Origin of the sequence: Bacillus sp. FSL R9-9530, from assembly GCF_038008145.1 — a bacterium.
In the GTDB taxonomy this organism is placed as follows: Bacteria; Bacillota; Bacilli; order Bacillales; family Bacillaceae_G; genus Bacillus_A; species Bacillus_A mycoides.
This window is the reverse complement of the sequence record NZ_JBBOYO010000001.1, coordinates 3,975,172-4,436,544: the sequence shown is the minus strand read 5'-3', so window position 1 is coordinate 4,436,544 and position 461,373 is coordinate 3,975,172. Positions and strand designations below refer to the sequence as shown.

Here is a 461,373-nt window from a genome sequence, read left to right as displayed (position 1 = left end):
AACACTTAACACATATATAATACTTTGTAGACTATTTTGAAGCCCTAAGCTCCCTAATTGATCTCGTTGCTGCTCTGCACTTTCAAAGTTAAACAACTCTAACATTACATACTGAGTTAATGCAATGATGATAAAACCTATTAATAAATACAAGTAGGTTTTCCCATTTTTTAAAACAGATACATCCCAAATGTTCTTAATAAAATGAAGCACTGGTTTATAAGCAAATAAAACAATAGTAACAACAGCTGCATCAAATAGAAGTAAATAATATCCCTCTAAATTAGCACGTAATACCTCTTCTCCAAAAATTCCAAGGGCTAAAGCAAGGAATAATCCCCCTAAGAGTGAGAACCCTAGAATGCTTGCAATCGTTACAACTAGATTTTTATATGTTATGTTATCTACTTCTCTTTCTGCATTATACGCGTCTAACACTGTTTTTCTCATACTATTCCTCCATTTGTTTTCATTCCCTTAACAAAAAACTATTAATACAAATATATAGATAATATAACAAGATTTTCAAAAAGAAGAATATGCAATTTTACATATTATGAAAGCTTTGTATTATATAGTTTTTGGAACTATATTACTATAGAATAATTATTAGATGGAATTCCAAAAATTTCTTATCTATCCACCATAACCCTCGCATCATATAAAACTTATTAATTAAAGGAGAAATGAACATGAAAACACATGACTTCCTTACAGAAATCCAGAAGGGCTCTGAACCTAATCCCTATCAAGACCCTATCGCATTTATTTTCGTTTGCTTTTCCTTAGCCATATACACATTTTTCAAACCTGCAAGATAATATCATTTAATGAGAAAAAGCCTACCGTTCTTTTGGAATCATATGCACTAAAAAACCTTAGAATCGCTTCTAAGGTTTCTGACTATTCATACTCAAAACGCCATACTTATAAGTAACGAAAGAATTAATAATATAACTACCAATCCGCCGGTTACTCTTGCTATAAATTTCTTTTGTTCGCCCGCACTGGAAACGGTAAATCTGAAGTATAATATGCCACCCACCGCAATAAGAATACATTCCAATATGATACTAATAGCCGGAAATCGCCACAACCCAAAACCTAGCATAGGTAAGTCTCCGAAATTCCCTGGAAGTAGCGGCAAATCAGCACGGTGCACAAGTAAATCAAGAATCCAATGACTAAAAACTACAGCCCCAACAACAAAGCCACTCCGCTTGCCCCAAAACATCATACCCACCATTCCTGCAACAAAAGCAATAAACAGTGCTCCTATTAAAGAGTGTGAATAATCCGCGTGAATGATCGCTTCACCATAACCATTACTATTAATAGGTTCAATTGTCTCTACTCCTAAAACATAAAGCGGTAAAAAAATGACATCCAATAATTGTGTGCTTAACATGAGAGCCCAAAGTGGTAGTTTAGGTGACTTTGTTTTCACTACTGCCGCTAAGCCAAAATGTCCTGCAAACAGTTCACTTCACATCCTTTTGTAATCTTGTCTCCAGCAAACCGCAGCCTACTATACAAAAAGCATGATCAGTAACAAATTCACATTTTTTTGCTTCCTATTCAATCTCTCATTACATGTAATCCTTTAATAAACGTTTCCAATAATACATGTAAACTTGTATCTAAATCTAGCGGCAAACCAAATCCACCTTGCTGTTCAATCGACGCAAATCCATGACAAATACTTCTGAATCCACGTGTCGCATGAAGTACATTCTCTCCTTCTAAGCCGTATTGTTGTAAAACATGAAGACAAAGCTTTACAATTCCGTCACCTGCTTTTCTTACTTCTTCCTCTCGTAAAAAAGTTGCTTCATATAATCCAGGATGTTTGCGTACGAATGCGACATACGCTTCTCCTAAAGCATGAATTGCTTCGTCCATACATTTACCCTCAGCAGCTTCTTCCAGTCTGTTATGCAGCTGTTTTATTCCGTACATACCAAGATTTTTCCGTACATCTTGTAAACCTTTCACATGATTATATAGCGAGGGTGAACGTACCCCTAATGTTTGCGCTAATGAAGCTAACGTTACTTCTTGTATTCCATTTGTATCTGCAATCTCTGCCGCTGTTTCTACAATTTTCTGTAATGTAAGTCCGATTCTCGGTGACATAAATTAACCTTCTTTCCTACTTTCTATATTCCGCTTAGCTTCCTTAATAGCAAGTTTTATGACAGTGCCTGGATCCTTTATCATTTTCCCATGTCCTGCCGCAAGTAAGGAAGGCTCATATTCGCTTAGCTTCTCTGCACTTTGTAATGATATTTCTTTGCTCCACGTTGCCATTGCAGGAAACGGAAACCAAAATTTCATTTGCCCCGAAACAGCCATACCCCCTCTTGTTTGGAAGGCATCCCCGACAATAAGAGCTTTATTTCGTACATCAAGAAATGACATGGAGCCTGGCGTATGTCCCGGTGTCATAATCGCAAGAAGGGATCCAACTCGGTCGCCATCTTCCAATAAAACATCAGGTACCGTTTTTACTTTTTTAGGTACACCGCCTTTTATCGGTATATTCGGTTCATCCTTTTGTAACGTCGTATCTCCTTCTAACAGCTTTGCGTCCCGCTTAGAAATATAGACTGGAACATTAGGAAGTACTTCCTTTAACGCGTCTAATGCACCGATGTGATCATCATGCGCATGTGTTAATACAATCTTAGTAATTGGCTTCCCTATTTTCTCAGCCGCCTGTAAAATACCTTTTGCGCTATATGGCAAAGCCGCATCAATTAAAGTTAAACCATCTTCTTCCTCCACAAAGTAACAATTCACAGGAAACACTCTTGGCAAAAATGACAATTGATATACCGTTTTTTCATGCATCATTCTCATATTTCCATCTCCCTTTTCACGAAAACTAATATCATTAGTTTCATTATACTAATGGCATTAGTTTTGTGTCACTAAAAATTTCATTTTTACAAAAAAAAAAGAAAAGTAGCCGTTTATACGACTACTTTTCTTTACAGCTATTAAACTGTGTAACGCTCATCTTCTAAAATTTTCGCAGCAATTTCACGCTTCTTCGGAATTACGTTAAGTGGTGTGTGGCGAGTTAATTTACGTAATGATGATAACATCATGCGCAGCATGTCGCCATTTTCAACTGCGATAAGTGTTTCTTTCGCATCTGCTTCGATTTCGTTGAATGCTTCTTGGCAGAATACTTCAGTGTATAACACTTTTTGTTTATTCTTTTCAAGACCAGTTGTTTTAATTGCTTTTTCTGTACGAAGAAGAGCTGATTCCATTGCGTAAAGATTGCTTACGATGTCAGCGATATTCACAAGAATTTCTTGCTCCTTATCTAATGCTTTACCGTATTTTTGAGCAGCTAATCCAGCTACCATTAAGCCGATTTTCTTCGCGTTCTTTACTAAATATTTTTGAAGTGCTAATGGCTCATCGCCTACTTCTTCTGGCATCATCATCATTAACTCTTCTTGTAATTTTTGTGCTTTTTGTAGTAATGGTAATTCACCTTTCATCGCTTTACGTAAGAACGTACCTGGTACGATTAGGCGGTTAATTTCGTTCGTGCCTTCGAAAATACGGTTAATACGAGAATCGCGGTACATTCTTTCAATCTCGTACTCTGCCATAAATCCGTAACCACCGTGAATTTGAACACCTTCATCTACTGTATAATCTAACACTTCAGAACCGAATACTTTATTTAAAGAGCACTCGATTGCATATTCAGCGATAGAAGCTGCTACTGCTTTACCGTCTTTTACTTCTTCTTCAGATAATGTGCTCATGCGGCTTTCGAATAAACCTACTGTACGATATACAGAGCTTTCAGCTGCATATGTTTTCGCTGCCATATTCGCAAGTTTCTCTTGAATTAATGGGAAGCGAGCGATTGGTTGTTTGAATTGTTGACGTTGATTTGCATATTGTGCTGAAATTTCTACTGCACGTTTCGCAGATCCAACTGTACCAACACCTAATTTATAACGACCGATATTTAAAATGTTGAACGCAATAATATGGCCTTTACCGATTTCACCAAGTAGGTTTTCTTTCGGTACTAACGCATCTTCTAAAATTAACGTACGAGTTGAAGAACATTTAATACCCATTTTCTTCTCTTCAGGGCTTGTAGATACACCAGCGTAGTCTTTCTCTACGATAAATGCTGAGAAGTGCTCTCCATCTATTTTTGCGTATACGATAAATACGTCAGCAAATGCAGAGTTTGTAATCCATTGTTTTTCACCATTTAATACGTAATGCGTACCTTCTGCATTTAAACGTGCAGTTGTTTTTGCACCTAATGCGTCAGATCCTGAACCTGGCTCAGTTAATGCGTATGCCGCTAATTTTTCACCAGTTGCAAGTAGTGGTAAATATTTTTTCTTTTGCTCTTCGTTACCGAATAATACGATTGGTAAAGATCCGATACCAACGTGAGCACCGTGAGTGATTGCAAAACCACCAGCGCGCGAGAATTTCTCTGCGATTAACGCTGAGCTTACTTTATCAAGACCAATTCCGCCGTACTCTTCTGGTACGTCAGCGCCTAGTAAACCAAGTTCACCAGCTTCTTTTAAAAGACGCACAGAACGATCAAATTCGTGTTGCTCTAAATATTCAAGCTCTGGAAGAACTTCATTTACGATAAAGTCCTCTGTCGTTTTTGCAATCATTTTATGCTCAGATGAAAAATCTTCTGGCGTAAACACTTGATCAATTGTAATTTCCTCTACTAAAAAGCTACCGCCCTTAACCGCATTTCCTACTGTTTTTTCCATGAAAATTTCCTCCTTCATATTTTCATAAGCCGCTTCTCTCATTTTGAAAGAAGCTGGCTCTCAATTTTATTTTTTATAAACCTTTGTTGCTTCCATTCTTTTCTTTAGCGCCCTCACATTCTGAGCGAGCCGCTTCCACTTTTTTATAGTAATTCAAACACTCCCGCTGCTCCCATTCCGCCGCCGATACACATTGTTACGATACCGAATTGTTGGTTGCGACGTTTCATTTCGTGAATAAGAGATAGTGTTAGTTTTGCTCCTGTACAGCCAAGTGGATGTCCAAGTGCGATTGCACCGCCGTTTACGTTTACTTTTTCTTCATCTAGACCAAGTTCACGAATAACTTGGATAGATTGAGAAGCGAATGCTTCATTTAGTTCAAATAGACCGATATCAGATAGCTCTAAACCAGCTAATTTTAACGCTTTCGGAATTGCAGCAATTGGGCCGATTCCCATTACTTCTGGTGGTACTCCAGCTACTGCGAATGAACGGAATTTTGCAAGTGGCTTCATGCCATCGCTCACTGCTTTTTCACGATCCATTAATAGTACAGATGCTGCACCGTCACTCATTTGTGAAGAGTTACCAGCCGTTACAGAACCGCGAACGTTAAATGCTGGACGTAATTTACCTAAAATGTCTAGCGTCGTCTCTGCTCTTACACCTTCGTCTTGTGCGAAAATGATTGTTTCTTCTTGCAGTTTGTTGTTTGATCCAACCGAGCGTAACGTCACATCTACAGATACTGTTTCATCCGCAAAGTTCCCTGCAGCTAATGCTTTCGCAGCACGTTGATGACTTCTTACTGCAAATGCATCTTGTTCTTCACGAGAAATTCCATATTTCACAGCAACTTGCTCTGCTGTATGCCCCATACCCATATAATATTCTGGTGCTGCTTCTACAAGGCGACTATTCGGACGAACAACGTGTCCCATCATTGGAACTAAACTCATTGATTCCGCTCCTCCTGATAATACAGCTTCAGAGTGACCAAGCATAATGCGCTCTGCTCCGTAAGCGATACTTTGTAAACCTGAAGAACAGTAACGGTTAATTGTAATAGCTGGAACATCGTAAGAAAGTCCTGCTAATCCACCGATATTACGAGCCATATTTAAACCTTGCTCTGCTTCTGGCATCGCACAACCGAAAATTAAATCATCAATTGGTCCTTCATAATTCGCACGCTTTAACGTTTCTTTTACTACTAACGCCCCTAGATCGTCAGGACGAACTGTTTTTAATGAACCCCTCTTTGCTTTTCCAATTGGTGTTCTTGCTCCCGCAACAATGACAGCTTCTCTCATGAACGATATCTCCCCTCGTTATTAGTTACGTAATGGTTTTCCTTTTACAAGCATGTGCTGCATTCTTGCTTGTGATTTCATCTCACTTACTAAGCTAATAAATGCTTCACGTTCTACATCTAATAAATACTGCTCATCAACTTCTGTTCCGTACGGCACTTTTCCGCCCGCAATGACATATGCCAGTTTCTTCGCAATGTGCAGATCATGTTCAGAAATGTAACCTGATAAATGCATTGCCTCTGCACCAAGTACAAGCGCTGCATATCCTGTCTCACCAACAACTGGTATCTTTTTGCGGATAGGTGCTTTATAACCTGCTTCATATAAAGAAAGTGCTTTTTGTTTCGCATCATATAGTAAGTGATCACCATTCACACTAATACCGTCTTTATCGCCTAAGAAGTTGTTCGATACAGCTTCTTGTGCTGATGTAGAAACTTTCGCCATCGCTACAGATTCGAATACTTTATTCGCAACTTTTTGTAAGTCGAATTCTACACCGTTTGCCATTTTGTTTAAGTGTTTAATGTATAACTCTTTGTTACCGCCTCCGCCAGGGATTAAGCCAACACCTACTTCTACTAAGCCCATATAAGTCTCACTAGAAGCTTGAATGCTCGCTGCTGGTAAACAAACTTCTGTACCGCCGCCAAGCGTCATACCATATGGCGCCGCTACAACTGGCTTAGAAGAGTACTTAATTTTCGTCATTGCATCTTGGAAGTTTTTCACAACCCACTCAATTTCAAAGTAGTTGTCGTCTTGTGCTTCCATTAAGATCATTGCAAGGTTCGCACCAACGCAGAAGTTCTTCGATTGGTTTCCGATAACAAGACCTTTATAATTTTTCTCTACTTCATCAACAGCGTAGTTAATCATTTGCGTAATATCCATACCGATTGCATTGCTCTTCGAATGGAATTCTAAGCAAAGGATACCATCGCCTAAATCGATTAAGCTCGCTCCGCTATTTTTCTTTAATACGCCATTTTTCGCTTTTAATTGTTTAAGAGAAATTGCCTTTTTATTACGTTCGATTAGCTTATATTCGCCATTATCGTAATAGTAGCTATCTCCGTTATCGTGTTTGTAGAAAGTAGTGAAACCTTTCTCTACCATTTCTTTCACCCAAGTCGGAACAACTACGCCGTTTTCTTCCATCTTTTGAACGGACTTTTCAACGCCGATTGCATCCCAAACTTCAAATGGCCCTTGCTCCCAGCCGAAGCCCCACTTCATCGCTTGGTCAATTGCAACGATATCGTCAGCAATTTCTTTATGAAGTTTTGCAGAGTATAAAAGAGTTGGTGTGATGATGTTCCATAACAACTCTCCTGCGCGGTCTTTCGCGTATACAAGCGCTTTCAATTTATTCGATAAACCTTTTTCTTGTTTACTTAACTCGATAGATGCAGCTTTTAATTTCTTGCGAGCTTCGTATTCCATCGTTTCAGGATTTAGTTCTAAAATTTCTTTTCCTTGTTTTAAGAAGAAGCCTTGACCTGTTTTGCTTCCAAGCCATTTTTTATCAAGCATGTCATGCATGAAAGCAGGTACTTTAAATACATCACGCTCTTCTTCTTGTACATTTTCATATACGTTATTTGCAACGTGTACAAATGTATCTAAACCAACAACATCTAATGTACGGAACGTTGCGCTCTTCGGACGACCAATTAATGGACCTGTTACAGAGTCAACTTCTCCAATGCTATAGCCACGCTTAATCATTTCTTGAAGCGTTACAAGCAAGCCATACGTACCGATGCGGTTTCCAATAAAGTTTGGTGTGTCTTTTGCGATAACAACGCCTTTTCCAAGAACGTCTTCGCCAAATAGTTTCATGAAGCTTAATACTTGTGGATCAGTTTCTTTCGTCGGTATTACCTCTAGAAGTTTTAAATATCGTGGTGGGTTAAAAAAGTGTGTTCCTAAGAAGTGTTTCTGGAAGTCATCTGAACGACCCTCTGCCATTTTTTCAACGGAAATGCCTGATGTATTTGAGCTCACAATTGAGCCTGGTTTACGAACAGCATCTACTTTTTCAAATAGTTTCTTCTTTATATCTAAGTTTTCAACTACTACTTCAATAATCCAATCTACATCACCTAGACGCTCAAGATCATCTTCTAAGTTACCTGCTTCAATCAGTGCTAAATTTCCTTTCACTGTCAGAGGAGCTGGTTTTTGCTTTAATAGTTTTTGCACAGCCGTATTACTAAAACGATTTCTCACACTTTTATGTTCTAATGTAAGTCCCTTCGCCTCTTCTTCTTTCGTAAGCGCAGGTGGTACAATATCAAGCAATAATGTCGGAATACCAATATTAGCTAAGTGTGCCGCAATCCCTGAACCCATTACGCCTGAACCTAGAACAGCAGCCTTTTTAATTTGGAACATCCATTTCTCCCCCTATTCTTGAATGAATGCTCATTCAATTTTTCGACATAAGTCGCAATCAATGAGTGAGCCTCTACTAATAAATATATGATACAGTTTGAATTTTCGCAATATATTTATTGATAAAATTTTCTGAAATAAATATATTTCTTTCATTTGGCTATGCTATACATGTGTATTTTCTTCATCAAAATGCACTTTTCCTTTTTATAATCTGACGAAACTGGAGGAATATATATGGCAAAACTTAAGAAGAACCCTTCAAAAGCTGGAATTAGCGCAGCAAGTGTAACTGGAAATGCAGGTCCGCATAATCACGGTGTTGAAAAAGGGCGTCAAAGTAATAACCAACAATATAAGAAGCATAATATGGGCGAAAAATAACGGTATATTTTTGGGCAGAGAACGTGGCATAATGATTAATGGCTGCTTTTTCTGCCCAATTTATTTGTACATATGGAAAACAAAAGAGGGAACGACGATGAAACGAACAATAATTATGATTGTAATGATTGCCACACTATTTACAGGGATGATTTTCTTCTCTTATGCACAAAGGCAACAAGTTGTAAGAGCAGATCAGCCTAACATTACTGGGCAATACGGGATTACAATCGATGCAGACACAGGTGAAATTTTGTATGGAAAACGGGAAGATGAACGCTCTTATCCGGCTAGTATAGGGAAAATGATGACTACCTTACTCTTACTAGAAAATGTGAAAGAAGATGAAGAAATTACGGTTACAGAGAATGCGATTAAAACGGAAAGTCAAAGTAAGAAGATTAAGCTTCGCGCGGGTGAAAAATTAAAACGTGATGAGGCATTAAAACTTATGCTTATTATTAGTGCAGACCCAATCGCTGAGTCAATCGCAGAACATATCGCAGGATCAAAAAATGAGTTTGTGAAAATGATGAACACTAGGGCGAAGGAACTTGGGACAAAACATGCGACTTTCAAAAACGCAAGCGGTGCTGATGCACTTGGAAATAAAGTATCACCATATGACATTGCTATTATTACGAAAAAAGCCTTGAAGTATCCGATCGTTTTAGAATATATGAATTCAATACATACAACACTACATACTTCAGAGCGATCTCCAAAAATCGCAAACTATGGACGAGAAGAACTATATGACGATCCATATGCGATTGGAAGTAAAAGCGGTTTATCAGCACTCGGAAAATACACAGTCGTAACAGTTGATGAAAAAGACGGTAAACGCGTCATTAACGTCGTGTTATCTTCTACTCGTACGCAGCTATATCCTGATACGAAGAAAATGGCGCACTACGCATTTCAGCAATTAAAATAACCAAGGAGTATTTTCTCCTTGGTTATTTTTTGATCATACCTTTTAATACGAACGCAACGTTTGCTGGACGTTCTGCTAGACGGCGCATGAAATAGCCATACCAGTCGTTTCCATAAGGCACGTAAACGCGCATTTTGTAACCTTCTTTTACTAGCTCAAGTTGACGCTCTGTACGAATACCAAATAACATTTGGAATTCAAATTGATCCCTTGGAATGTTGTGTTCTTCCGCAAGTTTTTTCGTATATTCAATAATCGCTTCGTCATGTGAAGCAATTGCAGTGTAATTTCCATTTAATAAGTGCATTTTAATAATTTTTTTATAATTGTCATCTACATCTTTCTTATCCGGGAACGCTACCTCTTCAGGTTCTTTATAAGCTCCTTTTACAAGACGTAAATTAGGACTATAAGCATTTAATTCTTCCATATCTTTTTCTGTACGATATAAGTAAGCTTGAATAACTGTACCAATATTATCGTATTCAGATTTTAATTGTTTAAAGATATCAATTGTTTTTCCGCAGCGCGTATAGTCTTCCATATCAATTGTAATAAACACACCGTTTTCTTTTCCAGCTTCTAAAATACGGCGCATATTGTTCATTACGATTTCATCAGAGATATCTAATCCCATAGAAGTCATCTTTAAAGAAAGCTGCGAATTAAGACCTTCTCTTCCAATTGCACGAATCGCTTCAATCGATTCGCTAGCCATTTCATTTGCTTCCGCTTCGTTATCAACGAATTCACCTAAATAATCGATCGTTACACAAAGACCTTGCTTATTTAATGCTTTAATTGCAGCTGTCGCTAATTCAATCGTTTCCCCTGCGACGAAGCGACCTGCACCAAAGCGTAAACCGTACTTTTTAGCCAGTTTTGTTAGCGCTTTATTTTTAGATAAGAAAAGAAACGAATTTCGCATTAATTGTTCCATGTAATTCACCCCTACGACTATAATTTATCTGTTTTTTACCCCTCTTCGAAATTATATCACTGTTTAAAATTATTTGATACAAATAATTATTTAGATAATTTATAAAATACTATCAAAACATTTAAAACTCTATATTCTCGTTTGTAAATATGAAGAAACTATTTTTCGACATTCAGAAAAAACGGGTTTACTAGGGAAAAAATGAGCATGCCGAAAATATTCGACATGCTCACAAAACCATTTATATTTCCTGTAAATTATATAAGGATATTAATAACAAAAACTTGAGGTAACATTATCTCAAGCCTTCTTACTTCTCATTTCGCTTCTCATCATTCAGCTTTTTAATATTCGTAATTAACTGTACCATCTCTTCTTTTGCATCTGGATACGTCTCATTCCAATGTTTCACTAAAGCTGGCATCGTCTTAGCCATATAAGAATAAAGTGCCCATTTCTGTACCTGCTCTTTTCGCTCTTCGTTGCTCTCTCCAAGTAATAGTTCCGTGTATTTCTCTAGCAAGCCATCAAACTGCTCATTAAACTTTTCACTCATCTTATTTTCCTCCTATATGAAAAAAGCAGCGAAGATCGCTGCTTTTTCTTATAATTTTGATCGAACAGAGTTTAATTTCTTCTCCATCGTACTTACTTTATCACGGCGATCATCGATACGAATTGTTGTCGCAACGCGCTGTGCACCTTTCGTGTATGGAACTTCATGCATTTGTTGAATGACTTCTAAAATGACAGGAAGATCTCCTTCAATTACTGTATTCATCGGTGTTAATTGATACTTCACGCGATCAGCATTTTTCTCTAGTACCTTTTGTACTTCTGCTACATATTCACTAACACTTGGATTACCTGTTCCTACTGGAATAATCGATACATCAACAATTGCCATAATAATCTTCCTCCTATTACTGCTTCTTATATATCCATTGTCTATTTTACCGAAATTCTCATCATTTTACTAATACGTTACTCTTCTACTTTAAACTGCTCAACCAATCTTTCTAAGTCCTGCATATTCTCTGTCAAACTTTCCATCGTATGAGCTACTTTTTCTAAATGATTCACTTGTGACTCAGTTGCTGCATTTACCTCTTCAGAAACAGCCGCACTCTCTTGACTCGTGCTACCAATTGTTTGCATAACTTCTGTAATTTCTTCTTGCTCGTGACCTATGTTATTTACCTCTTCTACAATTTTTTCAACTGAGGCACTAATAGTATTTACAACTGACATAATTGTGCGGAATTCTGTCTCCGCCTCTGTCGTAACTCTATTTTGTATATCCGCAATGTCTTTCAATTTACTTACAACTTCTACAACTCGCTTTACTTCTAACTGCACATCGCTAATCATTATTGTAATCTCACCCGTTGCCTCTTTTGATTGTTCAGCTAATTTCCGAACCTCTTCCGCAACAACAGCAAAGCCCTTACCTTGCTCACCTGCACGTGCTGCTTCAATTGAAGCGTTTAAAGCCAGTAAATTCGTTTGATCCGAAAGACCTTTTATAAGTTCTACCACATTTTGAATCGATCCAACCCTTTGCTCTAACTTACCGGACGCTTCTTCCGTATGAACAACGATAGAAGATGATTGTTCTCTTGTACGAACTAAATTTCGCATCGTATTTAATCCTTGCTTAGATGCCTCTTCAGCTTTGCCAGCCACTCCTTTTATTTCACCAACGGAGTTATTCATTTGTTCCACTGACTGCGCCATATTCTCGAGCTGTTCTGAAACTTCATCTACACTATTAGCAAGAGTAGACGCGCCTCCGCTCACATCATCCATTGCACCTGAAACTTCTCTACTAGCTGCTACAGTTTCATTCGTTAAATAATGCAGATTGTGAGTCGATTTCTGTACTGTCGATACACTATTTTTAATTTTACTTACCATTTCATTCATTTGCTCAACCATATCATTAAAGTGAGTCGTAAGCATACCAACCTCATCTTTACTTGTCACCTTCATTTGTAGTGTTAAATCACCTTCCGCTACTTTTTGAACGTGATTTGTTAATAGTTGTAATGGTCTTGCTAATCTTCTTGAGAATAAATATGATGCTACTATTCCAACTAATAAACTAATACACGCCATTATAATAACTGTATTTCTCGTACTACTTAACAATCCATCAATCGTTTGTTTCGGATAAAAGATTCCTATCTTCCATTTCATCGCATCAAATGACTGACTATAAACAACTACATCTTCACCTTTTAATGTAGTGACAGCATATTTTGTTACCTCTTTATTTAAACTCTTCATAAGTGGCTCTTTAGAAACATCTTTCCCTACTTTTTCTGGATAAACAAGAGCCATATTTTTATCATTTATAATAAACATTTCTCCGTCATTATTGTATTGAATATTGTGAAGCAATTTCTGAATTGTTCCGAGCGATACATCCATCGCAACAACGCCTAATACAGATCCATCTTGAGCTGTAATTGCTTTAGAAACCCCTACACTTAACTTTCCTGTCGCAATTTCATAAGAAGGTTGTCCCCAATGAACCCTTTTCACATCAGCCTCTGAATCTTTATACCACGTTCTTGTCGTTGGATCATATCCTTCTGGCACTTGCCCACCTTCAGCAAGATTGGCACTTAATGTTTTTTTATCTTTCGTACCAATATATAAATCTAAAATACCGGGATGATTCTTTTTATACTCTGCAAACTCTTTCGTTAAAAACGCTTCCTCTTCTGGAGTAACCCCATCTTGAATCATATTACGAATCATCTCACTGTTCGCGTAATACCCCATATCTTCATCAGTTCTTTGAACAAATGTCGTAAGTTGCTCTGTCACAAGGTCCATCGTATTTTGAGAATACTGGTCTAAGGAACGCACTTCCTTTTCTTTCTGTAATTGATACATAGCTGTACCTAATATTACGAACATCATAGAAATAAGTACCGAAAATACTACTGCAATTTTTAAACGTAAACTTCTCAACATATTCCCTCAAGCATCCCCTTCTCGGTAAAATTCAATCATACTAATCGCTATATTAAGTATAATGGATAAATCAGAAAGCTCAATCTATATAGTTTAAAAACTTGAAATTTATTCTCATTTCAATCAACTTACTTGTTATCTCAACACTTGTGTAAAAACAAATAGTTCATTATCCTTAACATATAATCTCATTCGTTCGGAGGGAACTATGCTACAAAAATTCGGTTTCTCACAATATGAAAGCCAAGCTTATGAAGTTGTCGTATCAAGCAATGACCCATTAGATGCAACAACTATCGTTAAACATTCAGGTGTTCCAAAAGCAAAAATATACGAAGTGTTAGCACGACTCATTGACAAAGGGATGGTAATGGATTCTGTTTCTGAAAAGAAAAAATTGTATACAGCATTACCACTCAAGCTAGCAATTGAAAAGTTAACGACAGAATTCCAATCTAATATTAAAGAACTTGAAAATAATATTTCTAAAAAATCATTTACAGATGACCGCGTTTGGAGTTTAAAAATGCAGTCTTCTATTAAAGTACAAAGTAGGCAACTTGTAGAAGATGCGAAAGAATCCATACGCATCTCCGCATGGAACGATACCCTTTTAGAATATCTTCCTTTACTAGAACAAAAAGCAAAACAAGGCGTCCAAGTCGAGTCCCTCATAGTTGGAAAAGTGGAAACTGACTTAGAAAACATGCATTTTTTAATCCCAGCTCAAGAACCTAACGCATTAGAGCGTTATTTACTACTCATCGTTGACGATAGTGAAATTTTATTTGCTGGTGTAGAGCAAGAATCATGGCAAGCGATGAAAACAATGTCACAACCTTTCGTGAAGTTCTTTACGGAGTTCTTCTATCATGACGTTGCACTTGCGAAGATTACAGAGAAGCACCATGATCTCTTTATGCAGGATGAGGAAATTAAGGAATTGTTGATGAAGTTGAGGTATTAACAAATCCCAAAATCGATTCTACCATTTGAATAGATAATATAATTTTTTATACAAAAAAAGCTGTACCAAACGGAGTTTTACATACTCATTTGGTACAGCTCTTTTTTTACGCTTTCGCTAATTTAATTTTATGTAGTTGGTTTTTCGGATGGTTTTGATTTGTAAATACAGAGCGTTCATTTTACGATTTTTTTTGCTCCTTTATCTCCATCAAAAGCTCAATAATCTTCTCATTTTGCTCTACTTGTTTCTCAGAATTTTGATAGATGAAACGAATCCATCTAAATACAAAAATAATAAGAAATAATGGGACTAAAGAAATTAGAAAACCAATAATTGAAAAATTAGACTCCATATACTATCACCTCGCTATATACTCCCTTCTCCATTTCTCTACTAACCCCTGCAATTTTTCACACAAAAAAGAACCTATCAAATGATAGATTCTTCTTTCGCAAGCTGATTCGAGCGTCCTCTCGTAATAGAGAAAACCGCACAAAGCAGTGCCAATATAATGAAAACGCCGCCTACCCAAGCGTTATATATAACAGATGATTTCTCAATAACAACTCCGCCCACTGTTGAGCCAAGTGCAATTCCTAAATGAAGTGCAGAGTTATTTAAACCTTGCTGAATACCAGCTGATTCTGGCGCAATTTCAATTAAATAGTTTTGCTGTGCTGGCGAAATTGCCCAGCTCAGCATACTCCAAAGCCCCATCATAATAATGAAAAGCGGGAATGAGAATGTCATCATCGGCAACATAAAGATTGCACATGCAAATACGATAATGATGGAAATAATACTTTTCTTCGATCCCCATTTATCAGCAAGCCAGCCACCAAGGCCACCTCCAAGTACCGCTGCAATTCCGAAAATGAAGTAAAACACACTAATCCAATTTGCTTCAACATGCATCACATCTTTTAAAAATGGTGTTAAATATGCGTATAGCGTTAAATGACCTGTTAAAAATAAAAATGATGTTAACTGTGCGCTTACAATTTTTTTATCCTTTAACGTAGCAATTTGTTCTCTTATTGATAATACCGATGTCGCTGGTACTTTCGTTAAGAATAATGAAATACAAGCAATCGCTATAACCGTTAATATTGAAATTAATACAAATGGTGCACGCCATCCATATGCATTTCCGAGCACAAGACCGAGCGGTACTCCAAGTACGAGTGATCCACTAATACCCATAAAAATGATTCCAATTGCACGCGCACGAAAATGTGGCTCTACTACACTAGAAGCAAGTGTAACCGATAGTGCAATAATAAGCGATCCACTCGCTGCACAAATTACTCTCGAGAACATTAACATCCCGTAATTCACACTAAATGCCGAAATGATATTTCCAATTAAGAAAATTGATAATGCCACAACATACAATTTCTTTCTTTCAAACTTGCCTGTTAATGCTAATAAAACTGGCCCTGATAGAGCGAATACTACTGAAAATATTGTAATAAGCTGACCAGCTGCACTAATCGACACACCTAAATCATTGGCAACTAAATCAAGCGTTCCTCCTATAATTAGCTCAACCGTTCCGACTACGAAAGCCGCAATAGCTAAAATATATACACGAAAATTCAAGTCTTCCCCCACACTTTCCCTTTTGGTTACTACTATTATAGTAACCAAAAGAGAAAGTGGACGCAAGTACAATTTTTTTACAGCGAAAAAAGCAGGCGTATTATACGCCTGCCCTTCAATCATCAAACTCCAGTTTCTTTCTTCTTATTTAAGTACCAATACACCGGAAGTCCAGTAAATACCATTCCAATTGATAAGAAACAACTTACCGGATCGTTAATAATCGCACTTCCAAGTACAAACAATGACCCTAAAATCGCAACGATTGGTACAATCGGGAATAACGGTACACTATATGCACGCTCTTTATCCTTGTTACGTCTTCGTAAAATGAAGACACCAATAAACGTCATTACGTAGAAAATATAAATAATGAATACGGAAATTTCAGATAGCTTATTCGGATCACTAATAAGCATTAAAATAATTCCTAAAATGATTTCAACAGTAATCGCATTTGCTGGTGTTTTAAATCTCGAATTTTCTTTTGCAATAAACTTAGAAAACGGAAGGTGTCCACGCTCTGCCATCGACATCGGAATACGTGGGAACGTTAAAATTTTTCCATTTAAACAACCGAAAATAGAAATGATAATACCGATACTAATAATTTTCCCGCCATATTCTCCAAGTAACATACCCGCAGCTGTCGCTGTTGCATTTTCTCCAAGGTCTACAATTTTCGCTGCTGGTAATACATTTAATAACGCTAAGTTAATTAACACGTAAGCAGCTGTTACAATTAAAATCCCAACTGTCATTGCCTTCGGTAATAACTTTGTTGGATTCTTCATTTCTCCGCCAATAGAAGCAAGCAAAATCCAGCCATCATAGGCAAATAAAGTTGCTAAAATTGCCATCCCGATACTTTGATTTTCTGATATCGGTACAACTACGTTGAAGATATCACTATTCCCTTTCCAAAACCCTAGCACAACAATTAATATAATTGGAATCATCTTCCCAACTGTCGTAACCGTTTGGACGATGCCCCCATATTTTGTTCCCAAACTATTTATAACGCCTAGGAACACAACTGTTCCAATTGCGATTGGTAAATTCCAGACTTTATCTAAATAGAAAAAATTGATCATTAAAGAACTAAAATACAAACCTAACGTTCCAATAATAGCTGGTCCATAAACAATTGTTTGCATCCAGCCAGATAAATACCCCCAAAAACTTCCGTAAATCTCCTCTAAATACGTATACAACCCACCATTTTTCGGAATTTGCGCTCCAATTTCGGCTACTGTTAAACCACTTGCTAACGTCAACAGACCACCAATTACCCAAGCAAGAATAGCCATATTAGAACTCCCTGAGTAATCTAATACGCTCCCTGGTTTCATAAACACACCAGACCCAATAATAGTTCCTACTACGATAGAAAGTGCTACTGTTAAACCAATTTTGTTTTTCTCATCATGATGCATGCTGCGTATCCTCCTTCCAATTCTAGTGTGATGCAAAAATGAAATAAAAAAACACTCCTCCCTAAAAAAGGGACGAGTGTTGTATTCGTGGTTCCACCCTTGTTTCAATTAGTAAAGTGACACACTTCACCAATTTCTCAAGTCTAAATAACGGTTTTTGCCGGCATGCAATTACTAGATATACGTTCACTGCTGCAGTTCAGAGGTGGTAATCGATTTTCCCGTATTAGGAAGCTCACAGCCAAAGGCCTCCCTCTCTGATAATCGTAAAAAACTGATCATATCCTCATCATCACTTCTTGATGTCGAATTTTGTAGTTGTTTCCCATTATATTGAATTGTTAGAAAAAATCAATATATTTTTTATATAACATAAGAAACATTTCTCTTCTTATATTATAACAGAAGTTACCATTTTTCTCTAATTTGCTCTCTCGTAAACAACGTAAGATGATAAATAAAATTATATAGACTTCCCAGCAAAAAACGACAACGATAGCAATCTAAATAATAAAAGGAGGCTTTTCCAAAGAAAGCCTCCTCGCACACGTACCTTTCGGTTGCCCACACGAAAGATACGGCATAGTTCAATTATTTATCTTCATTTTTCATAAAAAATTTATGATGCGGAAGATCAACATTCAATTCCGCTAATTGTTTCTTTTCATTTTCTAGAATCGCTTTCGCTTTTTCTTTTGTCGCTTCATCTAGATTCGTGAATATATCTTCATGCTTCTCTTTCTCTGGAAGTTTCACGCCTAGTTTTGTTAATTCTTCTTTTGCTTGCTTATGCGTTAACTTCCCGGACTTTTCTTGATCAAAAATTGACTTCACTTTTTCTTTTGTTGCTTCATCTAAGTTTGCAAGCATGTCTTTATGCTTACCTTTCTCCGGCAATTTCACGCCTAGCTTTGTTAATTCCTCTTGCGCTTGTTCACCTGTTAATTTACCGGATTTCTCTTGCTTTAAAATTGACTTCGCTTTTTCTTTCGCCTGATCATCTAATCCTGCAAACATTTCCTTGTGTTTACCCTTCTCCGGCAATTTCACACCTAGTTTTGTTAATTCCTCTTTTGCTTGCTCACGTGTTAATTTTCCAGATTTCTCTTGTTCTAAAATCGACTTCGCTTTTTCTTTCGCCTGATCATCTAGTCCTGCAAACATTTCCTTGTGCTTACCCTTCTCTGGGAATTTCGCACCTAATCCCTCTAACTGTTTCTTTGTATCATCCATAATCGTTTTTACTTTTTGTTTTGTCGCTTCATCTAAATTCTTCTTCGCAGTTCCTTTTGTAACTTGCTCAGCTGCTGGAGTATTAGTTGCCGCAAACGCTGGTATGCCAGCTCCTCCTATAATTCCAAATGATAAAGCACCTGCAATTGCTACATACCCAACTGTTTTCTTCTTCATAGGAAATTTCCTCCTTCATATTTCTAAAGCATGTACACTTTCGTATACAATGCCAATAGTAATGTTGGTTTCTTAAAATTTCCTTAACGATTTAAATAAAAAACACCGCTCATCACGAGCGGCGTTTTTCTAAGCTTTTTGTAATTGTAATTCTTCACGTTCCATTACTTTTCTTAATACAATTGTTTGTGTCATTGTAAATAAGTTACCTGTAATCCAATACAGCACCAGTCCTGATGGCGCCGCAAATCCCATAAATAGAATCATTGCAGGCATCATAATTTGCTGTATTTTCAGCATTTGAACTTGTTCTCCAGGCGTTACATTTGATTGGAACACCTTCATTTGAATAAATGTTGTTAACGCTGCGATAATCGGTAATATATGATATGGATCTGCATGTCCTAGGTTCACCCATAAAAATGAAGATGTACGAATCTCTTCAGTTCGGCTAATCGCATAATACAAAGCAGAGAAAATCGGCATTTGTATAAAGATTGGCCAGCACCCAGCTAACGGATTCCAACCGCCTGATTTCATTAGTTCTGACATTTCTTTTTGATACTGCTTTTGTTTTTCAAGATCTTTACCCACATCACCGTATTTCTGTTTCAGCTTCTGTAATTCAGGTTGCATTTTTTTCATTTTCGCTTGGCTACGATATTGCGAAACAGCTAATGGAATCATTGCTGAACGAATAACGAGCGTCATGATAATGATGGCAATCCCGAAGCTAGCTCCAGGTATATGATGAGCAACAAATTGAATCATAAATGAGATTGGATATACGAAATAATGGTTCCAAATTCCCGTACTATGTGAATCAATTGTACCTGCATTGCTGCAGCCAGATAAAACAAAAACAAGTAATAATGATAAACTAATGAGCCTAGCTCGGTATGATTTTAACATGTTCATTCCTCCAATGTTTCGTAATTAATTATCGAAACATTGGTGTATACGGACCTACCTCGTCACTCTCTCCACTCGATTCTTGTCTGCGGACAGAACGAATCATTCCATATTTATAAAAAATAGAAAATAGCGGTACATTTCTTGTACCCTCTTCACACGTATCTACTAGTTTAAAAGCTCTCTGTCTACCGCTCGATGCTTGCTGACGCACAAAGCGAGAAACGTTAGCAAGAAAAAAGACTTCTAATACACAAAGCGCTGTCGTTACAAACGATATATATAGAATTGCATCCTGCAATAAAAATTCCATCGCTTCACATCCTTAATAAAGTCATTTTAGCATATTCAGCAAACATTCTCTATTTCCTTTTGTTCTCAAAAGTTTTTTTGCATATTTTCTCAAAAAATTATGCTAGAAAACCAATGTATTCGCTTTCTTTAGTATATTCACACGTATCTTTGAATAGGTTTAATTTGTTAGAAATTTATAAAATTTTTGCATTATAATAAAACTATTGCCAGTTTTTGAAAAAAGCTTTATTCTCTTCTTGTAATCAAAAATGAATATGGAGATGAAACATACTATGGGTCAACTAGGAGACGCCGATTACGTTCCCGACACCGCCTTTTTATCCTTCCCAGCAGCTAAAACATTTCATTTAGAATTTATCATACAGTTAGTTGTTATTTTTATAGCTTCTATTTTGTATGCAATTTCTATGAATATGTTTTTTATCCCGCATAATATGATTAGCGGTGGATTCGCTGGTGTAGGGATGATTATCGGTTATTTAATGCACTACAATATCGGAGCACTTATCTTTTTACTAAACATTCCGCTTCTTATTTTAAGTCACTTTTACTTAGGAAAGAAGACAACCTTTTTAACGGCATACTTTGTGGCTGTATCATCTTTAGCGATGAACATTATCCCAGTACACCAAGTTTCAGACGATATTTTACTGTCTTCTGTATTCGGTGGTGTCATCTGCGGTGCTGCCTCAGGAATCATATTCCGATTTGCTTCTTCAACAGGTGGTTTTGATGTTGTTGGATTGATTGTGGCGAAACATCGCGATGTTTCAATTGGAGCAATCATCTTTGGATTCAACTTAATCTTACTTGTTGCAGCAGGATTTATTTTCGGATGGGATATTACGCTTTATACGTTAATTAGTCGGTTTGTAGTCAGCAAAGTAATTGATGCCGTGCATACAAAACATATTAAATTAACGATAATGACAATTACAGAAAAAGGTGAGGAAATAAAAAGCTCACTATTACATCACGGCATACGTGGCGTAACAATGGTAGATGCTGTCGGCGGCTATACAAACCATAAGAAAAAAATGATTTACACTGTCGTAACTCGCTACGAGTTGGGCGAAATGAAACGTATTATCCGCCAAGTGGATAATAAAGCATTTATGAACATTACTGAAACAGTTGAAATTGTCGGCCGTTTCAAACGTATATAAAAAGGCGCAAGGAACTACAATTCCTTGCGTTTTTTATTTTTTACACTTATTACAAAATCAGATAATTCTATTATTGTATCACTAAATATGTTATAATAAAACTAGACTTACAAAAAAGAGTATATAGACTTGGAAGTTTCTCTTATTTTTATAAGCAAAAAGAAACGAGCAGTCGGGTATATTTCAGACACCATACACGTAACGGTTTAAAAAAACCGATCATCTTAGTTATTCTTCACTGATCTTTTTATAAAAGATACGTACAACTAAAATTCACTTCAATATACTATACCTACCTTTTTGACTTCCAAATCATCTTATTACATAAGGAGATGAACATATGAATCAATATATACGATACACACTAGCTGTCCTATTTGCCATCGTCGGCGGCGTGATCTGTTTCTGGACAAACACAGAGCTTGGAGAGAATATCATTTTTAATGGAATCGAAACCCTTGTAAGCGCTTCAATTTTAGGTGGATACATTTTCTTCCTCTTCAATCCAGAAGAAAATGCTCAAAAAACAATGTTATTAACAATGATCGGAATCGTTGGTGGATGTATTTCCTACTCAATGACAAACTATACATTACCACTTCAATTAAGCTCAGCTTTCTTCCACGGTCTATGGACTTGGTTTATCGCATTCTGCCTAGCAGACGTATTCAACCTACTACAAGACCACGAAGAAGAAAATGGTCGTCAAATTGAAAGTAACTCGTAAGCTGGAAGATATTCTTCCAGCTTTTTTGTTTTGAGGTATTTGCTTTTCTTAGCTTGATGTTGTTGTGAGGCATTCCCCAAATAACCTTCAAGCTGTTCCAGATACCCCAATCTTAGTTGAGGTCCCAGCTCAAGCGGACACAATTCCAAACCAAGTTCGCTCGCTCTTTTAAAGAGCGGAGCCGTAGTAGCTCCATCAGGAAAGCCAAGGTCTATAACGGTTAGTTCAACGGTCTGCAGGCTGTACTTTGTATTAGAAGTCGTAAATTTATCATCAGCTAGGTTGTTTTCTTCTTCATTTACTTCTATTTTTAAGTGTATTCGTATCTTAGATTCCACTGCATTTCAACTTCCAGATGTATTTTCATCGGTTTATCCTGGTGCAGGAGGTTGTAGCCATAAGGCTGGTGTAAAAATTCAACTTGAATATGACCTTTTAAGTGGACAATTCCTCCATCTTCATACAGGACCAGGTAAACAACATGATCGCACTTACGGCTCTCTGTGTGCCCCAACTGTGACAGCGAATGATTGATGTATCCGAGATTTAGGTTATTTTCATTTAAAAGACCTTCAATATATATAAGATAAAGAGGCCTACTATATCTCTCGTATCAAGTCGAATACGCGTATTTATCAAAAAAATCCTAACCCTGATTATTTTCAAGATGGAAGAATTAAGAAAGGTACAGAGTATATACAGATAGATATGGAGACGTTAATGAACTCCCTTCAACCAGGAAAAACATGTGAAATAGCTGATACTTATGTAGGAATGATTGATAAAGTGCCAGCTCGTGTAATTGTTCATCGATTAACAAAACAACAGCAACAAAAACGATTACAAGATCAAGCTGTAAGAGAAAAAAAGAAAGGAATGAAGTATTCTCCTCGTAGTAAACGACTCAGTGGTATCAATGTATATATGACAAACACCCCTACAGATATTGTCCCGATGGGACATGTACATGACTGGTATTCTTTGCGTTGGCAAATCGAAATTTTATTTAAAACGTGGAAGTCATTCTTTCAAATCCATCATTGTAAAAAGATAAAACAAGAACGATTGGAGTGCCATTTATATGATCAATTGATTGCCATTCTACTCTGTTCTTCTATCATGTTTCAAATGCGCCAATTGCTCCTCATGAAGAAAAAACGAGAGCTTAGTGAGTATAAAGCCATATATATGATTAAAGACTATTTCCTTCTTCTATTCCAAACTATACAAAAAAACACCCAAGAGCTATCAAAGGTGTTACTTCGCCTGTTCAATCTCCTACAGCAAAACGGGAGAAAATCTCATCGATATGAGAAGAAAACAGTCTTTGATATATTAGGTGTCGTTTACAATTGTACCATGTCTGATAGTCAAGCGGCTTAATTCAAAAAAATGAAACCCGCTAGGGTTTATTTCGTATGCAAATCTTTAAATTCCTTACACATAACCTTTAGAAAAAAGAAACACTCTCTACTATAATTGACGTTGTATGAGCTTAGCTTGATAGCGATGGGGTACCGCCACATGCCCATCAACCTATATTTGTACCATCTGAGGAACAAGGCACCATACAGGTTAATCCGAAAATCTTGAGAGGTATTGTGTATAGTATGTTTACCTCAGGTACAACAAAAGAGCCTTACCTCTGTAGGCAAGACCCCACTAGTGTAGTTGTATAGTATTTATATAACAACTAAGAAACTGAAAACATATAACACCAAATAGCAGAACCCTAACATTCCGCCTACAGCTAATACCTGTTTACCCCAGCTCTTGAGTTTCATATTACTGTCAATCGATTGCACTCTTTCCATATATCGTTTCCTCCTATTAAGGAGAACCCTTGAAGACTCTCACCTCGCTATGATACCATTAAGAGATGACTAATAGAGGTCTAAATGTATAAAAATGCAATATTTCATATTAAAATGCATTATTATTATATATATATATAAACGCTTACTATAATAAGGGTGTAAAGATTCACCACATCATGTATGTCTCCTTATTTACAGTATAAACTCCTCCTTTTATATTCTATATCAAGTTATAAATCCCTGTATATTCCATACATGATCGGTTAAAATAACGTATCATTATCGGTAGCAAGGATAAGGGGGAATCCCATTTTCACAGGGGAACCTCCTTTTTTGTTCTATCGATCTATGTATTTTATATATATTCCTATTCTGTCGCGGTTTTAGAGTTCTCGTTTGTTACTGGATTAGCCGAAAAACTGTATAAAATCTTGCATGCTCTTAGCGTGTTATTTTTCTGAAACGCTGTCGATACCTTTTTAAAAATAAAAAAAAGACACCCTAAGGTGCCTTCCTGCGATTTGAACCATCGTAATATGGTATTGGATGCCAATCCAATTATTATTTTACCACATTAAGTAATTTCGAGTATTGAGAAATAGTAAAAGCACTCTTTCGAGTGCCTGTTTTATGCAGATACAGCAGCTTTATCTTTACGGAAGATGCCCATTAATCCACCGATTAATAATAATACTCCTGGTAATAAGTAAACGATAGAGATACAGATGAATCCACCAATAGAAGCAATTGTCATCATGATACCGCCAACTTTAGCATTCTTTTTAACTACTACGCAGCCAACAATCCCTAAGATTGATAGAGCAACAGCTCCCCATCCTAAACCGATAATGCTATCTGCACCTTCAGCTTCAAACGCAGCTCCCATACCGCCGATCATTAAAGCGATAAATGCACAAATAATACCGAAAATACCACCAATAAGTCCTAATACAAATTCAGTTGTTCTTTTCATATTTATAATTTCTCCTTTTATTTACCAGGTGTGAATTCGAACTTCACAGATTTATCGTCCAACGTAAAGTTTGGTTTATATGTACCTGTATATTTATCTGATTCAGATACATCAAAGTACATTTTCCCTGTAATTTGATTACCTGAACCAACATTTTCATTCATAAATGCATTATCTGCGCCGAAATATTCTTTGAATTGGTTACCACTAGCATCAGCGATCTTCAATTCTTCTGTTCCAATATAAGCATCTTTCTTACCGTTGTTTTTTGCAGAGAAAGCAATTTCTAGTACTTTTCCTTTTTCGGCTTTTGAATACTCATTAGGTTCAACGAATTGAGCTGAATTGAAAGTGATTTGTAATCCATTAACTTCTACTGTTTCGCCAGTTTTATAAACTTTGTTTTCAGTAGATGCTTTTTTGTCCTTTTTTTCCTCTTGTTTAGGAGCGTCAGTTTTACTTACTTCCTTTACTTCTGTTTCACCACATGCAGCCAAACTAAAAGCAAGTGCTCCAGTTAATGCAATTGTACCCATTTTTTTATACATTATGTTTCCTCCAGTTATGTAGAATGTAAGATTTCCGAAACTATCATAACAGAAACGGTTACAACTAGTTTGTCGTATTTTGTCGAATGAAAATAAAAAAAAGAGAGCCGTAGCTCTCACTGGTAGGAATGGTAAAATAGTGTGAAATTTTACCGTTTTTCATTGGGGAAAATTTCTTCTAAAGTCAAATCACAGTATGTCTTTGTTATCACGTAACATTTTGACATATAAAGCTAATTGTTTAGCGAATCGCCCTTGTTGACGTCCATCAAGCTTCTTATAAACTCTTTGAATGCATTACAAATGACAAAGAAAACATTAATATAATTACAGTAAAAAAGACACCTAAGGTGCCTTCCTCCGACTTGAACCACTTTACTTTTAATAATATGTATTGGACTCCCATCCAAATATTATTTTATCATGTTAAGTTATTTTATTCATTGAGGAGTATCGCCAGCATTTCGGAAAAAAACCACGCTAAGCAAAATATAAAATAAGCTGACCATATGGACAGCTCATTTACATAATTATCGTTATTGGAAGTTATTGCAAACCCCTCCTGTTTGTAGGGAGGGTCAATCTTTGTTTTGTTTTTCTAACAGTTGAATAACCCTATCTAACTTTTGCTCAATTGGATCTTGCTTTTTGCGATTGCTGGTATGCCGAATTATACGTATAATCCCGCCAAACAGTGCACCGATGATTACTAAAATAATAGCAACTTCTATGTAATAAATACTGGTTTCTAAAGGCATTCTTTAGAAACTTATTTTCCCTATTTTACCACTTAAAGGAAGTGATATGTTGTTTGATTTTGGTTGTATATAGTATACATGCTCGGTTAACATAACGTCTCATTATCAATAGTCAACGATGCATAAAATTTTCGTTATGGGGGTAATTAAAAATATTAGCTTGATAGCGATGTGTTCATACCCCATCACCAAAATAAAAAGAAGTTACCTCCACGGCAACTTCTTTCCCATATACCCCACTTAGTATTCAATTAAATATATCAACGATTTTTAAAATATATCGATCGTTTCTCCACTTATATCAGCGATTTTTTCATTATACCGACGGTTCGACACTCAAAACGCACAACATGCCTATCCCCCAAGTAACTTACTGCCGAACTCAACGATTAAAAAGATAATTAATAGGATCGCGAGTACCTTTAATGCTACATACGCCACTTTAAAAACAGCATAAATGAGCAAGACTATCAAAATAATCGATAAAATTTCCATATGTATCTCCTCCTATCTCTTTTATTCTACCTGTACTTCGTTTTTTATGAAATCGAATAAGATGACATATAAAAAAGAGGATACCTCACCCATCGTAAGATACCCTCGCCTGTAGCTGCTCAAACCATTCTCTCTCTACTTGTAAATATCCCATTCCACTCTTCTCAGCACTCTCCAATTCTTTATCAGCTTTTTTCATATAAATGCGGGAAGCTTCCATATCGTCCTCCAAATATTTAATAATTCCTTGTGTACGGTAATATCCGTTTAAATCCATTTTGGTAATGGCCTTTGCATGTTCCTTTGCTTCTTGCAGAGAAAGGCTATCCATCTGATAAAGAGCTTTATATAAAAGATACCAACTATGAAAACTACCAACGAAAAATTTATTTTCCTTCGTTACAGATAGCTGAACAATTTGTTCTATATACGGTATCGCTCTTTCCATTCCCTTTTGATCAGCTCGGGCATAAAAGACGAGCATAAGTCCGCTCATTATCTCTCTTATACTTTTATCCTCTTTTAATTTTTCCTCACTAAGTTCTACTAATCTCTCATCCCAATCTTTCGGTCTTTTATAACTAAATAACTCACTCGATATTTGAATCGTATATAAATGCTGCTTAGCTTTTTCATCATCTTTAATTAAAATGAGAAATTGCATGCCATCACTCAGAAGCGTTCCTTTTATCGGCACGATTGTAACTGCAAAAATCACAAAGTGGAAAACGGAAAAATATAAAAGATATTGATAATAGCTCACCATGTATATGTAACCTGAAGTAATACCGAATAATAAACTCATAATTGGTCCGCCTAAAGTCATCCACGCCCATTTCTTTGAAAGGTTCGGTGTCTCTATAGAAGACGGTGCTAACATCACCACACCACCAAAGTACGCCCATAATTTATTTTCTCGAATGCGTAATTTCCCCTTTTCTTTTTGAACAGTGATAGGTCCTACTGTCATAAATTTAAAATTCAAACCACCTATCAAACCAAATACTACGTGCCCTAGCTCATGAATGGCTAACACTAATAATACAATTCCAAATACTGCCGATATATTCAACATTACTTCTAATTTCCCAGTTCGAATTACTCCGTATAAAATGGACAGAACTAGCGCCGCCGTCATGGAACCAGCTGGCCTTCTTAAAATATCCACCTTTTTCTCCCCTTAATAAATCATTTTTCTCTGCATTTCGTACATGAATTTTCCGAGATGCAATATCCAAATAAATGAGATTAAGCCAATTAATACAAAATCGATATCACTAGCCGCTGTATATATAACGGCAGCCCACCATACATATGCCAATATTGTATTCGTAAATTCATATGCTTTATATCCAGCCTCATGCACAATGTGCTTTAATCCTTCATCTGCGTTTTTCGTCCACATTTTCATAGATTCCATATATGTTACACCTTGTTCAGGATATAGCTTATTATAACGATTTTTTGTTATGAGCCCGATAACCACTACAATAGTTAAACAGACAATAGAAGCTACTAAATTCCACACTGCAAATGACACATTTGTATCCTGTAACAGTGCACGTCTACATGTAATAACTGCATATACAAACCATGCCTGCGTAACTATATCACCTACACGTAAATATATACTTATAATGCCTAATTTTCTGCCTTGTACGCTCTCTTCTTCATCGCGTGCCTCCGCTAACATACGTGTATTCTTCCAAGTGTAGTACATCATTAAGATTCCAAAAATAGTACATACACCTATAAATGTATTAGATGATAATTCTCTTGGTTCATTCGAGAGTAAATTTAAAGCTATATAAGATGTTAAAAAGCCACCCATCATACTTAATGCTATTTTCCCCACAAAATCAAATTGTTTTTTTCGTTTACTCTTCATCTTCATCGTCCTCTTCCCCCTCCACCAACATAAATATCTCCTCCACCGGCGCTCCAAAAATTTGTGCGATTTTTAGCGATAACACAATAGATGGTGCATAATCTCCACGCTCAATTAAACTAATGGTTTGCCGTGATGAGCCAATCGCTTTCCCTAAATCCCCTTGTGATAAACGGTGCTTTGCTCGAAATTCCCTCACTCGATTTTGAAGCTTCATGTCTTCCCTCTTTTTCATTTATTTAATTAAAATTGTAAATAATATCCTTATCTTTGTCAATTATAATTGTCATTTTGACTTATATACATGTCAAAAATAAATCTATATTCTCCTAAATATATAACTTAGATAATAGATTTTAATAATCACATACGGAAAAAAAATAGAAACGTATTATATACCAGCCACCGGTTACGGTATCGATGGAAAAATAAAAGCAAACTGGAAAATACAATAAAAAAGGCAGTGCTTTTGCACTGCCTCCCTAAAATCTGACATAGAATGGATTCCATATTAACTTGCGTTTTGTAAAAATACTCGTTTTAGTTGCTTGCGGAAACGAACGCTTAACGTAATTGCTACAATGACAATCGCTCCGAAAATGATTTTGCCGATATGATCTCCCAGTAATCCGAAAATATCATGTAAGTTACCACCTAACCAGTAGCCGCCAATTAAGAAGAACGATACCCAGAATAAAGCACCTGAATAAATTGTAATTGCAAAGCGGCGAAACGGTAAGTTAATGATACCTGCAAAGTATCCTGTAAAATGACGTACACCAGGAATGAAGAAGCCAATAAAGATAAGGAAATATCCATATTTATCGAACCACATTCTCGTTAAATCAATTTTTCTTTGTGTTAAAAATACGTACTTCCCGTATTTTTGAACAAAAGGCATACCAAGCTTATTACCTAAAAAGTATTGAATCGTCATTCCTACACTTGTCCCAATAAAGGATAGGATAATTAAAATAGGTAAACTTAGATCACCCTTCTGTGCTAAAAACCCCGCATATGCTAATGTTGGCTCTCCCGGAAACGGAAGTGCAATATATTCTAACAGCAGGCCTACAAGTACTACATAATACCCATATTGCTGAAATAATTCATGAACCCATTCCATGTCATCTCCCCTTTCATTCACGTACAACTTGTTACTATTATTGTATAAAAAAATTGTCGAAAAAACTATCACAATAGCTTACATTTTTATTACATTTTTGTAAGGCTCATTCTAAAGTTTTTTGTTCTCTATTTACTTATATCTATTAGCATTAAAAAACAAGCTAACAACTATATATCACGCGAAGGAAATCCATTAATATACATTTTCCATCCAGTTTTCAACTCTCGAAAACCACCTTATTTTGTTCTCTATAAAAAACCACCACAAACTCATATGAACTTCATATTAGCTTCATATACGTATTGTAAGATTATATCGGAATTTGTTGAAAAATTTAGCTAATATATGACTAAACATTAAACTGAATAAATATAAATCGCTTTTCGAAATTGAAAAAAGGGTGAATAAGAAATGGAAGCTTATAAAATGCACGATTTTATTAATACGAATGTTGAATCTCATCAAAATGAAACCGTTTTTAATTTACAAATATGTGAAACAAATGAATTTGACGTAAGTTTAACAAAATCTACAACGCTGTCTTTTATCGTTTCAAAAAAGAACATTAAGATCGTCACGAGAAAATGGGTTAATTCAAATCAAGAAAGCATGATTGGCAAAAGCTACATCATTCCAACGAAAGCTTTTCACTATTTCTTACCGATTATTTCTGAAACTGAAGATGAACTAAATATTCGAGTTCAAAGTTTTGGACTACATGGTGAGCTTTTATTAAATGAAAGATTACTTATCGATAAAAACAACAAATGTAATACAAAGATTACTACCTTCTTTGAAACATTAGATGAAAATGTCAATCAAGCATTACGAGGATTACAAATTCATTGTATGTAAGACTACTACAATAAGTAAAAGGAGAATATAATGAAAAAACTATTATTAAGTGCGCTATTATCATTAGGATTTTTAACTCTTCCATTCACTACTGCAGAAGCAGCTACGACGAAAGATCAGCTTATCGTAAACACAAAAATAAATAAAATGGATTATTATCAAGATGGAAAATTCATAAAAAGTTTCACTGTCGCTACTGGAAAAGCAGCAACACCAACACCTAAGGGTACTTTTCAAATCGTAAATAAAATTAAAAACCGTCCTTACTATACAGGAAAAATTAAAGGCGGCGATCCACGTAATCCACTTGGGGACCGCTGGCTCGGATTAAATATGGCAGGAACTTACGGAACAACGTATGCGATTCATGGAACTAACAATAATCAAGCAATCGGGAAAGCAACAACACTTGGTTGTATTCGTATGTTTAACAATGATATTCACTGGTTATTTGAGCGCGTTCAGCAGCAAGCTACTGTCACTGTAAATTAGCCTAAGAACAAGATTTATGTGTAGCCAAGAATTTTATGTCTTGGCTTATTTTATTTATTCATTTACAGTAGCAAAACAACTGTATTTACATATATAATAAAAATAGATTGCATTCAACATCATCTTAACATTGATAAACATGGATATTAAAATTATACAGTTATAATATTTTATAAATTTTACAATACATACTATAATAGAACTACTGTAATACTGAACTATTCAGTGACACTAAACAATCCCCCTTGCTACTTTCATTACTATTTTATAGCGGGGGCTTATTATATGTATAAACAATCTGAGTCATCCGAAAAGTGATGAATTCGAATATTGCAGTAAAAAGCGTTATTTAGGAGGTGTTACTATGACGCATATACTGGTGATTGAAGACAACCCAGATATACAAGAACTTATTCGTGAATTTCTAATGGCACAAAACTTTACTGTTGATGTAGTTGGTGCTGGAACAGAAGGCATTCTTCTTTTCCAAAAAAATTCATACGATCTTGTCCTCCTCGATGTAATGTTACCAGATATAGATGGCTATAGTATTTGCAAAATTATGCGAGGACAATCTGATGTACCAATCATTATGTTAACAGGCTTACATAATGAAGAAAGTGAAATTAAAGGATTTGAGTTAGGTATTGATGACTATATTACAAAACCGTTCCATTACACCGTATTTATAAAACGTGTAGAAGCTGTATTAAGAAGGGCAGCAACAAAGGAAGCAGAAGCTGCAACTATACTACAATTCCATGAATTGATGTTAAATTCTACAGCATATGCCGCTTATGTTCATGGTAATCAAATTGAATTGACTACAAAAGAATTTGAAATTATATATACTTTACTGCAAAATCGGGGAAAAGTACTATCAAGAAGTGATTTGTTGAATAAGGTATGGGGCTATGAACATTATGGTGATGTGAGGGTTATAGATACACATATTAAAAACTTACGAAAAAAATTAGAAATTCCTTATATTAAAACGGTGAAAGGCATTGGCTACAAAATCGAATCGTAGAAAAGACAACATCACCAAAAATATATTCATCAAAACCTTATTATTTTGTATTCTGTTATCACTTTGTCTTTATCAAATTATTTATTTTCTAGCCTCAAATTACGATAAAGATCGTTTGAAAGCTTCTGGAACGCAAACTGCGGAACAAGCGGAATCAGACAAACAAAACGACCAAAGTAAAACAAAGCAAAATAAAGCTGTGTCAGAGAGTAGCATCTCTAATTTTCAATCTTCTCAAATAGACATGAAAGCACTCTCTACAGCCATCAATCATCTTTTGCAGCCTAGCCAAACTGCAAAAGCAAAAGAACATGCACAAAATATTCCGGGGAAAAGTAACACAACGTCTTCACTTACAGAAGCGGAAAAGCAAGTTACTAACAATGATGCCTTACATACACAAAGTGCAGCAAGTAAAGCAAATGATACACATGATAATCCAAAGTTAACAGATGTGTTGCAGCAGTTAGCTCCACATATTGGGGCGACAATGCTTGCATTATCTCTGCTTGGATCTTTAATCTACGCAAAAATAATCGCCAAACCTTTCCGATATATGAGCGATGCTTTAAAAGATATTATGAATCTTGATTTCTCAGATAAAAAGCTACTTAACAAAAATACAGATCAAACAGATTTTAATTTGCAAGTAGCTGCCTCACAAGTACCTACTATTGTGAAAAATTTACATGAAAGCAATCAAGATTTAAGAAATGAACTCAAGAAGGAACAACAGTTAGAACAATCTCGTAAAGAATTTATGTCTATGATATCCCATGAATTAAAAACACCAATCGCAGCCGTTATGGGACAACTCGATGGCATGATTCACGGAATTGGCGCTTATAAAGATAGAGATAAATATTTAAAACGTTCATATGAGATGATGCAAGATATTAACATATTAACGGAAAAAGTGTCAGAATTATCCAAAATACAAAACCCTCAATTTAAACCAAATTTAAAAGTTATCTCATTAACTAATATTATTGAGGACGTTATAAAGAAAGTAGATTATTTTGTATCTGTAAAACAATTAAATGTTCAATCTAACATTAAACAAGATGCACAAATTTTAGCTGATCCTAAATTTATGCAAACTGCTATTTTTAACATTATTTCAAATGCAATTCATTATACAATTGACCATCAGCATGTATATATAAAACTTTATGAAAAGCCAAACGGTTACGCATTAGAAGTATTAAATACAGGTTCTCAAATTGATGAAGATAAACTTGCCCATTTATTTGAACCATTCTATCGCGCAAATCCTGACAAACATGGCTTAGTACAAGGTAGTGGTCTTGGGTTATATATTGTAAAACAAATATTAGATAAACATCAGTTTCCTTATGGAATACAGAACACACCTCAAGGTGTAAAATGCTCCATTGTATTCCCAAAAGCAATGTAAAACCTACTCTAATTTCATACCCCAAATTCATACTTCGTATGAATGGCGGAATTTTGTAGAGTATCTTACTCTGTTTCGTTCGCCCGTTATCCTTATTTGGATAGCGGGCGTTTTTTATTATTTAAAAGGAGGATTTTTATGGAGAAATTTAAGTATTCATTACTAGTTTTATTCGGCGCTTGTAGCTACGGCGTACTTTCAACTATTTTTAAACTCGGATTCATTGACGGATTTTCCGCACACCAACTACTAGGAGGGCAATATGTCTTCGGATGGATTGGGCTCCTTTTACTCGTTCTGTTCTTTTCACGTCATAAAGTATCAAAAAAACAATTCTTTTCGTTACTAACAGTCGGCACAACAATGAGTATGACAGGTATTTTCTATGCTATTTCCGTAGAAGAATTGCCAGCCTCTATCGCTGTCGTTTTACTCTTTCAGTTCACTTGGATTGGTGTAGTCATCGAAGCGATTGCCAACCGGACATTCCCAAGCCGTGAGAAAGTTATATCTATTATTATTTTATTTACTGGTACATTGTTTGCTGGTGGAGTATTTGAAGGTCTTGGACAAAACTTTTCTACGAAAGGTATTATTTTCGGACTATTAGCTGCCGTCTCTTTCTCATTCTATGTATTTGTAAGCGGGCGCGTTGCTACAGATGTTCCGCCTTATACGAAAAGCTTTCTTATGACAACGAGTGCTACTCTTATTGTATGCTTATTTTTCCCGCCTACCTTTTTAACGGACGGTGCTTTACAAGCAGGCCTATGGAAATATGCTTTCTTCCTTGGACTGTTCGGGGTTATTATACCTGTCATTTGTTTTTCAATTGGGGTACCAAAAGTCGGAACGGGACTTGGTACAATATTAGGTGCAGCTGAATTACCAACAGCAATTATCGCTTCTATTACACTTGTTCATGAAGTTGTATCGCCAATGCAGTGGATTGGTATTGTGGTTATATTACTCGGTATTTTCACACCACAACTACTTACTGCTAGGAAAGAAAAAAAACATAATCGTGTTCATAGTGCGTGACAACATCAACTTGTATATAAATGTGAATAAAGTTACTATATGTTAAACTTTATTACTACCTTCAAAATAACATATGATATTGCGGCTATTATTCTCGTAATCCTTGCTGTGCTTTTCTTTTTGAAAGATAAGAAAGAGGGTTATACAGCATAACAAAAGACCTTTCATTTATTTGAAAGGTCTTTTCCTTATATTTCACTTTACCGCTCCATATAACTTCTCTACCTCATGTTCAATTTGTTTTACATCGATTCGCTCAAATAATGGCTGCACATTATCAATTCGGTTTGGCAACGTATTTTGAGGTTCCCAATTTACTTTAACACTCGATAATGTATTTCTAACTCTTTCACTTGAAAACGGTAAAAATGGTTCCAGCAGTTGTGCAAAGTTTGCTATTAGGTAAACACAATTATAAATTGTTTCCTCACATGAAACTGGGTCGTCTTCTCTTTGTTTCCAAGGCTGCTTTTCATCAAAGTATTTATTTGCAAAGCGCACTGCATCAAATATTGTTTCTAGTGCCACCTTAAATTTAGTTTGTTCAATCGCCTCTCCTACACTTTTATATAATCCTTCTACTTTATCTTTCAGCTCTACATCAATACTTCCCTTCGGTACAGTACCACCATAATATTTTTCAATAAACTTTAATGTCCGGTTCACAAAGTTCCCATATGCACCTAACAATTCACTATTATGACTGTAAATGAATTCACGCCATGAAAAATCAGTATCACGATTTTCTGGTGCGTTAACTGTTAAAAAGTAACGAATAGAATCTGGATTATAGCGTTCTAATATGTCAGGCACCCATACTGCCCAGTTTTTACTTGTCGATAATTTTCTTTTTTCAACTGTTAAATATTCATTCGAAACGATATGATGCGGGATTGCTTCTTCTCCTATTCCAAGTAATACCGCTGGCCAAATGATTGAATGAAACGGAATATTATCCTTACCATGTACATAATATGTTTTCGCTTCTTTATCCCAAAACTCTTGATCATCTTTCCCTGTTTCTTCAACCCAGTGTTTACTCGCCGAATAATATCCTGTCACTGCTTCAATCCATACGTAAATTTTCTTATCTTCATATCCTGCCACTGGAATTGGTACCCCAATTGGTAAATCACGTGACACTGCCCTATCTTGTAATCCTTCCTTTAAATATCTCTCTGTTAATTGAATTGCATTGTCGCGCCATGTTCCTTTCTGCTTTGCAATTTCTACGGCCTCTTTAATTTGCTGCTGAAATTTATGCAATGCAAAATAGAAATGCTCTGTTTCCTGTACTGATGGCGTACTACCACATAATTTACATTTCTTTTCTAACAAATCGAGTGGATCTAAAATAGCGGAACAAGCATCGCATTGATCGCCCCTTGCTGCTTCATGACAATGCGGACAAATACCTTCTACATATCGATCCGGTAAAAATTGCGTACACGTTTCGCAATAAGCTTGTTCAACTACTTTTTTATAAATATAACCTTCTTCTAATAGTCGCAAAAAGACTTTTTGAACAGTTTCATGATGATGCTCGCTATCTGTACGTGTATAGCAATCATAAGTAAAACCAAGGCTACGAAAACATCGCTCAAACTCTTCGTGATACTTATCAGCAATTTCTTTCACCGTCACACCTTCTTCCTTTGCTCTAATTGTAATCGGTGTTCCATTACAATCACTTCCTGAAACATACAACACATGCTCACCTTTTGCCCTGTAATAACGTGCTAAAATATCTCCTGGTAACAAACTAGCAATGTGTCCAAGGTGTAACGAACCATTTGCATACGGCCAAGCGCCTCCAATAAAAATACTCATCTTATATTCCTCCTTTAAAATATAAAAAGCCCCGCCCTTATCTTAAAAAAGATAAGGGCGGGGCTGTATAAACAGTCGCGGTACCACCTTATTTCGTCAGTCATTCGCATAACTAACCTTAACAAGTACGGAGCAATTCATGCTCGTATACTGTGGTTTTGATAACGAGTACCAACTCTCGTCGCCGCCTACTATTATCATTTGATAAGTTCAGGACGAAGCTCAAAGGCCATTGTTCAAATGAATATTCTTGCTTCTTCTCAGCTACCGAAGCTCTCTGGACAGAATGATTTCATTCTACTTTTCCTTTTCAACGCTTTTATGTATAAAACGTATTTTACGACTTAACAACAGAAAAATCAAACTTTTATTCAAAAAAACAGGAAATTCTACTCATTCAACGAATAACTATACGTTCACAAAAGGAGTGATAAAATTGAATCAAAAACAACTAAGTACTATTAATGAAAAAAGTTGGAACGCAGCTGCTTATGAAGCTTGGACAAATCGCCACGGGGCGCCAGAGGATTATGCGAAAAAGCTCATGGAAGATCCCGTGCGCGAGGTAAATCATTATTTACCTTACATACAATCTCCAAAAGGAAAGCGTATTATTAATTTACTCGGATCAAAAGGAAATAAAGCAGTTGCTCTTGCTCTTTTAGGAGCCGATGTAACAGTTGTAGACATTTCAGCAAGTAATGAAAAATACGCAACCGAACTAGCCGAAGCTGCTGGTGTCTCTATTCAATATATCATTTCCGATGTACTAGATTTAAATCTATCCCAATCATTTGATATCGTGTTACTGGAACTTGGCGTGCTCCATTACTTTTTAGACTTAAAGCCACTCTTTCATATAATCTCTCACTTACTAAAACAAGATGGGACCTTTATACTACGTGACTATCATCCCGTTTATACAAAATTATTAGGAGTAGATCATCCATCATTTCGAGCAAATGGAAATTATTTCGACGAGGAACTTATTGAAGATGACGTAGCTTATAGTACTCTCCTTACGGGATCACAGAAATACGCTTTACCGAGAACAAAAATTAGGCGCTGGACACTAGGAGAAATAATTACATCAATGGCAGAAACAAATTTCAAGGTTGAAAAATTGATTGAAGAACACGGATCTCATCAAAAGTGGGTTTTCCCTTCTACTGCACCAGAGGGAATTGAAGAGCGTATACCCGGTCTATATACATTAATTGCGACAACATGCAAAAAAGGATCCCTTCACGGATAGGATCCTTTTTTTGCATGCTTACGCATATAAGTTGAGGTTGGAGATTACCATAATTCTGTAGAATAGGACACAAGATATTTTAACATTCGTCTCTGACTTACGTCGTCAAAAAGGGGTATGACCAACATAACGAAGAGTAATGTTTAGTTGATAGTGATAATCGTTATCAACTAATTAGAAGTATACAGGATGTTATTTCAAATTACAATACCATTTCTGATTTTTATTTATGAATTTTTTGATATACAAATGTATACATTTTAAGAACATTTACTCACATTAATCTGCCATATTCCATTATCTGCTATAATTTTCATTGAACAGATTAATAACTTCTTAATTATGTTTTTATTAGTTTCGTTCTCAATATTTATAAATTGCAATAAATAGTTTTTTCAAAAAAAGGTAGGGGTAACAATGAAATATGTTAGCATTCGAAAAAAACTACTGTTCACACTCTTAAGCATTTCTTCCTTATTTAGCATTGCTCTTATTGTTATTCTTTCATTCGCGATGAATCAAGCAAGTGAAATCGAAACATTAAAGAATGATGTATCGAAAAGAGCAACGATTTTAAAAGAACGTGGCGATTGGTTCCAAGCGCAGGTCGCTGGTTTACAAGAATATTTACTATCACATGACCAAAAAGGATTGGATAAATTCAACCGGGAAGGAAAAAAACTAGCTGATACTAGGGAGAAAGTAACAAGTGATAAAAAACTCCCAGAAGGAATGAAAGAGGCCATTTTAATGGGAGCAAAATGGCGCAGCGTCGTAGATAATGAAGTCCTCCCTCTTGCACGGGAAGGAAAATGGGATGAAGCATCCAAAATTGCTCTTGCTCAAACAGATTATGTAAATGATCTTTTAAGTCGTTTTACTAAATATGCAAATGAAGAAAATGACAAACGGGACGTATTAATTGCTGACGTAGAGTCTTCTTCATCCCTTATTCAATATATTATTTTCTTCTCACTCATTACATGTACATTAACGTCTATTCTATTGGCATGGTGGTTCTCTGGTAAACTCGTTAAACCGATTCGACAAATTGATGCGAAGTTAAAAGAATTAGCTTCTCAAGATGGCGATTTAACCGCTAGATTACACGTAACGAGTAAAGATGAAATTGGTGACATCGCAAATTCCTTTAATCAAATGCTTGCTAACTTACAGCGTATAATAAAGCAAGTTCAACAAACATCAACAAGTGTAAAAGAAGCTTCTGAAAATGTGTTTATCGAAACAACTGCTTCTATGGAAAATACCGCAAAAACTAAAGAGACTATGAATGCTCTTGAGCACAATATTCGTTCACAAGTTTCTAGCATTGAAGAAAGTTCAACCGCAATGGATGATATGGCAACGAGTGTTCAGCGCATTGCACAAGCTGCCTCTTCTGCCGCTAGCCTAGCTGTTACAACTTCTGAAAAAGCAGATGATGGAAATAAAGTCATTGAAAAATCTATTACACAAATGCATACAATTAACGAAGCTGTTAACGCTACATCACAAGTGGTAGAGCGACTCATTACACATACGAATCATATTGATACTGCACTTCAATCTATTTCTAATATTGCCGAGCAGACGAATTTGCTCGCTTTAAATGCTTCTATTGAAGCGGCCCGTGCTGGTGAACACGGAAAAGGATTCGCTGTTGTTGCCGATGAAGTACGAAAACTTGCTGAACAATCTCAGCTAGCAGCAAATGACATTAACCATTTACTTCATCAAATTCAAGCGGACACAAAAATAGCAAATGACATGATGACACAAGGTCAGTCAGAAGCTTCTGAAGGAATTACAGTCATTCGTACCGCTGGATCTTCATTCTCAGAAATTGTTAATCACATTAACAATTTCTCTACACAAATACAAGAAATGTCTGCAACTGCTGAAGAAATGGCCGCAAGTTCTGAAGAAATGAATGCAGCTTTAAATAATATCGCTTCTATTTCAAATGAAGTTGCTGCCGAAACATCGAAAACAGCAACTTCAGCTGGTGACCAAGTAAACAAAATGAGTGTCGTTGCTAAAAAATCATCAGAAATGAAAACAATTGTGCAAGAACTTGAAGTGCTCGTTTCTCATTTCAAAACAAATAGTTAAAATGAAAATTTCATTTATACTTCTACGAACTCTAAATTGTTAGAAAGAGCGATTTAGAGTCTCTCTTTTTTCACGCTAAAATATCTCTTTCTATCTCCCATTCTGTCTGCTATAATTCCTAAAGGAAAGAAGAAAGCTTTATTCCAGATGGAGTAAAGCTTTCTTTCAATTTTTTACATTAATTAATTAATTCTAATACTAAGATTTTACAAGGAGGATTTTTATCATATGAATTTTATTAGCATTCGAAAAAAACTAATGTTCATGATGGGAATGATTTGCGCTTTATTCGGCATCGCCTTAGCTTTTATTTTATTCTTTACCATGGATCAGTCTCATAAAGCTGAAACATTACAAAAAGAAATTTCTCCTCTTGCAACAGAATTGAAAGAGCGCGGAGACGCTTATCAAGTACAACTTTCTGCTTTAAGAGGTTATTTACTACAACATGATCAAGTCGAATTAGACAAGTTTAATGAGATGAGTAAACGTCTTGAAGATACAAAAGGGCAACTTCTTTCTAACCCTAACACTTCTCAGTCCGTGAAAAGCACAATGGAATTAGGATCCACTTGGAGAAAGTTCATTGAAGAGAAAGTATTCACTCTTGCAAAAGAACAAAAATGGGAAGAAGCTTTACAAGTAGCTTCTACAGAGAATGGCACTGTTTATAAAGTAATCGGTGATTTCACAAATTACAGTAATGAACAAGCTAAATTACGTGAACAATCTATTGAAAAAATTGATCAATCTTCACTACGAATTGAATATGTTGTCTTCTTATCACTTGTTATTTGTATTGTAACTGCAATTATTCTTGCATGGTGGTTCTCTGGTAAGCTTGTAAAACCAATTCAACAAATTGATACTAAACTAAAAGAATTAGCCTCTCAAGAAGGCGACTTAACAGCCCGTCTACAAGTAAATAGCAATGATGAAATCGGTGCAATTGCATCATCGTTTAATAAAATGTTAGAAAACCTGCAACATATCATTAATCGTGTTCAAAAAACATCTGTAGAAGTACAAACAGCTTCTGAAAATATGCTAGAAAAGACTAATACATCACGCGAGGCAACAATAAGAGTTCAAAGCTCGATGTCCAACTTAAATTCAAGTATTCAATCGCAAACTTCTAGTATGGAAGAAAGCTCGACTGCGATGGATGATATGGCAATAAGTGTTCAGCGTATCGCTGAATCTGCTTCATCTGTAGCCGAACTTGCTGTAGCTACATCTGAACACGCTAACGACGGAAGTACTGTTATCCAAAAATCTGTTTCACAAATGACAACGATACATGAAGCTGTAAATGCTACATCAGAAGTAGTCGAACGTCTAATCACTCATACAAAATATATTGATACAGCTGTACAATCTATTTCTAATATCGCTGAACAAACAAATCTACTTGCTTTAAATGCTTCTATTGAAGCTGCTCGTGCCGGTGAACAAGGAAAAGGATTTGCTGTCGTAGCTGATGAAGTTCGTAAACTTGCTGAACAATCAAAAACAGCTGCAACAGATATTAACCAATTGCTGCACCAAATTCAAAATGATACTGAGACCGCTAGCTCTATGATGTCCCAAGGCCGCTCTGAAGCATTTGAAGGCATTACTGTCGTTCGTGAGGCTGGTACTTCTTTCACAACAATTGTTGAACAAATAAATAAAGTATCAACTCAAATGCAAGACATATCAGCAACTGCTGAAGAAATGGCTGCAAGCGCTGAAGAAATGAACGCTTCACTTAATAACATCGCTTCTATTTCAAATGAAGTATCTAGTGAAACAGCCGCAACGGCACAATCTGCTGAACAGAAAGTCATCGTGATGAATGAAATGACTCTCACTGCAAAACAAATGAAACAAACAGTTGAAGAATTAGATCAGCTTGTATCTCATTTTAAAACTGAATAGCTTTTCAAAAAAATATTCCTCTCAGGGAGGAATATTTTTTTGAGCTCATTTCCTGCACTTATCCCGCATATCCGTTATAATGAGAACCGATATCATTAATATTTAGGGGGTGCTACACATGTCACAACAAGCATTTGAAGAAAAGTTATATGCCAACTTAGAAGCTGTTATTGACCCTGAGCTAGGTGTTGATATTATCAATCTTGGATTAGTTTATGACGTTACAGCAGATGAAAATAATAATGCTGTCATTACAATGACAATGACTTCTATCGGTTGTCCAATGGCTGGCCAAATCGTATCAGACGTTAAAAAAGTATTATCAACGAACGTACCTGAAGTAAATGAAATAGAAGTAAACGTTGTATGGAATCCGCCATGGACGAAAGAACGTATGTCGCGTATGGCGAAAATCGCACTAGGTATTCGTGATTAAATAAGGAAAAGACCTGACAATCCAGTCAGGTCTTTTTTCTCTTATTATTTTACTCCTACAGCGTCATAAGCTTTCGTTACAGCTTGTACCTCTTTAGAGTTTTTACCGAATAAATCTTCTGCTGATTGAAGTGCAGCTTGGCGCATCATTTTGAAATCAGAGTTTGCAGTTAAATATTTTGTAAGAGCACGATAGTAAATTTTTTCTGTTGCTTCACGGCCCACTCCAGTTACTTTCACATTGTAATGCGTGCCGCCCTCAGAAACTAAATACGCCGCCTTATTGTTAATACTACTGTTAATATGAACGCCGCCATTATCAGCTGTTCCAGTATAACGTTTATTGTAGTGATCTGGGTAACCTTCACCTGGTTTTAATGGGTTTGGAATAGATGCTGGATCCTTTAGAGAACGAAGTGCATCACCAGGTTTACCAGGTGTATAAATATCAGCACCTAAATCCCAGCTCTTCTTCTCAACCATGACGCCCATAATATCAGATAACGATTCATTTAACGCTCCTGATTCATTTTTATATACAAGGTTTGCTGTATGTTCAGTTACAGCATGCGTTAATTCGTGGCCAATAACATCTAGCCCTGCTGATAATGGAATAAATGTCTTACCATCTCCATCACCATACATCATTTGCACACCGTTCCACGCTGCGTTATTCCAAGATTCACCTACGTGAACAGCAGAAATAAGTTTTGCACCTTTATCATCGAAAGAGTTACGGTTAAATGTCTTTTTATAATAATCATATACTTTTCCTGCATTCACATGCGCATCAACTGCCGCTTTATCTTCGAAGAACTTAGATTTACTTCCAATTTCTTCTCCTGTATATCCAAGAATTTGTGAGAATAAATTAAACCAGTCTTCGTTCATATTCTCTGCATCAAATGTATGGACACCTTGTCCTCGTGTACCATCAAATAAGTTGAACGCTCCTGTTTTCGTATCTTGAGCAATTTCAAATGATTGTCTAGCACCTAATACTCCGTAACCAAATCCAGTAATGTTATCTACAGCATTATATTTCTCAATAACATTTCCATTTGTTGCATCAACAAAGTAATGCCAATATCCTGGAGCTGGTTTCGAAACCGACGCTTTTACAAGATATGCAAGATAGTATTGACCATCTTTTTCATACACATATAAATCTTTTTTCACACCATCATAATTCTTTACTTTACCAATTTCTTTCTCAATATTAGCTTTTGCAATCGTTTCTGCTTGTTCCGCACTAATACTTGCAGATGCAGGAATATTTTTATCATCTAAACTCGGAATAACTTGTCCGAAAAATGCTTTTACATTGTTCTCTTTATCAAGCGTAACCGTTTGATCTGAACCATACACAGGAATGTTATTATGCTTCTCAACTAACTTCACATGTGTTGTACCAGACTCAGCATCTTTTTCTTCACCAACGATATTGAAATGTTTGTCAATATTTCCCGCTAGTTTAAACATATCCTTTTTACTCTCTAAATATTGAAAGACCGTCTCTTTTTTATCTAATCCTTCCGGCGCTTTCCATTCTTCACCTATGTAAGCTGGTGTTTTAAACTCTTGGTGATACTGGATTTTTTGCTCTTCTGCTTTCGTCGTAGTTGCTCCAAATGCCCCAAACCCACTTGCGATAACAGTTAATGCTAATGCTGATGAAATTACTTGCTTTTTCAATCTAACACTCCCCATTTCCCTAAAAGTTTTTAACACCTTTATAAATATTCTGAATAATCTTTCCAATACCTGCTCTCAAAAATTGAGAAAGTTTTTTCTGTTAATTTAACTCACACAAAAAAGGATATCGTTTTCGATATCCTCTTCCCTATAACTTTTCATCTCGCTATTCACATACTTAAAACCGCCATGGGTTAAAGTTTCACTTTATTCCATTTTCATTTCAATCGCTAAGTAGTGAGAGTTTTCTTTCGCTTGAATGTGAATATCTTCTTCTACAGCCTCCGCTGCATCACGCATTACGAGTGTTTCACCGTTTACAACGCTGCTACCTTCAATTTGTACAAGGTACAATTGACGTCCTTCTTTAACAGGAAAATGAATTTCTTTACCAGCTTCTAATGATAAAGAATATAAATTTGCATCTTGGTGAATATGAATTGGTGCATCTCCATCAGAAGGAGATACCATATGGAACCACTCATTTTCACGTTTACTCCAATCAAATTTAAACTCACCATAGTTTGGTTTATGACCGTCGCGGTCTGGTAAAATCCAAATTTGCAATAAACGTAATGTTTCACTTCCTAAGTTATGCTCACTGTGAAATACACCAGTACCTGCACTCATATATTGAACATGCCCACGCTCAATTGTCCCGCGGTTCCCCATACTATCTTCATGTGTTAATTCACCATCTATAACGTAAGAGATAATCTCCATATCACGGTGCGGATGCATATCAAAACCAGTTTGTGGCGCTATTAAATCATCATTCATAACACGTACTGCTCCAAAATTCATGTTGTTTGGATTATAATAATTTGCAAAGGAAAAATGAAAATGTGTATTTAACCAACCGTGATTTGCTCTTCCCATATTTTTATGATCAACTTTTCTAAACATATCCTTCACCTCATATTATCTCGAAATCGAGATAATTATTTTTAATTTTATCACTGCAACTTCTTCAGTAATTCTAATAATTGTTTTTGTTCTTCTCTATTTAACTTATCAAATTGCTCTGCTTGAAATGTTTCTTGCGGCGGGACTATTTCTTCATATAGAACCTTTCCCTTTTCTGTTAATGAAATATATTTCGTAGTACCTTCTTGTTCACGCTGAATCCAATCTAGTTGCTCCATCTTATTTAAAAGTTGAGTAACATTTCCTTTCGTAACAAACAACTTATTTCCAAGTTCTTGCTGCGTTAAACGATCGTTTCCTCCAATTTGAACTAATACATCAAACTGAGCGGCAGATACATTCCACTTTTTCAAATGCTGATTCGTCTCACGAATACTTCTATTATAAAAGCGTGATAAACGAAACCATAATAGTACTCCAAGTCTTTCCCCTGCTTTCATTCCATCACCTCGCTCATTTGATACTATTAGTTTAGAACTAAACTTATTAAAGGTCAACTACTTATTTTTAATTAGCAATAAATAAAAGCACAGTGATTTTTCTCCACTATGCTTCAGATTAAATTTCTATTTTTATATTCATCTAGCTTCCTCTCCGCGAAATGCCTCGCATCTTTCTCGATCCATCTTTCTTCGTATAGTTCATTTCCAACATATAGTACATCGTCCTTATGCTGCATCGCATGCCTGAATTCATGCAATAGCGTTTTGAGCACTTGCTCATACTCTTCCCACATACAAACGAAAATTAATTGTTTTTCTTTATGATAAAAACCACCTACTGGGAATAAAAACTCCTCTTCTTCTTCTCCTAATGATAAAAGTACATGATTCGCATCACACGTATCACAAAAAATAACTGGCGTTGCACTTACTTCAATAAGAGAAAACAAATCATTTCTTAACTTTTTGACATCCCAAGGAAGCTCCGAATCCAACACATACCAATTCTCAACTTGTTGATATACATTTTGAAACTGGAGTTCCATTTCTCAATAATCCCCTTCCTAAACTCCCTTTTCCTATATGTATGCCACAATATGTAAAATATTAAACATACACTTTCATCCTTTAAAAAATGACGATAAAAAAGAATCTATGTCAGCATAGATTCTTTTTCCGTAATCACTTTTTTTTCATCATTTTTTTTAATATAAAATAACCAATTGCACAAACAATAGCAGCAAGTGCAAAGTATTTCACATATGGCCCAGCTACTTTATTAATACTTTCCCACTCTGTTCCTAATTTAAAACCTAAATATACAAATACAATTGACCATGGAATAACAGCTAGTGTAGTTAGCGTAATAAACTTAGCATGTGACATTTTCGCAATACCCGCTGGTATGGAAATAGCATGACGCACAACAGGAATAAAACGCGCTGTAAAAATAACACCAGTTCCGTAACGATTAAACCACGCTTCAGCATAATCAATATGTTTCTTCTGAATCAAAATATATTTTCCATATCGCTCAAGAACAGGTCTTCCTCCGTATCGACCGATCCAATAAATGAATAGTTGTGCGATTACACCACCAATTGTACCGAACGCGACAGCCCCCAAAATGTAATGCTTCCTGTTGATACTAAATAACCTGCATAAGATAATACGATTTCACTTGGGATAACCTCTATCATTAATCCCAGCATAATTCCCCAATAACCAAGTCCTTCTAGAAAAACTAAAACTGAATGAATCAACTCTCCTAACATCATTTACCTCTCTTTACTGTTTTCATTGCAAAAAATAAAAGTACAAGCAGTAAATATCTTGTACTTTTATTTTTTCAAAATTTATCTAGTCTTCGTATCCCACTTAAAGATTTTATTTAAAAATTTATATACATTCTTTGACTCTTTCGTCAGAAGTGGACCTAAGATCGATAGTATAAGCACGTATAGTGCTGAGAATGGTTTCAGTACTGACATTAAACCACCGGCGATGCCGATATTAGCCATAATGATGGAGAATTCTCCTCTTGAAACGATTGTTAATCCAATATTTGTTGATGCTTTATGAGATAATCCAGCTTGTCTTCCTGCAATCATCCCTGCAACAAAGTTTCCGACGATTGTAAGAAGGACAGCACCTAACGTTAACCATATCGCCCCGCCTAATGAAAACGGATCGATACTTAATCCGAAACTGAAGAAGAAAATAGCTCCGAAGAAGTCTCTAAATGGAACAACAAGATGTTCAATTCGATCACTATGCTCTGTCTCAGAGAAAACTAACCCTAAAAGAAGTGCCCCGATTGCTTCTGCAACGTGAATTGTTTCTGAAAAACCTGCAATAAAGAACAACGAAGCAAATACTACAATAATGAAAATTTCATCTGAACTAATATTGAGCAATCTATTTAATAACGGCGTTGCTTTTCTAGCCACAATAAAGAATAGAAGCATATATCCTAAAGCAATTCCAATTGAAGTAAGGGCACCTAAGAAGGAAGCGTGATCCCCAAGAACTAAGCCAGAAACTACTGATAAATATACAGCAAGGAATATATCTTCAAACATAATAATTCCTAAAATTAATTCGGTTTCATTATTACCAGTTCTTCTTAAATCAACTAATACCTTTGCAACGATAGCACTAGAAGAAATCGTAATAATACCCGCAATAATTAAGATTTCGAGTAACGGGAATCCCATTATAAATCCGTATAATAATCCTAGTGAAAAGTTAATCAAAATATAGATTGTTCCGCCAATCGCGATAGAACGTCCAGATTTAATTAGTTTTTTCATCGAAAACTCTAATCCCAGATAGAAAAGAAGGAACAGAACACCAATCCTTCCAAGGAAGGATATCACACTTGCACTTTCAATAAATTTGAGATCGATAACACCTATTGTCGGCGCGTGCGGACCTACTAACATGCCAAGAACAATTAGAAAAGGAATTACTGAGAATTTAAACTTTCCAGCGATTACCGCCGCAATTGCTACTAAAACTAAAGCTGTACCAACTTCAAAAATTAAAGTATCCATCTAGTCAGTCCCCCTATTCGAAAGTAATTCATTAATAATCTTTTTAATTTCTTCTCTCTCACCAGAAACTACAAGCATATCTCCTTCTTCAATCGCCGTGTCTGGACCTGGATTAAATAGCTTTTTCATATTCTTTTTCATAACTGCAATTATCGTTACGCTATATGTTTTTCTTATTTCAAGGTCGCCAATTGTTTTTCCGATTGCCGGAGCTGCATTCTCCACTTTAAACCACTCAATTGCTAAACCTTCAAAGACCATCTCAACATTTTCTAATGCTCTAGGCTTATATACCATTCCACCTAATATTGCTGCAATTTGTCTCGCCTCTGAGTCACGCAATGAAATACTTGAGATGCTTTCTTCATGATCTGAATCAAAATGATACATTTCTCTACGCCCATCATCATGAATGACGATCACCATCTTTTCGTTACCTTTCGTAACGATTTGAAATTTATAACCAATACCCGGAAGTTCACTTTCTCTAATATTCATATTTAGCTCCTCCATAACTTCTTTATTTTAATTTTCTGTTTTTCTGTCTTTTGTTCATCCAATCAATTTTAGAAATTCTAACCATTCAGGATACCTATGACTTGGAAATCTTTTATTGTAATAATAAGTGGCTCCTAAAAAGATACTTAAAGATGTAATGATAAAAAATAAATTACTTCTTATTTTCAAACTCTTAAGACTTACTTTCAATAAAGATTCTTCTTTCAAATTATCCCCTCTTTTTCGCTTTAAATTTAGTTTTTTAAAATGTAAATAATTCTAAAAATATTACGATGTAACATAATCATAACATGAAATACATTTAAGTAACATGATTTTTTAGAAAAATTGATTCTAGTATATTTTTTGCATATAATTTTCTTATTACGAAAAAAAGGAAGTGTATTATATGGTTGATATCTTTAGCAGATTCCTTGAGGTAACGAATAATATTTTATGGTCATATATTCTTATTGCAATGTTAATCGGCTTCGGTCTTTATTTCTCTTTCAAATTAAAATTTGTCCAAATTACTCATTTCCGTGAGATGGTCAGTTTAATTAGTAAAGGATTTAATCGAAAAGAAAAAAAGAAAGATAGCATCTCTCCATTCCAAGCATTTTGCTTAAGTGCAGCAGCACGTATTGGTATCGGGAACTTAGCTGGTGTAGCATTAGCCATTTCAATGGGTGGACCTGGCGCAATATTTTGGATGTGGTTTATCGCTATCCTTGGAGCAGCTACTAGTTTTGTAGAATGTACGCTCGCGCAAATTTATAAAGTAAAAGATGGAAGCAGATTCCGTGGTGGACCAGCGTATTACATGGAAAAAGGGTTAAACAAACGCTGGATGGGTGTTTGGTTTTCACTTCTTATTACAGTTGCGTACGGATTAATTTTCAATTCTGTACAAGCAAACACGGTAACAATAGCATTTGAAAATGCTTTTGGACTAGAGCGAACGATCGTAGGAGCTCTATTAGCTTTATTAGTTGCAGTTATTATTTTTGGTGGTATCAAGAGCATTTCACGTATTACAGAAATGATTGTTCCTCCAATGGCAATCATTTATATCGGCGTAGCTGTTTTTGTCGTAATTAACAACTTCACTATGTTACCAAGCATTTTTACAGAAATATTTAACAGCGCATTTGGTTTAGACCAAGCTATCGCTGGTGGTATTGGAGCAGCAATCAAATTCGGAATTCAGCGCGGTTTATTCGCGACAGAAGCAGGTATGGGTAGCTCTCCTAATGCAGCAGCAACATCAGATGTATCTCACCCTGTAAAACAAGGACTTGTTCAAGCATTAGGTGTTTTCGTAGATACATTCTTAGTATGTACATCAACAGCGTTTATCGTATTATGTTCTGGACTTTACAAAGGATCGAATTTAGAAGGTATTGAATTAACACAACAAGCATTAAGTTCACAAATTGGACCATGGGCAAGCACTTTCTTAGCGATTATTATTTTCCTATTCGCTTTCAGTTCTTTACTAGGAAACTACTATTATGGTGAAACAAATATCGCATTCATTAAAGAAAGCAAAACATGGTTACTGATTTATCGTGTTGCAGTTGTCGGAATGGTGTTCTTCGGATCTATCGCTGCCCTTCAAACAGTTTGGAGTTTAGCTGATTTCTTTATGGGACTAATGGTATTCACAAACTTAATTGCCATCTCATTCCTTAGCAAGTTCGCCTACGCAGCATTAGTAGACTATATTAAACAAAAGAAACAAGGAAAAGATCCTGTCTTCGTTGCAAGTTCTATCCCTGGCTTAAAAAATACAGAGTGTTGGGATGGGCAAGATTTAGAAGAGAAGAAACAAGCTATTTAACAATAAAAATCCCTATTACTTCACAGTAATAGGGATTTTTTATTTACAACAGTTCATAATTTGTTCAAATTAATTCCAGCAAAAGGGTTGATTTATACAAATTACTAGATTATAATGATTATAAATTAGTAATTCATATAAAATAATAACTCAAGAGGAGATTGATCATAATGAATACACAAGTAATCGAAGCATTAAACAAACAAGTAGCAAACTGGAGCGTTTTATTTACAAAACTACACAACTTCCATTGGTACGTAAAAGGACCTCAATTCTTCACACTACATGAAAAATTTGAAGAGCTTTACACAGAATCAGCTACTCACATCGATGAAATCGCAGAACGCATTTTAGCAATTGGCGGCAAACCAGTAGCAACAATGAAAGAATACTTAGAACTATCTTCTATTCAAGAAGCAGCTTACGGAGAAACTGCAGAAGGGATGGTCGAAGCAATCATGAAAGACTACGAAATGATGCTAGTCGAACTAAAAAAAGGCATGGTAATCGCTCAAGAATCTGACGACGAAATGACATCTGACCTACTACTAGGCATCTACACAGAACTAGAAAAACACGCTTGGATGCTACGTGCATTCTTGAATCAATAATAGATTTTAAAGCGGAGGTGACTTGCTCAGAACAAGAGGGCATTGGAGCTCCTGACGAAGAGGCGCTTTTTGCCTCACAGGAAGGCGCGAAATGACCGACTGTTCTAGTCACCGGAGCTGGATAGATTTAAAGCGGAGGTGGCTCGTTCAGCTCTGACTGGCTAAGGTTCTTTCACATAGAAGGCGCTTTTTGCCTTCTTATGTGGAAGGTTCTTAGACACGAAGAGCTAGCCACCGGAGCTAGATACCACTTAAAGCAGAAGCGGCTCGCTCAGAATCGCAGGACATTGGAGCTCTCGACCTTGAAGCGCTTTTTGCTTCGAGCGAGAGAGCGAAATGACCGGAGATTCTAGCCGCTGGAGCTAGATACCACTTAAAGCAGAAGCGGCTCGTTCAGAGTCGCTTTTTTCTATTGATTGGTCGCACTTGATAATACATAAAATTATATCGATCGCAACTCACGATATATCAACGTTTCGACAAAGAATATCGCTTTACCAACAAATCACGACAATAATAGCACTCCCCTCCTCTACTTTTATCAATATATTACAATCTCTTTTATGTTAAAATATAGGTAACACCCTTTAGTAAAATAGATCCAAAAAAGCTTTTCCATATTCATCATTTACTACTTAAATGGCGGGAGTGGTTCAGTTGAAAGACTACTTAATTAGAGCATTTTTTGCGTTAATAACAGTTGGGATTCTCTTACTCATAGCTAATATTTTCAACATACGTGTCGAGGTTAAAGACTATGCTTTCCTCGTTGTTGTAGCTATTGGTGGCGGTTGGGGTGGCTGGTACCTGTATAAAAAACAAAGTAATCAAAATGATAAAGGCATTCCAAAATAATATGGAATGCCTTTTTTCTCTAATACATAATTAAGCTTAAACCACTAATAAAATCAGTCCCCAAAAACATCATACAACCCATATTCTATCGTAAATAAAAAGAATTCATTTTGAATATAGAAATAGTCCAAAATCTTGCATAACAGAGGTATGCCCCATTTGCCGCAACATTGTGGCTATATTCCCACGGTGATATGCTCCGTGGGTGACGACGTGTAGTATTGTTTCAGAAACCGTCGTATCCAGGAGCCCAGCATACGGATTATCAACCTCAAACACTTTTTCATAATCTTGTTGACTACTTAAATATTCTTTATATCGTTTAGATAATTCATAAAAACTAGTTTCCATTTCCTCAATATTTTTTGTTTCTAGCTGTTCTTTCAATTGGTCTGTGTGTACCATTGCATCACTCATACTTTTACCAGAAATAATCTCAAGCCAGGCTAAATCTGTGAGGTATATGTGAGACATTACTTTTGCCACCGAAGAAAAACCACTCTTAACTTCCTTATGGAAAATGTCTTGCGGTAGTTCTTTTAAGCGATTTAAAATAACTTCATTTGCCCATAAGTGGTAGTTATACATTTTTAATACAGAACGACCCATGCTCATTTCTCCTCCAAATTTCATTTTAATGATTAGATTATGATACATAGCTGCTTAAAAATTCCCAAAGGATTACATCTATAAAATTTATTCTGATTACGATTAAAAAAACCTCTATTAACTTCATAAAAAACATTCGCCATCTTCCACAATCTGACCCTTTAACGGAACAATTCTATGTCACTCAATAAATCCTTACTCACCGTTTATTCAGATGTTCTTTTTTAAGTCAGCAAAACATACCTCCATCTACTTCCCCTCTTCCAACGATTTCACATCTCGCTATCAATATATTTAACCAAATTAAAAACACATGTCTTTTTGCGATAAAAAGACATGTGTTTCCAAAATCCACTATAAAAATGTACTATGATAACTGCTTCCACTTTGTCCCCAAAACAGGACGCTCATAATTTTGTATTTCATGAATTAATTTATCTGCCGTCTCAGCTGAAACGATCAACTCTTTATTCGATGGGTTCATAAAGCCTTCTTCCGCTGCGCGATCAACCATTTGCAGAATTGGTCCGTAGAAGTCTTTAATATTTAATAAACCAACTGGCTTATCATGTATACCAATTTGTGACCAACATACAACTTCAAATAGCTCTTCAAATGTTCCGTATCCGCCTGGTAATGCAATGAAAGCATCCGCAAGCTCTGCCATTTTTGCTTTACGTTCGTGCATCGTTTCTACTTCAATTAATTCTGTTAATCCTGTATGAACGATTTCACCACGGAATAAACCACGCGGCATAACACCTGTTACACGTCCACCTAAACGAAGAACTTCGTTTGCTACTTCTCCCATTAATCCAACGCATGAACCGCCGTATACAAGCTCATAATCGTTCTCAACAAACATTTTCCCTAACTCTATTGCCTGCTCTTTAAATTCTGGTCTTCCCCCTAAATTTGAACCTGCAAACACACAAATCTTTCTCATTCCTACACCCCGAAGCTATATATTGTTATGATACAATGAGTATTGTACAACATATTGAAGGGATGAGGAAGAAATGGATATCGTCGCATTTCAAAGATGGGTGGAGGAATTTTACGAAAAACGAAGCTGGTCACAGTACAACTCCTTTATTCGCTTAAATTTCTTAACTGAGGAAGTTGGGGAAGTTTCACGCGTTGTTCGCGCAATTGAAATCGGTCGTGATCGCCCTGATGAACAAACGAAAACACAAGAAGAGCTAAAACAAGAACTAAAAGAAGAACTTGGTGATGTACTATCTAATCTTATTGTTCTTTCACAAAAATATGATTTGGATTTACAAGACATTATGGAAACACACGTCACAAAGCTTTCAAAAAGATTCGAAACATCTAAATGAGAACATTATCAATTGTGATATAATGTTCTTGTCAAAATAATAAGGGGGATTTTATGTTATCTAAAAAATTGCACGACGCACTAAATGAACAAATGAATTTTGAATTTTACTCTGCCCACGCTTATATGGCAATGGCTGCTTACTGTACAGCGGAAAGCTACGATGGATTCGCTAACTTTTTCCTTGTACAAGCTGAAGAAGAGCGTTTCCACGCAATGAAGCTTTACAACTACATTAATGACCGCGGCGAGCGCGCTATTATTACTGGATTTGATCATCCTAATAACGAATATGATTCTGTATTGAATGCTTTTGAAGTAGCACTTGAGCACGAGCGTGAAGTAACGAAGCGCATTTATCACTTATCTGATATCGCTTGGGATGAGCGTGAACACGCAACAATTACCTTCTTAAAATGGTTCGTTGACGAGCAAGTAGAAGAAGAAGCTTCATTTGATAGCATCATCCAAAAATTAAAACGTATTACAAGCGATTCAAACGCATTATTTATGCTAGATGCTGAATTAGAGAAACGTACATTTACGCCTCCAGCTGAGTAGTATTCCAATCACCTTAATGAATGTATTAAGGTGATTTTTTATTTTCTCTTTAGCTTAAAATCACCTTAAATTTCCTCATATTTGACATAGTGCCAACTATAAAATGGTATTATTTTCAATATAAAATGATATAAAAGGAGAGAAAAAATGAATCAACGTGTAGAAGTTGTTGATGCAATGCGTGGTTTTGCTTTATTTGGTATTTTACTTGTTAATATAACATTAATTCAATTCGGGTTCTTCGCTAATGAAAAACCATCCTATATATTTGGCGGACTCGATAAAGGTGCTAATTGGTTTATTCAATTTTTTGGCACACAAAATTTCATTTCTTTATTCTCTTTTTTATTTGGTCTTAGCATTATTTTGTTACAAAAAAGCATTGTCGCAAAAGGAAAAAAGTTTTCCCCTACATATTTACGTCGTATTCTTATTCTTTTACTACTAGGTTTTATTCACGGCGTGCTCATTTGGTCAGGGGATATTTTATTCTCATATGGCCTCATCGGGATTTTCTTACTGATGTTTATAAACAGAAAGCCAAAAACATTATTAATTTGGGCAACTATTCTACTCGCACTCCTTACACTTATGACTTATTCAACTGACCCAAATACAAATGTTACTGATTTTGCTCCTTATATTGAAAAAGAACATAAAGTTCATGAGACTGGAAGCTATATGGATCATGTCAACTTTAGGTTAACTGAAAATCCTTTCGAATATATAGGCATTGACGGTTTCTTCGGATTAACCTTTATAACACTTTTCACACTCATTTTCCTATCTCCACTCTTCTTAATCGGTATGTACGTAGGAAAAAAAGGATGGTTATTTGAGATTGATAAGCATATCTCTGCTGTCAAAAAGGTCTGGATTCTTACTGGTATTTTCTCTTTTACAATCAAAACTTCAGCTATGTTCGTTAAACATCCTATTTTACTTATGTTACAAGACGGCCTTACACCAGTAACCATGACCTTCTTTTACGGAAGCACAATTATTTTATTATTCCATTACAAAAAAGCAACCCGTCTACTAACATATATGGCCAATATGGGAAAAATGTCGGTTAGTAATTACTTAGCCCAGTCTATTATCACAACAACAATTTTTTACGCATACGGCTTTGGCTTATTCGGTAAAATAGGATATTTCTTCGGTATTCTTTTAACGATTGGAATCTATACAATTCAATTATTTGTTAGCACATGTTGGCTGCGAAAATATCGAATGGGTCCTGTTGAGTATATATGGAGGCTTGGAACTTATTTGGAGAAACCACAATTTAAAAGAGACTTAGATAGAGCAAGTTAAATAAAAAAGCAATGAGCCTACGCTCATTGCTTTTCTTAATTTATTAAAGCATAACCCCAACGATAATCGCTGATAATATACTTACTAACGTTGCACCGTATACAAGTTTTAATCCGAATGAAGATACAACGTTTGCTTGTTTGCCATCGATACTCTTCGTTGCACCTGCGATAATTCCGATTGATGAGAAATTCGCAAATGATACAAGGAAGATAGATAAAATACCTACTGTACGAGCTGATAAATCACCAGCTACTTTTCCAAGGTCAAGCATTGCAACGAATTCGTTCGTTACTAATTTCGTTGCCATAATTTGTCCTGCCGTTAGCATCTCTGATGTTGGAATACCCATTACGAATGCTAATGGTGAGAAAACATATCCTAAAATGCTTTGGAATGTGATTCCGAAAATTGAATCGAATACACCGTTAATTGCTGTAATTAATGCTACGAAACCGATTAACATTGCCGCTACTGTTACAGCGATAGAGAAACCAAGCATAATATATTCGCCTAACATTTCAAAGAATGTTTGTTTTTTATCTTCTTGTAATTCTAAAATGTCGTCTTCTTCTTTTACGTCATACGGATTAATAATATGAATGATAATAAATCCACTAAATAAGTTTAGTACAAGTGCTGTTACTACATATTTTGGATCAATCATCTTCATATAAGAACCAACGATTGACATCGAAACTGTTGACATTGATGATGCACAAAGTGTGTATAAACGATTTTTCGGTAATTTGCTTAATTGATCTTTTACTGTAATAAATACTTCACCTTGGCCGACAATTGCCGCTGCTACTGCATTATATGATTCAAGTTTTCCTAAACCGTTAATTTTACTTAATACGAAACCGACTGCACGAATGATAATCGGTAAAACTTTAATATGTTGTAAGATTCCAATTAGTACTGCTAAGAAAATAATTGGTAATAATACCGTTAAGAAGAATGGTGCTTGTCCATCATTTGCTAGACCACCAAATACGAAATTAACCCCTGCTTCCGCAAATTTTAAAATAGCGCCAAATCCATCTGCAATCCCTTTTACTAATACAAATCCGACCTTTGTATTTAGTAAGAAATACGCAAGTACCAATTGAATGACAAGCATAAGTGCAATTGGTTTATATTTAATTTTCTTACGATCTGAACTGATAAGGAACCCTAGTACAAATACTACAAGTAAACCGACTAGAAACATTACGATTTTCATATGTGAATCCTCCACTTCTCCCACGAGTTATCGGTCGTATAACGAATGACGTCTGACCATTGATGTTAAAAAAATTTAAAATCCCTAAATATTATTCAACTGTTTTCTAAAATCAGTAAGCGTTTACATAAATTGCAATTTATAAAAGGTAGCTTCTTCTCTCCTACCATACTTGAAAGTCTGAAATTGATACCACCTACAAATCAAATTGTAAGCGTTATCTAATCGAAATGCAATATAAATTTTAAAAGATTTTTATATGTTAATATATTCCTAACTAATTGGTTTTTTCATGCAAATTTACCATAAAAAATAGCCCTAGCTATAAGCTAGGGCCATCTTTGTTTATAACATAACACCAACGATAATCGCGGATAAAAGACTTACTAATGTCGCACCGTATACAAGTCGTAATCCGAATGATGAAACAACGTTTGATTGGTTTTCATCGATCCCTTTCGTTGCACCTGCAATAATTCCGATAGATGAGAAGTTCGCGAATGATACAAGGAATACAGAAAGAATACCAACTGTACGAGCTGATAAATCACCAGCTACTTTTCCTAGATCAAGCATCGCAACAAACTCATTTGATACTAATTTTGTTGCCATAATTTGTCCCGCTGTTACCATTTCTGCTTGCGGGATACCCATTACGAATGCTAATGGAGAGAAAATATATCCTAAAATAGCTTGGAATGTAATACCGAACACTGAATCAAACAAGCTATTGATTGCTGTAATTAATGCTACGAAACCAAGTAACATTGCTGCTACCGTAATCGCAATCGTGAAACCAAGCATAATATATTCGCTTAACATTTCAAAGAATGACTGTTTTTTCTTATTTTCTAACTTCAGTGTATCTTCTTCTTCTGTAATATCGTACGGGTTAATAATATGAATGATAATGAAACCACTAAATAAATTTAATACAAGTGCTGTTACTACATATTTTGGTTCAATCATTTTCATATAAGAACCAACGATCGACATCGATACTGTCGACATGGAAGATGCACATAGTGTATATAAACGATGTTTTGGGATTTTACTTAATTGATCTTTTACTGTAATAAATACTTCTGCTTGCCCAACAATTGCGGCCGCTACTGCATTATATGATTCTAATTTTCCTAAACCATTTACTTTACTTAGCATAGTACCAATAGCACGAATAAATATCGGTAAAATTTTAAAGTGTTGCAGAATTCCGATTAACACTGCAAAGAATACGATTGGTAATAAAGCTGTTAAGAAGAATGAAACCTCTCTTTTATTAACAAGGCCACCAAATACGAAAACGATTCCAGATTCCGCGTATCCAAGAAGCGCTCCAAATCCATCTGAAATTCCTTTTACTAAAATATAACCAATTGGCGTATTTAATAAGAAATACGTTAACGCTAGCTGAATAACAAGCATAATTGCGATTGGTTTATACTTGATCTTCTTACGATCAGAACTTATAAGAAAGCCGAGTACGAATACAACTAGTAGTCCTACAAGAAACATAACAAACTTCATTAATAAAATCCTCCATTTAACTCTTCATTAACGTTGAACGTCTGACTACTCAAAACAAGGAATAATCCGAACTTTCCATTTCTCCTCCAAAACCTTCAATCGGATATGAAAAACCATAAAATCTCTTGTCTCAAAGCCATTTTCCATTCTAACACAAATTATAACTCACATCCGCACTTTTCTTAAAAAAATACATTTTATTATAAAATACTCATTAATGTTCGTATTTTCCCTCTTCCTTTAGTTTATCACCATAAAAAAAAACGAGCATCAAATTTCTCTGATGCTCGTTCCTTTTTATTATACAGCTTTTTCTTTATCTGCTACTGCTGGCTTGTCCCAGCACTCTGTATTGTTTAAACCAGGAATAGACTCCGCATAAAAGACTGGATCTTTTCCTTGTTTCTTTTGTTTTACGTAATCTGATAATGCCGCGAAAGCATACTTAGAAAGGAATACAATCGCCACTAAGTTAATAATAGCCATGATACCCATGAATAAATCTGCTAAGTCCCAAACAATTTGAATTGTTGCTACAGAACCTAACATAACCATACCAAGTACCGCGATTCGATAAACATTTAGTAAAACTTTACTTCCATTTAAAAACTCAATATTTGTTTCACCATAGTAGTAGTTACCTACTAATGAACTAAATGCAAACAAGAAGATTGCAACTGCTACAAATATAGAAGCCCACGGTCCGATATGTTGACTTAATGCTTGTTGCGTTAATTGAATTCCGTTTAAATCAGCCGCTCCAGGCACATCTGATAATAAAATGATAAATGCTGTACAACTACAAATTAATAATGTATCTGTAAATACCCCTAAAGTTTGAATGAAACCTTGTTTAACTGGGTGCGTTACGTTTGCAGTCGCAGCTGCGTTTGGCGCACTACCCATACCTGCTTCATTTGAGAATAATCCACGTTTTACCCCTAGTAAAATCGCAGCTCCTAATCCCCCGCCCACTACTTCTTTAATTCCGAAAGCATGTAAGAAAATTTCTTTAAATACATATGGAATTGCCGTAATGTTTGTTACAACAACGAATAATGCCACTGCTACATATATAATTGCCATTACTGGAACAATCATTTCAACCGCACGTGCAATACGTTTTACTCCGCCGAAGATAATGATTGCAAGTAAACCAGCCATAAACAGACCTACAAACTTACCATCTGTGTTAAATGCTCCATCAAAAGCCGCCGCTACTGTGTTTGACTGCACGGCGTTGAAAATTAATCCGAAACTAACTGTTATTAGAACAGAGAAGACAACTCCTAGCCAGCGTTTCTTTAAACCCTTTTCCATATAATACGCTGGACCACCACGGAACGCATTCCCATCTTTTACTTTATAAATTTGCGCTAATGTGCTCTCTACAAATGCAGAAGCACCCCCAATTACCGCGATTAACCACATCCAAAATACCGCTCCTGGTCCACCTGCTGAGATTGCGATAGCTACACCAGCTAAGTTACCAGTACCTACACGAGATGCTGTACTCATACAAAATGCTTGGAATGACGATACACCACTTTTTTCTTTTTGCGCTTTTCTTGTTTTTGAACTCGCTCCATCCCCAAGTAAACGAATCATTTCTCCAAAGTAACGTATTTGAACAAACTTTACTCGGAAAGAAAAATAAAGCCCAAGTCCAATTAGCATTGCAATAATAATATATGACCAAAGAACATTATTTATATCCCCAATAACACTAGTTAAAAAATCCATCATTGCGTTCCCCCTCTTCATAACACTAAGAAGATTATATTCTAAAAACTTTTAACAATCAAGAATTTTCGACAAAGAATGTAAGGTTTTGTGACATGAAAATGTTAACAATTATAACATCCGTGTTTTTTATAGAAATTATATTAATCATCTTTTAGCCTTAATATCATTAATTACAACAAAAAAACGAGCATCGAATTCATCTCGATGCTCGCCTTTTTATTATACTGCTTTTTCTTTATCTGTTACCGCCGGCTTATCCCAACACTCTGTGTTCGTTAAACCAGGAATAGAATCTGCACTGAATACCGGATCTTTTCCTTGTTTCTTTTGTTTCACATAGTCCGCCAACGCAGCATACGCAAATCGGCCAAGAAGTGTAATCGCAATTAAGTTTGTGATTACCATTAGACCCATAAATAAGTCTGCCATATTCCATACAACTTGAAGCGTCGCAATAGAACCGAATAATACCATTCCCACTACCGCAATACGGTAAATCGTTAACCAAGTTTTACTTTTCTTAATAAACTCAATATTCGTTTCACCATAATAGTAGTTTCCTAGAAGTGAACTAAATGCAAATAAGAAAATGATAATCGCTAAGAAGCTACTTGCCCATGGGCCAATTTGTGAACTTAATGCATTTTGCGTTAATTCAATACCTTCTAAATTTGTTGCCTTATATGCACCAGAACATAGTACGATAAACGCTGTTGATGTACATACTAAGAACGTATCTACTAAAACACCGATTGTTTGAATAAATCCTTGTTTAGCTGGATGTGTTACATCCGCTGTTGCAGCCGCGTTTGGCGCACTACCCATACCTGCTTCGTTCGCAAATAATCCGCGTTGAATACCAAACTTCATTGCAGCACCGATACCGCCACCTACAGCTGAATCTAAACCAAATGCCCCTTTAAAGATTTCTGTAAACATATCCGGTATTAAATAATAATTTTTAATAACGACGAAAATTGCTACTGCAATATAAATAAGCGCCATTGGCGGAACGATCATTTCAGACATACGCGCAATACTTTTTACACCACCAAAAATAATCACCGCAACTAATACCGCTAACACAATCCCAACAACGTAACGCTCAATACCAAAAGCATTTTTAAATGCTAATGTAACTGTATTTGCTTGTACGGAGTTGAAAATTAATCCGTAAGTAATTGTAATTAGAATAGAGAACCAAATTCCCATCCAACGTTTATTTAAACCTTTTTCCATATAATAAGCAGGACCACCACGGAAGCCACTGCCATCTTTTATTTTATAAATTTGCGCAAGCGTACTTTCTACGAAACTTGAAGACGCCCCAATAATCGCAATAACCCACATCCAAAATACAGCTCCAGGTCCTCCCATAGAAATAGCTAGCGCTACACCAGCTAAGTTCCCGATACCAATACGAGCTGCTGAACTCATACAAAATGCTTGGAATGACGATACACTTCCCTTTTTACGTGTCTTTCCAGTTAATCCATCACTCATTAATCGAACCATTTCCCCTAAATGAGTAATTTGTACGAATTTCAATTTAATAGAAAAATAAAGACCTAAACCAATTAACATTGCAATAAGAATATATGACCAAAGAATTGTATTCGTTGACGAAACAAATTGCTCTAAAATATCCATACAATTAACCCCTCCTTTTCTCCATAAAACGAATTATATTTAAAAAACATTTAAAAATCAACATTTTTCGACAATTTACTCTTTTCCAAATGTTAGTGATTTATAACGTAACAATCTTTTTATGACTCTCCTCCCTTTAAATGTACATACTAAAACAAAAAATAAATCTACAAACAACACCATTGACAAAAATACCAACCTGTAACTATAATAGTTACATCAGGTTGTAACAAACCTAATTACAATACATTCATTTACTTTCAGATATACATTTTAACAAAACACTTTGGAGGGATTTATTATGAAAATCGGAATCATCGGAGCAACTGGTAAAGCAGGAAGTCGTATTTTAAAAGAAGCATTAGATCGCGGACATGAAGTAACTGCAATCGTAAGAAACGCTGCAAAAATTACAGAAGAAAATATAAAAGTTTTAGAGAAAGATGTATTCGCTCTGACATCTAATGAACTACAAGCATTTGATGTAGTTGTAAATGCATTCGGCGCTCCAGCAGGAGAAGAACATCTTCACGTAGATGCAGGAAACGTACTAATTGAAGCTATGAAAGGTGCACCTAACACAAAATTACTTGTAGTTGGCGGCGCTGGAAGCTTATTTGTAGACGAAGAGAAAACAACGCGTGTATTTGATACGCCAGGTTTCCCAAATGAATACCTTGCAACAGCTCAAAACCAAGGTAAAAACTTAGAAATTCTGCAACAAACAAACGATATTACCTGGACATTCATCAGCCCTTCTGCACTATTTGCATTAGGAAAACGCACAGGCTCTTATACAGCTGGAAAAGACAACCTTCTTGTTAACTCAAAAGGTGATAGCTACGTAAGTTACGAAGACTTCGCAGTTGCAGCACTTGATGAAATCGAAAATCCAAAACACGTAAACGAACGCTTCACAGTAGTTTCTGAAGCTGAGTAATAGAAAAAGCTCGTAAACATTATGTTTACGAGCTTTTTTATTTCTGTTAAGCCTTTATCTCTTGTATACCTTCTACTCTTTCAAAACCTTTTTCTGTAATTTTAAAGAATACATCATGCACACCATACTGTGTATTCACTTCTACATTCTTTTTGTACACTTTAAATCGATCAAATTCCGCTTGATATACTTTTACTACATCACCATATTCAAACGAAATACCATTAAATTGTTCTGCAAATACTTTCGTATTTTCCGTTCCTTCTAATACCATTTGCTTTTTCTCTTTTCCATCCTTATCAAATACAGCTAGTCCCATATATTGTTCACCTTTAAACTGAGTATGAACTGGACCTTCTGAACCTACTGTACTTAACTTTTTATTCTCATGATTGATTGTGATAATCGATTTAACATTCGTTCCACCATACCATGTACCAAAGAACATAATGCTATCACCGTAAATGACTTCTAATGACACTTCCGTCACTTTCTTATTTCCAAAACGATCTTTCGTTTCTACTTTTACTTTTTGTTCTCCCAATTTCGTTGTATTTGGCTTTTCAACAAAGCCTACTACCTCTCCATCTTTTACTTGAACAAAATTTTTCGCGTCTAACTTTTCAACTTCCGTTCCAATTTCTACTTGTTGCGGTACTGGTGTTACTTCCTGCTGAGCTGCCATTCTTTCGAAACCTTGCTCCGTAACTTTAAAGAATATTTCATGAACGCCATACTGTGCATCCACGAATTCATTCTTTTTGTAAACTTTAAATCTATCAAATTCTCTTTGATATACTTTTACTATGTCGCCATATTCAAAAGCCATTCCATTGAATTGTTCTGCAAATGCTTTCGTATTTTCAGACGCTTTTACAGATACTGCTTTCTTCTCTTTTCCATCTTTATCATATATAGTCATTCCCATATACTTCTCATCCGCAAATGACGTATGCATTTTACCTTCTGAATCTGTTGTACCGAATTTCTTCTCTTTATGATTTAACGTTATAACCGATTTAATGTTTGTTCCTCCGTAACTTGTACCAAAGAACATAATGCTATCTTCGTAAATTATTTCTAACGGTACTTCCGTCACTTGCTTATTTCCAAAATGATCTTTTGTTTCTACTTTTACTTTTTGTTCACCGATTTTTGATGTATTCGGTTTTTCTACAAAGCCGATTATTTCTCCGCCTTTTACTTCAACAAAGTTTTTGGCATCTAACTTTTCAACATCTGTTCCCACTACTACTTTTTGCGGTACTGGTGTCACTTCTTGTAAGCCGTCTATTAACTCATATCCTCGCTCTGTAATTTTAAAGAACTTTTCCTTTTTATCTTTAGAAGCACCTTTATCTACAAGTTTATTATCATCATACCAAGTTAAATAATACGGTTCGATATGGTACACTTTCATAATGTCCCCATACTCAAACGACATTCCATCTAACTCTTTTACAAAATTCTTTAATCCTTCTTGCCCTTCCGCTGAAACACTTTTCTTTTCATTTCCGTTTGCATCATATATTGTAATACCTGCATACTTTTGGTTTCGATAACTATGATCTAATATATTCCTTACTAATGTCGTATTAAATTTCTTATCTTTATGATCTAAAGTTACCACAGAGTTTGTATTCCAATATGTTTTAAACACCATACTATCACCATACACAACGTTCACTGGTACAGGAATTGCATTTACATTACCTTCTGCATCCACAATTTCTACATTTACAATTTGGTTTCCGTTTTCTTGTTTAAGCCATACTATTTTACCTGTTACTTTTACATTTGCTCCTAAGTTCTTTACAAGTTCACTCGCCTTTTTCCCATCAAATTCTGTACCTATTAAAATATCTGGTACTGTATTAACCGCTTCACCATAAGGAATTTTGTATACTTCAACTTGTTTTTCACGAATCGGATTACTATCTCTCGATAACCATATTTCATTTTTCGGTTCAGGTAATTGTAGTTTATTTACTTTTTCTACCGTATCCGCCTCTGCATGTAATCCCCACTTTGCAAAGTAAGAAATTAAATTTTGTCCCGATGCTTTTGAAGCCATGTATATAAACATTTGCTTTTTCTCTCTATCTCCAATAACTTCGTCAGTATCTAGCATAGGGTATTCTATATCAGATAACGCTCTATACATTTGATGTAACTTCGGATAGAATTGATCGCCATACACTAAATGTAACTGCCAGAACATAATAACCGGATCAGATGTATCAAAGTTTTTTTGATCATCTGGTTGGTTCAAATACGCAAACGCTTTTTCATACCTGCCATCTCTCTCCATGCGAGACTGATTTCCAAAGGCTACTTGCACAGCTAAACTATAAATATTAACAGTAGTTTCTCCCATTCCCGTCCACTGCCAAGGTGCTTGTTGATGCAAGTGTCCTACTTCATGCCACGGTCCCCACCCATCCTTCGTAAGTTCTTCTGTATTCAACACCTTATCCATAACATCTGGAACATATGCAGTATGGTAGTGCGTTGCAAACATAAAGTCTCCATCTTCTGGTATTCTTTTTTCAACAAACTGCACATAATGGCTTGGAGACTTCGCAACCCCAATACCATCTTCAGATAAACCTGCCACTGAATTTTCCATTTTTATAATCTTATCATGCAGTTGCATTAACTCTACCGGGTCTGTATCTCCCATATGATTTTTCACAGCATCATAACTTGCAGTAACTAAGCTTCTCTCTCCCTTCAATTCTACTGCGTAAGGGTTTTTATACTTTTTCAGCATTTCATTCCAATCTTTTTTCGTATGTTTTCCTAATATAAATAACGGGAAGTGACTACCACCATTTTCAACTTTTGCAGTTACCTCTCCACTATCATTTAAGTTATAAAAATACAAAATCCCGCCATTAGGGGACTTAATTACATTTTTACCAGGCTTTAAATCAAACTCTTTAAAGCCTTCTACATCATAAGATCTCGTTCCAATAAAAGCTTTAATTGACTCGTTCCCTTTTATTTCAATAGTAATGTCCTCATTAGGCTTCGCATAAATTCCAGTTGGCTCATTCGCAGATAAATTCCATTTTTGCTTTAAGCGTTCTCTCTCTTCTTCCACACTACCTTTTCCCGGCAACTGAAACGTTCTCTGCTCAAACACCTCTTCTAAATTCCCACCCTTGTTCTCTTCCAAAGGCGCCGCATATCCTTTTGATGCTTCGAAAGCTACTGGTGATAACAATGTAGATATACATATACCAGCTACTAATACCCTACTCGTCTTTTTCTTCGACATAATCTGTGTCCCCTATTCTTTTTGTCATGCAAACCATCATAGATATATTCATTTACTGCAAAATCAAATTATCTTTATACAACCATTTAAAATACACAGCAAAACTTCACTTACCAATACCGCTCACATTTATTACCTATATGTATTCGCTTTCTTATACAACAAAATTTTTAAGTATAAAATTCCTTCTCATCTCTCTATGTTTTATGATGAGTTCTCCTTTTTACATGATGGGATAATGATAAGAAATAATTTTAATAGGTATTGTTGTCTATACATGAAAAATGTGTATAAAAATATTATTTTTTACAATTCATTCATAGGCATCCATCTATGGACGGTTTTTCCAAAATGAATTGTACATGATTTCTTTCTCGTTAGATAGACATTTCAATTAGATTAATATTACAATTTTATGAATAAAATCCAAAAATCTTAATGTTTATATTTTAAACATTTAATACTATCTCAAAATAAAAACCTGTCCGAAAGATACTATTCTTTCGGACAGGTTTTTATTAATCAAGCATACGTTTCATTATAAATCCTTTTCCGTGTAACCACTCATCCTCAATTTCACCGGTTAAATGGAACCCAATTGATTCATATAATTTTTGCGCAAGTTTGTTTTCTGGATGTATGCTTAAATACATAACTTTGCAATTATATTCTGTTGTAAAATGCTCCATTAACAAACGCAATAATGGTTTTGCATACCCTTTTCCTTGGCATGCACTATCGATGACAAATTGATTTAAATATACAGCCTTTTCTTCTTCCTCAAACCAGCCATACATTGCATATCCAATAGGTATATCACCATCATACAGACCTACGGAAACCGCATCTTCTTTATATTTTTTTCAGCATCAACTAAACAATTTTCAACTGTACTTTCAATAAATTTATGCTGCTGTTCTGTTACTTTTAAGTTAGCAATTTCATGCCGATTTTCTGTCGTTATTTCACAAATACGAAGTTTCATTTTTCATCTCTCTCTCTAATTTCTTGTTTCATTATACCGTACTGATCAAAACATTAATGCTGGCGATGTAAGAAATCCGAAGCATGCAAACAAGAACATATATTGTAGCAATACAAGAAAATATATTTTCCTCCATAATTTTCTTTCACTTGAATTTAACCTTTCAAAAAATATCCCCACTCGTTTTTCTAATATAATAATTTGATATATGTACACATTAAGTCCAAACGGTAAAAGGAAACTAAGCCCTCCCCACCACCAAGACTTTTCATACTTATACAGAAGGATCGCTATATAGACTTGTGAGATAAAAAGAAATAGAGCAATCGCTATAAGTACTATCGTTAACATTACAATATCTTTATCGATTATAATCCCCTCCTTTTTACATCTACAAATAACCACCAAACCGTACATTGTAAAAGCGTCAGCCATATAATGAAAAGTACCGAAGATCCATTCATTGCATATACAAACTGTCTTACTAAAGATAATGGCTCTGTAAATAAATGAATCGAATGGAAACGCAAAAACCTTCCAATAAATATCCCGATACTAGAAAGTAATATAAAAACAAAGAGCATACCTTTTCTCCATTTCGTCTGTAAAAGATTGTTCACTTGTTTCAGCATAAGAATGTAATAATAAATTGCGATTATGACTCCACTTGTTAATACAAAAAAGTTTTTCCACTCTTCAAGTACTAGTCCTTTTTTATAATTAAACTCATATATATTTAGATGAATTAAATCTGTTACTACGTAAAACACATTCGGTGATAGTAGTATGAAAATAATATAAAATAGGCTACTCACCGGTATTTCACTTTTCTGTTTCACTTTAAATAATGGCAATAAAAAAGAAAGTTCTAGTGCAGCAAAGGCAAGGAACATATTCAAAATCATAAACGAGTATTTTATATCAAAAATAATTAAAATAGACAGGTAAATAAAAAAACTAATTCGCGCCTTTGAACGTTCATTCACGGTGTATCTCCCCTTATATATCGTAAATTATTTCTTAATTTTAACAGCATGTTGTAAAAACTATAATCTAGATACATTACAGCAACCTTACAAAAATGTAAGCATACAAAAAAAGCACTGGAACATACCAGTGCTTTTCTTTAATCTTTTATCTTTTATCTTGATTTGGTTTATGTGGTTCGTTTGGAGTATACGGTTTATTTGGTTTATTATCATGACCATTTGCTTTTTTCCAACTTACCGCCAACTCTGGACTTGTTTTTTCTTCACTACGCTCAAGTAATACAACTGCATTTTGAATCGTTGGTGTTCCTTTATGAGCAATCCCTTGTAATTTCGTTAAATTTCCTGATACTTTAAAGCTAAATCCACCCGCTGGTGTTTGTTTCGGAATTAAAATGCGGAATTTCTCTCCTACATTAAATTCAGTTTTCGCTTCGCCTTTTTCATTTGCAAATTTCGCGCCTTCTGGAGCACCTGTTGCTTGCACCTTATACGTTCCACTTTTCGCATTTGTTTCTACTGTATATAACCCTGTTTCAAAGAAATCATTTTTCAATACTGCTTGTTGTTCTTCTGATGGTACTACACTCATCGTAATTTCTTGTAGTTCTTCACTAGCGTTTGCTTTCGCAACGATATCTTTCGTTACTTTTTCTACATTTTTATTACGGAAATCTAAATCGTTAATATCAATTTGTTTTAACGCATTCCACACCGCAAGCTGCGTTGCGTAATGTGCCTCTCTCCAATCGGAAACACCTAATTCTTGTGGGCTCTTCTGCGGATACCCGTTTAATAGTACACGGTATACGTTAATATCTACTTTACCCATTTCAGGTAAATCTTGGCCGCTCGGAGATTTCAAATCCACATTTAAGCAAAAAGCAATTTTGCCATCTGCTGTTTTAATAAGCTCTGTTCGAATTGGTTTTTTCTTTGACTTACTATAACTCCAATCCATTTGATACTTCGTGTGATCCATAACCTCTGCGGATGCCTTTTGAAGTGGGAATAATAAGTTCGCAAATACAAATAAAACACTCAAAAAAGCGGCCATTAGCTTGAACGATCGTTTTATATTCATGTCTACAACCCCTTATAAAATAACAAATTTACTACTATGTATTATTTAGTTAGAAAAGTTTTTTATGCATAGACAAAACAAAAAAGAGTGCAAACTTTTTTGCACCCTTTGAACTTACCTCTATTAGAAATCAAAGTTATCAGGATCTGGACCAACGCGGTGGTTCTGATTTAAAGCATCAATCTTTTCCATATCTTCTTTTGTTAATTCGAAGTCGAATATATTAGCATTCGCAATAATACGCTGTTCTTTCGTTGATTTCGGAATCGTTACAACTTCATTTTGAAGATCCCAACGTAAAATGATTTGCGCTGTTGTTTTACCGTACTTATCAGCAACTTCTTGTAAAGTTTCATTATCTAATAATTGCCCTTGCATAAGTGGTGACCATGCTTCCATTTGGATTCCTTGTTCTTTACAGAAAGCTTGTAGTTCTTTCTGCGTTAAACGCGGGTGATACTCTACTTGGTTAATCATCGGCTTAATTTCCGCACCTTCCAATACGTCTTTCAGATGATGGATTTGGAAGTTACTTACGCCAATTGCACGCACGCGTTCTTCTTTATAAAGTGTTTCTAACGCTCTCCACGAATCTTTATATTTCCCTTCAACAGGCCAATGGACAAGATATAAATCTAAATAATCTAGTTCTAATTTTTTTAAGCTCTCTTCGTATGCAGCAAGTGTCGTTTCATATCCTTGATCTGCGTTCCACACTTTTGAAGTAATGAATAAATCTTCTCGAGAAATTCCTGCTTCTTTTATACCAGCGCGAATGCCTTCTCCAACTGCTTTTTCATTTCCATAAATCGCAGCTGTATCAATGCTACGGTATCCTTCTTTAATGGCTACTTTCACAGCCTCTACAAGTTCCGGTCCATCTTCTACTTTAAATACACCTAAACCGAACCAAGGCATTTCCACACCGTTATGCAATGTTGTTTTACTTTGTAAATTTTTCATTATATTTTTCTCTCCTTTATTTTGCTTGATCTCTTTTTTCTAAGTTCATACTCCAAGCTGTTAAAATAACAGCGCCTACTACCATAATGCCGCCTACCCAAGCTGTATGAATTAATCCTAACGAGTTCGTTACAATACCGCCCAAATAAGCCCCAAGAGCAATTCCTGCGTTAAATGCTGCAATATTCATTGCTGATGCGATATCAACGGCACTCGGCACGAAACGCTCAGCCAATATAACGACATACACTTGTAGTCCTGGAACATTCATAAACGCGAATAGCCCCATAAAAATAATTGTGATAAGCCCCGCTACTTGAAACGGCGCTGTAAATGTTAGTACGAATAATACAATTGCTTGAATAAAGAACATGTAAAATAGTGCACGAATTGGATTATGATTCGATAATTTTCCGCCGACCATATTCCCAATCGCAATTGCAATCCCGTACACTAACAAAATGATTGTAACGGTACTCGATTTAAATCCTGTTACTTCTTGTAATAGCGGAGATAAATACGTAAATGTTACGAATGTTCCTCCGTATCCTAATGCAGTAATGACGAAAACAAGTAAGAGTCTTCCGTTCGTGATAAGTTTGAATTGATCACGAAATGATACTCGTGTACCCTTTTTTAAGTTAGACGGAATTAACATGCTGTTTGCGACTAAGGCAATAATTCCAATGACCACAATCACCATAAAAGATGCTCTCCAGCCAAATTGTTGACCAATAAACGTTCCAATTGGTACACCTGTAATCGTCGCAACGGTTAAACCAGTAAACATAAATGCTATTGCACTAGCACGTTTATTCTCTGGTACAAGTGCAGCCGCAATTGTGGATCCTATCGACATAAAAACGCCGTGTGCAAACGCAGATACAACCCTCGCCATAAGCAACACAGTAAAACTTGTTGCCACTGCCGCAATTCCATTACCAATAATGAAAATAATCATAATCCACATTAATAACGTCTTTCGCGACATACTAGCTGTTAATGACGTTAATACTGGGGCACCAAACGCTACCCCTAATGCATATAAAGAAACGGTTAAACCCGCTGTTGTAACAGAAACATGTAAATCTTCCGAAATAGATGGTAATAAACCGACACTAATAAACTCGGTTGTACCAATTCCAAATGCACTAATTGCTAGCGCTAATAAAGCAAACATACTTCTTCGATTCGTCTGAACAGCCGAAGATGATACTGCATATGAATTCAATTGAACTCCTCCTTAATGCGAGAAATCCAATCATAATAGTATGATAAAAAGGCCTTTTTATCTTCTACAAAAATAATGTTACTGCTGATATATGCTATTATGAATGGCTTCACTCTTTTTTTGAAGAACGCACTTTAAAGTACGATAGGTACCAAAAAGTAACATAGGTACTTTTTAGTACCGTACTACTCATTTCCCTCTTACGTATGCTATTATGGAACATATTCAACATGATAAAAAGTACGTACTTTAAAGTGCTATAGGTACTTTTTAGTAACATTTAAATTATTTGGCTTCTTTTGTTGGAGAACTGAAATCTACATTCATCAAAGGAGATTTTTATATGAAGAAATATAATATTCCCGTTGAAGCGACTTTAGAGGTTATCGGCGGAAAATGGAAAGTCGTTATTCTTTGCCACTTAACGAAAGGTACAAAGAGAACGAGTGAATTAAAACGTCTCATGCCTGGTATTACACAAAAGATGTTAACACAGCAATTACGCGAATTAGAAGAAGACGGAGTTATTCAAAGAAAGGTATACAATCAAGTACCACCGAAAGTAGAATATTCTCTTACAGACTACGGTTGGTCTTTAGAATCCATTCTTGATTCTCTTTGTACTTGGGGCGAATGCCACCTTGAAAAAAGCGGTAACACATCAATGCTAATTACAGAAGGTGAACAATAAAAAAAGGAAAAAATGAACATAAATTTGTCCATTTCCTCCTTTTTTTCTTTATATATATGTACATTTTTAAGATAGATAAAATAATTTATGCGCTTTCATGCCTTGTCAGTACTAGGTTACAGAATCAATATCAAATAATTAGGAATCATTTTTATGTTAACATACGTGTATATAGTATATAATATAGGATATATATTATATACACTTTCCGATAAGGGAACTTTCCATTATGCGGACAAGCCATGTATCGGACAGTTCATAAATAATAGGTAGGACATTATGGTTTTGGATTTATGATTTCAGCTTACTTGCTGTCATAAATTTAAAGGCATTTTATTGTGCTTTGTGAAACTTTGTATAAAGTTTCGCAAGTGTTTACTATCTTACCTATAAAAAATAAGAGTATTGCTATCGTAAAGGAGAATTGGAGATGCCAGAAACTATGACTCAAACAAAGCCAGAACAAGAAACTGTACAAATTTCTGCTAGCCAAGGACAACTTGATGTACTTGATCAGTTGTTAAAACCTGAGGTACAAGAATCATTAACAACACTAGTAGAACAGCTTCCAAAATTAACTGAGCTTGTTAACATTTTAACTAAGTCTTATGACTTCGCTCAAACTGTTGCTACTGATGAAGTATTAAAAAGCGACACTGTTAGTGCAATCACAGAGCTTGTAGAACCTGTAAAAGATACAGTGAAAAGCATGGCTGCAACTGCTATCGAAGCGAAAGATCGTGCTGATGAAAGCAACGAAGTTATCGGCCTGTTCGGTCTATTAAAATTACTAAAAGACCCACAAGCACAAAAAATGTTCCGCTTTGTGAACGCATACCTTCAAATTAGTGCAGAACGTAACAATAAATAATTTAACTTATAACAACAATTAGTAAAGACGGGGGATAACATACTATGTCAAAACAAATTGTCATCTTAGGCGCTGGTTATGGCGGTCTTCTTGCCGCTTTAAACGTACGTAAATACTACAGCAAATCAGAAGCACAAGTTACAGTGATTAACCAATACCCAACGCACCAAATCATCACTGAACTACACCGCCTTGCAGCTGGTAACGTTGCTGAGCAAGCAATTGCAATGCCACTTACAAAGCTTTTCAAAGGTAAAGACATCGATCTTAAAATTGCAACAGTTGAGTCATTCTCAGTTGATAGCAAAGAAATCAAACTAGCTGGTGGCACTACTTTATCTTACGATGCACTTGTAGTTGCTTTAGGAAGTAAAACTGCTTACTTCGGTATTCCAGGACTAGAAGAAAACAGCATGGTATTAAAATCTGCTGCTGATGCAAACAAAATCTACAAACACGTTGAAGACCGTATTCGTGAATACGCTAAAACGAAAAACGAAGCTGATGCTACAATCGTAATCGGTGGTGGCGGATTAACTGGCGTTGAGCTAGTTGGTGAGCTTGCTGACATTATGCCTAAACTTGCAAAAAGCCACGGCGTAAATCCAAAAGAAGTTAAACTTCTTCTTGTTGAAGCAGGTCCAAAAATCCTTCCAGTATTACCAGACCACTTAATCGAACGTGCAACTGCTAGCTTAGAAGCACGCGGTGTTACATTCTTAACAGGTCTTCCTGTAACAAACGTTGCTGGTAATGAAATCGACTTAAAAGACGGTCAAAAAATCGTTGCTAACACATTCGTTTGGACAGGCGGCGTACAAGGTAACCCATTAATTGGTGAATCAGGTCTTGAAGTAAACCGCGGTCGTGCAACTGTTGATGCACATCTACAATCTACTTCTCACAAAGACGTATTCGTTGCTGGAGACAGCGCTGTTGTCTTCTCTCCAGACGGTCGTCCATACCCACCAACTGCACAAATCGCTTGGCAAATGGGTGAGTTAATTGGATACAACTTATACGCAGCACTAGAAGGCAAAGCATTCGAAGAGTTCGCACCTATCAACTCTGGAACACTTGCTAGTCTAGGACGTAAAGATGCTGTTGCTACAATCGGAGCAAGCAATACTCCGCTTAAAGGTTTACCAGCATCATTAATGAAAGAAGCAAGTAACGTTCGTTACTTATCACACATTAAAGGTCTATTCAGCTTAGCATACTAATCTGAATATAAGCCCGAATCATGCCCTGCATGGTTCGGGCTATTTTTATCCCGCTATTTGCGGGCTGATAATCAGTGGGGATGAACAAAATCCCCCACTGATTAAAGTTTCACTTTATCCGTAATTTTCTCTAACTTATTTATTCGACAAAAGAATAATATAACCTCTTTAATTATCAAAATATACTGACTTTTTTATGTCGAAATTGTGTATATGAAAAGAGCGGAAGTAGATATCTTCCCTACTTCCGCTCTTTCACAAGAACTATTCTCCTAATTCCACTAAGCTGTAGTTCTTCTTCCCTTTACGAATAATGATGAATCGTCCATCAAATGAATTTTCTACAGTAACATCCCTACTGACATCCGTTACTTTTTCACCATTCATAGATATAGCCCCATTATTAATATCTTCACGCGCTTGACGTCTAGAAGGTTCAATTCCTAAATCAACTAGCCACTCTACGATATTTTTCGTCTCTTTTGAAGATTGGAATGTCGGCATCTCTTTAAAGCCTTGTTCAATTTCATCAGCTGTTAACGACTTAATATCTCCGCTAAATAACGCTGCTGTAATTTTCACTGCCTGTAAAAATGCTTCTTCTCCATGAACGAATTTCGTCATTTCTTCCGCTAATACTTTTTGTGCTTCACGTTTATGAGGCTCTGTTTCTACCTTCGCTGCTAATTCATCAATTCGCTCTTTCGTTAAGAACGTAAAGTATTTCAAGTATTTAATTACATCACGGTCATCTGTATTCACCCAGAACTGGTAAAATTCAAACGGTGTTGTCTTTTCCGGATCAAGCCAAATAGCACCACCTGCTGATTTACCAAACTTCGTACCATCTGATTTTAATAATAATGGAATCGTTAATCCGAATACTTTCGCTTCATGACCTTCTAACTTACGAATTAAATCTAAACCACTCGTAATATTTCCCCATTGATCACTACCACCAATTTGCAATTGAACATCTTCTTTTGTGTATAAATGATGAAAATCCATCGCTTGCAAGATTTGGTACGTGAATTCTGTGAAAGAAATCCCTGTATCTAAACGACTTGCGACAATATCTTTCGCTAACATGCTATTTATGCTAAAGTTTTTTCCGTAATCACGTAAAAACTCGATAATGTTTATTTTATGTGTCCAGTCATAGTTATTTACCATCTTCACTTCGCTATTCCCGCCAAAGTCAAATAGCTTTTTCATTTGCGCTGTTAACGCATCTACATTATGCTGCACCACTTCTAAAGTTTGCAGTTGACGCTCTGATTGACGTCCACTTGGATCACCAATTGTTCCTGTTGCCCCGCCAATTAAAATAACCGGATGATGGCCAGCTAATTGAAATCTTTTCATCATCATGAACGGAATCAAATGTCCGATATGCATACTATCACCAGTCGGATCAACTCCGCAGTATAGTGAAATCTTTTTCTCTTCTACTAACTCACGTAAACCTTCTTCATCAGTCTGCTGATTCACAGCACCGCGCCATTCTAATTCATCAATAATATTCATCTTTTGTCATCCCCTTTATTTTTTTGAAAACAAAAAAGCCCCTATGTCTACAATAGACATAGGGACGATTATTCACCGTGTTACCACCCAGTTTGCATAAATAGCATAGCTATTCATACCACTCTTAGCAATAATATCGATTGCTAGTCCGCTTAGCGTTACCTAAGATACTCCAGAGTGTAATTCACAAGTTTGTTTGTGCTAGGTTCCAGCAACCCCTAGCTCTCTTTAATAACAGTGACAAACTGCTACTGGGCTCTTTCAACGTATATTTTATTTGTTAAATTATTAGCCATTATATTGAATCCAAATCAAATTGTCAACAATACCCAAATGTTATTTCGAAATAATTCATACTTTTATACGTTTTTTATTCAAAGATTACTGTAGATCTTCTCCAATAATCCTTACTTCTCTCTCTAATTTCACACCGAATTTTTCTTCAACAGTTGTTTGTACGAAATGAATTAAATCGATATAATCTTGTGCAGTTCCGTTATCAACATTCACCATAAATCCAGCGTGTTTTAAAGAAACTTCAACTCCGCCAATTCGCTTACCTTGCAGTCCTGATTCTTGAATAAGCTTACCCGCAAAATTATTTGGTGGACGCTTAAATACACTGCCACATGAAGGATACTCTAAAGGTTGTTTTGATTCACGCTTATACGTTAAATCATCCATCTTTTCCTTAATCTCTTCACGCACACCTTCTTCAAGTTCAAACCTCGCTTCAAGAATAATGTAATGATTGTTCGCAAATACACTCTTACGATATCCAAATTCAAATGCATCTTTCGTTAAAGTACGTAGCTCTCCATCACCTGTCATTACGACAGCTTCTGTTAGCACATATGCAACCTCACCGCCATATGCACCAGCATTCATATATAACGCTCCGCCAACTGAACCTGGTATACCACAAGCAAACTCAAGTCCTGTTAAACAGTGATCTAATGCAATTCGTGACACATCAATAATTGCTGCACCACACCCCGCAACAATCGCTGTCCCTGTTACAGTAACATTTGTAATATGAATTAAACTTACTGTAATCCCGCGCAGACCACCGTCTTTAATAATAACATTAGAGCCGTTTCCTAAAAACGTAACTGGAATATTGTATTGATTCGCATACTTTATAACTTCTTGAATTTCATCATAATTCGTAGGAGAAACGAACACATCCGCTTTCCCGCCCACTTTAATATGCGTATGATTCTTTAACATTTCATCTTGCTTCACATGACCTTCAGGCAATACTGTACTTAAATATTTATAAACCTCGTGCATATTCATTTTACGATTCCTCTATTTCTATAATCTTTTTATCCCGCTATATACGGGTCCATAATATCCCCACATAAAAATGCATTACAAAACAACAGCTAACGTGGTGAATACAGTGTACATAAAGCACACCTATAAACCTCTTAAATTATAAGAGGTTCCACTCATATTAAAATATATATCGCATAATAAAGCAACCCAAATGGGCTACTAAACTTGACATGTAACCATATAGACAACAATTTGTAAAATATATAGGCTTTTCAAAGTAATACCCTTCAATATCTTACTATACCATACGAAAGAAAAGTGGTATTTTTTTGTAATCTTTACTTTATTTTCATCAATAAAAAAGAGCACATCCCACAGAATGTGCCCTTTCTATACTTTTTAACTTATTTTTCGTTCTCTTCTTTTTCCTTATCAAACCATAATAGCTCATCGTCATCAACTTCACCATTATAATTGATTAGAATCTCTTCTCCCGCTTTTATATCTTTGTAAGCAAAGAAGTTAAACGTATGATTCTCGAAGACAATATCATACGTTGCATTCGGATTATATGCATGATTAAATAACATGCCGTATCCTAACAGGAATGCCGTATGATTTACCCCATACTCAAATGCGTAGTCAGCAAGTAACGTTTTCTCAATGTGTTCATGCTGTTCATTCGGATAAGAGATAACTGGTGCTGAGTGTATCAACTCACCCTTTTTAATATCACGAGTTGCAAATACCCCTCTATTAAATTCTCCATCACTAAGTTCAGAAGTCTTAACTTCGATCATATGCGTCACCTATATAATTCTTTCTTTGAAGTATTTTATTCCGCTATTTGCGGGGTTCAACTAATAATCAGTAGCGTATAGCCCCACTAATTAAAGTCTCAGTTTATCTCCTTAAGCTTGGCAGAAAACGCGCAGAAAAGCAATTAAATTACTATCAAGTATTCATTTAAATGAAAAAAGAGCACACATGGTGTACCCTTTTAAGAGATATTACTTTTCTAAAATATCTTCTAGCAACTTCACTTGCTCGCTAACAGTATGTAACGTCTTCACCGATGTATCATTTCGATGCTTTTCTTCTTCAACACTCGCTAACACTTCTTCCGTAGCTGCAGAAGTTTGTTGAATTACGTTAGAAGCATGTGTAACGTCCTTTACGATATTCGTCGTTTTAGCTTGGAAACTTTCTTGATGACCAACAATCTCCCTCATTACATCATTAATCGCATCAATAAACTTCCCTAAATCCGTTACATTCGTCAAAACACTTGCTAACATTTCGTTACATTCTTCTTGTACTCTTTCTGACTTCTCTACCTGCACTTCTACTTTACTTGCTTGATTACTAAACTCCTTCAAAATCCCTTGAATTCTCCCCGCAGAACGATTCGATTCTTCAGCAAGCTTTAATACTTCATTCGCTACAATAGCAAAACCTTTTCCATGCTCGCCTGCCCTTGCAGCTTCAATATTTGCATTTAAAGCTAGCAAACTCGTCTGACTTGAAATATTCGTGATTACATCTACAATTTCATTAATTTGTTTCGATTGTGTCATCAATTCTCTAAATATCGTTCCTGATTGTGAAACAACATCATTTAAACTTCTCATGTTAGCTTCAAAATTTCTTAAAGTATTTACACTACCCTTTGAGATTTCCAAACTTTTATCAACACGCATCGACGCATTTCTTACTTGAGAGATGATTTGGTCAATATTTCCCTCCATATCATTCAATACTTCTACTGAACGTGACATCATCTCTGATTGCGATTGAGTTCCCACTGCTACTTCTTCAAAAGCAAAGTTAATTTCACTCATTGACTCCATCGATGTATTCATATTTTGTCTTAAATGATTGAAATTACTATCTAACTTCACAACAGTTTCCTCAATAAGCCTTTGCGTTTCTTCTAACTCCTGAGCTTTCTTCATCACCGCTTGCTTCTCATCCCTTAAACGAGCCAAAAGATTAGAACCAATCTTTGTGACACCCCACATAGCGATCGTTACAATCGCTAACAAGCTTGCGAAATTTGCAGCTTCAGATGACGCTGTATACGCAAAAAATTGATTTGGCCAATAACTACAAAGTATAAATGTAACAACAACTGCTACCCCGCCAAGAATTAAAATAAGACGTTCACTCAAATAAATAAGTGAAACCGCTAATGTAAAATAGACCATTTGAAATACAGCTGGGCTTTCATTAAATGCTTGTACCATAATGAAAGACATAATAAGTAGCATACATGTCATGATGTATTTATACATTGCTTCCATACTTTCTATAAAAGTAAGCAGCGTTCCAAATACTACGATAGAAATACCACACATCCAAAATGCTATTGCTCTCTCTGTAAAAATATATCCGTAATACCCAATCGCTATTATCCCAAGGAAGAAACTACACATCGTGATAAATAGCAATAAATGATTTTTCTGTGATTCTTTCTCAAGGTTAGAAAAACAAGTTCTCTTTAACCACTCCATATATGAAGCCCCACCTTCTACTCATACGTATCGATTACTTCAGCTTGAATACCGCACTCACTGGGTTATGATCGCTATTTTCAAACTTCAAATCTTTCCCTTGTACATTTACAATTTCAACATTCGGTGAAACGATAAAGCCATCAATAATCGTGACGAAATTTTCACCTTCCACATATTTCTTCACATCATCTCTCACAGTCATAACAGACGGATCTACAGCCCACTTAAAGCCACCATCAGTAAAGTCCTTTGGTAACTCTACTAACCACTCAGGACGCTCTTTCACGAACTTCGGATCACTTAACTGAGCGTTAGAAATTAATTGATTCCAGTCTCCGCCCATTATTACATAATCACCATTTTTATAATGCTTGTTCATATATTCTTTTAAATACTCCACTTGCTGCTTTCTAATTTTTCCGCCTTCATCATAAGCAGACAAATGTAAATTTACGAGTCTAACAAATTTCCCATTATTAACAGGAATTTTATGTTCAACAATCGCTCGGTCTAAATCAAATAAACGCTTTGGCCACGGCTCCATTCCAGGAAGCTGAAATCTCTTCGCTGTTTGAACCGTATATTTAGAAAATGTACTTAATCCAGCTTCAGCATATCCCATTGGACTTGTGATTGGTACAGGAACCCATTTTGTATCATAGTTCTTTCCGAACGAAGAAGCATAATCAGGTAGTCCTTTTTTCAAAAATTCATGTCCATTTACATCAAATGATCGCATTGATTTTATATCTATTTCTTGTAATAGCGCAAAATCACTATTCTCATTTTGTAAAAACGAAAGCATATTCTTTAAGTTAGTTTCCGTTTGTTCTTTACTACTTGAACCAGACCCTTTTCCCCCATCCATAAAGAAGTCTTGATCCTTATCTAGTCCAGCATATCCAATATTAAATGTTGTAACTTTAAATTCATTTTCATGCGCAATTACGCGCTCCTTATTGTTTTCCACCTTCAAGCTTATAACATCAGCCGGCTGTTCTTTTGTAAGTGCCATATAAGCTAAAAACCCACCTACAACTCCCACACCTACTAAAATACATATAAGTACTATTTTTAATAACTTTTTCAAACAAACGACTCCTTTTCTAAAACATATGATTTTACTTTTCTTTATTTTCAGTTAAATAAAAAAATGACAGACATACGAAATATTTTATCACACTGAAAACCTTATATCACTATATTTAGTTTATAAGTAAGGATTCCTTATCTTAAACTATTATATAAATACAAAATGCACTAACTTCTCCACTGGAAATTAAACGCAATGTTTAGTACACTATATGTAATAATCATAGGCGATGGAGTTCGCCATAACCGCTGCTTAGCTAATGACTCCTACCAGTATAACTACTGGTAGGAGTCTATTTTTTTGAGCAAGCTATTTAAAGAGGTGAGAAAATTGATTTATATTATCGTTGGCATCGCCGGCATATTAGGAGCCCTTTCCCGCTATTATTTAGGTCTTACTATTCATACATTTTGGCATCATTCTTTTCCATTAGCTACATTACTCATTAACTTAGCCGGCTGCTTCTTATTAGCATGGCTAACTACGTATATCGCCCGGCTAAACATCTTACCTTCAGAGGTTATCACAGGCATCGGGACTGGATTCATCGGTTCCTTTACGACGTTTTCAACATTTAGTGTAGAAACTGTGCAATTAATCAATCATTCTGAATGGAGCACGGCTTTCTTATATGTATCATGTAGCATACTTGGCGGTCTCATTATGTCTGGACTTGGCTATACACTAGGTGATTTCTTAATTAAGAAATCACTTACGGAAGGTGATCACTTATGATGGAAGCTTTATTAGTAGCAACTGGAGGATTTTTCGGTGCGATTACACGATTTGCAATTAGCAATTGGTTTAAAAAAAGAAATAAAACACCCTTTCCAATTGCTACATTCCTTATTAATATAACAGGAGCATTTTTACTCGGGTATATAATTGGCAACGGAGTCTCTACAGAATGGAAATTATTATTAGGAACTGGATTTATGGGCGCATTCACCACATTTTCGACACTTAAATTAGAGTCCATTCAGCTTCTCAATCGCAAAAAAATTTACACATTCCTTTTATATTTAAGTACTACTTACATAATTGGTATCCTATTCGCATTCCTTGGAATGAAGCTCGGTGGAATATAAAAAAGCGACTCTATTGAGTCGCTTTCTTTCATAAGAAGTATGTCCCGCCATATGGAATGGAAAATAAAGTGAAACTTTAATCAGTGGGGGTTTTGTTCTTACCCACTGATTATTAGCCTTCACCAATCGGGCGTTTACAGGCAGCCCGACTCCCACCTAACTTCTTTGCTCCTGCCAAAGTAATAGCCGATCCTACTTGTCTTTCAGGATAACAATAATGATTCACCATGATTCAGCTCACTTTTTATTTTTCTTCCCTATCGTATGTTTCTATTTCATGGCAAGTGTTTTATTACGCTGTCTTTTTTCGAAGCACCGAGAAAAGGGCCACAAACAAAATTGCAACAATTCCAGTGAAGGTAAATAAATATGCTAACGGAATTAAGTAAAATGGCTCCACTAAAGTTCCGTCTGGTTTTACTTCCGAACCAATTACATTAAACATAATGATGCATAACACTCCTAAAAATATTGGACTAGAAGCTAATAAATATTTTTTCATAATATATTCTCCTTTGATTTCACAATTAATTTATCTGCATTCCTTTTTACTATTCTCAATACCATCATAATAAGCCCACTAACATTTTAAGTCAACAACTTTTTATTGTTTTACAATAAAAAGTTGTTGTTAAACATAATAAAAAAAGGCTATAGACAATGATCGTCTATAGCCTTTTCACTCCATTATTTCGTTCTAAAATATTCCTTCTGGAACATGCACATTCTTATCGCATTATGGTAGTTTCCATCAACGAAAAACTCGTCGAGAAGTTCTCCTTCTACCATAAATCCAACCTTTTTATAAACATGTACAGCCTTTTCATTCTCTTTATCAACAACTAAATAGAGTTTATGCATATTTAATACAGAAAAAGCGTAATCCATCGCTAAACGCGTCGCTTCCGCTGCATAACCATGTCCTTGATAATTCGGATCAATAATAATCTGGAATTCAGTTCTTCGATGAATATAATCAATTTCCACTAACTCAACTAATCCAACCATCTCATTATCTTTCTCCAGGATAAAACGGCGTTCACTTTGATCGTGGATATGTTTATCATATAAATCCTGTAGTTCTACAAAAGCCTCATACGGCTCTTCAAACCAATAAGACATAATATGTGCGTTATTATTAAGTTCGTGCACGAACTTTAAATCTTCCCGTTCTAAAGGACGTAACTTTAATTCCTGACTCATTTCTATAACCTCCAAGTAAAATAACCTCTTCACTTAATTTCTCAATTTTTTTCGATTTCAAACGTCCTAATTACATTGTAAACCTTCAAGTAACTTGAAGGTCAAGGTACAAAAAGTAGTGCAAACTTATGTCTGCACTACTCTTTTCTCAAATCCCTCATATTTGATATGTATAAAGAAATGACTAAAACAAGAATAGACCCTGCATATAACAACGTCTCCATCGGTTCATCGTGAGACACGATAATTAATCGAATTAAAGCCGTAATCCCGATATAAATAAAATACCGTAACGGAAAATGATAATTAGATTTAAAATACTTAATAATTAATGCGATAAACTCGAAGTATAAGAAGTAGACAATGATGCTTTCAACTAACTTATACGGTGTGTATTTCTTCGCTGAAAATATGTATTGAACAAAAGTAATCGTCTCGTTAATTAAAAAGATTGATAAAACAATGGATAATATGATTAACGCTATATTTAATATCCACTGTAAAACGCTAGCTATATAATGATCGATATTAAATGACTTCATTTCCTCTTTTAGCTCCCCTTCGTGTAAGTACTTATTCATTATAGCAAAATTATACTTACAGAAATGTTAAATCATATATGATCGTCCTCTTTCACGATTACTTCACCATTCGGATATTTATGCTTAATATAATCGCTTCCCCAATCGCAAAGCACCTTCAAACCCTTTTTTAATGATTCTCCCTGTTCTGTAAGAGAATACTCAACTTTCGGTGGTACTTGATTATATACTTTTCTAGACACAAGCCCATCTTTTTCAAGCTCTTTCAATTGCTCAGTAAGCATTTTTTGTGTAATACCAGTTACCAATCGTTTTAACTCACCCGTTCTTGTCGGTCCGCTTGTTAAATGATATAAAATGTGGGATTTCCACTTACCTCCGATCACATCCAAAACGACTTCAATTCTATTGTTATACTCTTTTTTCATATTGAACTCCTTCTGTATTTTGATAGGCACTTTCTCGTGCCTATGTCACGAGATGGTGTCTATATCACGGAAAAGTGCGTACTTTTCATAATATCTGTACTATACCATAATGATGCATGTAAGCAACTTATAACAGAGCATTAAATTAGTGGAGGTATTTTAAAATGAAAAAAGAAAATCGTACTGCAAATTTTTATGATGTGATTCGTGAGCGCCGTTCCGTTCGCTCTTATGATCCTTCAGTTACAATCTCTGATGAAGAAATTAAAGAACTTTTAGAAGAAGCAATGCTAGCACCAAGTAGTTCCAACTTAAACCCATGGCGTTTCATGGTAATTACAGATCAAGACTTAAAAGAGAAACTTCATCCAATTGCTTTAAATCAACCACAAGTGCTAGAAGCATCCGCTATGATCGTAATTTTAAGCGAAAATAATGCCCATGAATTCGAACATATCAATAAAGTGAATGAACGTGCAGTAGCTGCTGGATTCATGACAGAAGAAATTAAAAACAGACTGAACAACAGTATTCGTGAGTTTTATGCATCTGTAAGCGAACAAGGAAAAAGAGAATGGCAAATGCTTGACGGTGGTTTGCTAGCTATGCAATTTATGCTTGCTGCAAAAGCGAGAGGATACGATACAGTCCCAATGCTTGGCTATAACGTTGAAGAATTCCGCAAAGCATTTAACGTTCCAGAAAACTTAACTGACATCTTAATGATTGCATTAGGCAAAGCAAAAGAGCCAGGATTCCCAACAGTTCGATTAACTGTAGATGAAGTAACGTCTTGGAATGGCGAGTTTTAATCACCGTGTTTATCGTACTTTAGAAATAAAAGTACGATAAACACTACTAACAAGAAAAGAGGTTTTCTTATGAAATTAAGTGTTTTAGATCAAACTCCAGTTTCAAACGGGGTAACTACTCAAGAAACTTTTAAAAATACGATTGAATTAGCACAGTTAGTAGATAAACTAGGCTATCAAAGACTATGGTATTCTGAGCATCATGGTTCAGCCAATTTTGCTAGTGCTTCACCAGAAATTATGATCTCTCATATCGCATCTGTAACAGAGCAAATTCGCGTTGGTTCTGGTGGAATGATGTTAATGCACCATTCACCATTAAAGATGGCAGAAGTATTTAAAACATTAACATCTTTATATCCAGATAGAATTGATTTCGGTGTAGGTCGAGCGCCAGGTGGCAATCAATTTTCTACACTTGCATTACATGAAGGAAAACATCCGAACATGCTGAATCTGTACGATAAATTAATGGATACGATGATGTTTATGACAGAAACAATGCCTGCAGATCATTTATACAATCGTACACTTGCTTCTCCATTAGGTGCCCCATTACCTGAAATTTGGCTATTAGGTTCTAGTGGTAGTAGCGGTGCACAGGCAGGAAGATTCGGTATTGGTTATTCCTATGCTCAGTTTATTAGTGGGGAGTTATCTAGTGAAATGTTAGAATCTTATCGTAAAAATTTCGTCCCTTCTGAGTTTATGGTTAAGCCTAAAATAAACATTGGGTATTTTGCACTAGCAGCGGAAACTGCTGAAGAAGCAGAATATCATGCAGCTTCTTTAGATTTATCTCTATTATTTTTAGATAAAGGTAAGTACTTCCACGTACCTTCTCCTGAAGAAGCACTAAATTACAATTACACTGAAATGGACAAAATGCATATACAGAACAATCGTAAAAAATTCCTTGTTGGAAGTGCTAAAGAAGTTGCAAATACATTTCGCGAACATGAAGAAAAATTCGGAGTTAACGAAGCTATGATTGGGACAATCAGTCATAATCATGACGCAAAACTACAATCTTATCGACTACTTGCAAAAGAGCTTCTATAAAAAGAAAGGCGGGAAAACAATGCTTGAAGTTTTAAATCGAATCAATGAACTAGCTAAAAAACAAAAAGAAGACGGTTTAACAAAAACAGAATTACATGAGCGTAAAGCATTACGCGAGGAGTACCTTCAAATTATTCGCGGTCAAATCAGTACCACTGTCACAGGATTAAAAATATTAGATCCTTTAGGAAATGACGTGACACCTGAAAAATTAAAAGAACAACAAAAGCTATCACTAAACACAGATAACAATGTATGAAAATACCGAGACTTTTTGTTACTTAATGATTCATCTAAGTAAACATATGATTAGATGGATCATTAAGTTAACATTACATACCTCATCGACGTATCCTTCAAACTTCTAGTTCTAACTTGAAAATCTACAAACAAAAAACCATACCCCCGCCCCTCCGGCAAAGTTATGGTTTTTATCCTACAATATCACTCTACCTATAAGTTTGCAGTGAATTCCACAAAACAGCAAATAAGGTTACTATAACCCTCAAAGAAAAGAAATCTTATTTTAACTTTCCTATTGATAAGTTAACACGATAATTCCCATACTTTAATAGTCGCCCCAGAAAGTTATCCAATTCTTCATTAGAAGCAAAATGTGTTTTTAATAAATAACATCCCTCACCACTTATACGGTCTACTTCAGAAATCCCTTCTTCTTTTTGAAAGAAATTCATAAACTCTTGATGATTAGCTGTTGTTACGAATAAAGTAACAAATGCAGTCACTACTTGTCCTAATTTGATTCGGTTTATTGCGATTGTATATTGTTCAATAATCCCTAAATCCTCTAATCTTCGAATTCGATTTCCTACAGCCTGCCCCGTCATATGTATTTTTTGACCAAGTTCTTTCCATTGTATTCTTGAGTTTTCTCCTAATAATTTCAGTATCTCAAAATCTGTTTGATCAATGATATAAACCAATCCTTTCATCGTGAAAGTAGAAAGCCAGAAAGTGTTTCGCCAACTTATTCTGCTTGTCGATACAATTCACTATACTTAGTTTATCCTCTTACATCACATTGTTTATCAGTTATATTTACTTATAACACAGAGGACGCAACAAAAAAATACATCTAGATTTAAAGGAGGTTACAAATATGTTATTACAAGAGATTTTATCGTTCAATGAACAATTTGTAGAAAATAAAGAATACGCTCCTCATGAAGCGACAAAAATGCCTAAAAAACGTATGGTTGTTGTTTCTTGCATGGACGCTCGTTTAATTGAGCTACTTCCAAAAGCTTTAGATATACACGATGGTGATGCAAAAGTTATCAGAAATGCAGGTGGTAAAATTGCTTCTGCTTTCGATAGTGTTATGCAAAGTGTTGTCGCATCAGTATATGATCTAAATGCAGATGAAATCTTCCTTATCGGACACCAAAGATGTGGTGCGAGCCAAACTAATCCAAAAGGAACACTTCAAAAAATATTAGATCGTGGAGTAGCTTCACCAGAAATTTTATCAGCGATTGAATATGCTGGTGTTGACCTTGAAAAATGGTTATTTGGATTCGATGATGTCAACGGTTCAACTCAAGCTAATGTTGATTTAGTAAGAAATCATCCACTTATTCCAAAAGATGTTCCTGTACATGGTTTAGTTATTGATCCTCACACAGGTAAATTAGATTTAATAGTTGATGGATATAAAGCATTAAATGGTATGAAAAACTAATTATTACTTAAATGAAGGGAAGTTATTAGATATGAATAGACAAGAAGCTACGCAAAAAATTATGGAAGCAAAAATTGCAAAAGGTTTAACATGGGAAGAAATTTCAAAAGTAAGTGAAAACTCTGAGACTTGGGTTGTAACAGCGTTATTAGGACAAGCTACAATGACACGTCCAGAAGCAGAAAAAATCGGTAAACTATTAGAATTAGATGAAGAAGTAGTTCAAGCATTAACAGTAGTTCCACTTAGAGGTCAAGTAATGCAAATGCCTCCTACTGACCCAATCTTATATCGATTATATGAAATGATGTTACAATACGCACCAACTCTTAGAGAATTAATCCTAGAAAAAGCTGGCGAAGGTGTAATGAGTGCAATTAACTTCAATCTAGGTGTGGACACACAAGAAGATCCAAAAGGTGGCGACCCTCGTATCGTGATTACACTTAACGGGAAATTCTTACCGTTCCGTACATGGTAATTAATTAAAAATCCATTTATATAATTGAAGTAATTTTATAGATTTACAAAATCCATCCTTTTTAATCTAGCTGTGTAGAAAGGATGGATTTTTACTATGAGATTCTTTTTATACGAGGGAGAATAATATGAATAAAAAATACGTCGATACGAGCTTTAGTATTCTACAGTGGTTTGTGTTTTTATTAGCAAATGCAATTGCATTGCCTATCATTATTGGTGGCATATTCCATTTATCAATAGAAGATATCTCAACATTAATGCAACGAACTTTTTTAGTTGTAGGAGTAAGTTCATTTATACAAGCATGGTTTGGGCATCGCTATCCCATAGCGGATGGGCCAGCCGGTTCATGGGTAAGTATATTTGTCATATTGGGACAAGTCGCTATGCATCAGGGACAAAGTGCAAAGGATGTATTACAACTTTTAGAAGGTGGATTAATTATTGCAGGTATATTACTCTTCGTCCTTGGTATAACAGGGCTTGTTCATCGAATTCTACGTTTATTTACACCCTTGGTTACAGGAACTTTTCTTTTAATATTATCTCTTCAGCTTAGTGGTGTGTTACTAAAAGGAATGATGGGATTACAAGGAGCTGTAACTCATCCTGATTATACAACGGCTGCTATTGCGCTCTTTGTTTTTGCCCTTATTACTTTCTTATCAATTAAAGGGAACGGATGGATGAAAAGTTACGCTGTGTTACTTGGAATTTCATGTGGTTGGCTTTTGTATGCTGTATTAGGAAAATCATCTCATATACCTTCACACACACCGTTAGTTAAGTTACCAGAGCTATTTTCTTGGGGCACACCTAGATTAGATATCGGAATGGCTCTAACTGCAACTTTATTTACATTTCTTTTAGTTGCAAATACAATCGCTGCTATTTCGGCTGTAAAACAAGTGGCTCCGTTATCTAAAGAAAATGAAAAGCAAATACTGAACCGCGGCGTGTGGGCCGGAGGTATATCGCATATTATCTCGTCGGTGTTTTCTACAATTGGAATTGTACCATTACCTGCATCAGCAGGATTTATTCAACTAACAGGACAAAGAAAAGTGAAGTCGTTCCTTATAGCAAGTCTTATATTAGCAGGAATTTCTTTTATTCCTTCAATTGTAAACTTTATATCCTTGCTACCAGGTCCTATTGCTAATGCCGCACTTTTAGCAACATTTGTCCAAGTAATAGGCATTTCATTTCAATCCATTTTACGTGAAGAATTAAATCAACGCCGATTAACTATATTAGGAATTTCATTATTAATCAGTTTGGGAATAATGTTTCTTCCAGAAAGTGCATTTAGCGGAATTCCTTCTTCCTTACAATATGTTTTAAGTAATGGATTACTTGTGGGTACCATGCTTGTCATTCTATTGGAACAGTTTTGGAAAGAGTAAAATTTGTGACTAAGTAAAAAAGCGCCCTGCTTACAGGGCGCCTTTTTATACCTAATGACTAATACTAGCAGTTGGGTATAATGTTGTTCCTCCAATTGAAACTTTTATTTCATTTGTTAATGGAACATTTTGTTCATTAATAATTGTTCTCCACCATTCCCATGCAAGACCAGTACATTCTCTAGCTACGATTTTTATATTTTTTGAATTTGGTGGAAGAGGGATAACTGTAGAGTAATGAGCTGTTTTGTCTCTGCCGCTACCATCCCATGTTTTATGTGTTAGTACTTCTTTCCCATTTTGATCAAATGTGAATTCATCCCAAGATACATCAAATTGAGCAACATAAGCACCGTAATGATCAAGTGTCATTTTAGCACTTGAATATTCTGTAGTTGTCGTCTCAATATAATCTGTATTGTTATGAACAGCAGCAGTTGCATTATCTTTTAAAAAAGTACTTGTATATGAAATTGGGTATGCTGGATTTTTAAGACTTAATTCAGCATTATCTTTAATGATATTTCGGATTTCATTGAAATCTTTAGTAACAACCTTGTTATGCTCTTTCGCATCTCCGCCTAATACTACAGCAGTAAAAGTACTTTCTTCAAAAATATCTTTGTACTGTCCACTCGTTTCGACGCTGTTATTCTTAAGTAAGGCTTTAAAAGCAGCTTGTACATCTTTACTCTTAGATGTTGTTTCTAATTTTACATAAACAGTTCTACCATAAGCTACATTTGAAACCATAACAGGTGGAGCCGAATTACTTACACCTTTACGAGTTAACTCACCAAAAGTAACACTATTATCAAAAAGATCGGATGGATTGTTAGGTAGTTCAGCACTTACGGTATAAAATATTTGCTTATATGCCGCTACCATCACTTTCTTCTCTCCATTTGCAACCGCATTAAAATCGATGTTTAGACTGTTATCGAGATATTTAGCGTTAACGTTAAGGGCACTTGCGATTTGTGATTTACTATAAACCATAGATTCTGTATACTGCATTCTTGCAGGTAACGTATGTGTTTTAGAATACTTTTCATTCCAAGTAGATACTAAATCATCTACTGCTCCAGCCACATTACCATATGTCGGATTTTGGACAGTAATTGTATTTTCTTTTCTCATGCCAGGTAAGTCTATACTAATATTTAAAGGCTTTCTCTTAGCCACTAATAAACTCGGTTGATTGTCTGCAAAAGCTTTATTTGCAAGTTGTACCGCTCCTGGATACGTACGATTCACCACAGAATCAATAATCGAAATATCGACTGGTGAAGTTGTAAGTGATTTTTTCTCGCGTTCCACTACTACAAATTTACCATTTGAATTGATACTTTCTTTCGGAACAAAACTCTCTACCTTATCACCATTTACAGCTAAAACCTCTTGATTATTATATTTAAGGCTTGCTATACCAGTATCAATGCCACTAGCATTTTTGGTTACATCAGTTGCATTACCTACTTGTGTTTCTGCGAAGGAAATAGATGAATAATTAATAGTGCATAGACTAACTAATAAACACGCAAGGAACTTTCTTCTTTTAGTGTTTTTCTTAATATTCAGAAAAATCACCCCGTTCTTTTTTTAGTAAGATATGATAATGATTGATAAATGATAGCTAACTAATAAACCTACATAAATGCTTTTAAAAGTTCTTGAATTAACGGGATTACGCCACCTACAAATTTCAAAACTGCCATTGCGATTTCCATATTATTTCCTCCTTTTTTATTGCTGCGAAAATGTGATTTATCTTTATGCCCTCATTATAGTGACCCCTTACACTTTTATCAATACACTCTTATATGCAATATTACATACAAAAAAAACAAGCTGAATTCTTATAAAAAGTTATACAGAGATAAATTTTTCGTTTGGTAAATACTTGAAAACCCAAAGCGTTCCTTTGCATTTCATGAGTAATTTACAAGTTTATTGTTGGAAGCATCGCAGGACCGGAAGTAATGAAATACATGCAGGACTGTTACGAGCAGCCAGAAATATTAAGAGTTATCATGGGCAACCGCATAAAAAAAGCTGCTGCCTATAAAATACAGACAGCAACTTCAACTAGAGTAGCTGGCATGATTTACGCAAGCTACAGTATTTTTTTGACATACTCATTTTTACACTTTGTAACTAATAAACAGCGATTGGCCCATAAGGACCTTTGATAATTTCAATTTTCGTTTCAAAAATATCTGTTAAAATTGTTGGGTCCATAACCTCTTCTACTGTTCCAAAAGCAGCAATTTGTCCATCCTTCATAGCACAAATTTTATCCGAATATTTGGCTGCAAAATTTATGTCATGCATAACAGTCAAAATTGTTCTTCCAAATTCATTAGCTGCACGTCTCAAATGCTCCATCATTTGAACAGAACGAGCAACATCAAGGTTGTTCAGAGGCTCGTCCAAAAGTACATATTCAGTCTCTTGGCACAATACCATCGCTACATATGCCCTTTGTCTTTGACCACCAGAAAGCTCATCTAAATATCTATTCTCTAAATTAGTTAAATCTAGGAAATCGATATATTTAGAAATAATAGCTTCATCCTCTTTAGTTAATCTTCCCTTTGAATAAGGAAAGCGCCCAAATCCAACTAATTGTCTAACAGTAAGCCTAGTTACAAAATGATTCTCTTGTCGCAATATGGTCAAAACTTTTGCTAAGTCTTTTGATTTGGATTCAGAAACATCCATATTTGCTACCTGAATTTGGCCTTCATCCATATCTAAAAGTCTTCCAATCATCAATAGTGTCGTTGACTTTCCAGCGCCATTTGGTCCAATTAAAGAAGTAAAGCCCGCTTTTGGTATTTCAATATCCAAAGGTCCTATTTTCACCTTATCAGTATAGAACTTTTTAACATTATCAATTTTTATCATAAAGCCCTCTTCCTTAAAACTATAGTTAAGAATATGATTCCACCAAATAATTCAATAATAACTGAAACTACACCTTGAGCATGGAATACATGATACATTAAAAAGTATGCACTCGTCATTATCAAAAATCCTATTGCAAAAGCCATTGGAAAAATATATCTATGATCATAAGTTGATGCCGCCTGATAACTCAAAGTTGCTACTAAAAAGCCGTAGAAAGTAAGTGGCCCAATTAGAGCTGTTGAAATGGACATCAAAATAGCAACTAATACAAGCGTATAAATTACACTAGGTTGATATTTAACTCCAAAAGAAGTAGCAACATCCTTTCCTAGTGACAAAACATTCAAATTCTTAGAATGAGCAAAAATTAATACTGCTACAATTATGATCATAGGAATTACAATAGGAAAATATGCAGGATCTGCGTGATTAACAGAACCAAATAATTTCGCTTGTAAAATATCAAACTCTGAAGGCGCAAGTAGCTTTCTCATAAAAGTTGACACAGAATTTAGTCCGGTACCAATAATAATTCCAACTAAAAGCATAAGTTGTAAATTCCCGTATTTACCGGAAAGTAACCATCCATAAAGTATCAAACTCATGAAGACCATAACAACAACTTGGAATACAAACGATCCAATTCCATTAAAGTTTATTAATGCACTAGCACCAAAGAAGAATATTGTACTCGTATGAATTGCTGAATAAAGTGATTCGAAACCTAAAAGCGAAGGAGTAATAATCTTATTGTTCGTAATAGATTGGAAAGCAACTGTCGACAAGCTATGACAAGCTGCAGCAATAATCATCGCAACAATGGCTATTATCCTTCTCTTAACAACTGGGATAAAAGAAGGTGAATCTATCGGAACTGGATTGTTATAAACTAAAAGTCCATATGAAGAAAGGAGACCTAAAGCGATCAATGTTATCAGTACAATCCAATAACGTCTTGCTTCCTTCTTAGAACGAAAAGCGCTAGCTGATCTACTTTCATTATGAAGGCTAGAATCGATTTCGACATTTTCTTTATTTCTATAGTCTAATGTGATCATCGCAGCCTCCTTGGTTTTCTTTTTCTCAATAAAATAGTAATAAATACGACTGCTCCCACTGTTGCAAGTATTAAAGAAACAGGTACTTCAAAAGGCTTTATAATTGTTCGAGAAATGATGTCACAGGCAGTTATTGTCCCCATTCCGATCACACATACCCAAGGTAAATTACTCCTAAGATCATCTCCCCTAAACATTGAAACAATGTTTGGAACAATTAATCCCAAGAAAGGTAAGTTTCCAATAACAGCTGCAACAATTCCAACTGCAACAGAGATAAGGCCAGTCCCAAAAAGAACAATTCTATTGTAATTAACTCCAAGGCTTGTTGCGACATCTTCTCCTAGTCCAGCTAGAGTCAATCTATTAGCATACATAAAAATAAGCACAGTAACGATAACAATCAGCCATAAATATTCATATCTTCCCACCTGAACGGTAGCAAATGAACCTACGAACCAAGTTTCAATACTTTGCGTCATTTGAAAAAGGAGTCCCAAAAAAGTAGACACTGCAGAAATAACTGCTCCAAGCATCAATCCAATAATCGGAACAATTAAAGACGAACGAAGTTTAACTCTTCTTAAAAATAGAAAGAAAATCATAGTTCCTATAAAAGAAAAAATGATTGCACCAGTCATTCTTTGAACTAACGTCGGGGCAGGAAATAATAAATATACAAAAAGCAGGCCTAAGCCTGACCATTCAATAGTCCCCGTTGTAGTAGGTTCAACAAAACGATTCTGTGTAATTAATTGCATTACAAGCCCTGCCATCGCCATTGCAGCTCCAGTAAGCATTAATGCAACTGTTCTCGGAACACGAGTTATGAAAAACATCTCCATTCCGTCCTCTTGTCCACGTATATCATAAACTCCAGTAAACAGTGATATAATCCCTAAAATTGTAACAACTATAATCGCTATTATAAAAGGTTTTGTCCATATTTTATTGTGATTATAAAACTGGGGTTGAGAAATATTCTCAACCCTAGAAATCATATTTTTTGACACTGTTTCGTACTCCTTTACACTACTTAGCTAAAGTTTTTGCGATATTTCCAAATAACTCTATATAAGTCTGAATTGATTCATTTGTGTAAGTATCTGCTGGTGCATAAACAACTTGTTTTTTAGAAACAGCAGTTGTGTTTTGAAGAGCTGGTGATTTAGAAATAACATCTTGAGCAGGAGCTGACTTAGCAGCATCAGATGTTGCAGCATCACGATCTAATACGAAAAGCCAATCAGGATTTGTTTGTGCAATAGCTTCAACAGAAACGTCATCACCTTTATGACCTGCAGTAGAATTAGCAACTTCTAGTGCTGGAGTCCAACCGAAAATTTCATACATCGGTCCCCAAACGCGACCAGAATGTGGAGCAGCAAAACCAATATTTCCACCAGTAACAATAACACTCATAACTTTATCTTTTCCATTATAAGCAGATTTTACTTTTTCAATAGATTTATCAAAATCAGCTACTACTTGTTTAGCTTCTTTATCTTTATCAAAGATTTTCCCTAAAGTAATTGTAGAATCTTTAAGTCCTTTTACTAAGTTTTCGCCAGGCTTAGTAGCTTTTTCAGAAACATCAACATTAAGATCAATAACAGCTGCATTTGGCACTAATTTTTTGATTTCTTCGTAATGACCAGCAAATCTTTGACCAACGATTACAAGTTCAGGGTTTGCCGCTGCAATAATTTCAAGATTTGGTTCGCGGTGATTCCCAATATTTTTAACTGAATCATCTTTTACATATGCTGAATCTGCAGGCATTACATCCTTTGGAGCAGCCGCTAATTTAATTCCCCAATCAGCTAAAGTTTCAAAAGTTCTATTATCTAAAGCAACTACATTTTTTGGATTTACAGGGACTTTAACAGTTCCATGTGCATCAGTGATTTCAACTGTTTTTGGCTTATCACTACTATCACCTTTATTAGCTTTCGAAGTTTCCTTACTTGAATCTGAGCAAGCCACTAACATTAAAGTGAAAATTGCTAAAATACTTACTAATTTTAAAAGCATAGTTTTTTTCATACGTATACTCCTTATAATGTAATTTAGTTCGAAAATGATAACGTCCATAGATTAAATTAGATAGTAACTTTTATGTATCTAAATTGCTATTGATAATCATTTTCATTTGAACATCCTGTTAATAAGTATAGTCATTAATTATGTGAAAATCTTGTGAATGGTGTGAGTTAATACAATTAAACATACATTAGATACAGTCTCATCTAATGCGCACTAGAGTCATCCCCCACACGTACTAATCAATAGATTGGGCACCTTATAAACCATGATTTCTACTGCAAAAAAAATGCCCATGAATAGCTAATTTTTCATAATCCATTGCCTGGTAGCAATCTTCTTTTTATAGTTTCCGTCTTTTAATATTTCACAGAAACTATTTGATTATCAGGTTTAATAGAAAAAACGAGTAAAACTGTATGAAATAGTTTTACTCGTTTTTTCTATTATGACAAACTGTACTTTACCTATTATCTTATTTTATCATTCAATCATTGAATAGCCCCTGCCATGTATCGTTTGAATATATCTATCTCTCTTCTCGCACTTTAACTTTTTTCTTACATACCCAATATATAAATCCACTACATTGGGATTGACTACTACGTTATATCCCCAAACCTGGTTCAAAAGCATTTCACGGCTCAATATTGTATTTTTATTCTTGATTAAAAATACAAGTAAATCGTACTCGCGCTTAGTAAGCGTGAGATTTTTACCACCTTTTTTTACAATATTGCTAGATGCATCAACAAAGAGATCTTTAAACTGAAAAAAGTTTGTCTCATTTTGCTGGATACAGTCACTTCTCCTTAAAATAGCTTGAACCCTCGCTACTAATTCTTCTTTCACAAACGGTTTTCTAATATAATCATCTGCTCCTGCTTGTAGCCCTGCTATGCAATCCTTGCTAGAAATATTGTCGGTCACAATAATTATCGGTGTCGTTTTAACAAGTCGTATTTGTCTACAAATTTCTGGCCCCGATATACTTAACGAATCCCAATCCAATATGATAATATCCCAATCTTGTTCATATACTATATTTAAACCTTGGTTTTCATTGTGAAGTTTTAAAATGAAATAGCCCTCTTGCGTTAGACCGCTTACGATTTTCTTTGCAAAAGACCGTTCATTCTTAATTACTAACACCTGCTTCACCGATGGTTCACCTCTACTTCAATATAACTTAGTTGGATAAAAAGTTATCCCAAAAAAATAATTTAAGATCTATAAATATTAAATCCCTAAAAAAGCCGTTATAACAGCTTATTAGGAGAACTCTATATAATCTTACAATAGATATGGATGAAAACACAAAATATATGAAGATTTAAATACATATTATTTAATCATTAAGAGCAACTATATTATCTAGTTGCTTATTATCAATAACTATTCATTCAGTTTCTGTTTCAAGGGTACCATCCTCAACTTAAGCATTTTATAAAACCACAAAACAAAAAAACTGTATTCTTTCTATTGTTTTAAATCTAGAAAATAAATTGGTTGGGAAGAGGATAAAAAAGAGTCTGAAACAAAGTGAAAAAAAGGGACGAAATTAGGGAGACTACCATTAGAAAAGGAGAAGATTTCAATTGTATTATAGCAATAAGTATTCAATAAAAGGAATTATTCAAAAAACAGGAGTTTCACAAACTTCTCTTTATAGGGCTATTAATTCTGATAAACAAAAAAAGAATAGTATATTTATATTTTTGCTGTTTATCGTGCACTTCGAAATACTAGAACATTCTATTATTTATCTCTCGAATAAAAATTATGGGATAGATATTTTGGGTATAACAAAAGTTAGTCACTACTTCTATTTTGGCTAATTCATCGTTAAGTAGGGTAAGCATTTTTGCTCATGCAGAAAAAACGAAGTTCAATCAAATGTTCCTAGCATTGTGGAAAGAGATTCTTATTGTAATGATAAGAGTATAAAATAAATGTCACTTTACCCATAAGCTGGCCGTGTGTTTTATTAATGTAGCTTTGGAATAATATTTGGTTAAATTGATACTAATAACCTTAATATACGAGCAAGTGGAACTGACGCTTTCGTTAGTTAATAGGTCACTATGCTCTCTTGATATGATTTCTTTACCCGTTCAATTTGAGCAAAGTGGCCTTGTATATGTTGAAGATCTTTCAATTGAAAATAACCTATAAATCATTTATAAATAAAGTTGTTCTTTGGAAGGTTTATCCAAATATATATAGAAAGTATGAAAAAAATAAAGTTTAATCTGACCAAAGGAGATGAAGAAATTGTTTAAAAAAGTCGGTATAGGAGTATTTTCTACAGCAATTGTATTAAGTGCCAGTATAGGTTTTTCAGGTATTGTATCCGCAGATAGTCCATCTGCAAATGAACAAGTTAGGAATGGAGAATTTGAGGATGGGCTAAATAACTGGATTTTATCTAACCCTAATTCTTCTACCGAGAATATCGGCACTTCTGAACCCGGCAATCATTATCTCAAATTAATACATGCAGACACAGCCTATCAACTTGTTACTGTAAAACCGAATACAGAATATACATTAACATTTGATATAGCGGGAAGTATAGTTTCCCCATCAGAAGTAACAGTAGGTAATCTGAATGCCAATCAAGAAATCGTTCCATTAACAAAGAAGCAGTATACAGGATTTAAGCCGGAACATCATGAGATAAAGTTTAAAACAGGGGAGGATGTGTCAAACTTTGCTGTCAAACTTGCTTCTACAGCAAATGGGAGGGCTAAGTTTGATAATGTACACTTAAAGGAAAAGGAGAAATCTTATATTTTAAATGTTGATTTTGACCACAATTCAAGTTTAGAACCTCTTAAACCATTTGGCGATGCAAAATCCACTATTGAAGAGCATGTAGGAGTAAATAACTCTAAAGGACTTCATTTAAAAGGATTATACGGTGGGCTTAGGGGAAACGTAGCTTTGAAGCCTAATACTACATACATACTTTCTGTATCTGGAAAAGTAACTTATCCTGATGAAAGTATACACGTATTTTTAGGGAGTAAAGTAATAGGCCAACGGTTTTTGGAACTTAGGTCCTCACAGTATGAACAAAAATCGCTCGAATTTACTACTCTAAATGATAGTTCTCCAATTGAATTGATAATTGATCTTCCTGCCGTATTACCAAGAATTGATGTCTCTCTTGATGACAATATTGACAATATTAATGCCTATCTTGATGATATCGTACTAGTTGAAAAGTAGCCATATGCCTATCGACTTGAGACTTTGAAATATATCCAAAACGAAATTTGTTCTTTCTGCATTTATTTATGGGAATTCAGCTCGTTTTTTCATTTTGAGGAACAATGAATTTCTTAAGTTGATGGCGATGTGATGCTATCCCTAAAAGTCGCGACTTTATTTAAAGGCGACATTAAAAATATTCTTGAAATCCTGGAAGCACAAGTTGGCCGTATACTAAAAGAAGCATAAGTTGACCAAAACGGCCATCTTATGCTTCTTGTTATATACAAAATAAAAAAACCACCAAATATGTATTGGTGGAGACGGTGGGAGTCGAACCCACGTCCAAAAATATCGGCACTTAAGCTTCTACGAGTGTAGTCGATATATTAGCATTTCGCGAACTCTTCGGCCTATCGACAGGCTTCCAAGTTGCTAGTCTGATTGTTCTCTTCCTTCGCCCTCAGACGGCGAACTCCGGCGTAGTCCACTTAGTTTGAGTCCCTTACCCTACCACATGGACGATGGAGGGAGGAACCTTTAGTGCAATTAAGCAGCTAAAGAAAGATTGTTTTGTTTGCCAATTATAGGCTTTGACGTTTTAACGAGGCCGATCCCCTCGACTCGCAACCTAAGCTCGAACTATCCCTGTCGAATCCGTAACGTCCCCATGATAAAAATGGAGCATACGAAGAAATATCGTGATAGCTACTAAGAGCTGTTTTTCAATGTGCAACAACCTTACATAAGTTATTATATCATACGCGCGCCGTTTTACAAATGTAAATATCTGTATTACATCTTTTGACGATCACGGAACACGCGTGCAATTTCACGTTTAGCTTCTTTCTCTTTTAAATCGTGACGCTTATCATATTGCTTCTTACCTTTTGCTAAACCAAGTGCCATTTTCGCAAATCCATTTTTCAAATAGATTCTAACTGGAACTAATGCATATCCTGTTTCTTTTGCGTAACCTGCTAGCTTATCAATTTCTTTTTTATGAAGAAGTAACTTCCTTGTACGTAGCGGATCGTGATTGAAACGATTCCCTTGTTCATATGTGTTAATATGCATATTATGAACCCATACTTCACCGTTATGTATACGTGCAAACGCGTCTTTCAAGTTCACGCGTCCAGCGCGAATCGACTTAATTTCCGTTCCTTGAAGGACAAGCCCTGCTTCGTATGTTTCTTCGATGAAATAATCATGAAATGCTTTTTTATTTTGCGCAATAACCTTACCTGTACCTTTTGGCATATAACGTCCCTCCTCTATTTTTACCATTGTAACAAATGTAAACAAAAAGCGAAAGTGGCTCGCTTAGAATCTTTGGACATTGGAGCTCCCGACAGAGAAGCGCTTTTTGCTTCGTCCGAGGGCGCGAAATGGCCAATAGATTCTAGCCACTGTAGCTGGATTCCAACAAAAAGCGAAAGTGGCTCGCTCAGAATGTAAGGTGGATGGAGCTTCTGACCTTGAGGCGTTCTTTGCCTCCTGGGAAGAAGCGAAACCACCAAACATTCTAGCCACTGTAGCTGGATTCCACAAAAAGCGAAAGTGGCTCGCTTAGAATGTGAGGTGGATGGAGCTTCTGACCTTGAGGTGCTCTTTGCCTCCTGGGAAGAAGCGAAGCCACCAAACATCCTAGCCACTGTAGCTGGATTCCACAAAAAGCGAAAGTGGCTCGCTCAGAATGTAAGGCGAAGCCACTCTTTTCTTACTTGCGCTTTTTCTTTTTCTTCTTGAATCCTGGTACATTTTCAAAGAATCCTTTTTTCTTCTTACCATTACTATTACTATTACTATTACCATCTTTTTTCCCTGGCTGACTAGCGGATGTGGATGCAGATGCTTTTCCTTGTCCTTTTCCTTGTCCACCACGATCAAACTTTCTTCCTGTGCCGCGTTCACCACCGCGCTCATTACTACGTTCGCTACGTCCACCGCGTTTCTTTCTGCCTGTTCTTGGCTGTTCAATCACAACTGGACGATCTTTGAACTTACGACGAGGTGTGCCTTTCATGCCAACGATTTCAAAGTCGATTGCACGCTCGTCTTTATTTACGTTAATAACACGAATTGTAATTTCGTCACCGATGCGGAATACGTTACCTGTACGTTCTCCGATCATCGCAAAATGTTTTTCGTCATAACGGTAGTAATCATCTGTTAAATAGCTAACGTGTACAAGACCTTCAATTGTATTTGGAAGCTCTACGAATAAACCGAAGTTTGTTACAGAGCTAATCATACCGTCATACTCTTCACCGATCTTATCGACCATATACTCTGCTTTTTTCATTTCGTCTGTTTCACGCTCTGCTTCAACAGCACGGCGTTCCATATTAGAAGAGTGCTCTGCAATCTCAGGTAAGTTTTCACGCCATTTCGCTTGCGTTTCGTTGTCTACTTTACCATTAATGATGTATTCACGAATCAATCTATGAACAATCGTATCTGGGTAACGACGAATTGGCGATGTGAAATGCGTGTAGAACTCAGTTGATAAACCAAAATGTCCTAAGCTGTTCGAGTCATAACGTGCTTGCTTCATAGAACGAAGCATAACTGTTGAAATGACTATTTCTTCCGGCTGACCTTGAACCATTTCAAGAATTTGCTGCAATGCACGAGGGTGTATTTCATTCGCACGTCCCTTTACTGCATATCCGAAGTTTGTTACAAACTCGAAGAAACGCTCAAGCTTATCTTCTTTCGGATCTTCATGGACACGGTACATAAACGGTACGTTCATCCAGTGGAAATGCTCCGCTACTGTTTCGTTCGCAACAAGCATAAACTCTTCAATTAACTTCTCTGATACAGAACGATCACGCATTACAACATCAGTCGGTTTTCCTTCTTCATCTACTAGTACTTTCGCTTCTTTAAAGTCAAAGTCAATCGCACCACGGCGCATACGTTTTTCACGTAAAATTTGTGCTAACTGCCCCATTTCTTTAAACATTGGTACTAGCGGCTCGTAACGTTCAATTAGTGCTTCGTCTTCATCTTCTAAAATGCTTCTTACGTCAGCATACGTCATACGCTCTGTCGTTTTAATTACACTTTGGAAAATCTCGTGTTTTACAACATCACCTAGATTGTTGATTTCCATTTCACAAGATAGTGTCAGACGGTCTACTTTCGGATTTAATGAACAAATACCGTTTGATAAACGATGCGGAATCATCGGAATTACACGGTCTACAAGATATACACTCGTCGCTCTCTCTGCTGCTTCAACATCAATTGGAGAACCTTCTTGAACGTAATGACTTACATCTGCAATATGAACGCCAAGCTTATAGTTACCGTTCTCAAGCTTCGTTACTGTAACAGCGTCATCTAAGTCTTTCGCATCCGCACCATCAATTGTAACAATCATTTGATCACGTAAATCACGACGATCTTTTATATCTTCTTCTGAAATCGTTTCTGGTACACTGTTTGCATGCTCCATCACTTCTTCAGGGAATGCTAAAGGTAAATGATGTTTATGAATGACAGATAAAATATCTACTCCTGGGTCATTTTTATGACCTAGAATTTGAATAACTTCACCTTCTGCACTTAAACGGTTCTCTGGGTAACCCGTAATTTTCACAACTACTTTATGGCCTTCTACAGCGCCCATAGATGCACTTTTCAAGATAAAAATGTCACTTGTCCAGCGTTTATTATCAGGTATAACAAATCCAAAGTTCTTTGACTCTGTATATGTACCAACTAATTCCTTCGTTCCACGCTCTAAAATACGAACAATCGCGCCTTCTTGGCGTGATCCACTTGATTGTGCGCTAACACGTGCTAATACTGTATCACCATGAAGTGCACCATTTAATTCTGTCGGCGGGATGAAAAGATCATCATCTCCTGTTTTCTTCTCTTCTGGAACGACGAACGCAAAACCACGTGCGTGCCCAATTAATTTACCGCGTACTAAATTCATTTTTTCTGGAAGACCGTAGCGGTTACTACGTGTGCGGATAACAAGCCCCTTCTCTTCCATCATTACAAGTGCCTTTACGAAATCTTTAAAGCCCTCAGAGCCTTCGATTCCAAATGCCGATTCTAATTCTTGTATCGTTAACGGTTTATACGCTTCTTCCCTCATAAATAATAACAACTTATCAATATGTTCTTGCATGATTTCTTCCAAGCAGAAATACCTCCTTTAAACCCTTATATTATTTAGTGTATCCGAAAGATGGGGGATGTATAAAGTGAAACTTTAATCATCTCCCAATGATTTTTTACAGCTTTCATAAAGTGTAACTTTAACCAATGGTTTTTTGTCCGTCCCCACTGATTATTAGCCCACAAATAGCGGGATAAAAATTCCCTTATGAAAAAAAGAGGCAACTAGACCTTACCAATCTAGTTGCTCCAAGAAGTTATATACATCCTCATGTAGCACATCACGTTCTTTATCAAGTGTAATGACATGCGTAGAGTCTTCATACCATTTAATGTCTTTTAACGTAGATTCTACACCGTTATAAATAATGTTAGCACTATCTGTATTAATCATCTCATCATGACGTGCTTGTACAACGAATGTTGGAGCATAAATCATATCAACATTATTGCGTACGTCACGAATCAACTCCTGTAATGCTTTTAATGTATTCATTGGTGTCTGTTTAAATTCAAACATTTCCTGCTCAATTCGTTCTGGTGATTTTTGCTCACGCTTTTTATATTCGCGGGCATATGCCAATATACCTTGGTACATAATTTCTTCACTTTTAATGTACATCGGTGCACACATTGGTACAACACCTAAAATCGGTAATGTATAAGCAAGTTTTAATGAGAATACTCCGCCTAATGATAATCCAACCGCAGCTATTTTCTCGTAACCTTGATCTTTTAAATGCTGGTAGGCATTCATTACATCTTTCCACCAGTCTTCAGGGCCTGTATGAACAAGCTCTTCTGGTGGTACACCGTGTCCTTTATAAATTGGCGCATGACAAGTATAGCCTTTCTTCTCTAAGAAACGCCCTAGCATGCGTACGTCAGCTGAGTTCCCTGTGAATCCATGTAATAATAAAACAGCGCGGTCTCCACCTTCAAATGTAAATGGTTTTGGAGATGCTAATTTCATCATGTACTTCTCCTCTTTCTCTTCTGTAATCTAGTCGTATTCTTTCTATTCTTAGTGTACCATATTTATAATTCTATAATCTAATTAGAAACTTTTTTTGAATAACAAATCAAAAAAAGAAGAACCATTAGCATAATCCGCTAACGCTTCTTCTTTTAATTTTATAAATTTAAGTACGTAACACCAATTGTTAGTACGAAGAATAGTACAGCTAAGACAACTGTAACACGGTTTAATACCGCTTCAATTCCACGTGCTTTTTGCTTACCAAACAATTGCTCTGCACCACCTGAAATAGCGCCTGAAAGGCCTGAGCTATTACTAGACTGCATAAGTACCATAACAATCATTAAAATCGATACAATAATAAGTAAAACTGATAATAACGTATGCACTTGGCGTACCTCCTACAAAGATTCAGTTATTTTAAATGTAGCATAAATCCTATAGAAAAGCGAGAGCTATAGAATCGCTCTCGCTTTTCTTCTATTACATGAACATCATTGCGAATAACGGTCCAAGCAAACATGTCAAAATTGCTGTTAATGTCATTGTTACCGATCCAATAACACCTTCATGCTCATTATTTTTCATCGCTCTCATAACACCCATAATATGAGACGCACATCCAAAGCCAATCCCTTTACCAACTGAGTTTGTAACACGGCTCCATTTTAATAAAATTGGTCCTGAAATCGTTCCAGTAATCCCTGCGATAACGACGAATGCTGCTGTTAAGGACGGGACACCACCAACTTGTTCAGATACACTCATCGCAACTGGCATTGTCACTGATTTTGGTAAAGAAGATAAAATTAAGCTTTTATCTGTTCCCATAAGTGTGGCGATAGCAAAATCACTTGCAATAGCAACTGTTGTACCTACTAATACACCACCAGCAATTGGTACAACATATTTTTGCAGAACATGACGTTGTTTATAAAGCGGGATTGCAAATGCTACAACACCTGGTCCTAGTAGCTTCGCAATCCAGCCACCACCACTTTCCATATAATTTTGATATGGTATATCAAGCATTATAAATAAGAAAGCCATTAATCCTGTTGCAACAAGCATTGGAATGGTAAATGGTGTTGGAAATAATTTGTAGATTTTTTTAGATAATTGATATAATAGCACCGTAAAAAGAACCCAACCGATTCCGATTAATATTTGGCTCATTGTGTCTCTTTTTCCTTTCTATTCGCAAGATATTGTCCTGTATGTCCTGCGACAATAATAATTAAAAACGTACTCGCTACAACTGTAATGAAAAGGGAAATTCCTTTACTCATAAAAAAAGCACCGTAATTCATTAAGCCAAGCGTTGGCGGAATTAATAAAAACGGCATAATAGCAACGAGTGTTTCTGCTCCTAAATCAAACCATTTCACTGGAAGTACTTTTAGGCTAAGCAAAACAAGTAGGAGGAACATCCCAATCAAACTTCCTGGAATCGGAAGATTCAACATTTCTTGCACCCAATTTCCAACCATATAAAATACATAAAGAGCAGCAATTTGGACAAGAATCTTTGTAAGTTTCATGTTCATCATCCCTCATGTTTATACGATCTTCTGTTAATATCCTTATCATAGTATAAATTGTAAAAACCTGCAATTTATCAAATCAACAACGAAAACCCACTATATTATACGCTTACACCCTTGATATGACTGCGTTTCCTAATGTAATTTACGTCAAAAACCTTGACCTAATATATAAAGTTTATATTTTCTGATTTTTGATGGTTATTATTTTAATAAAACAAAATCCTTCACTCCATTTTTATTCTGCCTTCTCTCTAGCACACATATATATATAAAGATAGGTGGTGAACGCATGTCTAAAAAAATTCTCATTTTTTGTGATCCTGGAATCGACGATGCGATAGCCCTCCTCCTCGCATTCTTTATCGATGAAATTGAAATTGTTGGGATTGTCGCTGATTACGGCAATGTTCCAAAAGAAATGGCCGTACAAAATGCTCATTTTCTTAAACAAAAATCAAGAAATAGAGATATGAAAATATTTGGTGGTTCAGACCGTCCTCTCAATGGAGGTCCACCCGCTTTTTTTACTAATATTCACGGTAAAGAAGGGTTAGGGCCAATCATCCCAAATGAAAAGTTACAAAACGGGGAAATGGAGAATTTTTTTGAAGTTATCCCTCTTATCGAGCAGTATAAAGACGAACTAATCATTGTAAGTTTAGGGCGACTCACTTCCCTAGCTGCTTTATTTATTTTATGTAAAAACTTAATGCAGCAAATTAAATCTTATTATGTAATGGGTGGTTCCTTTCTGCACCCAGGTAATGTAACTCCCGTATCAGAAGCGAATTTTTATGGCGATCCAATCGCGGCTAACATTGTATTACAATCTGCATCCAACATGTACATATACCCGTTAAATGTAACTCAGTATTCCATCGTTACACCTGATATGGCTGAATATATTGAGGCGAAAGGAAAGGCTTCTCTCGTCAAACCTCTATTCGATCATTACTACTATGGATATTACGAAAAAATTTTACCACAATTAAAAGGCTGCCCTTTTCATGACACGATACCGATATTAGCTTTACTTGATAATTCTATGTTTACCTACTACAAATCACCAATTACCGTCATGACCGAATCTTACGCTCAAGGAGCAAGCATCGGTGATTTCCGCTCTTTAGTAGGATCAAGCCCATTCACCAATCGGCCCTCGCAGCAAATTGCTATCGATTTTGATTATAATCTCTTCTTTAAATACTTCATGTCACTTATGACAGACGAACAATTTTAGCAAAAAAAAACAGACCGTGATTTCTCACGGTCTGTCGTTATTTTCTACAATTATCGTTTGATGTTGTAGAAAGATTTGATACCATCGTAAACAGCGATTTCGCCTAGTTCGTCTTCGATGCGTAGTAATTGGTTGTACTTAGCAATACGGTCAGTACGGCTCATAGAACCAGTTTTGATTTGGCCAGCGTTAGTTGCAACTGCGATGTCAGCGATTGTAGCATCTTCAGTTTCACCAGAACGGTGAGATACAACTGCTGTGTAACCAGCACGTTTAGCCATTTCGATAGCTTCGAAAGTCTCAGTTAAAGTACCGATTTGGTTAACTTTAATTAAGATTGAGTTAGAGATACCTTTTTCGATACCTTCAGCAAGTTTTTGCGTGTTAGTTACGAATAAGTCGTCACCAACTAATTGTACTTTATCACCGATACGCTCAGTTAATAATTTGTGACCATCCCAGTCGTTTTCGTCTAAACCATCTTCAATAGAGATGATTGGGAAGTCTTTGCAAAGCTCTTCGTAGAAATCAACCATTTCTGCAGAAGTTAAGCCAGTACGGCCTTCGCCTGCAAGGTCATATTTACCAGTTTCTTTGTTGTAGAACTCAGAAGAAGCAACGTCCATTCCTAAGAATACGTTCTCGCCAGCTTTGTAACCAGCTTTTTCGATAGCTTCGATGATTACTTCTAATGCTTCACGGTTAGAACCAAGGTTTGGAGCGAATCCACCTTCGTCACCTACTGCAGTGTTAAGACCTTTGTCATGTAATACAGCTTTAAGTGCATGGAATACTTCAGCACCCATACGGATTGATTCTTTGAATGTTGGAGCACCAACTGGTAAGATCATGAACTCTTGGAAGTCAACGTTGTTATCAGCGTGAGAACCACCGTTGATGATGTTCATCATTGGAGTTGGTAATTGTTTTGCATTGAATCCACCAAGGTAACGGTATAATGGAAGACCTACGAAGTCAGCTGCTGCGTGAGCTACTGCCATAGATACACCAAGGATAGCGTTAGCGCCTAGTTTACCTTTGTTTGGAGTGCCATCTAATTCGATCATAGCACGGTCGATACCAGCTTGGTCAGTTACGTCGAAACCAACGATTTCTGGAGCGATTGCTTCGTTAACGTTGTTTACTGCGTTAAGAACACCTTTACCAAGGTAACGAGATTTGTCACCGTCACGTAATTCTACTGCTTCGTGCTCACCAGTAGATGCACCACTTGGTACGATAGCGCGTCCGAATGCGCCGCTTTCTGTGTAAACTTCTACTTCTACAGTTGGGTTACCACGAGAGTCAAGGACTTCGCGAGCATAAACATCAATAATTGTTGACATAATAAATTCTCTCCTTTTTATATAAGCAAATTATTTAATAATTGTTTTACCTGTCATTTCTTTCGGTTGTTCCACATTTAAAAGTGTAAGCATTGTTGGGGCGATATCTCCTAAAATACCACCTTCACGAAGCTCTACATCATTTTTTGTAACGATGAAAGGAACCGGGTTAGTTGTATGAGCTGTCATTGGTCCACCTTCAGCAGTTAACTCCTGATCGGCATTACCATGGTCAGCAGTAATAAGTGCTACACCATCTTTTGCAAGAATCGCTTCTACAACTTTTCCTAAACATTCGTCAGTTGCTTCTACTGCTTTAATTGTTGGTTCCATCATCCCAGAATGGCCAACCATATCACAGTTTGCAAAGTTAAGAATGATAACATCATGTTTATCATTTTCGATGTCATTTACTAAAGCGTCCGTTACTTCATAAATGCTCATTTCAGGTTTCAAGTCATACGTTGCAACCTTCGGTGAGTTAATTAAAATACGCTCTTCTCCTGGGAATTCAGCCTCACGACCACCGCTAAAGAAGAATGTAACGTGCGGATACTTTTCAGTTTCCGCGATGCGAAGTTGCTTTAATCCCGCTTGCGCAACAACTTCACCTAATGTGTTATCAAGGTTCATTGGCTTGAATGCCACGTAACCATCTACAGTTTCACTGAAATGTGTCATACAAACGAATTCAGGAATGTGAGGTACTTTTTCACCACGATCGAACTCACGGAAGTCTTCGTTTGTAAATACACGAGCAATTTGAATTGCACGGTCTGGACGGAAGTTATAGAAGATAACTGCATCATCATTATTGATTGTTGCAACTGGCGTGTCATCTTCGTTAACAATTACAGACGGCAATACGAATTCATCATGAATACCATTTGCATAAGAGTCTTCTACACACTCTTCTGCTGATTTATAAGTAGGGCCTTCACCATTCACCATAGCACGGTAACATTTTTCTACGCGATCCCAGCGCTTGTCACGGTCCATGGAGTAATAACGACCAGAGATAGTCGCGAATTGTCCTACTCCTGTTTCTTTAATTACTTCATTTGTTGCATCGATATAACCTTTTGCTGTTTGTGGTCCAACATCGCGGCCATCTAAGAATGCATGGATATATACTTTCTCCACGCCTTCTTTTGCTGCTAAGCGAAGAAGAGCAAACATATGGTTCATGTGACTGTGCACACCACCATCAGAAAGTAAACCGAATAAATGAAGAGCAGTACCTTTTTCTTTCACGCTTTTAATTGCATTTTGGAAAGTTTCGTTCTGATCGAACTCACCTTCACGAATTGCAACGTTTACGCGTGTTAAGCTTTGATATACGATGCGGCCAGCACCGATATTTAAGTGACCAACCTCTGAGTTACCCATTTGACCTGCTGGAAGACCTACTTCCTCACCAGAAGCTGTAAGCGTTGTGTGAGGGAATTTGTTCCAGTAACCATCAAAATTAGGTTTCTTAGCTTGTGCTACAGCATTCCCGTAAGTTTCTTCACGTAGTCCGAAACCATCAAGAATGATTAAAGCTGTTGGCTTTCTCATTTTACCGCCCCCAGAAGACCTAAGAACGAAGCAGGCTCTAAGCTAGCACCGCCAACTAAAGCGCCGTCGATGTCAGATTGTGCCATATACTCTTTAATGTTTTCTGGTTTTACGCTACCGCCGTATTGAATACGAACAGCTTCTGCAGCTTCTGGAGAAACAGCTTCTGCAACAACTTTACGGATGTGCGCACATACTTCATTTGCATCTGCAGAAGAAGAAGATTTACCTGTACCGATAGCCCAGATTGGCTCATAAGCGATAACAGTTACTTTAACTTGCTCTTCTGTTAAACCTGCAAGTGCTTTTGTTACTTGACCTGCTACTAGATCAAATGTTTTTCCGCTTTCGCGCTCTTCTAAAGTCTCACCACAACATACGATTGGTGTTAAACCATGTTCAAATGCTGCAAGAGTCTTTTTATTTACTGACTCGTCTGTTTCAGCAAACATTTCACGACGCTCAGAGTGGCCAAGTACTACATAGCCTACTTTTAAGTCGCTAAGTGCTACTGGGCTAATTTCGCCAGTGAATGCACCATTTTTTTCGAAGTGCATGTTTTGTGCACCTACTTGTAAGTCAGTTCCTTCAGCCTTTGCTACTAAGCGCTCTAAGAATAGAGCTGGCGAACAAACTACTGCATCAACAGCTGAAGCTGCTGGGATTTGACCTTTAACTTCCTCTACGAAGCTAACTGCTTCAGATAGAGTTTTATTCATTTTCCAGTTACCTGCGATAATTGGTTTACGCATGCTTTGCACCGTCCTTTTTCTTTGGCTGCTACTTATTTGTCGTTAAGACAAACTACACCTGGAAGCTCTTTACCTTCCATGAATTCTAATGACGCACCGCCGCCAGTAGAAATGTGGCTCATTTTATCAGCCATACCGAATTTTTCAACAGCTGCTGCAGAGTCACCACCGCCGATAACAGAGTATGTATCTTCTGCATCTGCTAATGCTTGTCCTACTGCTTTTGTACCTTCTGCGAATGGAGTCATTTCGAATACACCCATTGGTCCATTCCATACAACAAGCTTAGAATTTTTAATTACATCTGCATAAATTTCACGTGTTTTAGGACCGATGTCCACGCCTTCCCAAGTAGAAGGGATAGAGTCGATACCTACGATTTGAGTTGTTGCAGTTTCAGAGAATTCCTCTGTGATTACAACATCAACTGGCATGTAGAAGTTTACGCCTTTTTCTTTTGCAAGTTGCATAAATTCTTTAGCTAGTTCGATCTTGTCGTTTTCACATAGAGATAGACCAATTTCATGACCTAAAGCTTTAACAAATGTGTAAGCAAGTCCGCCACCGATGATTAAGTTATCTACTTTGTCTAATAGATGACGAATTACACCGATTTTATCTTTTACTTTCGCACCACCGATGATAGCTGTGAATGGACGTTCTGGGTTAGAAAGTGCTTTACCTAATACATCTAACTCTTTTTCCATTAATAAACCAGATACTGCTGGTAGGTAGTCTGCGATTCCTGCTGTAGAAGCGTGAGCACGGTGAGCTGCACCGAATGCATCGTTTACGAAGATATCAGCAAGAGCTGCAAATTCTTTCGCAAGTTCTGCATCGTTCTTTTCTTCGCCCGCATAGAAACGTACGTTTTCAAGAACTAATACGTCGCCTTCGTTCATTGCTGCAACCATTTCTTGTGCAACTGGTCCGAATGCTTCGTCCGCTTTTTTAACATCTTTACCAAGAAGCTCGCCTAAACGTGCTGCTACTGGAGTAAGACGTAATTCTTCTACTGCTTGACCTTTTGGACGGCCTAAATGACTTGCTAAAATTACTTTCGCACCTTGCTCTATTAAATATTGAATTGTAGGAAGAGCTGCACGGATACGAGTTTCATCTGTAATTTTGCCTTCTTTCATAGGTACGTTGAAATCAACGCGGCAAAATACACGCTTACCTTTTAAATCTACGTCACGAATTGATTTTTTGTTCATTGGATTTCCCTCCGACTACTAGTTAGGATTGACAAAACCCATTCAAAAGCTTAACACATTTGCTTCTAAAACGAAAGAAGAGAGAGAGGGAACAAACCCTCTCCCTCGTTTTGTCATTGATTGCTTATATACTTAAGAATTAAAGACCTTTAGAAGTCATGTATGCAGCTAGGTCTACTACGCGGTTAGAGTAACCAGTTTCGTTATCGTACCAAGAAAGTACTTTAACCATGTTACCTTCCATTACCATTGTAGATAATGCATCGATTGTAGAAGAAGCTGTACATCCGTTATAGTCGATAGATACTAATGGCTCTTCGCTGTATCCAAGGATACCTTTTAATTCGCCTTCAGAAGCTGCTTTGAATGCTGCGTTTACATCTTCAACTGTTACTTCTTTGTCAAGTTCAACAACTAAGTCAACAAGAGAAACGTTAGCAGTTGGAACACGTACAGCGCCGCCGTTTAATTTACCTTTAAGTTCTGGTAATACTAATGCTACAGCTTTAGCAGCACCAGTAGATGTTGGGATCATGTTTTCAGCTGCTGCACGAGCACGACGTAAATCTTTATGTGGTAAGTCTAAGATTTGTTGGTCGTTAGTGTAAGAGTGAATTGTTGTCATCATTCCGCGTTTTACGCCGAATTTTTCGTTTAATACTTTAGCGAATGGAGCTAGACAGTTTGTAGTACAAGAAGCATTAGATACTACGTTGTGGTTAGCTGCATCGTATTGTTCGTGGTTAACACCCATAACTACAGTGATATCTTCGTCAGAAGCTGGAGCTGAGATGATAACTTTCTTAACTGATCCACCTAAGTGTTTCTCAGCGTCTGATTTTTTAGTGAAACGGCCAGTAGATTCTACTACTACTTCTACTCCGTAGTCGCTCCATGGTAATTGAGCTGGGTCACGCTCAGCGATAACTTTAATTTCTTTACCGTTAACAACGATGCTGTTTTCGTTAGCAGATACTTCTGCATTTAAAGTTCCGTGAACTGTATCATATTTTAAAAGGTGAGCTAATGTTTTAGCATCTGTTAAGTCGTTGATTGCTACTACTTCTACCTCAGAGTTGTTAAGAGCTGCGCGGAATACGTTACGTCCGATACGTCCAAATCCATTAATACCAATTTTAGTCATTTAAATTTCCTCCTTGGGGGATTATATTAAAGGGTAATACCCTTTGTTAATTGTTTTGCTGCACCTTCATCTGTAATTAGAATTGAAGTGTGCCCTTGCTTTATTACAGCCTGTATTGCTTTTGCTTTTGAAGAACCTCCAGCGACTGCGACAACGTGAGATACATGTTGTAAATCTTCAAGTTGCATACCAACTGTTCTTACTTTATGAACAACATTTCCTTGTTCATTAAAGTAGTAACCGAAAGCTTCGCCAACTGCTTCGCTTGCCTGAATCTTTAACCAATCTGCTTCTGAAGTATTTCTGCGACGTGCCATTGTTAACGCATCACCAATTCCATGAATGACGATATTGGAAGATCGAATCAACTCAAGAACTTCTTTCACGGAGGGCTCTGTTACAATAGACGCATATGCTTCGCTACTAACGTGATCTGGAACATACAATAAGCGATAATTACTCATCGTATTTTGTGCCATTTTGGCGCAAATGGTATTGGCTTCTAACTCGACACCTTCTCCAATTCCACCACGTGCTGGGACAAATAGCATATGTAAATCTTTGCAATCAAGTTGCATCATGTCCGCAGCAGCAGCTAGCGTACTTCCTCCAGCCACAGCAACGATATTATTCACTGTCAGACGGTCTTTTATACAAGTCACACAAGCACGGCCCATCTCCAGTTTGACCCAAGGTGATTCATCACTATCACCAGGGACAACGAAAACTTCATCCAAGTCTAATGTTTCCTTAAGTTGTTTTTCTAAAACCTTTAACCCGGAAATTTCTTTCATAAAGTCTTCCAAAGCAAGAACTAAAGCTGTTCCTTCTTCTGTCAAAGTCATTCCAGAAGAAGCGACGTGAACTAAGTTTTGTTCTTTCAAAACTTGAACTTCACTTCGCAATACTCGTTCTGTCATACCGAGACTTGCAGATAAGTTTCTTCTTCCAATCGGCTGCATAAGCCTAATGTACTGAAGCACTTGCATTCTCGTTTGCATAACAGGTAGCAGATCAGGTAATAATTTTTTTGTGTTCTGAATCCATGAGCGCATATCTTTTCTCCTCACTGCATCGGTTCATTTCCCTTCGTGGTCACTTTATGTCCCGTAGTGACATTTTGCGTCCCACTTAGGTTAAAAAAATAATCCCTGCTACGTGTATTATTGTAACAGGAGACAGAAACTTATTCAACTCTTAACTGCATTCTTTATATAGTTTATTATGACACCTTTGTGAATGTTACCATATTCCACTTGTCTTCCGCCTATTTCTACAACAGGAATCATTAGATGGTATTTCTCTAAAAGGTCATTATCTTCATATATATCTATTTCCTCAATTTGAAAAGAATATTCATATTGTACTTCTTTTAAAACTTGTTTCGCCTTCACGCAAAGACCACAATCTTTTTTTGTATATAGTACAACCTTCATCTTCTTCACCTATCCAATTGTTTTTCTTAGAGACGAAGCAGGAATATGCATTTGTTCTCTATACTTCGCAACCGTTCTTCGAGAAATAACTATTTCATGCTCTTCTTCTAATAATTTTGAAATCTTTTGATCCGAAAGTGGCTTTTTCTTATTTTCTGCTCCAACAAGCGTTTGAATGAATTGTTTCACACGCTTTGTAGAAACCGCCTCATCTTCCGTCGTAGAAATAGAATTACTAAAGAACGATTTCATCTCAAATAAACCGTGCGGCGTTTGCACATATTTATTACGCGTTGCACGACTAATTGTAGACTCATGCACACCTAACTCTTCCGCCACCTCTTTTAAAGCAAGTGGTTTTAAATACTCTGGACCTCCCCAGAAGAAATCATGCTGTTTTTCCATAATAATATTCATCACTTGTAAGAGTGTTTGTTTTCTCTGTTTCAAACTGCGCATAATCCATTGCACATGCTGATACTTCTCCGATACGTAAGAAGCCACTTCACTTTCACTATTATTTAGTAACGCACTATACTCAGAGTGAATTTCAATTCTTGGCATATTTCTCTCATTCATCTGTAAAACGAGATGATCGCCATCTTTTTTTACCGCCATATCAGGCACAATATAAAGTGGTTTATCAGAAGAAAATGCAAGACCTGGTTTCGGCTGCAATGATGTAATACAGTTCACCGCATCCTGTAATTCCTCGTTGGTACACTTCAACACTTGAACGAGCTTTCGCCAATCTTTCTTAACGAAATAATTAAAATGATCATCTATAATTTCTTCCGCTAACCCATTTCTTCTTTGTAAGCGCTTCAATTGGATTGATAGACATTCCTGAATATTACGCGCACCTACCCCTGCTGGCTCTAACGATTGAACAAGCTCCACGGAACAGTCCACTACATCAATTGGCGCAGAAAGAAGCTCTGATAACTCTTCATTTGTTTCTTGTAAATAGCCATTTCCATCCATGTTCATAATAATGAAAGAAGCTGCTTTTCGCTCTTCTTCATCTATTTTATAATACTGTAGTTGATTTAATAAATGTTGCTGAATCGTTGTAGAATCCACACTGTAGATTTCCATTTGATTCTCGACTTGTTTGCGGGTACTTTTACTTGTGTTAGAGCTCTTTTTCTTCTCCCTCTCAAAACCACCTAACTCAATAAGGGGATTCTCTAACGATTGCTCATACAAAAACTCCGATAATTCTTGTACATTATACTGGAGCATTGTAATCGCTTGCCTTAACTCTTGTGTCATTGCCAAACGTAAGCTTTGTTCTTGTAAAAGACTTGCCTTCAAACTAATCTCCCCCTTGTTTCTATTGTACAATAAGTTTGGTAAAAGGAGAATCCTCACGCAGACACCCATTCCAAAATATTATTAATTTATATGTATTAATGAGATTTAGATCTTACAACCGAAATTTGAATAATATTGAAAGAAAATAATAGCGCAATAAAAATTATTACCACATACTAATAGTAAATCTTATAACCAGATATAACAAGAGAGAAATAAAAAAAGGTCCTAACTTACAAATGTAAGTTAGGACCTTTTGACGCGCCCAGAGGGATTCGAACCCCCGGCAGACGTGGTACCGGAAACCACCGCTCTATCCGACTGAGCTATGGGCGCATGAGATTATGATAATATCAACGGTTTGCTTCCGTCTTCTTCCGATTTGTTCTTACCGAAAGTTAAACGTAGGATACGAACACCAACACGTAGACGTTCGCTTCTTTACATATGGATATTATATCCTGACGCTAACCTAATACGCAAGCATAAAAACCTCTTCTACACTAGCTTTAGCGCGCAGTTTTCCTTCTTTCGTTCCCCCTTAATCTACTTAAATCGAAATAGAACGCATATAGGCTCATAACTTCATCATATTAAATCTAATCGTCTAGAATTACATCTCTCGGCATCGCACTTTTCGCATATAGTCTATAAAAAAAAGACAGGCGAAGTGATGCCCGCCCATCTCCGCACTATTTTATATATTTTGATCGCAGGCTAAATATATCTTCCCCTTCACGAATGCCTGCCGATCCCTTCCTCACATTTTTTACGACAGTCCAATTCGGGTTAGTTTCATCACCTATGTTCTGTACTGTAAAGTTGCCGTCACCATATTCTCGGTGACCTTCTGCCAATTTCTCCGTTAAATCATTCTCTTTTGATCTCACCATCTTTGCGCCATCTCCCTTTTTATACAACCCTCTTAAACTGTCCAACCGATCACACGTCCAGTCAATTGGAGATCCTCGTTTTCCGCTTCGATTAATTTTAACACACTGTCGGGGGTAAGTTCCGATAACGGCTGCCCAATCGCATTAGAAACGTTATTTTCTTTGATAGTAGAAACTCGGCGAGGATTGGGTAAAAGACAATTCGCTGGGCTGCGTCAGGACTTCGCGAGAGATCAACCCCCTGATTCAAAAATCACAAATACTATCTCTAAGGGACTCCTGCGACGGCTCAGCGGGGTGGCTTGGAGCGTTCGGAAAATTTTCGTTTGGGTTGGCTTGTGGTGAATAGCGTATTCATTTTGATGAATGACGAATACAACATAAATGACTTTTTTTACTTTCGACTTTCTCTTCTAAACGTTGATTTAAAAGAATTCGCAAGACTTTCGATGAACAAAACAATTCGTAAATGTTTTATGTATTAAAAGAAACGTTGATTTAATAACGTTCTTCTTTCGTGAATGACTTCGATTGAACGAATAAGATAATGAAGATATTATTTTTTTAAAACTGAACACATCCTTTTTTTACTATACAAGAAAATTTTATTTTAAATTGAAAATAACTACAAGAATAGAAATATATATATTTTATTGATGTGTTTTTTGTGAATAACCAGAAATTTAACCTCATGTAATTTTCAGTTACTTTTTAATCTTCAACAGGTAACATACCTACATCATGAATTACATATCATCCTCTTCCATCTTATAAAGCGCCACTATAACAAAGAATTCATTGGCGCTTGAATCAAAGCTTCAACTTCAAAGCCTAAATTTTCCAATCATAAATTCACCCAAACCCACAAATTATAATCTTTGAATTGATATTCCAAAGGGGGCTTCATTCAATGACTGTAATTACAAAACTAAAGCAAACTGTTTCTGGATTAAAAAGTGCACAAGCTAGCTTAGAGGGATTCGCTCTTGATACGGATAACCAACAAGCAAAGCAACTTTTCCAAACAGCTGCGCAGCAAACACAAACAATTATTGATTCTTTAAACCCACGTGTTGAAGAAGTCCAGCAAGAAGAACCACAATACACACAGCAATAACCAAAGGTGCCATTGTATCTAATGGTGCACAATTTGAGAAAAAGGGTGATATGCAATCATCCTTTTTTCTCAAATTACATAATGCAATAGAAATGGAATGATTATAATGCGAAAACTCGGAATCATAACCGCGTTATTTATGCTCCTATTCGGTTCACTTACCGGATGTGATAATAGCCCGTTAGATAAAAAAGTAAAGAAAGAAGAAGCTAAACGAACGAAAGAAGACAAGGGCCCTAAATTAACAAAAATGAGTACAGAATCCTTTAATCAATCTATATCGCAAGAAGCTAAGAAAAAAGCTCTCACTATAGAGGGAATTACAGAAGCCACCGCAGTTAATACAAATTTAGATCTTTACATAGCCATTAAACCTGAACATCACGAAAGATTTGGTTTAAAGCCTTTAAGAAGTAAATTAAAAAAGAAGCTAAGTGATGAAAACCCTACTTTCGATATTCGTGTAAGTACAGACAAAAAGATCTTTATGCTCATAGAAGAACTTGAAAACAAAATTAAGAAAAAGAAAGTGAGTAAGGATGGCATTAAAGAACAGTTAAAACTCATTCAATCAGAAATGGGATCTAATATTTAAGCTTTCTAAAAGAGAAGGAAGGATTCAAATGTCTAGTAAAGATAAAAATTTAACACCTGTACAACAAGAATATAAAAAATTCGAACAACAGCGCGAACCGAAGCGCCCCGTTTTAAAAAATTGTATAAAGGCTTTTTTCGTCGGGGGATTAATTTGTCTAATAGGCCAACTGATTTCCACCTTTTATATTACGTACTTTGATTTCACTGAAAGATCTGCCGGGAACCCTACCGTTGCAACTCTTATTTTTATCTCCATGCTACTGACGGGATTTGGCGTCTACGATCGCCTCGGACAATTTGCTGGTGCTGGTACCGCAGTTCCCGTTACTGGATTTGGTAACTCTGTTATTGCCGCGTGTATTGAACACCGTACAGAAGGATTCGTTCTCGGCGTTGGTGGTAACATGTTTAAACTAGCAGGATCGGTCATCTTATTTGGCGTATTTTCAGCTTTTGTCATCGCTCTTATTAAAACGATTCTCTTTCAATGGGGAGGGCTGTAAATGTTACAAGGACACCGAACATGGGTATTCGAAAACAAACCAGTTATCATCTCAACAGGTGTAGTCGGTGGCCCATTTGAGGCAAATGGAAAAATCCCTGAAGACTTCGATACCCTGCATGAAGATTTATGGCTCGGACAAGATTCTTACGAAAAGGCGCATAAAATTTTATTTGAAGAAGCTTGTAGCCGCGCTACCGAAAAGGCAAAGCTCCGTAAAGACGATATTCAATTCGTACTCGCAGGGGATTTAATTAACCAAATAACTCCAACGAGCTTTGCATGCCGCACACTCGGAACACCTTATCTCGGTTTATTCGGCGCCTGTTCTACCTCTATGGAAGGCTTAGCACTCGGCGCAAGTATCGTAAATGCAAAAGGTGCAAAGTATTTATTAACTGGGGCATCAAGTCATAACGCTGCGGTAGAAAAACAATTCCGCTATCCAACTGAATATGGTGGTCAAAAACCTCCTACGGCTCAGTGGACAGTGACCGGTGCAGGCGCGGCTATTTTAAGCGACACTGGATATGGTCCACAAGTAACATCGGCCACCATTGGACGGGTTATTGATATGGGACTAACAGATCCTTTTAATATGGGTGGTGCGATGGCCCCAGCCGCTGTCGATACGATTGAAGCTCATTTACGCGAACGACAAATTGACGCCTCTTATTACGACTTAATCGTAACAGGTGACCTTGGACATGTCGGTCGCGAAATCGCTTACGACCTACTACATAAACATGGAACAAAGGTAAAGAGCGAGCAATTTCAAGATTGCGGAATCATCATTTATAGAGAAGGTCAACCTGTCATAGCTGGTGGAAGTGGTCCGGGCTGTTCAGCAACAGTCGTATACGGACATTTATTAAACCGAATGAAAAGAGGAGAATTCAAGAAAATACTTGTCGTTGCGACAGGCGCTTTACTATCTCCACTTACATTCCAACAAGAAGAAACGATTCCGTGTATCGCTCACGCTGTTTCGATTGAATTTGGAGGTGCAACGCAATGATTTTTTTCTGGGCTTTCGTCATTGGTGGACTCATATGCGTAATCGGACAGCTTATGTTTGATGTCGGCAAACTAACCCCCGCTCATACGATGGCAACACTCGTTGTTGCTGGAGCTATATTAGATGGATTCAATCTGTATGAACCATTAATCGACTTTGCAGGCGCTGGGGCAACTGTACCTATTACAAGTTTCGGTAATGCCCTCGTTCATGGCGCGATGGAGGAAGCAGCCAAACATGGCATCGTCGGCGTTATTACCGGCATGTTTAAAGTAACGAGTGCTGGTGTATCAGCTGCCATTATTTTCGGCTTCATTGGAGCATTGCTATTCAAACCGAAAGGATAAGGTGTTCGTATGACAGTTATCGCTAGCGTTAAAACCTGCCTTGCCAGTGTAAGGGGCGCTCAAGCAAGTTTAAGCTCCCTTTCACTAAATTCACAGGACGCGGAATCAAAACGTGTATTTCATGAATGTATGTTAGAAATGGACAGCATCATCACCGATTTACAGAATAGAGTTTCAGTATTAGAACGTGAAGAACCTCAATATAAAGGGTTTTAAGTAGACTGGAGGAAATGACTATGTCTCACCTGCCGGAATGGACACTTGTCATTCTTCGCTCTGTATTCATATTAATTATTTTATTCGCTATTACGAAATGGTTAGGAAAAAGACAAATCTCTCAGCTCTCCTTTTTTGAATACATAGCCGGAATGACAATCGGTGACATCGCTGCCCAAGTATCTACAGGGCTTGATTCAAAATTTTTCCACGGCGTCTTTGCGATACTCATTTTCGCTGTGGTACCTTTTTTCACTGGAATCCTCTCTTTAAAGAACAAAACAGCTCGAGATTTTTTTGAAGGAAAATCTACCGTATTAATAAAAGATGGCAAAATACTTGAAGATAATTTAAAGAAAGAAAAATATACAAGTGATGAATTACTTGAGCTTCTCAGAGGAAAAAATGCATTCAGCGTAGCTGATGTTGAATTTGCTGTACTAGAACCGAGCGGTGAATTAAATGTATTATTAAAGAAAGATCGCCAACCACTTACAGCAAAAGATATCAGCTTAAAAGTGCCAAACGAAAAAGAACCGCAAACTGTTATTATGGATGGAAATGTACTAGATGAACCTCTTTCTGCTAGCGGACATAATCGCGCTTGGTTACATTCTGAGCTAGAAAAACTCGGTGTTGTCATTGAAAATGTCTTTCTTGGTCAAGTTGATTCATACGGACAACTTACTATCGACATCTATAATGATAAACTCCAAATGCCTTCTCCTCAAAACAAGCCTTTACTATTGGCTTCCTTAAAGAAATGCAATGCTGATCTTGAATTATTCTCTTTAGAAACGAAATCAAAATCAGCGAGTGATATGTATAGTAAAAACGCAAAACAAATCGAGAAAATCTTAAATAAAGTAACCTATCTGTTAAAAGAATAAAAAATGAAAGAACGCTTCTATACAAAAGGCGTTCTTTTGCCTTTCCCACACCATTAATCACGTTTAAATTTATGTAATTCGGTTATGATGTTGAAGATACATAAGCAGGGAATTTTAAAAACATAGCGAATAAATCATGATACAACTACATATTTTTTGATTTAAAGTGGTTTCGTTTGACCTTCATTGACCATAATTGTATTATAAGACTAAGAAAGCTTTTAAAGGAGGAAATAACAGATGAATTTAATTCCTACAGTAATTGAACAAACAAATCGTGGAGAACGCGCTTACGATATTTACTCTCGACTATTAAAAGATCGCATCATTATGCTTGGTAGTGCAATTGATGACAACGTAGCAAACTCAATCGTTTCCCAGCTTTTATTCTTGGAATCTCAAGATCCAGAAAAAGATATTCACATTTACATCAACAGCCCTGGTGGTTCTATCACAGCTGGTATGGCAATTTACGATACAATGCAGTTTATTAAACCACAAGTATCAACAATCTGTATCGGTATGGCTGCATCTATGGGTGCATTCTTACTTGCAGCAGGTGAAAAAGGAAAACGTTACGCACTTCCAAACAGTGAAGTTATGATTCACCAACCACTTGGCGGAGCACAAGGTCAAGCGACTGAAATCGAAATCGCTGCAAAACGTATCCTATTCTTACGTGAAAAATTAAACCAAATTCTTGCTGACCGCACAGGTCAACCACTTGAAGTTCTACAACGCGACACAGACCGCGACAACTTCATGACAGCAGAAAGAGCTCTAGAATACGGCTTAATCGATAAGATCTTTACAAATCGTTAAGACACTTAAAAGCGGAAGTGGCTCGTTCAGAATCGCAGGGCGTTGGAGCTTTTACATCCGAGGCGCTTTTTGCCTCGAATGTAAAAGCGAAACGACCGGAGATTCTAGCCACTGGAGCTGGATAGAATTAAAAGCGGAGGCGGCTCGTTCAGAATGAGAGGGGGATGGAGCTTCTGACAAAGAGGTGCTTTTTACCTCGACGGAAGAAGCGAAGCCACCGACCATTCTAGCCGCTGGAGCTGGATACATCTAAAAGCGGAAGCGCCCTATTACAGGGCGCTTTTTTATTATGTACAAGGGTACCACGCACCCCACAAACAGAAAAACAAAAAAAGCTATCGCACATTCGCGATAACCCTTTATTGTACATATGCAGTTAATGCTTCCAAAGCCTCTTCTGCATCTGAACCTTCTGTTGTGATTGTAATCATGCTACCAGTTCCGATTGCTAAGCTCATAATCCCCATTATGCTCTTTGCATTCACTGTCTTTCCATCTTTCTCGATGAAGATATCCGCATGAAAGCGATTTGCCTCTTGTACAAACAACGCAGCCGGACGTGCTTGTAAGCCGTTTTTTAGTGCCACTTTAACCAGTTTTTGAACCACAGCTCCATTTCCCCTTTAACCTTTTATTTTTTTGCTACTGTTTCCCCCGCGCGTAATTTCTCTGCAATTTCATCGATTTTACGCAAACGATGATTAATACCCGATTTACTAATTTTCCCCCCGGATACCATCTCACCTAACTCTTTCAATGTTACATCTTGATAATCTCTTCGTAACTGTGCAATTTCTCTTAATTTATCTGGCAAAATATCAAGCCCAACCGTCTCATCAATATAGCGGATGTTCTCAATTTGCCTTAGCGCTGCACCAATTGTTTTATTTAAATTAGCTGTTTCGCAGTTAACTAAACGATTTACTGAATTACGCATATCGCGAACAATTCGAATATCTTCAAATCTTAAAAGTGCATTATGAGCACCTATAATATTTAAAAACTCTGTAATTTTTTCCGCTTCTTTCAAATACGTAATGTACCCTTTTCTTCTTTCCAACGTCTTACTATTTAAATCAAATCCGTTCATCAGTTCACATATAGAATCATTATGTTCCTTATATAACGAAAAGATCTCTAAATGATAAGATGATGTTTCTGGGTTATTTACTGAACCACCTGCTAAAAATGCACCGCGTAAATACGATCGTTTACAACATTTCTTCTCGATTAATTCCTGCGATATATTTCGAATAAACGAAAAGTCATCTCGAACAATGTGAAGATCTGCTAATATTTCACGAGACTTCTCAACAAGCCGCACGATATATACATTATTTTTCTTCAATCGCATTTTTTTACGAACAAGTAATTCTACCGTCACATCATATCCTTTTTTCAAAAGCGTATAAATCCTTCTTGCAATTGCTGCATTTTCCGTTTGAATATCGATAGATAGGCGACGGTTTGAAAAAGAAAGCGATCCGTTCATTCGAAGCAACGCCGATAATTCTGATTTCTCGCAGCATTCCTTCATTTCAAGGTTGGTCAACTCTTTCTTTGTTTCTGATGCAAATGACACAGTCAACACCTCCTTATACTATTACTTTGGAACAAAAATCTTGTCCTATATGAATGAGGAGCGTTACCTCAAATGAGGCAACGCACATTTATAACAATGAATATAAAATAGAAGCTAACTTTAATGTATCATGTCTTACAACACGATCATCATATTTCGCTAATCGATCTTGAATGATTTCGATATTATGTTCAGCAAAACGATTTGTATCCAGTGCAACTGGTTCCGACATCTCTTCCTCATATAACTTACGTAATTCACGAGGAATATCACGATTATTTACAATCGCAGTGTCGATAAATGGTTTACCTAAATGATCATGTAACGCCTGCACATGATCAAATGCAGTATAACCCTTCGTTTCGCCCGCTTGCGTCATAACATTACATACATATACCTTCTTCGCTTTTGCAGCAAGAACAGCGTCTCCAATTTTGTTAACAACTAAATTCGGTAATATACTTGTGTACAGACTTCCTGGACCGAAAACAAGCAAATCAGCTCGTTTAATTTCCGTCAACGTTTCACATAACGGTTCTACATCTTCTGGAGTTAAAAAGACACGATTAATCTTCTTCCCGAAATGAGGAATCTTTGATTCACCTGTTACAATTTCTCCATCTTCTAATTCTGCATGAAGTACCGCACTTTGATTCGCTGCTGGTAATACACGTCCTCTGACATTTAATACTTTACTCGTTTCCGTAATCGCGTGGTAAAAGTCTCCTGTAATCGAAGTCATACCTGCCAATAGTAAATTTCCTAACGCATGCCCTTTCAGTCCGTCTCCAGTTGTAAAACGGTGCTGAAATAAAGCCTCCACTAATGGTTCTACATCCGATAACGCAACAAGTACGTTACGAATATCACCTGGAGGTGGAATTTCTAGCTCATCACGTAGTCTACCTGAACTGCCTCCATCGTCGGCTACTGTTACAACTGCTGTAATATCAACAGGATATTGTTTTAATCCCCTTAATAAAACAGAAAGTCCAGTTCCACCTCCCATGATAACAATTTTAGGTTTTCTCTCTTTTTTCATCCCTTAATGGCCCTTTCTCTTCTCCACATCACGATGAGATACATGAACGCTATACTCTGGTTTCAAATGTTTCCCAAGGTACTCTGTAAGCGTAACAGAACGATGTTGCCCACCTGTACATCCAATCGCAATTACAAGTTGACTCTTACCTTCTCTTTTATAATGAGGCAGCATGAAAGTGATAAGATCCGTCAATTTCTCTAAAAACTTATGCGTTTCATTAAATTTCAACACATACGACGAAACTTCTTCATCCAGTCCTGTTAATGGCTTCATATGTGGAATATAATATGGATTTGGTAAAAAACGAACATCAAATACTAAATCAGCATCAATTGGAATTCCGTACTTAAATCCAAATGACATAACATTTACACGAAATGCTTGCTCAGTTTCTGTTGAGAATAAGTGAACAATTTTTTCTCGTAATTCTTTCGGTTTCAAATCAGATGTATCAAGCACAATATTCGCTCGTGCCTTCATATCAGTTAAGAGACCACGCTCAGCTTCAATTCCCTTTAACGGCAAGCCAGTTGGCGCAAGTGGATGCGAACGTCTCGTTTCTTTATAACGAGTTACAAGTGTGCTATCTTTCGCATCTAAAAATAAAATATGAGGAATAATCCATGTACGTTCTGATAAATCATCAAGCGCTCCCCATAAATATTCAAAAAACTCTCGGCCACGTAAATCAATACCGAGTGCCACTTTATTCATTTTACCTTTTGAATCTGCCATAAGTTCAATAAACTTCGGCAATAACATCGGTGGTAAATTATCTACACAAAAATATCCTAAATCTTCGAAACTTTGTAACGCTACCGTCTTTCCAGCTCCAGACATCCCTGTAATAATTACCATTTTTATATCATTATTCTCTGTCATCGTATCCTCTCCTTGCAGGTTTAACTCGGATCTAATCGATATGAAAGCAACTCAAAATCTGGGGTATATACAAATGTACCGTAGATTATACCATTCCCTTTAATTAAATAATCAATAATGTGATAATCTCCTGGTGCCATTGCTAAATCATCAATTTTATCAAATGTATGCCAACCAATGATGCCTTCTTCGCTCTCTAATTTGTTTTCTCCTGCAAAATCTGTTGCTAAAAAGGAGAACATCATCCATTCAGAAACAACTTTATCACCTTCTTGGATAACAAAAGTGAAGACCCCTTTTAATGCTGGATTCTTTAAATAAATACCTGTTTCTTCACGATACTCGCGAACAACGGTATCTCTTACTGTCTCACCACGCTCCATTTTCCCGCCCGGTGCAACCCACCAATTCCGGCGAGGTTTTTGGAGTAAGAGTACTTCATTATCTCTAATTAACACACAGTTTGTCACTCTTTGCATGTTTCTTCACCTCAGCTACTTGCAGCAAAATTTCTCACTGCATACTCATTTCATTATACTATCAAAAACAGTTTGCTACAACGAAGGTGCCAGTCCCCTTTCGCTAAGCAATTGTAAAAATTCTTTCTATAACAAGCAATCAAAATACCTTACTTCCCATGAATAGCACATAAAAATCCCCTTAACGATTTTTATCGTTAAGGGGATTAAAACACTTATTTCTTACCGAAATAAGTAACAACCGCAAATCCTAAAATAAAAGTAATAATTGAACTTACAATTGAAATTCCACCAGTCGGAATGCCAGGGAACACAATGACAATCGACCCGATAACGAGCCCAATAATTGCCGCAAATGTCATACTTTTATAACGATCTAACAAATAACTAATTCCTTTACTACTTACAACAAATCCGGCCATCACGCCGGCACCGATAACCACGATTAACGGTAAATTGAGTGTAGTTAAAGCGTTAATTGCTGTTGGATACACACCAATAATTAATAAAATAAACGATCCACTAATTCCAGGAAGAAGCATAGCCATACTAGCCATCCATCCTGCGAAAAATAAACCAATTGCATTTAAAATTGTTAACGTCGTAATCGGATCAGCTGCCTTATCTGGTTTAAAGAATGCTGTTATTGCAACAAGAATTGCTGCAATTATTAATAAGACAATATGACTACCTTTAAACGTTGCCTTTGCATCAGCTTCTCTCATTAACATCGGTAATATACTAATAATTAAACCGAGAAAGAAAAATTGAGTCGGTTCATAATGATTTGCTAATAAATATTTAATAACGTGACTTAACGTTAGAAAAGCTGCCGCTACACCAGCTGCAAGTGGGATTAAAAACGCTAAATGTTTTTTCCATTCACGACTAAAGAATCCGCTAATTGCTGCAAGCAATTGTTCATAAATCCCCAACACAACAGCGATTGTTCCGCCACTCACACCAGGAATTAAATCACTAACGCCCATACAAAATCCACGATATATATTACGCCATTCCATACTGAATAAATTCCTCATTTCTTATAATGATTTTTCCCGTAAATTCTAGTATAACAATAAGAATCATTATATTCTTAATTGTTTTTGACAATAGTTTGACATTTGGACAAAAAAAGAAAGCCACCTATCGGTAGCTTTCTTCTCAAAAGGAAAAATAACCTTATTTTTCTGTTACAGTCTTTAGTTCCTCTACTAACTCTTCTATATAATGCTGTGCACTCTGTGCTGCAATACTACCATCGCCTGTTGCCGTTACAATTTGACGAAGCATTTTTTCACGAACATCACCAGCTGCGAAAATACCAGGAACTTTCGTTTCCATACGCTCGTTCGTTTCAACATAACCATTTTCATTTGTAATACCTAGCTCAACAAACGGTTTTGATAATGGTAACATACCGATGTATATGAACACGCCGTCAGTTTTAACTTCTTGTTCTTCTCCGCTGTTTACATCTACAAGTGTTACGCTTCCTACTTTACCATTTGCATCGTTAATTTCTTTTATAGTGTGATTCCAAATGAAATCTACTTTCTCATTTTGGAAAGCACGATCTTGTAAAATTTTCTGTGCACGAAGAGTGTCACGACGGTGAACGATCGTTACTTTTGATGCGAAGCGTGTTAAGAACACACCCTCTTCAACAGCAGAATCTCCGCCGCCAATAACAACAAGTTCTTTCCCTTTAAAGAATGCACCATCACATACTGCACAATATGATACACCGCGGCCGCCAAGTTCTGTTTCACCTGGTACACCAATTTTTTTATACTCTGCACCGCTTGCAACGATAATCGCACGTGCTTTATATTCTTTTTTACCAGCAATAATTGTTTTGTACTCTTTACCATCGATGATTGCTTTCACATCACCGTATGCATATTCAGCACCAAATTTCTTCGCATGCTCAAACATTTTATTTGATAAGTCTGGTCCTAAAATAGACTCATAACCTGGATAGTTCTCTACATCTTCTGTATTTGCCATTTGTCCACCTGGAATACCACGCTCAAGCATCAGTGTGCTTAAATTCGCACGAGATGTATATACCGCAGCTGTCATACCAGCTGGTCCTGCACCAATAATAATGACATCATAAATTTTTTCCTCTGACACACTATTCACTCCCATTCATTCATACACATTAAGTTACCCTCATTATACTGTTAGCATCATTTTTTTCCCAATGATTTGCCTACCCTACGTGTGCGTGCGCTTAACAGCCTGCACATACTTTCGTACAGTCGCTACAGATACATTATATACATCACCAAGCTCTGCCTGTGTCATCTTATTTCTTTGTTCGCCGCGCACAATGTATTCAATTGCCGCTGACCAACCGTACACATTTGTAAAAGTCGCTCCAGATGTATATAAACGTATGAACGTGCAAAACCAAAAATTCAAACACTCTTCGATTAATTCATCGTCTTTTTTCGTATAATTGTATAATGCATCCGCGATTCGTACGCACTTTTCAAATTGCTGTAAATCAGCTGGGATGCTTTTATGACTATTAAGTAAAAAGAAATATTTTGCAAGTTGCGATACGATTGGAACACCATTTTTCGCTTGCGTTACATCAAAGAAGAATCCAACCTTCTCTGGTGTTGACAATTCATTCATTAAATATAAAGCTAGCATTTTCTCTTCTAGCGTCGTACTTTGCTGGAATGATTTTCGTAACTCTTCAAATAAAAGATTTTGTCCTTCATCTGCTAAATTCAGTGCATTCCACGGTTCTTTTCCTTTTTTATCAGGATGCAATTCTACAACATGTTGCCACATTTTTTCAGCTACTTGCTGTTCCTTCACCATATACGCTGAGTATGCAAACCAGTAATAAAAACTGACGTCTCCTTCGTACCCTTGACGCTTTAATACTTTGAACCATTTATATGCAGGTTCAAAATGACCAATTGTTGCAAGCGTTGTTCCAAGTTTCAAACGATGCTCAAATGAAATCGGATATACCGAAACTAACTGCCCCGCTAATGACTCTACTTGCTTATGCTCTCCAATTGAATATAGAAAAATAAGCGTATTACAAAGCGCATGCATATTACCAGGATTTTTCTCTAAAATCATTTCTGTTAACTTAAGCGCTTGATCTACATTACCTGATTGAAAATGTGCAATCGCTAAATTATTATGTCCTGACCAAAATTCTGGATATTCTTTCGTAACAACTTCTAGTGTAGCAATCGCCTCTTCTAATTGTCCGTTACGAATGTAGCTGTTCGCTTCTTCTTGCATAACAATTAGCTCATCTTCATCCTCAATCTCTTCCGCACCCATTGCATCTTCTTCCATAATCTCAAGCAATTCTAATGTATCTTCTACAAATTCCTTCTCTTCCGCAACTTCTAAATATCGCTCTGCATACTTCTTCGCCTGTTGAAACAAGCCCATGTATGCATAATTATTTGAAATAAAATAATAGCATTGCTCAAGTTCAGGATTGGATCTAACAAGCTTTAGAAATATCTGATTCGACTCTTGATATTCACCAGATTCAGATAATGCTATTGCTAGTTGGCATAAAATAAACGGCTCCTTCTCGCTTTGTGCTGCTCTTCGAAAATATTTAATTGCATCTTGCAATTTTTGCCCTTTATAAGCCCTCATCCCTTTTTTATAAAAGAAGTCCGCTAACTGATTAAAAGAGATAACTTGTCCGTTCTCCTTATATATTCTTTGATTTTTCCCCATATATCCTCCAGTTTTTTGTTTTCTTCGTTCACACATTCTTCTATCTATAAGTATAAACGATTCCGTAAAAAACAAAACAGTATATTATAATCAATTATTTCCTTTTTATTCATAAAAAGAGAAGGGAAATGTTACATTTTTAACATCAACCTTCTCTAGTGGCCATTTCCTCTTTCGTATAAATAATACGCATCGGATTCCCGCCTACGAAAGCGCCGCCTGGTACATCTTTATGGACAAGTGTGCCTGCAGAAACGATAGCTCCATCTCCAATTGTCACACCTGGTAAAATTGTCGTATTCGCTCCAATCATAACTTCATTCCCTATGACGATTTCTCCGAGCCGATACTCACGAATTAAATATTCATGCGCTAAAAGCGTTGTATTATAGCCGATAATTGAATTGTCTCCCACAGTAATCTTTTCTGGAAACATAATATCTGGCATTACCATAAGTGCAAACGACGTTTTCTTTCCTACTTCCATCCGTAAAAACGTGCGATATAACCAATTCTTTACGGATAAAAATGGCGTGTAACGTGCGATTTGGATGATAATAAAATTTTTCATTACCTTCCAAAAAGAAACTGTTTTATACACATTCCACAATGAACTTTCTCCTGAAACAGGATAGCGCGTTGTCCGTCGCACTGAACTCTCTCCTCTACTTATATAAAGTGACACTTTAACCGGCAGGAATCTTACTACCCGTTAATGCGGGACAAAATCGGTAGTAAATCACTCATTTTATCTAGCACATAATCTGGTTTATACGCTTCTAAATACGCTCTACCTTTCAATGTCCATGAAACCGCTACTGTTTTCGTACCTGCATTTTGTCCACCGACGATATCATGATGATTATCACCAACCATCAATGTTTCTTCTGGCTTTGCATCTAATAATTTCAATGCTTTTTGAAGTGGTTCTGGATGTGGTTTCACATGTTCCACATCATCAATCGTCACGACAACATCAAAAAACTGATCAAGTTTCGAAAGCTTTAATCCCATTTCAACCGTCTGTCTCGCTTTCGTTGTAACGATGCCGATCTTATAACCTTGCTTCTTCAATTCTTGAACCGTTTCATATACAGTTTCATACTCTTCCACTAATTCATCATGATGCTCATGATTAAATTGACGATAACATGTAATCATCTCTTCAACCTTACTTGCATCAATCTTACTAAAAGTATCATGCAAAGATGGACCGATAAATGGCAATACATCTTCACGCTTATACTGATTAGAATAATAGTGATTTAACGTATGTAAAAAAGAAGAGATAATAAGTTCATTTGTATTAATTAACGTTCCATCTAAATCAAATAACACTGTATTTATTTTCATCGTCCTTAATCCTTTCATTACCTGAATATGAAAGAAGCAGCATCTTATATAAGATGCTACTTTTCTCTAATTTTCTAAATATCTTTTATCAGCTTGCCCCATTTTTCGTCTCACAATAATGAAAATGATAGAAATAACAACAATTCCAATAGACATTACTTGTGCAATACGAAGTGGTCCTAACATTAAACTATCTGTACGCAAACCTTCTACGAAGAAGCGTCCCACTGAATACCAAATTAAATATGTGAAGAATAATTCACCACGGCGTAAATTCACTTTTCGTAACGCGAGTAGTAAAATAACACCTGCAAAGTTCCATAATGATTCATATAAAAACGTTGGGTGATAATACACACCATCAATGTACATTTGATTAATAATGAAATCTGGTAAATGAAGACCTTCCAAAAACTGTCTCGTTACTTCATCACCATGCGCCTCTTGGTTCATAAAGTTTCCCCATCGGCCAATTGCTTGTCCTAGTAAAATACTCGGCGCAGCAATATCCGCTAACTTCCAGAATGAAAGCCCGCGTCGTTTCGCAAAAAGGATTCCTGTAATAACAGCCCCGATTAAACCACCATGAATCGCCAAACCACCTTGACGAATATTAATAATTTGACTCGGATTTTGCGAATAATATTCCCATTCAAAAATGACATAATACATTCTCGCAAAAAGAATGGCAATTGGTACTGCGATTAATACAAGGTCGATAAATGTATCTTTGTGAATACCAAGCCTTTCTCCCTCGCGAGTTGCTAGCCAAAGACCTAATAGCACACCTGTACCGATAATAACCCCATACCAATAAACAGGGAACGGCCCAAGTTGGACTGCTATACGGTCAAGCTGTGGTACAGAACCTAACAGCATATATATGACCTCCCTCTCCAGAGTCTACTCTTGATTTCCTAACTCAATCGCACTCATTAATCGTTCAGAGAACTGTTGTGCCGCATTGACTCCCATACGTTTTAATCTGAAGTTCATCGCTGCTACTTCAATAATAACAGCCAAGTTTCGACCAGGACGAACTGGAAGTGTAATCTTCGTAAGTTCTGTATCAATAATCTTCATCTTCTCTTCATCAAGACCTAAGCGATCATAATTTTTCTTTTGATCCCAAATTTCAAGATTAATAACAAGTGTAATACGTTTATAATTTCGTACTGCCCCTGCACCGAATAACGTCATTACGTTAATGATACCTAGACCACGAATTTCTAATAAGTGCTCAATTAAATCAGGTGAGCTCCCTACTAATGTATCTTCATCTTCTTGACGAATTTCTACGCTATCATCCGCAACAAGGCGGTGACCACGCTTTACAAGTTCAAGCGCTGTCTCACTTTTCCCGACACCACTTTGACCTGTAATTAAAACACCAACACCGTAAATATCTACTAACACACCATGTACAGCTGTTGTTGGCGCTAACTTACCTTCTAAATAGTTTGTTAAACGACTTGATAATCTCGTCGTCGTTTGAGCAGAACGTAATAAAGGCACGCCTGATTCACGTGATGCTTGTAATAACTCATCCGGTACATCTTGATTACGAGTTACAATAATACAAGGCGTCTCCTCAGTACAAAGCGCTTTCATTCTCTCTTGCTTTTGCTCTGTCGTTAACGTATCAAAGAATGTAAGCTCCGTTTTCCCAAGAAGCTGCACGCGATCAGCTGGATAATATGTAAAAAATCCTGCCATTTCAATTCCAGGTCGCGATAAATCACTCGTATCAATCGGACGATGAATCCCTTCTTCACCACTTACTAACTCCAATTGAAATTGTTCAATTAAATCTTTTGTCCTTACTTTCGGCATATGTATAAACCTCCACTCCGCTGCGGGTTCAGTCTCATTTGATGTAAAATTCCATTCTATCGGATATTGTACCATTTTTTTCTGGAAACAAGAAACTCGGTTTCTAATAAATAGAAAAAAACATTTCATATGAATCATGAAATGTTTTTCTTTTTGTCATTTTCTCTTTTTTTCATGTAATGGTTCAACAATTACTTTTTCAATTATCATATTAAAAATAGAAATACAAATTGCCGCAACAATCGCTACACCAAATCCAGATATATTAAAGGCGTCCCCTAATAACGAATCCGTCATCTTTAACGTAATCGCATTAATAACAATTAAGAAGAAACCGAAAGTTACAAGAGTAATCGGTAGCGTAATTAAAATTAAAAGCGGCTTTACAAATACATTTAAAATCGCCAATATAATACTCGCAATAATTGCAGTTTGTATATTTGCTATGTAAAATGCGTCTGGTGCAACCCCTTTTAAAAGTCCGGATACAGCGATTAACACAACGCTATTTACAAGAAGTGATACAATCCATCTCATTTCCTTACACATCCTTTTAACATATATATTCCATCATACGCTAATAGCTAATAAACGCAAGTAACATGCAAACACTTATACCAATTTATTCTATTCTTTATACTTGTATACCTATTAACATTTCCTTGTGAAATACGGGCCACACCATCTATGTTCATGAGTTTTCACAAAGGTCCAAGTGAAATCTTTATCTACAATATAGATATCGCCTTTATAGGCATCGTCTGTCTCACGTAATATATCATCCATACGTAATAAACTCGCATCCTTTATTAGCAGTACTTCATCACAATGTTGAAAGAAGATGTAACACTCCTTTTTCATTTCATTATGAAACATATTCTCCGCTTCTTTACCTTCTAAACACTTTTTCTTTTCATAACTAAATATGTGCCACAAGTAACCACAGCTATATTTATCCCCATATAAATGAATCTCTTCTTTCTCTTCATAACTCAAATGATTCGCAAAGTTATCCTCCCAGCGTTTTCTAAAGTATACGCCCCACTTTTGAAATTCTCTTACCTTCATATTTTTCTTTCTCAAAACATCTAAAAACTCCATTTTCTCCCCCTATAAAATAAAAACCAAGTGCAATTCCCACTCGGTTTTTATTAACAACTTATTGTGATAACTCTACTTCTTTTATTTTCTCTTTCATTCTTGCTTTATCACGATCTAAAATCTCTTTTAAATACTTACCTGTATAAGAGCGCCCTTCTTTCACTACTTGCTCTGGCGTTCCGGAAGCAACGATTTGTCCGCCTTTGTCTCCGCCTTCTGGTCCAAGGTCAATAATATAATCAGCTGTTTTAATAACATCTAAATTATGCTCAATTACAAGTACCGTCTCACCACTCTCAACAAGACGTTGCAACACTTCTAGAAGGCGTGCAATATCATGTGCATGTAAGCCAGTCGTTGGCTCATCTAAAATGTATAACGTACGCCCTGTAGAACGACGATGTAATTCAGAAGCTAATTTCACACGCTGCGCCTCACCACCTGATAACGTCGTAGCTGGTTGTCCTAATTTCATATAACCAAGCCCTACATCTACAAGCGTTTGAAGTTTACGCTTAATTTTCGGGATATTAGCAAAGAACTCTACCCCATCTTCAATTGTCATCCCTAACACTTCAGAAATATTCTTATCTTTATATTTCACTTCTAACGTTTCACGGTTGTAACGTTTACCGTGACAAACTTCACACGGAACATACACGTCTGGTAAGAAATGCATTTCGATTTTAATAATTCCATCACCACGGCACGCTTCACAACGGCCGCCTTTTACGTTAAAGCTGAAACGTCCTTTTTGATACCCACGTACTTTCGCTTCATTCGTGTGCGCAAATACATCACGAATATCATCAAATACGCCAGTGTATGTCGCCGGATTTGAACGTGGTGTACGCCCGATTGGTGATTGATCAATATCAATCACTTTATCTAACTGCTCAAGACCTTTAATTTCTTTATGAGCCCCTGGCTTCGCTTTCGCCTTATATAGCTTTTGAGCTAATGATTTGTATAGTACTTCATTAATTATCGTACTTTTTCCAGAGCCAGATACGCCTGTTACTGCTACAAATGTTCCTAGAGGGAATGACATTTTCGCATTCTTTAAGTTATTTTCTTTCGCACCGACAATCTCCACTTTACGTCCGTCACCTTTACGTCTTTCAAGTGGTACCGGAATAAACTCTTTACCGCTTAAATATTTCCCAGTTAATGAATTCTCGTCTTGCATAACTTCAGCTGGTGTACCTGCTGATACAACTTGACCACCATGAATACCTGCACCAGGTCCGATATCAAGTAAATAATCAGCAGCCATCATCGTATCTTCATCATGCTCAACAACAATTAACGTATTTCCTAAATCACGCATTTCCTGCAATGTACGAATAAGACGATCATTATCACGCTGATGCAAACCAATAGAAGGCTCATCAAGAATGTAAAGTACGCCAGTAAGGCGAGAACCAATTTGTGTCGCTAAACGAATACGCTGCGCCTCACCACCTGATAAAGTTCCTGCGGCACGACTTAACGTTAAATAATCTAAACCGACGTTCACTAAGAACCCAACACGTTCCTGAATTTCTCTTAAAATTAAATGAGCAATTTTTTGTTGTTTCTCCGTTAACTCAACAGTTGAGAAGAACTCCTGTACTTCTTGAACAGAATATTTCGTTACATCGGCAATCGTTTTATCACCAACGAAAACAGCTAAACTCTCAGGCTTTAAGCGTCCACCTTTACACTTCGGACAAGCTTGCTCTGCCATATATTTCTCCATTTGCTCACGAACATAATCAGAACTCGTCTCACGATAACGACGCTCAATATTCGGAATAACACCTTCAAATAAAATCTCATTTTCCTTTACTTGACCAAATTCATTCACATAGCGGAAATAAAGCTTCTCTTCCCCGCTTCCGTACAGCACTTTATCAAATAAATCCTTCGGTATATCTTTCACCGGCATATCCATATCGATGCCGTAATGATTACACACAGATTTTAATAATTGCGGGTAATATTGTGAACTTGTCGGTTCCCAAGGAGCAATCGCATGTTCATTTAATGATACATCCCAGTTCGGAATAACAAGTTCTAAATCTACCTCTAACTTCGATCCAAGTCCATCACAAGAAGGACACGCGCCGAACGGACTATTAAACGAGAACATGCGTGGCTCTAATTCTCCGATTGAAAAACCACAATGTGGACAAGCATGATGTTCACTAAATAGAAGTTCTTCCTCTCCCATTACATCGATTAAAACTCGGCCCCCGCCAAGCTTTAAAGCACTCTCTAGTGAATCTGCAAGTCGGCTTGCAATTCCTTCTTTCACAACAATACGGTCAATAACAACTTCAATTGAATGCTTCTTATTTTTTTCTAAAGTAATCTCTTCCGATACATCCAGCATCTCTCCATCAACGCGCACACGAACATAACCTTGCTTCTTAATATCTTCTAATACTTTCGCATGCGCACCTTTACGCCCTGACACGATAGGCGCTAGCACTTGTAACTTCGTACGTTCAGGATATTCAAGAACACGGTCTACCATCTGTTCCACTGTTTGTGATGTAATTTCAATTCCATGATTCGGACAAATCGGCGTACCAATTCGTGCAAATAATAAACGTAAATAATCATAAATCTCCGTTACCGTTCCAACCGTTGAACGAGGATTACGACTCGTCGTTTTTTGATCAATTGAAATCGCTGGAGATAAACCTTCAATCATATCAACATCCGGCTTATCCATTTGCCCTAAAAACTGGCGCGCATACGCAGATAAAGATTCCACGTATCTACGCTGCCCTTCTGCATAAATCGTATCGAATGCTAACGATGATTTCCCCGAACCAGACAATCCCGTCACAACAACAAGCTGATTTCTCGGAATGGTTACGTCAATATTTTTTAAATTATGCGCTCTAGCACCTTTTACAACAATAAAATCTTTACTCACTCTTTTCACCCTTCCGCTTTTAATTCTAATAGTAAATCTCTTAATTCAGCTGCACGCTCGAAATCTAATGCCTTTGCTGCTTCTTTCATCTCTGCTTCCATCTTCGCAATTGTATTTTCACGTTCTTTTTTCGTCATCTTCTTAGCTGGTGTTGCTTCATATATTTCTGTATCCTCAGCTGCTGTTGTCGCACGAATAACGTCACGTACTCCTTTTTGAATCGTTTTCGGCGTAATACCATGCTTTTCATTGTAAGCTTCTTGTATACTACGACGACGCTGTGTTTCTTCAATTGCAATTCCCATTGATCTCGTTATGCGATCTGCGTACATAATAACGCGGCCGTTTGCATTACGCGCCGCACGACCAATTGTTTGAATTAATGAACGCTCTGAACGTAAGAAACCTTCCTTATCAGCATCTAAAATAGCTACAAGTGATACTTCTGGAATATCTAATCCTTCTCGTAATAAGTTAATACCGACAAGTACATCAAACTTACCAAGGCGAAGATCACGGATAATTTCAATACGCTCTAATGTTTTAATTTCAGAGTGAAGATAATTCACTTTAATTCCTACATCTTTTAAATAGTCCGTTAAATCCTCTGACATTTTCTTCGTTAAAGTCGTAATTAATACACGTTCATTTTTCGCAATCCGGTCATGGATTTCTCCTAATAAATCATCTATTTGTCCTTCAATTGGTCGTATATCAATTGGTGGATCTAAAAGCCCTGTTGGACGAATAATTTGTTCTATTGCTTTCGGTGACTGCTCTAACTCGTACGGTCCTGGCGTTGCCGAAACGTAAATAACTTGATTCGTTTTCTCTTCAAACTCATCAAACGTGAGCGGTCTATTATCTAAAGCTGATGGCAGACGGAATCCATGATCAACAAGCACTTGCTTACGTGCTTGATCCCCGTTATACATCGCTCTTACTTGCGGAACCGATACGTGCGACTCATCCATAACGATTAAGAAATCCTCTGGAAAATAATCTAAAAGCGTATACGGCGTTGAACCTGCTGGACGAAGTGTTAAATGACGGGAATAGTTTTCAATCCCTGAACAAAAGCCCATCTCGCGCATCATTTCTAAATCATAACGCGTTCGCTGTTCTATGCGCTGCGCCTCTAACAACTTACCGTTATCATTTAATTCTTTTAAACGCTCTTCTAATTCTTTTTCGATATTTTCAATAGCGACCTTCAGCTTTTCTTCACGTGTAACGAAGTGAGATGCCGGGAAGATTGCTACATGATCACGTTCTGCTAATACTTCACCCGTTAATGCATTTACTTCTCGAATGCGATCTATTTCATCCCCAAAAAATTCAATTCGAATACAATGCTCATCAAGTGATGCAGGGAAGATTTCAACTACATCTCCGCGCACACGGAATGTACCACGCTTAAAATCAATATCATTACGTCCATACTGTACATCAACAAGTTCACGAAGCAATTGATTGCGGTCCTTTTCCATACCAACTCGAAGCGAAACAACTAACTCGCGGTATTCTTCCGGAGAACCTAAACCGTATATGCACGAAACACTCGCAACGATAATAACATCATCTCGTTCAAATAAAGAAGACGTTGCCGAGTGGCGTAATTTATCAATTTCATCGTTAATTTGCGCATCTTTTTCAATAAACGTATCCGTATGTGGTACGTACGCTTCTGGCTGATAATAATCGTAATAACTAACAAAATACTCCACAGAATTGTTAGGAAAGAAATCTTTCAGCTCACTATATAACTGTCCTGCTAACGTTTTATTATGAGCCATTACAAGTGTTGGCTTCTGCACTTCTTTAATGACATTTGAAATCGTAAATGTCTTACCCGTTCCTGTCGCTCCAAGCAACACTTGCTTTTTCTTTCCACTATTAATTCCCTCTACAAGCTTCTCTATCGCTCCCGGCTGATCACCTTGCGGGGAATACTCTGAGATAATTTCAAATGGATGTTCCAACTAAAAACCGACCTCCTCATAAAAATCTGTATTATTATTTTACCACGAATGCCCATAAAAAACCTAAAAAAACGAACAGATATTCGGTAAAGTTTTCGACAAGTTATATATAGAAAAAGGAAGGAATAAATACTTCCTTCCTCTACTAACTCTATTTTTTAAGTACATATAATAAGTCATATCCATTGCGCCCATTTTCATTCGTACAATCTATTAACCTATATGAAGTTTCTGATTCACGTTGCTCTTTAACAATCCTTTTACAACTATCTTTATGTAACCCTTTATGGTCACCAGCAAATTGATCTTGTCTATTATCTAACACATAAAGTATATCTTTCTCACTATGCTCTAACATTTGAAAAATCGGGTCACCTTCATGTGTATACTGTACAATTCTTATTTTATCAACTTCCCCTTGTTCCACATTCCAAACGAACTTCTCGAATTTATCTAGATTAGAAATTTCCGCCCCCTCTGCAACGACATCATTCTTCTTATCAATTGCACTGTTAGGTTGTGAACATGCTACTAAACTAAAGAGAAATAAGCATATAAAGCCTGTTCTTTTTCCTATCGTTATCCTCTCCTATACAAACTATTGGTATACTAGAAAAAAGCTACTTTCCTCTATGAAAGTAGCTTCTTGTTTCCTTTCTCCTTCTTCGGAAAAATAACATATGAAAATGAAATCGCAGTATCCACTAAAAGAATAATAGCCCATACTTGGCTTACACGGCTTGCTGTTTTATTTAAAACGATTCCTGACTCTAACCAATTCCCCCACTGTTCTACTGGAATAAGCCCATACATGAAGAAAAAGAATATATGAACAGCAATAAACAAAATAAGATGTGAAATCCAATTTTTTATTTCCTGCTTCGCATGCGCCATCCCTGCTACTTCAATTGGTTCTTCGATAATAGGTGCCGGTTCATTCCGCCACTTCGCAACTAATTTTTGTACATATATATCTAATTTCTTCAAATCCTTTTTCCCATAAAAAACTGCATATAATAAAATGATTACCGTAATGATTTGAAAATTAGAGAACTTCCCTGTTTGATAGTAGTCCACTACTCCTAAAGTTAAAATAAACACTTCATTTACAAGTAGCACAATCCCCATAATAAAACTTGCCTTTTTCAAGCGAAATCCATACCTTAGTAAAAAGAATCCGATAGCCGATAACCAAAATACAATCTCTGCCCCAATTAAAAAATACCAACGATATTCTGCAAGTATACTCATTTATCCCTCTCCCTTTCGTCATATATACGAAAAGCCTCATCCATATATAATAGAAGCTCTTCTTCAATTGGATACATACTCATTTTCTGTGAATCTTCTTTTGACTTTCTTACTTCCCACAATTTATCTAAAAATGCTTCATCACCATTTGCCATCTCTAAACACTTCTGCATTAATTTCTTTGTTGCGCCTTGTACCTCATCACATGATGCTTCCTTACCGTCTTTCATAAAGTTACGTAGTTGCTTTAATAAATTTACCCATTCTAAAACATTCGGGTCTTCTTCACTCATGTTCGGCAAATTATGAAGCAACTTTTGTTTTCCCTTTGAAAATACTTCATTTTGAAATATTTCACGTATACGAGACGACTGTTTCGAAAGCTGAATAAGTTCAAACATAACTTTCCAATCAAGTTCTCCTTCCACATCTACCGAATAAACAACAGCTTGTAAAACACGCTCCATCCGATTGAATTTCTTTTGTTCTTCCTGTACAAACCGAAGTTGTTTTTCAAGAGAATCCTTTAAGTTAAGCTCACCTTTTACTAACATATTCGCAGCCTCTTTTAATGAAAAACCCATTTCTTTTAAAAATAAAATTTGCTGCAAACGAACAACATCTCTCTCGCTATATAACCGATGTCCTCCATCAGTTTTCCCACTCGGCTTTAATAAATCAATTTGATCATAATAACGTAACGTCCTTACTGTAACCCCTGTTTCCCTCGTTAGTTCTTGAATTGAAATCAACTCCATCACCTCTTCTCCTTCATTATAAAAGGTGACGTAACGTAACTTTCAAGTAGTTTGTAAAAAAAATACAAAAAGCTATTTATACCTTTTGTATAAACAGCTTTTATGGAAATAACCCCTTTTGTATAGCACGCCCACAAAATAAAATAATTGCCCCTACAACAACACTTGTTGCTGTTTTATGATAATGCGCTAAAATTAATAAATAGTATGATAAACCTACAGCACCAATCATAATACATACACTTGGCACTGGATTACGAGAGAAGTTTTGTATTCCCCAAAACAAAGCAAAAATAGCCGTAGCGACACATAATACCGGTAATCCCATCCCAGTTCCCCTTTTTCTATCTATTCCTTGTTGCTAACACACTCGTCGATGCCATACTTATTAATAAACCAAAAATAGCAATATATAATAACTCATTTACATGTACTACTTGCCTATCTAAATACTTATTTACACAAAGATACATAATGAACAAAAAAACGCAGCTTGTAATACAAATCGTAAAATATGACTTCATATTGTTCACAACTCGCTCATCAATTGACGGTACTCTCTCTTCTTTCAAACGCTTCTGTTCTCTATATTCCGAAATGCCATATAAAATGACTAGTGCTACATTCGATATGAAGATCGTTCCCCACGTAATACTTAAAATCATTAAACTCACATTTAAAACAAGACCCGCTAAAAACAAACTTCCTATGAACCGTATAATATCTTACTTACTCATACATGATCAGCCTCTTTTTGATTTCTATATTTCCATTTCGGCCAATAGTTCACAAAGAAATAAACAAACTGTCCTAATACAAATAAAACAAACGGCATGCCCGCATTTCCATAAACAATTAAATTATACAAACTCCATACCGCTAAACTCATTGTTAAAAACAACCCTAAATATTTAAACGCTTTATCCGATTGAAATCTCTCAAATTCATCTTGCATTTTCATTCCTCCTATAGTTATGCTCGTTTTCCCGCCATTACTCCTATGATGAGACTACCAGCAAATAAGAAACTACATACAATGAATATTTCTGGAATCGGTATAGTAATTCGCCCTATCGCTTTGCTTGCAACAATATAAACAATAAGCAAAAGAAATGCGAATATAAATGAGACATTTACATACTTTTTTATATTTTCATTTACCCGCTCATCTATATCTGGAAGTTCTTTTTTTGTACTTCCGCTTTTTGTAATTCGTATACAATATCAGAAATACAATTGCTAAAATATTACTAACTATAAGCGATAACATCGGTATGGATGGGTCCATAATACGAACTAAAACGTCCCCCTCCACATAATCCTAAGACAGTAGCGATATACAACTTTTTAGTGTCGTTCATTTTCTCTCCCCTTACTCCAGCGTAAATATTTCCTCTACCTTCATCCCAAAATATTTGGCGATTTTTAGGGATAGCTCTAGACTCGGATTATAATGATGGTTTTCAATCGCCACAATCGTCTGCCGCGTCACCTGCATCGCCTTTGCCATTTCCACTTGCGTTATATGATGTTGTTTTCGTAATTCTTTAATTTTATTTTTCACACCCATAGGCTCCACCTTCGAAAGTAAAGATATCTTTACTTTAATTATAAATATTTTCCAAATTCAAGTAAAGATATCTTTACAAAAAAAGGTAAAAAAAGAGACATCTATAAGATGCCTCTTTTTTTGCTACATAAATCCTAATGCATATACAAGAACGTACCCAAGAACAGATAAGCAAACCGAGCCAATCAATCCTGCCACGAATGCCCTACTTCCTAATTTGCGGAACGTTTTAAACTCTACATTTAAACCGAGTCCTGCCATTGCCATCGCAATAAGCATGTACGCAATTACTACAATGTATCCGGCAACAACTTCTGGGATAATCCCAATCGAATGCACCGCACTCATTGCTAAAAATCCGAAGATGAACCAAGGAATCGGAAGGTCGCGCCACGATCTTTTTTCCTTGCTTTCCTCGCTCTTACCAAACCATAATCCAATTAAAATCGCTACTGGCACAAGCATCGCTACGCGCGTTAACTTCACAATAACCGCGATGTCTACAGCCGTGCTACCTCCTGGCGCTGCAGCCGCGATAACGTGAGCAATTTCGTGCAGCGTCGCCCCTGAGAACACCCCGTAACCGTAGGGTGAGAAGCCAAGCACTGGGTATAATAGCGTATAAATAAGTGTAAATATTGTACCTAAAATTGCAATAATTGCTGCCCCGACTGCTGTTTCTTCGTCTTTCGCTTTCACTTGCGGTGCAATTGCCACGACCGCTGCAGCTCCGCAAATTGCCGTTCCGCATGCTGTTAAAATCCCAAGTTTCTTTTCTACTTTAAATACTTTCGTTAATCCATATACAACGAAAATGGTAAATGTAATAACAACCGCTGCGATGACCAATACTTTCGGCCCCGCCTTCGCAATATCTACAAGATTTAACCTCATTCCGAGTAAGATGATCCCAAAGCGTAGCAACTTCTTACTCGCAAAGTTCGTTCCCGCTATCGCTTCTTGAGGAATCCCGATTGCCGCGCGCCAAACCATCCCGATTAGAATAGCGATTACTAATTGTCCCATAATATTTAAAAATGGAAGCTCTGCTAAATATTTCGCGGCGATTGCGATTAATAACGTAATCCCAATACCTTGCGAAAATCCAAAGCCCTTCTTCTTTTGTATAACAAGTGTTTGTTCCACTTTGTACCACCCCAATAATCGTATTGGAACATGCATGTTCTTTCTAGTTACATTATAAGAGAGTTTTAATAATAAGTTTAATATCAATATTGAATCCCTATCATCAGAAATACTTATGATAAAATAAAAGCAAAAATAAAGGGGCCTAACAAATGAACGTCGACATTTTAAAGATCTTTGTTACTGTCGTTGAACAAAAACATTTTTCGCGTGCTGCGGAACTATTAAACCTTTCACAACCTGGCGTTAGTATGCACATTCGCAACCTGGAAAATGAATTTGGGACTACACTTATTCAGCGCTCCCCAAAGCACGTCCAAGTTACGGAAGCTGGAAACATATTATACATACACGCAAAGCAGATGCTCTCACTTTATGAAGATGCAAAACAGGAAATTAATGCGCTGCATAACGTCGTAACAGGGACACTTCGCATCGGCGCTAGCTTTACAATTGGCGAATACTTACTTCCAAAAATACTTGCGCGCTTTGCCAATGAAAATGCACACGTCGAAGTTCATACATTTATCTCCAATACGGAAGAAGTTTTGCAAAGCCTCCGCTCTAATCAAATTGATATCGGCTTAGTGGAAGGCCAAGTCGTATACGCTGACGTAGATGTTGAAACTTTTATGCAAGATGAAATGAAACTCGTCGTCCCGCCAAACCACCCATTGCTCCATATCAAGGGGATTAACGAAAATGCATTGCAAGACCAAGTCTGGGTATTAAGGGAGAGCGGCTCTGGCACACGTGCCTATAGCGATCGATTTATACACCAACATCATTTAAAAATGAAACGCTTCTTTACATTTAGCAGTATTCAAAGCGTGAAGGAAGCCGTTGCAGCCGGTCTTGGCATCGCCATCCTTTCAGATTGGACTGTTCGAAAAGAACTATTAGCAAAAGAACTATTCCACATCCCTGTTCCGAACGAAGAGCTAATCCGTCCATTCTCCATCGTGCGCGGCAAATATTTTATCCCGTTTAAAGCTATTCAAGTCTTTTTAAAACACGTAGATTCTTTTGCGAAAAAACAGAGTTGACCTTCACATTAGTGTGAAGGTTTACAATACATGTAAAAGGAGTGAAACGCATTGCGAATTGGAGAGTTATCAAAAGAAACTGGGGTTAGCGAAAGGGCACTAAGACATTATGAAGAAAAGGGATTACTCCCTTCGAAACGCCTAGCAAATGGCTACCGTGATTTTGATGAAAGTGCAATCGAAAAAGTAGAGCTGATTCAAATGTACTTGCAAATCGGCTTAAATTTAGAAGAAACAGAACGAATGCTACGTTGCCTTGAAATCGAGCCCCATCTTTACGAAAATCCGTGTAGTAGTATCCTTGCACTTTACGAAGACAAACTTGATGAGGTAACGAAGCAAATCACATTACTTTCCAACATTCAAACGAATTTACAAAAACACGTTTCACTCCTAAAACAAGCAAAAGAAAAGGGATGATTACATGTTTGTTATACATGGCAGTTCAAGACAAAACGGAAATACGGAAGCTTTAACACATATGGTGATTGATGGGATTGAAACAGAACAAATTTACTTGCGTGATCATATCGTCCACCCAATCATAGATCAGCGCCATGATGTAGAAGGATTTCAACCTGTAAATGATGACTACGAGCAGTTAACCAAACGCATGCTAGAGCACGACACGATTATCTTCGCTACACCGCTATACTGGTACGGAATGAGCGGCCACATGAAGAACTTCGTTGATCGCTGGTCACAAAGCTTGCGTAATAAATCTCTTCATTTCAAAGAAAAAATGAAAGGCAAAAAAATGTACGTTGTCATCGTTGGCGGAGACAGTCCAAAACTGAAAGCATTGCCGCTTATCGCCCAGTTTCAATATATCTTTGATTTTGTTGGTTCATCATTTGAAGGGTATATTATTGGGGATGCGAATGGACTAGATGAAATCAAGAACGATGCTGAAGCGCTGGCAAAAGCACAATTGTATAATAATAAATTCAAAAATAGCACACAGAAATAAGTTTGACAAATCCATTTGTATGCGCATACAATAAAAATAATATTATGAAAGGAAGGTACTTTGACCAATGAAGTTCTAATTCTCTTATTTATTTCATCCATCACAAATAGTGAACAAAAATGATGAAAACTAGCAGAGGATTAGTCTGTCCATTTGTCGATACTTTCTTTCGATACGATCATGTAAAAAATCGTTTATTTATGTACGATTTTTACATTGAAGGACGACATTTATCCTCTCTAGTGAAACTAGGGAGGTTTTTTTATGACTATTTTAATCGCACGTAATATCGAAAAGAGCTTTGGTGATCGCACCATATTTACGTTACCATCACTAGAAATCCAAGCAAACGATCGTATAGGAATTGTCGGAGTCAACGGAGCTGGAAAATCTACGTTATTACAAATATTAAGTAAAGAAATAGAAGCTGACAAAGGCACAGTAACTCATCATAGTTCTATCGCCATTATCCCACAGCTTAGCGAGGGGATACCGGAAACCGCTTCTTCCCTCGCTAAGGGCAAATGGAATATTTCAAACGTCGCAAATTCAATGAGCGGCGGTGAACGAATGCGCCTAAAGATCGCCCATGCCCTCGAACAAGATGCAGGCATTCTATTTGCTGATGAGCCAACAAGTCACTTAGATATGTTCGGTACAGAGCAATTAGAAAAGGCACTTTTATCTTATAAAGGTGCACTTGTTTTAATATCGCATGATCGTGATCTTTTAGATGCCATATGTACAAAAATCATCGAAGTTGAAGACGGTACTATTCAAGAATATAAAGGTAATTATTCAAACTATCGAAAGCAAAAAGAACGTGAGCGAATACAAAAGGAAGCAGAATATGATCAATATATACAAGAAAAAAATCGGTTAGAACAGTCAATTTCACAAAGAAAGCAACGTGCTTCTAGCATGACAAAAATCCCAACACGGTTCAGTTCATCTGAATCTAAACTTTATAAGTGCAGCGGGGCTCATGGGCAAGAAAATGTTAGCAAAGTAGCGAAAGCACTAGAAACACGCCTTGAAAAGTTGGAACAGAAAGAAAAACCGAAGGACTTTTCTCAAGCTCAGTTTGACGTACAATACCACACACCAATTCATAGTAAAGCAGTTGTTCAATTTAATAAAACAACGAAGAAAATAGGGGATCGCACACTATTTAAAAATATGAATGGAACAATTGTCCCTGGGGCAAAACTTGCTATTTTAGGGGAAAACGGAAGCGGAAAAACAACTTTGTTCAAAATGCTTCTCGCGAACGAGCGTGGCATTCAGCTTTCGAAAAGTTGTAAAATTGGATACTTTGAACAAACATTATCTATTTTAAAAACAGATAAAACAATTTTAGAAAACGTTCTAGAAGAAACAAACTATACAGAATCGTTCGTTCGAACAATACTTGCACGGCTCCTATTCCGCCGTGAAGATGTTCATAAACCTGTGCACATCTTAAGTGGTGGAGAACGCATGAAGGTTGCACTCGCAAAAGTATTTTTAGGAAACTATAATATGCTTCTGCTCGACGAACCGACAAATTATTTAGACTTGGCAACGCAAGAAGAATTAGAAAGCATGTTACAGGAGTATCCTGGTACAATACTTTTCATTAGCCATGACCGTGCCTTTATTCGTTCTGTTGCAAACCATATTCTACAAGTAGATGAGAGCGAACCAAGAATATTCCACGGCAATTACGAGCAATACACAAAAAGAACCACCCAAGCTTCTGTAAACGTTACTGAACAAGAATTATTGCGATTACAAACAAAATTAACAGAAATCATCAGCCGGATTTCTATCCCAAATCAGCATGATGACATCACATTTCTCGAACAAGAATACGAAAAATTATTAGTTCGAATTCGGCAGTGTAAAGAAGCGCTCTAATGTCTTCCCCATATATCGACGGGACCTTCCACATTTTCCAAGAAATATCGAGGCTTCGACATAGAATATCACCCTACCTATCATGTTAGACACAATAACAACAAAAAGCCGTGCACCAGCACGGCTTTTCACTTTATCCCGCTATTTGTGGACAGTAAGACTCCCACCTCAAAATTCGGCTTGAGCAAAGAAGTTAGGCGGGCGTCGGGCTACCCGTAAACGCCCGATTGGTGAGGGCTAATAATCAGTGGGGGATGAACCCCCCACTGATTAAAGTTTCACTTTATATACGGACAGCAGTCCCACTCACCGCAACCATTAGCATTCCTTCGCGAACTACTTCGTAGTCCACATCGATACCAACAATGGCGTTCGCATTTTTTTGTCTTGCGAGAGTTTTCATCTCTTCCATTGCAATGTCGCGCGCTTCTTTTAATTTACTTTCGTAGGCGCCTGCGCGACCACCGACAACGTCACGGACAGAAGCGAAAAGGTCACGCACGATATTCGCACCCATGATCGCTTCGCCATTAACGATATCGATATACTCAATAATTTCTTTCCCTTGAATTGTAGAAGTTGTTGTTACAATCATGCTTTATAGCCTCCCATATAAGATTTTCACTTACTTATGGTGCACTAATTCAGCAGAAATTATATTTACGAACTAAACTGCGCCTCATACAATCGGCTGTAACCCTCGCCTCGTTTGATTAGTTCCTCATGTGAACCTTGTTCTGCGATACCGTCTTTATTTACAACGACGATGCGATCTGCATTTTTAATCGTTGCAAGCCTGTGAGCGATAACTAATGTTGTACGGCCAACAGATAGTTCTGCAAGTGATTTTTGGATAGCAAGTTCTGTCTCTGTATCTAGCGCAGAAGTTGCTTCATCTAAAATTAAAATTGGCGGGTTCTTCAAGAACATACGGGCAATTGCTAAGCGCTGCTTTTGTCCTCCTGAAAGTTTCACACCACGCTCACCAATAACTGTATCTAAACCGTCTGATTGCGAGTAAATTAAGTCCTCTAGCTGAGCACGTTTTACCGCCTGCCAAATTTCAGTTTCTGAAGCTTTTAAGTTTCCGTAAGCGATATTTTCACGAATTGTTCCTGAGAATAAGAAAACATCTTGCTGTACAATTCCGATTTGCTTACGAAGTGACGATAACGTCATCTCTTTGGTGTCAATGCCATCAATTTGAATTGATCCAGATGATTGTTCATAAAAACGAGGTAATAAACTACATAGTGTTGTTTTCCCTGCCCCTGATGGTCCAACGAAAGCAACTGTTTCACCTGCATGTATTTTCAAACTAATATCGTTTAAAATCGGCTCTTTATTTTCATATCCGAACGTGATGTTATTGTATTGAATATCGCCGTGTACATGTTTAACTTCTATTGCACCTTTAGAATCTACAATATCCGGCTCTGTTTCCAGAAGTTCTACATATCTTTTAAAACCAGCGATTCCTTTCGGATAACTTTCAATAACCGCATTAATTTTTTCAATTGGGCGGAAGAAAATATTCGTTAATAAAACGAATCCAATAAATCCACCGTACGTTAATTCACCTTGCAGAACAAACCATGTACCACATATTAATACAAAGAGTGTTACAAGACGCATCAGCATATAACTAATCGATGAATTTAACGCCATAATTTTATACGCCATTAATTTTGTTGTACGGAAACGAGCATTATTTACAGCAAATTGCTCTTTCTCAAACTTTTCATTTCCGAATGCTTGTACAACGCGGATACCACCTACATTGTTCTCGATACATGCATTGAAATCAGCAACGTCTGAGAATAAACGTCTAAACGTACCTGTCATTTTTTTATTGAAGTAAAGTGCCAACCATAATAAGAACGGGATTACGAAGAATGTTAGAAGTGCTAACTTCCAGTTAATCATCATCATAAATGAAAATGCTCCAACTAAAGTCATAATGGCAATGAATAAATCTTCTGGTCCATGGTGAGCAATTTCCCCAATTTCCATTAAATCGTTTGTAAGACGTGAAATTAAATGACCTGTTTTATTATTATCAAAAAATCTGAATGATAGCTTTTGAATGTGATCAAATAATTTCTGCCTCATATCTGTTTCAATGTTAACCCCAAGCATATGTCCCCAATATGTAACGACATATTGCAAACCTGCATTTAACACATAAACTACGAACAAGCCGAAACAAGCCCATAAAATAAGCGTCCAATTTTGTCCTGGTAATAACTTATCAATAAATTGATTTACGATAAGCGGGAAACCAAGTTCGAGTAAACCTGCAATAACTGCACAGGAAAAATCGAGTACGAATAAACCTTTGTACGGTTTATAGTAAGAAAAAAATTTACGTAGCATATCTTTCCTCCCTTTTCCAAATTAAAAGACTCTCTAAATGATAACCATTATCAAATAATTATTCAAGTTATCCGTCTATGAAACTAAAAAAACCTTCATCTATATTTGATGAAGGTTTCCATTTTATTTTATATAGCTTCCGAATCCCACTCGTGCTCTTGCTGAACAAATACAACACCTAATTCATGATGTCCCCCGGCGTATAATGCCGTTTGAGCAAGACGAAGCTCACCATTTGTATCTACTACTTCTAATTTACAAAACGCTCCTGTCGTCTTCGTTTGAAGCGCGTCATAAAACTCTTCGGTACTTCTTGGAATGATTCCATTTACTTTCGTAATAACTTCTCCAGGCTTTAAATTCATCTCTGCCCCAATTGTATTCGGAATTGTATCTAACACAACAAGTCCATCATTACGTGCGGCAAAGTATGCTGGTCTTTTCTCGTCTGCAATTTTCTCTTGCATCGAGATTGTAAAGCGTCCAAGCATTGCGACTCCCATCGCGATAATTGCGAGTACGTGCCACCAGTAACTTGCGATACCTAAAACGAGTACGAGCCCCGCTAAACCATAGACGCGTCTTCCTGTAAATAATAAAGCTTCCGTCGGCTCATAACTTCTAACCTTTCTCATAAATCCAATTAAAAATGGAACGAGGAATAAAGAGTATGTAGTCGAACCTATTGAAACGACAGGCCACCAAGAAATAAATCCTGTCACCGCGTCTCCTGGTATAAGAATAAATACTGGTACAAGCCATAAACGATTGGATTCATGTAGTCCAATTCGTAGCCCACGCTTACCTTTGTTAATTTTTGGCGTAGAATAACGAACTGCATTTTTAGAGATTAATAAACCCTCTACAACGAGCATAACGCCTAGTAAAATAGCAAGGGATACAATCGTACCCTCTTCACCTTCTCCAAGCTGTAAGAAGGAAACTGGCATCTTAGACGATAACAACACGAGTGCAATCGCTATTCCGAAAGTATAAGCTACAGATAAATATCGATACATAGCAGTTAATCCGAATAATAACGTCCAAAGTAAAATTGCCCATAAACTCGCTTTTGAAACAACAAGCCCAAGCCCAATCGTAATAATAGATACGATTAATCCGTACCCAATACCTGCAAATAGAGTTGTTCGTAGTTCAAACCAAATATCATATACTTTAAAAGAAAAATCTTTTCGTTCTCGTAATATACGTAAGTATCCAACGAAGATACTACTAATTAAAAATACATAGACAGCAGGGTGTAAGAAAAAACGTCCAACCGCTCGTAGTATTTCAAAAAGCCATGCCTCCACGAATTCATTCACCACCATTTATATCATTCTTTCTTTTTATCTTATCATATTTAACACATAAAAAAATACAGGCATCAAAGTGCCTGTATTCTTTCTTATTTCGCTATTAATTTCAATGCCGTCTGTAATTGTAAATCATTTTCTCCAGAACGGATTTTTTCAATGATTTTAGTTTGAATCGCTTCAGCTGTCTTTTTATCAAGTTGCCCTGTCGCTTCCATCTCATTCGCATTTTGGAATGCTTTTAGTGCTGATTCTGTCTCTTTGCTAAAGTATCCATCTTCACGTCCTGGTACATATCCTAAGCTCTTAAGCATTTCTTGCGCGTGTTTTACTTGTACATCATTTGAATTGTATGAAAGTGTCTTTTCAATTTGAATTGGTGTCGCATGATAATAATCTGGTTGCTTCACTTCTACAGTTGGCGCGATTCCTTTTTTATGAATCCAATTGCCATCTGGTGTTAACCATTTAAACATTGTTAATTTAATGTTGCTGCCATCTTTAAATGGAACAGCCTGTTGAACAGTACCTTTACCAAACGTTTTTTCACCAATTAAATCGTATCCTTCTCCTTCTTTTAGCGCACCAGCTAAAATCTCTGAAGCAGAAGCACTTCCATTATCAATTAATACTGAAATTGGATATGACTTTCTCTCTTTCAGTTCCGTAGAGAATTTCTTCTTCTCACCATTTCGCTGTTCTACTTGTAGCATTGGCTTTTTATCTGTCATGATGTCTCCTAGTATATCTTCTACACTATTTAAATAACCGCCAGGATTACCACGCACGTCAATAACTAAGCCTTTTATGTTTTTCTTCTCTAGCTCTTTTAACTGATCCTTAAATTCTTTCGCAGTATTTTCAGCGAAAGAAGTAATTTGCATATAACCGATATCTTTTCCGCTATCTTGCTTTACGGAACTAAATACAGTGAAAATCGGAATCTTTTCACGCTTAATTTTAAATTCTATCGGATCAGCCACTCCTGCGCGCTTAATTTCAATTGCAACAGTCGTTCCTTTTTTACCACGAATTTTTAATACTGCTTCTTCACGTGATAAATCTTTCACACTATTTCCATCTACAGATAAAATTTGGTCATTCGGTTTAATTCCTATCTTTTCTGCTGGTGAACCTTTAATTGGCGATACGATAATAAGCTTACCGTCCGTCTTGTTCACTTCAGCTCCAATCCCTTCAAGTTCAGGATCTAATGACTGACTAAACTGTTTTGCCGTTTCTTTATCCATATACGTGGAATAAGGGTCCTTCAGCGTAGACAACATTCCCTGTATCGCACCTTCGACTAATTTGTCGTCTTTCACGTCTTCCACATAACGTGAATCAATTAGTGCATACGCCTCATTAATCTTTACCAAATTCCCTTGCGCTGTGCCAGCATTACCATTCGATACTGTTTGCGTTACATACGCTGGGTTTATCCCAAACCAGTACATACCACCAAACATCCCGCCAGCACCAATTAAAAATGCAACAACCATTCCAATAATTGCAACTCTACGTTTCAATGCGGAATTCCCCTTTCCAGAACACACAGGTGGTGTAGCAAAAGGCATCACACGATGTGTGATGCCTTTACCTATTTCTACTATATGATAAGCTTGTACGAATTATGTTTGCAACTTTTTATACTTTTAAGAAGCGACGAATTGACATTACACTTCCCCACATACCGATTAATGCACCGATTAACATTAATAAACCAGCTAATTGGAATACGAATGGGTTGTATGGTAGAAGCTCGAAAATTGTTCCGCCAAGTTTTTCATTAAACACACCTTGCAACGAATTATACATAACTAAAATTAGGCCAATTGGAATAATTGATCCTAATACTCCTAGGAATAATCCCTCTAACAAGAACGGCCAACGAATAAACCAGTTTGTTGCACCAACAAGTTTCATAATTTCAATCTCAGTACTACGAGCATAAATTGTAATTTTAATTGTGTTAGAGATTAAGAACATCGCTGTGAATAGAAGACCCGCAATTAATGCAATCCCGATGTTACGACCAGTTTTTACAGTATCAAATAATTTTTCAACTTGACCTTTACCGTATTGAACATTACTTACAAACTGCATTTTCTCAATCTTTTTCGCAATTGTTGCCGTATCTGTTGGTTCTTTCGCCTTTACAACAAATACGTTTTTCAGTGGGTTATCTTGCTCAAATAACTCGAACGTTTTTCCACTATCGCCTAAGCTTTTAATTAAACGTTTCAACTCTTCTTCTTTAGAAGAATATTTAATAGAATCTACTTTCGCAATTTTACTCATATCTTCTTCTAATTTCTTTTGATCAGCTTCTTTTGCTGCTGGATCAACATGCACACGAATTTCTACATCTTGCTCTACTTTCGTCGCAAAATGGTTCATATTCATAATCGCTGTCAAAAAGACACCTACAAGTAATAATGTAACTGTTACTGCACTTACAGAAGCAAATGTCATCCATCCGTTACGGGATAGATTTTTCACACCTTCTCGCAAATGTCGACTAAGGGTTTTAGCCTTCATATCCGTATCCTCCCTCAATCTCGTCTCGAACAATTCTTCCGCCTTCAATTGCAATTACACGATGACGAATTGTATTTACGATATCTGCGTTATGTGTCGCCATAACAATCGTTGTACCACGCTCATTAATACGTTTAAAAATCTTCATAATATCAAGAGCTGTTTCAATATCTAAGTTACCTGTTGGCTCATCGGCAATTACAACCTTTGGCTTATTTACAATCGCTCTTGCAATCGCCACACGTTGTTGCTCTCCGCCCGAAAGCTCATTTGGAAGTGCATCGGCACGCTCTTCAAGACCAACAAGACCTAACACTTCTGTAACGCGCTCACGAATCGCTTCCTTCTCTTCTTCAATTACTTCTAAAGCAAACGCAACATTCTCATATACCGTTAATTTAGGTAGCAATTTAAAATCTTGGAAAATCACGCCTAATTGACGACGGAAATATGGAACATCTCTTTCTGCTAATGTTTCAATTACAAGTCCATTTACATTAATTGATCCTGTAGATGGCTTCTCTTCACGATACATCATTTTAATAAATGTAGATTTTCCGGCTCCACTCGGTCCAACTACGTATACGAATTCACCTTGTTTAATGTTAACTGTGAGACCAGCAATGGCTTTCATACCATTTGGGTACTCCTTATAAACATTCGTCATTTTTATCATTATTTATCACCCAATACTTAATGATTTTTTTAGAAATACTTTTCTGTACATTTGAAAATAAAAGAAAAACCTTTATTTTCGTTCGACCATTCTTGTTGAAGGTAGCTTCCATACATGCTTTTTATTAGCAACGCTACTCTATGTAATATATTTCATCAAAATTCTACAAACCCCATTGTAACATCAATCGGTTTCCAATTCGGATACATTTTTGTTACAGTTATGTTACATCCTAATAAAAGGTAAACGAGCTCATGTAATTACTTAACTCGAAGTACTTTTCGGTCAAGTTATACAATCAGCTCGTTTATTAATTACGTTTCTTATTTATGCTCCGCTAACCATTCAGCTACTTTTTTCGCATCTTCACCTTGAATAATTCCTGGTGACATTGAACCCCGGCCTTTTTCAATAATCTTTTCAATCTCTGCTGCGTCATATTTCTGTCCTACTTTTCGTAAATCTGGTCCAGTTGCTCCTGATAAATCTTTAGCGTGACAACCTATACAACTTTTTTGGTAAATTTGCTCTGCGCTATCTGTGCTATCTGTGCTTGCAGATTGTTTTGATGGTTTACTCTCTTCTTTATTTCCACATGCTCCTAAAGCAAAAACGACTGACGTCCCCAGCGTAATAGCCAACAATTTCTTTTTCACTTCTATCGCTCCCCATTGTTGATATTCTTTTCATTCATAACTAGGCAATAGTTTTCATAACACATTCAATATTCATTATAAGCATTATCTTTATATAGAAAAACTAAGGTGTACTTCATATTTTTCACAAATATAGTGAGAAGCCTAATAAAATAAGCTTTCATAAATTGTTTCAATTCTGTGAACACCTTAAAAAATTCTATAAAGAGCCTTTTTCTCCAATCAAAACTGAGAAATTCTATATAAAGTCCTACTCTATTACCACTTTGTTTTACTATTCTCTACCTTTTACAAAACAATATACGGCATCGTATTCTACATATAATCTCATCAAAAAGAGAAGTTGTCGTTTCCAACTTCTCTTCCTCTTTATTTCATCAATATAAATAAGATAAGCCTCTTTATATCCTCTTGGACCTCAGCATGTGCCAACAATTCTGTTGGCTTTTTCTCTTATTAAATACGAGAACGTAAATACGCATCAATAAACGGATTAATTTCTCCATCCATAACTGCTTGTACGTTACCAACTTCTGTATTTGTACGATGGTCTTTCACAAGAGAATACGGGTGGAATACGTAAGAACGGATTTGGCTTCCCCATCCAATTTCTTTTTGCTCTCCGCGAATCTCATCTAATTGTGCTTGTTGTTCTTCTAATTTCTTTTGATATAATTTCGCTTTTAGCATTTTCATCGCATGCTCACGGTTTTTAATTTGAGAACGCTCTGACTGACATGTTACAACCGTGTTTGTCGGTAGATGAGTTATACGAACTGCTGAATCTGTCGTATTAACGTGCTGTCCACCTGCACCACTTGCACGATACGTATCTATTTTCAAATCTTCTGTACGCACTTCAATTTCAACTTCATCATTGAATTCAGGTACAACTTCACAAGATACGAACGATGTATGACGACGACCTGAAGAATCGAACGGTGAAATACGTACAAGACGATGTACACCTTTCTCCGCTTTCAAGTAACCGTAAGCGTTATGACCTTTAATTAATAATGTAACACTCTTAATACCAGCTTCATCGCCCGGTAAGTAGTCAACCGTTTCTACTTTAAACCTACGTTTTTCAGCCCAGCGTGTGTACATACGTAATAACATAGAACCCCAGTCTTGTGACTCTGTTCCACCTGCACCTGGGTGTAATTCTAAAATAGCGTTATTTTTATCATAAGGATCGCTTAATAGTAACTGCAGCTCGTACTCATTCATTTCTTGAATTAAAGTTTTCACTTCTGATTCTAGTTCCTCATGTAAATCTTCATCATACTCTTCTTTAAGTAAGTCATGCGTCATCTCTAAGTTTTCGAACGTCTCATCTAACTGACGGAACCTTCCAACCATATCTTTCAGCGCATTCGCTTCATTAATTACAGCTTGTGCGCCTTGTTGGTCATCCCAAAATCCTGCGCCCATCATCGTTTCTTCTAATTCTGCAATTTGTTTTTCCTTAGTAGGAAGGTCAAAGAGACCCCCTAAAAGCCGCTAATCTCTTAGCCATTTTTTCTAGTTCTTGCCTAATTTCTACTAATTCCATTTCCTTCACCTCTATGTAATTGCTGTTACTTTCATATGAAAACAAGGGAAACTCTCTCCACTTATTACGGAGAGAGTTTAAACCTTTTCATTATACATTTTTGATGTAAAAGTTTGCAAAGCAGCCTGAACTACAGTTCCCTATTACTGCCCAATGCCACAACAGTTTTTATATTTCTTGCCACTACCGCATTTACATAAATCGTTGCGTCCCATTTGGTCACCTTTTACAACCGGTTTTTTCTTCGCGTCTTCGCCATCGCTTGATGGATGAACAGCTTCACCTTGAACAACTTCTTGACGCTCTAAGTTTTGCTCAATTTCAGCTTTCATAATGTAACGAGAGATTTCCTCTTCAATAGAAGCGATCATCGACTCGAACATTGCGAATCCTTCCATTTGGTATTCACGAAGTGGATCGATTTGTCCGTAAGCACGTAAATGAATACCTTCACGAAGGTGATCCATTGCATCGATATGATCTGTCCATTTCGTATCTACAACACGGAATACAACAACCTTTTCGAATTCACGCGTCTGCTCTTCAGGTAGAAGCTTCTCTCTTTCGTTATAACGCTCTAACAATTTCGCGATAATTGATTCGCTCATTTCTTCTGGAGCAAGGCGGCGTAACTCTTCTTCTTTTACATCTCCTTCTTCAAGAAGGTTCGTATTTAAGTAATCGACAAGACCTTTAATGCTCCAATCTTCTTCGATTTCTTCTTGCGTATGAAGTGCAACAGCACGTTCTATCGTAGATTTCATCATACCTTCAATAATACTGCGTAAGTTCTCTGAATCCATTACTTCTTGACGCTGTTTATAAATTACTTCACGTTGTTGACGAAGTACATCGTCGTATTGCAATAGCTGCTTACGTGCATCATAGTTATTTCCTTCCACACGTTTTTGCGCAGATTCTACCGCACGAGAAACCATTTTACTTTCGATTGGCTGTGAATCATCCATACCAAGGCGATCCATCATCGCTTTCATATTGTCAGAACCGAAGCGGCGCATTAGTTCATCTTCCATTGATAAGTAGAACTGTGTTACACCAGGGTCCCCTTGACGACCAGAACGACCACGTAACTGATTATCAATACGACGACTTTCGTGACGCTCTGTACCGATAACTGCTAGACCGACGTTTCTAATATCGTCGCCTAACTTAATATCCGTACCACGACCAGCCATATTCGTCGCAATTGTTACAGCGCCTTTCATACCAGCTTCTGCAATGATATCTGCTTCACGCGCATGGTTTTTTGCATTTAAGATATTATGACGTACACCTTTACGTGTTAACATTTTTGAAATAAGCTCTGACGTTTCAATTGCAACTGTACCAACAAGAATAGGTTGCCCTTGCTTATGACGATTTACAATATCCTCAACAACTGCATTGAATTTACCTTCCATTGATTTGAAGATTAAATCAGCACGATCATCACGAATAATATCTTTATTCGTTGGAATTACGATAACATTCATATTGTAAATACTACGGAATTCTTCTTCTTCCGTTTTTGCTGTACCAGTCATACCAGATAATTTTTCGTACATACGGAAGTAGTTTTGGAACGTAATTGTTGCAAGCGTCATACTTTCATTTTGAATTTCTACGCCTTCTTTTGCTTCAATAGCTTGATGTAAACCTTCGCTATAACGACGACCTTTCATAAGACGACCAGTGAATTGGTCTACGATTACGATTTCGCCTTCTTGTACAACATAATCTGTATCAAGGTGCATAACAACGTGTGCACGAAGCGCCTGATTAATATGGTGAAGAAGTGCTACATGTTTTAAATCGAATAAGTTATCGATATGGAAAGCTTTCTCAGCTTTCGTAATACCATCTTCTGTTAACATTACATTTTTCGTTTTCACATCAAATGAATATTCTTTTTCATTTTCTAATGTACGAACGAATGCATTTGCAAACATGTATAGCTCTGCTGATTTTTGAGCTTGTCCCGAAATAATAAGCGGCGTACGTGCTTCATCGACTAAAATAGAATCGACTTCATCGATGATAGCAAAATTAAGTGGACGCTGAACGCACTGCTCTCTATATAACACCATGTTGTCACGTAAGTAATCGAACCCAAGCTCGTTATTTGTGCTATACGTAATATCAGCAGCATAAGCAGCTTGTTTCTCTTCACGTGACATACTATTTAAGTTAATCCCTACAGTTAGGCCAAGGAACTCATGAAGTTGTCCCATTTCGCTCGCATCACGTTGCGCTAAGTATTCATTGACTGTAACAACGTGAACACCTTTTCCTGTTAATGCGTTTAAATATACAGGTAAAGTAGATGTTAACGTTTTACCTTCACCTGTTTTCATCTCAGAGATATTTCCTTCATGTAAGGCGATACCACCCATTAGCTGTACGCCATATGGACGCATTCCAAGAACACGATTCGCTGCTTCACGAACAACCGCAAAAGCTTCAGGAAGTAGATCATCTACTGTCTCACCTTTTGTTAGACGTTCTTTAAATTCAATCGTCTTTCCTTTTAATTGTTCATCAGTTAGCGGCTTAATAGATGATTCTAATGCATCAATTTGCTCCACTGTCTTCTGCATACGTTTAATTTGGCGTTGGTTGACATCAAATACCTTTTTTAAAATACCGATCATAGGAAATACGCTCCTCTTTTATTAAAATAAAACTTCCGATTGCTTTCTTTTTCTCTTTACAATCAGTCGTTATAAAAATCAAATTTATGTTATGCCAATTTTTCTCCTAATTAAAAAACTAAAATGTATAAACCTAATGATAATTGTAACACTTGTCTTATAACTATGACAACAATCGTCCAAATGTCGAGCCGTAGATTCAGAAAAAGTTTTTATTTTATTTTATTTCTTCCAACAAACTACTATCTCTTCGTTACAAATTTTGTATTAAATCTAAGTAGTATTCTTTCAAGTTCTCTTTTAAAGAAGATGGCTCAATTATTTTTATAGTTTTACCAAAACTAGCTAGATATGAAATGATAAAGTTGATTTCAGCAGGCTCATAAGTTTCTATTAAATATGTATCTTCACATTCTTCCCATAATTTCATCGAAGGATATTGTTGTTGCTTGAATATCTCTATCCCCCTCGCAGTAATTGAGCATTTAAATTGAATAGCTTGTTCAGTTGCCTTCCAAAGACCATGTGCGTTATGTATATTTATATTTTCCAAATCCAGACTATCCTGAGCATCTACCATTTCTAACGACCTAATACGATCACAGCGAAACACTCGATAAGTCGCTTTATCTAAATCGTAAGCCTGACAATACCAATAACCTTTCATTGCATAAATCGAAATCGGCTGAATACGGCGCATTGTCGTTTGTTTCGGCGTTACATAGTTTATAGTTAAAGCCCTATTTTGAACAGCAGCTAACAAAATCTCTTCTAGATAACCACATTCATGTGCTTGTTCCAAATGAAAAAAGGACACTCTTTTTTGCAAGTTTTCAATTTGCTCACGCTGTTTTGACGAAACACTATCTAAAAATTTCTTATTAATCGAACGAAACGAGATTTGAAAAGGAATACTTACAAAACTACTTAGTGCTTGCATTGCAAAATAAAGTGCAAAAACTTCATGATTTGTAAATGAAATCGGTGGTAATGTCATCGTCTTTATTAAACGATACCCTCCATACCGACCATACTCTGCAAAAAGAGGTACACCCATTTCCTCTAATGATGCAATATCACGTAAAGCTGTCCTTTTTGAAATTTGAAATTCATCCATTAAATCTTTCAATGTGAATATTTATTTTTGATTAATAAAACGTAGCATCTGATTTAAACGCTCAACTTTTTTCATAAACTCTCCCTATAGGTGCCAATGCGTGGCACCTTATATTTGTATAGTAATAAGTGTAAACATATATGAAGGAGGCAATACAATGAACTTTGAAGTAATCCCTTTTTTATCATTAAATGGGCAAGGTGCTAAAGCAATTGCATTTTACGAACAGTATTTAGACGCAAAAGTTTTATTTAAAAAGAATTATAAAGAAATGAAAGAAATAGATCCGAATTTCACGTATAAAGAAAGCCAAGAACATTATATTACCCATTTCGTTTTACAAATTGGCACTAATAAAATTATGATTGCAGAATAGGCAGTGGGATTCCACACGTCCTTGGCAATTAAGTAATAGTTCATCATTATGCATTCAATCTAAAGATTTCCAAACCATTGAAGCACTTTATCACAATCTAATTCAACATGATGAGGTTTATATTTTAACACCTTTTGCAAAAAACTCCTTCAGCCCGGGTTACGCCATTGTGCGAGATCCTTTTGGAATAGTAATACAATTGACCGTTACAAAACATCACTTCTAAATTTCATTACGAATAAGCCATTTAAATTCATATCAATATTACAAGATAGGAAGGCAAAAACATATAAAAAAAGCGCAGCCATTTCGGCTGCGCTTTTGAATGATTATTTTGTTTCGATTAAACCATATTTCCCATCTTTACGGCCATATACAACATTAGTTTCATTTGTATCAGCATTTGTGAAGACGAAGAAACTATGTCCTAGCATATCCATTTGCAAGATCGCTTCTTCAACGTCCATCGGTTTTAAATCGAATCGTTTTGTACGTACAAGTTCTAATTCATCCTCTTCTACCGCATCCAGAACAGCTACTGCTTCCGGAAGGATAAAGTTAGTTTTCATAGAACCTTTCTCACGTAATTTACGGTTTACCTTTGTTTTATGTTTACGAATTTGTCGCTCAATTTTATCAACTACTAAATCAATCGCAGCGTACATATCGCTATTTGTTTCTTCTGCACGAAGTAATAAATCTGTAAATGGAATTGTTACCTCGATACGTTGCTTGTCAGAGTATACTTTTAAATTAACCTTAATCTCTGGGAATGTATCAAAATAACGCTCTAATTTACTTAGTTTTTTCTCTACATATTCCTTTAATGCTGGAGTTACTTCAATATTTTCACCACGAATGTTGAATTTCATAGATGAATTCCTCCTTTCAAGCCTATGTACTATAATTTCGACATTGGCTTAAAAACTCCTTCTAATTTTTTAAAAAATTAGTGGAATTGCGATTTTTTTATCGTTTTTTGTTGAAATGAAAAGATGCATCGTTTCTATCTTTATTTTATCCTATTAACATCGTGAATAACGAATGTAACTGTGGACAATTAGTTACAGAAAAGAAACAACTTTTTGACAACTCATCTAAAACAAAAAAGCCCTTGTTACGAGCAAGAGCTTTCGCCATCTATATAATGCTGCTAAAAATACAGCTCTATCTTTTCCAAAAACTTAATTTTTACAGTTTCACAACATTAGCCGCTTGTGGCCCACGTGCTCCATCAACAATATCAAACTCCACTTGTTGACCTTCTTCTAACGACTTATACCCATCTTGTTGAATAGCAGAAAAATGAACAAACACATCGTCACCATCTTCACGCTCAATAAACCCAAATCCCTTTTCTGCATTGAACCATTTTACTCGTCCTTGCATGTTCATTCCATTCCCTTCACTCTTAAAATCAGGGCATTCGCCCCATATTCTGACTATAGCGAATGACAAGACTGTAAGTCAAAGAAGACCTGTCGTCTTTTTATTACTCCTTTCGACATTCACATATTAACCTCTACAAAGCGTCAAACAAGAAACCTCTCTCGCTCCTCGATCATACAAAAGGCTTCCAATTTGCCTAACAGTAATTCCTGTCGTATACACATCATCCACGATTAAAACGTGTTGCTCATGAAACATCTCTTCTCCCTGAAAATAAAAAGGATTAACTCCCGATATCCTTTCTTTACGCTTCTTCTTACTTTGTTTTTCTGTTTCTATTCTTCTTAATGATGTACAAAACATTTTGATAGGCAAACAAGAAGCTAGTAACTCCGCTTGATTAAAACCACGCTCGTATTCTCGCTCTTCACTAAGAGGAACCGGAATGGCAACTGAAACATTCGCAAAATATTTTTGAAAAAGACTTCGAAAAGGCTGATGAAAAATATGCACTAATTCAGCATCTCCTCGAAATTTAAACTGTGCTAATATTTCTTTCATCCCTTCATCATACACATGCAACGAACGATTTATGAGAGACGGAAACCCCTGCTCGTTCGTCCACCTTATGCAGTCCATACAAATATCCCCGTTTTTATACTCAGCTGGTACAAGTTCTAAAGGCCGACCACACTCCTTGCAAATATCTCCTATAATATAGGAAAGTTTTTGTTCACATCTATCACATATATACTTTTTATGAAGCTTAACAAAAAAAGTGTACCAACTAATCGCATATGAAATATACTCATCACAAAGTAGACAATGCATCAATCTATCAATCCTTGTTCTTTAGCATTCTTATTCATACTTTGAATATGTTTTTTCGCACGCACCATCGCCTCTGTCTTTCCATAATGAAAATAAATAACATCTCCATGCGGTTCATCAGAGCTTCTGCCAGCACGCCCTGCAATTTGAACGAGAGCACTTTCTGAAAATATTTCTTCCTCAGCCCCTAAAACTGCGACTTGTAAATTTTTCACAGTTACTCCTCGTTCCAAAATCGTCGTTGTAACTAATAAAGGAATTTCTCCTTTTCTGAAAGCTGCTACCTTCTCTTTTCTCGCCGGATCTTCTGCATGCACACCGTCAATTTGATTGTTTAATGATTTTAATAACTGGCTAATTTCTTCTACATATCGCACATGAGGAACAAATAGAAAAATGGGGTATCGTTTCGATAAGTACAGATTTAACCATTGTAATAAAGCACGAGGAATTTTTTTACGTATAAGACCCTTTTTCCAATTTCCGCACCACCGAAATATCGGAACTGGCAATGGATGACGATGGTATCGTCCTGAAATAATAACCCCTTTTTGCTTACCACTTCGCAACTTACGCTTCCACTTTTCATCTGGAGTTGCAGTTAAATAAATACGTGCCGCCCTCTCTTTCATCGCTTCGTTTACTGCATACTGCAACATCTTATCTGCATGATACGGAAAAGCATCTATCTCATCTACAATCATGACATGGAACGCCCTATAATAACGTAACAATTGATGTGTAGTTGCAACGATTAACGCCGCATCTTTTTCTCGGTCTAAACTCCCTCCGTATAAAGCAGCTACATTTATATTTGGAAACACTTCTTGTAATCTTGGTGCTAATTCAAGTACAACGTCCGTTCTCGGCGTTGCAATACAAACTCTTTCTCCCTTTTGTAGTGCCTCTGCAATTCCGCGAAACAACATTTCTGTTTTTCCAGCCCCGCACACCGCCCAAATAAAAAATGATTCTTTCTGCTTAACAGCGTCAACGACACTTTGCGCAGCTAACTCCTGACCGTCAGACAAAACGCCTTCCCACTGTAACGGATTCAAATAACTTTCTCCGCTTATTTCAGCAATCCCGCGAACAAGTACAGTACATTCACTTACCCTGCCCATCGTTATACATTTCCGGCAATACGTACATACTTCATTGCACCTTTTACATAGCAATGATACAAATAGTCGCTGCTCTATATTTCCGCAGCGCTGACACATATATTTTGAAGACTTCTTAATTACCCCTTGCACACAAACGACGTCTTGATTCCTTTTCAGATGATCCAATTTATTCTGCAAATCTGAAGAGAGTTCTTCTAACAGTAACTGTCTACCAGCTAACATCATCAATAGCCACCTCCAGCACTACTATAAATCCTTCTCTTTATCTCGTAAAAACTCAAAAAAGCCGATAACCTACTTATAAAATAGTAGGCTATCGACTTTATACACGTTTTTTATTCAATTATAAATCCTATAATCTACCGTAACCTAAGAAATGCTTTTGGTTGTAGCTACTGCTTAAGCTAGCGTAAGCAATCCCTTTATCACCAGCATGAATCATCTGGTCGTTACCAACGTAAATACCGATGTGAGATGGACCTGCTTTATAAGTACCTTGGAAGAATACTAAATCTCCAGGTTGTGGGCTACTTACTTTCGAAACTGAGTTCCAGTAACCTGCAACGTCTTGACGACCTACACCATAAATGTAAGAAATAAATCCACTACAGTCAAAACCACCGTTTGATGGAGATGCACTTCCCCAAACATATGGCATACCTAAGTATTGTCGTGCTTTACCAATCACGCCAGTATCCGGACCTGGCTCTGGTTTTTTATCTTCTTGTTTAGGTGTCTCTTTTTTAGGCTCTTCTTTTTTAGGCTCTTCTTTTTTAGGCTCTTCTTTTTTAGGCTCTTCTTTTTGAGCTTGTCCACCATTGTTTGCTGGAGCAGCTTGCTCTGCTGGCACTGCAGCAGGTGCTTGTTGAACTTGTGCTTCTTTAGCAGCTTGCTCTGCTTGTTTTTGAGCAGCAGCTTCTTGTGCAGCTTTTTCTTGCGCTTCTTTTTCAGCGATTTGTTGTAATTTTAATGCCTGTTGTTCAAGCTCTTTCAATTGACCTTCCGTACTTGTCATTGTAGTTACAACTGTATCCATTTTACCGCTTAAATCGTTTACTGCTGTTGCTTTTTTCTCTTTTTCAACGTCAAGTTCTTTCTTAGCAGTTTCAATTTGAGCTTGTGCTTCTTTTAATTCTTTTTGTTTTTCTTTTACTGTCTCAACATCTTTTTTCACGCTCGTTTGATCTTCTTGTTGTGTTTTCATGATATCTTCGTCAGATTCCATAATTTTAGACACAGAAGCTAAACGATCAACTAAATCTGCAACGTTTTTAGAGTTTACAAGAACTTCTGTTACAATGTTCGTATTTGGCTGTTCTTGTAGTGCAACTAAACGTTTTCTTAATAACTCTTCACGTTTTGCAATCTTTGTTTGTAGTTCTGCAATATCTTTATTTTTATTTTCGATTAATTGCTCAGTATCAGAAACTTTTTTTGTTGTTTCATCAAGTTTTGAAGCGTTCTCTTGAACAGACTTATCCAAACCTTGGATTGTTTTGTTTAAGTCATTCATTTGTTTTTGTAATTCATCACGTTCTTGTTGTTGTTTATGTAAAGTATCATTTTGTGTGTTAATTTGTGATTTCACGTCAGAAATTTTATCTTCTGCAAATACATTTGGTGTTAGCCCAGAAAACATTAACCCTGCAACTAATGCGCAAGATGCCATTTTTAGCTTTTTCATTTTATTTTTTACACCGCTTTCTTTTTTTCATTTTCCGTATATAACCTATTAAAATTTATACCATAATTCGGGAGTTTTTTTGCTAATGTTACGGTTTTGTAAAATAAATGTAATATTACATTTATCTCTATAGCAAAGTATATCTAAATTTGTATATATATGTAGAATTTTAAGAGCCTTACACCGTTTTTTATAGGATTGAAAAAAAACGTAAGGGAACCCCTTACGTTTTGAAAATACTCCAATATGAATGAAATAGAAACGTTACTTCATCCATTTCTCAGCCCAATTTTGGACCTCATCCATAACACTTTCCAACGCTTTCCCTTTATCAGTTACACCGTACTCGATTCTAACTGGTACTTCTGGATAAACATTACGAACTACAATACCTTCGCCTTCTAATTCCTTTAAACGTTCTGACAACATACGATCGCTCATATTCGGTATAATATCTGCGATTTCTCTGAAACGTTTCGGCTCTTCGAGCAAAGATTTAATAATTAAGCCAGTCCATTTCTTACTAAGCATTGTAAAAGCTGACTCAAACTTTGGACATAAACAAGAATTATGCTCCATATGTTTCACCTCTCTTCTATTATAATATAGTTTCTTGTAAAAAGTAAGTAATAAAACTTTCCTCATTATTTAATTTTACATACATTTTACCATTTCCAAATATTAACTTGTCAAATCCCCGTAAAAAAACCCTCTTCAAGTAAGAGAGCTTTTATATCTTTATCACTTCGTATACCAACCTAAACCAAGCGCACCTTCACCTAAATGCGTCCCAATTACAGCTCCGAAATAACTCGTACGAATTGTAACATGAGGGTATATCTCTTCTAATTCTTGTTTCCATTCATTAGCTTCCTCTTCACGATTCGCATGAATAATAACAGCTTCCATAGGCACACCTTTATTTGCCTGCTCATCAAAGATTTCAACGATACGCTTTAACGCTTTTTTACGCGTACGAATTTTTTCGAATGGAATAATTACTTTATCTCTAAAGTATAATACTGGTTTTACTTGTAACAAACTACCAATAAAAGCTTGTGCACTATTTAATCTTCCACCACGTTGTAAATGATGCAAATCATCCACTACAAAATAAGCATCCATCGTTTGCTTCATTTCATCAAAGCGAGCGATAATCTCTTCTGGGGCTTTCCCTTCACTTACTAATTTTGCCCCTTCACGCACGTAAAACCCTTGTACTTCACAACTAATTTCAGAGTCGTACGTATATACATCAATACCATCTACCATCTGTCCAGCTGCCGTTGCTGTTTGATATGTACCACTAATTCCACTGGAAAGGTGAATGCTAATAACTGCATCATATTCTTTAGATAACTCTTCATATAACTCTAAAAACTTTCCAATTGCTGGTTGCGAAGTTTTCGGAAGTTCCTCTTGTTCACGTACCTTTATATAAAAATCATTTGCTGAAACTTCAGCCTCTTCTTGATAAGATTCCGTTCCAAACACAACGTTTAATGGAATCATATATATATTGAGTTCGTCACGAATATGCTTCGGTATATATGCTGTACTATCGGTAACAATAGCTGTTTTCATTTTCGTACCTGCCTTATAAAAAATTTTTATCCCCTAATTTTACACGAAAACTAGAAAAGGTGCATCCATACATAAAAATGCCGGCTAGAAACTACAATCACTCGCTCGACAAATTACAACAAAAAGATAAAATACTCACCAAAAATTTCAACATATTTGTAAAAAATGTTTGAATATAAAAACGCTCGCTTTTAAAATGTAAAGTACTAGTTATTTTGAAAGATAGGGGCGTATACCATTGTTATTACAATATTTAACAATAAAAGGCTATGGAGAGCACGAAATTGTGATTCAAAAATCAAGATTCATTTGCTATGTGAATCGCGCCACAACGGAAGAGGAAGCTCAAGCATTTATACAAAAAATAAAAAAACAGCATTGGAATGCAACACATAATTGTTCCGCATATTTAATCGGTGAACAAGATCAAATTCAAAAGGCAAACGATGACGGCGAACCGAGCGGCACAGCTGGTGTACCTATGTTAGAAGTATTAAAAAAGCGAGGTCTAAAGGATACTGTCGTTGTCGTCACGCGCTATTTTGGTGGCATTAAACTTGGTGCTGGTGGATTAATTCGCGCATATGGAAAATGTACAAGTGAAGGACTTAATCACGTAGGCGTTGTTGAGCGAAAACTAATGCGCGTTATGGAAACAGAAATTGATTACACATTGCTTGGCAAAGTTGAAAATGAATTACGTAATTCAGAATATAACATTAAAGATATACATTATCTAGAAAACGTCACATTCGATACGTATGTAGAAGAAAATCGAAAACAAACATTTACAGATTGGATGATTGAATTAACAAACGGGAAGTGTACAATTAAAGAAGGAGATATGTTGTACTTAGAACAAGGTGTTATCTAAGAATAGCTAACGTATCGCCTTTAAAGATTAATGTAGTGAATTAATTCCCTACAAATGAACTAAGGAGATTATATATGGAAGAACGTTATTATCATCTCCAAAATAGCAGAATAAAAAAGAAACGTAGAAGAAAGTTTTTCTTCTTTCTTATTTTCGCATTTTTATTTGGTAGCGTAGGACTTTATATGTTAAATTCCTACACTTCTCTCATGGGGATGTACAGTGGATTTAGCCGTGAAAAATCTAAATTACGAGCAGAAGATGTGGAAATCACAAAAAAACCTTTCACAATACTAATTATGGGTATTGAGGATTACGCAACAGATGGTCAAAACGGCCGAACAGATTCACTCATGTTCGCGACAGTTAATCCCAACTCAAAAAAGGTTTCACTTATGAGTATCCCACGCGATTCTCGTGTTAAGATTGTTGGCAAAAATAAAGAAGACAAAATTAACGCTGCCCATGCTTACGGTGGAGAAAAAATGGCAATCGACACCGTCGAAGAGTTTTTAAAAGTTCCTGTTGATCATTATATTAAAATTGATTTCCAAGGATTTAAAGGTATCGTTGATGCTGTTGACGGTATTACCGTTGATGTCCCCTTCGATTTCTGGGAACGCTCTGACGTGGATTACTATAAAAAAATCCAATTTAAACAAGGTCAACAGAACTTAAATGGTGAAGAAGCACTCGCATACGTCCGTATGCGAAAGCAAGATCCTAACGGTGATTATGGTCGAGCTGCTAGACAAAGACAAGTACTGGCTGCTGTTGCCCAAAAGCTAAACTCTGCTTCTACCGTATTTAAAATTAAAGATTTAACAAAGGTAGTTGGAAAATATATAAAAACCGATATTCCTATTTCAGACGGACTTGCTCTTTACAATAAAATCTCTGGATTCGACCCTTCTACAATACAAACGTTAAAACTTGAAGGAGAAGACAGAAAAATTGGCGGTATTTATTACTTCCTTCCAGATCCAATCAGTGTAGAGACTGTACGTAACGAAATTGAAAAGGAAATAGGAGAAAAAGCAAAAGTTCCAACAGAGACTACGAAAAATGAGAATACAAATTCCGATTCAAATTCTAACTCCAGCGCAAAAGCAAAGAAGGAGCCGAGTGAGAACAAAACACCACCGCCTCCTCCCCCTTCTACAAATGCTCATGCAGAGTGGATTATGAGGAATCATGAATAAAAAAAGAGCCAAATCGTATACGATTTGGCTCTTTTTATTTCACGCAATTGTTGTTACTTCTTAAAGTGTTGTAAAATCGCTTCTACAATACGCTCAGATGCACGACCATCGCCGTAAGGGTTAGATGCTTTCGTCATCTTATCATGAGCTTCTTTATCAGATAACAACTCATCAGCAAGACCAAAGATTGTCTCTTCATCTGTTCCTGCTAATTTCAGCGTACCTGCTTCGATACCTTCTGGGCGTTCCGTCGTATCACGAAGGACAAGGACTGGCACACCTAGTGATGGTGCTTCCTCTTGTACACCACCAGAATCAGTTAACATTAAGTATGAACGAGCTGCAACGTTATGGAAATCAATTACATCTAACGGCTCAATTAAATGAATACGGCTATGCTCGCCTAAAATATCATTCGCTATTTCGCGAACAACAGGATTCATATGAACAGGGTATACAACTTGTACATCTTCGTGCTTATCAACAAGACGCTTAATTGCACGGAACATATTGCGCATTGGTTCTCCTAAATTTTCACGACGGTGTGCTGTCATAAGTACAAGACGATCATTTCCAAGTTTCTCTAACACCGAATGGCTATAAGTTTCTTTTACAGTTGTCTTCAGTGCATCGATCGCTGTATTTCCTGTTACGAAAATGCGTGACTCATCTTTATTTTCTTTTTGTAAGTTCGTTGCTGATTTTGTTGTAGGTGAGAAATGAAGATCCGCCATTACACCTGTTAGTTGGCGATTCATCTCTTCTGGATATGGAGAATACTTATCCCATGTACGAAGTCCTGCTTCAACATGTCCTACTGGAATTTGATTATAGAAAGCAGCTAAGCTTGCAATAAATGTCGTCGTTGTATCACCATGCACAAGTACGATATCAGGCTTCGCTTCTTTCATTACTTTATCTAAACCTTCTAAACCACGTGTTGTAATATCGATTAACGTTTGACGATCTTTCATGATATTCAAATCGAAATCTGGCGTAATTCCAAAGATATTTAATACTTGATCTAACATTTGACGGTGTTGTGCTGTTACAGTCACAATTGATTCAATCTTTTCTGGGTGCTTTTGCAACTCTAATACAAGAGGGGCCATTTTAATTGCTTCTGGTCGTGTCCCGAAAATTGTCATTACTTTTAAACGTTCAGTCATTTCATTGCCTCTTTTCTTTCACTAGTTAAAACTTCTATTATCGCATATAAAAATATGCATGTGAAAATACATTTTTTAACGAGCCTGAGAAACATTACTATTACAGACGTCTTTTCGCCCAACTGAGTAATAATCTAATCCATGCTTCTCGGCATCCTCATTAGTATAACAATTTCTCCCATCAAATAGAATAGGTTCCCTCATAAGCTGTGCATACTTTTCTAGCGGATAATTTCGAATTGATTCCCATTCTGTTAAGATAAAAACTGCATGCGCCTCTCTAATCGATTCATCTATACACTCAGCGTATCGTATCGTATTTCCAAATAAACTTCTTACATTTTGAATAGCTTGCGGGTCATATAAAACCACATCCGCACCCATATTAATTAATTCTTCTATTATAATAAGAGATGGCGCTTCCCTAATATCGTCAGTATTCGGTTTGAATGCTGCACCAAGAACCGCAATTTGCTTCTTCTTCATATCTATAATTTTCTTCGCTTTTTTAACTAACAACAACTGTTGTTTATTATTCACTTCAATGACTGCTTTCAACAAGCGAAAATCATGAGAAACATTCCCTGCAATTTGCACAAGCGCTTTCGTATCTTTTGGAAAACAAGATCCTCCATATCCGATGCCTGCATTTAAAAAAGATGCACCAATTCTCTTATCCATCCCCATCCCTGTAGCTACATCTACTATATCTGCACCCACTTGCTCACATATATTAGAAATTTCATTAATAAAACTAATCTTCGTAGCTAAAAAAGCATTAGATGCATATTTAATCATCTCAGCACTTCGAATATCTGTAATATACGTTTGTAAGCTTAATTTACTGTACAAATTCTCTACTTTCCTTGCAGCTTCTTCACTACATGCTCCAATTACGATACGATCACCCTGAAAAAAATCATAAATACCAGAACCTTCTCTTAAAAACTCTGGATTCGATACAATACATAATTCATGTCTACCTTGTAGTTTATCCTCAATCCATTCTCTCATTACATCATTTGTCCCTACAGGAACCGTACTTTTCGTAACAACAATAATATCGTTATTCACATATGTTCCAATATCATCACAAGCACTACGAATATACGTTAAATCTGCTGTTCCATCTAATAAAGATGGCGTTCCAACTGCAATAAATATAAACTCTACATCATTAAATGCCGCTGATTTACTTGCTGTAAAAGTTAAATGATTATTCTCGTATGCTTCATTTATTAATTCATTTAATCCACATTCATAAATAGGTAACTCGCCTTGTTTAATCCGTTCAATTTTCCCACTATTTATATCGAAACATGTGACTGAATGTCCCAATCTCGCCAATCCTACTCCTGTAATCAATCCAACATATCCGGTACCTATTATCGTAATTTTCATTTTCTTTTTGCACAGGAATATACATAAGAAAATATACGAATACATAGAACTCCCCCTGCGCTTCCCCCTCTCACACTAAAAATGAGAAAACTCTTTCACTTCTTTATTATATGAATCGTTTTTTTATTATTTTTTAAGATTTTGTAAAGTTAAATGATGCAATATATACAAAATGTAAATTCCCACAATTTAACACGGAACTTACTCATTTTACGTGCAACACTTATAATACTGAAACAAAAGTCATCGCTATATGAGAGGGGAGTACAATGTCATATTACAAGACACAATATGAGATCAACCTTCTCTAAGGACACAACATTCCATATCCAATTGTCATATATTCTATTCACTGCCCTTTACAGCCAAAAGAAAAAAAGATTGAATTCTAATCTTTTTGTGATACCATATGTTATGAGCCTGTAAATAAACATCATAATTTTCAGATAAATAAGATTGAAAAAATTACGTTAAACTATAAAGGGTGGGGTATTAATGGACTCACAAGTGATTTATGCCATTTTGGCATCTTTCATCACTGTACTCGTCGTTACTCCTTTAGTTATTAAATTAGCTTTCAAAATAGGAGCAACAGACAAGCCAAATGCGCGTAAAGTACACCAAAAAATTATGCCTCGTCTTGGCGGGTTAGCAATTTTCATCGGTGTAGCCGTAGGATTTGTTGTCGGTGGATTGTACGAACAAAGAATGTTATCGATAACTTTAGGTGCTATCATCATTGTTATCATCGGGATTTTAGATGATATGTACGAACTATCTGCGAGGGTAAAATTCGGTGGACAACTATTAGTTGCCATCATGATTGTCAAAAGTGGATTATTAGTGCAAGTATTATATATTCCAATTTTCGGAGATACTGAACTCGGATGGCTTGCTTATCCAATTACTGTATTTTGGATTGTAGGTATTACAAATGCCATCAACTTAATTGATGGATTAGATGGATTATCCGCAGGGATTTCATCTATCGTACTTGCAACGCTAGCATATATGGCCTTCACTAGCCCATGGGGTACTGGAGCAGCTATTATATTACCTCTAGCACTGATTACATTAGCAAGTACAATTGGATTTTTATTCTACAACTTCCATCCAGCAAAAATTTTCATGGGAGATACAGGAGCACTATTTTTAGGATACTGTATTTCTGTTATATCGTTACTTGGATTATACAAAAGCGTAACGTTATTCAGTTTTATCGTTCCAATCATTATTTTAGGTGTACCTATATTTGATACGACATTTGCAATTATCCGCCGTATCGTAAATAAAAAGCCTATTTCAGCACCTGATAAATCGCATTTACATCACCGTTTGCTTGCAATGGGATTCTCTCATCGTAAAACGGTACTAATTATTTACGCATTGGGTATTTTCTTTAGTGTAAATGCAATTATTTTCAGTAGTGCAACATTATGGTTATCCATTATTCTTCTTTTCATTTTAATCTTCTTTACAGAAATCATTGCTGAAGTAATCGGTCTTGTACACGAACGTTACAAACCAATTATTTCCTTCTATAAAAAAGTGAAAAAACGCGAAGACTAATTGTAGTATAGCCTTTACTATTATGAAATATTCAAATAGCATCCTCTTTTCATAAGAGGATGCTATTTTTTATTTTTTAATCCTTATTCCCCATTTCCAAAATATAGATTGTTTGAGAGTGCCTCTATTGGAGAAAGATATACGTATAACGAAAAAAGTATCAAATTTTCATTTTTACATCTTGATTGTCAAACTGAGGGTGAATGTTATGATCAAGCGATTACTTCAATGTATAATTTTATTTTTAACTATTACTATGTACGCATCATCGAATACAAAAGCAACTACAGACATTCAAGTAAAAGATTACCAAAGTACTCAAACTACCTCTCCTACAACAAAAATTGCGTACTTAACATTTGATGACGGACCAAATAAGTACACACCACAAATTTTAAATATTTTAAAAGAGAAGAACGGAAAAGCAACTTTCTTCGTTATTGGCGGAAAGGTGCCACATTATAAAAAAACGATGGAACGATTGATTAAAGATGGACATTATATCGGTCTCCATAGTATGTCGCATGATGTAAAACGTCTTTATACTGGCGATCCATCTGTTTTAATTGCAGAAATGGAGCAAACCCAAAACATTGTCCAGCAAGTTACACATTTAAATACACATCTCGTTCGGGTCCCATACGGTAGCATGCCTTACTTAAAAAAGAATTACCGTGACGCACTCGTATCTGCCCAGTATAAAATGTGGGATTGGACAATTGATACATATGACTGGAAAAGCTATGATAATCCTTCCGCAATACTAGAAAGGGTACGAAATCAAAGCGATGAACAAGTAGAGGTTATTTTAATGCATGATTCTAGTGTCACAGTGCAAATACTCCCAAAAGTAATTGATTATTTACACTCACAAGGATATAAACTACTTCCCTACAATCCATCTTCCCATCTCGAAGTGAATTTTTGGAAAGACACAAGATTGTAACAGCTTTAGTGCCTATGTACTAAAGCTGTTTTACCCCGCGTTAACGGGCAGTAAGACTCCCACCTCAAAATTCAGCTGGAACAAAGAAGTTTGGTGGGAGATCAACTGCCCGTAAACGCCCGATTGGTGAAGGCTAATAATCAGTGGGAATGAACAAAAACCCCACTGATTAAAGTTTCACTTTATTTTTCTCTTCCCACACTTCTCATTTTTGTGTAGAATTTTAAATAGTGATGAAGTTTCGAGGTGAATAGAAATGAAACGAATAGATCTCATTTTTAACGCAATACAAAAAGGGAATTATACAGAAGGTATAACAGCATCAGAACTCGCTACACTTCTACAGCTAGACCGTGCAAATGTTAGTAGCGATTTAAACAAGCTTGTGAAAGATAATCGTTTATTAAAAACGATTACACGCCCTGTCCGTTTTTATATAGAAACGAACACTTCATTGGAAACGCATTCAACAAAGGGCACTTCATTAGATACATTTGCTATTGAAAATACAAGCCTAAAAATTGCAATTGAAAAAGCAAAAGCTTCTATTCTCTATCCTCCAAACGGTATGCATACTTTACTACTTGGAGAAACAGGTGTCGGAAAATCGATGTTCGCTTCTTTAATGCACGAATACGCAATTGAAGTGGAACAACTTCCAAAAGATGCACCTTTTATCGTCTTTAACTGTGCTGATTATGCAAACAATCCACAACTACTACTTGGACAGTTATTTGGGATAAAAAAAGGAGCTTACACAGGTGCCAGTGATCAAAAAGGGTTAATTGAAAAAGCACATGAAGGAATCCTCTTCTTAGATGAAGTACATCGCCTTCCTCCAGAAGGACAAGAGATGCTCTTCACATTTATTGATCGCGGAGTATACCGCCGCCTTGGAGAAACGGAAAATGAACGTAAGGCACGAGTGTTGATTATTACTGCAACAACCGAAGAACCAAATTCATTTTTATTAAAAACATTTACAAGACGTATTCCGATGACCGTTACGCTTCCACCACTTCGTGAGCGAACACATAAAGAACGGTTTGCTTTACTGCAACTATTTTTCACAAACGAAGCAATTCGTCTAAGGAAAGAGATTCATGTTAGTCCAAATACAATGCGTGCTTTCGTCTTTTACAATTGTCCAAATAACATCGGTCAATTGAAAACGGACGTACAAATTGCCTGTGCGAAAGCTTATTCTGATTTCGTAACAAAAAAACGTGATTCTGTCTGTGTTTCAAGTACAGATTTACCTTGGTATATGAAAGAAGGATTATTTATTGAAAGAAAGAGCCGTCATCTATATCAAATACCAAATGAAACATTTGTATTTACAGGTGATGAAGGTTGGAGTAAACATACAATAAAACCCGAAGGAAGTCGCTCTTCTATTTACGATTATATTGATTATAAATATGAAGAACTTCAAGCACGCGGCATTGAAGAGGAAGAATTAGAATTACTAATAGAAAATGATATTCAAAGCTTTTTCGTCCAATACTTTAACCAAATATCTAAAAAAACAAGTCATGAAAATGTTTTTAAAATTGTGGATCGTAATATCGTTTCCGTATGTGAAAAAATTGCGGAACTAGCTGAAAAATATTTATCTAAAACTTTCGATGAAAAAGTATTTCTCGCTTTAAGTTTACATGTACAGACAACTCTACAACGTTTACAGGGCGGGAAACAAATTCACCACCCACAATTAAATCAAATTCGTACGAAATATAAAGAAGCTTTTTCCGTAGCTATGCAATGTATTCAGCTATTAGAAGAAGAATTACAAATAACAATACCTATTGATGAAGCTGGCTTTTTAACAATGTTCTTCGTTGTTGATCCAATTCCTGCCTCACAAACAGAAGTAAAAGTATTAATATTAGCACACGGTAATGGCATCGCAACAGAAATGGCAAACGTTGCAAACGAACTTCTCGGTATTGATGAAGTAACTGGTATCGATATGCCCTTGCATGAATCACCAAAAGACTTCTTAGAGCGTGTTAAAGTGTATATGAAAACACTTCAAAATGTAAACGGGCTTCTTTTACTTGTTGATATGGGATCTCTCGCTTATATTGGTGATATATTAGAAACTGAATTCAAAATCCCTGTACGTGTTCTTTCCATGACGAGTACACCACACGCACTAGAAGCAGCTCGAAAAGCTCAGCTTGGCTATTCATTAGATGCACTATACGAAACAGTGAAGAACTTAACGCCGTTCTATTTAAACGTACAGGAAGAAAAGAAAAAGCCACTATCGCCAATGAAATCCGTGATTTTAACAGCTTGTTTAACCGGCGAAGGAAGTGCTTTAGCAATTCAAAAAATGTTAGAAAACTATTTACGCTTTGATAAAGACTTAATTGAAATTATTCCGATTAGCATCGTTCATGAAAAAGATTTAACGAAAATGATCGAGAACATAAAAAAAGAGCGTAATATCATTTGTATCGTCACGAATTTCGATATGCAAATACCTTGCTTAACATATCATTTCCAAGACATTGTGAACTACACAGCTATTCAACCAATTCAAGAATTGATTACGTATGAAGAAACATATGCAAAAATGGCTGATATTCTTGAACAACAAATGCAGCGTAACGATGGAGCATTACTTATTAAAACAATTCGTTATGCATTAAATACAATTCAAGAATTGATTTCTTTACAGCTAACTCCCGACAGTTTAATGGGTGTGATTTTGCATATGAGCTGCATGGTTGACCGTCTTCAAAAAGGTGAAAGTCTCCTCCCTCATCCTGATAAAGAGAAACGAAGACAAGATGAGTACTGGATGTATATGAAAGTGAAAAAAGCATTGCAACCTATTGAAAATACATTTGAAATACAAATCCCAGATGACGAAGTATTTTATATAATGGACTTCTTCATTAAAAATCAGCCTGTAAAAAATTAAACTAGGCGATATTGTAGCACTCTATATAATTAGAAAAGGCTGTTCCAAAATGTTTTTTGGACAGCCTTTTCGCTTACTTCTTTACTTCCCTTATTCTCCCCCTTATTTCTCCCTTTTTATTAGATTTCGTATTAACATTTACATATACATTTGCTTGCATTATCTCTTGAAACAAGCTGTCAAATGCTCTCCCCTGTAAAGGCCCTTCAAAATCCTCTACTCTAGCTACACCAGTAACGACTCCTTCATTCACACTAATCCCTTGCTCTAACGGACCAAACAAACTTAAAATAACTGGACCAATTTGATTCGCTTTTCCTAAATGAATTTGGCATGACGTGATTTTTTTTATATTTTTTAATATGACCCGATATTGCAACTTCTTTAAATCTTCACTAAAAATGAGCTCTGTTACACCGTAAGCTTCTGTATTTACAGGAGGTACTTCCCTCTTCCCTGTTAACCTAGCAAAGAAATGTGTTGTCATACGGGCATTCTCCTCATATAAATTTCCCAGCACTACTTCTACTACTTTATGGTTTAGACATAATCATTTATGACTTTTTCAAATTTTAATTACGAAGAAAAGATTCACACAATCTTTACATTAAAATCGTTTCTTTTGCTTTACTCCCTCTTGTATAATGCACTTAGAAAAACAGTCTAGGAGGAAATTTTGAAAAATAATAAATACTCTTTCCAATCATTAATAGAGATTTTTCTCGTATCATTTAAATTAGGACTTACTTCATTTGGTGGTCCCGTCGCCCATCTTGGTTATTTTCATCATGAATACGTGCAAAAAAGAAAATGGATGGATGAACGAAGTTACGGAGACTTAGTAGCGCTATGTCAATTCCTTCCTGGCCCTGCTAGCAGCCAAGTCGGTATGGGAGTTGGCTTATTACGCGGCGGATTATTAGGAGCCATTATTTCATGGATCGGATTCACTCTCCCATCTGTGCTCGTTTTAGTTTTCTTCGCTTCATTTCTTAACCAATTCGAGCTTGGAAGTACTGGCTGGATTCACGGACTGAAACTTGTAGCGGTCGCAATTGTCGCTCATGCAATATGGGGAATGGCTCAAAAGTTAACACCAGACCGAAACCGTGCAACAATCGCAATTGCAACTGCCGCAATCGCCCTATTATGGCCAAGTAGCTGGACACAAGTAATTCTCATTATAGTATCTGGTTTCATCGGTTGGTTTTTATATCGTGGCCAGCCAGTTAGCCAAGCTCATAAAATAAATGTACCTATTTCAAAAATGGTAGCCATATCTTGTCTCGTCTTATTCTTCGGACTATTAATACTGTTACCGATGTTACGACCATACTCTTATTTCATCTCTTTATTTGACAGCTTCTATCGCTCTGGTGCACTTGTATTTGGCGGAGGACATGTCGTACTTCCTCTTCTTGAAAGTGAGTTTGTACAAAACGGGATGATGACAAAAGAACAATTTCTTGCTGGATACGGATTAACACAAGCAGTGCCAGGGCCACTATTTACATTCGCTTCTTATATAGGAGCAGTGCTAAATGGAACCACCGGAGCAGTTGTTGCAACGATCGCTATCTTTCTTCCTGCCTTCCTGCTCGTTGTTGGCGTTTTACCATTTTGGGACAGTGTAAGGAGAGTATCTTACATACAAGGTGCACTACTTGGAGTAAACGCAGCCGTTGTCGGCATTTTACTTGCAGCTTTTTATGATCCAATTTGGACGAGTACAATTATGAATTCTGTAGATTTCGTTTTTGCTTCTCTTCTATTTTGCTTACTCGCTTTTTGGAAAACACCACCTTGGGTTATCGTTATAATCGGGGCCTTCGGTGGATATGTTCTATCCATTTTGTAAGCACAAAAAACGACGGCCCCATTTAGCCGTCGTTTTTTCTATTAAAACTTCACAAGCTCCATTCCCTCAGGCAACTCGCTCTCCGTTAAAATACGCAACTCTTTCACGCGATCCATTACGTAAGAAGAACGCTTCACAAGCTCTGGGTCAATATAAGCTGGATGCACCATAATTTCTACCGTTTGCTCGTCCTGCACTCTTTCCTTTAACTTCACAAAGTAATCTTCCGTCACACCGTCAGCGTAAAAGTCACTGTAAAACACATCTGAAAATGGGCGCACCGCTCGCTCTTCTTCACAACGACGAATTGGAACATTATATTTACTTGCTAATCTCTCAAGAACGTCGTGTAAAAGCGGTAATCCATGCACGTGATGATGACTATCTAAATGAGTTGGTGTTAATCCGTAAGATAAAAACTTCTCAATTTGAGCAGCCCATTCTTTTTCTACCTCTTCTGGATTTATATTTCCTTCCCATACAACACTTTGTTTATGAAACAATCCATCGCTACTTACAAGTGATGGAACGTCTTTAAGAAGCGGTTCTCCTGCCGTTAATACGAGATGAACTCCTATCCCTAACGTTTTATACTCTTTCGCTAAGCGTACGGCATGCTCTGTCCCTGGCATATTCATCATCATCGTCGTTGAATTTACAATCCCGTTTTTATGTCCATCAATAATTCCGTAATTTGTACCTTCCGTAAGACCGAAATCATCTGCATTTACAATTAGTTTAATCATCGCAATACCTCCTACTAGAATTAAAAAAAGCGGGCTAAACAGCGCCGCTTCTTATTTCTCTATCTTCTTAAAGAATTGTGGAAGATGTTCTTTATGTGCTTCCAACATTTCATCTAAAATTTGTTTTGCAACTTTATCTGATGGTACAAGTGGGTTAATTGTCATAGCAAGCAGCGCTTTATGATAATCCCCTGTAACAGCAGCTTCAATTGTTGTGCGCTCAAATGATTTAATTTGCTGTACTAAACCGCGAACTGGTACTGGAAGATCTCCGACCGCAATTGGTTTTGGACCTTCTTTCGTAATAATACAGTTCACTTCAACAGCCGAATCATGTGGCAAGCTTGCAATTGTTCCGTTGTTTCGTGTATTAACAGGCTGGATATCACCTTTATTATTGTAAATAGACGTAATTAAGCTACATGCTGCGTCACTATAATAAGCTCCACCGCGCTTTTCTAATTGTGGTGGCTTAATATCTAAATTTGGGTCTTTATATAGCTCGAATAAATCATCTTCTAATTGTTTTACTACTTCTGCACGTGTACCTTTTTCAATCGAAGCTGCTTTCTCTTCTTCCAACATTTCACGTGTTTTATAGTAGTAACGATGATATGGACACGGAATTGCACGAAGACCGCGAATAAAGTCTGGCTCCCAGTTAAGCGCAGCAATGTTTTCCATCGTAATTTGCTTTTCTGGATCTGTTACAAGCTCTAACACACGATCCATTACGCTTACGCCATCCAAGTATACATCTAATCCGTATACCATATGATTTAAACCAGCGAAATCAACGTGTACCCGGCTTGCATCTACTTCAAGTAATCTTGCAAGACCCATACGAATTCCAATTGGAACGTTACACAGACCAACTACTCTTTGAATGTTTGTATAACGAAGGACAGCTTCTGTTACCATACCAGCTGGGTTTGCGAAGTTAATAAGCCATGCATTTGGACATAATTCCTCCATGTCCTTACAAATATCTAAAATAACAGGAATCGTTCTCAGCGCTTTGAACAAACCACCAGGACCATTCGTTTCCTGACCAATTACATCATATTTTAATGGAATTGCTTCATCTTTTGCACGTGCTTCTAACAAACCAACGCGAAGCTGCGTTGTTACGAAGTCAGCATCTTTTAATGCCTCACGGCGATCAAGTGTTAAATGAATATCAATTGGTAAACCTGATTTTTTCACCATACGTTTCGCTAAGTCACCAACGATTTCTAACTTCTCTTTTCCTGCCTCAATATCTACTAACCAAATTTCACGAACAGGAAGCTCGTCATAACGTTTAATAAACCCTTCAATTAACTCTGGTGTATAACTAGAGCCACCGCCGATTGTAGCAATTTTAATTCCAGTCATGCTTTATTCCCCTTTCGCTTCTAGCTTTTTATAAAGGTCAATAAATTCTGCCGCTAATTCTTTTACCGTAATAGAATTCATTAAATGATCTTGCGCATGAATTAAAAGAACACTAATCTCTGTTTTTTCTCCTCTTGCTTCTGATTGTATGAGCTCTGTTTGGAAATGATGCGCTTCATTAATCGCTTCTTTCGCCTTTACCATCGCTTCATCAGCTTCTGCCATTTTCCCCTGTTTGGCGAATTGCAGTGCCTCCATTGCAAAGCTTCGTGCATTACCACTATTTAAAATTAATTGGAATGGAATTTGTTCTGCTGTAGTCATCATAATTACCGCCCTCTCTATTATGGTTCAACCGATTTAAATACCCTTTCAGTTTGAACATTTCTATTAAATTATTATTTTATGAATGATAGTTTGGTGTTCTTGTAGATGGGTTTCATCTTTTTGAACATGATATAAAAGTTAGTTGTTCTGACGAGCTATAAAAACTCGTCAGAACAATACTTTTTAAAGTGATACTGAATTGTCGTTTCCTTTTGCAGCATCTTTTGAAGCTTGTACGTACGTACGGTCACACATTAATACGAATGGATAGTAAATTACTACCGCGATTGCAAAGTTTACTAGCTGCAATGCAGCACCAGCAATGCTTCCGCCCGCTACAAGATAACCACTAAAGATTGGTGGCATTGTCCACGGAACTAAAGCAACTGTTTTTGGTACCCATCCTAAGGAAATTGCTGTATAAGAAGTAATAACTAATACAACTGGTGTAAGTACGAATGGAATGATTAACGCTGGGTTTAATACAATTGGTGTACCGAAAATAACTGGCTCGTTAATATTGAAGAAACCAGGACCGATAGATACACGGCCTACACCACGAAGCTGTGCACTTTTCGCAACAAGCATTACTGCTACTAGGAATGCTAATGTCGCACCTGATCCACCGATGTATACATATACATCAAAGAATGGTTTTGTGAAAATATGCGGTACGTCATATGCAGACATACCATCGTTAAATAACTTAATATTCTTTTCTAATGCTGGTAAATAAATTGGGTCAATAATACCACCAACGATATTAGGACCATGTAATCCGAAGAACCATAATACATGAATAAGTAAAGCAACAATAATTGCACTTGGTAATGTACCTGCTAAACCTTGTAATGGTACTTGAATTGTTTCAAATACCATTTTATGAATACTTGTACCTGCTAATTTCACCGCTAATTGAATACTTGCTGTTACAATTAAAATAACGAATGCTGGTACTAACGCTGCAAATGACTTCATTACTGCTGGTGGAACACCATCTGGCATTTTAATTGTAATATCTCTTTGAACAAAGAATCGAAATACTTCCGTTACAAGAAGGGCGACAATTATGGAAACGAATAAACCTTGTGATCCTGTCCAAGCTAAATCAATACCGCCTTCTTTTGGCGTTGTCGGAGAAATAATAATTAATGCACCGAATGTAATGATTGCTGCTGACAACGCGTCTACACCGTAAGATTTCGCTAAATTATAACTTATCCCTACCGCGACTATGAGGGCGAGTATAGCGAAGGAACCTGCCCACATACCACCGCCGATATCTTTCCAAACGTCCCCGAATGCACCCTTCATAAATTTTTGGAATGCATCAATTGGCAAGTTATTTATAAGTATTGCAAACGATCCAACTAAAATAAGAGGCATAACTGCGATAAAACCATCACGGATTGCAACTAAATGACGCTGCGATCCGATTCTTCCTGCGACTGGAACTAAATACTTCTCCATAAATGCAATAAACTTTTGCATTTCGCTTCCCCCCTAATTATTTTTTTAGTGTTAATGCGTGATCTAAAACTGCTTCTCCATTCATCATGCCGTAGTGCATTGAGTTAATAACATCGACTCCAACGTTTTTCTCATCGGCAAGCGTTTTCATTGTAGAAAGCATGTAACGAACTTGCGGTCCTAATAATAGTACGTCTGCTTGATCGATATTGTTTTTTACTGCATCCCCAGATACAGCCCAAATCTTACCTTCTAGACCACGAGCTTTTGCAGCCGCTTCCATTTTTGTAACTAGTAAACTTGTAGACATCCCTGCTGAACAACATAATAAAATATTCATTTATAAATCCCCCTTGTGTGGTATAAAAAATTTATGTTTTTTATTTTTCTTTACGCTATTTATTAATGCAATTACCGTGCCAACTTTTCAAAACGCCTAAAATCAGCGTTTTTTCGAGTGATTTCTTTGTGTGTTACCGCTTTCAATTAGTGTGTCCCCAAAAAAACACACAGTGTGTTATAAAACACCTCACTTTTAACACATAACTGTATGAAAATAGATTAGTGTTTAGTTGTCTAGTTGTATTTAAAACAAAAAAACACTAATTTTTTTAAAAGTTCGAAAATATAGTACCAAAAAATATAATATTTCAACTCAAATCAAAACAAATACCTATTCAAAACACTCGTCTAGTTATTGTCCAGTCAAACTCTATTAAATTACATAGAATAGAATAAAATAAAGTATTTTGAAAGGGGATTCCAATGCCAAAGCATAGAAAAAAGAAGAGAATGAAGATTTATAGAATACAGGTTCAAAATAAATGGTATAAACAAGAAGAGGATTCTGAATTAAATTCCAACACGGATACACTAGATCGACAGGACACTGAAGATAAACAAGACAGACCTGACAAACAAGACAGACCTGACAAACACGACGAACCAGATAAACACGACGAGGATGAAGACGATAAGCAAGTACAATCGGAAAATGTAATTATAGTACCCACAGATTCACACAGCTTAGATGTGTGGGATGAAATTTCTCTAAAGGAAATACAAGCTGGTGAACATACGAATTTATTTGAAGAAAAGAGTAATTATCAAAATATTAATTTAGTCCAAGTAAACGATGTTCGCTTATACTTGGACAAGCAACTACAATTCAGCTCCGTTGATGAGCAAATTTATCATGAAGCGCTTGTACATCCGATTATGGCAAAAGTAAGTGATCCAAAGCGTGTTCTCATATTAGGTGGTGGCGATGGTCTTGCCTTACGAGAAGTTTTGAAATATGAAACTGTGCTACACGTAGACCTTGTTGATTTAGACGAGGCAATGATTAATATGGCACGTAATGTTCCAGAAATAGTATCTTTAAACAAAAACGCTTTTTTTGATAATCGCGTGAACGTGCACGTATGCGATGCAAAAGAATTTCTAAATTCACCTTCATCTTTATACGATGTAATCATTATTGATTTTCCTGATCCAGCGACAGAGTTATTAAGTACTTTATATACAAGCGAACTTTTTGCTCGTATAGCTACGTTTTTAACAGAAGATGGTGCGTTCGTCTGCCAATCTAATTCACCTGCTGATGCACCTCTAGTATATTGGAGCATCGGTAACACTATTGAACATGCTGGATTAACTGTGAAAAGTTATCATACAATCGTTCCTTCTTTCGGAACTGACTGGGGATTTCATATTGCTGCTAATTCTGCCTATGTACTCGATCAAATTGAGCAATTATATGTAATACCAACTCCTCGAACATTACCTTCTCTTCTTTCTCCTTTGTTTCAATTTAAAGAAGAACATTTAGAACAACGTAATCTCGCTCTTTTAAACTCAGAATCGAATCTTATCCTACATCAATGTTACAAAAAGGAAATGGAGTTTTGACAATATTATAGTAAGGAGTGCTACCCTATGGAATATTCTACTTTTGGTAAGCATATAATAGTAGATTTATGGGGAGTGGACTTTTCCCTATTAGATGATGTTCACTTTTTAGAATATCATTTAGTTAACGCTGCAGATTGCTCTGGTGCCCATATTTTAAACGTAAGTACAAAAGAATTCGATCCGCATGGCGTTACTGTTTTAGTTTTACTATCCGAAAGCCACCTTTCAATTCACACTTATCCAGAAAAAAACTTTGCAGCCATCGACTGTTATACGTGCGGTACGACCGTTGAACCGCAAATAGCGATTAATTATATCGTAAGTATATTAAGACCAAATGAGATGCATATAAAAAAACTAATTCGTGGTACAGGAGAGATTATTACTGCCGATTAATTATCACTCTTACCCATCCGTAAAAAGGAGGATTGTAAATACCATCAGTGGAACAAACACTCCACTGATGGTACGGACACATACATAAAAAAACCTCGCATAAGCAAGGTTCATTCATCCACCGACATCTTCCTATATAATTCTACAAACTCACTCGCCAATTCCTTCACTGTAATTGCGTTCATTAAATGATCTTGTGCATGCACCATCAAAAGGGTAACTTCGGTTTTTTCCCCGGCAGCCTCTTTCTGTATGAGCTCTGTTTGTAAGCGATGCGCCTCTTGCAATTCATTTAAAGCTTCTTGTAGTTTCGCTTCTGCTTCCTGAAATTCACCGCGCTTTGCGCAATCAATTGCTTCCATTGAGCAGCTTCTCGCATTACCACCATGCAAAATTAAGTGAAAAGCTTTCGTCTCTATCGTATCCATTTTAGTTCTTTACTCCCCCTTTTCTTCCGCTACTTTTTGTTTATCCCATATTTTTAAGAATGGAAAATAAATAAGAAATGCAAGTGCAAAGTTAATGAGCTGTAAAATAACCCCTGAAATTTTCCCGCCTGATCCTAAATATCCACTAAAAAGAATAGGTGTAGTCCAAGGTACAGCAGCTCCGCTCGGACGTGCAACCCATCCCCATTCCATTGCAAAATAAGAAACAATCGTTAAAACAACTGGTACAAGTATAAATGGAATAAGTAAAAGCGGGTTCATTACTATCGGCATACCGAAAGTCACCATTTCATTAATATTAAAAATACCTGGTGCAATCGATAATCGCCCTAAACTTTTCAATTGCTGACTTCGCGCAAATAATAACATTCCTACAACTAAAGCAAGTGTTGCACCAGAACCGCCCATATAAATCCATAAATCAAAGAACTGTGCAGTAATCGTATTCGGTACATCTTGCCCTGCCTGAAATGCAATTCGATTTTGATCCATTAATGACAACCAAATCGGACTCATTACACCACCAACAATTGCAGCTCCATGAATTCCGCACGCCCAAAGTACATGGACAATGATAACTGCGATTATCGCACCCCAAATGCTAGCCCCAAGTACACTAAGAGGCTCCTGTAAAAGCTTTCCTATAACATTATGGATGCTACCGAAAGTCGTATGTTCAAAAATTAATCTAATGATCCAAATAACCGTCACAACAATAAAGCCTGGAATAAGCGCAGCAAATGAACGCGTTACTGCTGGCGGAACTGTCTCTGGCATCTTTATAATCATCTTTTTCTGTACAACAAATCGATAAATTTCAGTAGATATAATTGCAATAATCATCGCTACAAACAACCCTTGGCTTCCCATTAACGCAGCTGGTATAACTCCATCTACAAGTATACTTTCTTTCGTATTTGGTATCATATACATAACTTGGAATGGTGTTGCAAGCAAAAATGCTACAAGTGACAATGCACCTGCCGCTAAAGCATCTACTTTATATTGTTCTCCTAATCTGTAAGCGATTCCAAAAACAGCTATTAAAGACATTATATTAAAAGTAGCCCCCACTGGGTACCCTAATGCTACATTCCAATTCTTTCCGAAGATTCCTGCCATAAAATCATTATATCCTGGTATTGGTAATGCACTAATAATAAGGAAAAATGATCCAATAATTAAGAAAGGCATCGTTAAAACAATTCCATCACGAATCGCTTGCAAATGTCTCTGTTCTGCAACCTTTCCTGCCACTGGCATCACATATTTCTCTAAAAACCCTATCATCTATCCCACACTCCTCATGGTTTCATTAACAAAGCTGCTTGCAAGATAGCTTCTCCATTACAAAGTCCGTAATGGACGGATTGAATGACATCAACAGGTATTCCCTTCTCCTTACATAATTCTTTCATTTTCGGTAATAAATAACGTACTTGCGGTCCAAGCAAAAGCACATCCGCAGTATCAATATGATTTCGCACTTCTGAACCTGATACCGCCCAAATCTTTACCTCTATCCCTTTTGCCTCTGCTGCTTTCTCCATTTTTGTAACAATCAAACTGGAAGACATTCCCGCTGCACAGCAAAGTAAAATATTCATCTCGCTCCCCTCCCCCTTTTTCCAAACCTAAGTTATGGTGTAGCCCTTGCCACCACTAGGTTACAAATATATATGTCTAGATTTCTAACTGTATGCCGAGCTTAAAAACAAAAATTTCTCGGTTTTCACGCTATTCCATCTATCCGTATTTTCCTAGTAAAGAAGTCTCTAACTCGCTATAATGATTCAGTATGATTTTTTATAATCGATAGGAGGATATATTTATGAAGGCATATCGCTTTCCGCTTATTTTATTATCTTCTATCCTAATTGGTGGTTTCATTGGTTATTTCATGGGTGCCGATGCAGTTGCTTTAAAGCCGCTTGGTGACATTTTCTTAAACTTAATGTTTACGATTGTTGTACCGTTAGTGTTCTTTAGCATCGCGTCATCTATTGCTAATATGGATGGATTAAAACGTTTCGGTAAAATTATGTCTAGTATGGCTGGAACTTTCTTATTTACAAGTATTTTAGCTGCTATTTTTATGATTATTATCGTGAAAGTATTCCCGCCAGCACAAGGTGTTGTATTAGAACTAACGCAGCCTGATAAAGCTGAAAAAGCAGTTAGTGTTGCTGATCAAATTGTTGGTATCATAACAGTATCAGACTTTTCAAAGTTACTATCTCGCGAGAACATGCTAGCTCTTATTTTCTTCTCTATCTTAATGGGGGTTGCAACTTCAGCAGTTGGTGAAAAAGGGAAACCATTCGCTACATTCCTACAAGCTGGTGCAGAAATTTCAATGAAAGTCGTATCTTTCATTATGTACTACGCTCCAATCGGACTAGCTGCCTACTTCGCAGCATTAGTTGGTGAATTCGGACCACAACTTCTTGGAACTTACTTCCGAGCAGCAATGGTATACTATCCAGCTTCTCTTATTTACTTCTTTGTATTCTTTACATTCTATGCGTACCTTGCAGGTCGCAAACAAGGTGTACAAATATTTTGGAAGAACATGGTCTCTCCTACAGTTACATCACTTGCAACTTGTAGTAGTGCCGCAAGTATTCCATCGAACTTAGAAGCAACGAAGAAAATGGGTATTTCTTCTGACGTTCGTGAAACAGTTGTCCTTCTTGGATCTACACTTCATAAAGACGGATCTGTTTTAGGCGGGGTATTGAAAATTGCTTTCTTATTCGGTATTTTCAACATGGAATTCGAAGGACCGAAAACATTAGCAATTGCACTTGTCGTTTCTCTATTAGTAGGAACAGTAATGGGTGCTATTCCAGGCGGGGGTATGATTGGTGAAATGTTAATCGTTTCTCTATACGGATTCCCACCAGAAGCATTGCCAATTATCGCAGCAATTAGTACAATCATCGATCCTCCTGCAACAGTGTTAAACGTAACAGGAGATAACGCTTGTGCCGTAATGACAGCTCGCCTTGTAGAAGGTAAAAACTGGATCAAAAATAAATTTGCTTAATATATAGAAAGAGGATGCTCGTTTTGAGCATCCTCTTTTTGTTGTCATTTGTCAGTGAATCGATATATTTGAAGTTGTGATAGATATATTAGCAAAAGCGTTAATATAATCCCATCCCGCCACAAATTTGTTATAATCTTCACAAATATTCCACACCTTTCATCCTTTCTCCGTACTATAATCATGTATGGAAAAGGAGATGGACACGATGACACAAAGCGCACCAGAATTTAAAGTTTTGCAAAGCATTGCATTTCTTGCTGTCGTTTTGCAAAGTTCCTTATTATATACAATGAATCAAGGAAATGTCTTACTCGAGCAATCCCTCATTATGGGCATGCTATTTAATCTTGCAAAATTTTCAGCGCCTGCATTCATATTTATCGTCGGCTTCCATTTAATTCGGCTATATACGAAGCAACTCGTTTACAGAGAATATATTTATGAAAAAGCCGCACATTTACTCATTCCTTATTTCTTCTGGTCTATTCTTTACCTATTAACAACAAACGATGTCATTACACTACAAGGCGGAATAAAAAGTTTATTACTCGGAACAGCTGCACCTCATCTTTGGTACGTTATTATGATGTTCCAAATTCACTTATTGTTCCCTTTACTATGCACACTATTTTATTGGTTTCAAAAACGAACAGAAAATAAAAAAGACATATATAAATATATGACCATTTTCGCTTGTCTATATTTTTTCTTAATGTGGTACTCTTCTCACTACATTTTTAATGGAGAGAAACTGACTAGTTCAACCATTTTACATTATACAGATCGTTCCTTCTTCTTCTACTCATTCTATTTCGTCATGGGAGGAATAGCTGCTGTATCATTAAAAACTTGGCGTATATTTGTCATGAAACATATTCCGCTTATCACAATCTTATTTTTCATCTTATTTTTATTCATCAATTATGAGTTATTTAGTTTTTACGGCGCCAATTCTATTCATTTAACGGTTTCTACTTATTTAAAACCGTCCATGTTTTTATATATTGTTTGTGAAATTATGATACTGTACGTGTTATCTATTACAATTGTACAGCGACGTGGTTTCTTATATAAAGCTTTACGTTTTATCGGGAATTACACGTATGGCGCTTATTTAGCTCATTTTTTCTTCTTGCAACTATGTACAAAATTTCTTTCCTTATTCGCACTGCAAGAAAACACAATATTATATAGCCTATTACTATTTATATTAACGACCACAATCTCTATTTCAGCAATGGTCATTGGCAGCATACTACCATTTCATACGTGGATTACAGGGCCTTCCCCTACGACAAATATGAGATGGGCGAAGATTGCCATTCGGAAAAATCATGAAAAAGTATTTAAACCATATATTTGATATAATAGTATTTCATATAAGAAAAGAAAGTAGGACACACCTATGATTAATCAAATTGGACAAATTATGTTATATGTAAATAACCAAGATGAATCAGTACAATTTTGGACAAAAACAGTAGGATTCCAAATCGTTGCGGAAGAAAATAACGGTCAAGGATTTCGCTGGATTGAAATTGCGCCGGCAAAAGAAGCTGGAACAAGCATCGTCCTTCACGATAAAGCGTTAATTGCGAAGATGCAACCTGAATTAAACTTAAATACCCCTTCACTTATGTTCTTCTCTAATAACTTAGATCAACTGTATAAAGATCTTTCTGAGAAAAGTGTTACAGTTGGACAAGTTGTAGATTTACCTACTGGTAGAGCATTCAACTTTGCTGATAATGAAAATAACTACTTTGCAGTTATGGAAAAGAAATAAGAAAAAGCTATCCGGAAAGGTCATAATAAAATCTTTTCGGATAGCTTCTTTTATTAAGAAACTTGCTCTGCATTCGTTTCCTTATGCTGTATATGACTCGTAACCCATGTAATTCCGCCAGCAACAACGAGATAGCATAATAAAATTAAAATTTGCATTCGTAATTGCGACCAATCTCCTAAAGAGATAACATCTTGTAATCCTCTAAGAGAATGAGACATTGGGAGAAACTGTCCAATTTTGCTAAGAACAGCTATATTTAACTCTCCTGGGAAAGTACCTCCGCTCGTCGCTAATTGAAGAACGAGAAGCGTTACCGCTGCGAACTTCCCAACAATGCCGAATACCGTTACTAACATAAGAATAAATGTCATGAACGTAAAGGAAATAACAATACTTGATAAAACAAAGAGTGATACACTTGCAACTTCTAATTTCATAACTCCTAACACTACCATATCTACAAGTAGTGCTTGAATGAGTCCAATTAAATATACTAATCCTAGTTTATTAATAAAATGTACTGTTCCGCTTACCTTCATATTTTGTCTACGGCCAAGAGGTAAAATATTCGATGCCATAATTCCGCCAACATAAAATGCCAGTGATAAAAAGTATGGTGCAATACCTGAACCGTAGTTAGGCACATCAGAAACTGTCGACTTCACTAATTGAACCGGCTCTGAGAACATCGTATTGCGTGCATCATCATTGCGAACATCCGCTATCTTCTCTGCGCCCTCTCCCAATTTCGTAGAAAGTTCTTTCGCACCATCGTCAAGTTTAACAAGTCCGTTCGTTAACTTATCAGCACCATGATTCAGCTCTGTTCCGCCACTCGCAAGGTGATTTACACCTTCTTGTAATGATGTAAATCCATTTCCCCACTTCGTAAATCCATCAGCTAAATTCGAAGTACCATCTGCTATCTTTTTCGTTCCAGCGGTAGCTTCGTTTAACTTAACTCCGAATGTATTCATGCCTTCCTCAATCTTATGCTGACCATCAGTAAGCTTCCGCGCACCTTGTGTCAATTGTTGTTGGCTATTATTTAAAGTGTTTGTTGCTTTAGCTAATCCGTTAGAAGTAGCAATGATCTTTTGAAAAGCAGGATCTTGCTGCACTTCTGGATGACTTTTCACGTACTCTTCTAATTGTTGTTTTACATTATTTGCTGCATTGTCCGCTTTCACTTGCCCTTCAGCAAGTTTCTCACTTCCGTTCACCCATTCATTTGTACCAGCACTTAATTCACTAACTCCTGATTGTAAAGACTTCTCACCCTGTGCTAGCAGCTCCATACCATTATGAAGTGATGTCGCTCCCTGACTAAGCTCATTTGCTCCCCCAGTTAAGGCCGATTGACTAGAGGCAAGCTTATCACTTCCTTCTTTTAACTTCACTGTTCCATCATTTAAACGATGAATACCATCTGTAAGCTGATTCGCCCCATTTTTTGCATCCGTCGTTCCTTCGTGCAACTTCTCAGCGCCATTTCTTGCATCACTCAACCCTTGTGCCAAATCTTGAAACTTTGAAAAGACACCTTCTGTATAAGATTTCGTAATACTATTTGAAATTTTTGTTTTCATATTTTCAACAGCTGTCGTTCCAATTTGAGCTGCTACAAAGTTTTTCCCTGGATTTACTTTGTACTGCAGCCTCGCCGGCTCTGGTTTCTCATCCATTAGTGTACTTACCTTTTTAGAGAACTCCTCCGGAATCGTAACCACCATATAATACTTATCTTCTTTTAGCCCTTCATCAGCATCTTTTTCTGATACGAAATGAAACGCCAATTCCTTATTCTCTTTTAAATTTTTAACAAAATCGTCTCCAGCCTGGATTGTTTTTTCATCCATCACAGCACCCTTATCTAAATTAACAACTGCAACAGGTAATTTATCTAATTTTCCGTACGGATCCCAATATCCAGCTAAGAAGAATCCTGAATAAATTAAAGGAACGATTAATAAAAAAATTAAAGCGATACGTCCATGTTTATGGTTCCACATCGCCTTCCAATCTTTAAATATAAGTTGAATTCCCTTCATGAAACATACTCCTTCTCCTAATTTAACACCCTTCGAATGGTTTAACAGATTTACTATACACGTCACTTTCCATACTGTATAATACATCTTTAATTATCAATTCATTCCTTTTGGTCTATAGAAAGGAGATTCGAAGTGGAACTTCTTCAATTAAAATACTTTCAGACAGTCGCACGACTAGAACATATGACAAAAGCAGCTGAAGAATTGCATATCGCGCAGCCTTCACTCAGTAAAACAATCGCTAGACTAGAAAAGGACTTAGGCGTCCCCTTATTTGATCGCCAAGGTCGACAGATTACATTAAACTCTTTCGGCAAAGTATTTTTAAAACGAGTAGAACGCATTTTTCATGAATTAAGTGAAGGGGAACGAGAAATTAAAGATTTAGCTGAATTACAACAAGGCTCTATTACACTTGCAGTTTCTATTCCAAGAATATTACCCGAGCTACTCGGTTCTTTTTTACTAGAACACCCTAACGTTCGATTCCAACAATTTCTCGCATCTACTCCTTCTATGAAACGGCAACTAGATAATATGGAAATTGATTTTTGTATCTCCTCTGTACCAATTGAAGGCGAGGAAATGGTTTGGGAACCACTTATCACAGAAGAAATCTTCTTAGCTGTTCCTTCAGGACATCGGTTATCAAACCGCGAAAGTATCTATTTGCATGAAGTAAAAGACGAATCGTTTATTAGTATGAACACTGGTTACGGATTTCGGCACTTAACAGATGAATTTTGTAAAAAAGCTGGTTTCACTCCACATATCGCTTTTGAAGTAGATGAACCAACCGTGATTAGCGATCTCATTAAGCAAGGTCTTGGCATCGCCTTTGTCCCAAGTTTAACTTTATTAAAAAACTCTACTTTAGCATCAAATAAGTTACGTATTATTGAACCTAATTGCGAACGAACTATCGGCTTAAGTTGGTCGAAGAAGCGCTATTTATCAAAAACCGCCCAGCAATTTCGTGAATTCGTGATTGATTACTTCTCCAATATTAGGGCGTAAAATTATATCGCTTTACAAACAAATAACGACACAAATAAAAGGTACCATCCCCATAGGGTGGCACCTTTTATTTTTTACTCTTATCCAATTCCATTTCCGCTAAAAGCGGCAATACGTTATCGAAAATATGTGTATTATTATTCTCACCTGTTACATATCCACCATAATATCTACTAAATACATTATCATTTCGGAATGTATTCATCCGCTCATACAATTCCTTCGCAAACTTTGTATCACCTGTTTGTAGTACGTACAAAATTGTTAATCCGTAAGATGCCGGTGATTCATAGTTCACAGCTTGTTTTCCCGTTTCTAAGTTATAACGACCATATAACTTTTCGTCTTCGCGAAATTTCTTCTTTATAAATTCCAAATAAGCGTCTGATGAAAGACCGCCTAAACTACGATGATAAGCAACGTATGATTGATCAATAAGATTCACTTCTTTATCGTACGTAAATGTCCCATCATCTTTATACTCTTTCGGGAATGCCCAGCCCTGCCTTGGATAATCCGCTAAAAACTGAACAACTTCCTGATACTGCTGTGCAGAAATTTTTCCATACTTTTTCATATAAGAGAATGCATGCGGATTTATGTAAGATGTTGTTGCAAAGTTATTTTGTTTTCCTGTATCTGCATCATAATAATCAACGTAATAATTACCTTTTTTATTATAACGAAGTACAGAATCACTCAATTGATCTGCAAGGTTTTTATAGCGATCTTCCTTGTACATTTCATAAGCACGATATAATTGTTCTATAATACGAAGATCATCGATAAGTGCATTAGTAGCTGACTGCATTTCTCCCTTTTCAGAGATTTTCCATATAACGATGCGATCCTTGTGTACAAAGTTATTTTGAATAACCTTCACTTGTTCATCAAATAAAGCTTGATCATCTTTATCAAGTGTATATTGTAGCCATAACCCTGCAGATTCTGATAAAGCTTCACGGCCCTTCGCTTCACCCTTACCTGCCTTTGTATCCTCTAAGCGATACGTTGCAAGTGTTCCATTTTCATTCACCATATGTCGTAAAATAAAATGCTCGGTACGATTCCCTTGTAAAGCTGACCAAAATACAACTCCACCTAAAGCGATTAAGAGAATAACCCCAATCCCTATATATAAACGTTTTCGCAAGCTTTTCACCTCCTTTTAAGGCTAACCTTAATTTTACCAGAGCATACGTAAATATAAAAAAGACAATCCTTTAGATTGTCTCTCTCACCTTATCCTTCGCAAGCCTCTTTAGAAGGTCTATATAGCGATTCCACAAGTCGATCATATTCACGACGCGTAATTTCTTTATTATACAACTTTAATAATAAATCTCTATGCTCTCTTGAAAATGCCATCTTTTTAATGACTTCAGGATACATAAAACACCCTCTCCATTTCACATAAACTTCTTCATCCCGGAAATAGAACTTACGTTCGCATAAAAGATTATAAAAGATTCAGCCCTAAAAAACAAATAAAATATTACCAAATATCAATTTCTTTCTTTTTAGAATATTTAAATATTACATTACCGTACTCATTTTTTAAATACATATATATTTTTGGTAGTTTTTTGAATAAATTTTCCAATTTAATCAGAAAATAATGGCAAAAAGAAGGGGAGTATACATATGGATACCGTAACATTAGCAAGGGCATTTTTTGGTTCTTCATTAGCATTCCACATTATCTTTGCAACGCTTGGAGTCGGGCTTTCTTTAATGATTTTTATAAGTGAAATACTCTATCACTGGAAGAAAGATTCCGACTATGCCATTATGGCAAAAAGATGGACAAAGGCTTTTGCTATCCTTCTCGGTGTAGCAATTCCAACTGGAACAATTGTTGGTGTACAAATTTCACTTCTTTGGCCTGGTTTCGCCAAAATTGTTGGGCAAGTTATTTCCGTTCCGTTTCAAATTGAGATTTTCGCCTTCTTTTTAGAGGCTTTATTCATGTCTATTTACGTATATGCGGCTGATAAACTACCTCCAGTTATGAGATTAATCTCGCTATTTTTCGTTATGATTGGCGCCACTGCATCTGCCGTGCTTATTACATCGGCAAACACATGGATGAATACACCTGCAGGCTTTTCAATGAATCCAGATGGCTCAGTTTTTAACGTTGATCCGTGGAAAGCTTTCTTTAATCCGAGCTTTGGCACAAGTGCATTCCACGTCGTTATTACGGCCTATACAACTGGAGCAGCTGTTATTGCTTCTATCGCTGGATTTAAATTATTAAAGAAAAATTTAAGTGCTCGTGAAATTGCTTACCATAAAAAAGGATTACTGTTAGGGCTTGTCGTTACATTTATCACAGGTGCTACGATGTGGCTTTCAGGACACGAATCTGCTATTGCCTTACATAAACATTCACCTGAGAAACTAGCATCTGCTGAAGCTTTGTTTGAAACGACATCACACGCGCCTTTATCGATTGGTGGGGTTGTGGACCCTAACACACTTGAACTAAACTATGCCCTTGAAATTCCGAACATGCTTAGCTTATTAGTGGGACTAGACCCTAACACCGTTGTAAAAGGTCTAAAGGAATTCCCGCAAGAAACATGGCCACCATTTTACACACATACACTGTTCAATTTAATGGTCGGCACCGCTGCCTTTACCTTTGCAGTTGCAGCTATTGCCCTCTTATATTGGTACTTTGTTTACCGAAAAAAAGGAGTAGAGTTACCGAAGTGGCTTCTTTGGGGAGCTGCCGCCTGTGGACCCGTTATGTTGCTCGGTATTGAATTCGGATGGATTTTTAGTTGTAGTGGTCGTCAGCCATGGACAATTTATGGCATGCAACGCACGGTAGATGCTTCTACGCGCGCTGATTTCGTCGGTCCTTTATTTGTTTTATTCATCATTTTATATATCGGACTTGGTATTTTAACAGTCTTTGTACTACGGACATTCTTTAAGAAACATCCGTTAAAGAATGATTTACATCACGAAGGAGGCGATTCTCGTGCATGAGGAAAGCATTGCAATCATCATCTTATGGGCTCTTATTTTCGTATATAGCATACTAGGGTCTATTGATTTTGGAGCTGGTTTTTGGGGCATGGTATACGCTAAACACCCGACGCTTGCTGCCAAGCTTGCTAATCGGTACTTATCACCAACTTGGGAAGTAACGAATACGTTTCTTGTCTTTGTCGTCGTTGCTTTTCTCGGTTTCTTCCCAAAAGCGGCCTTTACCCTTGCAACCGTTATGTTTGTACCAGTTATGTTAATTTTAGTACTCGTTGCGATTCGTAGTACATTTATGGTATTTGCTTACTCCCTGCCAAAATACCAACACCTTCTTCGGATTATTTCAGGTATTACCGGGCTCTTAATCCCAGCTCTATTAATTACCGTTCTACCAGTTACAGAAGGTGCCTATATTACGATGTCTGAAGGAAAAGAAGTGCTCCTTTACGGAAAACTTCTTTCTAGTCCCGTTATTTATTGTTATATGCTCTTCGGACTAACTTCGGAACTATTTCTATCATCTCTCTTTCTTGCTGATTTTGCTAGGGAACAAGGTTCTGAAGATACGTACCGAATTTATAGAAGAAATGCCATCATACTTGGTCCTGCAACGCTCGTGACTGCTATTATCGCTCTCGTTGTAATGGACCCTGAAACACACTGGCTTATGCAAGGACTAATAAAGCAATTCCCATGGTTTACAGTCTCTATCATTTTATTTGTTATCGGATACTCTTCTCTTTGGTGGACAAATAAGAAATATGGCACACTAGGCTTTCCTCGCATTGCAGTTTTAGCTGTCGTCGCTCAATATGCATTTGCAAGCTACGCTTACGGCGTCGCCCATTTACCTTATATCATTTACCCGGACGTAACTGTATTTACAAGCTTTACGACGGTCGAAACATTCTATGCACTTCTTATTCTTTACGCAATCGGGATTGCAATTTTACTACCAGGATTTATTTTCTTCTGGAATTTATTCTTAAAAGATCGAACATTTTTAAAGGAAAAATAGTAAATTAGGGGCATTCACACATAGAATGCCCCTAATTTATTAGACTCCTCTCCTAATAGTTATTACACTACCCCTTATACTTGCCTTGTTGCTCAAAATACACATATTCACTAGATTAAGGTAGATGCCTAGTTCTTCTTATTTTCTTTTGAATATAATGCTATATAAACTTGAGACAAGCTACATTTGTTCAAGGGAAAATAGAAAGGTAGGTTAAATATGAGCATTGAAATATGGATTACTATTATTGTATTCTTCTTAACGATGATTGTTATCTTTTGGCGACCTCGCGGTTTAAATGAGGCGTGGCCGGCAGCAGTCGGCGCTAGCATTATCCTCATTACTGGACTTGTATCAAAACCAGACGTCATGGACATTATAAGTAAAATCGGCGGTGCCTCTATAACTATATTAGCGACCATCGTTATGGCGGTTATATTAGAAAGCTTCGGCTTCTTCCACTGGTCTGCAGCGAAGCTCGCAAATTTAGCTAAAGGTTCCGGACGACGCCTATACTGGTACATTCAATTACTATGTTTTCTTATGACTCTTTTATTTAATAATGACGGTAGTATTTTAATTACAACACCGATTTTGATTTTACTTCTGAAAAACCTTCAATTAAAACCTCATCAACAAATCCCTTATTTATTAAGCGGTGCTTTAATTGCCACTGCATCTAGTGCACCAATCGGTGTAAGTAATATCGTAAACTTAATCGCATTAAATATTGTTAATATGACTCTTTATATGCATACAGCTATGATGTTTGTACCTGCAACACTAGGACTACTGTTTATGTCATGGCTCATGTATACAGTTTTAAAGAAAAAACTTCCAGAAAGATTACCTGTTTCTTCATATGATATTGAAGAAATTTTCTTCACGAAAAACTTCCATCCGTTAAAAGGACAAAATTCTGTTAATACGAAACAAAAACGTACGAAATTCATGTTAAAAGTATTAGGCTTCGTTTTCCTTATGCGCTGTCTTCTATTCGTTGCATCCTTCTTATCGATTCCAATCGAAATCGTTGCCGTACTCGGTTCACTCGTTCTTCTCATCTGGAGATGGTACTACTTACGAACAAACCCAGTCGATATTTTGAAAAAGACACCGTGGCACATTTTAATTTTCGCTTTCTCTATGTATGTAATTATTTACGGGCTTCATAACGCAGGGTTAACAGCGGCACTTGTAAGTTGGCTCGAACCAGTTGTAAGTCAGCATCTACTCTATGCCAGCTTTGCAATGGGCGGACTCGTTTCCCTCCTCTCTAACATCTTCAATAACCACCCTGCACTTATGATTGGTACAATCACATTAACAGAAATGGGACTAGATCCAGTCACATTAAAAACTATCTATCTCGCAAATATCATCGGTAGTGACATCGGTTCACTATTATTACCAATCGGTACACTAGCTTCCCTCATTTGGATGTATATCTTAAGACAAAACAAAATTAAAGTGAAATGGAAAGATTATTTAAGCGTATCTCTCATCGTAATCCCACTCACAACAGTCGTCACATTATTCCTCTTATACTACTGGGTACAATTATTCTTCACCTTATAGACAACAGAAGCCCCCTTTGCTACCGTCTTAGCAAAGGGGGCTTCTTCTATATTTAAGTTAGGTACTACAGTGTGATCAATCAAGTAAAGAGGTGTAACGTATTATTGGTATAAATGACTACCAGTGTCTTTAAATTCTTTCGCTTTCGCTTTCATCCCTTTTTCAATTGCTTCTGTCGTTTCTAAATCATTGTCTTTCGCATATTCACGAATATCATGTGAAATTCTCATACTACAAAACTTCGGTCCACACATTGAACAGAAATGAGCCGTTTTCGCACCTTCTGCTGGCAGTGTTTCATCGTGATATTCCATCGCACGTTCAGGATCTAAAGATAAATTAAATTGATCGCGCCAACGGAATTCAAAGCGAGCTTTTGAAAGTGCATCATCACGCTGATGAGCCGTTTTGTGCCCTTTCGCAAGATCAGCTGCATGTGCAGCGATTTTGTACGTAATAACCCCCGTGCGAACATCATCTTTGTTCGGTAAACCTAAATGTTCTTTCGGGGTTACATAACAAAGCATCGCCGTTCCAAACCAACCGATCATCGCAGCACCAATCGCTGAAGTAATATGATCATAACCTGGTGCAATATCTGTCGTTAACGGCCCAAGTGTATAGAACGGCGCACCCTGACAAATATCAAGTTCTTTCTCCATATTTTCTTTAATTAAATGCATCGGTACATGCCCAGGTCCTTCAATCATAACTTGCACATCATGTTTCCAAGCGATTTTTGTTAATTCACCAAGTGTCTCAAGCTCAGAAAACTGCGCTTCGTCATTTGCATCTGCAATAGAACCTGGACGTAATCCATCTCCAAGAGAAAACGAAACATCGTACTGCTTCATAATTTCACAAATCTCTTCAAAGTGAGTATATAGGAAGTTTTCTTTATGATGGAATAAACACCACTGCGCCATAATCGAACCACCGCGCGAAACAATACCTGTCATACGCTTTGCAGTAATTGGAATGTAACGAAGTAATACACCAGCGTGAATCGTGAAGTAATCAACGCCTTGCTCCGCCTGCTCAATTAACGTATCACGATACACTTCCCACGTTAAATCCTCTGCAATTCCGTTTACTTTTTCAAGCGCTTGATAAATTGGCACAGTTCCAACTGGTACCGGAGCATTACGAATAATCCACTCACGTGTTGTATGAATGTTTTTACCTGTAGATAAATCCATAATCGTATCTGCACCCCAACGAGTCGCCCACGTCATCTTCTCTACTTCTTCTGCAATAGAAGACGATACAGCAGAGTTTCCGATATTTGCATTTACCTTCACGTGAAAATTACGTCCAATTATCATCGGTTCCGCTTCAGGATGGTTAATGTTCGCCGGCAAAATCGCACGACCTTCTGCAATCTCCTTACGAACAAATTCAGGCTCTACCCCTTCACGAATCGCAACATATTCCATCTCAGACGTAATAATGCCATTACGCGCATAATGCATTTGCGAAACATTTGCACCTTGCTTCGCCCTAAGCGGCTTACGATCCATTTGCGGGAAAACAGGTGTATGTTTTGAAGCCACTTTCACACCGTCATCCTCAGGTTTAATTTCGCGTCCTTCATAAGCTTCCACATCACCACGCCCCAAGGTCCAAGAGTGGCGCGGCGCCTGCAACCCTTTTTCCAGCTCCACTTTATACTCTGGATCTGTATAAGGTCCACTCGTATCATACACACGGATTGGCGGATTTTGAACACCGTTCGTATCGCTTTGTTCAATCTCACGCATTGGTACTTTCATACCTTCACGTGTTCCATCCACATACACTTTCTTACTTCCTGGTAAACTCGATTTCAATTCAATTTGCTCAGCTGAAACAGACTGTTTCATAACCTTTGTTGCCCCCCTGTTCGTGACAAGGACGAGATATGGCCAGCGCATGCCAAAATAAAAAGAGCCAGGTCCATAAAAGAATAAGGACCTGGCTCATAAAGGCATAATTATGTAAAGCCGTTAACTTCCCTACGCTGGTACGAGCCAGATCAGGTCCAAAGGGTTAAGAAGTTCACACGCTTCTCTCTCAGCCTACGCATACGTTAGGCACCCCTAGTTTATCACTGATTTAATTTTCAATACTTTCCCATCATACACTATAATCTGAAAAATGCAAAGTTTATTTCTTTTGTTGTTTACGGAATCATCCAAGTTAAATAATAAGCCTGCACATACGTCATAATCCCAACAATAGTAACGAAGAATAAACTATGCTTCAATGTAAAGCGGAACAAATCTGACTCTTTCCCAGCAAGTCCAACTGCCGCACAAGCAATCGCAATTGATTGCGGAGAAATCATTTTACCTGTTACACCGCCCGTTGTATTTGCTGCAACAAGAAGCACTTCAGATACACCGACTTGCTGCGCTGTAATTGCTTGTAAATTCGAGAACAGTGCGTTCGCTGACGTATCTGATCCTGTTAAGAATACGCCAATCCATCCTAAGAATGGTGAGAAGAACGGGAATAATCCGCCAGTTCCTGCAAGTGCTAACGCTAATGTAGAAGATAGACCAGAATAATTTGCGATAAATGCGAATCCTAATACGAATCCAATAGATAAAATTGGCATTTTTAGTTCGTTTAACGTTTCTTTAAATGTTGCTACTGCATCTTTTGCACTCATTTTCAAAATAAAGATAGAAATGATACAAGCAATTAAAATTGCTGTTCCAGTCGCTGATAAAATATCTAATTTCAAGATTGCTTCATAAGGTGTTGGTTTATTTACAATTGGCTCTGCTTTCATTACTAAATTGTGCAAGCTTGGAACTTCAAATTTAAATACGAGACTTTCTAAAGCGCCGCCCGGAGCGAATAACGCTTTAAAGAAACTCTGGCTCCAGATGACTACCATCACAGTTAAAATAATGAACGGAGACCACGCTTTTACTACTTTTCCTACCGTTAGTTTCGGCATAGATGTCGCCGTCGTCGCCGCGGCTACTTCACTATTCGCTTGCTTAGTTTGATAAATTTCTTTCGGCTGCCAAACTTTTAAGAATAGCGATAAACTTACTAAACTTACAAGTGCTGACGTAATATCAGGAAGTTCTGGTCCTAAAAACGTCGCTGTAATAAACTGTGTAATTGCAAATGAACTACCCGCTACAAATAAAGCAGGCCACGTTTGTTTTACTCCTTTAAAGCCATCCATTAAAAATACGATAAAGAACGGAACAAATAAAGATAAGAACGGTAATTGATGCCCAGCCATTTGTCCAATTTTATGTGGATCAATGCCTGTCACTTGTCCAGCAACTGTAATCGGAATCCCCATCGCTCCGAAAGCTACTGGTGCAGTATTTGCGATTAAACAAAGACCTGCTGCATATAAAGGATTTAGCCCAAGGCCTGCCAGAAGCGCTGCCGTAATCGCTACTGGTGCACCAAATCCTGCTGCCCCTTCCAAAAATGCTCCAAATGAAAACCCAATTAAAATAACGAGTAAACGATGGTCATTCGTAATGGATAATACAGATGCACGAATGACATCAAATTGACCTGTTTTCACAGAAATTTTATATAAAAATACTGACATAATGATAATCCACGCAATTGGCCATAATCCGTATAAGAAACCGTATCCGGTCGCTGCCATTGCCATTGTGAATGGCATTTTATACGCAAATAACGCCACCAAAATCGTTAATACAACTGTAATAAATCCTGCCACATACCCCTTCATGCGGAAAACCGCTAAAGCTAAGAAAAAAAAGATGATTGGAATAAGTGCGACTGCTGCCGAAATCCAAATGTTACCGAACGGATCGTAAACTTGTGTCCATGTGTTCATTGTTCTCTCCCCCTAAAGAATCCCCTTTTAAATAAGATATAACCTTATCAATAGACTACCAGGTCATCATACCTTTAAGTCTAAAAAATACAAAACGTTTAAGAAAACGTTTTCAATAATTTTATCACAACAATTTTCATTTAAAAAGATTTTTTTGAAAATTTCATCATTTAAAAAGGAAATCTTACAAAAGCGTCACGTTTTTGTAATGTTAATCGATAGGAAGGTTGCCAAATTTATCGCATACTAAAAGTATAACAACGGACATTACTTATGAGGTGATATATATGAACGGAAACAAAATATTAGCAGCTTTATCATACTTTAGTGTATTATTTGCACCTATCTTATTCCCTATTATCGTGTGGATTGTGGGCGATTCTGAAACGAAACCACATGCGAAACGTGCTCTATGGACACATATCGTTCCAAGCATCGCTTCATTTATTGGATTAGTTATTTTAGGAATTATGGGCATCGGATCTGATCAACCAGACGTAACACTTGGAATTGGAGCAATCATCGTCTTATGCATTTGCGGAATCATTAGCTTATACTACTTCATTTGGAATATCGTGAAAGGTATTAAAGTACTGAAAGCTTAGTTTTAAACAAACGTTTAATTAAAAAGGAACTGCCCAAAAATTAATGTCGCATGATCGTAAATGAAATTTTATCGGCGGTTCAACAAGAGTAACCTACCTATTAATAAGAAAAAAACCGTCCCAAAATACCTTTTGGGACGGTTTCTTTATCTTCTGCGTTTCTTCTTTTTTCTCATCATTTTCTTTCGGCGCGTATTCGCTTTATCCGCTATAATGTGAAGCGTACTCGCCACAACAATCCCCATTACAAACGTTACAATTTCAACCTCGTGTTCCTTCGCAATTTCTATTAAATTTCCACCGAATGCGATTATATTTAATAGGAATAAAAACGGAGAAAACACGATTAACATGTATGCAATACGAATAATATCACCAATTATAATCGTATGTGTGAAGAAGGAACGATGGGGCATTACGCTCCTATATGGATACCAAAAAATGCGGAGGAATCCCCATTTGTTATACGCATTACTGTACGTATCTAAATCCGGTGTTAGAAATGAAGTACCTACTAAAAAGCCAATTGCAAAAGTTAATAAAAAATCAAAACTTGTTAATCCATACGAAAAGAGCATAAACAAAACAACCGGAAGGGATATTAAGTTTATTTTCGTATGCGTTCTTCCTGATGGCATAATGCACTTCCTCGCTTACGTTCGCCCTGTCATCCTATGACAGTTCTCACCTATTGATCTAATTTTTGATCGATAAATGATGTGTCTATATCCGAACCAAACCATTCTGCCAACTTCACTCGTGCCTTATCTTTCACATCTTCATTTACGTATATCGATGCTTGTAATAGTGCGGCCATTAACGCACCTAAATCATCCGTATAACCGACTCCAGCAATGAAATCTGGAATGGCATCAATCGGTGCAATGAAATAAGCAAGTGCTCCGATTACAATAATTTTCACTCGTTTTGGAACATCCGGTCTTTGCAACACGTAAAACAACAATAAACTCGCATAGATTACCGACTGCCCTGCCTGCTTCGCAACATGTTTTATTTTCTTCCAAAACGCTTCAACTGAAAATTTTTGTTTCATTCAAAAGCCTCCCTATTTTCAAAAGAAATAAGCTACAATATGTTATGTTATCAGTAAAAGTTCATCAAAATTACACATAATCTATCAATGAAATTTCATTGTAACAAACAAAACCAAAAAGAACAAGTGTTCGTTAATTTTTTCGTATTTTCCTTCATATAATAGTTTTCTAGACAACCACTTAAAGATTTCTATTCCATATTTCTCAACCAAAAAACTTTCAATTCCGCTTAACATTCTTTTCTATAAAAGTTCATCAAAATTACACATAATCTATCAATGAAATTTCATTTTTTGTTATATTTTCTAGTTGACGAGCCTATAAACGAATGTTAAAGTTTTCTCTGGTAGTGACAAATCACATACAAAAAATGTAAAATGTTATAGTGTTTCTCAGAAATGAATTTTGTTGTATAATACAGAAATGACGTTATGCTTATGAGCAGCACAAGAAACCAAAAAGGGTATGCATAGTTAAAGTCGTATATGGGTGAATATAGAAACTCTAATTATGACCAAGAAAACTATGTATTTTTTATTTTAACATTTTTCGCTCCAAAATCGACCAAGCCTGATAGAGAAAGGGTGGAAATGAATGAAAGAAACCATGAAATCACAATTTCAAAATGTGCGTTTCACTTTATTCGTAGCTTTGGCCGTATGGCTAAAAACCTACATCATTACACGCACTAGCTTCGATTTAAAACTTGAATCTTTCATGCAAGAATTCATTTTATTCATTAGTCCATTAGCAGCATCATTACTGTTTGTGGGTCTTGCATTATTTGCAAAAGGGAAAAAACGTAACTATATAGCACTAGGAATTAACTTTATCTTAACGTTCATTCTTGTTGGTAACGTAATGTTCTACGGATTCTACAATGACTTCGTTACTTTACCAGTACTAGGACAAACGTCTAATTTCGGAAGTTTAGGTTCTAGTGTGAAAGAATTATTTAACTACAAAATCATCCTTGCATTTGCGGATATTATCGTATTCTTCGTTCTATTGAAGAAGAAGAAAGATTTTGCACCGACAGAACGTGTAGCACGTCCGATGCGTTCTCTATACTTCGTGTCAACGGTTGCTATTTTCTGCGTAAACCTAGGATTTGCAGAAGCTGAGCGTCCAGAACTATTAACACGTTCATTCGACCGCGTTATGCTTGTTAAAAACCTAGGATTATATGTACACCAAGCATACGATCTTGGCTTACAAGCAAAATCAAGTTCACAAAAAGCGTTTGCTGATAGTAGTAAATTGCAAGAAGCAGAAAACTATGTGAAAACAACACAAAGTAAACCAGATCCAAATATGTTTGGTACTGCAAAAGGGAAAAACGTAATTGTTGTCTCTCTTGAATCATTACAAACATTCTTAATTGGTGCGCAAGTTAACGGACAAGAAGTTACACCATTCCTAAACCAATTTGCGAAAGAAAGTTATTACTTCGATAACTTCTTCCATCAAACTGGGCAAGGTAAAACGTCTGATGCTGAATTCTTAGTAGATACTTCAATGTATCCACTAGACCGTGGTGCTGTATTCTTCACACACGGTAATAACGAATATACAGCAACTCCAGAAATTTTGCGTCAGCAAGGATATCACACATCAGTATTCCACGCGAATAACGCAACGTTCTGGAACCGTAACATTATGTATCCGGCACTTGGTTATGATCGTTACTACAACGAACTTGACTACAAAATTACGCCAGAAACAAAATTAAATTGGGGATTAAAAGATATCGAATACTTCGATCAATCTATCGATATGTTAAAAGAAGTGAAGCAACCGTTCTATACTCGCTTCCTTACTTTAACAAACCATTACCCATTCACTTATGATGACAGTACGAAATTAATCGATGAATACAATTCTGGTGATGGCGTATTTGACCGTTACATGGTAACTGCTCGCTATTTAGACGAAGCAATGAAACACTTTATTGAGCGTCTAAAAGCAGAAGGTATTTACGACAACTCAGTTATCGTATTCTACGGTGATCACTATGGTATTTCTGAAAACCATAACCGTGCAATGGCACAGTTCTTAGGAAAAGAAGAAATCACTACATTTGACCATATGAACTTACAAAAAACACCGATGTTTATTCACGTTCCAGGTCAAAAAGAAGGTAAAACAATTTCAAAACCAACTGGTGAAATTGACATTAAGCCAACAATTCTAAACTTACTTGGTGTAGATTCTACGAATCAAATTCAATTCGGTCATGATGTATTCTCACCAGAAAATAAAGGATTCGTTGTTCTTCGTGACGGTAGCTTCGTTACAGATAAGTACATGTACACGAACAGTACATTCTACGACCGTACTACTGGCGAAGTTGTGCAATTACCGAAAGAAGAATCTCAACCACTAATTGATCGTGCTCAAAATGAATTGAACATGTCTGACAAAATCATTGAAGGTGACTTACTTCGCTTCTCTGAAAGTAACAAGATCAAAACTGGTGAAGTAAAGACAGCTATTAAAGAAGAAAAGAAGAGCGCTGAGTAATCTCAGCCTCTTTTTTTATTTTCTGCTATCCTTCCTCTCCTATTCATTAACTTTAAAATTACATAACCTTCACCTAATATTTACACCACATTAACGAAACATCTTTATAATAAAATATGTAAACAAGGTTCCACATATTTCTTATCTCTCATCTTCAATAAGATCCCTTAGAGAAATGTGTGCATCATTTGTTTTCAACTTTCTTATAATTGTCTTTCCAAGTGTTTTGTTTGCATAAATGAAACCTGTAAAGACGATGTCCCTATGAATGATAGCTACCCTCCTTGTGCAGCATTCCATACGAATGTTGCTTTTTTTTTTCAAAAAGCAGGATTCTTATTTCTCATTTCCGAATTTGTATATACAAAATGCTATAAAGTGAAACTTTAATCAGTGGGTGTTTTGTTCATCTTCCACTGATTATTAGCCCTCACCAATCGGGCGTTTACGGGCAGTTAATGCAGTATAAATCACCACTACTTCTCTGTGATTTACAAATACATATACGTCATATGTAGAGAATTGCTTACATAAAAATTACTATAGTGATTTTTATTCATGTACTAACGAAAGGATGGGACGAAAATTGGCATACGAAAGATTTGTACTATGGAATGATGCAGTTATTGATACAACAAAACATCGCGCGTACATAGAACTTGAAGAAAGAGGTTTACAATTTGGTGATGGCGTCTATGAAGTTATTCGCCTTTATAACGGAAACTTTCACTTATTAGACCCACATTTAACAAGATTATATCGATCCCTTGAAGAAATAGAATTATCACTTCCTTTCTCAAAAGCCGAACTCATCATCTTACTCTACAAATTAATTGAAAACAATAATTTCCACGAAGACGGAACAATTTACTTACAAGTATCTCGTGGTGTACAAGCTCGAGCACATGCATTTTCATATGACATATCTCCGACAATCTATGCTTATATTTCAAAAAAAGAAAGACCATCTTTATGGATTGAATACGGTGTACGTGCTATATCAGAACCTGATACACGCTGGCTCCGCTGTGATATTAAATCGTTAAATTTATTACCAAATGTATTAGCTTATACGAAAGCTGAACGCAAAGGTTGTAAAGAAGCACTTCTCGTACGAAATGGTATTGTAACTGAAGGTAGCCACTCTAACTTCTTTCTTATAAAAAACGGAACACTGTATACGCATCCAGCCAATCACCTTATTTTAAACGGCATTATTCGTCAGTACGTCCTTTCTTTAGCTAACACTCTTCAACTTCCTGTAAAGGAAGAGCTTTTCAGCGTTCGCGATGTTTATCAAGCAGATGAATGCTTCTTTACGGGAACGACTATTGAAATTTTACCGATGACCCATCTCGATGGAACTGCGATTCAAGATGGTCAAGTCGGCCCTATCACCAAATTACTGCAAAGGTCATTTTCTCAAAGCCTTTTAAAATCCAACAGCACATCTTCCTAAATACGAATAATCTTCTCATTTTCCACATCAAATATATGTATTTAAATGGAAATCAAGGTGCAGATTTATACCTTGATTTTTTTTTTGTAACCTTTTTGTCATATTCAGATTACCACATAAGTCTTGACAGTAATCGACATGCTCTTTAGAATTTTTAACAGTTGGTAAATATTTCTTCACTACATTACAGACAGAAAGGAATCGACAAATTATGAAAAAATACCTTGCCGGTCTTGCGGCAGTGTCTGTAGCAGGAGGAGCAGCCCCTACACTTGATAGTGTTCAAGCTGCCCCTGAACAAAATACACAAAAAGCTGCTACACAAACTGTCCAAGCTTCCGCATCAAACAATTCACCATATACGGTGAATGCTAGCGTACTACACGTTCGTGCAGGATCAAGTACTTCTCACGACGTCATCTCTCGCGTTTATAATGGTCAATCATTAAACGTAATTGGAGAAGAAAATGGTTGGTTCAAAATTAACGTTAATGGACAAACTGGTTTTGTTAGTGGCGAGTTTGTATCAAAAAACGGAGCAACGAATAACAATGTAAGCACAGGTGGAAACAATAAAGTTACTGCTGATGTATTACGTGTACGTACAGCTCCTAACACTTCTAGTTCTGTTTCAGGACGTGTATATGAAGGACAAACTTTAAACGTAATTGGAGAAGAAAATGGTTGGGTGAAAATCAACCATAACGGACAAACTGGTTATGTTAGTAGCCAATTTGTATCAGGCGCTTCTTCAAATACTGGCTCTACAAGCAATAACAACAATAGTAACAATGAAGCAACTGTTCAACCAGCAAGTGGAAACTATACAGTAAATGTATCTTCCCTTCGCGTTCGTACAGGTCCTAGCACTTCTCATCCAACTGTAGGTTCTGTTAAACAAGGACAAGTAGTACAAGTTGTAGGCGAAGTTCAAGATTGGTTCAAAATCAATTACGCAGGACAAACAGCTTACTTAAGCAAGGACTACGTAAAAAAAGGCGGTTCTAACGAAAACGTCACTCAAGGTAACAACCAAGAGCAAAATAATAATGGAACTATTCAAACTGGTGGTACTTACGTTGTTAACGCAACATCTCTACGTGTTCGTACAGGCCCTGCTGCTTACCATAGTGTAATTGGCGGCGTGTTAAATGGCACAACATTAAACGTAGTCGGATCTGAAAACGGCTGGTTTAAAGTAAACTACCAAGGAAAAACAGGCTATGTTAGTAGCGAATTTGTAAAATTCGTCAAAGGTGGCACTGCTACTCCTGAGCAACCGAAACAACCAGAACAGCCAAAACAACCTGAACAAGGTGCAATTGGTGACTACTACATTAATGCTTCTGCACTAAATGTACGTAGCGGCGAAGGTACAAATTATAGAATCATAGGCGCACTTCCACAAGGACAGAAGGTTCAAGTAATCTCTGAAAACTCTGGATGGAGCAAAATTAACTACAACGGTCAAACTGGTTACATCGGAACACGTTTCCTATCTAAAACACCAGTTGGTGGCGCAGTAGATAATAAGCCTAACGACAACCAAAATAACAATCAAAATAATAACAACAATAACAATAATAATAGCGGTGACAGTTCTTCTCTACTTGCATACGCGAAATCTATGCAAGGCGTACCATACGTTTGGGGCGGTACTTCTGCTAATGGTGTTGACTGCAGTGGTTACATCTACCACGTATTTAAGAAATTTGGTCATAACATTAGCCGCCAAAGTGTTGCTGGATATTGGAGCAGCTTATCAAAAACTTCAACTCCACAACCAGGTGACTTAATTTATTTCCAAAATACTTATAAAGCAGGTCCTTCTCACATGGGTATCTACCTTGGCGGGGGATCATTCATCCAATCTGGAGATAAAGGTGTAGCAATCGCTTCATTAAACAATTCTTATTGGAAAAGCCATTTCTTAGGGTATACGAAAGCACCTTAATTTATAGTTTCAGAGCCTTCTAGTTTACTAGAAGGCTTTTTTTAAAGGACTCGATATAGTACTTCCCTTTCATTCTCTCTACGAAAAAATTATGCGTTCATTTTCCTATTTCATACACTATATTCTATTAAAATTTCCCAAAATGTTATCATAATGAATATATTCCCACAAAAAACATAACCTATTTCATGTCTATTCATTTTATATGTGTTTTTTCAAAGAATTTTCTTTTTATTTAAACTTTTCGTTAGACGTTTGACCTCCGATGTCCATTATGATAAGTTACTTAAGATGTTATATTCGCAAAAGTATAGACAACTGGTTTATACACTTTTTTGCTATGAGGAAGGAGCATACACTGCATGAATGTTTTATGGGGAATTGGCGGCGTGATTGGAGTATTAGCAATTGCTTTCTTACTATCTTCTAACCGCAAAGCTATTAATTGGCGCACAATTTTAATCGCGCTAGCATTACAAATGACATTTTCATTTATCGTATTGCGATGGGATGCTGGAAAAGCAGGCTTAAAAGTTGCTGCTGACGGCGTTCAAGGATTAATTAATTTTTCTTACGAGGGAATTAGGTTCGTTGCTGGGGATTTAGTCAACGCAAAAGGCCCTTGGGGATTTGTTTTCGTTATTCAAGCACTACTTCCAATTGTATTTATTAGTTCATTAGTTGCAATCTTATATTACTTAGGTATTATGCAGAAATTTGTTAGTATCGTTGGTGGTGCATTAAGTAAACTTCTTGGAACTTCTAAGGCAGAAAGCTTAAATGCAGTAACAACTGTATTTTTAGGACAAACAGAAGCACCAATTTTAATTAAACCATACTTAGCACGTTTAACTAACAGTGAATTCTTCACTATTATGGTAAGTGGTATGACCGCTGTTGCCGGATCAGTTCTTGTCGGCTATGCAGCAATGGGTATTCCGTTAGAACATTTATTAGCAGCTGCAATTATGGCAGCTCCATCAAGTTTATTAATTGCAAAACTAATTATGCCAGAAACAGAAAAAGTAGATAATAATGTTCAACTTTCAACAGAGCGTGAAGACGCAAACGTTATCGATGCAGCTGCACGCGGTGCATCTGAAGGTATACAACTTGTTATTAACGTAGCTGCAATGCTAATGGCTTTCATCGCATTAATCGCTTTATTAAATGGCCTATTAGGATGGGTTGGTTCTTGGTTCGATATTAAACTTAGCCTTGATTTAATCTTCGGTTACTTATTATCACCATTTGCAATCTTAATCGGGGTTTCTCCAGGTGAAGCTATACAAGCAGCAAGTTTCATCGGTCAAAAACTTGCAATCAACGAATTCGTTGCATATGCAAACTTAGGACCACACATGGCAGAGTTCTCTGCAAAAACAAATATGATTTTAACATTTGCAATCTGTGGTTTTGCAAACTTCTCTTCTATCGCAATTCAATTAGGTGTAACAGGAACGTTAGCTCCTACTCGCCGTAAACAAATTGCACAATTAGGGATTAAAGCAGTTATCGCTGGTACACTAGCGAACTTCTTAAACGCAGCAGTCGCAGGTATGATGTTCCTATAAACTCATGTAAAGTCTCCTCTTTTAAAGAGGAGGCTTTTTTATATAACATAAATATAATTTTCATATATATTAAATACTTTATGTATAGATGTATAGACGCTATGTTACAATAATTAGTATGTCTGTTTATTTTTTCTTGTACAAGAGGGATACTACCTGATGTCGCTCGCTAAAAAAAGACTTCCAGCTACATGGTCCATTTCTTAATAATTGTGCATACTACAAATATCCAGCACGAATTAGCTTTAAGGAGGAACGTTTCGTGAAAGATAAGTCCTATAAAGTCCTCTCTATGTGGATTTTACAAATTTTATTTTATTTTACTACTGTACATGTGACGAAATATGAGCACGCGCTCATTTTTACAATTATATACGTCATCATAAATGTACTATTCCTATTTTTACCTGATAAAACAGCATTTATTTTCTTCATACTGGGAACAATCATTTCAGTATTCTATTTATTTTATCAAGCGTGGCTTCACTTATGGAGTACATCAGATCAATGGGAATATATTATTACCCACTTCCTGATGGCAGCTAACTTCTTCATTGTTTATATTTCAACCCATCTATTAAAAAAGGTTATCCTTAAAAATAAAGAGTTAACTGAACGAGTGAGAGTGCTTGAGCAATACATTGGAGAATCAAAATTATTAACAAGACAAGAATTCGAAAGACGACAAGCTTTATTAACAACTGCGATGAATCGTCGTAATGAAACAGGCATTATCATTTTCTTTGATTTCACTTCCTTTAGTAAATATACGAAGGAAAGTGTCATGGATCGTGTAGCTTCATTGTTAGTTGATACAGTCAGAGCTGACTTTGACCTTGCTGCTGAATATGACAGCAACACATTAGTCATTTTATTACAAAATACAAATGAAGCCGGTGCTGACATTGTAATGAACCGTCTACATCCAAAAATGGAGCAATGGCTTGCTGCTGAAGCAATTCAAGACATTAAAATAAAACGAGAACAAATCACGACAAAAGGACAGACATTATTATGATGACACTCGTTATACTCCTTTTATTCCTTCTGTTCTGCGTACTCGTATTTTGGATTAGCATCACATTTTCAATCAAATATGTACTTATTTTTACGGCCTTTCTATTCTCAGGCCTACTCGTTTACTACTCTCTCTTAACACTCGCAGGCTTAATTCATCGAAATAGTAAACGAAAAGATCGTACGCTAGAACATTATCCAAGTGTAGATATTTTAATACCTGCCCATAATGAAGGGGTTGTTATTAAAGATACATTAGAAGCAATGGCAAAGATTGAATACCCAGGCAAACTAAACGTTTATTTATTAAACGATAACTCTCAAGATGAAACACCTGAAATTGGCGATGATTTCGACAAAGCTTATGCTCATATTCATCACATTCGTGTACCACCTGGCGAACCGAAAGGAAAATCGCGTGTATTAAACTACGGCCTTAGCATTTCGGATGGTGAATATTTCTGTGTTTACGATGCAGATAATCAACCTGAACCACATGCACTGCGAATGCTCGTAGAACATGCTGAAACAACAAAGGATGCCGTTGGAGCAGTTGGACACGTTCGTACAGTAAATGAGAAAAGAAACTGGCTTACACGAATGATTTCATTAGAATTTCAGATTTTCCAGCTCCTTATGCAATCTGGACGCTGGCTATTATTCCAAACAGGTTCACTAACCGGAACAAACATGCTTCTTCGTCGTTCCGCATTAGAAGAACTTGGCGGCTATGATCCTTATGCAATTGCAGAGGATGCTGAATTAACATTAAGAATTACCCAAAAGGGCTATCTCTTACCAATCGTCCCGGAATCGATTACATGGGAACAAGAACCTGAACATTTAAAAATTCTTATAAAACAGCGGACACGTTGGCTTCAAGGAAACTTATACATTTTAGAAAAAATGTTTTCTTCATTAAGCTTTTTTAAAGGGAAACTTCTCGTCCATTCCTTACAACAAGTTTTAGTGTATGTCGTATTTTGGCTATTCCTAATCATTTCAAACGTTTGGTTTATAATTGGACTGCTCGGCATATTCCAAATTCAATATAGCATTCCATTACTATTTATGTGGTATGTCGCATATATTACATATGTTTCTCAATTATTTAGTGCTCAGAGCGTCGAACGAACCTTTACACCGACCAATATTTTCATAAGCGTCATTATGTACTTTACGTACGCACAGCTCTTTACGTATTTGTTTATTCGCAGTCTCATTCTTTACTTACGTGCAAAGAGCAAGAAACAAGTAATTGGTTGGGATAAAACAGTACGATTTAAAAAAGAAAAATAGATTTCATTAAAAAATAAGCACAGAGCGCCGTATGCTCTGTGCTTATTTTTTACCGTAATACTATATATATCAGACAATACCCCTTAGCTGAAAGTTATTTCACGTCCATCCCCCAACGAACGATCGACCTTCATTTATATACGAAAAAGTGATTGCTATTTTTGTAGAACCAATTGCTTCTCTTGATGCTCTTTACGAGTTTCAGTCTTTGGTTCCGTGCTTTCTTGGGCATTTCGATGTGCCACACGTTTCAAACAAATATGCTTCCACTTTCTTTCGTAACGTTTCATTATTCTAGTTGTCCCCCTTGAATGCGCTTTAAAACTATTTGAAATCGCTTACAGGAAATAATATAGCACATATACATAAAAGTAACAACACATTTCCGACATATTTTTGTCAAAAATATGAATATAATGTGTAAAATATCGGATAATGTCGAACTATATCGATTTTTCTTTTTAAATTACCGATATCTATAGTATTCCGCAACAAAGTAATGCTTTTCCTACAATAGTATAAAACAGTGAAAAAGGACTGCCGAATGTCGGCAGTCCTAATACTATTTATATATACAGAATTTTTTTCTTCTATTATTAATGTTGTTTCATACGTCCTTCTTTTTGCAACTCTTTAAATAGTGCTGCAATCATAAAGAAAATAACAAATACGAACGGGAAGGCCGCAATAATCGACGCAGTTTGCAGCGCCTCTAATCCTCCGACATACAATAAGATCGAAGCTAACGCCGCTAGAACAATACCCCAAACCATTTTAATACGATTTGGTGGGTTTAAGCTACCATGTGTCGTTAACATCGCTAGAACAAACGTAGCAGAGTCTGCCGATGTAATAAAGAATGTTGAAATAAGTAAAATGGCTAACACACATAAAGCCGGTCCCATACTACCCATTTGGTCTAACATAGCAAACAATCCTACTTCTGTGCCCATTTCTTTAATTTGTCCATATATATTTGCACCATCAAATAGCTCCATGTGAATACCTGTTCCTCCGAAAACAGAGAACCAAAGCGCACCAATTACTGTTGGTACGAGTAACACACCAACAACAAATTCACGAATTGTACGCCCGCGTGACACACGAGCAATAAACGTACCTACGAATGGTGACCATGCAATCCACCATGCCCAGTAGAAAATTGTCCATGACTGAATCCATTGATTTCCGCCTTCATTTAATGGACTTAAACGGAAACTCATACTCGGCAATTCTTGAATGTATGAACCGATTGTTGAAGTGAAATAATTCATAATAAAGTTTGTTGGACCTGCAAATAATACAATTATCATAAGTGCAAACGCTAAAATAATATTCGCATTACTTAAATATTTAATTCCTTTATCGAGTCCCGTTTGCGCAGATAGCATATAAAGAACAGTTACAATTCCGATGATTACTAGCTGTGTCGATAATGAGTTTGGAATGGATGTTAAATAACTAACACCACCCGCAATTTGCTTTGCCCCAAGTCCTAATGATGTCGCCACACCAAATACTGTCGCAAATACAGCTAGAACATCAAACATATGGGCAATACGGCCATGTTCACCGCCTTTAAATAGCGGACCGACCGCCGCACTAATTGTACTTGCTCTTCCTTTTCTAAATGTAAAATACGCAATACATAATGCTACAAGTGCATATAATCCCCACGGATGTAATCCCCAATGGAAAAATGAGAAACGAAGTGCAAGGCGTGCACTCTCTTCAGTCGCACTCTCTCCAAACGGAGGTGTGTATAAATGGTTCATCGGTTCTGCGACGCCCCAGAAAACCAAACCGATTCCCATACCGGCACTAAATAACATAGCAAACCATGTCATATAACTATAATCAGGTTCATCATCATCTTTACCTAAACGAATCGAACCGTACTTAGAAACAATTAAGAAAATAGCAATTCCTAAGAAAATAGAAACGGAAATAATATAGAACCATCCAAACTTACTAACTAACGCAGCTTGAATTACAGTCGTTACATTTCCTAAGCTACCTTTTCCAATAATAGATTCGGGAATAATCCCCCAAAGTGTAAATGCAATACATAATGTTAATGAGACAATAAATGTTTTCGTCAGTTTCCTCATCAAATCCCCCTTCGTATGTTTCATTTCTTGTAAAAATCATAAATTCCGATATGTTAAATCGGATAGAAAACCATAGTTTTTTGTGGTGATTTTCTTTCGGCTCTCTCAAGTTTGCCTTCACCAATTAGAGTTCTTATGGACAGCCTTACCTTCCGTACAACCTTTCCACTCTGCAAGAGCTACAAGATTGGAATACTACTGTCAAATTGTGTGAGAAAAATGCGGATGGGAAGAGATTTTCCCAAAAAAGGATGTGTTACAGTTTTAAAAAAGGGCAGATTTATTCTTTACAACCCTTTCTTCTTGTAACAATTATGCGGTTTTTTGCTAGTATATAGCGCGTGTTTATAACTTCACAAACGAGATGTTTATGTTTATATAACTATATTACCCATAAAACGGGAAAATACTCAAGGAATGTAACTGTATAGTAATCATTATGTAACACCCCTGTAACATTTTTATTTACACCGAAAAAAATATGTTGTATTAAATATTTTGAATATAACTAGAAACCTACTAATTATATGGAATGAAAAACGCTTTCCTCTCATTCTAGCTATATTACAAAGTGTTAACGACTTATTACGAATGGTTTGTAATTGTGTGTTTTCCCAAAATCCGAAAAAATCTGTTGCTATAATGAGGACACGAAAACAAACGCAATGGAGGCTATCATGAAAAAATTAATTGGAATAGCAACAGCAGCAGTTTTTGGTCTTGGGATTTTCACCGCATCTGCTAATGCAGAAACTGTTGTAACAACAGACGTACTAAACGTACGAGAAAACCCTACTACTGAATCAAAAGTTGTCGGTAAATTACAGAATGGTCATAAATTAGATGTTCTAAATACAGAAAACGGATGGTCACAAATCAAATTAGATGGTAAAGACGCATTCGTAAGTGCAGAGTTTACAAAGAACTCTTACTATGTAACAGCTAACGTATTAAATGTACGTGCTGAAGCGAACACAACCTCAGAAATTCTTGGAACGCTTAAGAAAGACGATATGATCGAAACAACGAACCAAGTACAAAATGAGTGGTTACAATTTGAATATAACGGGAAAACAGCTTATGTTCACGTTCCTTTCTTAACAGGTACAGCACCTGTTATCGAGAAACAAGAACAACCTGCTCCTGCTAAAACTGTAGCACCAGCTAAAGCTCAAGCACCTGCAGCACAAGCAAAACCAGCTGCTAAGCCTGCTGTGAAAGCTGCTGAGACTAGCACACCTTCTGGTGGTCGTGAGTTAACAGTTGTAGCTACGGCATATACAGCTCACCCAAGTGAAAACGGTGGCACATACGGCGGCCGTGTATTAACTGCAATGGGTCATGACTTAACAGCGAACCCAAACATGAAAATGATCGCTGTTGACCCGAAAGTAATCCCATTAGGATCTAAAGTATGGGTAGAAGGTTATGGAGAAGCAATCGCTGGTGATACTGGCGGTGCAATTAAAGGTAACCGTATCGACATTCTACTTGGATCAGATAGCGCTGCTAACAAATGGGGACGCAAAACTGTTAAAGTGAAAATTTTAAAATAACCAATGACTGCTAAATTACAGCCGGTTCTCTTTATTGAGAGCTGGCTTTTATTTTTTTATAATAGCTATAAGGAGGTTATGTCCATGAATGTACAAGAAAAAGTAGACTGGGTCGGTACACCAAAACCGTACATATATAAAGATGATGTAACATATGATGCAATCGCAATTGACTTCTCACTAACAAACGATGACAATCGCTATAAATTAATTGTGCTCAAGTCTGAAGAAAATACACATTACAAACTCGTACAATACGGAATAAAACCAGGCTCTCAAAAGCCATTCCCTATTGATATTCCATTCGAGCAAGAAATGCTACCGCTCATAAAGCAAATATTAAATGATCCATATGTACAAGCGATATTAAAGGAAGCCCGCTTCTAATTGCAAAAAAGGATATCACCTAGTAGAATTTCCCAAATAGGTGATATCCTTTTTACTTTCCCTTCATGAACACGAGTAGAGAAAATTATATCAACGGTTCAACATGGAATATCGATTTACCGACAAAGATTGACAATAACGGCAAGCTACCTAAAGAAAGAGGCTGTTCAAAATTGAACAGCCTCTTTCTTATATTAACGATTCGGACCAGATACTTCCTCTGATTTCAGCGTATTATTCGCTCCAAGAGAATGGTACAATATCTTTCCATTTCCATTAACAGTAACGATATGGTCATTATTAAAGCTCTTGAATTTTACAGAGCCGTCACCGTAACGAATATGATATTCTTCATATGTCGTTACTTTATATTTCGTTGCACTTTGACGTTCTACATTGCGAATATTCATTGTCAATAAATCTTCTGTAATTCCTTTTTTGTGTAGATATTGTAAGTAATCACGGTCTTCCTTATACGATTTCCCGCTCTTATCATAATCATTTTCAATTAAACTAAAATCGTTTAATGCAATTGCACGCACGTTATTATAAATATGATTTTGTACAAAATCTCCAACTGCTGAACTAGAAGCTTCTTTTGGGAACTTTAAGTAATATGTACTTTGATCTCCAACTTTAATACTTTCAGATTTCATCACACCAAATTCAGCGTTTTTCTCTAAATGTACTTCTACCGTTTCATCCGTTGGTACAGGACCAAGTTTATAACTTCCGTAATTTAACTTTCCGCGTTTCTTGCCATTAACAAATACAGTTGCATCATTTTCATCAGATGAAATGGTTACATAATTTCCTTCAAGTGATAAATTCACTTCTACTGTCCCATTCTTTTCATCTGCTAAATCCACTTCTTTTTCTGTCTCTAATTCAGCAAGTTCCGTCTTCGCCTTTGCCTTTACAACATAAGCACCTGGGAAGTATGGACCTAATTCTTTCGAAGTTTTATCACTAGAAAGCTCTGTTTCTTTTTTATCATTCACATATATTTCAGCATTCTTCGCAGTTGTGCTAACATTCATGTAATACGATTTCATGCTGAACTTATACTTCGGATACAAGAACCATTCTTTCCCGTCTTCTATAATTTTCCCATCTTTAAAAGATGCTTTATCACTTGCTAACTTTTGATCTACTGTCTCTCTTTGCAAATATGATAACAGTTCTTTATTATAAGAAGGATTCTCTTTTAAATAATGGATATACGCCTTAATATCTTCTGTCTTAACCTTCAAGGTTGGATCGTCTACTTTCAAAATCTCATCGATTGCATTCACATCTTTATTTTGGAATGCTTCAATCATTGCATTTACTTGCTTTTCCTTCGAAAACTTGCTCGCACCGAATTTATATGTGCCAAACAAAATAGCAAAAACAATGACAAAACCTATAAGTAAAAACATGTTCTTCTTACTTTTCACTGACTTTGTTTCTCTACGCATTTCTGAGTGAGAAGAAGCTGTTTGATCAGCAATTTCTTCTACTTTACTTCCGCAATCAGGACAAAAGTTCAAATGATCCGCAACTTGTTTATTGCATGTTCCACAAAACTTCAAGTATTTCTCCCCCTTATTTTTTCACTAATTTCATACCCGCGAATGTTAATACGTAAGAAATAAGAAAACTACCTACTATTAAATATAGCGTGTTACTTTGAATAGATAATATCGGTCCAGAAATTCCAGCGAACTCCTTCATAATTTCCTTACTTCCTGAAGCTGTAATATGAATTTTTGCTAATCCATTTATACAAAGCATCATCACTGTATAAACAGCACTAAACACTGCTATAGTTACGTACATATTTCGCATACGATATTGAGCCAATTTCATTCCAGCCCTAACTAGTAGAATACATGGTAGAAGAATTAATAATCCCCACCAATGTAAATACGAATTAAAATCATCAATATCTTTTATACGATCAGCACTAGCACCATTAGCGATTTCCAGGTCTTTTAAAGACGTACCCTGTATTGATATGCCTGACATATACGATACATGCAGTGGCCCTTTTTCGACTGAATATCTATGCATTTCTCTCTCCATATTTCCCCACTCAATTTCAGTTGGAGAAAGGTGGGCCATATTCCACATGAAAGGTGTTGCTTCTAAAGAAAGTAATACTTTATACGCCTTCTCTGGAAAATCAATTGGACCCATTGATTTTGAACTACTAAATAAAATCGTAATAAGTATAATACCAAATGTAATAAGTAGTCCTTTCAAAACAGTCACTATACTATAATAAATAGACGTTACATACGGGACAAACTGACTAGTAGAAGAAAGCATACGATGTGGTCCTGCTTCAATACTCATACCAATAAAGCTGAATAATAGGCCAAATATAATACCAAACAATAAACTAACAACATGAGAATATACAACATCAATAGTCATCGTTTGATAGAAATAAGAAATAGATGTAGAAGAACTTGCCATAAAGCTTACAATACATAAGAAAATACCGTATATCATGCCAATTACACATGATGTCATGAACTTCTCTCGCCAACTAATTGAAGGTTTGTTTCTTTCAACAAAAAATCCACTTCCACCTAATATAAGTGCCGGAATAGTTACCAAGATGAATAATGGCATATGAAGAAGGAATGACATCGTGTATGCCCCGCTCCCGCTAATTTCAATACCTATTAAATGACACATTAAAATTAATGGTGCTATACCAATAAATGATTGATTAATGGTATTCATATTCAGCATACCATCCGTATTTCTAACCGCTGTCTCCACTACATCATTTATAGCAGAATCTATTATTAAACTGCCAATGAAGCCTGCAATGAACATACATACAATTGCAAAAGCACCACCGAATAATCCTTTTTTCAGCATACTTCCTGATGCATTTACATGTAATTGCGCTCCTGCATTTGGTAATTTCATGTTCGATTCTTTTTGGGCGACTCCTAATAAAGAATCACCGCATTTCTCACAATATGTAGCATATTCTTTACTTTCCTGTCCACATGTTCGGCAATACTTCGAAGATTGCGGGACTAACATAACATGGCTATCTATACTATCCGTACTTGAGCCGTCATGTGTACAATAGTTTACTGCCTCAGGCTGTTCTAAACCGCAAATTTTACAATACATGTTCCTCACTCCTTACTTTGCTTCATACCACATGCTGGACAGAATGTAGCTTCCGTTGCAATTTGTTCACCACATGAAGAACATGCTTCTTTTTCAATATTTTTTGATTGAAGGAGTAACTCATTTTCTTTACCGCACTGCCCGCAAAATTTATCATTTAATGATAATGGACCACCGCAACTACACTGTCCTTTTTGTTCTTGTCTCTGTAAATTAGAAATTTGTCTGCGCGTGTTATAAATAGCAACATCAAGCTCTTGCACTGGTGCTACAATAGCTTTCAACAAATCTATTCGAACTTCATCATCCCGAAGTTGCATATATACCGTTTGACCAAGTTCAAGTAAAATTTCAGTTTTTTCTTGTAACTTCTCTTGTGTAATCTTCTTTAATTGTGCCATTTCCTGTGCTACTTGCAACTTCATCTTGCCTTGCTCAATTCCCTCTTGCAACTTATTCATGCCATTACCAAACTTCGATTGTAAATCTGACAAACAAATTCTCTCCTTTTAATTACATAGTAATATACAAAATTAACATTATATATATTACCATGATTTTCTAATTGTGTAATTAGAATTTCATTTTTTCTGTTTTGAGCATTTTTTGTTTATAATGGTAAAGGAAAGAAATCTGTGTACGGAGGAATATTATGCTGCAAGACTCAATTACGAAAGATGAAATTATGATGATTGCGAATGAGTTCGTTCAAGGGCTTGATCCACAGCAAGTTGCTGATCAAGAGCATGTCGCTACAGCTCGGCAACTATATCGTAGTGGTGTTGTCTATAACGTTGACTTTGATGGCTATACGCTATCCGGAACTGTAAATGCTGAAGGCAGTGTATATAGTGTTCACATTCCGATTCGTAATGTCACTGAAAGCTATTGCGATTGCTTCGCGCCAACGCAATGTCAGCATATGCTTGCTGTGTTACTATCTGCAGCTTCTAGTTTTGGGCAAGTAGGAGATGTATTAACTTTATTCAAAAATAATACAAAACCTTCTCTTCCTCCTATTCGAACTGCACGACAAGTATTGCAATCATCAGCTTTTGAAGAAATGGATTATAAAAGTTGGCAAACATACTTTGAAAATGAATATGAATCATTTAAAAAAGAACAAGCGCGGCTCACTTATAAACAAATGTATTTTCTTATGAGTCTTTTTACAGACTTCTATACAAAATTAGAACGGAAAGCTCCGCGCATCGTTGCTATTCATGAATTATTTAAGTTGCACGCGGCACTTTATTGCTTTCAAAAATTATTAGAAGAAATTCAAGAATTTGAAGCAAACAAACTATATTCTTATCACCAACCAGTTAACGTCGTTCGCCTATTCGTTGATAAAGTTGAATCTACCGTTAGGGACCTAAAAACAGAGGCGATTCCAGAAGAATCCAAACCAATTTTAGAAGAAACAGCGCGGCTCATACATGAATCATTCTTCTCTACCGATGCCTATACACAAGAGCGATTCTTCATTTATCGTCACGTATGGGGTGAACTGTTAAGAACAGAGGAGCAGCTACAAGAAGAAAAAAATCGAATCGATACTAAAATCAATCCACTTTCCAAAGCATTAGCATCTTCTCACCTGCTCTTTTTAAACGGTGAAGATGTATCGGCAATGGAATTACTGGAAAAACAGCCTTCTTCTGTTGTGAGCCTTTACTTCTATTGGTTAGAAGAGTTATTAAGTGCGATGGAGTGGGACCGCGGGAAAAACTGGCTTTCCTTTACTTATAAACAAGTAAAAGAAACGATAACGGAACAAGAAAATACCGTCTTCATACAAGATATCGTTCGATTATTTGTGATGATGTATGAGACATATGCAACGCATACGAATGAACAAGCGGGATTAGAAATGATTTTACAAGAACTATTACCGTATAGTTTCACAAATTATGAACAATATGTACTTGCGAAGAAACAATACCATGCATGGACGGAACTTCAGCTCTTATATGGATTCGAAGTAATCGAACTTTTGAAAGAACCATTGAAAGATATTGAAAAAGAAGCGCCCGAAGCAGCACTTCCTCTTTATCACCATGCCGCAATGGAAGCAATTGAAGAGCGAAATCGCAAATCATATAAACGTGCCGTTCGTTACTTAAAGAAATTACGTATGCTTTATAAACGATTGAAGCGAACTGATGAATGGGATGCTTTCATTATTCATATCGCTAACTTACATTCACGTCTGCGTGCACTACAAGAGGAATTACGGAGAGGAAAATTAATCGATGATCATACAAACTGAAGTAACAATTAGGCTCCAGCACGTTAGTCAAGGTTGGTTCCTTTGGGGAGAAGATGATAGCGGTACGCTCTTATCCGTAGCAACTTGGAAAAAAAATGCATTCGCATGGCACTCTACTTCTTTCTACGGAACGTTTTTAAAAGAAGCAACGTATGAGGGAAAACAAGGCGTTATGTTAACGAATGCACAGGCATTTGAATACATCGCAAATAAACCGATGAATTCATTTGCAAATATGCAAATGAACGGTCCTATTACGGCACTTACAAAGGACGCAAGTGAATTATGGGACGCTTTCGTCAGCGGCAGCTTCGCACCTGACATGAAGCATTGGTCTCAGCAGCCATCTTGGAAAGTTCAGAATACCTCAATTGAAGATGACATGTTAGCATCTCTTTTCTCTGCCGCTGTGAACGAAAGTATTTTGCAAGATGCTCGCTCAACTGACGGATGGGAAGATGCAAAGAGACTATACGAACATTACGACTTTACGAAAAGGCAATTGGAAGCAGCACTACATGAAGAGGATTGGCTTCGAAAAATTGGTTACATTGAAGATGATCTTCCATTTACAGTCGGCTTAAGACTACAAGAACCGCAAGAAGAACTTGAAATGTGGAAGCTTGAAACAATCGTTACACCAAAACGTGGTGCACATCGCATATATGTATATGAAAGTATCGATTCCTTACCTAAACGATGGCACGATTACGAAGAACGTATCCTTGAAACACAAGAAGGATTCAGTAAGCTCGTACCGTGGCTAAAAGAGGACGACAAGTTCCGAGAAGAACTCTTTGAAACGGAAGCTTGGAACTTCTTAACCGAAGCAAGTAATGAATTACTTGCAGCAGGTATTACAATTTTACTACCATCATGGTGGCAAAATTTAAAAGCAACAAAACCGAGGTTGCGTGTACAGCTGAAGCAAAGTACAGCACAAACACAGTCTTTCTTCGGCATGAATACGCTCGTTAATTTCGACTGGCGCATTTCAACGGACGGAATTGATTTATCAGAAAGCGAATTTTTCGAACTCGTTGAACAAAACAAACGTCTTTTCAATTTAAATGGTCAATGGATGAGACTTGATCCTGCCTTTATTGAAGAAGTAAAAAAACTAATGCACCGTGCCGATAAATATGGACTTGAAATGAAAGATGTGTTGCAGCAACATTTATCTAATACGGCAGAAACAGAAATTGTAGAAGACGATAGTCCGTTTACCGATATTGAAATCGAGCTAGATGGATATTACGAAGAGCTTTTCCAAAAACTTCTACACATTGGAGATATTCCAAAAGTAGATGTACCATCTTCGCTACAAGCAACACTCCGCCCGTATCAACAACACGGTGTTGAGTGGTTACTATACTTACGAAAGCTTGGATTTGGAGCGTTATTAGCCGATGATATGGGACTCGGAAAAAGTATTCAAACGATAACTTACTTACTATACGCTAAAGAAAACAATCTCCAAACAGGTCCTGCATTAATTGTGGCACCAACATCAGTCCTTGGAAATTGGCAAAAAGAATTTGAGCGTTTCGCACCAAGCTTACGTGTTCAGTTACACTATGGAAGTAACCGATCTAAGGATGAGTCATTTAAAGATTTTCTTCAATCAACAGATGTTATATTAACTTCTTATGCATTAGCTCAGCTTGATGAAGAAGAACTTAGTACGTTATGCTGGGACGCTGTTATTTTAGACGAAGCGCAAAATATAAAAAACCCACATACGAAACAGTCGAAAGCAGTAAGAAACCTACAAGCAAATCACAAAATTGCTTTAACCGGTACACCGATGGAAAACCGACTTGCTGAGCTTTGGTCTATTTTCGACTTTATCAATCATGGGTATCTCGGAAGCTTAGGACAATTCCAGCGCCGCTTCGTCACACCGATTGAAAAGGACCGCGATGAAGGAAAAATCCAGCAAGTTCAGCGGTTTATCTCGCCGTTTTTACTGCGTCGTACGAAGAAAGATCAAACGGTCGCATTAAACTTACCAGATAAACAAGAACAGAAAGCTTATTGTCCACTAACTGGCGAACAAGCTTCCTTATATGAACAACTTGTTCAAGATACATTACAAAATGTAGAAGGATTAAGCGGAATTGAAAGACGCGGGTTTATATTACTTATGCTGAACAAGCTAAAACAAATTTGTAATCACCCAGCCCTTTATTTGAAAGAAGAAGAACCACAAAATATCGTCGAGCGCTCTATGAAAACAAAAACGGTAATGGAGCTCATCGAAAATATAAAAGATCAAAATGAAAGTTGCTTAATCTTCACTCAATACATTGGCATGGGGAACATGCTAAAAAGTATGTTAGAAGAAACATTCGGTCAGCGCGTCCTCTTCTTAAACGGGAGCGTACCGAAGAAAGAGCGTGACAAGATGATTGAGCAGTTCCAAAACGGAACGTATGACATCTTCATCTTATCGTTAAAGGCCGGCGGAACAGGATTAAACTTAACTGCCGCCAACCATGTTATTCACTATGACCGTTGGTGGAATCCAGCTGTAGAAAACCAAGCAACAGACCGTGCTTATCGCATCGGTCAAAAACGCTTCGTTCACGTTCATAAGCTTATTACAACGGGAACACTTGAAGAGAAGATTGATGAAATGTTAGAACGAAAACAATCATTAAACAACGCCGTCATTACAAGCGATAGTTGGATGACCGAACTATCAACCGACGAACTAAAAGAATTACTTGGCGTATAAAGTGAAACTTTAATCAGTGGGGTTTTGTTCATCCCCCACTGATTATTAGCCTTCACCAATCGAGCTTTTACGGGCAGTTAATGCGGGATAAGATGGATGTTTCTATTCCCACAAATAGCGGGATAAATGAAAAAGGAGCAAATCTCTAACTGAGATTAGCTCCTTTTTCTATTCCAAAACCAATTGCTTATTATAATTCCTGTTAACCCGCCGCACGTATCAAGCAATGAATCTTGCCACATCGGTGTACGGTCTCCCGTAAACCATTGATGAATTTCATCAAATGTTGCATACCCCGCAACGAAAAGGAGGGCGTATGCAAAGCACCTTTTTCTCGAATAACCCGATCGATGAAAAGCATAATACGTCAATGAACCGAGCATAAAGAACACCATAAAATGAGCACCTTTACGAAGGAAAAACTCAACAAATCCACCTACACCTTTATTTGCGATACTAACAGGTGTACCTCCCCCATAATCGATAGATACCCATGAAAAATGCTCTTTCACAAACTCAACATTTATATATTGCTCAATATCCGAGCGCATATCCTGTTTTTTATATGGCTGTGCTGAAGAATAGAAAATAATCCCCATCCATAGTAATACAGGAATCCAAAATAACCATTTACGATTCATTCTCCCGAAAACCCCTCTCTTAGTCTTTTAAGAGTACCAAAAAAAAGAAAAAATTTCACGCCAAAACATGACATTTACACCCTATTTATAAAGTGAATGGGGGTGATAAACATGGCAGTTGAAACAATCGTAATGGATTTAACTTTACGCCTTGTATTAAACGGAGGATTAGACAAAAACGGTAAAACAGTTTTTAAGAACAAACAATTCAAACGTGTGAAAACAAATGCAGATTTAGGAAAAGTACATGAAGTAGCACGTGCTCTTGCTTCACTACAACAATCATCACTTCACGCTGTACAACTTGTAAGCACGTCAGATCTTTCTAATCTATAATTAAAAAGGAGGGAATAAAGCATGCAAGTACTAGAGTTAATTTTCGTGAAAGAAGATGGAAAAACAGTTGCCTTTTCAATCGAAAATCCCATCACACCAGTAAATGAACTAGTCGTAAATCAAGTAATGGATACCATTCTTTCTTCATCTGTATTTTCATCAATTAGTGAAAATACTCGTAAAAAAGGGGCTCGCCTCATAGAAAAAAACGTATCTGAAGTTCAGATTACTCCGTAAATCAAAAAGACGAATCTGCATTATTTTGCAGATTCGTCTTTTTTCTTCGGCATTTCAATTGGAATAAAGATGTTTGAAAAACCAACACAAACATACTTATAATTCTCTCCGCCTAAATCAAACTCTGTCGTATATGTTGAGAAGAAAATATAATCATTTCGCTTTGTATAATGCTCAATTAATAATCCAACTTGTGGTTCAACATACTTATTTGCCAATTTTTTTCCCGCCGATGCTAAGTCGCCAAGTATACCCTCTTTGTTTTCTTTCTCAACCTCTTCTAGCTTCTTACTCACATCATTACGCTTCATAAATTGTTTTGCTGCCCAATCCGTATATTCTTCCTTACCCGGATTACTGTTTGCTAAATAAACTAAGAGAACAACAGCTAGAGCCATAATAATATACTTTTTCTTCATGCTATATCACCGCCTACTCTTTTCTATTTTCATATATATGTACAAGCGATGCAAATTAGAAAGACTATCATCTATTGATTGTAAACGAACCGTAAAAATTTACAATACGAAACAAAAGATTAATAATAATTTTACATAATTCGTATATAATTATATTCAGAATAACAATTTCATAAGGGAGGATTTTAGAATCATGGATAATGAAAATAATATTTTTATTTCTAGTTCTACAATGATGCTCGAACCTTGCAAACACCCTTATTACCGGACAAAAATTATCGACAGTAGCGGAAACCCTCTGTACTCTTGCCAAACAGCTATCCAACTCATAAAGAAATCTTGTCTAACACATGTTCATTCTACTTATCAAGGTAGACGTCATGCAGTCCAAATAAACTTTAAGCTCAAACAAAATGTTCCAATTCCGATTAATCACAAAGAATATATTTGCGTTTTCCCAACAGAATCTCCTTCTTCTCCAAGCTGCATTTGGTTGTTCTATAACCATATAGATGAGATAGAGTTTTCCAAAAAAACTAACAAAGCTAACATTCATTTTTTTAACGGAACTACCATAACACTACAAATAGGTTCTCATAAGTTACAGCAACAATTTTTCAAATCTGGACATGTATTATCCCAAATGAACATGAAAGATTCATTACCTTAAAAAACCTCTTGCCACATTTACTGCCTTAATGTAAATAGAATGGAACGCAATATTTCCTTTGCCTTCCATTCTACTTATTATTCTTATCCCCTTACACTATCTCTCATTTTCTCAAGTGCTTGTCGATATACCCATCTCACTTGATAGTACGTCATCCCCATTTCAGACGCTATCTCCCCCATATTTTTCCCTGAGAAAAATCGCTCTGAAATAATGTGCCTCTCCCTCTCATCTAACACGCTCATAAAGTCCTTCGCCCTCGTTCCCATATCTTCATACCCAAATCGTTCACCATACTCTCCGGTACACACATACCTCTCTTGCACTACGCATTCTTTCTTCAACCTCTCCAATATATAACCACGTACCGTTACCACCGCATAAGCAGGAAAACTCCCTTTCTCCTCCTCATACCTTTCATACGCATACCAAAGACCAATTAAGCCACATTGGTAATACTCTTCATGATCTTGATAAATATTTAACCTCTTTATTTGATTTATAATCATACCTTCATACAAAACAACCGTATCTGCAAAAGTCGCTGGCTTCACACAGTGCCCGTTTCTAAAAGGTATACCTCTTCAGTATTCCGCGGTACCTCTACAATATAAAATGAGAAAGGAAATTTCATTGTGGGTAATTTCAAATACTGCTGCCGTAATTTGAAATTACACTAGGCAGTATTTGAAATTCTAATAGGGGTATTTGAAATAGGGGTAAAAATAAAAAAGGTTCCTCCTATACATTAGAAGGAACCTTTTGTTTATATATTGGCAAACTATATTACTCTTTAGCTATGTTTTTGAAAAATCTATCGATCGCATATAAACCAGTAGCTAAAATACAGCTTGTAACCCCAACAAATACATAAGGATTTTTATTCGGTATATATTCTACAGCTAACAACGTTACGACTAACATAAACAAAACATTTGCTAAAAACTTCTTAAGCATATTTATCTCTCCTTACAAAAATAATGCAGCAATTATAAAAATAATTGCTGCATTTCTTTCTAGTGACGTAAAACATCAATATTATTGGAACATTCCTTTTACTGCGCCAAATCCAATAGTTAAGATAAAGAAGACAACCATAAGAATTGTTGCTTTCTTTTTACTTAAACCAGCTGTAATTTGAAGACCTAACCATGTAATAACAAATCCCCAAATTGTGAACACTTCAATATTATTTGCAATACCTTTTGCAACACCACCACTTGAAGCGAAAATCGGACCTAAACCAGTGTACATTTCTTGCCCTGATCCACCTAAAACAAGTGCTAAAACTGTATTTATTAATAAACCAAGTAATGAAATAATGCTTGAGTACACACTAATCGTTAATAATTTCTTATAAGAAGTATCATTGCTCATTAACATCATTAATACTTTATACACCGCTGCACTAATAAAGAAACCTATCGCCATACCAATAGCACCAAATACTGCACCCGTACCAAACGACATTATAGGTGTAACGCTAATACCCAAATCCTTATTCATCTTAATCGCCTCAGGGGTTAGGGAGTACACATAAGAAGCAAGTCCTCCTACAATCCCCGCTAATAAAACAAGTAACCAAAATGCACCCCAAACCGCATTACTAGTCTTCATTCTCTCAAACTGTACACCAGGAGATGTAATCATTCCAAATAATGACGGCTTCTCTCCACCAACTTTTTGCGTATTCAAATTCGCTTCCATCATAACGCCTCCTTCTATTTATATAACCCGTTCTAACGGGCGGTTCACATCCTCATGCAAGAGGATACGAACCGCCCACTAGAACGGTAATGTGTAGTAGAGAAACTTCTCTACTACACTAGTAAATTACTCATAACGAAGTGCTTCAATTGGATCTAATTTCGCAGCTTTGTTCGCTGGAATTAATCCGAAGATAATACCTAGTGTCATAGAGAACAATACGCCCCCAACGACAACTTCCCATGAAACGAGCGGTGGCCACTTCGCAAATGTGGAAACGATATATGCCCCGCCATACCCAAGACCAATTCCGATTAAACCACCTAGAAGCGTTAACATAACTGCTTCAATTAAAAATTGTAATAAAATTTTACTACGTGTTGCTCCAAGTGCCTTACGCACCCCAATTTCACGTGTACGCTCTGTTACAGATACGAGCATGATGTTCATTACACCAATACCACCAACGACTAATGAAATACCAGCGATACCGCCGATGATCATCGTCATAATATTAGTCATTTTTGAAATACCTTCTTGAAGTTCTTTTAAATTCATAACCTCGTATTTACCAGTTGCATCACTCGGTTTACGACTATTTAAGACATCTGCAGCTTTTTTACCTGCTTTTTCTAAATTATCTACATTTTTCGCTTGAACAGAAATATTTTGAATTTCATCTTTTCCATACAGTGTCGGCCATAATGAAATTGGAACTAGTGCTTCTGACGGTCCCATTCCCATAAACTCGTTATCTGATTTGTAGACACCAATAATTTGCATCGGTTGACCTTTCATTTCAATAATTTTACCGACTGGATTGGCATCCTTAAACACCTTTTCTTCCATTTGTTTACTAATCATGACAACATTATTACCTTGATCCACATCTGATTCTTGTAAAGAACGTCCCTTTAACAACTTTACTTTATTTACTGCAAAGTACTCACTGTCTAATCCAGTAATATTCACCATTTCTATTTTATCTTCAATATCAATTGGTTCCATACTTGAATTTGTTGTTACAACATGTGCGATATCTGGAATTTTTTTAATTTCAAAAATATCTTCTTCAGTTATCTTCGGTGCTTCTACCATCGCCATACCAAAAGGATCATTCATATCGGCACTATAATGAATCGGTACCGTTTGATTACCTGATCCAACAAATTGGGATTTCAGTGCAGCTTCCCCGCCTTGCCCAATCGCAACGACGGTAATAATAGAACCTACACCGATAATAATCCCTAGCATCGTCAAAGCTGAGCGTAGTTTATGAGCTAAAATAGACGATAAGGCAATTTTCATACTATCTAGTAAACTCATACTGCACACCTTCTATCTTCTGTAACTTTCCCATCTCGCAGTACAATGCGGCGGGAAGAATACGCTGCTACCTCTTCTTCATGCGTAACCATAACAATCGTCGTACCTTCTGCATTTAGCTTCGTGAAAATATCCATAACTTGTGCACCAGACTTCGTATCAAGTGCACCTGTCGGCTCATCGGCCATAATAAACGTTGGATTATTTGCAATCGATCTCGCAATCGCTACACGTTGCTTCTGTCCACCTGATAACTCACTAGGTAAATGATGGACTCTATCTGATAATCCAACTTTTCCAAGCGCTTCAAGGGCTCTCTGACGACGCTCTGCTTTCTTCACCCCACCATAGATGAGCGGAAGTTCAACGTTTTCCACTGCGGAAAGACGCGGCAGCAAATTAAAGTGCTGGAACACAAAGCCGATATATTCATTACGAATTAAAGCTAGTTTTGACTCGTCTGCTGTTAAGATATTCACATCATTCAACATATATTCACCTTCTGTTGGACGATCTAAACAACCGATAATATTCATAAGCGTTGATTTACCAGAACCAGACGGTCCCATAATAGAAACGAACTCACCGCTTTGAATTGTTAAACTAATACCATGTAAAATCGGCACTGCCAATTTTCCTTGATAATATGTTTTAGCAATATTATTTAACGTAATCATTTCTCTTTCACTTCCATTCCGTCATACACGTCGTCGGAAGGATTTTTAACCACCTTTTGCCCCACTGTTGCGCCTTCAACAATCTCTGTCCAGTCTCCATCAGTAGAACCTTTTTTCACATTTTGTTTACGAAGCTTTCCTTTCTCTTCAATATAAACAAATGCATCTTCGCCTTTTTCTACAATGCTCTTACTTGGAACAGCAATCATCGTCTTATTCTCTAAATTTACTTGCAGAGAAACGTGATAACCTGGAGATAAACCATCTTGGCTATCAAGACTTGCTTTATATGTATATTGAGACATATTTTGAGTTCCCTCACCAGCAGCTTGAGCCATCTCTGCACTCGTTGGGAATTCACTTACTTCCGTAATCTTACCTGTCCACTTCTTCTTATTATTTGCTTTCGCAGTTACAGTGAACGTTTGATCTTTTTGAATTTGTGACTTTTGAAGCTCTGTTAAAGTCCCTTGAACTTGGAACGGGTCTTTAGAAGCAACTTGTAAAAATGCTTTCCCTTGACCACCTAATGCCTGAGATGAACTTTGCGCTGCATCCTTATCTAACTTCTGTACAACACCAGTGAAATTACTATAAATCGTAAGTTCCTTCTGTTTTTTACTTAACTCTTCTTTTTGTAACTTCCCTTTTTCTTTCTCAAGGTCAGTTGTCTTTTGTGCCATTTCTAACTCACTTACTTGCTCTTCCATCGGGTCTGTTACTTCTTTCCCAGCCCCACTATCTTTTACCTTCTTAATTTCTTTCTTCAATGAATCAATCTTCTTTTTCCCTTGATCGTAACGCATATCAGCCATCTTCTGATCAAGATCAGCTTGCTTCATTTGAAGATTAATTTCTTCATTATCATAAGAGAATAATTTCGTTCCCTTTTCTACCTCTTGTCCTTCTTTCACCGCAATATCTTTCACTTTTCCTTTAGTCGGATCCGCATAAAAACTTTCAATATTCCCTGGCTTCACCTGACCAGAAATTAACTTCGTATTATTAAGCTTACGCTCTGTCACTTTCTCAAAACTTACAGCATCTGTATTAGCCGTACCTTTCTTCTTACCTTGCATAACAAAAATATTAACTGCTGCTACAATAACAATTAGTGCAATAACTCCGATGATAATCCATTTCTTCTTCTTGTTTGGAGTACGAACCGTATTTGGTAACATATTCTCTCTCCTTTTATATCTTAATAGTTTAATAGCTATTTAATTGTATAAAACTTTCGGAAAATTTCATCCCCACTTACATTGTTACACTCATTTTACAAAGTTTTACACAATCATTTATATTGTAACAAAAATACCAATGATTAGAAATATGACATTCTATCTTTTAAGATAGTTTTAAGGAAAGGTTTCCTTATATAAAAAAAGCGATCCAAAATAATGATTGGATCGCTTTTCTGAATAAACTATTACGCCACTTTAGGACCTTTTCTCTCATGTCCACGTTGAACGATAAATAAGAATACTGTTGATAAAATACCGCCTGCTAATAGTAAGATGAAGCAGCCATCCCAGCCAGAACGATCAACAATAACACCAATTGCTGCGTTTGCTACAAGACTTCCGCCTACATAACCGAACAGACCACACATACCAACTGTTGTACCTACTGCAAATTTCGGTACTAATTCCATCGCACTTAAACCGATTAAAAACTGTGGTACGTAAATTAAACAACCGATAATAGAAACGGCAATACTTACAACAAGTACGCTAGATGCTTGCCAATATACAACCGTACCAACAACAACACCAGCCATACTCATAATACATAATGGCATACGTTTTCCTTTAAATAATTTATCACTTAAAAGACCAACGATTAATGAACTTGGAATTGCCATACCTTCAAAAATCGCGTATGCAGCATGTGCTTCATTTTTTGAAAAACCTTTAACTGTTGTTAAATACAGCGGAACCCAGTTAATAACACCGAAACGAATTAAATAAACAAATGCATTCGCAATACATAAATACCAAACGAACTTATTCTTCACTACATATTTCATTAAAATTTCTTTTGGTGACATCTTATTAGCATTATCTGCTTTTTCAAGATTTTCATAGTCATTACGATACTCATCAATTGGAGGAAGACCTTCAGATTCTGGTGTATCCTTCGCATTAATCCAAACAAGAACTGAAATTACCATTGCGATAATCGCTGGGAAAATAAACACGCCGCCTTGCCAATGATTTTCACCAAAAATACCTACACCAATTCCGACAAGGGGCGGCACTAGCATTCCACCAACGTTATGTGAAATATTCCAAATACCTGTTTTCGTACCACGTTCTTTCTTCGAGAACCATTTCGTCATAACGATACTACAAGGTGGTGCTCCCATTCCTTGTACAATACCATTTAGGACAAGTAATGTAACAATCATCCCAAATGAAGATGCAAAGCCGAAGCAAATATTTACAAGCCCTGATAAGAACAATCCGACTGCGATAAAACGCTGGGCGAAAGCTTTATCTGATAAATTCCCCATAAAGAACTTACTAAATCCATAAACAATCGCCATTACTGAACCTAGTAGTCCAATTTGAGCTGTACTAAAACCATATTCTTGCACTAAATACGTGCTTGATAACGTAAAGTTACTACGAACTAAATAATAAGCAGCATACCCAACTGAAATTCCCATTAGCACACGAATACGCAGTAATGTATATACTTTAGCGATCATATCCGCTGGTAACCTCTCAATTGCAGGTGCTGGCTTAAGCCATTTAAACATATTCTTTCGTCTCCTTTTCTCACTGCTGAGAGAGACGCTGTCTATTCCATATCTCGATTATTCCACTATTTGATATATTTTTGTTCGTCCTTCTAACCGGCTGACCTTCTATCTCTTTCTGATTCTTCGCAAACATCGTTGGTACGCCAAACGAAACTTTTTCTAAAATGTGCCCCGCTTCTTCTGATAAACAATAATCAATAAATAAGTCCGCAATAAAACCACTCGGTGCACGCTTCAGTTTCGAAATCGCATTAACAGATAATCCTGTTTGCTCAGGTTCGTTACTTACAATAGGAAAGCCTTGTTTTTGAAGCATTCTCTGATCTCCCGCAAAATTGATGCCTATCATATATTCACCGCTCGCAACCAGTTCTGCAGGCATATAACCATTCACCGTTACTTCACCAACTTGCCTTGCAAGATTCTTAACATACTCTTTCGCTTCTCTTTCACCTAAAGTATCAATAAGTGATTGAAACAAAGTATATGCTGTGCCGGAAACATTTGGATCAGGCATTGCAATCTTACCCGTATATACCGGATCTAATAAATCTTGCCACCTTGATGGATAGGAAAGACCGAGCGGCGCTATTTCTTCATTCCACCGCTCTTTATTAATCGCGATTGCCAGTTTCTCCACTTCATAACCGTACCAATAACCATCTTTATCTTTAACAGTCTTTGAAATACGATTCGCATGCTGGGTCGTAACAGGAATAGAAAGGTTCTTTTGCTTCATCATTTGATGCGCATCTACTGTACCGCCAATAATAATATCCGCCTTCGGATTTCCAGCTTCCTCTTCTACTCTCCGAAGAAGTTCTTCTGTCGATAGACGAATAAATTCATATGTACACCCGCGTTGTTTACAAAATGACGAAAGCAAAGCTTCACCAACTTCCTCGCGGGCCGCTACATACGCAACGAGATGACGATCATCCAAAATAGGGAGACCACTTTTATTATATTTAATAGAGGTTGTATCTCGAGAGCAACTAGACATCGCTCCTCCGATTACTAGCAAAAAGAAGAAAAAGGCTATCTTTCTCATGACACACTCTCCTTTACAAGAAATTCTGCTAGGGAGCCCTTCATATACATGACATTCCCGTTATTATCACCGAGATATTGCACAACAAAGTACGATGGATACACAGAAATAGTTAGAATATCCTCCCGCTCATTCTTTACACGTTTGCCTGTTTTATAGGCAGTAATATAAGCAATCGGCTCATTCTGTGATTGTAATAATTTCTGAATTTCTCCGTAATCTGTAATTTGCTTTGCGTATCGAATAGAATCAAATATTTGCGTAAGATCTATAGTACGTATTACATCCCCTTGCCTCACTACAACTTCCTTTGCCTCCGCAAAGAAATTACTAATGCGCTCTGGTGTATAATACAGACTTAACAAATACGTTTGAAATGCTGAGATCATCGGATCCGTGCCATTCTTTCCGTATACATTAGCCTCGTACTGGAACAAGTCACCTACTGCAAAGGTACGTTTATGTCCATTCAAGTACGTTACTTCTCCAGTAAATACTTGTTCTTGATTCCTCGCTTCTCTCGGCTCTATTCGAATTCGGTCAAAGAATGAAACAATCGTATGCAAACGAACTTCATCTGTTACAACAATTTCTCCCCACTTCTCATGCCTTACTTTCACTTCAGTAGGAAGGGATTCATTCACTCTTTGTAAAACGGCTTGTTTGTCATCCACAATTGTGATTCGATTATATATTTGCTTCTCAATAACATAAAACAAAATAAGAGAAACGATCATACAAAAGACAAACATAAGAATTTGAAATGATAGCCTTTTCATTTCTGCCTACCTCCAAGATAAAAAAACGTTGTTTCGAAAATACCGCATAATTGTTTCATAAATGTATCATTTAACCGCTTTCAAGTTTTTTATGTCTTCCATCCGTCTCGGAAGTAAAAATGTAATGCATATTGTAGTTCCCATTTCTTCACTACTCTCAATTCGCATACTTCCGCCTTGCTTCTTCATAATCTCCTGACAAATGTATAAGCCATAGCCATTCCCGTAACTTGAAGGAAGCACCTTACCTTCCGGAGACTCATTCCATTCTGCAAGCACACCTTCATCCATACCAATACCATCATCATGAACAAAAACTTTCGCTTCCTGCTCATTTATAATTACATTCATACGAACTTGCGTAGCATCACTATATTTAATCGCATTATCAAGCACATTCAAGAAAATTTGCTTCGTCTTATCAAAATCCGCAACGACGTGCACTTCTGTTAACTCATTCATAACTTCAATTTCAAACTGCTGCAACCTAAGTTTCACAATCGAAACCGCTTCTTCTGCCAATTCTTTAATATTCACGACTGTAGGTGACACTTCAAACGTACTCTTCCCGTACTTTGACGACTTAAGTAATTCCTCTACAAGTGATAATAGACGCTCACTTTCTACAGACACATAACGGAGGCTCTCCTGCACATCTTCCTTCGACTGTAACTTCGGAATTAAATCTACATACCCGATAATTGCCGTAAGCGGTGTTTTCAGCTCATGCGTAATGCGGTCCAAGAAATCTTTCTGTTTTTCTTTCTCTTCCTTCAGCTGCTTAATATGCAGCTCAATCCCATCAGCCATCGCATTAAAGGACGCTGAAAGCTGCGCAATTTCCACATACTCATTCAGCTCAATCTTACTTTCATAATCTCCATTCGCAAGCCGATATGCCATTTGCCTTAACTGATCAATTGGTTTATGAAGAGACTTCGCCAAACGAATCGCAAAGAAAATACCAGCAGCTACTAAACAAAGCGACGTCATTAAAAACGTCCAACTTACATTTGTTAAAACTTCCTTCTCATCCGTTAACTCATTTATAAAACGAATACTCCCAATGACATCGTTTCCATAATAAACCGGACTTGAAAACAAAAGAATTGGAGCTGGGTCTCCCTCCTCGAAAACATAAGATTTCTTTCCCTTCAAAGAACTCTCAATGTCAATATTCCGATGAAGTAACGCTCCTTTTTGTGTATCTGCAACAACATCTCCATTCTTCCCAATCATCTGCACCCGGACATCCATTCGCTTCGCTAAATACGAAGCAATTAAAAGCGAATTAGGACCTAACGTCTCCACTTCTGCTTCCTTCTCTAAATAATTCATCGTATAAATTTGCGCTTCCACACTTAACTTTTCTAAGGAATCTGCCGCATTATGATACACATTCTTCTCCAGTGCAATATAAACAACCGCATACAAAAGAACAAGAATTGGAATCAACAACCCAACTATTCCAAACACCATATTTCGTTTTAAAGACATATCATCACCTTTTAGCAATCAAGCTTATACCCCACACCATAAATTGTCTTAATATACTCCCCGCTCGCGCCGAGTTTCTTTCGAAGCCTTTGCACCATAATATCAACCGCTCTCGTATTTCCGATATACTCAAACCCCCATACCTTCTCTAATAGCTCATCCCTCATGAACACACGCTGCGGATTCGAAACAAACAACTGACATAAATTAAACTCTCGGTACGTTAACTGAATCTCCTGCCCACTCACATGAAGCTTTCGTTCCTTTGGACAAATAAGTAAATCACCAGCCCCAATCACCTCATGATTTAAAGGAACCTCCTTCTTCTTCACGCGCCGCGCCATATTCTTCACCCGAAGAATAAGCTCCGCATAATTAAAAGGCTTCGTCACATAATCATCAGCTCCAAGCTGAAGACCAAGTAACTTATCATTCATCTGACTCTTCGCTGTCAACATAAGCACCGGAATATCACGCTCCTTCTCTCTGAATAAGCGTAACAACTCATACCCATCCGTATCAGGAAGCATCACATCTAAAATAAGTACATCCGGCTGCTCATTCCATCTCTCTAAAGCTTCTCTCCCATCAGCCGCCGTCAATACTTCATACCCTTCCATCTCTAACTGCATCCGAATCAAATTACGAATACTCGATTCATCATCTACTACAAGTATTTTCATCATTCTCCTCCTTCCACCCTGTATTATAGTACAGTTTAGTATAGCAAAAATAAGACAAAAAAAGAGAGGGTATTGTCGAACATATTTTGTCGACGATACCCTCTCTCATTTATTATTTAGCCACAAAATAATCCGTTACATATTGTGCCCAAACTTCATGTCCCTTAGCACTTGGGAAACCGAACTCTGTTTGTAAGTACGGTAAAATTGCTTTCGTTGTTGCATCAGGCCAAGCTCCCCAATGATCAACATATGTATAACCATTTTGCGTCGCAAATTGTTTTAAAGCTTCAATCGCTTTCGGATAATTCTTCGCACCATACACTGGGTTTGATGGTTGAATCATAATTGTAGCACCTTTTGCACTAGTAGAAAGTGCTTGCACAAACTTCTGTGTACTCGCTACAGAATTTCCATTACCAGTTTTTCCGTTGTCGGTAATAAATGGTGGTTCAAATAAAATTACATCCGGATTGTCTTTCGCAATCTCTTTATCGCGTTTATTCGCAATTAATTCCTCTGTACTTTCACCCTTATATTCCTTTACCGTCACATTCCATAAACCTTTACCGTAAGAAGCCTCTAAATTAGCAGTGAACTTAGCTATCCAAGCATCTTTTTCAGATGAAGAAGCTTCATCACCAACAATAACAAGATTTACTGCCTTCTTATCCTGAGCAGCTTTCTTTAACTTCTCTTTCACTGCATCAGGTAAGTTCTTCGCGTATGCTTCATTAAAAGATGACTTTGCATCTTGTTTTTTCTCTTCTTTTTTCTCTTCCTTCTTCGCTCCGCTATCTTTCACTTCAGCCTTTGTTTTCGTTACTTCACTCGTTTGCCCTGTTGCATTCGCAACCTTCTTATTCCAATATAGTTTACCGCTCACAACCGAAGCAATAAACAATACAAAAATAAATAGGACAAGTACTGCTTTCTTATTCATCGATTCACCTCATCTATTAATCTCACAATATATAATACTAATATAAATCTACGCATAAATAAACCCAACTCCTTCCAAAGGAGTTGGGTTATTACATATTACTTAGTCAATTCAAGATGTGCTCTTAACTTATTCGTTATATCTTGTTTTGCTGCATCTGGAACATAGTAGTACCAAATACCGTCAGCGGCTTTGTGGCCGTCACCTGGGATTTGAATTTCTTCACTGTTCTCCATACAATCTTTATAGTTCTTTTGAATATCAAACATTTGATCTTGTGTTAAACTTGTTTTAACGTTTTTCTCAATTGCTTTTAATACGTCACCATAGCTCGCTAGAGAAGAAACACTCGCACCCTTTTTAATTACAGCTTGGATGACTTGACGTTGACGCATTTGGCGACCGAAGTCACCGCGTGGATCTTCGTAACGCATACGAGTATACTTTAATGCCGTTTCACCATTTAAATGAATATTCCCTTTAGCAAAATGCGATTCCCTTGATGTAAATTCCAAATCATTATTTACATCAACACCGCCAACGGCATCTACAATATCTTTGAATCCAGCCATGTTTACTTCAATATAATGATCAACTGGTACATTCAGAAAATTCTCTACTGTTTTTACAGTCATATCAATGCCACCGAAAGCATAAGCATGGTTGATTTTATCCTTTTTGCCTTTCCCTACAATCTCCGTATAAGAATCTCGTGGGATACTCGTAATTTTCATGGATTTTGTTTTTGGATTTAAGGTAAATAACATAAGTGAATCCGATCTACCTGTTCCATTATCTTCTTGATCCACACCCATCAGTAAAATAGATATAGGTTTATTATCCGAAATATCTACTTTCTTATCTCGTTTGTCAGACTTATCACGATCCAAAGGCTTATGAACTGTATTTAACGTATTAGATACATTAGAGTAAACAGTATATGCATATACACCACCAGCAATAACAAGAACGCCAATGATACCTAGGATCCAAAATAGAATCTTTTTCTTCATCGTTTTTCCTTCTTTCAAATAACAAATTCAGTAATCTTATACTTACTATTATTCCACATAAAACTATACAGATTTACAAATCATTTGTAAACCACTGATGCTTCCACTATCTTATAGCTTCTTGAGAAAATCTTTTAAAGCTTCCTTCCAATCTTGGAACGATTCAAATCCATTTTCTTCAATCATCCCTTTGTCCAGCACTGAGTATTTAGGGCGTGCAGCAGGCCTTGGAAAGTCTTCTGTCGTTAGTGGATTGACCACTATTTCAATATTAGATTGCTTGAATATCTCTTTTGCAAACTCATACCAAGAACAAACTCCTGAGTTAGAACCATGATATATGCCATACTTATCAGTCTTTACAAGATTAATAATAAATCTAGCTAAATCCGCTGTATAAGTTGGTGAACCCACTTGATCATGAACAATCCCTAATTCTTTTCTATCTTCTGCTAAGCGTAACATCGTCTTCACAAAATTATTACCATATAAACCAAATACCCAAGAGGTTCTAACAATATAATTTTTTGAACAATACTCTTGTGTATACTGTTCTCCAACTAATTTCGATTTACCATATACAGTCTGAGGATTAGTTTGATCATCTGCTTTATATGGTTCATTTTTCGTTCCATCAAAAACGTAGTCGGTACTTACATAACAAAACTTTGCTCCCACTGCTTCAGCAGCTTGCGCTAAGTACTTCGTTCCTTCAGCATTGACTTTAAAAGCAGTTTCTTCATCACTTTCAGCTTGATCCACTTGTGTATATGCTGCCGTATGAATAATAATATCAGGTTTTATAGATAGTACTTTTTCACGTACTTGTTCTTCATTTGTAATATCTAGCTCTTCTCTACCAAATCCAAAAACTTCCCATGGTTGATTTTCTAGTAAACATAACACATCTTGTCCTAACTGACCTTTAGCCCCTGTTACTAATACTTTCATGTTTTATACCTCTAATCTATTCGCATATTGATTCTTGAAGTATTCTTGGTATTCTCCAGAAATGATATTTTCCCACCAATCTTGATTTTCTAAATACCATTTAATAGTTTGTTCAATACCTGTATCAAAGTTATACTTTGGTGACCAACCTAATTCTTCACGAAGTTTTGTCGCATCAATTGCGTAACGACGATCATGACCTGGGCGATCTGTAACATACTTAATTAGAGATTCTGGTTTATCCAATGCTTTTAAGATTGTTTTTACAATTTCAATATTTGTACGTTCATTGTTTCCGCCAACATTGTATACTTCACCATTTTTACCTTTATGAAGTACTAAATCAATTGCCTGACAATGGTCTTCCACATGTAGCCAATCACGTACATTTAAACCATCTCCGTATACAGGTAATTGCTTATCATTCAACGCATTAATAATCATTAGAGGAATCAACTTCTCTGGGAAATGGAAAGGTCCGTAATTATTTGAACAACGCGTAATATTTACAGGCAATCCAAACGTTTCATGATAGGCACGAACTAATAGGTCTGCACCAGCTTTACTTGAACTATACGGACTATTTGATGCCAAAGGTGTTTCTTCCGTAAAGTAACCCGTTTCACCTAAAGTTCCGTATACCTCATCTGTTGAAACTTGTAAGTATTTTTTTACTTCTGCATTTTTAGCAGCATCCAGTAATACTTGTGTACCTTGAATATTCGTTTGAATAAAGATATCGGGATTTGTAATACTTCTATCAACATGCGACTCTGCTGCAAAATTTAATACATAATCAAACTTTTCTTCTTTAAATAATTGATTAATAAACTGACGATCTGCTATATCACCTTTGACAAACTTATAATTAGATAATTCTTCAACATCTTTTAGATTCTCTAAATTCCCTGCATATGTTAGCGCATCTAAATTTACAATATTATATTCTGGATACTTCTTCACCATATATCGAACAAAGTTACTTCCAATAAACCCTGCGCCACCTGTTACTAATACTTTCATGTTATTCCTCCTTATTTCTCGTATACAAAATTAATATCTGCTTCTTCTAATAGTGGATGCTTAGTATCTTTTTCTGAAAGAATTGGTTCACTTACCGGCCAATCTATTCCTAATGCTGGATCATTCCATAGAATACCTGCATCATGGTTAGGAGAATAGTATTCATCTACTTTGTACGCCACTGTTGAATTTGGTACTAACGTACAAAATCCATGTGCAAATCCTTTTGGCACGACTAATTGACGCTTATTATGTTCACTTAAAATAACACCAACCCATTGACCATATGTAGGTGAACCTTTACGAATATCAACAGCTACATCATAAATAGCACCTGTAATACAGCGTACTATCTTTGTCTGTGCTTTAGGATTTAACTGGAAATGTAATCCACGTAATGTTCCAGCTGGTACTGATAGAGATTGATTATCCTGAATGAATTCATACTCCAAACCAAGTTTATCAAAAATATCTTTATTATAACTTTCCATAAAATATCCACGATGATCACCAAATACTTTAGGTTCTAAAATAACTACATCAGGAATCTTAGTTTCAACAATCTTCATTATACTTACTCCTTTATTGATAAATTGGTTGCTTTTGTCTACTTTGTTCTGCCAATCGAATTAAGTATTGACCGTATTGATTTTTTTTCATTGGCTCCGCTAATGAAAGTAGTTGCTCACGGGTAATATATCCTTTTCTAAACGCTATCTCCTCTAAACAAGCTACTTTTAAACTTTGACGTTTTTCAATTGTTTCAATAAATTGAGATGCTTCTAATAATGACTCGTGCGTACCAGAGTCCAACCAAGAGAAGCCACGTCCAAGAATTTCAACATGCAACTCTTGTAATTGTAAATAGACTTTATTTATATCAGTAATTTCCAATTCACCACGAGATGATGGTTTAATATTCTTTGCAATCTCTATAACACGATTATCATAGAAATATAAACCTGTTACAGCATAATGTGATTTTGGCTCTTGAGGTTTCTCTTCAATAGAAATAGCCTTTCCATCTTCATCAAATTCCACTACCCCAAAACGTTCTGGATCATTTACATAATATCCAAAAACAGTTGCCCCTTCTTGACGTTCTACAGCGTTTTGTAATAATTTTGTTAAACCATGTCCATAGAATAAATTATCACCAAGAACAAGAGCTACAGAGTCATCGCCAATAAACTCTTCTCCAATAATAAATGCCTGAGCTAAGCCATCTGGAGAAGGTTGTACAGCATATTCAAGCTTTATTCCAAACTGTGAACCATCTCCCAATAGCTCTTTAAAACGAGGCGTATCCTGTGGTGTAGATATAATTAAAATTTCTTGAATACCAGCAAGCATTAATACTGATAATGGATAATAAATCATTGGCTTATCGTACACGGGTAACAATTGCTTTGATACAGCTTGTGTCAGTGGATATAATCTCGTTCCACTACCTCCAGCTAGAATAATACCTTTCATAAATTACTCGCACTCCTTTTTATATCATAGAAATAGGGAATAAATCTGCCTAGATTCATCCCCTTCTAATTTCTGTTATGACTTTAAAAATAAAGATTCATAGTCACTTACAATTTTCTCCCATGAGTATTCATGGATAATTCTATCTTTCGCCTTACTACCCAATTCATCAATTTTCTCTTGTGAATATCGCTCAACATCATGAATTAAGTTAGCTAAAGAGCCACTTTCTTTAGAGAAGTAAACAGCTCCTTCTTCCCCAACCTCTCTATTAAACACTACATCTAAAAGCATATTTAATTTTGTAGAAGCCAACGCTTCTAATAATGATGGATTCGTTCCACCTACTTCATGCCCATGGAAATATGCAAATGCATTTTCACGAACTTTCTTCAATAGTTCTTGATCATATACAGTTCCAACAAACTTAACACGAGGATCCTTATCAAAATTCGTCTTTGCTAATAAATCTTGATAAAATTGATTTTGTTCAACGTTTGAAATAATTACAAAATCTTTCTTAGAATCTGATTTCATAAATTCACGAACCATTAGTTCATAATTGTTCTCTGGAACAAAACGACCAACCACTAAGTAATATTCATTAGCATTTACATTGTGTTTCCTATACCATTCATTTAACTTCATATCATCGTCTTTTAAGGATGATAATGCAACATCCGCACCATAAGCAATAAACGTTGTCTTTGGTTCATATTTTTTATAATCAGTTTTAATATAAGACTCGATACCTTTAGAATCACATACTAATAAATCTGCATGTTTGACCATTAGCTTCTCAGATACTTTCCAATATGTTCTGATAGCAGGACTCCATTTACTTCTCTTCCACTCATGACCATCTGGATTTACAAATACTTTTACACCCATTTTTTCTAGCTTATTTTTATAAAAAGAAAAGAATGGACCAATACGACAAGCAAGCACGTAAACAATGCAATTTGTAAGGCTATTTCTTTTAATATAACGGATGCACTCTTTTAAACTTAAAATATCGTACGCTACTGCTTTAGCACTACCGATTTCAGGTGTTTTCACATTAAAACATCTTGCATCATTATGCTTGAACTCATCATTATTATTAGCTAGACAAGATACGTGATATTGAATCTCTTCACTTTGTTTTCGAGCTGTTAAGTATTCTACAAATGTTTCGAATCCACCATACTTTGCTGGAATTCCTTTCGATCCGATAATAAATACATGCTTCATTTATTCTTCTACTCCTGCTCTTACCTCTTGATATAGGCTTATTATTTCATTCGTATGTTGTTCCATAATGTAAGGGAATTTCACTTTTAATATATTTTCATTTATTTTCTCTAATACCGAAGGATTGTCCAATATTAAAGACAATTTATTCGCAAAGTCATTTCCATCCGCCTTATAAATAAACCCAGTTTCTCCATCTTCTATTAAATCCTTAAATCCGACATGTTCAGAAACCATGATAGGAACACCATAAGATTGGGCTTCTAGGCCAATAAATCCAAATGTTTCTTTCCAAATGCTCGGAACAATTAACAAATCAATTCCATTAAACATTTCTTTTAATTGACTGTACTCATATCGCCCATGAAAAGTATAATTCTTTGGATTATAGGTTTCTGGATCATTTAAAAAATCACCATATACATTTAAATGCCAATTTTCATATCCATTTTCCTTCAAGCAATCCAATGTATCTTTTAAAGCATAAAAACCTTTATATACGTCTACAGGGCCCAGATAGCCAAATCTTAAAATCGAGCTCTTCTCCGTTCTATATAAACGCTCTTGACGGTGATCATAAATATCTTTATGACTAATGGAAATCACTTTTCCTTTTACATCTAAAAAGCTTTCGAACTGCTCTTTTGCAACAGAACTATTAAAATGGAAATAGTCTATTAATGCAAACACTTCTAAATAATACTTGCGTAATTCTACATATTGAATAGCTAGATTATTATCTAATTTTGTTACCTTTTCCGGTATACTAGATACTTCTACACTCTTTTTAACTTGCTTTTTTTTAAATTTCCTTAGTGATTTCACAATACTACTATCCTTTAAATATCTATATGGATATGATTGCATAACATAAATCATCGGAGAACTAAGAGCATTAATATTACACGATAGACAATTACGACCAGAATTGAAATCTTCGCAAATATTTCCTTCCGTATCCATAAAATTAACCTTGGGACAAAGACCAAAATAATCATGCGTAGTGAATACTAGCTTTATAGATAGGTCCTTTGCTACTTCAAAAAACTCTTTATGTATTCCCATCAAAGTATGAACATGAATTACATCTGGACTTATTTGCTTTAAATACTCTTCATAAATTTTCTTATCCACTTTTTTCATAAATAGTTGTGGTTGATTAATACCATTTAACAAGGAAATAGGTAAAGGGTTTACAATCTCGTAAACCCCTATGTTTCTATATGATTTATTCTTTTTAATAGCTAGTTTGCTTGAAGCCGTAAACTTTCCAGGATATAGAAGAAATACATCATGCTCAATTAATTGTTCAAGCATCAAGTCTACCGAATATTTTGTTAACCCACCTGTACGAAATGGGGGTAAACCTAATGAGATATGCAGAATCTTCATTTTACTCCCACCTCTATTTCGAAAATACCTTCAACAACATAAAACATGTTGCCTATAACTATCTTTTAATAGATAGCTTCTTTCCTAAATCTTTACCAACATTAATCCATTTATAATCAACTGCTGGTTTATTCCAATTCTCATTTGAAACTTCTCCTACTGCAGTAGCATATAGAGATTTAATTGCATTTAAAATACTATCTTCTTTGTTCAAAACTGTAGGCCCTTTATCAACTTGGTGTACAAGATGACTTAATTCATCACTTTCATCCCCTAGTATTGTCCAGATAGGAGCTTTACTCCCTAGATATTCATATACTTTACCAGGAACTTGAGTACTATTTTTATTTCCATATAATAATAATACATCAGCATATACTACATACTTTAACGCTTCCTTATAAGGAATTAATGGTTTTATTGTTACATTGTCAAATTCTTTTAATTTCAACTCATCTTGTTGCCTATCAAATTGACCAATAAAAATAAAGTGTAATTTATCAAACAAATTCTTATTTTCAATTTTCAATTTATCTAACGCATCACATAATGGGGTAATATCACGTAACGATTTATATATAGTCCCGGTATGAACAATATTAATCTTATGCTCTTGCAATTCTATCGGCTTTTCTTCTTTTTCCTCTATATCGCGATATAAGTTTTCATCATAACCACGGTATACAACATCGGTAATCTCCGGCTTTAAATTATACTTACTAATATACATCTCCTTTGTACTATTAGTAGTGAAAAGTAATTTATCTACTTTCCCAATAATATTTCTCTCAATCTTTTCCTCTATAAACGTTTTAAAGCTAGACCTTTCTTTTCTTAGGCTATCTCCGTTCCAAGGATCGCTCCAATACCCCACCCATGGCAAATCGGGATAATCTTTTTTTAGTTTATATGCAACAACATGACTAGAAGGTGTTTCATGCATAGAAAATATACAATCATATCCTCTTTTTTCTTCTAGCAAGTCTACTGCTTTTCTATAAGCTGGAGTAATCCATTGTAAAAAAGGATCTGGAATTAGAATATTTCTTTTTACAAAACCAGCGATTTTCTTTTTTAAACTAGAAGTCGTTTTATTATTAATAGAGCCCCCAAAATTATGGAGTGGTTTCTTTGTATAAGAAACGTTATAAAGTAAGCCAGGATTTACTCTATGAACGCGTACTTCTTCGTCAAATACCTCTTCTAAATTTTCATCATAGGCAATAGAATCTTTCGGATAATCTACAGCAATTACATCTATTTCATTTCCTAAACGACTCAAATAGTTTATATAATTCAATGCTCGTACATTCCCCGAACCAATAAAAGGAGGGAGTTGCGTCGCAATAAATAAAATTTTCATTGTATCATAACTCCTTTTGTATCATTTAACATTTATATACCTACTTTCTTTTTACTATTAAAGTTATTTTCATAAAAAATCAACCCAAATGTAAGGAACATAAATATAAATATACACACATTATAATATTGGTTAGGGTTAAAGTTTGAAGTAATAAAATTCCCTGTAAATAAAATTATAGGAAACCAAACATCCTCTTTAAATTTTTTAATAAGAATTATAAACATATAAATATAGACAAATAAATATGCAATAAGGCTAAATATTCCTTGTTCTACAAGAACATTTAGGAATTGTGAATGTACAACTATATCTTGAAAACCATAATACATATACGCATTATAAATATACTGTCCTGCACCAACACCTAAAGAAAGATGAGCCATAGCAATTTCTATAACCTTATCAAATTGAACAAATCTGTTTGATTGCGTTGCTCCCCTATCTAATATTAATATTTCATATACGCTATCGTATAATACATATATAAATATACAGAAGAAAATCATACATGAAATTATAAGCATAATCCTAGTAAATAATTTTTTATAATTTAAATCCTTAAAATATGTGAAAAAGATAAATATTAAAAACTCTACACCAACAGCTAAATATGCAATTCTCGTCAAAGTTAACAATATAAAAATAAAATTTAATATAAAAGCCGTTAAGGTAATTAAATTTCTATTCTTATAAAGATAGTATAATAGTACCGCAAATAGAATTGTGCCTAAATTACCAGCACCATTACTTGCACCAACAACTCCCCATACCCTTTTAACAACTTTTACACCTTCTGTGTAATCTATACTTGCATTTGGATTAGAAAGTAAAAAGCTTTTATTAAACATATATTGCATTACTGAAAGCAATGAATTCACAATCGAAAATACTAATATTGATTTGAAAATAATTTCATTACCTTGCTTGTTATTACTATTTTTAGAAGTTAAGTAAAACCATACAAGTAAAAATAGAGTTGTTAAAAAAATCAGCAAATGATGTACAAATAAGTCTATATCATATATTTCTAAAGTATTATATTGTAGGATTATTAACGCAATAATGAATGTATACACAAACCCCATTGTATAGAAGTAGCTTCTATTTCTATTATTAGCTCCTGGTAAATAACCTCTTTTGGTTCTTAATAACATGGAGTAACCAATTAATGCTAATACTATCATTAACATAACACTAGAAAATAAATGTATATATACATATTCTATGCTATTGATAAAAAATTTATAATCTAAATTCACAGAAATAGTTATTAATATCAACACAATTCCAATCCTATTTGAAACTCTATTTTTAAACATAAACAACATGAATATATAGGCTAAAAACACAAACATAATAAATAAAATTTTACTCATTTTAATAATCACCAATTCTTTTAGTTGAAAAAGACAAACTATATTCCCCCTGAATAATAGGGATATTCACTTTATTATTTCTAACTTCAATTTTTTCGCCATTAGGCAATAATATAGCTTCCAAGTTAATACTATTTATTCTTAATGTTAAATTATTCATTTTAATGTCTCTTTTAAAGGGACAATTTATAATAAAGCTATTCTTTTTCTCATTTACTTGAATCTCTATATGATCTCGAAGGTAAACATAATCAGCCAATTCACTACCCGTACAATACCATACATTCTTGGTTTTCAAATAATTAAACAGATGCAACAGGCTATATTTATCATCAATGATATTTGGCGCTTGTCTTCTACCGTCATCTCGAGAGGGAGCCATATGTTCTTGAATACTGATTACCAATTTATTATCTAATAAGTAATCTACTGTTTTCATTCTTTTTTTTATTAGACTTCCTTTAAGAACTTTTTTTATTAGATCTTTAAACGATTTAATCTCTTTCTTTAACAAATCATTCATTAATGCCCCATTTACAGTCGAAGGAATGTCTACTACTTTATTTTTTCCAAAGTATTTAATATCATAATTTGTTAACCGATTAAAGTCTTTTCCACCTATGGCACAGTTTGATTCTTCCTCAAGCCCCTTGTTCCAAAACCTGCACCACCAAGAAAAACCTGCTTTGTCTATACTGTCATCTGAATATTGATTACTTGCATATCCACAATACTTTCCACCCTTAGCATACTCTCCTGTGGTATCCTTAAAAATCTCGTTACCATATTCAATTGTTGCAACTGCTTCTTCCACACTTTCAAATAATTCCCATTCTTGTTTAAAGTCATTATTGGTTATTCCCACTTTACCATGGGTCGTCCCATGATATGTAAGCTCAAACTTAGGATTTTGATGAATTTCTCTAAAAAATTTTTTAGTCTCTTCATCGCAATTTATAAAATTTGAAACAGAAGGTATTTTAGGGTTTTCAATCATTCCTACTCTAATACCCACAGGAACAAAAAAGGTAACCTTCACGTTTGGAAAAAAAGAGAGTATGTCTTCATTTAAAAATCGAAAAGAAGAATTATCTTCATTCTTCCAATAACCCCAATCTTCCCCTAATTCCAGTTTTCCATTATTAGTAGTATCTACCCATACATTTGCTAGATCATCTATCATAAATAAAACTGGGGAATCTGCATCATTAAACCACTTACATATACTGATATTCATAACATTTTCTCCTCAATAAAGGTTTGATTCTACTCCCAAAACCGCAATACTTGTTAGTACCATTTTTTAATACCTACATTTACATACATTTAATTCTAGAATTTTAGTTATGGATATTTTTTAGTGAACTCACTTTTTCCTTCTATTGGCAATTGAGGCAAATAATCTTTTTATTTCTTTTACAGTAATGAATCTAAATAAAATTAATAACACTACATATACTAAACATAATAGTATGTCTAAACAAAATTCGGCATATAAATTTCCTATAGGAGATATTAAAGTTATATAAACTCCATATAGCAAAAGAAATATAATAAAATATCTATATGGGTACCATAGCCCTAGACCTAAACTATAATATTTTTCACTAAAATAATAATAAAGAATGTTTGCTATTAAATAGGCAATAATTGTTGCAAGTGCAGCACCATTAATACCTAATTTAGGGACGAGCAAAATATTTAATACTATATTTATAATGGCGGTAATTACAACGATAACTGAATTTAATAGCATTTTATTAGCAATATGTAACCCTAAAGAATAAAACTGCCCCACTCCCCACACAAAATATGAAATCGTGATTAGTGGGATAATCTTATAGGCACTTAGATATTCATCAGTAGCTAAAATACTTATAGCTATCTTACCGAAAATGGCTAATCCGAAGATACAAAAACACCCTATAATATTATACCAATGAAACATTTTTTGTATTTTTTCTTTACCGTTAGTTTCCTTATAAACTTTGAACTTAAAAGATGTAAAAATTTGTGCAAATGGTGTAATAAAAACAGGATTTATTAACATTCCTATTTTATAAGCTATTGAATACATCGCCACTGCTGAATAGCCAACCATACCTTTTATAAAAAAACGGTCAACTAAATTTAATATCCATGCTGATACTTGTCCGAGTAGCATCCCTCCTCCATAATGAAGCATTTTTTTTAAATAATGCTTCTGGATTTTAGGCCTGTAATGTTTTAAATTTAAAATAAACAAAACAATAAACACTATTAAATTCGAAAGTAAAACAGCTTTTAATATACCAATAATCCCTTCTCTTATTACTCCAACAAAATAAGAAGCAAATAACAAAGTTAATACTAGAATAACTAACTGTATAATTGCTGATTTAAAAGCTTTAAATTCCATTGCATAAAAACTAGAGTATATAGAAATTAAGCATGTTAAAACGGAACTAATCACCATCATCCTTAGATATAAAGCTACCTGAGGATCTCCATTAAAGACATATTTTGAAATAAATGGGCTTACAAAGTATACAATTATAAAAAAAATGCCTCCCCATAGAAGCGAAAAATTTAAAGCCGTATTTTTTAAGTGATACTTATTTTTAACATCATTAAAAAATCTTTTCATCCCAGAGTATACTTCAAGTGTAATTGCTAATGACAATAGTTGTTGGATTGTATTTAACAATTCATATTTCCCATATTCTGCTTGGGCTAAGTTTTTGGTATATAAAGGAATAAGTAGCATATTTATTACTTGGGTTAAAATTGCAAAAACCACATAGATTAATCCATTGGATGCTACCTTTTTATTGTCCATATTCATATTTATTCACTAATCCCCAGTTATCTGTTTAATTATAAAAAACCATTCATATCTATTGCCTGATTAAATCGAGTCCTTATTATTTAATTTTTTAAAATATACTTTTTAATTGTACAACCTATTAAAATTACAATGCCGAATTATCTATACGTTAGCTACATGTGAATTTTTCGAAATAGTTTTTCTAAACTTAGAAAAATGGATATAATAGTAAGAAATACATTTATTAAATCCTATTGATATATACGTCCGCTTCGAGTACATGTTATTACTTAATATATTTACTATAGCAATTGAACACTTTAGTTCCTTTGCCAACTCTAACCGAGATAAGACTGAAAATTTATGAACTCCCTTACCTCGTTTGTCGATAAAAGTATAGTCATCAAATAAATAAATTGAGCCTTCATTAACTTTAATATTACTATTTATAGTTCCATCTCTTGTTTCACCATGGGCAATATGAAAATAACCACATATATTTCCCTCTTCATCTTCCACAACATACGGTAAATGCACCTGACTATGGCGAATGCGTTCTTCCAAAATTTTATATTTATTATCACTTAATTCATCGCTATATAGATTTTTGACACTAGTAAGATGTGCTATATTCATACGCAATAGTCGATATGGATAAACTTCCTTACCACTAGTAGAATTATACTTGGTTAAATCTAATTGATAACCATGAGAGATGGTAAGAATTTTTTCTTTTATGCTTCTAAATGTACCTCGTACACCCTTATTTTTGATCTTACTAAATAATTCCATCACCTATTACTTTCACTCTTTTCCTTATTAGGGTTCTTTCATACTTCGTATACCATATTTAATTCATTTTACTTTTTTGTCTTATTAAATGTCTTTTATAATAAATAAAACTAAACAACGTATTTCCTTTTTGGGTATAAGTATATATTTCTTCAATATCTTTCATAAATTTCAACTTATAAAAATCAGTACCAGTACCTTCAGAATGTAATTTAATTCCTTTATTAAAACTGTCCCTAATACTTTGTTCTACTGAAATAGTACCCAATTCTAATCCTCTAAATTCTCGATCATAAGATGCGTCAAAGCAGAATTTTATATTATTAAAGAAAAAGTTTAATCTATAAGCTACATTTTTCTCATTTATACTACAAAATACAACTTCGCTATTCAGACAGTTACTAATAGTTTTTACAAAATCTCGTTTATCCTTATCCAGATAAATACAACCCTTTTCATCTTCTAACTTTGTCTTTGAGATTCTAATAATATCATTAAAATCTTCCTCACTTAGCTTTTTTATAACAGAATTATACTCTAACTGTTGCTTGCCCATCTTATTAAAAGCTGTTCTAATATTTTGCTTTAATTTCTTCGAATAAACTTTATCTCGATATTCTTCAAAATTATCATATTTGTTAATAGATAAATACGGGCAACCTGATAAAACAGATATATTTTCACTATTTAAATTAAAATTCTTTGTAGATTGTGGTATATAGCTCAATTGTAGCAAATCAAATTTTTCATTTTCATATAAATAATTAAAAATTTGCTCTAAATCTTGTTCTTTTATATCTCTACCTATAATATCAATAAAAGTTCCAGCCCACTGTTGTCCTATAAATTCTATCAAACTTAATTTAACACCATACTTTTTACGTGTTACTTTCATAAATGGTGCTATTGCTACTAATTTTGAATTTTTATATAAGAAAATAACCATTATTTTCTTATCATAACCAAATTGATTATCCTCTCTCTTGTAAAAAACATCGATAAAATTTTCAATCCAAACAAAAGAAGACGTTATATTTCTATGCTTTGCTTCATTTTCAAATTTAATCCACTCACTTTTTTTACTACGTATAGCTTCTAGCGTATTACAAACATAGATCTGATACATTTAAACCTCCACGCGCATCATATTTATTGGTTCCTTTATATAAATCCCACACAAGAACATAATTCGATTTCAAATTTAGCTATGATTAAAAACAACCATACAATCAAAAAAACTTTTTTTAAAAGCTTGATGGCAAACAAACCAACACTTAAAGAAGTTGACATAACTTATCATTAGAATTCTTAAACTAGAAAAAACACATTTATTTTGATGTTTGGAATATGCACTTTATATATTAAGTTATATTTATTTGCTTATATATTCTTAATAAATTCTCACCATTATTATCCACACTTATATTTTCAATACTTTTTCTATATTTCTCATAATTTTCCATAACATCACTTGCCGTTTTATATAAATCTTGATGGTCTCTTGATTTAAAAATTATTGTTCCATCTGGTCTCTTGCAAACATTACTTGCAATTGCAGGAATTCCGTAATAGATTGCTTCAGCAATGGAAACTCCAAACCCATCCACATTGGTTGGCCTTATAAACAGCTTACTCCTTTTAACTATTGGATAAAACTCTGTATCTTTCACTTCAAATAACAGAATTTGATTATCTAGACCATATTCGTTAATTCTTCTCTTCAATTCTTCATAATAATTTTTCTCATCTTGATTTTGCCCTTGAACGTCTAGCACAGCAAATAGTAATTTAACATGCCTTCCATTTAAAGCTAGCTCTTTAACCAAATCTATCAATAAATCAATACCATATAAATCTTGTCCATTATAAAACCTAACGCATCCATTAGCGCAAATTATAAAGTCTTTACTTCCAATAAACTCCTGAATATTTGATGGTATTTTCTCATAGTCTTCTTTTAATTCTATAGGATTGATATACGCAGAAAGAGTAATTATTTTTTCTTTATCAAATCCTAAATCAATTAATTCCTTTGTATTTATTTCGTTTACACATATTATCTTATCAATTTTTTTCAGGCTATTAATTAATAAATGCCTCACTATAGTTCCAGAGCTATTAATTTGGTCAACTAAGCTTTGACCATGTACAGTAAGAATAATATTTTTACCCAAAATCTTATATAATCCTAGTAACATTCTTAAACGTTTATCCAAAGAATGAAAGTGAATAATATTTCCTTTTAGAAAGGGAATTTTAAAAAGGAACATTTTATATTTCTTGATAGCATATATATTCCTATTCAAATCTTCTTGTTTGAACTCATCATAAACGATACACTGTATATCCTTACTTTCCAAATATGCTTTCATTCTTTTAATATGAACAGAAATACCCCCCATAGGTGGAGGATATGGACCTATAATATTAATTTTTTTCAAGTATACTCCCTCTCTCTATTACACTTTCACCCTTAAATCTACATCATTTTTTAAATTCTATTTTTGTAAATCAAGATGCTGTATAAGAAACTTATGCTTACCTCTTTTAGTTCTTTCGATATTATCAGTAATCTCTATCTCCACATCCAATGTGTCACTGGTTGCTTTACGCATTTTATTTATTATTTCTAACTTATCCTCTTCATTTAATCTTTGCTGCTCAACTATCTTCACAATAACTTTTCCTTTTTCAAATTGCTCCAGCTGCATAGATTTTATCTTGCTAAAAGCATAAAAATGCTGTGCAAAAATAAGGGCCGTTAAGGATACCTTCGCACCGCTATAAGTGATGATTTGTTCCAGTTCCCTTCCCTCAAGACCCTTTATTAATTTATAACTTCTTCCACAACTACAATTAGTCTTAGTATTAATTGCAATATCTCCTGTTTTATATCGTATAAAGGGCATCACATAGTTATTTAAGTTAGTAGCTATAATTTCGCCTCTTTCATTTTCTTCCGTAGCGTATTTACCTTGTTCATTAATTAATTCAACTACACCATATTCACTTTGAATATGATAATAATCACTTTTTTCACACTCTCCGGCTATACAACAATGCTCCGTATGTCCATAAAAGCTAAATACTCTTACTTTAAAAGCTGCTTCTATATTTGTTCTCTGAAAATCATATAATTTCTCAGAAGAACATAATATAGCTTTTAAATTATTAACTTTTACTCTTTTACCCTTTTCTAACAGAAATTTCGATAAAATATCAATTGAAGAAGGATATGCCTGAATAAAATCAGGATTAAACTTTTCTATTAATCTAATGTAACGCTCTATATTTTCCTCAGTTAAATCATATGATGATAAGATAAGATTTCCACCATCATATTCAGCAATATCCCTTTTTACACTATTGCCCCTTAATATAACAAAACGATTTCTTTTTCTTACATCATACCCCACCCGTTTCCATAGATGAGTAACGAACGCCCATTCTCCTGGACCTGCAATCTGCTTATTTTCATAAAAGCCTAATGGTGTTCCTGAGGAACCTCCTGTAGTTAAATATAAAAGATCTTTTTGACTAATTTTTTTAGAAATTAAATCATTAAAGTTTTCCTTTATAATATCCTTTGTTAAATAGGGTAATTTTTTTAAATCTTGATGAGTCTTAATTTCTTCTGGTTTTAATCCTCTTTCATCAAATACATTCTTATAATATTCAACATTTTCATATGCGTATTTTAATAGTTTTTGTAATTGTTCAAGTTGGTACTCTCGTTGTTTTTCTTCTTTCATTTTCTCACAAATTTCCAATTCTTCATAAATACTTCTAAATACTTTTCCATATCTATAATAGTCAGGAATTAAATCCCGAAAATACTTAATAGGTTGAAGTACCTCTTTTGGTAATTTTTTTAATATACGTTTCAAACTGATCATCCTTTTAATTAGCAAACGTTATAGACGTTTCTAAAAAATTTCCACAGTGTTCCACAATAATTTTTTTACTTTTTCTCTTTATACCATAGCTACTGGAAACATATATATCTTCTATTTTTATAGCTACATCCTCATTAAAATTAATATTTATATTGAGATTATTTTTACTAATATATATTTCATTTGCTGTATATCTTAATGAGGATACAGGATCCAATATTAAATTTATTTTATAAGAAAGCTGGTTCCTCTTCCCAAGTAATTCATCTTTAATATACATATTATTTCTCTCTAATAAAAAGCTTCTTTTATGTATGACACCACACTTCTTTAAATACCCTTGATGTTGACCAACAAATTTATTAGTATGAGTTTCTATACACTCTGAAAATGTTTGCTCTTTCATATAAAATAAATTTTTAACGTCAAAATCATTCTGTTCATAATTAGGGATTTCCAATGTATTATGCATAGCTGTACTTCTAAATAGGTTACGCATTTTATAATCCCCAGTATAAATAAAAGCACCTGGATCAATAAAAATATCTTCCCCGTCTATATTTAGAGTAAAACTTAATTGATCATTATGACTGTGTACTCCTTCACCCCTAAAGGAATTTTCCCCGCAACGAATACAGCAATATGCTCTTTCATTTCGAAGAATATAATACCCTCCATTTTCAAAAGAATTGGAACTTAATATTGGCATAACCTCATTATTATTCCATTCCCCAATTAACCACAAGGCCTCCTCTTTATAAGAAGATCCATAGTATCTAAAGTCTTCCCGATTAAAATATTCTCCGCTAATAGCTAATAAATGTCTAAAATCATTTTTAATCCATGAGCCATACTTAGAAAAAATAATTAACCTTCCATCATCCGCATCGCCAATTAGCGGACTTCTACCATTAGGTTGTGTAAGATGCATAATGAATTCACACATCTTTTCTAAACGTTTTAAATATCCGGTAGAAAAATTAATATTATTTTTGGTACATAAAATAGTTGTCATTAAAAATAGTTCTGTGACTAGTCTATGATACGATGTGGAGGCTTCATAATTTGTTCCATCTTCATTTACTTGAACATACATTTCTTTCTCCAACTCTTTAAAACCATACTCTAGCCAACGTTTAGGATTGTTTTCATTCCATATACCTGAAACTTTAAAATCCCCAAAGTATATGCCTATCCAAATTAATCCTATAATATCAGACAAATAATGATTCCCAGTATAATCACCTTTATTCTCCAAATTTTTATAAATAAACTTTCCATGGAGATAAAGATTTTTATGGAATTTCATCCAAAACTCTTCGTTTATTTCTATAGAGTCCTTAAAGAAATAATAACCTATAATCCAATTTACCGCCCGTATTGCTACATCCATCGTACATGCCCAGTTTACAGACATTTCAATAGGATTCTTCTCTATCCAATCTAATAATTGTTCTTTAAATTCTCTTGCATATTTCTCATCTTTAGTTATCCAGTATGCCTTGCCTATGGTAGGAATATGTTGGAATCTAGATAATTCCCACGGAATTTTCACATCAGCATTATTACTTAAATCAACTATTTTTATATCTTTATAAAATTGATTTTCCCAAACAAATCCTGTTTTAAAATCCTTGTTCCATGGTATTTTTTTACCTAATTGGACATCTCCAGAACCTAATAAATTAAAAACATGATTATATATTTTATCTGCATCCCTAATAGTTTCTGCTTCCACATCTAATTTTTTTAATTTATTTACATAATCTAATTTCTCTTTCGTTTTAAATAAAAAGTTACATAGTGGTTGAAAGTCTTTAAAGACTTCTTCCTCTAAATCAATTAAATTCCTCGAAACAATTATTTTACGTCCCTTATAATATATTGCATCATATGATTTTTGAGCTACCTTGCGAGCAATTATATGAACTGGTTTTCCCTTTAATTTGTATATCTTCTGTAAGAAGCTTGACATTCTTGCCCTCCAAAACAGTTTATAAATTATTTAATAAATCCTTTTGTATCAATAACAACTTTCTCTTTTAATTGATCAAAGTCAATGGAACTAAAAACTTCGTGATCAACTAATACTAAAATAATATCTGATTTAGCTACAGCCTCTTCAATCGAAAGAAGTGAAATTCCTTTTTCTTGAAGAGACACTGGTAATTCATTTACATGTGGCTCTACTGCAATAACTTCTCCTACACTAGATACCGCTAAATGTTTAACAATTTCTAAGGCAGGACTTTCACGTAGATCATCAATATTTGCTTTAAATGCTAATCCTAAACAAGCAATTACTGGATTTTTAAAACGATCTGCCTTCTCTTTTACCTTCTCAACAACATACATCGGTTTATAGTCATTAACATTTCTTGCAGTGTGAATTAATTTTGCTTCTTCTGGAGCAGCATCTACAATAAACCAAGGATCTACAGCGATACAATGACCACCAACACCTGGCCCTGGTTGTAAGATATTCACACGCGGATGGCGGTTTGCAAGACGGATTAATTCCCAAACATTAATATTTAACTTATCACATATTAACGATAGTTCGTTTGCAAAGGCAATATTTACATCACGGAAGGAATTCTCAGTCAATTTTGCCATCTCAGCTGTTCTTGCATTCGTATCAAGAATTTTTCCTTTTACAAATTGTTTATAAAATTCCACTGTACGCTTGGTAGATTCTTTATCCAATCCACCGATAATACGATCATTTTCTACTAGTTCCTTTAAGATATGCCCTGGTAATACACGTTCTGGACAATGCGACACATAAATTCTACCCTTTTCACTATGCATTTCCTCAGAAGTTGTTAAATCTGATCGTTCTTCTAAAATCCATTCCGCAACCTTTTCAGTTGTACCAATTGGACTTGTAGATTCAAGAATAATAATATCCCCATTTTTTATAACAGGAGCAATTGTTTTCGCAGCAGCCTCTACATATGCTAAATCTGGTTTATGTCCATCTTTAAATGGCGTTGGCACTGCCAAAATGAAAATATCTGCTTCTTCAGGCTGCAATGATGCCTTTAATTTCCCACTTTGCACCGCTGCTTTTACTAAAATATCCAAATCCGGTTCATAAATATGTACTTTTCCACTATTAATCATTTCAACTGCATTTTCATTTACATCGACACCATGTACTTGAAATCCTTTAGTTGCTAGTAAACTAGCAGTTGGTAACCCAATATATCCCAGACCCATTACACAAATCTTCTTATCCATTTTTTCAACCTCTTTTCTATGAATTAGCTACTAAGATGCTCCATTAGACTTAACCATAATTCGAATCGTTTTAAAGATGATTTTCAAATCATAGAGTACGCTTCGTTTGTTTATATATTCTAAATCTAGTTCAACCATTTCTTTGAATCCAACACTATTTCTCTCCGTTACTTGCCAAAGCCCCGCACATCCTGGGATAACAAGTAAACGCTGCTTATCATACGCTGTATATTCCTTTACTTCCCTTGGAAGTGGTGGACGCGGCCCCACTAAACTCATTTCACCTTTTAACACATTCAATAACTGTGGTAACTCATCAATACTTGTTTTACGAATGAATTTACCGATTTTTGTAACACGAGGATCATCTTTCATTTTAAACATTGCACCAGATACTTCATTATGTTGTAATAAATCCTTCAACTTCTCTTCCGCATCAGTGACCATAGAACGGAATTTATACATACCAAATTCTTGTTCATTTTTCCCCACTCGGGTTTGCTTGAATAAGATTGGACCTTTTGGATCTTCTAACTTAATGAGTAGTGCAACGATAAGAAAAACAGGTGAAAGGAAAATAAGACCACATAATGCCCCTACTACATCCATTAAGCGTTTCATAAATAAATACAACCATTTTTGATTTACCTCTTCAGCAGCAAGTAATTCTTGTTTCTTTACAGTTTCCTCTGATACTTTCATTAAGGCCACTGCTATCCCACCTCACTTTTTATACATGTACATTTTCTTTTTGTACAAGTTCATTCATATAACTCATCAACTCTTCTTTCAGTTCTTCATTTTGAAGAGCCATCTCAATCGTAGTCTTAATAAACCCAAACTTCTCTCCAACATCATAACGAACTCCTTCAAAATCATAAGCAAACACTCGTTGAATTTCATTTAATCGTTGGATCGCATCTGTTAACTGAATCTCTCCACCAGCACCTGTTTGTTGGTTCTCAAGGAACATAAAAATTTCTGGTGTTAATACGTAACGTCCCATAATCGCTAAATTAGATGGTGCTGTACCTTCTGCTGGTTTTTCAACAAATTGACGCACTTGATAGCGACGATCATTTTGTTCAACTGGATCAATAATCCCATAACGATGTGTTTCATTTTCTGGTACTGTTTGAACACCAATTACAGATGATTGCGTTCCTTCATATTGATCCATTAATTGACGTAAACACGGTGTTTCTGCTTGTACAATATCATCACCAAGTAATACCGCAAATGGTTCATTTCCAATAAATTTACGTGCACACCATACCGCATGTCCAAGTCCCTGTGGCTCTTTCTGTCTTATGTAATGAATGTTAATTTTTGAAGAAGCTTGTACCTTTTCAAGTACTTCATGCTTTCCCTTTTCGAGTAAGTTTTGCTCTAGTTCGAAAGAGTGATCGAAATGGTCTTCAATCGCACGTTTTCCTTTTCCAGTTACTATAATAATATCTTCAATTCCTGATTCTATCGCTTCTTCTACTATGTATTGAATTGTTGGTTTATCGACGATAGGTAACATTTCTTTCGGCATTGCTTTCGTTGCTGGTAAAAACCTTGTCCCAAGACCAGCAGCGGGTATAATTGCTTTTCTTACTTTTTTCAAATCTAGTCCCCCCAAAAAAACATTGTTTTATCTATATGTAACAATAACAAAAACCCTACCTATAGAGTCATAGTTATAACTCCATAGGTAGAGTTTCTATTATAAATAAATTTATGGGCATCTAACCCATCCTCACGTCATACTCCCGACGACAAGCGTCTAAGGTAGGTTGAAATATAATTTCTACCCACAGCACAACCGAGTGCCCCCGTTGATAACGGTTAGGAGACATCACCAGTTCCTTATTTAGAAAATCCCGAACAATTTTTTACGACGAATTAGTTCTGGATCTTCTTTATAAATTGCTTTTCCGCTAATTAATAAATACGGATTTTCTTTTAAATCGCTCATAACATTCATTCCGAATTCTTTTCCGATTAATTCGTAGCTTTCCGCTAGATGAAATCCTCTTGATGTTGTGTTATGTGCATCTGATGCGATCATATGCGTTAAATTATGTTCAACGAGTTGTAGTGAGAATTTTTTTATCTTTTTGCCGAATTTTCCCAGCAAACTTCCTGCCGTCACTTGTGTTAATGCACCCTTACTTACAAGGTTATATAACTTATCTGGTCGCTCGATTAACTCAGCGTTACGTTCCGGATGAACGATAATTGGGATCATTCCTTTTACACGTAGTTCATATAATAGTTGTTCTGCATAACGAGGTACATGATTAGATGGAAACTCAATTAATATGTATTTATTCGTTTCGTTTAAAGTAACGATTTTACCAGCCCCATAGTCTTCAAGTAAGTCACCATATAATCTGACCTCTTGCCCTGGTAAAATTTTCAGTGGAATTTCATTTTGTTGTAGTTCATCATTTAGTTGTTTTACTTGATGAATAATTGAAGTACGTTCATTTGTATATTTCCCGTTTTGATGGTGTGGTGTTGCAACAATTGTATGAATACCCTCTTCAACTGCTTTTTGCGCCATTGCTAAACTATCTGTTACTGTTTGTGCACCGTCATCGATGCCAGGTAAAATGTGACAATGTAAATCAATCATTTGCTTCATCCTCCCTATCTCATATAAAAATCTTTTTTCCCTTGAATATGAGACATGTCTCATATTCAAGGGAAAAAAGGAGATATGTTCTTGCCATATCTCACTTTTTAATTAGTTTGCACCGTAGTAATAATATAAGCCTTGTTCACGTTCACGATCGTTTAGAACAACGCCTAACAATTTACCTTTTGCTGATTCTAACAATCCTTTTGCTTTTACCGCAGTTTCCTTTTCTGTCGATTCACTACGAACGACAAGAATAGATGCATCACATACATTCGCCATAATTTGCGCGTCTGTTACAGCTAGAATCGGCGGTAAATCAAAGATGACTAAATCGTACATGCTATATGCTTGCCCAAGAAGTTCTTTCATCGATTTCGAACCTAACAATTCCGCCGGATTTGGTGGGATTGGACCACACGCTAAAAAGTGTAAATTATCAACTAATGTCGTTTGTACACACTTCTCTAACCGTTCACTAAGTGATAATACATTCGTTAATCCGAAAATATTATCAACTTGGAACATTTGATGCATCGCTGGTTTACGCATATCTGCATCAATTAATAATACTTTCTTTCCTTGTTGAGCAAAAACAACTGCCATATTCGCTGTTGTCGTCGTTTTCCCTTCACTTGGGTTAGCAGACGTTACCATTAACGAATGTAAATTTGTATCAACAGATGCAAATTCGATATTCGTTCGAATATTACGATATTGTTCTGAAATTGGTGATTTCGGTTGTTGATGAGCAATTAATTGACGACGTTGACGATGATTTTGTTTCTTTTTAAATAAACTATTAAGAGCCAATTGTTTGTCCCCTCACTTTTCTTGATGATGGAGCGTGTGATTTCACGTTCAATGTTTCTTCATCCATACGAGCGACAATACCTAACACCGGCAAGCCAAGTAAGTTCTCTACATCTTCTTCCTTTTTCACTGTGTTATCTAAGTATTCTAGTAAGAATGCAAGACCAATTGAAGCCATTAAACCAACAATGAAAGCAATTGCTACATTTAACATTGGACGTGGCTTAATTGGAGATAGATTTTCTGCAACTTCTGCTTTTGATAATACTGTTACGTTATCAACACTCATAATTTTAGCAACTTCACCTTGAAACACTTCTGCAGTTGTATTAGCAATATCACGAGCTAGTTTTGGGTCTTTATCTTGCGCAGTTACCGCCACTACTTGTGAGTCTTTCTCATTAGCTACTTCAATTTTATTGTTTAGCTCTTGTACTGTTATATTTAAACCTAGCTTTTCTTTCACTTGATCTAAGATTACTGGACTTTTAATAATAACCTTATATGTATTCGTTAATTGAATATTCGTTTGTACCTCATTATACTGAATTGCTGCCCCTTCTTGTTTCTTCTGATTCACAAGAATTTGCGTTGAAGATTGGTAGATTGGTGTCATGAAGAAGAAGCTAATGATAGCACTTACAATAGCTGCACCAAAGGCGATTACGAGGATCATTGCTAAACGTTTTTTTAAAATATAAAATAACTCTTTTAAACTAATTGTTTCTTCCATAAGTCCCTCCAACTTTCTAAAATTTGCACATAAGAAAAATTATAACATATAATCTTACATTTTTTTATTTTAGTCATATCTATGTTCTTTTGTTATTTGAAAACATATATAATCTTACAAAATAATCTTAAATATGACAACACATTCCATCAATTTTACAAAATTCCTATTATATCTTTTTTTTCATATAACTCAATATACAATTTTAAAATAATTCAAAAAAACTGGTAACAACACTTACCAGTTTTAAGGATTACTATTTTACACATTATTTTCTAATAATATCCATATTGTTCTTGTTCTTCTTTTTTATCATTTAAAACGACGCCAAGTAGTTTTCCAGATGCTTTATCTAATATTTGTTTCGCCTTTATCAGTTTATCTTTTTCTGTTTTCTCACTACGAGCTACTAATACAACTCCATCGCATTTGTTTGCAAGTATTTGCGCGTCTGTAACCGCCAGCACAGGAGGCGTATCGATTAGAATGACGTCGAACATCTTATATGCCTCTAAAAGCATTTCGTCCATTTTACGGTATCCTAGTAGTTCTGCAGGGTTTGGCGGGATTGGGCCTGCTGGCATGACATATACATTATCTATATCTGTTTTTTGAATACATTGCATAAACGAAGCCTGTCCTGATAATAAATTTGTTAAACCATTTGGATTGTGAACCGCAAATAAGTTTTGTAATGTCGGCTTACGTAAGTCTGCCCCAATTAACAATACTTTTTTCCCTTGTTGACCGAAAACAACTGCTAGATTAGAAATAGTCGTTGTTTTCCCGTCTCCTGGATCTGCTGAAGTGACAATAATAGAACGAATATGGTTATCTACAGATGTAAATTCAATGTTCGTACGAATGTTACGGTATTGTTCTGTAATACGTGATTTAGGCTCTTTATGTGTAATTAATTGTCGTAATGGTTTTCTTTTCTTTCTTCCGAACATGTTCTAGTCTCCTTTTTCAAAATGCGACCTTTTCCCTTTTTCTCTTTTATGCTCGATATGCTACGCCTATTTTTCATTTACTTCTACCGTTAAATTTCCCCATTACTTTCCTCTACAGTTCATCATAACGAATCATAATAACCTTTGTCCTATCTTATAACCTCCATAATGTGACAACGGCATCTCTATCTTTATCGCGCTATCATTCATCTTGATTCCAAGATATTTATAGCGTCATTATATACAAACTCCCATTCATTTACAATTAAAATTCTGATTACTCTGCATTTTAATATTTCAAACAAAAAATATAGTAATTAAAAAAATCCTTCTGCATATTACAGAAGGATTTTTTTAATTACTATCTATTCTTTCTTATCACCAATTGCAAATGTAATTTCAGCTTCACACGCAACTTCACCATCTACTGTTGCGATTGCTTTTCCTTTTCCGATTGGTCCACGTACGCGTGTCATTTCTACTTCTAAACGAAGTTGATCACCTGGGCGTACTTGTTTTTTGAAGCGGCAGTTGTCGATGCCTGCGAAGAAAGCAAGTCTCCCGCGGTTTTCTTCTTTCTTTAATACAGCAACTGCCCCAACTTGTGCTAATGCTTCTACAATAAGTACACCAGGCATAACTGCATAATCTGGGAAGTGTCCATTAAAGAACTCCTCGTTTGCAGATACATTTTTAATTCCAACCGCTCTTTTCCCCTCATCCACTTCTAATATTTTATCAACAAGTAAAAATGGATAGCGGTGTGGAATGATTTCTTTAATTTGTTCTATATTTAGCATGTAACAATCGCCCCTTTTGTAATATTGGTCTTACCACTTGGACATATTGTTATTATCCCATTTTGTTTATTATTTGTCATTATAAAGTAACACTTTACTCTCTATTATAAAAAAATGCACACACTCTATTCCATTAAAATAGTTGCACTTCCCAGCAACTGACACGGAGGTAGAAAAGAGTGTATGCCCAAATTAGGGAAAGGCAATATGTATTTGAACATTTTTTGCCTTAATGTCGTATTCCGAATCATTATATTACATACGTTTTCAAATAAGAAAACATTAAATTTAACTGTATATACGGATATATCACCTCATTTCTTTATTTTCCTCTATTATTCTTCCGTTTTCGTAAAAAATTAGAATTAAAAAAATAAAAAAAAAGAACTAAGGTTTTCCCTTAGCTCTTTCTCACTTTATTTCAATGCACGACGTGGTAATTTATCAATATTCTCTAACATAATACCTGTACCAATAGCAACACATTGCATTGGGTTTTCAGCGATTAATACTGGTACCTTTAATTCTTCTGCTAGAAGCATGTCGATACCGTGTAATAAAGCTCCACCGCCTGTTAGAATAACACCGCGGTCGATAATGTCCGCAGATAGTTCTGGTGGTGTGCGCTCTAGTACGCCTTTTGCAGCTTGTACAATGATAGCTGCGTCTTCTTTTAGTGCTTCTGTAATCTCTTCAGAGCATACTGTAATTGTACGTGGTAAACCTGTTACCATGTCACGTCCGCGAATTTCAAGCTCTTCACTACGTGCACCTGGGAATACTGTACCAACTTTAATTTTAATATTTTCTGAAGTACGTTCTCCAATTAATAGCTTATACTTACGTTTAACGTAGTTTAAGATTTCCATATCAAACTTATCGCCAGCCATTTTGATAGAGGAAGAGGTAACAATATCACCCATAGAAAGTACGGCAATATCTGTTGTACCTCCACCAATATCAACAACCATGTTTCCGCTTGGCTGGAAGATTTCCATACCAGCACCAACTGCGGCTACTTTTGGTTCTTCTTCTAAAAATACTGTTTTACCACCTGAACGTTCAGCAGCCTCACGAATTGCTTTTTGTTCTACAGATGTGATATTTGTTGGACAGCAAATTAAAATGCGAGGTTTTGAAAAGAAGCTCTTCACGTCCAATTTGTTAATGAAATACTTTAACATTGCTTCTGTAATTTCGAAATCTGCGATTACACCATCTTTAAGCGGACGAATTGCTACAATATTACCAGGTGTACGTCCCACCATACTTCTTGCTTCTTCACCTACTGCTAATACTTTTCCACTATTACGATCAATTGCCACAACAGATGGCTCATTTAATACAATACCCTTACCTTTAACATGAATTAATACGTTAGCCGTACCTAGGTCAATTCCGATATCTCGCGCAAACATTCCCGTCATTTCCTCCTCGATATTCAAAATCAGGTTACACCCGAATTCTTTTACACCTAATTTCTGATTTTATCATAAATTTAACAGAAACGTAATATTCGCAAAAAGAATTCTTCTGAAAAATATTACCGAATTCACAAGGAATGTTTGCTATTTTAGATTTATTGGCGCACAGGGTTTTCTGTATCTTCTTTTCGGTACTTTTGCTTTGTTGCTTCTCCACCTCTTAGATGACGAATAGACTTATGATAATCAAGAATTTCTTTCACTTCATTTGCGAGCTCTGGATTAATTTCTGGCAAACGTTCTGTTAAATCTTTATGGACTGTACTCTTTGATACCCCAAATTCCTTTGCGATTACACGCACTGTCTTTCTTGTCTCCACGATATACTTGCCAATCTTGATAGTTCTCTCTTTGATGTAATCGTGCACACCACTCGCCTCCCTAAATTGGATGTGAGAAGTGTGAAATGAGACTCGCTGCATACGACTATGAAGTAAATGTGAGTGCTGTTTGTAAGCGTTAAACATTCTTGGATTTATAATGAAATGATTCACGATTTCTCACCTCAAACACTCTCTTTGCATTGGTTTATACCATTGTATTGCCCGCACTACTGATATATGCTACATGTTCACTATTTTTGCGGACTAAGTTAAGAAAAATTACGTTTTTTTGTGAGAAATACGTTAACGATGACAATTATGGCGAAAAAAAGTGACACCTCTTTATAAAAGGTGTCACTCTTCTCTTTCATATTCTTCTTCTAACAACTGATGGTGGGGGACTTCTTTCTTACCGGCAATATAATAATATAAAGCGAATAAAACAAACAATAAAATGATAGCAATCGACAGAACAGATAAAAATGACACAGTATCCCCTCCCTTTTGTAATATATATTCGAGAATCTCGTCATTTTTCCTTGTTATTGCAACTTTTTTCTCGAAATTGATTATTTTTATATGAAAATAAAAAAATCAGCTCTCCTAATGAGAACTGATTTTTTCACTTTATTATTCTTGTGAAGAAGAACCGTTAGATGATTCTGTAGAACCATTCGTTGATTTTTCTTCTTTTTGAGATTTGTCATCTTGTTTGCCGTTCGTCTCTTTATCACTAGTCGAACCACTTGTTGATTTCTCTTCTTTTTGAGATTTCTCATCTTGTTTGCCGTTCGTCTCTTTATCACTAGTCGAGCCGCTTGTTGATTTCTCTTCTTTTTGAGACTTATCTTCTGGTTTCGTGCTTGTCGACTTTTCTTCTTTTTGAGATTTGTCATCAGCTTTTTTACCAGAAGCATTTGTCGCCTTTGCAGCACCTGCATCAGCTTTAATTTCTGCTACTGATTTATTTAAATAACGCTCAGGGTTCACAGCCACATTGTCTTTACGTACTTCAAAGTGAACGTAAGAACCTGCATCTTTATTCATTGCATTTAGACCTGATTTTCCTAACACTTCACCTTGCGCGACTCTTGCACCTTTTTCTACTTTCACACTGCCTAAGCTTTGATAAGATGCTGCTACACCATTTCCACTATCTACTGTTACAACATAACCAAGAAGTGAATCTTTTTCAGCTTTCGTTACTGTACCACTTAAAGCAGCTGTAACATCAAATTCTTTTCCGTTTTTCGCAGCAATGTCAATTCCTTTATTCGGGGAATATGTGTTGTTATAAAAGACAAGTGCTTTTTCTTGTTCCGCCTCTGATGCTGCATCTTCATAGAATTTCTTCTGTACTACTACTTCTGCATTTGCTGCAGTTGGCATTTTCACTACTTCTGAAGATTTTGTTACTGGTACTGCCGGATCTTCCGTTTGTGTATACGGTGTTGCTTGATCTTGGTTCGGAGCTTTCTTTGGATTAGCTCCCTGGAACCATAGCGCAACCATTAAGATTACCGCTGCACAAGCAATGTATAGTGCCGGAAACACCCATCTTTTTTGAAATAAATGTACTACTTTTTGCGACTTTTTACTATTTCTTCCTCGCATTCCATCATCACCTCAGCAATCATTTTGAACAATATTCACTCATCCTATACAACCTATAACTAATTACTTTTCGACAAAATCTGTAAAAATATGTATAGGAATTGCAAAATTTCCGAGGAAATGATAGAAAAAGGAAAAAACTGAGCGTTTCAGCTCAGTTTTTAGTCCATTTGTTTCTTTCTATAAATGAAGAGTGTAATAACAAGTACTGCGACTAACCAAATCGTTATGTTCAATAAGTTACTAGTAATTGCACTAAAACCTTCACCTTTTATAACACTACTAACTGCAAGACCGATATGACGAGTTGGCAAATAATCGACTATTTTTGTAACGACTTCATTCTTCACAAACATTCCAATTAAATCACCGAAAAGGAATGTCATTAATATTGGTAATCCAATTGTTGATGTTTGCGGTACATTTTGAGCTAATAATCCAATACAAGTACCAATGAGATTAAATATTAGCATTCCAAGAACAAAGATGAGTAATAATAATGCAAAATTACCTTCTAATTTACCTAAAATAAGTAGATTAATAAAACAGATTGCAACTGTAATCATACCTGTTAATGAACTTTTACCAATTAATACTTCAATTGATGATGCTGGTGATAGCATAAGAACACGAAGCGTATTTTTTTCCTTTTCTTCAGCGATGAGCATTGCCTGTACAAAGCCTCCGACCATAACTAACGCCATCGCAGTTAACGTACTTGCTCCAACTTCTCTCATATTGTCTGAGCGACTAAATAATACCGAAAAGACAAGTGGCATTACCAACATAATTAAAGTTTGTGAATTCGTTTTAAAATCCTGTACCTCTTTCCGAAAAATAGCTGAAAATCGTCTCATTGAAAATGTCATTATAATCCCCTCCCAGTAACTTCAATAAAGATATCGCCTAGCGTTGGTTCGTGTGAATGAATGGATAGTAATTCACCTTTTTTCATCCATTCTGAGATACGTTTTGCACCTAATTCGTCTTTTTGCACTACTTCTTTTTGCTTATCTTTTAATACAACTTGTATTTGATCTTTCGCGTATTTTAATCGCAAGTTTTCTGGTGTATCAAGCGCTACAATTTCTCCGCCGCATAGAAAGGCGATGCGGTTACAAAGTGTTTCTGCTTCGTCCATATTGTGAGTCGTTAAGAAAATCGTCGTTCCCTCTTTATTTAAGTCTTTTAAGATTTTATGAATGTTTTGTACGTTTACTGGATCAAGTGCAGATGTTGGTTCGTCTAAGAAGAGGATATCTGGTTTATGAAGGATTGCTCTCGCTAATGTGACGCGCTGCTTCATTCCTTTTGATAATTTTTTCACTTGTGTTTTTTTATCATCCAATAAGTTCACTTGTGCTAGCACTTCATCGATTCGTTCTTTTTTACAATCGTATAAGTCACAAAATAGTAGTAAGTTATCATAGATGCTAAGTCTTTCGTATAGGCCGCTGTTGTCTGTTAAAATACCAATTCGCTTGTAATCGATACTACTTGGACCTGTAATGTCTTTACCTAACACTCTTACAGTTCCAACGCTATGAAGCAATTGAGAAGTTAAAATCTTTACTGTTGTTGTTTTCCCAGATCCACTCGGTCCGAGGAATCCAAAGATTTCTCCTTGCTTCACCTCAATATTTACATTTCGAAGGGCCGTTTTTCCATCGAAACTTTTCATTACATCTTTCATTTCAATTGCCAATGTCATTTCGTCATCCCCTTTGTTTTTCTTTTTATAGATGAAAGTCGCTTTAGCGCTTTTCGTTTGTTTGTTTCGCTTTTCTTGACTCAATCATATGAAAAACAAAGGGTAGGCGCAGTAAAATACCGGTAAAAGGAGTATTTTTACCGGTGAATGAATCGTATTTTGAGCTTATTGGAGCATTTTTATAGCCCAATTACACCTTTTAACTCATCCATTCGTCCTTTTGAAAGCGGGATTGAACTTTTTCTTTCGTCATCCAAAATTAAACTAAAGCTATTACGTGTCCACGTAATGACTTCTCGTACTCTTTGTAAATTAACGAGGTACGAGCGATGACATCTAAAGAATCCGAATCCTGTTAATCTCGTTTCTAGTTCACTTAATGTTAATGCGCATACGAAGTCACCTTCGCGCACATGAATATGTGTCACTCCATTTTGTGTTTCAATGAAATGGATCTCCATCGGATCCAGTAAAATGATTTTATCGTTCACTTTCGCTGGAATTCTTTCAAGTTTCATTTGCGGAATCATTTGAATGACCTTTTCTTCGTCAACTTCTTTCACTTCTTCTTGCTCAATTTCTACCTTTTTCACACCATTGTTATTTAATATGTATACATCTTCTGTTAGCGAGAGCGCATCTGATAAAAAAGATGACGTAATAAAAATCGCCTTTCCTTGCTCTTTCATTTTCATAATCGCTTTTCGAATAATGATCGTACTCTCTGTATCGACATTTTGCTCTGGCTCTTCTAAAATAACTAAATCCGGATTATGAATCATAACTCGCCCAAGATGAAGACGGCGTTTCTCTGAAAATGACAATTTTTCTATTTTAACGTTCAACTTATCTAGGAGACCGACATATTGTACTGCTTCTTCCATACTCATGTTAGATTCATAAAGCCCTAATATAAACTTAAAGTACTCCCTCACCTTCAAACGATCGTATGCTTCATCTTTCAAAAAACAAAAGCCGATGCGGGAATAATTCTTCTTTCCAATCGCTGTGCCTTCAAATAGTACATTGCCAGTTGAAGCTTCTTCTTCACCGATAATGATGCGGTGCAACACTTTAGCTGTATGGTTATTACACTGCAAAACAACACATTGTCCCTTCTCAACCTCTAGCTCAATTGCCGGTAACTGGTTCGTCTTCCCTAACTGTTTCAACTCCAATAACGCCATTCTGTCTCCCCCAAATATTTTTCTCTAATTATACCAAACATTTAATGGAAAATTATGATATTTTAAACAAAAAAGAAGTAGGTATCAGGAAACCCCTGACACCTACTTCTTCACCATCAATTTTCCTTCATAATCATTCATCGTCTTTATTTCAATGCCTTTATAGTAATGAGCGACTATCTCTGTATATTTCTTGCCTTCCGCTGCCATACCATTCGCACCGTACTGGCTCATACCGACGCCGTGACCGAATCCTTTCGTTGTAACGGTGATGTTATCCCCTTCTTGTTTCCACGTAAAGTCTGAGGAGCGTAAATCTAACTTTTCACGAACTTGTTTTCCTGTTAATGTTTTCCCTTGGAACTCTACATCCTTTACTCGCTTTCCTTCCGTAAGGTCTTTAATATTACCAACCTTTCCGTTTGCTAGTACTTTCACACCGAGACGTTTTTGAAAATCAGCTACTGTGAATTTTTGCTCACTCGTAAATTTTGGAGAAGCTTGATCCCACGGACTATCTACACTTTTCAAGTACGGATAATCATTTCCCCAATAATCAGCTGCATTTTCTGTTCGTCCGTTACTCGTTGAGAAGAAGGATGCTGAAATTGGTTTTCCATCATACGTTAAAACTTGTCCTGCGGTTTGCGAAACGGCTTCCTCAATTTTCTTTAAATTATTTTCGTAGTTATTACCCCATTGTTTCTTCAATTCCTCTTTGCTTTTGTACACTTGATCTTTCACTGTATCTATCACATCCGCATTGTTTTTCTTACCACCGCTTAGCATACGCTGCACTACAAATGTTCTTGCTGCTAATGCCTGCGCCTTTAGCGCCTCTATTTCAAAGCTGGCATTCATCTCAGAAGCTACTACACCGGCCACATACTCCTCCATAGGTAATGTTTCTACCTTCTTCTGCTGATCACGATATACAGCAACTTGAACGGCTGTATCCACTTTCCCTGGAGCTGGTATACTTTCTATCGCTGGAGGAGTTTTAGAAGCTGCTTCTTCCCCTACTTTTGCTTTCGCAAACGGAATAACAAGAGCAGCAGGTACAATGATAACGAGCGCTATTAAGAGCGCTACTGTAATGAAAAGTGGCTTTGAAAATTTCATCCTATTCCCCCAATATAAAGTTGGATTCCTTTCATTCTTATGGAACTACGGGATTTTTTAGAACATACTTGGGGATATCGATATAAAGTGAAACTATAATCAGTGGGGTTTTACTGACCGCAAATAGTGGAATAAAACAAAAATTTTCTAAATATTTTCACTGAGACGTGCATAAGTATGGAATTTATTGACTATAACAGTAATAACCCAAAAAAAATAGCCCCTATGTCAAAAGACATAGAGACTACTTCAATTAAGCGTGAAGATCAGAAACTTCTTGTTCTTTCACTTCTTCTACTTTTTCGTTTACACGTTCAATAGTTGCACCTAATGCAGCTAATTTCTTATGGAAATCTACATAACCACGGTCAAGATGTTTTAACTCTGTTACACGAGTATAACCTTCTGATACTAAACCAGCTAAGATTAATGCTGCTGCAGCACGTAAATCAGTTGCGCCAACTTCAGCTCCTTGCAAGCTACTTGGACCGTTCATAATTACAGAACGACCTTCGATTTTAATATCAGCATTCATACGACGGAATTCTTCAACGTGCATAAAGCGGTTTTCGAATACCGTTTCTGTAATCATACTTGTTCCATCAGCATGTAGTAATAATGCCATCATTTGTGATTGCATGTCTGTTGGGAAACCTGGATGAGGCATAGTTTTAATATCAACCGCTTTTAACTTATCTGGGCCGATAACACGTACACCTTCATTTTCCTCAATAATTTTAACACCCATTTCTTCCATTTTCGCTGTAATTGAGCGTAAATGTTCAGGCACAGCATTTTCAATTAAGATGTCTCCACCTGTAATTGCTGCTGCAACCATGAATGTTCCTGCTTCAATACGGTCAGGAATAATAGGGTGGTTTGCACCATATAATTTTTCAACGCCTTCAATACGAATCGTTCCAGTTCCAGCTCCGCGTACTTTCGCTCCCATTGCATTTAAGAAGTTAGCTAAGTCAACGATTTCTGGCTCTTTCGCTGCGTTTTCAAGGACTGTTGTCCCTTTTGCTAATGTAGCTGCAGACATAATGTTTTCTGTCGCGCCTACGCTTGGGAAGTCTAAATAAATTTTAGCTCCTTTTAGTTCGCCCTCTACGTGTGCCTCAACAAATCCGTTACCAACTTTTACTTTCGCTCCCATTGCTTCGAAGCCTTTTAAATGTTGGTCAATTGGACGTGAACCAATTGCACATCCACCAGGAAGTGCAATACGAGCACGACCGTTACGTGCTAATAATGGTCCCATTACTTGAACAGATGCACGCATCTTACGTACATACTCAAATGGTGCCTCAATGTTTAATTCTTTAGAAGAATCGATTGTTACTTGGTTATTTTCAAATACGACTTCAGCATTTAAATGACGTAATACCTCGTTAATTGTGTATACATCAGATAATACTGGTACTTCAGATAGTACATTCTTTCCGTCACTCGCTAATAGGGCTGCAGCGATTATAGGTAATACAGCATTTTTTGCGCCCTCAACACGCACTGTGCCGCTTAACCGCTTTCCGCCACGGACGATGATCTTTTCCAAATTATTCCCCTCCGTGTCCTTTTTTCAGTATCTATTCACTCAATACTCAGAAGTTATGATCGGTGTGCCAACCACAATTGTATCTTTGTTGTTTGTAGAACGTATTGCTATTTGCACATTTATTTTCTCTCTATTTGTTGAAAGAGCGTCATTCCACTTTTTATTATATGCGGAGACTGATACAAATGCTCTTTCTTCTATCTGTTCGATCGCTCTTGCTGAAAGATCTTTCAAAACCTGATTGGTTTTATTTTGCAAAACACCTTCAATCTTATCATTCAGTACACCTTGAACACAAGTGTAAATTATAGGTTTTTCACTAAAAATTTTATCCATGTTCTGAACGTACTTCGGGTCCCATTTCGCCCCGCTCACTTCAAAAATAATAAAAGTGTTTTCTTTAGTATTTTCCTTACTCCAAGTTACTACTATTCGTTCTTCATGTGAAGAAGATTTTTTATAGGATGTAGCCTTATATCCATCTGGAGATTGTTCTAATTCCCAACTTTCGATGTTTGCCTCTTCCTTCACATCGTTTAACAATTTTTGAAACGTATGTATATTAGAAATTGTTTTCGTTTCTCGCGCTAACCATGACCACCGCTCTACTTTTGCATCGTTCTTCTCTAAAGCTGCAATCATGCTCTCCATTTTCTGTTCGTCGCTTATAGGTTTCATCTCTTTATATCCAACCAAAAATAAAACAACACTTACGATAACGATAAGAATGGCTTTAAACTTCAATTTCATCCCCTCCTATCCCCATTGTTAACGGAGATATGAGGTTCTATACACTTACTTTACTAAATACGTTAAACTCTTTGAATAGCCTAAATAATCAAGGAAAAAGTTACTTACAGATGTCCCAATTGCAATTGTAATTAGGATAAGTAATACTCTCGTCTGCATCACTTTTCCAGACTTCATTAAGCGCTCAATGTGAATACCTTGTAAGGCCCACCACGTAATGGTAATAAACAATAAATGCGAAACAATGGCAATCAGTGCTTGTTGCCCTAAAAGATGTGCCAAAAAATCGACCCCTTTTTTTGCTTGGCTACTACTTACGCAAAATGTAAAAAACGATACCATAAATAAGTAGGAGCCACACTTTTTCAAACGCAAATAAGCATCTTACATCGTAATTTTCTCTCGGAAAACATATACCTATAGACGTTTTCATTTGCTGTTACTCCAAAATAAAAAGCGTAGAGTACGGACTCTACACCTTTTATTTCCACTATTGTACCACGTTCCCCAAGAAGAAGAAATCCTTCATTAATGGAAAATGTTCATAAAAGAAATTGTAACCAATCATCGGCATAATCCCTAGTATTACAATTGAAATTGCGCAAAGACTCATGACAATCTTTATATTTAACGGTAATCGGAGCTTTTCTTCTGTCTCTCCCTTGCGGAAAAACATTTGCTGTAATATTCGGAAATAATATATGAATGAAATAACCGTCGTCCCCATCATAATAGAAGCTAATACGTAATGAGCAGGTTCAACATGAAGTGCCCCTAAAAAAATGTTAATTTTTCCGATGAAACCTGCTGTCCCCGGTATTCCAGCTAACGATAAAATAAAGACCGTCATCACTATAGCTGTAAAGGGGGATCGCTTATATAACCCTGTAAAAATCGTCATGTTTTCCTTATCGTTTTGTAAGATTAATCCGTGGATGATTGCAAATGCTCCTATATTCATAAGCATATATGCAAGCATATAAAACCACATACTATCCATCGTAAACTGCGATAGCGCTACAAGAGGGACTAGCAAATACCCAGCATGCGCGATACCTGAATAGGCAAATAGACGTTTTACGTTGTATTGCTTTAATGCTACTACGTTCCCAACAATCATCGTAATACTAGCTAGTACCGCAATGTATATACTCATACGCCCGTACAAAGATTGTGCGTCTCCTTGGATTGCCACACCTGCAAACACCATAAGAAACAAACGCGTAATAAGTAGAAAACCAGCAATTTTAGAAATCGTTCCGAGAAAAGCAGTGACAGGTGTAGCCGCTCCCTCATACACATCTGGTGCCCACATATGAAATGGCACTGTTGCAATTTTGAATGAGAGTCCAACGAGCAAAAGTAGAAATGCGAGGGCTAACAATAACTGAATGCCCCCGGCCAATCCTTGCGTAAATGCCTTTTGCATTTCCACTATGTTGGTTGACCCTGTAATACCGTATAAATAGCTCATTCCAAAGAGTGTAATTGCTGTTCCAATTCCTCCGTTAATGACATATTTCATTGCAGCCTCATTCGATGCACGGTTTCTTTTTCTGATTCCTACTAAAATATAGGAAGAAAGCGAAAGCAACTCTAAACCAACGAACAATGTGATGAAATCAACGCTAGAAGCCATGAACATCGCTCCAAGAAGCGCCATTAAAAACAAATAATAATATTCTCCTTTATCTTGAATAGGCTCCTTCTTGTCATCGCTTATTGCCATACATAAAACGAGAGCTGCTCCGCCTAATAACAACGTTTTAAATCCTTTTGAAAATCCATCTAGTACAAACGATCCATTTAAAATATCTCCTGCCGGTTCGCTATATAGCGTCATTAATGACACTATCGCTAACAAGGCAGCGGCAATTGCACCAATCGCAACGTACCTATGGTTCAGCTTAAAAAACAAATCACATATGGAAAGAAGGATGGCTGCCCCGAGAATAATGAATTCTGGTACCATGAGATGCCATGATAAGCTAAGTAACGTGTTCATATCCATCCTACTTCACCCCCAATGTTTTCAATGTAGTTTGAAGTGGATCCCCTAGTAGTTCTGGCATTACCCCAATTGCAATAATACAAACGATAAGCACTATAACAGGAATGTACTCCCATCCGTGTATATCAGATTTCGCTTCCCATTCTTTCTTACCAAATGTCACTTGAAGTGTCGCTCTTAATACGTATACAGCGGTTAAAATAATTCCAAGTACACCTGCGGCGGCGATAACCGGTTTCCCTTGGAATAAACCGAGAAAGGCAAGGAATTCGCTAATAAATCCGGACATCCCTGGCATTCCAAGCGATGCCATACCGCCCGCTAAGAAGAAACCACTAAGCACTGGAACACTTTTTGCGAGTCCACCAAGTGCTGTAATATCCGAAGTCCCGAAACGCTCTTCAATAATGCCAAGCAAGAAGAAGAGCAAGGCCGCAATTAAACCGTGAGACACAACTTGGAACAATGCCCCTTGTGTACCTGGTGCATTTAACGCCGCAAGCCCCATTAATACAATGCCCATATGCGAAATACTAGAGTAAGCAAGTACCTTTCTAAAGTCCGTTTGGATGAGTGCTAGAAAGGCCCCATACAATAAATTAATTACCCCTAAAACCGCAATTAGCGTTGCAAAATCACGAAAATATTCTGGGAATAATCCTTTCCCGAAGCGAACAATACCGTACGCGCCAATCTTCAGCAAAACCCCCGCGTGAAGCATAACTACAGCGGGATGCGCTTCTATGTGTACATTGACCATCCAGCGATGCAAAGGGAAAACAGGGAGTTTAATCGCAAAAGCAATCATTATGGCAAGAAACAAGCCGAACTGTACGCTACTTGAGACAGCCATTCCTCCCCCAGCACCTACACTCGTTAATATTTCTTTAAGCTCCGCAATATTTGTTGTACCTGTTTTCGCAAATAAAACCGAGAAAACGATAAGTAAAATAGCTGATCCAATACCGTTATATATTAAATAACTATATGCAGCCTTTTCACTCGACAATTTCCCCCACTTGCCAATTAATAAAAACATTGGTGGCAACGTAATCTCAAAGAACATGAAGAACAACATTAAATTTTGAGCAGCGAAGACACCGAGCATACCTATTTCTAACATGAGTAACAGCATGTAGAATGCTTTCAAATTTCTTTTAATAGAAAATGCCGCAATAGCTGCAAGCATCGCTAGAAGGGCTGTGAGCACCATCATTACAAGCGATAAACCATCAATGCCGAGCTCGTAATAAATTGAAAACCACCTTTTGTCCACTGCTGTAAAATCCCCAAATTTAATCCATTTCACTTTTTCATCAAATATCGATAAGCTCTTTCCTGAAGCGTATGTACAAGCAAGGACGATAGCAATTCCAAATGGAAGCGCCGTTCCGAATAAACCAAGCGCCTGCACTGTACGCGATTCTCGTTTCGGCGTTAATAAAAGCAAGAGAATTCCTAAAAGCGGGGAAAAAATGAAGAACGTTAATAGCAATCCATTCACCGTAAATCCCCTCCCGTATATAACAAAATAATTAGGAGCACTGCGAGCGAAACTGCTGTTACAGTTCCATACACTTGTACATTCCCGTTTTGAAGCCGTGATCCTAGTCCACTCATACCTTTAACGAGTCCAGCAATTAAAACTGCGATTCCTTCTACAACATATACTTCAAATAAGCGAAGCACATGAGCGATTCCTTTCGTAATAGGAAGTACTGCCGCATTGTATAGTTCATCCACATAATATTTTTCTTTCAAAAGGTTATAAAAAGACGTCCCTTCTCCGCCGGCCCAATCTCTAGAGATAGATTTCTTGCCATATATGAAATATGCGAGGGCAATTCCCGCAAATGAAACGAGCGTCGCAACAACCATAATCCAAACAGGTCCATGCACTTCCTTCACCTGGAATCCTATATCTTTCGTAAGCCAATCCCCAAGAAACGTTCCGAACCACGGTGTATTTATATAACCGGCCACTACCGCAAGAACACCAAGGACAATCATCGGATACGTCATGGTGCGAGGTGATTCATGCACCTCTTCCTCCGTCTTCGTTTCCCCTGTAAAAACAAGAAAGTATAGACGGAACATATAAAATGCTGTTAGAAATGCCGCAATTACTGCTAAAACGAATAGAAAGTAATTACCATTCATCCAAGCCGCCGCTAAAATTTCATCTTTACTAAAAAATCCAGAAAGCAGAGGAACACCACTAATTGCAAGTGTGCCTATTAAAAATAGTGCACCGGTTACTTTCATCTTTTTCTGTAAACCGCCCATTTTATTAATGTTTTGCGTATGGACTGCATGAATTACACTTCCTGCTGCCAGGAACAATAATGCTTTAAAAAAGGCGTGTGTCGTTAAGTGAAAGATACCAGCTACATAACCAGCCGAGCCTAGCGCAAGCATCATATACCCGAGCTGACTAACTGTAGAGTAAGCAAGAACCCTCTTAATATCAGTTTGCACTAGACCGATAGAGGCCGCAAAGATTGCGGTGAAAGCCCCAACGATTGCCACAGTTTGCATCGCTACCGCACTTGCTGAAAATAGCGGGAACATCGTCGCTACTAAATATACGCCGGCTGCAACCATCGTTGCCGCGTGAATAAGCGCCGAAACAGGCGTCGGTCCTTCCATTGCATCTGGCAACCATGTATGAAGCGGGAACTGACCCGATTTCCCCATCGCACCGATAAAAATTAATATCGCCGTTATTGTAATCATAGAAGGAGAGAGGTCGCCCGTATGAATCGCTTTAAAAATCGCGTCATATTCAAAACTACCTGCGTGCCAAAAAATTAATATCATCCCAATAAATAGCCCAACATCCCCAATGCGTGTCATAATAAAAGCCTTTTTCGCAGCAGCCTTCGCTTCTTCTTTAAAGAAATAAAAACCGATAAGTAAAAACGAACCAAGGCCGACTAACTCCCAAAATATATAAAGCTGTAATAAATTCGTCGATATAACTAGCCCAAGCATCGCAAAGGTAAAGAGCCCTAAATATGCATAAAAGGTTGGTAATCTGGTGTCACCTTTCATATAACCTTTTGAGTACACATGTACAAGAAAACTCACAAGCGTAACGATAAACAACATTAAAGCCCCTAATGCGGTAACTTCAAAACCAAATGATATATCTATATCTCCTACCCTAAGCCATACCCACTTATGCTTCACTGCCTCGGATGAAAATCGTTCTATTAGTACCACTACCGCGGATATAAAGGAGAGAAAGGTAAAGAAAATACCTAGTACACTACTTCCCTCTCTAATTTTCTTCCCGAACACAATAAGTAACAAAAATGAAACAAGCGGGAAAAGCGGTATGAGCCATGCATAATCGATCATTGTTTCCTTCCCCCTTTTCGGTCACAATGCTATCCTTTGAGCGTATCCATCTCATCTACATGAACTGTCGGGCGATTACGGTACAAAGCAATCAAAATTGCAAGACCTACCGCTGCCTCCGCTGCCGCTACAGACATCGTAAACAGCGAAAAAATTTGTCCTGTTAAATTCGGAAACAAGCCTAATTTACTAAACGCTACTAAGTTTAAATTGGCGGCGTTTAACATCAATTCGATACAAACTAATACAATTACTGTATTTCGCTTTGTTAAAGCTCCAAATAAGCCGATGCAAAACAAAATAATCGCAAGTGTTAAATACGCAGAAGCCGGAACGCTACTCATGGGAATCCTCCTCTCCCTCATCCTTCTTCGCAAGGATAATCGCTCCTACAAGTGCTACAAGTAAAATAACTGAGGTTAATTCGAATGGAATAATATATTTTGAATAGAGAAGTGTACCGATTTGAAGTGTGTTATTTTCATGGAGAGGTAAACTTCCTTGTGTGCTTTGATTTGAAAAATCGATACTATTAACAGCGAAATACATAACTGCTCCAAATGCTACAACCGCAAAGAAGATAATCCATTTTCGAAGAGTAAGGCGCGATTCATTTTCCGCGTTATGTTTCGTTAACATAATGCCAAAAATCATAATAATAGTGATTGCACCAGAGTAAAGTAAAATTTGTGCCACTCCGATAAATTCGGCTGATAAGAGAAAGTACAAACCCGCAATGCTAAGGAACGTAAGCACAAGGGCCAGCATCATATGCATTACTTTCGTTAAATTCAGCATAAGAACGCCGCCGATAATTGCAGACAAGGATAATATAAAGAAAGCTACAAACTCGCCGTTCATGCTTTATTCTCCTTCCTGATGTTCTCGTCGTTCTCGTCAAGCCACTGCAAATTTTTAAATAAATCATCACGTGAATACTCTGCAAGTTCAAAGTTATTTGTCATTACAATCGCCTCTGTCGGGCAAACTTCTGTACATAAATCGCAAAGAATACAAATTTCAAAATTAATATCATACGTGTCGATAATTTTCCCTTTTTTCGTAGGATCAGGATGTTTTTTTCCTGTTAATTGAATGCAATCTGTCGGACAAATGTTGGAACACTGATTACAAACAATACATTTCTCTGGATAAAACTTTTGAATACCTCGAAATCGGTCTGGTAATGGCAACGGTTGATTTGGATAATCATACGTCACCTTTTTCTTACTCAAATTACTAAGCGTATATTTTAACCCTTTAAATAGTCCTTTCATCTCTTACTGGCACCCCCTTTATAGATTAGAAGAATAGCTCCTTAATCAATGCCGTTAAGAAAATATTTGCAAGTGCGATTGGTAATAATACTTTCCAGCCAAACTCCATTAACTGGTCACCTCTTATGCGCGGGAACGTAACGCGGAACCAAATTAATAGAAAGACCACACTGCTGAATTTCAAAGCAAACCATACGGCTCCTGGAATAAACCCAAGGAACATAACTGGATTCCAGCCTCCTAAAAAGAGTACTGTAATTAAAGATGACATCCCGAAGAAATACACATACTCTGAAAGCATGAAAAACGCCCAGCGAAAACCTGAGTATTCCGTATGGTATCCTGAAACAAGTTCTGACTCCGCTTCGGGTAAATCAAACGGTGTCCTATTTAACTCTGCAACTGCCGCGATTAAGAAAATGACGAAACCGATTGGCTGTGCGAAAATGTACCATACCTTTTCCTGCGCCGCTACAATTTCATTCAAGTTAAGACTACCAGCTAACAAAACGACGCCAATTACACTCATCACAAGTGGAATCTCATAAGAAATCATTTGCGCTGCTGCACGCATCCCTCCTAAAAGGGAATATTTATTATTTGATGCCCATCCCCCAGTTACAACTCCGATCGTCGTAATCCCAGAAACCGCAATGTAATACAGTAATCCTACGCCAATATCCGCGAACTGAAATTTATCGGTAAATGGGATAACCGCAAGTACCATAAATGCTGGTGCGAATGCAATAACAGGCGCTAATATAAACAACGGTTTATCAGCAGCTTTCGGAATGCTATCTTCTTTTAATAATAGTTTCAAAACATCAGCTACCGTTTGGAGTAAACCGAACCGGCCCCCAACTTGGTTTGGCCCAATCCGTCCTTGCATAAATCCCATCACTTTCCGTTCTGCCAAAATACCGTATGTAACGAAGCCAAGGACTGCAAATAATAGAAGCACCGCTAACCCGAAAAAAATGAAGAAATTCGTCCAGCTTGAAGGTGATTGTAAGAGCGTCTCAATCATTAGCCATCAACCTCCCCAAGTACAATATCAACCCCACCTAAAATCGTAATTAAATTGGCGATATTTTCACCTTTCAATAATTTCGGTAAGATTTGCAAATTATAAAAAGACGGTCTGCGAAATTTCAAACGGTACGGCTCTTTCTTTCCATCACTAGCAATATAACAGCCAATCTCTCCCCGCGGTGACTCTATACGGACGAACGCTTCTCCCTTAGGTGCTTTAATAATTTTCGGCACTTTCGCTATAACAGCGCCGTCTTTCGGGAACTGCTCGACTGCTTGCTCAATAATTTTTAATGACTCCTCAATTTCCTTCATCCGGCAAACGTAGCGGTCCCAAGCATCTCCCGTGCTCCCAACAGGAACATCAAAGTCAAAACGATCATAAATAGAATACGGCTCATCTTTGCGAAGATCAAAGCGGACTCCCGTGCACCGCAAATTTGCGCCGCTTAAAGAATACGAGATCGCCTCTTCCGCGCTATATACGCCAACGCCTTTCACACGATTTAAGAAAATTTCATTTCCGCTAACGAGGTCGTGGTAACCTGCCAATTGCTCTCTCATATACGGAACAAACTCTTTCACCTTTTCAATCCAGCCGTCTGGCGCATCCCACTTCACGCCGCCGACTCTCATATAGTTGAAAGTAAGCCTTGCACCGCACAATTCACTTAATAAATTTATAATCATCTCTCGTTCGCGAAAGGCATATAAAAATGGACTAACCGCTCCTATATCAAGCAGGTTCGTTCCCCACCAGACGAGATGGCTCGCAACCCTCCCAAGCTCCATCGCAAGCACCCGTAAATATTCAGCACGCTCTGGAATCTCAAGATCCATCATCGTCTCTACAGCGTGGCAAAGGACGTAATTATTCGTCATTGCTGATAAATAGTCCATTCGATCTGTATACGGGATAATTTGTGTATATTGCAAGCTCTCAGCTATCTTTTCTGTTCCGCGATGCAAATATCCGATAACCGGTGTAGCCTCTTTAATAATTTCCCCGTCAATCTTAATTACAAGCCGAAACACACCATGTGTACTCGGATGCTGCGGCCCTACATTTAAGAGCATCTCTTCCGTACGGATCACAAGCTACACCTCCACATCATACGGTTCATAATCCTTCCTAAGCGGATACCCCACCCAATCATCCGGCATTAAAATGCGAGATAAATTAGGATGACCTTCAAATACAATACCGAGCAAATCATACGCTTCACGCTCCGGCCAATCTGCCCCTTTCCAAAGCGGCGTCACCGATTCTACTTGCGGCACTTCCCTATCCAGCTTTACCTTCACTGCTACTGACTGTTTCTTTCCATATGAAAATAAATGAACGTATACTTCCATATGTGTCACAAAATCCGTCGCATGTAGCTCTGACATATAATCAAAAGCAAGTCCTTCATGGAATCTTAGCAATTCCATCACTTCATAATATTTCGAAGGCTCCGCCACAAGCGTTGGAACATCTTTTGAAAGCTTATTAATATAGGAATCTACTAATGCATATTCTCCTAACCTCTCCTTAACAACCTCCACATAGCGATTTAAATATGGTTGGTTAACTGATGGTTCTTCCTGCTGCAGTTCGTCTTCTATCTTATTTACAGATCCCTTTGCCCTTGCCGCAGCAGCGGCTTTCGCTTTCGCGGCTGCAATTGCCTTTGCTTTCTCATCTCCAGAATCCCCCTCACCTTGTGAGGCTTTCTGCTTCGCTAACGCTGCTACTTTTGCTTTTGCAGCTGCTACAGCCTTTGCCTTCGCTTTAACTTTTTCTTCGTCCGTTACTTCTTCTGATCCTTCTCGCTTCTGCTTCGCTAATACCGCTGCTTTTGCTTTGGCAGCTGCTGCAGCTTTCGCCTTCGCTTTGGCTTTTTCTTCATCCGTTACTTCTTCTGATCCTTCTCGCTTCTGCTTCGCTAATACCGCTACTTTTGCTTTTGCGGCTGCTGCGGCCTTTGCCTTCGCTTTGGCTTTTTCTTCGTCCGTTACTTCTTCTGATCCTTCTCGCTTTTGCTTCGCTAATGCCGCTGCTTTTGCTTTGGCAGCTGCTGCTGCTTTCGCCTTTGCTTTAACTTTTTCCTCGTCCGTTACTTCTTCTGATCCTTCTCGCTTTTGCTTCGCTAATACCGCTGCTTTTGCTTTTGCGGCTGCTGCGGCCTTTGCCTTCGCTTTGGCTTTTTCTTCGTCCGTTACTTCTTCTGATCCTTCTCGCTTTTGCTTCGCTAATACCGCTGCTTTTGCCTTTACAGCTGCTGCAGCTTTCGCCTTTGCTTTGGCTTTTTCTTCATCCGTTACTTCTTCTGATCCTTCTCGCTTTTGCTTCGCTAATGCCGCTGCTTTTGCCTTTGCTTCTTCTACATTAATCCCCTTATCTTTTGGTAGCGCTTTCTCTTTTTCTCGATGTTTTCCTTCAAGTTTAGACATTTCCGCCCCATGTTTCGCAGCAAGACGTTTTCGCGCTTCCTCTTTCGCATGACGGGCTGCTTCTCTTTTCATACTTTCTAAGTCTTTATTTGGATCACTCATTTATTCGTCACCTGCTTCCCGGTCCTCGCCTCGTAACGAATTTTTTCTTTTAATTTATTAATTCCATAAATTAAAGCAGCAGGATTTGGAGGGCATCCAGGAATATACACATCAACTGGTACAATTTGATCTACACCTTTCACAACAGCATACGAATTCACATACGGACCACCGGCCGTTGCACAAGATCCCATCGCAATTACCCACTTCGGTTCAGGCATTTGATCATATAGGCGCCGAACAATAGGTGCCATTTTCTTCGTTACCGTTCCTGACACAATCATGACGTCCGATTGTCTTGGTGAAGTCCGAAAAAATGACCCAAATCGATCTAAATCGTAATGTGATGAGCCTACTCCCATCATTTCAATCGCACAGCATGCCAGTCCAAATGTCATCGGCCATAAAGAGTTGCTCCGCGCCCATCCCTTCAACTGTTCCAATGTAGAAAAAAAGATATTCCTTTCTAATTCCGCTCGCTCCTGTGGGTGTAATTCCTCAAAATTTATAACCATTGTAACACCTTCTTTTTCCAAGCATACGCTAATCCAACTAGCAACATCACAACAAAAATGAGCATTTCAATCAGTGCAAATAAACCAAGCTTGTCATATGCAACAGCCCATGGGTATAAAAATAAAGTTTCTACATCAAAGATGACGAACAATAAAGCGAAAATGTAATAACGAGCATGAAACCGAATATTTGCATCATGAAAAGGCTCAATTCCACTCTCATACGTCGTCGCTTTCGCTGCACTCGGTTTGTTTGGACGCAGCATTTTCCCTAATGTAAGAGCCACTACCGGCAGCAATATACCTAATAGCAAGAAAATCAAAACGATCATATAACTATTTTCATATACACTTGCCATTGTGAAACCCTCCCCCCTGAATTAAGAACAAGTTCACATAGTAAACAATATGTCTTACTTGCATTATTTATTATTTTTAAATTTTTCTAAATAATGCAACTATTTAATTCATTATAGCAAACTTCAAATTCCTATGTCGATATATTGGGAACAGAAACAACAATTAATACTTGCTGAGCAAATCTATTTTTACAACTCATTATAAATGTGTAAAATAAATATAGAAATTCTATATGTTTTCAAGCAATCATAAAAAACATAAACTACAAAAAGGTGGTTCTTATGTATATACAGTGGGTGATATAAATGAAAAAACAAACACATGTAAGTATTCTTATAAGCATTTCATTGTTGTATATAGCTATTCATTACGTATCAATGTCCTTTTTATATGAATACGCACTCCCATTTCAAATATTAACTGGAATAAGTACCATATTAATTGATATTACAATTTGCAGTTATATATTTTATTTTTCAAATATAAAACAAGGGTTATCTCGTTTGTTTTGGATAACATTAACTATCGGATCCTTCTCTTATTTCATCGGCGATATAGTAGTTGCTTATCAACGCTTAATTCTGCATGACTACTATACATTCGTTGATCCATCAGACTTTTTTTACTTATTATTTTTAATTAGCTTTGCATTTGCCTTTCTATATGAAATTATTTATGGCCGAGATTTATTGGAACAGCTTTTTACGATATGTGATATTTGTATTATTGTTACTGCTCAATTTACTTTAAGCTACTATTTACTTATTGAAAGAACCATTCATATTTTTACAACATCATATATCGACATGTTTGTTCAACTCACATATCCAATGGCTGATCTACTCTTTCTTTTAATAGGAATCAACCTTTTATTCAGACCATTATCCTTACTACCAAAGCAAGTTGGTGCTCTTCTTGGCAGTGCTTTAATTTTGTATGCTACTACGGATTCTATTTATGCTTATATAAAATACTTCCAGCCTGAGCACTCTATGTTCACAGTTGCTCCATTCTATCAAGTAACCTTATTATTGGTAGCAATCGCTTGTATACTTCACACAAAAGAGCCCGAAAAACAAGAACAAATATTACTAACGCCTCAATTTGGTGAATCCATCCGATTATCATTACCGTATATTTCTGTCGTGATGCTTATTGTTTTTATATTGGTCGAAAATGTTTTTGCACCTATCGTAGTAATTGGACTTATGGTAACTTTCGCCTTCGTTCTCATACGCCATATGTTAGTTCGAAGACAAAATAAAATATTATTGCTAGCACAAATGCAATTCAGCTTAGAACTCGAGAAACAAATCGAACTACGTACAGAAGATTTAGTAGAACAAAAAAATGAGTTATATCATAACCAACAAATGTTTAAATCTTTATACGAGCATCATCCAGATCCAATTTTCACATTAGATTTGTACGGTAATTTTCTCAATGTGAACAACGCTGGAACTACTTTACTCGGTTATCAAACGAATGAATTATTAAACCAACCATACTATTCACTTATGTATGAAGAAGATTTAGAAGAAATCATTACTGCCTTTCATCACGTGAAAAAAGGGAAATCTATTTCTTTAGAAATACGGGCATATCATAAAAATAGAGATATTTACTACTTACATGTTACAGCTGTTCCCATCTTTTTAAAGGAACATATTTCTGGGGCCTATTTAATGATTAAAGATATTACAGAAAGCAAGCAGCAACAAGAGCAAATTAATTTCCTAGCATATCATGATACTTTAACGGAACTTGCAAATCGCCGTTCATTTCATCTGCAGTTAGAACAAGCAATTGTACGAGCAAAACTATCGAAAAGACCTTTTGCTGTTATGTTTCTCGATTTAGACCGTTTTAAAGTTATTAACGATACTCTCGGTCACCGGGTAGGAGATCTTCTTTTAATTGCTGTAGCAAAAAGACTAGAACGAATATCGACGTCAAATATGAAACTTGCTCGGTTAGCTGGGGATGAGTTCACAATTCTTATAGAAGATTATAAAGAAGATAGAGATGTACAAAAAATAGCTGATATGATTGTACTATCTATGAATGAGCCATTCGAAATTGAAAATCAACATTTACAAATCTCGCCAAGTATCGGGATTGCAATATACCCAGAAGCAGGCGAAGATCCGTTATCTATTTTACAACATGCTGATATGGCCATGTACGAAACCAAAAATAAAGGAAAGAATGGTAGCTCACTTTATACGAAAGAGTTATATAAAAAAATGGAGCGAAAAGCTCGAATTGAAAAAGATTTACCACTTGCTTTAGTAAATAAAGAATTCTTTCTCGTCTATCAACCACAAGTTGACATTACAACGAATAAAATCATCGGTGCCGAAGCTTTAATCCGTTGGAAACATCCACTATTAGGTGACATTTCACCATGTGAGTTCATTCCAATTGTGGAAGAGACTCCGCAGGTCATCCCACTTGGGCATTGGGTGCTACGAGAGTCTTGTCGTCAACTAAAAATATGGCAAAGTTTTGGATACACAAACTTAAAAATGAGTGTCAATTTATCAGCGAAAGAATTTCAACAAAATCAATTAATCGAAAATATTTCACAAATACTAAAGGACGTTAAAATTGACCCGAAAGATGTAACACTTGAACTAACAGAACGAATTGCGATGATTGATGAAAAAGAAACATTATCGAGACTAAAGCAATTAAAAGAATATGGTATTCAAACGTCCATTGATGACTTCGGTACCGGCTACTCTTCTCTTGCTTATTTATCAATTTTCCCTATCGATACATTAAAAGTACCAAAAGAATTTACACAACTAGCCGATCATCGGCCTGAAGAAAGGGCCATCGTCTCCACTATCCTTTCCCTTGCAAATACTTTAAATCTCTCTGTCGTTGCTGAAGGAATTGAAACAGAAAAACAACTTAAGTTTCTGCAAAAAAACAACTGTAAATACATGCAAGGTTACTATTTCAGTAAACCTCTAACAAGTAAACAGTTTATAAAATTCCTACAAAAAACACCCAGTATGAACCAATAGTTCACACTGGGTGTTTTTTAAAGTGTCGGAATTCTTTTTTCGTAATATTCTTCTGCAATCTCTTCGTAAAAAGCTGCTGTCGTTGTATAAAAATATGGAATCAACCATAAAAATCCAATCCCTAATGTAATACAACTTAATATAAACCAGCCAATAAAACTTAAACATAAAATGAAATACTCCATCTTATGTCCAGCCATCATACGACGACTTTCTGTAATAGCTTGATTTATTGAATACTCAGGATGATCATTTATAATAAAATACGTCATCGCATAAGAAAATGATTTAATAATGCCTGGAATAATAAATAGTAAACACCATAAGAAAATATAAATGTTCACTACTATATATAATAAAAATGACTTTATAAACTTACTTCCTTCTGTAAACCATCTAAATATATGCCCAATACGCGCTTCTTTTTCACGAATTATATGCAGCGCTAAACAATAACCCCCCAGCGTTAAAGGCCCCACCAGCAATATTGTAATAACCTCTATTGAAAGTGAGCTATTCACTTCTTTCCACTCCCAAACCTGAGAGAGAAGGAACTGAATACTAAAACTAAAAGCTGAAGTAAGAATCGAAATAAGTAATGTTGCCCCAACAGCTAAGCCCCATTTTCCTTCCAGTGAATCTAGCGCTTCTCCTTTTAAATCACTAATCATACTTAACCTCCTATACGTAATAATTCTATTAGTATAGCACGTCCCTACTGCAATTCACCTTTTGCAATATAGCGATAAAAATGCGCTGTCGTTGTACCTACATATGGACTAAGCCAAAGAAATCCTATTCCAAGAGTAAGAATTGCTAAAATAGCCCATCCTATGAAGCTAAGCCATAAAAGAAATAAATCTAGTTTATGCCCCTTCATAAAGTTCTTACTTTCTTTCATCGCCTGTGAAACGCTATAATCTGGATTTTCAACCATAACATAATACGTCATCGCATAAGAAAAATACATCACAATCATTACAACAATCGAAATAGCTAATAGTACAAAGAAAGCGATTGTTAACGATACATTCCCTTCCTCACCAAAAAACGCGAATACACCTAGTAACAACATCGGAATCCACGTACCTGTATATAACAAAATCGCAAGCATAGCCCACATTGTTTTCATCATTCTTTTAAAGCCACGAAATCCTTCAAATAAATAATCTACTCTAGCATCTTCTCGTTTACTAATTTGTAGCAACACATTCGTATAACCGTATGATGTAATACCATAAGATGCATTACTCAAAATGATCATTATGCAATAAAAAATTCCAAATGTAATACCTGCCCCGACTGATATTGCTTCCTCTTCAATTGAACCAGCTAAACCAACAACTACGAAAAATATAATAATTCCTGGAATTAAAAGTATAAGCATTGCAGCCATTGAAACAACATAACTTAAAATAATATGTAAAATCGTTGATCCAACACCTAGTCCCCATTTTCCCTTTAAAGAGTACAATGCTTCTCGTTTCATTTCACCGATCATTTGTTCATCTCCTTTATGAAATATAAATTGTTATATATTTTCTACTTATACAAACAACAATATAATTATACCAATTTTGTCAGTTTATTCTATATATTAAATTGAGTTTCAGCTTCGACATTTAAATAAAACACATCTATGCATAACAAAAAACGAACCTGCAGTTCTTTTTATTTCTTGATTTTCACTTGGCATCGGGCAAAAAAAGGCTCTGACGGCTAAATGCTCTCTCCTACCTAAAGAGAGGCATTTTTTTCCCCTTTTTATTTATATCCATAACAAAAAATCCGTAAAGGCAAGAGCCCTTACGGATTTTTTTACTTCATATCAGAAACGTTTAAACGATTCACAGCACGCTGCAAGGCCATTTCTGCACGTCTAAAGTCAACATGCGCTTGTTTATCTTGCATACGTTGCTCAGCGCGACGTTTCGATTCATTTGCACGATGGATATCGATATGGTTTGCTTCTTCAGCAGATGATGATAACACAGTTACTTTATCTGGACGAACTTCGATAAAGCCACCGCTTACTGCTACATAATCAGTGTGCCCACCATTTTTCAGACGAACCGCACTAATTTTTAAAGGTGCAACAGTTGGAATGTGACCTGGTAAGATCCCCATTTCCCCACTCTCTGCTTTTACGCTTACCATTTCTACTTCTTTTTCGTAAACCGGTCCATCAGGAGTTACAATACTGACTGGAAATGTCTTCATAATTCGTCCCTCCTAAGGCCTTACGCCATCATTTTCTTCGCGTTTTCAATAACTTCTTCAATGCTACCAACAAGACGGAACGCATCTTCTGGAAGGTCATCATATTTTCCTTCTAGAATTTCTTTGAAACCACTAACTGTATTTTTTACAGGTACGTAAGAACCTTTTTGACCTGTAAACTGTTCAGCTACGTGGAAGTTTTGTGATAAGAAGAATTGAATACGACGAGCACGATGTACAACTAACTTATCTTCTTCAGATAACTCATCCATACCTAAGATAGCGATGATATCTTGAAGCTCTTTATAACGCTGTAAAGTTTGCTGTACTTGACGAGCTACTCCATAATGCTCTTCTCCTACGATTTCTGGAGAAAGCGCACGAGATGTAGATGCTAATGGATCTACGGCTGGGTAAATACCCATTTGTGTTAAACGACGCTCTAAGTTTGTTGTTGCATCTAAGTGAGCGAACGTTGTAGCTGGTGCTGGATCCGTATAGTCATCGGCTGGTACGTATACCGCTTGGATAGACGTGATAGATCCTTTATTTGTAGATGTAATACGCTCTTGTAATTGACCCATTTCTGTTGCAAGTGTTGGCTGGTAACCTACCGCAGATGGCATACGACCAAGAAGGGCAGATACTTCAGAACCCGCTTGCGTGAAACGGAAGATGTTATCGATGAACAATAGTACGTCTTGTCCTTGCTCATCACGGAAATGTTCAGCCATTGTTAAACCTGTTAATGCAACACGTTGACGTGCTCCAGGTGGCTCGTTCATTTGTCCGAATACCATCGCAGTTTTCTTAATTACGCCAGAATCGCTCATTTCGTGGTATAAGTCGTTACCTTCACGAGTACGCTCACCTACACCAGCGAATACAGAGATACCACCGTGCTCTTGTGCGATGTTGTTAATTAATTCCTGAATTAATACTGTTTTACCTACACCGGCACCACCGAATAGACCGATCTTACCACCCTTAATGTAAGGAGCAAGTAAGTCTACTACTTTAATACCAGTTTCAAGAATTTCTACTTTAGTAGATAACTCTTCGAATGCAGGCGCTTGACGGTGAATTGGATCACGACGTACATCCGCAGGAACATCACCATCTAAGTCAATTGCATCACCTAATACGTTAAATACACGACCAAGTGTTACATCACCAACTGGTACAGAGATTGCTTTACCAGTATCTTCTACTTCTGTGCCACGAACAAGTCCATCTGTGGAAGACATTGCAACTGTACGAACTGTGTCATCACCTAAATGAAGTGCAACTTCAAATGTTAAGTTAATGCTTGCTCCGTTTTCGTTGCTTTGTTTTACCGTAAGGGCGTTGTAGATTTCTGGTAGCTTTCCGCCATCAAACTTAACGTCTACAACCGGACCCATGATTTGCGTAACGCGCCCTTTATTCATCGGGTTCCCTCCTAGCTTTCTTTTAATTAGCCAGCTTTCTAAGAGAAGTCGGCTTTTAATTTTTATTAGTTTATAGCTTACGCGACTCTCCTGTTCTGGACGAACCGCTTCCGCTTTTTATTGAATCTAGCTCCGGTGGCTAGAAGGGTCGGTCATTTCACCCCTTCCTACGAGGCAAAGAACGCCTCTTTGTCAGGAGTTCCAATGCCCTCCCCTTCTGAGCAAGCCACCTACGCTTTTTAATACTATTCTAACGCTGCTACTCCACCAACGATTTCCGTAATTTCTTGCGTAATCGCTGCTTGACGCGCACGGTTGAATGAAAGTGTAAGTGAATCGATAACTTCCATTGCGTTGTCTGTAGCACTCTTCATTGCTGTCATACGCGCCGCGTGCTCACTTGCTTTACCGTCTAGTAATGCACCGTACACTAAGCTTTCTGCGTATTGTGGCAATAATACTTTTAAAATTTCTTCTTCAGAAGGTTCGAATTCATAAGCTGTCGTCGGTTTATCAGACGCCACATCCGTAAGCGGTAAAATTTTATTTTCCGTTACTTCTTGTGAAATTTTACTTACATAATGATTGTAGTAAATATACAGCTCATCATAAGCACCATCTGCGAACATCGCAATTGCTCGAGAAGCAATATCTTTAATATCAGTAAATGATGGGTGGTCAGATAATCCAACTACTTCATCAATGATGTTAAAGCCGCGACGTTTTAAATAATCACGTCCTAGTCGTCCAAGCACAATAATTGAATATTGGTTTGAATCCATATTATGACGTTCACGAATTACGTTACTTACTGTACGTAATACGTTACTGTTATAACCACCTGCTAGTCCGCGATCAGATGTAATAACGATGTACCCTGTACGCTTTACAGGACGCGCATTTAGCATTGGATGATTAATCCCTTTACTTCCTTGCGCAATGCTCGCTACTACTTCTTGAATCTTTTCCATATACGGAACGAAAGATTTAGCATTTTGTTCTGCACGGTTTAACTTAGATGCAGATACCATCTCCATCGCTTTCGTAATTTGACTCGTTTTCTTTGTCGAGTTAATCTTCGCTTTTATATCGCGTAAAGATGCCACAGGTTTTCACCACCTTTTTTCCGGAAGTTGGCACGATTAGTAAGAATCCTCTTCCTAATCTACGTTGCAAGATATTCTTGCTCATGATTGAAGGAAAAGAATAGGTGCACCTACTCTTTTCCTTTACATAACCGTCAGCAATCTCAAAAGCTGAGATGCCTTTTATATGATCTAGCTAAGCCACAGTCGACTTCACTTTTAATTATTATTCAGAAGCTACGAATACTTTTTTAAATCCGTTAATTGCTGCTGCAAATTTGTCGTCATCCGCAAGTTTCTTAGTTGTGCGAATTTCGCTTAATAAGTCAGTTGCATTTGAATCTAACCAAGCATGGAATTCTTCTTCGAAACGAGTGATATCTACTACTGGGATATCATCTAGGAATCCACGTGTTAAAGCGTAAAGAATGATAACTTGTTTCTCTACACGTAACGGTTTGTGTAATCCTTGTTTTAATACCTCAACTGTACGAGCACCACGGTTTAATTTCGCTTGTGTTGCTTTATCAAGGTCAGAACCGAACTGAGCGAACGCTTCTAACTCACGATAAGATGCAAGGTCAAGACGAAGTGTACCTGATACTTTACTCATCGCTTTAATCTGAGCTGATCCACCTACACGAGATACAGAAGTACCCGCATCGATTGCTGGACGTACGCCAGAGAAGAATAGGTCAGATTGTAAGAAGATTTGTCCATCCGTAATAGAAATTACGTTTGTTGGGATGTAAGCTGATACGTCCCCTGCTTGTGTTTCGATGAAAGGTAGTGCAGTTAAAGAACCGCCGCCTCTTGCATCACTTAATTTTGCTGCACGCTCTAATAAGCGAGAATGTAAGTAGAATACATCCCCTGGATATGCTTCACGACCTGGAGGACGACGTAATAGTAATGAAAGCTCACGGTAAGCCGCTGCTTGTTTTGATAAGTCATCATATACTACTAATACGTGTTTACCATTGTACATGAACTCTTCACCCATTGTTACACCAGCGTAAGGAGCTAGGTATAATAATGGAGCTGGTTGAGAAGCTGATGCAGTTACAACGATTGTGTAATCTAATGCACCGTGCTTACGTAGTGTTTCTACTACGTTACGTACTGTTGATTCTTTTTGTCCGATAGCTACATAGATACAAATCATATCTTCATCTTTTTGGTTAATGATCGTATCAAGTGCAACTGCTGTTTTACCTGTTTGGCGGTCACCGATGATTAACTCACGTTGACCACGGCCAATTGGTACAAGAGCATCGATCGCTTTAATACCTGTTTGAAGTGGCTCATGAACAGATTTACGATCCATTACACCTGGTGCTGGACTTTCGATTGGACGAGTGTTTGTTGTATTGATTGGGCCTAAACCATCAACTGGTTGACCTAATGGGTTTACAACACGACCGATTAGTTCTTTTCCTACTGGTACTTGCATGATGCGACCAGTACGACGAACTTCGTCACCTTCACGGATTTCTGTGTAAGGTCCTAAAATAATGATACCTACGTTGTTTTCCTCTAAGTTTTGTGCTAGTCCCATAACGCCATTAGAGAACTCTACAAGTTCACCAGCCATAACGTTATCAAGACCATGAGCACGCGCAATACCGTCACCGACTTGGATAACTGTACCAACATCACTAACTTCGATTTCAGACTGATAGTTCTCGATTTGTTGCTTTATCAGTGCGCTAATTTCTTCAGCTCTGATGCTCATGTGCTTCACCCCTATCTATTCTTCATTAATTCACGCTGAATACGTGCTAATTTTCCTTGTAAGCTTCCGTCGTAAATGCGATTTCCAATACGTACTTTAATGCCGCCTAGTAAATCTTCATCCACAACATTTTTCACGCGAATTGCATCTTTTCCTGTTTTTTTTGCAAATGCTTCTGCAATGTTAAGTTTTTCTTCTTCCGATAGAAGACGAATAGAATATACAGTTGCATCCGCTACGTTACGTTCTTCATTAGCAAGAACAACATATTCATTTGCAATTTCAGGTAGGATATCAATACGCTTGTTATCAATTAAAATATATAACGTATTTAAAATAGATTCAGAAACAGATGCGAATACGTTTGCAAGAAACGTTTTCTTCTGCTCTTTTGAAATGTTCGGTTGCGTTAAAAAGCTATGTAGTTCTCCGTTCTTTGTAAAAACGTTTTGTACAAGGCGTAATTCCTCTTCAAACATTTCTAATACGTGTTTTTCTTTTGCAATTTTGAAAAGAGCGACAGCATAACGTTTTGCTACAATCCCATTGCTCATCGCGCTTCTCCTACTTCTTTAATATAATCGCGAATTAACTTCACTTGATCTTCTTCTTTTAATTCTTTTTCAATTACTTTAGAAGCAATATGAACAGATAAAGAAGCAACTTGTTCTTGTAAAGCAGCAATCGCTTGCTCTTTTTCGCGTTGAATTTCTTGTACAGCAGATGTTTTAATTGATTCTGCTTCTTCTTTCGCAGCAGCAACAATAACATCCTTTTGATCTACAGCTTGTTTCTTCGCTCTTTCGATTAACTCTTGTGCTTCAACACGCGATTGTTTTAACATTTCACGTTGTTCTTCTACTAATTTCTTCGCTTCAGCATTACTTCTTTCTGCAGCGTCGATTTCATTAGTAACATGCTCTTCACGTTCTTTCATAATTCCCATTAAAGGACCCCACGCGAATTTGCGTAGCATTACTAATAGAAGTAAGAAAATGAACAATGTATAAGCAATCGTTCCAAATGGAATGGAAGCCCCTAATAATAAAGTTGGCACAAGGATTCACTCCCTTCAAAATATCTAAATTGATCATATGAAAAAAAAAGACATACGTTTCGTTCATAAAGCAATGGCGAAGAAAGTTCGGAAAAACACTCTTCGCCATCTATGTAAGGGGAGTCTCCCTTATTTGTTCATTACGATGAAAGCAATAACTACACCGATAATTGGAAGTGCCTCAACTAATGCAACCCCGATGAACATAATTGTTTGAAGTGCGCCTTTTAATTCTGGTTGACGAGCAACACCTTCGATTGTACGTGATACGATAAGACCGTTACCAATACCTGCACCTAATGCTGATAAACCAATTGCAATTGCAGCTGCGATTACACCTAAACTCATTTAATTTGTCCTCCTTTGTATTATAAAAAAATAAATTTTTTCTTACTTAAATTATATTAATGGTCATGGCTTACTTTATGAGCCATATAAACCATCGTTAACATTACGAAAATAAATGACTGGATTGAACCAACGAATACGCTGAATCCCATCCATGCTAACATCGGTACAAGTGCACCTAATGCTCCTAAGAATGATGCCCCGCCTAACTTAGCAAGTAATCCTAATAAGATTTCACCTGCGTAAATGTTACCAAATAAACGAAGACCTAACGTTAATGTGTTAGCAAACTCCTCAATAACCTTTAATGGGAATAAGAATTTCATAGGTTGGAAATAACCTTTAACATATTCTTTCGTACCCTTCATCTTAATTCCATAATAATGGGTGAGGGTAACTACCATCACGGCTAATGTTAATGCAACTGCTGGATCAGACGTTGGTGATCTCCACCATGCAATATGTTCGCCAGCCTCAACTGTTGAATACATGAATGGTAAACCAAGGAAGTTCGATACGATGATAAACATGATGAGCGTAACGCCAAGCGTTAAGAAACGTCCACCTGTTTTCCAATCCATCGTACTATTGATAATCCCTTTCACGAAGTCAAACACCCATTCCATGAAATTTTGCATCCCGGTTGGGCGAAGCGCTAAGCTGCGAGTTCCGATAACAGCGATTAAGAAAACAATAACTGCTGCTACAGTAACCATCATAACTGATGACAAATCGAACGTTAAACCTAGAAATTCAACTAATTTACCGTGTTCCACTAGTAATTCACCTCTCTTCCCTGCTCGTATACTCTAAATAAAGAAAATCTATGATCATGACAAGGTATCCTGTCAGCAATCCTACACCTAAGCCCCACATCGCAATTAACTCTTGATATTTGGCTGCAAATAAAATTAATAACCCAATCGTGGCGAATCTTGAATATGTACTTACCGCTGTCGCCTTAAACTTCACGTTTTCTCCATTTGTTACGCGATCTAATAGCTTGTCTGTTCTACGTGCAATGATGCGCAAACTAAGAAAACTGAAAATCGTTCCGATAATCAGCCCAAGAAATACATCCTTGTAAGAGGTAATTCCCCATCCTAGCACTAGAAGCGCAAGCAAGTAGTACATATATTTCTTTTGTCGTTGGACAAGTCCATGTACGTCTATCATCATTGCTCTCCCGAATAGTAATGTTGAATGAGTCGAATCATTGCGTATACCCCTGTTCCTAACCCGAGTAATAACCCTATAATAAGAAACAACGGAAACGTTCCAACCTTATTATCAATCCATTGCCCACCAAAGATTCCGATAAGAATAGAACCAACTAACTGAGCAAGTATTCCTGACATTAAAGCATACGCTTTTATATGGCTGCGATCGTTTTTTTGCAAGGATTCATCCCTCCAATATGTAACCCTCATTCACGATGTGTTAATAATAACTCATTTTTCTGCATAAATTCTATACAAAATAAAAAGTTTACATTTTCGTCACGGAATAGATGCATTTTTGCCACTGAAAGCCCTACCATCTATCCCCGTTGTTAGCATACAATAGGGTATTAACAGTGTCAACGAGAAATCGTAAAAAATCAAAAAATTTGAGTATTAGGCATTTCCTCCCAAAAATGAAAACGTTCCCCTTCTAAATACTGGTTAGAGATATGCAATTTCTAACAGTTTTCTCTTTATAATAGAAGAAAATGTTCACAAGTTTGTCACTATTATATTTTTAAGATATAGCGCTTTCCTTCCATAATATAGTGTCCCCGAGACGTAAGACTTCTATATTATATGTGATGTGTATATAACTTATGTTGTATATACCCTGTATATTTATCTCCCCCTCCCCCGTGCGCTGAGGGCGAAAAAAAAACGAGAGGGGAATCCCCCTCTCGTCTGTTGTCTTACTTCGTTCCGAATAAACGGTCACCAGCATCACCAAGACCTGGAACTACATAACCATGGTCATTTAACTTCTCATCTAATGCTGCTACATAAATATCAACATCAGGATGCTCTTCCTGCACTACTTTTACTCCTTCTGGAGCAGCTACGATACACATTAATTTAATTTGCTTTGCACCGCGCTTTTTCAGAGAATTAATTGCTTCAGCCGCAGAACCACCTGTTGCTAGCATCGGATCTAGTACGATAAAGTCACGCTCTTCTACATCCGTTGGAAGTTTCACATAGTATTCTACCGGTTGCAATGTTTTAGGGTCACGGTATAAACCAACGTGTCCTACTTTTGCTGCTGGAATTAATTTCAGAATTCCATCAACCATTCCTAAACCTGCACGTAAAATCGGAATTAAACCAAGTTTTTTACCAGCGATCACTTTTGTTGTCGCTTTGCTTACAGGCGTTTCAATTTCAATATCTTCAAGTGGAAGGTCACGAGTAATCTCGAAAGCCATTAAGCTTGCTACTTCGTCCACTAATTCACGAAAATCTTTCGTACCTGTATTCTTATCGCGAATATATGTAATCTTATGTTGAATTAACGGGTGATCAAATACATACAGTTTTCCCATGTGAATCTCTCCTTTAGATGATATTCATGCGTTTACACGCTTCTTTACACTATTTACGATTGTAAAGAAAACGCTACTAATATTCAAGGGCAAATTTGGCAAAATCATGATTTTGCGATGAATCTATCTAGTATCTTTACCAATTATGGGAGCTGTATCCTTCATTATATCGCCAAAATTTATTCATCATTTGTATACATACTTTAAAAATAATATATGTCCACAAAAAAGACTGCCAAAACAATTACGTTTCAGCAGTCTTTTTCAATCTATTATAGATCTGTATACATTGAGAATTTGCTCGTTAACGCTTCTACACGCTTACTTGCTTCTTCTAATGCAACTTCATTCTCATGATTTTTTAATGTATAAGCAATAAGTGCCGCAATTTCATCCATTTCTTCTAAACCGAAACCACGAGATGTTACAGCTGCTGTACCGATACGTACGCCGCTTGTTACAAATGGGCTTGCTGTTTCAAATGGAATTGTATTTTTGTTCACTGTAATACCAACTTCATCTAATACGTGCTCTGCTACTTTACCTGTAATTTCCAAGTTACGAACATCAATTAAGATTAAATGATTGTCTGTTCCACCAGAAACAAGTGTAAGTCCTTCCTTTTGAAGGCCTTCAGCTAAGCGGTTCGCATTATTAATGATATGTTGTGCATATGTTTTAAACTCATCTTGTAGTGTCTCACCAAATGCAACAGCTTTTGCAGCAATTACGTGCATAAGTGGGCCACCTTGAATACCAGGGAAGATTGATTTATCAATTTGTTTTGCAAATTGCTCTTCACATAAAATCATACCACCACGTGGACCACGTAATGTTTTATGTGTTGTCGTTGTAACGAAATGTGCATGTGGTACTGGGTTTGGATGTAAACCAGCAGCTACTAAACCAGCGATATGTGCCATATCAACCATAAAGTATGCACCCACTTCATCTGCAATCTCACGGAATCGTTTGAAATCGATAACACGAGGATATGCACTTGCACCTGCAACGATTAATTTTGGTTTATGTTCTTTCGCTTTTGCTAATACATCATCGTAATTAATACGGTGAGATTCAGCATCCACGCCATATTCTACGAAATTATATTGTACTCCACTGAAGTTAACAGGGCTTCCGTGTGTTAAGTGACCACCATGAGATAAATTCATGCCAAGTACTGTATCGCCTTGCTCTAAAATCGTGAAGTATACTGCCATGTTCGCTTGTGCACCAGAATGTGGTTGAACATTTACATGCTCTGCGCCAAAAATTTCTTTCGCGCGATCACGTGCTATATCTTCTACTACGTCTACGTGTTCACAACCACCATAGTAACGTTTTCCAGGATATCCTTCAGCATACTTATTCGTTAGAACAGAACCTTGCGCCTCCATTACTGCTTCACTTACGAAGTTTTCCGAAGCAATTAACTCAATCTTTGAACGCTGTCTTCCTAGTTCTGCCTCAATTGCAGCAAATACCTTTTCATCTTGACGTTTTAAATGATTCACCAAAATCCCCCTTTTCTGAACGAATTACATCAATTCCCAATAGTTTTTTCTCATTTATTCAGAAAAAACGAAAATTCAGGTTGTAATTCTTTCGAACCTTCATGTTTTCAACTACATTCTAACATGACTTTCTATATCATAAAAGAAAAAAAAAGACCAAAATTGGTCTTTTCTTTCTTCTATTATAAAGTCAGACCACATACCTTTTACCTTTCGATATACAGCTGTTATAAGACTTTATAATTTTTCATGTTTAACGGCAAGGAATAGCTTCTTCATTTGCCGCATAAACGGCACGTGCTCCACCTATTAGTTTCCCACGTGTTTTCGCCATCGTTACATGCGCACTTCCTATTTCCTTCACACTTGTACGAACCGGTACAGCTACATGCTTTAAATGCATACCGATAAATGTATCGCCGATATCCATTCCTGCATCTGCTTTAATAAACTCAATTACTACCGGATCTTTAAAATTGTGATACGCATACGTCGCTAATGCACCACCTGCTGATCTAACAGGCGTAACTGTTACAATTTCAAATTGATATTTCATCGCTACATCTCTCTCAACTACTAAAGCACGATTTAAATGCTCACAACATTGAAACGCCAATTCAATACCTGTTCTCTCTTGAAATTGTTTTAACTCAGAAAAAATCGCCTCTGCCACTTCCATCGTTCCTGATGTTCCAATTCTTTCACCTAGCACTTCGCTCGTGCTACACCCCACTACAAAAATTTGACCACTTTGCAGCGTGGCTTGTTCTTGGAAATCAGAAAGCGACATTTGTAGCTGTTCTCTTACCTTTACGATTTCTGTCATTACGCCTCTTCCTTTCACAGGTTGGTTCACCAAATTATATTTCATACTACTTATAGTTAGAATCTATTACTTTGTTTCGTACGTTTTAATTTTTCCTACTCGGTTTTCGTGACGGCCACCTTCATAGTCAGTTGTTAGCCAAATTTTCGCGATATCACGCGCTAGACCAGCTCCAATTACACGCTCGCCCATCGCTAACATGTTAGTGTCATTATGCTCTCTCGTCGCTTTCGCACTGAAAGTATCATGAACTAATGCACAACGAATACCATTTACTTTGTTTGCTGCGATTGACATACCAATGCCTGTCCCGCAAACTAAAATACCACGATCCACTTCACCATTCGCGACCATTTCTGCTGCTGGAAACGCAAAATCAGGGTAATCAACAGAACCAGCTTCACATTCACAACCTAAATCAATATATTCAATATTTAACTCTTCTAATAAACTTACAAGTTCTTTACGGATATTCATACCGCCGTGATCAGATGCTACTACTACTTTCATTTTTACCCCTCCGAAGTTTCAATCAATTATCTTCATTTCACACTCGCTACCTTAATGGAACAAAGTGATCTCCAATATCGTATTATACACGAAACATCAACCTTCTGAATGCTTTTTCAGTAAAGTTTGTACAAGTTTTTCCATCTCTTCTAACGTTTCTTTATAAATAGAAAGCGATCCGCCAAATGGATCTGAAATATCCTTACTTATACCCTTAGTTAATCCATATAATGTATCCAATTTCTTTTCCACGCTCGGATAATACCCAAGTACAATTTGCTTATGATTTTCCGTCATTGTTACTACAATATCCGCCCAATCAACCAAAGTATCGTTTACCTGCTGCGCGGCATGATCGATTACAATTCCTTTTTCAGCTAAAGCTTCCTTTGCATGTATCGACACATCGCTTCCAGGATAGGCGAAAACACCAGCAGATTGCACTTCAAATTTACCTTCTCCATAATGACGAAGCAAAGCCTCAGCCATTGGACTACGGCATGTATTTCCAGTGCAAACAAATAACACCCGTTTCATCTAAACCCACCCCTTTTTTTCTGTTTCCTACATTTATCCCGATTGGTGAAGGCTAATAATCAGCGGGGGATGAACACCCTCCACTGATTAAAGTTTCACTTTATCATAGCGTACATTAGAATAGAACAAAAGAAATGTGAACATACGAAAGGCGCATTTCTCTTATATTTTTTCTAAGAAAAATGCGCCTTATCCACATATATGAAACCTTATTTCCAAGTGCCCAAAATATTTTACCATACATAATGAACACACTACGAAACAAAATAAGGAATCCATTTCATATGAAACGGATTCCTTCTATCAAATAATTATTTCATTGTAACTTTCATTACTTCTGTTGAACCTTTTGTAGCTGTTACACCTACAGTTGTCTTAATAGACTCAGCTGCATCTGTGTTTGTAATAACGATTGGAGTAATTGTGCTTTTCGCTTTTTCACGAATTAATTCTAAGTCGAATGAGATTAATTTATCTCCAGCTTTTACAGCTTGTCCTTCAGAAACGTGAGCTTCGAAACCTTCACCTTCCATTTTTACAGTTTCTAATCCAACGTGGATTAAAATTTCTGTACCGTTTTTCGCTTTAATTCCAATAGCATGTTTCGTGTGGAATAATTGTACGATTTCACCATCAACTGGAGATACAACTACACCTTCAGTAGGATCGATCGCAACACCGTCACCCATCATACGACCAGCGAATACTGGATCTGGTACTTCTTCAATATTTTTCACTGCTCCAGTTAATGGAGCTACGATTGTTTCTTCATTTGTTTTTGAACCAAAACCGAATAATTTTTTAAACATAGGATAGTCCTCCTTATAATTTACCTAAAAGTTTATAGGGCAATCTCTATTCAAGATCGAAATACACGTAAGACTTCATACTTCGAATGTTATACTGTAAAAACTCTTTCGAAATAAATCATGTCATTACTACTAGACTCTTATTGTAGCGCTTCACAAAATCCCAGTCAATTCTGATTGTCTGGATAACAATGAGAAGTTAACTTCTACTTATATTTTCTCTTTTTTTCACTTACTTGTCTAGAGGTCTTTACTACATTTTATTTTTTGTTGTTAATTTGTAAAATTCTTTTCAAATTTTTGTTGAAACTAACTTGACTAAAGTAAGTAACTATTTTATTATTACTTACATAAGGTAAGTTAATAACTTTTAGGAGGTTTTTTAAAATGATGGATATCGGTCTTCTTATTATTCGTCTTATTATAGGAATTACATTCATGGGTCATGGTGCTCAAAAATTATTTGGTTGGTTCGGCGGTTACGGCTTAAAGGGAACTGGCGGCTGGATGGAGTCAATCGGCTTACGTCCTGGTGTATTTATGGCATTTATGGCTGGCGCAACTGAACTATTAGGTGGTTTCTTATTCGCAGCAGGTATTTTCACTGTAGTTGGTTCATTATTTATCGTAGGAACAATGTTAGTAGCAATTTTCACAGTTCACGGAAAAAATGGTTACTGGGTAACACAAAACGGATTCGAATATAATTTAATGTTAATCGCTGTCGCTATCGGTGTAGCTTTAATTGGACCTGGCGCTTACGTTTTACTTTAATATTTATCTCTATTTCAAGATATTTACCAAAAAAGAGATTACTTCAGTACAATCGAGGTAATCTCTTTTTTTTACATCATCAAAAAAATATTATTTTCAGCAGGAGATTCCCATTGATATCTTGTAAAGGAACAATAAGTATTCATATTTAGAAAGGGGATTACAACATGTTATCCATTAATCCAAACGAACAAACTGAAAAAGATAATTACAAATTACTAACAGGAAGTATCATTCCACGTCCTGTTGCATTCGTTACTTCTGTAACTAAAGATGGCGTATTGAACGGTGCGCCATATAGTTATTTCAATATCGTCGCTGCCAATCCACCACTTATCTCAGTTTCAGTACAACGCAAAGAAGGAAAACCGAAAGACACTTCCAGAAACGCAATAGAAAAAGGGGAATTTGTCGTACATATTTCTGATGAATCTTACGTAGAAGCAATCAACGAAACAGCAGCGAACCTACCTCCTAATGAAAGTGAAATCGAATTAGCAAAACTAACACCGATTGACAGTGATGTCATTTCAGTACCAGGGGTTAAAGAAGCAAACATTCGAATGGAGTGCATATTAGAACGCGCTATCCCACTCGGCGGAACCGAAGACTCGCCAGCTTGTGACCTACTAATCGGCCGCGTCGTCCGCTTTCACGTCGCTGAACACTTATACGAAAACGGCCGAATTCACGCCGAAGAACTAAAACCAATAAGCCGCCTAGCAGGACACAACTACGCAAAACTAGGAGAACAATTTGAATTAGTGAGGCCCATTTAAAGGCGGAAGCGGCTCGCTCAGAATGAGAGGGGGATGGAGCTCCTGACGTAGAGGCGCTTTTTGCCTCGCAGGAAGGCGCGAAGCCACCGACCATTCTAGCCGCTGGAGCTGGATACATTTAAAAGCGGAACCGACTGCCCAGGCCCGGTGGCTAAGGTTCTTCCTCACAGAAGATGCTTTTTATCTTCTCGTGGGGAAGGTTCTTAGACTCAAGGGCCTAGGAGGTGAAGCTGGCCACTGGAACTGGATATATCCCCTAAAAGCGGAAGGGGCACGTTCACTTCCATCACCTAAACATAAACCCCCCGCTGAAAGCGGGGGATTTTTTATCGTAATTCTTCGTTCTTCTCCTCTAATGCCGGGAATTTCTCTTTTTTAGATCTACCAAGCTTTATTACAAAGAAATATAAGGAAAGTAACGTAATAAGGAAAACAATTAAAAACGGGTACGGAGAATAAAAAGTACGCGCCGCCTCCGATTTTCCTGCAACAAACTTCAATGACTCAATATCTAAAAACTCAGCAAACATTTGTACACCGAGCATACTGAACCAAAAAACAAAAAAACTAATAATAATACCAAAAACTTGCTTCAATCTCGTCATTCATCTCATCCTTTCTATATTTGTAATTTTTTAGTGTGATTAATATAGTACAAACGAAACTATGCACAGAAAGGAACTATCTCACCATTCACGAATTAACTTAATCCAACCTAACATCGAAATTTGCAAAATAACACCCAATATTATAAGTCTTCTTAGCCATCGAGGAAAGAAGGTTAAAAGCTTAACATACCATTCCAATAGCTTGTTCATAATTCCCTCCTACATAAAATTATATAGGAAAAAGGAGATACAATCCAAACCCAACAAGAATAATACCACCTACTATTTCACCGTATGTGCCAAGTATATTCTTGGCATGGCTACCAAGCAATAAACCCATCCAAGCCAGTAACATACTTATTAGTCCGAACAATAATATCGTAATAATTGTCTCTGCTCCGTAAATTCCAAGACTAAGACCTACTGAAAAACTATCTATACTGACACCAAATGCAAATACAAATAAACTAATTCCAATTGGAGCAGTTCTAGTCTCTTCCCCTTCTAAAATAGACGAATATACGATATAGAACCCTAGCCCAATTAATAAAATAGCTCCTGCAAAATTTGCGACATCCCCATACCTCTCTGATAGAAAACGTCCTAGTACCATTCCGATAAATGGCATAATAATATGAAATATCCCAATCGTCATACCTATATAAAGGATTTGTCTTAACTTTAATGTTACCATCCCCATACCGAGGCTCACTGAAAATGCATCCATCCCCAGAGCAAATGCCATAATTATTAAAGGTATTAATTGTTCAAGTGTCATTCATATCCCCCCTCGGACGTGCTACTTCACAATATGCTTATCCGAGGAGAAATATTCTGTTTGCTAAAGGTACATTATCATTCAATAATAATCTGATGTCCCGCAGCTTTTGTTAAACGATTCATAATTGCATTTCCTATGCCTTCATTCGGGAATGATTCACTAAAAATAACATCTACTTCACTTGCATCAAACGTTCTAAGCACATCATATAACTTAGTCGCAACGCTGGCTAAATCGCTTCGCACACCACAAGACAATACAACATCTGCACTATACACATGCTGATACTCTTCTGTCGTTAATACACCTACTTTAAATCCTTCTTTCTTTTTCTCATCCACAATACGTTGAATAAACTCACGGGACCCTTCAACAATACTAAGTGGTGCTTTCGGTGCATAATGTGTATATTTCATTCCAGGTGATTTTGGTTTTTCTTTCTCATCCTTTAAAGCTGGATCTAAAGAAACATTTCCTATCACGGCCTCTAATTGCTCCTTCGTAATCCCACCTGGACGTAAAATCGTCGGAACCTCGCTCGTACAATCAATTACAGTTGATTCAACGCCTACTCCTGTTGCCCCGCCATCAACAATACCAGCAATTTTCCCATTTAAATCTTCATACACATGAGAAGCTAACGTTGGACTTGGGCGTCCTGAACGATTCGCACTCGGTGCCGCAACAGGCACGTTTGCCTCTTCAATAAGGGCGAGCGCTACTGGATGATCCGGCATCCTCACTCCGACTGTATTCAGTCCTGCCGTAACCCTCTCTGAAATCCCTTTTTTTCTCGGTAAAATGATTGTTAATGGTCCTGGCCAAAAATGCTCCATTAACTTTTCTGCAACCGGCGGAATTTCTCTTACGATACCATCTAACTGAGATTTTGTTCCTATGTGGACAATCAGTGGATTATCGCTCGGTCTCCCTTTCGCTTCAAAAATTTTCGCTATCGCTTCATCATCCATTGCGTTTGCTCCTAACCCATATACCGTTTCCGTTGGGAAGGCCACCGCTTCATTTTCTCTTAATAATCTCGCTGCTTCTTTTAATTGTGGATAATATTTTTTTCTTTCCACAACATTATCCACAACCCACATATTTGTATGCATTTTTTCCCACGTCCTTTTCTACCATGAAATACTTGTCTATTTTTAGTTTACTATGAGATTTATCCAAAAGACAAACAAGGTTTATCCACAAAATGTGGATAAACCTTGTTAATCCGTGGATAACTTTGTGAATAGCTGACAATTTAGTATTATTGCATTTAGCTCTTTTATATTTTTACAAAAGTGTTCTAACTGTCGAATTTCCTCTGGCACTTCCTCTTTCTCTACAATGACAAAGTTAAAAAACTGAAAGATGGTCACAGATTGTGGATGATTTGTGAGTAAGTACAATTGTCGAATATCTTTTTCTTTCATATACTGCAAAAACATCTCGAAAAAATATAAGAAAGTCTGTTTATCCACATTAGGTGTGAATAAACAAGAACGGATAAGTGCATTTTCTCCACTTTGTTCATATCCAATTACCGCTCGTATTTCTCCCGCCTCTTCCAAGATCATAAATTGTGCGTACAACTCATTTATTTTATCATCTTTTTTATTAGCTTGTCCGAAAAAAGAATGTAATCTTTCTACATCTGCTTTCGTAGCAAAATACACGTTCTTCATAGTAAATCCCTCCTCATTGATATATATGAGGAAGGATTTATTAATAGCACTATTTAGAGAATAAAGATGTAAAAGCTTCGACGATAAATAATTTAACCTCTGGTTTCTCTTCCTCTTCTACTGTTACATATTCATTTTGCTTTTCTTGTTTTTGCTCCACAGGTTTCTCCACTTTTTCCACAGTTTTTGTTTCTACTTTTTTTACAGGCTGTTCTTCTACTTGTGTTTCGTGTTTTACTACTTTCTTTTCCTGTGCTGTTACTTTTTCAGCTTTTTCCGGCTTTACTACTTTCTTTTCTTTCACCTTATCCTCTTTCTTCTCCGGTACATCCACTACTTCCTCATCTAGTTGTCTCACCTGCTCCTCTTCAGGAGATTCAGCTTTCACAACATGTTCTTCTTTCCTTACAGCTGTACCACTTGAAAAATCTAAGAAACACATCGGTGGAAATAATACACACCACCAGTTTGCACCTTCACCTTTTCCAATTGTAATAAGTACCGCTTCATATTCTCCTGCCGGATAAATAAAATTCCCATATACCTTTGTAGGAAACTTCACATTCTTACCGAATTTCACTTGAAACGCCTCTTTACTTCCTTCTCTTTTTAGTGTATTTGCCACTGTCTTTTCAATTTCAGGAATATGATTTTGAATTACTTTTCGAGCTTCTTCAAATGACGTTAAATCCGCTACCCATCCATCAATTTGCGCTTTTACTTCATCGCGTACTTTACGCTTTAACGCCTGATCTTTATCGGAATCACTATTAGCTAAAATACGTAATCGAACGGCCTCTTTCGGAATAACAGTAGGCCCTTTTGCATCAGCTTTCATATATCCAAACTGCACAAGTAACTGTGCACCAATTAATAATAAAAGAAAGTAAGCAATAACTTGTTTTTTCATTTCCTCCACCGTCCCCTCTAGAAACAGTGTGGACAGACTTTCATCTTTCTAAACTATTAAATTCAAAATCTATATAAAAAACCGATAGAAAAGCATTTTTTTAATTGGCGAGAGGAACTGGCTATGTATAGGTAATAAGGTGCGTATTTTCGCTGAAATAATTCCCCTTACCAAAATTCTAAATAAAATGTATGGCTGAGTAGTTACGAATTTTTCATACAAAAAATAGAGTAAGGCTTATGCCTTACTCCATCTCTGCAAATACCATGCGATCTTTTCCATTAATATCAAATACAACTTCAACTTGAGCTCGCGGGAAAGTTTGCTGTAATAATGCTTTCACATCTTCACCTTGCCCTACACCAATTTCAAACGCCACAATCGCCTTGTTCTGTAATACATTCGGCAATTCCTCCATAAAACGACGATAGAAATCTAGTCCATCTTCCCCACCAACAAGCGCACGCTTCGGCTCATGCTCCTTCACAACAGTAGAAAGACCACGCCAATCTTCCTCTGGTATGTACGGAGGATTGGAAACAACAACATCTAACTTCTGACCTGTTTCATAAAACGGAGACAGTAAATCGCCGTGATAGAAAGTTACATCCGCCCCTAAAGTTTTTGCATTTTCTTCTGCAACTTCAATCGACTCCTGTGCGATATCTACTGTATACACATGAAGATTTTTATTTTCTAAAGCGAGCGTAATAGAAATCGCTCCACTACCTGTTCCAATATCCGCTATGTGAAGCTCCTCATTACCGAAATGGCGCTCAATTCTCTCTAGCACTCCAACTATAAGTTCCTCTGTTTCCGGTCTTGGTATCAATACCTCTTCATTTACAAAGAATGATCGGCCATAAAACATTTCATAACCGAGCATATATTGGATCGGAATACCTTCTACATGCTTGTGGATAAATTCTGCAAAACTTTTCTCTTGTTCCGCAGTTATTTCTTCACGCATATTCATGAGCATTCCGGTTCTGTTCGTCTTTAATACATGACAAAGGACAATTTCTCCCGCATTTTCATCTCGTCCATTTTCCTGTAAAAAAGAAGAAGCCCATTTCAGGGCTTCATAGACACGCATTACTCAGCTGCCTCCATCTTTTGCGCCTGATCTTCCATCACTAAGGCATTGATGAAATCATCTAACTTACCTTGTAGGATTTGATCTAGCTTTTGAATCGTTAAACCGATTCGATGGTCTGTAACACGGTTTTGCGGGAAGTTATACGTACGAATACGCTCTGAACGATCTCCCGTACCAACAGCTTGTTTACGGTTTTGATCATACTCAGCTTGCGCTTCTTGTCTAAATTTATCATAAACACGTGCGCGTAATACTTTCATCGCTTTTTCTTTATTCTTAATTTGTGATTTCTCATCCTGACAAGATACAACTACACCAGTCGGTAAATGCGTTAAACGTACCGCTGACATCGTTGTATTAACGCTTTGTCCACCAGGACCACTAGAAGCAAACGTATCAACACGAACATCTTTTTCATGAATATTAATTTCTACTTCTTCTGCCTCTGGTAGTACAGCTACAGTTGCTGTAGATGTATGAATACGTCCGCCAGATTCCGTTTCAGGAACACGTTGTACACGGTGAGCACCATTCTCGAATTTCAGCTTCGCGAAAGCACCTTTACCGTTAATCATAAAGATAATCTCTTTATATCCACCTAACTCTGTATAGCTCGCTTCGATAATTTCAGTTTTCCAACCTTGCACCTCAGCATAACGGCTATACATACGATATAAATCACCAGCAAATAAAGCTGCTTCGTCACCACCAGCAGCGCCACGAACCTCAACGATAACGTTTTTATCATCATTAGGGTCTTTTGGAACAAGTAAAATTTTCAGACGTTCTGATAATGTTTTCTCTTGTCCTTCTAATTCAGAAACCTCTTCTTTTACCATATCACGCATATCAGCGTCTAACTTATCTTCTAACATTGCTTTTGCATCTCGTAATTGCTCACGAACATCTTTATACTCACGGTACACCTCTACCGTGTCCTGAATATCAGATTGCTCTTTTGAATACTCACGAAGCTTATTTGTATCGCTAATAACCTCTGGGTCACTTAACAACTCATTCAACTTCTCATAACGATCTTCTACAGCTTGCAAACGATCTAACACACCATTCACCTCTACATCCTAGTATCTAATACAAATAGTATATGGTACTTAATCAAAAAAACGCAAATTATATTTAAAAGCGTAAGCGGCTTGCTCAGAATCGCAGGACATTGGAACTCTCGACCTTGAAGCGCTTTTTGCTTCGAGCGAGAGAGTGAAATGGCCGGAGATTCTAGCCGCTGGAGCTAGATAATATTTAAAAGCATAAGCGGCTTGCTCAGAATCGCAGGACATTGGAACTCTCGACCTTGAAGCGCTTTTTGCTTCGAGCGAGAGAGTGAAATGGCCGGAGATTCTAGCCGCTGGAGCTAGATAATATTTAAAAGCGTAAGCGGCTTGCTCAGAATCGCAGGACATTGGAACTCTCGACCTTGAAGCGCTTTTTGCTTCGAGCGAGAGAGTGAAATGGCCGGAGATTCTAGCCGCTGGAGCTAGATAATATTTAAAAGCGTAAGCGGCTTGCTCAGGATCGCAGGACATTGAAACTCTCGACCTTGAAGCGCTTTTTGCTTCGAGCGAGAGAGTGAAATGGCCGGAGATTCTAGCCGCTGGAGCTAGATAATATTTAAAAGCGCAAGCGGCTCGCTCAGCTCTGACTGGCTAAGGTTCTCTCGTACAAAAGGTGCTTTTCACCTTGAGTAGCGGCGGTTCTTAGACACGAAGAGCTTGCCACCAATCTTCATCTATTTTCGAAAAAAACCCGCTCTACATAGCGAGTTTCACTTATCTTTGTTTTGTAGGTACTGCATGACAATGACGACAACGTGGTTCATACGATTCTGAAGCCCCAACTAAAATAATTGGATCATCAAATGCCGCTGGTTCTCCATCGATTAAACGTTGCGTACGACTTGCAGGAGATCCACATTCAGAACAAACTGCCTGCAATTTAGTTACATGTTCAGCAATCGCCATCAGCTGAGGAACTTGTCCAAATGGTAGACCACGGAAATCTTGGTCTAATCCAGCTACAATGACACGATAGCCACGATTTGCCAATACTTGCACCACTTCCACAATGTCCCCATCAAAAAATTGTACCTCATCGATTGCAATAACATCCATTTCTTCTGTTACATGGTTAAATATATCTTTTGAAGCTGAAACAGGAACTGCTTTAACCTTTAATCCATTATGTGATACAACATCTTCTTCACTATAACGATTATCAATACATGGTTTAAATACAATCGCATGTTGTTTCGCAAATTGTGTACGGCGTATACGGCGGATGAGCTCTTCTGATTTCCCAGAAAACATACTCCCGCAAATCACTTCAATCCAACCATTTTGATTCATTAAGTACATTGAGCTCTCCTTTCATCTACTTTCCTAATCCAAAGTAGGGTAAAGGTTTAATATTTTCGCAAAAAAAACAGACAAGCGAATACATACACTTGCCTGTTTTATGTTCTTTATTACTTGATGCCGTATTTCTTATTGAAGCGGTCAACACGTCCGTCTGCAGTAGCAAACTTCTGACGTCCAGTGTAGAATGGGTGAGAATCAGAACTGATCTCAATTTTTAGTAATGGATAAGTGTTACCATCTTCCCACTCAACAGTTTCGCTAGAGCCTTTTGTAGACCCGCTTAAGAATTTGAAGCCAGTGTTCGTGTCCATAAATACAACTTTATTGTAATTTGGATGGATTCCTGCTTTCATTCTTTTCATCTCCTTCCGCCCTGAATCATTTTCGAAACAGAGTTTTTCATCTTCAGCTGCTTACACAACTATATTGATGAAACACATATGATGAAATTATAACAAGGCTAACTCCATTTTGCAACTACCTGTTTTTGTCTTTTTAAAATTAAAAGTGGAGGCGGCTCGCTCAGCTCTGACTGGCTAAGGTTCTCTCGCACAAAAGGTGCTTTTTACCTTTAGTGCGGGAGGTTCTTAGACACGAAGAGCTAGCCGCCGGAACTGGATATCAATTAAAAGCACAAGCGGCTCGTTCAGAATCCAGGTCACTTCAAGCTCTCGACCAAGAAGCGCTTTTTGCTTCGACCGAGAGAGCGAAATGGCCGGAGATTCTAGCCGCTGGAGATGGATATACCTAAAAGCACAAGCGGCTTGTTCAGAATGAGAGGGGGATGGAGCTTCTGACGTAGAGGCGCTTTTTGCCTCGTAGGAAGACGCGAAGCCACCGACCATTCTAGCCGCTGGAGATGGAACTAGATACACCTTAAAGCGCAAGCGGCTCGCCCAGAATCGTAGGGCACTTCAAGCTCTCAATCCAAATATGATTTCCATCTCAAAAAACAAATTTTTTCCATATATTACTCTCTCTAATATTCCCTTAAAAACATAAAAAACTCGCTTACTACGAAATAAGCGAGTCCCCATCTTTTCCCTTTACTTAGTGGTTACATACCTTTTTGAGTCTGCAACAATGTTTTGTAAAAATTCTTCATTTGTCTTTGTTTGACGAAGTTTACGTAAGAAGCCTTCAACAAAGTCTGGTGTATCACGCATTGTTTTACGAATACCCCACAGCTTGTCTAAATGTTCTTTCGGAATTAATAGGTCTTCTTTACGCGTACCAGAGCGACGAATATCAATCGCTGGGAAGATACGGCGCTCAGCTAATGAGCGATCTAAGTGAAGTTCCATATTTCCAGTTCCTTTAAACTCCTCGTAAATTACATCATCCATACGAGACCCTGTATCAACAAGCGCTGTTGCTAAAATCGTTAGGCTACCGCCCTCTTCGATATTACGCGCAGCCCCAAAGAAACGCTTCGGTCTATGAAAAGCAGCAGGATCAATACCACCTGATAAGGTTCTACCACTTGGCGGAATAACAAGGTTGTAAGCACGCGCTAAACGGGTAATACTATCCATTAAAATGACAACGTCCCTTTTATGTTCTACAAGACGCATTGCACGCTCTAATACAAGCTCCGCTACTTTAATATGATTCTCTGGCACTTCATCAAAAGTAGAACTTACAACATCACCTTTAACAGAACGTTCAATATCTGTTACTTCCTCTGGACGCTCATCAATTAAAAGTACAATTAATTCTGCTTCCGGATGATTTGTTGTGACACTGTGTGCAATTTCTTTTAACAGACTTGTTTTACCAGCCTTTGGAGGCGCAACAATTAAACCACGTTGCCCAAATCCAACTGGTGCGATTAAATCCATGATGCGTGTCGGTAACTTTTTCGTTTCCGTCTCCAATTTCATTTGGCGATCTGGGTATAACGGTGTTAATGCAGGGAAATGTACACGCTCTTTTGCTGAGTCTGGATCATCTCCATTTACAGCTTCAACTTGTAGCAATCCAAAATAGCGCTCATTTTCTTTCGGAGGTCGTACTTTACCAGAAACCTTATCTCCATTACGTAAATCGAAACGACGAATTTGCGAAGCCGAGATATAAATATCTTCTGAGCTTGGAGAATAATTGATAGGACGTAAGAATCCAAATCCTTCTGATTGAATAATTTCTAATACGCCTTCCATGAAAAAGAAACCTTCTTTTTCTGCTCGAGCTTTTAAGATAGAGAAGATTAGCTCTTTTTTCGTTAACTTGCTGTAATACGAAATCTTAAATTCCTTCGCAAGCTCGTATAACTCTTTTAATTTCATGTTTTCTAATGCTGCAATTGACAAATTCATTCAGACACCACACTTTAACTTTATTCTCTTTTCACATGGGTAAAGGGAAAAATACGGAAGGCAAATAAATAATAATGAAAGGCAATAAGTTCAAGTAGGATAATATTCACTATTGTAACCCTTTTATCTAGTTTTAATCAATACGTTGAAACACAAATACAAGAAGCGAAGACAAGAAAATTTGTCTTCGCCTTTTCATATTTCTTTCTTTTTTCTACTCACCTGATTTTAAGGCAGAATAGATAAGGTATTTCTGCTTTTATTTAATTCAGTTCCAGGGGCTAGAATCTCCGGTCATTTCACCCCTTCCTGTGAGACAAAAAGCGCCTCTTCGTCAGGAGTTTGAAGTGCCCTGCGATTCTGAACGAGCCGCTTGCACTTTTTATTTAATCCAGCTTCAGCAGCTAGAATGGTCGGTGGCTTCACTTCTTCCTGCGAGGCAAAAAGCGCCTCTACGTCTGAAGCTCCATCCCCCTCCCATTCTGAACGAGCTGCTTACGCTTTTTATTTAATAACCAAATTCGGTTTTTTATTTAAGCTATGGCGGCCGTCTACGAAGCGTACTGTGCCTGATTTTGCACGCATAACAAGGGATTGTGTTGTTCCGACGCTACCTTTAAATTGAACGCCTCGTAATAGTTCTCCGTCTGTTACACCTGTTGCTGCAAAGATTGCATCGTCACCTTTTACTAAGTCTTCCATACGAAGGATACGATTGATATCTTCAATACCCATTCTTTTACAACGAGCTAGTTCAGCTTCGTTTTGAGGTAAGAGCTTCCCGTGAATTTCTCCACCTAAGCATTTTAATGCGACCGCAGCTAATACACCTTCAGGTGCTCCACCAGAACCGAATAGAATATCTACACCAGTACGGTCAAATGCTGTATTGATTGCTCCAGCTACATCTCCATCGTTAATTAATTTAATACGAGCACCAGCTTTACGAATTTCTTCGATAATTGCTTGATGACGTGGACGGTTTAAAACTGTCGCTACAACATCTTCGATATCTTTATTTTTCGCTTTCGCAACTGCACGTAAGTTGTCGATAATAGGTGCGTCAATATCAACTGCACCAACTGCTTCTGGACCAACCGCTATTTTATCCATGTACATGTCAGGAGCATGTAACAAATTGCCGTGATCTGCAATTGCAATAACAGCAAGCGCATTCCAGCCGCCAGCCGCTACGATATTTGTCCCTTCTAGAGGATCAACTGCAACGTCTACGCGTGGTCCATATCCTGTACCCAATTTTTCTCCGATATATAGCATTGGCGCTTCATCCATTTCACCTTCGCCAATTACAACTGTACCTTTCATCGGAATTGTATCAAATACATCACGCATAGCTGATGTTGCTGCACCATCTGCCTCATCTTTTTTTCCCCGCCCCATCCAACGCGCTGATGATAATGCTGCAGCCTCTGTTACACGTACTAACTCCATAGATAAACTTCTTTCCACGATAATCCCTCTCCTTTAAGCCTTTATATTTCTGCCGTATTTTGTGAACCTTATTTTTCTATAAAGTGTACTTCCGTTAGTAGTGATTCTTCGCTCCCCATTAACGGAAGTATCACCACCTTATCCCGATTGGTGAGGGTTAATAATCGACGTGGGATACCCCATACTGATTAAAGTTTCACTTTATGCATTCTTCATTTCTTCAATTTCTTGCTTTGTCATTTGTTCTCGCCAAATGTTTGCACCAAGCCCTTTAAGCTTGTCTACTATATTTTCGTAACCTCGATCAATATGATCAAGTCCCGTTACTTCTGTAATGCCATCTGCCATTAAACCCGCAATAACAAGGGACGCACCAGCTCGTAGGTCACTCGCTTTCACCTTCGCACCTTGCAATAAAACCGGTCCAGTCACAATTGCTGAACGGCCTTCTACTTTAATTTGCGCGTTCATACGGCGCAATTCATCAATATGCTTGAAACGTGCGCTGTAAATTGTATCAGTTACAACTCCTGTTCCATGCGCTTTTGTTAAAAGCGTTGTAAACGGCTGTTGTAAATCCGTTGGAAACCCTGGATATACAAGCGTTTTTACATCAACTACTTTTAACCTTCTATTGCCGTTCACTGTAATTTGGTCATCGTTCGTTTCAATTTGAACACCAGCTTCTCTTAGCTTCGCAGTAACGGATTCTAAATGCTGAGGAATAACATTATCAACTGTTACTTCTCCTCCTGATGCTGCTCCTAAAATCATATACGTACCAGCTTCAATACGGTCTGGAATAATAGTGTGGTGACAACCGTGCAGTGAATCCACACCATCAATTCGGATTACGTCTGTACCAGCACCTTTAATACGTGCTCCCATACTCGTTAACAATGTAGCTACATCAATAATCTCTGGTTCTTTCGCTGCATTTTCAATAACAGTTCTACCTTTCGCTCGTACAGCCGCTAGCATAATATTAATCGTAGCTCCTACACTAACAACATCTAAATAAATACGTGCCCCACGTAGTTCGTCTGCTCTTAAATAAATGGCACCTTGTTCATTTGTAACATATGCCCCTAACGCTTCAAACCCTTTAATATGCTGATCAATCGGTCGTGGCCCTAAATGACATCCACCTGGAAGCCCAATAACAGCTTTTTTAAAACGGCCAAGCATTGCACCCATTAAATAATAAGAGGCGCGCAATTTTTTCACTTTTCCATTTGGTAAAGGCATCGCAACCATGTTAGAAGGATCGACTACCATCTCTTCTTCCTGCCCATAAGTTACTTTCCCTCCAATTTCCTCTAGTAAGTCTCCTAACATTTTCACGTCCGAAATATTAGGAACACCGCCAATAGTTACTGGAGTATCTGCTAAAATTGTCGCTGGAATTAGTGCAACAGCACTGTTCTTTGCACCACTCACACGAATCGTTCCATTTAAAGCTCTTCCGCCTTCAATTAGCAACTTTTCCATATTGAGCTCCCTTCTTGTGAATGTATTTATCTTCTACTTCTTTATAAGAAGTAGAAGATTCCCCCTTAAGAATCTCAATCACTCTTTCCATCCTGAAACTCAATAAGTAGAAAACCATCACCTGTAGCTCCCCTGCTGTACAAATAGATGAAGATTAACTATTCATCGAATCAAATTACTCAATTCAGATACTTACCACATTTATTAATAGGACTATGCACATTATTTTCTATATTCGCAAACCAAAAATTCACTTTATAAAATCTTTAGACTTGTTCGCGCTTTCATTATACAACGAAAGGAAACCGTCTAAAAGACTAGACGGTTTCCAAAACGGAATTTTATTCTTACGCTTTACCGTTAGAACCGAACTCACGCATTTTACCAGCAACAGTTGCTTTGATAGCGTCGCGGCCAGGTCCAATATATTTACGAGGATCGTAAACTTCTTGGTCTTTGTTTAATGCTTCACGAACAGCTTTTGTAAACTCAATTTGGTTCTCAGTGTTTACGTTAATTTTTGAAGTACCTAGAGAAATAGCTTTTACGATATCAGCAGTTGGGATACCAGTACCACCGTGTAATACTAAAGGTACGCCAGTGAAGTCGCGAACTTGTTCCATTTCAGCGAATCCTAAGTTAGGCTCACCTTTGTAAGGACCGTGTACAGAACCTAAAGCTGGAGCTAGGCAATCGATACCTGTTGCTTCAACAAGGTGCTTACACTCTGCTGGATCAGCGTAAATTACGCCTTCAGCGATGATGTCGTCTTCTTGTCCGCCAACTGTTCCAAGCTCAGCTTCAACAGATACGTTACGAGCGTGTGCGTATTCTACCACTTTTTTAGTAGTTTCAACGTTTTCATCGAATGGGTGGTGAGAAGCGTCGATCATTACAGATGTGAAACCTGCATCAATTGCTTCTTTACATTTTTCGAAGCTTGAACCATGGTCAAGGTGAATCGCTACAGGAACAGAAATGTTCATTTCTTCGATTAAAGCTTTAACCATAGCTACAACTGTTTTGAAACCAGTCATATGACGAGCTGCACCCTCAGATACACCTAAGATTACAGGAGATTTTTCTTCTTCCGCAGCAGCTAAGATAGCTTGAGTCCACTCTAAGTTGTTCATGTTGAATTGACCAACTGCGTATTTTCCTTCTAGTGCTGTGTTTAGCATTTCTTTCATAGAAACTAAAGGCATGGTGAATCCTCCTAAAAAACGTTTTTTGTATCCGATAAATTCTTATCGCTGGTAGTATGACCAGAATAAGGTAAAATATGTATATTTACATACCGGACTTCTTTCTACACTCAATAGGATAACAACTTGTACTCAAAAACTCAACTGTATTCACCTGCTCAATAGTCCATGTAAACGCTTTTTTCCATATTTTTTATAAAAAATTCACTTTTTACGCCTCTACAGCAAGCTGATCTCTCACTGCTTGACGAATCTCATCAATATCAAACGGTTTAGCAAAGTGCATTAAAGCTCCTAAATCTTTCGCTTCTTGAATCATATCCAATTCTCCATAAGCAGTCATTAAAATCACTTTAATACTCTCATCAATTTCTTTTACATGTTTTAAAATCTCTATACCATCCATACCTGGGATTTTCATATCTAACACTACTAAATCTGGATTATCTTTTTTCACGATATCTAAAGCTTGAAATCCATTCGCTGCTTGGAACGTCTGATAACCTTCTTTTTGGAACACTTCATGCAATAAAACACGAATGCCATATTGATCATCAACGATTAAAATTTTCCCTTCCATAACTCCCAACCTTTCTGTGTAAGTACAAGATTTAAAGCTTCTTATATCTTATCGGTTTATTTTCGCTACTCTTTGCCAAATCCCTTCCTATTCTTTCTTATTTTACCGTTTACTATTTCGTTATGCTACCCTACGATTTCCCCTTTCTAAAAAAAATGAGCTATAATGGGAACCGGCTAGCACGAAAGAAAGGAGCAACAACATGTTAAAAATTTTCTCGACTCAATTAAGTGGATATTTCTCCAGAATTTCTCAAAAAGAGGAAATGAATATAGAAGATAGCGCTCGTCTACTTGCCCAGGCGTTAGTGGGAGACGGCTTCATTTACTTGCACGGTACAAACGAAATGGAGGGTATTGTTTCAGAAGCATTATTTGGCGCCGAACCAATGAAACAAGCAAAACGTTTAATAGAAAACGGTGAACCGGCGGCAGTGACTTCTGCGGACCGCGTACTTCTTATTAGTCGTTTTTCGACAGATGAAGAAATTATAAAAACCGCGAAAAAACTTCATGAAGAAGGCCAATCTATCGTTGGAATCTCGGCTATTCAAGAAGGTGTTGAATCACTGGAACAATATACAGATGTACATATTGATACAAAGCTGTTAAAAGGTCTTATTCCAGATGATGAAGGTAACCGCTATGGGTTCCCAAGTTTAATTATAGCTTTATTTGCTTATCACGGATTGAAATTTACAATTGATGAAATGTTAAACGAATATTAAAAAAAGCGCCCTATTTCAGGCGCTTTTTTTTATTACTTGCTCTCTTTATTCGTAATAGAAGCACTTACGAAGTCATGGAACAATGGTTGTGGACGGTTTGGACGAGATACAAGTTCTGGATGGAACTGTGCTGCCACGAACCAAGGGTGATCTTGTAATTCAATAATTTCCACTAGACGACCGTCTGGGCTTGTACCAGAGAATACAAATCCTGCTTTTTCCATATCTGGACGGAATTGATTGTTGAACTCATAACGATGACGATGACGCTCATATACAACCGGCTCATTGTAAGCATTGTAAGCATTTGTTTCTTCAGCAAGCTTACATGGGTATAGACCAAGGCGAAGTGTACCACCTAAATCTTCTACATCTTTTTGTTCTGGTAATAAATCGATAATTGCATAAGGTGTGTCAGGATTAATTTCAGAAGAGTTAGCTCCTTCTAATCCTAATACGTTACGTGCAAATTCGATTGATGCAAGTTGCATACCTAGGCAAATTCCTAAGAATGGAACTTTGTTTTCACGAGCATATTGAATTGCAACGATTTTACCTTCTACACCACGATCGCCGAAGCCACCTGGTACAAGGATACCATCTGTATCGCCAACTAATTCTTTTACGTTCTCTGCTGTTACGTGCTCAGCATTTACCCATTTTACTTCTACATCTGTGTCGAATGAATAACCTGCATGACGAAGCGCTTCTACAACAGAAATGTATGCATCTTGAAGCTCTACGTATTTACCAACAAGAGCGATTTTTGTTTTCTTAGAAAGGTTACGTACTTTATTAACTAGCGCAGTCCAATCTGTCATATCTGCAGCTGGATTGTCTAACTTCAAGTGATCACAAACGATTTGGTCCATGTTTTGTTCTTGAAGAGATAATGGAACCGCATATAAAGTATCTGCATCGCGTGCTTCGATAACTGCTTTTGTATCGATGTCACAGAATAATGCAAGCTTGTCTTTCATGTCCTGAGAAACAGGTAGTTCTGTACGAACAACGATAATATTTGGTTGAATACCTAAGCTGCGAAGCTCTTTAACGCTATGTTGCGTTGGTTTTGTTTTCATTTCACCCGCTGCTTTTAAGTACGGGATTAACGTACAGTGAATGTACATTACATTGTCACGACCGATGTCGCTCTTAATTTGACGAATTGCTTCTAAGAATGGTAGAGACTCGATATCACCAACAGTTCCACCGATTTCTGTAATAACAACGTCGGCATTTGTTTCGCGACCAGAACGATATACACGTTCTTTAATTTCGTTAGTAATGTGAGGAATAACTTGAACTGTTCCTCCTAAATATTCACCACGACGCTCTTTTTGAAGAACTGAAGAGTAAATTTTACCTGTTGTTACGTTGCTGTATTTATTTAAGTTGATGTCGATAAAACGCTCATAGTGACCTAGGTCTAAGTCCGTTTCTGCACCATCATCTGTTACGAATACCTCACCGTGTTGGTAGGGGCTCATAGTCCCTGGGTCTACGTTAATGTATGGATCAAACTTTTGAATAGTTACGTTTAAACCACGATTCTTTAAAAGTCTTCCAAGAGATGCTGCTGTAATACCTTTACCTAAAGACGATACTACACCGCCTGTTACAAAAATATACTTAGTCATGAAAAAGCTCCCTCCTATTTTGCTGTTATATAATCACCGTTGCAAAGCGCAACGTATGTAGATAACACTGTATCCATCTTATTGTTAGACTCTTTTTATTTTCTAAACAAAAAACAAAAAAGAAAATTGCTCCCCTCATCACATAAAGTAATAAGTAGGGAGCAATTTTCTTTTATATTTACACTTTAAAAGTATTATCGTCTTTTTTTAAAGAGCCCAAAAATGATTCTACATGGACGATAATGAAAAGTCAAGAACTACCGCTCTTCCTCTTCTTCTTCTTCAGTTTCATCATACTCAAGTTCTTCTTCTGCGAAGTCTTCATTATCTTCTTCTAAATCATCAAGATCATCATCTTCATCATCTGCGTCTTCGTCTTCAAGAACTTTGTCCAAATCTACTACATCTTCTTCTACTTCTTCTTCTACTTCTTCTACATCATCTTCTTCAATGTAGTCGTCAAAACCGTCTTCTTCAACTTTGCGTTTCTTCTTCGGTTTTGGCTGAGGCAGAATTTCTTCATCAATTTGCTCATATGGGTACCAGCTACGTAGCCCCCAACGATTTTCTCCTAAATTAATGAAACGTCCATCGATGTTTAAATCTGTATAAAATTGTGCGAGTTTCGTATTAACTTGCCCTTGAGATAGTCCCAGCACTTGAGCGATTTCTTGAACCAACTCGTTGAATGTCGTTGCTTGTCTTTTATTCCCTAAAACACTATGTACAACTTCAATCATTGAACATTCTTTTAGCTCTTCTGGTGAATATTGCTTAAAACCCACTTATGCGGCACTTCCTTTCTTCAAATATAAGCTTATATATAACGGTCTGCTTAAAAAAATCCATACTATTCATTATAAACAAAAGTCGCACAAATATGCTACAAAAAAAACGGGAAACTTTTATCGCGCTATTTACGGGCAATAAAATTATAATTTGTCCATTCTTTATTTCGGAGACATATGTGCTCCTTGCAGTACATACCTAATTTGCATTTCTGTATATTCTTCGAGAGTATACAGTTTTTGCAGGGCCCAACGTCTAAATCCCCACATTTGTCCTTGTATGAAAATATTATGTGCAAGAAGCTGTATTTCCTTTTTATTTAGTGTAAATGTCCCATTTTCCGTACACTGCTCTAAAATATCCTCAAACATCCCGACCATTTGAAACTCTTTTTCTAATACATATGGGAGTGATTCCTTCGGTAAAAAACGTACCTCTTGATACATAATTAATACTTCTTCTTGCAATTCATCCATCACTTTAAAATAATTCATTATCGCTATCTTTAAGCTTTCTATACTTCCCTTCTCTGTACACACTACTTCCTCTAACCGCTCTTTTACATGTTCATAAATACTATCACAAACTAAATATAATACATCATCTTTTGTGCGAATATACTCATAAAGTGTTCCGATACTAAATCCAGCCGCTTTCGCAATTTCTCTCGTTGTTGTACGCGGGAATCCTTTTTGCTTAAACAGCTGCACCGCACCTTTAATCATTTGTTCACGTCTTAACGCAACTAATTTTTCATCTTTCACTGACGCATGTACATTATGTTTAACCATCCCTTCACCTCTCTCTATTATTTTTGGAAGTAAAAAGCGTAGGAAAATACCTACGCTTTTGTTCCTACTTCGTTAACATACGAGAAATTACAAGCCTTTGAATCTCTTGTGTTCCCTCATATATTTGTGTAATCTTTGCATCGCGCATATAACGCTCTACTGGATAATCTTTCGTATAACCATAACCACCAAATACTTGTACCGCTTCAGTCGTTACCTTCATCGCTGTATCACCTGCAAATACTTTTGACATCGCTGACTCTTTCCCATACGGAAGCCCTTCAGATTCAAGCCAAGCCGCTTGATATGTTAAAAGACGCGCTGCCTCTACATCCGTTGCCATATCCGCAAGTTTAAAGCCAATTCCTTGTTGCGCCGCAATTGGCTTCCCAAACTGATGACGTTCTCTTGCATATTCTACAGAAGCATCTAAAGCGGATTGTGCAATACCGACTGCTTGTGCCGCAATACCATTACGGCCGCCATCTAATGTCTGCATCGCAACTTTAAATCCTTGGCCCTCTTCCCCTAGTAAATTCTCTACAGGAATACGGCAGTCTTCAAATATAATTTCAGTTGTTGGCGAAGAACGAATCCCCAGCTTACTTTCCTTCTTCCCAACCGAAAATCCTAGCGTATCACTCTCCACAATAAATGCACTCGTGCCGCGCTGCTTCGAATCAGGATCTGTTAATGCAAAAACAACATAAATATCAGCAATACCGCCATTTGTAATAAAAATTTTCGAACCATTTAAAATGTAATGGTCTCCATCTCGTTTTGCAGTCGTCCTCATTCCACCAGCATCTGATCCAGAGCTTGGTTCTGTTAAGCCATATGCACCAATTTTCTTCCCTTCAGCCATTGGGCGCAAAAACTTTTGTTTTTGCTCTTCCGTTCCAAATTTAAAAATTGGCCATCCAGCAAGTGAAGTATGTGCAGACAACGTTACACCTGTAGAAGCACAAACGCGGGATAATTCTTCAACGGCAATTACATACGCCAAGTAATCGCTTCCAATTCCGCCGTATTTTTCAGGCCACGGAATACCGGTTAAACCAAGCTCTGCCATTTGATCAAATAAAGCGCGATCAAATCGCTCTTCCTCATCACGCTCTGCTGCTGTCGGTGCTACTTCATTCCTCGCAAAATCCCGAACCATTTTTCTTATCATTTCATGTTCTTCTGATAATTTAAAATGCATTCCCGTCTCCCCCTCTGCCTTTTTATAAAGCTCGACTAATTACAAGCTTTTGTATTTCGCTCGTTCCTTCATATATTTGTGTGATCTTCGCATCACGGAAAAATCTTTCTACTGGATAATCTTTCGTATAACCATAACCACCAAAGACTTGCACCGCTTCAATCGCAACTTCAACAGCCGTCTTAGAAGCAAATAATTTCGCAATAGAAGCTTCTTTACCGCATGGTAATCCTTGTGCTCTTAGCGATGCTGCTCTGTATACAAGTAATCGCGATGCTTCTACACTTGTTGCCATATCTGCAAGTTTGAATCCGAGTCCTTGCTGCGCCGCAATTGGCTTTCCGAATTGCTCACGCTCTTTCGCATAATCAATCGCACATGCAAGCGCCGCTTCCGCGATTCCTAATGCTTGCGCTCCGATTCCAATTCGCCCAACATCTAAATTCGCCATTGCCACCTTAAATCCTTGTCCTTCTTCACCAAGTAAATTCTCGGCCGGCACTTTCATATCTTCAAACGTAAGTTGTACTGTACGAGAACCAAGAAGCCCCATCTTATGCTCATCTTTTCCAATGATTAAGCCTGGTGTATCTTTCTCTACTATAAATGCTGAAATCCCGCTTTTCCCCGCATCTGGATTTGTAGACGCGAAGACGATATATGTACTTGCTTCACCACCATTTGTAATAAAGACTTTCGATCCATTAATGATGTAGTGATCGTCTTTCTTTACAGCTCTTGATTTCAAACTACCTGCATCTGATCCTGCATTCGGTTCTGTTAGAGCAAATGCACCTAAATATTCACCCGTCGCCAGTTTAGAAACATATTTCTGCTTCTGTTCTTCTGTTCCGAAGTATAAAATCGGATTCATTCCAACTGACGTATGTACAGCCAAAATTACACCAACCGTTGCACTTACCTTTGAAATTTCCTCAATTGCTAGAATGTAAGAAATAAAATCCATTTCTGCCCCGCCATATTTTGCAGGCGCAGGAATACCCATTAGTCCAAGCTCACCCATCTTTTGCAAAATCTCTTTCGGGAACACCCCTTGTTCCATACTAGGAACAAAGGGAGCTATTTCCTTCTGTGCAAAATCTCGAACCATTTTCCTCATCATTTGTTGCTCTTCAGTAAAGTGAAAATTCATGTACTTCGCCTCCGTTTGCTATATATCTTTTTAACAATCTGGTAAGACCACTACTTCAATAAAGGGAGGCCTTTATTCGTAAACGTAGAAACCACGACCCGTTTTACGTCCTAACCATCCTGCATTCACATACTTACGTAATAATGGACATGGGCGATATTTACTATCTCCTAATCCTTCATGCAACACTTCCATAATGTATAAACACGTATCTAAACCGATAAAGTCAGCTAACGTAAGAGGTCCCATCGGATGATTCATACCAAGTTTCATTACTTCATCAATCGCTTCTTTCGTCGCTACTCCTTCGTATAACGTATAAATCGCTTCGTTAATCATCGGTAATAAAATACGGTTCGATACAAACCCTGGGAAATCATTTACTTCAACTGGCACTTTCCCGATTTTTTTCGTAATATCCTCAATCGTTTCGTACACTGCATCATCTGTAGCTAAACCACGAATAATTTCAACGAGTTTCATAACTGGAACTGGATTCATAAAGTGCATGCCGATTACTTTCTCAGGACGTTTCGTTACCGCTGCAATTTCCGTAATTGGTAACGATGACGTATTCGTCGCTAAAATTGCGTGTTCTGGAGCGATTTCATCTAAATTCGCAAAAATTTTCTTTTTAATATCCATTTTTTCAACAGCTGCTTCAATAATAAGATCAGCTTCTTTGACACTATTTAAATCGAGCGTCCATGTAAGACGATTTAAAGTCGCATCTTTCTCTTCTTCCTTCATACGGCCTTTTTCTACTTGGCGGGCTAAATTTTTTGAAATAACAGCTAGCCCTCTATCTAATTGCTCTTGCTTTAAATCTTGCACTTTCACATCATAGCCTGCGATTGCACACACTTGTGCGATACCTGAACCCATTTGCCCTGCACCGATTACAACAATCTTTTGTACACTCATTTTTTCTTCCCCCTTAATTGTTAATAAACTATATATCTTCTAATCTTAATTAGTGAACTTCAATCATCACTGCATCACCTTGACCGCCACCGCTACAAATAGAAGCAATTCCAATTCCGCCGCCGCGCTGCTTCAGTGCATGGATAAGTGTAACGATAATACGTGCTCCGCTCGCTCCAATTGGATGCCCCATTGCTACAGCACCGCCATTTACATTCAATTTTTCCGGATCGATCCCTGCGATTTCTGTACTTGCAATTGCTACAGCCGCAAATGCCTCATTGATTTCAAATAGATCTATGTCTTCAATTGTCTTACCTGTCTTTTTCAGCAATTCATTAATTGCATAACCTGGCGTTCTTGGGAAATCCTTCGATTCTACCGCAATCGCTGTATGCGCCAAAATTGTCGCTAATGGTTTTCTTCCTTCTTGCTTCGCTCTGTCCTCGCTCATTAATACAAGTGCAGCACCGCCATCATTTAGTCCCGGAGCATTACCTGCTGTCACCGCTGACGTCTTATCAAATACAGGCTTTAATTTCGCTAATTTTTCAATCGTTGTATCCGCGCGTGGCGCCTCATCCTTAGCCACGACGATAGGATCGCCTTTTCTTTGCTGAATTGTTACTGGTACAATCTCCTCTTCAAAACGCCCTTCTTTATGTGCCGAAACCGCACGTTGATGGCTACGATATGCCCATTCATCTTGTGCTTCGCGAGAGATTCCATCTTCCTTCGCAACTTCTCCGCCATAAACACCCATGTGTATACCTGAAAATGCGCATGTTAAACCGTCTGCAACGTTTAAATCGATAACTTCGTTGTTACCCATTCTGTATCCCCATCTTGCCCCTCGTAAAATGTAAGGGCTGTTACTCATCGATTCCATTCCACCAGCTACAATCAGTGATTGATCACCAGTACGAATAATTTGATCTGCTAACGTAACTGCGCGAAGCCCTGATGCACAAACTTTATTTATTGTTTCTGTCTGTACTTCCCAAGGAATGCCGGCCGCTCTTGCTGCTTGGCGTGATGGAATTTGTCCTTGCCCTCCTTGGATAACCGTTCCAAATATAACTTCTTCAACATCACTAGCGGAAACATTCGCCCTTTCAAGCGCTGCCTTAATTGCGATTCCTCCAAGCTCTGTTGCTTTCACGTCTTTTAAAGTTCCTCCAAATTTTCCAACCGGTGTTCTTGCAGCACTTAAAATAACTGTTTTACTCATGTTTCTTTCCCCCATTTCTTTTTTTAGCACCGAGCGCTCGCTCGGTATCCTTGCGCCTAGAAGAGGTGCAATTATTGCACCTCTTCTAAATTTGAATGCATTCCTACAAACTACATTGCTTCTTTCTTCTGTCCGATAACTGAGCGTTCTAAAATCTCTGTTACGTCCAAAGTTTGAACTGTTTCTTCAACTTCTTTCGCTTTCGTGCCATCACTAATCATCGTTAAGCAATACGGGCATCCTGTACCGATAATTGACGGCTGTACAGCTAGCGCTTGTTCTGTACGAGCAACGTTAATACGAGAACCTGTCGTTTCTTCCATCCACATTAGGCCGCCACCCGCACCACAGCACATTCCTGTTTCACGGTTACGCGCCATTTCTACAAGGTTTACACCTGGAATTGCTTTTAGAATATCGCGCGGCGCTTCGTATACTTCGTTGTATCTTCCTAAGTAACAGGAATCATGGTACGTAACTGTCTCTTCAATAGAATGGACAGGTTTTAAACGACCTTCCTTCACCCACTGGGCTAGTAATTCTGTATGATGATAGACTTCTGCTTGTAAGCCAAAGTCCGGGTACTCATTTTTAAAAGTGTTATAAGCATGAGGGTCAATCGTAACGATTTTCTTCACTCCTGCTTTTTCAAATTCTTCAATATTTTTAGTCGCCATTTCCTGGAATACAAATTCATTTCCAAGGCGGCGCGGTGTATCACCAGAGTTCTTTTCCTTATTACCAAGAATTGCGAATGAAATACCTGCTTCATTCATTAGCTTCGCAAATGATATCGCAATCTTCTGACTGCGATTGTCATACGAACCCATTGATCCGACCCAGAATAAGTATTCAAACTCTTCGCCAGCTTTTGATTTCTCCTTTACAGTTGGAACTGTTACTTCATCGTCACCTTGGCGCCATGTTTCACGCTCTTTACGGTTCAGTCCCCACGGATTACCTTGACGCTCAATGTTTGTCATTGCACGCTGCGCTTCCGCGTCCATTTTTCCTTCTGTTAAAACGAGATAGCGGCGTAAATCAATAATTTTGTCAACATGCTCATTCATAACTGGGCACTGGTCCTCACAGTTACGGCACGTTGTACACGCCCAAATCTCTTCTTCTGTAATAACGTCTCCGATTAAACTTGGGTCGTACGCTAGCGCTGTAGCCGCTGATTCTTGTTGTCCTTTTCCAGCTGCCATCATCGCTAACTGATTTCCTTGTGTATTATTAAAAGCAACAACTGGAACCCACGGTGCTTTTGATGTTACCGCTGCTCCTTTATCAGTTAAATGATCACGAAGTTTTAAAATTAAATCCATCGGTGATAACATTTTCCCTGTTCCTGTTGCCGGACACATATTTGTACAACGACCACATTCGACGCAGGAATATAAGTCGATAAGTTGATTTTGTCTAAAGTCTTCAATTTTACCAACACCGAATGTTTCTTGTGTTTCATCTTCAAAATCAATTTTTTCAAGTTTTCCCGGATTTGAAAGACGACCAAAAAACACGTTAACTGGTCCAGCAATTAAATGCGCATGTTTTGATTGTGGAACATAAACTAAAAACGTTAACAAAATTAGTAAATGCACCCACCAAGAGAAATAGAACACTGAAATGGCTACGGTTTCATTTAATCCCGAGAAAACGTAAGCGATTGCAGAAGCGATCGGTTCACTCCATGAAAGCTCCTCGCCGTGCCATATAATTCCCATCCCATTACCAAGTAGCACAGAAATCATTAAGCCACCAATAAAGATAAGAACAAGGCCTGATTTAAAATTACGTTTCAAACGAACAAGCTTTTCAATATAGCGTCTATGAAAAGCCCAAAAGACTGCAATTAAAATAACGAGTGTGACAATTTCCTGGAAGAATGTAAATGCAGGGTATAGTGGTCCAAGTGGAAGATGCGATCCTGGTGCAAGTCCTTTCCAAACGAAGTCAATTGCTCCAAATTGGACAAGAATAAATCCGTAAAAGAACATAACGTGAATGATGCCGCTCTTTTTATCTTTCAGCAGCTTTTTCTGACCGAAAACATTGACCTTAAGAAGATCCCAACGCTCTTTAAAACGACGGTCAAATTCAATCTTTTTTCCTAATTGTATGTAGGCCATCCTTGTTCGTATAAGATATACAAACAAATACCCCGCATAAGCAATAACAGCAATGGCAGCCAGCCAATTAATGATTAGTAAGCTATTCATTTTATGCTACCCCTCTCTTTGTAAGCTCTCTTTCTTTTTTAGAATCTTCGAAAATATATAATTTTCTGAATTATATCCCCTATTCCCATTATATAATGAGTGAGCATTCAGTCAACAGTTTTTTGTTATACAACAACACATTTTTTAATAAAGCTGTTTATTTCGGTGAAACTATAAAGTGAAACTTTAATCGGCGGGGAGCCATTCCTCCCCACTGAGTATTAGCCCTCACCAATCGGGCTTTTACGGGCGGCCCGAATCCCAACCAACTTCTTTGCTTTAGGTGGGCGTCTTACTGTCCGCAAATAGCGGGATACAGTGAAATTTTGATTTGTAAAAAATTGATGGTGAAAAGACCGTGAAGGAGGGAATTTACTTATGTTTTTCTTATCTCTCTTGTTATTAGGCAGCGTTCTCTGGATTACAATCGACCTTTCATATGGGAGAATTGTTCATTTAAAGCGTGTACGCTCTCGTTCTTTCCCTTTACGTCAAAGTGATTTTCGCCTTTATACATACGGAAATGATCTATACGATGCTCTCTTTACTGATATAAAACAAGCTAAACACCATGTGCACGTTTTATTTTTTATTGTAAAAAACGATGATATAAGTCGTACGTTTTTAAAGTTACTTATCGACAAAGCACAAGAAGGAATTGAAGTAAGACTTTTACTCGACCGGTTTGGAAGTCATTATTTATCAAAAGAAGCGATTTACTCCCTACAAAAACATGGTGTCTCTTTTTCATTTTGTCATAAAGTGAAATTTCCTTTTCCTTTCTTTTCTGCAAATCAAAGAAACCATAGAAAAATTACAGTTATTGACGGGAAAATTGGTTATATTGGTGGATTTAACATTGGCGAAGAATATTTAGGGCATAATCAAAGGTTAGGGTTATGGCGAGATTATCATTTACGTCTTACAGGAGAAGGGATACAAGATTTACAAAAACAATTTTTACATGATTGGCTCGACGATACAGACCAAAATTTATTAGATTCATCTCTTTATTTTCCTATGCAACAACCAGGGACCATTCTACATCGTTTCATCCCTACTGATGGTGCCTATTTACAAAATACATTTTTACATTTAATCGAAAGCGCGAAAAAAGAACTCTTTATCGGTACACCATATTTTATTCCTGGAAAAAAAATTATGAATGCATTATTAAAAGCGCGAAAACGTGGGGTTCAAATAACTATTCTCGTTCCACAAAAAGCTGATCACGCCCTCGTTCGAGAAGCAAAATTCCCATATTGCCGAAAGTTAATACAAGCTGGTTGTAATATTTACGCTTTTCAGCAAGGATTTTTCCACGCAAAAATTATTATAGTAGACGATCATACTTGTGATATCGGAACTGCTAATTTCGATATGAGAAGTATATATATTAACCATGAAATCAATTGCCTTTTATACGATAAACATTTCATACAAGAAGTAAAACGTAAATTCGAGGAAGATTTGGAACGCTCCTTATTACTTTCCTTCGAAGATGTCAATCCTCTCTCCATTATCGATAGAGGAAAGGAATGGATAGGAACGCTACTCGCGTTCTTTTTATAGAGAAATTTCAAGGGCCAAGGAGGTGCATCACATATGATAATTCGATTTGGATATGTCTCACATGCTACGGCATTATGGGACTGTTCGCCTGCCAAAACAATGACATTTACAAGCTGGAAAAAGCTAAAAAAACAAGAGCGTGAAGATAAATTATATAATGTTACACTGCAAAATCTAGAACACACAATACGCATCCTTCATTACAATATTGCACACGAAATTCCATTATATCGTTTATCATCTTCTATCGTCCCGCTTGCAACACATCCTGAAGTTGAATTTGATTACATTCAAATATTTGCTCCACTATGGCGTAAAATAGGAGCATTAATTCAAGAACACAATTTACGCGTAAGTTTTCACCCAAACCAATTCACACTATTTACAAGCGACAAACCACATATTACAACTAATGCAATTACAGATATGACCTATCATTATAACGTGTTAAATGCTATGGGAATTGCAGATTCTTCCTACATTAATATACATGTAGGTGGCGCGTATGGAAATAAGGAAAAGGCAATCGAACGTTTTCATGAAAACATACAAAAACTCCCTTACCATATAAAAAGACAAATGACCCTTGAAAATGACGATAAAACGTATACAACTTCTGAAACTTTGGCTATTTGTCAAAAAGAAAAAATCCCTTTCGTGTTCGATTATCATCATCACATAGCGAACCTTTGTAATGAACCGCTAGAAGAATTGCTTCCTATGATATTTAAAACTTGGTCACATACAAATGTCCTTCCTAAAGTTCATATTTCTTCTCCTAGATCAGAAAAAGAATTTAGGGCCCACGCAGATTATATTGATTTAGAATTTATTAAACCCTTTTTACACATTACAAAAAAAATTAATCATAATTTTGATATTATGATTGAAAGTAAACAGAAAGATTTAGCAATGCTACAATTAATATGTGAACTATCCTCTATAAGAGGAATAAAAAGAATAAATAGCGCAACATTGCAATGGTAAATTGTAACGTTGCGCTATTTTTTTCAAAAAAAGTAATTTTTCTAGTAAAAAACACCCTATTTTATATGCTATGATTGGAATTAGCATTTTCCACCTGCGATTCAACTTTATTGAAACGGAGTCATAATATGATTAATCAAAAAAAATATGTACACTTTGTCATGATGTATATAATTATATTTTTTCTTTGGATATTCCTTATTCCTAAGAGCTTGAATATAAAAGAAATTGGCATTCTCTTCTTATTTTGTTTTGCTACACTCTTTTCTTGCTATTGCCTATATAAAGCAATTAAGAAAATGAAGCGTGGTGACAAACTATTTTGGGTTTTAGTACTATGCACTTGCCTATGTGGATTGACAATGGAGATAACTTTATTTCTTCATTCACTTTCTATATATGATCAAGTCATATTCTCATATAAGGCGTTGCCCTTTTTCATCGTACAATATATTTTACTCTTCTCTGGCTTTGCTATAAAGTTCATAAAACATTACTCTATTAGAGGCCTTGCTCAATTTTCATTCGATAGCATCTTTATTGTTATTATGAATATTTATTTTACCTTAACTTTTATTTTGGATCTTTCAAGCTTTCGTATGTTAACAACAGATACCTGGGTTTTAATTGGATACTTTATTGCACAATCATTAGTAATTTACGCCGTTATTAGCCTATATAGAAGAGAACAATATTCTTCTAGCAGAATTTCATTAATTATCGGCTTTACTATCATACTTGTATACGGATATATACATCTGTTTCAATTAAACGCAGGGATGGAAACTTCTTCTGAAGTCTCTTACTTAATACATACTGCTTCAATTTTATTAATTGGTTTGTCTTCCATACTATACATTTTAGATAAACCAATACAGCATAAAACGAAAACAAAGTATTATCGATTTGATTATGTACGCTTTATATTACCTTATTTTAGTATAATCATTACTTTTTCCTTTGTTGTTATTCAACCTTGGGATGATAAGTTCATGCTAATCGGTCTAGTATTATCACTAGTATTATTATTCCTACGACAACTTTACATGTGGAAAGATAATCAAGTATTAATCGATACGTATGAACAGTTGACTACACAACTAGAAGATGAAGTTGAAGAAGGTGTATCTGCCCTATCAAAAAGTGAACAACGTTATAAATCTTTATTCGAAGATCATCCTGATGCTGTTTTTTCTTTAAATATGAACGGGATTTTTCAACAATCTAATAAGGCTTGTGAAAGTTTATTTACAGCCTATTATTGTGAAGTAACAAGCTATTCTCTTCAACACTTCATTGATCCACAAGATCATGAATTATTGAAGAAATCTTTACAAATTACAAAAGAAGGTAGACCACAAACTCTAGAAATTCGTACAAAAGAAAAAGAAGGCTATTATTATCACCTTCACATTACATTCATCCCTATTTTTATAAATAAAGAAGTTGTTGGGATGTTTGGTATCGCACGTGATATTACAACTTTATATGAAAAACAAAAGCAAGTAGAGCATATGGCTTTCCATGATGCACTTACAGGACTACCGAATCGCCGGAAATTCGAAAAAGATTTAAAAACGATTTTAAATACAGCTCAAAACACCACTAATGACGTTGCGGTCATGTTCCTCGACTTAGATCGATTTAAAAAAATTAACGATCGACTCGGCCATGATGTCGGAGATTTATTATTAATTGAAGTAGCAAAAAGATTACGTGGATGTTTGCGTTCAAAAGATATCGTTGCCCGCCAAGGCGGAGATGAATTTACGATTCTATTACCAGATATGTACTCTGAAAAAAGTGCTTCTTTTATGGCTGAACAAATTTTAACTATTTTAAATAAGCCTTACTTTATTAAAGATGAAGAACTTTCTGTTACACCGAGTATCGGAATTGCGATGTACCCTGACTACGGAACCGATGTAACCGAATTAATGAAAAATGCAGATATGGCTATGTATCGAGCAAAGGCTAATGGAAAAAATAGATTTATTTTCTTCTCAAAAGAAATGAGTATTGCGCAAAATGAAATACACTTCCTAGAAGGTGAACTTTCAAAAGCTCTACAACAAAATGAATTTTTCCTTGAATATCAACCACAAGTAAATACAAAAACAAAACAAATTATCGGTTTTGAGGCATTAATTCGCTGGAAACATCCAAAACTCGGAATTGTATCGCCTGCCCAATTCATTCCTCTAGCAGAGGAAACAGGATTTATTATTGAACTTGGTAATTGGATTTTACATACCGCCTGCTTAGAAGCAAAAAAGTGGCATAACCAAGGATTTTCTCACTTAAAGGTTGGTGTAAATTTATCTGTTGTTCAATTCAATCACGCAGATTTAATATCAACTATTTCAAAAGTCTTGGAAGAAACCGAACTAAAGCCGGAAGCGCTAGATATTGAGATTACAGAAAGTATCGCGATTAATCAAAATCATTCTGTAATTGCTAAACTAGAAGAACTTCAAAATCTTGGTATTCAAATTTCAATTGATGATTTTGGAACTGGTTATAGTTCTTTAGCTTATTTAACGAAATATCCAATCAATACATTAAAAATTGCTCGAGAATTTATTTGTGGAATTACAAATAGCCCTTTAGAAGAAGCCATTATCGCTTCCATTATTACGCTATCAAAAGAATTAAATTTAGAGGTTATTGCGGAAGGTGTAGAAACAGAAGAACAATGGAAGTTTTTACACGAGCAAAACTGTGACCACATTCAAGGATTCCTCTTTAGCAAACCTGTTTCTAGTAAAGACGTTTGGAGGTTACTCCACAAAAAAACAACCGTCTAAGTAAGACGGTTGTTTTTTTAATGTTCAAATGGTAAATCTGAAGCTAATTGTACCTCTTGATCATTATGAGAAATTACTTGGCTTTTCTCTAAAGCTGTATCTGTTAATGAAATACCCCATGCCATTGCTAATGTTAATAGACTACCAATAAGTAGTTTTTTCATATTCCATCACCCACATCGTTTTCTTTTAATATATCATGAAAATTTATCCACAACTTATGCAATTATGCATACCCATTTTTTGGAGATTTGATTACTTTTTATGGATGTAACTTACGAAATATACCACTATACATATTCCAAATCATTTTAATTTAAATACTTCTTTTTTTTTAATAACGTCTCTTTGTAAGAATGTAAATCTAATAAATCAAAGAAGAAAGACGCTTTTTTATACACTTCTTTAATATCATCTGATGAATACTCTAATTTCTCAAGACACTCGCCCTTTTGATAATACAATTGACCGATTAATTCCATACTTCCCATATACCGAGAAGCTTCAATCGCTTCATTTACTTGATACAATGCCTCTTCAAACTGATCACTCAAATATAAAGCTTTTGCATAATTGTATCGAACTTTAACTGTGAATGCCTCATTATTATGTAGCGATTCTAACCGTTCTAAAATAGCTCGAAATGAAGTTATTGCCCTATCTAATTGATTATTTTCTGCACAAATACTTGCAATAGAATTTTCAATATATAAATTTTGAAATACATCTATCCCTCCGTATGATTGATGTACAATTTTTTTTAACTCTAAAATGCAATATTCAAAATTAATTTTCTGTAAAACATATGCAGATAAGTAATAGTACCAAAGAAGAAACTGATTAAATTCTGGATGAAACTTTTCTTTTTTTAATTCATTTGAAACAATGCTATAAATTTCAGCATATTGTTTCTTCTTACTCAACATTTGAATTCTATCTTTAAATAACTTTTTCCTCTCAATATCGGAATAAATGAGTACCTCATAAAAATGAATAATGGGAACTTGTAATTTTGCTGCTATACCTTGCAGTATATCCATACTTGGGTATACCGCGCCCGATTCAATTCGGCTCACTTCCGATTGATGACATACATTATCGGAGAGTTGTTTCTGTGTTAATCCTCTCATTACCCTAATTTTCTTTATTTCACTTCCTAATTTTTCTGCGTGCATACTTACTCACCATCCCATTATAACAATCTAATTTTTTTAAGTTGTCATACCACTACAATAATGTGAATTCGACAATTTTTGATATGAAATAATGCATAATATATATAAAATTCGGCAAATTCCTCATACAATTCATCTCACATACACAATACAAGATTAGGAGTGTTATAGATGAATTATAGAAAACTTGCTAGTGCTGTCGTTACATTCGGTCTTCTTTGTCCTTTATCAACAGAAGCTATTCACGCTCAAGAATTAGATAAAAATGAAGTGAAAGTTGAAATTGCTCAGCCTGGTTTAACAATCGGAAAATTAACACAACCTCAAAACGATACAAAAGAGAATATTGCTAAAAAGTATTTAAAAGGTGAGGTAAATGGGGCTAAAGCTCAACAAGAGCAAGTTACTACTGAAAAGAATGTCGATTTTCAACCTACAAATAAAGAAACAAAAGAAAATCAAACCGAATTACGCCTTGCACAAACATACAAAAACTATAAAGTATATGGTCAAGATCTCATTGTAAAAGTAGATAAAAATGGAGTAATTACAACTGTTAGTGGTAAAGTTGCCCAAAATTTAGACCAACAACTTAATCTTACTATAACAAATTTTTTGTCGAAAAATGAAGTAAAATCTAAATTACGCAATATACTTCAAATTCCAAGTGATGCGACAGAAACAGAATTTTCTAGCGAAACGGTAGTTTATAAGAAAAAAGATGGCTACTATACATACGCAACGGTCCTTACATTTACTTATGAAAACAATGAACAAGTTATAAACGGAAATGCAATCATGGACTTACAAACTGGTGAAGTACTTTTCCAAGAAAAGTTTATTAAAAATAAAGAGAATAAAAATATTAATCAAGTAACAGCACCTAAACTATCACCAGCGAAAGAACAAGGAACTGGGAAAAATGCGCTACAAGAAAATGTATTATTTAATATTGCGAAAGGCTCTGATGGAAAATTTTATTTAGCTGATTTATCCCGCGGAAATGGTATTTATATTTACAACGCAAACTACGCTGATTCCCTTGGTGGCGATAGCCAAGCTGGTTATCCAGGGACACTTATTTCAAGCGATAACTCTAACTTCTTAGATAAAGAAGCAGCTGGTGTTATGAAAAATATGAGTGATATTTACGACTATTTTAAGAAAGAACATAATCTGAAAAGTTACAATAATAAAGACTCAAAAGTTGTTGCTAGCGTCCACGGATTTGATTCTACTGAAGTTAGTGATGGTGTAAAAGAAAACTATGTAAATGCATTTTGGCATCCAGGTTGGAATCAAATGGTCTTTGGTGACGGGCTAAATGGAAAATTAACCTCTGCTCTTGACGTAACAGCTCATGAATTTGGACATGCTGTATTTAGTGGTACGACGAAAAATAAAATTGTGCGATATCCAAGTGCTGAAACATCTGCGCTAAATGAAGGTCTAGCAGATTTTTGGGGTACACAAATAGAATATTACGTAAAGAAAGATAAAGGAAATTGGATTATGGGTGATACGTTAGGTGGTCTAACAATTCGTGACATCCCAGGGGAAATTGGTGATGGCGGCAACAAACTATACACAAACTTAAAAGATTTCTATAATGATGGAAATGATCAAGAATCTCACGTGAATTCTGGAATTATCAGCCATGTATTATATCAATTAGCTGAAGGTAAAACGTATAACGGTATATCTGTTCAAAGACAAGGAAATGAAAAAGTAAGTAAAGTTGTTATGCGTGCATTGCAAAATTACGCAACCTCAGCAGAAGATTTTGAATCACTTCAATCCCACATCGTACAGGCTGCAAAAGATTTATATGGCAATACAACATCGACAGAATTCGAAAAGGCTTTCCAAGCACATGGATATAAAGCACTAGCAAAAATTAGTAAAGTAGTAGAAGTACAAAAAGGAAAATAAGCAAAAAAGAAGTTTACCGATTATAGGTAAACTTCTTTTTCATATCCATCCCTTTTCTTCCGCAATTGTAATTGCCTCAATCCTATTTTTCGCATCGAGCTTCGTTAATACTTCAGAAATATAATTACGCACTGTACCAGGTGAAAGATAAAGTGCCTTCGCAATTTCATTTGCTGTCTTTCCCTCTTTCGCAAGTAACAGCACTTCTTTTTCACGATCCGATAACGGATTCTGCTCTTGCCATAAGCCAAACATTAACTCTTGAGAAATCTCTCGTTTCCCTTTCATTACGTTACGAATCGCCGAAGCTAAATCCTCACTTGGGCTATCTTTTAACAAATATCCGTGCACACCAGCTTTCATTGCCCTTTCAAAATACCCAGGACGCGCAAATGTTGTTAAAATCATTACTTTACAAGATGATTTTTCTTTCTTTAAAGTTTCTGCAACATCTAATCCACTTTGAATTGGCATTTCAATATCCATAATACTTATATCTGGCTCTAACGATTCAATTAACTTTAAGGCCTCTTCACCGTTCGCCGCTTGCCCAACTACTTCAATATCATCTTCTAGATCAAGCAGGGCTCCTAATGCACCACGAAGCATTCGTTGATCTTCTGCAATAATAATTCGAATCATGCCCTCACCTCATCTTTTCCTGTTCTAATTACAATTGGAACTTTCACCGTTAACAGTGTCCCTGGATTGATCGTATCCAGTTCAACTACTCCATCAATAAGAGAAATCCGCTCCTTCATACCTCGAATACCGTTTCCATCATGACTTTGATTTTCCAAACCGACGCCATTATCTTCTACTTTCAAAATCAACTCACCTTGTGATTCTAATATAGAAACTGTACATGCCTTTGCCTTACTATGCTTCACGACATTCGTAACAGCTTCACGTAAACACATACCTAAAATATTTTGTTCAATTGGTGATAACGAGCTAGAATTAGCCTCCTGCTTTACTTCTAATTCAATATTGGCAGCTTGCAAAATCGCTTTTATTTGCTCAAGTTCTTCTTCCACTGTAATCATACGCATATCAGAAATTAATTCTCTCAGCTGTTTTAAAGCGGTGCGAGATGTTTGTGTAATTTCCTTCGCTTCCATACTTGCACGATCTGGATTTTTCACAATTAACTTCTCCACGAGCTGACTTTTCAAAGTAATGAGAGATAATGTGTGTCCTAACGTGTCATGAAGATCTCTTGCAATTCGCTGGCGCTCTTCACGTTTTACTAAGTCTTTAATTTGTTCATTTGCTTCGTTTAATTGATTTTTCAACATCTTTTTTTGATTAAAATTACGCATTCCAAATGGCGTAAGAAGCATTAAAATAAACATTGGAACTATATTCACTAAATTTGTAGTTGTTAAATGCTTAAAATATACGAATATAAAGGCCCCAAGCATTGTAATCAACAGTCCTAACAACACTCGAAATACTTTCTTACTTGGCGCAAAGCCCATCGCACTTGCCGTGAAAAAACCAAAAAATATCATAAAAGCATTATAAAATAAGGCAAATAAAAAGATGAGTACCATTTGAATACATGCCCATAAAATGAACGTCTTATTAACAAAATAAAGTTGACGGTATGTGATAATAAAAAGCACCAACATACCGCTCCCTATCCCAAGTTTCCACCCTGATACCTGCGTTAGATGGTAAATCGGAAATAACAGATACACTAACCACATATATGGGAAGAAACCCATCTGTTTCGGAAAAATCTCAAACTTCTTCTCTATCATTTATACCGCTTCCTGTCTTTTCCTTATATATATTGATACTACAACAAATATAAGGAAATAACCTCCTAGTACCGCGATATTTTCCCACCCAACTGACTTCCCAGCTACAATATCCCATGCCCCACTACCAAAATGATATGTCGGTGTCCATTCTCCAATAGACCTTAATACTTTTGGGAATACTTCTATCGGCATCCATAATCCGCCAACTACCGCTAAGCTCATATTTAAAATATTAGCCAGGCCAGCAGCTGCATCCGCCTTTTTGATCGAGCCTATTACTGTTCCGAGTGCTAAAAATGGTGTCACGCCTAATAATAACCATAATCCGGCACCAATCCATTGACCTATCGTTAACTCAACATTATTAATTAATATTCCTGCCATAAAAATAACTAAGATTGAAAAAGCATTCACTACTGTTTGAGCAATAATTTTAGCTGCTAAATATGCCCCCTCTGGAAGCGGTGTAATTTTTAACAAATGTGTCCATCCTTGCCCTTTTTCCTGAGAAAGTCTCACACCGAAACTAAAAAGGGCAGTCCCTACAATACTGAAAGTCGCCATTGAAATTAAATAATGTGCTTTCCATGCATCTCCGTTTTGCGGGACTTGAACAACATTTGTAAAGATGTAATAAAACATAACTGGCATTAATAATGAGAAAAAGATGAATAATTTATTGCGGAACGTACGTAAAACCTCTATTTTACATTGCATCCATAATGATCTCATGCGATTCCCTCCTTCTGATTTGCAACAAACTGTTCAAATGCTTCGTCGAGGCTTCCACGTTCAACTGAAACGTCTGTTACAGGTAGATTCCTCTGATAAATTGCTTGTAAAGTGGCATCTGTATCTTCCGTCGTTAAAGTGAAGCGCCCTTCATTTGACTGTACTTCTGTTACATGCGGTAATTCCTTTAGTAAACTCTTAGGAATTTTCTCTTTCGAATAAAACGAGATTGTTTTTCTAGAAATCGTCGCTTTCATCTCATCTGGTGTGCCATCTGCGATAATCTTTCCGTTCGCAAATAATAAAATTCGATCCGCTAGCGCATCCGCTTCTTCTAAATAATGTGTTGTTAAAATAATCGTTTTCCCTTCACTTGCTAATTTTCTAATCGTTTCCCAAAACGTTTTTCGAGACGTAATATCCATCCCTACAGTTGGTTCATCTAAAAATAACAACTCTGGATTTCCTGCAAGTGCCAGTGCAAAATTTAACCTTCTCTTTTGGCCACCCGATAATTTCTCACATCTTTGCTTTCGCTCTGATTCTAAATTTGATAGCTGAAGTAATGTTTCTTTCGCTACTGGATTCGTATAATAACTACGGAATAACTCAATTGCCTCTTCTACCGTGATACTATCAATCACACTTACTTCTTGTAGCATCGCACCAAGGCTATTACGAACATCTCTATGCTTCGGACTCTTTCCAAATATAGAGACATTCCCCTCTGTCGGATCTTTTAATCCGAGCATCATTGAAATTGTCGTTGTTTTCCCCGCACCATTTGGACCGAGTAATGCTACTATTTGCCCTTTATTTACATGAAATGAAACGTTATTTACTGCTTTTTTATGTTTAAATGTTTTAGAAACACCATTTACTTCAATAATCTTTTCCATCTCTCCACCCCCGCCGTTTCTTATATTTACATTGTATGCTCTGGAAAAGTTAGGAAACAGTATGATGCGTCATGACATCAATATGACAATTGTCATGTATTCTTTATGAGAGGAATCAACCCGCATACCGCACGCGAGTAGCAGGAGCAAAATAAACATGATACAATCGGATAAGACATATATTCGAGGAAGGACAGTGGTTTTCATGATTATTCGTAATGAACAAGATTTAGAAGGTTTACGAAAAATCGGCCGCATCGTTGCACTTGCACGCGAAGAAATGAAAAAGCAAGCGAAGCCAGGTATGACAACGAAAGAGCTTGATTTAATTGGTAAAAAAGTATTAGATGAGCACGGTGCTATTTCAGCGCCTGAAAAAGAATATAAATTCCCAGGTGTAACTTGCATTAGTGTAAACGAAGAAGTTGCTCACGGCATTCCAAGCGATCGCGTATTAAAAGAAGGCGATTTAGTAAACGTAGACGTATCGGCCGCACTTGACGGATATTATGCAGATACAGGTATCTCATTTGTTCTTGGCGACGATGAAGAAAAAGAAAAACTTTGCCAAGCAGCAGTAGACTCATTTTGGGAAGCAATGAAAAAAGTAAAAGCTGGCTCAAAACAAAATCAAATTGGTCGTGCTGTTTCTAACTTTGCACATAAAAGTGGATATAACGTTATTCAAAACTTAACTGGTCACGGTATTGGTCTTAGCTTACACGAAGCTCCAAACCACATTTTAAGCTACTATGATCCAATGGATAATGCGCTTCTAAAAGACGGCCTTGTTATCGCTGTAGAACCATTTATTTCTATGAAAGCTGATCATATTATTGAGCGCGGTGATGATGGTTGGACATTCGTTACACCAGACAAAAGCCTTGTTGCACAATGTGAACATACAGTTGTCGTAACACGCGGTGAACCGATTATTTTAACAGAAATATAAAATAAAAAACGATCGATTTGTAGATTTCTTCTACTAAAACGGTCGTTTTTTTCACTTTTGGAAAATATATGAAATGTTATTGAACTCTTTATCATTTAAGTATATAATCTTTAGCGGAGGTTATTCATCATTATCTTTAACAAAAGATGATATCACTATAGTTTGAAATACCTTCTTTTTTATTATGTAAAATAACTTCAAAAATGACCGGAGAAATGATTTAGTCGAATATTCTAAACACCTTATATTCGTCTAATATGTAAGGAACAATAATACCTAAACTTCGGTCCACTAAGCGTACAACTCTCTTTTGACAAAACAGATAACTATGTTCAAAGTACATATTGTCTTCATCCTGACCAAAATCAACCCTATCTAGATTTTTATTTCCACATAACTTTAAGGCGAAAAACTGGCCTTCACAATGGGATACATTACTTTGGTTAGCATGTATCGTAAAACTTACCTTTATAACCATTCTTTTTTACCAACTTTACATGAAAATCATCTCACATATAAAGGGCTGATATCGTTCCTTTTATCAGTGTTTTTTCGACATTTTTTGTCGAATTATGCATATTTCATTCCATATAACTGTTTGAATATGCATTTTGTTTTACGTTATACATAATATTACTTTGAACATAATTTGTTTTTATCAGAGAACGTGTATAGAAACGGAGGGATAGTAAAAACAAATAGCTTATAACAAATAACTTTTTTATATTCCATTTGTTCATATGGAATAAGTCCCCAATGGACAAATGAATGTTCAAGGGAGGAAAAATGAAAAAACTTTTAAATATATGTTTAATTGTATTTGTACTATTTTCACAGTTTATTAGTTTCCCATACAATCAAGCAAAAGCTGAAACGTTAAAGGAAACTTCTTTATTTGACACTGTTGAAATGAAAGATGCAACTGGTCATATTATTGACGAAGCATTAAATCCTAAAAACTTAATAAAGTTAGGATCCACCATTCAGTTAGAATATGCTTGGTCAATAAAAGATTCTCAAGTTTTACATGCAAACGATACAGCAGTGCTTCAAATACCACTTGCATTAAAAGTATCTAAAGATACGCAAGGAGATTTGGTGGTTGATCAAAAACATATTGGTCAATATTTTGTGACAGCTAAAGATAACAAACTGAAACTAATATTTAATGATCAAGTAGAAACTTCAAAAGATGCTAAAGGTAAAATTAAACTTGAAACTGTATTTAATCCAACTTTAAAATCCGATACAAAATCAGTTCAAATTGCTTTTCCTTTAGGTACGATGATTCATTCTATATCCGTTCCTGTTCAATTGGAAGATACTAAAGATAAAGAACAACCGGTTAAAGAAGCTGAAAAAGATGTAGCTAAACCTGCTACCGGGAAGCAAGAACAAGATCCAGCTAAGCCTGCTACTGAGAATCCGGAACAAAATGCAGCTAACAAACCTGCTGAGAATCCAGAACAAAACACAGCTAGCAAACCTGCTGGAAATCCAGAACAAAACGCAGCTAACAAACCTGCTAAGAATCTAGAACAAGACCCAACTAACAAAACTGCTGAGAATCCGGAACAAAATACAGCTAACAAGCCTGCTGAGAATCCGGAACAAGAGTCAGTTAACAACCCTACTGAGAATCCGGATCCATCTCCCAAACAAATAACGGAGAAAATTTTAACAAGTGTAAAATTGACGGACAAGGATGGGAAACCATTTAATAACGATGATAATCGTCCGAGCACAGATTCCCCTGCCAACATTGAGTTTGAATGGGAGCTGTTAAAATCAATGAATGTAAAAAGTGGAGATTACTATATTTTTGATCTTCCGAAACATTTTAAGATTTACAATACAATTAAAAGCCCCTTATATGATGATAAAAATAATGTGATTGGGGAATTTATCGTTACAAAAGATGGGAAAGTCACCATGACATTTAACGAATATGTTGAAACCCATCCAGATGTTGTTGGTAATCTTAAATTAAAAACAGAGTTCAATAAAGACGAAATCAAAGGGACAACAACACAGGAAATTCCTTTCCCAATTAAGGATAAAGATGTTTCTATTACAATTGATTTCAAACCAAATATAGAAACAGCTACGAACAAAAAAGGATTGCCTGATAGACCAATTAATACAAATGAAATTAATTGGACAGTAGAAATGAATAAAACGAAGGATACCCTTACAAACGCTGTTTTCAAAGATAATATTCCACAAGGTACAAGCCTAAATAAAGACTCTATTAAAGTTTATCATTTAGATGTGGATATTAACGGGAACGTAAAACGTGGTGCGGAAGCTGACCCAAGTGAGTACAAAATCGTTTCATCCGATGGTTCAAAATTAGAGATTGCTTTTAAGGATAAAATCAATCAAGCGTATCAAATTGAATATGCAACAAAAATAACCGATGAAAATGCAACGAATTTCAGAAATGATGTCACGATAACAAGCGATAATCAGTCCCAACAAAAAGCAAATGCCACTGTAACTGTATCTCGTGGTACACATTTAGATAAAACAAGTAAATATGATCCCAAGACACAAACAATCGAATGGACAATTACTTACAATGGCGATCAAAGAGATATCAAAAAAGCAGATGCGATTTTAAAAGATGTTTTTGACGATGCACATGTACTAGATGAAAATTCTATTGTCGTAAAAAATGCTTCCTATGATGATAAAGGAAAGCTCGTAACAGGAGAAGCTGTTACTAACTACACTGTAAGTAAAAAGAAAAATGGATTCGACCTACAGTTTAATGAAGATATTAACAGTGCTTATGTAATCACTTATAAAACAAAGCCAACTGATAAAGTCATAAAAGATGGAAAAGTCAAAAATACAGTTACCGCAGATAATGGTTCAAGTAAAGAAAATGAGGCTAGCTTCAAGCAGCAAAACATTATTAAATCTAATAATAAAGCTGACACAAACTACAAAGACAAAACAACAACTTGGACAATTATAGTAAATAATAACAACTATCCATTAAACAACGCGACCATTACGGATACCTTTGATCATGGTGGATTGCAATTAAAAGATAAGCAACTAGAAATTAAAGACGGAGATTATACTCTTCAAGCTGGGACTGACTATGTTTTAGATGTGACGGATAAAGGTTTCAATATTACTCTTATAGGTACATATCAGTCTAATATGACAAAGACATTAGTCGTAAAATATACTACAGACTTTGATTATACAAAATTAGAAAGTGGCCAAACTTCATTTAAAAATACAGGTAACTTATCTTGGATAGATACCGATTCTAAGCCACAATCAAATAAAGATGCAGCGAATTTTGATCCTGATACTTTCACAAAGGCGAATGGGTATAAATACGGTTCTTATAACGCCCAAACAAAGGAAATTACTTGGATAATAGGCTTCAATTATAATAATGTTGAGATTAAAGATCCTTATGTTATAGACGTAATAAAAGATAAACAAAAGTTAGTACCAGGATCCATTGAAGTACGTGACATGATTTTAAATGGAAGCCCGGATAATGCAAGACCTGGTAATGCTGTACCAACTGAGCAATATGAACTTGAAGAACCTACAGATAAAAATAACAACACCCTAAAGGTTCATTTCAAACAATCAATTAATTCACCTTATTATATTATCTTTAAAACAAGCCTTGATGGTGAGCTTATCCAAGCTACCTACAACAACGAGGCCGATTTAAAAGATGGCTCTAAAATTGTTAACACTCTTAAAGGTGATGCTCAAGTAAATAAAGGTGGCAGCTTCGTCACAAAAAAAGCTGTACAAGACGACAACTATATTAATTGGAGTATCGCAATTAATGAAAGCCAATCAACCATCGCAGACGCGGTTGTAACAGACGATCCAACAGATAATCAAGTGCTTGTGGAAGATTCATTCCACTTATACCCGACTACTGTTGATCCATATGGAAATTTAACAAAAGATACAGCAAATGAATTAAAACAAGGAACAGATTATAAGTTAACGATCACAACAGACAATAAGACCGGAAAGCAACATTTCGAAATTGCCTTCTTGAAAAAAATTGATCGAGCTTATATTTTAGAATACCGCTCATTTATTAATGCAGACGATAAAGAAAAAGTGAGTAATAAAGCAAAAATCGCAGGTAATAGTTTAACAGTAAAAAATACTGAAACTACTGAAACGATTGAAGTTCGAATGTCTTCCGGTTCCGGTGGGGGCTCTGCTACTAAAGGCCGCGGAAACCTTGAAATTATAAAGGTAGATAACGACAATAAGAACGCACCATTGGCCGGAGCAGAATTTACTTTATACGATCGTACAGGGAAAACCGTTATCCGTAAAATAACAACAGACAAAGACGGTATCGCTAAGTTTAATAACTTAAAACGCGATAAATATTTATTAAAAGAAACGAAGGCCCCAGCAGGCTATGTAATTAGCTGGGATCTAAAGCAAGGCAGACTTGTTGAACTTGGTTCACAAGAAACGACAACATACAAACTTAGCAATAAGAAATTCGTTGGTAAAGCTGTGCTTACAAAGGTTGATGACCTGAACAATAACGAAACACTTAAAGGTGCAGTTTTCGCCTTACTAGATAGAAATAACAAAGTAATTCCTGGCTACGAAAAATTAACAACTAATGAAAATGGACAAATTACTGTAGATCCATTGAAACCTGGAACTTATCAATTAAAAGAAATCGAAGCTCCAGTTCATTATGATCTAAATAGCCAACCAATCTGGTTTACTGTCTCAGAAGATCAAACAACAGTAATTAATGTAACTGCTAAAAATAGTCTGAAGAAGGGTTCAGTCATCTTAACGAAATTTGATGAGAATAAGAAACTTCTTGAAGGTGCCATTTTTAGCTTACAAGACGAAAAAGGTAAAGTAATCCCTGGCTATGAACAATTAACAACAAATAAAGATGGATATATTGAAGTAAAAGACTTACGTCCTGGCAAATATCAATTTGTTGAGACACAAGCTCCTCTTCATTACGTTACAGACCCGACACCTATTAAGTTTGAAATTGAAAAAGGACAAACAAAGGCGGTATCTGTCAAAGCAGAAAATAACCTAATTAAAGGTGGCGTCACTTTAACGAAAGTTGACGACGTTGAAGAAAATGTAACTCTTGAAGGTGCGGTATTTAAAATAGTCAATGAAAAAGGCGATACAATTCAACAAAACTTAAAAACAGGATCAGATGGAAAGTTAATCGTTAAAAACTTAGAGCCTGGTAAATATAAATTTATCGAAACAGAAGCTCCTAAGTACTATGAATTAAATAAAGAACAGATTGATTTCACTATTGAAAAAAGTCAAACCTCCTTCGTTTCTGTTACTGCAAAGAACAGTTTAACGAAAGGTGACGCTGAATTAGTAAAAGTTGATAACGTTGATAAGAAAGAATCTCTAGAAGGTGCAGTCTTCAAGGTTATTGACGAACACGGAAAAGATGTTCATACTGACTTAACTACAGATGCTGAAGGGAAAATTAAGGTTTCTGATTTACGTCCTGGCAAATATCAATTTGTTGAAACACAGGCTCCTGAGCATTATAAACTAAGCACAGAACCTATCAACTTCACAATTGAGAAGGGCCAAAAAGAAATCATCACTGTTACAGCAGAAAATCGTTTAGTACCGGGTAATGTTGAACTATTAAAAGTGGATGATGTGGATGGAAATGCTCTTGAAGGAGCAGTCTTCAAGATCGTTGACGAAAACGGAAAAGATGTTCATATGAACCTTATTACTAACAAAGAAGGTAAAATAGCTGTTTCTGGACTACGTCCTAGTAAATATCAGTTCATCGAAACAAAAGCTCCTGAACACTATGATTTAAACAAGAAACCGATTGATTTCACTATCGAGAAAAGTCAAACTGCTACAAAATCTATTACAGCTACAAACAGCTTAACTAAAGGCGGTATCGAATTAACGAAAGTAGATTCTTTAAACGATAAAGAAAAACTTGAAGATGCCGTATTTAAAATCGTTAACGACAAAGATGAAGACGTTCATACAAACCTTACTACTGATAAAGAGGGAAAATTAGTAGTAAAAGATTTACGTCCTGGCAAATACAAAATTGTCGAAACAAAAGCTCCTATTTACTACGATGTAAATATAGAGCCTATTGAATTTACAATTGAAAAGAGTCAAAAAGAACTCCTTCCACTTACATTTAAAAATAGCTTGACGAAAGGTAAAGTCAAACTAATTAAAGAAGATGATGTGGAAAGCAATATAACTCTTGCTGGTGCGGTATTCACATTACAAGACGCAACTGGCAAGGAAATTATGAAAGATTTAACAACAGATGAACACGGAATATTAGTTATTCCTGATTTAGCACCAGGGGATTATCAATTTATTGAAACCGCAGCCCCTGAACATTATAAATTAGATCAAACACCTATTAAGTTCACGATTAAAAAAGGTAGCAAGGAAGATCTTCCTATCCCTGTTACTGTAAAAAATAGTTTACTTACAGGTGGCGTCACTTTAACAAAAGTAGATGACGTTGATGGCACTACACTTGAAGGTGCGGAATTTATAATCGTTGACGCTCATGACACTAAAAAAGTAATTCGCAAAGGCTTAACGACTGATGAGAACGGTATAGTTACCGCTTCTGATTTACGTCCGGGAGATTATCAATTTATTGAAGTAAAAGCTCCAAAAGACTATGACTTAAGCAAAGACCCTATTCCGTTCACTATCGGAAAAAGTCAAAAAGAAAATATTACCGTTACTGCTAAAAACAGCTTAACGAAAGGTGCTGTCACTTTAACAAAAATCGATGACATCGATCGTACGATGCTGAAAGATGCAGTATTTAAAATTGTTGATATGGACGGTAAAGATGTTCGCACAAACCTTGTTACAGACGACAACGGCGAAATTTCTGTTTCTGATTTACGTCCGGGAGACTATCAATTTATTGAAACAAAGGCTCCTGAGCACTATGTGTTAGACGAAACACCGATTCCATTTACAATTGAAAGAAGTCAAACGAAAAAGATTACTGTTACAGGTAAGAACACTTTAACAAAAGGTAGCGTTGAATTAACTAAAATTGACGATATTGATATCGATACAAAACTTGCTAACGCTGTATTTAATTTATTAGATGCAGACGGAGAACTAGTTGAAGAAGGCTTAAAAACAAATGATGAAGGAAAAATTGTTGTTGAAAATCTACGTCCTGGTACGTATCAATTCGTGGAAACAATAGCTCCTGAACATTACGATTTAAATAAAAAACCGATTGAATTTACAATTAGGAAAAGCCAAACTGAAATTCTTCATGTTACAGCTAAAAATGCTCTAACAAAAGGTGCAGTGGAACTTTCTAAAGTGGATAACATCGATGACACTACCCTTGAAGGTGCAGTATTTAACATTGTTGATATGAATGGTACTGTAATTCATAAAGACCTTGTTACAAATGGTAAAGGGAAGATCGAAATTAACGACCTACGTCCCGGTGATTACCAATTCATCGAAACGAAAGCTCCAAAGCATTACGTTTTAGATGAAACGCCTATTGGTTTCACTATTGAAAAAGGACAGAAAAAAGCTATTTCTTTAACTGCTAAAAATAGTTTAAAACAAGGTAGCATCGAATTAATTAAAGTTGATGATTTAAACGATCAAACAAAACTTGCCGATGCTGTATTTAATTTACTAGATCAAAATGGCAAATTACTTAAAACAGATTTAAAAACAAACGGTGAAGGAAAAATCGTTGTTGAGAACCTACGTCCTGGCACGTATCAATTTGTTGAAACAACAGCCCCTAAACATTACGATTTAGATAAAAAACCTATCGTATTTACAATTGAGAAAAGCCAAGTAAGTATCGCTACTGTTACTATGAAAAATAGCTTAACAAAAGGCGGTGTGGAACTTTCTAAAGTGGATGACGTCGATGGCACTACTCTTGAGGGCGCTGTATTTAAAATTGTTAATATGAATGGTGATGTGATTCGCAAAGATCTTATCACGAATCAACAAGGTAAAATTAGCGTTTCTGACCTGCGTCCTGGTGATTATCAATTCATCGAGACAACAGCGCCGAAACACTACGATTTAAATAAAGAACCAATTCCATTCACAATCGAAAAAGGACAAGCTGAACCTATTTCTGTTACCGCTAAAAACAGTTTAACGAAAGGTGCAGTCCAGCTTTCTAAAGTAGATGATATTGATGGTACTGTCCTTAAAGGTGCTGTATTTAAAATTGTTGATATGAACGGTAATGATGTTCGCACTGATCTTACGACAGATGCATATGGTAAAGTTGCTGTTCCTGATTTACGTCCGGGAGACTACCAGTTTATTGAAACGAAAGCTCCTGAACACTATAAATTAAATGATACACCAATTAAATTTGCAGTTAAGAAAAGCCAAAAAGAACAGCTGCAAGTTACTGCTACTAACAGCTTAACTGAAGGTGCTGTAGAGTTAATTAAAGTAGATGATGTAAACCCAGATACAAAACTTTCTGATGCGGTATTTAACATCATTGATGCGAAAGGTAAAGTTGTTCGCACGAATTTAACTACTGATGAACACGGGAAAGTTTCTGCTTCCAATTTACGACCGGGAGATTATCAATTCGTAGAAACGACAGCTCCTAAAGATTATGATTTAAATAAAACACCGATTCCTTTCACTATCGAGAAAAGCCAATCAACTCAAGTTTCTGTTACTGCTAAAAATAGCTTAACTAAGGGTGGCGTGGAATTAACGAAAGTTGACTCTTTAGATGCGAAAGAACTACTTGAAGGTGCAGTATTTAAAATTACTGATATGAACGGTAACGATATTCGTACAAATTTAGTTACCGATAAAGATGGAAAAATCATCGCTAAAGACTTACAACCTGGAGACTATCAATTTATTGAAACGAAAGCTCCTACTCATTATGACTTAAATGAAGATCCGATTAAGTTCACAATTGAAAGAAGTCAAACAAAACATGTCTACGTTACAGCTACGAACAGCTTAACGAAAGGTAGTGTGGAGTTAATTAAAGTGGATGATGTTGAAGAAAACACAACACTTGAAGGTGCGGTATTTAAAATTGTTAATAAGGATGGACACGACGTCCGTACTGATTTAACTACTGATAAAAACGGCCGTTTAGTTGTGGATGAATTACCACCAGGAGACTATGAGTTTATCGAAACAAAAGCTCCTACTCATTATGACTTAAACGAAACACCTATTAAGTTCACAGTTAAAAAAGGGCAAGAAAAAATCGCTTCCGTTACAGCTACGAATAGCTTAACGAAAGGCGCTGTTGAACTTTCTAAAGTGGATGATGTTGATGGTACTGCTCTTAAAGACGCAGTATTTAAAATCATTGATATGAACGGCAACAACGTGCGTTCTAATTTAACTACTGATAAAGATGGAAAAATTAGCGTTTCTGATTTACGTCCAGGAGACTATCAATTCGTTGAAACAAAGGCTCCTACTCATTACGACTTAAATCAAAACCCTATCAAGTTTACTGTTGAAAAGAGTCAAACGGCTAAAGCTTCTGTTACTGCTACAAATAGCTTAACGAAGGGCGCTGTTGAATTAACTAAAGTCGATGACGTTGACAACTCTACTCTTGAAGGTGCTATCTTTAAAATCGTTGATCAAAGCGGCAATGATGTTCGTTCTAATTTAACTACTGATAAAGATGGAAAAATTAGCGTTTCTGATTTACGTCCAGGAGACTATCAGTTCGTTGAAACGAAAGCTCCTACTGGCTATAATTTAAGTGCTAAGCCAATTCCTTTCATAATTACGAAGGGACAATCTAGGGTTACCTCTGTTAAAGCTTTAAATAGCTTAACAACAGGTTCAATTGAGTTAACTAAAGTTGATATTGATCACCGTGGAACACTTGAAGGTGCCATTTTCAATATCTTAGACCACGATGGAAAAATAATCCGAGAAGGCCTAAAAACAGACCAACACGGTAAATTAATCGTAAATGATTTGAAACCTGGTAATTATCAATTAGTGGAAACAAAGGCTCCTGAAGGCTATCAATTAGATGCTTCACCGATAAGCTTTACAATTGAAAAAGCTCAAGCTACACCACTACAAATTACAGTTTCAAATAAGAAAATCGAATCTTCACCAGGTGGAGATGATAAACCAATTACTCCTCCAAATAAAGAGGAGAAACCAGGAAAAGAAACTTCCGAAGAGCTAGAAAAAGGAAATCCTGAGACTCACGGAAAAGAAACTTCCGAAGAACTAGAAAAAGGAAATCCTGAGACTCACGGAAAAGAAACTTCCGAGGAACTAGAAAAAGGAAATCCTGAAACACAGACAAACAAACAGCAAGATGATCGAAATATAGATAAAAAACTTCCAAATACAGGTCATAAAGAAGATCATACACAAGCAGCAGGTATCGTTCTTCTACTAGCTGGATTGTTAAGTATTTTAGCCACAAAACGTAAAAAACATTATAAATAATATGTTTTACAGCCAATCAATTTATTAGTTGATTGGCTGTTTTTTTTTGTGCAAAAAAGACGATACACAAAGTATCGTCTTTTTAACGGGGTGAGGCTGTCCAAAAGTACGGAAAACTCTTGAACAGCCTCGTATTTTCATATGGATGCCTTACATATATCACTGATGACAATTATGAAATGCGGAAACATAGTTACCATCACATGATTGAAACAAAAAAAAAGAAAAGAAACCCTATAACGGGTCCCTTTTCCCTACATAATCTAAAGTTTGGGTACACTAGATTCATGCAATGTAGGAGCCTTCAGAACAGAAAGCGAACCTTCATTTAAAATGATAGCATACATACATCCGCCGAAAATATGCAAATGTGCATATAGCGTTTTTTATTTCTCAACATATATTTATTGAAAATTCAGATATATAAAGGTAAGATAAAGTGAAACTTTAATCAGTGAGGGTTTTTTCCATCCCTCATTGATTATTAGTTGAACCAATCGGGCTTTTACGGGCAGTTGATCTCCCATCTAACTTCTTTGCTTTACAGCCGAATTTTGAGATGGGGGTTTTACTGCCCGTTAATGCGGGATATAGTCGTTATCCGTCTTCTTTTGTCAGTCAGAGAGAATAGAAGAATGGGAGAGGAAAAAATGAGAAAATCACTGAAACAAAAAATAGTAAGCTCCTTGCTTGCTGTATCACTCGCCGTTAGCTTAGCTCCAATCGGGCAAGCAAAAGCTGATTCCACGTCAGAAATTACACAGACTCCACCTATTACAAAACAAGTTGATGCAAACCGCGCCATCGAGCATATCCGTTTCTTATCCGAAACAATCGGTCCCCGTCCGGGTGGTACAAAATCAGAAGAATGGGCTTCTCGCTATGTTGGTATGAAGCTTAAATCAATGGGATATGAAGTAGAGTATCAGCCCTTTCAAGTGCCGGATCAATACGTTGGATTTATCGAATCACCATTAGGGACAAAGCGTAATTGGCAAGCTGGTGCTGCTCCAAATGCACTAATTTCTACAGAAGCTGTTACAGCTCCGCTTATCTTTGTTCAAGGTGGTACAAAATTAGACGATATTCCAAATGAGGTAAACGGAAAAATTGTTTTATTCGAAAGAGGTGCAACAGTAGCAGATTATAATAAACAGGTTGAAAATGCTGTTAGTAAAGGGGCAAAAGGTGTTCTTTTATACAGCTTAATTGGCGGACGCGGAAACTATGGACAAACTTTCAATCCTCGCTTAACTAAAAAACAGGCTATCCCTGTCTTCGGTCTTGCTTATGCTCAAGGAAATGCATTTAAAGAAGAAATCGCTAAAAAAGAGACAACAATTCTTTCCCTAAAAGCGAGACATGAATCTAATTTAACATCCTTAAATGTCATCGCTAAAAAGAAACCAAAAAATAGTACAGGTAATGAAAAAGCTGTTGTTGTAAGTTCACACTATGATAGTGTCGTTGGAGCACCTGGGGCAAATGACAATGCTTCTGGTACAGGATTAGTATTAGAATTAGCTCGTGCTTTTCAAAATGTAGAAACTGATAAAGAAATTCGTTTTATTGCTTTTGGTTCTGAAGAAACTGGCTTACTTGGCTCTGATTATTATGTTAATAGTCTGTCCCAAAAAGAACGTGATCGAATTTTAGGTGTCTTTAACGCAGACATGGTTGCAACAAATTATGATAAAGCAAAGAATTTATATGCAATGACTCCTGATGGATCAACGAACCTTGTAACAGATGCTGCCTTACAAGCAGGTAAACAATTAAATAATGATCTCGTTCTTCAAGGAAAATTCGGCTCTAGTGATCACGTACCATTTGCTGAAGTGGGTATTCCTTCTGCACTATTTATTTGGATGGGTGTCGATAGTTGGAATCCATTAATCTATCATATCGAAAAGGTATATCACACGCCTCAAGATAATGTATTTGAGAACATTTCACCAGAACGTATGAAAATGGCATTAGAAGTTATCGGAACTGGTGTTTATAACACCCTTCAAAAACCTGTTGCTCAAACTGAACAAAAAGCTGCTTAATCATTTAAAAGACCACTGATTTAATTAGTGGTCTTTTATTGAGAAAAAATATATATGCATAAAAGCATATTTTTTCCTATTCATTATCGTATACAATATTAACTGTAACAAAAATGATTACAACTAATAAGGAGGCTTTTCTACTATGAAAAATATGATTTTAGCCGGCGCATTAACTTTAACAGGAATTACTGGCGCTACCGCGTTTATTCCTGAAACAAAAGTCGCTGCTGCCGCTCAAGAACAAAGCTTTACAAAATTTTATTCTTTGCAAACTGGAGCTAGTTCTGAACAAGAACCTATTTTCCTTCAAAAGGGACAAGAGCTAACAATTCAACCTAACAGCAAAACTCCTAGTTACAGTGTTTATGACTCAAATCATAACCTTATTGGGCGTTATTCTGATGGTTACGGCCGAATTTTCACTGCAAAAACAGATGGAAATATGTACGTTCAATTTCATGCACCTTACGTTTACTATAGTCCTGTTAGCTTTTCTGTTACTTATACTATTCAATAGAAAAGAGGTCCTTTACAGGGCCTCTTTTATTTCTCTTTCCAATTTACTTTTACAAATCCATCTTTCACCATTACACCACTTATATTAAACACATACTTTTCATTTGCTTTTAATGTAACTGTAAAAACACCTTTTTTCGATTCACAGATCTCCTTCAACTCTTTTATCCCTTCCCCTTGTCTTTCGTTTTCGCTAATTTATAGCATAGGGAATATATTTGCTTATATATATATCAATTAATTCTTCTACCTTTTCTTCCATCTTAACCCCCCTGTCATTTATATAAGACGACGCAAATTCTCCTTTTGTTTGATAATTTTTTTATTATCTCCATACAAAAAGGCAATCACAACATCGTGTGATTGCCTTTTATTTAAAGCGAGCTCTGCCTCCTAATCCCTTCCGTCTAAGAACCTTAGCCTTTGGGACTAAACAGTCGGCTCCGCTTTTCTTTATTACATTTTTTCTGGTGCAGATACTCCTACGATTGCTAATGCATTTTGAAGTGTCGTGCGTACTGCTTTCATTAATTCGTAACGAGCTTTACTTAATTCTAAGTTATCTTGGTTTAATACTTTTTCTGCATTGTAGAAGCTGTGTAATGCTGCTGCTAATTCAAATGCATAGCTTGTAATGCGGTGTGGCAAACGTTTTTGCGCTGCATCCGCAACTACAGCCGGGAATTCACCAAGTTTTTTCAGTAACTCTACTTCTTTCTCAGAAGTAACAAGTTTGTAATTTACATCTCCGCCTGTAGCTAATCCTAACTCTTCACCTTGACGAAGGATACTGCATACACGAGCATGTGCATATTGTGCATAGTATACTGGGTTTTCATTAGATTTTGATACAGCTAAGTCCATATCGAAGTCTAAATGAGAATCACCGCTACGCATTGCGAAGAAGTATCGCATTGCGTCCACGCCTACTTCTTCCATAAGCTCACGAAGTGTAACTGCTTTACCTGTACGCTTACTCATTTTCATTTTTTCACCATTTTGGTACAGTTGTACCATTTGGATGATTTCTACTTCAAGTGTTTCTTTATCGTAACCTAGTGCTTGAATAGCAGCTTTCATACGAGGAATGTAACCGTGGTGGTCAGCACCCCAAATGTTGATTAGCTTATCGAAACCACGCTCTAATTTATCACGGTGATAAGCGATATCTGGCGTTAAGTATGTGTAAGAACCGTCATTTTTAATTAATACACGGTTTTTGTCGTCACCGTAAGTCATTGAACGGAACCAAGTTGCTCCGCCTTCTTCAAAGATTTCGTCACGCTCTTTTAATACAGCAAGAGCCTGATCAATTTTTCCGTTTTTGTATAATGATGTTTCTGAGAACCACACATCGAAGTTAACACGGAAGCTTGCTAAATCTTTTTGAAGTTTTGCTAACTCATATTTTAAACCGTATGAACGATAGAATTCATAGCTTTCTTCTGCATCAACTTTTGCATAACGATCGCCAAACTCTTCAGCTAAGCGTTTACCGATTCCAATGATGTCCGCACCATGGTAACCGTCTTCTGGCATTTCTTTCTCTAAACCTAAAGCTTGCATGTAACGAGCTTCAACAGAAAGAGCTAAGTTATGAATTTGGTTACCAGCATCATTAATGTAGTACTCACGAGATACATCATATCCTGCTTTTGCTAATACGTTACATAAAGTGTCACCTACTGCCGCACCACGTGCATGTCCTAAGTGAAGATCACCTGTTGGATTCGCAGATACGAACTCAATTTGTACTTTTTCACCTTTACCAGTATTCGTTTCACCGTATGCTTCACCAGCGTTGACGATTGTTGGGATTAAGTCTGTTAAGTAGCTATTATCCATGTAGAAGTTAATGAAACCAGGACCAGCGATTTCAATTTTTTCAATAGAAGCTTTTGCTTTATCGAAGTTTGCAACTAAGTCTTCTGCAATCATACGAGGTGCTTTTTTCGCAACGCGTGCAAGTTGCATTGCCATATTTGTAGAGAAGTCACCATTTGTTTTATCTTTTGGAGATTCTAATACAACGTTTGGAATTTGTTCTTCTGTCGCTAGTTCTGCCTTTAATACAGCAGCTTGAATTTCTTCTTTAATCAATCCTTTTACTTGTTCTAAAGAATTCATTATTTTGCCTCCTTCAAATTAAGTGTAATTGTATATCTGCCAGCTTCTTGTTCACTTAGAAGCAATGCGTACGTTAAGAAGAGTTGTCCTTTTTTCTTTTCATCCGACCATTTAAAAAGAACGTTATCAGTTTTCGTTTGCAATGCAAACGTACCAAGTTCACTCGTATACGTACCAGTTGTCCATTCACCTTTCACATGCGTCTGACGCATAGAAATAGCACCTGAACGCATAATGAGAACTTGTTCATCTTGAATTTTAATAATTGTTTTCACTTCGCCTTGTTCGTTCGGCTCTTGGAATGTTATATATGTACCTTGACCTTTTACATAGTATTGACCATTTGCTTCAAAAGCAACGGTTTCCTTCCTCGCCCCTTCACGGATTTCTGTTACGAAATGAACGTGTACCGGCAAGCCTGCAAGTTGTTTCTTCACGTCTTGCACACCCTTCAAATGTTATAGATATTAAATACTACTTATAATAAATCACTTTTCCTATCATATCAAAAAAAGACTCTGTCTGTCTGCTGAAAAATCAGGAAAACTCCTTTTCAAAAAATAATTCACCTTCACTTTATTTCATATGTTAAAATATTTTTTAAATCTGAATATTCTTTCATTTCAAGGGGTGAATTTGGTGCTACTAACAAAATTAAAAAAAGGTGATGAAATAAGGGTTATTTCACCATCTTGTAGTTTAAGTATTGTCTCAAATGAAAACAGAGACCTTGCTATAAAAAGATTAACCGACATAGGCTTTCAAGTTACATTCTCAAAATATGCTGATGAGATAGATCGATTCGCTTCCTCTTCTATTTCTTCACGAGTTCAAGACCTCCACGAAGCATTTAGAGATCCTAATGTAAAAGCTATTTTGACGACACTTGGCGGATACAACTCTAATGGTTTATTGAAACATCTCGATTATGATTTAATTCGAGAAAATCCGAAAATTTTCTGCGGTTATTCTGATATTACCGCTTTAAGTAACGCGATTTATGCTAAAACAGGCTTAGTTACATATTCAGGTCCTCACTTCTCTTCATTTGGAATGGAGAAAGGGCTCGATTATACGACCGATTACTTTTTAAAGTGCTTAACTTCTCATGAACCTATTGAAATACTACCAGCTGAAACTTGGAGCGATGACTCTTGGTATATGGATCAAGAAAATCGAGAATTTATTAAAAATGAAGGATATGTTTCAATTCAAGAAGGGGAAGCGATGGGAGATATTATTGGTGGCAATATGAGCACATTTAATTTACTGCAAGGTACACCATATATGCCAAGCTTACAGGGCAAAATTTTATTTCTTGAAGAGGATAGTTTAACAGGAAAATCTACCCTAAAAACTTTTGATCGATATTTACATTCTCTTATGCAGCAACCTGACTTTGAACATGTAAAAGGCATTCTTATAGGACGAATGCAAAAAGGAGCAGAATGTATGATAGAGGACATTCAAGAAATGATTGCTTCAAAGCCTGAACTTGCTCATATCCCTATTATTGCGAATGCCAGTTTCGGACATACAACTCCAATCTTTACTTTCCCAATTGGCGGAAGGGCAAAAATCATTTCTAATAAAGAAAGTTCAGCTATCACCATTTTAACGCACTAAAAAAGGAGCGAACGATTCGCTCCTTTTATGGTTTTTCTATTTTTTGTAACGCTTTTTGCGGGATTGATTCTTTCGAGATTTCAGCCCATCCTTTTCCCTGCATACCTTTTGCATAAATTTTTATAAAAGCACCCGTATGCAATTCACGGTTCACCATTCTTTTAATAACTTGTAACTTTCCATCTTCTGTATACCCTTTAAATGTATACAAATATTCATCGTCTTTTTTCTCACTTTTATCTATAACAGCATAATAATCTTGTATTTCTTTATTTGAAAAGAAGTTGTCTACAAAAGCATGCACACCTTCTGTTTTCGTGTTTAAATAATATGCTGTTCCACCTAAAATAATGGCGAACACAGCTAAAACTTTAATTACCAATTTCATAAATGCGCCTCCTGTTTGCACTGCTTTCTCACTAGCCGTATGTCTATACCTGTATTATACGAAAAAAGGCATACTATACTCTATCGAAATGCCTTACACTTTCCTTACATTATTGTAAGAGTTTTTCACCTTACAGCAATTTCCCAATAAAAAATTTTTCCGTTTAACAAACTTTTATATTATTATTGAATGATACAAATTTTTATTACAAAAATCAAAGGAGACAGTTTTCAAATGGCTATCTTGCAAGGTTTAGCACTATTACTTGTTGTACTTTGTCTATTTACACTTTTCAGTTACCGTGCGCCTTACGGAATGAAAGCAATGGGCGCTTTAGCTAATGCAGCAATCGCAAGTTTTCTTATTGAAGCATTTCACCGTTATATTGGTGGAGAAATGTTTCATAATGACTTTTTACAATCAGTAGGGGAAGCTTCTGGTAGTATGAGCGGTGTCGCAGCGGCAATTTTAGTCGCATTAGCAATCGGTGTTTCACCCGTATACGCTGTTTTAATCGGTATAGCTACTAGTGGATTCGGTATTTTACCAGGATTTTTCGCTGGATACGTTTGTGCTTTCGTCGTGAAATTTCTCGAAAAGAAATTACCAGCTGGTGTAGAATTTTTAGCAATCCTATGTATTGCCGCACCAATTTCACGTGGAATGGCCATGCTTATGGATCCACTCGTTAACGCAACACTCGGTAAAATCGGTTCTATGATTTCAGTTGCAACTACAGAAAGTCCTATCATTATGGGTATTATGCTTGGTGGATTAATAACAGTTATTTCTACATCTCCATTAAGTTCTATGGCACTAACTGCAATGCTTGGATTAACTGGTTTACCAATGGCAATTGGTAGTCTTGCCGTAGCAGCTTCTGCCCCAATGAACTTCATTTTCTTTAAACGACTAAAAATCTGTTCAAAGAAAGATACAATCGCCGTGGCAATCGAGCCGTTAACACAGGCCGATGTTGTCTCAGCAAATCCAATTCCTATCTATATGACAAACTTTGTTGGCGGTGCGCTTGCCGGTATTATTACGTCGCTGTTCCAGCTCGTTAATAATGCACCAGGGACAGCATCACCAATTCCAGGACTTCTCGTACTGTTCGGATTTAATGATGTAATAAAAGTAACGATTGCTGCCGTATTATGTGGAATCGTTACCACTATTGTTGGATACGTCGGTTCCATTGTGTTCCGCAAATATCCAATCCGTTCTGCTGATGAAATTCGCGGAATTACTTCGGAAGAGAAAGTTGCGTAAAGAAAGGGAGCTATTCTCATCGTTTGAGAATAGCTCTTTTTTATGTCGCGTGACGGTAAGTGAAATTATATTGAACACAACTCCGCGTATATCGACTTAACTACTAAATAAGACAATAATAACCTACCTATTAATAAAAGAAGCCGGCTCAAAACACTTTTTGAGTCGGCTTCACTTTTACTTTATCCAGCTACAGTGGCTAGAATGATTGATGGCTTCGCTTCTTCCTTCGAGGCAAAAAACGCCTCTACGTCTGAAGCTCCATCCCTCTCACATTCTGAGCGAGCCGCCTACGCTTTTATTTAACCCAACCGAGCAGCATTTCCCGCACGAATTTGCTTGCTGCGATTGGTGTTTGATCACTATGATCGTAGACTGGAGCTACTTCTACTAAGTCTGCTCCGACTACTTTTATATTTGAATTTACAATTGCTACGATGGACTCTAATAGTTCTTTAGATGTGATACCTCCAGCTTCTAATGTTCCTGTTCCAGGAGCGTGAGCTGGGTCTAATACGTCGATGTCAATTGTGACATAGACTGGGCGTCCTGCAAGTTTCGGTAATACTTCCTTTAACGGTTCTAATACGTCAAATTTATATAAGTTCATACCTACTTCTTTTGCCCATTCGAATTCTTCCTTCATTCCAGAACGAATACCGAAAGAATATACGTTTTCCGGACCAATTAAATCGCACACTTTACGAATTGGTGTAGAGTGGGATAAAGGCTCTCCTTCATATGACTCACGTAAATCAGTATGAGCATCCATATGGATGATTGCTAAATCCGGATATTTTTTTGCCATTGCCTTAAAAATTGGCCAAGACACTAAGTGCTCTCCGCCGAGACCTAGTGGAAACTTACCGGCATCTAATAGTTTTGTTACATATTCTTCAATCATGTCTATGCTGCGCTGTGGATTCCCAAATGGTAATGGGATATCACCCGCATCAAAATATTTTATCTCTTCTAGTTCACGATCTAAATACGGACTATATTCTTCAAGACCGATTGATACTTCACGAATACGTGCAGGGCCAAAGCGAGATCCTGGACGGAAACTTACTGTCCAATCCATAGGCATCCCGTAAATAACTGCCTCTGACTCTTCAAAACTTGGATGACTTTTAATAAATACTTTACCTGAATAAGCTTCATCAAAACGCATATTCTTTTCCTCCTTATGTGGAACTTAAGGTATCCCAACCTTTCACTATTTCTCAAATTTGGAGCGCATTGCTCCTCTTTCTCGATTTACCTGGGCCTTCTTGTTATCACAAGAAGACTACTTCATTTGTAGCAGTGTAAGTAACTAGCATGTTCAAGCCTTCTAGACAAACACCTTAAATGAGTTACTTACACTTTATTTATTTCAATTTAACGCTCTTACTTAATTAAATCGCCAACAAATTTCGGTAATGCGAATGCTGCATTGTGTAATTCTTTTGTGTAATATTTCGTTTCGATTTCATGGAAACGCTCTTCACTTACTTCTAATGGATCATGTTTTTTAGATCCGATTGTGAACGTCCAAAGTCCACTTGGATACGTCGGAATGTTTGCTGTGTATAGACGAGTAATTGGGAAAATCTCTTTTACGTCTTTAAACACAGTTGTAATTAGTTCTGGTGTAAACCAAGGGTTGTCCGTTTGAGCAACGAAAATACCATCTTCTTTTAACGCTTTAGAAATTCCAGCGTAGAAGCCTTTTGTAAATAGGTTTACTGCTGGGCCTACTGGCTCAGTAGAATCTACCATAATTACGTCATATTCATTTTCGCTTTCTGCGATGTGTAGGAAACCGTCTCCTACTTTTACTTCTACACGCTCATCATCTAATGCGCCTGCAATTGATGGTAAGTATTGTTTAGAGTACTCAATTACTTTTCCATCAATTTCAACAAGAGTTGCTTTCTTTACGCTTGGGTGTTTTAATACTTCACGAATAACACCACCATCGCCACCACCTACTACTAATACGTTTTCAGGGTTTGGATGTGTAAATAAAGGTACGTGCGCTACCATTTCATGATAAACGAACTCGTCCTTTTCTGTTGTCATAACCATGCCATCTAAAATAAGCATGTTTCCGAACTCTTCCGTTTCAACCATATCAAGTTTTTGGAATTCTGTTTGCTCCGTATGTAATGTGCGGTTAATACGCGCCGTAATTCCAAAATGCTTTGTTTGTTTTTCAGTGAACCATAGTTCCATCGTACAATCACGCCTTTCAATGCAAATTTATAATAGGGACATCATTAATGTCCCCTAACAAAAATAAAACAAAACATCCAAAAAGTATAGTTAAAAGTACAAAAATACCGAAAATATATTTTAGTCAGAGGGTTCTAACATATATGTGAAAAGGGATTGCTCTGTAATAGGAAAGAAAACCCTTTCTTAAGAAAGGGTTTTTGTCTCTATTTCTACCGGTTTACGAATCGGAATTAAGATCATTACGCAACCAACTAACACAACAATTCCACCGACTAAAAACGGACTTTGTGGTGAAACTGTATGACCGATGACTCCTGATAAAATTGGAGCAATCGCGCCCCCTAACCAACGAACGAAGTTATAAACACCTGATGTAACAGATCTTTCATAAGGTGAAATATCCATTACATAACTTGTAAATAACGCGTTATTTAAGCCTGATGCTAATCCTGATAGAACGATTAACACGATTTGTAACCACATAATTTTAACGAAGAATAGTGCAATTAAGAAAATCGCAAATACGAGTAAACTACCTTTTAACAATGTTTTTGGTTCATATTTACCTTCTAGCTTATGCGCTAAAATTGCTGATCCGTAAGCTAATGCTAATCCCCATCCGCAAAATACAAATCCTAATTGAATAGCAGATAAATGCATAATAAGTGGTGAATATGCTAACACGACGAAAAATCCGTAGTAATATAACATCCCAGAAATGGCACCTTGCATAAACGGTTTATACTTCACCAGGTTAAGTAATTCACCTACGCCTGCTGCTTTACGCTTCACTTTTCGCTCCGGTTCTTTTACAAAAAAGAAAACTAAAATAAATGCTAAAGAAATTAAAATACTCGTCGCAAAAAATGGGTAACGCCAAGAATGTCCACCTAATATACCGCCTAATAAAGGTCCACCTGCCATCCCTAAACCGATAGCTGCTTCATATAACCCTACTGCTTCATGAACTTCTTTACTTAATGCAATTAATAATGTCATCGCCGTTGCGAAGAACATCGCATTTCCTAATCCCCACCCCGCGCGGAAAAGAGATAATTGAGCAATCGTTTGCGATATACCACATATAAATGCAAATACAGTTACAATCGCAAGACCGATCGTCATCATTCGTTTATCACCAAATCTTGATGCAAATATTCCAGCTGGTAACATCATAATTGCCATCGTTAAAATATATGCTGTAAATAACATCTCGACTTGCCAATGCGAAGCACCAATTTGTTCAGCAATACTTGGTAAAATTGGGTCGACTACTCCTATACCTGAAAAGGCAAGGAAGGTAGCCACCACTGTAATCAATCTCCCTAATTTTTGTTTGCTCTCCATTTTGATTACTCTCCTTTTGTATTCTCTAAAAATGTAACTGCACGGCTTAAACTATCCTCTAGCTCTGCCTTAACACGCTGCATTTGCTCCATTTTTTCGTCTAACGTTTGCACTTGTTTTTCAAGCATCTCTTTAATTTCTTGAATCACTTCACGGTCACGCGGATTCTCACTGTTTCTTCTTTGTTCCATTCTTTCTTTTAACGATAAGAAATGTTGCATTTCTTGAAGCGTAATTCCTAGTACTTCTTTCGCTTCCACAATCCTTTTAATTCTCGCAATGTCCTCGTCTGTATACAGGCGAATGTTCCCTTCACTGCGTTCTGGGGGATGAATTAAACCAATTTCCTCATAATAACGAAGTGTACGCTTTGTTAAACCAACTTGCTTTGTTACTTCATCAATTTTATACATGTGTATTCCTCCCTTCACCAATTATTACATTTTACGTTAACGTTAACTTTTGTGCAACTGTTATACTTTTGTAAATGTTTGTCATATGAATTGTATTTTTCTCAAAGCAGTTTCATAATGAAAGAAAAGAGATGATAAGGAGATTTTCACATGAATAAACCACTTATTTTCGCTCACCGCGGGGTAAAAGGAACACATCCAGAAAATACGATGATTGCCTTCCAAGAGGCTGAACGCATTAGTGCTCACGGAATTGAACTTGATGTTCATCTATCAAAAGATGGTGAACTAGTTGTTATTCATGATGAAACGGTGGACCGCACAACAAATGGCGTGGGACTTGTTTCTGAGAAAACTGTAGAGGAATTACAAGCTTTAGATGCTGGTAGCCATAAAAATCCTTCTTTCCATGAGGCGAAAATCCCAACATTACGAGAAGTATTTATTTGGCTCTCTACAACAAATTTACAACTTAACATTGAATTAAAAACAGATGTTCTTCATTATCCAAATATTGAAGAAAAAGTTGTTGCTCTTGTTCGTGAATATCATCTATCCAATCAAATTGTATTTTCATCATTTAACCACGATTCCGTTTCATTATTAGCAGAAATTGCTCCAGAAATTCCAAGAGCGATTTTGTACGATACACCACTTGCAGATCCTATTGCTGAAGCAAAAAGGCGCGAGGCGACTGGATTACATCCAAACTTTCAATTATTAACGAAAGAGTTTGTCCAATTAGCACAGGGGCAAGGATACGTTTTTCGTCCTTACACTATTAATGAATATAAAGATTTACAAACTATGATTGACTATGGTGTAGATGTCATCATTACCGATTGGCCAGCACGTGCCTTTGAGCTCCTTTCTTAATTGAAGGGGCTTTTTTGTTTTCAAAATTTCATTGTTTAAAATAAACGAAAACCCTCAATACTAATACAATAATGCTTGTATTAATGAGGGGCTGAAAAAGATGGATCAAACTATGAATCCAAAACTTAAAAAATATAAACGTCTTTTCTTCACCGTAATGTTTTCTTGTGTTCTTTTTTTCGTTTTTTCCTTTTTTATTATCATTATAGCTGCAAAAATTATGGGGCCTCCCCCTGTTGCAGTGCCGCAAACGAGTGTCTTTTACGCTAATGATGACACTGTTATAGGACAAAGTAATGAAACACAAAAGCGCTATAATGTATCTCTTGATGAAATTTCTCCTTATGTAAAAGAGGCAACACTATCTATTGAAGATCAACGATTCTACAAACATCATGGATTTGATATAAAGCGCATTGTTGGTGCCATTGTTGCCGATTTAAAAGCAATGGCAAAAGTACAAGGTGCTAGTACTATTACACAACAGTATGCTCGTAACCTATACTTAGATCATGATAAAACGTGGAAGCGTAAACTATTAGAGGCAATGTATACCGTTCGCCTTGAAGTGAACTATAATAAAAATCATATTTTAGAAGGATATTTAAATACAATTTATTACGGGCATGGTGCTTACGGAATCGAAGCTGCTTCTCGCCTGTATTTCGATAAAACTGCAAAAGAATTAACATTAGCAGAAGCTAGTATGCTCGCAGGCATTCCGAAAGGACCTAGCTTTTATTCTCCCTTTTTAAAAGAGGAGCGTGCTAAAGGGCGTCAATCTCTCATACTAGATGAAATGGTAGAACAAGGTTATATTACAAAACAGCAAGCTGCCTCGGCAAAAAAGGAACCGCTAACTTTCGCCTCATTAGATACGAAAAAAGTGGCAGAGGTCGCACCTTATTTCCAAGATGCTGTACAAGCTTCTCTTCTTCGGGATATCGGATTAGATGAGCAAGCCTTACAGCGAGGTGGCTTACGTATTTATACAACCCTAGACCCTAAATTACAATCTGTAGCAGAGCAAGCTGTAAAAAATCATATACCTGAAACAACAAACATCCAAACTGCCCTCGTCTCTATGAATCCAAAAACGGGTGAAGTGGCTGCCCTTGTTGGTGGAACTGATTATAATACGAGTCAATTTAACAGAGCTACACAAGCCGCTCGTCAGCCCGGATCTACATTTAAGCCATTCCTATATTACGCAGCCTTAGAACGAGGATTCACCCCTGCTACGCGCTTAAAAAGCGAATACACTGTATTCACTTTAGGTGATGGTGTTTCCAAATATAAACCGAAAAATTATAAAAACTATTATGCAGACGACTTTGTGACAATGGCACAAGCACTCGCTGTTTCTGATAACGTATATGCTGTGAAGACAAATCTATTTTTAGGCGAAGACATTCTTACAAAAACAGCGAAGCAATTCGGTATTACTAGCGCATTAAAAGATGTTCCGTCTCTTGCTCTCGGCACATCTCCTGTAAAACCAATTGAAATGGTCAATGCTTATAGCATGTTTGCAAACGGCGGGAAAGAAGTAAAACCAATCTTTATAAGGCGCATCGTTGATCATGAAGGAAATATGCTATACGATGCTCATTTAGAAAGTAAACAAGTTCTAGATAAAAGCAAAGCCTTTGTGATGGAAGAAATGATGGCAGGTATGTTTAATAAAAAACTAAGCAGTTATGCCGCTGTGACCGGTCAATCGATGTTATCAAAACTATCAAGAACATATGCTGGAAAGTCTGGTTCTACAGAAACTGATAGTTGGATGATTGGATTTACCCCGCAGCTCGTAACAGGGGTTTGGATTGGATACGATCAACCTAAATCCATTTCAAACGTAGCAGAACAAGGATACGCAAAAAAAATATGGACCGATACAATGGAAAAAGGATTAGATGGACAGCCTAAACAAGAGTTCAAACAACCAGCAGATGTTGTTGCAGTCGATGTTAATCCTGAAAACGGTAAGATTGCTACAAAAAATTGTCCCATTTCTGTGAAAATGTATTTCGCAAAAGGTACAGAGCCAACAGAGTATTGTATGGATCACGTTGATGATAAGGAAGAGTTCGAAAAGGTTAGTGAAGAGAAGAAAAAAGCGGGTTGGTGGAAAAAATATCTCCCGTGGTAAAAAAATAGCTGACGGAAATTCGTCAGCTATTTTTATTCGCCTAATAATGCGTGGCGCAATTCTTCACTAGATTCGTTCCAAATTGCTTCATTATGCTCTTTTAAGAATGTACCAAGTACTTTTTTAGATGATTCATCCATATGATCAATCATGATGTGACGCTTTAGTGATTTATCCATTTTATTTACATGCTCTGGAAGTGATTTATATCCGCGGCGAATTTCACGATCAACTGTCATTTCACAGGCTGTTGCACCTGCGTAATAAGCACCGTTTGGTGTTCTTTCAATTGTTACCCAAACAAGCCAAAACGGTTTTCCGTTTGGAACTTCATCTTTATTTGTTAAAAACTTAATTCCTTTTTCTACTGTACTACGCGCATGCATCGCACCGATATCAACGAACGCAGTTTTCTCTAATACATCAACAAATACAGGAGAAATATTTTCTAAACTTAATGCCCCAACGCCAAAACCACCATGTCCATCTGTTGAATCATTTTTCACGATATTAAAACCGATTTTTTTCTTTTTCTCTGTCATATGTAAACTCCTCCTCGCTTAATGATTAAAAAAGCCTGAAAATAGGCGCAATGATATTTTGTAAAAATACTAATACATATGGAATAACAACATTGAAAATAGGTTGAATTGTGTAATTGCTAAGCGGTGTAATAACAAGAATTAATAACGCAATTGATCCATACTTTTCATACTGTGTCATTTTCGCACGAATATTTGCTGGTGCTAAATCTTCCACAACGCGATAACCATCAAGTGGCGGGATTGGTAATAAATTAAATACAAGTAAAACAATATTAAGCATAATAAAAATTTGGAAAAATTGATCCAGCGTATCTGCTACTGCAAGTGGCATCGCATCTAACACACCAAACGTTATTAAGCTATACCAAATAATTAAACCAATTGCACTTAAGATAAGATTACTTATCGGTCCCGCAATAGAAACTAATATTCCCGCAAGACGCGGTCTTTTAAAGTTATACGGGTTAACAGGTACTGGTCTTGCCCAACCGAATCCAAGAATTAGTACAGCAATCATACCGATAGGATCTAAATGAGCCATCGGTGATAACGTTAAACGTCCTTGCTTTTTCGCTGTATCGTCTCCAAATTTATATGCAACATACGCATGTGCAAATTCATGCACAGATAGCGCAATAATAATTGCCATTGCTACCAATGGAATTTGTTGCAATGGGTATCTAAATAACTGATCCATAACTCATCTCCTCTTCCATATGTCAAAAAAAGAAATTATTTGTTTTTCCGATTGTTCTTCCTCATAATCCGCTATAATAAGAGTGTAACTTACATAAAAGGAGCGATTATACATGCCATACGTAACAGTGAAAATGCTAGAAGGACGCACAGAAGAACAAAAGAAAGCTCTTGCTGAGAAAGTAACAGCAGCAGTAAGCGAAACAACTGGTGCTCCTGAAGAAAACATCGTTGTTTTCATCGAAGAAATGTCTAAAAACCATTATGCAGTTGGCGGAAAACGCTTAAGCGACAAATAATTTCAAGTTTTTTCATAAGAAGCAGCTCTTAGCTGCTTCTTATTTCTTTCCTTCTAACAACTCGATAATTCTCTCTTTATATTTTCCTTTTCTTCCATCTTCATAGATTAAATCATGCGGATAGAATAGCTTTTGATCCGTTCGCTTCTTACCTGTAATCGCCTCAACAATATCCGATTCACGCGAAAGCTCTCTAAGTTCCCCGTTCGGCATAAGAAGTAAGATTGGCAGACGCTCTTCTTCTTCTCCTGCGCGGTAAAAGTCATACGGTAAATCCGATGTTGAATCCACAACTAAGTAATACTCTGGATCGAGTCCAATCTTTTTAAATAAGCTACTTAGCTCCATCCAATTATCTAAACCGTGCTGATCTGTAAACTCTACATATTTAAATAGATTTCGATTCATAAAACGGCGGCATAAGTCACTTAAAATCGGATCTTCTTCGTCTTGCCATACTTGGAAGTAATAATACATTACGTTCTCGTCTAACTTTAAATAATCCTCTACTGTCACTTCTTCTTCAAATAAAGAATAGAAATGAACAGGATGATTTTTAAACGCATAATACTTCTCATGCAGTGATTTAGCTCGGTGTAAAATCTTCGTTAAAATTACTTCTGCACTACGTGTTACCGGATGAAAATATACTTGCCAATACATTTGATAACGGCTCATAATATAATGCTCTACAGCATGCATACCACTATTTTTAATGACAACTTGATTACCGTACGGGCGCATGACACGCAGTATACGTTCCATATCAAAGTTCCCATACTTTACACCAGTAAAATATGCATCTCTTAATAAATAATCCATACGATCGGCATCAATTTGGCTCGAAATCATACTAATCGCTAATTTATTAGTAGATGTTTTCGCAATTACATCTGCTACCTTTTGCGGGAAATCCTTATCCACACGGCTTAACACACGATTAATTTCCGTATCACCAACGATAATCTTTTGCGTAAATTTCTCATGATCTAACGAAAATACTTTTTCAAACGAGTGAGAAAATGGGCCGTGACCGACATCATGAAGTAATGACGCACATAAACATAACAATCTATCTTCAGCATTCCAGTTCGGTCTGCCATCAAACACATCATCAATCATACGACGAATAATTTCATATACACCTAACGAATGAGTAAAGCGACTATGCTCTGCACCGTGAAATGTAAAAAATGTCGTACCAAGCTGCTTAATACGGCGCAAGCGTTGAAATTCTTTCGTTCCGATTAAATCCCAAATAACGCGATCACGCACGTGTACATATTTATGTACTGGGTCTTTAAACACTTTTGTTTCGCTGAGTTTGTCGTTTAAATATACCACTTTCCGACATCCCCCTTTCTTTACTGCATTCTTACTATATATTATAAACGATATAGGAAACAGAAAGAAATGAAAGACTATATTAATTCCTGTTATATAAAGAAAAATCACCTTTACCAAAGCAAAGGTGATTTTTCTTTATATATTATTTTCCTAAAATGAACTCAGTAACTTCGTCTAGGATCATTTCTTTACCTAGTGGGAAGTATCCTTTGTTTACATCTTCATTACTGATTGTAAATACATGGTTGTTTTTAACAGCGTTCATATTTTTCCAAATTGATTCTTCTTGGAATTCTTTTAGACGCTGAGAACCGTCACCAGTTGTAAATACGAATAAGTAATCTGGGTTGTAATCAATTAAAGCTTCTTTTTGTATTTGTACTAACGGTTTATCAGTTGGTGTACCTTTAACTGCTGGTAATTTTAAATCACCAAAGATTACGCTACCGTAACCGTAGTCACCGTATACACGGAATGCATTTGGATATGCAGCCATTTTCATGAATGTTGCATCGCCAGTTTTAGCAACGATTTTGTCATGTAATTTGCTTGCTTTTTCATCATACTTTTTGAACCATTCTTTTGTTTCTTTCTCTTTACCGAAGATTTGACCTACTTCTTCGAATTTTGGACGCCATTGGTCTAATGGAGTTTTTAACATAACTGTTGGTGCAATTTTAGATAATTGATCATAAATCTTTTCTTGACGATTGTTTACAATAATTAAATCTGGTTTTGCAGCAGCCACTGCTTCGATGTTAATTTTATCGCCCCACGCAGAACCAACCGGTTTTACATCTTTCAATTTCTTCTCAATATGTGAATCAATTTTTTCTTGTGTTGTATTTGCAGTAATAATCGGTTTCATACCGAAAATTAATAATTCTTCTGTTGAACCACTAAGGTCAGCAATTTTCTTTGGATTTGCAGGAATTTTAATTTCCCCTTTTGCGTGTTGTACAGTGCGCTCTTCAGTTTTCGCATCTGCTTTCTTTTCTTCTTCTTTGTTAGAACAAGCTGCAAATAGTACAGAAGTAACAACTAGTACCATTGCTAATAGTGCCATTTTAAAATTCTTCATATTCCGACTCCTTCTAGCTGTATTTCTCTTATAATTTGCATGTAACTATAAGAAACGAAACAACATTTAATTAATATATTTTTATTAATTGTTGTTTATAACCCGTTCTAACGGGCGTTCAACTTCCCATCCGTGGGTAAGCTCAACGTCCATTAGAACTCCCCCTCTCACCTCTTTAAGAGGGGGAAATTCTATTAATTATGCTTTTTTACGCAATTGATTATTAATCATCGCTAAATCGTATGTTAAACAAATTGGTTTACAGTTTACTGGACATGGAACGATTTGCGCTTCAATCTCAAATACGTTACGAAGTGTTTCACTCGTCATAACTTCATCTGGCGTTCCTTGTTTCATTAACTTACCTGCTTTTAATGCAATCATATGATCAGAGAAACGAGAAGCATGATTTAAATCGTGAATAACCATAACAATCGTTCTGCCTTCTTCTTTGTTTAACTTCTTCAGTAAGTTTAATATCTCAAGTTGATGAGCCATATCTAAGTATGTTGTTGGTTCATCTAACACAAGTAAATCTGTTCCTTGTGCAAGAGCCATCGCAATCCATACACGTTGACGTTGACCACCTGATAAAGCTTCTGCTGGACGATTTGCGAATTCTGTCATCCCCGTCACTTCAAGTGCCCAATGAATGTAGCGATAATCCTCTTCTTTCAATGTTCCAAATCCTTTTTGATGAGGAAAACGTCCATATGAAACAAGTTCAAACACAGTAAGGCCTGTTGGCACTTCTGCAGTTTGTGGTAAAATCGCCATTTTCTTTGCGATTTCTTTCGTTGGCTGTTTCTCAATTGCTTTTCCATCAAGATAAACAGTACCTCGTTTTGCTTTCAAAATACGAGAAGCCGTTTTTAATAATGTGGATTTCCCACAACCATTTGGTCCAATAATCGTTGTAATTTGTCCTTCCGGAATTTCAACTGTTAATCCATCTATAATTAACCCTTCATTATACCCAACAGATACCGCATCAACTGCTAAAGTTGCCATACAAAAAGCCTCCCTTTATTTTGTCCTCATAAGTAAATATATGAAATATGGTGCGCCAATTACAGAAATAACAAGACCGACCGGTATTTCTGAAGTTGGTAACACACTTCTTGAAATTACATCTGCAAATAAAAGCAAGAACGTTCCTATTAATGCAGCCGTTGGTAACATAATTTGATGTTTACCACCAACGAGGCGTCTCGCTAAATGCGGAGCCATTAAACCGATAAAACCAATGCCTCCCGCCACCGCAACAGATGCACCAGCTAAACAAACTGCAATAAATAATAATTTACGTCTTTCCTTTTCTACGTTTACACCAAGGCCAACTGCTGTAGAGTCGCCTAAATTCATTACATTTAATATGTGCGCTTTACTAATGGCAAGTGGTAAGAAAATAATCATCCATGGGAGTACACTTAGTACGAACTTCCAATCTGTTCCCCATAAACTTCCTGCCAACCAAATCGTTGCAAAACGGAAGTCGTTAGATGTCATCTTCATAGAGAAAATTAAACTAACCGCACCAAATCCGGCTGCAACAGCGATACCAACAAGAATTAATCGAGTTGATGAAACACCGTCTTTCCATGCTAGTAAATAAATAATAATCGCTGCTAATATCGCACCAACTAGCGCGAAGAATGGAAGGATAAATACAGATAAAAATGTACCAGTTCCAACTTTTCCAAAGAAAAAGTAGACGAATACAACAACTGTTAATCCCGCTCCGGCGTTAATACCTATAATACCTGGATCAGCAAGTGGGTTTCGTGATAGCCCTTGCAAAATTGCACCTGACATAGCTAATGCAGAACCAACTAATATAGCAATAACCATACGCGGCATACGAAATTCAAATAAAATAACAGATTGATCTTCTGCACCCAATCCAACTAGTGACTTTAATACATCTATTGGAGGAATTTTAAATGTTCCTGTATTTAAACTTATTAAAAATACAGCAACAATTAATCCTACTAAAATCGTTAAAATAGAAACGTTCTTTTTTGTTAAGACGCTCGTCCTCACATCTTTCCTCTCCCTTCATTACGTGCTAAGTAGAGGAAGAATGGCACCCCAATTAGCGCTGTAATTGCTCCAATTGGCGTTTCAAATGGTGGATTAATAACGCGAGATAACATATCTGCACATTCAATTAGCAATCCACCTAAGACCGCAGAACATGGAATAACCCATCTATAATCTGAGCCTACAAGGAAACGAGTCATATGCGGAATTACAAGTCCAACAAATCCAACTGATCCTGCCATAGAAACCGCAGAACCTGTTAATACAAGAACAAGTACTGTTCCGATAAATTTAATTAATGTCGTATTTTGACCAAGTCCAATCGCAATTTCTTCACCAAAGCTTAAAATTGTGATATATCTCGACATCATAATTGCTATAATGAGACAAACAAGACCAATCGGTACTAACATATTAATACTTTGCCATTTCACTCCGGCAACACCGCCTGCATTCCACATACTTACCTCTTGGGCAAGGTTGAAATACAATGCAATTCCAGATGAAATTGCCCCTAATAAAGCACTAATTGCTGCACCTGCTAAAGCTAATTTTACAGGCGTTAATCCACCTGGTGAAGAAGACCCAATACCATATACAATGCTCGCTCCAAACGCAGCTCCAATAAAAGATGCGATAACAAACATTAAATAAGGTGAATTAGGGAAGAATGCATACATAATTGCAATTCCGAATACAGCACCATCTGTAATCCCCATTAACGATGGAGATGCAAGTGGATTTCGTGTCATACCTTGCATAATTGCACCTGATACCGCTAAAAAAGCACCTGCAACTACGCCCCCTATTGCTCTAGGCATGCGAAGTTCTTGAATTACGTTATGGTGCGTTATGGAACCATCAAACTGAAATACAGCTTGCCAAACGGTCTTTAAACTAATATCTGCTGCACCAAACGAAATAGAAACTGCCATACTTAAAGCTAACAAAATTGTGCCTGCTATTAAAATAATAGAAGCAACGAGCGGTCTGCTCTTAATCTCTTTAACATTCACATCTTGCTGTTCTATACTCCTTGCGCTCGCTTCCATCCCTCAACCATCCTAACCAACAACATATATTTAATAAAATGAAATTTATTCTCAAATAATAATAAAAAAATTAGGTGAATTGACCTTTTTCGTGATAATGATTATCAGAATCAGACACTTTCTATTCTACCTACCACGTCAAAAGACTGTCAACCATTATTTTGAAATACGAATTCATACAAAACGCTATCTTATGGACATAAAAAAAGAAGAGTAATCTGTTCACTCTTCTTTTTCTTACTTATTTAATTTTGCTTCAATTTTTACAATTAATTCGTCTTCTGTTGGAGCCGCAACTGGACGATTATTTACAAACGCGAATGATTTTTTACGACCAGGGCCACAGTAAGACTGACATGCAACCTCAATCGTTGCACATGAATCTACTTTTTTTAACTTCGGAATCAACGTTTTAACGTTCGTTGCCTGACAATCATCACACACACGAAATTCGTTTCCCATTATATATAACACTTCCTCTATTTTAAACTTTTCACAAGTACATTTAAAAATAAACACTAAATGGTATTTTACCGCTCTTTGAAGCTTGTTGCAAGTCTCCGGGCGTAGCTCTATTCCTATATAAAGCTACCTATTTTTTATATTTTCTCCTTCAAAAGCTTTCATCATTCATAGCCACATTTCTTCTCTTCATTGAAATCTACCATATTTTTAAAAGCTTTGTATAAAAGCTCATTTTTTTGCCCATTATAAAAATAGGAAGTTCATAAAAAGAAAGGGAGTTGAATCTATGAAAGTAAGACAAGATGCTTGGACAGACGAGGACGATTTATTACTTGCTGAAACGGTGCTTCGCCATGTTCGAGAAGGAAGTACTCAATTAAATGCTTTTGAAGAAGTAGGAGATCAGTTAAATCGCACATCTGCTGCTTGTGGTTTCCGCTGGAATGCTGTTGTTCGCTATAGCTATGAACAAGCTCTTCAACTAGCAAAAAAACATCGTAAAGATAAAATGCGTGCTGCGGGCGGTGAACAGACAAAAAAACGTTTGCTTTACACACCACCAGCTTCAGCGGCGGCGATAACTGATTATGAAGAACACGTACCGTATGAAACAGCTGTTCAATATACAGAAGCTACTCCATATCAAAAGCCGACTGTCCCTGCTCCAAAAAGCTCAATAACAATGCAAGATGTTATTTACTTTTTACAAACAGTTGGATCTTCAAATATAAAAGTAACAGCTCTTGAAAACGAGAATACGAGATTGAAACAAGAAATTAAAACGCAAATCCTTCGAAATGAAGAACTAGAAAAGAAACTAGAAAAATTAGAACAACAATCTCATACTGTACAAGAGGATTACGAAACACTTATGAATATTATGAACCGTGCTCGTAAATTAGCAGTAATGGATGATGAGGAACGCTCACAAACATCTTTCCGCATGGATCGAAACGGTAACTTAGAAAAAATTGCAGAATAAAAAGGATGCATGCAATGCATCCTTTTTATTCTTTCACCTCTAAACTTCCCTTTATATATGAGAAAACCCCTTTCTACATTTTTTGCTATAATAGAGATTGTCATTTTAAAAATAAGGGGTTAGTTATATGAGCAATTCCCGTTCGATTTTATCTCAGCCAGAGTGGCGTATTGTAGATCAGTCTAGTTTAGGACCAACTTTCCATGCACTTCAGTCATTCGCAATGGATGACACGTTATGCACAAGTATTGGAAATGGTCTATCCGCTGCAACAATGCGCTCTTGGGTTCATCACAATACAATTGTTCTTGGCATTCAAGATTCACGCCTACCACATTTAGAAGAAGGTATTTCCTTTTTAAAAGAAAACGACTTCAATGTTATCGTTCGTAATTCTGGTGGACTTGCTGTCGTACTTGATGAAGGTGTTTTAAACGTATCACTTTTATTCCAAGAAACAGAAAAGGGTATCGATATCGACCTTGGATACGATACGATGTGGCATTTAATTAAGGAAATGTTAAAAGATTACGATGTTACTATCGAAGCAAAAGAAATTGTTGGTTCTTATTGTCCTGGTAGCTACGATTTGAGCATTCGCGATCAAAAATTTGCTGGTATTTCTCAGCGTCGTATTCGCGGAGGCGTTGCTGTACAAATTTACTTATGTGCGACAGGAAGCGGATCTGAGCGTGCCGCACTCGTTCGTGATTTTTACAACGTAGCAATTCAAGGCGAAGAAACAAGATTTACGTATCCTGAAATTGTACCGAGTACGATGGCTTCACTATCTGAATTACTTGGCGAAACAATTACAGTGCAAGATTTAATGATGCGCCTTTTAAAAACGTTGCAACAATTCACTCCAAAGTTAACATCATCTCAGCTAACAGTAGATGAAGTTCCTTTATATGAGACGAATTTACAACGTATTATTGACCGTAATAATAAGGCACTTGGTTTAGAAAAATAGAAATCAAAAAGACCACCCTCATTTCAAAAGAAATAGGATGGTCTTTTTTCATATTAATTCGTTATAGAATTAAAGTGCTTGAGCTGCTGTAATTAAAGCTAACTTGTACACTTCTTCTTCGTTACATCCACGAGACAGATCATTTACAGGCATATTTAAACCTTGTAAGATTGGTCCTACTGCTTCGAAGTTACCTAAGCGTTGAGCGATTTTGTAGCCGATATTACCAGCTTCTAAGCTTGGGAATACGAATACGTTAGCATCACCTTTAATTGTAGAACCTGGAGCTTTCTTCTCAGCTACAGATGGTACGAATGCAGCATCGAATTGGAATTCTCCATCTAAAGTTAATTCAGGAGCCATTTCTTTTGCAATGCGAGTTGCTTCTACAACTTTTTCTGTTTCTGGAGATTTCGCAGAACCTTTTGTAGAGAAGCTTAACATAGCAACGCGTGGGTCAATACCGAATAGTTCAGCAGTTTTCGCACTTTCGATACCAATTTCAGCTAAATCTTGGCTGTTTGGTGCAATGTTAATTGCGCAATCAGCGAATACATACTTCTCTTCTTCACGTACCATGATGAATACGCCTGAAGTTTTTGTAACGCCTGGTTTTGTTTTAATAATTTGAAGTGCTGGACGAACTGTATCAGCTGTAGAGTGAGCTGCACCACTTACTAAACCTTGTGCTTTGCCCATGTATACAAGCATCGTACCGAAGTAGTTTTCGTCTTTAAGGATTTTGCGAGCATCTTCTTCTGTTGCTTTACCTTTACGGCGTTCAACGAAAGATGCTACCATTGCATCCATTTCTTCGTATGTAGCTGGGTCATAAATATCAACGCCTGCTAATGTTAAGTTCATGCTAGCTGCTTTTGCGCTAATTTCTTCTTTATTACCAACTAAGATTGGTTTTACTAACTCTTCTTTTGCTAAACGCTCTGCAGCGCCTAAAATTCTTTCATCAGTTCCTTCAGGAAGTACGATAGAAATGCCTTTTCCTTGAACTTTTTCTTTTACTGTTGTAAATAAGTTGCTCACGAATAAACCCTCCTACATATGTTAAAAAACTCTATCTTTAAGAATACTGCTTTTCCTCTATATTTTAAACTTATAGCTCCCAAAAAATAGATAAAATGAAAATGATTATATTTTCATAAAATTCAGCATAGAAATAAAGCCCCTTTAAGCCTTATATCCTCCTATTTTCAAGTAAATTTAAATGTGACAATTTTATGCGCTGAAACTTTATGTAGATGTTTTTAATCCTATATATGCTATAGTTAACGTGTAAAATATCATTAACTGAGGTGAATAGAATGAGTGAAGCAACAACAACGTTAGATGGCTGGTATTGTTTACATGATTTACGTTCTATTGATTGGGCAGCATGGAAAACATTATCTAGTGACGAACGCGGACAAGCAGTGTCTGAATTTTTAAATGTCGTTGAAAAATGGAACGAAGTAGCTACTGCAAAAAAAGGCAGTCATGCAATGTATACAGTTGTTGGTCAAAAAGCAGATATTATGCTTATGATCTTACGTCCAACAATGGAAGAGTTAAATGAAATCGAAACAGAATTAAATAAAACAACATTAGCTGAATATTTAGTTCCTGCATATTCTTACGTATCTGTTGTTGAACTAAGCAACTACCTTCCAGCTGATGAAGATCCATACCAAAACCCACAAATCTTAGCTCGCTTATATCCTGAGTTACCAAAAGCAAATCATATTTGCTTCTATCCAATGGACAAGCGTCGCCAAGGTGATGACAACTGGTACATGCTTCCTATGGAAGAACGTAAAAAAATGATGTACAGTCACAGTAAAATCGGTCGCCAATACGCAGGGAAAGTACGCCAAGTAATTTCAGGATCAGTCGGATTCGACGATTTCGAGTGGGGCGTAACATTATTCGCTGACGATGTTCTTCAATTTAAGAAGCTTATATATGAAATGCGCTTCGATGAAGTAAGTGCCCGTTACGGTGAATTCGGTACATTCTTCGTTGGGAACATTTTACCAGACGAAAAAGTAGAGAAATTTTTACACATATAATAATGAAAAAGGAACGAATTTCGTTCCTTTTTTTATTATCCTCTATATTTACCCACAAAAAACTTCTTTTCTCTGCAAATTTGAACAAAAATCGACAAATTCTTTTCAATTTCCTTACAAAATTGTAACCTTTCTATATCCAAATTTATGCTAAAATGGTACGAGCTATATGCTAATAACGATGCGAAGGTGATAATGTATATGAAGAAAATCTTGTCTATTTTACTAGCGTCTCTATTGTCAATTTCTTCCTTAGGAGTAACAACATCCCATGCAGAAGAAAAAATACATATAGAGGCAGCTGCTGCACTGCTATTTGATGCGGATACAGGAAAAATACTGCATGAACAAAATCCAGATGAATTACTAGCTATCGCTAGTATGTCAAAATTAATTGTTATTTATGCCGTATTAGAAGCAATTAAAGAAGGAAAAATCACTTGGGATACGAAAGTAACTATTTCTGATTACGCTTATGAAGTTTCACGTAATAATGAATTCTCTAACGTGCCGTTCGAAAAAGGACGTCAATATACTGTAAGAGAATTATACCATTCTATCGTTATCTTCTCTGCAAATGGATCTAGTATTGCTTTAGCAGAATTACTTGCAGGAAGTGAAAAGAACTTCTTAAATCTCGCAAATGAACATGCGAAAAAACTAGGGTTAAAGAAATATAAATTTGTAAACGCTACTGGGTTAAATAACGCTGATTTAAAAGGAAAACATCCTGAAGGAACTGATCCGAATGGAGAAAACTCCATGTCAGCTCGCGATATGGGTATTCTTTCAAAAACAATTATTACAAAGTATCCAGAAATGCTAGAGGATACAAAACAAAGATTTAGAAACTTCCCAGATAATCATCCAAAACCAATTCGTATGGAAAATTGGAACTGGATGTTACCAGGTGCTGCTTTCTCTTATGAAGGAGCAGATGGTTTAAAAACAGGAAGTTCCGATACAGCTGGGTATGGTTTTACCATTACAGCAAAACGCGGTGATTTACGTCTTATATCTGTTATTATTAAAACGAAATCAATGGACGAACGTTTCACAGAATCTCGCGCATTAATTGAATATGGATTTAATAACTTCGAAAAACAGAAATTAAAAATAGATAAAAACAACAAAATTTCTGTAGTAAAAGGAAAAGAAGACTACGTAACAGTTGCACCAGAAAAAGAAGTGACAGTAGTTACTACAAAAGGTAGCAAATCACCTTACAAAATTTCTACTGAAGCAGATAAATCACTTGCTGAAGATGGGCATTTAGTTGCTCCTATTAAGAAAGATGCAAAGGTAGGTTCAATCGTCTTAGAACCAACTGATAAATATGGTTTCTTAGACGGAAATAAAAGTATAAAAGTTACTGCAAAAGCGACTGAAGAAGTAGAAAAAGCAAATTGGTTCGTATTAACAATGCGTTCAATTGGCGATTTCTTCTCAAACTTATGGTCTAAAGTATTTTAATGATGAAAAGCTAGCTCACGCTAGCTTTTTTATTTTCCCCTCTAGATGTAAAACTTCGTTTGGTTGTCATATCTGCGTCCTTTTTCTCATACGTATGAACTAGTAATTGTTCCACACTTCATCTAGAAATGAACCTCTTTCTACAAGGCATTCCAAAAAGAGAGGTGACACATAATGGGTGTTATCGCGTATAACGAAGAAGATGTTAAGTTATTAGCTAGACTGATGCGTGCTGAAGCCGAAGGAGAAGGCCAACAAGGGATGTTAATGGTCGGAAACGTTGGGGTAAATCGTGTCCGCGGAAATTGTTTAGATTTCAAAAAAATACGTAATTTACGTCAAATGGTTTATCAAAATCCTGGTGGTTTTGAAGCAACTCAAAAAGGGTATTTTTATCAACGAGCGAGAGAACAAGATATTGCCTTAGCCCGCCGGACAATTCAGGGACAACGTTTTTGGCCCGCCAACTTCGCCTTATGGTTCTTTAGACCTGAAGGTCCTTGCCCACCAACTTGGTATGACCAACAAAATTCTGGTCGCTTTAAAAAACACTGCTTCTTCCAACCATCTGGTGGAGATTGTCCAGGCGTATATTAAGGAATGAAAATGAGGAGGGATTTTTGAATGACACAGCAACAAAACCCGTACTACGGAACAGGTTTTTATCAACCATCTGGAACTTATGTGCAACCGCAACAAATGACCCCACAGCAGCAGCAACAACAACAACAACAACAACAGCAAGCGATGCAACAACAAGCTGCTCAGGCTCAACTTGCAGTTTCTCAAGGTATGTTACCACTAGAGCAATCGTATATTGAAAATATCCTTCGTTTAAATAAGGGTAAGCCAGCTACAGTTGTAATGACTTATGAACGCGGTAGTTCGCTTGGTACACAATCTTATACAGGGATCATCGAGGCAGCTGGCCGTGATCATATCGTAATTAGTGAGCCGAAATCTGGAAAACGCTTTTTACTACTAATGATTTATTTAGATTATGTAGAATTCCCAGGAGAAATTACGTATTTACCTGGTCAACAAGCAACTTATGCTCCAAGACCATAAAAAAAAGCTGGCGAATGCCAGCTTTTGTTTTTTATAACCCTTTTACAACTGCAGTTCCGACTAGAATCCACGCCACAATAAACGCTACACCACCAAGGGGTGTAATTGGGCCAAAGAATTTAATACCTGTTGTACTTAATGCATAAAGACTGCCTGAGAACATAATAATCCCAGCTACCATAAGCCAACCCGCAGTGCTTAAAAGTGATGATTGCATTTTGTCCATTAATAGAGCAACTACGAATAAGCCACCTGCATGAAACATTTGATATGTAACGCCCGTCTTCCACACTTCTAACATTTTTGCAGAAATTTTATTTTCTAAACCATGTGCTCCAAAAGCCCCTAATGCAACAGATAGCCCCGCTGCAATACAACCTAGTAAAAAGAAAATTTTCATCTTAATTCCCCTTTTTATTTTTATCATAAGCAATTTTCACATATAATCCAAACGATTTAATCCCTAAAAATCAAATAAAGAATTACCATTTGCACCTTCTTCTTTTATATACACAGGTTCTCCAGAAACTGGCATAACCGGTTGAACTGTTGTTATAGGCTGAGATCCGATTATTTGTGATTGAACTTGTGGTTCTCTATACGTAGAAGGCTCAACTTGTTCATCTAATAATAAATCACATAATGCACGCACAACTAATAAATGCTCTTTTGATTTTTGTCCTTCACTACTTTTTGCCTTTGCAATTTCACTCGCCATTTTATTTAAAACCTTATCGCTAGATACTTGCATTCCTTGTCACCTCTTACTTTGTAGTTCTTTCTCAAATTGCCCCAGTTTCTCCACTGAACCAAATACTATTATCATATCATGTTCTTGCAGTTTTTCCTGCCCCGTTGGATTATGGATAATATACCCATCCCTTAAAATCGCTAAAATTGTTACATCAAATTGATTTCTCACATTACTCTCTAATAACGATTTACTAGCTAAGATAGAATCTTTACCAACTTGAATTTCTTCAATTACAAATGATTGCTCTATTCCATACAATACTGTATCAATATAATGCACTGTTAACGGATTCGCAATATCCAACCGTTAATACAGTAATCATCGTCATCCAAAATGCTTGAAACAAGCTAATCTCTTCAATTGTCATAAATCCTATCGTCCCTAGAATTACAACAAAGGTCATACATATAACTGCTATCCATAATTGCTTACGTGCATTCATATTATATTTCAACTCTTTTCTCTATCTACAATCTTTGCCAAAGGAAATGAAATACCTATATACTAGAAACGGAATCTATGAAAGAGGTTGATATAATGAAGCTATTTCTTTCTGCCTTACAATGGGCACTATTTATTTTAGCTGGAAGTCTTATTGTACCAATTAGTGTCGCAACTAGTTACGGCCTTGACGGCACTGAAGCTATCGCGTTTGTACAAAGAACATTATTTGTTCTCGGTTTTGCCGGCCTACTGCAAGCTATATTTGGGCATAAACTTCCTATTCAAGAAGGTCCCGCAGGCCTTTGGTGGGGAATTTTCTCCCTGTATGCAAGTTTAGGCGTCGTATTATTTGGATCAAGTAATGAAACACTTAAGGTCCTTCAGTACGCTTTCCTACTAAGCGGAATTATTTGTATTATTCTTAGTGTTTTTGGACTTATCGATAAACTAGTTCGCTACTTTACACCTACAGTAATTGGAACGTATTTATTCCTTCTTGTCGCACAACTTAGTGGCTCCTTCTTAAAAGGTATGTTTGGCCTTGATGGACAACATACGGAAGTACAGCCAAAGGTATTTATTCTTTCACTCATTGTTATTTTACTATCTTTTTTCATTATGGAGCTACCTATTATTGGACGATATTCCGTTCTTTTCAGTATCGTCTGCGGCTGGATATTATTTGCGTGCTTCGGATTATCTAATCCAGTAACACCTGTGACAGATATAATTCGTCTTCCATCTCTATTTGTTTTCGGAATGCCTCGCATTGAATGGAACATGGCAATTACGGTAGTTTTCGTCACACTATTACTTCTAACAAATATGTTAGCAAGTATTCGCGTTGTACAAAAGGTTGTTTCTAAGTATGAAGAAGGTGCTGCTCCAGATCGCTTCAAACAAGCTGGCATTATAACAGGAATAAATCAATTGCTAGGCGGTCTATTTTCAGCCATTGGTCCTGTTGCCATTTCTGGATCCGCAGGATTTATTGCAACGACAAATATTTATAAACGCCTCCCATTTATGTTAGGGTCAAGCTTTATCATTCTTGTTAGTATATTCCCAAAGATTACTTCATTCTTTGCAGCAATCCCCGTCGCAGTTGGGTATGCTGCGATTTACCCTGTATTTGCAAGCATGATTGGTCTCGCCTTTCGCGAATATGACACTGTACAAAATAAAGAAAAATTATTTAAAGTAGCAGGTCTTTCAATCTTTACGGGAATCGGAGTTATGTTCGTTCCAGCCGGAGCATTTTCTACGCTGCCGCCATTTTTAGCATCTTTTTTAAGTAACGGTCTTGTTCTTGGATCTGTAATGGCTATCTTGCTGGAAATACTATTTTCTCGTTCGCACGAAAAACAACTATCGTAAATTGGAAAACTTCCATTATTGCACTCTACCTTTAGAGTTGTTACGATAATGATAAAGTGAAACTTTAATCAGTGGGGTTTTTGTTCATCCCCACTGATTATTAGCCCGCGCCAATCGGGCGTTTACGGGCAGTTAATCTCCCAGCTAAATTTTGAGGTGGGAGTCTTACTGCCCGGCAAATAGCGGGATAAATTATCATGGGCAACACGCTCATGATAATTTATACTAACAATGCAGAACTTCTCCTAATTTCATGTAAAGAGGTTCGATGTCTTACTATATATTCCCCAATATCTTCATAAAAATTTATTTCTATTCCAACAAAGAAAGGGATTTTCTATATGACTTATAAAATGATTGTTTTAGATTTAGATGATACTTTATTACGCGACGACCATACAATTTCCCCTCGTACGAAAGAGGCTTTAATGACAGCACAAGAGCAAGGAGTTAAAGTTGTACTTGCTTCTGGGCGCCCAACGTTTGGTATGCGCAATGTTGCAAAAGAACTTCTTTTAGAAGAATACGGTAGCTTCATTCTATCTTTTAACGGTGCTAAAATTATTAACTGTAAAACAAATGAAGAAATCTTCAGTAGCACGCTATCTCCTGAAATCGTTCACAACCTATTTGAAATTAGTAAAACTGAAGATGTATGGATTCATACTTATATTGGCGATGATATCGTAACAGAAGAAAATAATCCTTATACTAAAATTGAGGGCGAAATTACTGGCATGCCGATTATTGAAGTAGATGATTTTAAAACTGCTGTTAAAGAACCTGTAGTAAAAGTATTAATGAATAAAGAAGCTGAACGCCTTGTTGAAGTAGAAAAGAAACTACAAAAACAACTAGAAGGTCAATTAAGCGTTATGCGCTCTAAACCATTCTTCTTAGAATTTACTGAACATGGTGTTACGAAAGGAACGAGCTTAAACCAATTAATCCAAAAACTTGGTATTAAGCGCGAAGAAGTTATCGCAATGGGCGATAGCTATAACGATCAAGCGATGATTGAATTTGCTGGTCTTGGCGTTGCGATGGGCAATGCACCAGATGATATTAAAGAAATTGCAAACTATGTAACAGATACAAATATGAACGATGGCGTTGCAAAAGTTGTAGAGAAATTCGTTTTAAAAACGGAAGTACTTGTTTAATATTTTCATTCATAAAACCTATTTGAAGTCAAACACTTCAAATAGGTTTTTATTTAAATTACAACGCTTTTGTGACTATATTTTGAACTTTGCACTATTCTCGTAGTGTAAACTTTCTTTTTGTATATAATGAAACAAAATAGACTATTTCATTTTGAAAAAGAATACAAATTTACTATATACAAGCATACATTAAAGGAGGCTACTTCATGTTATCTACACCAATCGGAAGATTAAGAGCAATCGGCTTAATTGAGGGGATTTCTTTCCTATTACTATTATTTGTAGCAATGCCATTAAAATATTTTGCAGGGTTTGCAACAGCTGTTAAAATTACAGGCATGGCTCATGGCGTTTTATTTATTCTATTCATCTTTGCAGTAATTCAAGTAACAATCGTACACCGTAAATCAATTTTATGGGCACTTGGGGCATTCGTTTCATCAGTTATCCCATTCGGTACTTTTGTACTAGATGCAAAACTAAAGAACGAACAACAATAATAAAAAGGTAGTTAACAACTGTTAACTACCTTTTCTATTTATAAATTTGGAATTTCCCAATCAATTTCTCTTTCGCCCATATTAGCTAAAATCGTATTTACTTTAGAGTACGGCTTACTTCCAAAGAAACCTCGTCTTGCTGATAATGGACTTGGATGTACAGACTCGATAATACGATGACTCGTATTCGTAATTAACTTTTTCTTCGCCTGAGCATGGCGTCCCCATAATATGAAAATAACTGGCTTTTCACGTTCATTTAATAGCTCAATTACGCGATCTGTGAAATGCTCCCATCCTTTTCCTTTATGAGAATTCGCCTCACCTTGACGAACCGTTAACACAGTATTTAATAGTAAAACCCCTTGCTCCGCCCATTTTACTAAATAACCATTATTCGGAATTTCATAATCGTATTCATCTCGAAGTTCTTTGTACATATTTAGCAATGATGGCGGCGTTTTAATACCAGGTTGTACCGAAAAGCTTAAACCATGCGCTTGATTCGGTCCATGATATGGGTCTTGTCCTAAAATAACGACCTTTGTATTTTCATAACTTGTATACTGAAGAGCGTTAAAAATATCTTCTACCTTTGGATAAATCACATGCTCCTCATACTCTTCTTTTAAAAAGTTAGCTAAATTTTGATAGTATTCTTTCTCAAATTCTGGCCCCAGTAATGTTCCCCAATCATTCTGCAAAATGTTTTCCATGCCTTCACTTCCTATCCAATTAATTCACCATATCCTGCCTTGTAAATACTACAAACGAAATGATAAGAGATACTACTGCCCAAACCGTTAAATTTATTAAAGAAAATCCCATTGATAACCCTTGTAATGCAGGAAGTTTTCCTGATAAATAATCCGTTAGCGATAAGTTGACACTAAAAATGTATTTCGCACCTTCCCAAGACGTTGCGAATGAACTTAAAATGCCGCCTGCAATTAACGCAGCTAACATAACGCCCATACCAGCTGGTGTATTACGAATTAAAACAGAGACCATAAATGATATAGTTCCAACAACAATAGCAACAAACCAAGCTAGTCCGTACGCCATTAAAATGTATTGCCACTGCGGAATAAGGTGTACAAAGTTTGTATTTAACGTTTCCTTATCAATGACGAATCCTGTTAACACAGGTAAATTCCATCCAGAGTATCCAAATACAAGCCCTGATAATGCGTAAGCAAACAAACCGACAAGAAGCAATATGAGCGAAATGAAAAATAACATCGTCACATATTTACTAAGGAGTATTTTCCAGCGCCGAATTGGCCTCGTCAGAAGCATTTTCATCGTACCATCACTTCGTTCTCCTGAAACAATATCAATGGCGACAATCATAACGAGCAATGGAATAAATAACGTTATTCCTTGTTCAATAAACGCCCTCACAAATGTCGGTGCTCCTGGCGCAGTCGGATTAATATTATGATCTAAATAATATTGTTGTTGTTCCACTCTTACTTTTAACCAATCCCGCCATTCTTCTGGCAATCTAGAATTGTTCAAGCGGTTTTGTGAATCAACAATTTGTTGCTGTAATGATACTTTCCAATCGGTCGTACCAAGCCTTTTTTGCGTCGTTTCTATTTCACGATACTGAGCATACACAAAAAGTGGAATCAAGATTGCTAAAATAAGCATGACAACAACAATTCGTTTCTTACGATAAATCTTTTCTGATTCATTTAAAACTAGATTCGCAAATTCACGCATGTTGCTCACCCCTTGTGAGTTCAATAAATAAATCTTCTAGCGTAAATACAAGCTCTTTGACGCTATGTACATCTATCCCGTTTTCTACAAAATGCTTATTCCAAACATTAATAGACGCAACATCCATACGACATAATAAACGCTCATCTTCTACACTAACTTCCTCTATCTCTTCAGCAGCGTCTAACATGTCTTTCGCTTTGGAAATCGGTGTAACGACCCATTCCACACGATCACTCGCTGTTTTGATCAACTCTTCAATAGGTGCAACTGTTATCATTTTTCCTTTATGAATAATAGCAACACGGTCGCATATCAGTTGCACTTCACTTAGCAAGTGACTCGAAATAAATACACTCATATTTTCTTCTTTTACAAGCTTATGTATAAATTCCCTAAGTTCTCTAATCCCAGCTGGATCTAAACCATTCGTCGGTTCATCTAATATGAGCAATTTCGGGTTTCCAAGTAGCGCCTGTGCAATTCCAAGGCGCTGCTTCATACCAAGGGAATATGTTTTTACCTTATCGTGAATACGCTCATCTAAATGAACCATTTTTGCAATTTCAATAATACGTTCATCTGATATATCACCAAGCATGCGCGCAAATTGCTTTAAGTTTTCCCATCCCGTTAAATATGTATAAAGCTCTGGGTTTTCAACTATACTTCCAATTTGACGCATCGCTTCTCTGAAATTTTCCTTAATAGAATAACCACCGATAGAAATAGTACCTTTTGTCGCTTTAATCAGTCCGACTAACATTCGAATTGTTGTCGTTTTCCCGGCTCCGTTCGGTCCTAAAAAGCCAAACACTTCTCCTTGTTTTACATCAAATGAAATGTCCTCTACAAGCGTCTTCTTTCCAATTACCTTCTTCAAGTCTCGTACAGAAAGTATTGTCGTCATTTTATCCCTCCTTGCTCTAGTTTTAATTTGCTTACGACGTTTTGGACTAATCGCTCTGCCATATATGTGTAGCCTACTTCATTCGGATGAAAATGATCGGAGTATAATAAATCTTTTCCACGATTTTGGAATAAATCAAATGTCGGTGTAATATATACATTTTTATCATTTAATGCTAACTTCTCTAAAGAAGCATTCCAATCCACAACAATATTTGATGAACCTCTTAAATCTTCTACATCCTCAAAAGGATTGTATAAACCTAGCCAAAAAATAGGACTATCTGTGTTTAATTTACGAATTTCTTCTATAATTTTCTTCGCTTCATTTTGAAACGTTTCCGTATCAGGACGATACGTCTCTAAATCTATCTTTCCGAGCGATTCCCATCCTGGGAATAAATCATTTCCTCCAATTGTTAAAACAATTACATCTGCTTGCTTAATTGAATATTGAGCTCCGCTGCTTTCGATTTGTTTTAATAAATCAGGCATTTTCGCACCACTAACTGCCAAATTGCTTAGTGCAACTTTTTGTTTATAATCTTTTTGTAAATTCTCTTTCATACGTCCAATATAGCCAATTCCTTCTTTATCACCAACGCCGCGCGTTAACGAATCACCTAAACTAACTACTTGTAACGTTCCTGTTTTCTTTTTCTCTTTTTCCACTACGTCAGTCTTCGTAATTAATTTTGAAGCTTTCGGATTTAATACATCATTTACACCCGAAACAAAACCGTATGCAAATAAACAGAAAGACGCAATTGTAATGAGTAGAATTACTTTTACTAATTTTGATCTCATATCAAAACCCCTTTTAGCCCTCTTAGATTGTCCATAATTATACCAAACGAAATTTTGAAAAGCGATTTTCACACCTTCTCTATTATGTCGTTTCCCTATCTACCAAATCTGGTAATAACTCTACATGTTTCACATCTATTTCCTCATCATTAATCTTTTCATATAATAATTCAAATGCCTTTACACCAACATTTTTACTAGAATGCGAAATCGTCGTAATACCTAATATATTTGCCACCTCTTGATCATCACATCCGATAATCGTAATATCCTCTGGGATACGAATTCCTTGTTTTTTCGCCTCCGTTACCATTCCTGCAGCAATATGATTGCAAGATACAAGAAAAGCCGTCGGTTTTACAGACATACGAACCCATTCTCTGACTACATTGCGCCCATCTTCCACCGTAAAACAGCCCTTAAACTTCCAGGCATCTAACGGTGTTACAACAATCTGTTGAAGTGAATCCTCATACGCCTTTTTTCGCCTCTGGCTATTAATACTATTACTTCTTCCAATGCAATATCCGATACGTGTATGACCAGCATCTATTAAGCTTTTCATCCCGCGCAAAAATACTTTGTAGTAATCAATATGTACACTCGAAATGAAATTCGAATCTATTTCTTCACACATCACAATTGGACCAAACTTCGTATACTCTTCAAGTTTTTCCTTACTATTTGTCCGTGAACATATAATTACTCCATCAAGCTTTTTCATTTTTAACATATGTAAAATTTCAAGCTCTTTTTCTTCGCTATAATTTGTCTGGCAAAGCATCATATTATAATTGTTCTTTGCGGTTTCCTTTGATATCCCCCCAATAATGGCACTGTAATATTGATCATTTACGTGCGGCAATAAAACGCCAATTACATTCGTTTTTCCTTTCACTAAATGAATCGCATTCACATTTTGCGTGTAATTTAATTCTTCAATAATCGCTAAAATCTCTTTTCGTTTCTGTTCATTCACATACGGATGATTATTGAGTACACGTGAAACAGTTGAAACAGATACCCCAGCAAGTTCAGCAATCTTTCTTATATTAGTCATCTCATTCTCCCCTTCCCCTCAAAAATTCTCGCTTGACCTGGTAAGCTTTCCACAGTATATCCTTTCTTAGCAAATACATTTTGAAAGGATATACAACTATGCTTCGATTCAAACTAGAATATATATTTTTCATTGGCGGTTTACTCATTCTCGCCATCGGTATTAATATGATGACGACAATTACTTCCTTTGGACTTAGCCCTTATGATTCCTTCTTTATTGCACTATATCAAAATTTTGGGATAAGTATTGGTTTTTGGATTTTCATGATTAACTTTGTTTTTACCCTGATCGTACTCTTTTGGGACAAAAAACAAATTACAATCGGCACAATTGTAACGATGATTCTTATTTCTCTTTTTGTTGATTGGGTTGGTTCTATTACGACCATTATGGACATTATCCGCTCTCTTCCAAAATATATAACACTTATTTGCGGAAACCTATTCGTCGGAGCCGGAATTGGTCTTTACGTCTCTACTAACCTTTGTGCAGCACCTCAAGAGGCTTTCGTTTTAACTGTTGCTGAGAAAAAGAAATGGACATTTAGAAGAACAGAAATTTCATTAGCTTTTTTATTTTTAACATTAAGCTTCTTATTAGATGGGCCAATCTATTTTGGAACAATTATCTTATCCTTTACAACAGGTTGGATTATTCAAGCTTTTATTCAAGTTGGTACGCAAATTTTAAATAGAAAAAAACCTATTAAGCAAGCCGCTTAATAGGTTTTTTCGTTTTATTAGAAAAGATACTACTTAGCATCTCCTTCAATTCGATAATTTGCTTTCACACAATCTATTTCTTCATACGATTGCAATGTATGTAGAATGTACTCATAATCCGCAAGAGAAGCACGATGCGTTACAATTACTATTTCTGCTTTCCCTTTCTCTTCAAGTGGCATTTGAATAATCTTTTCAAAACTAACACCTCGCTCAGAGAACAATGATGTAATTTTTGCAAACACACCAATTTCGTCTTTCACATGAAGTCTTAAAAACTTTTTCACAATAATTTCATCTGGCTCTTTTAGTACCTTTTGATATTGCGGAACTACAGCACTATTTCCTGTTACACCTAACCTAATATTTTGCATTACAGCAACTAGATCAGAAACAACAGCTGTCGCTGTCGGTAAGCTTCCTGCTCCCGGACCATAAAACATCGTTTCTCCTACCGCTTCACCATACACATACACAGCATTATATTCATTTTGCACTGCCGCAAGAGGGTGTGCATTTGGAAGTAGCGTTGGCTCAACTGTAACCTCTAATTTCTCGCCATCTCGCTTTGCAAGACCAATTAATTTAATCGTATAGCCTAAGCTCTTACTATATTCAATATCTTCTGCTGTAATAGAAGTAATCCCTTTTACCTTCACATCTCCAAGCTCTACATTTGTAGAGAAACCGAGAGTAGCCAAAATCGTCATTTTTCTTGCTGCATCCAAACCTTCTACGTCTGATGTTGGATCTGCTTCTGCAAATCCAAGCTGCTGAGCTTCTTTTAACACGTCGTTATATGCTCTCCCTTCGTCTGACATTTTCGTCAAAATAAAATTTGTCGTTCCATTTACAATTCCCATTACTTTCGTAATAAGATCTGAAGAAAGTCCTTCTACGATGCTTCGTAAAATTGGAATCCCTCCAGCTACACTTGCTTCGTAAAATAAATCAGCCTGATTATCTTTTGCTACCGCTAAGAGTTCCGCTCCGTGTAACGCCATTAAATCTTTATTTGCAGTCACAACGTGCTTCCCGCTTTTTAAAGCTTGTAAAATATATGCTTTTGCATCATCAATGCCGCCCATTACTTCAATGACAACATCAATATTAGGATTATCTAAAATTTCATTCACATCTTGTGTTAATAGAGTAGAAGGCACGTCTACTTCTCTCTCTTTCTCAATGTTTTGCACCAATACTTTCGTTACTTTCACTGGACAACCTACTTGGTGTATAAGTCGTTCTTGATGATCTGTAATAATACGAACTACACCACTACCAACTGTCCCAAGACCTAATAACCCCACTTGAATTTCTTTCATAATACTGTCCACCCCTCAAAAATTGTGTTTAGATGCCATTATATAGACAAAAAATCTGAAAAACAATGTATTTTGAATATTAAGAAAAATAAAGGTTAATCTTTACAAATAAAACGCTACCACGTGTTATACAATCATTTACAATATATAAGGGGTTTCTTGATACACGTAATAATTCAGCCAATTAGAGAATAATAAATTCCCATGACTCCTCCACCTAACAATTGGCTTCTCATTTGGATTATTATGTTTAAAATAATTTTTTGGCACATCAATATTTAATCCTTTTTGGCAGTCCCGTTCGTATTCTTGCTTTAACGTATCACAACTGTATTCACTATGTCCGAGTGCGAAAACTTGCCTTCCCTCTTGCCCAATAGCAAGATGAACGCCTGCTTCTTCAGAATTGGCTAATAACGTTAATTCTTTCACTTTTTCAATATCGCTCTCTCGTACTTCTGTATGACGAGAATGCGGAGCAAAAAATACTTCATCAAACCCTTGTAACAATTTCACATGTTGCTCGCGAACCTCATGTTCAAATACACCAAACATTTTTTCCGCAAGAGGATACTTCGGCACACCATAGTGGTAATACAAACCAGCTTGTGCCCCCCAGCAAATATGAAGCGTAGATGTTACATTCGTTTTTGAATACTCCATAATACGTCCAAGCTCTTCCCAATAATCTATTTCTTCAAAAGAAAGAGTTTCAACTGGTGCTCCTGTAATAATGAGTCCATCAAATTTTTCATTCTCAATATCACGGAATGTTTTATAGAAGCTCGTTAAATGGTCCTGCGCTACATTGCGAGACAGATGCGATTCCATATGAAGTAAATGAACATCTAATTGCAACGGTGTATTTCCAATTAAACGAAGTAATTGCGCCTCTGTTTCTTGTTTTGTAGGCATTAAATTTAATATAGCAATTTTCAAAGCACGTATATCTTGTGTTACTGCTCGCTCCTTCGTCATTACAAAAATATTTTCCTTCTGCAATACTTTGCGAGCTGGTAAATCTTTATCAATTATGATCGGCATGTTGTTTGCCTCCGACTAGTGCCGCTTCTAAATCTGCAATAATATCAGAAACATCTTCTATACCGACCGATAAACGGATTAAATCAGATGTAACGCCAGCTAAACGCTGATTTTCTGCGCTTAATTGTCTGTGCGTCGTACTAGCAGGATGTATTACACAAGTTCTTGCATCAGCTACATGCGTTACAAGAGTTGCAAGCTTTACATTTGCGATAAATTCTTTCGCTGCTTCTAATCCGCCCTTAATACCAAATGTTAAAACTCCACTAGCACCTTTTTTCAAATACTTTTGTGCTAACGAATAATTTTCATTACTATCTAATCCTGGATAATTCACCCATTCAATGCGATCATGATTGGCAAGCCACTTAGCAACTTCGAGAGCATTTTCACTATGACGCTCCATTCGTAAATGCAATGTTTCAAGGCCAATGTTGCTAATATATGCATTGAATGGGCTCATACAGTTTCCGTAGTCTCTTAATAACTGAACGCGTGCTTTCACAATATACGCTGCTGCTCCAAAATTTTGAACATAGCTTACGCCATGATAACTCGGGTCAGGTTCGACAAGCTCAGGGTATTTTCCATTTGTCCAATCGAAGTTCCCTCCATCTATTACAATCCCACCTAGAGAACTTGCATGGCCATCAATATATTTCGTTGTAGAATGGACAATGATATTTGCCCCATGTTCAAACGCCTGGCATAAATAAGGCGTCGCCAATGTATTATCAACGATAAAAGGTACTTCTAATTCTTTTGCTGCTGCTGAAAGTTCTTTGAAATTCAAAACGTTCATTGCTGGATTTCCTAACGACTCTGCATAAACGAGTTTTGTCTTATCATTGGCAAGTGCCACAATCTCATCTGCCGTTAAATTAGGATTAAAGAACGTAACATCGATGCCAAGCTTACGCAAACTCACTCCAAATAAATTAAACGTTCCTCCGTAAACAGTTGAAGAACAAAGTAAATGGTCTCCACTACTGCAAATATTTAAAACCGCAAGCATAATGGCTGCCTGCCCAGAAGCTGTTGCAACAGCCCCTACACCGCCTTCTAAATCTGATAACTTCTGCTCAAATGCAGCTAGAGTAGGATTTCCAATACGCGTATATATATATCCTTCTGCCTCTAAATTAAATAGTGCTGCTAAATCATCTGACGTATCGTATTTATACGTTGTACTTTGATAAAGTGGCAAAACACGCGGCTCACCATTTTTTGGCGTATAGCCACCTTGCACACAAATCGTTCCTTTCCCCCATGATTCTCCCATCTCTCATTCTCCTTTCTTTTATGCAAAATAAAAAAACTGCCCCTTCCCTGAAAACAAGAAAGGAGCAGTTTGAAAACACGCTCTAAGGCTCTTTCTTATCTCTCAGGATTATTACCTGCAGGATTTGGCACAATTCCGTTATACGGCTGTTGCCAAGGTTTCATCGGGCCTGTCCCTCCACCTTTTCTTGATAAGACTATGCAATTACCGTTGATTTTATAGCAATAATTTCCTGATGTCAAATGGTTTTTCTGAATGTTCTAAATTAAATGCAAGGAATTTAATATAAACAACAAAAGAAATATATTCCATATTCATTTGAAAAAGACCTTTTAAAAACTCCGATCAATATATAAAATTAAATAAGTGGTTTAACCGCGTTGGTTTCAAATTTTCATGAGATTTCAATATATTGAATAAGCCAAACCCTCAAAAAGATACTATATATATTCAATTCATTTCACACTAGCATATTTAATCCTTTCTACATGAAAATTTACATAACGGAGGTACAACATGACAAATAAAAAGGACATGCACTATATACTCGTCCTATATGGCATTCTTTTAGGCTCTATAGTAGGAGCTACAGTCTGGTTATTTTTAGTTACAATAAATATCGGAATTCACTTTATTTGGGGATACTTACCTACTATTTTCTCTTCTCCGCCTTATTACACCATTTGTGTAACAATCATCGGTGGTATCCTCGTTGGTTTAACACAAAAATACTTCGGTACATATCCACGTCTTATGCCCGAAGTGATGGCTGAATATAAAAAAACAGGTAGAATCGAATACAGTTTTGTACATAAAGCTACTTTAACTGCGATTATCGTTTTAATATTTGGAGCTAGTTTAGGCCCAGAAGCAGCACTTGTTGGAATTATCGGTGGACTTTGTACATGGGTAGGAGATCGCTTTAATTTTGCTTTAAAGGGAATGAATGAACTAACAGAGGTTGGAATTGGTGCTACTTTAAGTGTAATTTTTAATGCACCATTATTCGGTTACTTAGCTCCGAATGAAAATGAGGGTGAACAAATTAATGAATTTTCGAAAGGAAAAAAAGCAATTGTATATTTAGCTACCACTTTTGCCGGTTTTTCCGTTTACTTATTGCTTAGTAAACTCGATAATCGTGGATCCTTTATTGTTGATTTTGGGGAAGGGTCTCTTGCTCTTAATGAATGGATCGCCTTTCTACCACTTGCTAGCATTGGTGCTATAGTTGGTTTCTTTTATTTCAAATTAGAATTCACATTAGAGAAATTAATCCACCCCTTCAAAGAATACAAGGTATCACTTGGAATTATAGGCGGTATTTTATTAGGAATTACAGGAACTTTCCTTCCTTACACGTTATTCTCAGGGGAACATCAATTAAAAGATTTAGTCGTTGAATGGAGCCATTTATCCTTCTGGGTACTACTTCTTTCAGGAATTTTAAAATTATGTATTACTGCCGTTTGTTTAAATACGGGTTGGCGCGGCGGACATATTTTCCCAATTATATTTGCTGGATCAAGTATCGGATATGCTATAGCTTCTATTATCCCTATAGATCCAATAGCTTCTGTAGCCATCGTCACGACAGCTATTTCAAGCTATGCATTAAGAAAACCAATAGCTATAACATTACTATTACTCATGTTTTTCCCGCTCAATTTATTATTACCGATGCTCGGGGCAGCAGCGATTGGGAATGCATTTCCGCTTCCTAAAAACAATGAAGCTACAAACTAATACATACAGGCAGTAGGGACAAAAGTTCCACTGCCTGTTTTTATCCCGCTATTTGCGAGCAGTAAGACTCCCACCTCAAAATCCGGCAAGTGCGAGGGAGTTGGGTGGGAGATAACTGCCCGTAACTGCCCGATTGGTGAAGGCTAATAATCAGTGGGGGATGGCCAAAATCCACACTGATTAAAGTTTCACTTTATTACACATGCTGCTTTAATAGCGCGTATAACGCTTCAAAACTATGCACTTCATATGTTGGCACAATCTCGCTATTATTTGGTTTCTTTTCTGAATTAAACCAACAAGTATCAATTCCCGCTACATATCCACCTTTAATATCGGCACTTAACGAATCCCCAATAATGAGCCCTTCTTCAAAAGCGAAATTAGGAATCCTTTCAAAAACATAATCAAAATACTCTTCCATCGGCTTTTGGAATCCCGTATCTTCAGAAACAAAAATATCTTTAAACAATGAATGTAATCCTGCATTACGTAAACGTTTATCTTGCGTCTTAGAAATACCGTTTGTCACTATATATAAATCATACTCATTTTGAATTTGATTTATAAATTCAAATGCACCTTGCATGAGTTGGTTTCCCTCTTCTAAGTAGCTACGATAATTATTTTCGAATAATATCCCATCTACTTCTTCCCCGTACTCTTTAAACAAAATCGAAAATCGTGTATTTACGACTTCATCACGGTTTATTTCACCTTCTTCAAAAGCATCCCAAAGGCTTTTATTAATTTTTTTATACTGCGCTTCAACCTCGCTAGTTAAAGGAATCCCTTTCTCTTCAAAGAGCATACGTAACGCCACTTTCTCCGCCTTCTGAAAATCTAACAATGTATCATCTACATCAAATAGCAATGTTTTATATTTTTTCATAAACCCCTCACACTCTCTTTTCTACAAAAACAAATTTACATAAATCGTATCATTCTTCCTTGTAAAAATAATAGGAGATATCTCATACTACAAACAGGGGTGAAAATATGAAAATCAGTAAAAATGAGAAAGAAATTTATCAACACATGCAAATTCATCAATTCCATACTCTTTTTTCCTTTCATGTCTTACCATATGTAGAACTACATTCTTTTCAAAAGAAAGAGATGATATGTAAGGAGGGAGTCGACCTCCCTTATCTCTATTACTTAATTTCCGGGAAAGCAAAAATATATATGAGCCATAAAAATGGGAAAGTCTCTTTAATTAATTTTATTCAAGCACCTTCATTCATTGGAGAATTAGGATTAATTGGCGTAGAATCTGTTACGAAAGCGGTTGAGGTGATTGAAGATTGTATTTGCTTAGCGCTTCCTCTTAAAGATTGTCAGCATCTTTTATTGCAAGATGCTACCTTTCTACAGAAACTATGCAAATTTATTGGAGAAAAAACAATTATCCGAACAGAAAATTACGCCAAAAACTATAGTTATCCATTTGAAAACCGATTAGCTGCGTTCATTCTATTAACGGAACAAAATAGTTGCTATACCGAAAAACATACTGAGGCCTCAGAATACTTAAACGTCAGTTACCGCCATCTTTTATATGTATTAAACCAGTTTTGCCAGCAAAACTATTTAAAAAAAGAAGGCCGAACATATTATATACAAGATCGAAATCAATTAGAAAAACTTGCTGACGAGCTAAAAATATAAAAAACAGCATTAACATAAAAGTTAATGCTGTTTTTTTGAGTGGCGATTATAATTTTAATTAAAATTTGCTTGCTACTTTAGCTGCTTCTTCAAGACCTGCTGCAATGATCTCTTCTGCTTTATCTGGGAATTGGTTATGTCCTTCAATAACTACTGTTTCCATGTTTGTTGCACCGAAGAAGCCCATCATGCTCGCTACATATTTTACAGCCATTTCCATTTCAGCTGCTGGTCCTTCAGAATATACGCCGCCGCGTGCATTTAATAACGCAATCTTCTTATCTCCAATAAGCCCAACTGGACCTTCTGGTGTATATTTAAACGTTTTACCGGCACGGTTTAAATAATCAATATACGTGTGTAATACGGCTGGAATCGTTAAGTTCCATAATGGGAAACCGAAAACTACTTTATCAGCTTCTAAGAATTGATTTAAATACTTATCAGCAACTGCTACCACTTTTGCTTCTTCTTCTGTTAAATCAAATCCTCTACCTGCTTTGAATGTACCATTAATCATATCTACGCCTACATATGGTAATTCTTCTTTATATAAATCAAGTTCTACCACTGTATCATTTGGATGCGCTTCTTTATAGTTTGCTAAAAATGCCTCGTATAATTTCACACTAACTGCTTGTTCCGCTGGGCGGTTGTTTGCTTTTACAAATAAAACTGTTGCCATTGTTTTTCCTCCTACTACTCACTCTTATGTTGTTATATATCACTTACGAAAAAGGGTACTCCCTTATAATTATTGTTGCTTACAAATACATTTTATCTTTATATCAAAACAATTACGTCCTCACATAGACGTATTTTTCCATAAAAAAAGTCCACCTTCTAAAGGCGAACTAGGTCTTACGACTTTTGTCTTATACGATTCCATTTTTCACTGCATATAATGCTGCTTGTGTGCGATCGGATAAATGTAACTTACTCAAAATACTACTCATATGAGCTTTTACCGTTTTTTCTGTAATAACTAAAACAGAAGCAATTTCTTTATTACTCATCCCTTTCGCCAATAACTGCAATACTTCATTTTCTCTCGCTGTTAATACATCCACTTGAACGGAAGGTTCTTCTTCTTTCTCTTCCTGTGGTAATGTTTGAGAAAGAAGGGCATTTGCTATATCTGGATGTAATTGAATATTACCTTTATACGCGCTTCGAATAGCTTCAACAAGCTGATCTGGTTCGATATCTTTTAAAATATAACCGCTCGCCCCAGCTTTTAGTGCCGGCAATACATGAGCTTGATCAGAGAAACTAGTCAATACAATTACTTTCACGTTTGGATATTCTTTTTTAATACAAGCTGTTGCCTCAATTCCATCCATCTCAGGCATATATAAATCCATTAATACGACATCTGGACTTGTTTCGCCTACTTTCACTAGCGCCTCTTTCCCATTATTTGCTTCACCAACTAATTCAAAATCTTCCTGTGTGCTTAGAAAAAATGCTAATCCTTTTAAAACAACTGTATGATCATCAACTAACAATACTTTTATTTTCACAAACTTCCCTCATTTTCACATCATAATGGTACATTTACTTTTATACTCGTTCGTTTCTTACTACTTACAATTTTAATTGTTCCACCAACTAATTCTACTCTTTCACGCATCGTAGTCATACCGAGTGATTTCTTCTCTTTTATATCCTTTTCTACAAACCCATTTCCTTGATCGACTATTTCTAATGATACATTTTTCTCCGTCACTTTGAAATAAATCGTCGCTTCTCTTACATTCGCATGCTTACTTACGTTATTTAAAGCTTCTTGTCCAATTCGCCATAGCGCTTCTTCTACTACACGCGGCAAATCACGTACACCTGTAACTTGTTCCCGAATTTTCAATCCTAAACTTTCACCATATTGCTTTAAAGCTGGTAATAACCCTTTCTCTAATCCAGCCGGACGGAGCTGCCAAATTAATGTCCTCATTTCTTTTAAGGCACCTTGTGCTAATTCACGCATCTCATACAAAGACTGATCTACCTTTTCGTTTTGACCCTTTAAGACAGCTTCAGCGCCTTTCGTCATAAACGTTAATGAAAACAACTTTTGTGAAACAGAATCATGTAAATCTCTAGCTAAACGATTACGCTCTTCCATTCGTACAAGTTCGCGGCGTTTTTCATTTAATCTTAAGTTCTCTATCATTAATGAAATATGATTTGCTAACGCTTGTACTACATCTATCGTATTTATATCAAATTCTCCATTATTAGAACTTACACTTAATACTCCAAATATATGATCTTGAATATGTATCGGAATAGCGATAACTGCCCTATTGGGATGCTCTATATTCCCAACCTGACGCTTTGACAAGACAGACTCTTCTTTTTCCAACGCTTCCTGTGCTGCTGCCCTCAAATCATCTTGTAGTTCACCTTTCTTATAAGAAGCTCTCACAGCTAGTTCATTTTCTTCTCTAATAAAGAATACAACTTGCTCCCATAGAAATAAGCTCCCTATTTGCATTACAATCTCTTCTGGTAATGCATTAAATTTATGAATTGTCCTTAAAGCTTGAATAAAGCGTTCTAACTTTACATAATAATGAGCTCTTCTCTTTTCATTTTCATACAGTTTTGTACGCTTTAATGCCGTTCCAATTTGAAAGGCAACTGATTGTAATAGTACTAATTCTTCTTCCGAAAAATGCGTTTTACCTGGGCTAGCTACATTTAACACGCCAAATTCATCTTCTCCCGCTTTTAGCGGTACTGTCGCATGATGTACAATCCTTTCTGTATCTCCCCAGTTGTATTCAATCGCATTATTAATTCTCTTACATTCAATAATATTAACTGCTCGCTCTAGTTTTCCTTCCACAAAGCGGTGTAAGCACCAGCAATTCCCCTCACACATCGGTCGTTTATTTTCGAATTTCAATCCCTCTGGTAATTGGTAATCAATTAATTTTGTATATCTACCATTTTCATCCGCAAGGAAAATCCATCCTGTCGTTAAACCAGTTACATTCAACAGCTTTTCCAGCACAGCTTGAAGTACGTGATATGTATCATTTGAGGTATTCAACGTTTCTGCAATCTCTTTTAATATAACTAATTCATTTGTACGATTCTCTTGAAACATAATTCGTCTCCTACATACAAGATTTTAAATAGTACTTAACATAAATCATCTACTTTTCACTTTGTACTTATTCGTAACATTGATATAATGGTGAAAACATAGTTTTCATTATATCACTTGAGGGGGCTTTCATAATGACATTGAATAAGGCACTTACTATCGCTGGTTCTGACACAAGTGGCGGTGCTGGTATACAAGCAGATTTAAAAACATTCCAAGAACTTGGTGTATACGGAATGACATCTCTTACGACAATCGTAACGATGGATCCACATAACGGTTGGGCACATAACGTATTCCCAATCCCAGCTTCTACATTAAAACCACAATTAGAAACGACAATTGAAGGCGTTGGCGTAGATGCTTTAAAAACGGGTATGCTTGGATCAGTAGAAATTATCGAAATGGTTGCGGAAACAATTGAAAAGCACAATTTCGAAAATGTAGTAGTTGATCCTGTTATGGTATGTAAAGGAGCGGATGAAGCGTTACATCCTGAAACAAATGACTGCTTACGTGACGTTCTTGTTCCAAAGGCATTAGTCGTAACGCCAAACTTATTTGAAGCATATCAATTAAGTGGTGTGAAAATTAATTCTCTTGAGGACATGAAAGAAGCTGCAAAAAAAATCCATGCTTTAGGCGCTAAATATGTACTGATTAAAGGTGGTAGCAAACTAGGTACAGAAACTGCTATTGATGTGTTATATGACGGCGAAACATTCGATCTTCTAGAATCAGAAAAGATTGATACGACAAATACACACGGTGCAGGTTGTACATATTCTGCTGCAATTACAGCAGAACTTGCAAAAGGAAAAACGGTGAAAGAAGCAGTAAAAACTGCGAAAGAATTCATCACAGCTGCAATTCGTCATTCATTTAAGATTAACGAATATGTAGGACCAACACATCACGGTGCATACCGCAAATTCGTTGCACCGAAAGAACTTGTCTAACATAAAGCTTTTTATTAATAAATTTAAAAATAGATTAAAACCCACAGAACATTTATTGTTCTGTGGGTTTTAATTACTTTACAGAAATGTTTTAAAGTACTCCCCAAATTCCTATGATGCTGAACTAACCTTGTTTCTACCATTTCTTTTTGAATAATATAACGCATCATCCGCTGATTGAATAAATTGCTCAGGTGATTTTTTATATTCTGAAAGCCCAACAGAAACTGTAATTTTAATTTTTTCCCCATTTTGCAGTTGAAATGAATGCTTTTCAACTGCTAGTCGAATTTGTTCCCCTATACGAGTTCCAAATGCTATCATTTTTTTCGGTAACAACAGAGCAAACTCTTCGCCACCCTTTCGAAAGACTAAATTTGGGAATGGTGTATTTTCTAACAAAATACGCCCTAGTTGTTTTAACACTTCATCTCCAGCAGGATGACCGTACGTATCATTTACATACTTAAAATGATCAATATCTATAAGCAATAAACAAAGTGAATCATTCTTCATATGTTTGTTACCAATATGACGATTCATCTCTAAATCAAACTGTCTTACATTTCCTAGATTCGTTAATGCATCTATCGTTGCATAATGCCTCATCGTTTGAAATAATTCATTGGATTGCAATACGTAACTTGCACTTACAAATGTGATGTATCCTGCAACAATACTACAAACAAAATATAATACCACTACAGATACATCCTTAAATAAAATAGACAGTGGTAATATTAAAATAGACAAGCTATACACATTAAGCCATATCCACTTTGTAAATATAGAAATTTTCATCCGCCAAATGAAGACAATACCAATTCCGGTTACTATGATGGTATAGCAAGCCAATTCAGAGGCTAAAGAGTAATCAGTAAAAAGTAGCCGAGTTATTAAAATGATAGCAACTGTTATACTACTGGCTATCGGCCCCCCAATTATAACTGCCAAAATAACTGCCAAGTAACGTAAATCCAACAGACTATCTTCAATATGTACACCAAAATGCATTAATAATACACCTAATATCCCAGTAAAAATACCTACTACACATTTTTGCCAAACAGCGAATCCCTCTTTTAACGGCTTATCTCTTAAAAGCTGAGCACCCACAAAGATAAAGGACAGAATAATTGTCATATTTACAAATAGATCTCTGAACATAAAATAATCTCCCTACTTTTTCTTTTCCTTCTATCCCCTTCTATATGTTATTGTATTACGAAATCCCTATAATTCCCAAACTTTTTATTTTATTGTTCCACGTGGAACAGCAAAATAAAAAAGGAGACGAAATTTCGTCTCCTCCATTAACAACATCGCGATATCTTTCCGCCTTTTGCATTAAATCTAGCTTCTTGTGCCTCAGCAAAAAATTGCTTTTGACATAGAATTTTCTCTTCTGGATGATTTATTTTCATGTGATTTACATACGTTTCATAACTTGGAACTCCGACAAGTAAACTAATAAATTGCTTTCTCTTTCCCCATACGTTCCGTAAATTTTTAAGCATAGTTCCTCGACTCACTTTCATCTTTTGGAATATATGGTGCCTCTTTTAATGGCATTGGCTTATTTCTTAATACTTGAATCCAAATTCGAAGTGCAGAAATTAATACAGCAATTACAACTATCATAAAAATTCCACAAAGTGCCGCATCAATATAGTCATTAAAAATAATTTGTTTCATTTGCGCAACATTTTTAGCTGGAGCTAATATCTTACCATCATCTAATGCTCCCTGAAATACTTTCGCATGTGATAGAAATCCTATTTTAGGATTTTCATGAAATAACTTTTGATAACCAGCTGTCATCGTTACAATAAGTAATCCTATAGTCGGAATAAGCGTTACCCAAACGTATGCCTTTTTCCCCATTTTGAATAAAATTGTCGTTCCAAGTAATAGTGCAATCCCCGCTAACATTTGATTTGCAATACCGAAAAGTGGCCATAGCGTATTAATTCCACCGAGAGGGTCAACCACCCCTTGATATAAGAAGTACCCCCAGCCTAATACGCATAACGTTGTAGCAACCACATTCGCTATTGTGGAATCTGTTTTCGCAAACGGCTTGTACACATGCCCTAAAATATCTTGAATCATAAATCGTCCTACACGTGTTCCAGCATCAATCGTTGTTAAAATAAATAGTGCTTCAAAAAGAATGGCAAAATGGTACCAAAATGCCATCATCGCCGTTCCACCTATTACTTGTGAGAATATATGTGCCATACCAATTGCTAATGTTGGTGCGCCACCTGTACGTGATAAAATGGTCTGTTCTCCGACGTTAACAGCAAGTTCTTTTAATTCATTCGGTGTAATAGCAAATCCCCACGAAGAAATAACTTGAGCCGCTTGTGATACATCTGTTCCGATCAGTGCTGCTGGACTATTAATTGCAAAATAAGTTCCTGGTGTTAATACACAAGCTGCAATCATAGCCATCGCTGCTACAAATGATTCCATTAACATTGCCCCATAACCAATTGGCTGTGCATGACCTTCTTGCTCAATCATTTTCGGCGTCGTACCTGATGAAACGAGAGCGTGGAATCCAGAGACAGCACCGCAAGCTATTGTAATAAATAAGAACGGAAATAAATTCCCGGAGAAAACAGGGCCTGTTCCATCAATAAACTTAGATACTGCCGGCATCTTCAAATCTGGAGCTACAATTAAAATACCAATTGCTAATCCAAGTATCGTTCCTATTTTTAAAAATGTACTTAAATAATCACGTGGTGCAAGGAGCATCCAAACTGGTAATGCCGATGCAATGAATCCATATACGATAAGCATAATAGCAATTGTTTCACCACTAAAAGTAAACATACTTGCAAGTGTTGGATTTTCTGCTACATACTGTCCACCAATAAGCGATAGGACTAGTAGAACAATACCGATTACTGATCCTTCCCCTACTCGCCCTGGTCTAATGTAACGCATGTAAACTCCCATTAAAATAGCAATTGGAATTGTTGCTGCGATTGTAAACATTCCCCATGGGCTTCCAACAAGTGCCTTCACAACTACTAAAGCTAATACTGCTAATAAAATTATCATAATACCTAAAATACCAATCATCGCAATTAATCCTGTAACAGGACCAATTTCATCTTTAATCATTTCTCCTAATGATTTACCATTACGTCTCATTGAAGCAAATAAAATTACAAAATCTTGTACAGCTCCGGCAATAACTACCCCAACAATAATCCAAATAGTCCCAGGTAAATACCCCATCTGCGCCGCCAAAATTGGTCCTACTAAAGGACCTGCCCCTGCAATCGCAGCGAAGTGATGTCCGAATAAAACCCATTTATTTGTTGGAACATAATCCTTCCCATCATTTAACGTATGAGCAGGCGTTTGCCTATTATTATCTAGGCCAAAAACTTTCCTTGCTATAAATCTACTATAAAAGCGATAAGCAATCGCATACACTGATACAGCAGCAACTAATAGCCATACAGCATTAATTGTCTCACCTTGTGATAAAGCTATTACACCAAAAGCAGATGCTCCTACCGCTGCAATAACTCCCCAAAGTAAAATTGATTTCAATGTTTTCACGTACAATCCCCCCATTACTACTTCTTAGAGGAGATTGTACTAAATTTTCTGAATATTTAATTTGAATCCTCCTTATCATGAAGGATTTCTAGGCTATTATGTTAAAATTCTCTCATTACTTGTCATAGCTCAATTTTATTTCGAAGCCGTTTTACATAATTACGGCTTACTGGAATCGGTTGCTCATCGTACCTGTCTAAATGCAAATTATACGTGCCGTTATAATAAGGTTTAAGTTCTTGTACATATGACATATTAATTAAATAGCTTTTATGTACACGTAAAAAATCATATGCATTTAGTTTATTTTCTAATTCCTGGAGTGTGTATGTTGAAATATACTGATTATTCGTTGTATAAATTGAAACGGTTTTATTTTCCTTATTTTTACTAATATATACAATATCCTCCGGGAGAATATATCTAATCCCCTCATGGCCTTCTATCGGCAGTTTACGCAGATGACTCTTTGCTTTCTCACCTTGTTCTTTTCCCATTTTATATAAAATGAATTGTAAATCTTCTTCACGAAATGGTCGTAATAAATAATAAAACGCTTGGAAACGAAAAGCTGTAATTGCCTCTTCTATATCCTCACCAATAAAAATAAATTTCGTATAACAATTCACTTCTCGTAACAAACTCGAATATTCAAAACCAGTACCATCCATTAATTGCGAATTTAAAAAAACAAAATCAGGTGTATGTTTTTTCATTATTAGCAAAGATTCTGTTCCAGTTTTCGCTTCAAAACATTCTACATTTCGAATGTTTTCAGTAAAGTTCTCAACTAATTTTCTTCGCTCTTCTGTTTCTTCCATGATAAGTAAGATTTTCATTTATCCAGCCACCTAATTCCTTTGTCCATATGTCTTGTTGTATACATTCGCTTTAGTAAGAAACATTCCCTTTTTCTTACTATACCATTATTTATCTAAAAAAACAGAAAAAAGGAAACCACTTTGGTTCCCCTTTTCTTTTATCCCGATTGGTGCGGGCTAATAATCAGTGGTTGATGGACAAAACACCACTGATTAAGGTTTCTCTTTATACTAATTCCCTCTGTTTCGTTTCTTGACCAAGTATAACTACAGCAAGTGCCCCAATTAAAATTGATCCACAGAAAATCGTAAATATTAGCGATAGTGAAGCTTGTGAAGCAACTAAATACCCTACTAATAGTGGTCCAAGAATACCACCAATACGCCCAAATGCAGCTGCCATTCCTGCACCTGTACCGCGAATAGTTGTTGGATACTGTTCCGGTGTATAAGCGTATAATGCACCCCAAGCACCTAAATTAAAGAAGGATAGTAACATACCCGCCACTATTAATGCTGTTAATGAATCCGCAATTCCGAACACATAAGCACTACATGCTGTACCAATTAAATACGTAACCAATACAAATTTACGACCAAGACGTTCAATAAACCATGCAGCTGTGAAATATCCTGGGAGTTGAGCTAAAGTCATAATGAGTACGTACTGAAAACTTTTTATTAAACTAAAGCCTTTCAGTACCATTACACTAGGTAACCAAAGGAACATTCCATAATAGGAAAAGACCACACAAAACCATAGAATCCATAACATAATTGTTGCTTTACGATATTCTCCAGACCAAACCGATTTTATATTTTCAATAACAGATGGCCTTTTTGCAACCTTTTGGAACCTTGGAGAATCGGGTAAATTCCATCTTAAATATAAAGCATATAACGCTGGAACTGCACTTAATACCATAGCAACTTCCCAACCGTATTTAGGAATAACAAAATATGAGATAAGAGCTGCGATTAACCAACCACCAGCCCAAAAGCTTTCTAATAGTACAACTATTTTTCCACGTTCGTGCGCTTCAACACTTTCTGATACAAGAGTAGATGCAACTGGAAGTTCCCCGCCAAGTCCCATACCAATTAAAAAGCGTAAAACGAGGAACATCGCGAATGTCGTCGTTAAAGCAGTTAAACCACTACCGATAGAAAATAGTAATAATGTAATAATAAAGACCGATTTCCGTCCTATTTTATCTGATAGTATCCCAAAAAGGAGTGCTCCTACTGCCATACCAATTGAATTAACGCTACCTATCCAACCCATTTCTTGAGTACTTAATCCCCAATCTTTTTGGAGTGCTACGATTACAAATGAAAGCATTCCAACATCCATTGCATCAAATAGCCAGCCAAGCCCTGCTATACCAAGTAGCTTTCGCTTCGAAATTTCTTTTACCTTGCTCACAAGAAGTCCTCCTTACACAGGTGTCTTTACACATCATTTTACATGTGTGTATTGCATAAGTAAAATACTTTCTTATAAAAATTCTCCTTCATCATTCCCAAAAAGTAAAATGTTTATCAAAAATAAACAAATAAAAAAAGTAGCGATGTTCCGCTACTTTTTTGAACGCATTACTTCTTTTAAAAATTCAGCTAATACTAACTGACGACGCCAACGTGTTGGATTACTACATAATCTGTAAAACCACTCTAAATGAATAGATTGAATCCATTTTGGCGCACGTTTTACCTCTCCAGCCCACACATCTAAACTACCGCCTACTCCAACAGCCATTTTCGTTTCTAAACGATGCTTATTGTTTTGGATAAAGTTTTCTTGTCTTGGAAAGCCAAGTGCAACAAGTAATAGATCTGGTTTTGCCTCTTGAATACGTGAAACAATATTCTCTTCTTCTTCTTGTTTAAAATATCCATCTTGTATCCCCACGATAGATGCAGCCGAATATGTCTTCGTTAAATGATCAGCCGCGGCTTGTACAACATGTGGTTTTGCACCTAATAAGAAAACAGATACTGGTTTATTCTCTTCTGATAACTTCGCAAATAAATTACACATTAAATCAAAACCTGCTACACGTTCTTTTACAGGTGTACCAAGCATACCACTTGCTTTTACAACCCCAATACCATCAGGTGTAATTAAATCGGTATTTAGTAATGTTTTATGGAACTCTTCATCCTTTTTTGCACACATAACAATTTCAGGATTTGCTGTTACTACCTGAAAAGTATGAGTTTGCTCCAATTCTAGTTGTTCCTTTAAATATTGGACCGTTTCATCCATTGTCATTGTAGAGAAAGGAACACCTAGAATATCAACCGTTTGTACTGCCATATTTAACTATCCTCTCTATCATTAAAAGTTTTTCGCTATTAATTGCTTATATGTTTCTTTCGTATCTTCATATAATTTTTGAAGTGAGAAGTTCATAGTAGCATGCTCATAAATATGCTTGCCCATTACTGATAACTCTCCAGTTTTCCACTTATCATACGCCTCTTCTAATGCCGATGCCAATGCTTTTCCATCACCAGTTGGTACAATCCACCCATAAGTTTCATCTGCAATTAACGGTTCGATTTCTCCAGCTCTAGTCACAATTGATGGTACACGTTGATTTGCCGCTTCTAATAAAACTAATGGAAATCCTTCGCTATGGGAAGTTAACAAATTGACATGTGATGAAGCAAATAATTGTTTCACATCTTGACGATGCCCTAAAAATTCAACTTTATCATTAATCCCTTTTTCAGTAGCTAACGCCTTTAGTTCTCTTTCTAACGGCCCGTCACCAACTAATAACACTTTAATTTTCTCCAATTTCGTTTGTTGTAACGCATCGAATAAAACTTCATGTCCTTTAACAGGATGCAAACGCGCTACTTGGATTGCCGTAAACACATCTTCATCAATATTAAACATTTCCTTTTTATTATAGCCATCTGCTTTTTCCTGATCATATTCAATCCCGTTATAGATAACATGCATCTTTTCATTTGAAATACCTAATGCGGCTAAGCTTTTTTTCAACCTATTCGTTACAACAAAAAACAAATCTATATTTTTTAAAGCTTTCAAATTTAATTTAGTAAAAATCCAGCCTTTTAAGCCTTGTTTAGTAAAGTCTTGAAATGGATCACTATGAATTGTCGTAACCCATTTTGCCGCGAATTTCTTCTTCATTAGAGAAACAAAGAAATTCGCCCTAGGACCGTGTGTATGAACTACATCAAATTTTTCTTTATTAATGAATTCACTTATGTTCTTTAAAATGGATAAATCATAGCGAGATTTTTGTGAAAACACATGAACTTTTATTCCTAGCTCTCTTGCTTCTTTCGCAACAATTCCATCTTCAAATACTGCTAATTCTACTTCACCATCCGGAAACTGATCGAGCAGTGAAATAATATGTGTTTTTCCTCCACCATCTTCTGCCCCTGCATTCATATGCAATATCCTCATATTTTTTCCTCCTTTAAATCCTCGCTACATTTCCATCTATCTTTATTTTACTGTACTAAAAAATAAAAGCTAACAAAAGTTAGCTTTTATTTTTATCATTCAATTTCTAAATCTACAATTAGACAAGCTAACACCACTACAAAGTAAATCCCTACTCCTGGTGCTGTCAAAATATGTCCTGCAATATATGCAATACCTAATGCTAATACTAAGCTTGCTGTAATCATTCCATATTTCACATTAAATATTTCCTTAAATCTTGTAACAAATGCTAGTAGGATTCTTACGCCGTAATAAATAAATGGAATCATCATTAACGCAAAACCAATAATTCCGAAATCATAAAACCAATCATGGAAGTCCATTTCGATTAGCTTCGGATCTGGCTCTTTTTGTTCATTATACTTAAAGTTACCTGCGTAACCCATTCCAAATAATTTTTGTGACATTGGCGCTTCTTTAAAGAACTGCTTATGTCGCTCTTCATATACTTGACGTCCACTGAAAATAAGATTTTCTTGATTTTCTTTCTTTTGCTCTTTCTCAAGCTCTTTCTTAACTTCAGCTTCTACCTTCGCCTTTTCTTCTGGTTTCTCAACTTTATGTTGTTTTTCTTCTTTTTTAATTTTCTCTTTAATTTCTTTTTCTTTTTGATCTTGCTGCGCTACATTTTGTTCTGATAAATAGTTGTTATGAATACCCATATTTTGTGCTAATGGCGTCATTTTAAACGTTCCAACAACACCAGCTAATAGGAAAATAGCAATTAATCCATTAAGTACAAGAGACCTTTTGTTTGGATTTCTTCTATCAAATAATAATTGTAGTACGATAATCCCGATTGCTGCTGCTAACGTAGCACCAATTGAGCCCATCCCTACTTTCGTACCAACTTGAATTAACGAGTAAATCATTAAAAGCGATGGAATCCAATATAAAACGTGTTTCACGCTCTTTGTTTTTTGAATAGAATATAGTACCACAATAGGGAAAATAATAGCTAAGATTGACCCTAGTTCATTACCTGCATAGAACCACCCTCGGGAACCAACTTTCATCCATTCATAACTACCGAAATCTGTACCTGTCGTAATAGAAATAACCATAACAGCACTAATAATTAATGTTGAATACATAATGTTATTTCTAACTTTATCGCTAATATTTACTGTTTTCTTTAGTGATTTTAAAGCTAAAATGTATGAACCAAGCATAATATATATATACAATGCTTTTCCAATGAATTTAACTTCTTCTGCGAGTACAATAGGACTCTTGATTAACTTGTTATTAATAAACCCTATTCCTAATGCAGCTCCTAGTAATACAAGATAAATCAAAAACTTCCTATTTTCTCTTTCTTTTGCCTGAATTAAAATATAGATACCGCCCATTGCCATAATGAGGAATCTGACCATAATTCCAACTGTCGCATTTACTTTTAATAACTCAATGCTAAGAGACGTTAATAAATCTAAAACAGGCTGTAAAATAATAAAAAAGAGCAAAAAATGCTCAAATCTAACCCTAGCTTGATTTGCTAACATTCCAAGACCTCCATACAAAATCTTCACATTATCTTTTAATCATAGTTTTCTACTGTTTAAACACACCTAGCAATTATAACATAACTCATATTTAAATTGAGAACTATTTTTCATGCCGAAACTAGTCAAGTCCAGCATTATTAGTAACCGAAAACATTGTCCTTTAGCTATCCTTCCCTCTCCCTATAAAAACTATCTAACACATATGCACTTATTTTCGACCGTACAGAAATATTTCTTTATCATTTTATACAAATGTACAAATCAGACTTATCTTATTGTACCATCCCTCCAACTAAGCTACATCAAAAAACTATACTATTAATCTTTCCACACTTTTTCGCTTTACTTTATTGCTACTTATCAAGCATTTTCAAACGCTTTCTTTAGCTATTTCATCCATTTTTCTACATGTAGCGAAAAGTAATTGTTATTTCCAAAACTTTAGTGTATATTTTTTCTCTGGAACATCTTTAAGAGGAAGGAATTAAAGCCATGTTATTAATCGATATATTTACGTTTCTTGGCATTATCGCCGCTGCCATTTCTGGTACATTAGTTGGTTTAAAAAAAGATCTAGATTTATTTGGTGTCCTTTGTTTAGCTGTAGCTACTGCGCTCGGCGGCGGTATTATTCGTGATATTATGATTGGTAACCTGCCTCCTGTCGCATTTGTAAAACCCATTTACTTTTTCGTAAGTGTACTATCAGCATTATTCACATGTATGTTTTTTGAGCGCATTAATAAACTTCAAGTCGTTATTATGCTTTCTGATGCTGTTGGTTTAGGGGTATTTACAGCTATTGGTGCAAATGCAGCAATGTCACATCACGTTGACGCCTCGTTTTTAGTCGTTTCAATGGGAGTTATTACAGGTATTGGGGGCGGTATTTTACGTGACATTTGCGCTCAAGATATCCCGTATGTATTCCGAAAAGAGATATATGCAATTGCTTCTATTCTAGGAGCAGTTAGTTTCTTAATTACACATGCAATGGGGGCACACATATTAGCTTTCTATGTCTGTTTATTAGTAACATTCGTTATTCGTGTAGTCACCGTAATATATAATGTACATTTCCCAGTTTTCTTTAAAACACATGCAAAAATTAATAAAGGCCATTAAGAGAATTCTACATAGAATTCTCTTAATTTATATACAATTCCATATACTATAGAGTAATTGTATATAAAAATATATAATTACATTAGAATAAAAAATGAAAACGTTTTATAAACAGGGGGAAGAATGATGCTTGGGGTTTTTAAAAAAAATAAAACAAACACCAGTATAATTGAATTAAGCAAAGGCCAACAAATCATATTTAACGTGCCTGCTAATTCTGAACTAAAAACTCAAATGGATATGCTACATATTTCAAAGGAAGATTTACAAATTGTTAAAGTATTACAGCCATTTATTTATGAGGAAATAGATTGGATAACAGAAAAATTCTACACCAACATCACAAAACAACCTAATTTAATTGCTGTTATTGAACGCTACAGCTCTATTCCCAAATTAAAACAAACTTTAAAGACACATATTAAAGAATTGTTCAGCGGGAATATGAATGAAGATTTTATTAAACAACGTGTTAAAATTGCAAAAAGGCACGTACAAATTGGTTTACATAGAAAATGGTATACCGCTGCTTATCAAGAATTATTTCGCTCCGTCATAAAGATTTTGCAAACGAAAATTTCAACGATAGACGATTTTTCTTATTCTATAAACGTAATAAATAAATTATTCACATTAGAACAAGAACTTGTTATTGCAGCTTATGAATCCGAATATGAAAGAATCCAAAAAGAACATGAAAAAGAAAAAGAACTGACAACTATGACGATTACACATATTGCAACAGAACTAGCGGCAGTATCTGAAAAAACAAGCTCTTCTATTCAACAGTTAACATCTAAATCAGAAAGTATCGTAGGAATTGCAAAAACAGGTACATCATTAGCTACGACATCAGAAGAAAAGGCCAATAAAGGAAAAGAACAATTAAATTTGCAAAACAAACGAATGGAAAGCATCCAAACGAATATGGAAACTATCATTACTGATACTCATGAACTTCTTGATATTTCTAACAAAATTAACGAAATCATTGATATTGTAAAATCAATTGCCGAGCAAACAAACTTACTAGCATTAAATGCTGCTATTGAATCTGCACGTGCTGGCGAATTTGGTAAAGGTTTTTCAGTCGTAGCGGGAGAAATCCGAAAGTTATCAGAGCAAACGAAAGAATCAATTTCCAACGTTACAAAACTCGTTGAAAAAACTAATGAACAAATTATACACGTCTCTTCTTCCGTTGAACAAATAAGCTCTCTCGTATCTGAAGGGACAGATAGTATGCATGCGACAGATCAATATTTCCAAGAAATCGTAAAAGATATGTCTAACTCTAAAGAACAAAATAAAAAAATTGAAAATGAATTAGAGACTATCTCACAAGTAATGAAGAGTATTCAAGACGATTCCTCAACAATGGCCTTAACAGCGGATAATTTACAACTAGAACTAAACCGATAAGACGAATCGATACAAAGTGGAGATTCGTCATCTCCGCTTTGCATTCATCCTTATCATCCATCTACAAAAAAAGAATCCAAAATGGATTCTTTTATTTTCTGAAAAATATTTTTTGGCAATAAAAATAACTCATATAAACACCAAAGCTTTGTAAAATAAACAAAGCTGGCATAATAATATTATAATATGCCATATCTACTCGGAAGAGCCTTAACGACACGTATCCGGTAATTAATAATACAAACAACATATATCCTTCATTTTGCTGTTTCCTAATTAGAAAATGTAATAAAGCTATGGCCATAAATAATGTCACCACTATATATATAAGCTTTTCACATTTAAAAATAATAGAATTTATTCCCTCGTCTGAAAGCTGGTTAATAACTGGTTTTAACAGTTTAAATCTTTCTACTTCCATTTCTTTTAACTCTTGATCAATGTGCTCTTTTACACTTTTATTTTTGGATGTTTTTTCTTCATTTTGACTTTTTCCAATTAAAACAGATTGAACATAAGTCTGATTAGAAATCGTATACTGTGACATTCCCATCATCTTGATACCATAGCTCACACCAAAATGAGTACTATAAAACAGAATAAGTATTCCCATCATTTTTAATAGTAATTTTTGTTTCGTTGCTGATTGAAATAATTCAATTAACAGCACATATACAACTATAAAAATAGGTAAAAATAACCCCATTGGGAAAATCATATTGCTAAGCGCAAATAAAATGGCTGAAATTACCCACATATAAGGATGGTCTAATCCCTTATATAAAAATATGTAACAAGCACAATAAAATAAAAATATTGCGAGTGATTCCGCCGTTAATACAGAACTCATAAATATATTTGGAATATATAAAGCGTAAAACATTGATGCAATACGACCACACTCTTCTCCAAAGACCATTGACGCAATGCGATAAATGAAAAATGCAGTTCCTGTACAAAATAAAATATTAAATAATTGTAAAGCGAATACCATATCACCAAATATACGAATGATGATCGATTCATAAATAATAAAAGGTAACTGTGCTATATTTTCTATATTATTGCCAATTGCAATCTGCTTTGCAGACTCATACATAGCCTTCATATCACCTATCATTGGAACATCTACAAATAGAACTGTGATAAGTCTTACAACTATAGATATGCTTATAAGAAAAACAAGAAATTGTTTATCTGTAAAACGATATTGCAAAATTGATGCTACTAACAAAATAAGAATAACAAAAATCACTAATACAATTGTTATACTTGTTGTACTTCCTCCAAAAAATTGCTTACTTGTTTCAAAAGCCGACCAACAACTATAGACAAAAAATGCGAGCATCGCACCAATCATTATTTTACTGAAGAAAGACGAAAAATTTGTTCTTATATGATTCATATGTCCATTGCACCTCTACTTCCATTCATAACAAAACGATTCTATCATGAATAAGCACAAGGTTAATAGGGAATTTCTATGACAAATACATAGTCATTACTTTTTCACTTGCAATGTAAGCGAATCCTCTTTTACACTACATTTTATATATGATAAATTTTCTTTCAGTTACATGAATACAAATACAGAAATTTCAATAAAGTGAAACTTTAATCCACGGGGGTTTTGTTCATCCCCCACTGACTATTAGCCCGCAAATAGTGGGATAATCCTCTTTTGGAACACTTTACTTCATTAAATATCTAATATGGGTACTCCACTTACACATGTCACTCTGATTGAAAACAGAAAATAGGGGATGAATATATGGAAAAGAAATTCATGCGAGAATCAAAAGCAATTAAAACAACACGTGTTTTTCCTAACGATTTAAATAATCACCAAACACTTTTCGGGGGGAAATTATTAGCAGAAATTGATAGTATAGCTTCAATTGCAGCTGCGAGACACAGCCGCAAACATTGCGTAACAGCATCTATCGATTCCGTTGATTTTTTAACTCCAATTCACCAAGCAGATTCTGTTTGTTATGAAGCATTCGTATGTTATACAGGAAAATCTTCAATGGAAGTTTTCGTAAAAGTAATTGCAGAGGATCTACTAGCAGGCGAGCGTAGAATGGCCGCAACGTGTTTCATTACATTTGTCGCATTAAAAGACGGAAAACCTTCATCTGTACCACAAGTAATTCCTGAAACAGAGGAAGAACATTGGCTACATACAACTGGTTCAGAGCGTGCAGAAAATAGAAAAAAAGGACGTTTGAAAAGTAAAGAAATGGCTGAAGTGTTAACTTTAAGTAAGCCTTGGAATATGTAACATTAGGATTTTATATTATACATGCACAGGTTTTTTCTTCCTTGCATGTATTTTTTATTATAATAAAGTGTTACACCTTAGCGTTTTTATTCGATGCCTGTTTCCTAAAATCACCCATCAGCTTTTCCTTTATTTTGTTATGCTATTAATGGTATATTAAATAATGTTCGTTTAAAAATAACCATAATACGATTAAGTATATAAGGGATGGTGCGATAATGTCTATTGAGGTACCAATTTCAATACCAAAAACGTTAATTATTATTCCAGCGTATAACGAGGAAGAAGCAATTACAGATACATTAACAAGATTATTAGAACTAAAACAGCATTTTACAGCATTAAGCATTTGCGTTATTAATGATGGATCAAAAGATAAAACAGCTCAAATCGTAAAAGATTTCCCTGTTCATCTCGTTAATTTACCATATAATCTAGGTATCGGTTCAGCTGTACAAACTGGATATAAATACGCTTATGAGAACGGATATGATATTGCGATTCAGTTCGATGCTGATGGACAACATAATCCTGATGATTTATACAAAATCATACAGCCTATTGCCGAGGATCAATGCGATATGGTGCTGGGTTCACGTTTTACAGAAAAAACAGCATATAAAGGTAGTATTTCCCGAAGAATCGGTATTTTTTATTTTACCGCTCTATTGAAAGTACTAACAAAACAAACATTTATGGATCCAACTTCTGGGTATCGTGCTATCAATCGAGAAGTAATTAAGATTTTTGCACACAATTATCCAAAAGATTATCCGGAGCCAGAAGTCCTTATTCATTTAAAAAAGAAAAAACTCCGCATTAATGAAATATCTGTAAATATGCAAGAGCGACAAGGTGGACAATCTTCCATCACTCCCCTTAAATCTGCATATTACATGGTTAAGGTAAGTCTTGCTATATTGATGCAAAAAATCGTGAAAGGTTGATAATAAATGCATATAATTACCTTTTCATTTATCTTTATTTTATTACTATTCTTCTTAATTATTAATTCCATTCGTCGTGGGACTTTAGAAACAAAATATGCTATTTTATGGATTTTCGTTTGTGTTGCAATGGCTATTTTAAGTTCTACGGATAAAATTATAAATTGGATTGGAAAACTATTAAAAGTAGAATATCCTCCGTCCATTTTATTCTTATTCGGACTATTATTCTGTTTTATCCTAATTTTTGACCTGACGAGAAAAATCTCCAAATTACACCATCAACTTGTAACATTAACGCAAGATTATGCATTATTAAAACAAAAATTAAAGATAACAGATAAAGAATAACTTCCTAACTAAATACTAATATATAAAAGCTCCTGAATTTTGCTTGAAAAATTCAGGAGCTTTTATCATTTCAAATTATTTCTTTCTAATTATAAGAGATACCACAATAGAAAGTTGATTTACAAAGTTTATATGCGTTAAACTTATACAGATGTTCTTGTAGTCTTCTTCCTTTCAAAAGGCTTGTATATATGGTACAAAACATAAAAAATTTGAGGAGATAAAAACTCTATGATGGAACAAAAACAACTCGTTTCCGTTGTCATACCTCTGTATAATACGGAAAAATATATTGAAGAAACGATGCAATCAATACTAGATCAAACATATAAAAACATTGAAATTGTAATTGTAGATGATGGAAGCAAAGATCAATCACCTTCTATCGTAAAAAATCTTGTACAAAAGTACCCAGGACAAATAAAATACGTCCCTCAAGAAAATCAAGGTGTTTCTGTTGCTCGTAATACAGGAATTGAAAATGCTAGCGGAGAATATGTTGCTTTTCTTGATAGTGATGATTTATGGAATCCAACAAAAATCGAAAAACAAGTTGAAAGCATGCATAAAAACAACATGAACGCTTGTTATTGTGGCTATATGAACTTTTACGAAGAGACTGGTGAAAAAGTTGAGCACACGACAAACTTTATTAAAGGTGATATGACAAAAGCTTTCTTAACGCATCAAGTTGTTGCTCAGACGAGCACTTGGATTTTCAAAAGATCTATCGTGATGGATCATAATATTCGTTTCACACCAGGATGTAGCTGGGGAGAAGACTTAGAATTTCTATTTAAATTAATGAGTGTAACAAATGTATGCTATGTAGATGAATATTTAACATATTATCGAATCTTATCCGAAGGAAATCTTTCTTCAAAGTATAAAGATTATGAATTAAAAACAGCAAAAGAATTAGAAGTATTTAATCGCATGAAGGATTGGGTTCATAATAAATCAAAAGACTTGATCGTGAATGATTCTACAGAACTTATTGAAATCCTTGAAACTTATCTATTCCCATATACAGTCATTAACAATGCTTGTATATACATTAAAGGAAGCTCTAAGTTAGATAAATCACAAGTTCAATTAATCAAGGGCGATATAAATAAATATTGTCGCAAAATTTATTCGAAAAATGGAAAACGAAGCAAAAAGCTATACGCAATGCTTTGGTTTGTACGAATAAAGTTTATGTTTTCTTAAATAAAGAATACGTTTTTAAACATACTTTCCGTAAACAAATCAAATTTACAAATAGGACGAAGTGCGTCCTGAAAAATAGAAAGGTCTTGTTCCATGAAAACAAATAAAATCCTTAAAAACGCCTCCTACCTATTTGTAGGAAATATTACTGTTCGATTTGTACTTGCTATTGCGACCATTTTCTTTGCAAGATATGTTTCACCAAAGGAGTATGGGATGTTTACAACTGCTTTAGCAGTTTCCGCTGTTATTTGTTATTTTACAGATGCAGGTTTGACACATACATTTATGCGTGAAGGAACGAGAAGCAACGCTAACATTAGCGTACTAATTAGTAGTTATTTACGTATTCGTTTAGTATTAGCTATCGTAATTTCTGTGCTCTTCGCTATTTTCGCTCAGTTCTTCTATCCTGATGCTTACTTACGTGCGATGGTATATTGGGTTGTACTGCCGACAATGTTTGGAGCCACTTTACAAGGTGTTGGGATGGCTTACTTCCAAGTAACAGAACGCATGCAATTTACAGCGATTATTTCTGTAATACAAGGTGTAACAGCCGCAGCTGCTCTTCTACTAGGAATGTCCTTTAAATGGTCACTTATGATGGTTGCTGCCATGTACGGGATATCCAGTCTCGTAACAGGACTCATCGCCTTTATAATGGTAATTCGCCATACAACAGTTCATAAGGGCTGGGATAAAGGTATTTTAGATCAATTGCTCATTTTCACAATCAATGGCATTATCATTATGCTCTTACCACAGTTAGGGCCCATTATATTAGAAAAAGTTTCAACGTATGAGCAAGTTGGATTCTTTGGAGCTGCTTCTAAAATACCTGCTGTCCTTTATCAAATACCTGGTGTAATTGCAGCGGCCTTTTATCCAAAGTTATTTGCTTTTGGAAATGAAAAGAATATTGATGAACATAGAAAACTATCTCAGTTCGAATTAAAACTTATGTCTTTCTTAGGAATGGGAATTTCGATTCCATTTATCGCCGACCCAAGTTTTTGGATTGTTACTTTATTAGGTGAAAAATATGCACCAGCCGGTGATGCTCTTGCAATCTTAGCCTTTATGGTCATTTTACAATCTATCAACTATCCACTTGCTGATAATTTAACAACTATTGGTCAACAGTGGAAGCGTGCGACAACGATGGGAATTGGATTAGCTGTCGCTATCGTAAGTTACATCGTATTAGGTAGCCAATTTGGAATGATGGGAGCTGCGGGAGCTGCTATCATTACTGAGGTTACTTTATTAATCGGATTTACTTTATTCGTTCGTAAAGGATTTACATTACTATTCAAAGGGATTGTATTTAATACACTAGCATTTATAATCAGTTACGCCCTATACCGCACAGTATTAATTAACTTACCACCACTGGTAGCTCTAACACTTACTGGTATATTGTACGGTATTATTGGCCTTGCAATTGATCCACAAATACGCGGGTTGATTTTAGGATTTGTAAATAAAAAATTAGTTCGTAAAAACGCTTAAAAGCCAAAAGCTTTTCCTATTAAGAATGGAAAAGCTTTTGGCTTTTTATATACCACCATTTACAGAACATAAATTCTGAAGACTGCACTTCATTATTCTCGAATTTTCAGTGGTTAAAAATGCTATATATTCCATGTCAAATTGACTTACTTTCTGAGAATGCTTTATACTAAATTACAAGTAAACTATGAAACTCAATGCTTGTAAAATATATATGATACAACAAAAATATATATTTTTTATGCTAAAACTAAAAAACACACCTTCATAATTGGTGTGTTTTTATATGTAACAACTTTCGAAGGAGGATTATAAATTTTTATGAGCATTAAGCCGAACAATAAGATTTTCTCAAAGAAAACTATAATGATTATTCCGATATTATTATTGTGTGCTTTTGCTTTTCATTATTTCTTTTTAACATCTAATCAAATCTTTTCTGGTACAGGTGATGCATTAAGCCAATTTGGTTTCTTTACATTTCTCCTGCAACATGCCTTTAAAGATGGTAATCTTTTTTGGTCTTTTGATTATGGATTAGGTGGAGATTTATTTGGAGAGTTTAGTTATTATTACAGTACAGCTCCGTTCTTCTGGATTACGCTGTTACTTCCTAAATTAAATATTGAACAAATCTATGACATGAAATTATACATGAGTATTTTAAAAAACTTTTTAGCTATGTTATTCATGTATGGTTCTTTACGTTATCATAATAAAACAATATTCTCATCTTTTATTGCTGCTATTATGTATGGCGGATGTATTACTTTTATGCGCCATTCATTACTTTGGGATTTCATGGCTGATGCCATCGTATTTTTACCATTAGTAATATGGGGACTTGATAAATATATTATAGAAAAGAAACGTGTACTTTTCTTAGTAGCTACTACTTTAATGTTAGCATCGAACTTTTATTTTGCTTTTATTACAAGTATTTTCATTTTCATTTACGCATTTTTCCAATACTTTGCCACACAACAAAATAAAACAATCGTCTCTTTTCTAGCCTATTATATTAAAATTGGATTATTATACGGTCTATCACTTGGCTTGGCTGCAGTTTGCTTTATTCCATCAGTCAATGCGGTATTTAGTGCGGATCGGTTAACGAAGAAATTTGATATACCTTTATTCTTTGAAGATACATTTTATAAAGATCTAATGGAAACTATCTTCTTCGTATATGATGCTGAAAATCATCAATTAGCTTTACCAGCTTTAATTTTATTCCTAATCATATTTGGAATGTTTATACGTGATAAACTTGTTAAAAATAAAGTATTCTTTACATTTTTCATGTTCATTCTGTTTATGCTTCCGTATACATACTCTGTATTTAATGGTTTCTCAGCAATGCAATATAGATGGCTTTATTTATTTGTATTTGTAATTGCTCAAACTATAGCATACATCTTAGATTGGATGATTGTTCATAAGAAAGAACATAAATTACCTTATATAATGAGTTCATTAGTGTCAATAGGATTATTCATTTATGCATTTTATAGAAAAGTAAATATAAATGTAAGTGATAAACCTTTACAGGTAGTTGACAATATTTTAATCGGAACTATCGTTCTTTCTCTCATTACAGTATGTTTATGGCGTTATCTTTCTAAACCTTTCATACAATTTTTAGTTGTATTGAACGTACTCGTTAGTACAATTTCCATGAATTACATGTACGCCAATAATATACTTAGTACCGCTTTCGGACAAAGCAATGCTACAAAAGAAGCTTTACATGTATCTGGCTATGATAACAAAGATGAGATTGCTGCCATTCGTTATATACAAGAATATGATAAGGACTTTTATCGTATTCTTAACCCAGGTAGCGCCCATAACACACCAATGTTACAAGGTTATCATGGTACAAGTACGTACCAAAGCTTGATTAATTATTATGTTCATGACTTTATGAAAAATAAATACAACGTATTCCAAGGGTTCGACACTCCTTCGATGTTCTTCCAAGTTGATAGTCGACTACTACTTGAAAATATGTTAGGTGTAAAATATCGCGTACTAAGCGCTGATACAGATCAAAAAAATATCCCATATGGATATAAACTATTAAAACAAGTAGGACCATATAATATTTACAAAAATGACTATGCTTTACCGTTAGGGTATGTATATGATTCTAGTATAAGTGAAGAAGAATTTTCTAAATTAAACTTCGCTCAGCGTGACCAATTATTATTACATGCTGTAGTCGTTAATAATGGAAAAGACTTTTCATTAACTCATTTTGATAAAAAGAACCTTAATTCAAAAGCGGTATCTATCAATATGGAAAAAGTACAACTAGAAAATATGGAAAAAGAGAATAATAAACTCATTGTCCATGGCAATGGAAATATGATTGTACCTATAAATTATCCTAATACTCCTGGAGATTTCATTGTAGAATTAAAGATAAAAAATAAAGGTTCATTCCATGCAGTAGTTAACGGGAAAGATATGGGGAAAGGTGAAGACACTGGTGCATACTCATATCCTTTAGAAAGATTTGTTTATAATTTAGGTAAAGACGATCGTCCAGACCAACTAACTATTTCTATTGATGCACCAGGTGAATACGAACTTGAAGACTTACAAGCAAATATCGTAAATTACGAAGGTGTACAAAAAGAAACAAAAAAACTAACTGAAAATAGACTTCAAAATATTTATTATAAAAACAACTATTTAAAAGGTGAAATTAACTCAAAAAAAGATGGATTACTATATTTATCTGTTCCATATAGTAAAGGTTGGACTATAAAAGTTGATGGAAAAGAAACAGAATTCACGAAAGCAAATTCTGCCTTTATTGGCTTACCAATTACAAAAGGAGCACATGTAATCGAAATGACTTATGTTACACCTTACTTTAAATTAGGTATGATTATATCAATTATTTCACTAATTATTTGTGTAGCCTTACTAGTTTTTACAAATCAAAAAGGACGCCGAAAATTGCCTTTTAAAAAGCAGCAATGAGCACTCAATAAATTCTGAAGCTATCCAAAACGGATAGCTTCATAAAAAATATTAAATAACGTTTTAACCATTATAAACAAGGAGGGTCAAAAATGACTCTTTCAATAGTCGTACCATGCTACAATGAAGAAAAAATGCTTCGAGCCTTTTATTCAGAGACTTCTCTAGAAATTCATAAATTAACTACCGATTATGAATTTGTTTTTGTAAATGATGGTAGTAAAGATGATACATTAAATATTCTACGTGATTTGGCAAATTCAGATTCAGCTGTTCATTATATATCATTTAGTCGGAATTTCGGCAAAGAAGCCGCTATGTTAGCTGGTTTAAAATACGCTACAGGTGATGCAGTTGTTATTATGGACGCCGATTTGCAACATCCTCCTACACTAATAAAAGAAATGTTAGAAGGATATAACGAAGGTTACGACCAAGTTATTGCAAAAAGAACAAGAACAGGTGATTCACCCGTTCGCTCTTTCGTTTCTCGTCTATACTATAAAGTGATGAATAAGTTTGTAGATATTGAACTAGTAGACGGCATTGGAGATTTTAGACTTTTAAGTAGAAGAGCTGTTGATTCTCTATTATCTTTAAGCGAATACAATCGCTTCTCAAAAGGTTTATTCTCCTGGATTGGATTTAATGAACTAATTATTGGATATGAAAATGTATTACGTTCTGATGGAGAAAGTAAGTGGACTTTTTCTAAATTGTTAAATTACGGAATAGATGGTGTTATCTCATTCAATAATAAACCATTAAGACTATCTATATATCTTGGATTATTAACAACTATTTTAGGGATTTTATACGTAATTACTACATTTATTCAAATTATTGTTGGTGGTGTTGAAGTCCCAGGATACTTCACTTTAATTTCCGCTATATTATTTATTGGTGGTATTCAACTCATTTTCCTAGGTGTTATGGGTGAATACATCGGTCGCATTTATTATGAAACAAAACGTAGACCACATTTTATTGTAGCTGAAAAGAAAGTTAGTGAAGTCAAACAAAAAGCATAATAAAAAAGTTACTTCTACCTACAGAAGTAACTTTTTTTATACTAATATTTACACACCTTTATGTTGCATAGATATAATCGTTTCTTTTAGCCCATTATAATAAGAAGTTTTTGGTATATTCCCAATATACCTCTCATATTTCTCTCCGCTTAATACAACAGGATTTTCTGTCAAATATAGCATTTCCACAAATTCTTTCATCTGCTTATCAAATAGTCCGATTAAATTTATCATACCTTTTTTTACTGTCATTACTGGTTTTGTATATCCCGTTAATTCTTGTATATGTTGAATCATCTCTTCACCTGTAATGACACCATAACCCGGTATGTTCCAATTTTGTCCATAGGCCTCATCACGTAAAGCTAATTCAACCATTGCTTTTGCACCGTCTGGTGTGAAAATATATTCACGAGCAATCTTTTTATCTCCAACAAAGCTTGATAACTTATTTGCAAGTACACCTTTTAAAGTATGATGAACAAGCGTACTTTCTGCATTTGGGCCATAAAAATCAGGAAAATGTGCAATAAACATTTGTACATTTCCCTGTTTTGCCATCATTTCTAGCTGTAACCGAATTTTCCCTTTCTTCGTATGTGGTGCCTTTTTAACTTCTTCCACTACAAGTTCTTCCCCTTGCCTCCCATACGCATAAATATTATCAACTATCCCTAACTTACTGTCGTAATACCTTGCTACTTCTAATATATTTTTTAATAATTTTGGTTGCTTCTTCTCCCAATCTGAATATGGAATGTTTACAGCATGGAATATAATATCAACGCCTTTCGCAGCTTCCATTATATCCTCCTGTATAAATACATCTCCCGCTACAACTTTCACATTTTCTTCTCCAGAAAATAATATCTCTAATTTCTCTTTATTCCTCGCAAAGGCCACTACATGAATTCCTCTGCTACATAATTCTTTTACAATTGCATACCCCATTGATCCAGATGCTCCTAGCACTAAAGCTTTTTTCATTATATATCCCCCCTAAATTAATTAACCGCTGTTCAATTAATATTAAAAAGAAAATCACTTACATAAGAAGTGATTTTGAAATAAACTCCACGTGTACTTTAGCTAATCCTTTTACTTCTTCAAATGTTTGATCATTCCCACAATAGTGTGCCACAAACCCATGTAATGATAGAAAAACAGACCATATTGTCATTACATTTACCTTCTCATTACACAAAGAAGATACAACAGTAGCAAATTTTTCGTAACTAACATTTGGGCCATCTGCTAAACATTCTTTTAACTCATCATCTCTAATTAAAAACATGATTTCATAATGACTTTGATTTTGCAAACCAAATTCAATAAAACCAAATAAAACAGCTTTCAATTGTTCCTCTTGTGGTAAATTTTGATCATTAATCTCATCTAATTTTTGATTTAGCAATTGAAAATCTTGCTCTACCATCGCATAGAAAAGCTCTGCTTTATTTTTAAAATGATAATAGATGGCACCATGGCTATATCCTAGTTCTATTGCAATTTTACGCATTGAAGTATGCTGATAACCTAATTTTATAAATAAGTCTCTTGCTACATTCATAATCATTTCTCTCGTTAATTCTTGTTTAACTGCCCTTCTTGGCGACATTTTTCATACCTCACAATTTAATTGACCACTGTTCAATTAATATTATAACCTTTTCCCAAAAAAATACAATGAGTTTCTTACAAAAAGATACATTTTGAAAGGATAGCATTATACTCAATAATTTAGTATCATGATTCAAGGTACTATTTCAAGTTGGACGGAGGATACTATGAGCTTATTAACAGTAGAAAAACTAGGCCATACATTTGGCGATCGCACATTATTTAAAGATGTATCCATGCGTTTACTAGCAGGAGAACATGTCGGATTAGTCGGTGCAAACGGTGTTGGTAAATCAACATTTATGAATATTATTACTGGTCAACTTATCCATGATGAAGGCCGTGTAGAATGGACACCTGGTACAAATTACAGTTACTTAGACCAGCATACAATTTTAACACCTGGTCGCACAATTCGTGATGTATTAGCTGACGCGTTTTTACCTTTATTTGAAAAAGAAAAAGCTTTAAATGAAGTTGCAGAAAAAATGGGAACGGCAACACCGGAAGAATTAGAGGACCTTCTTGAGCAGATGGCAGAAATCCAAGATGCTCTCGAAGCAGGTGGTTTCTATTTACTAGATATGAAAATCGAAGAGGCAGCAAGAGGTCTTGGAATTGATGCAATCGGTTTAGATCGTGATGTTTCAGCACTAAGTGGTGGACAACGTACAAAAGTATTACTTGCAAAGCTATTACTTGAGCAACCAGAAGTGTTATTACTCGATGAGCCTACTAACTATTTAGACGTTGAACATATTCATTGGTTAACTAATTATTTAAAAGAATATCCACATGCATTCTTATTAATTTCTCATGATACGGAATTTATGAACAAATGCGTTGATGTTATTTTCCATCTAGAATTTACAAAAATGACGCGCTATACAGCGACATACGAAAAATTCCTAGAGTTAGCCGAAATTAATAAAAATCAACATATAAATGCTTATGAAAAACAGAAAGAGTTTATTAAAAAGCAGGAAGACTTTATTGCAAAGAACAAAGCTCGTTATTCAACGACAGGTCGTGCAAAAAGTCGTCAAAAACAACTTGATCGTATGGAGCGTATTGATCGTCCTGAAACAGCAATTAAGCCAGAGTTCTCATTTAAAGAGTGTCGTGCAAGTAGCCGTTTCGTCTTTGAAGGTGAAGATGTAGAAATCGGATATACACATCCATTATTACCAAAACTAACAATGACAATTGAACGCGGTGAAAAAATTGCTATCGTTGGATGTAATGGTGTCGGTAAATCAACATTACTAAAAACAATTTTAGGAAAAATTAAACCTTTAAGCGGTAAAACGAGTCTTGGTGACTTCTTAGAGCCTGCATACTTTGAGCAAGAAGTAAAAGCGGATAATATAACACCAATTGATGATGTTTGGAACACATTCCCTAGCATGGACCAACATCAAATTCGTGCAATGTTAGCGAAATGCGGATTAAAAAATGAGCATATCTCTCGCCCGCTAAATCAATTAAGTGGTGGCGAACAAGCAAAAGTTCGTTTATGTAAGTTAATGGGTGAAGAAAGTAACTGGATCCTATTCGATGAGCCAACAAACCATCTTGATGTTACAGCAAAGGAAGAACTTCAAAAAGCTCTGAAAGCATATAAAGGGACAATCCTTCTTGTATGTCACGAACCAGAATTTTATGAAGGCTGGATAACAAAAACTTGGAATGTTGAAGAGTGGTCACAAAATAATTCTTAATTATAATAGAAAATCCTTGCGTTCTATATGCAAGGATTTTTTATATTATAGTATGCCGTAAGCCTCAATCGAAACTCATTTAAACTAGGATATACCGCTAAATTAGCAAGCATACCTCTAATGACTGGAATTCTTGGATTTTGCAATCTCATTTCTGCTTCTAAAACATCTAAAGTTACAAGTAACTCATCATTTTCTAATTGATCAGCTAATGTTCGTTTAAATACAATAATTTCACTTAGAAAATGTTCCTTCACCTGTTCCTTAATAAGCTCAGAACTACAAAGAAATTCTCCTAGTCTCTCTTCATGTAGGACAGGTTCCTCCGAAGATTCTAGAAGCCCCTCTACTAAATTGTCTATCCTTTTTAAAATAAAAGCTGAGACATAGGACAAATCAATTTCTGGTGCATTTAAAATAATTAATTCTAAATACCCACGGCATATCCCTTCCACCATAATTACTAGATCTAACAAGTATGGAATAACCTTTTCACCATAAATGGACAGTAAGCTATTCCGATAAAATGTATGAGACTCTAATTTCATCCTCATCATAAACTCTTCTACTTCTTTATTAAACGGAATTGCATTTTCTCTTGCATGCATAATAATAAATTCTTTATGTTTTTGCACATCAGTAAACTGACAATATAATTGTTTGTCAAATTTTTCACGTGGTAATAAAGATTCTTTTTCAATATCCAGCATTTTCTTCTGAATCTTGTCATAATAATATCGAAGTGTGGCCAATAATAACTCATCTTTTGATTTGAAATATAAATAAAAAGCTCCTTTTGATATACCACATGCGGTTACGATTTCTTGTACTGACGTTGCATTTACACCCTTAGTTGCAAATAACCTCATAGCCATCTCTATAATTAAGCGCTCTTTTTCTTTCATATTCTCTCTCCTAAATTTAATCTCGCATCTTATGTAAATTCAAACTTGATTTTATTCCACATTAACTGAAAATAAAACTCCCCATCTAAAATTTAATGGAGTAAATGGTTTATATAGAAGCCTTTCCATCTATAAAATCCGGTTAGTAAAAGCCAATGATCAGAAAAAAAATAGGAAACCGACTACTTACAGTTTGATTTTATTATACCATCTCTTTTCATTGACGACTGACCAATCGGTCAGTTATATTATGTATTAGACTGACCGATTGGTCAATATAATAAAAAGGGAGCGCAAACATGAACAAAATCATCAATTTCACGTTAAAAAATAAGTTCGCAGTTTGGCTACTAACCATTATTGTTACTATTGCGGGTATTTATTCTGGACTCAATATGAAGCTGGAGACAATTCCTGATATTACAACACCGATTGTAACAGTAACCACGGTTTATCCTGGTGCTACACCAGAAGAAGTAGCTGATAAAATTTCAAAACCAATGGAAGAGCAACTCCAAAATTTAAGCGGTGTAAACGTTGTTAGTTCATCATCTTATCAAAACGCATCTTCTATTCAGGTAGAATATGATTTTGATAAAAATATGGAAAAAGCCGAAACGGAAATTAAAGAATCGCTCGCAAACGTGAAACTGCCAGAAGGTGTGAAAGACCCGAAAGTCTCACGAGTAAACTTTAATGCCTTTCCTGTTATTTCATTAAGCGTAGCGAGTAAAAATGAATCTTTAGCTTCCTTAACAGAAAATGTAGAAAAAAATATTGTTCCTGGATTAAAAGGACTTGATGGTGTCGCATCTGTTCAAATCGCAGGTCAACAAGTAGACGAAGTACAGCTTGTCTTCAAAAAAGATAAGATGAAAGAATTAGGTTTAAGTGAAGATACTGTAAAAAATATGATTAAAGGTTCGGACGTATCGTTACCACTTGGCTTATATACATTTAAAGATACGGAAAAATCAGTTGTTGTCGATGGTAACATTACAACAATTAAAGCATTAAAAGAATTAAAAATTCCAGCTATCCCTTCATCACCGAATGGTCAAGGTAGCCAAAACGCTGGTGCTGGAACACAAGCACCACAGATGAATCCGGCCGCTATGAATGGCATACCAACGGTTACATTAGAAGAGATTGCTGATATTAAAGAAGTTGGAAAAGCAGAATCCATTTCTCGAACGAATGGAAAAGAAGCAATCGGTATTCAAATTGTGAAGGCTGCTGATGCGAATACAGTTGATGTTGTAAATGCAGTTAAAGATAAAGTAAAAGACCTTGAGAAAAAATATAAAGACTTAGAGATTATTTCAACATTCGATCAAGGTGCGCCTATTGAAAAATCAGTCGAAACAATGCTTAGCAAAGCTATTTTCGGTGCTATCTTTGCGATTGTTATTATTATGTTGTTCCTGCGAAACATTCGAACAACACTAATCTCTGTCGTTTCTATACCACTTTCTTTATTAATTGCAGTTTTAGTAATAAAACAAATGGATATTACCCTTAACATTATGACACTTGGAGCAATGACAGTTGCTATTGGACGCGTTGTTGATGACTCAATTGTTGTTATTGAAAATATTTACCGACGTATGTCTTTATCAGAAGAGAAATTACGTGGGAAAGATTTAATTCGTGAAGCTACGAAAGAAATGTTTATCCCGATTATGTCTTCTACAATTGTAACAATCGCTGTATTCTTACCTCTTGGGCTTGTAAAGGGTATGATTGGTGAAATGTTCTTACCATTTGCTTTAACAATTGTTTTTGCCCTACTTGCTTCCTTACTTGTGGCAGTTACAATTGTGCCGATGCTAGCACATTCCTTATTTAAGAAGGAAAGCATGAGAGAAAAAGAAGTACATCATGAGGAAAAACCAAGCAAATTAGCAAACGGCTATAAACGTATACTTGAATGGGCGTTAAACCATAAAATTATTACATCAAGTATCACAGTCCTCCTATTAGTAGGCAGCCTTGCACTTGTACCAATCATCGGTGTCAGCTTCTTACCATCTGAAGAAGAAAAAATGATTATCGCAACGTACAAACCTGAGCCAGGTCAAACGTTAGACGACGTTGAAAAAATTGCAACGAAAGCTGAAAAGCATTTCCAAGATAAAAAAGACGTCAAAACGATTCAATTCTCATTAGGCGGCGAAAACCCAATGAGCCCTGGTCAAACAAATCAAGCGATGTTCTTCGTTCAATATGATAACGATACGAAAAACTTTGAAAAAGAGAAAGAACAAGTCGTTAAAGATTTACAAAAGATGTCTGGAAAAGGTGAATGGAAAAACCAAGATTTCGGAGCAGGTGGCGGTAGTAACGAAATTAAGCTATACGTTTATGGAGATAGCTCTGAAGAAATTAAGCCTGTCGTGAAAGACATTCAAAATATCATGAAGAAAAATAAAGATTTAAAAGACATAGACTCTAGTGTTGCAAAAACATATGCAGAATATACTTTAGTCGCTGATCAAGAAAAGTTAAGTAAAATGGGGCTAACTGCTGCTCAAATTGGAATGGGACTTTCTAATCAACATGACCGCCCTGTTCTTACAACAATTAAAAAAGATGATAAAGATATAAATGTATATGTAGAAACTGAAAAACAAAACTATGAAACGATCGATGACTTAACAAATCGTAAAATTACAACACCACTTGGTAATGAAGTTGCTGTTAAAGATGTTATGACTGTAAAAGAAGGTGAAACTTCTAACACAGTAACACATCGTGATGGCCGTGTTTATGCGGAAGTTAGTGCAAAACTAACATCTGATGACGTTTCAAAAGCATCTGCCGCTGTTCAAAAAGAAGTAGATAAAATGGATCTTCCTTCTGGTATAGATGTTTCTATGGGTGGTGTTACACAAGATATTCAAGAATCATTCAAACAACTTGGCTTAGCGATGTTAGCTGCGATTGCCATTGTATACTTCGTTCTTGTTGTTACATTTGGCGGTGCCCTTGCACCATTCGCAATTTTATTCTCGCTACCATTCACAATCATTGGTGCACTCGTTGCCTTATTAATCTCTGGCGAAACGTTAAGCGTATCTGCGATGATTGGGGCTCTTATGCTAATTGGTATCGTTGTAACGAACGCAATCGTGCTCATTGACCGTGTTATTCATAAAGAAAATGACGGCCTATCAACACGTGAAGCATTATTAGAAGCTGGTACAACACGCCTGCGTCCTATCTTAATGACTGCAATTGCAACAATCGGGGCCCTTATCCCGCTTGCATTAGGATTTGAAGGTAGCGGCTTAATTTCTAAAGGACTTGGCGTAACAGTAATTGGTGGATTAACAAGTTCAACGTTATTAACACTTCTTATTGTTCCAATCGTTTATGAAGCATTAAGCAAATTTAAAAAGAAAAAAGTAAAATAAAAAAATAACCTCGCTGACTGCGAGGTTATTTTTTATTCCCAAACAAGATTAGGAAATCACTATATCCTTCTTTTTCTAAATCTTCTTTTTGAATAAAGCGTAGCGCTGCCGAATTAATACAATAACGAAGGCCGTTTTGTCCTGGGCCGTCTGGAAATACATGCCCAAGATGTGAATCTCCTTCTTTACTTCTCACTTCCGTACGCGTCATATTATGGCTAACATCCATTTTTTCTTTCACACTAGCTGACATAACTGGTTTCGTAAAACTCGGCCATCCACAGCCGCTATCGAACTTATCGAAAGAAGTAAATAATGGTTCCCCCGAAACAATATCTACATAAAGCCCTTCTTCTTTATGATTCCAATACTCATTTTGAAAAGGCGGTTCTGTCCCATTTTCCTGTGTTACATAAAACTGCATCTCGTTTAATCTTTCTTTTAAATGAGCATTATTCTTTGGCCAATGTTGTTTAATAAAAGCATCTCGACCTGAGCCTTTACGATATAACTCATAGCGAAATGTATTCTTCTTATAATATCCTTGGTGATATTCTTCAGCTGGATAAAACGTAGCAGCTGGCAATATTTTTGTCGCAATTGGCTTCGAAAAATGCCCACTTTTCTCGAGCTCTTCTTTTGAAGCCTCTGCCTTTTTATGTTGTTCTTCATTATGATAAAAAATCACCGTTTCATAAGACTGGCCGCGGTCGTGGAATTGTCCCCCTATATCAGTCGGGTCAATTTGTCTCCAATATATATTTAACAACTCTTCATACGGCATTTTATTTGCATCAAATGTAATTTGTACTGCTTCATAATGCCCAGTTGTTTCCGAGCACACTTCTTTATACGTTGGATCCTCTTTATGGCCACCTGTATAGCCTGAAACAACCTGTATAATCCCTTCCATCTCTTCAAATGGCGAAACCATACACCAGAAACACCCTCCGGCAAACGTAGCTAACTCTATCTTTTCATTTACAGCCATTATTTCACCCCTATTCTATCTTCTCCTTACAGTATGGCATAAGGAACGTCATGTTATAAAAGAAAAAGCATCGAACATCGATGCTTTTTCTTTACTTCACTTTATTTTTTTCCAACGTCCTTCTCCATTTCATCACTTGTCACATCTAAGACATCTAATAAGAAAATGAAGATTGGAATACCGATAATAAGTCCCCACACACCTAAGAAATGCTCAGAGAAAATTAATATCATAAATGTGTAGAAGATTGGTAAGTTTGTTTTTTGTGACATAAACTTCGGATTTAATACATAGCTCTCAAGTGCATGAATTACTGTTACAATAACTACAATATAAACGACATACATAATACCGCCAATATTGTAAGCAATCATACAGAGTGGGAATAACGAGATAATAACACCCGCCACTGGAATTAAACCAAGCAAGAAAATCATTAACGCTAAACCTAGTAATTGCGGGAATCCTAATATCCATAATGCAATAACAGATAAAACACAGTTAACAATTGCAATTAAAAATTGTGCTTCGATTACTTTTCCAAATGAACGTGCAAATTTCTTTCCGAAATACTCTATTTCGTTATAGAAAATTGCAAGTCGGCTTTCTTTAAATTTCGAAGTAAAAGCAACGATACGTGCTTTTTCAAGTAAGAAAAATAAGCTTAAAATTACAGAAAGTAAAACTTGAAGGCCAAATTTCCCAACATTCGTAATAGATTTATACAAAATGTCTACGCCTTGCCCCACATATTTAGAAAGCTCCATATGATTAACAGCATTAACTGCATACTTAATTAATTCACTATCAGGTGGATTTCTTAAAAATACATTAAATTGATAAATCAATTGTGAAATTTGTATTGTTAATACCGGTAAATATTTAAATAGCGTAATGGCAATTCCCGCCACTAACATTACATATAAAAGCGCTATAATAATTTTTCGATTAATTGGCATGAAATGATCTAATTTACGAGAAATAAACTTTTGGAATCGATCCATTAAATACGTCAACATAAACGTAATTAAAATTAAATTTAACATACTTTGCATCCCATACAATATGAGAGCAAGTAATACTAATACGATTAACCTCTGAAATCCTTTGCTTTGAAACAGGTTTTTTATTTGCATAATCGACGAGTACTCTCTCCTGTCCTATAAAGTAAAACGTTAACAAGTAGATCTCTCTCTATCCTCTACTTATAATTATCCTTTAATATTAAAGCCATTGCGAGCAATTTATATTCAACTCTAACCACCCGTTAATTGTGCTATATATTATGTTACTTCTTATTTTACAATACAATGACCTATTTCAGAACGCATTATACGTAGTATTAATGAAGATTTAAGGAAACTTTTATCCTTCAATAGGTCTTACCACTACTGTAACATAAAAAGCAAGCTATCAGTAGAAATCCGTCCTACAAATAACTTGCTTTTATATTTTTTTTAGTAAGTTTTATCATCCAATAAACGGCATGAACATTGGAATAACCACCACTGTTACGACACCAACCACTGTCACAGCGATACTGGCCATAGCTGCTTCTACTTCACCCATTTCGATACCTACTGCAACCCCTAACGCATGTCCTGCTGTTCCAAGCGCTAAACCTTTAGCAATCGGATGTTTAACTCTAAATGTTTTTAAGAATAAAGCTCCTAATGCGTATACGATAACAGCATTAAAGATAACTGCAAATGATGTAATTGCTGGAATACCACCGATACTTTCAGAGATTGGTAATGCAATTGCTGTTGTTGCTGCCTGCGGTAACATTGAGTTCATTACAGCTGTATCTAGACCAATTGCTTTTGCGACAATGAACACAACAACCACTGAACAAATAGATCCAACCACAATAGCCGATAAAATTTGCCACCAATATTTTTTTAACTTATCAACTTGTTTATATAATGGAATTGCAAACGCGATTGTTGCTGGTTCTAAGAAGAAGCTAATCATTTTTCCGCCAGTATTATATTCTTCAAAAGTAAAGTTACCTACTTTTAGAAAGACAATCCCTAATACCATCGCTACGAATAATGGTGTGAATAAGAAGAATCCTTTTGAATGCTTAAATAATAATGTTCCGATTCCGTATGCGATTAATGAAACGACGATTCCGAAATATGGAGTCATTGTGCTTGCCATGTTCATTCCCTCCTAACAATATATACTAAATTGGTTACGCAACTTTTCCGTGCTTGCGTCCTTTATTTACTACTTTCAATTCTTTCGTATCTTCTATTTCTTTATCGTCTTTTCCTAAAATAAATTGTGCAAATAATCCTGTTACAGCGAGTAAAATAATTGTTGCGACAACAATTACAGTTAAAATTTGTACAAAATATTGTCCCATTACACCGAGAGAATTAATAACCGAAATACCTGATGGAACGAAAAGGAATCCGATAATACCTGTTAAAGCCGTTCCGAGTGATTCAACTTGTTCCAATTTAATAACTTTTAAACATAATAGGCTAAATAAAATAACTAATCCGATCACCGATGAAGGCATTGGAATTGGTAAATGCGTTGCAATAATATTAGAAACTAACATAATAGCTGAAAATATGAATGCTTGTGATAAGAAACTATATACTTTTTTCGTACTCATTTTGGCCACCTCTTTCGATTTGGTACCTTTATTGTATAAGATAAAAATAAAACTGTAAGCGTTTACATAACAGAACGTCAAATATACAAAATTAGTTACAAAAATAGGCAGACGAAATACAAAAAGCTGCTTCTTAAATACGAAGCAGCTTTTTAAGTTCTTTTGCATATGTACGGCTAACCGGGACTTTGGATCCCTCTTTCATAATTAAGTTATAAGTCGAATTAAACCACGGCTGTATCTCAGAAATATGATTAATATTAGCAACGAAACTACGATGAACACGCATAAAAATTGTTTGTGGTAATTTCTTTTCCAAAATGACAAGCGTATCATGTGTTACATATGTTTCTTTCATTGTTTTTACAGTTACTTTCCCATCTACAAGCCCTACATAAATAATATCTTCAATGTTAACAAGTACAATTGATTCCTCAATTGGTAATGCTAATTTATGCATCTCGGCCGTTACATCTACACTCTTTACATCTTGCTTTGTTTCTAACTTTATTTGCTTTTGTTTTTTATATTTCTTTAATGTCTGTACGATACGTTCTTCATCAAATGGCTTTAAAATGTAATCTAACGCATCTACTTCAAATGCTTGCAACGCATATTGATCATATGCAGTAGCAAACACAATTGAAGGTGGGTTTTTCATTTTCTTTAATATATTTGCGATTTCAAATCCATTATCATCAGATAATTGAATATCTAGAAAAACAATATCTGGTTTGTTTTTCATTAATTCTTCTAATGCATCCTCTACACAATCCGCCTCACCAATTATCTCTACTTCTTTTGTTTTCTCTAATAAATATTTCAATTCATCCCGTGCTAACATTTCATCATCAACTACTAATACTTTTAACACTCCGTTTTTCCTCCTCTACTTTTTTCGGAATCACAAAGAGGATCTTTGTCCCTTGCTCTAATTCACTTTCAATTTGAAGCATTGTCTCTTTCCCAAATAACCCGATAAGTCGTTCATTAATATTATATAAGGCTGTTCCCGTCCCTTTCTTTGATGGAACTACCATTTTTCCTAATTGCTCTAGACGTTCACTCTCAATCCCTTGTCCATTATCCTTTACTTCAAAGTGAACCATCCCTTCTTTTTCAAACACATGTACCTCGACTTGGCACACTGGCTGCTTTTTCGGAAAAGCATGGCGCAATGCATTTTCAACTAATAGCTGAAGCACAAATGGTGGAACTAAAGTCACCTTTAGTGCCTCTTCAATGTACATCTTCACTTCATACTTATTCGGAAACCTCGCTTGCTCTAACGATAAATATGCATGTACATGATTCAACTCTTGTTCTAATGGAATAAGTAATTGTCGTGCCCCTTGCAAATTACAACGAAAATAAACGCTAAGCTGCAATAATAATTTTCTCGCTTTCTCTACATCTGTTCGGCATAAAGCTGATACTGTATTAATTGCATTAAATAAAAAATGCGGATTGATTTGTGCTTGCAACGCTTTTATTTCGGCATCTTGCAATAACTTACTTTGTAACTCAGCTTCACCTAACTCAAGCTGTGTGGAGAATATTTTCGCTAGCCCTTCCGCTAACTCTTCTTCAACACGACTTAATTGATTAGGGTTTTTAAAATAAAGTTTTAATGTTCCTATCGTATTTCCATGTGAAGTTAATGGAATAACAACTGCCGCTTGTAATGGACACCCTTCATGTTGACAATTAATAATCTCACGTGATTTTGCCTTCATTATTTTCCCTGTTTTTAATACTTCTTTTGATAAACCTGTTATTAAACTGTGTGAAGGAATATGATGATCTGATGCTAATCCAACGTGAGCTAAGATTTCCTCTGTATCTGTTAAGGATACCGCATCTGTTCCCGTAAAGCGGTGAATAATTTGTGCCACATGTTTACAAGACTCTTCTGTTAACCCTTGGCGGAAATATGGTAACGTCTTATCAGCAATTCGTAATACTTTATGCGTTTGCAAAGCTTTTGCGTTTTCTTCTTGTCGTAAAATAGCTAGTATCATCGAAAGTAAAATGAAACTGCCAAAACTATTTACAAGAATCATCGGTAGCGCAATTGTTTTCACAACACTAAGTCCATCTTCTATAATTAATAGAATCATAAGCATTTCTAAAGTAACGATAAAAACACTTAAAATCGCAGAAAATTTAGGAGTAATAGTACGGTTATATTTTTTGAAAATGTATCCAATATAACCTGTTATAATCCCAGCTAAAATTGATGAAATTGCACAACTTACTGCCGTCGTCCCACCAAGCATATAACGATGAATACCCGCAATAGAACCTACTCCAATTCCGACGATAGGACCGCCAAGCAATCCACTAATTCCAACACCCATGATTCGTGTATTCGCAATTGTGCTGGATGATGAAACACCTTGTAACCAATTTTCATTCATAATAGTATTTCCTGCTATTTCAATCCCTGTGTAATTGCTTACAATTGTAAACACTGAAAAAATACAAATAAGCTTAAACTTATCTACATATCCGTCTTGCTTATGAAGAAGACGCCGGAACGTTTTAATATGAGAGAGTAAAAATCCTAAAATAACAATAAGTCCGACGCGTTCAATCATCATAAGTACTAAATTTAGCATCTGTGATTCATTCCTTTTTATATGAGTTAGTTTTATTATGGGAAAATAATGAAGCGTGCGTCAAGGAGAATGAAATGTTTTTTGAAATATTTTACACATAACTATCCCCTCTTTATTTGACAATCTAACAGAAGAGTGCTAAAAATAAAGTAATATAATACAGTCCTTTAACCCAACCCCGTGAGGTTGAGAAGGAAGTCGGAATATACTATACGTATGGTCTTTTTTAGGGATACGTATGCTTTTTTGGCCTTCTCATCATATCAGGTGAGAAGGCCTTTTGTTATTCTTCCATAGCGACTGTAGAAGAAAATAAGGAGGATTAATGATGAACGTCACTACTGATGTACAATCAACAACAGAGGAGACGAAAGAGAAAAGATATAAAACATTGTTTGGTTCTGCGCTAGGATATGCAGCAGAAGGTTTAGACATGTTGCTCTTATCTTTCGTACTCGTCTACATTTTAAAAGAATTTCATTTAAGCCCTGTTGAAGGTGGAAACTTAACATTAGCTACCACAATAGGAATGCTAATCGGGTCTTATTTATTTGGATTTATTGCTGATTTATTTGGGCGTATCCGTACGATGGCCTTCACAATCTTACTATTCTCACTAGCAACAGCACTTATTTATTTCGCAACAGATTATTGGCAATTATTAATTCTTCGCTTTTTAGTTGGAATGGGAGTTGGTGGTGAATTCGGGATTGGGATGGCCATCGTAACTGAAACATGGTCTAAAGAAATGCGCGCTAAGGCGACATCCGTTGTTGCACTTGGATGGCAATTTGGCGTACTAGTCGCTTCACTCCTTCCGGCATTTATCGTCCCACATTTCGGATGGAGAGCTGTTTTCTTATTTGGACTCATTCCCGCTCTACTAGCTGTTTACGTCCGCAAAAGTTTAAGTGAACCGAAAATATGGGAACAAAAACAACGATACAAAAAAGAATTGTTACAAAAAGAAGCTAAAGGTAATTTAACAACTACTGAGGCAGAACAACTAAAGCAAATGAAAAAGTTCCCACTTCGAAAGTTATTTGCCAATAAAAAAGTAACGATAACAACAATTGGTCTTATTATTATGTCATTCATCCAGAACTTCGGATATTATGGAATTTTCACATGGATGCCAACTATTTTAGCGAATAAGTATAACTACACATTAGCAAAAGCGAGCGGTTGGATGTTCATCTCTACAATCGGCATGCTAATTGGAATTGCAACTTTTGGTATTCTAGCCGATAAAATTGGCCGCCGTAAAACTTTTACAATCTATTATGTCGGTGGTACTATATACTGTCTCATTTACTTCTTCTTATTCACAGACTCAACATCATTGTTATGGGGAAGTGCATTGCTTGGATTCTTTGCCAATGGCATGATGGGGGGATTCGGAGCAGTTTTAGCTGAAAACTATCCTGCTGAAGCTCGCTCGACAGCAGAGAACTTTATTTTCGGTACAGGACGTGGGTTAGCTGGATTTGGACCTGTTATTATCGGCTTACTTGCTGCAGGTGGTAATTTAATGGGAGCATTATCTCTCATCTTCATTATCTATCCAATCGGTTTAGTTACAATGCTATTATGTGTCCCAGAGACGAAAGATAAAGTATTAGAATAGATTGAAACTGTACGAAATGTTTATCCAAATACTATCCCCTCAGGAAAAGTATTTGGATAAATAGCAAAGAGGAAGCATCTCAAATGAAATGCTTCCTCTTCTTATATACATACAATTATTTATTTTGATTTACTAGCTTTTTGGAACAAGAAGCTAGTTTTATCTTCTTCTTTTACAATACCTTGTTTTAACGCTAATTCCCCTGCGACTTTAGGCGCTAGCCATAGCATTGGGAATAACAGAATAGATACCGGAACAGCCGTCACTACAATGAAGGATTGTAAGGCGTTAATACTTCCCTCACCCATATATAAAAGAATTGCCGCAACTGCGCCCATAATAAGCGACCAAAAAACTCGCAAACTAATTCTAGGATCTCCATCTCCAGTCACTGCCATTGAAATCGAATAAGCCATTGAATCTCCTGTTGTCACTACAAATAAAATTGTTAATAAAAGAAATGCAGGTCCAATAATATTAGATAATGGCAGTTGCTGCGTAATTGCAATCATAGCCGCTGGCATACCTGATTCACTTAATGCGGTCGAGATAGAACCAGGATTCATTAACTCATAAAACACACCTGATCCCCCTAGTATAGTAAACCAAAACGTTGTAATAATAGGTGCAATAATTCCAATTGCAACGATGATTTCTCGGATTGTTCTTCCTCTTGAAATTCGGCTCACTAAAATTGCCATCATCGGTCCATATCCAATAAACCATCCCCAGAAAAAGATTGTCCACGATCCTAACCAAGCTGTATCACCACGATATGTGCTCATTGGAATAAATTCATTTATATAAAATCCAAACGAAGAAACAAATGAATCGATAATAAATCCACCTGGTCCAAATAGTAATACAAATACCATTAATAGAACTGCTAACCTAACATTTAAATTACTTATAATTTGAATCCCTTTATCAATTCCTGTTACCGCAGATATAGTAGAAACAGCTACTACACAAACAATAATGGCTAATTGAGTAGTAAACACATCAGGAATGTTAAACAATGCTTGTAACCCATAACTTGCTTGTAGTCCTAAAAATCCGATTGGACCAATCGTCCCTGCAGCTACTGCAATAATGGCAAATACATCAATCATCGTTCCAAGCCAACTCTTTCGCAATTTCTCTCCAAAAATAGGATATAAAAGCGTTCGAGGCTTTAACGGCATACCTTTATGATAATGTCCGTACATCATAACTACCGCACTAATTGTACCTAAAATCGTCCAAGCCAGGAAACCCCAGTGCATATAACTTTGTGCTAAAGCAGGCATGACTGCTTCTTGCGTTCCAGCAGTTATACCTTCATGTATTGGTGGCACCGTCATCAAATGGTACATCGGCTCTGCGGCTGCCCAAAAAACGCCACCTCCAGCAAGTAATGTAGACATAATAATAGCGAGCCATTTTGTCGTACTAATCTCAGGTTTTTCTAGCCCCCCAAGTTTAACTCTCCCATATTTTGAAAACGCCATACACATTGCAACAACAAATGTACCAATTAATAAAACCTGCCAAAAGGCACCAAAATATTTAATTGAAGCTGCAAAACTGCTATTAATGGCTCCCTCTACGTAACTTTTATTTAAAATAACTGCAATTACAAATAATAAAAGTGAGCCACCACTAATAAGAAATACAGGCCAATCCGTTTTTCGACTCTTCATCCTCATTTTCACTTCCTCCTTCCTCAGCAATCTAAAAAAACAACTTTATTATGTTTTCTTGTTTACACCCAAAACACAATGATTATATAAGAATAATAATTCATCAATTTCCTACACACTTATGTTGTCCCTAAAAATATGCTAAATCCCTTATTTAAAAGAAAATTTCTATTCCTATTACATAAAAAAGCAAAACAAAAGACCTTATATTTCTATAAGGTCTTCGAAACAGAAATTTGATTATAACATAAGGAACTCCTTGGTTCAAAAAGTCCTTTCCAAAAATAACCGATAGTAAAGGCTTCCATTTGCTACGTAACAGTAATTAAAAAAAATTATATTTTGCAGAAAAAAAAACTATACTAGCTATTATTTATGAAAGAAATTCGGCTTCAAAATTTCATTTGGATACGGTTTATGATAAATATGAGTGGTAGCTGGCGACAACGGTGGAATGAGCCACACCCAATTACCTGTTACAACCCGTCCACATGCCGCTTCCTGCTTCTCAAATTGTTGAAATTGTTGTGCAGCTGTATGGTGATCCACAATACTAACTCCTTGTTTTTTAAAAGAATGTAAAACAGCCACGTTTAATTCAATTAGCGCCTTGTCTTTCCATAACGTACCGTTTCTCGATGTATCGAGCTTCATCATCTCCGCAACAGCCGGAAGTAAATTATAGCGATCATGATCCGCTAAGTTACGAGCCCCAATCTCCGTTCCCATATACCATCCATTGAACGGGGCTGACGTATAAGAAATACCGCCAATTTCTAAGCGCATATCTGAAATCATTGGAACCCCATACCATTTTGCTCCAAGTGACGAAATCGGGTATTCTGGGTGTTCAATTGGCACTTCTTTTACTTCTTCTCTCGGAATTTCTTTATATATAGGTGCCTTCCCGTTTATAGAAAACACAAGTGGCAATACATCGAAATTCGTACCTTCTCCTTGCCAGCCAAGTTCCTGACAAAAATCCGTAAACTCAGTGGAATGAGAGTCACCAATCACTCCCATTTCTGTTTTATATCCTGCATACCGAATCAATTGGTGATTATAAATTCGTATATTATTTTCTTCACCTTGATATTGCTTAAAAATTGTAATTGTCGGTTTAACTTTCCCATCGTTCGTTGCATATTTAATATGATGAATTAATGCATTGTATACACCTTCCTCATCATTTACTTCACGTGCATCTAATATGTGCATCTTACTCCAAAATAGTCTTCCGATACATCGATTACTATTGCGCCATGCCATTCGTGATCCATGAACAAGTTCTTCAAATGTATGCTCATACGTCCCCGTCTTCTCTATTTCAATTTGAATTTCTTTTATTCTCTCTTCTATGAATTGTTCTTTATTAAGCTCTTTATAGCAAACCGTAATAAAATGACTCGCTTCCTCTATTAATTGTTTCGTTTTACTCATAAACGATCTCCTTCTATTTCAACAAAACGTTACTACTTTACAGTATAAGCAAAAAGAATAAGAGTCACAAATGAAAATCGAAGTGTTACTTTTATTGTAATATTTTTCAGAAAATTAAAGAGATTACTATTGACTTGTATAAAAAATAGGTGTATTTTTGACTCAGGTAAATTATTTTTACCTAGACCAACTTTTTTAATAAGAAAGGGGGGAATGTTATGTCTTCATTTCAATTGCCAAAGCTTTCATATGACTATGATGAACTAGAGCCATATATCGATAGCAACACGCTTTCTATTCATCATGGAAAGCACCATGCGACATACGTAAATAACTTGAATGCCGCTTTAGAAAACTATACGGAATTACATAATAAATCTTTAGAAGAGTTACTATGTAATTTAAAAACTTTACCAAAAGAAATTGTTACAGCTGTCAGAAATAACGGTGGTGGACATTATTGTCATAGTCTTTTTTTGGAATTAATGAGCCCGCGAGGTAGCGGTGAGCCTAATGGAGACGTTGCAAAAGTAATTGATTATTATTTCAATATCTTTGACAACTTAAAAGATCAACTTTCCAAAGCAGCTATTAGTCGTTTTGGAAGTGGCTACGGATGGCTTGTTCTGGACGGTGAGGAACTTTCCGTTATGAGTACACCCAATCAAGATACACCTTTGCAAGAAGGTAAAATTCCATTACTCGTCATCGATGTATGGGAACATGCCTATTATTTAAAGTATCAAAATCGGCGTCCAGAATTTGTTACCAACTGGTGGCATACGGTGAACTGGGACCGGGTAAATGAAAAGTATTTACAAGCAATTCAATCACAAACACATTAGTCGTGCGTATAGGGTAAATTTGGTAATGTAAAATTAGTATTGTCGAAATCCTCCAGAATCCCCCGGATTGCCACCGGGGGATTTATGATTATTTCATTGTATTTATGTAATAAAGTAAAACTTTTTCCGTCTCTAATTTCAACTCTCGGAACGGGAATCCTAATTCACGAGCCTTTCCATTATGTAACGTACAATTAATCACTCCATTATAAGGAGCTATATTATCTCCTACTTCTTGAATGAGCGCTTTTATCCCGGTATTCTCTTCTATGAAACGAATAACTTCTCTGGTAGAAACCACCCCGTTACTACAAGCATTAATTGGCCCTTCTATGTCCTTCATCCCGCACCAAGCTAAAAATTCTCCTGCTTCTTTTTCATGTATAAATGACAACTCTCCATCTACATAATCCACAACGATAGACTCTTGTTTCACAACATGTTCAACGTAAAATTGTAATCTTTTCGTATAATCGTTTTCTCCAATAACGACGGGAAATCTTACCGCAACGACTGGGAATGTTGCATGTTGAAATAAAACTGCTTCAGCTAATCGCTTACCTTCACTATAATTGAAATCATTCCTACCTCCATACGTAATTGTATACTCGTACGGATTGAAGTTTTCTTCTAACAGGCCTAGCGCAGGCTCATAGACAGCCATTGAAGATGTCATAATGTATTTCTTCGTTTTTCCTTTTAGCACTTCACATATTATCTTCGCTGCATTCGAGCTATAGCATAAATTATCGTATACGATATCATAACTTTTACCTTCAAAACGCTCTTCTAGTAGCCTCTCATCTTCTCTATCTACAATCAGTCTTTTTACTGCACTTCCAAAGGGATCTTCAGTAACTCCCCTCGTCGCAATCGTTACATCATGTCCAGCTTGCAACAGTACTTCTACTAAATGTTTACCAAAAAATCTTGTTCCCCCTAGCACCAATACTTTTTTCACCTTCATCATCCCCGTTTTTACAAATTGTAAAATACTACCTCTATTATTATAAACGCTAAAATAAAAAAACATGGAATCAGTTTAACGATTCCATGTTTTTTCTACACACGATACATTAACGTACTCGATATTTAAAAATACAATAGCAGCAATATAAAATAGAAATTACTGATACATAAACCCATAGTTCATATATGAATCCCTCGCCCCATACTCCCATAAAATAAAAGAGTGAAGGCAACGTCAATGTTACCCACGATTGTACAAAAGCAATTCTGCCAAGATATTGATTGATATTCTTTTTTTGTGCATTTAATACAAAGAATAAATACCAAAGTAATGCCCACATAAACCATGTTAACGCATTAACAACATCGTGGAATTGAACAAATGAAACAACCATATAGAATAAAGCAATAATTGCTACCCAAATACAGAACCAGCCTAGTCCACTACTATCCATTCCTTTAATAAAAGTAACGCCTACATATAAATAAGTTAAACCAAATAAAAAAGTAGCCGCATATGAATATACCGTCCAATTACTTTGATCAGAAATCATAATCAAATAGAACGGAATGATAATTTGTAATGCCCCCACAAATAAATTAAAGACACCTGCACTTTTCATCTCTACTTTGCCTAATATGACAAGACTATTTAAAAATAAAGCTGCACCTGAAAGTAATAATCCTACGTAACCCATATATATTCGTGTGAAAATCTTTCCCTTTCACACTTTTAACCTCCCCACAATATAAAGTGATACTTTATCCCGCATTAACGAGCAGTAAAACTCCCACCTCAAAATTCAGCTAGAGCAAAGAAGTTAAGTGGGAGATCAACTGCCCGTAAAGCCCGATCGGTGAAGGCTAATAATCAGTGGGGATGAACAACCCCCACCCACTGATTAAAGTTTCACTTTATTATTTTTCTTCCTATTTAAAACTACATACATAATTTTTAACCTGAATAAGTTAGACTTCCTACCTTAAAAAATAACAAATTTAAAACGCTTTCAATAATAAATAACCCTATCAAAACATGAAATAGGATTCCTTGATTATAAACGTACTCTAACAATGATACAAGTGTTGGAATACTTTTCAATACTACGTTTTGAATTTCTATAAAAAATTAGTAGAATGATACATTTTCCCTATCTCATTCTATTAATTTTTTGCATAGAATATCGTACACTCATATTAATTTAGAAAGGTTTGATATTTATGCCTCTTCATTATCCAAATCATTTTGTTTTTCACTCCACAGGTGTATTAACAAGAGAGCCCGCAACTGTTTCAGCAGTAGTAAACATTGTAAATTTAGATGCATATTACACACACCATGTAACTATAGAGGTTTGGGATTGGTCTAACTATTCTAATCCTGTAAAATTACCTGTACTACTTGTTGAAAATACGGAAGTAGCATTCCCATATATTTTACAAGGCAACCACTTAGCAGTTTTTTATGCTGATTTAGATGACTCTATTGATTTGTATGAAATTCGTATTTCTTATCCTGGCCACTCCAATATTGTTGCAAATTGTTTTGGGCGAAGTATCCCGCCATATACAAGCCAAGAAGGTAATACAGTATACCATAAACAACTCGTTCGAATTCATTAAATCTCCCCCTATTATGTGAAAGGGGCTGGTCAGTAATACATTTATCTTTATAAGATAATCTTATTACTGACCTAAAGCGTGATAGTCAATCTTGATAGTTTCTCATTTTGAACACTTGCTATTTATATGAAGAAAGTAGTGGATCCTTCTTAAATTACTTTTGGATGTGGAGATCTATGTTCACACCAATAATTCAAATTTTACAAATTGATTTTCCTGAATTAGATCTTATTCATTCTGTATCGACAGGGTATGGTGGATTGCTTGGTGCTGCAATTAGTGCCAAGTCCGATATACCATTTATTCTAACTGAACACGGTATTTATTCTCGGGAGCGTGAAGAAGAAATACTACAATCTACTTGGATACCAATTGAATATAAAAAAAGATGGGTTTCTTTCTTTCATCACTTGTCTCATCAAGCATATGAACAAGCCGCTGATGTAATTACGTTGTTCGGCCGAAATAGTGCATATCAAAAAGAATTAGGTGCTCCGGCCCATAAACTAAAAATCGTTCCAAATGGCGTTACTTTATCTGACTATAAAGGGTTACGTAAACCAAAATACAATTCGGATAAACTCATCATTTCCGCTATTATACGAGTTGTGCCAATTAAAGATGTAAAAACAATGATTTATACAGCTAAATTATTATTAGAAAAAAATATTCCATTTATATTTTACTTACTAGGTCCTGATACAGAAGAAGCAGAATATGCTCAGGAATGTCGTGATTTAATTCAACAATTAGGATTAGAAGAGCATGTAATAATGACCGGCAAAGTAAATATTAAAGATTACTTAAAACAAACAGATATTCTCGTATTAACAAGTATATCTGAAGGACAACCATTAGCTATGTTAGAAGGAATGGCAGCAGGATTACCATGGGTTGTTACAGATGTCGGCTCTTGTAAGGAATTAATTTACGGACAAGATGAAGATCCTTACGGACAATGTGGATTTGTTGTACCACCTGTATCTCCTGAACAAGTTGCCATTCATTTAGAGTGGTATTATCGTCACCCTGAATCCATTCAACAATTTGGGGATAACGGGCGCAATCGTATTGAAGCGCACTATCAATTATCAGGTGTCGTTGATAGTTACCGTAAGCTTTACTTAGAAAGAGGTAAAAAAACATGGCAGGGATAGGGTTTCGTTTACAAAAATTATTCCAAGAAGACTACTATTCTTCCAGAATAAAAGCGTACGGATTTTCATTATTTGTTACAGCTGGTCCTTGGTTAGTCGTTATTTTAGCAGTAACGGCTATTCGATACATTTTAAGTTTGTTCCATTCTATTTCAATTGAGGAACAGCGCCTTTTTACAATTTCAATTTCATACTGCTTCATTTTTTCTCAAATCATATATGGTGCCTTGCAGCTCATCGTAACTAGATATGTGGCCGACCTTTTATACGAGCAAAAAGCTGATAAAGTATTTTCTTCCTTTTTAGGAATGACGAAAATCACACTTTTTTTAGCTATTATCTTATGGCTTTTGTTTGCAATTTTTACGCCATTAGCCTTGTATTATAAAATCGTGATGCTATTTTTATTTTTAGCTTTAAACATCATTTGGATTCAATCCATTTATTTAACAGCAGCTAAAGATTATCAGTCCATCGCTCTTGCATTTTTAATTGGTTCCATTTTCTCCTTATCTGGAATTGCGCTTATCGCTTACTGGCATCCAACACTTGGAATAGAACACGGATTGGCCCTATTACTTTTAATTTCTTTTACAATCGGGACTTTCATTACATTAGTGTGGTTAAGTATAGTTATTGTACGAATGTTTCCAAATAGTGATGCTACTGAACAATTTACCTTTCTTTCTTATTTAGATAAATATCCAGAACTATTTTGGTCAAGCTTACTTTACAATATTGGCATTTGGGTATGTAACTTTGTTATTTGGTTCGGAGAAGGGCGAGGAAATATTGAAAACACGTTTATTTATCATCAAATTTATGATACATCTGTTTTCTGGGCTTATTTAAGCATTATCCCAACCTATATTTTCTTCGTAGTATCCATTGAAACAAGATTTTATGAACGGTATAAGAAGTTCTTCGGTTCAGTTAACAATGGGGCGACATTAAATACAATTTTACAATTAAAAGAATCAATGAACTTTGTCCTAAAGCAAGAAATGGAACGAATACTTCGTAATCAAGGTATTTTTTCTTTACTTATTATTTTTATAATATGGATGTTTAGTTCACAATCTGGGAACGTAACACTTGAATACTCTATTTTGCAGCTGACTATAATTGGTGCTTATGCAAACGGGATGGTCCTTGTTATCACGTTACTACTCTTATATTTTGAAGATCGTAAAGGGGCATTTCGAACATCAGCCCTGTTCTTTTCTGCAAATTTGTTATTAAGTCTTCTTCTACTTCCATTTGGGTTCAATGGTTACGGTATTAGTTTTGCACTTGGATCTTCTATTACATTCTTATATGCTATTTCTAGACTCTTTACTTACATTAAAGATATTGATTACTATACGTTTTGTCAGTCAAATACTCCTATAAAAAGGCGAACTTTCTTTACTAAATTTGCTAATAAACTTAATGGAAATAAATAAATAAAAATGACCTTTTGCTCCCGCAAAAGGTCATTTTTTTATCTGGTTATTAAACTTCTAGATAGCCATTTTTGTTATTTGATTGCCATCTCCAAGAGTCTGCACACATCTCTTCTAATCCGCGTTTTGCTTCCCATCCTAATTCACGCTTCGCTTTCGATGCATCTGCAAAACATACTGCCACATCACCAGGTCGACGCTCCGTAATTTTATAAGGAACTTCTTTGCCCGAAACCTTTTCAAATGCTTCAACCATTTCCAACACACTATAACCAGTACCTGTACCGAGATTGTATGCATCTATCCCAGTAGTGCCAAGTACCTTTTCAAGCGCCTTTACATGGCCATTTGCTAAGTCTACAACATGAATATAATCACGGACACCCGTGCCATCTTTTGTTGGATAGTCATTTCCAAATACACTTAATTCCTCTAACTTCCCTACTGCTACTTGCGTTACATATGGCATTAAGTTATTTGGAATTCCGTTTGGATCTTCTCCAATACGTCCACTTTCATGTGCACCAAATGGGTTGAAATAACGAAGTAATGCAATACTCCATCCTGCATCCGCAAATGCTACGTCACGCATAATTTGTTCAATCATTAATTTCGTTTGACCATATGGATTCGTTGCACTTAATGGAAACTCCTCCGTAATTGGTGATGTTTCTGGAATACCATACACTGTTGCAGACGAACTGAAGATCATCTTCTTCACATCATGCTTCTGCATCACTTCACATAATACTAATGTGCTTGTAATGTTGTTATGATAATACGTTAACGGAATTTCTACTGATTCCCCTACAGCCTTAAAGCCTGCAAAGTGAATAACAGCTTCAATTGTATTTTCTTCAAAAATCGTATCAAGTGCTTCTCGATTTAAAATATCTTCTTTATAAAATTTAAACTGTTTTCCTGTTATCTCTGTCACTCGATTTATAGACTCTACTGAGCTATTCGAAAGATTATCTACTACTATAATTTCGTAACCGTTTTTTAGTAATTCTACGCATGTATGACTACCAATATATCCTGCTCCACCTGTTACAAGTATTGCCATAATTATAGTCCTCCATATTTCATTCATTATAAACTTCTCAAAGTATATCACATATTTCTTATCATATGTTTATTATGCGAACACAGAAACTTACATTTTATCCCATGATTTTTAGTACAATACACGATTCAAATCAGGTAATAAAAAAACGCCACATAACAGACATCGCGTGGCGTTTTTTAATCAAATTACGTAACAATATACACTTAGAAAATGTGCAAGACTACCTAACAATACAAAAACATGAAAAATTTCATGGTGTCCCATATATTTAAACTCCAACCATTTTGGCTTCGCACCGTAAATAAACCCACCAATTGTATAAAAAATGCCTCCAAGTACTAAGAAAATAATACCTCCTGTACTTAGATTCTCAGCTAGCGGTGCAAAGAATAGAACAATTAACCAACCCATCAGAAGATAAATTGCTGTCGATAACCATCTTGGACAATTAAACCAAAACATTTTAAAAGCAATACCACAAATTGCCGTTGCATAAACTAAACAAAATAATAGTAAACCATTTGCCGAATTTAATGTAATTAAGCAAAAGGGTGCATATGTACCTGCAATTAATATGAAAATCATAGAATGATCTAGCTTCCTAAAGAAATAAATAACACGTTCACTGGCTACGACACTATGATACACAGCTGATGCCATATAAAGGACCATCATCCCGATACCGAATAAAATAACAGCTGTAATTGCAGCAACAGATGGCATCTTAACAGAAACTTTCACAAGCATAGCTAATAATGCAATAAATGATAATACAGCTCCTCCTAAGTGAGTAAATGCATTAACCGGTTCTCTTACATAAACATTCATATAAACACCCCTCATATAATTACATGTAGTTTTCATAACTACATGTAATTATATACGTATTATCCGTGCGGGTCAACATTTACAATTCATTTGTTTCGTAATACCATATTTAAAGATATACTAAACATTAAGTTCCACTAAGTTATAAAAGTGAGGGGTTCTACGTGGAAAATATAAATAAATTACTTGAATCATTACATTTAGAAAAAAGTATTAAACTTGAGGATATCCCAAATGTCGACTTATATGTAGACCAAGTTGTCCAACTATTTGAGAATACTTATGCGGATACAACGAGAACTGATGATGAAAAAGTATTAACAAAAACAATGATTAACAATTACGCAAAAGGGAAATTATTCATCCCTATCAAAAATAAAAAGTATTCAAAAGAACATATGATTTTAATCAGCTTAATTTATCAATTAAAAGGAGCTCTTTCCATTAATGATATAAAAAGCTCCTTAGAAAATATAAATGCACCGTTAATAAACGATGATACATTCGAATTAAATACTCTATATAAAGATTACCTTTCTCTTACTGACACCAATGTGGAAAGCTTTAAGCAAGACGTGAATAACCGTGTTAAGGAAGTAAACGAGGTTTCTTCCTTAGAAGATCCAAAGCTAGAAAAGCTTTTATTACTAACATCCTTCGTGACTATGAGTAATATGTATAGACGTTTAGCAGAGAAACTAGTTGATGACCTCAAAGAAACTTAAACAAAAAAACTATCCACCTGTTAGAGGTGGATAGTTTTTTTGTTTACTTAATTGCTTCATGAACCTTTAATTGTTTCCCTTTAATCGTTGTGTTTTTCATATTTTTTAAAACAAGTGGTCCTTTTCCATTTAATATTTCAACGTAAGAAACATTGTCTTGTATTGTAATAATTCCTATATCTTCTGCTGTAACACCTTTAATTTTAGCAATTGTACCGACGAAATCTACCGCCCTAATTTTCTTTTTCTTCCCGCCATTAAAGTACAATTTCATAATTCCTTTGTTTAGGTCTGCATTTTTATCTTTCTTTATAATTGGTTTAGCATGTATCTTTTCCTCAAATACTGCTTTCCCTTTCATAACTTCTTCTTTTGAAGGTGCAAGTGCCTTTGGAATTTCAAAGCCAATGTACTCCTCAATCTCTTCTAAAAATCTATTTTCATACGGCGTCATGAATGTAATAGCTTTCCCGTTATTACCAGCTCGTCCCGTTCTTCCCGTACGATGTACATAACTTTCTTTTTCTAATGGAATATCATAGTTAATAACATGTGTAATATTATCAATATCAATTCCTCTAGCAGCTACGTCTGTCGCTACTAAATAACGGAACTTTCCTTTTCTAAAATCGTCCATAACTTCAAAACGATCTTCTTGTACCATACCACCATGTATTTTTTCACAAGGATAGTTAACCCGCTTTAACTGCTGAAATACGTGATCTACATTTTCTTGCGTACGGCAAAAAATAATACAACTATCTGGATTCTCAATCGTTGTTACATCTTTAAGAAGTGAAAGCTTCTCCTCTTCTCTCATCTCAAAAAGTGTATGTTCAATTTTATCTGTTGTAATCCCGGTAGCCTTAATTTCAATATGCGTTGGCGAATCCATATACGTACGAGATAACTTTTCAACATCTTTTGGAAGTGTTGCTGAAAATAGCATTGTCATTCGTTTTTTAGGTAATTCGTCAATAATTGCCTCTACTTGATCGATAAAACCCATATTCAGCATTTCATCCGCTTCATCAATAACTAAATACTTCAAACAATCTAAAGAAAGGGTACCTTTTTCAATATGATCTAACACACGGCCAGGAGTCCCAACTACAATATGTGTTTTTTGCTTTAACTCTAATTTTTGACGTGCAAATGGAGATTTACCATAAACTGCAGCGGCCTTAATTCTTTTGAAACGACCTATATTCGTAATATCTTCTTTTACTTGCACCGCAAGCTCTCTCGTCGGTGTTAAAACTAAAGCTTGTGGCTTATTCTCTTCCCACTCCACCATTTCACAAAGTGGTATGCCAAATGAAGCGGTTTTTCCACTTCCAGTCTGTGATTTCACGACAAGGTCTTTCTTTTGCAAGGCAACTGGAATAACCTCTCCTTGCACTTCCGTTGGATGTTCATATCCTAAACCAGTAAGTGCTCTTACAATTTCTTTACTTAATGCATAATCGGTAAAACTTCTTTTGCTCATGTAATAACCTCATTTTATTCTGTATTTAATAATTATATTTTTTATTCCCCTACATTTAATTATACTAAGAGGATATATCAAACTAATATTTTTAATTCGCTAAAATATCAACTTAACCTAAGTATAACTCTTTTTATATTGTTTTTTAAAACAACATAATAAAGGACAGTCTTAATAATAAGCCTGTCCACCTACATAACGGAAAATATTTTCTTTTCAGATTTTTTCTTTACGGAACTAGCCTTTTTACAACCGGTATTCTTTGCAATACTAAAGTTATTAACATACTAAGGACAAGTGTAATAATTACATTTATAGGTATTGCCAATATTGCATGTACATGTGCATTCACCTTTGGAATGACCATGTATAGATAATTATTTAATAAGAAAAAGTGAAGAATATAAATCCCAAGACTTGCTTGGTTTATGCCACGTAATAAAAATGGTAATTGTCTTTCTGAATTTTGGAAAGCATATTTGAAAAAGACAAATAACCCAATTGCCATAAGTACAACACCCGGAGCAAAATATTCATACCAATATTGATCCAGCTGTCCATTAGCTTTGACTGTATAATGATATGTAATAAAGAACGTACCAATAAATCCTGCAAGTCCTCCAATATAAGAAATATTTCTCCATTTTTTCACAATATCATAATTCGATAAGTAATAACCAAGTAGAAAATATCCTACATAATTTGTAACATAAAATAATTCAATATTAAAGTTGATAGGATAATAATAGTTTACTAGTTTAACTATTACAGATGCATATAGCCATAAAATTAAAAAATATTCTATCTCTCTCTTCTTAGCATTTTTCACAAATACTTTCAGTAAAGGTGCGATTAAATATATTCCTACAATCATATATAAGAACCATAGATGTAACCCAATACTATTTGTTAAAAAGTACTTTATCCCTTGCTTTAAAGAAGCCGGAAAATATCCTACGCAAGCCCCATAGATATAAAATATAGCACTCCAACCTATCAAAGGTATAATCACTTTACTTGCACGTTTCTTTAAAAATTCCCCAATAGAAGTATCTTTTGTTCCCTTTAATAATAGCGCTCCACTAATCATTACAAAAATTGGTACACTAGCACGCGAAAGTGAGTCGTAAAAATTACCAGCCAGCCAACGCGATACGTTATTTGAATCTAATGTAGAAACATAACCAGCAGCAACGTGAATTGTAACAACCGCAATTGTCGCTAATACACGTAGCCAATCCATATACACTAATCGTCCCATAAAATCTCCCCTAAATTAATATATTTCTCTATTATTCTCCCTACATAATTCTACAGTAATCGATTACACATTAAAATACATTGTAGCCATATAAATCCAAAAATATTAAATAAGCTTTATTTTTTAAAATTAAACATTAAAACCTTTGACTTATTACTAAAAATACTGTAAATTATCATTTGGACGAACGTTTTTAAAGAAACTAAATAAAATATTCGTATTTTAGGGGTGAAATGATGGAAAATGTATTTGATTATGAAGACATTCAATTAATTCCTGCAAAATGTATTGTAAATAGCCGATCTGAGTGTGATACAACTGTCACTTTAGGAAAACATAAATTTAAATTACCTGTCGTACCTGCAAATATGCAAACGATTATTGATGAAAGAATCGCAACTTATTTAGCTGAAAATAATTACTTCTACATCATGCATCGTTTCCAACCAGAGAAACGCATCTCATTTATTAGAGATATGCAATCACGTGGATTAATTGCTTCAATCAGCGTTGGTGTTAAAGAAGACGAGTACGAATTCGTACAACAATTAGCTGCTGAGAAACTTTCACCTGAATACATTACAATCGATATCGCGCATGGTCACTCTAATGCTGTGATCAACATGATTCAACATATTAAAAAACATTTACCAGAAAGCTTCGTTATCGCTGGAAACGTTGGAACTCCAGAAGCGGTAAGAGAATTAGAAAACGCTGGTGCTGATGCAACAAAAGTTGGCATTGGACCTGGTAAAGTTTGTATTACTAAAATTAAAACAGGCTTTGGAACTGGCGGTTGGCAGCTAGCTGCACTTCGCTGGTGTGCAAAAGCTGCAAGTAAGCCAATTATCGCTGACGGTGGTATTCGTACACATGGCGACGTAGCTAAATCAATTCGATTTGGAGCAACTATGGTTATGGTCGGTTCTCTATTCGCAGGTCATGAAGAGTCTCCAGGGGAAACAATCGAAAAAGATGGCAAACTTTATAAAGAGTACTTCGGTTCAGCTTCTGAATTCCAAAAAGGTGAGAAGAAAAACGTTGAAGGTAAGAAAATGTTCGTTGAGCATAAAGGTTCTTTAGAAGACACTTTAATCGAAATGGAACAAGATCTTCAATCCTCTATCTCTTACGCTGGCGGAACAAAATTAGACTCAATTCGTACTGTAGATTATGTAGTCGTGAAAAACTCTATTTTCAACGGTGACAAAGTATATTAATTTATAAATTTAACTAGAAGGACAAGCATTTTTTATGCTTGTCCTTCTTTTTCATGTATAAAAATGTAAAATATTTTCATTTCACTGAATTTTCTAGTATCATGTTTTTAGATACTTATAATAAGGGGGATATAACAAATGAAAAATGTAATTGAGAAACGCCTTATTCGCGCGGAAGTCTCTACTGAATTGACATGGGACCTTTCTGATTTATACGAATCTGATAAAGAGTGGGAAACTGCATTACGTGTATTAACAGCCGATATAAAAAAACTTGATGCATTTAAAGGACAATTACACACTAGCCCCGCTACCTTATTAAATTGCCTACTTTTAGAAGAAGAGCTTTTAATGAAGCTAACAAAAATCGGCGCATATGCAAATTTAAAAGAATCCGCTGATCGTACAGATTCAGTTATTCAAGCGAACTCTTCCAAAATTTCCGCTCTAGGAACGAATGTACATACCGCACTATCCTTTATTCATAACGAAATTCTCTCATTTGAGGAGGGAACAATTGAAAAATATTTAACTGAGGAAATAAAACTTGAACCTTTCCGTAAATCATTACTAGAGATACTCAAAAAGAGGCAGCACACTCTCTCTCCTGAAACAGAAGAAGCTCTTGCTGCACTCGGTGAAGTTCATAGTTCACCCTACAAAATTTACGGCATGACTAAATTAGCCGATATGGATTTCCCTTCTATACAAGATGAACAGGGAAATGATTTGCCTGTATCGTTTGCATTATTCGAAAGCAAATATGAGTTTTCTCCAAGCGCATATATACGTAAAAAAGCATATTCATCATTTGTTTCCACATTGAAACGATATAAAAATACAGTTGCAACAACATATGCTACTGAAGTAAAAAAACAAGTGGCGCTTTCTCGTTTGCGCAAGTACGAGTCCGTTACCCATATGCTTTTAGAACCTCAAAAAGTTCCACTTGAAATGTATAACAACCAACTAGATATTATTTATAACGAATTAGCGCCTCATATGCGCCGTTTTGCAGATTTAAAAAAGAATGTATTAGGGCTTGATCAAATGCTTTTCTGTGACTTACATGCACCGTTAGATCCTGAATTTAATCCAACAATCACTTACGAAGAAGCTGGCAAACTCATTCAAGATTCTTTAAAAGTATTAGGAAATGAATATAGTTCCATTATCGAAAAGGGCTTCAAAGGAAGATGGGTAGACCTTGCAGATAACGTAGGAAAATCAACAGGTGCCTTCTGCTCTAGCCCATACGGTTCTCACCCTTATATTTTAATTACATGGCAGGGTACGATGCGCGGGTGTTTCACATTAGCTCATGAATTTGGACATGCTGGTCATTTTTATTTAGCAAATAAAAATCAGCGTATTATGAATGTGCGTCCATCTATGTACTTCGTTGAAGCTCCATCAACAATGAATGAATTACTATTAGCCCAGTATTTACTTGCGACTACTGAAGATAAGAGAATGCGCAGATGGGTTATTCTGCAACTACTCGGCACATATTACCACAACTTCGTAACCCATCTACTTGAGGGAGAATATCAAAGAAGAGTATACGCTCTAGCAGAAGAAGGGCAAGCACTCACAGCTACAACTTTAACTGAAATAAAAACGAAGGTCCTTTCGACATTCTGGGGAGATTCCGTAGAAATTGATGAAGGCGCTGGTTTAACATGGATGCGTCAACCTCACTATTATATGGGCTTATATTCTTACACATATTCTGCGGGACTAACTGCTTCTACCGCTGTAGCTCAAATGATTAAAGAAGAGGGACAACCTGCTGTTGATCGCTGGCTTGATGTACTCCGTGCAGGCGGTACAATGAAACCACTTGAATTAATGAAACACGCTGGAGTTGACATGTCAAAACCAGATGCAATCCGTAAAGCCGTTTCTTACGTCGGTTCCTTAATTGATGAATTAGAACGTTCTTATCAAGAATAAAAATAAGCCCTCGCTTTATGAGGGCTTATTCTATATTTACTTTCCAAATCTTTTGCGGTATCCGCACTTTCTACATAGTTCTTCTACTGCAACCCTTTTTGAAAATCCATCCACAATATTGTTCGCTCTTTCACCTTCAATAATATTAGAGAATGAATCATTATTAATATTTCCAAGATTAATAATTCCCTCACCATCTAGACAACAAGGAATAACCGTTCCGTTCGCTAAGATTCCAGCCTGATTTCGAAGACCATGACAGAATCCTTTTCCATCATCCTCTTCTTCATGCAATGCCGGCCACTGGAATTCATAGTCTTGATTAATAAAGACGCGTTCCGCAATTTTTATACCTTTTCCCGGTGTAAGCTTCTCTTCAATTTGATAAGATAGATCAAACTCATTTTCAATTATAGATAATAAATCCCTATTTTTTTGGATTTCAGCATTTGTTTTATTATCCTGAGTTAAATTCCATAATCTTAGCGAAACGATTAAGTCCGATTGACTTGTTGCCTCTCTAATGAAAGAAAGTATACTCCTTACATAGCCCTCTTTATCTTGCGAACCTGGGTGTCCATCAAAACTGTGCAGTGAAAAATTCATTTGTCTTAACGCAGGCTTATTTAACAGTCTATGCCTTCTCTTATTAATTAACGTTCCGTTCGTTGTAATATTAACTTTAAACCCTTTTTCATGGCTTAAATCTAATAGTTGATCTATTTTCGGATGGAGCAACGGCTCACCCTTCACGTGCAAATAAATGTAGTCTGTGTGAGGTTTAATTTGGTCTAATCTTTTAGCAAAATCCTCTACAGAAATGAATTGCTTCTGCCTTTCCGTCGGCGGACAAAAGCTGCACGC

At 36.2% G+C, this 461,373-nt stretch carries 427 protein-coding genes, 1 tRNA gene, 1 other RNA gene, 13 pseudogenes, 3 riboswitches and 3 other annotated features (2 of these 448 cut by a window edge); of the genes and pseudogenes, 127 read left to right on the top strand and 315 right to left on the bottom strand.

Annotated features, from left to right (window positions below):
* The 7 genes from MKX66_RS22235 to MKX66_RS22205 form a co-directional block, all read right to left on the bottom strand.
* Window positions 1–450: the 5' portion of a CPBP family intramembrane glutamic endopeptidase gene (locus MKX66_RS22235; protein ID WP_002143644.1), read on the bottom strand. It extends 264 nt beyond the left edge of the window; only the first 450 of its 714 coding nucleotides appear in the window; the start codon lies at window positions 448–450; its stop codon lies beyond the left edge, outside the window.
* A 463-nt stretch (window positions 451–913) separates the two neighbouring features.
* Window positions 914–1,480, bottom strand: coding sequence for a hypothetical protein (locus MKX66_RS22230; RefSeq protein ID WP_002129765.1), 567 nt, complete (start codon window positions 1,478–1,480; stop codon window positions 914–916).
* A 98-nt stretch (window positions 1,481–1,578) separates the two neighbouring features.
* The gene (locus MKX66_RS22225) at window positions 1,579–2,136 is read right to left on the bottom strand and encodes a TetR/AcrR family transcriptional regulator (RefSeq protein ID WP_341087148.1); all 558 of its coding nucleotides are present in this window, start codon (window positions 2,134–2,136) and stop codon (window positions 1,579–1,581) included.
* A gap of 3 nt (window positions 2,137–2,139) precedes the next feature.
* Window positions 2,140–2,862: an MBL fold metallo-hydrolase gene (locus tag MKX66_RS22220; protein WP_215590348.1), complete on the bottom strand. Its 723-nt coding sequence runs from the start codon at window positions 2,860–2,862 to the stop codon at window positions 2,140–2,142.
* A 140-nt stretch (window positions 2,863–3,002) separates the two neighbouring features.
* Window positions 3,003–4,787 (bottom strand): acyl-CoA dehydrogenase family protein, encoded by a 1,785-nt coding sequence (locus MKX66_RS22215; protein WP_002089410.1) that lies wholly within the window; start codon window positions 4,785–4,787, stop codon window positions 3,003–3,005.
* Between the two features lie 143 nt (window positions 4,788–4,930).
* Complete coding sequence (locus MKX66_RS22210) at window positions 4,931–6,103, bottom strand: acetyl-CoA C-acetyltransferase (protein ID WP_001206332.1); 1,173 nt, start codon at window positions 6,101–6,103, stop codon at window positions 4,931–4,933.
* A gap of 21 nt (window positions 6,104–6,124) precedes the next feature.
* Window positions 6,125–8,506, bottom strand: coding sequence for a 3-hydroxyacyl-CoA dehydrogenase/enoyl-CoA hydratase family protein (locus MKX66_RS22205; RefSeq protein ID WP_063218092.1), 2,382 nt, complete (start codon window positions 8,504–8,506; stop codon window positions 6,125–6,127).
* A gap of 237 nt (window positions 8,507–8,743) precedes the next feature.
* Here MKX66_RS22205 and MKX66_RS22200 point away from each other — a divergent pair, with 237 nt between their 5' ends.
* Window positions 8,744–8,890, top strand: a complete 147-nt coding sequence (locus MKX66_RS22200) for a YuzL family protein (RefSeq protein ID WP_002034611.1) — start codon at window positions 8,744–8,746, stop codon at window positions 8,888–8,890.
* A 97-nt stretch (window positions 8,891–8,987) separates the two neighbouring features.
* Entirely contained in the window at window positions 8,988–9,827 is an 840-nt protein-coding gene (locus tag MKX66_RS22195; RefSeq protein ID WP_341087147.1) for a D-alanyl-D-alanine carboxypeptidase family protein, read from the top strand.
* Between the two features lie 22 nt (window positions 9,828–9,849).
* Here MKX66_RS22195 and MKX66_RS22190 read toward each other — a convergent pair whose 3' ends face one another.
* The 4 genes from MKX66_RS22190 to MKX66_RS22175 form a co-directional block, all read right to left on the bottom strand.
* The gene (locus MKX66_RS22190) at window positions 9,850–10,767 is read right to left on the bottom strand and encodes a proline dehydrogenase family protein (protein WP_002034609.1); all 918 of its coding nucleotides are present in this window, start codon (window positions 10,765–10,767) and stop codon (window positions 9,850–9,852) included.
* 310 nt (window positions 10,768–11,077) lie between these two features.
* Window positions 11,078–11,323: a YusU family protein gene (locus MKX66_RS22185; RefSeq protein ID WP_001290599.1), complete on the bottom strand. Its 246-nt coding sequence runs from the start codon at window positions 11,321–11,323 to the stop codon at window positions 11,078–11,080.
* A gap of 48 nt (window positions 11,324–11,371) precedes the next feature.
* Window positions 11,372–11,674, bottom strand: a complete 303-nt coding sequence (locus MKX66_RS22180) for an MTH1187 family thiamine-binding protein (RefSeq protein WP_001018862.1) — start codon at window positions 11,672–11,674, stop codon at window positions 11,372–11,374.
* Window positions 11,675–11,751: 77 nt separating this feature from the next.
* Window positions 11,752–13,752, bottom strand: coding sequence for a methyl-accepting chemotaxis protein (locus MKX66_RS22175; protein ID WP_341087145.1), 2,001 nt, complete (start codon window positions 13,750–13,752; stop codon window positions 11,752–11,754).
* 208 nt (window positions 13,753–13,960) lie between these two features.
* Between MKX66_RS22175 and MKX66_RS22170 the strand changes: the two genes are divergently transcribed.
* Window positions 13,961–14,719, top strand: a complete 759-nt coding sequence (locus MKX66_RS22170) for a TrmB family transcriptional regulator (RefSeq protein WP_002143655.1) — start codon at window positions 13,961–13,963, stop codon at window positions 14,717–14,719.
* Between the two features lie 181 nt (window positions 14,720–14,900).
* Here the strand turns inward: MKX66_RS22170 and MKX66_RS22165 are convergent, their stop codons facing one another.
* From MKX66_RS22165 to MKX66_RS22140, 6 genes are all read right to left on the bottom strand, one after another.
* A complete protein-coding gene (locus MKX66_RS22165) occupies window positions 14,901–15,074 on the bottom strand; it encodes a hypothetical protein (RefSeq protein ID WP_002034605.1) in 174 nt (57 codons plus the stop codon).
* Window positions 15,075–15,151: 77 nt separating this feature from the next.
* Entirely contained in the window at window positions 15,152–16,447 is a 1,296-nt protein-coding gene (locus MKX66_RS22160) for an MFS transporter (RefSeq protein ID WP_341087143.1), read from the bottom strand.
* On the bottom strand, window positions 16,447–17,760 hold the full coding sequence (locus MKX66_RS22155; RefSeq protein WP_002143658.1) for an APC family permease: 1,314 nt from the start codon (window positions 17,758–17,760) through the stop codon (window positions 16,447–16,449). The genes MKX66_RS22160 and MKX66_RS22155 overlap by 1 nt, the downstream gene beginning before the upstream one ends.
* Window positions 17,761–17,825: 65 nt before the next feature.
* Window positions 17,826–18,062, bottom strand: a binding site (T-box leader).
* Window positions 18,063–18,351: 289 nt separating this feature from the next.
* Window positions 18,352–19,170 (bottom strand): hypothetical protein, encoded by an 819-nt coding sequence (locus tag MKX66_RS22150; protein ID WP_215590355.1) that lies wholly within the window; start codon window positions 19,168–19,170, stop codon window positions 18,352–18,354.
* A gap of 129 nt (window positions 19,171–19,299) precedes the next feature.
* A complete protein-coding gene (gene yidC, locus MKX66_RS22145; RefSeq protein WP_002015966.1) occupies window positions 19,300–20,082 on the bottom strand; it encodes a membrane protein insertase YidC in 783 nt (260 codons plus the stop codon).
* Between the two features lie 28 nt (window positions 20,083–20,110).
* Entirely contained in the window at window positions 20,111–20,395 is a 285-nt protein-coding gene (locus tag MKX66_RS22140) for a hypothetical protein (protein ID WP_002015967.1), read from the bottom strand.
* 274 nt (window positions 20,396–20,669) lie between these two features.
* Between MKX66_RS22140 and MKX66_RS22135 the strand changes: the two genes are divergently transcribed.
* Both MKX66_RS22135 and MKX66_RS22130 read left to right on the top strand, forming a co-directional pair.
* Window positions 20,670–21,563, top strand: a complete 894-nt coding sequence (locus MKX66_RS22135) for a YitT family protein (RefSeq protein WP_000530031.1) — start codon at window positions 20,670–20,672, stop codon at window positions 21,561–21,563.
* A 340-nt stretch (window positions 21,564–21,903) separates the two neighbouring features.
* Window positions 21,904–22,290: a DUF3938 domain-containing protein gene (locus tag MKX66_RS22130; protein ID WP_002192344.1), complete on the top strand. Its 387-nt coding sequence runs from the start codon at window positions 21,904–21,906 to the stop codon at window positions 22,288–22,290.
* 50 nt (window positions 22,291–22,340) lie between these two features.
* On the opposite strand, the pseudogene MKX66_RS22125 reads toward MKX66_RS22130, so the two are convergent.
* Window positions 22,341–22,580: pseudogene (locus MKX66_RS22125) on the bottom strand (helicase); the annotation flags it as partial.
* Between MKX66_RS22125 and MKX66_RS22120 the strand changes: the two are divergent.
* Window positions 22,579–23,673 (top strand): annotated as a pseudogene (locus MKX66_RS22120) (IS4 family transposase); the annotation flags it as partial. The pseudogenes MKX66_RS22125 and MKX66_RS22120 overlap by 2 nt on opposite strands.
* A 299-nt stretch (window positions 23,674–23,972) precedes the next feature.
* On the opposite strand, the gene MKX66_RS22115 reads toward MKX66_RS22120, so the two are convergent.
* From MKX66_RS22115 to MKX66_RS22070, 10 genes and pseudogenes are all read right to left on the bottom strand, one after another.
* Window positions 23,973–24,104, bottom strand: coding sequence for a hypothetical protein (locus MKX66_RS22115; RefSeq protein WP_002129792.1), 132 nt, complete (start codon window positions 24,102–24,104; stop codon window positions 23,973–23,975).
* 631 nt (window positions 24,105–24,735) lie between these two features.
* Window positions 24,736–25,080, bottom strand: coding sequence for a DUF4064 domain-containing protein (locus MKX66_RS22110; protein ID WP_002129797.1), 345 nt, complete (start codon window positions 25,078–25,080; stop codon window positions 24,736–24,738).
* Between the two features lie 17 nt (window positions 25,081–25,097).
* Window positions 25,098–25,628, bottom strand: coding sequence for a DUF4352 domain-containing protein (locus MKX66_RS22105; protein WP_341087140.1), 531 nt, complete (start codon window positions 25,626–25,628; stop codon window positions 25,098–25,100).
* Between the two features lie 189 nt (window positions 25,629–25,817).
* A pseudogene (locus MKX66_RS22100) lies at window positions 25,818–25,922 on the bottom strand (XRE family transcriptional regulator); the annotation flags it as partial.
* Between the two features lie 284 nt (window positions 25,923–26,206).
* Window positions 26,207–26,386: a DUF4083 family protein gene (locus tag MKX66_RS22095; protein ID WP_060749367.1), complete on the bottom strand. Its 180-nt coding sequence runs from the start codon at window positions 26,384–26,386 to the stop codon at window positions 26,207–26,209.
* A gap of 354 nt (window positions 26,387–26,740) precedes the next feature.
* Window positions 26,741–26,881 carry a DUF3985 family protein gene (locus tag MKX66_RS22090; protein ID WP_080784442.1) on the bottom strand — a complete coding sequence of 47 codons (141 nt, stop codon included), beginning with the start codon at window positions 26,879–26,881 and terminating at the stop codon, window positions 26,741–26,743.
* A gap of 85 nt (window positions 26,882–26,966) precedes the next feature.
* Entirely contained in the window at window positions 26,967–28,019 is a 1,053-nt protein-coding gene (locus MKX66_RS22085) for a site-2 protease family protein (RefSeq protein ID WP_341087666.1), read from the bottom strand.
* A 42-nt stretch (window positions 28,020–28,061) separates the two neighbouring features.
* Window positions 28,062–28,769: a DUF3169 family protein gene (locus MKX66_RS22080; RefSeq protein WP_033728257.1), complete on the bottom strand. Its 708-nt coding sequence runs from the start codon at window positions 28,767–28,769 to the stop codon at window positions 28,062–28,064.
* Window positions 28,759–29,004 carry a helix-turn-helix transcriptional regulator gene (locus MKX66_RS22075; RefSeq protein ID WP_002067963.1) on the bottom strand — a complete coding sequence of 82 codons (246 nt, stop codon included), beginning with the start codon at window positions 29,002–29,004 and terminating at the stop codon, window positions 28,759–28,761. Before MKX66_RS22075 ends, MKX66_RS22080 begins: the two co-directional genes overlap by 11 nt.
* Before the next feature lie 276 nt (window positions 29,005–29,280).
* The gene (locus MKX66_RS22070; protein ID WP_002129815.1) at window positions 29,281–29,895 is read right to left on the bottom strand and encodes a DedA family protein; all 615 of its coding nucleotides are present in this window, start codon (window positions 29,893–29,895) and stop codon (window positions 29,281–29,283) included.
* A 414-nt stretch (window positions 29,896–30,309) separates the two neighbouring features.
* Here MKX66_RS22070 and MKX66_RS22065 point away from each other — a divergent pair, with 414 nt between their 5' ends.
* The 5 genes from MKX66_RS22065 to MKX66_RS22045 all read left to right on the top strand — a co-directional run bounded on the left by MKX66_RS22065 (window position 30,310) and on the right by MKX66_RS22045 (window position 34,733).
* Window positions 30,310–30,753, top strand: a complete 444-nt coding sequence (locus MKX66_RS22065) for a DUF3978 family protein (RefSeq protein WP_002034632.1) — start codon at window positions 30,310–30,312, stop codon at window positions 30,751–30,753.
* A gap of 30 nt (window positions 30,754–30,783) precedes the next feature.
* Entirely contained in the window at window positions 30,784–31,245 is a 462-nt protein-coding gene (locus tag MKX66_RS22060; protein WP_002015973.1) for a L,D-transpeptidase, read from the top strand.
* 364 nt (window positions 31,246–31,609) lie between these two features.
* Complete coding sequence (locus MKX66_RS22055) at window positions 31,610–32,275, top strand: response regulator transcription factor (protein WP_000148832.1); 666 nt, start codon at window positions 31,610–31,612, stop codon at window positions 32,273–32,275.
* Complete coding sequence (locus MKX66_RS22050; protein ID WP_215590359.1) at window positions 32,253–33,692, top strand: sensor histidine kinase; 1,440 nt, start codon at window positions 32,253–32,255, stop codon at window positions 33,690–33,692. Before MKX66_RS22055 ends, MKX66_RS22050 begins: the two co-directional genes overlap by 23 nt.
* 138 nt (window positions 33,693–33,830) lie before the next feature.
* A complete protein-coding gene (locus MKX66_RS22045) occupies window positions 33,831–34,733 on the top strand; it encodes an EamA family transporter (RefSeq protein ID WP_002015976.1) in 903 nt (300 codons plus the stop codon).
* A 195-nt stretch (window positions 34,734–34,928) separates the two neighbouring features.
* Here the strand turns inward: MKX66_RS22045 and metG are convergent, their stop codons facing one another.
* A complete protein-coding gene (metG, locus tag MKX66_RS22040) occupies window positions 34,929–36,563 on the bottom strand; it encodes a methionine--tRNA ligase (RefSeq protein WP_215590361.1) in 1,635 nt (544 codons plus the stop codon).
* 50 nt (window positions 36,564–36,613) lie between these two features.
* Window positions 36,614–36,886 (bottom strand) — a binding site (T-box leader).
* A gap of 113 nt (window positions 36,887–36,999) precedes the next feature.
* Here metG and MKX66_RS22035 point away from each other — a divergent pair.
* The 4 genes from MKX66_RS22035 (at window position 37,000) to MKX66_RS22020 (ending at window position 42,286) form a co-directional block, all read left to right on the top strand.
* Window positions 37,000–37,818: a class I SAM-dependent methyltransferase gene (locus MKX66_RS22035; protein WP_088040388.1), complete on the top strand. Its 819-nt coding sequence runs from the start codon at window positions 37,000–37,002 to the stop codon at window positions 37,816–37,818.
* A 417-nt stretch (window positions 37,819–38,235) separates the two neighbouring features.
* A complete protein-coding gene (locus MKX66_RS22030; RefSeq protein ID WP_002129822.1) occupies window positions 38,236–39,930 on the top strand; it encodes a methyl-accepting chemotaxis protein in 1,695 nt (564 codons plus the stop codon).
* A gap of 228 nt (window positions 39,931–40,158) precedes the next feature.
* Window positions 40,159–41,850 (top strand): methyl-accepting chemotaxis protein, encoded by a 1,692-nt coding sequence (locus MKX66_RS22025; RefSeq protein WP_215590365.1) that lies wholly within the window; start codon window positions 40,159–40,161, stop codon window positions 41,848–41,850.
* A gap of 118 nt (window positions 41,851–41,968) precedes the next feature.
* Window positions 41,969–42,286, top strand: a complete 318-nt coding sequence (locus tag MKX66_RS22020) for a metal-sulfur cluster assembly factor (protein WP_000082522.1) — start codon at window positions 41,969–41,971, stop codon at window positions 42,284–42,286.
* 44 nt (window positions 42,287–42,330) lie between these two features.
* Here MKX66_RS22020 and MKX66_RS22015 read toward each other — a convergent pair whose 3' ends face one another.
* The 7 genes and pseudogenes from MKX66_RS22015 to MKX66_RS21985 form a co-directional block, all read right to left on the bottom strand.
* Window positions 42,331–43,980: a M4 family metallopeptidase gene (locus MKX66_RS22015; protein WP_133059872.1), complete on the bottom strand. Its 1,650-nt coding sequence runs from the start codon at window positions 43,978–43,980 to the stop codon at window positions 42,331–42,333.
* 207 nt (window positions 43,981–44,187) lie between these two features.
* Window positions 44,188–44,886 carry a pirin family protein gene (locus MKX66_RS22010; RefSeq protein ID WP_002191122.1) on the bottom strand — a complete coding sequence of 233 codons (699 nt, stop codon included), beginning with the start codon at window positions 44,884–44,886 and terminating at the stop codon, window positions 44,188–44,190.
* A gap of 50 nt (window positions 44,887–44,936) precedes the next feature.
* Window positions 44,937–45,347 (bottom strand): MarR family winged helix-turn-helix transcriptional regulator, encoded by a 411-nt coding sequence (locus MKX66_RS22005; protein WP_002129828.1) that lies wholly within the window; start codon window positions 45,345–45,347, stop codon window positions 44,937–44,939.
* Window positions 45,348–45,460: 113 nt separating this feature from the next.
* Complete coding sequence (locus MKX66_RS22000) at window positions 45,461–45,895, bottom strand: DUF3920 family protein (protein WP_002015986.1); 435 nt, start codon at window positions 45,893–45,895, stop codon at window positions 45,461–45,463.
* A gap of 136 nt (window positions 45,896–46,031) precedes the next feature.
* A pseudogene (locus MKX66_RS21995) lies at window positions 46,032–46,624 on the bottom strand (DedA family protein).
* An 81-nt stretch (window positions 46,625–46,705) separates the two neighbouring features.
* The gene (locus MKX66_RS21990; protein ID WP_000380227.1) at window positions 46,706–47,905 is read right to left on the bottom strand and encodes a cation:proton antiporter; all 1,200 of its coding nucleotides are present in this window, start codon (window positions 47,903–47,905) and stop codon (window positions 46,706–46,708) included.
* Entirely contained in the window at window positions 47,906–48,403 is a 498-nt protein-coding gene (locus tag MKX66_RS21985) for a cation:proton antiporter regulatory subunit (protein ID WP_193662838.1), read from the bottom strand.
* Window positions 48,404–48,812: 409 nt separating this feature from the next.
* On the opposite strand from MKX66_RS21985, the gene MKX66_RS21980 reads away from it, so the two are divergent.
* From MKX66_RS21980 to MKX66_RS21970, 3 genes are all read left to right on the top strand, one after another.
* A complete protein-coding gene (locus MKX66_RS21980; RefSeq protein ID WP_002191124.1) occupies window positions 48,813–50,246 on the top strand; it encodes an alanine/glycine:cation symporter family protein in 1,434 nt (477 codons plus the stop codon).
* A gap of 170 nt (window positions 50,247–50,416) precedes the next feature.
* Window positions 50,417–50,857 carry a Dps family protein gene (locus tag MKX66_RS21975; protein ID WP_002015990.1) on the top strand — a complete coding sequence of 147 codons (441 nt, stop codon included), beginning with the start codon at window positions 50,417–50,419 and terminating at the stop codon, window positions 50,855–50,857.
* 657 nt (window positions 50,858–51,514) lie between these two features.
* A complete protein-coding gene (locus tag MKX66_RS21970; RefSeq protein ID WP_000656312.1) occupies window positions 51,515–51,712 on the top strand; it encodes a hypothetical protein in 198 nt (65 codons plus the stop codon).
* Between the two features lie 105 nt (window positions 51,713–51,817).
* Here MKX66_RS21970 and MKX66_RS21965 read toward each other — a convergent pair whose 3' ends face one another.
* Window positions 51,818–52,321: a DinB family protein gene (locus MKX66_RS21965; RefSeq protein WP_044439270.1), complete on the bottom strand. Its 504-nt coding sequence runs from the start codon at window positions 52,319–52,321 to the stop codon at window positions 51,818–51,820.
* A 367-nt stretch (window positions 52,322–52,688) separates the two neighbouring features.
* Window positions 52,689–53,267 carry an LOG family protein gene (locus tag MKX66_RS21960; protein WP_012261956.1) on the bottom strand — a complete coding sequence of 193 codons (579 nt, stop codon included), beginning with the start codon at window positions 53,265–53,267 and terminating at the stop codon, window positions 52,689–52,691.
* Between the two features lie 73 nt (window positions 53,268–53,340).
* Between MKX66_RS21960 and MKX66_RS21955 the strand changes: the two genes are divergently transcribed.
* The 3 genes from MKX66_RS21955 to MKX66_RS21945 all read left to right on the top strand — a co-directional run bounded on the left by MKX66_RS21955 (window position 53,341) and on the right by MKX66_RS21945 (window position 55,541).
* Entirely contained in the window at window positions 53,341–53,664 is a 324-nt protein-coding gene (locus MKX66_RS21955; protein ID WP_002089472.1) for a MazG nucleotide pyrophosphohydrolase domain-containing protein, read from the top strand.
* A gap of 53 nt (window positions 53,665–53,717) precedes the next feature.
* Complete coding sequence (locus MKX66_RS21950) at window positions 53,718–54,224, top strand: ferritin (RefSeq protein ID WP_002034655.1); 507 nt, start codon at window positions 53,718–53,720, stop codon at window positions 54,222–54,224.
* Window positions 54,225–54,371: 147 nt separating this feature from the next.
* Complete coding sequence (locus tag MKX66_RS21945) at window positions 54,372–55,541, top strand: DUF418 domain-containing protein (protein ID WP_341087133.1); 1,170 nt, start codon at window positions 54,372–54,374, stop codon at window positions 55,539–55,541.
* Window positions 55,542–55,584: 43 nt separating this feature from the next.
* Here the strand turns inward: MKX66_RS21945 and MKX66_RS21940 are convergent, their stop codons facing one another.
* The 4 genes from MKX66_RS21940 to MKX66_RS21925 all read right to left on the bottom strand — a co-directional run bounded on the left by MKX66_RS21940 (window position 55,585) and on the right by MKX66_RS21925 (window position 61,689).
* Window positions 55,585–56,766, bottom strand: a complete 1,182-nt coding sequence (locus tag MKX66_RS21940; RefSeq protein ID WP_061690049.1) for a NupC/NupG family nucleoside CNT transporter — start codon at window positions 56,764–56,766, stop codon at window positions 55,585–55,587.
* A gap of 345 nt (window positions 56,767–57,111) precedes the next feature.
* Window positions 57,112–58,293, bottom strand: a complete 1,182-nt coding sequence (locus MKX66_RS21935) for a NupC/NupG family nucleoside CNT transporter (protein ID WP_341087132.1) — start codon at window positions 58,291–58,293, stop codon at window positions 57,112–57,114.
* Between the two features lie 300 nt (window positions 58,294–58,593).
* Entirely contained in the window at window positions 58,594–60,036 is a 1,443-nt protein-coding gene (locus MKX66_RS21930) for an alanine/glycine:cation symporter family protein (protein ID WP_033708503.1), read from the bottom strand.
* Between the two features lie 222 nt (window positions 60,037–60,258).
* Entirely contained in the window at window positions 60,259–61,689 is a 1,431-nt protein-coding gene (locus tag MKX66_RS21925; RefSeq protein WP_215551453.1) for an alanine/glycine:cation symporter family protein, read from the bottom strand.
* A gap of 301 nt (window positions 61,690–61,990) precedes the next feature.
* Between MKX66_RS21925 and MKX66_RS21920 the strand changes: the two genes are divergently transcribed.
* Entirely contained in the window at window positions 61,991–62,629 is a 639-nt protein-coding gene (locus tag MKX66_RS21920) for an NAD(P)-dependent oxidoreductase (RefSeq protein ID WP_215590369.1), read from the top strand.
* 46 nt (window positions 62,630–62,675) lie between these two features.
* On the opposite strand, the gene MKX66_RS21915 is transcribed toward MKX66_RS21920, so the two are convergent.
* The 6 genes and pseudogenes from MKX66_RS21915 to MKX66_RS21885 all read right to left on the bottom strand — a co-directional run bounded on the left by MKX66_RS21915 (window position 62,676) and on the right by MKX66_RS21885 (window position 71,113).
* Window positions 62,676–65,912 (bottom strand): M60 family metallopeptidase, encoded by a 3,237-nt coding sequence (locus MKX66_RS21915; RefSeq protein WP_341087130.1) that lies wholly within the window; start codon window positions 65,910–65,912, stop codon window positions 62,676–62,678.
* A gap of 518 nt (window positions 65,913–66,430) precedes the next feature.
* Window positions 66,431–66,897, bottom strand: a pseudogene (locus MKX66_RS30925) (GNAT family N-acetyltransferase).
* A gap of 368 nt (window positions 66,898–67,265) precedes the next feature.
* Window positions 67,266–67,883 (bottom strand): DUF1361 domain-containing protein, encoded by a 618-nt coding sequence (locus MKX66_RS21900; RefSeq protein ID WP_002143694.1) that lies wholly within the window; start codon window positions 67,881–67,883, stop codon window positions 67,266–67,268.
* 148 nt (window positions 67,884–68,031) lie between these two features.
* Complete coding sequence (locus MKX66_RS21895; protein ID WP_016102243.1) at window positions 68,032–68,970, bottom strand: thioester domain-containing protein; 939 nt, start codon at window positions 68,968–68,970, stop codon at window positions 68,032–68,034.
* Window positions 68,971–69,093: 123 nt separating this feature from the next.
* Window positions 69,094–69,933, bottom strand: coding sequence for an aldo/keto reductase (locus tag MKX66_RS21890; protein ID WP_002068247.1), 840 nt, complete (start codon window positions 69,931–69,933; stop codon window positions 69,094–69,096).
* A gap of 16 nt (window positions 69,934–69,949) precedes the next feature.
* Window positions 69,950–71,113 (bottom strand): MFS transporter, encoded by a 1,164-nt coding sequence (locus MKX66_RS21885; RefSeq protein ID WP_326996767.1) that lies wholly within the window; start codon window positions 71,111–71,113, stop codon window positions 69,950–69,952.
* Between the two features lie 394 nt (window positions 71,114–71,507).
* Here MKX66_RS21885 and MKX66_RS21880 point away from each other — a divergent pair, with 394 nt between their 5' ends.
* From MKX66_RS21880 to MKX66_RS21870, 3 genes are all read left to right on the top strand, one after another.
* Window positions 71,508–71,855, top strand: a complete 348-nt coding sequence (locus MKX66_RS21880) for a winged helix-turn-helix transcriptional regulator (protein ID WP_000760478.1) — start codon at window positions 71,508–71,510, stop codon at window positions 71,853–71,855.
* Window positions 71,856–72,285: 430 nt separating this feature from the next.
* Window positions 72,286–72,726 (top strand): DUF1641 domain-containing protein, encoded by a 441-nt coding sequence (locus MKX66_RS21875; RefSeq protein WP_002016003.1) that lies wholly within the window; start codon window positions 72,286–72,288, stop codon window positions 72,724–72,726.
* A 44-nt stretch (window positions 72,727–72,770) separates the two neighbouring features.
* Window positions 72,771–73,949, top strand: coding sequence for an NAD(P)/FAD-dependent oxidoreductase (locus MKX66_RS21870; protein WP_002016002.1), 1,179 nt, complete (start codon window positions 72,771–72,773; stop codon window positions 73,947–73,949).
* 264 nt (window positions 73,950–74,213) lie between these two features.
* On the opposite strand, the gene tyrS is transcribed toward MKX66_RS21870, so the two are convergent.
* From tyrS to MKX66_RS21845, 5 genes are all read right to left on the bottom strand, one after another.
* Window positions 74,214–75,476, bottom strand: coding sequence for a tyrosine--tRNA ligase (gene tyrS, locus MKX66_RS21865; RefSeq protein ID WP_341087124.1), 1,263 nt, complete (start codon window positions 75,474–75,476; stop codon window positions 74,214–74,216).
* Between the two features lie 57 nt (window positions 75,477–75,533).
* Window positions 75,534–75,750: a binding site (T-box leader), on the bottom strand.
* A 107-nt stretch (window positions 75,751–75,857) separates the two neighbouring features.
* Entirely contained in the window at window positions 75,858–76,775 is a 918-nt protein-coding gene (gene murB / locus MKX66_RS21860) for a UDP-N-acetylmuramate dehydrogenase (RefSeq protein ID WP_002016019.1), read from the bottom strand.
* 386 nt (window positions 76,776–77,161) lie between these two features.
* Complete coding sequence (locus MKX66_RS21855; RefSeq protein WP_000573650.1) at window positions 77,162–77,557, bottom strand: SET domain-containing protein; 396 nt, start codon at window positions 77,555–77,557, stop codon at window positions 77,162–77,164.
* A 210-nt stretch (window positions 77,558–77,767) separates the two neighbouring features.
* Complete coding sequence (locus tag MKX66_RS21850) at window positions 77,768–79,270, bottom strand: DUF4077 domain-containing protein (protein WP_002034679.1); 1,503 nt, start codon at window positions 79,268–79,270, stop codon at window positions 77,768–77,770.
* Window positions 79,271–79,304: 34 nt separating this feature from the next.
* Window positions 79,305–80,363 (bottom strand): endonuclease/exonuclease/phosphatase family protein, encoded by a 1,059-nt coding sequence (locus tag MKX66_RS21845; RefSeq protein ID WP_326996757.1) that lies wholly within the window; start codon window positions 80,361–80,363, stop codon window positions 79,305–79,307.
* Between the two features lie 219 nt (window positions 80,364–80,582).
* Window positions 80,583–80,642, top strand: a riboswitch (Fluoride riboswitch).
* 54 nt (window positions 80,643–80,696) lie between these two features.
* On the opposite strand from MKX66_RS21845, the gene crcB (MKX66_RS21840) reads away from it, so the two are divergent.
* Window positions 80,697–81,101 (top strand): fluoride efflux transporter CrcB, encoded by a 405-nt coding sequence (crcB, locus tag MKX66_RS21840; RefSeq protein ID WP_002143706.1) that lies wholly within the window; start codon window positions 80,697–80,699, stop codon window positions 81,099–81,101.
* On the top strand, window positions 81,098–81,454 hold the full coding sequence (gene crcB / locus MKX66_RS21835) for a fluoride efflux transporter CrcB (RefSeq protein ID WP_193652119.1): 357 nt from the start codon (window positions 81,098–81,100) through the stop codon (window positions 81,452–81,454). The genes crcB (MKX66_RS21840) and crcB (MKX66_RS21835) overlap by 4 nt, the downstream gene beginning before the upstream one ends.
* Before the next feature lie 292 nt (window positions 81,455–81,746).
* Here the strand turns inward: crcB (MKX66_RS21835) and MKX66_RS21830 are convergent, their stop codons facing one another.
* From MKX66_RS21830 to MKX66_RS21815, 4 genes are all read right to left on the bottom strand, one after another.
* Entirely contained in the window at window positions 81,747–81,959 is a 213-nt protein-coding gene (locus MKX66_RS21830; protein WP_181295495.1) for a DUF3955 domain-containing protein, read from the bottom strand.
* A 182-nt stretch (window positions 81,960–82,141) separates the two neighbouring features.
* On the bottom strand, window positions 82,142–82,657 hold the full coding sequence (speG, locus tag MKX66_RS21825; protein ID WP_002034701.1) for a spermidine N1-acetyltransferase: 516 nt from the start codon (window positions 82,655–82,657) through the stop codon (window positions 82,142–82,144).
* A gap of 137 nt (window positions 82,658–82,794) precedes the next feature.
* A complete protein-coding gene (psiE, locus tag MKX66_RS21820) occupies window positions 82,795–83,199 on the bottom strand; it encodes a phosphate-starvation-inducible protein PsiE (protein ID WP_044439305.1) in 405 nt (134 codons plus the stop codon).
* Window positions 83,200–83,270: 71 nt separating this feature from the next.
* Window positions 83,271–83,627 (bottom strand): winged helix-turn-helix transcriptional regulator, encoded by a 357-nt coding sequence (locus tag MKX66_RS21815; RefSeq protein WP_016121030.1) that lies wholly within the window; start codon window positions 83,625–83,627, stop codon window positions 83,271–83,273.
* A gap of 164 nt (window positions 83,628–83,791) precedes the next feature.
* Between MKX66_RS21815 and MKX66_RS21810 the strand changes: the two genes are divergently transcribed.
* From MKX66_RS21810 to MKX66_RS21800, 3 genes are all read left to right on the top strand, one after another.
* Complete coding sequence (locus tag MKX66_RS21810) at window positions 83,792–84,439, top strand: nitroreductase family protein (protein WP_326996755.1); 648 nt, start codon at window positions 83,792–83,794, stop codon at window positions 84,437–84,439.
* A 69-nt stretch (window positions 84,440–84,508) separates the two neighbouring features.
* Window positions 84,509–85,501 (top strand): MsnO8 family LLM class oxidoreductase, encoded by a 993-nt coding sequence (locus tag MKX66_RS21805; protein ID WP_326996754.1) that lies wholly within the window; start codon window positions 84,509–84,511, stop codon window positions 85,499–85,501.
* Window positions 85,502–85,520: 19 nt separating this feature from the next.
* Window positions 85,521–85,760 (top strand): DUF896 domain-containing protein, encoded by a 240-nt coding sequence (locus MKX66_RS21800; protein ID WP_219374980.1) that lies wholly within the window; start codon window positions 85,521–85,523, stop codon window positions 85,758–85,760.
* A gap of 262 nt (window positions 85,761–86,022) precedes the next feature.
* Here the strand turns inward: MKX66_RS21800 and MKX66_RS21795 are convergent, their stop codons facing one another.
* Window positions 86,023–86,454, bottom strand: coding sequence for an Lrp/AsnC family transcriptional regulator (locus MKX66_RS21795; RefSeq protein ID WP_002016035.1), 432 nt, complete (start codon window positions 86,452–86,454; stop codon window positions 86,023–86,025).
* Window positions 86,455–86,621: 167 nt separating this feature from the next.
* Here MKX66_RS21795 and MKX66_RS21790 point away from each other — a divergent pair, with 167 nt between their 5' ends.
* From MKX66_RS21790 to MKX66_RS21780, 3 genes are all read left to right on the top strand, one after another.
* Entirely contained in the window at window positions 86,622–87,203 is a 582-nt protein-coding gene (locus MKX66_RS21790; protein ID WP_016102247.1) for a beta-class carbonic anhydrase, read from the top strand.
* 31 nt (window positions 87,204–87,234) lie between these two features.
* The gene (cynS, locus tag MKX66_RS21785) at window positions 87,235–87,684 is read left to right on the top strand and encodes a cyanase (RefSeq protein WP_001081567.1); all 450 of its coding nucleotides are present in this window, start codon (window positions 87,235–87,237) and stop codon (window positions 87,682–87,684) included.
* A 127-nt stretch (window positions 87,685–87,811) separates the two neighbouring features.
* Window positions 87,812–89,092 (top strand): purine/pyrimidine permease, encoded by a 1,281-nt coding sequence (locus MKX66_RS21780; RefSeq protein ID WP_201064003.1) that lies wholly within the window; start codon window positions 87,812–87,814, stop codon window positions 89,090–89,092.
* A 51-nt stretch (window positions 89,093–89,143) separates the two neighbouring features.
* On the opposite strand, the gene alo is transcribed toward MKX66_RS21780, so the two are convergent.
* The 6 genes from alo to MKX66_RS21750 form a co-directional block, all read right to left on the bottom strand.
* Window positions 89,144–90,682 (bottom strand): anthrolysin O/cereolysin O family cholesterol-dependent cytolysin Alo, encoded by a 1,539-nt coding sequence (gene alo, locus MKX66_RS21775; protein ID WP_002089517.1) that lies wholly within the window; start codon window positions 90,680–90,682, stop codon window positions 89,144–89,146.
* 567 nt (window positions 90,683–91,249) lie between these two features.
* Window positions 91,250–92,002, bottom strand: a complete 753-nt coding sequence (locus MKX66_RS21770) for an iron ABC transporter ATP-binding protein (protein ID WP_002089518.1) — start codon at window positions 92,000–92,002, stop codon at window positions 91,250–91,252.
* Window positions 91,999–93,063: an iron chelate uptake ABC transporter family permease subunit gene (locus MKX66_RS21765; RefSeq protein ID WP_326996752.1), complete on the bottom strand. Its 1,065-nt coding sequence runs from the start codon at window positions 93,061–93,063 to the stop codon at window positions 91,999–92,001. Before MKX66_RS21765 ends, MKX66_RS21770 begins: the two co-directional genes overlap by 4 nt.
* Window positions 93,060–94,076, bottom strand: a complete 1,017-nt coding sequence (locus MKX66_RS21760; RefSeq protein WP_002143714.1) for an ABC transporter permease — start codon at window positions 94,074–94,076, stop codon at window positions 93,060–93,062. The genes MKX66_RS21765 and MKX66_RS21760 overlap by 4 nt, the downstream gene beginning before the upstream one ends.
* A gap of 19 nt (window positions 94,077–94,095) precedes the next feature.
* Entirely contained in the window at window positions 94,096–95,109 is a 1,014-nt protein-coding gene (locus MKX66_RS21755; protein WP_098635134.1) for a siderophore ABC transporter substrate-binding protein, read from the bottom strand.
* Window positions 95,110–95,589: 480 nt separating this feature from the next.
* Entirely contained in the window at window positions 95,590–96,267 is a 678-nt protein-coding gene (locus MKX66_RS21750) for a response regulator transcription factor (RefSeq protein WP_002034688.1), read from the bottom strand.
* 1,113 nt (window positions 96,268–97,380) lie between these two features.
* Between MKX66_RS21750 and MKX66_RS21745 the strand changes: the two genes are divergently transcribed.
* Window positions 97,381–98,340, top strand: coding sequence for a choline-binding protein A (locus tag MKX66_RS21745; RefSeq protein ID WP_326996750.1), 960 nt, complete (start codon window positions 97,381–97,383; stop codon window positions 98,338–98,340).
* Between the two features lie 297 nt (window positions 98,341–98,637).
* Here the strand turns inward: MKX66_RS21745 and ssrA are convergent.
* From ssrA to MKX66_RS21710, 7 genes are all read right to left on the bottom strand, one after another.
* Window positions 98,638–98,992: a transfer-messenger RNA gene (gene ssrA, locus MKX66_RS21740) on the bottom strand.
* A 125-nt stretch (window positions 98,993–99,117) separates the two neighbouring features.
* Complete coding sequence (gene smpB / locus MKX66_RS21735; protein WP_193652127.1) at window positions 99,118–99,585, bottom strand: SsrA-binding protein; 468 nt, start codon at window positions 99,583–99,585, stop codon at window positions 99,118–99,120.
* A 460-nt stretch (window positions 99,586–100,045) separates the two neighbouring features.
* Window positions 100,046–102,478 (bottom strand): ribonuclease R, encoded by a 2,433-nt coding sequence (rnr, locus tag MKX66_RS21730; RefSeq protein ID WP_445662215.1) that lies wholly within the window; start codon window positions 102,476–102,478, stop codon window positions 100,046–100,048.
* A 222-nt stretch (window positions 102,479–102,700) separates the two neighbouring features.
* Window positions 102,701–103,441: an alpha/beta hydrolase gene (locus MKX66_RS21725; RefSeq protein WP_162836430.1), complete on the bottom strand. Its 741-nt coding sequence runs from the start codon at window positions 103,439–103,441 to the stop codon at window positions 102,701–102,703.
* A 161-nt stretch (window positions 103,442–103,602) separates the two neighbouring features.
* The gene (secG, locus tag MKX66_RS21720; RefSeq protein WP_002016062.1) at window positions 103,603–103,836 is read right to left on the bottom strand and encodes a preprotein translocase subunit SecG; all 234 of its coding nucleotides are present in this window, start codon (window positions 103,834–103,836) and stop codon (window positions 103,603–103,605) included.
* Between the two features lie 94 nt (window positions 103,837–103,930).
* Window positions 103,931–104,623, bottom strand: coding sequence for an LrgB family protein (locus tag MKX66_RS21715; protein ID WP_002129877.1), 693 nt, complete (start codon window positions 104,621–104,623; stop codon window positions 103,931–103,933).
* Window positions 104,620–104,997 (bottom strand): CidA/LrgA family holin-like protein, encoded by a 378-nt coding sequence (locus tag MKX66_RS21710; RefSeq protein ID WP_002016064.1) that lies wholly within the window; start codon window positions 104,995–104,997, stop codon window positions 104,620–104,622. The genes MKX66_RS21715 and MKX66_RS21710 overlap by 4 nt, the downstream gene beginning before the upstream one ends.
* A gap of 286 nt (window positions 104,998–105,283) precedes the next feature.
* Here MKX66_RS21710 and MKX66_RS21705 point away from each other — a divergent pair, with 286 nt between their 5' ends.
* Window positions 105,284–106,234 carry a nucleoside hydrolase gene (locus MKX66_RS21705; RefSeq protein WP_063218051.1) on the top strand — a complete coding sequence of 317 codons (951 nt, stop codon included), beginning with the start codon at window positions 105,284–105,286 and terminating at the stop codon, window positions 106,232–106,234.
* A 50-nt stretch (window positions 106,235–106,284) separates the two neighbouring features.
* Here the strand turns inward: MKX66_RS21705 and eno are convergent, their stop codons facing one another.
* The 10 genes from eno to MKX66_RS21655 form a co-directional block, all read right to left on the bottom strand.
* Window positions 106,285–107,580 (bottom strand): phosphopyruvate hydratase, encoded by a 1,296-nt coding sequence (gene eno / locus MKX66_RS21700; protein ID WP_000103948.1) that lies wholly within the window; start codon window positions 107,578–107,580, stop codon window positions 106,285–106,287.
* 30 nt (window positions 107,581–107,610) lie between these two features.
* Window positions 107,611–109,140, bottom strand: a complete 1,530-nt coding sequence (gene gpmI / locus MKX66_RS21695; protein WP_002129880.1) for a 2,3-bisphosphoglycerate-independent phosphoglycerate mutase — start codon at window positions 109,138–109,140, stop codon at window positions 107,611–107,613.
* The gene (tpiA, locus tag MKX66_RS21690; protein WP_002016069.1) at window positions 109,137–109,892 is read right to left on the bottom strand and encodes a triose-phosphate isomerase; all 756 of its coding nucleotides are present in this window, start codon (window positions 109,890–109,892) and stop codon (window positions 109,137–109,139) included. Before tpiA ends, gpmI begins: the two co-directional genes overlap by 4 nt.
* Window positions 109,893–109,924: 32 nt before the next feature.
* On the bottom strand, window positions 109,925–111,109 hold the full coding sequence (locus tag MKX66_RS21685; protein ID WP_002016070.1) for a phosphoglycerate kinase: 1,185 nt from the start codon (window positions 111,107–111,109) through the stop codon (window positions 109,925–109,927).
* Window positions 111,110–111,248: 139 nt separating this feature from the next.
* Window positions 111,249–112,253 (bottom strand): type I glyceraldehyde-3-phosphate dehydrogenase, encoded by a 1,005-nt coding sequence (gene gap, locus MKX66_RS21680; protein ID WP_002016071.1) that lies wholly within the window; start codon window positions 112,251–112,253, stop codon window positions 111,249–111,251.
* A gap of 26 nt (window positions 112,254–112,279) precedes the next feature.
* Window positions 112,280–113,308: a gapA transcriptional regulator CggR gene (gene cggR, locus MKX66_RS21675; RefSeq protein WP_061673724.1), complete on the bottom strand. Its 1,029-nt coding sequence runs from the start codon at window positions 113,306–113,308 to the stop codon at window positions 112,280–112,282.
* 135 nt (window positions 113,309–113,443) lie between these two features.
* Window positions 113,444–113,689 (bottom strand): glutaredoxin family protein, encoded by a 246-nt coding sequence (locus tag MKX66_RS21670; protein ID WP_002143722.1) that lies wholly within the window; start codon window positions 113,687–113,689, stop codon window positions 113,444–113,446.
* 9 nt (window positions 113,690–113,698) lie between these two features.
* A complete protein-coding gene (gene rpoN / locus MKX66_RS21665; RefSeq protein WP_002016074.1) occupies window positions 113,699–115,006 on the bottom strand; it encodes an RNA polymerase factor sigma-54 in 1,308 nt (435 codons plus the stop codon).
* 260 nt (window positions 115,007–115,266) lie between these two features.
* Window positions 115,267–115,342 (bottom strand) — tRNA-Arg (locus MKX66_RS21660).
* Window positions 115,343–115,698: 356 nt separating this feature from the next.
* Complete coding sequence (locus MKX66_RS21655) at window positions 115,699–115,899, bottom strand: hypothetical protein (RefSeq protein ID WP_002129884.1); 201 nt, start codon at window positions 115,897–115,899, stop codon at window positions 115,699–115,701.
* Window positions 115,900–116,809: 910 nt separating this feature from the next.
* Here MKX66_RS21655 and MKX66_RS21650 point away from each other — a divergent pair.
* From MKX66_RS21650 to clpP, 8 genes are all read left to right on the top strand, one after another.
* Window positions 116,810–117,016: a DUF1657 domain-containing protein gene (locus MKX66_RS21650; protein ID WP_000216167.1), complete on the top strand. Its 207-nt coding sequence runs from the start codon at window positions 116,810–116,812 to the stop codon at window positions 117,014–117,016.
* A 106-nt stretch (window positions 117,017–117,122) separates the two neighbouring features.
* Window positions 117,123–117,611 (top strand): YhcN/YlaJ family sporulation lipoprotein, encoded by a 489-nt coding sequence (locus MKX66_RS21645; RefSeq protein ID WP_326996748.1) that lies wholly within the window; start codon window positions 117,123–117,125, stop codon window positions 117,609–117,611.
* Between the two features lie 28 nt (window positions 117,612–117,639).
* Window positions 117,640–118,116, top strand: coding sequence for a stage V sporulation protein AC (gene spoVAC, locus MKX66_RS21640; protein WP_002034730.1), 477 nt, complete (start codon window positions 117,640–117,642; stop codon window positions 118,114–118,116).
* Entirely contained in the window at window positions 118,117–119,133 is a 1,017-nt protein-coding gene (spoVAD, locus tag MKX66_RS21635; protein WP_000938981.1) for a stage V sporulation protein AD, read from the top strand.
* Complete coding sequence (spoVAE, locus tag MKX66_RS21630; RefSeq protein ID WP_000575919.1) at window positions 119,130–119,480, top strand: stage V sporulation protein AE; 351 nt, start codon at window positions 119,130–119,132, stop codon at window positions 119,478–119,480. The genes spoVAD and spoVAE overlap by 4 nt, the downstream gene beginning before the upstream one ends.
* Window positions 119,481–119,489: 9 nt before the next feature.
* Entirely contained in the window at window positions 119,490–119,696 is a 207-nt protein-coding gene (locus tag MKX66_RS21625) for a DUF1657 domain-containing protein (protein ID WP_002034728.1), read from the top strand.
* A gap of 20 nt (window positions 119,697–119,716) precedes the next feature.
* Window positions 119,717–120,586 carry a DUF421 domain-containing protein gene (locus MKX66_RS21620; RefSeq protein WP_002016080.1) on the top strand — a complete coding sequence of 290 codons (870 nt, stop codon included), beginning with the start codon at window positions 119,717–119,719 and terminating at the stop codon, window positions 120,584–120,586.
* 240 nt (window positions 120,587–120,826) lie between these two features.
* On the top strand, window positions 120,827–121,408 hold the full coding sequence (gene clpP / locus MKX66_RS21615; protein ID WP_001049163.1) for an ATP-dependent Clp endopeptidase proteolytic subunit ClpP: 582 nt from the start codon (window positions 120,827–120,829) through the stop codon (window positions 121,406–121,408).
* Between the two features lie 359 nt (window positions 121,409–121,767).
* Here clpP and MKX66_RS21610 read toward each other — a convergent pair whose 3' ends face one another.
* The 25 genes and pseudogenes from MKX66_RS21610 to MKX66_RS21490 form a co-directional block, all read right to left on the bottom strand.
* Window positions 121,768–122,016 carry an HPr family phosphocarrier protein gene (locus MKX66_RS21610; RefSeq protein ID WP_002016081.1) on the bottom strand — a complete coding sequence of 83 codons (249 nt, stop codon included), beginning with the start codon at window positions 122,014–122,016 and terminating at the stop codon, window positions 121,768–121,770.
* Between the two features lie 23 nt (window positions 122,017–122,039).
* Window positions 122,040–122,990, bottom strand: coding sequence for a DNA-binding protein WhiA (gene whiA / locus MKX66_RS21605; protein ID WP_002016082.1), 951 nt, complete (start codon window positions 122,988–122,990; stop codon window positions 122,040–122,042).
* 88 nt (window positions 122,991–123,078) lie between these two features.
* A complete protein-coding gene (locus MKX66_RS21600) occupies window positions 123,079–124,032 on the bottom strand; it encodes a gluconeogenesis factor YvcK family protein (protein WP_002016083.1) in 954 nt (317 codons plus the stop codon).
* Between the two features lie 3 nt (window positions 124,033–124,035).
* Entirely contained in the window at window positions 124,036–124,917 is an 882-nt protein-coding gene (rapZ, locus tag MKX66_RS21595) for an RNase adapter RapZ (RefSeq protein WP_002016084.1), read from the bottom strand.
* Window positions 124,918–124,937: 20 nt separating this feature from the next.
* Entirely contained in the window at window positions 124,938–125,396 is a 459-nt protein-coding gene (locus tag MKX66_RS21590; protein ID WP_002124062.1) for an NUDIX hydrolase, read from the bottom strand.
* A 215-nt stretch (window positions 125,397–125,611) separates the two neighbouring features.
* Window positions 125,612–126,418, bottom strand: coding sequence for a DUF368 domain-containing protein (locus tag MKX66_RS21585; protein WP_002034722.1), 807 nt, complete (start codon window positions 126,416–126,418; stop codon window positions 125,612–125,614).
* A gap of 160 nt (window positions 126,419–126,578) precedes the next feature.
* Complete coding sequence (gene trxB, locus MKX66_RS21580) at window positions 126,579–127,535, bottom strand: thioredoxin-disulfide reductase (RefSeq protein WP_002089563.1); 957 nt, start codon at window positions 127,533–127,535, stop codon at window positions 126,579–126,581.
* Between the two features lie 84 nt (window positions 127,536–127,619).
* Window positions 127,620–129,131 carry a tetratricopeptide repeat protein gene (locus MKX66_RS21575; protein WP_341087116.1) on the bottom strand — a complete coding sequence of 504 codons (1,512 nt, stop codon included), beginning with the start codon at window positions 129,129–129,131 and terminating at the stop codon, window positions 127,620–127,622.
* Between the two features lie 145 nt (window positions 129,132–129,276).
* Window positions 129,277–129,783 (bottom strand): acyltransferase, encoded by a 507-nt coding sequence (locus MKX66_RS21570; protein ID WP_326996746.1) that lies wholly within the window; start codon window positions 129,781–129,783, stop codon window positions 129,277–129,279.
* Between the two features lie 53 nt (window positions 129,784–129,836).
* On the bottom strand, window positions 129,837–130,484 hold the full coding sequence (gene ppaX / locus MKX66_RS21565; protein ID WP_002089567.1) for a pyrophosphatase PpaX: 648 nt from the start codon (window positions 130,482–130,484) through the stop codon (window positions 129,837–129,839).
* A gap of 66 nt (window positions 130,485–130,550) precedes the next feature.
* A complete protein-coding gene (gene lgt / locus MKX66_RS21560) occupies window positions 130,551–131,363 on the bottom strand; it encodes a prolipoprotein diacylglyceryl transferase (RefSeq protein WP_002034719.1) in 813 nt (270 codons plus the stop codon).
* A 24-nt stretch (window positions 131,364–131,387) separates the two neighbouring features.
* On the bottom strand, window positions 131,388–132,317 hold the full coding sequence (hprK, locus tag MKX66_RS21555) for an HPr(Ser) kinase/phosphatase (protein ID WP_002016091.1): 930 nt from the start codon (window positions 132,315–132,317) through the stop codon (window positions 131,388–131,390).
* Window positions 132,318–132,473: 156 nt separating this feature from the next.
* Window positions 132,474–132,854: a phage holin family protein gene (locus MKX66_RS21550; RefSeq protein WP_002089574.1), complete on the bottom strand. Its 381-nt coding sequence runs from the start codon at window positions 132,852–132,854 to the stop codon at window positions 132,474–132,476.
* A gap of 114 nt (window positions 132,855–132,968) precedes the next feature.
* A complete protein-coding gene (locus MKX66_RS21545) occupies window positions 132,969–133,418 on the bottom strand; it encodes a DUF4275 family protein (protein ID WP_215590394.1) in 450 nt (149 codons plus the stop codon).
* Window positions 133,419–133,476: 58 nt separating this feature from the next.
* Window positions 133,477–136,347, bottom strand: coding sequence for an excinuclease ABC subunit UvrA (uvrA, locus tag MKX66_RS21540; protein ID WP_326996744.1), 2,871 nt, complete (start codon window positions 136,345–136,347; stop codon window positions 133,477–133,479).
* 5 nt (window positions 136,348–136,352) lie between these two features.
* Window positions 136,353–138,329: an excinuclease ABC subunit B gene (gene uvrB, locus MKX66_RS21535; protein WP_002016097.1), complete on the bottom strand. Its 1,977-nt coding sequence runs from the start codon at window positions 138,327–138,329 to the stop codon at window positions 136,353–136,355.
* A 151-nt stretch (window positions 138,330–138,480) separates the two neighbouring features.
* Window positions 138,481–138,912, bottom strand: a complete 432-nt coding sequence (locus tag MKX66_RS21530; protein ID WP_326996766.1) for a DUF4362 domain-containing protein — start codon at window positions 138,910–138,912, stop codon at window positions 138,481–138,483.
* A gap of 47 nt (window positions 138,913–138,959) precedes the next feature.
* Entirely contained in the window at window positions 138,960–139,580 is a 621-nt protein-coding gene (locus MKX66_RS21525) for a hypothetical protein (RefSeq protein WP_012261976.1), read from the bottom strand.
* Window positions 139,577–140,338, bottom strand: coding sequence for a MerR family transcriptional regulator (locus MKX66_RS21520; protein WP_341087112.1), 762 nt, complete (start codon window positions 140,336–140,338; stop codon window positions 139,577–139,579). The genes MKX66_RS21525 and MKX66_RS21520 overlap by 4 nt, the downstream gene beginning before the upstream one ends.
* A gap of 100 nt (window positions 140,339–140,438) precedes the next feature.
* Window positions 140,439–140,666: a hypothetical protein gene (locus MKX66_RS21515; protein ID WP_002034710.1), complete on the bottom strand. Its 228-nt coding sequence runs from the start codon at window positions 140,664–140,666 to the stop codon at window positions 140,439–140,441.
* Between the two features lie 16 nt (window positions 140,667–140,682).
* Window positions 140,683–141,003 carry an ATPase gene (locus MKX66_RS21510; protein WP_234816578.1) on the bottom strand — a complete coding sequence of 107 codons (321 nt, stop codon included), beginning with the start codon at window positions 141,001–141,003 and terminating at the stop codon, window positions 140,683–140,685.
* A 68-nt stretch (window positions 141,004–141,071) separates the two neighbouring features.
* Window positions 141,072–141,293 carry a hypothetical protein gene (locus tag MKX66_RS21505; protein ID WP_002089582.1) on the bottom strand — a complete coding sequence of 74 codons (222 nt, stop codon included), beginning with the start codon at window positions 141,291–141,293 and terminating at the stop codon, window positions 141,072–141,074.
* 17 nt (window positions 141,294–141,310) lie between these two features.
* Window positions 141,311–141,699: pseudogene (locus MKX66_RS21500) on the bottom strand (hypothetical protein).
* Window positions 141,700–141,710: 11 nt separating this feature from the next.
* Entirely contained in the window at window positions 141,711–141,908 is a 198-nt protein-coding gene (locus MKX66_RS21495; protein ID WP_000538358.1) for a helix-turn-helix transcriptional regulator, read from the bottom strand.
* Window positions 141,909–142,031: 123 nt separating this feature from the next.
* Window positions 142,032–143,054, bottom strand: coding sequence for a YeiH family protein (locus MKX66_RS21490; RefSeq protein WP_002034706.1), 1,023 nt, complete (start codon window positions 143,052–143,054; stop codon window positions 142,032–142,034).
* A 152-nt stretch (window positions 143,055–143,206) separates the two neighbouring features.
* On the opposite strand from MKX66_RS21490, the gene MKX66_RS21485 reads away from it, so the two are divergent.
* The 4 genes from MKX66_RS21485 to abc-f all read left to right on the top strand — a co-directional run bounded on the left by MKX66_RS21485 (window position 143,207) and on the right by abc-f (window position 146,969).
* Window positions 143,207–144,100, top strand: a complete 894-nt coding sequence (locus MKX66_RS21485; RefSeq protein WP_341087109.1) for a LysR family transcriptional regulator — start codon at window positions 143,207–143,209, stop codon at window positions 144,098–144,100.
* A gap of 51 nt (window positions 144,101–144,151) precedes the next feature.
* The gene (locus tag MKX66_RS21480; RefSeq protein ID WP_002016114.1) at window positions 144,152–144,520 is read left to right on the top strand and encodes a MerR family transcriptional regulator; all 369 of its coding nucleotides are present in this window, start codon (window positions 144,152–144,154) and stop codon (window positions 144,518–144,520) included.
* Window positions 144,521–144,524: 4 nt separating this feature from the next.
* On the top strand, window positions 144,525–145,070 hold the full coding sequence (locus tag MKX66_RS21475) for a flavodoxin family protein (protein ID WP_002016115.1): 546 nt from the start codon (window positions 144,525–144,527) through the stop codon (window positions 145,068–145,070).
* Between the two features lie 264 nt (window positions 145,071–145,334).
* Complete coding sequence (gene abc-f, locus MKX66_RS21470; RefSeq protein WP_215590401.1) at window positions 145,335–146,969, top strand: ribosomal protection-like ABC-F family protein; 1,635 nt, start codon at window positions 145,335–145,337, stop codon at window positions 146,967–146,969.
* A gap of 283 nt (window positions 146,970–147,252) precedes the next feature.
* Here abc-f and MKX66_RS21465 read toward each other — a convergent pair whose 3' ends face one another.
* The 10 genes from MKX66_RS21465 to MKX66_RS21420 form a co-directional block, all read right to left on the bottom strand.
* Window positions 147,253–147,564: a heavy metal-binding domain-containing protein gene (locus MKX66_RS21465; RefSeq protein WP_002068307.1), complete on the bottom strand. Its 312-nt coding sequence runs from the start codon at window positions 147,562–147,564 to the stop codon at window positions 147,253–147,255.
* Window positions 147,565–147,629: 65 nt separating this feature from the next.
* The gene (locus MKX66_RS21460; protein WP_341087107.1) at window positions 147,630–149,345 is read right to left on the bottom strand and encodes an ABC transporter ATP-binding protein; all 1,716 of its coding nucleotides are present in this window, start codon (window positions 149,343–149,345) and stop codon (window positions 147,630–147,632) included.
* A gap of 128 nt (window positions 149,346–149,473) precedes the next feature.
* Window positions 149,474–150,658: a PDZ domain-containing protein gene (locus tag MKX66_RS21455; protein WP_172798714.1), complete on the bottom strand. Its 1,185-nt coding sequence runs from the start codon at window positions 150,656–150,658 to the stop codon at window positions 149,474–149,476.
* 95 nt (window positions 150,659–150,753) lie between these two features.
* Window positions 150,754–152,190, bottom strand: coding sequence for a S41 family peptidase (locus MKX66_RS21450; protein WP_012261984.1), 1,437 nt, complete (start codon window positions 152,188–152,190; stop codon window positions 150,754–150,756).
* A 118-nt stretch (window positions 152,191–152,308) separates the two neighbouring features.
* Window positions 152,309–153,202, bottom strand: a complete 894-nt coding sequence (ftsX, locus tag MKX66_RS21445; RefSeq protein ID WP_002089596.1) for a permease-like cell division protein FtsX — start codon at window positions 153,200–153,202, stop codon at window positions 152,309–152,311.
* A complete protein-coding gene (gene ftsE, locus MKX66_RS21440) occupies window positions 153,192–153,878 on the bottom strand; it encodes a cell division ATP-binding protein FtsE (RefSeq protein WP_002016128.1) in 687 nt (228 codons plus the stop codon). The genes ftsX and ftsE overlap by 11 nt, the downstream gene beginning before the upstream one ends.
* A gap of 323 nt (window positions 153,879–154,201) precedes the next feature.
* Complete coding sequence (gene cccB / locus MKX66_RS21435; RefSeq protein ID WP_341087105.1) at window positions 154,202–154,534, bottom strand: cytochrome c551; 333 nt, start codon at window positions 154,532–154,534, stop codon at window positions 154,202–154,204.
* Between the two features lie 456 nt (window positions 154,535–154,990).
* Window positions 154,991–156,089, bottom strand: a protein-coding gene (prfB, locus tag MKX66_RS21430) for a peptide chain release factor 2 (RefSeq protein WP_100248371.1) whose coding sequence is annotated in 2 segments (ribosomal slippage) — window positions 154,991–156,016 and window positions 156,018–156,089 — 1,098 coding nt in all. Because the reading frame shifts where the segments join, the coding sequence is not laid out codon by codon here.
* Between the two features lie 143 nt (window positions 156,090–156,232).
* On the bottom strand, window positions 156,233–158,740 hold the full coding sequence (gene secA, locus MKX66_RS21425) for a preprotein translocase subunit SecA (protein WP_002034761.1): 2,508 nt from the start codon (window positions 158,738–158,740) through the stop codon (window positions 156,233–156,235).
* Window positions 158,741–158,993: 253 nt separating this feature from the next.
* Window positions 158,994–159,878: a helix-turn-helix transcriptional regulator gene (locus MKX66_RS21420; protein WP_341087661.1), complete on the bottom strand. Its 885-nt coding sequence runs from the start codon at window positions 159,876–159,878 to the stop codon at window positions 158,994–158,996.
* Window positions 159,879–160,014: 136 nt separating this feature from the next.
* Here MKX66_RS21420 and MKX66_RS21415 point away from each other — a divergent pair.
* Window positions 160,015–160,459: pseudogene (locus MKX66_RS21415) on the top strand (VOC family protein).
* A 103-nt stretch (window positions 160,460–160,562) separates the two neighbouring features.
* On the opposite strand, the gene hpf reads toward MKX66_RS21415, so the two are convergent.
* From hpf to MKX66_RS21380, 7 genes are all read right to left on the bottom strand, one after another.
* The gene (hpf, locus tag MKX66_RS21410) at window positions 160,563–161,105 is read right to left on the bottom strand and encodes a ribosome hibernation-promoting factor, HPF/YfiA family (protein ID WP_002089603.1); all 543 of its coding nucleotides are present in this window, start codon (window positions 161,103–161,105) and stop codon (window positions 160,563–160,565) included.
* A 319-nt stretch (window positions 161,106–161,424) separates the two neighbouring features.
* On the bottom strand, window positions 161,425–161,622 hold the full coding sequence (gene cspC / locus MKX66_RS21405; protein ID WP_001990088.1) for a cold shock protein CspC: 198 nt from the start codon (window positions 161,620–161,622) through the stop codon (window positions 161,425–161,427).
* A 126-nt stretch (window positions 161,623–161,748) separates the two neighbouring features.
* Window positions 161,749–162,453, bottom strand: a complete 705-nt coding sequence (locus tag MKX66_RS21400; protein WP_002129929.1) for a ComF family protein — start codon at window positions 162,451–162,453, stop codon at window positions 161,749–161,751.
* Window positions 162,453–163,802, bottom strand: a complete 1,350-nt coding sequence (gene comFA / locus MKX66_RS21395) for an ATP-dependent helicase ComFA (protein WP_215590406.1) — start codon at window positions 163,800–163,802, stop codon at window positions 162,453–162,455. Before comFA ends, MKX66_RS21400 begins: the two co-directional genes overlap by 1 nt.
* Before the next feature lie 130 nt (window positions 163,803–163,932).
* Window positions 163,933–165,264 (bottom strand): C40 family peptidase, encoded by a 1,332-nt coding sequence (locus MKX66_RS21390; RefSeq protein WP_341087102.1) that lies wholly within the window; start codon window positions 165,262–165,264, stop codon window positions 163,933–163,935.
* A gap of 264 nt (window positions 165,265–165,528) precedes the next feature.
* Window positions 165,529–165,843: a winged helix-turn-helix transcriptional regulator gene (locus MKX66_RS21385; protein ID WP_002089608.1), complete on the bottom strand. Its 315-nt coding sequence runs from the start codon at window positions 165,841–165,843 to the stop codon at window positions 165,529–165,531.
* 162 nt (window positions 165,844–166,005) lie between these two features.
* A complete protein-coding gene (locus tag MKX66_RS21380; RefSeq protein WP_002016143.1) occupies window positions 166,006–166,848 on the bottom strand; it encodes a DegV family protein in 843 nt (280 codons plus the stop codon).
* 238 nt (window positions 166,849–167,086) lie between these two features.
* Here MKX66_RS21380 and MKX66_RS21375 point away from each other — a divergent pair, with 238 nt between their 5' ends.
* Both MKX66_RS21375 and MKX66_RS21370 read left to right on the top strand, forming a co-directional pair.
* Window positions 167,087–167,722 carry a YigZ family protein gene (locus MKX66_RS21375; RefSeq protein WP_002034752.1) on the top strand — a complete coding sequence of 212 codons (636 nt, stop codon included), beginning with the start codon at window positions 167,087–167,089 and terminating at the stop codon, window positions 167,720–167,722.
* Between the two features lie 74 nt (window positions 167,723–167,796).
* The gene (locus MKX66_RS21370; protein ID WP_002016146.1) at window positions 167,797–168,924 is read left to right on the top strand and encodes an LCP family protein; all 1,128 of its coding nucleotides are present in this window, start codon (window positions 167,797–167,799) and stop codon (window positions 168,922–168,924) included.
* Window positions 168,925–168,977: 53 nt separating this feature from the next.
* Here the strand turns inward: MKX66_RS21370 and wecB are convergent, their stop codons facing one another.
* Together wecB and MKX66_RS21360 are read right to left on the bottom strand one after the other, a co-directional pair.
* A complete protein-coding gene (gene wecB / locus MKX66_RS21365) occupies window positions 168,978–170,093 on the bottom strand; it encodes a non-hydrolyzing UDP-N-acetylglucosamine 2-epimerase (protein ID WP_002034751.1) in 1,116 nt (371 codons plus the stop codon).
* 75 nt (window positions 170,094–170,168) lie between these two features.
* Window positions 170,169–171,539 carry a UDP-glucose dehydrogenase family protein gene (locus MKX66_RS21360; RefSeq protein ID WP_215590410.1) on the bottom strand — a complete coding sequence of 457 codons (1,371 nt, stop codon included), beginning with the start codon at window positions 171,537–171,539 and terminating at the stop codon, window positions 170,169–170,171.
* Between the two features lie 450 nt (window positions 171,540–171,989).
* Between MKX66_RS21360 and MKX66_RS21355 the strand changes: the two genes are divergently transcribed.
* The 3 genes from MKX66_RS21355 to MKX66_RS21345 all read left to right on the top strand — a co-directional run bounded on the left by MKX66_RS21355 (window position 171,990) and on the right by MKX66_RS21345 (window position 176,944).
* The gene (locus tag MKX66_RS21355) at window positions 171,990–173,063 is read left to right on the top strand and encodes a glycosyltransferase family 4 protein (RefSeq protein ID WP_012261991.1); all 1,074 of its coding nucleotides are present in this window, start codon (window positions 171,990–171,992) and stop codon (window positions 173,061–173,063) included.
* A 208-nt stretch (window positions 173,064–173,271) separates the two neighbouring features.
* Complete coding sequence (locus tag MKX66_RS21350) at window positions 173,272–174,009, top strand: polysaccharide deacetylase family protein (RefSeq protein WP_012261992.1); 738 nt, start codon at window positions 173,272–173,274, stop codon at window positions 174,007–174,009.
* 256 nt (window positions 174,010–174,265) lie between these two features.
* On the top strand, window positions 174,266–176,944 hold the full coding sequence (locus tag MKX66_RS21345; RefSeq protein ID WP_088038294.1) for a PRD domain-containing protein: 2,679 nt from the start codon (window positions 174,266–174,268) through the stop codon (window positions 176,942–176,944).
* 73 nt (window positions 176,945–177,017) lie between these two features.
* On the opposite strand, the gene exsM is transcribed toward MKX66_RS21345, so the two are convergent.
* Window positions 177,018–177,431, bottom strand: coding sequence for an exosporium regulatory protein ExsM (exsM, locus tag MKX66_RS21340; protein ID WP_002166452.1), 414 nt, complete (start codon window positions 177,429–177,431; stop codon window positions 177,018–177,020).
* A 189-nt stretch (window positions 177,432–177,620) separates the two neighbouring features.
* Here exsM and MKX66_RS21335 point away from each other — a divergent pair, with 189 nt between their 5' ends.
* Entirely contained in the window at window positions 177,621–178,802 is a 1,182-nt protein-coding gene (locus MKX66_RS21335) for a chromate transporter (RefSeq protein WP_215590416.1), read from the top strand.
* 41 nt (window positions 178,803–178,843) lie between these two features.
* Here MKX66_RS21335 and chbG read toward each other — a convergent pair whose 3' ends face one another.
* The 5 genes from chbG to MKX66_RS21310 all read right to left on the bottom strand — a co-directional run bounded on the left by chbG (window position 178,844) and on the right by MKX66_RS21310 (window position 183,062).
* Window positions 178,844–179,548: a chitin disaccharide deacetylase gene (chbG, locus tag MKX66_RS21330; protein ID WP_341087099.1), complete on the bottom strand. Its 705-nt coding sequence runs from the start codon at window positions 179,546–179,548 to the stop codon at window positions 178,844–178,846.
* A 51-nt stretch (window positions 179,549–179,599) separates the two neighbouring features.
* The gene (gene celF, locus MKX66_RS21325; protein WP_002034744.1) at window positions 179,600–180,925 is read right to left on the bottom strand and encodes a 6-phospho-beta-glucosidase; all 1,326 of its coding nucleotides are present in this window, start codon (window positions 180,923–180,925) and stop codon (window positions 179,600–179,602) included.
* Window positions 180,926–180,928: 3 nt separating this feature from the next.
* Entirely contained in the window at window positions 180,929–181,252 is a 324-nt protein-coding gene (locus tag MKX66_RS21320; protein WP_000989054.1) for a PTS lactose/cellobiose transporter subunit IIA, read from the bottom strand.
* 183 nt (window positions 181,253–181,435) lie between these two features.
* Window positions 181,436–182,743 carry a PTS cellobiose transporter subunit IIC gene (celB, locus tag MKX66_RS21315; RefSeq protein WP_002143765.1) on the bottom strand — a complete coding sequence of 436 codons (1,308 nt, stop codon included), beginning with the start codon at window positions 182,741–182,743 and terminating at the stop codon, window positions 181,436–181,438.
* A 16-nt stretch (window positions 182,744–182,759) separates the two neighbouring features.
* Window positions 182,760–183,062: a PTS sugar transporter subunit IIB gene (locus MKX66_RS21310; RefSeq protein ID WP_002089627.1), complete on the bottom strand. Its 303-nt coding sequence runs from the start codon at window positions 183,060–183,062 to the stop codon at window positions 182,760–182,762.
* Between the two features lie 425 nt (window positions 183,063–183,487).
* Between MKX66_RS21310 and MKX66_RS21305 the strand changes: the two genes are divergently transcribed.
* Window positions 183,488–184,633: a polyamine aminopropyltransferase gene (locus MKX66_RS21305; RefSeq protein WP_341087096.1), complete on the top strand. Its 1,146-nt coding sequence runs from the start codon at window positions 183,488–183,490 to the stop codon at window positions 184,631–184,633.
* 27 nt (window positions 184,634–184,660) lie between these two features.
* A complete protein-coding gene (gene speD, locus MKX66_RS21300; RefSeq protein WP_060749239.1) occupies window positions 184,661–185,032 on the top strand; it encodes an adenosylmethionine decarboxylase in 372 nt (123 codons plus the stop codon).
* Between the two features lie 110 nt (window positions 185,033–185,142).
* Here speD and MKX66_RS21295 read toward each other — a convergent pair whose 3' ends face one another.
* From MKX66_RS21295 to MKX66_RS21285, 3 genes are read right to left on the bottom strand one after another with little or no spacing between them, the layout of a single operon-like run.
* Window positions 185,143–185,460 (bottom strand): PTS lactose/cellobiose transporter subunit IIA, encoded by a 318-nt coding sequence (locus MKX66_RS21295; RefSeq protein WP_002016162.1) that lies wholly within the window; start codon window positions 185,458–185,460, stop codon window positions 185,143–185,145.
* Between the two features lie 9 nt (window positions 185,461–185,469).
* Window positions 185,470–186,771: a PTS cellobiose transporter subunit IIC gene (celB, locus tag MKX66_RS21290; protein WP_215590420.1), complete on the bottom strand. Its 1,302-nt coding sequence runs from the start codon at window positions 186,769–186,771 to the stop codon at window positions 185,470–185,472.
* Between the two features lie 14 nt (window positions 186,772–186,785).
* Window positions 186,786–187,088, bottom strand: a complete 303-nt coding sequence (locus MKX66_RS21285; RefSeq protein ID WP_215590422.1) for a PTS sugar transporter subunit IIB — start codon at window positions 187,086–187,088, stop codon at window positions 186,786–186,788.
* A gap of 224 nt (window positions 187,089–187,312) precedes the next feature.
* Here MKX66_RS21285 and MKX66_RS21280 point away from each other — a divergent pair, with 224 nt between their 5' ends.
* From MKX66_RS21280 to MKX66_RS21270, 3 genes are all read left to right on the top strand, one after another.
* A complete protein-coding gene (locus tag MKX66_RS21280) occupies window positions 187,313–188,530 on the top strand; it encodes a dicarboxylate/amino acid:cation symporter (protein ID WP_002089631.1) in 1,218 nt (405 codons plus the stop codon).
* 208 nt (window positions 188,531–188,738) lie between these two features.
* Window positions 188,739–189,896, top strand: coding sequence for an acyltransferase (locus tag MKX66_RS21275; protein ID WP_341087093.1), 1,158 nt, complete (start codon window positions 188,739–188,741; stop codon window positions 189,894–189,896).
* A 42-nt stretch (window positions 189,897–189,938) separates the two neighbouring features.
* On the top strand, window positions 189,939–190,319 hold the full coding sequence (locus MKX66_RS21270) for a VOC family protein (RefSeq protein ID WP_341087091.1): 381 nt from the start codon (window positions 189,939–189,941) through the stop codon (window positions 190,317–190,319).
* Window positions 190,320–190,372: 53 nt separating this feature from the next.
* Here MKX66_RS21270 and MKX66_RS21265 read toward each other — a convergent pair whose 3' ends face one another.
* Window positions 190,373–192,373, bottom strand: coding sequence for a YhgE/Pip domain-containing protein (locus MKX66_RS21265; protein WP_341087089.1), 2,001 nt, complete (start codon window positions 192,371–192,373; stop codon window positions 190,373–190,375).
* 135 nt (window positions 192,374–192,508) lie between these two features.
* Here MKX66_RS21265 and MKX66_RS21260 point away from each other — a divergent pair, with 135 nt between their 5' ends.
* Window positions 192,509–193,393 carry a LysR family transcriptional regulator gene (locus tag MKX66_RS21260; protein WP_215590426.1) on the top strand — a complete coding sequence of 295 codons (885 nt, stop codon included), beginning with the start codon at window positions 192,509–192,511 and terminating at the stop codon, window positions 193,391–193,393.
* 67 nt (window positions 193,394–193,460) lie between these two features.
* On the opposite strand, the gene MKX66_RS21255 is transcribed toward MKX66_RS21260, so the two are convergent.
* A complete protein-coding gene (locus tag MKX66_RS21255) occupies window positions 193,461–194,546 on the bottom strand; it encodes a hypothetical protein (protein WP_044439412.1) in 1,086 nt (361 codons plus the stop codon).
* An 89-nt stretch (window positions 194,547–194,635) separates the two neighbouring features.
* On the bottom strand, window positions 194,636–194,785 hold the full coding sequence (locus MKX66_RS21250; RefSeq protein ID WP_002016173.1) for a hypothetical protein: 150 nt from the start codon (window positions 194,783–194,785) through the stop codon (window positions 194,636–194,638).
* A gap of 252 nt (window positions 194,786–195,037) precedes the next feature.
* Here MKX66_RS21250 and cydA point away from each other — a divergent pair, with 252 nt between their 5' ends.
* From cydA to MKX66_RS21235, 3 genes are all read left to right on the top strand, one after another.
* Window positions 195,038–196,393, top strand: coding sequence for a cytochrome ubiquinol oxidase subunit I (gene cydA / locus MKX66_RS21245; RefSeq protein ID WP_002034780.1), 1,356 nt, complete (start codon window positions 195,038–195,040; stop codon window positions 196,391–196,393).
* Entirely contained in the window at window positions 196,386–197,411 is a 1,026-nt protein-coding gene (locus MKX66_RS21240; RefSeq protein WP_002089640.1) for a cytochrome d ubiquinol oxidase subunit II, read from the top strand. The genes cydA and MKX66_RS21240 overlap by 8 nt, the downstream gene beginning before the upstream one ends.
* Window positions 197,412–197,630: 219 nt before the next feature.
* Window positions 197,631–198,989 (top strand): arsenic transporter, encoded by a 1,359-nt coding sequence (locus MKX66_RS21235; RefSeq protein WP_002143778.1) that lies wholly within the window; start codon window positions 197,631–197,633, stop codon window positions 198,987–198,989.
* Window positions 198,990–199,090: 101 nt separating this feature from the next.
* Here MKX66_RS21235 and thiC read toward each other — a convergent pair whose 3' ends face one another.
* Both thiC and lldP read right to left on the bottom strand, forming a co-directional pair.
* A complete protein-coding gene (thiC, locus tag MKX66_RS21230; RefSeq protein ID WP_201053370.1) occupies window positions 199,091–200,851 on the bottom strand; it encodes a phosphomethylpyrimidine synthase ThiC in 1,761 nt (586 codons plus the stop codon).
* A 112-nt stretch (window positions 200,852–200,963) separates the two neighbouring features.
* A riboswitch (TPP riboswitch) is annotated at window positions 200,964–201,079 on the bottom strand.
* 71 nt (window positions 201,080–201,150) lie between these two features.
* Complete coding sequence (lldP, locus tag MKX66_RS21225) at window positions 201,151–202,812, bottom strand: L-lactate permease (protein WP_326996732.1); 1,662 nt, start codon at window positions 202,810–202,812, stop codon at window positions 201,151–201,153.
* A 287-nt stretch (window positions 202,813–203,099) separates the two neighbouring features.
* Here lldP and MKX66_RS21220 point away from each other — a divergent pair, with 287 nt between their 5' ends.
* Window positions 203,100–203,417, top strand: a complete 318-nt coding sequence (locus MKX66_RS21220) for a DUF4870 domain-containing protein (RefSeq protein WP_002191186.1) — start codon at window positions 203,100–203,102, stop codon at window positions 203,415–203,417.
* Window positions 203,418–203,563: 146 nt separating this feature from the next.
* Here MKX66_RS21220 and MKX66_RS21215 read toward each other — a convergent pair whose 3' ends face one another.
* On the bottom strand, window positions 203,564–204,055 hold the full coding sequence (locus tag MKX66_RS21215; RefSeq protein WP_002089644.1) for a metal-binding protein: 492 nt from the start codon (window positions 204,053–204,055) through the stop codon (window positions 203,564–203,566).
* A gap of 50 nt (window positions 204,056–204,105) precedes the next feature.
* Window positions 204,106–204,471 (bottom strand): YkvA family protein, encoded by a 366-nt coding sequence (locus MKX66_RS21210; protein ID WP_002016186.1) that lies wholly within the window; start codon window positions 204,469–204,471, stop codon window positions 204,106–204,108.
* Window positions 204,472–205,066: 595 nt separating this feature from the next.
* Here MKX66_RS21210 and MKX66_RS21205 point away from each other — a divergent pair.
* From MKX66_RS21205 to MKX66_RS21180, 6 genes are all read left to right on the top strand, one after another.
* The gene (locus MKX66_RS21205) at window positions 205,067–206,995 is read left to right on the top strand and encodes an LTA synthase family protein (protein WP_012262002.1); all 1,929 of its coding nucleotides are present in this window, start codon (window positions 205,067–205,069) and stop codon (window positions 206,993–206,995) included.
* Between the two features lie 574 nt (window positions 206,996–207,569).
* Window positions 207,570–208,454 (top strand): D-amino-acid transaminase, encoded by an 885-nt coding sequence (locus MKX66_RS21200; RefSeq protein ID WP_002016184.1) that lies wholly within the window; start codon window positions 207,570–207,572, stop codon window positions 208,452–208,454.
* 211 nt (window positions 208,455–208,665) lie between these two features.
* Entirely contained in the window at window positions 208,666–210,408 is a 1,743-nt protein-coding gene (locus MKX66_RS21195) for a C40 family peptidase (protein ID WP_215590428.1), read from the top strand.
* Between the two features lie 362 nt (window positions 210,409–210,770).
* Window positions 210,771–211,982 (top strand): NupC/NupG family nucleoside CNT transporter, encoded by a 1,212-nt coding sequence (locus MKX66_RS21190; protein ID WP_002016182.1) that lies wholly within the window; start codon window positions 210,771–210,773, stop codon window positions 211,980–211,982.
* 262 nt (window positions 211,983–212,244) lie between these two features.
* A complete protein-coding gene (locus tag MKX66_RS21185; protein ID WP_012262004.1) occupies window positions 212,245–213,000 on the top strand; it encodes a diguanylate cyclase domain-containing protein in 756 nt (251 codons plus the stop codon).
* Entirely contained in the window at window positions 212,997–214,298 is a 1,302-nt protein-coding gene (locus tag MKX66_RS21180; protein ID WP_002129979.1) for a glycosyltransferase family 2 protein, read from the top strand. The genes MKX66_RS21185 and MKX66_RS21180 overlap by 4 nt, the downstream gene beginning before the upstream one ends.
* Before the next feature lie 155 nt (window positions 214,299–214,453).
* Here the strand turns inward: MKX66_RS21180 and MKX66_RS21175 are convergent, their stop codons facing one another.
* Window positions 214,454–214,588, bottom strand: a complete 135-nt coding sequence (locus tag MKX66_RS21175) for a hypothetical protein (protein WP_002068447.1) — start codon at window positions 214,586–214,588, stop codon at window positions 214,454–214,456.
* A gap of 306 nt (window positions 214,589–214,894) precedes the next feature.
* Window positions 214,895–216,409 carry a glycine betaine transporter OpuD gene (gene opuD / locus MKX66_RS21170; RefSeq protein ID WP_002166438.1) on the bottom strand — a complete coding sequence of 505 codons (1,515 nt, stop codon included), beginning with the start codon at window positions 216,407–216,409 and terminating at the stop codon, window positions 214,895–214,897.
* A 677-nt stretch (window positions 216,410–217,086) separates the two neighbouring features.
* On the opposite strand from opuD, the gene MKX66_RS21165 reads away from it, so the two are divergent.
* Together MKX66_RS21165 and MKX66_RS21160 are read left to right on the top strand one after the other, a co-directional pair.
* Window positions 217,087–217,965 carry a cell wall-binding protein EntA gene (locus MKX66_RS21165; RefSeq protein ID WP_341087084.1) on the top strand — a complete coding sequence of 293 codons (879 nt, stop codon included), beginning with the start codon at window positions 217,087–217,089 and terminating at the stop codon, window positions 217,963–217,965.
* Window positions 217,966–218,049: 84 nt separating this feature from the next.
* On the top strand, window positions 218,050–218,352 hold the full coding sequence (locus MKX66_RS21160) for a DUF3910 family protein (protein ID WP_341087081.1): 303 nt from the start codon (window positions 218,050–218,052) through the stop codon (window positions 218,350–218,352).
* A gap of 194 nt (window positions 218,353–218,546) precedes the next feature.
* On the opposite strand, the gene MKX66_RS21155 is transcribed toward MKX66_RS21160, so the two are convergent.
* Genes MKX66_RS21155 through MKX66_RS21145 form a run of 3 tightly spaced genes read right to left on the bottom strand, consistent with a single transcriptional unit; the run spans window position 218,547 to window position 221,987 of the window.
* A complete protein-coding gene (locus MKX66_RS21155; RefSeq protein ID WP_341087079.1) occupies window positions 218,547–219,926 on the bottom strand; it encodes a zinc ribbon domain-containing protein in 1,380 nt (459 codons plus the stop codon).
* Window positions 219,927–219,939: 13 nt separating this feature from the next.
* A complete protein-coding gene (locus MKX66_RS21150) occupies window positions 219,940–221,493 on the bottom strand; it encodes a hypothetical protein (RefSeq protein ID WP_341087078.1) in 1,554 nt (517 codons plus the stop codon).
* Window positions 221,494–221,498: 5 nt separating this feature from the next.
* Window positions 221,499–221,987: a zinc ribbon domain-containing protein gene (locus MKX66_RS21145; RefSeq protein ID WP_002034798.1), complete on the bottom strand. Its 489-nt coding sequence runs from the start codon at window positions 221,985–221,987 to the stop codon at window positions 221,499–221,501.
* A gap of 158 nt (window positions 221,988–222,145) precedes the next feature.
* On the opposite strand from MKX66_RS21145, the gene MKX66_RS21140 reads away from it, so the two are divergent.
* Window positions 222,146–223,765, top strand: a complete 1,620-nt coding sequence (locus MKX66_RS21140) for an SWIM zinc finger family protein (RefSeq protein ID WP_341087077.1) — start codon at window positions 222,146–222,148, stop codon at window positions 223,763–223,765.
* Window positions 223,749–226,505 carry a DEAD/DEAH box helicase gene (locus MKX66_RS21135; protein ID WP_341087075.1) on the top strand — a complete coding sequence of 919 codons (2,757 nt, stop codon included), beginning with the start codon at window positions 223,749–223,751 and terminating at the stop codon, window positions 226,503–226,505. Before MKX66_RS21140 ends, MKX66_RS21135 begins: the two co-directional genes overlap by 17 nt.
* A gap of 155 nt (window positions 226,506–226,660) precedes the next feature.
* Here the strand turns inward: MKX66_RS21135 and MKX66_RS21130 are convergent, their stop codons facing one another.
* Complete coding sequence (locus MKX66_RS21130) at window positions 226,661–227,146, bottom strand: VanZ family protein (RefSeq protein ID WP_002034802.1); 486 nt, start codon at window positions 227,144–227,146, stop codon at window positions 226,661–226,663.
* A gap of 111 nt (window positions 227,147–227,257) precedes the next feature.
* On the opposite strand from MKX66_RS21130, the gene MKX66_RS21125 reads away from it, so the two are divergent.
* The gene (locus MKX66_RS21125) at window positions 227,258–227,482 is read left to right on the top strand and encodes a DUF1659 domain-containing protein (RefSeq protein ID WP_002016256.1); all 225 of its coding nucleotides are present in this window, start codon (window positions 227,258–227,260) and stop codon (window positions 227,480–227,482) included.
* Between the two features lie 21 nt (window positions 227,483–227,503).
* The gene (locus tag MKX66_RS21120) at window positions 227,504–227,719 is read left to right on the top strand and encodes a DUF2922 domain-containing protein (RefSeq protein ID WP_002034804.1); all 216 of its coding nucleotides are present in this window, start codon (window positions 227,504–227,506) and stop codon (window positions 227,717–227,719) included.
* Between the two features lie 20 nt (window positions 227,720–227,739).
* On the opposite strand, the gene MKX66_RS21115 is transcribed toward MKX66_RS21120, so the two are convergent.
* Entirely contained in the window at window positions 227,740–228,138 is a 399-nt protein-coding gene (locus MKX66_RS21115) for a DUF4359 domain-containing protein (RefSeq protein ID WP_341087073.1), read from the bottom strand.
* 193 nt (window positions 228,139–228,331) lie between these two features.
* On the opposite strand from MKX66_RS21115, the gene MKX66_RS21110 reads away from it, so the two are divergent.
* Window positions 228,332–228,808, top strand: coding sequence for a competence protein ComK (locus MKX66_RS21110; RefSeq protein WP_341087071.1), 477 nt, complete (start codon window positions 228,332–228,334; stop codon window positions 228,806–228,808).
* Window positions 228,809–228,891: 83 nt separating this feature from the next.
* Here the strand turns inward: MKX66_RS21110 and MKX66_RS21105 are convergent, their stop codons facing one another.
* The 58 genes from MKX66_RS21105 to nuoA all read right to left on the bottom strand — a co-directional run bounded on the left by MKX66_RS21105 (window position 228,892) and on the right by nuoA (window position 287,577).
* Entirely contained in the window at window positions 228,892–229,362 is a 471-nt protein-coding gene (locus tag MKX66_RS21105) for a sigma-70 family RNA polymerase sigma factor (RefSeq protein WP_341087069.1), read from the bottom strand.
* A 232-nt stretch (window positions 229,363–229,594) separates the two neighbouring features.
* Complete coding sequence (locus MKX66_RS21100; RefSeq protein WP_341087067.1) at window positions 229,595–229,765, bottom strand: hypothetical protein; 171 nt, start codon at window positions 229,763–229,765, stop codon at window positions 229,595–229,597.
* Window positions 229,766–229,846: 81 nt separating this feature from the next.
* The gene (locus tag MKX66_RS21095; protein WP_341087066.1) at window positions 229,847–230,515 is read right to left on the bottom strand and encodes a Yip1 family protein; all 669 of its coding nucleotides are present in this window, start codon (window positions 230,513–230,515) and stop codon (window positions 229,847–229,849) included.
* 126 nt (window positions 230,516–230,641) lie between these two features.
* Window positions 230,642–231,841 carry an ABC transporter permease gene (locus MKX66_RS21090; protein WP_002167364.1) on the bottom strand — a complete coding sequence of 400 codons (1,200 nt, stop codon included), beginning with the start codon at window positions 231,839–231,841 and terminating at the stop codon, window positions 230,642–230,644.
* A complete protein-coding gene (locus MKX66_RS21085) occupies window positions 231,838–232,518 on the bottom strand; it encodes an ABC transporter ATP-binding protein (protein ID WP_002130002.1) in 681 nt (226 codons plus the stop codon). The genes MKX66_RS21090 and MKX66_RS21085 overlap by 4 nt, the downstream gene beginning before the upstream one ends.
* Window positions 232,515–233,699 (bottom strand): efflux RND transporter periplasmic adaptor subunit, encoded by a 1,185-nt coding sequence (locus MKX66_RS21080; RefSeq protein ID WP_002034815.1) that lies wholly within the window; start codon window positions 233,697–233,699, stop codon window positions 232,515–232,517. The genes MKX66_RS21085 and MKX66_RS21080 overlap by 4 nt, the downstream gene beginning before the upstream one ends.
* 248 nt (window positions 233,700–233,947) lie before the next feature.
* Window positions 233,948–235,282 carry an MFS transporter gene (locus MKX66_RS21075; RefSeq protein ID WP_088040452.1) on the bottom strand — a complete coding sequence of 445 codons (1,335 nt, stop codon included), beginning with the start codon at window positions 235,280–235,282 and terminating at the stop codon, window positions 233,948–233,950.
* Window positions 235,283–235,301: 19 nt separating this feature from the next.
* Window positions 235,302–236,336, bottom strand: a complete 1,035-nt coding sequence (locus tag MKX66_RS21070) for an ABC transporter substrate-binding protein (RefSeq protein WP_341087063.1) — start codon at window positions 236,334–236,336, stop codon at window positions 235,302–235,304.
* Entirely contained in the window at window positions 236,333–237,115 is a 783-nt protein-coding gene (locus MKX66_RS21065; RefSeq protein ID WP_002089688.1) for a DUF3919 family protein, read from the bottom strand. The genes MKX66_RS21070 and MKX66_RS21065 overlap by 4 nt, the downstream gene beginning before the upstream one ends.
* A 66-nt stretch (window positions 237,116–237,181) precedes the next feature.
* The gene (locus MKX66_RS21060) at window positions 237,182–238,612 is read right to left on the bottom strand and encodes a HAMP domain-containing sensor histidine kinase (protein WP_002034822.1); all 1,431 of its coding nucleotides are present in this window, start codon (window positions 238,610–238,612) and stop codon (window positions 237,182–237,184) included.
* An 11-nt stretch (window positions 238,613–238,623) separates the two neighbouring features.
* Window positions 238,624–239,295, bottom strand: coding sequence for a response regulator transcription factor (locus MKX66_RS21055; RefSeq protein WP_002166430.1), 672 nt, complete (start codon window positions 239,293–239,295; stop codon window positions 238,624–238,626).
* 112 nt (window positions 239,296–239,407) lie between these two features.
* Window positions 239,408–240,238, bottom strand: a complete 831-nt coding sequence (locus MKX66_RS21050) for an SGNH/GDSL hydrolase family protein (RefSeq protein WP_341087060.1) — start codon at window positions 240,236–240,238, stop codon at window positions 239,408–239,410.
* 98 nt (window positions 240,239–240,336) lie between these two features.
* On the bottom strand, window positions 240,337–241,251 hold the full coding sequence (tagU, locus tag MKX66_RS21045; RefSeq protein ID WP_341087057.1) for a polyisoprenyl-teichoic acid--peptidoglycan teichoic acid transferase TagU: 915 nt from the start codon (window positions 241,249–241,251) through the stop codon (window positions 240,337–240,339).
* 111 nt (window positions 241,252–241,362) lie between these two features.
* The gene (gene rfbD, locus MKX66_RS21040) at window positions 241,363–242,202 is read right to left on the bottom strand and encodes a dTDP-4-dehydrorhamnose reductase (RefSeq protein ID WP_341087055.1); all 840 of its coding nucleotides are present in this window, start codon (window positions 242,200–242,202) and stop codon (window positions 241,363–241,365) included.
* Between the two features lie 3 nt (window positions 242,203–242,205).
* Entirely contained in the window at window positions 242,206–243,225 is a 1,020-nt protein-coding gene (gene rfbB / locus MKX66_RS21035) for a dTDP-glucose 4,6-dehydratase (protein ID WP_341087054.1), read from the bottom strand.
* A gap of 11 nt (window positions 243,226–243,236) precedes the next feature.
* Complete coding sequence (rfbC, locus tag MKX66_RS21030; RefSeq protein ID WP_341087051.1) at window positions 243,237–243,794, bottom strand: dTDP-4-dehydrorhamnose 3,5-epimerase; 558 nt, start codon at window positions 243,792–243,794, stop codon at window positions 243,237–243,239.
* Between the two features lie 13 nt (window positions 243,795–243,807).
* A complete protein-coding gene (gene rfbA, locus MKX66_RS21025) occupies window positions 243,808–244,701 on the bottom strand; it encodes a glucose-1-phosphate thymidylyltransferase RfbA (protein WP_341087048.1) in 894 nt (297 codons plus the stop codon).
* Window positions 244,702–244,776: 75 nt separating this feature from the next.
* Window positions 244,777–245,934: a beta 1-4 rhamnosyltransferase Cps2T gene (gene cps2T, locus MKX66_RS21020; RefSeq protein WP_341087047.1), complete on the bottom strand. Its 1,158-nt coding sequence runs from the start codon at window positions 245,932–245,934 to the stop codon at window positions 244,777–244,779.
* The gene (locus tag MKX66_RS21015) at window positions 245,935–247,326 is read right to left on the bottom strand and encodes a glycosyltransferase (RefSeq protein ID WP_341087045.1); all 1,392 of its coding nucleotides are present in this window, start codon (window positions 247,324–247,326) and stop codon (window positions 245,935–245,937) included. It lies immediately after the preceding gene.
* A 58-nt stretch (window positions 247,327–247,384) separates the two neighbouring features.
* Window positions 247,385–248,689, bottom strand: a complete 1,305-nt coding sequence (locus MKX66_RS21010) for a glycosyltransferase (RefSeq protein WP_341087044.1) — start codon at window positions 248,687–248,689, stop codon at window positions 247,385–247,387.
* A 32-nt stretch (window positions 248,690–248,721) separates the two neighbouring features.
* Window positions 248,722–250,068: an O-antigen ligase family protein gene (locus tag MKX66_RS21005; protein WP_341087043.1), complete on the bottom strand. Its 1,347-nt coding sequence runs from the start codon at window positions 250,066–250,068 to the stop codon at window positions 248,722–248,724.
* A 1-nt stretch (window position 250,069) separates the two neighbouring features.
* A complete protein-coding gene (locus MKX66_RS21000) occupies window positions 250,070–251,305 on the bottom strand; it encodes a hypothetical protein (RefSeq protein ID WP_341087041.1) in 1,236 nt (411 codons plus the stop codon).
* Between the two features lie 129 nt (window positions 251,306–251,434).
* Complete coding sequence (locus MKX66_RS20995) at window positions 251,435–252,886, bottom strand: lipopolysaccharide biosynthesis protein (protein ID WP_341087038.1); 1,452 nt, start codon at window positions 252,884–252,886, stop codon at window positions 251,435–251,437.
* Between the two features lie 150 nt (window positions 252,887–253,036).
* Window positions 253,037–253,666, bottom strand: coding sequence for a hypothetical protein (locus MKX66_RS20990; protein WP_341087035.1), 630 nt, complete (start codon window positions 253,664–253,666; stop codon window positions 253,037–253,039).
* Between the two features lie 58 nt (window positions 253,667–253,724).
* Complete coding sequence (locus MKX66_RS20985; RefSeq protein ID WP_341087033.1) at window positions 253,725–254,792, bottom strand: GNAT family N-acetyltransferase; 1,068 nt, start codon at window positions 254,790–254,792, stop codon at window positions 253,725–253,727.
* Window positions 254,793–255,027: 235 nt separating this feature from the next.
* On the bottom strand, window positions 255,028–256,107 hold the full coding sequence (locus tag MKX66_RS20980; RefSeq protein ID WP_258237030.1) for a glycosyltransferase family 4 protein: 1,080 nt from the start codon (window positions 256,105–256,107) through the stop codon (window positions 255,028–255,030).
* 57 nt (window positions 256,108–256,164) lie between these two features.
* Complete coding sequence (locus MKX66_RS20975) at window positions 256,165–257,553, bottom strand: phenylacetate--CoA ligase family protein (protein ID WP_219920920.1); 1,389 nt, start codon at window positions 257,551–257,553, stop codon at window positions 256,165–256,167.
* Between the two features lie 13 nt (window positions 257,554–257,566).
* A complete protein-coding gene (locus MKX66_RS20970) occupies window positions 257,567–259,537 on the bottom strand; it encodes an alginate lyase family protein (protein ID WP_219920921.1) in 1,971 nt (656 codons plus the stop codon).
* Window positions 259,538–259,563: 26 nt separating this feature from the next.
* A complete protein-coding gene (gene wecC, locus MKX66_RS20965; protein WP_219920922.1) occupies window positions 259,564–260,805 on the bottom strand; it encodes a UDP-N-acetyl-D-mannosamine dehydrogenase in 1,242 nt (413 codons plus the stop codon).
* 30 nt (window positions 260,806–260,835) lie between these two features.
* Window positions 260,836–261,516, bottom strand: a complete 681-nt coding sequence (locus MKX66_RS20960) for a sugar transferase (protein ID WP_341087020.1) — start codon at window positions 261,514–261,516, stop codon at window positions 260,836–260,838.
* 19 nt (window positions 261,517–261,535) lie between these two features.
* Complete coding sequence (gene bpsC, locus MKX66_RS20955; protein WP_341087018.1) at window positions 261,536–262,417, bottom strand: UTP--glucose-1-phosphate uridylyltransferase BpsC; 882 nt, start codon at window positions 262,415–262,417, stop codon at window positions 261,536–261,538.
* Between the two features lie 246 nt (window positions 262,418–262,663).
* Window positions 262,664–263,431 (bottom strand): tyrosine-protein phosphatase, encoded by a 768-nt coding sequence (locus MKX66_RS20950; RefSeq protein WP_341087016.1) that lies wholly within the window; start codon window positions 263,429–263,431, stop codon window positions 262,664–262,666.
* Between the two features lie 111 nt (window positions 263,432–263,542).
* Complete coding sequence (locus MKX66_RS20945) at window positions 263,543–264,247, bottom strand: CpsD/CapB family tyrosine-protein kinase (RefSeq protein ID WP_002130032.1); 705 nt, start codon at window positions 264,245–264,247, stop codon at window positions 263,543–263,545.
* Window positions 264,237–264,980, bottom strand: a complete 744-nt coding sequence (locus MKX66_RS20940) for a YveK family protein (RefSeq protein ID WP_219920926.1) — start codon at window positions 264,978–264,980, stop codon at window positions 264,237–264,239. The genes MKX66_RS20945 and MKX66_RS20940 overlap by 11 nt, the downstream gene beginning before the upstream one ends.
* A gap of 275 nt (window positions 264,981–265,255) precedes the next feature.
* A complete protein-coding gene (locus tag MKX66_RS20935) occupies window positions 265,256–265,933 on the bottom strand; it encodes a CpsD/CapB family tyrosine-protein kinase (protein WP_012262036.1) in 678 nt (225 codons plus the stop codon).
* 365 nt (window positions 265,934–266,298) lie between these two features.
* Window positions 266,299–266,733: a 3-hydroxyacyl-ACP dehydratase FabZ gene (gene fabZ, locus MKX66_RS20930; protein WP_000931959.1), complete on the bottom strand. Its 435-nt coding sequence runs from the start codon at window positions 266,731–266,733 to the stop codon at window positions 266,299–266,301.
* Window positions 266,734–267,149: 416 nt separating this feature from the next.
* The gene (locus MKX66_RS20925; RefSeq protein ID WP_002130035.1) at window positions 267,150–268,151 is read right to left on the bottom strand and encodes a rod shape-determining protein; all 1,002 of its coding nucleotides are present in this window, start codon (window positions 268,149–268,151) and stop codon (window positions 267,150–267,152) included.
* Window positions 268,152–268,312: 161 nt separating this feature from the next.
* Entirely contained in the window at window positions 268,313–268,585 is a 273-nt protein-coding gene (gene spoIIID / locus MKX66_RS20920; protein WP_002089714.1) for a sporulation transcriptional regulator SpoIIID, read from the bottom strand.
* Between the two features lie 309 nt (window positions 268,586–268,894).
* Window positions 268,895–269,029 (bottom strand): hypothetical protein, encoded by a 135-nt coding sequence (locus MKX66_RS20915; RefSeq protein WP_002016211.1) that lies wholly within the window; start codon window positions 269,027–269,029, stop codon window positions 268,895–268,897.
* A 141-nt stretch (window positions 269,030–269,170) separates the two neighbouring features.
* Window positions 269,171–270,154 carry a M23 family metallopeptidase gene (locus MKX66_RS20910; RefSeq protein WP_002167338.1) on the bottom strand — a complete coding sequence of 328 codons (984 nt, stop codon included), beginning with the start codon at window positions 270,152–270,154 and terminating at the stop codon, window positions 269,171–269,173.
* A gap of 161 nt (window positions 270,155–270,315) precedes the next feature.
* Complete coding sequence (locus MKX66_RS20905) at window positions 270,316–271,023, bottom strand: ABC transporter permease (RefSeq protein ID WP_002130038.1); 708 nt, start codon at window positions 271,021–271,023, stop codon at window positions 270,316–270,318.
* Complete coding sequence (locus tag MKX66_RS20900) at window positions 271,023–271,865, bottom strand: ABC transporter ATP-binding protein (RefSeq protein WP_341087011.1); 843 nt, start codon at window positions 271,863–271,865, stop codon at window positions 271,023–271,025. Before MKX66_RS20900 ends, MKX66_RS20905 begins: the two co-directional genes overlap by 1 nt.
* A gap of 179 nt (window positions 271,866–272,044) precedes the next feature.
* The gene (locus MKX66_RS20895; protein WP_061673795.1) at window positions 272,045–273,052 is read right to left on the bottom strand and encodes a LytTR family transcriptional regulator DNA-binding domain-containing protein; all 1,008 of its coding nucleotides are present in this window, start codon (window positions 273,050–273,052) and stop codon (window positions 272,045–272,047) included.
* 102 nt (window positions 273,053–273,154) lie between these two features.
* Window positions 273,155–274,174, bottom strand: a complete 1,020-nt coding sequence (gene spoIID / locus MKX66_RS20890; RefSeq protein WP_002130041.1) for a stage II sporulation protein D — start codon at window positions 274,172–274,174, stop codon at window positions 273,155–273,157.
* A gap of 253 nt (window positions 274,175–274,427) precedes the next feature.
* A complete protein-coding gene (gene murA / locus MKX66_RS20885; RefSeq protein WP_002068497.1) occupies window positions 274,428–275,732 on the bottom strand; it encodes a UDP-N-acetylglucosamine 1-carboxyvinyltransferase in 1,305 nt (434 codons plus the stop codon).
* Window positions 275,733–275,771: 39 nt separating this feature from the next.
* Entirely contained in the window at window positions 275,772–276,476 is a 705-nt protein-coding gene (locus MKX66_RS20880) for a YwmB family TATA-box binding protein (protein WP_002139032.1), read from the bottom strand.
* A gap of 51 nt (window positions 276,477–276,527) precedes the next feature.
* On the bottom strand, window positions 276,528–276,764 hold the full coding sequence (locus tag MKX66_RS20875; RefSeq protein WP_002016201.1) for a DUF1146 family protein: 237 nt from the start codon (window positions 276,762–276,764) through the stop codon (window positions 276,528–276,530).
* A 208-nt stretch (window positions 276,765–276,972) separates the two neighbouring features.
* A complete protein-coding gene (gene nuoN / locus MKX66_RS20870; RefSeq protein ID WP_002143854.1) occupies window positions 276,973–278,487 on the bottom strand; it encodes an NADH-quinone oxidoreductase subunit NuoN in 1,515 nt (504 codons plus the stop codon).
* Between the two features lie 7 nt (window positions 278,488–278,494).
* Window positions 278,495–279,997 (bottom strand): NADH-quinone oxidoreductase subunit M, encoded by a 1,503-nt coding sequence (locus MKX66_RS20865; protein ID WP_341087010.1) that lies wholly within the window; start codon window positions 279,995–279,997, stop codon window positions 278,495–278,497.
* Window positions 279,994–281,856, bottom strand: a complete 1,863-nt coding sequence (gene nuoL / locus MKX66_RS20860; RefSeq protein WP_215566270.1) for an NADH-quinone oxidoreductase subunit L — start codon at window positions 281,854–281,856, stop codon at window positions 279,994–279,996. The genes MKX66_RS20865 and nuoL overlap by 4 nt, the downstream gene beginning before the upstream one ends.
* Before the next feature lie 29 nt (window positions 281,857–281,885).
* A complete protein-coding gene (nuoK, locus tag MKX66_RS20855; RefSeq protein WP_000100081.1) occupies window positions 281,886–282,200 on the bottom strand; it encodes an NADH-quinone oxidoreductase subunit NuoK in 315 nt (104 codons plus the stop codon).
* Entirely contained in the window at window positions 282,193–282,717 is a 525-nt protein-coding gene (locus MKX66_RS20850; RefSeq protein WP_001012819.1) for an NADH-quinone oxidoreductase subunit J, read from the bottom strand. Before MKX66_RS20850 ends, nuoK begins: the two co-directional genes overlap by 8 nt.
* On the bottom strand, window positions 282,714–283,133 hold the full coding sequence (gene nuoI, locus MKX66_RS20845; protein WP_002016193.1) for an NADH-quinone oxidoreductase subunit NuoI: 420 nt from the start codon (window positions 283,131–283,133) through the stop codon (window positions 282,714–282,716). Before nuoI ends, MKX66_RS20850 begins: the two co-directional genes overlap by 4 nt.
* Window positions 283,134–283,158: 25 nt before the next feature.
* Entirely contained in the window at window positions 283,159–284,160 is a 1,002-nt protein-coding gene (gene nuoH, locus MKX66_RS20840) for an NADH-quinone oxidoreductase subunit NuoH (protein WP_002068471.1), read from the bottom strand.
* Window positions 284,160–285,260, bottom strand: a complete 1,101-nt coding sequence (gene nuoD, locus MKX66_RS20835) for an NADH-quinone oxidoreductase subunit NuoD (RefSeq protein WP_326996700.1) — start codon at window positions 285,258–285,260, stop codon at window positions 284,160–284,162. The genes nuoH and nuoD overlap by 1 nt, the downstream gene beginning before the upstream one ends.
* 3 nt (window positions 285,261–285,263) lie before the next feature.
* Entirely contained in the window at window positions 285,264–286,703 is a 1,440-nt protein-coding gene (locus tag MKX66_RS20830) for an NADH-quinone oxidoreductase subunit C (RefSeq protein WP_341087006.1), read from the bottom strand.
* Complete coding sequence (gene nuoB, locus MKX66_RS20825; protein ID WP_002089729.1) at window positions 286,700–287,218, bottom strand: NADH-quinone oxidoreductase subunit NuoB; 519 nt, start codon at window positions 287,216–287,218, stop codon at window positions 286,700–286,702. The genes MKX66_RS20830 and nuoB overlap by 4 nt, the downstream gene beginning before the upstream one ends.
* Entirely contained in the window at window positions 287,209–287,577 is a 369-nt protein-coding gene (nuoA, locus tag MKX66_RS20820; RefSeq protein ID WP_000179270.1) for an NADH-quinone oxidoreductase subunit NuoA, read from the bottom strand. The genes nuoB and nuoA overlap by 10 nt, the downstream gene beginning before the upstream one ends.
* A 306-nt stretch (window positions 287,578–287,883) precedes the next feature.
* Between nuoA and MKX66_RS20815 the strand changes: the two genes are divergently transcribed.
* Window positions 287,884–290,613 carry an EAL domain-containing protein gene (locus tag MKX66_RS20815; RefSeq protein WP_215560116.1) on the top strand — a complete coding sequence of 910 codons (2,730 nt, stop codon included), beginning with the start codon at window positions 287,884–287,886 and terminating at the stop codon, window positions 290,611–290,613.
* Between the two features lie 17 nt (window positions 290,614–290,630).
* On the opposite strand, the gene MKX66_RS20810 is transcribed toward MKX66_RS20815, so the two are convergent.
* The 19 genes from MKX66_RS20810 to MKX66_RS20720 all read right to left on the bottom strand — a co-directional run bounded on the left by MKX66_RS20810 (window position 290,631) and on the right by MKX66_RS20720 (window position 305,229).
* Window positions 290,631–291,284: a DUF975 family protein gene (locus MKX66_RS20810; protein WP_061688678.1), complete on the bottom strand. Its 654-nt coding sequence runs from the start codon at window positions 291,282–291,284 to the stop codon at window positions 290,631–290,633.
* A gap of 44 nt (window positions 291,285–291,328) precedes the next feature.
* Window positions 291,329–292,114: a DUF975 family protein gene (locus tag MKX66_RS20805; protein WP_326996698.1), complete on the bottom strand. Its 786-nt coding sequence runs from the start codon at window positions 292,112–292,114 to the stop codon at window positions 291,329–291,331.
* 317 nt (window positions 292,115–292,431) lie between these two features.
* Window positions 292,432–292,833, bottom strand: a complete 402-nt coding sequence (gene atpC / locus MKX66_RS20800) for a F0F1 ATP synthase subunit epsilon (protein WP_002016279.1) — start codon at window positions 292,831–292,833, stop codon at window positions 292,432–292,434.
* Between the two features lie 20 nt (window positions 292,834–292,853).
* Window positions 292,854–294,263: a F0F1 ATP synthase subunit beta gene (gene atpD / locus MKX66_RS20795; protein ID WP_002016281.1), complete on the bottom strand. Its 1,410-nt coding sequence runs from the start codon at window positions 294,261–294,263 to the stop codon at window positions 292,854–292,856.
* A gap of 245 nt (window positions 294,264–294,508) precedes the next feature.
* Window positions 294,509–295,369 (bottom strand): F0F1 ATP synthase subunit gamma, encoded by an 861-nt coding sequence (gene atpG / locus MKX66_RS20790; RefSeq protein WP_002016283.1) that lies wholly within the window; start codon window positions 295,367–295,369, stop codon window positions 294,509–294,511.
* Between the two features lie 205 nt (window positions 295,370–295,574).
* Window positions 295,575–297,083: a F0F1 ATP synthase subunit alpha gene (atpA, locus tag MKX66_RS20785; protein WP_002016284.1), complete on the bottom strand. Its 1,509-nt coding sequence runs from the start codon at window positions 297,081–297,083 to the stop codon at window positions 295,575–295,577.
* A gap of 11 nt (window positions 297,084–297,094) precedes the next feature.
* The gene (gene atpH / locus MKX66_RS20780; protein WP_002130060.1) at window positions 297,095–297,637 is read right to left on the bottom strand and encodes a F0F1 ATP synthase subunit delta; all 543 of its coding nucleotides are present in this window, start codon (window positions 297,635–297,637) and stop codon (window positions 297,095–297,097) included.
* Window positions 297,634–298,140 carry a F0F1 ATP synthase subunit B gene (gene atpF / locus MKX66_RS20775; RefSeq protein ID WP_002016287.1) on the bottom strand — a complete coding sequence of 169 codons (507 nt, stop codon included), beginning with the start codon at window positions 298,138–298,140 and terminating at the stop codon, window positions 297,634–297,636. The genes atpH and atpF overlap by 4 nt, the downstream gene beginning before the upstream one ends.
* Window positions 298,141–298,269: 129 nt before the next feature.
* Window positions 298,270–298,488: a F0F1 ATP synthase subunit C gene (gene atpE, locus MKX66_RS20770; RefSeq protein ID WP_000052064.1), complete on the bottom strand. Its 219-nt coding sequence runs from the start codon at window positions 298,486–298,488 to the stop codon at window positions 298,270–298,272.
* Between the two features lie 56 nt (window positions 298,489–298,544).
* On the bottom strand, window positions 298,545–299,264 hold the full coding sequence (gene atpB / locus MKX66_RS20765) for a F0F1 ATP synthase subunit A (protein WP_000399874.1): 720 nt from the start codon (window positions 299,262–299,264) through the stop codon (window positions 298,545–298,547).
* A 7-nt stretch (window positions 299,265–299,271) separates the two neighbouring features.
* Complete coding sequence (locus MKX66_RS20760; RefSeq protein ID WP_002016288.1) at window positions 299,272–299,664, bottom strand: ATP synthase subunit I; 393 nt, start codon at window positions 299,662–299,664, stop codon at window positions 299,272–299,274.
* Complete coding sequence (locus tag MKX66_RS20755) at window positions 299,664–299,888, bottom strand: AtpZ/AtpI family protein (protein WP_002089742.1); 225 nt, start codon at window positions 299,886–299,888, stop codon at window positions 299,664–299,666. Before MKX66_RS20755 ends, MKX66_RS20760 begins: the two co-directional genes overlap by 1 nt.
* Before the next feature lie 26 nt (window positions 299,889–299,914).
* Window positions 299,915–300,028: a DUF4024 domain-containing protein gene (locus MKX66_RS20750; protein WP_341087001.1), complete on the bottom strand. Its 114-nt coding sequence runs from the start codon at window positions 300,026–300,028 to the stop codon at window positions 299,915–299,917.
* A gap of 375 nt (window positions 300,029–300,403) precedes the next feature.
* A complete protein-coding gene (gene upp, locus MKX66_RS20745) occupies window positions 300,404–301,033 on the bottom strand; it encodes a uracil phosphoribosyltransferase (RefSeq protein ID WP_000517533.1) in 630 nt (209 codons plus the stop codon).
* Between the two features lie 272 nt (window positions 301,034–301,305).
* Window positions 301,306–302,547, bottom strand: a complete 1,242-nt coding sequence (glyA, locus tag MKX66_RS20740; RefSeq protein ID WP_002143868.1) for a serine hydroxymethyltransferase — start codon at window positions 302,545–302,547, stop codon at window positions 301,306–301,308.
* Between the two features lie 253 nt (window positions 302,548–302,800).
* Window positions 302,801–303,373, bottom strand: a complete 573-nt coding sequence (locus tag MKX66_RS20735) for a TIGR01440 family protein (protein WP_002130064.1) — start codon at window positions 303,371–303,373, stop codon at window positions 302,801–302,803.
* 66 nt (window positions 303,374–303,439) lie between these two features.
* The gene (gene rpiB / locus MKX66_RS20730) at window positions 303,440–303,883 is read right to left on the bottom strand and encodes a ribose 5-phosphate isomerase B (RefSeq protein ID WP_000869917.1); all 444 of its coding nucleotides are present in this window, start codon (window positions 303,881–303,883) and stop codon (window positions 303,440–303,442) included.
* A 96-nt stretch (window positions 303,884–303,979) separates the two neighbouring features.
* On the bottom strand, window positions 303,980–304,420 hold the full coding sequence (locus MKX66_RS20725; protein ID WP_002143871.1) for a low molecular weight protein arginine phosphatase: 441 nt from the start codon (window positions 304,418–304,420) through the stop codon (window positions 303,980–303,982).
* A 311-nt stretch (window positions 304,421–304,731) separates the two neighbouring features.
* Window positions 304,732–305,229, bottom strand: a complete 498-nt coding sequence (locus tag MKX66_RS20720) for a PTS sugar transporter subunit IIA (RefSeq protein WP_002016294.1) — start codon at window positions 305,227–305,229, stop codon at window positions 304,732–304,734.
* A 387-nt stretch (window positions 305,230–305,616) separates the two neighbouring features.
* Between MKX66_RS20720 and MKX66_RS20715 the strand changes: the two genes are divergently transcribed.
* A complete protein-coding gene (locus tag MKX66_RS20715; RefSeq protein WP_002068579.1) occupies window positions 305,617–306,003 on the top strand; it encodes a DoxX family protein in 387 nt (128 codons plus the stop codon).
* 167 nt (window positions 306,004–306,170) lie between these two features.
* Window positions 306,171–306,782 carry a flavin reductase family protein gene (locus MKX66_RS20710; RefSeq protein ID WP_002034901.1) on the top strand — a complete coding sequence of 204 codons (612 nt, stop codon included), beginning with the start codon at window positions 306,171–306,173 and terminating at the stop codon, window positions 306,780–306,782.
* 326 nt (window positions 306,783–307,108) lie between these two features.
* On the opposite strand, the gene MKX66_RS20705 is transcribed toward MKX66_RS20710, so the two are convergent.
* The 15 genes from MKX66_RS20705 to spo0F all read right to left on the bottom strand — a co-directional run bounded on the left by MKX66_RS20705 (window position 307,109) and on the right by spo0F (window position 321,283).
* A complete protein-coding gene (locus tag MKX66_RS20705) occupies window positions 307,109–307,387 on the bottom strand; it encodes a DUF3935 domain-containing protein (protein ID WP_002034899.1) in 279 nt (92 codons plus the stop codon).
* 81 nt (window positions 307,388–307,468) lie between these two features.
* Window positions 307,469–307,600, bottom strand: coding sequence for a hypothetical protein (locus MKX66_RS20700; protein ID WP_002139014.1), 132 nt, complete (start codon window positions 307,598–307,600; stop codon window positions 307,469–307,471).
* Window positions 307,601–307,619: 19 nt separating this feature from the next.
* Window positions 307,620–308,168: a manganese efflux pump MntP gene (locus tag MKX66_RS20695; RefSeq protein WP_002016298.1), complete on the bottom strand. Its 549-nt coding sequence runs from the start codon at window positions 308,166–308,168 to the stop codon at window positions 307,620–307,622.
* A gap of 77 nt (window positions 308,169–308,245) precedes the next feature.
* Window positions 308,246–309,286: an L-threonylcarbamoyladenylate synthase gene (locus MKX66_RS20690; protein WP_002016299.1), complete on the bottom strand. Its 1,041-nt coding sequence runs from the start codon at window positions 309,284–309,286 to the stop codon at window positions 308,246–308,248.
* Between the two features lie 108 nt (window positions 309,287–309,394).
* Entirely contained in the window at window positions 309,395–309,853 is a 459-nt protein-coding gene (locus tag MKX66_RS20685; protein WP_002034898.1) for a mechanosensitive ion channel protein, read from the bottom strand.
* 49 nt (window positions 309,854–309,902) lie between these two features.
* Window positions 309,903–310,763, bottom strand: a complete 861-nt coding sequence (gene spoIIR / locus MKX66_RS20680) for a stage II sporulation protein R (protein WP_002130069.1) — start codon at window positions 310,761–310,763, stop codon at window positions 309,903–309,905.
* A gap of 244 nt (window positions 310,764–311,007) precedes the next feature.
* Window positions 311,008–311,859, bottom strand: coding sequence for a peptide chain release factor N(5)-glutamine methyltransferase (gene prmC / locus MKX66_RS20675; protein ID WP_341086996.1), 852 nt, complete (start codon window positions 311,857–311,859; stop codon window positions 311,008–311,010).
* Window positions 311,859–312,926, bottom strand: a complete 1,068-nt coding sequence (prfA, locus tag MKX66_RS20670; protein WP_002113060.1) for a peptide chain release factor 1 — start codon at window positions 312,924–312,926, stop codon at window positions 311,859–311,861. Before prfA ends, prmC begins: the two co-directional genes overlap by 1 nt.
* A gap of 723 nt (window positions 312,927–313,649) precedes the next feature.
* On the bottom strand, window positions 313,650–314,234 hold the full coding sequence (locus tag MKX66_RS20665; protein ID WP_002016305.1) for a thymidine kinase: 585 nt from the start codon (window positions 314,232–314,234) through the stop codon (window positions 313,650–313,652).
* A gap of 110 nt (window positions 314,235–314,344) precedes the next feature.
* Window positions 314,345–314,590, bottom strand: a complete 246-nt coding sequence (locus tag MKX66_RS20660) for a type B 50S ribosomal protein L31 (protein WP_000643447.1) — start codon at window positions 314,588–314,590, stop codon at window positions 314,345–314,347.
* Between the two features lie 693 nt (window positions 314,591–315,283).
* Window positions 315,284–316,555, bottom strand: coding sequence for a transcription termination factor Rho (gene rho, locus MKX66_RS20655; RefSeq protein ID WP_002016308.1), 1,272 nt, complete (start codon window positions 316,553–316,555; stop codon window positions 315,284–315,286).
* 504 nt (window positions 316,556–317,059) lie between these two features.
* On the bottom strand, window positions 317,060–318,025 hold the full coding sequence (glpX, locus tag MKX66_RS20650) for a class II fructose-bisphosphatase (RefSeq protein WP_002016310.1): 966 nt from the start codon (window positions 318,023–318,025) through the stop codon (window positions 317,060–317,062).
* A gap of 183 nt (window positions 318,026–318,208) precedes the next feature.
* Entirely contained in the window at window positions 318,209–319,498 is a 1,290-nt protein-coding gene (gene murA / locus MKX66_RS20645) for a UDP-N-acetylglucosamine 1-carboxyvinyltransferase (RefSeq protein WP_002034893.1), read from the bottom strand.
* Between the two features lie 347 nt (window positions 319,499–319,845).
* On the bottom strand, window positions 319,846–320,703 hold the full coding sequence (locus MKX66_RS20640; protein ID WP_002016312.1) for a class II fructose-bisphosphate aldolase: 858 nt from the start codon (window positions 320,701–320,703) through the stop codon (window positions 319,846–319,848).
* A 211-nt stretch (window positions 320,704–320,914) separates the two neighbouring features.
* Window positions 320,915–321,283, bottom strand: coding sequence for a sporulation initiation phosphotransferase Spo0F (gene spo0F, locus MKX66_RS20635; protein ID WP_000398592.1), 369 nt, complete (start codon window positions 321,281–321,283; stop codon window positions 320,915–320,917).
* Window positions 321,284–321,485: 202 nt separating this feature from the next.
* Between spo0F and MKX66_RS20630 the strand changes: the two genes are divergently transcribed.
* Window positions 321,486–322,010 carry a DUF2529 domain-containing protein gene (locus MKX66_RS20630; protein ID WP_002143880.1) on the top strand — a complete coding sequence of 175 codons (525 nt, stop codon included), beginning with the start codon at window positions 321,486–321,488 and terminating at the stop codon, window positions 322,008–322,010.
* Between the two features lie 32 nt (window positions 322,011–322,042).
* Here the strand turns inward: MKX66_RS20630 and pyrG are convergent, their stop codons facing one another.
* The 8 genes from pyrG to MKX66_RS20590 form a co-directional block, all read right to left on the bottom strand.
* Window positions 322,043–323,650: a CTP synthase gene (gene pyrG, locus MKX66_RS20625; protein WP_002016314.1), complete on the bottom strand. Its 1,608-nt coding sequence runs from the start codon at window positions 323,648–323,650 to the stop codon at window positions 322,043–322,045.
* 257 nt (window positions 323,651–323,907) lie between these two features.
* Entirely contained in the window at window positions 323,908–324,435 is a 528-nt protein-coding gene (gene rpoE, locus MKX66_RS20620) for a DNA-directed RNA polymerase subunit delta (protein WP_002143883.1), read from the bottom strand.
* 165 nt (window positions 324,436–324,600) lie between these two features.
* Entirely contained in the window at window positions 324,601–325,230 is a 630-nt protein-coding gene (locus MKX66_RS20615) for a TetR/AcrR family transcriptional regulator (RefSeq protein WP_002034889.1), read from the bottom strand.
* A 64-nt stretch (window positions 325,231–325,294) separates the two neighbouring features.
* On the bottom strand, window positions 325,295–326,434 hold the full coding sequence (gene acdA, locus MKX66_RS20610) for an acyl-CoA dehydrogenase AcdA (protein WP_341086994.1): 1,140 nt from the start codon (window positions 326,432–326,434) through the stop codon (window positions 325,295–325,297).
* A gap of 22 nt (window positions 326,435–326,456) precedes the next feature.
* Entirely contained in the window at window positions 326,457–327,587 is a 1,131-nt protein-coding gene (locus MKX66_RS20605) for an acyl-CoA dehydrogenase (protein ID WP_002034888.1), read from the bottom strand.
* Window positions 327,588–327,659: 72 nt separating this feature from the next.
* Complete coding sequence (locus tag MKX66_RS20600; protein WP_215590497.1) at window positions 327,660–328,511, bottom strand: 3-hydroxybutyryl-CoA dehydrogenase; 852 nt, start codon at window positions 328,509–328,511, stop codon at window positions 327,660–327,662.
* A gap of 49 nt (window positions 328,512–328,560) precedes the next feature.
* On the bottom strand, window positions 328,561–329,742 hold the full coding sequence (locus MKX66_RS20595; RefSeq protein WP_002089769.1) for an acetyl-CoA C-acetyltransferase: 1,182 nt from the start codon (window positions 329,740–329,742) through the stop codon (window positions 328,561–328,563).
* A 110-nt stretch (window positions 329,743–329,852) separates the two neighbouring features.
* Window positions 329,853–331,964, bottom strand: coding sequence for a heterodisulfide reductase-related iron-sulfur binding cluster (locus MKX66_RS20590; RefSeq protein ID WP_002130078.1), 2,112 nt, complete (start codon window positions 331,962–331,964; stop codon window positions 329,853–329,855).
* A gap of 378 nt (window positions 331,965–332,342) precedes the next feature.
* On the opposite strand from MKX66_RS20590, the gene cls reads away from it, so the two are divergent.
* From cls to MKX66_RS20575, 3 genes are all read left to right on the top strand, one after another.
* Window positions 332,343–333,536, top strand: coding sequence for a cardiolipin synthase (gene cls / locus MKX66_RS20585; protein ID WP_341086991.1), 1,194 nt, complete (start codon window positions 332,343–332,345; stop codon window positions 333,534–333,536).
* Between the two features lie 33 nt (window positions 333,537–333,569).
* Window positions 333,570–334,523 (top strand): UV DNA damage repair endonuclease UvsE, encoded by a 954-nt coding sequence (gene uvsE, locus MKX66_RS20580; protein ID WP_002143890.1) that lies wholly within the window; start codon window positions 333,570–333,572, stop codon window positions 334,521–334,523.
* A gap of 128 nt (window positions 334,524–334,651) precedes the next feature.
* Entirely contained in the window at window positions 334,652–337,330 is a 2,679-nt protein-coding gene (locus tag MKX66_RS20575; RefSeq protein WP_326996694.1) for a DUF4084 domain-containing protein, read from the top strand.
* Window positions 337,331–337,347: 17 nt separating this feature from the next.
* On the opposite strand, the gene papR is transcribed toward MKX66_RS20575, so the two are convergent.
* A complete protein-coding gene (papR, locus tag MKX66_RS20570; protein WP_000734740.1) occupies window positions 337,348–337,494 on the bottom strand; it encodes a quorum-sensing peptide PapR in 147 nt (48 codons plus the stop codon).
* A gap of 147 nt (window positions 337,495–337,641) precedes the next feature.
* Complete coding sequence (locus tag MKX66_RS20565) at window positions 337,642–338,505, bottom strand: helix-turn-helix domain-containing protein (RefSeq protein ID WP_002130082.1); 864 nt, start codon at window positions 338,503–338,505, stop codon at window positions 337,642–337,644.
* Window positions 338,506–338,676: 171 nt separating this feature from the next.
* On the opposite strand from MKX66_RS20565, the gene MKX66_RS20560 reads away from it, so the two are divergent.
* On the top strand, window positions 338,677–340,437 hold the full coding sequence (locus tag MKX66_RS20560) for a M4 family metallopeptidase (protein WP_326996693.1): 1,761 nt from the start codon (window positions 338,677–338,679) through the stop codon (window positions 340,435–340,437).
* A 39-nt stretch (window positions 340,438–340,476) separates the two neighbouring features.
* On the opposite strand, the gene MKX66_RS20555 is transcribed toward MKX66_RS20560, so the two are convergent.
* The 4 genes from MKX66_RS20555 to MKX66_RS20540 are packed head-to-tail and all read right to left on the bottom strand — an operon-like array spanning window position 340,477 to window position 343,837.
* On the bottom strand, window positions 340,477–341,079 hold the full coding sequence (locus tag MKX66_RS20555) for a response regulator transcription factor (protein WP_044438293.1): 603 nt from the start codon (window positions 341,077–341,079) through the stop codon (window positions 340,477–340,479).
* Window positions 341,076–342,203, bottom strand: coding sequence for a sensor histidine kinase (locus tag MKX66_RS20550; RefSeq protein WP_044438292.1), 1,128 nt, complete (start codon window positions 342,201–342,203; stop codon window positions 341,076–341,078). Before MKX66_RS20550 ends, MKX66_RS20555 begins: the two co-directional genes overlap by 4 nt.
* Window positions 342,204–342,938 carry an ABC transporter permease gene (locus MKX66_RS20545; protein WP_215590508.1) on the bottom strand — a complete coding sequence of 245 codons (735 nt, stop codon included), beginning with the start codon at window positions 342,936–342,938 and terminating at the stop codon, window positions 342,204–342,206.
* Window positions 342,935–343,837 (bottom strand): ABC transporter ATP-binding protein, encoded by a 903-nt coding sequence (locus MKX66_RS20540; RefSeq protein WP_061673819.1) that lies wholly within the window; start codon window positions 343,835–343,837, stop codon window positions 342,935–342,937. Before MKX66_RS20540 ends, MKX66_RS20545 begins: the two co-directional genes overlap by 4 nt.
* 157 nt (window positions 343,838–343,994) lie before the next feature.
* Here MKX66_RS20540 and map point away from each other — a divergent pair, with 157 nt between their 5' ends.
* The 4 genes from map (at window position 343,995) to MKX66_RS20520 (ending at window position 357,863) form a co-directional block, all read left to right on the top strand.
* Window positions 343,995–344,789 carry a type I methionyl aminopeptidase gene (map, locus tag MKX66_RS20535; protein WP_080001788.1) on the top strand — a complete coding sequence of 265 codons (795 nt, stop codon included), beginning with the start codon at window positions 343,995–343,997 and terminating at the stop codon, window positions 344,787–344,789.
* 786 nt (window positions 344,790–345,575) lie between these two features.
* Window positions 345,576–355,292 carry a SpaA isopeptide-forming pilin-related protein gene (locus MKX66_RS20530; RefSeq protein ID WP_341086987.1) on the top strand — a complete coding sequence of 3,239 codons (9,717 nt, stop codon included), beginning with the start codon at window positions 345,576–345,578 and terminating at the stop codon, window positions 355,290–355,292.
* A 650-nt stretch (window positions 355,293–355,942) separates the two neighbouring features.
* Window positions 355,943–357,343, top strand: coding sequence for a M28 family metallopeptidase (locus MKX66_RS20525; protein ID WP_002089791.1), 1,401 nt, complete (start codon window positions 355,943–355,945; stop codon window positions 357,341–357,343).
* Between the two features lie 145 nt (window positions 357,344–357,488).
* Window positions 357,489–357,863 (top strand): hypothetical protein, encoded by a 375-nt coding sequence (locus MKX66_RS20520; protein ID WP_000794128.1) that lies wholly within the window; start codon window positions 357,489–357,491, stop codon window positions 357,861–357,863.
* A gap of 26 nt (window positions 357,864–357,889) precedes the next feature.
* Here MKX66_RS20520 and MKX66_RS20515 read toward each other — a convergent pair.
* From MKX66_RS20515 to MKX66_RS20500, 4 genes and pseudogenes are all read right to left on the bottom strand, one after another.
* A pseudogene (locus tag MKX66_RS20515) lies at window positions 357,890–358,048 on the bottom strand (anti-sigma factor); the annotation flags it as partial.
* Window positions 358,042–358,213: pseudogene (locus MKX66_RS20510) on the bottom strand (RNA polymerase sigma factor); the annotation flags it as partial. The pseudogenes MKX66_RS20515 and MKX66_RS20510, both read right to left, overlap by 7 nt.
* Before the next feature lie 105 nt (window positions 358,214–358,318).
* Entirely contained in the window at window positions 358,319–359,989 is a 1,671-nt protein-coding gene (gene argS, locus MKX66_RS20505; RefSeq protein WP_326996691.1) for an arginine--tRNA ligase, read from the bottom strand.
* Entirely contained in the window at window positions 359,989–360,426 is a 438-nt protein-coding gene (locus MKX66_RS20500; protein ID WP_002089794.1) for a DUF1934 domain-containing protein, read from the bottom strand. The genes argS and MKX66_RS20500 overlap by 1 nt, the downstream gene beginning before the upstream one ends.
* A gap of 148 nt (window positions 360,427–360,574) precedes the next feature.
* On the opposite strand from MKX66_RS20500, the gene MKX66_RS20495 reads away from it, so the two are divergent.
* Window positions 360,575–361,615, top strand: a complete 1,041-nt coding sequence (locus MKX66_RS20495; protein WP_341086984.1) for a S66 family peptidase — start codon at window positions 360,575–360,577, stop codon at window positions 361,613–361,615.
* A gap of 25 nt (window positions 361,616–361,640) precedes the next feature.
* Here MKX66_RS20495 and MKX66_RS20490 read toward each other — a convergent pair whose 3' ends face one another.
* A complete protein-coding gene (locus MKX66_RS20490; protein WP_002130097.1) occupies window positions 361,641–362,003 on the bottom strand; it encodes a YxeA family protein in 363 nt (120 codons plus the stop codon).
* 234 nt (window positions 362,004–362,237) lie between these two features.
* Between MKX66_RS20490 and MKX66_RS20485 the strand changes: the two genes are divergently transcribed.
* Window positions 362,238–363,275 (top strand): PTS sugar transporter subunit IIC, encoded by a 1,038-nt coding sequence (locus tag MKX66_RS20485; RefSeq protein ID WP_002068536.1) that lies wholly within the window; start codon window positions 362,238–362,240, stop codon window positions 363,273–363,275.
* Window positions 363,276–363,573: 298 nt separating this feature from the next.
* Here MKX66_RS20485 and speB read toward each other — a convergent pair whose 3' ends face one another.
* The 4 genes from speB to MKX66_RS20465 form a co-directional block, all read right to left on the bottom strand.
* Window positions 363,574–364,446 (bottom strand): agmatinase, encoded by an 873-nt coding sequence (speB, locus tag MKX66_RS20480; RefSeq protein ID WP_341086983.1) that lies wholly within the window; start codon window positions 364,444–364,446, stop codon window positions 363,574–363,576.
* A gap of 218 nt (window positions 364,447–364,664) precedes the next feature.
* A complete protein-coding gene (speE, locus tag MKX66_RS20475) occupies window positions 364,665–365,492 on the bottom strand; it encodes a polyamine aminopropyltransferase (RefSeq protein ID WP_000424693.1) in 828 nt (275 codons plus the stop codon).
* 186 nt (window positions 365,493–365,678) lie between these two features.
* Entirely contained in the window at window positions 365,679–366,842 is a 1,164-nt protein-coding gene (locus tag MKX66_RS20470; protein WP_002016352.1) for an MFS transporter, read from the bottom strand.
* Window positions 366,843–366,847: 5 nt separating this feature from the next.
* Window positions 366,848–367,255 carry a MerR family transcriptional regulator gene (locus tag MKX66_RS20465; RefSeq protein WP_002016353.1) on the bottom strand — a complete coding sequence of 136 codons (408 nt, stop codon included), beginning with the start codon at window positions 367,253–367,255 and terminating at the stop codon, window positions 366,848–366,850.
* Between the two features lie 150 nt (window positions 367,256–367,405).
* On the opposite strand from MKX66_RS20465, the gene MKX66_RS20460 reads away from it, so the two are divergent.
* Window positions 367,406–368,131 carry a glycerophosphodiester phosphodiesterase gene (locus tag MKX66_RS20460; RefSeq protein ID WP_341086981.1) on the top strand — a complete coding sequence of 242 codons (726 nt, stop codon included), beginning with the start codon at window positions 367,406–367,408 and terminating at the stop codon, window positions 368,129–368,131.
* 100 nt (window positions 368,132–368,231) lie between these two features.
* On the top strand, window positions 368,232–370,283 hold the full coding sequence (locus MKX66_RS20455; RefSeq protein WP_002143907.1) for a transglycosylase domain-containing protein: 2,052 nt from the start codon (window positions 368,232–368,234) through the stop codon (window positions 370,281–370,283).
* A 32-nt stretch (window positions 370,284–370,315) separates the two neighbouring features.
* Here the strand turns inward: MKX66_RS20455 and MKX66_RS20450 are convergent, their stop codons facing one another.
* On the bottom strand, window positions 370,316–370,825 hold the full coding sequence (locus MKX66_RS20450; protein ID WP_002016357.1) for a YwhD family protein: 510 nt from the start codon (window positions 370,823–370,825) through the stop codon (window positions 370,316–370,318).
* A 25-nt stretch (window positions 370,826–370,850) separates the two neighbouring features.
* Window positions 370,851–371,525: a site-2 protease family protein gene (locus tag MKX66_RS20445; RefSeq protein WP_002016358.1), complete on the bottom strand. Its 675-nt coding sequence runs from the start codon at window positions 371,523–371,525 to the stop codon at window positions 370,851–370,853.
* A gap of 112 nt (window positions 371,526–371,637) precedes the next feature.
* Here MKX66_RS20445 and MKX66_RS20440 point away from each other — a divergent pair, with 112 nt between their 5' ends.
* Window positions 371,638–371,823 carry a 2-hydroxymuconate tautomerase gene (locus MKX66_RS20440; protein ID WP_001147171.1) on the top strand — a complete coding sequence of 62 codons (186 nt, stop codon included), beginning with the start codon at window positions 371,638–371,640 and terminating at the stop codon, window positions 371,821–371,823.
* Between the two features lie 39 nt (window positions 371,824–371,862).
* Here the strand turns inward: MKX66_RS20440 and MKX66_RS20435 are convergent, their stop codons facing one another.
* The 6 genes from MKX66_RS20435 to MKX66_RS20410 all read right to left on the bottom strand — a co-directional run bounded on the left by MKX66_RS20435 (window position 371,863) and on the right by MKX66_RS20410 (window position 377,808).
* On the bottom strand, window positions 371,863–373,167 hold the full coding sequence (locus MKX66_RS20435) for an HD domain-containing protein (protein WP_341086978.1): 1,305 nt from the start codon (window positions 373,165–373,167) through the stop codon (window positions 371,863–371,865).
* 145 nt (window positions 373,168–373,312) lie between these two features.
* On the bottom strand, window positions 373,313–374,251 hold the full coding sequence (locus tag MKX66_RS20430) for an ABC transporter substrate-binding protein (protein ID WP_002138981.1): 939 nt from the start codon (window positions 374,249–374,251) through the stop codon (window positions 373,313–373,315).
* A 198-nt stretch (window positions 374,252–374,449) separates the two neighbouring features.
* Window positions 374,450–375,262 carry an ABC transporter ATP-binding protein gene (locus tag MKX66_RS20425; RefSeq protein ID WP_002034935.1) on the bottom strand — a complete coding sequence of 271 codons (813 nt, stop codon included), beginning with the start codon at window positions 375,260–375,262 and terminating at the stop codon, window positions 374,450–374,452.
* A gap of 15 nt (window positions 375,263–375,277) precedes the next feature.
* The gene (locus tag MKX66_RS20420; protein ID WP_012262062.1) at window positions 375,278–376,294 is read right to left on the bottom strand and encodes a FecCD family ABC transporter permease; all 1,017 of its coding nucleotides are present in this window, start codon (window positions 376,292–376,294) and stop codon (window positions 375,278–375,280) included.
* The gene (locus MKX66_RS20415) at window positions 376,291–377,346 is read right to left on the bottom strand and encodes a FecCD family ABC transporter permease (protein WP_000388282.1); all 1,056 of its coding nucleotides are present in this window, start codon (window positions 377,344–377,346) and stop codon (window positions 376,291–376,293) included. The genes MKX66_RS20420 and MKX66_RS20415 overlap by 4 nt, the downstream gene beginning before the upstream one ends.
* 237 nt (window positions 377,347–377,583) lie before the next feature.
* Window positions 377,584–377,808 carry a DUF1450 domain-containing protein gene (locus tag MKX66_RS20410; protein WP_000526075.1) on the bottom strand — a complete coding sequence of 75 codons (225 nt, stop codon included), beginning with the start codon at window positions 377,806–377,808 and terminating at the stop codon, window positions 377,584–377,586.
* 289 nt (window positions 377,809–378,097) lie between these two features.
* On the opposite strand from MKX66_RS20410, the gene MKX66_RS20405 reads away from it, so the two are divergent.
* On the top strand, window positions 378,098–378,793 hold the full coding sequence (locus MKX66_RS20405) for an RsfA family transcriptional regulator (protein ID WP_002016365.1): 696 nt from the start codon (window positions 378,098–378,100) through the stop codon (window positions 378,791–378,793).
* Window positions 378,794–378,920: 127 nt separating this feature from the next.
* A complete protein-coding gene (locus tag MKX66_RS20400; protein WP_002143911.1) occupies window positions 378,921–379,766 on the top strand; it encodes a lipoate--protein ligase family protein in 846 nt (281 codons plus the stop codon).
* 69 nt (window positions 379,767–379,835) lie between these two features.
* On the opposite strand, the gene pta is transcribed toward MKX66_RS20400, so the two are convergent.
* Window positions 379,836–380,807: a phosphate acetyltransferase gene (pta, locus tag MKX66_RS20395; RefSeq protein ID WP_000067219.1), complete on the bottom strand. Its 972-nt coding sequence runs from the start codon at window positions 380,805–380,807 to the stop codon at window positions 379,836–379,838.
* A 278-nt stretch (window positions 380,808–381,085) separates the two neighbouring features.
* Here pta and hemQ point away from each other — a divergent pair, with 278 nt between their 5' ends.
* The 4 genes from hemQ to gerQ all read left to right on the top strand — a co-directional run bounded on the left by hemQ (window position 381,086) and on the right by gerQ (window position 384,370).
* Entirely contained in the window at window positions 381,086–381,829 is a 744-nt protein-coding gene (gene hemQ / locus MKX66_RS20390; RefSeq protein WP_001287592.1) for a hydrogen peroxide-dependent heme synthase, read from the top strand.
* 195 nt (window positions 381,830–382,024) lie between these two features.
* A complete protein-coding gene (locus tag MKX66_RS20385; protein ID WP_326996687.1) occupies window positions 382,025–383,302 on the top strand; it encodes a serine hydrolase in 1,278 nt (425 codons plus the stop codon).
* 174 nt (window positions 383,303–383,476) lie between these two features.
* A complete protein-coding gene (gene cwlJ, locus MKX66_RS20380; RefSeq protein WP_000538158.1) occupies window positions 383,477–383,899 on the top strand; it encodes a cell wall hydrolase CwlJ in 423 nt (140 codons plus the stop codon).
* A 27-nt stretch (window positions 383,900–383,926) separates the two neighbouring features.
* Window positions 383,927–384,370, top strand: coding sequence for a spore coat protein GerQ (gene gerQ / locus MKX66_RS20375; RefSeq protein ID WP_016102324.1), 444 nt, complete (start codon window positions 383,927–383,929; stop codon window positions 384,368–384,370).
* A gap of 31 nt (window positions 384,371–384,401) precedes the next feature.
* On the opposite strand, the gene MKX66_RS20370 is transcribed toward gerQ, so the two are convergent.
* The 3 genes and pseudogenes from MKX66_RS20370 to MKX66_RS20360 form a co-directional block, all read right to left on the bottom strand.
* Window positions 384,402–384,770 carry a DUF423 domain-containing protein gene (locus tag MKX66_RS20370; RefSeq protein ID WP_002016371.1) on the bottom strand — a complete coding sequence of 123 codons (369 nt, stop codon included), beginning with the start codon at window positions 384,768–384,770 and terminating at the stop codon, window positions 384,402–384,404.
* 63 nt (window positions 384,771–384,833) lie between these two features.
* Complete coding sequence (locus MKX66_RS20365; protein WP_001198367.1) at window positions 384,834–385,121, bottom strand: YwdI family protein; 288 nt, start codon at window positions 385,119–385,121, stop codon at window positions 384,834–384,836.
* A gap of 6 nt (window positions 385,122–385,127) precedes the next feature.
* Window positions 385,128–385,566: pseudogene (locus MKX66_RS20360) on the bottom strand (TrkA C-terminal domain-containing protein).
* Window positions 385,567–385,661: 95 nt separating this feature from the next.
* On the opposite strand from MKX66_RS20360, the gene MKX66_RS20355 reads away from it, so the two are divergent.
* The 3 genes from MKX66_RS20355 (at window position 385,662) to MKX66_RS20345 (ending at window position 388,611) form a co-directional block, all read left to right on the top strand.
* Window positions 385,662–386,945 carry a purine/pyrimidine permease gene (locus MKX66_RS20355; RefSeq protein WP_215590525.1) on the top strand — a complete coding sequence of 428 codons (1,284 nt, stop codon included), beginning with the start codon at window positions 385,662–385,664 and terminating at the stop codon, window positions 386,943–386,945.
* A 341-nt stretch (window positions 386,946–387,286) separates the two neighbouring features.
* On the top strand, window positions 387,287–388,108 hold the full coding sequence (locus MKX66_RS20350; RefSeq protein ID WP_149191111.1) for a Cof-type HAD-IIB family hydrolase: 822 nt from the start codon (window positions 387,287–387,289) through the stop codon (window positions 388,106–388,108).
* Window positions 388,109–388,317: 209 nt separating this feature from the next.
* Window positions 388,318–388,611 carry a DUF3817 domain-containing protein gene (locus MKX66_RS20345; RefSeq protein ID WP_000953390.1) on the top strand — a complete coding sequence of 98 codons (294 nt, stop codon included), beginning with the start codon at window positions 388,318–388,320 and terminating at the stop codon, window positions 388,609–388,611.
* 38 nt (window positions 388,612–388,649) lie between these two features.
* Here MKX66_RS20345 and MKX66_RS20340 read toward each other — a convergent pair whose 3' ends face one another.
* Genes MKX66_RS20340 through MKX66_RS20320 form a run of 5 tightly spaced genes read right to left on the bottom strand, consistent with a single transcriptional unit; the run spans window position 388,650 to window position 393,115 of the window.
* On the bottom strand, window positions 388,650–389,327 hold the full coding sequence (locus MKX66_RS20340; protein WP_215590527.1) for a uracil-DNA glycosylase: 678 nt from the start codon (window positions 389,325–389,327) through the stop codon (window positions 388,650–388,652).
* Window positions 389,328–389,346: 19 nt separating this feature from the next.
* A complete protein-coding gene (locus MKX66_RS20335) occupies window positions 389,347–390,339 on the bottom strand; it encodes an ABC transporter permease (RefSeq protein ID WP_002089839.1) in 993 nt (330 codons plus the stop codon).
* Entirely contained in the window at window positions 390,332–391,249 is a 918-nt protein-coding gene (locus MKX66_RS20330) for an ABC transporter ATP-binding protein (RefSeq protein WP_341086973.1), read from the bottom strand. The genes MKX66_RS20335 and MKX66_RS20330 overlap by 8 nt, the downstream gene beginning before the upstream one ends.
* Window positions 391,246–392,127 carry an SGNH/GDSL hydrolase family protein gene (locus tag MKX66_RS20325; protein WP_080784403.1) on the bottom strand — a complete coding sequence of 294 codons (882 nt, stop codon included), beginning with the start codon at window positions 392,125–392,127 and terminating at the stop codon, window positions 391,246–391,248. Before MKX66_RS20325 ends, MKX66_RS20330 begins: the two co-directional genes overlap by 4 nt.
* A 10-nt stretch (window positions 392,128–392,137) precedes the next feature.
* Complete coding sequence (locus MKX66_RS20320; protein WP_215590528.1) at window positions 392,138–393,115, bottom strand: LacI family DNA-binding transcriptional regulator; 978 nt, start codon at window positions 393,113–393,115, stop codon at window positions 392,138–392,140.
* A gap of 98 nt (window positions 393,116–393,213) precedes the next feature.
* Between MKX66_RS20320 and MKX66_RS20315 the strand changes: the two genes are divergently transcribed.
* Window positions 393,214–393,840 (top strand): YczE/YyaS/YitT family protein, encoded by a 627-nt coding sequence (locus MKX66_RS20315; RefSeq protein ID WP_002089845.1) that lies wholly within the window; start codon window positions 393,214–393,216, stop codon window positions 393,838–393,840.
* Window positions 393,841–393,869: 29 nt separating this feature from the next.
* Here MKX66_RS20315 and MKX66_RS20310 read toward each other — a convergent pair whose 3' ends face one another.
* The 3 genes from MKX66_RS20310 to MKX66_RS20300 form a co-directional block, all read right to left on the bottom strand.
* Window positions 393,870–395,165, bottom strand: coding sequence for a homoserine dehydrogenase (locus MKX66_RS20310; RefSeq protein ID WP_002184491.1), 1,296 nt, complete (start codon window positions 395,163–395,165; stop codon window positions 393,870–393,872).
* 138 nt (window positions 395,166–395,303) lie between these two features.
* Entirely contained in the window at window positions 395,304–396,209 is a 906-nt protein-coding gene (gene metA, locus MKX66_RS20305; protein WP_341086971.1) for a homoserine O-acetyltransferase MetA, read from the bottom strand.
* Entirely contained in the window at window positions 396,193–397,491 is a 1,299-nt protein-coding gene (locus tag MKX66_RS20300) for a bifunctional O-acetylhomoserine aminocarboxypropyltransferase/cysteine synthase (RefSeq protein WP_063219251.1), read from the bottom strand. Before MKX66_RS20300 ends, metA begins: the two co-directional genes overlap by 17 nt.
* A gap of 92 nt (window positions 397,492–397,583) precedes the next feature.
* Window positions 397,584–397,688, bottom strand: a riboswitch (SAM riboswitch).
* Window positions 397,689–398,007: 319 nt separating this feature from the next.
* Between MKX66_RS20300 and MKX66_RS20295 the strand changes: the two genes are divergently transcribed.
* Entirely contained in the window at window positions 398,008–399,237 is a 1,230-nt protein-coding gene (locus MKX66_RS20295; RefSeq protein ID WP_061673832.1) for a chloride channel protein, read from the top strand.
* Between the two features lie 196 nt (window positions 399,238–399,433).
* Here the strand turns inward: MKX66_RS20295 and MKX66_RS20290 are convergent, their stop codons facing one another.
* Window positions 399,434–400,129: a YjjG family noncanonical pyrimidine nucleotidase gene (locus tag MKX66_RS20290; protein WP_044438384.1), complete on the bottom strand. Its 696-nt coding sequence runs from the start codon at window positions 400,127–400,129 to the stop codon at window positions 399,434–399,436.
* A gap of 107 nt (window positions 400,130–400,236) precedes the next feature.
* Here MKX66_RS20290 and MKX66_RS20285 point away from each other — a divergent pair, with 107 nt between their 5' ends.
* Window positions 400,237–400,908, top strand: coding sequence for a transcriptional regulator YeiL (locus tag MKX66_RS20285; protein ID WP_061673833.1), 672 nt, complete (start codon window positions 400,237–400,239; stop codon window positions 400,906–400,908).
* Between the two features lie 58 nt (window positions 400,909–400,966).
* Here MKX66_RS20285 and MKX66_RS20280 read toward each other — a convergent pair whose 3' ends face one another.
* From MKX66_RS20280 to MKX66_RS20270, 3 genes are all read right to left on the bottom strand, one after another.
* Window positions 400,967–401,593: an FMN-dependent NADH-azoreductase gene (locus tag MKX66_RS20280; protein WP_002167303.1), complete on the bottom strand. Its 627-nt coding sequence runs from the start codon at window positions 401,591–401,593 to the stop codon at window positions 400,967–400,969.
* Window positions 401,594–401,783: 190 nt separating this feature from the next.
* A complete protein-coding gene (locus MKX66_RS20275; protein ID WP_002016393.1) occupies window positions 401,784–402,431 on the bottom strand; it encodes a response regulator in 648 nt (215 codons plus the stop codon).
* Between the two features lie 20 nt (window positions 402,432–402,451).
* On the bottom strand, window positions 402,452–404,023 hold the full coding sequence (locus MKX66_RS20270; protein ID WP_341086967.1) for a GAF domain-containing sensor histidine kinase: 1,572 nt from the start codon (window positions 404,021–404,023) through the stop codon (window positions 402,452–402,454).
* Window positions 404,024–404,157: 134 nt separating this feature from the next.
* Here MKX66_RS20270 and pdxK point away from each other — a divergent pair, with 134 nt between their 5' ends.
* Entirely contained in the window at window positions 404,158–404,982 is an 825-nt protein-coding gene (gene pdxK / locus MKX66_RS20265; protein WP_002016397.1) for a pyridoxine/pyridoxal/pyridoxamine kinase, read from the top strand.
* A 111-nt stretch (window positions 404,983–405,093) separates the two neighbouring features.
* Here the strand turns inward: pdxK and MKX66_RS20260 are convergent, their stop codons facing one another.
* The 8 genes from MKX66_RS20260 to MKX66_RS20225 all read right to left on the bottom strand — a co-directional run bounded on the left by MKX66_RS20260 (window position 405,094) and on the right by MKX66_RS20225 (window position 414,386).
* A complete protein-coding gene (locus MKX66_RS20260) occupies window positions 405,094–406,149 on the bottom strand; it encodes a diguanylate cyclase (RefSeq protein ID WP_341086964.1) in 1,056 nt (351 codons plus the stop codon).
* Between the two features lie 146 nt (window positions 406,150–406,295).
* A complete protein-coding gene (locus MKX66_RS20255; protein WP_002130134.1) occupies window positions 406,296–406,499 on the bottom strand; it encodes a YbdD/YjiX family protein in 204 nt (67 codons plus the stop codon).
* Window positions 406,492–408,567 carry a carbon starvation protein CstA gene (gene cstA, locus MKX66_RS20250; protein WP_341086962.1) on the bottom strand — a complete coding sequence of 692 codons (2,076 nt, stop codon included), beginning with the start codon at window positions 408,565–408,567 and terminating at the stop codon, window positions 406,492–406,494. The genes MKX66_RS20255 and cstA overlap by 8 nt, the downstream gene beginning before the upstream one ends.
* Before the next feature lie 122 nt (window positions 408,568–408,689).
* The gene (locus tag MKX66_RS20245; protein WP_002089871.1) at window positions 408,690–409,406 is read right to left on the bottom strand and encodes a LytR/AlgR family response regulator transcription factor; all 717 of its coding nucleotides are present in this window, start codon (window positions 409,404–409,406) and stop codon (window positions 408,690–408,692) included.
* Between the two features lie 208 nt (window positions 409,407–409,614).
* Window positions 409,615–410,814: an MFS transporter gene (locus MKX66_RS20240; protein WP_002016404.1), complete on the bottom strand. Its 1,200-nt coding sequence runs from the start codon at window positions 410,812–410,814 to the stop codon at window positions 409,615–409,617.
* A gap of 153 nt (window positions 410,815–410,967) precedes the next feature.
* Window positions 410,968–411,708 (bottom strand): WecB/TagA/CpsF family glycosyltransferase, encoded by a 741-nt coding sequence (locus MKX66_RS20235; protein WP_002016406.1) that lies wholly within the window; start codon window positions 411,706–411,708, stop codon window positions 410,968–410,970.
* A gap of 21 nt (window positions 411,709–411,729) precedes the next feature.
* On the bottom strand, window positions 411,730–412,839 hold the full coding sequence (locus MKX66_RS20230) for a glycosyltransferase family 4 protein (RefSeq protein ID WP_113733709.1): 1,110 nt from the start codon (window positions 412,837–412,839) through the stop codon (window positions 411,730–411,732).
* 95 nt (window positions 412,840–412,934) lie between these two features.
* On the bottom strand, window positions 412,935–414,386 hold the full coding sequence (locus MKX66_RS20225; RefSeq protein ID WP_341086961.1) for an O-antigen ligase family protein: 1,452 nt from the start codon (window positions 414,384–414,386) through the stop codon (window positions 412,935–412,937).
* Between the two features lie 495 nt (window positions 414,387–414,881).
* Here MKX66_RS20225 and MKX66_RS20220 point away from each other — a divergent pair, with 495 nt between their 5' ends.
* The 3 genes and pseudogenes from MKX66_RS20220 to MKX66_RS30915 all read left to right on the top strand — a co-directional run bounded on the left by MKX66_RS20220 (window position 414,882) and on the right by MKX66_RS30915 (window position 416,936).
* A complete protein-coding gene (locus MKX66_RS20220; protein WP_002034964.1) occupies window positions 414,882–415,514 on the top strand; it encodes a trimeric intracellular cation channel family protein in 633 nt (210 codons plus the stop codon).
* A gap of 123 nt (window positions 415,515–415,637) precedes the next feature.
* Window positions 415,638–416,132, top strand: a pseudogene (locus tag MKX66_RS30920) (protoglobin family protein); the annotation flags it as partial.
* A gap of 102 nt (window positions 416,133–416,234) precedes the next feature.
* A complete protein-coding gene (locus tag MKX66_RS30915; protein ID WP_002184479.1) occupies window positions 416,235–416,936 on the top strand; it encodes a methyl-accepting chemotaxis protein in 702 nt (233 codons plus the stop codon).
* Window positions 416,937–417,027: 91 nt separating this feature from the next.
* Here MKX66_RS30915 and MKX66_RS20210 read toward each other — a convergent pair whose 3' ends face one another.
* Window positions 417,028–418,341, bottom strand: a complete 1,314-nt coding sequence (locus tag MKX66_RS20210; protein WP_341086958.1) for a glycosyltransferase family 39 protein — start codon at window positions 418,339–418,341, stop codon at window positions 417,028–417,030.
* A 366-nt stretch (window positions 418,342–418,707) separates the two neighbouring features.
* Between MKX66_RS20210 and MKX66_RS20205 the strand changes: the two genes are divergently transcribed.
* The 7 genes from MKX66_RS20205 (at window position 418,708) to MKX66_RS20175 (ending at window position 427,270) form a co-directional block, all read left to right on the top strand.
* Window positions 418,708–419,220, top strand: coding sequence for an acyl-CoA thioesterase (locus tag MKX66_RS20205; protein ID WP_000412118.1), 513 nt, complete (start codon window positions 418,708–418,710; stop codon window positions 419,218–419,220).
* 218 nt (window positions 419,221–419,438) lie between these two features.
* Window positions 419,439–420,167, top strand: coding sequence for a glycosyltransferase family 2 protein (locus tag MKX66_RS20200; protein ID WP_002143936.1), 729 nt, complete (start codon window positions 419,439–419,441; stop codon window positions 420,165–420,167).
* A gap of 6 nt (window positions 420,168–420,173) precedes the next feature.
* Window positions 420,174–420,518: a DUF2304 domain-containing protein gene (locus MKX66_RS20195; RefSeq protein WP_002016417.1), complete on the top strand. Its 345-nt coding sequence runs from the start codon at window positions 420,174–420,176 to the stop codon at window positions 420,516–420,518.
* A 231-nt stretch (window positions 420,519–420,749) separates the two neighbouring features.
* Window positions 420,750–421,730 (top strand): glycosyltransferase family 2 protein, encoded by a 981-nt coding sequence (locus tag MKX66_RS20190; RefSeq protein WP_088040506.1) that lies wholly within the window; start codon window positions 420,750–420,752, stop codon window positions 421,728–421,730.
* Window positions 421,731–421,823: 93 nt separating this feature from the next.
* Window positions 421,824–423,245: an oligosaccharide flippase family protein gene (locus MKX66_RS20185; RefSeq protein ID WP_088040507.1), complete on the top strand. Its 1,422-nt coding sequence runs from the start codon at window positions 421,824–421,826 to the stop codon at window positions 423,243–423,245.
* Between the two features lie 321 nt (window positions 423,246–423,566).
* A complete protein-coding gene (locus MKX66_RS20180) occupies window positions 423,567–426,239 on the top strand; it encodes a YfhO family protein (protein ID WP_341086953.1) in 2,673 nt (890 codons plus the stop codon).
* Window positions 426,240–426,331: 92 nt separating this feature from the next.
* On the top strand, window positions 426,332–427,270 hold the full coding sequence (locus MKX66_RS20175; RefSeq protein WP_088040509.1) for a glycosyltransferase family 2 protein: 939 nt from the start codon (window positions 426,332–426,334) through the stop codon (window positions 427,268–427,270).
* 48 nt (window positions 427,271–427,318) lie between these two features.
* Here MKX66_RS20175 and MKX66_RS20170 read toward each other — a convergent pair whose 3' ends face one another.
* Both MKX66_RS20170 and MKX66_RS20165 read right to left on the bottom strand, forming a co-directional pair.
* Window positions 427,319–428,257: an SDR family NAD(P)-dependent oxidoreductase gene (locus MKX66_RS20170; RefSeq protein ID WP_137075970.1), complete on the bottom strand. Its 939-nt coding sequence runs from the start codon at window positions 428,255–428,257 to the stop codon at window positions 427,319–427,321.
* Between the two features lie 58 nt (window positions 428,258–428,315).
* Window positions 428,316–428,888, bottom strand: a complete 573-nt coding sequence (locus MKX66_RS20165; RefSeq protein ID WP_016102336.1) for a TetR/AcrR family transcriptional regulator — start codon at window positions 428,886–428,888, stop codon at window positions 428,316–428,318.
* A gap of 169 nt (window positions 428,889–429,057) precedes the next feature.
* On the opposite strand from MKX66_RS20165, the gene MKX66_RS20160 reads away from it, so the two are divergent.
* On the top strand, window positions 429,058–430,611 hold the full coding sequence (locus tag MKX66_RS20160; protein WP_002143940.1) for an ABC-F family ATP-binding cassette domain-containing protein: 1,554 nt from the start codon (window positions 429,058–429,060) through the stop codon (window positions 430,609–430,611).
* Between the two features lie 23 nt (window positions 430,612–430,634).
* Here the strand turns inward: MKX66_RS20160 and MKX66_RS20155 are convergent, their stop codons facing one another.
* Window positions 430,635–431,516 (bottom strand): TetR/AcrR family transcriptional regulator, encoded by an 882-nt coding sequence (locus tag MKX66_RS20155; protein WP_215590537.1) that lies wholly within the window; start codon window positions 431,514–431,516, stop codon window positions 430,635–430,637.
* 299 nt (window positions 431,517–431,815) lie between these two features.
* Here MKX66_RS20155 and MKX66_RS20150 point away from each other — a divergent pair, with 299 nt between their 5' ends.
* The gene (locus MKX66_RS20150) at window positions 431,816–434,932 is read left to right on the top strand and encodes an efflux RND transporter permease subunit (protein ID WP_016102339.1); all 3,117 of its coding nucleotides are present in this window, start codon (window positions 431,816–431,818) and stop codon (window positions 434,930–434,932) included.
* Between the two features lie 25 nt (window positions 434,933–434,957).
* Here MKX66_RS20150 and msrB read toward each other — a convergent pair whose 3' ends face one another.
* From msrB to lytS, 7 genes and pseudogenes are all read right to left on the bottom strand, one after another.
* Window positions 434,958–435,410 (bottom strand): peptide-methionine (R)-S-oxide reductase MsrB, encoded by a 453-nt coding sequence (gene msrB, locus MKX66_RS30910; protein ID WP_369811989.1) that lies wholly within the window; start codon window positions 435,408–435,410, stop codon window positions 434,958–434,960.
* A 45-nt stretch (window positions 435,411–435,455) separates the two neighbouring features.
* Window positions 435,456–435,923: pseudogene (gene msrA / locus MKX66_RS30905) on the bottom strand (peptide-methionine (S)-S-oxide reductase MsrA); the annotation flags it as partial.
* 101 nt (window positions 435,924–436,024) lie between these two features.
* The gene (locus MKX66_RS20140) at window positions 436,025–437,059 is read right to left on the bottom strand and encodes an AI-2E family transporter (RefSeq protein WP_002016425.1); all 1,035 of its coding nucleotides are present in this window, start codon (window positions 437,057–437,059) and stop codon (window positions 436,025–436,027) included.
* A 334-nt stretch (window positions 437,060–437,393) separates the two neighbouring features.
* A complete protein-coding gene (lrgB, locus tag MKX66_RS20135) occupies window positions 437,394–438,086 on the bottom strand; it encodes an antiholin-like protein LrgB (protein WP_000168872.1) in 693 nt (230 codons plus the stop codon).
* A gap of 34 nt (window positions 438,087–438,120) precedes the next feature.
* Complete coding sequence (gene lrgA, locus MKX66_RS20130; protein WP_000104908.1) at window positions 438,121–438,552, bottom strand: antiholin-like murein hydrolase modulator LrgA; 432 nt, start codon at window positions 438,550–438,552, stop codon at window positions 438,121–438,123.
* A 133-nt stretch (window positions 438,553–438,685) separates the two neighbouring features.
* A complete protein-coding gene (locus MKX66_RS20125) occupies window positions 438,686–439,426 on the bottom strand; it encodes a LytR/AlgR family response regulator transcription factor (protein WP_002130151.1) in 741 nt (246 codons plus the stop codon).
* On the bottom strand, window positions 439,404–441,173 hold the full coding sequence (gene lytS, locus MKX66_RS20120; RefSeq protein WP_002089899.1) for a two-component system sensor histidine kinase LytS: 1,770 nt from the start codon (window positions 441,171–441,173) through the stop codon (window positions 439,404–439,406). The genes MKX66_RS20125 and lytS overlap by 23 nt, the downstream gene beginning before the upstream one ends.
* Window positions 441,174–441,501: 328 nt before the next feature.
* Between lytS and MKX66_RS20115 the strand changes: the two genes are divergently transcribed.
* A complete protein-coding gene (locus MKX66_RS20115) occupies window positions 441,502–442,800 on the top strand; it encodes an MFS transporter (RefSeq protein WP_002089901.1) in 1,299 nt (432 codons plus the stop codon).
* Between the two features lie 119 nt (window positions 442,801–442,919).
* On the opposite strand, the gene MKX66_RS20110 is transcribed toward MKX66_RS20115, so the two are convergent.
* Together MKX66_RS20110 and MKX66_RS20105 are read right to left on the bottom strand one after the other, a co-directional pair.
* Entirely contained in the window at window positions 442,920–444,488 is a 1,569-nt protein-coding gene (locus MKX66_RS20110) for a BCCT family transporter (RefSeq protein WP_002143945.1), read from the bottom strand.
* Window positions 444,489–444,851: 363 nt separating this feature from the next.
* Window positions 444,852–445,922, bottom strand: a complete 1,071-nt coding sequence (locus tag MKX66_RS20105) for a nitric oxide synthase oxygenase (protein WP_002034978.1) — start codon at window positions 445,920–445,922, stop codon at window positions 444,852–444,854.
* Window positions 445,923–446,140: 218 nt separating this feature from the next.
* Between MKX66_RS20105 and sodA the strand changes: the two genes are divergently transcribed.
* Window positions 446,141–446,767, top strand: a complete 627-nt coding sequence (gene sodA, locus MKX66_RS20100; protein WP_215590539.1) for a superoxide dismutase [Mn] — start codon at window positions 446,141–446,143, stop codon at window positions 446,765–446,767.
* Window positions 446,768–446,855: 88 nt separating this feature from the next.
* Here sodA and MKX66_RS20095 read toward each other — a convergent pair whose 3' ends face one another.
* Both MKX66_RS20095 and MKX66_RS20090 read right to left on the bottom strand, forming a co-directional pair.
* Window positions 446,856–447,800 carry an NAD-dependent epimerase/dehydratase family protein gene (locus MKX66_RS20095; protein ID WP_193652234.1) on the bottom strand — a complete coding sequence of 315 codons (945 nt, stop codon included), beginning with the start codon at window positions 447,798–447,800 and terminating at the stop codon, window positions 446,856–446,858.
* A gap of 43 nt (window positions 447,801–447,843) precedes the next feature.
* Window positions 447,844–448,434: an AmiS/UreI family transporter gene (locus MKX66_RS20090; RefSeq protein WP_061673851.1), complete on the bottom strand. Its 591-nt coding sequence runs from the start codon at window positions 448,432–448,434 to the stop codon at window positions 447,844–447,846.
* Window positions 448,435–448,957: 523 nt separating this feature from the next.
* Between MKX66_RS20090 and MKX66_RS20085 the strand changes: the two genes are divergently transcribed.
* The 3 genes and pseudogenes from MKX66_RS20085 (at window position 448,958) to pelG (ending at window position 451,961) form a co-directional block, all read left to right on the top strand.
* Complete coding sequence (locus MKX66_RS20085; RefSeq protein ID WP_193652235.1) at window positions 448,958–449,359, top strand: hypothetical protein; 402 nt, start codon at window positions 448,958–448,960, stop codon at window positions 449,357–449,359.
* Window positions 449,360–449,463: 104 nt separating this feature from the next.
* A pseudogene (pelF, locus tag MKX66_RS20080) lies at window positions 449,464–450,516 on the top strand (GT4 family glycosyltransferase PelF); the annotation flags it as partial.
* Window positions 450,504–451,961 (top strand): exopolysaccharide Pel transporter PelG, encoded by a 1,458-nt coding sequence (pelG, locus tag MKX66_RS20075; RefSeq protein WP_002167287.1) that lies wholly within the window; start codon window positions 450,504–450,506, stop codon window positions 451,959–451,961. The pseudogene pelF and the gene pelG, both read left to right, overlap by 13 nt.
* 49 nt (window positions 451,962–452,010) lie before the next feature.
* Here pelG and galE read toward each other — a convergent pair whose 3' ends face one another.
* Both galE and trhA read right to left on the bottom strand, forming a co-directional pair.
* Window positions 452,011–453,027, bottom strand: a complete 1,017-nt coding sequence (gene galE, locus MKX66_RS20070; protein ID WP_002035009.1) for a UDP-glucose 4-epimerase GalE — start codon at window positions 453,025–453,027, stop codon at window positions 452,011–452,013.
* A 183-nt stretch (window positions 453,028–453,210) separates the two neighbouring features.
* Complete coding sequence (trhA, locus tag MKX66_RS20065) at window positions 453,211–453,858, bottom strand: PAQR family membrane homeostasis protein TrhA (protein WP_002016441.1); 648 nt, start codon at window positions 453,856–453,858, stop codon at window positions 453,211–453,213.
* A gap of 164 nt (window positions 453,859–454,022) precedes the next feature.
* On the opposite strand from trhA, the gene MKX66_RS20060 reads away from it, so the two are divergent.
* Window positions 454,023–454,583: a DUF1836 domain-containing protein gene (locus tag MKX66_RS20060; RefSeq protein WP_098635878.1), complete on the top strand. Its 561-nt coding sequence runs from the start codon at window positions 454,023–454,025 to the stop codon at window positions 454,581–454,583.
* Window positions 454,584–454,626: 43 nt separating this feature from the next.
* Here MKX66_RS20060 and MKX66_RS20055 read toward each other — a convergent pair whose 3' ends face one another.
* Both MKX66_RS20055 and MKX66_RS20050 read right to left on the bottom strand, forming a co-directional pair.
* The gene (locus MKX66_RS20055) at window positions 454,627–456,072 is read right to left on the bottom strand and encodes a DEAD/DEAH box helicase (RefSeq protein WP_326996678.1); all 1,446 of its coding nucleotides are present in this window, start codon (window positions 456,070–456,072) and stop codon (window positions 454,627–454,629) included.
* A 229-nt stretch (window positions 456,073–456,301) separates the two neighbouring features.
* The gene (locus MKX66_RS20050; RefSeq protein WP_061673858.1) at window positions 456,302–457,333 is read right to left on the bottom strand and encodes an acyltransferase; all 1,032 of its coding nucleotides are present in this window, start codon (window positions 457,331–457,333) and stop codon (window positions 456,302–456,304) included.
* 236 nt (window positions 457,334–457,569) lie between these two features.
* Here MKX66_RS20050 and guaC point away from each other — a divergent pair, with 236 nt between their 5' ends.
* Both guaC and pepF read left to right on the top strand, forming a co-directional pair.
* On the top strand, window positions 457,570–458,553 hold the full coding sequence (gene guaC / locus MKX66_RS20045) for a GMP reductase (RefSeq protein ID WP_033708487.1): 984 nt from the start codon (window positions 457,570–457,572) through the stop codon (window positions 458,551–458,553).
* 138 nt (window positions 458,554–458,691) lie between these two features.
* Entirely contained in the window at window positions 458,692–460,509 is a 1,818-nt protein-coding gene (pepF, locus tag MKX66_RS20040) for an oligoendopeptidase F (protein WP_326996677.1), read from the top strand.
* Between the two features lie 36 nt (window positions 460,510–460,545).
* On the opposite strand, the gene MKX66_RS20035 is transcribed toward pepF, so the two are convergent.
* Window positions 460,546–461,373 carry the 3' portion of a radical SAM/SPASM domain-containing protein gene (locus MKX66_RS20035; protein ID WP_002016446.1) on the bottom strand. The gene runs 51 nt beyond the window's last position, so only the last 828 of its 879 coding nucleotides appear in the window; its start codon lies beyond the right edge, outside the window; its stop codon occupies window positions 460,546–460,548.

Excerpts from the sequence above, each read along its gene's own strand:
- MKX66_RS22225 (WP_341087148.1), bottom strand. The coding sequence starts at position 2,136 with ATGTCACCGAGAATCGGACTTACATTACAGAAAATTGTAGAAACAGCG.
- MKX66_RS22220 (WP_215590348.1), bottom strand. The coding sequence starts at position 2,862 with ATGAGAATGATGCATGAAAAAACGGTATATCAATTGTCATTTTTGCCA.
- MKX66_RS22215 (WP_002089410.1), bottom strand. The coding sequence starts at position 4,787 with ATGGAAAAAACAGTAGGAAATGCGGTTAAGGGCGGTAGCTTTTTAGTA.
- MKX66_RS22210 (WP_001206332.1), bottom strand. The coding sequence starts at position 6,103 with ATGAGAGAAGCTGTCATTGTTGCGGGAGCAAGAACACCAATTGGAAAA.
- MKX66_RS22205 (WP_063218092.1), bottom strand. The coding sequence starts at position 8,506 with ATGTTCCAAATTAAAAAGGCTGCTGTTCTAGGTTCAGGCGTAATGGGT.
- MKX66_RS22200 (WP_002034611.1), top strand. The coding sequence starts at position 8,744 with ATGGCAAAACTTAAGAAGAACCCTTCAAAAGCTGGAATTAGCGCAGCA.
- MKX66_RS22195 (WP_341087147.1), top strand. The coding sequence starts at position 8,988 with ATGAAACGAACAATAATTATGATTGTAATGATTGCCACACTATTTACA.
- MKX66_RS22190 (WP_002034609.1), bottom strand. The coding sequence starts at position 10,767 with ATGGAACAATTAATGCGAAATTCGTTTCTTTTCTTATCTAAAAATAAA.
- MKX66_RS22185 (WP_001290599.1), bottom strand. The coding sequence starts at position 11,323 with ATGAGTGAAAAGTTTAATGAGCAGTTTGATGGCTTGCTAGAGAAATAC.
- MKX66_RS22180 (WP_001018862.1), bottom strand. The coding sequence starts at position 11,674 with ATGGCAATTGTTGATGTATCGATTATTCCAGTAGGAACAGGTAATCCA.
- MKX66_RS22175 (WP_341087145.1), bottom strand. The coding sequence starts at position 13,752 with ATGTTGAGAAGTTTACGTTTAAAAATTGCAGTAGTATTTTCGGTACTT.
- MKX66_RS22170 (WP_002143655.1), top strand. The coding sequence starts at position 13,961 with ATGCTACAAAAATTCGGTTTCTCACAATATGAAAGCCAAGCTTATGAA.
- MKX66_RS22165 (WP_002034605.1), bottom strand. The coding sequence starts at position 15,074 with ATGGAGTCTAATTTTTCAATTATTGGTTTTCTAATTTCTTTAGTCCCA.
- MKX66_RS22160 (WP_341087143.1), bottom strand. The coding sequence starts at position 16,447 with ATGATTGAAGGGCAGGCGTATAATACGCCTGCTTTTTTCGCTGTAAAA.
- MKX66_RS22155 (WP_002143658.1), bottom strand. The coding sequence starts at position 17,760 with ATGCATCATGATGAGAAAAACAAAATTGGTTTAACAGTAGCACTTTCT.
- MKX66_RS22150 (WP_215590355.1), bottom strand. The coding sequence starts at position 19,170 with ATGAAGAAGAAAACAGTTGGGTATGTAGCAATTGCAGGTGCTTTATCA.
- yidC (WP_002015966.1), bottom strand. The coding sequence starts at position 20,082 with ATGTTAAAATCATACCGAGCTAGGCTCATTAGTTTATCATTATTACTT.
- MKX66_RS22140 (WP_002015967.1), bottom strand. The coding sequence starts at position 20,395 with ATGGAATTTTTATTGCAGGATGCAATTCTATATATATCGTTTGTAACG.
- MKX66_RS22135 (WP_000530031.1), top strand. The coding sequence starts at position 20,670 with ATGGGTCAACTAGGAGACGCCGATTACGTTCCCGACACCGCCTTTTTA.
- MKX66_RS22130 (WP_002192344.1), top strand. The coding sequence starts at position 21,904 with ATGAATCAATATATACGATACACACTAGCTGTCCTATTTGCCATCGTC.
- MKX66_RS22115 (WP_002129792.1), bottom strand. The coding sequence starts at position 24,104 with ATGGAAAGAGTGCAATCGATTGACAGTAATATGAAACTCAAGAGCTGG.
- MKX66_RS22110 (WP_002129797.1), bottom strand. The coding sequence starts at position 25,080 with ATGAAAAGAACAACTGAATTTGTATTAGGACTTATTGGTGGTATTTTC.
- MKX66_RS22105 (WP_341087140.1), bottom strand. The coding sequence starts at position 25,628 with ATGTATAAAAAAATGGGTACAATTGCATTAACTGGAGCACTTGCTTTT.
- MKX66_RS22095 (WP_060749367.1), bottom strand. The coding sequence starts at position 26,386 with ATGCCTTTAGAAACCAGTATTTATTACATAGAAGTTGCTATTATTTTA.
- MKX66_RS22090 (WP_080784442.1), bottom strand. The coding sequence starts at position 26,881 with ATGGAAATTTTATCGATTATTTTGATAGTCTTGCTCATTTATGCTGTT.
- MKX66_RS22085 (WP_341087666.1), bottom strand. The coding sequence starts at position 28,019 with ATGACGGCGGCGCTAGTTCTGTCCATTTTATACGGAGTAATTCGAACT.
- MKX66_RS22080 (WP_033728257.1), bottom strand. The coding sequence starts at position 28,769 with ATGAAGAGTAAACGAAAAAAACAATTTGATTTTGTGGGGAAAATAGCA.
- MKX66_RS22075 (WP_002067963.1), bottom strand. The coding sequence starts at position 29,004 with ATGAAAAAGAGGGAAGACATGAAGCTTCAAAATCGAGTGAGGGAATTT.
- MKX66_RS22070 (WP_002129815.1), bottom strand. The coding sequence starts at position 29,895 with ATGGAATGGGTTCATGAATTATTTCAGCAATATGGGTATTATGTAGTA.
- MKX66_RS22065 (WP_002034632.1), top strand. The coding sequence starts at position 30,310 with ATGGAAGCTTATAAAATGCACGATTTTATTAATACGAATGTTGAATCT.
- MKX66_RS22060 (WP_002015973.1), top strand. The coding sequence starts at position 30,784 with ATGAAAAAACTATTATTAAGTGCGCTATTATCATTAGGATTTTTAACT.
- MKX66_RS22055 (WP_000148832.1), top strand. The coding sequence starts at position 31,610 with ATGACGCATATACTGGTGATTGAAGACAACCCAGATATACAAGAACTT.
- MKX66_RS22045 (WP_002015976.1), top strand. The coding sequence starts at position 33,831 with ATGGAGAAATTTAAGTATTCATTACTAGTTTTATTCGGCGCTTGTAGC.
- metG (WP_215590361.1), bottom strand. The coding sequence starts at position 36,563 with ATGAGTATTTTTATTGGAGGCGCTTGGCCGTATGCAAATGGTTCGTTA.
- MKX66_RS22030 (WP_002129822.1), top strand. The coding sequence starts at position 38,236 with ATGAAATATGTTAGCATTCGAAAAAAACTACTGTTCACACTCTTAAGC.
- MKX66_RS22025 (WP_215590365.1), top strand. The coding sequence starts at position 40,159 with ATGAATTTTATTAGCATTCGAAAAAAACTAATGTTCATGATGGGAATG.
- MKX66_RS22020 (WP_000082522.1), top strand. The coding sequence starts at position 41,969 with ATGTCACAACAAGCATTTGAAGAAAAGTTATATGCCAACTTAGAAGCT.
- MKX66_RS22010 (WP_002191122.1), bottom strand. The coding sequence starts at position 44,886 with ATGTTTAGAAAAGTTGATCATAAAAATATGGGAAGAGCAAATCACGGT.
- MKX66_RS22005 (WP_002129828.1), bottom strand. The coding sequence starts at position 45,347 with ATGAAAGCAGGGGAAAGACTTGGAGTACTATTATGGTTTCGTTTATCA.
- MKX66_RS22000 (WP_002015986.1), bottom strand. The coding sequence starts at position 45,895 with ATGGAACTCCAGTTTCAAAATGTATATCAACAAGTTGAGAATTGGTAT.
- MKX66_RS21990 (WP_000380227.1), bottom strand. The coding sequence starts at position 47,905 with ATGGATACTTTAATTTTTGAAGTTGGTACAGCTTTAGTTTTAGTAGCA.
- MKX66_RS21985 (WP_193662838.1), bottom strand. The coding sequence starts at position 48,403 with ATGAATATTAGAGAAAGTGAACTTCCGGGTATTGGTTATAAATTTCAA.
- MKX66_RS21980 (WP_002191124.1), top strand. The coding sequence starts at position 48,813 with ATGGTTGATATCTTTAGCAGATTCCTTGAGGTAACGAATAATATTTTA.
- MKX66_RS21975 (WP_002015990.1), top strand. The coding sequence starts at position 50,417 with ATGAATACACAAGTAATCGAAGCATTAAACAAACAAGTAGCAAACTGG.
- MKX66_RS21965 (WP_044439270.1), bottom strand. The coding sequence starts at position 52,321 with ATGGGTCGTTCTGTATTAAAAATGTATAACTACCACTTATGGGCAAAT.
- MKX66_RS21960 (WP_012261956.1), bottom strand. The coding sequence starts at position 53,267 with ATGAGAAAGATTTGTGTGTTTGCAGGTTCAAATTTAGGGGGAAGACCA.
- MKX66_RS21955 (WP_002089472.1), top strand. The coding sequence starts at position 53,341 with ATGGATATCGTCGCATTTCAAAGATGGGTGGAGGAATTTTACGAAAAA.
- MKX66_RS21950 (WP_002034655.1), top strand. The coding sequence starts at position 53,718 with ATGTTATCTAAAAAATTGCACGACGCACTAAATGAACAAATGAATTTT.
- MKX66_RS21945 (WP_341087133.1), top strand. The coding sequence starts at position 54,372 with ATGAATCAACGTGTAGAAGTTGTTGATGCAATGCGTGGTTTTGCTTTA.
- MKX66_RS21940 (WP_061690049.1), bottom strand. The coding sequence starts at position 56,766 with ATGAAAATCGTAATGTTTCTAGTCGGTTTACTTGTAGTATTTGTACTA.
- MKX66_RS21935 (WP_341087132.1), bottom strand. The coding sequence starts at position 58,293 with ATGAAGTTTGTTATGTTTCTTGTAGGACTACTAGTTGTATTCGTACTC.
- MKX66_RS21930 (WP_033708503.1), bottom strand. The coding sequence starts at position 60,036 with ATGGATTTTTTAACTAGTGTTATTGGGGATATAAATAATGTTCTTTGG.
- MKX66_RS21925 (WP_215551453.1), bottom strand. The coding sequence starts at position 61,689 with ATGGATATTTTAGAGCAATTTGTTTCGTCAACGAATACAATTCTTTGG.
- MKX66_RS21920 (WP_215590369.1), top strand. The coding sequence starts at position 61,991 with ATGAAAATCGGAATCATCGGAGCAACTGGTAAAGCAGGAAGTCGTATT.
- MKX66_RS21915 (WP_341087130.1), bottom strand. The coding sequence starts at position 65,912 with ATGTCGAAGAAAAAGACGAGTAGGGTATTAGTAGCTGGTATATGTATA.
- MKX66_RS21895 (WP_016102243.1), bottom strand. The coding sequence starts at position 68,970 with ATGAATATAAAACGATCGTTCAAGCTAATGGCCGCTTTTTTGAGTGTT.
- MKX66_RS21890 (WP_002068247.1), bottom strand. The coding sequence starts at position 69,933 with ATGAAAAATTTACAAAGTAAAACAACATTGCATAACGGTGTGGAAATG.
- MKX66_RS21885 (WP_326996767.1), bottom strand. The coding sequence starts at position 71,113 with ATGTTTGCTTTATTAGCGCTAGCAATTAGTGCATTTGGAATTGGTACA.
- MKX66_RS21880 (WP_000760478.1), top strand. The coding sequence starts at position 71,508 with ATGAAGAAATATAATATTCCCGTTGAAGCGACTTTAGAGGTTATCGGC.
- MKX66_RS21875 (WP_002016003.1), top strand. The coding sequence starts at position 72,286 with ATGCCAGAAACTATGACTCAAACAAAGCCAGAACAAGAAACTGTACAA.
- MKX66_RS21870 (WP_002016002.1), top strand. The coding sequence starts at position 72,771 with ATGTCAAAACAAATTGTCATCTTAGGCGCTGGTTATGGCGGTCTTCTT.
- tyrS (WP_341087124.1), bottom strand. The coding sequence starts at position 75,476 with ATGAATATTATTGATGAATTAGAATGGCGCGGTGCTGTGAATCAGCAG.
- murB (WP_002016019.1), bottom strand. The coding sequence starts at position 76,775 with ATGAATATGCACGAGGTTTATAAATATTTAAGTACAGTATTGCCTGAA.
- MKX66_RS21855 (WP_000573650.1), bottom strand. The coding sequence starts at position 77,557 with ATGATCGAAGTTAAGACTTCTGAACTTAGTGATGGAGAATTTAATAGA.
- MKX66_RS21850 (WP_002034679.1), bottom strand. The coding sequence starts at position 79,270 with ATGGAGTGGTTAAAGAGAACTTGTTTTTCTAACCTTGAGAAAGAATCA.
- crcB (WP_193652119.1), top strand. The coding sequence starts at position 81,098 with ATGATGGAAGCTTTATTAGTAGCAACTGGAGGATTTTTCGGTGCGATT.
- speG (WP_002034701.1), bottom strand. The coding sequence starts at position 82,657 with ATGAGTCAGGAATTAAAGTTACGTCCTTTAGAACGGGAAGATTTAAAG.
- psiE (WP_044439305.1), bottom strand. The coding sequence starts at position 83,199 with ATGAAGTCATTTAATATCGATCATTATATAGCTAGCGTTTTACAGTGG.
- MKX66_RS21815 (WP_016121030.1), bottom strand. The coding sequence starts at position 83,627 with ATGAAAAAAGAGTATAACAATAGAATTGAAGTCGTTTTGGATGTGATC.
- MKX66_RS21810 (WP_326996755.1), top strand. The coding sequence starts at position 83,792 with ATGAAAAAAGAAAATCGTACTGCAAATTTTTATGATGTGATTCGTGAG.
- MKX66_RS21805 (WP_326996754.1), top strand. The coding sequence starts at position 84,509 with ATGAAATTAAGTGTTTTAGATCAAACTCCAGTTTCAAACGGGGTAACT.
- MKX66_RS21800 (WP_219374980.1), top strand. The coding sequence starts at position 85,521 with ATGCTTGAAGTTTTAAATCGAATCAATGAACTAGCTAAAAAACAAAAA.
- MKX66_RS21795 (WP_002016035.1), bottom strand. The coding sequence starts at position 86,454 with ATGAAAGGATTGGTTTATATCATTGATCAAACAGATTTTGAGATACTG.
- MKX66_RS21790 (WP_016102247.1), top strand. The coding sequence starts at position 86,622 with ATGTTATTACAAGAGATTTTATCGTTCAATGAACAATTTGTAGAAAAT.
- cynS (WP_001081567.1), top strand. The coding sequence starts at position 87,235 with ATGAATAGACAAGAAGCTACGCAAAAAATTATGGAAGCAAAAATTGCA.
- MKX66_RS21780 (WP_201064003.1), top strand. The coding sequence starts at position 87,812 with ATGAATAAAAAATACGTCGATACGAGCTTTAGTATTCTACAGTGGTTT.
- MKX66_RS21770 (WP_002089518.1), bottom strand. The coding sequence starts at position 92,002 with ATGATAAAAATTGATAATGTTAAAAAGTTCTATACTGATAAGGTGAAA.
- MKX66_RS21765 (WP_326996752.1), bottom strand. The coding sequence starts at position 93,063 with ATGATCACATTAGACTATAGAAATAAAGAAAATGTCGAAATCGATTCT.
- MKX66_RS21755 (WP_098635134.1), bottom strand. The coding sequence starts at position 95,109 with ATGAAAAAAACTATGCTTTTAAAATTAGTAAGTATTTTAGCAATTTTC.
- smpB (WP_193652127.1), bottom strand. The coding sequence starts at position 99,585 with ATGCCAAAAGGTACAGGTAAGGTTATTGCGCAAAATAAAAAAGCATTT.
- rnr (WP_445662215.1), bottom strand. The coding sequence starts at position 102,478 with ATGCAAGAACATATTGATAAGTTGTTATTATTTATGAGGGAAGAAGCG.
- MKX66_RS21725 (WP_162836430.1), bottom strand. The coding sequence starts at position 103,441 with ATGAAATTAGCATCTCCAAAACCATTTACATTTGAAGGTGGAGACCGC.
- MKX66_RS21715 (WP_002129877.1), bottom strand. The coding sequence starts at position 104,623 with ATGAGCCAAATATTAATCGGAATCGGTTGGGTTCTTTTTACGGTGCTA.
- MKX66_RS21710 (WP_002016064.1), bottom strand. The coding sequence starts at position 104,997 with ATGATGAACATGAAACTTACAAAGATTCTTGTCCAAATTGCTGCTCTT.
- MKX66_RS21705 (WP_063218051.1), top strand. The coding sequence starts at position 105,284 with ATGTCTAAAAAAATTCTCATTTTTTGTGATCCTGGAATCGACGATGCG.
- eno (WP_000103948.1), bottom strand. The coding sequence starts at position 107,580 with ATGTCAACAATTATTGATGTTTATGCTCGCGAAGTCCTTGACTCTCGT.
- gpmI (WP_002129880.1), bottom strand. The coding sequence starts at position 109,140 with ATGAGAAAGCCAACAGCTTTAATCATTCTTGATGGTTTCGGACTACGT.
- tpiA (WP_002016069.1), bottom strand. The coding sequence starts at position 109,892 with ATGCGTAAACCAATTATCGCAGGTAACTGGAAAATGAATAAAACTCTA.
- MKX66_RS21685 (WP_002016070.1), bottom strand. The coding sequence starts at position 111,109 with ATGAACAAAAAATCAATTCGTGACGTAGATTTAAAAGGTAAGCGTGTA.
- gap (WP_002016071.1), bottom strand. The coding sequence starts at position 112,253 with ATGACTAAAATTGGTATTAATGGATTTGGACGTATCGGACGTAACGTA.
- cggR (WP_061673724.1), bottom strand. The coding sequence starts at position 113,308 with ATGCGCTCATGGATTCAGAACACAAAAAAATTATTACCTGATCTGCTA.
- MKX66_RS21670 (WP_002143722.1), bottom strand. The coding sequence starts at position 113,689 with ATGAAGGTTGTACTATATACAAAAAAAGATTGTGGTCTTTGCGTGAAG.
- MKX66_RS21655 (WP_002129884.1), bottom strand. The coding sequence starts at position 115,899 with ATGGTGAGATCAAAAGAGAATGATTTAACGGAGAAATTGGCAGAAGGT.
- MKX66_RS21650 (WP_000216167.1), top strand. The coding sequence starts at position 116,810 with ATGACTGTAATTACAAAACTAAAGCAAACTGTTTCTGGATTAAAAAGT.
- MKX66_RS21645 (WP_326996748.1), top strand. The coding sequence starts at position 117,123 with ATGCGAAAACTCGGAATCATAACCGCGTTATTTATGCTCCTATTCGGT.
- spoVAC (WP_002034730.1), top strand. The coding sequence starts at position 117,640 with ATGTCTAGTAAAGATAAAAATTTAACACCTGTACAACAAGAATATAAA.
- spoVAD (WP_000938981.1), top strand. The coding sequence starts at position 118,117 with ATGTTACAAGGACACCGAACATGGGTATTCGAAAACAAACCAGTTATC.
- spoVAE (WP_000575919.1), top strand. The coding sequence starts at position 119,130 with ATGATTTTTTTCTGGGCTTTCGTCATTGGTGGACTCATATGCGTAATC.
- MKX66_RS21625 (WP_002034728.1), top strand. The coding sequence starts at position 119,490 with ATGACAGTTATCGCTAGCGTTAAAACCTGCCTTGCCAGTGTAAGGGGC.
- MKX66_RS21620 (WP_002016080.1), top strand. The coding sequence starts at position 119,717 with ATGTCTCACCTGCCGGAATGGACACTTGTCATTCTTCGCTCTGTATTC.
- clpP (WP_001049163.1), top strand. The coding sequence starts at position 120,827 with ATGAATTTAATTCCTACAGTAATTGAACAAACAAATCGTGGAGAACGC.
- MKX66_RS21600 (WP_002016083.1), bottom strand. The coding sequence starts at position 124,032 with ATGAAAAAAGAGAGAAAACCTAAAATTGTTATCATGGGAGGTGGAACT.
- rapZ (WP_002016084.1), bottom strand. The coding sequence starts at position 124,917 with ATGACAGAGAATAATGATATAAAAATGGTAATTATTACAGGGATGTCT.
- MKX66_RS21590 (WP_002124062.1), bottom strand. The coding sequence starts at position 125,396 with ATGCAAAGAGTGACAAACTGTGTGTTAATTAGAGATAATGAAGTACTC.
- MKX66_RS21585 (WP_002034722.1), bottom strand. The coding sequence starts at position 126,418 with ATGGAATGGCGTAATATATATCGTGGATTTTGTATGGGCGTTAGTGAT.
- MKX66_RS21575 (WP_341087116.1), bottom strand. The coding sequence starts at position 129,131 with ATGGGGAAAAATCAAAGAATATATAAGGAGAACGGACAAGTTATCTCT.
- ppaX (WP_002089567.1), bottom strand. The coding sequence starts at position 130,484 with ATGAAAATAAATACAGTGTTATTTGATTTAGATGGAACGTTAATTAAT.
- lgt (WP_002034719.1), bottom strand. The coding sequence starts at position 131,363 with ATGCTGTTAGGTTCTGTACCACAGCTTGACCGTATAGCAGTCCAACTT.
- hprK (WP_002016091.1), bottom strand. The coding sequence starts at position 132,317 with ATGCCGAAAGTAAGGACAAAAGATTTAATTGAACAATTTCAATTGGAG.
- MKX66_RS21550 (WP_002089574.1), bottom strand. The coding sequence starts at position 132,854 with ATGAGATGGATTGTATCACTTCTTGTAAATAGCGTTGTGTTAATCGCT.
- MKX66_RS21545 (WP_215590394.1), bottom strand. The coding sequence starts at position 133,418 with ATGGAGTTTTTAGATGTTTTGAGAAAGAAAAATATGAAGGTAAGAGAA.
- MKX66_RS21525 (WP_012261976.1), bottom strand. The coding sequence starts at position 139,580 with ATGAGTATACTTGCAGAATATCGTTGGTATTTTTTAATTGGGGCAGAG.
- MKX66_RS21520 (WP_341087112.1), bottom strand. The coding sequence starts at position 140,338 with ATGGAGTTGATTTCAATTCAAGAACTAACGAGGGAAACAGGGGTTACA.
- MKX66_RS21515 (WP_002034710.1), bottom strand. The coding sequence starts at position 140,666 with ATGGGATTACCGGTATTATGTGTCGCTACGGCTATTTTTGCTTTGTTT.
- MKX66_RS21510 (WP_234816578.1), bottom strand. The coding sequence starts at position 141,003 with ATGATTTTAAGTATTACGTGGGGAACGATCTTCATATCGAATGTAGCA.
- MKX66_RS21505 (WP_002089582.1), bottom strand. The coding sequence starts at position 141,293 with ATGCAAGATGAATTTGAGAGATTTCAATCGGATAAAGCGTTTAAATAT.
- MKX66_RS21495 (WP_000538358.1), bottom strand. The coding sequence starts at position 141,908 with ATGGGTGTGAAAAATAAAATTAAAGAATTACGAAAACAACATCATATA.
- MKX66_RS21485 (WP_341087109.1), top strand. The coding sequence starts at position 143,207 with ATGAACGTCGACATTTTAAAGATCTTTGTTACTGTCGTTGAACAAAAA.
- MKX66_RS21475 (WP_002016115.1), top strand. The coding sequence starts at position 144,525 with ATGTTTGTTATACATGGCAGTTCAAGACAAAACGGAAATACGGAAGCT.
- abc-f (WP_215590401.1), top strand. The coding sequence starts at position 145,335 with ATGACTATTTTAATCGCACGTAATATCGAAAAGAGCTTTGGTGATCGC.
- MKX66_RS21465 (WP_002068307.1), bottom strand. The coding sequence starts at position 147,564 with ATGATTGTAACAACAACTTCTACAATTCAAGGGAAAGAAATTATTGAG.
- MKX66_RS21460 (WP_341087107.1), bottom strand. The coding sequence starts at position 149,345 with ATGCTACGTAAATTTTTTTCTTACTATAAACCGTACAAAGGTTTATTC.
- ftsX (WP_002089596.1), bottom strand. The coding sequence starts at position 153,202 with ATGAAGGCTAAAACCCTTAGTCGACATTTGCGAGAAGGTGTGAAAAAT.
- ftsE (WP_002016128.1), bottom strand. The coding sequence starts at position 153,878 with ATGATAAAAATGACGAATGTTTATAAGGAGTACCCAAATGGTATGAAA.
- secA (WP_002034761.1), bottom strand. The coding sequence starts at position 158,740 with ATGATCGGTATTTTAAAAAAGGTATTTGATGTCAACCAACGCCAAATT.
- hpf (WP_002089603.1), bottom strand. The coding sequence starts at position 161,105 with ATGAAATTCAACATTCGTGGTGAAAATATTGAAGTAACTCCAGCATTA.
- cspC (WP_001990088.1), bottom strand. The coding sequence starts at position 161,622 with ATGCAAGGACGAGTAAAATGGTTCAATGCAGAAAAGGGATTTGGGTTT.
- MKX66_RS21400 (WP_002129929.1), bottom strand. The coding sequence starts at position 162,453 with ATGCATTGTCTACTTTGTGATGAGTATATTTCATATGCGATTAGTTGG.
- comFA (WP_215590406.1), bottom strand. The coding sequence starts at position 163,802 with ATGTTAGCTGGTAGACAGTTACTGTTAGAAGAACTCTCTTCAGATTTG.
- MKX66_RS21390 (WP_341087102.1), bottom strand. The coding sequence starts at position 165,264 with ATGAAAAAGCTAAAAATGGCATCTTGCGCATTAGTTGCAGGGTTAATG.
- MKX66_RS21385 (WP_002089608.1), bottom strand. The coding sequence starts at position 165,843 with ATGGAGCATAATTCTTGTTTATGTCCAAAGTTTGAGTCAGCTTTTACA.
- MKX66_RS21380 (WP_002016143.1), bottom strand. The coding sequence starts at position 166,848 with ATGAAAACAGCTATTGTTACCGATAGTACAGCATATATACCGAAGCAT.
- MKX66_RS21370 (WP_002016146.1), top strand. The coding sequence starts at position 167,797 with ATGGAAGAACGTTATTATCATCTCCAAAATAGCAGAATAAAAAAGAAA.
- wecB (WP_002034751.1), bottom strand. The coding sequence starts at position 170,093 with ATGACTGAACGTTTAAAAGTAATGACAATTTTCGGGACACGACCAGAA.
- MKX66_RS21360 (WP_215590410.1), bottom strand. The coding sequence starts at position 171,539 with ATGTATTCGTATATTTTCTTATGTATATTCCTGTGCAAAAAGAAAATG.
- MKX66_RS21355 (WP_012261991.1), top strand. The coding sequence starts at position 171,990 with ATGGACTCACAAGTGATTTATGCCATTTTGGCATCTTTCATCACTGTA.
- MKX66_RS21350 (WP_012261992.1), top strand. The coding sequence starts at position 173,272 with ATGATCAAGCGATTACTTCAATGTATAATTTTATTTTTAACTATTACT.
- MKX66_RS21345 (WP_088038294.1), top strand. The coding sequence starts at position 174,266 with ATGAAACGAATAGATCTCATTTTTAACGCAATACAAAAAGGGAATTAT.
- exsM (WP_002166452.1), bottom strand. The coding sequence starts at position 177,431 with ATGACAACACATTTCTTTGCTAGGTTAACAGGGAAGAGGGAAGTACCT.
- chbG (WP_341087099.1), bottom strand. The coding sequence starts at position 179,548 with ATGATTAAACTAATTGTAAATGCAGATGATTTCGGTCTTACGGAAGGT.
- celF (WP_002034744.1), bottom strand. The coding sequence starts at position 180,925 with ATGACTGGAATTAAAATTGCTACAATCGGCGGTGGCTCTAGTTATACA.
- MKX66_RS21320 (WP_000989054.1), bottom strand. The coding sequence starts at position 181,252 with ATGATGACTACAGCAGAACAAATTCCATTCCAATTAATTTTAAATAGT.
- celB (WP_002143765.1), bottom strand. The coding sequence starts at position 182,743 with ATGCAAAAGTTTATTGCATTTATGGAGAAGTATTTAGTTCCAGTCGCA.
- MKX66_RS21310 (WP_002089627.1), bottom strand. The coding sequence starts at position 183,062 with ATGAATATTTTATTATGTTGTTCAGCAGGGATGTCTACAAGTTTACTA.
- MKX66_RS21305 (WP_341087096.1), top strand. The coding sequence starts at position 183,488 with ATGCCAAAGCATAGAAAAAAGAAGAGAATGAAGATTTATAGAATACAG.
- speD (WP_060749239.1), top strand. The coding sequence starts at position 184,661 with ATGGAATATTCTACTTTTGGTAAGCATATAATAGTAGATTTATGGGGA.
- MKX66_RS21295 (WP_002016162.1), bottom strand. The coding sequence starts at position 185,460 with ATGGATACGATAGAGACGAAAGCTTTTCACTTAATTTTGCATGGTGGT.
- celB (WP_215590420.1), bottom strand. The coding sequence starts at position 186,771 with ATGATAGGGTTTTTAGAGAAATATGTGATGCCAGTGGCAGGAAAGGTT.
- MKX66_RS21285 (WP_215590422.1), bottom strand. The coding sequence starts at position 187,088 with ATGAATATTTTACTTTGCTGTGCAGCGGGAATGTCTTCCAGTTTGATT.
- MKX66_RS21280 (WP_002089631.1), top strand. The coding sequence starts at position 187,313 with ATGAAGGCATATCGCTTTCCGCTTATTTTATTATCTTCTATCCTAATT.
- MKX66_RS21275 (WP_341087093.1), top strand. The coding sequence starts at position 188,739 with ATGACACAAAGCGCACCAGAATTTAAAGTTTTGCAAAGCATTGCATTT.
- MKX66_RS21270 (WP_341087091.1), top strand. The coding sequence starts at position 189,939 with ATGATTAATCAAATTGGACAAATTATGTTATATGTAAATAACCAAGAT.
- MKX66_RS21265 (WP_341087089.1), bottom strand. The coding sequence starts at position 192,373 with ATGAAGGGAATTCAACTTATATTTAAAGATTGGAAGGCGATGTGGAAC.
- MKX66_RS21250 (WP_002016173.1), bottom strand. The coding sequence starts at position 194,785 with ATGTATCCTGAAGTCATTAAAAAGATGGCATTTTCAAGAGAGCATAGA.
- cydA (WP_002034780.1), top strand. The coding sequence starts at position 195,038 with ATGGATACCGTAACATTAGCAAGGGCATTTTTTGGTTCTTCATTAGCA.
- MKX66_RS21235 (WP_002143778.1), top strand. The coding sequence starts at position 197,631 with ATGAGCATTGAAATATGGATTACTATTATTGTATTCTTCTTAACGATG.
- thiC (WP_201053370.1), bottom strand. The coding sequence starts at position 200,851 with ATGAAACAGTCTGTTTCAGCTGAGCAAATTGAATTGAAATCGAGTTTA.
- lldP (WP_326996732.1), bottom strand. The coding sequence starts at position 202,812 with ATGAACACATGGACACAAGTTTACGATCCGTTCGGTAACATTTGGATT.
- MKX66_RS21220 (WP_002191186.1), top strand. The coding sequence starts at position 203,100 with ATGAACGGAAACAAAATATTAGCAGCTTTATCATACTTTAGTGTATTA.
- MKX66_RS21215 (WP_002089644.1), bottom strand. The coding sequence starts at position 204,055 with ATGCCATCAGGAAGAACGCATACGAAAATAAACTTAATATCCCTTCCG.
- MKX66_RS21210 (WP_002016186.1), bottom strand. The coding sequence starts at position 204,471 with ATGAAACAAAAATTTTCAGTTGAAGCGTTTTGGAAGAAAATAAAACAT.
- MKX66_RS21205 (WP_012262002.1), top strand. The coding sequence starts at position 205,067 with ATGAAAGAAACCATGAAATCACAATTTCAAAATGTGCGTTTCACTTTA.
- MKX66_RS21200 (WP_002016184.1), top strand. The coding sequence starts at position 207,570 with ATGGGACGAAAATTGGCATACGAAAGATTTGTACTATGGAATGATGCA.
- MKX66_RS21195 (WP_215590428.1), top strand. The coding sequence starts at position 208,666 with ATGAAAAAATACCTTGCCGGTCTTGCGGCAGTGTCTGTAGCAGGAGGA.
- MKX66_RS21190 (WP_002016182.1), top strand. The coding sequence starts at position 210,771 with ATGAATGTTTTATGGGGAATTGGCGGCGTGATTGGAGTATTAGCAATT.
- MKX66_RS21180 (WP_002129979.1), top strand. The coding sequence starts at position 212,997 with ATGATGACACTCGTTATACTCCTTTTATTCCTTCTGTTCTGCGTACTC.
- MKX66_RS21175 (WP_002068447.1), bottom strand. The coding sequence starts at position 214,588 with ATGAAACGTTACGAAAGAAAGTGGAAGCATATTTGTTTGAAACGTGTG.
- opuD (WP_002166438.1), bottom strand. The coding sequence starts at position 216,409 with ATGAGGAAACTGACGAAAACATTTATTGTCTCATTAACATTATGTATT.
- MKX66_RS21165 (WP_341087084.1), top strand. The coding sequence starts at position 217,087 with ATGAAAAAATTAATTGGAATAGCAACAGCAGCAGTTTTTGGTCTTGGG.
- MKX66_RS21160 (WP_341087081.1), top strand. The coding sequence starts at position 218,050 with ATGAATGTACAAGAAAAAGTAGACTGGGTCGGTACACCAAAACCGTAC.
- MKX66_RS21150 (WP_341087078.1), bottom strand. The coding sequence starts at position 221,493 with ATGTATTGTAAAATTTGCGGTTTAGAACAGCCTGAGGCAGTAAACTAT.
- MKX66_RS21140 (WP_341087077.1), top strand. The coding sequence starts at position 222,146 with ATGCTGCAAGACTCAATTACGAAAGATGAAATTATGATGATTGCGAAT.
- MKX66_RS21135 (WP_341087075.1), top strand. The coding sequence starts at position 223,749 with ATGATCATACAAACTGAAGTAACAATTAGGCTCCAGCACGTTAGTCAA.
- MKX66_RS21130 (WP_002034802.1), bottom strand. The coding sequence starts at position 227,146 with ATGAATCGTAAATGGTTATTTTGGATTCCTGTATTACTATGGATGGGG.
- MKX66_RS21125 (WP_002016256.1), top strand. The coding sequence starts at position 227,258 with ATGGCAGTTGAAACAATCGTAATGGATTTAACTTTACGCCTTGTATTA.
- MKX66_RS21120 (WP_002034804.1), top strand. The coding sequence starts at position 227,504 with ATGCAAGTACTAGAGTTAATTTTCGTGAAAGAAGATGGAAAAACAGTT.
- MKX66_RS21115 (WP_341087073.1), bottom strand. The coding sequence starts at position 228,138 with ATGAAGAAAAAGTATATTATTATGGCTCTAGCTGTTGTTCTCTTAGTT.
- MKX66_RS21110 (WP_341087071.1), top strand. The coding sequence starts at position 228,332 with ATGGATAATGAAAATAATATTTTTATTTCTAGTTCTACAATGATGCTC.
- MKX66_RS21100 (WP_341087067.1), bottom strand. The coding sequence starts at position 229,765 with ATGCTTAAGAAGTTTTTAGCAAATGTTTTGTTTATGTTAGTCGTAACG.
- MKX66_RS21095 (WP_341087066.1), bottom strand. The coding sequence starts at position 230,515 with ATGGAAGCGAATTTGAATACGCAAAAAGTTGGTGGAGAGAAGCCGTCA.
- MKX66_RS21090 (WP_002167364.1), bottom strand. The coding sequence starts at position 231,841 with ATGAGTTTACTAGATAGTATGAAAATTGCCTTATCGTCTATTTTAGCT.
- MKX66_RS21085 (WP_002130002.1), bottom strand. The coding sequence starts at position 232,518 with ATGATTACGTTAAATAATATTGCTAAAACATATTATCAAGGAAAATTG.
- MKX66_RS21080 (WP_002034815.1), bottom strand. The coding sequence starts at position 233,699 with ATGTTACCAAATACGGTTCGTACTCCAAACAAGAAGAAGAAATGGATT.
- MKX66_RS21075 (WP_088040452.1), bottom strand. The coding sequence starts at position 235,282 with ATGTTTAAATGGCTTAAGCCAGCACCTGCAATTGAGAGGTTACCAGCG.
- MKX66_RS21070 (WP_341087063.1), bottom strand. The coding sequence starts at position 236,336 with ATGAGAAAGATAGCCTTTTTCTTCTTTTTGCTAGTAATCGGAGGAGCG.
- MKX66_RS21065 (WP_002089688.1), bottom strand. The coding sequence starts at position 237,115 with ATGAAAAGGCTATCATTTCAAATTCTTATGTTTGTCTTTTGTATGATC.
- MKX66_RS21060 (WP_002034822.1), bottom strand. The coding sequence starts at position 238,612 with ATGTCTTTAAAACGAAATATGGTGTTTGGAATAGTTGGGTTGTTGATT.
- MKX66_RS21055 (WP_002166430.1), bottom strand. The coding sequence starts at position 239,295 with ATGAAAATACTTGTAGTAGATGATGAATCGAGTATTCGTAATTTGATT.
- MKX66_RS21050 (WP_341087060.1), bottom strand. The coding sequence starts at position 240,238 with ATGAATAAGAAAGCAGTACTTGTCCTATTTATTTTTGTATTGTTTATT.
- tagU (WP_341087057.1), bottom strand. The coding sequence starts at position 241,251 with ATGAAGAAAAAGATTCTATTTTGGATCCTAGGTATCATTGGCGTTCTT.
- rfbD (WP_341087055.1), bottom strand. The coding sequence starts at position 242,202 with ATGAAAGTATTAGTAACAGGGGCTAAAGGTCAGTTAGGACAAGATGTG.
- rfbB (WP_341087054.1), bottom strand. The coding sequence starts at position 243,225 with ATGAAAGTATTAGTAACAGGTGGCGCAGGGTTTATTGGAAGTAACTTT.
- rfbC (WP_341087051.1), bottom strand. The coding sequence starts at position 243,794 with ATGAAGATTGTTGAAACTAAGATTCCTGATGTAGTTATTTTAGAACCT.
- rfbA (WP_341087048.1), bottom strand. The coding sequence starts at position 244,701 with ATGAAAGGTATTATTCTAGCTGGAGGTAGTGGAACGAGATTATATCCA.
- cps2T (WP_341087047.1), bottom strand. The coding sequence starts at position 245,934 with ATGAAGCATGTATTTATTATCGGATCGAAAGGAATTCCAGCAAAGTAT.
- MKX66_RS21015 (WP_341087045.1), bottom strand. The coding sequence starts at position 247,326 with ATGAAGATTCTGCATATCTCATTAGGTTTACCCCCATTTCGTACAGGT.
- MKX66_RS21010 (WP_341087044.1), bottom strand. The coding sequence starts at position 248,689 with ATGAAAATTTTATTTATTGCGACGCAACTCCCTCCTTTTATTGGTTCG.
- MKX66_RS21005 (WP_341087043.1), bottom strand. The coding sequence starts at position 250,068 with ATGAGTAAAATTTTATTTATTATGTTTGTGTTTTTAGCCTATATATTC.
- MKX66_RS21000 (WP_341087041.1), bottom strand. The coding sequence starts at position 251,305 with ATGAATATCAGTATATGTAAGTGGTTTAATGATGCAGATTCCCCAGTT.
- MKX66_RS20995 (WP_341087038.1), bottom strand. The coding sequence starts at position 252,886 with ATGGACAATAAAAAGGTAGCATCCAATGGATTAATCTATGTGGTTTTT.
- MKX66_RS20990 (WP_341087035.1), bottom strand. The coding sequence starts at position 253,666 with ATGGAATTATTTAGTAAGATCAAAAATAAGGGTGTACGAGGTACATTT.
- MKX66_RS20985 (WP_341087033.1), bottom strand. The coding sequence starts at position 254,792 with ATGTATCAGATCTATGTTTGTAATACGCTAGAAGCTATACGTAGTAAA.
- MKX66_RS20970 (WP_219920921.1), bottom strand. The coding sequence starts at position 259,537 with ATGTCAAGCTTCTTACAGAAGATATACAAATTAAAGGGAAAACCAGTT.
- wecC (WP_219920922.1), bottom strand. The coding sequence starts at position 260,805 with ATGGATAAGAAGATTTGTGTAATGGGTCTGGGATATATTGGGTTACCA.
- MKX66_RS20950 (WP_341087016.1), bottom strand. The coding sequence starts at position 263,431 with ATGATTGATTTACATTGTCACATTTTACCTGGCATCGATGACGGTGCA.
- MKX66_RS20940 (WP_219920926.1), bottom strand. The coding sequence starts at position 264,980 with ATGGAAGAAACAATTAGTTTAAAAGAGTTATTTTATATTTTAAAAAAA.
- MKX66_RS20935 (WP_012262036.1), bottom strand. The coding sequence starts at position 265,933 with ATGTTCGGAAGAAAGAAAAGAAAACCATTACGACAATTAATTACACAT.
- fabZ (WP_000931959.1), bottom strand. The coding sequence starts at position 266,733 with ATGCTAAATATAGAACAAATTAAAGAAATCATTCCACACCGCTATCCA.
- MKX66_RS20925 (WP_002130035.1), bottom strand. The coding sequence starts at position 268,151 with ATGTTTGCGCGAGATATCGGAATTGACCTAGGTACGGCTAACGTATTA.
- MKX66_RS20910 (WP_002167338.1), bottom strand. The coding sequence starts at position 270,154 with ATGCGAGGAAGAAATAGTAAAAAGTCGCAAAAAGTAGTACATTTATTT.
- MKX66_RS20905 (WP_002130038.1), bottom strand. The coding sequence starts at position 271,023 with ATGACATTTTCAATGAGACGATTTTCAGCTATTTTTCGGAAAGAGGTA.
- MKX66_RS20900 (WP_341087011.1), bottom strand. The coding sequence starts at position 271,865 with ATGACATTGGCAATTGAAATGAAAGATGTAATGAAAAGTTTCGATGGA.
- MKX66_RS20895 (WP_061673795.1), bottom strand. The coding sequence starts at position 273,052 with ATGGCGTTATTGGAGTTGAAACAGTTAGGGAAGACGAACCAGTTACCG.
- spoIID (WP_002130041.1), bottom strand. The coding sequence starts at position 274,174 with ATGAAATTTTCAAAGCCACTTTTCATTACAGTAGCGCTCTTAATAGCG.
- nuoN (WP_002143854.1), bottom strand. The coding sequence starts at position 278,487 with ATGAACACGTTACTTAGCTTATCATGGCATCTCATGGTACCAGAATTC.
- nuoL (WP_215566270.1), bottom strand. The coding sequence starts at position 281,856 with ATGATCGATTATGCATGGCTCATACCGCTTTTCCCGCTTGTTTCATTT.
- nuoK (WP_000100081.1), bottom strand. The coding sequence starts at position 282,200 with ATGAGTAGCGTTCCGGCTTCTGCGTATTTAACACTTGCGATTATTTTG.
- MKX66_RS20850 (WP_001012819.1), bottom strand. The coding sequence starts at position 282,717 with ATGAACGGCGAGTTTGTAGCTTTCTTTATATTATCCTTGTCTGCAATT.
- nuoI (WP_002016193.1), bottom strand. The coding sequence starts at position 283,133 with ATGAAAGGACTATTTAAAGGGTTAAAATATACGCTTAGTAATTTGAGT.
- nuoH (WP_002068471.1), bottom strand. The coding sequence starts at position 284,160 with ATGATTGAGACGCTCTTACAATCACCTTCAAGCTGGACGAATTTCTTC.
- MKX66_RS20830 (WP_341087006.1), bottom strand. The coding sequence starts at position 286,703 with ATGAGTGATCCAAATAAAGACTTAGAAAGTATGAAAAGAGAAGCAGCC.
- nuoB (WP_002089729.1), bottom strand. The coding sequence starts at position 287,218 with ATGGTTATAAATTTTGAGGAATTACACCCACAGGAGCGAGCGGAATTA.
- nuoA (WP_000179270.1), bottom strand. The coding sequence starts at position 287,577 with ATGGCAAGTGTATATGAAAATAGTTATATGATCGTTTTGATTTTCTTG.
- MKX66_RS20815 (WP_215560116.1), top strand. The coding sequence starts at position 287,884 with ATGAAAAAACAAACACATGTAAGTATTCTTATAAGCATTTCATTGTTG.
- MKX66_RS20810 (WP_061688678.1), bottom strand. The coding sequence starts at position 291,284 with ATGATTAGTGATTTAAAAGGAGAAGCGCTAGATTCACTGGAAGGAAAA.
- MKX66_RS20805 (WP_326996698.1), bottom strand. The coding sequence starts at position 292,114 with ATGATCGGTGAAATGAAACGAGAAGCATTGTACTCTTTAAAGGGAAAA.
- atpC (WP_002016279.1), bottom strand. The coding sequence starts at position 292,833 with ATGAAGACATTTCCAGTCAGTATTGTAACTCCTGATGGACCGGTTTAC.
- atpD (WP_002016281.1), bottom strand. The coding sequence starts at position 294,263 with ATGAATAAAGGGCGCGTTACGCAAATCATGGGTCCGGTTGTAGACGTT.
- atpA (WP_002016284.1), bottom strand. The coding sequence starts at position 297,083 with ATGAGCATCAGAGCTGAAGAAATTAGCGCACTGATAAAGCAACAAATC.
- atpH (WP_002130060.1), bottom strand. The coding sequence starts at position 297,637 with ATGAGCAATGGGATTGTAGCAAAACGTTATGCTGTCGCTCTTTTCAAA.
- atpE (WP_000052064.1), bottom strand. The coding sequence starts at position 298,488 with ATGAGTTTAGGTGTAATCGCAGCTGCAATTGCAATTGGTTTATCAGCA.
- MKX66_RS20760 (WP_002016288.1), bottom strand. The coding sequence starts at position 299,664 with ATGATAGACGTACATGGACTTGTCCAACGACAAAAGAAATATATGTAC.
- MKX66_RS20750 (WP_341087001.1), bottom strand. The coding sequence starts at position 300,028 with ATGGTAGGGCTTTCAGTGGCAAAAATGCATCTATTCCGTGACGAAAAT.
- upp (WP_000517533.1), bottom strand. The coding sequence starts at position 301,033 with ATGGGAAAACTGTATGTATTTGATCACCCGTTAATTCAACATAAGATT.
- MKX66_RS20735 (WP_002130064.1), bottom strand. The coding sequence starts at position 303,373 with ATGACAGAAATCGTAAAGGTAAGAGAACAGCTACAAATGTCGCTTTCT.
- rpiB (WP_000869917.1), bottom strand. The coding sequence starts at position 303,883 with ATGAAAGTAGTAGTAGCATCTGATCACGGCGGTATGAATATCCGTAAA.
- MKX66_RS20725 (WP_002143871.1), bottom strand. The coding sequence starts at position 304,420 with ATGAAACGGGTGTTATTTGTTTGCACTGGAAATACATGCCGTAGTCCA.
- MKX66_RS20720 (WP_002016294.1), bottom strand. The coding sequence starts at position 305,229 with ATGTTTAAAAAATTATTCGGTTTTGGTTCAAAAACAAATGAAGAAACA.
- MKX66_RS20715 (WP_002068579.1), top strand. The coding sequence starts at position 305,617 with ATGATGGATATCGGTCTTCTTATTATTCGTCTTATTATAGGAATTACA.
- MKX66_RS20710 (WP_002034901.1), top strand. The coding sequence starts at position 306,171 with ATGTTATCCATTAATCCAAACGAACAAACTGAAAAAGATAATTACAAA.
- MKX66_RS20705 (WP_002034899.1), bottom strand. The coding sequence starts at position 307,387 with ATGACGAGATTGAAGCAAGTTTTTGGTATTATTATTAGTTTTTTTGTT.
- MKX66_RS20700 (WP_002139014.1), bottom strand. The coding sequence starts at position 307,600 with ATGAACAAGCTATTGGAATGGTATGTTAAGCTTTTAACCTTCTTTCCT.
- MKX66_RS20695 (WP_002016298.1), bottom strand. The coding sequence starts at position 308,168 with ATGACACTTGAACAATTAATACCTTTAATAATTATGGCATTTGCTCTG.
- MKX66_RS20690 (WP_002016299.1), bottom strand. The coding sequence starts at position 309,286 with ATGCATACAAATATGTGGGTTGTGGATAATGTTGTGGAAAGAAAAAAA.
- MKX66_RS20685 (WP_002034898.1), bottom strand. The coding sequence starts at position 309,853 with ATGAAGAACGTGTATTTTGCTACGAAAGCAGATGTAGAAAGATTACAT.
- spoIIR (WP_002130069.1), bottom strand. The coding sequence starts at position 310,763 with ATGAAAAAACAAGTTATTGCTTACTTTCTTTTATTATTAATTGGTGCA.
- prmC (WP_341086996.1), bottom strand. The coding sequence starts at position 311,859 with ATGCGTGTCTATGAAGCCCTGAAATGGGCTTCTTCTTTTTTACAGGAA.
- MKX66_RS20665 (WP_002016305.1), bottom strand. The coding sequence starts at position 314,234 with ATGTACTTAATGAATCAAAATGGTTGGATTGAAGTGATTTGCGGGAGT.
- MKX66_RS20660 (WP_000643447.1), bottom strand. The coding sequence starts at position 314,590 with ATGAAAGCAGGAATCCATCCAAATTACAATAAAGTTGTATTTATGGAC.
- rho (WP_002016308.1), bottom strand. The coding sequence starts at position 316,555 with ATGAATTTGTCAATTGCAGCATTAGAAAACATGAAATTAAAAGAGTTA.
- murA (WP_002034893.1), bottom strand. The coding sequence starts at position 319,498 with ATGGAAAAGTTGCTAATTGAAGGCGGAAGAGCTTTAAATGGAACGATT.
- MKX66_RS20640 (WP_002016312.1), bottom strand. The coding sequence starts at position 320,703 with ATGCCTTTAGTTTCTATGAAAGAAATGCTAAACACAGCACTAGAAGGA.
- spo0F (WP_000398592.1), bottom strand. The coding sequence starts at position 321,283 with ATGGAAGGGAAAATTTTAATCGTTGATGATCAATATGGCATTCGTGTT.
- MKX66_RS20630 (WP_002143880.1), top strand. The coding sequence starts at position 321,486 with ATGTTAAAAATTTTCTCGACTCAATTAAGTGGATATTTCTCCAGAATT.
- pyrG (WP_002016314.1), bottom strand. The coding sequence starts at position 323,650 with ATGACTAAGTATATTTTTGTAACAGGCGGTGTAGTATCGTCTTTAGGT.
- MKX66_RS20615 (WP_002034889.1), bottom strand. The coding sequence starts at position 325,230 with ATGGTTAAACATAATGTACATGCGTCAGTGAAAGATGAAAAATTAGTT.
- acdA (WP_341086994.1), bottom strand. The coding sequence starts at position 326,434 with ATGCATTTTAAATTATCAGAAGAACATGAAATGATAAGAAAAATGGTT.
- MKX66_RS20605 (WP_002034888.1), bottom strand. The coding sequence starts at position 327,587 with ATGAATTTTCACTTTACTGAAGAGCAACAAATGATGAGGAAAATGGTT.
- MKX66_RS20600 (WP_215590497.1), bottom strand. The coding sequence starts at position 328,511 with ATGAGTGTACAAAAGATTGTTGTAATCGGTGCAGGGCAAATGGGTTCA.
- MKX66_RS20595 (WP_002089769.1), bottom strand. The coding sequence starts at position 329,742 with ATGAGTAAAACAGTTATTTTAAGTGCTGCAAGAACACCGGTTGGAAAA.
- MKX66_RS20590 (WP_002130078.1), bottom strand. The coding sequence starts at position 331,964 with ATGAATAGCTTACTAATCATTAATTGGCTGGCTGCCATTGCTGTTATT.
- cls (WP_341086991.1), top strand. The coding sequence starts at position 332,343 with ATGTTTTTCTTATCTCTCTTGTTATTAGGCAGCGTTCTCTGGATTACA.
- uvsE (WP_002143890.1), top strand. The coding sequence starts at position 333,570 with ATGATAATTCGATTTGGATATGTCTCACATGCTACGGCATTATGGGAC.
- MKX66_RS20575 (WP_326996694.1), top strand. The coding sequence starts at position 334,652 with ATGATTAATCAAAAAAAATATGTACACTTTGTCATGATGTATATAATT.
- papR (WP_000734740.1), bottom strand. The coding sequence starts at position 337,494 with ATGAAAAAACTACTTATTGGTAGTCTATTAACATTAGCAATGGCATGG.
- MKX66_RS20565 (WP_002130082.1), bottom strand. The coding sequence starts at position 338,505 with ATGCACGCAGAAAAATTAGGAAGTGAAATAAAGAAAATTAGGGTAATG.
- MKX66_RS20560 (WP_326996693.1), top strand. The coding sequence starts at position 338,677 with ATGAATTATAGAAAACTTGCTAGTGCTGTCGTTACATTCGGTCTTCTT.
- MKX66_RS20555 (WP_044438293.1), bottom strand. The coding sequence starts at position 341,079 with ATGATTCGAATTATTATTGCAGAAGATCAACGAATGCTTCGTGGTGCA.
- MKX66_RS20550 (WP_044438292.1), bottom strand. The coding sequence starts at position 342,203 with ATGATAGAGAAGAAGTTTGAGATTTTTCCGAAACAGATGGGTTTCTTC.
- MKX66_RS20545 (WP_215590508.1), bottom strand. The coding sequence starts at position 342,938 with ATGAGATCATTATGGATGCAATGTAAAATAGAGGTTTTACGTACGTTC.
- MKX66_RS20540 (WP_061673819.1), bottom strand. The coding sequence starts at position 343,837 with ATGGAAAAGATTATTGAAGTAAATGGTGTTTCTAAAACATTTAAACAT.
- map (WP_080001788.1), top strand. The coding sequence starts at position 343,995 with ATGATACAATCGGATAAGACATATATTCGAGGAAGGACAGTGGTTTTC.
- MKX66_RS20530 (WP_341086987.1), top strand. The coding sequence starts at position 345,576 with ATGAAAAAACTTTTAAATATATGTTTAATTGTATTTGTACTATTTTCA.
- MKX66_RS20525 (WP_002089791.1), top strand. The coding sequence starts at position 355,943 with ATGAGAAAATCACTGAAACAAAAAATAGTAAGCTCCTTGCTTGCTGTA.
- MKX66_RS20520 (WP_000794128.1), top strand. The coding sequence starts at position 357,489 with ATGAAAAATATGATTTTAGCCGGCGCATTAACTTTAACAGGAATTACT.
- argS (WP_326996691.1), bottom strand. The coding sequence starts at position 359,989 with ATGAATTCTTTAGAACAAGTAAAAGGATTGATTAAAGAAGAAATTCAA.
- MKX66_RS20495 (WP_341086984.1), top strand. The coding sequence starts at position 360,575 with ATGTTAAAATATTTTTTAAATCTGAATATTCTTTCATTTCAAGGGGTG.
- MKX66_RS20490 (WP_002130097.1), bottom strand. The coding sequence starts at position 362,003 with ATGAAATTGGTAATTAAAGTTTTAGCTGTGTTCGCCATTATTTTAGGT.
- MKX66_RS20485 (WP_002068536.1), top strand. The coding sequence starts at position 362,238 with ATGGCTATCTTGCAAGGTTTAGCACTATTACTTGTTGTACTTTGTCTA.
- speB (WP_341086983.1), bottom strand. The coding sequence starts at position 364,446 with ATGCGTTTTGATGAAGCTTATTCAGGTAAAGTATTTATTAAAAGTCAT.
- speE (WP_000424693.1), bottom strand. The coding sequence starts at position 365,492 with ATGGAACTATGGTTCACTGAAAAACAAACAAAGCATTTTGGAATTACG.
- MKX66_RS20470 (WP_002016352.1), bottom strand. The coding sequence starts at position 366,842 with ATGGAGAGCAAACAAAAATTAGGGAGATTGATTACAGTGGTGGCTACC.
- MKX66_RS20465 (WP_002016353.1), bottom strand. The coding sequence starts at position 367,255 with ATGTATAAAATTGATGAAGTAACAAAGCAAGTTGGTTTAACAAAGCGT.
- MKX66_RS20460 (WP_341086981.1), top strand. The coding sequence starts at position 367,406 with ATGAATAAACCACTTATTTTCGCTCACCGCGGGGTAAAAGGAACACAT.
- MKX66_RS20455 (WP_002143907.1), top strand. The coding sequence starts at position 368,232 with ATGGATCAAACTATGAATCCAAAACTTAAAAAATATAAACGTCTTTTC.
- MKX66_RS20450 (WP_002016357.1), bottom strand. The coding sequence starts at position 370,825 with ATGACAGAGAAAAAGAAAAAAATCGGTTTTAATATCGTGAAAAATGAT.
- MKX66_RS20445 (WP_002016358.1), bottom strand. The coding sequence starts at position 371,525 with ATGGATCAGTTATTTAGATACCCATTGCAACAAATTCCATTGGTAGCA.
- MKX66_RS20440 (WP_001147171.1), top strand. The coding sequence starts at position 371,638 with ATGCCATACGTAACAGTGAAAATGCTAGAAGGACGCACAGAAGAACAA.
- MKX66_RS20430 (WP_002138981.1), bottom strand. The coding sequence starts at position 374,251 with ATGAAGAATTTTAAAATGGCACTATTAGCAATGGTACTAGTTGTTACT.
- MKX66_RS20425 (WP_002034935.1), bottom strand. The coding sequence starts at position 375,262 with ATGGCAACTTTAGCAGTTGATGCGGTATCTGTTGGGTATAATGAAGGG.
- MKX66_RS20415 (WP_000388282.1), bottom strand. The coding sequence starts at position 377,346 with ATGGAAGCGAGCGCAAGGAGTATAGAACAGCAAGATGTGAATGTTAAA.
- MKX66_RS20410 (WP_000526075.1), bottom strand. The coding sequence starts at position 377,808 with ATGGGAAACGAATTTCGTGTGTGTGATGATTGTCAGGCAACGAACGTT.
- MKX66_RS20405 (WP_002016365.1), top strand. The coding sequence starts at position 378,098 with ATGAAAGTAAGACAAGATGCTTGGACAGACGAGGACGATTTATTACTT.
- MKX66_RS20400 (WP_002143911.1), top strand. The coding sequence starts at position 378,921 with ATGAGCAATTCCCGTTCGATTTTATCTCAGCCAGAGTGGCGTATTGTA.
- hemQ (WP_001287592.1), top strand. The coding sequence starts at position 381,086 with ATGAGTGAAGCAACAACAACGTTAGATGGCTGGTATTGTTTACATGAT.
- MKX66_RS20385 (WP_326996687.1), top strand. The coding sequence starts at position 382,025 with ATGTATATGAAGAAAATCTTGTCTATTTTACTAGCGTCTCTATTGTCA.
- cwlJ (WP_000538158.1), top strand. The coding sequence starts at position 383,477 with ATGGGTGTTATCGCGTATAACGAAGAAGATGTTAAGTTATTAGCTAGA.
- gerQ (WP_016102324.1), top strand. The coding sequence starts at position 383,927 with ATGACACAGCAACAAAACCCGTACTACGGAACAGGTTTTTATCAACCA.
- MKX66_RS20370 (WP_002016371.1), bottom strand. The coding sequence starts at position 384,770 with ATGAAAATTTTCTTTTTACTAGGTTGTATTGCAGCGGGGCTATCTGTT.
- MKX66_RS20365 (WP_001198367.1), bottom strand. The coding sequence starts at position 385,121 with ATGCAAGTATCTAGCGATAAGGTTTTAAATAAAATGGCGAGTGAAATT.
- MKX66_RS20355 (WP_215590525.1), top strand. The coding sequence starts at position 385,662 with ATGAAGCTATTTCTTTCTGCCTTACAATGGGCACTATTTATTTTAGCT.
- MKX66_RS20350 (WP_149191111.1), top strand. The coding sequence starts at position 387,287 with ATGACTTATAAAATGATTGTTTTAGATTTAGATGATACTTTATTACGC.
- MKX66_RS20345 (WP_000953390.1), top strand. The coding sequence starts at position 388,318 with ATGTTATCTACACCAATCGGAAGATTAAGAGCAATCGGCTTAATTGAG.
- MKX66_RS20340 (WP_215590527.1), bottom strand. The coding sequence starts at position 389,327 with ATGGAAAACATTTTGCAGAATGATTGGGGAACATTACTGGGGCCAGAA.
- MKX66_RS20335 (WP_002089839.1), bottom strand. The coding sequence starts at position 390,339 with ATGCGTGAATTTGCGAATCTAGTTTTAAATGAATCAGAAAAGATTTAT.
- MKX66_RS20330 (WP_341086973.1), bottom strand. The coding sequence starts at position 391,249 with ATGACGACAATACTTTCTGTACGAGACTTGAAGAAGGTAATTGGAAAG.
- MKX66_RS20320 (WP_215590528.1), bottom strand. The coding sequence starts at position 393,115 with ATGACTAATATAAGAAAGATTGCTGAACTTGCTGGGGTATCTGTTTCA.
- MKX66_RS20315 (WP_002089845.1), top strand. The coding sequence starts at position 393,214 with ATGCTTCGATTCAAACTAGAATATATATTTTTCATTGGCGGTTTACTC.
- MKX66_RS20310 (WP_002184491.1), bottom strand. The coding sequence starts at position 395,165 with ATGAAAGAAATTCAAGTGGGGTTATTAGGTCTTGGGACAGTTGGTAGT.
- metA (WP_341086971.1), bottom strand. The coding sequence starts at position 396,209 with ATGCCGATCATAATTGATAAAGATTTACCAGCTCGCAAAGTATTGCAG.
- MKX66_RS20300 (WP_063219251.1), bottom strand. The coding sequence starts at position 397,491 with ATGGGAGAATCATGGGGGAAAGGAACGATTTGTGTGCAAGGTGGCTAT.
- MKX66_RS20295 (WP_061673832.1), top strand. The coding sequence starts at position 398,008 with ATGACAAATAAAAAGGACATGCACTATATACTCGTCCTATATGGCATT.
- MKX66_RS20290 (WP_044438384.1), bottom strand. The coding sequence starts at position 400,129 with ATGAAAAAATATAAAACATTGCTATTTGATGTAGATGATACATTGTTA.
- MKX66_RS20285 (WP_061673833.1), top strand. The coding sequence starts at position 400,237 with ATGAAAATCAGTAAAAATGAGAAAGAAATTTATCAACACATGCAAATT.
- MKX66_RS20280 (WP_002167303.1), bottom strand. The coding sequence starts at position 401,593 with ATGGCAACAGTTTTATTTGTAAAAGCAAACAACCGCCCAGCGGAACAA.
- MKX66_RS20270 (WP_341086967.1), bottom strand. The coding sequence starts at position 404,023 with ATGTTTCAAGAGAATCGTACAAATGAATTAGTTATATTAAAAGAGATT.
- pdxK (WP_002016397.1), top strand. The coding sequence starts at position 404,158 with ATGACATTGAATAAGGCACTTACTATCGCTGGTTCTGACACAAGTGGC.
- MKX66_RS20260 (WP_341086964.1), bottom strand. The coding sequence starts at position 406,149 with ATGTTCAGAGATCTATTTGTAAATATGACAATTATTCTGTCCTTTATC.
- MKX66_RS20255 (WP_002130134.1), bottom strand. The coding sequence starts at position 406,499 with ATGCTTAAAAATTTACGGAACGTATGGGGAAAGAGAAAGCAATTTATT.
- MKX66_RS20245 (WP_002089871.1), bottom strand. The coding sequence starts at position 409,406 with ATGAAAATCTTACTTATCATGGAAGAAACAGAAGAGCGAAGAAAATTA.
- MKX66_RS20235 (WP_002016406.1), bottom strand. The coding sequence starts at position 411,708 with ATGGCAGTACAAACGGTTGATATTCTAGGTGTTCCTTTCTCTACAATG.
- MKX66_RS20230 (WP_113733709.1), bottom strand. The coding sequence starts at position 412,839 with ATGAGGATATTGCATATGAATGCAGGGGCAGAAGATGGTGGAGGAAAA.
- MKX66_RS20225 (WP_341086961.1), bottom strand. The coding sequence starts at position 414,386 with ATGTTAGCAAATCAAGCTAGGGTTAGATTTGAGCATTTTTTGCTCTTT.
- MKX66_RS20220 (WP_002034964.1), top strand. The coding sequence starts at position 414,882 with ATGTTATTAATCGATATATTTACGTTTCTTGGCATTATCGCCGCTGCC.
- MKX66_RS30915 (WP_002184479.1), top strand. The coding sequence starts at position 416,235 with ATGACGATTACACATATTGCAACAGAACTAGCGGCAGTATCTGAAAAA.
- MKX66_RS20210 (WP_341086958.1), bottom strand. The coding sequence starts at position 418,341 with ATGAATCATATAAGAACAAATTTTTCGTCTTTCTTCAGTAAAATAATG.
- MKX66_RS20205 (WP_000412118.1), top strand. The coding sequence starts at position 418,708 with ATGGAAAAGAAATTCATGCGAGAATCAAAAGCAATTAAAACAACACGT.
- MKX66_RS20200 (WP_002143936.1), top strand. The coding sequence starts at position 419,439 with ATGTCTATTGAGGTACCAATTTCAATACCAAAAACGTTAATTATTATT.
- MKX66_RS20195 (WP_002016417.1), top strand. The coding sequence starts at position 420,174 with ATGCATATAATTACCTTTTCATTTATCTTTATTTTATTACTATTCTTC.
- MKX66_RS20190 (WP_088040506.1), top strand. The coding sequence starts at position 420,750 with ATGATGGAACAAAAACAACTCGTTTCCGTTGTCATACCTCTGTATAAT.
- MKX66_RS20185 (WP_088040507.1), top strand. The coding sequence starts at position 421,824 with ATGAAAACAAATAAAATCCTTAAAAACGCCTCCTACCTATTTGTAGGA.
- MKX66_RS20180 (WP_341086953.1), top strand. The coding sequence starts at position 423,567 with ATGAGCATTAAGCCGAACAATAAGATTTTCTCAAAGAAAACTATAATG.
- MKX66_RS20175 (WP_088040509.1), top strand. The coding sequence starts at position 426,332 with ATGACTCTTTCAATAGTCGTACCATGCTACAATGAAGAAAAAATGCTT.
- MKX66_RS20170 (WP_137075970.1), bottom strand. The coding sequence starts at position 428,257 with ATGAAAAAAGCTTTAGTGCTAGGAGCATCTGGATCAATGGGGTATGCA.
- MKX66_RS20165 (WP_016102336.1), bottom strand. The coding sequence starts at position 428,888 with ATGTCGCCAAGAAGGGCAGTTAAACAAGAATTAACGAGAGAAATGATT.
- MKX66_RS20160 (WP_002143940.1), top strand. The coding sequence starts at position 429,058 with ATGAGCTTATTAACAGTAGAAAAACTAGGCCATACATTTGGCGATCGC.
- MKX66_RS20155 (WP_215590537.1), bottom strand. The coding sequence starts at position 431,516 with ATGAAAGAAAAAGAGCGCTTAATTATAGAGATGGCTATGAGGTTATTT.
- MKX66_RS20150 (WP_016102339.1), top strand. The coding sequence starts at position 431,816 with ATGAACAAAATCATCAATTTCACGTTAAAAAATAAGTTCGCAGTTTGG.
- MKX66_RS20140 (WP_002016425.1), bottom strand. The coding sequence starts at position 437,059 with ATGCAAATAAAAAACCTGTTTCAAAGCAAAGGATTTCAGAGGTTAATC.
- lrgB (WP_000168872.1), bottom strand. The coding sequence starts at position 438,086 with ATGGCAAGCACAATGACTCCATATTTCGGAATCGTCGTTTCATTAATC.
- lrgA (WP_000104908.1), bottom strand. The coding sequence starts at position 438,552 with ATGAGTACGAAAAAAGTATATAGTTTCTTATCACAAGCATTCATATTT.
- lytS (WP_002089899.1), bottom strand. The coding sequence starts at position 441,173 with ATGCTAAATTTAGTACTTATGATGATTGAACGCGTCGGACTTATTGTT.
- MKX66_RS20115 (WP_002089901.1), top strand. The coding sequence starts at position 441,502 with ATGAACGTCACTACTGATGTACAATCAACAACAGAGGAGACGAAAGAG.
- MKX66_RS20110 (WP_002143945.1), bottom strand. The coding sequence starts at position 444,488 with ATGAGGATGAAGAGTCGAAAAACGGATTGGCCTGTATTTCTTATTAGT.
- MKX66_RS20105 (WP_002034978.1), bottom strand. The coding sequence starts at position 445,922 with ATGAGTAAAACGAAACAATTAATAGAGGAAGCGAGTCATTTTATTACG.
- sodA (WP_215590539.1), top strand. The coding sequence starts at position 446,141 with ATGTCTTCATTTCAATTGCCAAAGCTTTCATATGACTATGATGAACTA.
- MKX66_RS20095 (WP_193652234.1), bottom strand. The coding sequence starts at position 447,800 with ATGTTTTTTTATTTTAGCGTTTATAATAATAGAGGTAGTATTTTACAA.
- MKX66_RS20090 (WP_061673851.1), bottom strand. The coding sequence starts at position 448,434 with ATGGGTTACGTAGGATTATTACTTTCAGGTGCAGCTTTATTTTTAAAT.
- MKX66_RS20085 (WP_193652235.1), top strand. The coding sequence starts at position 448,958 with ATGCCTCTTCATTATCCAAATCATTTTGTTTTTCACTCCACAGGTGTA.
- pelG (WP_002167287.1), top strand. The coding sequence starts at position 450,504 with ATGGCAGGGATAGGGTTTCGTTTACAAAAATTATTCCAAGAAGACTAC.
- galE (WP_002035009.1), bottom strand. The coding sequence starts at position 453,027 with ATGGCAATACTTGTAACAGGTGGAGCAGGATATATTGGTAGTCATACA.
- trhA (WP_002016441.1), bottom strand. The coding sequence starts at position 453,858 with ATGAATGTTTATGTAAGAGAACCGGTTAATGCATTTACTCACTTAGGA.
- MKX66_RS20055 (WP_326996678.1), bottom strand. The coding sequence starts at position 456,072 with ATGAGCAAAAGAAGTTTTACCGATTATGCATTAAGTAAAGAAATTGTA.
- MKX66_RS20050 (WP_061673858.1), bottom strand. The coding sequence starts at position 457,333 with ATGGGACGATTAGTGTATATGGATTGGCTACGTGTATTAGCGACAATT.
- guaC (WP_033708487.1), top strand. The coding sequence starts at position 457,570 with ATGGAAAATGTATTTGATTATGAAGACATTCAATTAATTCCTGCAAAA.
- pepF (WP_326996677.1), top strand. The coding sequence starts at position 458,692 with ATGAAAAATGTAATTGAGAAACGCCTTATTCGCGCGGAAGTCTCTACT.